The organism is Streptomyces sp. NBC_01237 (assembly GCF_035917275.1).
GTDB lineage: Bacteria > Actinomycetota > Actinomycetes > Streptomycetales > Streptomycetaceae > Streptomyces.
Genome location: NZ_CP108508.1, coordinates 1,953,650 through 2,415,022, shown reverse-complemented (window position 1 = coordinate 2,415,022; position 461,373 = coordinate 1,953,650). Strand labels below are relative to the sequence as shown.

Genomic DNA, 461,373 nt, shown 5'->3' with positions numbered 1-461,373 from the left:
GTGCGCCGCCCCGAGACCAAGGTCGACTACCTCGGCGCCACCCTCATCGCCGCCGGGGTCAGCCTCCTGCTGCTCTGGGTCACCTTCGTCGGCAACGACTTCGACTGGCTCTCCTGGCAGACCGCCGCCATGGTCGGCGCGAGCGTCGTGATCCTGGGCGCGGCCGTCCTGGTCGAGGCCCGGGTCAAGGAGCCGGTCGTGCCGCTCCATGTCGTACGCCGCCGGGACCCCGCCCTCGCCATCGTCGCGAGCCTCGCGGTCGGTATGGCGATGTTCGGCGGCGCGGTCTTCCTCGGCCAGTACTTCCAGATCGGCCGCGGCTACTCGCCGACCGAGGCCGGACTGCTCACCATCCCGCTGATGGCCGGAGTGCTCGTCTCCTCGACCGTCGCCGGCCGCATGGTCTCCAAGACCGGCAAGGTCAAGCCGTACATCATCACCGGTGTCGTCGTGCTCACCCTCGGCTTCCTGGGGCTGTCCACGATCGACCACGAGACCAACCTCGTCCTCGTGTCGTTCGGGATGCTCGCCGTCGGCATCGGGGTCGGCATGTCGATGCAGAACCTGGTCCTGGTCCTCCAGAACACCGTCCCGCTCAGCGAACTCGGCGCGGCCAGCGGGGCGATCACCTTCTTCCGCTCGCTGGGCGGCACCATGGGCGTCTCGGTGCTGGGCGCGGTGCTCGCCAACCAGGTCGCCACGAAGATCACCCACGGTCTGAAGGAGCTGGGCATCGACCCGGCGGCCTCCGGGTCGGGCGGTTCGACCCTGAACGTGGCGGCCATGCCGCCGCAGATACAGGAAGTCGTGCGCGCCGCGTACGGCGACGCGACCGGCCATATCTTCCTGATCTCGGCGGCCATCGCGGTGATCGGTGTCATCGCGTCCCTGTTCCTGACCTCCACGAAGCTGCGCGACAGCGTGGATCTGTAGTTCCGAAGCCCCGTGACGTGGGGTCTCCATGGCTGTGCCCCGTGCCGTCGAGGCGCGGGGCACAGCCATGTCCGCGAGCGGCCGCCGGCGGAGGGGTGACCTTGCCGGGCGTCGGGGCGCGGGCGACAATGTCCCCACGTGGGGAACGGGGGAATCACGCATGACGGAACTGCTGGTGCTTTTCGGCGGGTTGACGACGGTGGTCGTCGTGCTGATCGTGAAGCTGCTCATCAGGTCCCGGCGCCGTACGGAGAATTTCGACGGCCTGGAGATCGAGCGTCGGCACCGGGAGGAAATCCGGCACATCAAGGCGGCCAATCGCTCGTCGTCGGTCCACAACCGGCTCTTCGACGGTGGCCGCGGGACACATCGGTGACGCAGACATTCCGCGACAAGTGCAGATGACGGACGCCCCCGGCAGGGCCCGTGACCTGCGCCGGAGAGCCGGCGCACGGCTCCGGCGGGGCCGCGGGAACACGCGCTCGACTGAGGTAGTGTGACCCATCCCCGCACGGGGACCGCCCCGACAAGGGGGCCGACCGAGGAGGTGAGACCCATTACCGCTGGATCAGGCTGGGTGCTCACCTCTCACGATCGCGTCGTCCCACCGGCATAGGCGATCGCGGAGCGCCCATCGGCTTCCCGAAAGGCTCCGCTTCATGTCGGTCTTCTCTTCGCAGTCCTCGCTCTCCTCGATCGCCACCACGCTCCGTACCGCCGGCTGTGTCTTCGCCGAGGACGAGGCCGAACTCCTCGTCTCCACCGCCGAATCCCCGGCCGCCCTCGCCGCGATGGTCGAACGCCGGGTCGCCGGGCTCCCCCTCGAACACGTCCTGGGCTGGGCCGAGTTCTGCGGTCGGCGCATCGCCGTGGACCTCGGTGTCTTCGTGCCCCGCCGCCGTACCGAATTCCTCGTCCGGCAGGCCGCGGCCCTCGCGCCCGCACAGGCGGTCGTCGTCGACCTCTGCTGCGGAACGGGCGCGCTCGGCACCGCGCTGGCCGCGACCCTGGACCGGGTCGAACTGCACGCCGCCGATGTCGAACCCGCGGCCGTACGGTGCGCCCGGCGCAATGTGGGCGGACTCGGGCAGGTCTACGAGGGGGACCTCTTCGCCCCGCTGCCCGGCTCGCTGCGGGGCCGGGTCGACATCCTGCTCGCCAATGTCCCCTACGTACCGACGGACGACGTCGAACTGCTGCCCGCCGAGGCGCGCATCCATGAGCCGAGGGTCGCGCTCGACGGCGGCGGGGACGGACTCGACGTCATGCGCCGGGTGGCGGCCGAGGCGCCGCGGTGGCTGGCACCCGGCGGCAGCCTGCTGGTCGAGACGAGCGAGCGCCAGGCGGCGCGGGCGGCGGAGACCGTGGGCGGCAGCGGACTGATCCCGCGCCTGGTGACCTCCGAGGAGCTGTACGCCACCGTCGTCATCGGGACCCTTCCCGGGTGAATCGGGACCCTTCCCGGGTGAATCGGGACCCTGCGCGGGTGAACCGGGACCCTGCCCGGGTGGGGCCGCCTCCGCTCGGGGAAGGGGCCGCACCCGGGCCCGGCGGTGCGGGCCAGGAGAGCGCGCGGGTGTCAGCCGAACTGCCACCGCGTCTGGCTGAACGGCTCGCCCTTGCCGAAGCCGAAGGCCGTGCGCGGGGCCACCGCGAACACGTCGGCGCGGCCGGCCTGCCCGTTGACGAACGCGCCGTCGCTCACCTCGAAGTGCCAGTCACCGCCGTACTTCGCCTCCCACGCCTCGGCCAGCAGGCCCAGCCTGCTCTCGTCCGTCACCTGCTCCGCCCGGCCCTCGACGACCACGTCGAAGCCGGTGTCCAGCGTGTTGGCGCCGGTCGTCAGGACGACCTCCGGACTGGCGAGCAGATTGCGCGCCTTGCGCTCGGTGGGACCCGTACAGAAATGCAGCGCACCCTCCCACCAGACCCCGATCAGCGGTGTGACGTGCGGGCGGCCGTCCGGGCGGACCGTGGAGAGCCAGTACAGCTGTGCCGCGTCCAGCAGGGCCACCCCCTCCTGCCAGGGACGGGCCGTGGCATCTTTGCTGCTGAACCGGGCGTCCAGCTCGGTCACCGGGGTGTTCGACGGCATGGTTCCTCCCATATTTCTTCCTCGGTGTGCGGACTCCTCCCAGGCTCCGGATTCATCCGTGCGGGACAAGCCTTAGGCTCGAACCGGTGTGATTCTCAGGGGCGGCGGGCAGGAGAGCGCGGATGACAACGGTGCCGGGGCGCAGAAGCAGTACGTTCACCCGACTGCTGCGGCACGGATTCACCGACCCGTCCGCCGCCGAACAGCTGCTGGACCTGGACGCCCTCTCCTCCGTACGGTCCGATCCGGTCCTGCTGGAAGCGCTCGGGGCGACCGCCGACCCCGATCTCGCGCTGCGCGGCCTCGTCCGGCTGGCCGAGGCGGAGGAGGCCGACGAACGGCAGGTCCTGCTCGACACCCTGGTCACCGCCAAGCCCCTGCGGGACCGGCTGCTCGGCGTTCTCGGCGCCTCGGAGGCGCTGGGGGACCATCTGGCGCGGCACCCGCGGGACTGGCAGGCACTCGTCACGTACGAGGCCGTGGATCTGCACCCCGGGGTCGCCGAGTTCGAGCACGGGCTCGCCGACGCCGTCGACCCGGACTCGCTGCGCGTCGCCTACCGCCGGTGCCTGCTGGCGATAGCGGCACGCGACGTGTGCGGGACGACCGACCTGGCCGAGACCGCCGCCGAGCTGGCCGACCTGGCGACCGCGACGCTGCGGGCGGCGCTCGCCATGGCCCGTACGTCCGCGCCCGCCGACGCCGCGCAGTGCCGGCTCGCCGTCATCGCGATGGGCAAGTGCGGCGGACACGAACTGAACTACGTCTCCGACGTCGACGTGATCTTCGTCGCCGAGCCGGTCGGCGGGGCCGACGAGAACGGGGCCATGCAGGCCGCGGTCCGGCTCGCCGCCCACCTGATGCGGATCTGCTCCGACACCACCGTCGAGGGCACCATCTGGCCCGTCGACGCCAACCTCCGCCCCGAGGGCCGCAACGGGCCGCTGGTGCGGACCCTGTCCTCGCACCTCGCGTACTACCAGCGCTGGGCCAAGACCTGGGAGTTCCAGGCGCTGCTGAAGGCCCGGCCCGTCGCCGGTGACCCGGAGCTCGGCGCGGAGTACGTCGAGGCCGTCTCCCCGCTCGTGTGGCAGGCCGCGGACCGGGAGAACTTCGTCCCCGACGTACAGAAGATGCGGCGCCGCGTCGTGGACAACATCCCCCCCGACCGGGTGGAGCGGGAGCTCAAGCTCGGTCCCGGTGGACTGCGGGACGTGGAGTTCGCCGTGCAGCTGCTCCAGCTGGTGCACGGACGCAGCGACGCCGGCCTGCACAGCGGTACGACGCTGGAGGCGCTGCGGGCGCTCGCCGAGGGCGGGTACGTGGGCCGCGCGGACGCCGCGCAGCTCGACGAGGCGTACCGCTTCCTGCGCTCCATGGAACACCGCATCCAGCTCTACCGGCTGCGCCGTACCCACCTGGTGCCCGAGGACCCGGCGGACCTGCGGCGGCTCGGCCGCTCCCTGGGCATGCGCACGGATCCGGTGGCCGAGCTGAACAAGGCGTGGAAGCGGCACGCCTCCGTCGTACGGCGGCTGCACGAGAAACTGTTCTACCGGCCGCTGCTGGACGCCGTCGCCCAGCTGGCGCCCGGCGAGTCCCGGCTCAGCGCGAAGGCGGCCGGAACCCGGCTCGAAGCACTCGGGTACGCGGACCCGGCCGCCGCGCTGCGGCACCTGGAGGCGCTGTCGTCCGGGGTGTCGCGCAAGGCGGCCATCCAGCGCACGCTGCTGCCGGTGCTGCTCAGCTGGTTCGCGGACTCCGCCGACCCGGACGCCGGACTCCTCGGCTTCCGCAAGGTGTCCGACGCGCTCGGCAAGACCCCCTGGTACCTGCGGCTCCTGCGTGACGAGGGGGCCGCGGCGGAGAACCTCGCCCGGGTCCTGTCGGCCGGCCGCCTCGCCCCCGACCTGCTGCTGCGGGCCCCGGAGGCCGTCGCGATCCTCGGCGACCCGGAGGGGCTGAAGCCGCGCACCCGGAACAACCTGGAGCAGGAGGTGCTGGCCGCGGTCGGGCGGGCCGCGGGCGCCGAGTCCGCGGTGGCCGTGGTCCGTGGCGTACGGCGGCGGGAGCTGTTCCGCACGACGGCGGCGGACATCATCGGCTCCTACGGCACCGAGGAGAGCCCCGCCGAGCCCGATCACGGCGCTCTCGTCGACCGGGTCGGCTCCGCGGTCACCGATCTGAACGCCGCCACGCTCTCCGGCGCCCTGCGCGCCGCCGTACGCGAACAGTGGGGCGACACCCTGCCGACCAGGTTCGCCGTCATCGGGATGGGCCGCTTCGGCGGTCACGAGCTGAGTTACGGCTCCGACGCCGACGTCCTGTTCGTCCACGCGCCGCGCGAGGGCGTCGGCGACGAGGAGGCGAGCCGGGCGGCCAACACGGTGATCACCGAGATGCGCAGACTGCTCCAGCTGCCCACGGCGGACCCGCCGCTCCTGATCGACGCGGATCTGCGGCCCGAGGGCAAGAGCGGTCCGCTGGTGCGCACCCTGAAGTCGTACGAGGCGTACTACCGGCGCTGGGGGCTGGTGTGGGAGAGCCAGGCCCTGCTGCGGGCCGAACCGATGGCGGGCGACGCTGAGCTGGGGCGCAGCTTCGTCGAACTGATCGATCCGCTGCGGTATCCCAGGGAGGGCCTGGGGGAGGACGAGGTCCGTGAGATCCGCCGTCTCAAGGCCCGGATGGAGTCCGAGCGCATGCCGCGCGGCGCCGACCCGACGCTCCACACCAAACTGGGGCGCGGTGGGCTGAGCGATGTCGAGTGGACGGTGCAGCTGCTGCAGATGCAGCACGGCTGGTCGGTGCCCGGACTGCGCACGACCCGTACCCGTGAGGCACTGTCCGCGGCGTGCGCGGCGGAGCTGATCCCGGCCGACGAGGCCCGGACCCTGGACGACGCGTGGGTGCTGGCGACCCGGGTGCGCAACGCGGTGATGCTGGTACGGGGGCGGCCCGGCGACACGTTTCCGTCCGACGGGCGGGAGATGACGGCGGTGGGGCGCTACCTGGGCTACGAGCCCGGACACGTCGGCGACATGCTGGACGACTACCGGCGGATCACACGCCGGGCGCGGGCGGTGGTGGAGGAGCGGTTCTACGGGGCCGCGTGACGGGTTCCGTGGGGCGGGCTTCCGCGGGGCTGTGCGACCGGGGGAGCGGTCAGCAGGCGCGTGACGGGGGAGCCGTCAGCGGTGGCCCGAGGGTTCCGGCACCGGCCGGCGGTCCCGTGCGGGCGCACGCGCCGTCAATCCCGTCAGGTGCCCCCCGCCGGACGGCACCAGCTTCGGCAGCCGGTTCGGCAGCGCCCCGTACCAGGCGTAGGAGACCGCGAAGCCGAAGGCCAGGCAGGCCATGCCGCCCACCGCGTCCAGCCAGAAGTGGTTGGCGGTCGCCACGATCACGACCAGGGTGGCCGCCGGGTAGAGCAGGCCCAGGATGCGCGCCCAGGGCGCCGAGGCCAGCGCGAAGATCGTCAGACCGCACCAGAGCGACCAGCCGATGTGCATGGACGGCATCGCCGCGTACTGGTTCGACATGTTCTTGAGGTTGCCCGAGGCCATCGAGCCCCAGGTCTGGTGCAGCATCACCGTGTCGATGAAGTTCCCGCCGTTCATCAGGCGGGGCGGCGCCAGCGGATACAGGTAGTAGCCGAGCAGGGCGAAGGCCGTGGTCGCGAAGAGCACCAGCCGGGCCGCCGCGTAGCGGCCGGGGTGACGGCGGAACAGCCAGATGAGCACACCGATGGTGATGACGAAGTGCAGTGTCGCGTAGTAGTAGTTCATCGACACGATCAGCCATGTCACCGAATTGACGGCATGGTTGACGCTCTCCTCGAAGGCGAGGCCCAGGGACTTCTCCACCGACCAGATCCAGTCCGCGTTGCTCAGCGCGGCGGCCTTCTGCTCGGGCACGGCGTTGCGCACCAGTGAATACAGCCAGTAGCTGACCGCGATCAGCAGGATTTCGAACCAGAGACGTGGACGGCGCGGAGACCGCAGTGCGCGGAGCTTCGCGAGCGTGCTCTTGCGCTCGGCCGCGGGGGACGCCTCGTCCACCTGGGGTGACGGGGTGTCCGCCGACCGGCCTTCCTGTGTTTTCACGTGCGATTCACCCATAGGGACAGAGTCTGCCAGATACGTCCCCCTCCGCCCGATCATCCTCCGGTCGGGTTCCGGTCGCACATCCTGCGCCTCAAGGACGAGGGTGGGACCCTGAGAGGGCTCCGGGTCCCGATGCCGTCGAACCGCGAACCACCAGCTCAGGCATGAAGACGAACTCGCTGTGGGGAGCCGGGGTTCCGCCGATCTCCTCCAGGAGCGTGCGCACGGCCGCCTGGCCCATCGCCGTCACCGGCTGCCGGATGGTGGTCAGCGGCGGATCGGTGAACGCTATGAGCGGCGAATCGTCGTACCCCACCACCGACAGATCGCGCGGCACCTGGCGCGACAGCCGGCGGGCTGCCCGGATCGCGCCCAGGGCCATCATGTCGCTCGCGCACACCACCGCCGTGCACCCGCGCTCCAGCAGCGCCGACGCGGCGGCCTGACCGCCCTCCAGTGTGTACAGAGAGTGCTCGATCAACTCCTCCACCTCGTCCGGGGCGAGGCCGAGCTGCTCCTGCATCGTGGCGTGGAAACCCTCGATCTTGCGGAGCACCGGGACGAAGCGCTTCGGGCCGACCGCGAGGCCGATCCGCTGGTGTCCGAGCGCGACCAGGTGCGTCACCGCGAGCCGCATCGCCGCCCGGTCGTCGGGGGAGATGAACGGTGCCCGCACCTTGGTCGAGAAGCCGTTGACCAGGACGAAGGGGACGCCCTTGGCGCGCAGTTGCTCATAGCGCTGCATATCGGCGGAGGTGTCCGCGTGCAGTCCGGAGACGAAGATGATCCCGGCGACGCCGCGGTCGACGAGCATCTCCGTCAGCTCGTCCTCGGTGGAGCCGCCCGGACTCTGGGTCGCCAGTACCGGTGTGTACCCCTGCCGGGTCAGCGCCTGGCCGATGACCTGGGCCAGTGCCGGGAAGATGGGGTTGTCCAGCTCGGGTGTGATCAGGCCGACCAGTCCCGCGCTGCGCCTGCGCAGCCGTACGGGACGTTCGTAGCCGAGGACGTCGAGCGCCGCGAGGACGGATTCACGGGTGGTCGCCGCTACACCGGGCTTGCCGTTCAGGACTCGGCTGACCGTAGCTTCGCTGACCCCCGCCTGAGTTGCGATATCGGCAAGCCGTGCGGTCATGGAAGGCGACTGTACCGGGCCGGTGTCGGATTGCCCACTGTGCGCGGGATTCGGGCGCGAGGCCCCTTCCTGCCCGGTGGTGACGGTGCTCGCACGGGCATCCGTAGCAACTTCTTGCAAGCTCTTGCGGGTGACGGATGCGGACTGCGATCGGATCGTCGCACTACGGGGGCACCGGGTGTGGCCTGGTCTGCCAGCGGGTAGGGGCTGCCGTCAAGAGGGATGACGGCAACCTTGAGGACACGCGAATGTAACGATCGCCGGACCTTGCAGAAATCTTCCGCAAGGTCTTTCGGTCGTCTTTCATCCTTGTTACGTTCACGTCGACCCGGCGCCGCGACGGAGCGGTACGGCAGTTGAAGGAGTTCAGATGCGACGTGGCATAACGGCCACCGCCCTGGTCGCGGCCCTGGCGCTCGCGGCGACCGCCTGCGGCAGCGACGACGAGTCCGGCGGGAGCAAGGGCTCGGGCGAGCTCTCCGGCACGGTGACCTGGTGGGACACCTCGACCGTCGGCAGCGAGGACAAGGTCTTCAAGAAGCTCGCCGAGGGCTTCGAGGAGAAGCACCCGAAGGTCGACGTCAAGTACGTCAACGTCCCCTTCGGTGAGGCGCAGAACAAGTTCAAGAACGCCGCCCAGGCCGGCGCCGGCGCCCCCGACGTGATCCGCTCCGAGGTCGCCTGGACCCCCGAGTTCGCGGACCTCGGCTACCTGGCCCCGCTGGACGGCACCTCCGCCCTGAAGAACCAGGACGACTTCCTCAAGCAGGCCGCCGCGTCCACCAAGTACAAGGACAAGACGTACGCCGTCCCGCAGGTCATCGACTCCATGGGCGTCTTCTACAACAAGAAGATCTTCAAGGAGGCCGGTGTCGATGTCCCCACGACCATCGACGACCTGAAGACCGTCTCCAAGAAGATCAAGGACAAGACCGGCAAGACCGGCCTCTACCTCCGCGGCGACGACGCGTACTGGTTCCTGTCCTTCCTCTACGGCGAGGGCGGCGACCTGGTCGACGCGAGCAGCAAGTCCGTCACCGTCGACCAGCCCGAGGGCGTCAAGGCGTTCAAGGTCGTCGAGGACCTCGTCGAGTCCGGTGCGGCCAAGACCGACGCCACGGACGGCTGGGAGAACATGCAGTCGGCGTTCAAGGACGGCAAGGTCGCGATGATGATCAACGGCCCGTGGGCCGTCGCCGACACCCTCGCGGGCAATGAGTTCAAGGACAAGGACAACCTGGGCATCGCCCCGGTCCCGGCCGGTTCCGCCGCTCAGGGCGCCCCGCAGGGCGGCCACAACCTCGCCGTGTACGCGGGCTCCAAGAACCTCGACGCCTCCTACGCCTTCGTCGAGTACATGACGTCGGTGCAGAGCCAGGCCACGACGGCCGGTGAGCTGAACCTGCTGCCGACCCGTACCTCCGCGTACGCCAAGCAGGAGGCCGTGGACAGCGAGATCGTCGGCTTCTTCAAGCCGGTCGTCGAGACCGCCGTCGAGCGCCCCTGGATCCCGGAGACCGGCAGCCTCTTCGCCCCGCTCGTCACCGAGTACACCAAGGTCCTCACCGGCCAGACCACGCCGGAGAAGGCGGCCTCCGCGACCGGCGACTCGTACCGCAAGCTCCTCAAGGGCTGGAAGTAACAGGAAGGTTGGCCGACTGATGGCTGTCCACACCAGCCAGTCGGTGGCGAAGGCCGCGGACGACGACGTCGTCCGCGGCCCCAGCCGCGGTACTGGTAACCCCCCGCCGCCGGGTCCGCTCCGGCGGGCCATGTCGACCCACTGGTACGCCTGGGTCATGGTCGCCCCGGTCGTCCTCGTGATCGGCGTGATCATCGGCTACCCGCTGGTCCGCGGCATCTACCTCTCGCTGACCGACGCCAACGAGCGCAACGTCGCGCGGTCCATCGGGGTCAACGAACTGCCCGCCACCTACAAGTTCGTGGGTGCGGACAACTACGTCGACGCCCTGACGGGTACCCAGTTCCTCGGCACGCTCGGCTGGACGCTGGTGTGGACGGTCTCCTGCGTGGGCATCACGTTCTGCCTCGGCATGGCGCTGGCCAACATCCTCAACCGCCGTATCGCCGGACGCTCCGCCTACCGGATGGCCCTCATCCTGCCCTGGGCCATCCCCGGCTTCGTCTCGGTCTTCGCCTGGCGCTTCCTCTACAACGAGGACCGCGGGCTGCTCAACAAGATCCTCGGCGGCGCGGGCATCGACGGGGTGCCGTGGCTGAACGACCCCACCTGGGCCAAGTTCTCCGTCATCGCGGTCAACGTCTGGCTCGGCATCCCGTTCATGATGGTCGCCCTGCTCGGCGGACTTCAGTCCATACCCTCGGAGCAGTACGAGGCGGCCGAGATGGACGGCGCCACCGCCTGGCAGCGCTTCCGGCACATCACGCTGCCCGGACTGCGCCCGGTCTCCACCACGGTGGTCCTGCTCTCCACCATCTGGACCTTCAACATGTTCCCGGTGATCTTCCTGCTGACCCGCGGCGGACCCGGCGAGGCCACCCAGATCCTCGTCACCCAGGCGTACAAGTTCTCCTTCGAGATCAGCCCGCGCGACTTCGCGCAGTCCTCCACGTGGGGCGTGCTGATCCTCGTACTCCTGATGCTCTTCGCCGTGGTCTACCGGCGAGTCCTGCGCACCCAGGGAGACAACTGGTGACCACCGTTACCGAGCACCCCGGCCGGCACGCCGTACGCAAGCCGCGCCTGCGCGGCGACCGTTCGCCGCTCGCCTCCGTGGCCCTGCACCTCACCCTGATCATCGCGTCCGTCATCGCGGTCTTCCCGGTGCTGTGGGTCCTGCTGACCTCGCTCAAGCCCGCCAAGTACGCCACGACGACGGACTTCTTCCGCGAGACCACGTTCGTCAACTACACGAACCTGATCAGGGACACCGAGTTCCTGAGCTGGTTCGGCAACTCCGTGATCATCGCGGGGCTCTCCACCGTCATCGGTGTGTTCGTCTCCGCCACCACCGGCTACGCCGTCAGCCGCTTCCGCTTCCCCGGCAAGCGCGGGCTGATGTGGACGCTGCTGATCACACAGATGTTCCCGGTCGCGGTCCTCATCGTGCCGATCTACAACATCATGTCGAGCATCGGCCTGCTCAATCAGCCCGCCGGCCTCGTCATCACCTACCTCACCATCTCGGTGCCGTTCTGCGCCTGGATGATGAAGGGGTTCTTCGACACCATCCCGCGGGAGATCGACGAATCCGGGCAGGTCGACGGACTCACCCCGTTCGGCACGTTCTGGCGGCTCATCCTGCCGCTGGCCAAGCCCGGCCTCGCGGTCACCGCGTTCTACTCCTTCATCACCGCCTGGGGCGAAGTGGCGTACGCCTCCGCCTTCATGGTCGGTGACGAGAACCTCACGCTCGCCGGCGGACTGCAGAAGTTCGTCAACCAGTACGGGGCCCAGTGGGGCCCGATGACCGCGGCCTCCGTGCTCATCGCGATCCCGGCGGCCCTGGTCTTCCTCTTCGCGCAGAAGCACCTGGTCACCGGTATGTCCGCCGGAGCCGTCAAGGGCTGACCAGGAAGGGGGCCGATGGTCTTCGGCCCCCTTCCCGCCACCCGCACGACCCGCATCACCGCATCCGTCACGGCGGCGCCGGATCCCCGACCCGGTCCCGGCGCCGCTCCCCACCCAGACACCCCAGGGACGACATGACCCAGCACCTCGCTGCCCCCTCCACCGGCACGTCCGACGACGCCCCGGGCCACCGCACCGGCTGGTGGAAGGACGCGGTGATCTACCAGGTCTACCCACGGAGCTTCGCCGACGGCAACGGCGACGGCATGGGCGATCTCGCGGGCGTCACCGCCCGGCTCCCGTACCTCAAGGACCTCGGTGTCGACGCCGTCTGGCTCAGCCCCTTCTACGCCTCGCCGCAGGCCGACGCGGGCTACGACGTCTCCGACTACCGGGCCATCGACCCGATGTTCGGCAGCCTGCTGGACGCCGACGCCCTGATCCGCGACGCCCATGACCTGGGCCTGCGCATCATCGTGGACCTGGTGCCCAACCACTCCTCCGACCAGCACGAGTGGTTCAAGCGCGCCCTGGCCGAGGGGCCCGGCTCCGCCCTGCGCGACCGCTACCACTTCCGCCCCGGCAAGGGCGCGGACGGCGAACTCCCGCCCAACGACTGGGAGTCCATCTTCGGCGGCCCGGCCTGGACCCGGACCACCGGCCCCGACGGCACCCCCGGCGACTGGTACCTCCACCTGTTCGCCCCGGAGCAGCCCGACTTCAACTGGGAGCACCCGGCCGTCGCCGACGAGTTCCGCTCGATCCTGCGCTTCTGGCTCGACATGGGCGTCGACGGCTTCCGGGTGGACGTCGCCCACGGTCTCGTCAAGGCCGAGGGCCTGCCCGACCTCGGCGGCCACGACCAGCTCAAGCTGCTCGGCAACGACGTCATGCCGTTCTTCGACCAGGACGGCGTGCACGAGATCTACCGCAGCTGGCGCACCATCCTCGACGAGTACCCGGGCGAGCGGATCGCCGTCGCCGAGGCATGGACCCCCACCGTCGAGCGCACCGCGAACTACGTGCGCCCCGACGAGATGCACCAGGCGTTCAACTTCCAGTACCTGTCCACCGCCTGGGACGCCGCAGAACTGCGCACGGTCATCGACACCTCGCTCGCGGCGATGCTGCCGGTCGGCGCCCCCGCCACCTGGGTGCTCTCCAACCACGATGTCACCCGGCACTCCACCCGGTTCGCCAACCCGCCCGGCCTCGGCACCCAGATCCGTACCCCCGGAGACCGCGAGCTCGGCCTGCGCCGGGCCCGTGCGGCGACCCTGCTGATGCTGGCCCTGCCCGGCTCCGCCTACGTCTACCAGGGCGAGGAGCTCGGTCTGCCCGACGTCACCGACCTGCCCGACGAGGCCCGTCAGGACCCGTCGTTCTTCCGTGCCGAGGGCCAGGACGGCTTCCGCGACGGCTGCCGGGTGCCGATCCCGTGGACCCGCGAGGGCAGCTCGTACGGCTTCGGCACCGGCGGCAGCTGGCTCCCGCAGCCGGCCGGCTGGGGCGACCTCTCCATCGAGGCGCAGACCGGGGCCGAGGGCTCCACGCTGGAGCTCTACCGGGCCGCCATCGCCGCCCGGCGCGAGCACCCCGGGCTCGGCGCGGGCACCGCGGTCGAGTGGCTGGACGCCCCCGACGGGGTCCTGGTCTTCGGCCGGCCCGGCTTCGTCTGCACCGTCAACACCACCGGCGCCCCGGTGCGGATGCCCGCCCGCGGCAATGTGCTGCTGGCCAGCGCCCCGGTGACCGTCGACGGCGCCGAGGCCGTGCTGCCCGCCGACAGCACCGTGTGGTGGACGGTGTGACCCTGCCCGCACCCAGGACCGGTCCGGCGCCGCGGCTCTCCGACATCGCCGGACAGGCCGAGGTCAGCGAGGCGACCGTCAGCCGGGTGCTCAACGGGAAGCCGGGCGTCGCGGACACCACGCGTCAGCGGGTGCTCGCGGCGCTCGACATCCTCGGCTACGAACGGCCCGTGCGGCTGCGGCAGCGCAGCGCCGGACTGATCGGGCTGGTGACACCCGAACTCACCAACCCGATCTTCCCGGCCTTCGCGCAGTCCGTCGAACAGGTCCTGGCCGGGCACGGCTACACCCCGGTGCTCTGCACCCAGCTGCCGGGCGGCGCCACCGAGGACGAGCTCGTGGAGCAGCTCGTCGAACGGGGCGTCGGCGGCATCGTGTTCCTGTCCGGGCTGCACGCCGACCTGTCGGCCGACCCGGCGCGGTACGCCGCGCTCACCGAGCGCGGCGTACCGTTCGTCCTGATCAACGGCTACAACGAACGGATCAGCGCGCCGTTCGTCTCGCCCGACGACACCGCCGCCGTGCGGATGGCCGTGGGGCACCTGGCGGACCTGGGCCACCGCAGGATCGGTCTGGCGATCGGGCCGCAGCGCTACGTCCCCTCCCGCCGTAAGCGCGACGGTTTCCTCGACGCGTCGGTCTCGGTGCTCGGCCTGTCCCGGGCCGAGGCCGAACTCCTGGTCTGCTCCACGCTGTTCAGCGTGGAGGGCGGCCAGGTCGCGGCGGGCGCCCTGCTCGACCTGGGCTGCACCGGCATCGTCTGCGGGAGCGACCTGATGGCGCTCGGTGTGGTGCGGGCGGCCAGGGGGCGGGGGCTCGACGTCCCCCGCGACGTCTCGGTCGTCGGCTTCGACGACTCGCAGCTGATCGCGTTCACCGACCCGCCGCTGACCACGGTGCGCCAGCCCGTGCAGGCGATGGCCGCGGCGGCGGTGGGCGCCCTGCTGGAGGAGATCGGCGGCAGCCCGGTGCAGCGCACGGAGTACGTGTTCCAGCCGGAGCTGGTGGTACGGGGGTCGACGGCTGCGGTGGTGCGCGCCGTCTGACCGGGGACGGGAACCGCCCGCCGTACGGGAGGGACACCGGACGTCCGGGAGGCACCCGCCGTACGGGAGAGGCGTCGGTGTCCGGGAGGCACCCGCCGTCCGGGAGAGGCGTCGGTCGTACGGGAACGGGGGAGGCCCCTGACGTACAGGAGAGGCACCGGGAGTCGGCCCGGGACGGGCCTGCGGGGAGTTGCGACTCCGGGTGCCTCTCCTGCCGTGACCGGCCCGGCCGGCCGGGCGCGTGGGGCCCGGCGCCGAGGCGGCCGGGACCCCCGGCCGACCGGGCCGGAGTCCGGATGAACTTTACCTTCCCGCAATAACTTGCGAAAGACTTTGCAGGCAGGAAACTGCCTGATTTCGTGGATGTGAGCGGGAGATGTCCAAAGGGTTGACCGAGGCGGGGCGGGCTCGTACGGTCTGCTCCGCGGCAAGGTTTGCATTCTTGCAGCAAGAACCTTCAGGAGCCTTGAGGGCACGGCGCGTTGCCACGTGAGGCTGCACCGTCACCCGCGTTTCCCCCACAGCAGGAGGAAAGACATGGCACGCAGACCCCTCTCCGCCGCGCTCGCACTCGTGGCGGGCGCCGCTGTCCTCGCCGTCCCCGCCCAACTCGGCGCGGCGGACACCGCACAGGCCGCCGGTCCGGGCGACAAGGACGTCACCGCCGTGATGTTCGAGTGGAAGTTCGACTCCATAGCCAAGGCGTGCACGGACACCCTCGGTCCGGCCGGCTACGGCTTCGTCCAGGTCTCGCCGCCCCAGGAGCACATCCAGGGCGGCCAGTGGTGGACCTCCTACCAGCCCGTCAGCTACCGGATAGCCGGCCGGCTCGGCGACCGGAACGCCTTCGCCGCCATGGTGAACACGTGTCACGGGGCGGGGGTCAAGGTCGTCGCCGACGCCGTCATCAACCACATGTCGGCCGGCTCGGGCACCGGCACCGGGGGCTCCGCCTACGGCAAGTACGACTACCCGGGCATCTACTCGGTCAACGACATGAACGACTGCCAGGCGCCGATCACCAACTACGGCGACCGCGGCAACGTACAGAACTGCGAACTCGTCGGCCTGGCCGACCTGGACACCGGCGAGGACTACGTACGCGGCAGGATCGCCGGGTACCTCAACGACCTGCTCTCCCTCGGCGTCGACGGCTTCCGGATCGACGCGGCCAAGCACATGCCCGCCGGTGACCTCGCCGCCATCAAGTCCCGGCTGAGCAACCCCGGTGTCTACTGGAAGCAGGAGGCCATCCACGGCGGCGGCGAGGCCGTCTCGCCCTCCGAGTACCTCGGCACCGGCGACGTCCAGGAATTCCGCTACGCCCGCGGCCTCAAGCAGACCTTCCTCAACGAGAACCTCGCCAACCTGAAGAACTACGGCGAGGGCTGGGGCTTCATGGAGTCGGGCAAATCGGCGGTCTTCGTCGACAACCACGACACCGAGCGCAACGGCGAGACGCTGACCTACAAGAACGGCGCGGACTACACCCTCGCCAATGTCTTCATGCTGGCCTGGCCCTACGGCTCCCCGGACGTCCACTCCGGATACGAGTGGTCCGACAAGGACGCCGGACCTCCCAACGGCGGCCAGGTCGGCGCCTGTTACAGCGACGGCTGGAAGTGCCAGCACGCCTGGCGCGAGATCTCCACCATGGTCGGCTTCCGCAACGCCGCCCGCGGTCAGGCGGTCACCGACTGGTGGGACAACGGCGCCGACCGGATCGCGTTCGGACGGGGCGCGAAGGCGTACGTCGCCATCAACCACGAGGGCTCCGCCCTGACCCGTACGTTCCAGACGTCGCTGCCCGCCGGTGACTACTGCGACATCCAGTCCGGCAACGGCGTCACCGTCGACGGATCGGGCCGGTTCACCGCCACCCTCGGCGCCGACACCGCCGTCGCGCTGCACGCGGGCGCCCGCACCTGCGCCGGCGGCGGTACCGGTCCGACCGACCCCGGTACGGGCCAGTCCGGCGCCTCCTTCGGCGTCAACGCCACCACCCAGCCCGGCCAGAACATCTACGTCACCGGCGACCAGCAGGCCCTCGGCTCCTGGGACCCCGCCAAGGCACTGAAGCTCGACCCGGCCACGTACCCCGTCTGGAAGCTCGATGTGAGTCTGCCCGCCGGTACGTCCTTCGCGTACAAGTACCTCCGCAAGGACGCGGCCGGCAACGTCACCTGGGAGAGCGGCGCCAACCGCACCGCCACCGTCCCGGCCTCCGGCAGGTCCCCGCTGACCGGCGACGTCTGGCGCGGCTGACCCCACCCCGGCCGTGTCCGGGCGGGCTCGGGGGTGCACCGCGATGCACCCCCGGGCCCGCCCCTCGGTACCCGTCCCGCCCCGTTCCCACCCCGTGCGAATTCGAGGAGTACCCGCCCCGTGTCCCGAACAACCCTCCGGCGGGGGGCCGTCGCCGCACTCTGCGCGGCGCTGCTGCCCGTCGTCCCGGCGGCCTCCGCGGCCGCGTCGCCCCGGCCACCGGCCCCGCCCTCGGACGCCGCACTGGCCCGTGAGCCGGCCCGGCACGACCTGACCCGCGAGCAGTTCTACTTCGTGCTGCCCGACCGCTTCGCCAACGGAGACACCTCCAACGACCGCGGCGGGCTGACCGGTTCACGCCTGGACACCGGGTACGACCCCACCGACAAGGGGTTCTACCAGGGTGGCGACCTCAAGGGCCTGACCGGCAGGCTCGACTACATCAAGGGCCTCGGCACCACCGCCATCTGGCTCGCCCCGATCTTCAGGAACCGGCCCGTCCAGGGCACCGGCAAGGACGCCTCGGCCGGCTACCACGGTTACTGGATCACCGACTTCACCCAGGTCGACCCGCACTTCGGGACCAACGCCGACCTGGAGAAGCTGATCGACAAGGCCCATGCCAAGGGCATGAAGGTCTTCTTCGACGTCATCACCAACCACACGGCCGACACCGTCGACTACGCCGAGAAGGAGTACGGCTACAAGCCCAAGGGCGCCTACCCCTACCTCGACAGGAACGGCCGCCCGTTCGACGACAGCCGGAAGATGGCGAAGGTCGACGGGGACGCGTTCCCGTACACCCCGAAGACCACGGTGAACGCCGTGACCAAGAAGCCGTCCTGGCTCAACGACCCCACGATGTACCACAACCGGGGCGACTCGACCTTCGCCGGCGAGTCGGCCGAGTACGGCGACTTCTCCGGGCTCGACGACCTGTGGACCGAGCGGCCCGAGGTCGTCACCGGCATGGCGGAGATCTACGAGAAGTGGGTCCGCGACTTCGACATCGACGGCTTCCGCATCGACACCGTCAAACACGTCGACCTGGACTTCTGGACCCAGTGGGCCACCGCGCTGGACACCTACGCCGCCGAGCGGGGCCGGGACGACTTCTTCATGTTCGGCGAGGTGTACTCCTCCGACACCGCGATCACCTCGCCCTACGTCACCCGGGGACGGCTCGACGCGACGCTCGACTTCCCGTTTCAGGAGGCCGCCAGGCAGTACGCCTCCCAGGGCGCCCCGGCCTCGAAGCTCGCCGCCGTGTACCGCGACGACTACCGCTACACCACCGACAAGGCCAATGCCTACGAGCAGGTGACCTTCCTCGGCAACCACGACATGGGCCGCATCGGCACCTTCCTCCAGCAGGACAACCCGAAGGCCGACGACGCCGAACTGCTCCGGCGGGCCCGCCTCGCCAACGAGCTGATGTTCCTCGCGCGCGGCAACCCCGTCATCTACTCCGGCGACGAGCAGGGCTTCACCGGCGCGGGCGGCGACAAGGACGCCCGCCAGCCCCTCTTCGCCTCGAAGGCCGCCGACTACCTCGACGACGATCGGATCGGCACCGACCGCACGCACGCCACGGACGCGTACGACACCGGCCACCCGATCTACCGCTCCATCGCCCGGCTCTCCCGGCTGACCGAGGAGCACCCGGCGCTGCGCGACGGCGTCCAGACCGAGCGCTACGCGGAAGGCTCCGTCCACGCCTTCTCGCGCACCGGCACCGAGCGGTCCAACGAGTACGTCGTCGCCACCAACAACGGCACCGGACCGCGGACCGTCGAGCTGGCCACCGAGTCCGCGCACATGAACTTCCGTACGCTGTACGGCGGTTCCGGCACGGTCCGCAGCGGCGGCGACAAGAGGATCACCGTCACCGTGCCCGCGCTCTCCAGCATCGTGCTGCGCGCCGACAAGCCCCTCGGCTCCCCGGACGCCCGGCCCGCCGTCACCCTGAAGGCGCCCGCCGCCGGAGCCACCGGAACCGTCGAGCTGGCCGCGGACACCGACGGCGGACAGCTCAACCGGGTCGTCTTCGCAGCTCAGGCCAGCAACGGCAAGTGGCGCACCCTCGGCTCAGCCGACCACGCCCCGTACAAGGTCACCCAGCACCTGGACGCCTCCGTGAAGGCCGGGACGCCACTGCGGTACAAGGCCGTCGTCGTGGACCGCGCCGGGCGCACGGCCAGTGCGCTCGCCTCGACCACCGCGGGCCAGGCGCCGCCCGCCGAGAAGCCCGTCGCCGTCGAACGCGACTACGCCGTCGTCCACTACCAGCGCGCGGACGGCGACTACGAGGGCTGGCAGCTGAAGTCCGGCGACACCTCCGGCGACTTCATCGGACGCGACGCCTACGGCGCGTTCGCCTGGATCAAGCTCGCCGAGGGCACCTCCTCCCTCCCGTACACCGTCGAGAAGGCCGGAACCGCGGACGGCCCGCAGCGCACCGTCGACCTCGCGAGGACCGGACAGGTCTGGATCGAACAGGGCAAGGACGGCCAGAGCACCGAGGCACCCGAAGCACCCGGTCAGGACACCACCAAGGCCGTCCTCAACTACCACCGGGCCGACGGCGACTACGACGGCTGGGGGCTGCACACCTGGACCGGGGCCAAGAACCCCACCGACTGGTCCAAGCCGCTCCAGCCGGTGAAGAAGAACTCCTACGGCGTCACCTTCGAGGTACCGCTCACCGAAGGCGCCACCTCGCTCAGCTACATCCTGCACAAGGGCGACGAGAAGGACCTCCCCAGCGACCAGTCACTCGACCTCGCCACCCACGGGCACGAGGTCTGGATGCTCGGCGGGCAGCCCGGCTATCTCCTGCCGCAGGCCGGCGGCGTCCCCACCCCCGACCTCACCAGGGCCGAGGCCCAGTGGATCGACTCCGGCACCGTCGTCTGGAAGGTGAAGGCCACCGACGCCACCAGCCAGCAGCTCGTGTACGCCACGGACACCCCGATCTCCGTCGTCGACGGCGCCCTCTCCGACGAGGGCCGGTGGCTGCGCCTGCGTACCGCCGCCCTCACCGACGCCCAGAAGGCGAAGTACCCGCACCTCAAGGACTACCCGGCGTTCACCGTCGACGCCCGCGACCGTGACCGGGTCCGCGCATCCCTGCGCGGCCAGCTCATCGCCACCCAGCGGGCCGCGAACGGCGCCCTGCTCGCCGCCACCGGTGTGCAGACCGCCGGTGTCCTGGACGACCTGTACGGGAAGAACGCGAGCGGCGCCGCCCTCGGACCGGTCTTCCGGCACGGCACGCCCACCCTGTCGCTGTGGGCACCCACCGCCCGTACCGTCTCGCTCGAACTCGACGGCCGCACAGTCCCGATGCGGCGCGACGACCGCACCGGCGTCTGGTCGGTCACCGGCAGCAGGAGCTGGAACGGCAAGCCCTACCGGTACGCCGTGCGGGTCTGGGCACCCACCGTGCAGAAGACCGTCACCAACAAGGTCACCGACCCCTACTCCACCGCCCTCACCACCGACTCCGCCCGCAGTCTCGTCATCGACCTCGCCGACCCGAAGCTGGCCCCCAGCGGCTGGTCCGGCCTGCGGAAGCCCGCCGCCGTACCGCTGCGCGACGCCCAGATCCAGGAGCTGCACATCCGCGACTTCTCGATCGCGGACCGCACCTCCCAGCACCCCGGCCAATACCTCGCCTTCACCGACACCCGGTCCAACGGCATGAAGCACCTGCGGCGGCTCGCCGACGCGGGCACCAGCTATGTGCACCTGCTGCCCGCCTTCGACATCGGGACGATCCCGGAGAAGAAGTCGGACCAGCAGACGCCCGCCTGCGACCTGTCCGTGTACGCCCCCGACTCTGAGGAACAGCAGGAGTGCGTCGCGAGGAGCGCCGGTAAGGACGCCTTCAACTGGGGCTACGACCCGCTGCACTACACCGTCCCCGAGGGCTCCTACGCCTCCGACCCCGACGGCACGAGGCGCACCGTCGAATTCCGCCGGATGGTGCAGGGCCTCAACGGCTCCGGCCTGCGCACCGTCATGGACGTGGTCTACAACCACACCGTCGCCTCCGGCCAGGACGACAGGTCCGTCCTCGACCGCATCGTGCCCGGCTACTACCAGCGGCTCCTGGAGGACGGCACCGTCGCCACCTCGACCTGCTGCGCCAACACCGCGCCCGAGAACACCATGATGGGCAAGCTCGTCGTCGACTCGGTCGTCACCTGGGCCAAGGAGTACAAGGTCGACGGCTTCCGCTTCGACCTGATGGGACACCACCCCAAGGCCAACATCCTGGCCGTGCGCAAGGCACTGGACGGGCTGACCCCCGCCAGGGACGGCGTCGACGGCAAGAAGATCATCCTGTACGGCGAGGGCTGGAACTTCGGCGAGATCGCGGACGACGCCCGCTTCGTCCAGGCCACCCAGAAGAACATGGCCGCGACCGGCATCGCCACCTTCTCCGACCGGGCCCGCGACGCCGTCCGCGGCGGCAGCCCCTTCGACGAGGACCCCGGCGTCCAGGGCTTCGCCAGCGGTCTCTACACCGACCCCAACACCTCCCCGGCCAACGGCACCACCGCCGAGCAGAAGGCACGCCTGCTGCACTACCAGGACCTGATCAAGGTCGGCCTCACCGGCAGCCTCGCCGACTACACCTTCACCGACAGCACCGGCCGTACGGTCAAGGGCTCGGCCGTCGACTACAACGGGGCGCCCGCCGGGTACGCCGCCGAACCGGGTGACGCCCTCGCCTACTCCGACGCCCACGACAACGAGACGCTCTACGACACGCTCGCCTTCAAGCTCCCGGCCGGCACCTCGGCGGCCGACCGGGCCAGGATGCAGGTCCTGGCGATGGCGGCGTCCACCCTCTCGCAGGGACCCTCCCTCTCCCAGGCGGGCACCGACCTGCTGCGCTCCAAGTCCCTGGACCGCAACTCCTACGACAGCGGCGACTGGTTCAACGCCCTCCACTGGGACTGCCGGGACGGCAACGGCTTCGGCCGGGGCCTGCCGCCCGCCGCCGACAACAAGGACAAGTGGTCCTACGCGAAGCCCCTGCTGACCTCTGCCGCCCTCACCCCGGGCTGCGCGCAGATCGACGGCGCCTCCGCCGCGTACCGGGACCTGGCCACCATCCGGGCCACCGAGAAGGAGTTCGGCCTCACCAGCACCGAGCAGGTCCAGGCGGCCCTGTCCTTCCCGCTCTCCGGCAAGGACGAGACACCCGGCGTGATCACGATGCGCCTCGGCCCACTCGTGGTCGTCCTCAACGCCACCCCCGCCGCCGCGGGCCAGCGCCTCCCGGCCCTCGCCGGCACCGCCTACGCCCTGCATCCCGTCCAGGCGGCGGGCGCGGACTCTACCGTCAAGAAGGCCTCGTACGACGAGAAATCGGGCAGCTTCACCGTCCCAGGAAGGACGGTCGCCGTCTTTTCGGCGCGCTGACCCCGACAGGTCTACGGTGACGGCATACGTCGGCGAAGGAGCCGCGAAACAGCTGGACACCGTGCGCATCCGGCCCTGCCGCTCCGGCCGGTCCCGGTTCCGCCCCCGCTCGGGGAACGGGGCCGGGACCGGCCGGTCCCGGCAGCGGGGGGCGCTGCCGGGCACCCGCTGCCTCACCGGCGGACCCCTGCCCCAGCGCGCCGGACGGTGATGAGGACCATGGTGGGAAACCTTCCCGAGGAGACGAGCAGCTTCGTCGGAAGGAAGGCCGAACTGGCCCGGCTGGAACGGGCCCTGGCCACCCACCGGCTGACCACCCTCACCGGCCCCGGCGGCGTCGGCAAGACCCGGCTCGCCGTCCGGGGCGCCCGGCTCGCGGCGGACCACTACCCCGACGGCGCCTGGTGGGCCGACCTCTCCCCGCTCTACGACGACAGGCTGCTGCTCCCCACCGTCTCGGACGCGGTCGGGATCGCCGACCACACGCTGAGGATGCCCGTCGACGCACTGTGCGAATGGCTCGTCGACAAGCGGCTGCTGCTCGTCCTCGACTCCTGCGAACACCTGCGCACCGCGTGCGGCCATCTGCTGGGCGAGATCCTCACCACCTCACCCGGCCTGACCGTCCTGATCACCAGCAGGCAGCCGCTGGGCACCCGGGGCGAATTCCTGCTGGACGTACCGCCGCTGCCGGTCGACGGGGCCCCCGACGCCCTGCGCCTCTTCGAGGACCGGGTACGGGCCGCCGACCCCGGGGCCACCCTCGACGCACCGGGCGAGGCCGCGGCCGTCGCCGAGATCTGCCGCCGCCTCGAAGGCATCCCGCTCGCCATCGAGCTGGCCGCCGCTGCCACCGCGGCGCAGAGCGTCGAGCAGATCGCCGCCCGTATCGGCTCCCGCCTGGACACCCTCAACGACGACTCGCTGTGGCCGCGGCGCCACCGCGCCCTGCGCACCACCATCGGCTGGAGCCATGAACTCTGCACCCCGCTGGAACGCCTCCTGTGGGCGCGTCTGACCCCCCTGCGCACCGACTTCGACGAGGAGGTCGCCCGGGAGGTCTGCGCGGCGGGACCGCTCACCGCGGACGGCGTCGGCGAGGCACTGCGGGGTCTGGTCGCCAAGTCCGTCGTGAAACAGGACGGGGAGCACCACCGGATGCTCGACACCCTGCGCGAGTACGGGCGGATGTGGCTCGCCGAACTCGGTGAGGAGCGGGCCGCCGCCGACCGGCACGCCGCCTTCTTCCTCGGGCTCGCCCGCCGCGCCCACGCCGGCTGGACCGGTCCCGAACAGGTCTCCTGGTACCACCGGATCGCCGCCGCGCACCTCGACCTGTGCGCGGCCCTCGACCATCTGCTCGCCCACGACATCCGTGCGGCCCAGGAGATGACCGGCCGGGTCGGCTTCTTCTGGAGCTGCTGCGGGCACCTGTCCGAGGCCCGCGTGTACGCCGGGAAGGCCCTGGCGGCGGGCCCGGCCGGCGGCCCCGACCGGACCAGGCTGCAATGGGTGCACGGGGTCGCGGCCCTGCTCCAGGGCGACTTCGCGACCGCCGAGCGGCTCGGCGCGCGCTGTGTCGCCGAGGCCAGGCGCGACCGGGACGACGAGGGCCTGCTCAGTGCCACCTATCTGTCCGGGCTGACCCATCTCATGACCGGACGGCCCCGGGCGGCTCTCGACGAGGTCGGGCGGGTGCTTCCGTACACCGGGGCGGTCCCCGCCGAATCCGCCTACCGGCTGCGCTGCCGCCTCATCACCGTCTTCGCCATGACGGCACTGGACAGGCTCGCCGAGGCCGCGGAAGCCGCCGTCCGGCTGCGGGCCGTCTGCCGGGCGCAGGACGAGTACTGGATCCGGTCCTACGTCGACTACCAGCTCGCCCTGATCTCCCTGCTCCAGGGCCGCCCGGGGGAATCCGCCACGCACGCCCGGTCGATGCTCGCGGGCAAGCACCGGCTCGGGGACAGCTTCGGCGTCGCCCTCGGTCTGGACATCCTCGCCGCCGCCGTCGCCGCCCAGGGCGCGGGCGCCCAGGCGGCCAGGATCTACGGCACCGGGCAGGCGTACTGGCGGATGGTCGGCCACCCGCAGCGCGGCACACCGGAGCTCGGCCCGGTCCGGGAGACCTGCGAGCGGCAGGCACGGGCGGCCGTCGGCGACGCCGCCTACCAGCGCGCGTTCGACCGGGGGCAGACGGACAACGCGGAGGTCGGACTCGCCGCCGCCCTCCAGAGCGAGCTGCTGACCTGACGCGAGCGGGCCGCTTGCCCGAGAGGAGCGGGTTGCCTGCCCGGGGGAGCGGGCTGCCGGCCCACGCGAGCGTGCCGCTGCCACGAGGGGCGGGCCCGCCGCTGACGCGAGGGGCGGGGCTCCCCTTGTGCGGGCCCGACGATCAACGTAAGGGTGGGTTCCGACAACCGGCAGGACCGGCCCCCGCCAACCCCCGTACCTCAGGAGCGCTTGATGCCGCAGATCACCGTCGACTACTCCGCAGAGCTCGACGACACCTTCGACCGCCGCGGCTTCGCGCTCGCCCTGCACCCGCTGGTCGCCGAGACGGTCAGCACGAAGATCCCCAACTGCAAGACCAGATTCCGCCGGGTCGAGGACTCCGTGGTGGGCGACGCCGCGGCCGGTGATGTCATCGTCCATGTCTCCATCGGCATGCTGGCGGGCCGCACCCCGGAGATCAGGAGCAGGCTCACCGCGTCCGTGCTGGATCTGCTGAGCGGCTATGTGAAACCCGCCGAAGGGCTCGCCCTGCACACCTCCGCCGAGACCCGCGACCTGGACCCGTCCTACCGCAAGAGCTGACCGCGTGTCGCGCTACGGCAGCCGCTGCGGGGGCACGGCGGGCACGGCGGGCGCCAGGGCGGAGAGCCGCGCCAGCAGATCTCCGAACGGGCCGTCCGCCGGCTCCTGGGCGAGGACCCGCAGCACGATGCCCGCCATCTCCTGGTCGTAGGCGGCACTGACGGCGGCCAGTGCCGCGAAGTCGTGCACCAGCTGCATCTCCAGCTCGGCCCGCGGAATCCGTCGGCCGTCCAGCCAGATCAACGCCGTCGCCTCGGCCAGTGACACCCAGGACCGTACGACCAACTCCAGTCGGGCGGGCGGCACTTCGACACCCAGGTGGGCGATGATCTGCTCGTAGGCGGCCTGCCGGACCCCGTCGATCATGGCGTTCGCCGTCGAGGAGCCCACCGCGGGCCCGCCGCGCATCAGCGCCCAGAACCCCGGCCCGTGCTCGTCCACGAAGTCGAAGAACCGGCCCATCACCCGCAGCAGACGTGCGCCCAGGGGGCCTTCCAGCGGCTCCAGGAATCGGGCCGCCAGCTCGTCGGCGGCCCGCCGCAGCGCCGCCTCGTACAGGCTCTGCTTCCCGGGGAAGTAGTGGTACACCAGTGGCCGCGAGATGCCCGCGGCGGCGGCGATCTCGTCGATCGACACGTCGTCGGGGGAGCGGTGGCTGAACAACTCCAGCGCGACGCCGATCAACTGCTGCCTGCGCTCATCGACGCCCATCCTGCGCCGCACCCCGGTCGTCATGCCAACAGCCTAGCCGGGGCGGGCCGCAGAGATCGCCGGGCCCTGTCCATGGACCGGGGCCCTACAGGTCCAGCACCAGGCGCTCGCCGCGGCAGCGCGAGACGCAGATCAGCATCGAGTCGTCGCGCTCGGCGTCCGTCAGGAGCTCGTCGCGATGCTCGATCTCGCCCTCCAGGACGCGCTGTTGGCACGTCCCGCAGAAGCCCTGCTCGCAGGAGTACGAGACGGACGGCAGCTCCTCGCGCACGGCGGCCAGCACCGACTGGCCGGCGGCGACCCGCACCGTGCGGCCCGAGCGGTGCAGCTCCACCTCGAAGGAGCCGCTGCCCGCCGCGCCGGACACCGCTGGGGCGAAGCGCTCCAGGTGCAGGGTGCAACCGTCCGGGAGCGCGGCGCCGACCGCGTCCATCAGGGGCTCGGGCCCGCAGCAGTGGACCGCGGTGCCGGGCGCCGTCCCCGCCAGGAACGCGGCGGCGTCCGGGTGGCCCGCCTCGTCCTGTGCGACGACGCTCACCCGGTCCCCGTCCGCGCCGAGCTTCTCGATCTCGTCCAGGAACGGCATCGAGGCGCGGGACCGGCCGCCGTACAGCAGCCGCCACGGGGCACCGGAGGCGGCGACGGCGCGCAGCATCGGCAGGACGGGGGTGATCCCGATGCCGCCCGCGACGAACACGTACGCGGGCGCGTCCGCCAGCGGGAAGCGGTTGCGCGGGCCGCGGACCTCGACCTCCTCGCCCTCGTGGAGCTGGGCGTGCACCTCCTGCGAGCCGCCCCGGCCGCCTTCGACCAGCCGGGTCGCGACCGTGTACGTACCGGGGTCGGCCGGGTCGCCGCAGAGGGAGTACTGCCGCACCAGACCGGACGGCAGCACCAGGTCCAGATGGGCGCCGGGTTCCCAGCGGGGCAGGTCGGGTCCCTCCAGCCGGAGCTGGACGACACCGTCGGCGGCCATGGTCCGCTCGGTGACCAGCAGCCGCCGGGTGACGGTGGAACGGCGCCCGGAGCGGCCCGATACCGGTTCCGCCAGGGCGGGCATGGGCCAGAGCGGGGACTTCGCGATGCGGTGCCGCAGGGCCCGCCTGGCGAGCAGGGCGGCGCCGGTGGCCAGGACGACGGTGCGCAGGCGGGGCAGTGCCATGGGTCAGGGGGTTCCCGTCGTACGGGCCTCGGCGGCCAGCGCCGCGGGCGATTGGGCGAGATAGTCGACGGCCTGGGCCGTGCTGCCCTCCTGCGAGGGGTGGTAGGAGCGGCTCAGATAGCTGGGGACGGACCGCAGGATGGCCCCCGTGCTGGGCAGCGTGCCCTGCTTGCCGCTGTCGTGGAACGCCTTGAAGGAGGCTTTGCCGTCGAGCAGGCTCGGGTCGTTCTCCATGAAGAAGCGGACGCCGCGCTGCCACAGGAAGATCAGCGCGGAGAACGCCGTCGCCCAGGTCCGCAGCCGCCGCCGGTAGCCGCCGTCGACATGCATGAACACATCGAAGGCCACGGACCGGTGCTCGACCTCCTCGGCACCGTGCCAGCGCAGCAGGTCCAGCATCGTCGGATCGGCGCCCCGCCGGTCCAGGGCCTCGGCGTTGAGGATCCAGTCGCCGAGGAACGCGGTGTAGTGCTCGATCGCGGCGATCGTCGCCACCCGTTCCATCAGCCACCACTTCGAGGCCCGGCCGGGCGGCAGCGTCCGGTCACCGAGCAGCTTCTCGAAGAACCAGTCGACCTGGGCGGTGTACGGGGTGGGGTCCAGGCCCTGCCGCTTCAGATGGGGCAGCACATCGTCGTGGGCCTGCGAGTGCACGGCCTCCTGGCCGATGAACCCGATGACGTCCTGGCGCAGTTGCTCGTCCTGGATGTACGGGAGGATCTGCCGGTACACCCGGATGAACCAGCGCTCCCCGGCGGGGAGCAGCAGATGGAGCACATTGATGGTGTGTGTGGTGAACGGGTCGCCCGGCACCCAGTGGAGGGGAGTCCGGTCCCAGGCGAACGAGACCTGGCGGGCCTTGAGCGGCGTCCGCTCCGACGCGACCGCCGCTGGCTGCGTGTTAGACATGCTGTCAATGTACTGACGGGTATGCGGGGGGAACAGGGGCGTGCGGGGAATTTTCGCGTACGGGGATCCCCGGGCGGTCCCGGCGCCTCAGCCGTGGGCGGGCGTCGGGCGATGATGACCGTATGACGAATACCTCACGTGCGCGTTCCTTCGATGCGGCGGCTGCCGCCTATGGCGCGAGCAGGCCCTCGTACCCACCCGTACTCCTGGACGCGGTCGAGGAGTTGGCCGGGTTCGCGCTGGCCGGTGCGCGGGTCGCGGACATCGGTGCGGGCACCGGGCTGGGCACCGCGCTCCTGCACGCGCGCGGGAGCCGGACGGTGGCCGTGGAGCCCGGTGACGGGATGGCCGAGGAGTTCCGCCGCAGGCTCCCCGAGGTGCCGGTCGTCCGGGGCGACGGCAATCACCTGCCGCTGCGGTCGGGCTCCGTCGACCTGCTGACCTATGCCCAGTCCTGGCACTGGACCGATCCGGACCGCTCGGTCCCGGAGGTCCGCCGGGTCCTGCGGCCCGGCGGGGCGCTCGCCCTGTGGTGGAACGACTCCGACCCGGCCGTGCCGTGGATCGGTGAACAGGACGCCAGGCTGCGGAAGTTCTTCGGCGCGGCCGAGACCCGGTACGACGAGCGGGCCCGGTTCCGCGGCCTGCCGGACGGCATCGCCTTCGGCACTCTCCGGCTGCCCTGGAGCCGTCGGGTGCCGCTCGATGTGCACCTGGCCAACCTCGGCAGTTACTCCGACTTCCTGGTCGCCGACCAGGAGGAGGTCCGGGACTTCCTCGCCCGGGAGGGCGAGCTGCTGGCGGGGGTCTTCCCGGACGGCATGGTGGAGGAGACGTACGTGGTCAGTCTGGCCGTGGCGCGGCACTGAGCCGTCAGGGGGGAGTTCTCGGGCGTCACCGAGTCGACCGGGGGTCGCGGAGTCGATAGATGGGATCTCTGTGGTGGACGCCCTTCCCGTGTGCCCCTCCATGCGGCAGCATGCGCATGTCGGTACCCGAGAGATCCGACCAATCCTGGTCGGGAATGGGAGGGAACCATGGCACGACGCACCCGTGTGCTCAGCGCGCTCGCACTGGCGGCGGCGACCGCGCTCATCCCCGTACAGGCAACCGCGCAGGCGACGGCGCAGTCGGCCGGACCGGCGGCCGGACCGGCGTCGGCTCAGCGCTCCGCACCGCCGGGCGGCCCCTGCACCGCGCCCGTCAGACCCGCCTCGCAGCTGACCGTCGAGGCGTGCGACAGCCCGGAACGGATCATCGAGAAGGCCGCGAACATCGTCCCCACCCGCGGTCAGCTCGCCTGGCAGCAGCGGGAGATCACCGCCTTCACCCACTTCGGGATGAACACCTTCACCGGGCGCGAGTGGGGCTCCGGCACCGAGGACGAGAAGCTCTTCGCCCCCGGCGACATCGATGTCGACCAGTGGATGCGCGCCTACCGGGCGGCCGGTGCCGAGCAGGTCATGCTCACCGCCAAGCACCACGACGGCTTCGTCCTCTACCCCAGCCGCTACACCGACCACTCGGTGGCACTGAGCCCCGGCAGCCCCGACGTCGTCGGCGCCTACGTCAGGGCCGCCCGCCGGGCGGGGCTCAAGGTCGGCCTGTACCTCTCGCCCTCCGACGGTGCCGAACTCCCGCACGCCTGGCACGCCCGATGGGTCGAGACGATCCGTGAGAAGCAGGCCGAGGGCAAGCCGCTGAGCCTGCCCGAACGCGTCGCCCTGGAGGACGGCGACCGCGCCCCGGCAGGCGAGGGCCGCTTCGGCAACGGCAGCGCCGTCACCGAGCGCACCATCCCCACCCTCGTCCCGGGCGACGACCGCGCCGCCGACGTCAGGCGCGGCAGGCTGCCCACCTTCACGGTGCGGGCCGACGACTACGACGCGTACTACCTCAACCAGGTCTATGAGCTCTTCACCGAGTACGGGCCGATCGAGGAGCTGTGGCTGGACGGCGCCAACCCCTGGTCGGGCTCCGGCATCACCCAGAAGTACGACGTCAAGCAGTGGTTCGACACCATCAAGGCCCTCTCGCCGGACACCGTCGTCTTCCAGGGCCCGCAGGGCGTGCGCTGGGTCGGCAACGAGAACGGCATCGCCCGTGGGACCGAGTGGAGCGTCACCCCGCACACCACCGACCCCTGGACCGGACTGGGCGGCCTGCCCAACGACTCCACCGATCCGGACATCGGCTCCCGGGACCGGATTCTGGCCCCCACCACCAAGTACCTCCAGTGGTACCCGGCCGAGGCCGATGTCTCCAACCGCCCCGGCTGGTTCTACCACCCCGAGCAGCAGCCCAAGACACCAGCGCAGTTGATGGACCTCTACGAGAAGAGCGTCGGCCGCAACGCCTCGCTCCTGCTGAACGTGCCGCCCGCCCCGGACGGCCGGATGGCCGACGCGGACGTCGCCTCGCTCACGGCCTTCGGCAAGGCGGTGCGCACCACGTACGGCACCGACGTACGCAAGCGGGGGCCGGGTCCGTACACCTTCGACCGCGTCGCCGTCCGCGAGGACATCCGGCGCGGACAGCGGGTGGAACGGTTCGCCGTCGAGGCCCGGATCGGCGGGGCCTGGCAGCGGATCGCCGAGGGCACCACGATCGGCCACCGGCGCATCCTGCCCCTGCCCGCGCCGGTCACCGCGACGGCGGTACGGGTGAAGGTCCTCGCGTCCCGGGCCGCACCGCACCTCGGTGCGACCACGCTCCACCTCGGCGCGACGGCCCCTCAGGAGCCGCCCCGGTCGAGGTAGGCGAGCACCGCGAGAACGCGGCGGTTGTCGTCGTCCGACGGCGGCAGCCCGAGCTTCCCGAAGATGTTCGAGGTGTGCTTGGCCACCGCCCGCTCCGTGATCACCATGTGCGAGGCGATCGCCGCGTTCGAACGGCCCTGGGCCATCTGCTCCATGACCTCGCGCTCGCGCGGGGTGAGACCGCCCATCGGCTTGTCCTGCGAACGGCGTGACAGCAGCTGCGAGATGACCTGCGGATCCATCGCCGTACCGCCCGCCGCGACCCGGCGGACCCCGTCGATGAACTGGTCCGCGTCGAAGACCCGGTCCTTGAGCAGATAGCCGATGCCGCCGTTGCCGTCCGCCAGCAGCTCACGCGCGTACAACTGCTCCACATGCTGCGACAGCACCAGCACCGGCAGTCCGGGCCGCGCCCGGCGGGCGGCCAGCGCGCACTGGAGGCCCTCGTCCGTGTGGGACGGCGGAAGCCGGACGTCGACAACGGCGACGTCCGGCTTCAACTCGGCCAGAGCACGGGTCAGTTCGGGCCCGGTCTCCACAGCCGCGGCGATCTCGAAATCGTAGGCCTCCAGCATGCGCACCAGGCCGTCGCGCAACAGGAAGAGATCTTCGGCTAGGACAACTCGCAAGGGATCTCCATGGTCACCATGGTGGGACCGCCCGCTGGGCTGCTGACGGCCAGTACGCCGTCGAATGTACCGAGTCGGCGTTCGACTCCGCTCAGCCCCGAGCCGGAACCGATCGCCGCACCGCCCCTGCCGTTGTCCGTCACGGAGACGCGCAGCATCCCGTCGGCGTGATGCAGGTCCACCCAGAGCCGGTCGGCACCCGAGTGCTTCACCGCGTTCGTCAGGATCTCGCTGACCGCGAAGTACGCCGCCGACTCCACCGGCGCCCCGGCCCGCCCGGCCAGTTCCACATGCACCTCGGACTCGGTCGGCAGCCGCAGGGCCAGCGCCTTCACCGCGTCGCCGAGCCCCCGCTCGGCCAGTACCGGCGGATGGATGCCCCGCACCAGATCGCGCAGCTCGGTGAGGGCCTCGGCGGAGGACGCGCGGGCCATCGCCAGCAGCTTCTTCGCCTGGGCCGGGTCCTTCTCGATGAGCGCTTCGATGGTGCCCAGGTTCATGCCCATGGCGACCAGCCGGGCCTGGGCGCCGTCGTGCAGATCCCGTTCGATGCGCCGCAGTTCGGACGCCGCCGTGTCCACCGCCTCGTGGCGGGTCTCGGTGAGCCGGTCGATGCGCCGCGCCAGCTCCTGTTCATGGGTGGGAGCGAGGAGCGAGCGGGCGAGCACGAAGTGCAGTCGCAGCAGCGGTTCGCTGACCTTCAGCCCGACGGCGAACAGCACGATGCCCAGGGCGACGGCGGCCAGCGCCGACGCCTGGCTGTCCACCGGCACGAATCCGTACCAGTACGCGTCGTCCCGGAACACCCGCCACAGCCCCGCCGCCAGGACCAGCGACTCCAGCGGGTAGATCATCAGCGCGGCGGCCAGGACCGACAGGACGTATCCGGCCGTCATGTCGACCAGCAGCCACTGGAGGTCGCGCCAGGTCGCCGGGTCCTTCAGCATCAGCGTCGTGCGCTCCACCTGCCCGGTGAAACCCGTGCGCACATCCGGCGGAAAGGGCCGGTACGGCACCGGAATGCGGACGTCCGACCAGGTGACCGCCCACAGCCGGCGCTGATTGGCGTGCTTGCGCACCGCTTCGAGCACCGGGGGAGTGGTGACGAGCCCGATGCCCAGCAGGATGAAGGCGATGGAGAGCACCGCCAGCACGAACAGGGTGATCGACCCCACCAGACCGACGAGCGAGAGGGCGAAACCGCGTCCGGCCGCCCGCATCGGCGGCCGTATCCGCTCCAGCATCGCATTCATGGTGGTATCTCCCCTCGCGGGACCCGAGCAGATCCCGGTCCGAGGACAGTCTCACCCGGGCGGGGCCACGGGCGTGAGCCGGTTCGCCACCCGCGCGGGGGTGTACCTGGCACCACCCCCCGACCTCGCCCTACGGCTCGGGCAGTGGGTGCTTCGACGGCTGGGGAGGGCGGCCCGCCGTCCCTAGATTCGTCAGCGTCCTGTCCGACGTTTACTTTCTGGGGGCGAAAACCGCATGAGGCGCAACCTCGCGGCACGCATCGGTGTGTGGAGCGCGCACCACCGCAAAACGGCCATTCTCGGCTGGTTGCTCTTCGTCGTGCTCGCCACGGGCATCGGCGGAGCGTCCGGCATGGTCGAGATGACCGACGCGGAGAACGGCGCCGGTGACTCGGTCCGCGCGGAGCGGATCCTCTCCGACGCCGGGCTCGACAAACCCGCGGGCGAGCTGGTCATGGTGTCCGCGTCCGCCGCCGGGGAGTGGAAGGCGGCCGCCCGGGACGTCTCCGCCGCCGTGCGGAAGACCGGCGAGGTACGCAACCTCGCGGAGCCCGTCCCCTCCGAGGACGGCAGGGACGCCCTGATCACCTTCGAGATGAAGGGCGACGCGGCGACCGCCGCCGACCGGGTGCAGCCGGTGCTGGACGCGGTCGCGTCGGCCGGGAAGGAACACGGGGACGTCGAGATCCACCAGTTCGGCGAGGCCAGCGCGGGCAAGTGGCTCGGCGACCTGCTCGCCGAGGACTTCAAGAAGGCCGAGTTCACCGCCGTACCGCTGGCGCTGGGCATTCTGCTCGTGGCCTTCGGCGCCGTGGTGGCCGCCCTGCTCCCGGTGGGGCTCGCGCTGACCGCGTGCATGGCCGCCTTCGGTCTGCTCTCGCTCGCCAGCCACCAGCTGCACCTGTTCCAGACCACGTACTCCGTGATGTTCCTGATGGGCTTCGCCGTCGGCGTCGACTACTGCCTGTTCTATCTGCGCCGCGAACGTGACGAGCGGGCCGCGGGCCGGGACGCCGAGACGGCGCTGCGGATCGCGGCGGCGACCAGCGGCCGGGCCGTGCTCGTCTCCGGCGTGACCGTGATGGTGGCCATGGGCGGCATGTTCCTGTCCGGACTGCTGCTGTTCAAGGGGTTCGCGCTCGCCACGATCATCGTCGTGTTCATCGCGATGCTGGGCTCCGTGACAGTGCTGCCGGCCCTGCTGTCCTGGCTCGGCGACCGGATCGACGCGGGACGCGTACCGCTGCTGAACCGGCGTGGCAAGCGGGGCGTGCGGCCCGCAGGAGGCATCGCCGGCACCGTGCTGGGCCCGGTCCTGGCCCGGCCCAAGGTCTTCGCCGTCGGCGCCGTCCTGGTCCTGCTCGCCCTGGCGGCACCCGCCCTCGGCATGAAGACCGAGGCACTCGGACTGGAGAAGCAGTTCGGCTCGGACTCGGCGCTCGCGGTCGCCCACCGGCACATCACCGACAGCTTCCCCGGCGGCCCCGCCCCGGCCCTCGTCGTGGTCTCGGCGGACGACATCGGCACGCCGGAACTCCGCAGGGCGCTCGGCTCCTTCGACAAGGTGACCGTCCACGCCGCGCGGAACGTCGCGGAGATCGAGGTACCGCTGCCGGGCGGCAAGGCGGATCTGGCCGAGCTGCGCGAGGAACGGGTACCGGACGCCTTCGACGGCACGGGGGCCCAGGCGTATGTGGCCGGGGAACTCGCGAATTCCGTCGACTTCAACGATCAGCTGAAGCGCGGCATGGTCCCGGTCTTCGCGTTCATCACGGTGGTGACCTTCCTGCTGATGCTGTTCTGCTTCCGCTCGTACGTCATCGCGGTGACCTCGATCCTGCTCAACCTGCTCTCCGTGGGCGCCGCCTACGGTGTGATGGTCGCCGTCTTCCAGCACGGCTGGGGTGCCTCGCTGATCGGCTCCGAAGGCGTCGGCGCCATCGAGTCCTGGATGCCGTTGTTCGTCCTGGTGGTCCTGTTCGGACTGTCCATGGACTACCACGTGTTCGTGGTCTCCCGGATCCGTGAGGCCCGCCTCGGCGGCGCGGACAACCGGACCGCGATCGACACCGGCATCCGGCACACGGCCGGTGCGGTGACCGGTGCGGCGGCGATCATGGTGGCGGTGTTCGCGGTCTTCGGGACCCTGTCCATGCAGGACATGCAGCAGATGGGCGTCGGCCTGGCGGTGGCGGTGCTGCTGGACGCCACGGTCGTACGGATGGTCCTGCTGCCCTCCGTCATGCTGCTGCTCGGCGAGCGGAACTGGCGCACCCCGCGCGGACTTTCCCGGCTGCCGAGCCTGGAGCACGACGCCCCGGCACCGGACGGGACCGCGGTCACGGCGGGGGCCGGAACGCGCGGCTGACCCGCACACGGCAACGTGGCCCGGCCCCCGGTTCGTGCCGGGGGCCGGGCCACATAAGCCCGACTCGGGCCCGTCAGGGGGCGTACTTGTAGCCCACCCGCCGGACCGTCTGGATGGAGCGGCGGTACTCGGCGCCCAGCTTGCGGCGCAGCCGGGCCACATGGACATCGACGGTGCGCCCGTCGCCCACGTGCCCGTAGCCCCAGACCGTGGTCACCAGCTGATCGCGGGTGTGCACCCGGTGCGGATGCGCCACCAGGTGGGCCAGCAGCTCGAACTCCAGGTACGTCAGATCCAGCGTCCTGCCGTCCACCGCGGCGGTGCGCCGGGTCGCGTCGATCCGGACGGGCCCGGCCGGCTGGGCCGCGTCGACCGCCTCCGGTACGAAGTGCTGGGCGACCGGCAGCCGGTCCGCCCGGTCGAACTGCCGCTCACCGGTCCGGTCGGCCTGCCGGTGCTGGGAGGCGGCGACCGCTCCGGCGATGGCCGGCTGCTGATCGGCCGGTACGAGCACCAGGTAACCGATCATCGGCGGGTGGCCGGGCAGCGCGGGAAGGGTGTGCTGAGGCGCGGGCAGCCAGGTGGCACCCGGCGGCAGGAAGTCGGCCACGTCGGAGATCCGGACGACCTCGTCACGGTCGACGGCGCGCAGCCGGTGCCGGTTGGGGGAGAGGGGGCGGGCGGTGGTGGCCGCGGCGGGCGCCGCGGTGGCAGCGGAAGCGGTGGAGAAGGTACGAGTGTTCGCCATGAAGGGTCAGCTCTTTCGCGCGAGGAGTCGTCAAGGACGGACTTGCGTCGTGCGCGCGGACCGAAGGCCGGGTGAGCGGCTTTAGAGGGCCTGCGCGTTCCACGCGCGGCAACACACCCGGTCGAAGTCATGATGCTGACGGGAAGGCCAGAACGGCTCTAGGTCGCTGGGACCCGACGCGATGTGCTGGAAGCTGGCCATGTCCCCATTGAAGCAGAGATTGCGGCAGGGCAGGAGGGTCCTCTCACCCGTCGATACGGACCCTTGGTGTTACCTGCCTCACCGCTCGCGTACGCCCCCTGCTCACCGCCCGTACGCTCCGTGCTCACGGGGCGGTACTTTCCGTGCCACCGGGCGGTGTTCCCCGCCCCGCACCGTCCCTCTCCCCGTCCCGCGCCGTCCCTCTCCCCGTCCCGTCCTCGTCTTCCCGCGTCGATCCCCTCCTTGTCCCCCCCACGTCGATCCGCTCAGCCGATCAGCCGCTTGCGCCAGTCCAGAGCGTCCACCTCGATCGCGTTGTCCGGCGAACCGGCCCACTTCACCGTCAGCCCCTCCTCGCGCAGGGCCGCCACGACCTCCTGACCCACGTCCGTGGTGGTCCCCTCGGTCCCGTCGAACCCGCCGTAGTACAGCGAGAGGCCGTGCCCCGAGGCGGCGCCGTCGGTGTTCTGTGTGTGGAAGAAGACGAAGCCGCGCGCCTGCTCGTTCTCCGCGCGGATCTCGCTCAGCCCGCAGGAGCGGCAGCAGGTGAAGTGCTCACGGGCCGTTATCCCGCGCCCCTCCAGTGCGGCGAACGCCCGCTCCAGCCGGTCCGCGTCGGTGACGTCCGTCCAACGGGTCTGCTCGTCCACCCGCTCCAGCCACAGCCGTTCCACCAGCTCGCGGGCCTGCGCCCTGGTGACGGGGTGGACCCCGTCCTTGACGAGATAGTCCTCGGCCGTCCCGGTGAGCGAGTCCACCGTGCCGTAACCGCCGCGCAGCGACAGCCGGATCCGGTCCTCCAACTGCTCCCGGATCTCCGGGGCGAGCTCCGGCACCGGATCGGCTGCGGGCAACTCGGCGTCCGCCCACTCGATGCCCGCGTCCCACGCGGAGTCCTGGCGCGCCCACCGCACCATCGCCCCGGCCACCCGGTCCGGGGAGCCGACCGCTGCGCGGAAGTGGTCCCGGGGGCCGCCGGCGCGGTACTCCAGCTGGTATTCCGCGCCCTCCTCGTGCCAGACCTGCACGAAGAATCCCGGCCGGTCCGGAACGCGCTGCACCACCAGGAAACGGTCCTTGCGACCGCCGATGCGGTGCACCAGGTCGCTCAGGGCGTCCGGCGAAATACGGGTGTGCGTCTCGGAGTTCTCGGTCTCCACCTTGATATCGAGCATGGTTCAACCCTGACACGCGCCACTGACAACCGGCGGTGGCGGCGACAGCCGGCCGGAGAACGACCACGGCAGGGGGCCGCCCACCGGAACACCGGTGGGCGGCCCCCTGCCGTACGCGGGACAGCGCGGGATCAGACCTGGTCGGCCTTCTCCAGCGCGGTGCAGCAGGTGTCGACGATCAGCCGCGTCACGACGTACGGGTCGACGTTGGCGTTCGGACGGCGGTCCTCGATGTAGCCCTTGCGGTCCTGCTCGACCTGCCACGGGATGCGGACCGAGGCGCCGCGGTCGGAGACGCCGTAGCTGTACTCGTTCCACGGGGCGGTCTCGTGCAGACCGGTCAGCCGGTCGTCGATGCCCGCGCCGTAGTTCTTGACGTGGTCCATCGGCTTGGAGCCCTCGCCCAGCGACTCGCACGCGGTGATGATCGCGTCGTAACCCTCGCGCATCGCCTTGGTGGAGAAGTTGGTGTGCGCGCCCGCGCCGTTCCAGTCGCCCTTGACCGGCTTCGGGTCCAGGGTCGCGGAGACGTTGAAGTCCTCGGCGGTGCGGTACAGCAGCCAGCGGGCGATCCACAGCTGGTCGGAGACCTCCAGCGGGGACAGCGGGCCCACCTGGAACTCCCACTGGCCCGGCATGACCTCGGCGTTGATGCCGGAGATGCCCAGCCCCGCCCGCAGACAGTTGTCCAGGTGCTTCTCGACGATGTCACGGCCGAAGATCTCGTCGGCGCCGACACCGCAGTAATAGCCGCCCTGCGCGGCCGGGAAGCCGCTCTCGGGGAAGCCGAGCGGCCGGTGGCCGTCGAAGAAGGTGTACTCCTGCTCGATGCCGAAGATCGGCTCCTGGCCCGCGAACCGCTCGGCGAACGGACGCAGCACGGCACGGGTGTTGGACTCGTGCGGCGTCATGTCGATGTGGAAGACCTCGCACAGGACGAGGATGTCGTCGCCGCCGCGGATCGGGTCCGGACAGCTGAAGACCGGCTTCAGCACCCGGTCGGAGGCGTGGCCCTCCGCCTGGTTGGTGCTCGAACCGTCGAAGCCCCAGATGGGCAGCTCCGCCACGTCCTGCGAGGGGGATCCGGCCATGATCTTCGTCTTCGAACGAAGCTTGGCGGTCGGCTCGGTGCCGTCGATCCAGATGTACTCAGCCTTGAACGTCACGGACGCCATCCTTTGCGGGTGCTGCGGTCTCTACCGCGCAGCTTCGCAAGACGCGATTTCCCGTCCGTTGCCCGGATGTGAACCCCGTGTTACCTGGGTTTCCCCCGTGACGCCCGGTCCCCGGGCGTCGGACCGGCCGCCCCCGGGCGCCGGACAGCCCTACACATGGCCCTTGAGCAGCGCGGCGAATCCCGCCGCCCGGAGCCGCCGCGCCAGCTCCTCCCCGGTCGTCCCCAGCGTCACGGCGGCCCGGGACAGCGACCAGTCCGCGTCGAACAGCGTGCGCAGCAGATACCCCCGCCTGACCTGGGCGTCGGAGAGCCGGAACGTCTTCAGATAGGCGACCTGCCCGCGGTGGTCGGTGATCGTCTCCCCGATGTGCTGACCGCTCCCGTCCCGTACGAACGGAGGCAGGAACCGCCACAGGGTGAACGAACCCATCCGGTACACCCGGTCGAACCCGTACGACGAATCCAGCAGCTCCCGTGCGAACAGGGTGTCGTGCGCCTCCGTCCACGCCCGCTCCTGCGCCCGCGCGGCAGCCCGCAGATCATCCAGCGTCCGCAGACCGGCGCCGTCCCGGATCCGCGCCCCGAACTCCGCCACCGGCGCCCCGTACATCGCGTACTGGTGCACCAGCTCCCCGAACAGGTCCTCCACCAGCGTGGCGTGCAGCAGCCGGTAGTCCTCCGGGTGCGGCAGCACGAAGGCGGCGGCGAGCGCGTCGGAGACGTACACCATGACGCCGCACTGGCCGGGATGGATCTCGAAGATCCGCAGCGCGTCACCGAGGCCGCGCACCGACCAGCCGAGGTAGGCGTCCTCGGCGCGCGGCGAGAGCCCCTCGCGCAGCGCCTGGCGCGACCACTCCTCCCAGGCGACCGAGGGGCCGCCGAAGTGCAGGGCGAGATAGCCCTCCAGGGCCAGGTGCAGCGGCAGGAAGCGCAGCCGGTCGCCGGGCCGCCGCTTGGCCATCCGGTGATGCCGGTACTTCGGCAGCCGGACCGTGCGCGCCGGGGTGCCGTCGTCGAGCTGCGTACCGTACGCCGCCGACTGCGCCCCCTCGCCCGACCAGTCGGCGACGAGACCGTGCGGGATGTACGAGGCGTAGTGCGTGCGCGGGCCGGCCTCCACCAGGCCCGCGCCGAAGCCCCCGTAGACCTCCCGGTGCAGCCGCAGGCCCGCCACCGGCTCCTCGCGTACCAGCGGGACCAGCCGGACGCCGCCCCACACCTGCGCGGGCCGGACCGCGAGGCCGCCCAGATCCAGCCTGTTCACCGTGCCGTCCCCTCCATCCGTACCTCGTCGCCCGCCCCGCCGTCCAGGAAGCGCGCCACCTGCCGGTCCAGGTACGCGTACAGCTCACCGAGCCCCGTACGCCCCTCCGCGAACTGCGCGATCTCCACCAGCGACGGCAGATCCTCCGCGTCCCGGACCCCTGCCGTCGGCACACTCGGTGCCAGCCGGCGGACATCGAAACCGTCCGCGTCGTATACGGGGTTCAGGTGCACGGCCGCCGTCCGCCGCCCGGGATCCAGCCGCGTCCGCCACACCCGCAGCACCTCGCCCGCGAGTCCGGGCGGCGCGTTGTCCCAGCCGTCCGACACGATGATCAGCCGGTCGGGCGCGCCTCCGGAACCGGGCTCCAGCGCGTCCAGGACGCGCATCCCCAGCGGGGTCGGCCCCCAGGGGCGTACGAGCAGCGGATCGGTGGAGCCCGAAGTCCACAGCGGGCGGTACGCGCCGGGTGCGGCCAGCGCCTCCAGCAGGAAATGGCAGGCCAGCGCCACGGCGAGCGGACGACGGCGCTTCTGGCCCGACCCGGACGAGGAGTAACTGTCGTCGAGCACGGCGGCCACCCGCCCCCAGCTCCCGGCGTACGGACCCGCCGCCCGGCGGGCCGCGGCACGCAGCGCACCGGTCAGCTCCGCACGGTCGGCCGCCCGCACGTCGAAGCCGAGCGACAGTACGTACAGGGCGAGCCGGGTCAGCGGCATCACGGTCAGATCGATGTCCGAGGGCCGCCGCGGCTCGGCGCCGGTGGACCGCTGCCCCAAGGTGCGCAGCCGCTCCAGCCGCGTCATCCCGGGCGCCGCCCGCTCCAGGAACACCTCACGCTTCATCCCGTGCCGGGCGGCGAAGCCCTCGGCGACGGTGAACGGCAGCTCGTGGACGGCACCCTGCTCGTAGTGGGCCCGGCGCCAGGCGTCCAGCAGCCCGTGCCGGTAGCGCGGCTGCTTCCCTGACCGGAACAGGAACGCACCCACCTCGCCCAGCGGCCCGTCACCCTCCGGGCACCGCAGATGGACGTGGCGGGCGGCCGTCTTCAGCCCGCCGCGGTACTTCACCGCGTCGTGGGCCAGGTCCGGCCGGGCGGCCAGCCAGTCGCGCATGATCGCCCGCGTGCGCCGGTTGTTGACCTTGGCCCGGCGCAGCGCACCGAACAGCCGGTAGACGCGCTGCGGCGGCAGCACCGCCAGCCGCGCCGCGATCAGCCGCCCCTCGGTGCGCCGCTCCTCGGCACTCGCGTCGGCGGCGGTCTCCAGCAGGCTCCGTACGATGAGCGCGGCATTGTGGTCGTTGATGTCCAGGGCGAGCGAAGAGGCGTACACCCGGCGGTAGTTGACCCGTACGTACTCATGCAGGAAGTCCAGCGACAACTGCTGCTGGTACGCCCCCGAGTGGAATTCACGCTGCCCGGTCGCGGTGATCGCCGCATTGACGAAGAGCAGCACGTCCTCGGCGGCGACGAGGTCGGCCAAGGTCTCGGAAACGGCGCCAGAGGCATCGGAAACGGCGCCCGGGGCAACGGCGTCTGCGGTCCCGGGAACGGCGTCTGTCGTGGTCATGGATTCCCCCGTGCTGCTTCACCGGCCCGTACGGGTACCGGGGAGCCGGCCGGGGAATGGAGGCGCGAACAGCGAAATCACTGCTTCATAGGCAAGTCCCGGAAGTCGCAGCCGAAGTCCCGCGGCCGGCCGGAGAAACGTATCCGCCCACCTTCGCGCACCGCCACCCCATAAGCGGACCGGGCACACTGGCCCGTATGACGACACCCACCGCCCCCCTGCGCATCGGCCTGCTCGGCACGGGCCCCTGGGCCCGCAACACCCAGGCCCCCGCCCTCGCCGCCCACCCGGACGTGGAACTGAGCGGGATCTGGGGCCGCCGCCCCGAAGCGGCGGAAGAACTCGCCGCCGCCCATGGAACACGGGCGTACACGGACGACGCGGGCATCGACGCGCTGTTCGCCGCGAGCGACGCCGTCGCCTTCGCGCTGCCGCCGGACGTACAGGCCCCGCTGGCCGCGCGGGCGGCGGCAGCCGGATGCCATCTCCTGATGGACAAGCCGGTCGCGACCACCGTGGCGGGGGCCCGTGAGGTGGCGGACGCCGCGGCGGAGTCGGGAGTCGCCTCCATCGTCTTCTGCACCCTGCGTTTCGCCACCGCGACCTCCGACTGGATCACCGAACAGGCCGCGGTGGACGGCTGGTTCACCGCCCGCGCCCAGTGGCTCGGCGCGCTGTACGGGCCGGACTCCACCAGCGAGTACGCCGCCTCCCCGTGGCGCCGCGACAAGGGCGGACTCTGGGACGTCGGCCCGCATGTGCTCTCGGTCCTGATCCCGGTACTGGGCGACGTGACGGAGGTGACCTCGGCCCGCGGACCCGCCGACACCGCACACCTGGTGCTCCGCCACACCTCCGGCGCCTCCAGCACCGTGACGCTCGGGCTGAGCGCGCCCCTGGGCGCGGCAGGCACCGAGATCGAGCTGAGGGGCGAACACGGGACGGTCACCCTGCCGGGGTGGGACGGCGCGGTGGACCCGTTCCGGGCGGCGGTGGACGCACTGGCCGCATCGGTACGTACCGGAGTGCCGCACCCCTGCGACGTACGGTTCGGGCTGCGGCTCACCGAACTGCTCGCGCGGGCCGAGGCCGGCCTGGGGGCTCCCGACGGGGTCTAGCGGGCGCGGCGGTGCGGCCGAGGCCGACGTCCCCGGTGCGTGGCGCAACAGCCCGAACCGGATCACCGGCAGGCAGCGCGGCACGAAGAACAAAGCCACCGGGGAATTCCGTGCCTGCGATCTGCCCGGAGAGGTGAGGGACCACCTGGCGAAGGCGGCGATGAACCGCATTCCGGTCAATGACTGGCACGCGGCTCCGGCGAACGGATTCTTCCGGCGTCTGTATGTCCTTCACCCGGCATCACCCGGCCGACAGCGCCGGAGTTCGCGTGGCACGCCTCAGCCGAGAACGGGCGGCAGGGCGCGGCACAGGGCCTCCAGCGCCTCCGGATACGCGTGCTCGGGTGGTGTCGCGTACCCCACGACCAGCCCGTCCCGGCCGCCGCCCCGAGGAGCGAGGGCACTCGGATGCAGATAGTCGGCGAGGCCCTCGACGGCCAGCCCCTGCCAGGCGGCCGCCCGGACCACCGAGCGCTCGGTGCCGGGCGGGAGTTCCAGCACCGCGTGAAGGCCCGCCGAGATCCCGGTGACCCGGACGTGCGGCGCCCGCCGCTCCAGCGCCGCCACGAGCTGGTCGCGGCGGCGCCGGTGACGCTGGCGCATCCGGCGGACCTGCCGGTCGTACGCCCCCGACTCCACGAAGTCCGCGAGCGTCAGCTGCTCCGTGGCGCTCGACCACTGCTCGCGCTCACCCTTGGCCGCGACCACCGCCTCCACCAGCCGCTCGGGCAGCACCAGCCAGCCGATCCGCAGAGTGGTGGAGAGGCTCTTGCTCACCGACCCCAGCAGCACCACATGCTCGGGATCGAGCCCTTGAACCGCGCCCACCGGCTGCCTGTCGTAGCGGAACTCACCGTCGTAGTCGTCCTCCACGACCAGCGCTCCCGCGGCCCGCGCCCAGTCGACCGCGGCGGCCCGGCGGTCGGGACGCAGCGGCCCGCCGGTGGGGAACTGGTGGGCCGGGGTGAGCAGCACGGCCCGGTCCGTCCTGCCCAGCTCCGCCACCCGGGCGCCGTGTTCGTCGACGGTCAGCGGCCGGGTGCCGACCCCCTGCCCGGCGAGCAGTTCGCGATGGAACGGCAGCCCGTACTCCTCCGCCGCCCATGGCCCGCCCAGCACCTCCGCCAGCAGGCGCAGCCCGTGGGCGGCCCCCGAGCAGAGGACGATCCGCTCGGGGGAGGCCCGCACCCCGCGCACCCGGGCCAGATAGCCGGCCAGGGCGCGCCGCAGCTCGGGCCGCCCGCGCGGATCGCCCGGCCCGAAGGCGTCGTGCGGTGCCCGGGTGAGCGCGCGGCGGGCCGAGGCCAGCCACGCGGTCCGGGGGAAGACCGACGGGTCCGGTCTGCCCTGGACCAGATCGTGGGCCGGCAGGGCGGACCGCTCCGGGGTGCGCGGCCTGCCGACCGGGGTGCGGGGCGCGGTGCGCTCGGCGACCCGGGTGCCCGAGCCCTGCCGGGCGGCGAGCCACCCCTCGGCGACGAGCTCCGCGTACGCGTCGGCGACCGTGTTGCGGGCCAGCCCCAGATCGGCGGCGAGCGAACGGTACGGCGGCAGCCGGGTGCCGGGGGCGAGCCGGCCGGAGCGGATCGCCTCGCGCAGGGCCCGCATCAGGACGGCCCGCCGGTTGCCCGTACCGGACAGCTCCAGCGGCAGATCACTGCCGAGGACCTCAGCCGAATTGACCCACGAAACTGCCATGCGAATGCACCCCATGTCCGGTCGCCCGTGCTCATAGATTCGTACCCATGACGACGACAGAGATCAAGACGAACGACCGCACCGCCACCGCCGCCACCACCGTCCGGCTCAATTTCGCCAAGGCCGTCCCGAAGGTCTTCCGGGCCGTGATCGGCCTCGACGCGGCGGCCCGCGAGGGGCTGGACCCCGCCCTGGTGGAGCTGGTGCAGATCCGTTCCTCGCACCTCAACCACTGCGCGTACTGCCTCCACATGCACACCACCGACGCCCGTAGGGCGGGCGAGAGCGAGGAGCGGCTGCACATGGTCGCCGTGTGGCAGGAGGCGGCCCACTTCTTCACGGAGAAGGAGCAGGCGGCCCTCGCCCTCACCGACGCGGTCACCCGGGTCGCGGACGGCGGGGTGAGCGACGCGGTGTACGAGCGGGCCGCGACGCACTTCGACGAGCCGGAACTGGCCCAGCTGCTCGCGCTGATCCTCACCATCAACACCTGGAACCGGATCGCGCTTGCCACCGCCAAGCGTGCGGGCACGGACGAGCGCTGAGCCGCTCCGGCCGCCGTTCACCTCAGCCGGGCCCGCGGCTCCGGCCGGCTCTCCCGCTCGGCCCGCGGCTCCGCGATCCGGACGGCGGGCAGATGCTGACGGGCGCGCGTGCTCGTGGGGGCTCTCTCCGTACAGGCGGGCCGGCCGGATCTCAACGCCCGAGTGCTTCCCGGACCGCCTCGTCCGTACGCGCCACGACGGCGCTGCCGTCGTCCGCGGTGATGATCGGCCGCTGGATCAGCTTCGGGTGCCCGGCGAGCGCCGCGATCCACCGCTCCCGCGAACCGTCCTCCCGCGGCCACTCCTTGATCCCCAGCTCCTTGGCGACCGCCTCCTGGGTGCGTGTGATGTCCCACGGCTCCAGCCCCAGCCGGTCCAGCACGGCCCGGATCTCGTCGGGCGAGGGGATGTCCTCCAGGTAGCGCCGGACGGTGTAGTCGGCCCCCTCCGCGTCGAGCAGGTCCACCGCGCTGCGGCACTTGGAACAGGCGGGATTGATCCAGATCTCCATGGGGCCCAGGTTACGGGAGGGGTTGCCGAAATACCCTCTGGCCAGGGGCGATTGTCAGTGGGGGGCAGTAAAATGGGGGTAGTTCGTGAGGGATCCACGACCGTGCCAGGAGGTTGCCGATGGCCGTTGCCGCAGTCACGACCAAGCCGCTCGACACTCAGCTCGCCATGCCCTTCCACCCGCCGCTGCCGAAGCCACTGCAGAAGAAGAGGCTTCCCGCGGGACGCCCCCGCGAGTGGTACGTCTCCCACAACCGTCGGCTCAAGGCGATGCGCCTGGCGATCGCCCTGCTCGACACGGGCGTGTATCAGCCGGCCAGCGCCAGCAACCACAAGATACGTACCACCGCCGAACACCTCGGCATCCACCCGCCGTCCGACACCACGTGCCGCATGGTCCGCACCCTGATCCGCTACGGCCGCTGACCCACCTGGACCTGTGCCCCCGGGAGACCGGGGGCACAGCCATGCCCCGGTCGGCGTACCCGGCATGCGGCCCCGCCCCCGGCGGCCTTGACTGGGACCATCGCGAGTGCTGGGAGGCGCATATGACCGGGCGAGGCGTACGAGGCGTACGGGCCGTGCTGCTGGCCGCGGCCGTGGCATCGGCCGCCGCGGGCTGTTCGGACGACGGGAACAGCCCCTCCGGCGCGGTCTCCAAGGCCGCGTCGGCAGCCTCCTCGGTGGCATCCAGGGGCTCCGACGTGGTCGCCTCCGCCACGGCCGCCGCACAGGACAAACTGAACGAATTCAAGGATGGCGTCGACGCCAAGGGCGACATCGAGCTCGGCACGGTGGGCAAGGACGGCGACGGCCGCTCCACGGCGGAGTTCACCGTGACCAACGGCACCGACTCGGCCAAGTCCTACGCCGTGCAGATCAACTTCCATGACAAGGGCGGCAACCTGCTCGACACCACGGTCGTCACGGTCGACGACGCCCGGCCCGCCACACCCAAGGACGCCACGGCCCGCAGCAACCGCAAGCTCGACGGAGACGTCACGGCAGAGGTGGCAACGGCCCTGCGCCACTGACGGCGCCGGCCGGCCACCGACGCCCGAGGGCCGCCACCCCGGAACAAACGGGGTGACGGCCCTCGGTCAACGCGTGTGCAATTCCTCAGCACCCAGGAGGCCGGCGTTCTTACGGCGCCGTCGGCTCACCTGGCGGCTGCTCGTCCCGAGCTTCCGCTCTCCCGACCCCATGCAGGGAAGCGGCGAGGATCCGGCAGACCTCAACTCGTTGGCCTTGGTCGCAGCCATCAAGAAGGCGCTCCAAGTGGCGCAACACTGCCACGTCCCGCCCACAGCGCACGATGACACCCAGGACTGCGCACGCCGACACTCCGAGCATCACCACGGACAGGGTCACGAGCCGTATCCCTTCCTGATGTACTCCGCGACCTCCTGCGCCTCGCCGCCGTACAGACACGAACCGTGGCGATTCAAGATCACTGTGCGTTCGCCGAGATGAGCTGAGTGACGAGAGAGCAACCTGATCGCCTTCTCCCGAGGGAGACCGTGAGCGAAGCCGTGAGCCAAGAGGTTTGCGCAGAGGGTTTCCACGGTGTCACCGCAGCACCACTCGATCACAAGATCGCCGGAGTGATGCGTGTAGCAGTTGGCGAACCCGTGTGGCTCCGCCGTCCTGTTGACCACGCCGGCGAAGCGCAGAATTCGACTCAACAGCACGTCGCGTACCTGTAGGTCACGAATCGCTCGCGAGCCCACCCAATCCTCGGCTTCCTGCCCTTCGTCGTGAGAGAGGCTTTCGGGGCCTCCTGTCCACAGAAGCACCTCCCCATCACGGGCGGACGGCAGACGCATGGGGCCGCGATCGGGTCGCACCAGGGTGACTCGCGCAGAGCTGAGAGCGTCGTGGAGCACCAATTGCCTGTTGCTCCCGCGGACACGCAGTCCGGGGATTCCGCGGATACCTCCGTAGTAGTGATCAAACCGCGGGAGCAGCTCACGCAGCACATCGTCGGCCATATCGGAGTCAAGAGTCAGCTTCAGACCCTGGTCTTCCGGCTGGGCCTCTCGAACTCCGAGGAGGGCGCCGTTGAGCTGGCGATCCTGGAAGCGGCTTGCCAGCACGTGCGCAACGTGTGCTTCCAGGCGGCGCTGATACGGGGCGGGGGCATCCGCGACCGAGGACCCGCAGTAGACATTGGCCTGCTGTGCCAGCCTGGAAGCGGTCGAGAGCGTCAGCGACGTGTGATCACGGATCTTCTTGGCCAGCCGGTTGGTGTTGCGTGACCTGGACATACGTAGCCCCTTCCATGTGCCGCCCGGCGACGACAGGAGAGACGGATCGGATGTCCGGATGCGTGCTGACTGCCAACTGCGGATGACTCTCAAGAGCCCACTGCTCGCTCCGGCGCCGGGACCGGATGTGGCGAGACACGCTGCCGCAGCAGCGCCGCACCCAAGGTAACCCAACATCTCGCGCTCCCGTCTCGTGGACGAACCGCAGGTGCGGCCGACAGCCGAGAAGAACGGCTCCCGCACGCGCGGGCGCACGCTTCGGGGACCGGGTGGCCAAGATCCACACACAGTCCGCAGGACGCCGGGCCAAGACCGGCGCACCCCATCGCCAGCCGGCAAAGGAAGGCCGAATCAGCGCTCCGCCGCAACAATCGCCGCAGGTCACTGATCACGAGCACTGTTCGGAGACCAAGAGGCCCGCTGCCGCACACGGAGCCCGGAAACAAAGCAGCGAGGGCCGCCACCCCGGAACTAACGGGGTGACGGCCCTCGATCCGTGCCCTCGCGGGCCCGCTCTCTAGAGGTCGAAGTACAGCTCGAACTCGTGCGGGTGCGGGCGCAGCTGGATCGGGGCGATCTCGTTCGTGCGCTTGTAGTCGATCCACGTCTCGATCAGGTCGGGCGTGAAGACGCCGCCGGCCTGGAGGTACTCGTTGTCCGCCTCCAGTGCTTCGAGGACGGCCGGGAGCGAGGTCGGGACCTGCTGGACGTTGGCGTGCTCCTCGGGAGCCAGCTCGTAGAGGTCCTTGTCGATCGGCTCGGCCGGCTCGATCTTGTTCTTCACGCCGTCGAGGCCCGCCATCAGCAGCGCCGAGAAGGCGAGGTACGGGTTCGAGGACGGGTCCGGGGCGCGGAACTCGACGCGCTTGGCCTTCGGGTTCGAGCCCGTGATCGGGATACGCATCGCGGCGGAGCGGTTGCGCTGCGAGTAGACCATGTTGACCGGGGCCTCGAAGCCGGGGACCAGGCGGTGGTACGAGTTCACCGTCGGGTTGGTGAAGGCCAGCAGCGACGGGGCGTGCTTGAGGATGCCGCCGATGTAGTAGCGCGCCATGTCCGACAGGCCCGCGTAACCCTGCTCGTCGTAGAACAGCGGGTCGCCGCCGGCCCACAGGGACTGGTGGACGTGCATGCCCGAGCCGTTGTCGCCGAAGATCGGCTTCGGCATGAAGGTCGCGGTCTTGCCGTTGCGCCAGGCGACGTTCTTCACGATGTACTTGAAGAGCATCAGGTCGTCGGCCGCGGCCAGCAGCGTGTTGAACTTGTAGTTGATCTCGGCCTGGCCGGCGGTGCCCACCTCGTGGTGCTGGCGCTCGACCTGGAGGCCGTTCTTGTCCAGCTCCAGGGAGATCTCGGCACGCAGGTCGGCGAAGTGGTCGACCGGCGGGGTCGGGAAGTAGCCGCCCTTGTAGCGGACCTTGTAGCCGCGGTTGTTCTCCGTCGCACCGGTGTTCCAGGCGCCTGCCTCGGAATCGATGTGGTAGAAGCTCTCGTTCGCCGACGTCTGGAAGCGGACGTTGTCGAAGACGTAGAACTCGGCCTCGGGACCGAAGTACGCCGTGTCGGCGATGCCGGTGGAGGTGAGGTACGCCTCGGCCTTCTTGGCCACGTTGCGCGGGTCACGGCTGTACTGCTCGCCGGTGATCGGGTCGTGGATGAAGAAGTTGATGTTGACCGTCTTGTCGCGGCGGAACGGGTCCACCCGAGCCGTCGACAGGTCCGCGCGGAGGGCCATGTCGGACTCGTGGATGGCCTGGAAGCCGCGGATCGACGAACCGTCGAAGGCGAGTTCCTCGGCCGGGTCGAAGGACGCTGCCGGGATCGTGAAGTGCTGCATCACCCCGGGCAGGTCGCAGAAGCGGACGTCGATGAACTTGACGTCGTTGTCCGCGACGTACTTCTGCACTTCGTCGGCGTTCTGGAACATCCAACTCCTCCTACTCCCGGCCCGGGCGGGACGGGGTTGCAGCTTCTTGTGCGCCAGTGCGGTGGCACACGCTGGACCCGACCATAGGCAGGCGGGATTTCTCAAGCATGACCCATTTGTTTCGCCCAAGTTAACCGGGGCGGGTGTGAGCAGCACCTCGGCGACGTGTATCGGTGCCCCGCCCGGCCGGTCGCGGAAGGGGGCGCAGTACCGTGGTCGGGTGGACAACAGGCAAGCAATCGGATCGTGGCTCTCCGGGCCGCGTGCGGCCGCCGAGGAGATGGGTGCCGACTTCGGCTACCGGGGCAAGAGGCTCGGTCTGCCCGAGGAGGGACCGGGGGCCGTGGCCCCGCTCGGCCGCCGTTTCGGCGCCCTCTTCATCGACTGGTCGCTCTGCATGCTGATCGCATACGGGCTGCTCGCTCGCGGTGACCAGCAGGCGGCGGGCAACTGGGCGCTCGGCGTCTTCCTCGTGCTGAGCGTGCTGACCGTCGGAACCATCGGTTCCACACCCGGCAAGCGCATCCTCGGGCTGCGGGTCGTCGCCGAGGGCGGTGGCCGGCTCGGCTTCGGGCGGGTGATCCTGCGGAGCGTCCTGCTCCTCCTGGTGATCCCCGCCCTGGTCTGGGACCGCGACGGGCGCGGACTGCACGACCGGCTCGCCCGCGCCGTTCAGGTCCGCGGCTGAGCCACCACGCACGCCGGCGGTTCCCCAGCTGAGCCGACGCGCACGCCGGCGGTACGGAGACGAGAAGGCGGCCCCGGAATCCGATCGAGCCGATCGGATTCCGGGGCCGCCTTCTCGCGTCCGGCGCGGTCAGCGCATCTTTCCGCCGCGCGGCATCCGCATGCCCTTGGGCATCGGCCCCTTCGGCAGCGGCATGTTGCTCATCAGGTCGCCCATCGCCCGCAGCCGGTCGTTGGCCGCGGTCACCTGCGGGCCGGACAGGACGCGGGGCAGCTTCAGCATCTTGGTGCGGACCTTCTTCAGCGGCACCTGGCCCTCGCCGTCACCGACGATGATGTCGTGCACCGGTACGTCGATCACGATGCGGGCCATCTTCTTCTTCTCGGCCGCCAGGAGTGACTTCACCCGGTTCGGGTTGCCCTCGGCCACCAGCACGATGCCGGCCTTGCCGACGGCGCGGTGCACCACGTCCTGGCTGCGGTTCATCGCGACCGCGGGCGTCGTGGTCCAGCCACGGCCCACCCGGTCCAGTACGGCCGCCGCCGCGCCGGGCTGCCCCTCCATCTGCCCGAAGGCCGCCCGCTCGGCACGCCGCCCGAAGACGATCGCCATTGCGAGGAGGGCCAGTACGAAGCCCAGGATGCCCAGATAGACCGGATGCCCGACCACGAAGCCGATGGCGAGGAGGACACCGAAGGTGACGATTCCCACACCCGCGACGACAAGACCGATCTTGGAGTCGGTCCGCCTGGTCATCTTGTAGGTCAGGGCGATCTGCTTGAGCCGCCCCGCGTTCTCGGCGCTGTCCGCGCCTTCAGTGTTTGCCTTCCTCGCCATGCACAGAAGTTTACGTGGCCTAGGAACGCTGGTCGGCCACGGCCTCCAGTACGTGCAGGGCCTCGACCCGGTCCTTGGCCCGGCGGCGGTCCTCCAGGACCGCTGTCCAGGCGTTGCGGCGGGCCGTGCGCTGGCCGCTGCTCAGCAGCAGCGACTCGACGGCGCGGAGGGCATCGGTGACGGACGGGATGGCGTGGGCACGGACCGGCGCGGCCTGCATCGTGGTGTTCCCCTCGGAGCGGATGCGCGGAATGGGGGCGGAGCGACGTGCGGCGAACAGTGACGGCGGCCGCTGCGGGAGCTGCTGCCGGTTCCACCTAGGGTCACTGCTCGGTGTTACCAGTGCGTGACCGGTCGGTCAAACACCAATGAAACCTTGATTCCGGCGGCGCGCACGTTGGCGCGGCCCATACGCGTCCCCGACCTGCGGGGAGCGTACGGGCCGCGTCGGACGAACCATTACCGCTCAGTAGTGACTTGTGCGCGGATTCACACGGCGGGTGCGGCCGCGGGGGCCGCGGTGGCGGCGCCGCGCGCCTCCATCGCCTGCTGGAAAAGACGCCCGGCGCGGTACGAGGAACGCACCAGCGGCCCCGACATCACTCCGGAGTAGCCGATCGCGTCGGCCTCGTCCTTCAGCTCCACGAACTCGTGCGGCTTCACCCAGCGCTCGACCGGGTGGTGCCGTACGGACGGCCGCAGGTACTGCGTGATCGTGATGAGCTCGCAACCCGCGTCGTACAGGTCCTGGAGCGCCTCGCTGACTTCCTCACGGGTCTCGCCCATGCCGAGGATCAGGTTGGACTTGGTCACCAGACCGGCCTCACGGGCCCGCGTGATGACTTCCAGGGAACGCTCGTAACGGAAACCGGGGCGGATCCGCTTGAAGATCCGCGGCACCGTCTCCACGTTGTGCGCGAGCACCTCGGGGCGCGAGGAGAAGACCTCTGCGAGCTGCTCGGGCTCCGCGTTGAAGTCGGGGATCAGCAGCTCGACCTTGGTCGCGCCCGCCTCCCGCTCCGCCGTCAGCGCGTGGATCTGGCGCACGGTCTCGGCGTACAGCCAGGCACCGCCGTCCTCCAGGTCGTCGCGGGCGACGCCGGTGATGGTGGCGTAGTTCAGGTCCATCGTGACGACCGACTCGCCGACGCGGCGGGGCTCGTCGCGGTCCAGCGCCTGCGGCTTGCCCGTGTCGATCTGGCAGAAGTCACAGCGCCGGGTGCACTGGTCGCCACCGATGAGGAAGGTGGCTTCGCGGTCCTCCCAGCATTCGAAGATGTTGGGACAGCCCGCCTCCTGGCAGACCGTGTGCAGCCCCTCGCTCTTCACGAGCTTCTGCAACTGGTTGTACTCGGGGCCCATCTTCGCCCGGGTTTTGATCCACTCGGGCTTGCGCTCGATGGGGGTCTGGCTGTTCCGGACCTCCAGGCGCAGCATCTTGCGCCCGTCGGGTGCGACAGCGGACACTCCGGCACTCCCCTTTGCTCTCACTGCATTCGATTCTTCGGCGAACACCAGGGTACGCCCGTAGTTCAAACGGTCTTACGCCTGGCCAACCTGTGGCCGGCGGGGCCTATTCCCCCGAACGGCCTACGCCCGGGCTTCGGCCCTCGCAGACTCGACCACCCGGGGGGCGAGGTCCGCGTTCTCCAGGACGTCCCTGAGGTGCTTCTCGGCGACCGGAAGCACCTGCGCGATGGTGATCTCGCGGCCCAGCTCGTCGCTGAGCGAGGTGACGCCCGCGTCCCGGATGCCACAGGGCACGATCCGGTCGAACCAGGTGTTGTCCGGGTTCACGTTCAGGGCGAAACCGTGCATAGTCACACCCTTGGCGACCCGGATCCCGATCGCGGCGAGCTTGCGGTCCTCGCGGCGCTGGCCCGCGTTGGAGGGCGCGTACTCGGGGCCGTTCAGCCGGGGGTCGAACTCCTCGTCCTGGAGCCTCGGGTCGAAGTCGAGCGAGAGCCCACCGGCCGCCCGGCGCTCCTCGACCGGGTCGCCCAGCACCCAGACGCCGCTGCGGCCCTCGATCCGGGAGGTCTCCAGGCCGAAGTCGGCGGCCGTGCGGATCAGCGCGTCCTCCAGACGGCGGACATGCGCGACGACGTCGACCGGGCGCGGCAGTTTCTGGATGGGGTAGCCCACGAGCTGCCCCGGGCCGTGCCAGGTGATCTTGCCGCCGCGGTCCACGTCGACCACCGGAGTGCCGTCCAGCGGGCGCTCGCTGTCGGCGGTGCGCCGCCCCGCCGTGTAGACGGGCGGGTGCTCAAGGAGCAGGCAGGTGTCGGGGACCGTGTCCTCGAACCGGGCCGCGTGCACCTCGCGCTGCTTCTGCCAGGCCGCCTGGTACTCGACCGCTTCCTCGCCGAACCCCAGACGGACGAACCGCAGCTCACTCACGGGGATGCCTTCCTAGTCGTGGTGCCGGGAGCCGGGGGGTGTCCCCGGAGTCACGTTCACCCTGCACTGATCGCGCCCCGAGCCACTGTACGGCCGCTCCGGAACGGGCGATCCGGCAGGTTGTTCCCGTCAGCTCTGCCCGCAATCCTCACACGATCGGATGAATGTGGAGCAAATGCGGCTGTCATTGCCCAGGAGGCCGCTAAATTCGCGCCGTTCCATAAGGGCTGCCCGCCGGGCCCCGAAGGCAGGAGACCGTACAGCTGATGTCGGAACGACCCCCGCAGCGCACCCCCAACCGCCGACTCGCCTCACTCATCGCGGAAGCCGGTTTCTCCCACGCCGGCCTGGCCCGCCGGGTCGATCAACTCGGCCTCGAACACGGCCTCGACCTGCGGTACGACAAGACCTCGGTGACCCGTTGGCTGCGGGGCCAGCAGCCGCGGGGAACCACGCCCGCGCTGATCGCCGAGGTCTTCACCCGGCGGCTGGGGCGCCGGCTCTCCGCGCAGGATCTGGGCCTCGACGCGTGTGCGCCCGTCTACGCGGGACTGGAGTTCGCGGCCACCCCGGCCGAGGCGGTCGACATCGTCAGCGGTCTCTGGCGCAAGGATTCGGGCAGCCACGCGGAGCTGCGCAAGATCGCCTTCACCCCGGCCGGCCTGGTCGTGCCCAGCCGGGACTGGCTGATCGGGCGGGCCGACGAGTGGGTGGGGAACGACGAGTCGCCGGATCAGGGCGCGCCCGTGCCCGGTGCGGCGGCTCCGGCCCCGGCGCCGCCTGGAGCACCCCGCAGGACGGCCGGGGCCGGGGGAGCCGGCGGATCCTCCGGCCCGATGGGCGCGGCCGCGCCGGGCGCATCGCTCCACCGCTCCACCGTCGTGGGCGGGCAGCGCAGCCGCGGCGGCGCTACGACGGGCCCCGGCTATGTGCGCCCTCCCGCACCTCCGATGCCGCCCGTTCCGATGCCGCCCGTCGTGCCCCGGCAGCGCTCCACCGACCGCGAACCGGGACAGCGGGTCGGCAACGGGGACGTCGCCGCCCTCCGCTCGGTCGGCGAGCTCTTCCGCACCCTCGACAACGCCTACGGCGGCGGTCATGCCCGGCAGGCACTCGTGCGGTACCTGGAGCACGAGGCCGAGCCGATGCTCCGGGGGAGCTACGACGAGACCACCGGCCGCAGGCTGTTCTCGGCCGCCGCCGACCTGACCCGGCTGGCGGGCTGGACCTCGTACGACATCACCGCGCACGGCCTCGCCCAGCGCTACTTCGTCCAGGCCCTGCGGCTCGCGCAGGCGGCCGGTGACCGGGGCTACGGCGCCTATGTGCTGATCACCATGAGCCGGCAGGCGGTCTACCTCGGGCACGGGCGGGAGGCCGTCCAGCTCGCGCGCGTCGCCCAGCAGGGCATCGGCTCCTCGGCCCCGCCCGTCGCCCAGGCACTGCTCCACTCGGTGGAGGCGCGCGGCCACGGGGTGCTCGGTGAGGCGCGGGCGTGCGTCGCCGCGCTGGCCCGCGCCGAGCGCGCCCTGGAGTCCTCGCGCCCCGGTGACGAGCTGCCGCACTGGGCCCGGTTCTTCGACGAGGCCCAGCTCGCCGACGAGTTCGGGCACTGCCACCGGGATCTCCAGCAGTACCGGGCCGCGGCCCAGCACGCGGAGCGCTCGCTCCAGCTGCGCGCCCCCGCGTACGCCCGCAGCAGGCTGTTCTGCCGCGTGGTGCTCGCCACCGCGCGCCTCGGGCTCGGTGAACTGGACCAGGCATGCCTGCTGGGTGCCGAGGCGGCCCAGCAGGCGTCCGAGATGCGCTCGGCCCGCGCGACGGAGTACGTCCGGGAGTTCGAGCGCCGTCTGGAGCCGTACCGGGACGCGGCCGCGGTACGGGGATACCGCGACCGGGTCGCCACCCTCGGCTGACCCGGCCGGGAGCGGCGTGCCACCGGGCGGCGAGGAGCCGGTGGCAGTCGCGGGCGCCCGGAGCCGCGAGGGCGGGCACGGTGAGCTGAACCCCGGCCGACCTGTGCGCGGGGCCGGGCCGCTCGGTGAGCGGGGCTCGCAGAGCACTGTCGGAAGCCGGCCTGTGCGCGTGGCCGGGCCTACGCCGCCTCGGGCAGCGTGGCCCCGGCCCCGTACTCCCTCCGTATGCCCAGGTCGGCGAGGATCGCCGAAGCCGCGCGGCGCCCCGAGTACAGCGCGCCCTGGACCGTGCTCGTGTCGCGGTGGTCGCCGCACACGTACAGCCCGGCGAGCAGCCGTACCGGGCGGCGCATGTCGTGCGGGGGCGCCATGGCCGGGACCGCCTCCGGGTCGTGATGGGTGGCCAGCAGCTCCCAGTCGTCCGTCGGGGTGCCGTACAGCGCCGCGAGATGGGTGCGCACCGAGCGGTCGAGGTCCGGCGGCGGGGTGCCGAGCACCGTCGAGCTGATCAGCGTCCGGCCCCGGGGAGCTCGCGAGGGGTCGACCTCGCTCATCACGGCGGTGTACGCGACCGGCCCCGAACGGTCGGCGTCCAGCAGCAGCGAGCGGCCCGTCGGCGGGGGAGCGGGCGCCGTGTGGTGAAGGACCGTCACCGGATGGAAGGACGGCGTCCGCAGTCCCGGCAGCAGTTCGACGGCGGCACCCGCCCCGGTGGCCAGCAGCAGGGAGCGGCAGCCCAGTTCACCGTGTTCCTCGGTGCGCACCGAGGTGATGTCGGCGGCGGTGACATGGACTCCCGTCCGTACGGTGCCCGGCGGCAGGGCGGCCGCCAGCAGTTCCGGGAGCGCCGCCGAGCCGCCCTCGGGTACGCAGAGCCCGCCCTGCGCGTAACTGCGCAGGGCGAGGTCGGCGCACCGGCTCGACGTGGTGAGCGACGGATCGCTGAGCAGTGCCGAGAGCAGGGGGCGCAGAAACCCGTCGACCGTACGGGCGGGGAGACCGTACGCTGGCAGGGCGGCCAGCGCGGTCCTCTCCGGCCGGGTCAGGAGCCGGCCCGCCGGGACGGTGGCGAGCCGGGACAGCGCTCCGCCCAGCCTGGCCCGGTCGATCGCCCCCGCCATCGCGCCGCCCCGGGGGCCGCCCCGTGAGTCACCGCGGTGCACGCCGTGCGGTGCACGGGAGGCGCTCGACCGGATGCGCACGGCCCGGAGTGCGCCCCTCGTGCTCCTGATGTCGCCGGTGCGGTAGCGGCGGCCCTCGCTGTGGACGAGGACTCCGGGCGAGAACTCCCGCAGCACCAGTGCGTCGAGTCCGGGGGTGAGCCGCAACTCCGGAAGTGCGGTGCTGAGCAGGGGACCGATGTGGTCGAGCCGGAACCCGTCCACTTCGTGGGTGACCATCCGGCCGCCGACATGGGGGGCGGCTTCCAGGACGGTGACGCTGACCCCCGCGCTGGTCAGTTGATGGGCAGCTGACAGGCCGGCTATCCCGGCCCCGATGATGACCACGTCCGCGTGATGTGCCGTGCTGAGCACAGGACCCTCCCCGAGTCGGCGCGACTGGTGGGGGGCTCTTGCCCCCAACAGGCCCCCGGAATGCCGGAGTTCGGGTCGAGGGTAGGAGGATGGCCGATACAGGTACAGTCGCGCGCGGCCGGCAACGGGTGCACGGGGTCGCACACGTCGTCGCGGCCTTCCCGCCGGTGGGAGACCGTCAGCGCAGAGCCGCGCGGATGGCGGCGTCGATTCCGGGGAAGGCGAAGGTGAATCCCGAGTCCAGGAGCCGCCCCGGCAGGACGCGCTGGCTGCCCAGCACGTCCTGTGCGAAGTCCCCCAGCGCGAGGCGCAGCGCGGGCGCGGGGGCGGTGAAGAGGGTCGGACGGCGCAGTACCCGGCCCATCGCGGCGGTCACCTCGGCGTTGGTGACGGGGTCGGGCCCGGTCAGGTTCAGCGGTCCGGACAGTGTGCGGGTATCGAGGATGTGGCGCAGGGCCGCGACATGGTCGTGCAGCGCGATGAAGCTCCAGTACTGGCGGCCGTTGCCCATCCGCCCGCCCAGCCCGGCCTTGAACAGCGGGAAGAGCCTGCCCCAGGCCCCGCCCCGGCGGGCGACCACCAGTCCGGTGCGCGCGTGCACCGTCCGTACGCCCGCCTCCTCGGCGGCGGCGGTGGCCGCCTCCCACTCCTCGCACACGGACGGCAGGAAACCGTCGCCGGGCGGCGCGCTCTCGTCCACCGCGCGGTCCCCGGTGTCGCCGTAGAAGCCGATGGCGGACCCGGACAGCAGGATCTCGGGCGGAGTGTCGAGCGAGGCCACGGCCTCGGCGATCGCGGCCGTTCCCAGCACCCGGCTGTCGCGGATCTCGCGCTTGTACGCCTCGGTCCAGCGGTGGTCGCCGACCCCGGCACCGGCGAGGTGGACCACGGCGTCGCAGCCGACCAGGCCCGCCACATCGACGTAGCCCCGGTGGGGATCCCACTCCACCTCGTCGCCGGCGGCGGCCCGCCGCCGCACCAGGCGGGCCACCTCGTGCCCGTCGGCCCGCAGCGAGCGCACCAGCGCCGCTCCGATGAGTCCGGTCGATCCGCTGACGGCGATACGGGAGCGCAGCATGGCCCCATCCTGCCCCATGAGTCCCACGAAATCGCTGCGTGGCACAGTGATGGCATGGCCTCGCTCTCCCTCCTCCCCGTCCGTCACGCCCTGCTCGCCGACAACGACGAGCTGGGGGAGCTCGACCGGGCCACCTGGTCGACGCTGCACGCCGTGCAGCCGCGGGCGCAGCCGCCGTACGACTCCTTCTACGACGAGCGGCACCGGCCCGAGGACTTTCTCGTGGCGGAGGCGAAGGCGGGGGCGGAGCCGGGGGCGGCGGACGATTCCGAGGGGCTTCGTATCGCCGGGTACATCCGGCTCGTTCCGCCGACCCCGCTGGTCTGCAACGCGCACGTACGGCAGATACAGGGCCTCGCCGTCGCCGACTGGGCACGCGGCAACGGCGTCGCACGGGCCCTGCTGCGGGCCGCGTTCGCCGAGGCGCGGCGCCAGGGCGCCAACCGGATCACGCTGCGCGTGCTCGGGCACAACGCCCCCGCCCGCGCCCTGTACGCGTCGGAGGGCTTCGTCGTGGAGGGCGTGCTGAGCGGGGAGTTCTTCCTGAACGGTCGCTACGTCGACGACATCCTGATGGGGCGCTCGCTCACCCCTTGAACAGCCGTGTTCCGCCCATGAGTTCATGCAGGCAGCGCACCGCGAGCGCGGCGGGCGAGCCGGGGCCGGTCGCCGGTGCGTCGGTCCGGGCCCACGCTTCGAGCGCCACCCGTACCGCGGCCGTGGCGGCCGCGGCGGCGAGCCGTACCTCCAGCGGGTCCGCGCCCCGGCCCGCCAGCCGGGCCAGCACCGGAAGCAGCCGCTCCTCGGAATCCTGATTGACCCGGTACCAGACGGCTCGCAGCGCCGGATCGCCGTCGGCCGCCCGGAGCAGGCCGCGTGTCCAGGTGAGCTGCTCGACGGCCGACGCGTCCGGCGCGGCCAGCGCGTCGGTGACGGCGCGCTCCAGGACCTCGGCGAACGGGGAACCGGGCTCCGCCGCTTCGAGCAGAGCCCGCCAGCGCTCTCCGCCACCGGACAGCAGCGGCCCCACCGCGTCCTGCTTGGAGCGGAAGTACCGGTAGAAGGTGCGCAGCGCCACGCCCGCCCGGTGGGCGATGTCCTCGGCCGTGGTGCCGTCGGGCCCGCGCTCGGTGAAGAGCGCCGCGGCCGCCCGTGCGATGTCCAGCTGGGTCGCGGCCTTGCGGCGTTCGGTGAGGGACGGCTGCTGAGGACTCATTCCCAGCAGATTACCCCGGCGGCAACCGTGCGGACGGAACAAAGATGCGCGAAATGCCGTTGTGGCAAAACGTGCCACCTAGACGTACGGTGGACACGCATCGGGATATCCACCCGGATATCCACCGGGACGTTCATCGGAGCATCCGGCGGGGACCCACCGACGGATCGATCCGGAATCGGGAGACATCACATGAACCGCTACGAAGGCCGTCGCGCCCTCATCACCGGCGGCGGCTCGGGCATCGGCCGGGCCACCGTCCACCGCATCCTGGCCGAGGGCGGCCGCGTCGCCGCCGCCGACGTCAGCGAGACGGGACTCCAGGGCACGTACGACACGGCCGTGGCAGACGGCACCGCGGACCGCCTCACCACCATGACCCTGGACATCTCCGACGAGGCGGCGGTACGCGCCGGTGTGGCCTCGGCGGTCGACACGCTCGGCGGTCTCGACGTCCTGGTGAACGCGGCCGGCATCCTGCGCTCCGAGCACACGCACAAGACCACGCTGGAGTTCTTCAACAGGATCATCGCGGTCAACCTCACCGGCACGTTCCTGATGGTCCGCGAGGCGATACCGGCCCTGCTGGCGGGCGACGGGCCGGTCGTCGTGAACTTCTCGTCCACCTCGGCGAGCTTCGCGCACCCGTACATGGCGGCCTACGCCGCGAGCAAGGGCGGCATCCAGTCGATGACCCACGCCCTGGCGAGCGAGTACAGCAAGCAGGGGGTGCGGTTCGTCGCCGTCGCGCCGGGCTCGATCTCCTCCGACATGACGAGCGGCAACGGCCCGGGGCTGCCCGCCGACGCGGACATGTCGCTCTTCATGAAGCTCTCCCCGGCCCTCGGAGAGGGATTCGCCAGCCCGGACACCGTGGCGGGCGTCGTCGCGATGCTCGGTTCCGAGGACGGGGCGTTCATCACCGGTACGGAGATCCGTATCGACGGCGGAACCCACTTCTGAGAAGAAACTCCCTTCAGAGGCCAGAGGCCAGAGGCCAGAGGCCAGAGGTTAAGAAGTCCCGGCCGGATGCGGCAGGCGGCTCAGGCGGCGCCGAAGCGGTCCCACAGCATCGGGAAGCGTGCCGCCAGGGCCGCCTCGTCCTCGAAGTCCACCGGGGTGCCCTCGGGATCCGTGGCCTGGGGCGGAAGTCCCAGGTCCGGGGCGACCACTCCGGTGAGCTGTTCGTACGCCTCGTCCGCGGCGTAGCCCAGGTCCTCGGCGTCCCCGTCGAGATCCTCGTCGAAGTCGTCGAGGAGTTCGGCGAGGCTGTCCGGATCGTGCACGGCCCCCTCGAAGACCTCCCGGCCCTGGCCGATCAGCCAGCAGCGGAAGTAGTCGAACGCGTCGTCGCTCGCCCCGCCGAGGAGCACCGAGGCGGCGCCCCACAGATCCCAGCGGTACGCGCGGTTGTAGCGGGCCTCGAAGTGCCTGGCGAAGTCCAGCACGGAATCGGGATCGAGCTGCACCAGCCGTTCGACGAGCAGGTCGGCGTGGTCCTCGGGGTCGCCCTCGGCGGCCTCGCGGGTGCTGTCGATGATCTCCCAGAATTCCGTCTCGTCCATCACGGGTCCAGCATCGTGCCTGGCGGCGGGCGATGCACGCGGAGACACCGAAATGCAGCCTTTCAGCGATAGAGGTCGCGCAGGCGTTCGGTGGCCTCCGCGAAGCGGTCGCGCAGGCCGGGCGGCTCCAGGACCTCCAACTCGGGTCCCAGCGCCAGCAGCTGGCCGTACGCCACGTCGAGCGACTCGACCGGCAGGGTCACCGTGCGCCACCCGTCCGTGTCAGGGGGCCCGGCGGCGGCCAGCGCCTCTTCCGCGGCGGCCCGGTCGCCCGTGTGCGCCAGTTGCCCGGCACCGGCCCGCGACACCCGTACGGTCACCTCCGTGCGCAGCAGGGACCGGGCGAACTGGGCCGACCGCTCGTCCCAGAAGCCGGGGAGGTCGAACCCCTCGTCCCGCTCGAAGTGCCCGTCCGTCAGGTCCACCCCGGTGAAACGGTCGATCCGGTACACCCGGAGGTCGTCCCCCGCCCGGGCGCACAGATACCAGACCCCCGCCTTGAGGACGAGGCCGTACGGAGCCAGTTCCCGCTCCACCTCCGTCCCGTCCCGGCCGCCCCTGCGATAGCGGGCCCGGACGAGGCGGTCGTCCCAGACGGCCTCGGCCACGGCGGGCAGCAGCTCGGGGGAGGCGGGTTCGTGGTACCAGCGCGGGGCGTCCAGATGGAAGCGCTGGGCGGCCGAGTCGGAGGCGTCCCGCAGCGAGGGCAGCAGGGCCGCCGACACCTTCAGCCGGGCGGCGGACGCGGCGTCGTCCAGGCCCATCTCGCGCAGCGCGGAGGGGAGCCCGGAGAGGAAGAGGGCCTCGGCCTCGTTACGGGCGAGGCCGGTGAGACGGGTGCGGTAGCCGCCGATGAGCCGGTAGCCGCCGGCCCGGCCCCGGTCCGCGTACACCGGGACACCCGCCTCGGAGAGCGCCTGGGCGTCACGGGTGACGGTCCGCTCCGAGACCTCCAGCTCCCTGGCCAGTTCGGCGGCGGTCATGGTGGGACGGGACTGGAGGAGCAGCACCATTCTGATCAGGCGGGCAGCACGCATGGGCCCATTGTCGCCGCACGGCCACGGCGCGGGCGCGGACGACGAAGCCCCCGGACCGCCGGGCGGGCGTGACCAGCACACCCGCCCGGCGGTCCGGGGGCCATCGGGGGATCAGAGCGCGTACCGCTCCCGGGCCTCCTTGACCACGGACGCGGGGACCTCGCCACGCCGGGCCAGCTGGGCCAGGGCCGCGACCGTGATCGACTCGGCGTCGACGCCGAAGTGGCGGCGGGCCGCGTCACGGGTGTCGGAGAGGCCGAAGCCGTCCGTGCCGAGCGAGGACCAGTCCTGGTCCACCCACTGGCTGATCTGGTCCGGGACCTGACGCATCCAGTCGCTGACCGCGAGCACCGGGCCCGGCGCACCGGACAGCGCCTGGGTCACGTACGGCACCCGTTGCTCGCCGCGGAGCAGCGCCTCGTCGGCATCCAGCGCGTCGCGGCGCAGCTCGCCCCACGAGGTGGCGGACCAGACATCGGCCGTGACGCCCCAGTCGGCGGCCAGCAGCTCCTGGGCCCGCAGGGCCCAGTGGATCGCCGTACCGGAGGCCAGCAGCTGCAGGCGCGGCGCGTCCGCCTTCGCGGGCGTGCCCTCCTTGAAGCGGTACAGGCCCTTGACGATGCCCTCCTCGACGCCTTCCGGCATCGCGGGCTGGGGCTTCGGCTCGTTGTAGACCGTCAGGTAGTAGAAGACGTTCTCGGCCTCGGGGCCGTACATCCGGCGCAGACCGTCCTTGACGATCACCGCGATCTCGTACGCGAACGCCGGGTCGTAGTTGAGCGAGGCCGGGTTCGTGGCCGCTATCAGGTGCGAGTGGCCGTCCGCGTGCTGGAGACCCTCACCCGTGAGCGTCGTACGGCCCGCCGTGGCGCCGACGATGAAGCCCTTGCCGAGCTGGTCGGCGAGCTGCCACATCTGGTCGCCGGTCCGCTGCCAGCCGAACATCGAGTAGAAGATGTAGAAGGGGATCATCGTCTCGCCGTGCGTCGCGTACGACGTGGAGGCGGCGATGAAGTCGGCCATGGACCCGGCCTCGGTGATCCCCTCGTTGAGGATCTGGCCGTCCTTGGCTTCCTTGTAGTACATCAGCTGGTCGCGGTCGACCGGGTCGTACGTCTGGCCCAGCGGGGAGTAGATACCGGCCGACGGGAACAGCGACTCCATACCGAAGGTACGGGCCTCGTCCGGGACGATCGGCACCCAGCGCCTGCCGGTCTCCTTGTCCCGCATCAGCTCCTTGACCAGGCGCACGAACGCCATGGTGGTGGCCATCTCCTGCTTGCCGGAACCCTTGTACAGCGCCTTGAACGCGCGCTCCTCCGGCTGCGGCAGGGCCGCGGCGTGCACCCGGCGGGCCGGGGCGGGGCCGCCGAGGGCGGCACGGCGCTCCTGGAGGTAACGCACCTCGGGAGAGTCGACGCCCGGGTGGCCGTACGGCACCAGCCCGTCCTCGAAGGCGCTGTCCGGGATCGGGAGTCCGAGCAGCTCGCGCATGCTCTTGAACTCGTCGATCGACAGCTTCTTCATCTGGTGGTTGGCGTTCTTGGACTCGAAGCCCTTGCCGAGCGTGTGGCCCTTCACCGTCTGGGCGAGGATCACGGTCGGCGCGCCCTTGTGCTCGACGGCCGCGCGGTACGCCGCGTACACCTTGCGGGCCTCGTGGCCACCGCGGGAGGTGTAGAAACACTCGGCGATCTTCGCGTCGGGGAGCAGTTTCGCCAGCTCGACGAGCGCGGGCTCGGCGCCGAAGAAGTGCTCACGGATGTACGCGATGTCGCGGGTGGCGTACGTCTGGAACTGCGCGTCCGGGACCGCCCGGAGCCGGCGGACCAGCGCCCCGGTGGTGTCCAGCTGGAACAGCTCGTCCCAGGCACTGCCCCAGAGCGTCTTGATGACGTTCCAGCCGGCCCCGCGGAAGGCGCCCTCCAGCTCCTGGACCACGCGGAAGTTGGCGCGGACCGGGCCGTCGAGGCGCTGCAGGTTGCAGTTGATGACGAAGGTCAGGTTGTCGAGCTGCTCACGGGCCGCGAGGGCGAGGGCGGCGGTCGACTCGGGCTCGTCCATCTCGCCGTCGCCGAGGAAGGCCCAGACGTGCGAGTTCGACGTGTCCTTGATGCTGCGGTTGGTCAGATAGCGGTTGAAGCGCGCCTGGTAGATGGCCGAGAGCGGGCCGAGGCCCATCGACACGGTGGGGAACTCCCACAGCCAGGGCAGCCGCCGCGGGTGCGGGTAGGACGGCAGACCCTCGCCGCCCGCCTCCTGGCGGAAGTTGTCCAGCTGCTGCTCGCTGAGCCGGCCGTCGAGGAAGGCGCGGGCGTAGATGCCGGGGGAGGCGTGGCCCTGGATGTAGAGCTGGTCGCCGGAGCCGTCCCCCTCCTTGCCGCGGAAGAAGTGGTTGAAGCCCGTCTCGTACAGCCAGGCTGCCGAGGCGAAGGTGGCGATGTGGCCGCCGACGCCGAGCCGGGAGCCACGGGTGACCATCGCGGCCGCGTTCCAGCGGTTCCAGGCGGTGATCCTGGACTCCAGCTCCAGGTCGCCGTCGAACGCGGGCTCGGCGGCGGTCGGGATGGAGTTGACGTAATCGGTCTCCAGCAGCTTGGGCAGCGCGAGACCGGCGCCCTCGGCATGCTGGAGCGAACGCCGCATCAGGTACGCGGCGCGGTGCGGGCCCGCGGCCTTGGTGACGGCATCCAGGGAGGCCGCCCATTCGGCGGTCTCCTCGGGGTCGCGGTCCGGGAGCTGGTCGAGCTCGCTCGGAAGCTTTCCTACGGGGTCGGTCATGATCGCCGCCTTCCGGAGAGGAGGGGGGTGGAGAAGGCCCTGGCTGGCAGGACAGGGCGATGGGGCCGGTGGGCCCGCGGAGTGAACTGTAAGTCGCTGATCGATGATCGATCAAAGGATTGAAGGCAAAACTTCTCGATCTGAAGAAAAGTGGCATGCGGTGCCGCGAATCGGGGCACGGAGTGACGGATCAAAGCGCACATAAGGGACGGTCGGCCGCACAGTCGAGCGCTCCCCGCCGCAGATGATCGAAGGCTCAGGCGCGCGGCGCGCAGCCCAGGACATGTGCCTTGACCAGCACGCCGATCTGCGGGTCCTGCCGGAGGAAGGCGTCGATGAGCGCCTCGTGCTCCTCCGCGTACGACTTCTGCACCGTGCCCAGCCAGCGGATCGACAGGGCCGTGAACACCTCGATGCCCAGCCCCTCCCAGGTGTGCAGCAGGACGGCGTTCCCGGCGGCCCGCACCATCTCCCGGTGGAACGCCACGGTGTGCCGCACCTGGGCCTCTCCGTCGGCCAGCCGGTCGGCCTCGTACAGGGCCGCCACATGCGGCGTCAGCGCCGAGCAGTCATCGGCCAGCACCCCGGCCGCCAGCTCCGCCGCGATCTGCTCCAGACCGGCCCGTACGGGGTAGCTCTCCTCCAGGTCGGCCGCGGTGAGATTGCGGACCCGGACGCCCTTGTTGGGCGCCGACTCGATCAGCCGCAGCGTCTCCAGCTCGCGCAGTGCCTCGCGTACGGGCGTCTGGCTGACCTCCAGCTCGGTGGCGATGCGCCGCTCCACGATCCGCTCGCCCGGCTTCCAGCGCCCGCTGACGATCCCGTCCACGATGTGCTCGCGGATCTGCTCGCGCAGCGAGTGGACGACGGGCGGGGTCATGAGGTGCTCCTTCTGGCAAACCGGTGCTGCCTCCACCATCACGGCGGCAGGGTGACCGGTGGTGTCTAGACAATACGGCGGCGCCCCCGTCCGGAAGTGTCCCGGACGGGGGCGCCGCTGGTGAGGCTGGTTACAAGCGCGTGGTTCAGAGGCCGAGCTCGACCTCGAACTCACCGGCTTCCAGGATCGCCTTGACCGTGGTCAGGTAACGGGCGGCATCCGCGCCGTCCACCAGACGGTGGTCGTAGGAGAGGGCCAGGTACGTCATGTCGCGCACCGCGATCGTCTCGCCGAGGTCCGGGTGGTCGATGACCACCGGACGGCGGACCGTGGCACCGATGCCCAGGATGGCTGCCTGGTTCGGGGGCACGATGACGGTGTCGAACAGCGCACCGCGCGAACCGGTGTTGCTGATCGTGAAGGTGGCACCGGACATGTCGTCCGGGGTCAGGCCGCCACCGCGGGCCTTGCCGGCCAGCTCGGCGGTCTTCTTCGAGATACCGGCGATGTTCAGGTCGCCCGCACCCTTGATGACCGGGGTCATCAGACCCTTCTCGGCGTCCACGGCGATGCCGATGTTCTCCGAGTCGAAGTACGTGATGGTGCCCTCGTCCTCGTTGATCCGGGCGTTGACGACCGGGTGGGCCTTCAGCGCCTGGGCCGCCGCCTTCACGAAGAACGGCATCGGGGACAGCTTGACGCCCTCACGGGCGGCGAAGGACGCCTTCGCCTGGTTGCGCAGCTTCATCAGCTTGGTGATGTCGACCTCGACGACCGAGGTCAGCTGGGCCTGCGAGTGCAGCGCCTTCATCATGTTGTCGCCGATGACCTTGCGCATGCGGGTCATCTTGACCGTCTGACCGCGCAGCGGGGACACCTCGAGCTTGGGCGCCTTCGCGGCGGCCGGGGCCTGAGCCGCGGCCGGAGCCGGGGCGGCAGCGGCGGCCTTGGCGGCCTCCGCGGCGGCGACGACGTCCTGCTTGCGGATACGGCCACCGACGCCGGTGCCCTTGACGGCACCGAGGTCGACACCGTTCTCGGCGGCGAGCTTGCGGACCAGCGGCGTGACGTACGCGCCGTCGTCACCGGAGGGCGCGGCCGGAGCCGGGGTGACGGCGGCCGGGGCGGCGGCAGGGGCCGGAGCGGCGGCAGGGGCGGCGGGAGCCACCGGGGCGGCGGGAGCCACCGGGGCCGGAGCCGGTGCCGGGGCAGCCGGAGCGGGTGCCGGGGCAGCGGGCGCCGGGGCAGCCGGAGCGGGTGCCTGTGCAGCCGGAGCCGGAGCGGCAGCCGGGGCCGGGGCCTCGGCGGGTGCCGGGGCGGCCGGTGCCGGGGCTGCGGCCGGAGCCGCACCGGCGGCACCGATGACGGCGAGCTTGGCGCCGACCTCGGCGGTCTCGTCCTCGGCGACCACGATCTCCAGCAGCACACCGGAAACCGGGGCGGGGATCTCGGTGTCGACCTTGTCCGTGGAGACCTCCAGGAGGGGCTCGTCCTCCGTGACCTCCTCGCCGACCTCCTTCAGCCAGCGGGTGACGGTGCCCTCGGTGACGCTCTCGCCGAGCGCGGGGAGGGTGACATCGGTACCGGCGGCGCCACCGGCCGGGGCGGCGGCCGGAGCCTCGGCCGCGGGGGCCGGAGCGGCGGGCGCCTCGGCGACCGGGGCCGGAGCCTCGGCGGCGGGTGCGGGGGCCGCGGGTGCCTCGGCGGCCGGAGCGGCGGCCGGGGCCGGGGCTCCGGTGCCGTCGTCGATGACGGCCAGCTCGGCGCCGACCTCGACGGTCTCGTCCTCGGCGACCTTGATGGAGGCCAGGATGCCGGACGCGGGGGCCGGGATCTCGGTGTCGACCTTGTCGGTCGAGACCTCGAGCAGCGGCTCGTCGGCCTCGACGCGCTCGCCCTCGGCCTTCAGCCAGCGGGTGACAGTGCCCTCGGTGACGCTCTCGCCGAGCGCCGGAAGGGTTACGGAAACCGACATGGTTTCAGTTGCTCCTTACGAAAATGCGGAAGTGGTCGGTCGTCGCGCCCGGGACTGAGGATCAGTCGTGGGAGTGGAGAGGCTTGCCGGCCAGAGCCAGGTGGGCCTCGCCCATGGCCTCGTTCTGGGTCGGGTGGGCGTGGATGAGCTGCGCGACCTCGGCGGGCAGCGCCTCCCAGTTGTAGATCAGCTGAGCTTCGCCGACCTGCTCGCCCATACGGTCACCGACCATGTGGACGCCGACCACGGCACCGTCCTTGACCTGGACGAGCTTGATCTCGCCCGCGGTCTTCAGGATCTTGCTCTTGCCGTTGCCCGCGAGGTTGTACTTGAGGGCGACGACCTTGTCCGCGCCGTAGATCTCCTTGGCCTTGGCCTCGGTGATCCCGACGGAGGCGACCTCGGGGTGGCAGTACGTCACCTTCGGCACACCGTCGTAGTCGATCGGGACGGTCTTGAGACCGGCCAGCCGCTCCGCCACCAGGATGCCCTCGGCGAAGCCGACGTGGGCGAGCTGGAGGGTCGGGGCCAGGTCGCCCACGGCCGAGACGGTGGGGACGTTGGTCTGCATGTACTCGTCGACGAGGACGTAGCCGCGGTCCATCGCGACACCGGCCTCCTCGTAGCCCAGGCCCTGCGAGACCGGGCCGCGGCCGATGGCGACCAGGAGCAGCTCCGCCTCGAAGGTCTTGCCGTCGGCGAGGGTCACGCGGACGCCGTCCTGCGTGTACTCGGCCTTGTCGAAGAACGTACCGAGGTTGAACTTGATGCCGCGCTTGCGGAACGCGCGCTCAAGAAGCTTCGAGCTGTTCTCGTCCTCGACCGGGACGAGGTGCTTGAGGCCCTCGACGATGGTGATGTCGGTGCCGAAGGACTTCCACGCCGAGGCGAACTCGACGCCGATCACGCCGCCGCCCAGCACGATCGCGGACTTCGGTACGCGGTCCAGCTTCAGCGCGTGGTCCGAGGAGATGATCCGGTTGCCGTCGATCTCCAGGCCCGGCAGCGACTTCGGCACGGAGCCGGTCGCGAGCAGCACGTGGCGGCCCTCGACGCGCTGGCCGTTCACGTCGACCGAGGTGGCGGACGAGAGCCGGCCCTCACCCTCGATGTAGTGGACCTTCCGCGAGGCGATGAGACCCTGCAGACCCTTGTACAGGCCCGTGATCACTTCGTCCTTGTACTTGTGGACGGCCTCGATGTCGATGCCCTCGAAGGTCGCCTTGACGCCGAACTGGCCGGCTTCGCGAGCCTGGTCGGCGATCTCGCCGGCGTGCAGCAGCGCCTTCGTGGGAATGCAGCCGTTGTGCAGGCAGGTACCGCCGACCTTGCCCTTCTCGATCAGGGCGACGTCCAGGCCCAGCTGAGCTCCGCGCAGGGCCGCGGCATAACCGCCGCTGCCACCGCCGAGGATCACTAGGTCGAAAACGGTGCTGGCGTCGTTCGCCACGTCACGTCCTCCATGCATGTGCGCCGTACGCCGGGCCCCGTCGCTGGGGTGTGACCGGCCGGTCGGCTGGTGTTCGGCCGCTTTTGTTATTCGGCCCTGTGGTGGGGGCCCTGTCCTGCCGAGAACCCATCTTCGCACTTGTTGACGGTGGGCGGGACGCGGGGCCCGTGTCTGAGACGGATGATCGTCCGTCCCGGACGGTTACCGCTGCGTAGAGACGTACGGATTTCGTTGAGAGCGAAACCCGCCGCAACCGCGCGACGATGTCGACAAAGGAACACATACGGCCCCGGACATATGCCCGGGGCCGTACATCGTCAGCGATCTCAGCCGAGGTCTCCGGCGGCGGTGCGCTCCGCCAGCTTCACCAGGGTGCGGACCGAGGAGCCGGTGCCGCCCTTGGGCGTGTAGCCGTACGGCGCGCCCTCGTGGAAGGCCGGGCCCGCGATGTCCAGGTGCGCCCAGGCGATGCCCTCGCCCACGAACTCCTGGAGGAACAGACCGGCCACCAGGCCGCCGCCCATCCGCTCGCCCATGTTGGCGATGTCGGCGGTCGGGGAGTCCATGCCCTTGCGCAGGTCGGCGGGGAGCGGCATCGGCCAGGAAGCCTCGCCGACCTCCTCGGCGATCTCGTGGATGGAGGTGCGGAAGGCGTCGTCGTTCGCCATGATGCCGAACGTGCGGTTGCCGAGCGCCAGCACCATCGCACCGGTCAGGGTCGCCACGTCGACGATCGCGTCCGGCTTCTCCTCCGAGGCGCGGGTCAGCGCGTCGGCGAGGACGAGACGGCCCTCGGCGTCGGTGTTCAGGACCTCGACGGTCTTGCCGCTGTACATGCGCAGCACGTCACCCGGGCGGGTGGCGTTGCCGGAGGGCATGTTCTCGGCGAGCGCCAGCCAGCCGGTGACGTTGACCTGGAGGCCGAGGCGGGAGGCCGCGACGACGGCGGCGAACACGGCGGCGGCGCCGCTCATGTCGCACTTCATCGTCTCGTTGTGGCCGGCCGGCTTCAGCGAGATGCCGCCCGAGTCGTAGGTGATGCCCTTGCCCACGAGGGCCAGGGTCTTCTCCGCCTTCGGGTGCGTGTAGGCGAGCTTCACCAGGCGCGGGGCGTGGGTCGAGCCCTGGCCGACACCCAGCAGACCGCCGAAGCCGCCCTTGACGAGCGCCTTCTCGTCGAGGACCTGCACCTTGATGCCGTGCTCCTTGCCGGCGGCGGTGGCCACGGCGGCGAAGGACTCGGGGTACAGGTCGTTCGGCGGGGTGTTGATCAGGTCGCGGGCGCGGTTGATCTCCTCGGCGACGGCGACGGCGCGCTCGGCCGCGGCCTTGAACGCCTTGTCGCGCGGCTTGGCACCGAGCAGGGCGACCTCGGCGAGCGGCTGCTTGGGGCCGTTGCCCTTCTTGCCCTTGGGAGCGATCTTGTCCTCGCCGCCCTGGTAGGCGGTGAAGGCGTACGCGCCGAGCAGCGCGCCCTCGGCGACGGCCTCGGTGTCCTCGACGGACCCGGCGGGCAGAGCGAAGCCGGCCTTCTTCGCACCGGCCAGCGCGCGGGCGGCGTTGCCCGCGGCCCGGCGCAGCGCCTCGCTGTCGTACGCGTCGTCCTTGTCCGGGACCGGACCGAGCCCGACCGCGATGACGACCGGGGCCTTGAGGCCGGACGGCGCGGGGAGCTTGGTCACTTCGCCCTCGGCACCTGCGGCACCCAGGGTCTCCAGGACGGTGGCGAGCTTTCCGTCGAACGCCTTGTCCACGGCCTCGGCGCCCGGTGCGAGGACCGGGCCCTTGGCGCCCTTCGCGACGCCGACGACGAGTGCGTCGGCGCGCAGCGTCGCCGCGCCGGCAGTGCTGAGAGTGAGAGCAGTCACGGTGGTGAAATCTCGCTTCCGTTGAGTTCTGAGTCGGTCGAGGGGTGGGCCGACCGTGCCCGGCGCATCGTAGACGCCGCCGCAATGTGCCGGGAATGAGCCTACGCGCGCCTTTCCTGTTGGATCACGGCGGCGGGCCGTTCCCGGCGCGGGGGCGGTCCTGCTGCCGGTCACGGGCGGTCCGTTCCCGGTGCCGCCCGGTCGTGCGGGGCCCCTTCGGACGGGCTGGGTCCCGGGGAGATCCGGTCCGGCAGTAGGGTCGTTGCTCCCGGTGGAACGCCGGACGGGCAAGGAGCGGGGAGCGGGGGAGCGGTGCGAGGCGGCGGTGCGACGGTCGGTACGGGGCGATGGTCGCCGGTCCCCGTCACCGTACTGATTCTGTTGGTCCTGTTGTCCGGCTGCGCCTCGGGGCGGCCGGAATCCGACCCCGGACAGCCGCACGCCGATTCCTCCGGGCCGCACGCCGGCTCCCGCTGGCGCCCCGAACCGGGCCTGGACTGGCAGTGGCAGCTCTCCGGCCGGCTCGACCCCACGGTCGACGTCCCGGTGTACGACATCGACGGCTTCGACCACGATGCCGCCGCGGTGGCCGATCTGCACGACAGGGGCCGCAAGGTCATCTGCTACCTCTCCACCGGCGCCTGGGAGGACTTCCGCCCGGACGCCGGGAAGTTCCCGGCGTCCGTGCTCGGCCGTGGCAACGGCTGGGAGGGCGAGCGCTGGCTCGACATCCGCGCCGTCGACGTCCTGGAGCCGCTGATGGAGGCCCGGATCGCCATGTGCGCGAAGAAGGGCTACGACGCCGTCGAGCCGGACAACATGGACGGCTACCGCAACCGCACCGGTTTCCCGCTCACCGCCGACGACCAGCTGCGCTACAACCGGCTGATCGCCCGCGTCGCCCACCGCCACGGGCTCGCCGTGGGCCTGAAGAACGACCTGGACCAGATCCCGCAGCTGGTGGCGGACTTCGACTTCGCGGTCAACGAACAGTGCGCCCAGTACGGCGAATGCGCCGAACTCAGCCCGTTCATCGAGGCGGACAAGGCCGTCTTCCATGTCGAGTACGAGCTGCCGGTGGCACGCTTCTGCGCCGACTCCCGGCGGCTGGGGCTGAGCTCGCTGCTCAAGAAGTACGAACTGGGGGTCTGGCGGAAGGCGTGCTGAGGCGGGAGCGCGAGCAGGACCCGGCTCAGGGCCCCAGCGCCAGGACCACCAGCGCCGCCGTCGCCGCCGTCTCCGTCAGCGCGCCGAACACATCCCCGGTCACCCCGCCGAAGCGCCTTACGCAGTGCCGCAGCAGCAACTCGGCGGCGACGAGGGCGCCCAGCACGGCGAGCGCGTGGTGCAGGGCCCCGTACGGGCCCAGGAGCGCCCCCGCCGCCGCGCAGCCCGCCACCGTGACGGCCCCGGCCGCCAGCGCGCCCCGGGCCGGAACGGTGGAGGCGACCACCGCGCCCAGGCCCTCCGGGCGGGCCGCCGGGACCCCCTGACGGGACGCCAGCGTGAGCGCGAGGCGGGCGGCGACGGCGGCGACGGCCGCGCCCAGCGCCCCGTGCGCCCAGCCCTGCCCGTAGAGCTGGAAGAGGACCGCGACCTGGGCCAGCAGGACCAGGAGCAGCGCGATGACACCGAACGGACCAATGTCCGACTGCTTCATGATCCGCAGCGCGGCTTCCGCCGGTTTCGCGCTGCCGAGTCCGTCGGCGGTGTCCGCCAGGCCGTCCAGATGCAGGCCCCGGGTGAGGGCGGCGGGCACCGCGACGGAGGCGACCGCCGCGAGCAGCGGCCCCGACCCGAACAGCAGCAACAGGGACCCGAGCGCGGCGGCGAACAGGCCCACGACGAGGCCGGCGAGCGGGGCGCAGAGCATTCCGGCACGCGCGCTCTCGCGGTCCCAGCGGGTGACGCGGACGGGGAGCGCGGTCAGGGTGCCGAAAGCGAAACGTATGCCGTGGCTGTTCAGGGAGGTCACCGCGGGCAGGCTAGCCGGTTCATCCCGCCGATAGATTGGGCAAAACACATCAAAGCCTGCGCAACGTGACTTATCGGGAGTAGGTGGCATGGGTCACTGGTGGCACACGAACATCACCGAGCCGGGCAAGCTCCCGCTGCTCCTGGCGCTGAGCGCCTTTGTGCTGACCTTCGCCGTCACCCGCACCATCACCCGGCTGATCCGGGCCGGGAAGGGCCCGTTCCGCAACATCGCCCCGGGCGGGGTACACGTCCACCACGTGGTGCCCGGCGTCGTGCTGACCGTGGTCGGCGGCTTCGGCGCGGTCGCGAGCGGGCGGCACGGGGCCGCCGCGGGGACCTGTGCGGTGATCTTCGGGATCGGGGCGGGGCTCGTGCTGGACGAGTTCGCGCTGATCCTCCACCTGAACGACGTGTACTGGACCGAGCAGGGGCGCCAGAGCGTGGAGGTCGTCGTCCTCACCGCCTCGCTCGTCCTGCTGGTCCTGGCGGGCTTCTCGCCGCTGGGGGTGAACGACGTGAGCGGCTCGGAACAGCAGAGCAGGCTGAGCGTCATCACGTCCTTCGCGATCAACTTCTGCTTCGTGCTCATCGCCCTGTTCAAGGGCAAGGCGCGGATGGCGGTGGTCGGCACCCTCGTCCCGTTCGTCGCGCTGACCGGCGCGATCCGGCTGGCCCGGCCGACCTCGCCGTGGGCGAAGCGGTTCTACCGGCACAGGCACCGCGCCCGTGCCCGGTCGGTGCTGCGCGCGTACCACCACGATGTGCGATGGGCGGGTCCCCGCCGCAGATTTCAGGACCTCATCGGCGGGGCGCCGGACCGGGTGCCGCTGCCGCCCGGCCGCGAGCCCTGACCGCGCCGCCGTGCGCGTACCTCCACCACCGCGCACAGCGCCAGCACGACGACGATCGCGGCCAGATGCTCCTTGCCCGCCAGGTTGTCCTTGAAGACGATCTCCACCACCATCGCCACGATCACCAGCGCTCCGGTGAACCAGGCCCGGCAGGCATGGCAGACGTACACCGCGAGCCCCACCACCGCCGCCGACGGCCCCGTGTCCACGACCTGTGCGTCGGAGGCCGGCAGCCCGAGGAAACCGGCCGGGCCGACCGCGATGCCGACCCGTGCGTACAGCGTCCCGGCCAGCGTCGCCAGATAGGCGATGCCGAGCGTGCGCCGGCGTCCCAGACAGATCTCGGCGACGCCGAACACCAGCAGCAACTGCGCCAGCGCACCCCACACCGGCAGATCGAGGGCGGGGACGAACAGCGAGAGCGGGGTACGCAGCAGAGCGAGCCACAACGGGTCCTCGGCCTGCACCGCGCCGAGGTTCTGCACGGTCCGAAAGCCCCAGGACTGGTTCTGCACCACCTGTATCAGCGCCGTCAGGAGCACCGCCGCCAGCGTCATCGGCACGGCCCGCGCACCACGCGCGGCGAGCGCCCGCCGTACGGTCCCCAGCAGCGGCCCCCACTCCCGTCGGGCCGCGGCGCGCAGGGCGCCCCCGCGGATCATCTACGGGTGGCCAGCTGCGAGCGATGCAGCCACTTGGGCAGCCCGGGAGCCTCCAGGAACCCTTCGGCGCGGCCCGCCGCGACGCCGATGCGCAGCAGATCGGCGCTCTTCTCGAAGAGCATGAAACGGGGCTCCCAGATCGGTCGGTACTTGGCGTTGGCACGGTAGAGCGACTCGATCTGCCACCAGCGCGAGAAGAAGCTCAGCAGGGAGCGCCACAGCCTCAGCACCGGTCCGGCACCCAGGCGCGATCCCCTCTCGAAGACGGAGCGGAACATCGCGAAGTTGAGAGAGACCTGCGTGATCCCGATCTCCTCGGAGCGCTGGAGCAGCTCGATGACCATGAACTCCATCAGGCCGTTCTCCGCGTCCCGGTCGCGGCGCATCAGGTCCAGCGAGAGACCGTGCGGGCCCCACGGCACGAAGCTCAGCACGGCGCGCAGCTCGCCCGGCCGCCCGTCCCGGGAGTCCCGGCCGTCCTGGTCCCGAGGGGCGGCGTCCCGGCACTCCAGCATCACGCACTGTCCGTCCGCCGGGTCGCCCAGGCGCCCCAGCGCCATCGAGAAGCCGCGCTCGGTGGCCCCGTCGCGCCAGTCGTCCGCGCGCCGCAGCAACTGGGCCATCTCGTCCTCGGGGATGTCCTCGTGCCGCCGGACGGTCACCTCGTACCCGGCCCGCCTGACGCGGTTGTACGCCTGGCGCACGGTGCGCATCGCCCGCCCGTCGAGGGTGAACTCGGCGGTCTCCACGATCGCCTCGTCGCCCAGTTCCAGCGCGTCGAGGCCGTGCCGGGCGTAGACGGTGCCCGCCTCCTCGCTCGCGCCCATCACCGCCGGGATCCAGCCGTGCTCCCGTGCCTCGGTGAGCCACGGCACGATCGCGCCCGGCCAGGCCTCCGGGTCGCCGATCGGGTCACCGGAGGCGAGCGACACCCCGCCGACCACGCGGTAGACCACGGCCGCCTTCCCGGTCGGCGACCAGACGACGCTCTTCTCGCGGCGCAGCGCGAAGTAGCCGAGCGAGTCCCGGTCCCCGTACGCGTCCAGGAGGGCGCGGAGCTTCGCCTCGTCCTCGGGAGTCAGCGCGTCGACGGCCCGGCGGGCGCGGAACGCCGCGTACACGACGGCGATGAGCAGCAGCGTGGACAGGATGTTGATGACGACGTTGACCCAGCCCGGTGAGGTGATGCCGGGGAAGCGCGAGTCGTCGGCGGCGACGGAGATCAGCCGCAGCGCCCCGTAGCGCCAGCGGTCCAGGAACGTCGAGCGGTACTCGTCGTGCGCGGTGTTGGTGAGCGTCACCAGCCCCGCGGCGAGCAGCGAGGTGATCAGCAGCCCGCCGACCGCCACCGCGGCGGCCAGCTTCGGGTTGGAGCGGTCGCCCTTCGCGTAGAACTCCCGCCGGCCCAGCAGCAGGGCCAGGACGAACGCCGCGGTGAGGGCCAGCGAGACCCAGTTCTGCGCGTGCTGCCGGATCTCCGGGAAGAGGAACGCGAGCGCCAGGAGGAGCAGCAGGAGCCCGCCCGCCACCATGTTGACGATCCAGGCGGCCCGCTTGCGACGCCGCATCGTGACGGCCAGGAACAGCGCGACCACCCCGGAGGAGAAGCCCGCGGTGAGCAGATAGGGGGTGAAGAAGTTCTCGGTGTTGTGGCGCCGCAGATCCTGGCCGAGGCTGACCCAGACGGCGCTCAGGAAGTTGATGAACGAGACGATGCGCAGATACCAGATGGCGAACGCCGCGCTGCGCCGGGACCGGGCGGTACTGCGCCCGGCTTCCTCACTGGCCGATCGGACCTCTCCCATGAAACGCGATCATATGGGGCGTCGCGGTTCATGGTGGCGCGGGGGCTGCGGCCGGTGTCCGGCCGGCCGCGGCCCGGGAGGGCCGGTCCGGTCAGACGCCGCTCTTCACGTCGTCGCCCTCGGTGCCGGAGCCGGTGTCCGCCGCCCCCTCCGCTGCGTCGTCCGTGTCCGTCTCCTCGTCCGGCGCGCGCTCGGGCAGTTCGGCGGCCAGCGCCGCCGCGGCCCGGACGAGCGGCAGGGAGAGCAGCGCTCCGGTTCCCTCGCCCACGGTGATCCCGTGGTCGAGCAGCGGAGTCAGCGCCATCCGGTCCAGTGCCTTCGTCTGCGCGGGCTCACCGCTGACCTGTCCCGCCAGCCACCAGTCCGGGGCCCGGAACGCCGCGCGCTGGGCCACCAGCGCACAGGCCGCCGAGACGACGCCGTCCAGGATCACCGGCATCCGGCGCACCGCGCTCTGGAGCAGGAAACCCGTCATCGCCGCCAGATCCGCGCCGCCGACCGTGGCCAGCAGCTCCAACTGGTCGCCGAGGACCGGCCGCGCCCGGCGCAGCGCGTCCCGGACCGCCGCGCACTTGCGCATCCAGGCCAGATCGTCGATGCCCGCGCCGCCGCGCCCCGTCACCACCGAGGCGTCCGTGCCGCACAGGGCGGCGATGAGGGTGGCCGCGGCCGTGGTGCCGCCGACACTGAGATCGCCGAGCACCACCAGATCGGTCCCGGAGTCGGCCTCCTCGTCGGCGATCGCCATACCGAGACGTACCGCCCGCTCGGCCTCCTCCGCCGTCAGCGCGTCCTCGATGTCGATGCGCCCGCTGCCACGCCGCACCCGGTGCCGCACGACGGACTCGGGCAGCAGCTCCGGGTCGCAGTCCACACCGGCGTCGACGATCCGCAGCGGCACGGAGAAGCGGCGGGCCAGCACCGATACGGGACTAGCGCCGTCCAGCGCGGCCCGGACGAGGTCGTACGTACTCCCCGCCGGGCGGCCGGAGACACCCAGCTCCGCCACCCCGTGGTCACCGGCGAAGAGCACCACGCGTGGCTGTTCGACCGGCTTGACCGGCACGGACTGCTGGGCGGCGGAGAGCCACTCGCCCAGTTCGTCGAGGCGGCCGAGGGCGCCCGGCGGAACGGTCAGCCGCTCCCGGCGTTCCTCGGCGTCGCGCCGTACGCCGCCGTCGGGGCGTTCGATCAGATCGGAGAAGTCGTCCAGATTCACGGAGGTCTGCCTCGCGGGTCGTAACGTCGGGGGCCGGGAACCCGGCGGCGGGCTCCTGCCGGGAACAGTACCGGTGCCCCCTCCCGAGAAGTGCCGCCGGAGGCGGGCTCACCCCCGCAGCACCAGCACCTGCCCCGCCACCGCCAGCAGAACCTCCTCGCACTCCGCCGCGACCGCCGCGTTCAACCGCCCCAGCTCGTCCCGGAACCGCCGCCCGGCCGCCGTCGCCGGTACGACCCCCGAGCCCACCTCGTTGGTCACCGCCACCACCTTCCGCGGTGTCCCGCGCACCGCGTGGACCAGCTCAGCGACCCGTTCCCGCAACGCCTCCTCGCCCCCGTCCGCCCACCGCGCGTCGTCCCAGGCGTCCACCCGGTCCATGGCGTCCGTCAGCCACAGCGAGAGGCAGTCGATCAGCAGCGGCGGCCCGTCCAGGGTCAGCAGCCCCGCCAGCTCACAGGTCTCCTCGGTGCGCCAGGTGGAGGGCCGGCGCTCCCGGTGCAGGCCCACCCGCGCCGCCCACTCGGCGTCGCCCTCCCGGCGGCCGCCGGTCGCCACGTACACCACCTCGGGGAAGGTCTCCAGACGCTGCTCGGCCTCCAGCGACTTCCCGGACCGTGCCCCGCCGGTCACCAGCGTGCGCCGGGGCACGTCCGGCACCGCGTGGTACTCGCCCACCACCAGCGTCGTCCCGTCCGGCACGGCGCGTGCTCCGGCGGCCGCGAGCTGCCGGTCCAGCGCGGCGCCGGGCGGTGCGTCATGGCCGAGATGGACGGCGATCACCTCGGTGGTCGGGCCGACCGCGTCGACGGCCCGCAGCCGGGCCACCGCGTCGGGCCGTGCGATCACATCGCCGACCACCATGTCGTACGGCGCCGCCACCCGCCCGGTGAGCCCTGCGGGCGCGGCGCCGGGCGGCAGGTACAGCAGCCGCTCGCCCTCCGGCGCCGTCACCTCGTAACCGGTCCCCGGCGCGTCCATCGGCACCGCCCGCACCCGGTGCCCGCTGATCAGCGTCAGTACCTGGCCGTCCGGCACCCGCCCGGCAGGCGGCAGCACGGCGGGCAGCTCGACGGCGGGCCCGTCATGGGGATGGGTCAGCAGCACCTGGCGCACCGCGCCCAGCGAATGTCCCGCGCGGGCGGCCGCGAGCACGGCCCCGGGGGTGAGGTCGAGCAGCAGCGCGTCGTCGATCAACAGGGAGGTCGCGGCCCGCGCCCGCGGACCGCGGGCGCTCGCGCAGGCGGCGCAGGGGCAGTCGGGCTTGGGCAGCCCGTCGGGGGCTCCGGTGCCGAGCAGAGTCAGTTCCACGCCCTGATCCTCCCGCGTCCCCGCGCCGGGTGCGCGCCCGGCTAGGCTTCGGGCAGCAACGTGACCCAGGAGGCGGACATGGCGTGGACGTGGCGGTTCGAGAAGTCCGACGGTACGGAGACGGAGCCGGCTCTTCAGCCGGACGAGTTCACGACCCAGGGCGATGCGGAGTCCTGGATCGGTGAGTTCTGGAAGGAGCTCGTGGAGGGCGGAGCGGAGCAGGTGACGCTCTTCGAGGACACGACCAAGATCTACGGCCCGATGAGTCTCCGCGCGGATCAGCCCGATCAGGCCGAACAGGCCGAACAGGCCGACCAGGCCGGTCAGGCCGAGGCCGACCGGGCCGGTGCGGCCGACACGGCCTGACCGGGTACGGCCCCGCGGCTCCGTACGACGGGAAGGGGCGGGCGGCGCAGGAGAACCTGCTGCCGCCCGCCCCTTCCGCGTACCGTGCCGGCCCTGATGGTGCTCCGCGTACCGTGCCGGCCCTGATCGTGCTCCGGGCCCCCGGTCCGCTTCCTCAGATCTCGCCCAGCGTGACCTCGGCCGTCTTCTCCGCGTCGCTGCGCAGGTACGTGACCGTGACCTTCTGGCCCGGCTTCTCGCTGGCCAGGACCTCGGAGAGCGACGTGATCGTCGTGACCCGGTCGCCGCCGACCTCGGTGATGATGTCGCCGGGCCGCAGCCCCGCCTTCTCCGCGGCGCCGCCCTTGGTCACGCTGACCAGCGCCACTCCGGCGGGCCGGTAGCTGCTGTCGACGACCGTGCGCCCGGTGATGTTCAGCGCGGCCCGTCCCGAGTCGGTGACCTTGCCGCTCCTGATGATCTGGTCGGCGACCGTCTTCACCATCGACACCGGGATCGCGAACCCGATCCCGGGGGCCGCGCTGTCACCCATCTGCGGGTCCGTCGCCGCGAGCGTCGGAATACCGATCACCTCGCTGTCGAGGTTCACCAGCGCACCGCCGCTGTTGCCGGGGTTGATCGCCGCGGACGTCTGCACCATGTCGGCGATCGTCGCCCCCGTGCCCCCGCCCGTACGGCCCTCGCTCACGGTCCTGCCCAGGGCCGAGACGATGCCCTGGGTGACGCTGCTGGAGAGACCGAGCGGCGAGCCCATCGCCATCACGATCTGCCCCACCTCGACCTTCTCCGAGTCGCCGAACTTCGCGGCCTTCAGCCCGTCGGGGACCTGGTCGAGCTTGATGACGGCCAGGTCCTGTTCCGGGTACGAGGAGACGAGCGAGGCGCTGAGCACCTTCTCACCGGTGGCGACGCTGACTTTGAAGGTCTTCTCCGAGCCGACCACATGGGCGTTCGTGACGATATGGCCCTTGTCGTCATAGACGATGCCCGAGCCCAGGCTGTCGGAGGCATCGATCTGCACGACCGACGGCAGGACGTCCTTGATGACGGCCTGGTAATCGGCCTGCAGGTCATTGGTGGCACGGGAGGCCGAGCCCTGAACCGTGCCCGACGGGCTGGACTCGCCCGCGGAGCGGGAAGTGGAGTCGGCGTCGGAGCAGCCGCCCACCAGGGCGATCGCGCAGACACCTGCGGTCAACGGCAGCAACAGCCGGCGCACTCGGCTGCGGGAGTGAGATGCATCCATGTCCGGAGTCTCACGTCTGACCCCCGCCCGCGGCCTGCGCTGATGGGCCGAACGGGGCCGTACGGGCCGCTCCGGCCCGGGGACCGGAGCGCGGGGCGCACCGGAACGGTCCCCGCGTCCCGCCGGAGTCCTGCCCTCAGCCGCGCACGCCGCACAGATGCAGCAGTGCCGCCACCCGGCGGTACGGGTCCGTGCGGCCGGCCCGGTCCTCAGCCGCCAGCAACTGCTCCAGCTCCGTGGCGGCGGGCAGCTCCACGTCGTTGCCCACGTGGTCCGTGAAGACCCGCACCCCGTACCAGGCGTGCAGCGGCGCCGCGATCCCGGCGAGCGTGGCCGTCAGGGCGTCGAGCCGGTCGGCGCGCACGGTGGCGCCGAGCCGGTTGGTGTACGTGGCCGTGTCGAACGCCGACAGCGCGCCGTCGAAGTCCCCGGCGTGCCCGGGGCGCATCGCGAGGGCGTCCGCGTTCCGTACGAGCAGGGAGAGCAGTCCGCCGGGAGCCAGCATCCGGGCCAGGCCCGCCAGTATCGGGTCCGGCTCCTGGACATACATCAGCACACCGTGGCAGAGCACCAGGTCGAAGCTGCCGGGCAGGAAGTGCACGCCGGTGTCCCGGCCGTCACCCTCGATCAGCCTGACCCGTTCCCGGATGCCCTCGGGCTCCGCCGACAACGCCTCGCGGGCGGCCCGCAGCATCTCCGCGTCGGCCTCCAGACCGGTCACGGAATGACCGGCCCTGGCCAGCCGCAGCGCCTGGGTGCCCTGGCCCATGCCGACATCGAGCACCCGCAGCCGCTGTCCCACCGGGAAGCGCGCGGCTATCTGCTCGTCCAGCTGTCGGGCGACGAGTTCCTGGCGGACGGTGTTGCGCAGTCCGCCGAGACCCTTCAGCCACACCGAAGAGACCCCGGTGAAACCGGAGGTCTCCGTACTCAGGGCCGCTCTCCCCGCTTGACCTGGGGCTTCGGGAGCCGCAGGCGGCGCATCTGGAGCGTGCGCATCAGGCCGTACGCGACGGCGCCGCGCTTCGGGGTGTCCGGGAAGCGTTCCCGCAGCTGCTTCTTGAGCCGGAACGTGAGGCCGACGGAGTCGACCACGATCAGCACGATCACGCCGAGCCAGAGCAGCAGCGAGATGTTCTGGATGTTCTGGATCTGGATCACGCTGAGAATCAGGATGATCACGGCGAGCGGCAGGAAGTACTCGGCGATGCAGAAGCGCGAGTCCACGAAGTCACGGACAAAGCGCCTGACCGGCCCCTTGTCGCGCGCCGGGAGGTAGCGCTCGTCACCGGTGGCGAGCGCCTCACGCTGCTTGGCCAGGTCGACGCGGCGCGCTTCGCGCTGGCGCTTCATGGCCTCCTTGCGATCGGTCGGCGTGCTGGAAGCACGTCGGCGCTGCGTCTGGGCCTCGCTGCGCTTGGGGGTGGGGCGACCCTTGGGAGCCTGCGGGTCGCGGGACGTCTTGGAGAGGTCCGGCGTGGGGACCTTCTCTTCCTTGGCACGGCTACGGAACACAAAACCCAAGGGTACGGGGTCGTCCGCGACGAGTCCGGACCGGGCGGGAACGATCCGGCAACGGCCTGCGTCCTGAGAAGCACCCCGACAGGGGCAGAACGGACGTTTGCCGCCGGTTTCCCTGACCGCCACCTACTCCCTGGGCTGGAGCGGTCACCGGGGGCAGTCGTCCTTTGGGAGGAGCACATCCGCTCCCTGACAGTGCGGTAATAGAGACAGGGCCCGTACTGTGGGTTCTGTTGGAGTGCTGGAGCTCAGTCCGTCAGAAGGGGGCGCGCGAAGCCCATGAGCGGTGTCATGAAGCGTATGGGGATGATCTTCCGCGCGAAGGCAAACAAGGCCCTTGACCGGGCCGAGGATCCGCGCGAGACCCTCGATTACTCGTACCAGAAGCAGCTGGAGCTGCTTCAGAAGGTACGCCGCGGCGTCGCCGATGTGGCGACCTCGCGCAAGAGGCTGGAGCTGCAGCTGAATCAGCTGCAGGGACAGTCGTCCAAGCTGGAGGACCAGGGCCGCAAGGCGCTGGCGCTCGGTCGTGAGGACCTGGCGCGCGAGGCGCTGTCCCGGCGTGCCGCCCTCCAGCAGCAGGTCACGGACCTGGAGACGCAGCACACCACGCTGCAGGGTGAGGAGGAGAAGCTCACTCTGGCGGCCCAGCGGCTGCAGGCCAAGGTCGACGCCTTCCGTACGAAGAAGGAAACGATCAAGGCGACCTACACGGCGGCCCAGGCGCAGACCCGGATCGGCGAGGCGTTCTCCGGGATCTCCGAGGAGATGGGCGACGTCGGCCTGGCGATCCAGCGGGCCGAGGACAAGACGCAGCAGCTCCAGGCGCGGGCCGGCGCCATCGACGAGCTGCTCGCCTCGGGCGCCCTGGACGACCCGACCGGGACGGCGAAGGACGACATCGCCGCCGAGCTGGACCGGCTCTCCGGTGGTACGGATGTGGAGCTGGAGCTGCAGCGCATGAAGGCCGAACTGGCCGGCGGCTCCTCCTCGTCGCAGCAGGCCATCGAGGGCGGTGCCCAGGACGCCGCACCGCAGTCGCAGCAGTCTCCGCACAAGTTCGACAAGCAGTAAGGGCAACGTCATGATCGTACGGATCATGGGGGAGGGCCAGGTCAAGCTGGCCGACAGTCATGTCACCGAGCTCAACGAGCTCGACGACGTACTGCTCGCAGAGATGGAGAGCGGCGACGGCCCCGGCTTCCGCACCACGCTCCACGCGCTCCTGGACAAGGTGCGCGAGCTGGGCACGCCCGTGCCGGACGACTCCCTGGAGCCGTCCGGGCTGATCCTGCCGTCGCCGGACGCGACCCTCGAAGAGGTGCGCGCCATGCTCCGTGACGACGGGCTGATCCCCGGCTGACTCCCGCCGCCGTACGCGCAGGCCGGTCCCGCGCTCCACGCTTCCGCAGTACCCGCACAGCTGTGCCCCGCCCGGTCCGCCGGCCGCGGGGCACAGTGCTGTCCGCCCCGGCCCGTCCGCGCTGTGGCCGTATGCGCACACCGCGGGGACGGATCCGTGTACGACACGCCGTACCGTTGCTCGATGTGACCACCCTCTCGACCGGGCTCATGCGCGCCCGCCGCTGGCTGCGGGACCATGCCCTCGCGTTCGACGGGGCCCTCGCTCTCCTCGTGCTCCTGAGCATGATCTGCGGGTCGTTCGCCGACCCGGACTCGGCGAACGGGAGACCGAGCTTCGGCACCCGTACCCCCGAAGCCTTCAGCGTGCTCATGATGGTGCTCAGCGCGTGCGCGCTCGTGCTGCGCCGGCGGCGCCCCGTGGCGGTGCTCGCTTTCACCGGGGCCCTGTCGGTCGTGGAGTTCGTGACGATGGACCCGCCGGCCCCGGTGGTGATGGGAGCGGTCATCGCGCTCTACACCGTCGCGTCCCGCACCGACCGGCCCACCACCTGGCGGGTCGGGCTGCTGAGCGTGGCCGTGCTGACGGTGACCGCGATGTCCTTCGGCTCGGCCCCCTGGTACAGCCAGGAGAACCTCGGCGTCTTCGCCTGGCTGGGGCTGGCCGGTGCCGCCGGGGACGCCGTCCGCAGCAGGCGCGCGTTCATCGACGCGATCAGGGAGCGTGCCGAACGGGCCGAGCGGACCCGCGAGGAGGAGGCCCGCCGCCGGGTCGCCGAGGAGCGGCTGCGGATCGCCCGGGACCTGCACGATGTCGTCGCCCATCACATCGCCCTGGTCAACGTGCAGGCCGGGGTGGCCGCACACGTCATGGACAAGCGCCCGGACCAGGCCAAGGAGGCGCTCGCCCACGTCCGGGACGCCAGCCGCTCCGCGCTCAACGAACTCCGGGCCACGGTCGGGCTGCTGCGGCAGTCGGGCGATCCCGAGGCGCCCACGGAGCCGGCCCCCGGGCTGGCCGTCCTCGGCGGACTGGTGGAGACCTTCCGCAACGCCGGGCTCCCCGTCGAGGTGGCCTGCGTCGACCACGAGCCGCCGCTGCCCGCCGCCGTCGACCTGGCCGCCTACCGGGTCATCCAGGAGGCGCTGACCAACGTCCGCAAACACGCGGGATCCGGCGCCAGAGCGGAAGTGAGCGTCATACGGGTCGGGGCCACCGCCGAGGTCACGGTGCTCGACAACGGCCGGGGCGGTGACGCGTACCCGGACGCGAAGGACGAGGACCGCGACGGTGGCGGCCACGGTCTCATCGGCATGCGCGAACGCGTCACCGCCCTCGGCGGCAGCCTCACCGCGGGCCCTCGGTACGGAGGCGGATTCCGGGTGCATGCGATCCTGCCGGTCAAGGCCCGCGCGGGTGAACCGGAACGGCCGGGCACGGCGGGCAGGACGGGGGGACGCGCGTGACACCGATCAAGGTGCTGCTCGTCGACGACCAGGCACTCCTGCGCAGCGCGTTCCGTGTGCTGGTGGACTCGGAGCCCGACATGGAGGTCGTGGGCGAGGCGGCGGACGGTGCGCAGGCCGTGGAACTGGCCCGCTCGACGCGCGCCGACGTGGTGCTGATGGATATCCGGATGCCGGGCACCGACGGGCTCGCCGCCACCCGCATGATCAGCGCCGATCCGGATCTGGCGGAGGTGCGGGTCGTCATGCTCACCACGTTCGAGGTGGACGAGTACGTCGTGCAGTCGCTGCGTGCCGGAGCCTCGGGCTTCCTCGGAAAAGGTGCGGAGCCGGACGAACTCCTCAATGCCATCCGTATCGCCGCGGGCGGTGAGGCGCTGCTCTCCCCGGCGGCGACCAAGGGCCTCATCGCCACGTTCCTCGCGCAGGGCGGAAGTTCGGGGGAGGGCCCGGACGCCGCCGAGTACTCCCAGCGGCTCGCCGCGCTCACCGTCCGCGAACGCGAGGTCCTGGTGCTGGTCGCGGGCGGACACTCCAACGACGAGATCGCCGAACGGCTCGCCGTCAGCCCACTCACCGTCAAGACGCATGTGAACAGGGCGATGGCGAAGCTCGGCGCCCGGGACCGCGCCCAGTTGGTGGTCATCGCGTATGAATCGGGCCTGGTCCGCGCACGGCTGGAGTGACGGCCGAGCGACGGGCGCGGCCCGGCGGGCGGCGGACGGAGCGTCGGGCAGGTCGACAAGTGCGGCTACGGGTGGAGATCCGGCGTACTCCACCTGCGGTATGCGCGACATAAGAAAGCAACCCGGGGGCCGACGTTCCGGCAACCGGGATCGGCGATCGTAGAGGTGGCGGGATGTCCCCGGTTTCTCCCGCCCATCTGCCGCGTAAGCCACAGAAGAGAGACCCACCCATGTCCTGGCTGTCCAGATTCAGCCTCGCGCAACGGGCCCTGATAGGGCTGATCTCGATCGTCGCGCTCGTGTTCGGCGCCATCGCGATCCCGCAGCTCAAGCAGCAACTGCTGCCCACCATCGAACTTCCGATGGTGTCGGTGCTGGCCCCCTACCCGGGTGCGTCCCCCGATGTGGTCGAGAAGCAGGTCGTCGAACCGCTCGAAAACTCGATCAAGGCCGTCGACGGCGTCGAGGGCATCACCTCGACCGCCAGCGAGGGCAACGCCGTCCTCATGGCGACGTTCGACTTCGGTGACGAAGGCACCAAGCAACTCGTCGCCGACATCCAGCAGGCCGTGAACCGGGCCCGCATCCAGCTCCCCGACGATGTCGACCCCCAGGTCATCGCCGGTTCCACCGACGACATCCCGACCGTGGTCCTCGCCGTCACCTCCGACAAGGACCAGCAGGCGCTCGCCGACCAGCTGGACCGCACGGTCGTCCCCGCCCTGGAGGACATCGAGGGTGTCGGACAGGTCGCCGTCGACGGTGTCCAGGAGCTCCAGATCTCCGTCGTCCCCGACGACAAGAAGCTCGCCGCGGCCGGTCTGAACGCCGGATCGCTGGCCCAGGCGCTCCAGGCGGGCGGCGCCACCGTCCCGGCCGGTTCGTTCTCCGAGGCCGGCAAGAGCCGCACCATCCAGGTCGGCGGCGGCTTCACCTCGCTGAAGCAGATCGAGGACCTCCAGGTCACCGCGAAGGACCCGGCGACCGGCCGGCCCGGAGAGCCGGTCCGCGTCGGTGACGTCGCCGCGGTGAAGCAGGAGCCGTCCACCGCGGTCTCCATCACCCGTACGAACGGCAAGCCGAGCCTCGCCGTCATGGCGACCATGGACAAGGACGGCAGTGCCGTCGCCATCTCGGACGCCGTCAAGGACAAGCTCCCGGACCTGCGCAAGGACCTCGGCGCCGGTGCCGAGCTGACCGTCGTCTCCGACCAGGGCCCCGCCGTCTCCAAGGCGATCTCCGGCCTGACCACCGAGGGCGCGCTCGGCCTCGTCTTCGCGGTCATCGTGATCCTGGTCTTCCTCGCCTCGCTGCGCTCGACCCTGGTCACCGCGGTCTCCATCCCGCTCTCCGTGGTCCTCGCCCTGATCGTGCTCTGGACCCGCGACCTCTCGCTGAACATGCTCACGCTCGGCGCCCTGACCATCGCGATCGGCCGCGTCGTCGACGACTCGATCGTGGTCCTGGAGAACATCAAGCGTCACCTCGGCTACGGCGAGGAGCGCCAGCCGGCGATCATCGCGGCCGTCAAGGAGGTGGCCGGAGCGGTCACCGCGTCGACGCTCACCACGGTCGCCGTCTTCCTGCCGATCGGTCTGGTCGGCGGCATGGTCGGTCAGCTCTTCGGCTCGTTCTCCCTCACCGTCACCGCGGCCCTGCTGGCCTCCCTGGTCGTCTCGCTGACCGTGGTCCCGGTCCTGTCGTTCTGGTTCCTGCGCGCCCCCAAGGGCACCGCCGAGAACCCGGCCGAGGCACGCCGCAAGGCCGAGGAGAAGGAAGCCGCCAGCAAGCTGCAGCGGCTCTACGTGCCGGTGCTGCGCTTCGCGACCCGGCGCCGTATCACCAGCCTCGTCATCGCCGTCGCGGTGCTCTTCGGTACCTTCGGCATGGTGCCGCTGCTGAAGACGAACTTCTTCGACCAGGGTGAGCAGGAAGTCCTCTCCGTCAAGCAGGAGCTGACCCCCGGCACCAGCCTGGCGGCCGCCGACGAGGCGGCCCGGAAGGTCGAGAAGGTCCTCAACGACGACAAGGGCGTCAAGGACTACCAGGTCACCGTCGGTTCGTCGGGCTTCATGGCGGCCTTCGGCGGCGGTACGGGCGCCAACCAGGCGTCGTACCAGATCACCCTGAAGGACTCGGGCGACTTCGAGGCCGCCCAGGACCGTATCGACGAGGCCCTCGGCAAGCTCGACGGCATCGGCGACACCACCATCGCCGCGGGCGACGGCTTCGGCAGCCAGGACCTCAGCGTGGTGGTCAAGGCCGCCGACGGGGACACCCTGAAGAAGGCGTCCGAAGCGGTACGCACCGAGGTCGCCAAGCTCAAGGACGTCACCGACGTCCAGAGCGACCTCGCGCAGAGCGTCCCGCGCATCTCGGTCAAGGCCAACGACAAGGCGGCCGCCGCCGGATTCGACGAGGCCACGCTCGGCGCGGCCGTCGGCGGTGCGGTGCGCGGTACCCCGTCCGGCAAGGCGATCCTGGACGACACCGAGCGGGACATCATCGTCAAGTCGGCCCACCCGGCCACCACCATGGCCGAGCTGAAGGACCTGCCGCTCGGCCCGGTCAAGCTCGGTGCGATCGCCGATGTGAAGCTGGTCCCCGGCCCGGTCTCGATGACCCGGATCGACGGACAGCGCTCCGCGACGATCACCGCCAAGCCCACCGGTGACAACACCGGTGCGGTCAGCACCTCGCTCCAGTCGAAGATCGACTCCCTGGACCTGCCGGAGGGTGCCACCGCCACGATCGGCGGTGTCTCCGAGGACCAGAACGACGCCTTCATGAAGCTGGGCCTGGCCATGCTGGCGGCCATCGCGATCGTCTTCATGCTGCTGGTGGCGACCTTCCGGTCCCTGGTCCAGCCGCTGATCCTGCTGGTCTCCATCCCGTTCGCGGCGACCGGCGCCCTGGGGCTGCTCATCATCACCGGCACCCCGATGGGCGTCCCGGCGATGATCGGCATGCTGATGCTGATCGGCATCGTGGTGACCAACGCGATCGTGCTGATCGACCTGATCAACCAGTACAGGTCGCAGGGCATGGGCGTCGTCGAAGCGGTCGTCGAGGGCGGCCGTCACCGGCTCCGCCCGATCCTGATGACCGCTCTGGCGACGATCTTCGCCCTGCTCCCGATGGCGCTCGGCGTCACCGGCGAGGGCGGCTTCATCTCGCAGCCGCTGGCGGTCGTGGTGATCGGTGGTCTGATCACCTCCACGCTGCTGACCCTGCTGCTCGTCCCGACGCTGTACGCGATGGTCGAGCTGCGCAAGGACCGCAGGGCCGGCAAGAAGGCGGCCAAGCGGGCGAAGAAGGCCGGCGTCCCGGCGCCGACGGCCACCGACGAGAGCCGCGAGAGCGAGCCTTCGAGCGTGTGATCCGTCCATCCGTCCAGCAGCCCCGGGCTGCTGGACGGATCATGACCGGCCGACGCCCATGACGAAGGGGCCTGTCCCACGCACTCCGCGTGGGACAGGCCCCTTTCGCTGTCCACCGCCCCCGAGCGGGGGAGGGCGAGCGTCAGCCGGCCTCCACGGGGGCTCGGACGAGACGGAGCCAGAGATCGGGGCTCCGGTCCGCGTGGCGGACGCTCAGCGCCGAGATCTCGCGGACCAGACGGCCACGGACCTCCTCCGGTGCCGCGGCGGCCAGGTCCACGGGCTCCTCCGGAGTGATGCCGTCGGTGGCGCCCGCCAGGATCATGCCGACCTGGGCATGCGCGAAGGAGGAGAGCCGGTCGCCGAAGACCTCGCCCTCGATGCCCGCGGCATGGAGCAGCGAGTTGGCGTCTCCCGCGTCCAGGGCGCGCCGCAGATAGCTCTGGAGCGCCTCGCGGTCGCGGAGCAGCCGGTGGGCGGCGGTGATCCCGTGGGAGCGGGAGACATGGAGGAGGGCGTCGTGGGTGAGGGGCGCGGAGGGCGGGGCGGTGGTGCGCAGCAGGTCGGGGTGGTCCCGCAGATACTGCTGGGACTCCTTCCAGCCGCTGCTCCGGAGCCATTCCGCGAGCTGGTCGTCCAGCATCGGACGGGGAAGGACGACGTCCGCGCCCTCGGCCAGGATGCGTTCCCTGAGCGCCTGGTGCTGCCGTGCGGAGTCCGGGGAGACGAGCGCGTATTCGGCGAGTGCGACGGGCGCGTCCGGTGAGCTCAGAGTGCCGGAGTGATCCGTCCAGTACGCGTACGAATCGGCCCATGTGGCGCTGAGGAGCCAGGCGGCGACGGTCTTGAGCGTCGCCTCGGGGAGCGGCAGCCACGCGGGCACCGGCCCGCCGGACTGCTCCTGCCACACCGTGTCCAGAGCCTCGTGGTTGGCCGGCGCGGCATGCCCGTAGGCGCGAAGAGCCCGTCTGGCGCGGAAGCGCGCGCTGTCCGCCCCTTCGGCGGGCGGGCGGTTCGGCCGGGTCGGCCGGACGGTCCGCCTGTGCCACCAGGTTCCGCAGCGCGGATTCGGTCCGCGGGCCCGGCTGTTCGAGCAGAAGGATGTCGCGTTCGAGGGCGCTGCCGGTGGCGGGATCGATCGTCATCGGAACTTCCACTGACGTATCGGGGCCCGTGCGAGGTCCCGCCGCAGCGTAGTCACGGCACGAGCGCCCATGTGCCGGACAGGGGAAAACTCAGCCTGTCCGGTCACATGGGGATACGACGGATACAGCGGATACGACGGGATGCGGCGCACAACGAGGGCGTACGCCGATGCCGATGCGATGCCGTGGCCGCGGGGACGCGGCCGCGGCCGCCGCGGCTACGCCAGCGCCAGCATCCGCTCCAGCGCGAGCTTCGCGTACTTCTCCGTCTCCGGGTCGACCTCGATCCGGTTGACCAGGTTGCCCTCGGCCAGCGACTCCAGCGTCCAGACGAGGTGCGGGAGGTCGATCCGGTTCATCGTCGAGCAGAAGCAGACCGTCTTGTCGAGGAAGACGATCTCCTTGTCCTCGGGCGCGAAGCGCTCGGCGAGGCGGCGGACCAGGTTCAGTTCCGTGCCGATCGCCCACTTCGAGCCGGCCGGGGCCGCTTCCAGGGCCTTGATGATGTACTCGGTCGAGCCGACGTAGTCCGCGGCCGTCACGACCTCGTGCTTGCACTCCGGGTGCACCAGGACGTTGACGCCGGGTATGCGGGCGCGCACGTCGTTGACGGAATCGACCGAGAAGCGTCCGTGCACCGAGCAGTGCCCGCGCCACAGGATCATCTTGGCGTTCCGCAGCTCCTCGGTGGTCAGACCGCCGCCCGGCTTGTGCGGGTTGTAGAGGACACAGTCCTCCAGCGTCATCCCCATGTCCCGTACGGCGGTGTTCCGGCCGAGGTGCTGGTCGGGGAGGAAGAGCACCTTCTCACCCTGCTCGAAGGCCCACTCCAGGGCCGTCCTCGCGTTGGAGGAGGTGCAGATCGTGCCGCCGTGCCTGCCGGTGAACGCCTTGATGTCGGCGGAGGAGTTCATGTACGAGACGGGCACCACCTGCTCGGCGACACCCGCGTCGGTCAGGACGTCCCAGCACTCGGCGACCTGTTCGGCGGTGGCCATGTCGGCCATCGAGCAGCCCGCCGCCAGGTCGGGCAGGACGACCTTCTGGTCGTCGGTCGTCAGGATGTCCGCGGACTCGGCCATGAAGTGCACGCCGCAGAAGACGATGTACTCGGCCTCCGGCCGCGCGGCCGCGTCCCGGGCGAGCTTGAACGAGTCGCCGGTGACGTCCGCGAACTGGATGACCTCGTCGCGCTGGTAGTGGTGGCCGAGGACGAAGACCTTGTCCCCGAGCTTCTCCTTCGCGGCACGCGCACGCTCCACCAGGTCCGGGTCGGACGGGGAGGGGAGGTCGCCGGGACACTCGACGCCGCGCTCGCTCTTCGGGTCGGCCTCGCGGCCGAGCAGCAGCAGCGCGAGGGGTGTCGGCTGTACATCCAGGGGCTGGGCCGTGGTCACGTCACGCACCCTTTCTTCTCTGCAGACTCGCCTTTTCGTCTATTTGACGTTATCTATCATAACCGCTTCGTGTCACTTTGACGATGCCGATAGCGTCGATGTGACGCATCCCGCCACCGGTGCGGTGTGCGAGCATGAAAAGGAACAGACACGCGCCTGGCCCGGAATGAATCCGCGGCCCCGACGGTTGAAACGTCGGCAAGCAGTCCGTACAACCCGGGAGAGAAGCAGATGTCCGTATCGGACGAGACCACCACCGTGAACGACGGCATCCTCCTTTCGGACGCCGCCGCAGCCAAGGTCAAGGGCCTGCTGGAGCAGGAGGGCCGTGAGGACCTCGCGCTGCGTGTCGCCGTTCAGCCCGGCGGTTGCTCGGGCCTGCGCTACCAGCTCTTCTTCGACGAGCGTTCGCTCGACGGCGATGTCGTGAAGGACTTCGACGGCGTCAAGGTCGTCACCGACCGGATGAGCGCCCCGTACCTGGGCGGCGCCTCCATCGACTTCGTCGACACCATCGAGAAGCAGGGCTTCACGATCGACAACCCGAACGCCACGGGTTCCTGCGCCTGCGGTGACTCCTTCAACTAGGCGTCGCGAGGCAACGACCGACGGCGGCGGCCCCCGGGGATCACTCCCCGGGGGCCGCCGCCGTCGGTCGTCACCGCCCCGGCCGTGTGCTCCGAAGCGCGTTCAGCCGCGCGGCACCCCGCTGCCGGAGGCCGCGTCGATCACCTTCCGGTCGCCCAGCGGCGCGTCCAGCGTCACCGTCCGCTTCATTTCCTTGGCGATCATGATGCAGGCCTTGCCGCCGTCCTGCTTGGTCTCGGCCACCGACACCCGCACCTGGCCCGCGCTCTCCTCGGCGCTCGCCGTGTACGTGCTGCACGCACCGCCCCAGAACGTCACCTCCAGCGTCCGGCCGTCCGCGCTGTACGAGCTGACCTTCCGGTCGCCCGCCTCCTGCGGCGGGTCCGACTTCGCGAGGAAGTCGGGGGCCACGGCCACCTGGGTGACGGTGCTCTGCGGGCCGCCCGGCGCCGACCGCACCGAGAAGAGCCAGGACGGTACGAGGGTCTGGCGTCCGTCCACGTAGTTCAGGGCCAGCCCGAACACCGCCTTGCCGACCGTCATCGTGACCGGTGCCTTCTTGCCGTTCGACGGCACGCACTGCGGCTGAGACGACTTCGGCTGCGAGGGCTTCGGCCGTGAGGGCTGCTGCTCGCCCTCCAGCGGTACGGGAGTGGCGCAGCCACCGACGTCAGGCCTGGCACTGTGCCGGTTCGACGCGTTCAGCCGCTTCAGCGCCTCGTCAGCGCCGATCGCCGGGTAGGTGTCGCCCTTCTCCAGGGCCTTGAGGTGTCCGCTCCCGCCGATCACGTCGCCCCCGGGGCCCACCTGGATCCCGGTCTGCCAGCCGTACGTGGGCAGCCCGTCCACCACCGGGTCGGCGTTCACCACCCGTACGGGGCCCATCAGCTGGCCCGCGTCGAGCGCCGCGTCGCCCTGGCCGACCGCCTTGAGCACGGGGGTGGCGGCAGCCCTGGCAGCCTTGTCGCTCACCGGGTCCGTCCGGCCCGGTACCGCGTTCCCGTTCTCGCACTCCGTGGCGGACTCGCAGGGAACCGTGCCGCCGGAGCCGTACCGGGCGAACGTCCAGCTGCCCGGAGCCTGCTTGGTGACGCTCAGGACCGGGCCGGAGCCGCCCTTGCCGGCGCCCACCTTCCAGGCCGTGCCCTCGGTGCGCGGGGTGCCCGGCACGCCGAGCGCCTTCGCCAGCCGGGTCACCTCGGCCGCCGTGACCGTACCCGTCGCCCGGTGGACGGCCGCGGAGTCCGGGCCGTCCGGCAGCTCGCCGGAGGCGCGGTAGGTGATGCCCGCACCGCTGGGGTCCGGTTCGCCCGGCGCGATTCCCTCGGGCGGTGCCGTGGGACCGGTCACGGACTCGGCGGGGCCGGTCCCGGACCCGTCCAGGGCCAGCAGGGGGGCGGCGCTGTCGCCGCGGGCCGCGGAGCCGCTGTCCGTACCGGCGTCGCCGCCCGAAGCGGTCGAGGCCCAGTACGCGCCGCCGCCCCCGGCCAGCAGCACCGCTGCCGCCACCGAGGCCACCGCGAGCGGCGGACGCCGCCGCCGCCGGGGGCCGGTCACGTCGTTGTCGGGTCGCTCGGTGCTCACCGGATCGCTCCTTCGACTGCATCGCCGTCACGTGACCTACCGTGAGCCTCCCGGACGGGAGACAGGGGTGGGACGGAGCGGAGGAGCGCACGGTTCCACCGGCGGGTGCGGGGAAACCGTGCCCGTCGCGCTCGGCCCGGCCCGAACCGGCGGGAAAAGGCCGGAAAGAGCCGCTGCCGCAACCGGCAGCCGGCCTCAGTCGCCGTATTCGGACATCGCGTCGATCAGCCGGGCGGACGCGGGAGGCACCGATACCCCGTGAATCAGGGACGGTGTCACCGGTGCCGTGGCAGTCTTCGCAGGTACCACCCAGTGCGGCGCCATACGCGCGCAGTCCCCGCGCAGCTCGGCCAGGCTCATTTCGGACTCACGAGGTGCGGTGTGCTTCGACATATCCGCACCGTACGCACGGTCGTACTCAGGTAGAAAGCCCTACTATCGGGTAGTTTTCCCCTTTCGGGCCGGGCGAGGTGACCCGGTAGCGTGAACTGTCACGCCGTCCCGGAGGGCGCGCTCCCGCGTTCCCTTCGCCTGTCGAGGAGAATCCTCCCCGTGCGTATTGCAGTCACCGGCTCCATTGCCACCGATCACCTCATGACCTTCCCCGGCCGTTTCGCCGACCAGCTGGTCGCGGATCAGCTGCATACGGTCTCCCTCTCCTTCCTGGTCGACAACCTCGATGTGCGCCGGGGCGGTGTCGCCGCCAACATCTGCTTCGGCATGGGGTTGCTCGGCACCCGCCCGATCCTGGTCGGCGCGGCAGGTGCCGACTTCGACGAGTACCGCGCCTGGCTCGACCGGCACGGTGTCGAAACCGGTTCGGTACGGATCTCCGAGGTACTGCACACCGCCCGCTTCGTCTGCACGACGGACGCCGACCACAATCAGATCGGCTCCTTCTACACGGGCGCGATGAGCGAGGCCCGGCTGATCGAACTGAAGAACGTCGCCGACCGGGTCGGCGGCCTCGACCTGGTCTCGATCGGCGCCGACGACCCGGAGGCGATGCTCCGGCACACCGAGGAGTGCCGCTCCCGGAACATCCCGTTCGCCGCGGACTTCTCGCAGCAGATCGCCCGCATGGACGGCGACGAGATCCGCATCCTGCTGGACGGCGCCACGTACCTCTTCTCCAATGAGTACGAGAAGGGGCTCATCGAGTCGAAGACCGGCTGGAACGACGCGGAGATCCTGTCCAAGGTCGGCCACCGGGTCACCACGCTCGGCGCCCGGGGCGTGCGCATCGAGCGCGTCGGCGAGGCGACGATCGAGGTCGGCTGCCCGGACGAGGAGACCAAGGCCGACCCGACCGGCGTCGGCGACGCCTTCCGGGCCGGATTCCTCTCCGGTCTGGCCTGGGGTGTCGGCCTGGAGCGCGCCGCCCAGGTCGGCTGCATGCTCGCCACCCTGGTCATCGAGACGGTCGGCACCCAGGAGTACACCCTGCGCCGCACCGACTTCATGGACCGCTTCACCAAGGCGTACGGCGACGAGGCCGCCGCCGAGGTGCGTCTCCACCTGGTGTAGTCAGCCGAGCCGGCGGACCAGATAGGCCGAGCCCTGCTCCGCCGGCTCCTCACCCACGTACTCCTGCCCGCGCATCTCGCACCACGCCGGGATGTCCAGGCGCGCCGCCTCGTCGTCGGACAGGACCCTCACCGTGCCGCCCACGGGTACCTCTTCGATCACCTTTGCGAGCTCGATCACCGGGATCGGGCAGCGCCTGCCCAGCGCGTCGACGACGAGGGGCGCGGCGGGAGAGGGGGAGGGGGCTGTGGAGGAGGGGGGCGCGGACACCGGGGCGCCCAGCTTCTCGCGCACCCCGGCCACCACTCCCGGCAGCACCTCCAGGAAGCGGTCGACATCGGCCCGGGTGGTGCCCGCCGGGAGCGACAACCGGACGTTTCCCTCGGACAGCACCCCCATCGCCTTGAGCACATGGCTCGGCGTCAGCGTGCTGCTGGTGCAGGACGAACCGGACGATACGGAGAATTCAGCCCGGTCCAGTTCGTGCAGCAGCGTCTCTCCGTCGACATAGAGACAGGAGAAGGTGACCAGATGCGGCAGCCGCCGCTCCGGATCGCCCACCACCTCCACATCGGGCACCCGCCCGGCCACCGTCGTCCGGATCAGGTCGACCAGGGCGCGCAGCCGTACCGACTCGGCCGCCGCCTCGGCGCGTACCGCCCGCAGCGAGGCCGCGGCGGCCACGATCGCCGGGATGTTCTCGAACCCGGCCGCCCGCCCGGACTCCCGTTCCCCGGCCGGTCCCTGGGGGGAGAAGCGGACCCCCTTGCGTACCGCCAGCAGCCCGACCCCCGCGGGTCCGCCCCATTTGTGGGCGCTCGCGGTCAGCAGCGACCAGCCGCCGGGCACCGGACCCCACCCCAGCGACTGCGCCGCGTCCACCAGCAGCGGCACCCCGGCGGCGGCGCAGATTCCGGCCACCTCGGCCACCGGCTGCTCGGTGCCCACCTCATGGTTGGCCGATTGCAGGCAGGCCAGCGCGGTGTCCGCCCGCAGGGCCCCGGCGTACGCCGCCGGGCTCACCGCGCCCGACCGGTCGACCGGCACCTCGGTGAACGCGCCCCCGCCCGCCTCGTGGGCGGCGGCCGAATGGAGTACCGACGAATGTTCGACCGCGGAGTGGACCAGATGGCGCCCGACACGCCGACGCCCGGAAAGGGCCCCGGCAATTCCCGAGTGCACCGCCGTCGTCCCCGAAGAGGTGAAGACCAGCTCGTCCGGACGGCAGCCGACGGACTCCGCCGCGGCCTCCCGGGCCGCGTCCAGCAGCAGCCGGGCGCGCCGCCCCTCCCGGTAGAGCCTGGCGGGATCGGCCCAGCCCTCGTCCAGCGAGGCAAGCAGCGCCTGGCGGGCGACGGGGTGCAGGGGGGCGGCGGAGGCGGCATCGAAGTAGGGCACGGCGTCACGCTAGCCCGCACCCGGCTCCACCTCGGTGGCGGCTGCCCGCCGAGACCAGGAGAGGGGGCGTCAGATGGCGCCCGGAGGCCCGGATTCCACCCCTTCGGGGAGTCGGGCGGCGCGTTGGGCACCCTCCCCGCGCGACCCCAAATAGCGTCCAGTAGGGTTTGGTCCGCATAAACATCCAAACCCCTGCCCGCGTCAGGGCCGGCGACCGACCAGCGAGACGGGCGCGCCGACCGTGCGGGCGAGACTCTCGGGAAGGCGCTACGTGAGTCCCAACGGCTCCGACCGCTCGTCGCGGCGCCCGATGCGGCGGAAGCTGCCGCAGGTGCTGACTGCGGGCCTGGTCCTGGCGACGGCCTCCGGTTGTTCATACAACTGGGAGGATTTCCCCCGCCTTGGTATGCCCACCCCGGTAACGGAAGAGGCCCCTCGGATCCTCTCCCTCTGGCAAGGCTCGTGGGCGGCAGCGCTCGTCACGGGTGTCCTTGTCTGGGGGCTGATCATCTGGAGCGTCATCTTCCACCGGCGTAGCCGGACCAAGGTGGAGGTACCTCCGCAGACCAGGTACAACATGCCCATTGAGGCGTTGTACACAGTGGTTCCCCTCATCATCGTCTCGGTGCTCTTCTACTTCACCGCGCGTGATGAATCGAAGCTCCTGGAGCTCTCCGACAAGCCGGCCCACACGATCAATGTGGTCGGCTACCAGTGGAGCTGGGGCTTCAACTACATCGAGAAGGTGGAAGGCCAGCCCTCCGCCGGCAGCGAGATCCCCAAGGAACTCGACGCCATCCCCGACCGGTACCGCGAGGAATTCCCCAAGGACGCCGGCGGCGTCTACGACGTGGGCATCCCCGGCACCCGTAACCCGCAGAACGGCAACCCGGGTCCGACCCTGTGGCTGCCGAAGGGTGAGAAGGTCCGCTTCGTCCTCACTTCGCGTGACGTCATCCACTCCTTCTGGGTGGTGCCGTTCCTCATGAAGCAGGACGTCATCCCGGGCCACACCAACGCGTTCGAGGTCACTCCCAACCGGGAGGGCACCTTCATGGGCAAGTGCGCCGAGCTCTGCGGCGCCGACCACTCCCGGATGCTCTTCAACGTCAAGGTCGTCTCCCCGGAGCGTTACCAGCAGCACCTCAAGGAGCTGGCGGAGAAGGGTCAGACGGGCTACGTGCCGGCAGGCATCGAGCAGACGGACCCGGCCAGGAATGCGGAGACGAACAAACTGTGAGCATCCTCAACGAACCTCAGGGTGCCGCGGCAGCAGACGACTCGTATGAGGACGAGCTGCCGGTACGGCGCAAGCAGCCGGGAAACGTCGTCATCAAGTGGCTGACCACCACTGACCACAAGACGATCGGCACGCTCTACCTGGTCACGTCGTTCGTGTTCTTCTGCATCGGCGGACTGATGGCGCTCTTCATGCGCGCCGAGCTGGCCCGTCCCGGCACGCAGATCATGTCGAACGAGCAGTTCAACCAGGCGTTCACGATGCACGGCACGATCATGCTGCTGATGTTCGCGACGCCGCTGTTCGCCGGATTCGCGAACTGGATCATGCCGCTCCAGATCGGTGCGCCGGATGTGGCGTTCCCGCGGCTGAACATGTTCGCGTACTGGCTGTACCTCTTCGGCTCGATCATCGCGGTGGCCGGCTTCCTCACCCCGCAGGGTGCCGCCGACTTCGGCTGGTTCGCCTACTCCCCGCTGTCGGACGCGGTCCGCTCGCCGGGCATCGGCGCCGATATGTGGATCATGGGTCTGGCGTTCTCCGGATTCGGCACGATCCTCGGTTCGGTCAACTTCATCACCACGATCATCTGCATGCGCGCACCCGGCATGACGATGTTCCGCATGCCGATCTTCGTCTGGAACGTCCTGCTGACCGGTGTTCTGGTCCTGCTGGCCTTCCCGGTCCTCGCCGCCGCGCTCTTCGCGCTGGAGGCGGACCGTAAATTCGGTGCGCATATCTTCGACGCGGCCAATGGCGGCGCCTTGCTCTGGCAACACCTCTTCTGGTTCTTCGGCCATCCAGAGGTGTACATCATCGCCCTGCCATTCTTCGGAATCATTTCCGAAGTGATCCCGGTGTTCAGTCGCAAGCCGATGTTCGGTTACATCGGCCTGATCTCCGCGACGATCGCCATCGCGGGTCTCTCGGTGACCGTGTGGGCCCACCACATGTACGTCACCGGCGGTGTGCTGCTGCCGTTCTTCTCCTTCATGACCTTCCTGATCGCGGTACCGACCGGTGTGAAGTTCTTCAACTGGATCGGCACGATGTGGAAGGGGTCGTTGTCCTTCGAGACACCGATGCTCTGGGCCGTCGGCTTCCTGATCACCTTCACCTTCGGTGGTCTGACCGGCGTCATCCTGGCCTCGCCCCCGATGGACTTCCACGTCTCCGACTCGTACTTCGTCGTCGCGCACTTCCACTACGTCATCTTCGGCACCGTGGTCTTCGCGATGTTCTCCGGATTCCACTTCTGGTGGCCGAAGTTCACGGGCAAGATGCTGGACGAGCGGCTCGGCAAGATCACGTTCTGGACGCTGTTCGTGGGCTTCCACGGCACGTTCCTGGTGCAGCACTGGCTCGGTGCCGAGGGAATGCCGCGTCGATACGCGGACTATCTCGCCGCTGACGGCTTCACCGCGCTGAACACGATCTCGACGATCTCCTCGTTCCTGCTCGGCCTGTCGATGCTGCCGTTCTTCTACAACGTCTGGAAGACGGCCAAGTACGGCAAGAAGGTCGAGGTCGACGACCCGTGGGGTTACGGCCGTTCGCTGGAGTGGGCCACGTCCTGCCCGCCGCCGCGGCACAACTTCCTCACGCTGCCGCGGATCCGTTCCGAATCCCCGGCGTTCGACCTGCACCACCCGGAGATCGCGGCGCTCGAACAGCTGGAGCACCACTCCGAGGCCGACAAGGCCCTCGCCGGTGGCAAGGAGGCAGGCAAGTGAAGATCCAAGGCAAGATGTTCATCTGGCTGAGCGTCTTCATCCTCGCCATGGCCGTCACGTACGGCGTGTGGTCGAAGGAGCCGGTCGGCACCACCGCGCTCGTCCTGGCCTTCGGCCTGAGCATCATGATCGGCTTCTACCTGGCCTTCACGGCCAACCGGGTCGACCAGATGGCCCAGGACAACAAGGAAGCCGATGTCGCGGACGAGGCCGGCGAGGTGGGGTTCTTCTCCCCGCACAGCTGGCAGCCGCTCTCCCTGGCGGTCGGCGGCGCCTTCGCCTTCATGGGCGTCATCTTCGGCTGGTGGCTGCTGTACTTCTCGGCCCCGATGCTGCTGATCGGCCTCTTCGGCTGGGTCTTCGAGTACTACCGCGGTGAGAACCGCACCCAGTGACACCGCACCACCCGTAACACCGCAGCACCCACGAAGGGCCCGGACCGCTCAGCGCGAGCAGTCCGGGCCCTTCGCTCGTTTGCAGTCATTGAACGCGCTGGAACGAATGAATCTTCTTAGCGTGGGGTTCATGAACCACACGCCGCGCATCCGCACCGTAGTGAGCTGCACTCTGCTGGTCGTGACCTTCGTCGCAGGTGCGGCTGCCTGTGGCGAGCCCGACGGCCACCCGCTCTCCGAGAAGCCGTACGACGCCGGGGACCAGGTCACCTTCAACGGTCCCTCCGAAGGCGAGAGGACCGACCCCGACAAGCCCCTCGAAGTGACCGTCAAGGACGACGACGTCCGCATCACGGACGTGTCGGCGGTGGACACCGGCGGCCGCCATCTCGCGGGCGAGCTCGCCGCCGACGGCAAACGGTGGCACTCCACCGCCCCGCTCGCGGCCGGCACCGGATACACCGTCAGGGTCTCCACCGAGGACGACGACGGCGCTCCGGGGAGCCGTACGCTCGCCTTCGAGACCACCTCGCCCAAGAAGCTGCTGAAGGTCTCCTTCGGCCCGCAGGCGGGCACCTACGGCGTCGGACAGCCCATCACGGCGGAACTGAGCGCTCCGGTCACCGACAAGGCCTCCAGGGCCACCGTGGAGCGCGCCCTGAAGGTCCGCTCCACCCCCGCGGTGACCGGCTCCTGGTACTGGGTGGACGACAAGACCCTGCACTACCGTCCGCAGGACTACTGGCCCGCCAAGGCCACCATCGAGGTACGCAGCAACCTCACCGGCATCAAGGTGACCAACGCCCTCTACGGGGCCGCCGCCAAGCCGCTGAAGCTCACCACCGGGGACCGTATCGAGGCCGTCACCGACGCCTCGGACCACTCGATGACGGTGCTGCGCAACGGAGAAGTGATCAACACCATTCCGGTCACCACCGGCAAGCCCGGCTTCTCCACCCGCAACGGCGTCAAGGTGGTGCTCGGGAAGGAGTACTACGTACGCATGCGCGGGGAGAGCATCGGTATCTCGGCCGGTTCCTCGGACTCGTACGACCTGCCGGTCTACTACGCCACGCGGGTGACCTGGAGCGGCGAGTACGTCCACGCGGCCCCCTGGTCGACCGGCTCGCAGGGCAGCGCGAACGTCAGCCACGGCTGCACGGGCATGAGTACGGGCGACGCCGAGTGGTTCTTCGACACCGTGCGCGAGGGCGACATCGTCAAGGTCGTCGGCAGCGAGGGCGAGACGATGACACCGTTCGACAACGGGTTCGGCGACTGGAACCTGTCCTGGGAGAAATGGCAGAAGGGCAGCGCCCTGCAGAACGGCACGCCGGACAGCGGAAACACCGTCCAGGCCGCGCGCCTGCGCCCCCAGGTCTGAACCGGCCAGGAAGTGCGCCGCCCCTCGGCAGGACCGTCACGGGCCCTGTGGGGGCCCTCAGGCCCCCACGGAGAGCCTGGTGCGCAGCAGGGCGGCCAGCGCGTCCGCGAACTCGACCGGATCGACCGGAAGGGTCACCGCGGCGTCCGCACGGCTCCAGGTGGCCAGCCAGGCGTCCTGCGGGCGGCCGATCAGCACCAGCGCCGGCGGGCACCGGAAGATCTCGTCCTTGATCTGCCGGCAGACGCCCATGCCGCCCGCGGGGGCCGTCTCGCCGTCCAGGACACAGACGTCGATGCCGCCGTGGTCCAGCGCGGCCAGGACGGCGGGCAGGGTGGCGCACTCCAGGAACTCCACCGGTGGCACGTCCGCCGCAGGCCTGCGACCGGCTGCCAGCCTCACCTGCTCGCGGATGTTGGCGTCGTCGCTGTAGACCAGGACCGTGGCGGTCGGCTGCATTGTTCCTCCGTGACATCTGTGTCTTCGGGGCTCTCGGGGCATGAACCGATGCGCGGATCGTACTCCGACCGACAGCGTGTCAGCACCGGTAATGACACCGATTCACTGGGCCGTTCGGGGAGGACACACGCCGCTGACACACCGAACGGCACCCCCCGGAGTGAGGGCGGGATAAGCGACCGACATAATGTCGGTCGTGGCGACAGCAACGACAGTAGAAACCGGGCACGCGCACCCGTCGGTCAATCGACCGAACCTCACCAGCGTCGGAACCATCATCTGGTTGAGTTCCGAGCTGATGTTCTTCGCGGCCCTCTTCGCGATGTACTTCACCCTGCGATCGGTGATGGGACCGGATCACTGGAAGGAGATGGCTCATCATCTGAACTTCCCGTTCTCCGCGACGAACACCACGATCCTGGTGCTTTCCTCTCTCACCTGCCAGCTCGGCGTTTTCGCCGCGGAGCGGGGCGATGTGAAGAAGCTCCGCACCTGGTTCATCATCACCTTCGTGATGGGTGCGATCTTCATCGGCGGCCAGGTCCTGGAGTACACCGAGCTGGTCAAGGACGCGGGGCTCTCCCTGTCGTCCGACCCGTACGGCTCGGTGTTCTACCTGACCACCGGCTTCCACGGTCTGCATGTGACAGGCGGTCTCATCGCCTTCCTGCTGGTTCTCGGCAGAACATACGCGGCCAAGAGGTTCACCCACGAACAGGCAACCGCCGCCATCGTCGTGTCCTACTACTGGCACTTCGTCGATGTCGTGTGGATCGGCCTCTTCGCCACGATCTACATGATCAAGTAACCGGGCTCGCACCCACCCACCATCGACGCAGAAGATCCTGACACCGGGGTAATCCGTGAAAAAGCTCTCCGCACGACGACGCCATCCACTGGCGGCGATCGTCGTACTACTCCTCGCGCTGGCGGCTACCGGGGGGCTGTACGCCGCGTTTGCGCCTGCGGGCAAGGCGCAGGCCGACGAAACCGCCCAGTCCCTCGCCATCGAGGAGGGCAAGAAGCTCTACTCCGTCGGCTGCGCCAGCTGCCACGGAGCCGGCGGTCAGGGCACCACCGACGGGCCGCAGCTTGTCGGCGTGGGCTCCGCCGCCGTTGACTTCCAGGTCGCTACGGGCCGTATGCCGGCACAGCAGCCGGGTGCCCAGGTACCGAAGAAGAAGGTCATCTACACCCAGGCCGAGATCGACCAGCTGGCGGCGTACGTAGCGTCGCTCGGCGCCGGTCCGATCACGCCGACCGAGAACCAGGTCAACCCGGCCGGCGCAGATGTCGCCAAGGGCGGCGACCTGTTCCGTACCAACTGCGCCCAGTGCCACAACTTCACCGGTGAGGGCGGCGCGCTGACACACGGCAAGTACGCCCCGACCCTTGACGGCGTGAGCCCGAAGCACATCTACGAGGCCATGCAGACCGGCCCGCAGAGCATGCCCTCCTTCCCCGACACGACGATGCCGGAGCAGGAGAAGAAGGACATCATCGCGTACATCAAGACCGTGAACGGTGACAAGGCCGAGAACCCCGGAGGGCTTTCCCTCGGTGGCCTCGGACCGGTCAGCGAAGGTCTGTTCGCGTGGATCTTCGGGCTGGGCGCACTGATCGCAGTTGCCGTTTGGGTCGCGGCCCACACCGCTAAGGCCAAGAAGTCATGAGTAGCCAAGAGATTCCAGAAGAGACCCTGCCCGCAGAGCAGGAGACCGCGCACGGCGCGGTAGAGGGTACGGACGACCCGTTCGCCGACCCGGGGCTGCCGGCCCACAAGCCGCGCATCCAGGACATCGACGAACGTGCCGCGAAGCGCTCCGAGCGGGCCGTCGCGTTCATGTTCACGCTGTCGATGCTGGCGACGGTGGCGTTCATCGCCTCCTACGTCATCTTCCCGGTGGACCGGATCGTCTACATCTGGCCCTTCGGCCATGTGAGCGCGCTCAACTTCTCCCTGGGTGTGACCCTGGGCGTGGCGCTCTTCTTCATCGGCGCGGGCGCCGTCCACTGGGCGCGCACCCTGATGTCCGACGTGGAGGTGGCCGACGACCGGCACGCCATCGAGGCGACCCCCGAGGTCAAGGCGAAGGTGCTCGCCGACTTCAAGGCCGGTGCCGAGGAGTCCGCCTTCGGGCGGCGCAAGCTGATCCGTAACACCATGTTCGGCGCGCTGGCCCTGGTGCCGCTCTCCGGCGTGGTGCTGCTGCGCGACCTCGGTCCGCTGCCGGAGAAGAAGCTCCGCCACACCCTGTGGGCCAAGGGCAAGCAGCTCATCAACATGAACACGATGGAGCCGCTGCGTCCCGAGGACATCGTCGTCGGTTCGCTGACCTTCGCCATGCCCGAGGGCCTGAAGGAGGACGCGCACGACTTCCAGACGCAGATGGGCAAGGCGGCCCTGATGATCATCCGCATCGAGCCGGACGACATCAAGGACAAGCGCGAGCGCGACTGGGCCCACGAGGGCATCGTGGCCTTCTCGAAGATCTGTACCCACGTCGGCTGCCCGATCAGCCTGTACGAGCAGCAGACGCACCACGTGCTCTGCCCGTGCCACCAGTCCACTTTCGACCTCTCCGACGGCGCTCGCGTCATCTTCGGTCCGGCCGGTCACCCCCTTCCGCAGCTGCGGATCGGTGTGAACAGTGAGGGCAACCTCGAGGCGCTCGGCGACTTCGATGAGCCCGTCGGTGCTGCCTTCTGGGAGCGCGGATGAGTACTTCGACAGACACACGGCGCAAGGCGCCCGCCGGCGAGCGGGTGGCCGACTGGGCGGACGGCCGGCTGGGCATCTACGGCCTGGCCAAGGCCAACATGCGCAAGATCTTCCCGGACCACTGGTCCTTCATGCTGGGTGAGGTCGCGCTCTACAGCTTCATCATCATCATCCTCACGGGTGTGTATCTGACGCTGTTCTTCCACCCGAGCATGAACGAGGTCGTGTACCACGGCTCGTACGAGCCGATGCAGGGCATCCGGATGTCCGAGGCGTACGCTTCGACACTGGACATCAGCTTCGACGTCCGCGGTGGTCTGCTCATGCGGCAGATCCACCACTGGGCCGCGCTGATCTTCCTCGCCGCCATGTTCGTGCACATGATGCGCGTGTTCTTCACGGGCGCGTTCCGCAAGCCGCGTGAGATCAACTGGCTGTTCGGCTTCCTGCTGTTCGTGCTGGGCATGTTCACCGGCTTCACCGGCTACTCCCTCCCGGACGACCTGCTCTCCGGTACGGGTGTCCGCTTCACCCAGGGCGCGATCCTGTCCGTGCCGATCGTGGGCACGTACATCTCGATGTTCCTGTTCGGCGGAGAGTTCCCCGGCGGCGACTTCGTCTCCCGGTTCTACTCGATCCACATCCTGCTGCTGCCGGGCATCATGCTCGGTCTGCTGGTCGGCCACCTGATCCTGGTCTTCTACCACAAGCACACGCAGTTCGCGGGTCCCGGCCGGACCAACAAGAACGTCGTCGGCATGCCCCTGCTGCCGGTGTACATGGCGAAGGCCGGAGGGTTCTTCTTCCTGGTCTTCGGCATCATCGCCCTCATCGCGGGCATCGCCTCGATCAACCCGATCTGGGCCATCGGCCCGTACCGGATCGATCAGGTCTCCACCGGCGCACAGCCCGACTGGTACATGGGCTTCGCCGAGGGTCTGGTCCGAGTGATGCCTGGCTGGGAGATCAACCTCTGGGGTCACACACTGGTCCTGGGCGTGTTCATCCCGCTGGTGCTCTTCGGTGTCGTCCTCACCGCGATCGCGGTCTGGCCGTTCATCGAGTCCTGGGTCACCGGCGACAAGCGCGAGCACCACATCCTGGACCGCCCGCGCAACGCCCCGACCCGCACGGCCTTCGGTGTCGCCTGGATCACGGCGTACTTCATCGGTCTGGTCGGTGGTGGAAACGACCTGTGGGCCACGCACTTCCACCTGTCGCTGAACGCCATCTCGTGGTTCGTCCGGATCTTCTTCTTCGCCGGACCGGTCATCGCGTTCATCATCACCAAGCGGATCTGCCTGGGCCTCCAGCGCCGGGACCGGGAGAAGGTGCTGCACGGGCGCGAGTCCGGCATCATCAAGCGCCTGCCGCACGGTGAGTTCGTCGAGATCCACGAGCCGCTCAGCCAGGGCCAGCTGCACACGCTCACCGCGCACGAGCAGTACAAGCCGGCCGAGATCGGCCCGCTGGTCGACGAGAACGGTGTCAAGCGCAAGGTCTCCGTCGTCGAGAAGCTGCGCGTCAAGCTCAGCAAGGGCTTCTACGGCGAGGAAAGCCAGATCGCCAAGCCCACCGCCGAGGAGTACAAGGAGATCACCAGCGGCCACGGTCACCACTGATCGCCTGAACTGATCGCCACAGCAGGAGCCCCGTCCATTCGATGGACGGGGCTCTTCGCGGTCTCCGGCGCTGGATAGGGTGGAGCCATTCCCTTACCGGCTGTGGACCCCAGGAGCGGACCATGAACGTGGCGACCCCGAGCGGCGGCGGCAGCGTGGCGGACCGTTCCTGGCCCGGCGTGCTGAACCCCCTGCTGCGTGGTGAGGACCTCACCTCGGACGACACCGCGTGGGCCATGGACCGCATCATGAGCGGTGAGGCGACCGACGCGCAGATCGCCGGCTTCGCGGTCGCGCTGCGGGCCAAGGGCGAGACCGTGGACGAGGTCACCGGGCTCGTCCGGGCGATGTACGAGCACGCCAGGACCATTCACGTACCGGGCCGCACGGTCGACATCGTCGGCACCGGCGGCGACCTCGCCAAGACGGTCAACATCTCCACGATGTCCGCGATCGTCATCGCGGGGACCGGCGCCAAGGTCGTCAAGCACGGCAACCGCGCCGCCTCGTCGGCGAGCGGCTCCTCCGACGTACTGGAGAAGCTGGGCGTCAACCTCGACCTCACCCCGCAGCGGGTCGTCGAGGTGGCCGAGGAGGCGGGCATCACCTTCTGCTTCGCCGTGAAGTTCCACCCCGCCCTGCGGTACGCGGCCAAGGCCCGCAAGGAACTGGGCGCGCAGACCACCTTCAACATCCTGGGCCCGCTCACCAACCCCGCCCGGGTGCGCGCCCAGGCCGTCGGGGTCGCCGACGCCCGTATGGCACCCATCGTCGCGGGCGTGCTCGCCGACCGGGGCAATTCCGCGCTGGTCTTCCGCGGCGACGACGGTCTCGACGAGCTGACCACCACCGCCACCTCGCGTGTCTGGGTGGTCCGCGACGGCCAGGTGCGCGAGGAGCCGTTCGACCCGCGTCACGTCGGCCTGGAGCTGGTGCCCGTCGAGGCGCTGCGCGGCGCCGACGCCTCGTACAACGCCGATGTCGCCCGTCGGCTGCTGGACGGCGAGCGGGGGCCCGTGCGGGAGGCCGTGCTGCTCAACTCGGCCGCGGCCCTGGTCGCGCTGGACCCGGGCGCGGGCACGCTGAACGAGCAGATCGCGGCGAAGATCACCGAGGCCGCCGCTTCCATCGACTCGGGCGCGGCCAAGCGGGCGCTGGAGCGCTGGGTCGCGGCCAGCAACGCCTGAGGGCCGGCCCTCGGCGCGGGACGCGCGTCCCGAGGGGTGTGCGCTGTGAGCAAGGGCGCAGTCCGAATGACGGACTGCGCCCTTGCGCATGCGTGTACGTATGGCAAGATGCTGCGCAGGTCATGAGTGACAGCGACTACGGCCCCGGCCCGCTGTCCGGCAACCCTCCGTCCGTGGCGGGGTGCCCCGGGTGAAGACCAGGCCGTAGGCAGCGAGGTCTGCGGCAAGCGCGGGCCCCTCGGCATTGTCGAATGCCAACCCCCGGGGTCCTGGTCCCTAGGGAGCCTCTTGTGAGCAAGCGAATGCGTTAGGGCCTTCGGCCCTCTTCCGCACACCCTTCCTTCTTTTTCCCGCGCTGCCGCGTATCCGCCGGCGCGGGGAATTCGCCTGCCTTGTTACGGGAGTTCGCCATGTCTGTCTCCACCGCTGCCACTGACCAGTCCATTTGTGCACCGCTGCCGGTTCTGGGTAAGGACGTCACTGTTCCGCTGGTTACGGGCGGAGAAGTCACCTATGCCGCCCTCGACTACGCGGCGAGCGCCCCGGCGCTCCAGCGGGTGTGGGACGACGTCGCGGCGTACGCCCCGTACTACGGCAGTGTCCACCGGGGAGCCGGGTACCTTTCGCAGCTCTCCACCGACCTGTTCGAGAACAGCCGCACGGTCGTCGCGGACTTCCTCGGCTGCCGTGCCGAGGACCAGGTGGTCTTCACCCGCTCGACCACGGACTCGCTCAACCTGCTGGCCGCCGTACTCCCCGCCGACTGCCAGGTGTTCGTGTACGAGACCGAGCACCACGCCTCCCTGCTGCCCTGGCGCGACGCCCGGGTCACCTACCTCAACGCGCCGCGCACCCCGGCCCAGGCCGTCGAGACCCTGGAGCGGGCGCTCGCCGACCGTGACCCCTACGGCCCGGCCCTGGTCTGTGTCACCGGCGCCTCCAACGTCACCGGTGAACTGTGGCCGGTGAAGGAACTGGCCGCCGCCGCCCACGCGCACGGCGCCCGGATCGTCCTGGACGCCGCCCAGCTCGCCCCGCACCACCCCGTCGACATCGCCGAGCTGGACGTCGACTGGATCGCCTTCTCCGGGCACAAGCTCTACGCGCCGTTCGGCTCGGGCGTCCTCGCGGGCCGCGCGGACTGGCTCCAGGCCGCGGAGCCGTACCTGGCCGGCGGTGGCGCCTCCCGCAAGGTCGCGCGGCGCACCGACGGCGGTGTGGACGTGGACTGGCACACCACCGCCGCCCGCCACGAGGCCGGTTCGCCCAACGTCATCGGCGTCTACTCCATCGCCTCCGCCTGCAAGGCGCTGACCGAGGCGGGCTTCGACAACCTGGTCGCCCGTGAGCAGCGGCTCGTCGCCGGGGTCCGCGCGGGTCTCGCCGAGGTCCCCGAGGTCAGGGTGCTCTCGCTGTTCGGCGACGATGCCCCGCGCGTCGGCGTGATCTCCTTCGTGGTGGAGGGCTGGAACAGCTCGCACTTCGCCGCCGCGCTCTCCGCGGAGTACGGCATCGGGGTCCGCGACGGCCTCTTCTGCGCGCACCCGCTGATCCGCACCCTGCTGGGCAGCGACCCGCAGGACCCGGGGGAGTGCGGCGCGCCGGAGGCGGAGCCGGGCGAGCGCTCGCTCAACGCGATCCGGGTCAGCTTCGGCGCCGGTACGCCGGACGAGCACGTCGAGCGTTTCGTCCGGGCGGTCAAGGAGCTGGTCCGCGAGGGCGCCCAGTGGAAGTACCGCACCGAGGGCGGCCGCTGCGTCCCGGACCGGGGTGCGGCGCAGGTCTGAGGGCCGGGTACGGCTTCGGCCGGGCACGGGCGGCCGCCCGTGCCCGGCCGAAGCCGTACCCGGTTACGCGTCGAGGCCGATGGCGAAGGCCGCTTCCAGGTCGTGCTGGGAGTACGTACGGAACGCCACATGCGTGTCGGTGCCCTCGACGCCCGGGATCTTGCTGATCCGGCCGGGGATGACATCGGCGAGATCGTCGTGCTTGGCCACCCGGACCATGGCGATCAGGTCGTACGTACCGGTGACCGAGAAGACCTCGCTGACACTGTCCAGCGCGGCGATGGCCTCGGCGATCTCCGGAATCCGGTCCACGCTGGTCTTGATGAGCACGATCGCGGTGATCACGGCTGGCTGTCTCCCTCGGTGGCCGTGGCTGGAGTCCTCACTCTAGCGTCACGCCGATAGCGCCCCCAGGCGTAGAGGAACCCGGCGGCGAACCCCGTCACATGCGCGAGATACGCCACTCCGGGGCCACTGCCCGCACTCCGGGCGGCCAGCCATTGCAGGACGAACCAGAAGATCAGCACGATCCAGGCGGGGAAGCGCAGCGGCAGGAAGAAGAGGAACGGGAAGAGGCTGGTGACCCGGGCCCTGGGGAAGAGGTAGAGGAACGCGCCGAGCACCGCGGAGATCGCTCCCGACGCGCCCACCAGGGTCTGTTCTGAATCGGCGTGCGCCGCGGCGTAGCAGAGCAGGGCCAGATATCCGCAGCCGAGATAGAAGAAGGTGAACTCGGTGTGGCCCATCCGTTCCTCGGTCATGGCGCCGAACACGTAGAGAAAGAGCATGTTGCCCAGCAGGTGCAGCCAGCTGCCGTGCAGGAACAGGGCGGTGAGCGGGGTGAGCATCGCGTGCGCGGAGCCGTCCCACAGCTCGGCGGGGATCACCCCCCACCGTTCGAAGTACGCGGCCTGCGCGGCGAGCAGGGTGTCGGCGGTGCCGTAGGCCGGGTTGAAGCCGGACAGCGGGCTGACCAGGAAGACGGCGCAGCACAGTGCGATCAGCCCGTACGTGACCGGTGCCCCGCCCGCCGCGGCCGCGGCCCGGAACCTCCCGGCCCGGCCCCGCCAGTCGGCTTCCCGCCAATCGATCATGCACAGAGCATGACGCACCGGTGGAGAAGCGGACAGAGCGCCTCGCCGTGCCGATGGGTATACGCGAGGCCGTAGGGTTACGCCAGGACTTCCGCAGTTCGACGGCGCACCGCGAGATCCTTGACGCAGGACAGCACGGGACTCGCCGGAATCCGGTGCGGGTCCCGGTGGACGACGAACGACGAAAGAGGACGCAACGATGACGACGGTTCCCCAGCCGACCGACACGACGCGCTGGCGCTGCACGCTCTGCGGCAATCTCACGCGCTTCGATGTCACGCGGTCCTCCAAGGTCGTCGAGTACGTCCATCTCGACCTGGCCGGGGAGTCGAGTGTCGAGGAGCGGGAGGTGGTCAGTGAGACCATCGAGTCGGTCCGTTGTCGTTGGTGCAATGCGGTGGACCAGATCGAACTGGTGGACAGGCCTGGTGCCGACTCCTGAGGGGGCCGCCCGGACAGACAATTTGGGGTGACGGATGGTGGAGCAGCCGACTAACGGCGCCGAACCGGCCGATGCGGCCGACGGCTCCGACGAGGTGCTCGACCGCCCGCTGCCCGAGGGCGTACGGCGGCGGGTCGTCGCGCTGGTCTCGGACGCCTTCGGTGGCCTGACGGTCGGCGAACTGCCTGCCCAGCTGCGGCAGTATGCCCGTTTCACCCCGACCCGGCGCGCCAAGTTCGCCGGGAACGCGATGGCGGCCGCCCTGGAGAGCGACCCGCTCTTCCGCCGACGTATCAGTGAGCGGATCGGCCAGGCCCAGCCCGAGCTGGCCGGTGCGCTGGAGGCGGGCTCGCCGCCCGCCGCCGCCGACCCCGTCGATGTGGCCGCGGCCGCCTATGTGCTGCGCCCGGCCGGCTGGGTCAAGCTGGTCGAGGCCGCGGGCGAGGAGGTCCAGCGCGCCGACGCCGAACGCGCCGACGAGGAGACCCGGCGCGAACTGGAACGGCTGCGCGAGGAGCTGGCCCAGGCCCGGGGGCAGACGAAGAGTGAGACGGAGCGGCTGCGTGCCGAACTAGACACCGTCCGCAAGGAATCCGAAGCCCTTCACCGCAAACTGCGCAGTGCCCTGAGCGAGGTGAAGCGTGGCGAGGCCGCGGTGCGCCGGAGTGCGGCCGAGACCGATGCGGTACGGGCCGAGGCGGCCGCCCAGGTCTCCGCGGCCGAGAGCGAGTCGCGGCGGCTCAAGGCGCGGCTCGGCGAGGCGGAGGCATCCGTCGAGGCGAGTCGCAGGGCTGCCAGGGAAGGGCGCTCCGTCGAGGACATGCGGCTGCGGCTGCTGCTGGACACGGTGCTGGACGCGGCCCGCGGGCTGCGCCGTGAGCTGGCGCTGCCGCCGTCGACGATCCGTCCCGCCGACAGTGTCGAAGCGGTGGAGCCGGGCCGGATGTCGCCCAAGGACATTGCCGCCAGGGCCCTTTCGGAGACCGACCCGGCGCTGTTGGACCAGTTGCTCGCGCTGCCGCAGGCGCATCTCATCGTGGACGGCTACAACGTCACCAAGACCGGTTATCCGCAGATGCCGCTGGAGAAGCAGCGGTTGCGGCTGCTGGGCGGTCTCTCGGTGCTCGCGGCGCAGACCGGCGCCGAGATGACCTGTGTCTTCGACGGGGCCGAACTGGCCGCCCCGGTGCTGCTCGCCCCGCCGCGCGGGGTCCGGGTCCTGTTCAGCAAGGCCGGCGTGACGGCCGACGAGCTGATCCGTCAACTGGCCCGCGCGGAACCGCCCGGCAGGCCCGTCGTGGTGGTCTCCACCGACCGTGAAGTGGCGGACGGGGTGGCCAAGGCGGGTGCCCGGCCGGTCGCTTCCGCCCTGCTGCTGAAGCGCCTTTCCCGGGTCTGAGGGCGCATGGCCGGACATGACCGGCTAGTTCGACATGCGCGACATGTGTGGCATGCCGGATTTTCGGGAACGTACCGTCAAGTCGCCGCTACACGCGGTGTGATGTGGGCAAAGAAGTGCCTGAAGTGGTGAGATTTTTCTTGTGAGGATTTGAACTGATCACAAGATGGTCACTAAGGTCAGCCTCGAACCTTCGCACGGTTGATCACCCATTCGGGGTGACGGCGAAGGCACCGCCGAGTCCGTGACATGCACGGAGCCGGGGATTCACCTCCCCCACAGCCCGGTAGGCGGCTCGAGGAAGAAGGAGCTCGCCTTCGTGGCGTCCCACCGTCGTCCCAAGCAGCCGAGCCGCACCCGTGTGAACGTGGTCACCGCGGCCGCCGCTGCGGCCGTGGCCCTGACTTCCCAGGCCGCCCACGCCGATCCCAAGCCGAGCAAGAGCGAAGTCAAGGCGAAGGTCGACAAGCTCTACCACGAGGCGGAAGAGGCCACCGAGAAGTTCAACGGGGCCAAGGAGCAGCAGGACAAGCTCAAGAAGCAGGCCAACGCGCTCCAGGACAAGGTCGCCCGCGGCCAGGAGGAGCTCAACGCCCTGCGCGGCGAGCTGGGTTCGATCGCCACCGCGCAGTACCGCTCCGGCGGTATCGACCCCTCCGTCCAGCTCTTCCTCGCCTCGGACCCGGACGACTTCCTCGACCAGGCCTCCGCGCTCGACCAGCTGACGGCCAAGCAGACCGAGTCGCTCCAGAAGATCCAGTCCAAGCAGCGCACCCTCGCGCAGCAGCGCAAGGAAGCACAGGCGAAGCTGGGCGACCTCGCCGAGGTCCGCAAGACGCTCGGCGAGAACAAGAAGAAGTCCTCGGCCAAGCTGGCCGACGCCCAGCGGCTGCTCAACACCCTGACCGCCGCCGAGCGCGCCAAGATGGCCGACGACGAGCAGCGCGCCAGCCGCGCCGCGGGCGAGCGGGTCGAGCTGGGCAACGAGGCCCCCGCCTCCGCACGTGGTGCCGCCGCCCTCCAGGCCGCCGCGACCCAGATCGGCAAGCCGTACTACCGCGGTGGCACGGGCCCCAGCTCCTACGACTGCTCCGGGCTGACGCAGTGGGCCTACGCCCAGGCCAACGTCCAGATCTCCCGTGTCACGTACACCCAGGTCAACGACGGCCAGCGGATCGGGCGCAGCGCGCTGAAGCCGGGCGACCTGGTCTTCTTCAACAACACCTCGCACGTGGGCCTGTACGCGGGCAACAACCAGATCCTGCACGCTCCGAAGCCGGGCGCCAATGTCCGCTACGAGTCGATGGACTACATGGGCACCTTCCAGTTCGGCGTCCGCGTCGCCTGACGCCCGAACGGGCGAATTACGCCACGTGTTGCTGACGCCCCGCCCCGCCGGAGACCCGAGGTCACCGGCGGGGCGGAGGTGTTTGACACCCCGCCCGCCTCCGGCGCGGTCTTTGGCCGCCGCGTAGCCGTCCGATTACTGTCTGCCTGCTGTGGCAGCACCCGGTCGTCGGTCCGCCCGCTCCGGGCGGCAGGGGCTGCCCACCGTCTGCGTCAGCGGAAGGGAGTGCGGCTTCCTGTGGTGTCCCATCGCCGTCCCACACAGTCCGGCCTCAACCGGAGCGTCCGGGCCACCGTCCTCACGGCGGCGGCGGCCACCGCGGCCGCGACACTCACGGGAGCCCCCGCGAGCGCAGACCCGCAGCAGGGCGCCGAGGCGAGCCGGGCCGAGGTCGACCGGCTGTACCGCGAGGCGGAGCAGGCGACCGAACAGTTCAACGAGGCCGGGGAGCGGGTCGAGGAGCTGCGCGGCGAGGTGGACCGGGCCCAGGACAGGGCGGCGCGCGGTCAGGAGGGCATCAACCGGATGCGTACAGCGCTCGGTTCGCTGGCCCAGGCGCAGTACCGTTCCGGCTCCATCGACCCTTCGCTCGCCCTGCTGTTCTCCTCGGACCCCGACACCTACCTCGACCGGGCCGCCACCCTGGAGCGGATGAACATCCGTCAGTCGCTGGCCCTGGAGAAACTCCGCCGGGCCCAGCGCGGCGTCGCCCAGACCCGTGCGGAGGCCGCCAGATCGCTGGAAGGGCTGGAAGAGAGCCGGAGCGCCGTCACCCGCCACAAACGCACCGTCGAGGCCAAGCTCGCCCGCGCCCAGCGGCTGCTGGCCGCGCTGCCCGCCGGGGAGCGCGCGTCCTTCGACCGTGCCTCCCGTTCCGGCCGCGACGACGTGGCACCGGATCTCGCCGGGGTCGTCCCGGGGTCGGCGAGGGCGATGGCCGCGGTGGCCGCGGCCCGGCAGGCACTCGGCCGCCCGTATGTGTGGGGCGCCGAGGGGCCTTCCGGATTCGACTGCTCCGGGCTGATGCGGTGGGCCTACGCGCAGGCCGGGGTCGGCCTGCCGCGGACCTCGCAGGCCCAGCGGTACGCGGGCCGTATGGTGCCGCTCTCCCAGGCGCGGCCCGGAGACCTGGTCGTCTACCGGGCGGACGCCGGCCACATCGGGATGTACGTGGGAAACGGCCAGGTCATCCACGCCCCGTACCCCGGGGCGCGGGTGCGCTACGACCCCGTCGGCATGATGCCCGTCTCCTCGGTCACCCGTATCTGACCGTACGATCGGCAGGGTGGCAGTTCTCACGGGTGACACGCGGCGGGGCAGAGCCCGTGGGCGGCGTACGGCGGGTGCCGTGCTCGCCGGGCTGCTGCTGACGTCCGCCTGCGCGGCCCCCGACGCCCCCGCCACGGGCCCCACGGCCCGGGAGGTCGGCGCCGTCCTGGACCGCCGCGCCGACGCCGTCCTGGACCACGACCCGGACGCCTACCTGGGCGCGCTCGCCCCCGGTGCCACGAAGCTGCGGGCCACCCAGCGCACCGAACTGGCCAACCTCGCGGACATACCCCTGAAGTCCTGGACGTACGAGGTGAAGGCCGTCACGGAGCACGGCGCCGACAAGGTCACCGCCGATGTCGAGCTGCGCTACCGGATCGCCGGGTACGACACCGCCCCGATCGCCACCCGCCGCACCCTGGAGCTGACCCGGACCGGAGCGGGTGACCGCTGGTACATCACCGCCGACCGGCCCGGCGAGGGAGCCGCGGACCAGCTCTGGCAGCAGGGCGACGTCCAGGTCGTGCGCGGTACGCACAGCCTGGTCCTGGGCGTCGGCCGGGACCCGGGGGAGCTGCGCAGGGTCGCGGAGACCGAGGACCTCGCCGTGCCGGCCGTCTCGGCCGCCTGGCCGCAGCCCTGGGCGGGACGGGTCGTGGTGCTCGTACCGGACTCCGTCGAGGACATGGCGAAGCTGCTGGGCTCACCGGAGGCGAGCTACCGGGGGATAGCGGCCGTCACCACGGGCGAGGTCGGCGGCAGCGGCAGGCGCCCGGCCCTGGCCGACCGGGTGATCATCAATCCGCAGGCGTACGCGATGCTCGGCACCTTCGGACAGCGGGTCGTCCTGACCCACGAGACCACCCATGTCGCGACCCGGCCCCGGACCTCGACGGCCACCCCGATGTGGCTCTCCGAAGGCTTCGCCGACTGGACGGCGTACCGCGAGGAGGGCCGCCCGGTCCCGGAGATCGCGCCCGAGCTCGCCGCGGCCGTGCGGCGCGGCGAGCTGCCCGCCGCACTGCCGGCGGACGACGACTTCGCCTTCGGCGGGGACCCCGGGAAGCTCGCGCGGGCGTACGAGGGCGGCTGGCTGGCCTGCGCGCTGATCGCCGACCGCTGGGGCGAGGAGAAGCTGATCGCGTTCTACGAGGCCGTGGGGGACCATCCCGGACGGGACGGGGCCGTGGAGCAGGCGATGGGCGAGGTACTGGAGACCACGCCCCAGGACTTCACGGCGTACTGGCGGGACTACCTGAGCGCCGAGCTCGGCTGAGCGTCCGCCCCGGGTGCGGTGCCCGCCGCGTTCCGTACCGCCCGGCCGTCCACCGGCCGCGCGCCGGACGGCACCGTCTCCCGCCACAGCCGCCGCGCGGCGACGACCGAGGCGGCCACCAGCAGACCGTTGCGTACCAGCAGCAGGCTCACGCCCGTCGCGTCACTGGCCACCACATGCCCGAACCCGAGCGGGAACTCCAGCAGGGTGACACCGGCCGCCACCAGCACCAGACCGGCGGGCAGCACCATCCGGCCGGCCCGGAACACCAGGCAGACCGCCGCGAGCCCGACCAGCCACACGAGGTACTGCGGGCTGATCACCCGGCTGGTCGTGGTGAACAGCAGCACCGCCGTGAACGCCGCGTCCGCCGGGGTGTGTGCCGAGAACTCACGCGCCCGCACCCGCCACAGCAGCAGCCAGCCGAACGCCATGACGCTCAGCCCGAGGGCCAGCGTGGACACCACCGGCACATACGGACCGAGGAACTCCAGCGAGCCGTAGTGCAGCTCCACCCGGCCCTCCCAGCCGAACTGCCGTGCCCCATGGAAGACCAGCGCCCCCAGCGACTCGATCTCGGTGCCCCGCTCCCGCTGGAAGGCCAGGAACGCGAACGCGCCCGGCGCGGCCACGGCGCACGCCCCGGCCACCACCGCACCCGTCACCGCCGCGGAGGCCCAGGCGCGGCGCGTCGCCCGCCCGCGCCCGGTCCCCACCAGCAGCAGCACCGGCCACACCTTCAGCAGCGCCCCGAATCCGGCCAGCGCCCCCAGCACCCGGGGGTGGCGCACCCCGGTCAGCAGCGCCGCCACCGCGACCGCCGCCACCATCAGGTCGTACCGGGCGTACGCGGTGGGACCGAGCAGCGGCACCCCCGCCACCCACACCCACGCCCCCGCGTCCCGCATACCGGGCCGCCGCCCCGCGTACAGGAGCAGCCCGAGGACCAGCGCGTCGCACAGCAGCACCAGGACGAAGAACGCCGCCGTGTACTCCAGGAACGGCAGCAGCGCCGGGGACAGCACGGCCAGTGCGGCGGCGGGCGGGTACTGCCAGGTGACGTCGTCCCTCGGGTACGTGCCGGTCCGCAGGACGTCGTACCAGCCCTGGTAGATCACCGAGACGTCCACCGTGACGTCCGGACCCGGCACCGTGAACACCTTGAACACGCACAGCAGCAGCACCGCCCTGGTCAGCGCCCACACCGCGAGCGGCAGCAGCCGTGCGCCGACGGCCCCCGTCATGGCTGCCCTCATCCGTTGCACCGCCCGTCCCGCTGATGGCTGTCCCGCCCGGGGGTGCGTGCTGCCCGGGTGGGTCCCGCTCGTGGTCCGTGGGGAGCCATGATGCCGGGCGGGATGGTGCGGGAGCGATGAAGCGCGGCCGTTCGGTACTGTCGGCGGCGATGGACAAGACCTTGATCGTGACGAACGACTTTCCACCCCGCCCCGGCGGCATCCAGGCGTTTCTGCACAACATGGCGCTGCGCCTGGACCCCGGACAGCTCGTCGTCTACGCCTCCACCTGGAAGCGGAGCGCCGAGGGTGTCGCGGCCACCGCCGCCTTCGACGCGGAGCAGCCCTTCACCGTCGTGCGCGACCGCACGACGATGCTGCTGCCGACCCCGCGGGTCACCAGGCAGGCGGTGCGGCTGCTGCGCGAACACGACTGCGCCTCCGTCTGGTTCGGGGCCGCCGCCCCGCTCGGCCTGATGGCCCCGGCCCTGCGCAGGGCCGGGGCCCGCCGCATCGTCGCCACCACCCACGGCCACGAGGCCGGCTGGGCCCAGCTGCCCGCGTCCCGGCAACTGCTGCGCCGGATCGGCGAGGGCACGGACACCCTCACCTACCTCGGTGAGTACACCCGCTCCCGGATCGCCGCCGCCCTCGGCCCCGAGGCGGCCGGACGCATGGTCCAGCTGCCGCCGGGCGTCGACGAGAAGACCTTCCACCCGGCCTCCGGCGGGGACAGGGTCAGGGCCCGCCTCGGCCTCTCCGACCGGCCCGTCGTCGTCTGTGTGTCGCGGCTCGTGCCGCGCAAGGGCCAGGACACGCTGATCCTCGCCATGCCCGCGATCCTGGCGCGGGAGCCGGACGCCGTGCTCCTGATCGTCGGCGGCGGCCCGTACGCCAAGGAGCTGAAGCGGCTGGCCGCCGAGACGGGTGTGCTGGACTCGGTGCGCTTCACCGGCCCGGTGCCGTGGGCGGAACTGCCCGCGCACTACGGCGCGGGGGACGTCTTCGCCATGCCGTGCCGCACCCGGCGCGGCGGCCTGGACGTGGAGGGGCTCGGCATCGTCTACCTGGAGGCGTCCGCGACCGGGCTGCCGGTGGTGGCGGGCGACTCGGGCGGCGCTCCGGACGCGGTGCTCGACGGCGAGACCGGGTGGGTGGTGCGCGGCGGCAGTGCCGAGGAGTCGGCGGACCGGATCGTCGCGCTGCTCGGCGACCCGGAACTGCGGCGGCGCATGGGGGAGCGGGGCCGGGCCTGGGTCGAGGAGAAGTGGCGCTGGGACCTGCTCGCCGAGAAGCTGAAGACGCTGCTCTGAGCGGGGTGGGGGCGATCGGACCACACCCGGCACCGGGTAGGGGCGATCGGTCCGCACCTGGTACCAAGTACGGGCGATCGGTCCGCACCTGGCACCGGGTACGGGCGATCGGTCCGCGCCCGGCACCGGGTACGGACCGATCGGGCCACCTGGACGCCTCGTACCGGGATCGGATCACCCGTACGAACGGAAAACGCGATCGGTTCCGCCCGTACCCACGCGAAAAGGGGCCCGCGCGGTGTGTGCGGGCCCCTTTCACCGGTGTACGTCAGGTGCGGTAGATCGACTCGACCTCGTCCGCGAAGTCCTTCGCCACCACATTGCGCTTCAGCTTCAGCGACGGCGTGATGTGGCCCGCCTCCTCGGTGAACTGCGTGGGCAGGATGCGGAACTTGCGTACGGACTCCGCCTTGGACACCGCGGCGTTGCCGTCGTCCACCGCCCGCTGCACCTCGGCCAGCAGCTCGGTGTCCTCGCGCAGCGACACGGCCGTCGAACCGACGGGCTTGCCGTGCTCCTCGGCCCAGCGCACCAGGAACTCCTCGTCGATGGTGATCAGCGCGCCGACGAACGGCCGTCCGTCGCCGACCACCATGCACTCGGCGACCAGGGCGTGTGCGCGGATCCGGTCCTCGATCACGGCGGGGGCGACGTTCTTGCCGCCGGCGGTGACGATGATCTCCTTCTTGCGGCCGGTGATCGCGAGATAGCCGTCCTCGTCGAGCGTGCCGATGTCACCCGTGTGGAACCAGCCGTCGGCCAGCGCCTCGGCCGTCGCCGTGTCGTTCTTCCAGTACCCGGTGAACAGGTGCTCGCCGTGCAGCAGGACCTCGCCGTCGTCGGCGATCCGGACGACCGAACCGGGCAGCGGCTGGCCGACCGTACCGATCTTCTGGCGGTCCCACGGGTTGAACGCGGTCGCCGCACAGCTCTCCGTGAGGCCGTAGCCCTCCAGCACCGTGAAGCCGATGCCCCGGAAGAAGTGCCCGAGCCGCTCGCCCAGCGGAGCGCCGCCGGAGATCGCGAACTCGCCGCGCCCCCCGAGCACCGCGCGGAGCTTGCCGTAGACCAGCTTGTCGAAGACCTTGTGCTTGAGACGCAGCCCGAGCGACGCACCCTGCGGGGTGCCCAGCGCCCGGCTGTAGGCGATCGCGGTGTCGGCGGCCCGGTCGAAGATCCGGCCCTTGCCGTCGGCCTGCGCCTTGGCCCGCGCCGAGTTGTAGACCTTCTCGAAGACCCGGGGCACGCCGAGGATCAGCGTCGGCCGGAACGAGGCCAGCTCATCGGTGAGGTTCTTGATGTCCGGCACACAGCCGAGCCTGATCGGGGCCATCACCGAGGCCACCTCGACCAGCCGGCCGAAGACATGGGCCGCGGGCAGGAAGAGCAGCACCGAGCACTCACCCGTACGGAAGAGGGGCTTCAGCCGCTCCACCACGTTGCCGCACTCCGCGAAGAAGCTGCGGTGCGTCAGCACACAGCCCTTGGGGCGGCCCGTGGTGCCGGAGGTGTAGACGATGGTGGCCGGGTCGTCGGCCTTGGCGCTCACCATGCGCAGATCCATGGTCTCGTCCGAGACCCCGCCGCCGAGGGCGGTCAGCTCGTCGACCGCGCCCCGGTCGATCTGCCAGACGTGCGACAGCTCCGGCAGCCGGTCCCGTACGGACGCGACGGCCCCGGCGTGCGCGTCACTCTCCACGAGCACCCCGACCGCGCCGGAGTCACCGAGGATCCACTGGACCTGCTCGGCGGAGCTGGTCTCGTACACCGGCACGGTCACCGCGCCCGCACTCCAGATCGCGAAGTCCAGCAGCACCCACTCGAAGCGGGTGCGCGACATCAGGGCGACCCGGTCGCCCGGCTGCACGCCCGAGGCGATCAGCCCTTTGGCGGCGGCTCTCACCTCGGCCAGGAACCGGGTGGCGGTGACATCCGTCCAGACGCCGGCCACCTTGCGGCTCATCACCGCGACATCCGGATGCTGAGCGGCATTGCGGCGGATGAGATCCGTCAGGTTGCCGTCCGTAGGGACCTCGTACAGGGCCGGAAGGCTGAACTCGCGCAAGACTGCTGCTCCTCATCGGGCTCCGGTGCCACGGCTCCGTGCGACGCACCGGTTGCGGTCCAAGACTGGCGGTGCTCCGTGGGGTGAGCACGACTGGACTGCCCGGACGTTACCCATCGGTACGTGGTTCCCGATAGGGGGTTCCGGCCAGATGTCTTATGCATCACACACATGGGTGGTCCTTTCGCGCAGAGTAGTCCACCCGTGTCACGACTCGGAAGTAACCGCAGGTCCGGCAGCCCCTACCCAGGGCTCCGGGGGCGGCCTAGGGTGGCTCGCATGCGAGGCAGCGAACCGGACGGTCGGGGCACCAGCGCGCGGCGCACCACGCGCGTGCACGTGGTGAGTGATGTGCACGGCAACACCGAAGCGCTGGCCCGCGCCGGAGACGGCGCCGACGCCCTGGTCTGCCTGGGTGACCTGGTCCTCTTCCTCGACTACGCCGACCATTCGCGCGGCATCTTCCCCGACCTCTTCGGGAAGGAGAACGCGGACCGCATCGTCGAGCTGCGCACCGCACGGCGCTTCGAGGAGGCCCGCGAGTTCGGCCGCGAGCTCTGGGCCGGCCGGGACCGCAACACCGCGATCCTCGGTGCTGTGCGCAAGCAGTACGCCGCCCTGTTCGCGGCCTTCCCCACCCCGACGTACGCCACCTACGGCAACGTCGACATCCCCTCCCTCTGGCCCGAGTACGCGGGCCCGGGCACCACCGTCCTGGACGGCGAGCGCGTCGAGATCGGCGGCCGGGTCTTCGGCTTCGTCGGCGGTGGGCTGAAGACCCCGATGAACACCCCGTACGAGATCAGTGACGAGGAGTACGCCGCCAAGGTCGAGGCGCTCGGCCCGGTCGACGTGCTCTGCTCGCACATCCCGCCCGAGGTGCCGGAGCTGACGTACGACACCGTCGCGCGCCGCTTCGAACGCGGCAGCCCGGCCCTCCTGGACGCCATCCGCAGGACCCGCCCCCGGTACGCGCTCTTCGGCCATGTTCACCAGCCCCTGGTGCGCCGGATGCGGATCGGCGTCACCGAATGCGTCAACGTCGGGCACTTCGCCTCGACCGGGAAGCCCTGGGCCCTCACCTGGTGAACCCGGCGGCCCGGGGCGTGGACGGGGCGGGGGCGGGCACGCGATAGCCTGCAACCGGCAGGCTCCTGCCGAACGCGACCGGTACACCGCACTGGAGGGCCACGGCGATGGCTGAACACACCAGCTCGAGCATCACGATCGAGGCGGCACCGGCCGACGTCATGGGTGTGATCGCCGACTTCGCCCGCTACCCGGAGTGGACCGGCGAGGTGAAGGAGGCCGAGGTGCTGGCCACCGACGACCGCGGCCGCGCCGAGCGGGTCCGGCTGGTCCTGGACGCCGGAGCGATCAAGGACGACCATGTCCTCGCCTACACCTGGACCGGCGAGAACGAGGTCAGCTGGAGCCTGGTGAAGTCCCAGATGCTGCGGGCCCTGGACGGTACGTACGCCCTGGCGCCCATCGGCGGCGGCGACCGCACCGAAGTCACCTACCGGCTCGCGGTCGACGTCAAGATCCCGCTCCTGGGCATGATCAAGCGCAAGGCGGAGAAGGTCATCATCGACCGCGCCCTGGCCGGTCTGAAGAAGCGCGTCGAGTCCGTCCCGCAGGGCTGACCCGGTGCGTACGGTCCTGGTCACCGGCTCCGGCGGCGCAGGCCGTACCACCGTCGCGGCGGCGACCGCGCTGGCAGCCGCCCGCAGCGGCCGCCGCACCCTCCTGATCTCCGCCGACGCCATCCCCTCCTTCCCCACCGGTACGGAACCCACCGAGGTCACCGACCACCTGCACAGCGCCCGCATCGACTCCGGCGCCCACTTCCGCGGCGAACTCCTCGAACTCCAGGACCGGGCCTCGGGCGTCCTCGACCTCCTCGGCGCCAACCGGCTGGACGGCGAGGAACTCACCGAGCTGCCCGGCAGCGCACCGCTCGCCCTCCTGCACACCCTGCGCCGCGCGGCCGAGGGCGACTGGGCGTCACCCGAGGGCGGCTACGACGTCCTCGTCGTCGACCTGCCACCCCTGCGCGAGGCGCTCGCCCTCCTCGCCCTGCCGGAGCAGCTGCGCCGCTATCTGCGCCGCCTGCTGCCCCAGGAGCGGCAGGCCGCCCGCGCGCTGCGCCCGATGCTCGCCCAGCTCGCCGGGGTCCCGATGCCCGCCCAGTGGCTGTACGAGGCGGCCGCCCGCAAGGACGCCGAGCTGGCCGCGGTCCAGGCACTGATCGAGGACCGCGCGACGACGGTCCGGCTGGTCGCCGAACCGGGCCCGGCCGCCGAGGACGCCCTGCGCGCCGCCCGTACCGGCCTGGCCCTGCACGGACTGCGCGCCGACGCCCTGGTGGCCGCCCGGGTGCTGCCCCGGCACTCCTGCGACCCCTGGTTCGCCGACCTCGCGGCCCAGCAGGACAAGTGCCTGGACCACTGGCGCGCCGACTGGGCCCCCGGCACCCCCGTGTGCGAGGCACCCCACCTCGGCCGCGACCCGCGGGGCCTCGACGACCTCGACGCCCTCGGCCTCACCGGGCCGGACGACCGGACACCGGGCCGGGCGGAGCACCCCTGGTGGATCGAGGAAGCCCCCGCCGGGAGCGACGGCGACCGGGAGCTCGTCTGGTGCCTGCCGCTGCCCGGAGCCGCCAAGACCGATCTCCGGCTCGTCCGCCGCGGCGACGAACTGCTGCTCACCGTCGGCCCGTTCCACCGGATCCTGCGCCTCGACTCCGGACTCCGGCGCTGCACCGTCGCGGGAGCGGCACTCAGCGACGGCGTACTGCGTGTCCGGTTCACCCCCGACCCGGCCCTCTGGCCGCGCACCTCCTGAACGGCGTACCACCGTTCGGGTAACGTCGGTAGTACGTGTTCCGTACGGCCCGTCGCCGACAATCCGCGTCGCAGGAGTCCGCCATGAGTGAAGCCACCGATCGTCCCGTCGACGGCGACGCGTGGGCCGATGCCTGCGCCGAGGACCTGGCAGCCGAGAAGGCCCGCCGCCGCGCCGAGTACGGCCCGCCGCCCGGCTCCGCCGCCGAGGAACTGCGCAGACTGGTCGACGCCGTGGCCGACAAGGTCGCCTCGCTCCAGTCGCCGCTGCTCGGCGTGGCGGCCCAGGGTGCCGTGCAGCAGGTCATCCGGCAGGCGAAGACGGCCGTCGAGCCCGTCATCGAGCGCAACCCGGACCTCTTCGACCACCTCGCGGCGGCGGGCAACGAGCTGCTGGCCGCCTACCGCTCGGCCGTCGAGGGCCAGGAGAGCCGCTGGACCCGGTCCACGGAGGGCGCCGGGGGCGCCGACAGTGCCGCCGGCACGTCGAAGAAGGCGGCCGAGGACCCGTCCGACCCGAGGGACGAGGGCCCCTCCGGGAGCGAACACATCGACCTGGACTGACCCGGGCCGAAGGGAGTGGCCGGACGCGTCGACCGGGGCGTACCGGCCGGTGGACCGGCCGGACGGACCGGCCCCCGCCTCGGGTACGGTTGGCCGTAGCGGGGCTCGACCGAAACTGAGGGATTCATGGGACTCACCATCGGCGTCGATATCGGCGGCACGAAGATCGCGGCTGGAGTGGTCGACGAAGAGGGCCGGATCCTCTCGACGTTCAAGGTGGCGACCCCGCCGACGGCCGAAGGCATCGTCGACGCGATCTGCTCGGCCGTGGCCGGCGCGAGCGAGGGGCACGACGTCGAGGCGGTCGGCATCGGTGCGGCCGGATACGTCGACGACAAGCGCGCCACCGTGCTGTTCGCGCCCAACATCAACTGGCGCCACGAGCCGCTCAAGGACAAGGTCGAGCAGCGCGTCGGCCTGCCGGTCGTCGTCGAGAACGACGCCAACGCCGCGGCCTGGGGCGAATACCGCTTCGGCGCCGGGCAGGGCCACGACGACGTCATCTGCATCACGCTGGGCACCGGCCTCGGCGGCGGCATCATCATCGGCAACAAGCTGCGCCGCGGCCGCTTCGGCGTGGCCGCCGAGTTCGGCCACATCCGGGTCGTCCCGGACGGCCTGCTCTGCGGCTGCGGCAGCCAGGGCTGCTGGGAGCAGTACGCCTCCGGCCGCGCGCTCGTCCGGTACGCCAGGCAGCGCGCCAACGCCACCCCGGAGAACGCCGCCGTCCTGCTCGCGCTCGGCGACGGCACCGTGGAGGGCATCGAGGGCAAGCACATCAGCGAGGCCGCCCGGCAGGGCGACCCGGTGGCCGTCGACTCGTTCCGCGAGCTGGCCCGCTGGGCCGGCGCCGGACTCGCCGACCTCGCCTCGCTCTTCGACCCGTCCGCGTTCATCGTCGGCGGCGGCGTCTCGGACGAGGGCGAACTCGTCCTGGACCCGATCCGCAAGTCGTTCCGGCGCTGGCTGATCGGCGGCGAGTGGCGCCCGCACGCCCAGGTCCTCGCGGCCCAACTGGGCGGCAAGGCCGGTCTGGTGGGCGCGGCCGACCTGGCCCGCCAGGGCTGAGCGGCCGACCGCGCGGGAGCCGGTCCACCGGCTCCGCAGGACTGACCGGACGCCCGTCGCGCCCTTCGGGGCCGCGGCGGGCGTCCGTCGTATCGTGGCCCGCATGGTCCTGACGCCGTTGCCCGACTCCCGCACCGAGCCGGACGGTTCGGCCGTGGTCCGCGTGCTCAGCTACAACATCCGCTCGATGCGCGACGACACCGCGGCACTGGCCCGGGTCATCCGCGCCTGCGAACCCGACCTGGTGTTCGTCCAGGAGGCCCCGCGCTTCTTCCGCTGGCGCAAGGCGGCCGCCCGGCTCGCCAAACGCAGCGGTCTCGTGGTCCTCGGCGGCGGCGCCCCCGCGGCCGGGCCGCTGCTGCTGTGCTCGCTGCGGGTCACGGTGGAGCGCACCGAGGACGTCCTGCTGCCGCGCACCCCCGGGCTGCACCGCAGGGGCTTCGCCACGGCGGTCGTACGGATCGCCGGGACCAGGATCGGCGTGCTGAGCTGTCATCTGAGCCTCCAGCGCGAGGAGCGTCTGGCCCAGAGCGAGCTGCTCCTCCAGCGGCTGGAGACGATGGACGTGCCGCACGCCGTGGCGGCGGGCGACCTCAACGACGTACCGACGGGGAAGGCGTTCACGCGCCTCGCCGGGCGGCTGCAGGACTGCTGGGCCACGGCGCCGTGGGGCGGCGAGCTCACCTTCACCCCGGACGACCCGCGCCGACGCATCGACGCGGTCTTCGCGACGCGGGGCATCGAGGTCCTCGGGTGCGGCGTCCCGGCGGGACTGCCGGGCATCAGCGAGGCGGACCTGCGGGCGGCCACGGACCATCTGCCACTGCTGGCGGCGCTCCGGGTGCCCGCGTCCGACGACGGCCGGGCGGTGCCGTGACACGGCACCGCCCGGCGGCTCACACCACCGCGCCGCGCCCCGGATCGCCGTGCCCGTCGGCATCGTCGTCGTCATGGGGCATCCGGGCCACCAGCGTCGCGAAGCCGCCCAGGAAACCGCCGATGCAGAGCGTGGTGAGCCACCACGTCATCTCCCACTGCAGCAGCACCGCGAGGAGCATCAGGACCGGGCCGCCGACGACCGCGAGCCACGCGAACTTCGCCGTGACGTCGGCCTCCGGCAGCGGCGGCGGCTCCGGGGGCACGAAGTGGCCCTCCTCGCCGTCGTCCGGATCGTCGATGTCACCGTCCTTGGGCTCCGCCATCTCGTAGTCACGGGGACCGCCGACGCCGGGGGCGAAGACGACCGAGCTGCCGAGCGACTTCTTCTCCGGCGGCTTCGGGGGCCTCTTCCCCGACCCCTTGTCCGCCGCGTCCGAGGGACCCGCGTCCGGTCCCAGGACATTGAGCTGGTCGTCCTCCAGCAGGGCCAGGTCCTCGATGGACTTGAACGGCTTGGCGCCCGGCGGATCCGGCGGCTCCTCGCCGTACCCCGCGACGATCGCCTCCCACGCCGCGTCCTCGTCGACCGGCCCGCCGCTCCGTGCCCCCTCGGGCGCCTCGGCGCCCCCGGGGACGGCCGCGCTCTCCGTGGGGCGCGGCTCACGCTCCTCTTCGCTGCCTGTGCGTTCCGCGTCCTGCTCAGCCACCGGACGTGCTCCCCTTCTTCCCGACGCTGGGTGCGAGACGGCCGATGAACCGGTAGCTCTCATCGAAGATCCGCTCCGCATCGTGGTCCAACGTCGCGACGTGGTAGCTCTGTTCCAGCAGGATCTCCTCGACATCCGTGGAGGAGACCCGGCTGAGGATCCGGGCCGAGTCGGCGGGCGGCACCACATGGTCCTGCGGACTGTGCAGCAGCACGATCGGCTGGGTCACCTGGGGCAGCTCGGCATCGACCAGCCGGAAGAACTTCCGCACCGAATGGGCCGCGTGCAGCGGCACCCGGTCGTAGCCGACCTCCGTGCTGCCCTCCAGCGCGATGTCGCTGGCCAGGCCCTTCGTCGTACGCACCAGATGACGGGCGACCGGCAGGGCGTACGCGGACAGGCCGTGCACCTTGTTCGCCGGGTTGACGAGCACCAGACCACTGATCGCGTCCCCGTGCTTCGCCGCGAGCCGCAGGGTCAGCGCGCCGCCCATGGAGAGGCCGAAGACGAAGACCTGGCCGCACCGCTCACGCAGGGCCCGCAGCTCCCGGTCCACCTCCGCGTACCAGTCCTGCCAGCCGGTGACCGCCATGTCCTCCCAGCGGGTGCCGTGGCCGGGCAGCAGCGGCAGCGAGACGGTCAGTCCGCGCCCGGCCAGATAGTCGGCCCAGGGGCGCAGTGACTGCGGCGATCCGGTGAATCCATGACAGAGGAGGACGCCGACCTCTCCGCCCTCGTGGCGGAACGGCTCGGCTCCAGGGAGGACCGGCACCAAGGTCTCCTGTTCGTGAGGCTGGGCGGGCGTGCAAGGGGGAGTGCGAGAAGGATTACTTCACCGTACGCGACCGGGCTGACACCGACCAGGGTCGTCACCGCCCGCACCACCGCCACCGGCCGGAACCACCGCCCCGTGCCGGGCGGGAGGGCGGGCGACCCCACAGGCTAAGGTCTGACCGACCGCATACAGGAGGCACCCGAGTTGATCTACGGCGCAATGAAGTTCTCCATCGGCGGGTCTCTGAAGCTCGCTTTCAGGCCGTGGGTGGAGGGCCTGGAGAACATCCCCGAGCAGGGGCCGGCGATTCTCGCGAGCAACCATCTGTCGTTCTCCGACTCGTTCTTCCTGCCGGCCGTCCTGGACCGCAAGGTCACCTTCATCGCGAAGGCCGAGTACTTCACCGCGCCCGGCGTGAAGGGCAAGCTCACCGCCGCCTTCTTCAAGGGCGTCGGGCAGCTCCCGGTCGACCGCTCCGGTGCCAGGGGCGCCGGCGAGGCGGCCATCAGGGCAGGCATCCAGGTCATCGAGAGCGGCGGCCTCTTCGGTATCTACCCGGAGGGCACCCGGTCGCCCGACGGCCGGCTCTACCGGGGCAAGCCCGGCGGTCTCGCGCGGGTGGCCCTGGCCACCGGAGCGCCCGTCATCCCGGTCGCGATGATCGACACGGAGAAGATCCAGCCCCCCGGCCAGGTGATGCCCAAGCTGATGCGCCCCGGCATCCGGATCGGCAAGCCGCTCGACTTCAGCCGCTACCAGGGCATGGACGGAGACCGCTTCATCCTGCGTTCGGTGACCGACGAGGTCATGTACGAGATCATGAAGCTCTCCGGCCAGGAGTACGTGGACATCTACGCCACCGCGGCCAAGCGCCGGATCGCCGACGAGGCCAAACGACGGGCCGAGGCCGTCAAGCGCGCGCAGAAGCAGGGACACGGGGCGGACGACGAGGGAACGGAACGGTCCGGCGCGTAGTGGCGTCGTTGTCCGTCCGGGGGGTGGGTTGATGGCCAAGCGCGAGCGGGTCGTACGGATGTCGGTCGAGCAGCCGCTGTGGCGGGCGCTGACGGCGTACCGCGTACTGACGATGATCTACGCCGTGCTGCTCGCGGTCTTCGGCCGGGACAAGTACGAACGGCCCTGGGTCGCCGTCGTCTTCCTGGTGGTCATGGTCCTGTGGACACTCCTCACGCTTCCCAAGGTCGCGGGCGCGGTGAGCTGCACGAAGCGTTTCCTGGGCGCGGATCTCGTCGTCGCCCTCGCCGGGATCCTGCTCACCCCGCTCGCCGACTTCGACGCCCAGCACATCGACGGCCCGACCCTGCCGTCGATCTGGACGGCCGGTTCCGTGCTGGCCTTCGCGATCAAGGGCGGCTGGCGGTGGGCGGCCTTCGCCTCCACCTTCGTCGCCGTCGCCAACATCATCGAGCGCGGCGAGCCCAGCCGGGACACCTTCCACAACGTCCTGCTGGTCTGGGTCGCCTCGATCGCCATCGGGTACGTCGTCGAGGTCGCCCGCGCCAGTGAACGCACCCTGGCCCGCGCCCTGGAGATCGAGGCCGCCACCCGTGAGCGCGAGCGGCTGGCCCGCGACATCCACGACAGCGTGCTCCAGGTCCTCGCGATGGTGCAGCGCCGGGGCTCGGCGATCGGCGGCGAGGCGGCCGAGCTCGGCCGGATGGCGGGGGAGCAGGAGATCGCCCTGCGCACCCTCGTCTCCAGCGGCCTGGTGCCCACGTCCCGGGTCTCCGAGGACGCGGCCGAGGGCGCCGTCGTCCGTACCGTCGAGGTCGACGACGAGTGGTCGGGCCCGGCGGCCGTGTGCGACCTGCGCGCGCTGCTCGCCCCGCACGCGGGTTCCCGGACCAGTTTCGCGGAGCCGGGGGCTCCGGTGCTGCTGCCGCCCGAGGCCGCTCGGGAGCTGGCCGCCGCCGTCAGTGCCGCCCTGGACAATGTCCGGGTGCACGCGGGTCAGGACGCGCAGGCGTGGATCCTGGTCGAGGACGAGCCGGACGAGGTGATCGTCACGGTCCGGGACGACGGCCCGGGTATCCCGGCGGGGCGCCTGGCCCAGGCGGAGGGCGAGGGGCGGCTCGGGGTCGCCCTGTCCATCCGCGGCCGGCTGCGCGATCTGGGCGGCACGGCAGAGCTGATCTCGGTGCCGGGACAGGGCACCGAGGTCGAGTTGAAGGTTCCGAAGGTTTCCCGGGGGAAGGCAGAATCAGCCGGATGAGTACACAGAACGAGCCGGGTGGAGCCGAGCGGCCCATCAAGGTGATGGTGGTCGACGACCACCCGATGTGGCGCGACGCGGTCGCCCGCGACCTCGCCGAGTCCGGATTCGACGTCGTGGCGACCGCCGGGGACGGCCCGCAGGCCGTGCGCCGCGCGAGGGCCGCGGACCCCGACGTCCTCGTCCTGGACCTGAATCTGCCCGGGATGCCCGGTGTCCAGGTCTGCAAGGAGCTGGTCGGCTCCCACCCCGGGCTGCGCGTCCTGGTGCTCTCCGCGAGCGGCGAGCACGCCGATGTCCTGGAGGCGGTGAAGTCCGGCGCCACCGGCTATCTGCTGAAGTCCGCCAGCACCCAGGAGCTGACCGACGCCGTCCGCTCCACCGCCGTCGGCGACCCGGTCTTCACCCCCGGTCTCGCCGGGCTCGTGCTCGGCGAGTACCGCAGACTGGCGTCCGACCCGGCCCCGGCCGCGTCCGACGAACCGAAGGCGCCGCAGCTCACCGAGCGCGAGACCGAGGTGCTGCGGCTGGTGGCCAAGGGACTCTCGTACAAGCAGATCGCCGAGCGGCTGGTCATCTCGCACCGCACCGTGCAGAACCACGTCCAGAACACCCTCGGCAAGCTCCAGCTGCACAACCGGGTGGAGCTCGTGCGGTACGCCATCGAGCGCGGCCTCGACGACGTGTGACCCGGCGGCCGGACCGGCTCCCGCGGGGGGCGGGCGGCAGGGCGGGGTGAGGGGCCGTATATTCGCGATATCCGGCCCATCACCCTGGAACGCGTACAGAGCGGGAGCAACTGTGGAAATCCTGGCATTCGGCGTGCAGTCCGACGAGAAGCCCCTGATCGAGAAGGCCTTCGCCGGACAGCACGAGGTCCGTTGCCTGGACGTCTTCCTGAACCGGGACACCGCCCCCATCGCGGCGGGCTACGAGGTCATCTCCACCAGCGTCAACGCCGACCTCGGCAGCAAGGTCCTCCAGACCCTCGCCGCGGGCGGCACCCAGATGATCGCCCAGCGCTCCACCGGCTTCAACAACATCGACCTGGACGTCGCCGAGCGCCTCGCCCTGCGCGTCGCCCGGGTCTCGTACTACTCCCCGTACTCCGTGGCCGAATTCGCCTGGACCCTCGCCATGGCGGTCAACCGGCGCATCATCCGCGCCGCGAGCCGCACCCGGGACTTCGACTTCCGCCTCGACGGCCTCCTCGGACGGGACATGCGCGGGCGCACCGTCGGCGTGGTCGGCACCGGCAAGATCGGTGAGGCGTTCACCCGCATCGCCCACGGCTTCGGCATGAAGCTGCTGGGCTGGGACGTCGCCGAGAACCCGGCCTGCACCGAACTGGGCATGCGGTACGTCGAGAAGGAGCAGCTGTTCGCCGAGGCCGACCTGATCAGCCTCCACGTACCGCTGCTCCCCTCCACCCACCACCTCATCGACAAGGCCGCCCTGACCGCGATGAAGGACGACGCGATCCTGGTCAACTCCAGCCGGGGCGGCCTTATCGACACCACCGCCCTGGTCAGCGAGCTGCGCGCGGGCCGCTTCCTGGGCGTCGGACTGGACGTGTACGAGGCGGAGGCCGGGCTCTTCTTCCTGGACAAGTCCCTGGAGGGCGTCGACGACGACACCCTGGCCCGGCTGGTCACCTTCCCGAACGTCATCGTGACCTCGCACCAGGCGTACTACACCGAGGACGCCGTGGGCCAGATCGTCGACGCCACCGTGCAGAACGTCGCCGACTACCTGGCCCGCCGCACCAGCGACAACGTCCTGGTCCCGGCGCCCCCGAAGAGCTGACGGTCCCGGACCGCCGGCTCCTCGGGGGGCCGTGCGGGCCGTCCGGTCCTCAGCTGAGGACCGGCAGCCCCGCCAGCAGTTCGGTCACGATCGCGGCCCCCCGGATCGTCAGTACCGACTCCGGGTGGAACTGCACCGACGCGAAACCCTCACCGCGCAGCGCGTGCAGCTCACCGGTGGCCTCGTCCCGGCTCACCTCGATGCCGTGCGCGGCCAGTTCGGCGGCGCTCGCCCCGTCGCAGCGCGCGGTGAAGCTGTTGTAGAAGCCGACCGTCTCCGGCCGGCCGAACAGCTCGATCCGGGTCTGCGCCCCCTGGTACGGCACGGTCTTGCGCACGACCTCCATCCCCAGCTCGGCCGCGATCAGCTCATGTCCCAGACAGACCCCCAGCAGCCCGTGCCGGTGGTCGCGCACCAGCTCGGCCGCGAACTCGCGCAGCAGCCGCATCTTCGGGTCCGTGAGGTCGCCAGGATTGCCGGGGCCGGGACCCAGCACGACGGGGCCGCGGTGCGCCCGTACGACCTCCCGCAGCCCCGGCTCGTCGTAGCGGCGCACCGATACCTCCAGTCCCGAGGCGCGCAGCAGATGGGCCAGCATCGCGGTGAACGTGTCCTCGCCGTCCACCACCAGCGCATGGCCGCTCAGCTCCCGCGTACGCTCCTGCATCCGCAGCCAGAACGGTGCGAGCCCACCGCGCCGGTCGTCCAGCGCCGCCTGCACCCGCGGATCGGAAGCCAGCTGCGGACGGGCCGCCTCCGCGTCCGGCCGCCCCGGCCGCACACCCAGCGCCGTCAGCACCCCGGCCGCCTTCGCATGGGTCTCGGCGACCTCGCTCGCCGGATCCGAGTGGCGTACGAGCGTCGCGCCGACCGGCACCTTCAGCTGCCCGTCGGCCGAGATGTCGGCGGTCCTGATCAGGATCGGCGAGTCCAGGGTCTGCGACCCGTTCGCATCCCGCCGCAGCAGGGCCAGCGCGCCCGCGTAGTAGCCGCGGCCGCCGGGCTCGTACCGCTCGATGACCCGGCAGGCGTTCTGCACCGGGGAACCGGTGACGGTCGCCGCGAACATGGTCTCCCGCAGCACCTCGCGCACATCGAGGGAGGACTTGCCGCGCAGCTCGTACTCGGTGTGCGCGAGGTGGGCCATCTCCTTGAGCCGGGGGCCGATGACCACGCCGCCCATGTCGCCGACGGTGCACATCATCTTCAGTTCCTCGTCGACCACCATGGAGAGCTCCTCGGTCTCCTTGCGGTCCCCGAGGAAGGCCAGCAGGCTCTCGGCGGTGGGGCCTTCGGCCGGGTAGCGGTAGGTGCCGCTGATCGGGTTCATCACGACCGTCCCGCCGGACATCCGCACATGCACCTCGGGGCTGGCACCGACCAGTGTCCTGTCCCCGGTGTGCACGACGAACGTCCAGTACGCGCCCCGCTCCCCGGCCAGCAGCCGCCGGAACAGCGCCAGCGCGTCCGCCCGCCCGAATCCGGGGATCTCGCCGCGGAAGGTCCGCCGGATCACGAAGTTCGCGCCCTCGCCCTGCCCGATCTCGTCCTCGATGACCCGCCGGACGATCCCCGCGTACTCCTCGTCCGGGACGTCGAAGGCGCCGTTGTCGACCCGCACCTCATGGGCGGGCAGCCGCGACAGGACCTCGTCCAGCGGCAGCTCGTACGTCTCGTCCGCGACCAGCACGGACAGCGGGGTCCCGTCGTCGCGGACGTCGAAGCCGCGCTCGGCGATCTGCCGGAACGGCACCAGGGCCAGCGAGGGGGACCCGCCGACCGGCAGATCGGCCAGCCGGTCCGCCTCCCGCACCTCGCCGATCAGCAGCTCGACGAGATCGTGGTCATGGCCGGGGGTGCGCCGGCGCAGCAGTGCGAACGGCGGGCAGTCGTCCTGGAGCAGCCGTCGGACGAGTTCGGTGACGCGGTCGGACATGGGGTGTTCCTTCCGGATGGAGGAGGGAGGAACGGCCCCGGGACACAGAGAAGGCCGCCCTCGGGCGGCCTTCGCGAAGTCTGTACGCGCGTCGAGTCAGCGGGCCGCCGGATGAGCGGTCCACCACCAGTTCTGAATCGAGATCCGGGTCTGCTGCGCGAACATGCTCCGAACCCTAGCGGACGTCGGCGGCCCCGGAGCGTGTGTCTCAACTATTGAGCGGGCGAATGGGCACCCTCCGCGACCCCGTAATGTTGTCCGCGTGACCGTGAACGCCAATACCTCCGTCGCCGGTGGCCACACCTGGCGAGACCTTCCCGCGGCGCAGCAGCCCGAGTATCCCGACTCCGAGGCCCTGCGCGATGCACTCGCGGACCTCGCGTCGTATCCGCCACTCGTCTTCGCGGGCGAGTGCGACCAGCTGCGCGCCCGACTGGGAGCCGTCGCCAAGGGCGAGGCGTTCCTGCTGCAGGGCGGCGACTGTGCCGAGGCCTTCGACGCCGTGTCCGCCGACCACATCCGGGCCAAGCTGAAGACGCTGCTCCAGATGAGCGCCGTCCTCACGTACGCGGCCTCCGTGCCCGTGGTGAAGGTGGGCCGGATCGCCGGCCAGTACTCCAAGCCGCGCTCCAAGCCGACCGAGACCCGCGACGGTGTGACGCTGCCGACCTACCGCGGCGACTCCGTCAACGGCTTCGCCTTCACCGAGGAAGCCCGGATCCCGAACCCGGACCGGCTGAAGCAGATGTACCATGCATCCGCTTCCACGCTGAACCTGGTGCGCGCCTTCACCACGGGCGGCTACGCGGACCTGCGCCAGGTGCACGCCTGGAACCAGGACTTCGTGAAGTCCTCGCCCTCCGGCCAGCGCTACGAGGCCCTGGCCCGGGAGATCGACAACGCGCTGAACTTCATGAAGGCGTGCGGCACGGACCCGGCCGAGTTCAAGGCGGTCGAGTTCTACTCCTCGCACGAGGGGCTGCTGCTGGACTACGAGTCGGCGCTGACCCGCACCGACTCGCGTACCGGGGAGCTGTACGACACCTCCGGCCACATGATCTGGGTCGGTGAGCGCACCCGCCAGATGGACGGCGCGCACATCGAGTTCGCCTCGAAGATCCGCAACCCCATCGGTGTGAAGCTCGGCCCGACGACCACCGTCGACGAGGCGCTCGGCTACATCGAGCGGCTGGACCCCGAGCGCGAGCCCGGCCGGCTGACCTTCATCGTCCGCATGGGCGCCGACAAGGTCCGCGACAAGCTCCCCGATCTGGTCGAGAAGGTCACCGCCTCCGGCGCCACCGTGGTGTGGGTGACCGACCCGATGCACGGCAACACCTTCGAGGCGGCCTCCGGCCACAAGACGCGACGCTTCGACGACGTCCTGGACGAGGTCAAGGGCTTCTTCGAGGTGCACAAGGGCCTCGGTACGCACCCGGGCGGCATCCACGTCGAGCTGACCGGTGACGATGTCACCGAGTGCGTCGGCGGCGGCCACGAGATCTTCGTGGACGACCTGCACCAGCGGTACGAGACGGCCTGCGACCCGCGTCTGAACCGCAGCCAGTCCCTCGACCTGGCCTTCCTCGTCGCCGAGATGTACCGCGACCAGTAAGGACCACCGGGCAGTCGCCTCTGTGGGGCACGGATCGATGTGATCCGTGCCCCACAGTGCGTTCCGGGGCTTTTACCCGCCTTGAGGGACGGGTAAGGTTAGGTTAGCCTCACCGAATAGATCGGGACGGCGCCAGCGACCGATCCCGTCGGGAGGTGAACCGCATGTACGTCTGCTCGTGTTTCGGCGTTACGGAACAGCAGGTCAAGCAGCATGCGGACGCCGGAGCGTGCACGCCCCGCCAGATAGCCTCCGCCTGCAAGGCCGGTACGGACTGCGGCGGCTGCGTCCGCAGGATCCAGGCACTCCTCGGGCGTGGCGAGTGCCCGCGCCGTGAGCTGCTCGATCAGCGTCAGGAACCGGCCACCGGCTCGGTCGCCGCGCCGGTGGCCATGACCGCGCTGCCGGACATCCGGCTGTCCGACGCCGCCTGACCCGGCTGTTCCGGCCGCTCCGTACCTCATGCGGACGTACGGGAGAACCGTTCCCGCAGGTCAGCTCTCCGGCTGCTCGATGAGCTGGGCGATGTAGAGCGGCTCGCCGAGCTTCTCGACCAGTTCCAGCTGGGTGTCGAGGTAGTCGATGTGATGCTCTTCGTCCTCCAGGATGGACTCGAAGATGTTTGCGGACGTGATGTCGCCCTTGCCGCGCATCACCTCGATGCCCCGCTTGAGCCGGTCGATCGCCTCCACCTCGACCTGGCGGTCGGCCTGGAACATCTCGGTGACCGTCTGCCCCACCCGGACATGGAAGAGCCGCTGGTAGTTGGGCAGTCCGTCGAGGAACAGGATCCGGTCGGTCAGGATCTCGGCGTGCTTCATCTCGTCGAAGGACTCGGCCCGGGTGTACTTGGCGAGCTTGGTCCAGCCGAAGTTGTCCTGCATCTTTGCATGCAGGAAGTACTGGTTGATGGCGGTCAATTCGGCGGTCAGCTGTTCGTTCAGGAACTCGAGGACCTCGGGGTCGCCCTGCATGGCAGAGGCTCCTTCCAACCGGTGAACGGGGCAAGTTGCGCGCATCCTCGCATCGCACTTCCCGGCCGTCCAGTAAGTACATGCTTAGTACGAGTTGCCCGAATCACCTTCGCCCTGGTCATGACCACCCTCGGCCGTCTGTCACCATGGAGCCATGGGTCAGCCGGAAAGCCGGGAATACCGCGAATCAGAGCAGTCCGAGCTTCCGCCGGGACAGCGACTGCAGCGCGGTTGGCCGGTTACCCACTACGGGCCCGTTCCGAAATTCAAGCCCGACCGCTGGGAGTTCCGGGTCTTCGGGGCCACCGCGGACGGTGACAAGCACTGCTGGAACCACCAGGACTTCTCCGCCCTGCCGTTCTCCTCGGTCGTCTCCGATCTGCACTGCGTGACGAAATTCAGCATGCTCGGCGCCGAATGGGGCGGAGTGCTCGCCAGGAACGTCCTCGAACTCGCGCCGCCCGCGTCCGATGTCACCCATGTGATGGTCTGGGCGGAGTACGGCTTCTCCTCGAACATGCGGCTCTCCGACTTCGCCTCGGACCGTACGCTCTTCGCCACCCACAAGGACGGCGAACTCCTCACCGCCGAGCACGGCTTCCCGCTGCGCCTGGTCGTTCCGCACCTGTACGCCTGGAAGGGGCCGAAGTGGGTCCGGGGCGTCGAGTACATGACGGCCGACCGGCGCGGATTCTGGGAGGAGCGCGGCTACCACAACATCGGCGACCCCTGGAGCGAACAGCGCTACTCCTACCAGGAGGAGCCCGGGGACGGCCCCGAGCTCTGACCCGGCGGTCCCGGTGCGCGGCCCCGGTGGTCCGGTAGGTGACCCGGTCCGTGGAGTGGTCCGAGGGGTGGTCCTCAGGCGGTGGCGGAGGCGCGCAGCTCCTTCAGCCGTGCCACGTCCGCGGCGTGTCCCGCCGTCCCGCCCGGGGTCTCGATGATCAGCGGGACCCCGTCGGTCGCCGGGTGCGAGAACAGCTCCCGGAAGGGCTCGGCACCGATGTGACCTGCGCCGATGTTCTCGTGACGGTCCTTGTGGGCGCCCACGACGTCCTTGGAGTCATTGGCGTGGATCAGCTTCAGCCGGCCCTCGCCGACCGTGTCCACCAGAAGATCGAGGGTCTGCCGCATACCCGCAGGACCGGCCAGATCGTGTCCCGCCGCGTAGATGTGGCAGGTGTCGAGGCAGACGCCCAGCTTGGGGTGGGAGTCCAGCGCCTCGAAGTACGGTCCGAAGTCCCAGGTCCGCGAGCAGAGCGAGGAGCCCTGGCCGGCGGTCGACTCCAGCAGCAGATCCGGATCGTCGTCATGGGTCAGCTCGTCCAGCAGCGGCCTCATATGCGTACGCACCTGGGCGAGGGCCTCGGCGCGGGGACGTCCGCCGGTCGCCGAGCCGGTGTGCACCACGACTCCGAGCGCGCCGATCGCCCTGGCCCGGCGCAGCGAGTGGCGCAGTGACTCCACCGACTTCTCGACGGTGGCCTCGGTGTGCGAGCCGAAGTTGATCAGATACGGGGCGTGGACGTACGCCGGGATCGACGCGGCCGCGCACGCGGAGCGGAACAGCTCGTCCTGAGCCGGATTCCCGTCGGGCGTCGCCCATCCGCGCGGATTGGCGACGAAGACCTGAACGGTCTCCGCGGCCAGCTCGCGCGCGTATTCGAGACCGACCTTGGCGAGGCCACCGGCCACCGGAACGTGACCGCCTACTGGGTTGCGCATGTGGATCTAGAGTCCCTTGGTCCTGATGGTGATCGTGGAGCCCTCGGCGGCCTTCTCGCCGCCGTCGACCGACTGGCTGTCGATGGTGTCGCTGAAGGAGAGGAACGGACGGTCGACCTCGACCTCGAAGCCCGCCTCCTCCAGTGTGCTCCTGGCCTCGTCGACGTCCTTGCCGGTGACGTCGGGGACGTCCAGCATCCGGGGGCCCTTGGAGACCGTGAGCTGGACCGTGTCACCCTCCGCCGCCTGCGCGCCCTCGCCCGGCGTCTGGTGGGCGATGTCGCCCGCGACCTCGGGGGAGTTGACCCGGTCGGGCAGCACCTCGGCCTTCAGCCCCTCCCCGTCCAGCTCGGCGGTGGCGTCCTCGACCGAGAGCCCCCGGACATCGGGCACGTCCACCGGGCTGCCCTTGCTGACGACCAGCGCGACGGCCGAGTCGGGGTGGCGCTCGGTACCGGCCTCGGGGTCCGTACGGATCACCTCGCCCCGCGCGACATCCTCGTTGAACTCCTTGGTCACCATCCCGGGGACCAGACCCGCCTTCGTCAGGGCGCGCCGGGCGTCACCGAGGCCGAGCCCCTCGGCGTCGGGCACCTTCACGATCTCCGGGCCGCGCGAGACGACCAGCTTCACCGAGCCGTTGCCCCGTATCCGCTCGCCGGAAGCGGGGTCGCTGTCGATCACCGCGCCGCGGTCCACCGTGTCGCTGTACGCCTTCTCGACGCCCTTCAGATCCAGGCCGGCGTCCGAGAGCCGCTGTTCGGCGGTCTTCTGGGTCTGGCCCAGGAGGGAGGGGACCCGGGTGAACTGTCCGGAGTTGATGTACCAGACGCCCGCGCCGACCCCCAGGACCAGCACCAGCGCGGTGAGCGCCGCGAACAGCACGCGGTGCGGGCCGCCGAACGGTCCCCGCCGCCGCGGCCGCTCCGGCCCCGGCGGCACGGGCGGCGGCATCTCCAGCCGGCTCGTGTGGTGGGCGGTGCCCTGGTCCACGGGCAGGGCCCGCGGGATCACGCTCGTACGGTCCTCGCCGGCGTCGTGGGCCGTTGTCAGCGCCTGCGGCGGTACGGCGTCCAGCTGTTCGTCGGTGAGCCCGGCGCGAGCCTCCCGGACCTCGGCGAGCAGCACGACCGCGTCGTGCGGGCGGACCTCGGCGTTACGGACGGTCGCGCTCGCCACCAGGCCGTCCAGCGCGACGGGGAGCCCGGGGACGACGGCCGAGGGGGCCGGGACGTCCTCGTGGAGATGCTGGTAGATGACCTGGGCCGCGGTGTCGCCGGTGTGCGGCTTGGCGCCGGTGAGCATCTCGTAGAGCACGACACCGCAGGCGTACACATCGGCGCGGGTGTCGGCGGTGCCGTGCTCGATCTGCTCCGGGGCGAGGTACGACACGGTGCCCAGGAGCGACCCGGTGGTGTCGGTGACGGTGCCCACGGCCCGTACGAGACCGAAGTCGGCGACCTTCACCCGGCCGTCGTCCCCGATCAGGACGTTCTCCGGCTTCATGTCGCGGTGCACGAAGCCCGCCCGGTGCGCGGCGCCGAGCGCGGCCAGGACCGGCTCCAGGATGTCCAGCGCGGCCCGTGGCTGCAGGGCTCCGCGCTCGCGCAGCACATCGCGCAGCGTGCACCCCGCGACGTACTCCATCGCGAGATAGACGTACGCGCCCTGGGCGCCCTGGTCGAAGACCGCGACGACATTGGGGTGCGCGAGCCGGGCCACCGACTTGGCCTCGCGGATGAAGCGCTCGACGAACGAGGCGTCGGTCGCGAGCGCCGGGTGCATCACCTTGAGGGCGAGCACCCGGTCGAGACGGGTGTCCACGGCCCGGTAGACCGTGGCCATGCCGCCGACGGCGATGCGTGCCTCGACGCGATACCGGCCGTCGAGCAGCTGCCCGACGAGAGGGTCCTGGAGGGTCGTATCCACCCGATGAGTCTACGAGCCGCCACGGACAGGACGGACGGGCCGGGGCGGTCCCGGAGCGGTACTGCAGCCGATCCGTGACAGGGACACGCTCGTGGCAGGGGTGCGGTGGGGCACGTCAGAACGCCGGGCGTTCCGGGTCCAGCACCGCCCGGCCCGCCACCGGGGACGATGCCTCGGCGAAGTGGCGGCGCGGGATCCGGCCCGCCCGGTACGCCAGCCGTCCGCCGTCCACCGCGTGCCGCATCGCCGCCGCCATCAGCTCCGGCTCCTGCGCCCGGGTCACCGCGGAGGCCAGCATCACCGCGGCGCACCCCAGCTCCATCGCCAGCGCCGCGTCCGACGCCGTCCCCGCCCCGGCGTCCAGGATCACCGGCACCCCGGCCCGCTCGACGATCAGCTGGAAGTTGTGCGGATTGCGGATGCCCAGCCCGGAGCCGATGGGGGAGCCCAGCGGCATGATCGCCGCGCACCCCACGTCCTCCAGTTTCCGGGCCAGTACGGGGTCGTCGTTGGTGTAGGGCAGGACCGTGAACCCGTCGTCGACCAGGATCTCGGCCGCGTCCAGCAGTTCGACCGGGTCGGGCAGCAGCGTCCGCTCGTCGGCCACCACCTCCAGCTTGATCCAGTCGGTGCCCAGTGCCTCCCGGGCCAGCCGGGCGGTCAGGACGGCCTCGCCCGCGGTGAAGCAGCCCGCGGTGTTCGGCAGCACCCGGATGGCGAGCTTCTCCAGGACGGAGAGGACGGAGCCCCGCACGGTCGGGTCGAGCCGGCGCATCGCGACGGTGGTCATCTCGGTGCCGGAGGCGACCAGGGAGCGTTCCAGGACATTGAGGCTCGGCGCGCCCCCGGTGCCCATGATCAGCCGGGAGGTGAAGGAGGCGGAGCCGAGGGCGAAGAGGTCGTCGGACATGGTCAGCCCCCCTGTACGGCGGTCAGGACCTCGACCCGGTCACCGTCGCCGAGCGCGGTGACGGACCACTGGCCGCGCGGGACGACGCTCTCGTTGACGGCGGCGGCGACCCCGGAGTGCGCGGAGGTCAGGGTCGCGACGAGGGCGTCCAGTGCGGTACCGGCGGGGAGGGCGCGGCGTTCCCCGTTCACGGAAACCGAGACGGAGGCCGGTCCGGAAGCAGGGCCGGACGCCGGGCCGGGGACAGGTCCGGAGGCCGGATCGCCGGCCGGCACGGGTGCGGCGACCGGATCGGGCGCGGAAGGGGGCACGGGGGCGGAATCGGGCCGGGTCATGCGGGCTGCTCCTGGGGTACGGGGGCGGCGGATGCGAAACGGCCCGGCGCGAAGGGGCGGGCCACCTCGGGCAGTTCGCCGGAGGTCAGCACGTCCGCCATCGCGTCGCCGGTGACGGGGGTCAGCAGCACCCCGTTGCGGTGGTGGCCGGTGGCGAGCAGGAGGCCGGGCAGTGCGGTGGGGCCCAGCAGCGGGGCGTTGTCGGGGGAGGCGGGGCGCAGGCCCGCCCGGGTCTCGGTGAGGGGCAGTTCGGTGATGCCGGGCACCAGTTCGTGCGCGTCGCGCAGCAGCTCGTACACCCCGCCGGCCGTGACCGTGGTGTCCCAGCCCAGCTCCTCGCTGGTGGCGCCGACGACCAGTTCGCCGTTCTCGCGCGGGACGAGATAGAGATGGCTGCCGCGGACCACGGCGCGCACGGTCCGGCTGAGGAAGGGGGCGTACGCGGGTGGCACGGTCAGCCGCAGTACCTGGCCCTTGACCGGGCGGACCGGCGGCACGGCCTCTTCGGGCACGCCCGCGAGCCGGCCGCTGAGACTGCCCGCGGCGAGCACGACCTGGTCGGCGGCGAGCTCCGTACCGTCGGCCAGCACGGCTCCGACGGCCCGGCCGCCCCTGACCGACAGCCGCTCGGCCCAGCCCCGGCGCAGGACCACCCCGGCCCGCTCGCAGGCGGTCAGGAGCGCCGAGGCGAGCCGCCGGGGGTCCACCTGGTGATCGCCGTCGACGCGCAGCCCGCCGCGGACCCCGGGCGCCAGCATCGGTTCCAGGCGGCGGCACTCGCGTCCGCTGAGCCACTCGGACTCCAGCCCCGAACGCTGTTGCAGGGCGTGCAGTTCGCGCAGATGGGCGCGGTCGTCGGAGTCCAGCGCGACGGCGAGCGTGCCGCAGGCGCGGAAGCCGATGTCCTGTCCGCTCGCGGCGGACAGCTCGGCGGCGAACTCCGGATAGCGTGCGGCGGAGGCGACGTTGAGACCGAGCAGCAGTTGTTCGCCGTAGTGGAGTTCGGTGACGGCGGCCAGCATTCCGGCCGCGACCCGGGCGGCCCCGCCCCCCGGGTCGGGGTCGGCCACCGTCGTCCGCAGCCCGCGCTGGGCGGCCCGCCAGGCGGTCACCAGACCGATGATTCCGCCCCCGATGACGAGGACGTCGGATCCGTCGCCGTTCGTGGAAGAACGCATGGGCGTCCAGCCCCTCCCTTCGCCGGCATGACCCGGATCAGGTTCGTACGGTCGGAGGCCGTCCAGCCTCCCTCTCAGCCCGGTACGCCCGGGCTCCCGCGAGTGTTTTACGTCTGCCACCCTAAACCCAGTCGCCCACGGTCAGTAAGGGAGCAACCACCATGGCCCGTTCGCTCGACGGCCTCGTCCTCTCGCCGGTCGCCGACCAGGCCCCCGGCCAGGTCGGCACCCGTACCCGCTTCACGTACCACGAGCGGGACGGCCGGATCTGGGCCGAGTACGAGGGTGGTGACGTGGTGCGCGGCCATCTCGTCGGCACCCGGACCGCGGACACGCTCGATTTCCGGTACGTCCAGCTCAAGCAGGACGGAACGACCTCCTCCGGACACTGTGTGTCCACGGTCGGCGCATGCCCCGACGGCCGGGTGCGGCTGGACGAGCGGTGGGAGTGGGAGTCCCAGGAGGGCAGCGGGACGAGCGTGGTGGAAGAGCTCATTCCCTGACGGTCCGTCAGGTGTTTATGGTGTACGGGTGAGCGAGCAGACGGAACAACAGTCAGCGCGGCAGTCGGCGCGCCGTGTCGTGATCGTCGGAGCGGGCATGGCGGGCGTGCAGACCGCCGTCGCCCTGCGCGAACGCGGCTTCACCGGACCGGTGGTCCTGATCGGCGCCGAACCGCACCAGCCCTACGACCGGCCACCGCTGTCCAAGGCCGTCCTGCTCGGCAAGGCCGAGGACTCCGCCTTCGACATCGACTTCGAGGCGCTGGACATCACCCTGCGCCTGGGAGTGGACGTGAGCGGCCTGCGCCCCGGCGCCCATGAACTGGACACACCGGACGGCCCCGTTCCGTACGACGCCCTGGTCATCGCCACCGGGGCCGAACCCGTTCGGCTGCCCGGCTCCGAGGGCGTGCCCGGCGTGCATCTGCTGCGCACCCTCGACGACGCCGCCCGGCTGCGGCCCGTCCTGGAACGGCAGCACGACGTGGTGGTCGTCGGGGCGGGATGGATCGGCGCCGAGTTCGCCACCGCGGCCCGCACCGCGGGCTGCGCGGTCACCGTCGTCGAGGCCGCCGAACGCCCCCTCGCCGGCGCCCTGCCCGCCGAGGTCGCCGCCCCCATGGCCGACTGGTACGCCGAGAGCGGCGCCGAACTCCTCACCGGCGCCCGGGTCTCCCGCGTCGAACCGGGCGCCGTGACCCTGGCGGACGGCCGGGTGCTCCCGGCCGGTGCGGTGGTCGTCGGGATCGGCGCCCGGCCCTCCACCGGCTGGCTGGCCGGCTCCGGCATCGCGCTCGGCCCGGACGGCTCGGTCACCGCCGACAGCGCGCTGCGCACCTCGCTGCCCGATGTGTACGCGGTCGGCGACTGCGCCTCCTTCCCGTCCGCCCGCTACGGCGCACGCCTGCTGGTCCACCACTGGGACAACGCCCTCCAGGGCCCCCGGACCGTCGCCGCGGACATCGCCGCACTCGACGGGGACGGCCGCCCCGGCGTGTACGACCCCGTGCCGTACTTCTGGTCCGAGCAGTTCGGCCGCTTCGTGCAGTACGCGGGCCACCACGCCCATGCCGACGACCTCCTGTGGCGCGGTGACCCGGCCGATCCCGCCTGGTCGGTGTGCTGGCTGCGGGACAACGCGCTCGTGGCGGTCCTCGCCGTGGGCCGTCCCCGGGATCTGGCGCAGGGGCGCAAGCTCATCGAATCGGGGGCGGCACTCGACCCGGCGCGGGTGGCGGACCCCTCCGTACCGCTGAAGTCGACGGCTCTGTGAGACGCGGCCCGACCCCCGTACGGTCGGGCCCGGCTTCCGGCTGTCGGTCCCAGATGGCACGCTTGTCCTCGTGACCGAGATTGACGCAAAGATCGATGCTCTAGTACCTGCCTGGCTCCACCTTCCCGACATCGCGGAACTGCTCGACATCCAGGTGACGCGGGTGCGGCAGCTGGTCAAGGAAGGCCAGCTCATCGCCGTACGACGCGGTGAGAACCGGACCCTCCAGGTGCCTGCCGCCTTCATCGACGGCGACAAGGTCGTCAAGGGCCTCGCGGGGACCCTGACGCTCCTGAGGGACGACGGCTTCTCCGACCAGGAGATGCTGGACTGGCTCTTCACTCCCGACCCGACCCTGCCGGGCACCCCCGCGCAGGCTCTGAGTGAGAATCGCGGTACGGAGGTGAAGCGCCGCGCCCAGGCGCTCGCCGTCTGACCGAGACAACCACATGCGGGGTACGGGCCGTCCCGCACGGCCCGTACGCCCGCCGTACCGACGGGGGAAATTCGCCATGCCCACGCCTCGCGAGCTGCTGTCCGACGCCCGGCTCTATCTGTGCACGGACGCCCGCAGGCGACAGGGCGACCTCCCCGCGTTCCTCGACGCCGTGCTCCGGGCCGGTGTGGACATCGTCCAGCTGCGGGACAAGGGCATGGAGGCGGCGGAGGAGCTGGAACACCTCGCCGTGTTCGCCGACGCCTGCAAGCGCCACGGCAGGCTCCTCGCCGTGAACGACCGCGCCGATGTCGCCCATGCCATCGGTGCGGACGTGCTGCACCTGGGCCAGGGCGACCTGCCGGTGCCCGCCGCTCGCGCGATCATCGGCGCGGACGTGCTGACCGGCCGCTCCACGCATGCCGAGGCCGAGGTCGACGCGGCCGTCGCCGAGGCGGGCGTGGACTACTTCTGCACCGGCCCCTGCTGGCCCACCCCCACCAAGCCCGGCCGGCACGCCCCCGGGCTCGGGCTCGTGCGCTACGCCGCCTCGCTCGACCAGCCGCGCCCCTGGTTCGCCATCGGCGGGATCGACGAGGGCAATCTGGACGAGGTGCTGGACGCGGGAGCCCGCAGGGTCGTCGTCGTCCGCGCGATCACCGAGGCCGCCGACCCGGCCGCGGCCGCCGCCGCACTCGCCCGACGGGTGCGGGCACGCTCCGTCCGAGGGGCATGACCGAGGGATGCCCGAGGGGGCCTGCCCGCGTGATGTTCGCGGAGGCACGGCCGAGTGATGTTCGAAGGCCACGCACGCGTGATGTCCGAGGGGTGGACAACAATCAGGCCATTCCAGACAAAAAACGCCGGCCCGGTTGGGCGACCGCCGAGCCCTGGTTAACCTCACGGTATGGCCCTTGGCACACCTTCCACCAGGACAGACCGTGCACGCACCGTGCGTGACCTGCTCGCGACCGGCACGACCTCGTATTCCTTCGAATTCTGGGCGCCCAAGACCGAGAAGGGTGAGCGGAACCTCTGGAACGCGCTGCGCCGGGTCGAGGCGGTGCGCCCGAGCTTCGTCTCGGTGACGTACGGCGCCGGCGGCTCCACGCGCTCCGGGACGGTCAGGGCGACGCAGCAGATCGCCGCCGACTCCACGCTCACCCCGGTCGCCCACCTCACCGCGGTCAACCACTCCGTCGCGGAACTGCGCAACATGGTCGGGCAGTACGCCGACGCCGGAATCAGGAACATCCTCGCGGTGCGGGGCGACCCGCCCGGCGACCCGATGGGCGAGTGGGTCGAGCACACGCAGGGCGTGCGGTACGCCGCCGACCTCGTCCGGCTCATCAAGGAATCCGGCGACTTCTGTGTCGGCGTCGCCGCCTTTCCCGAAATGCACCCGCGGTCGTCCGACTGGGAGACCGACATCGGGCATTTCGTGGACAAGTGCCGCGCCGGAGCCGATTATGCGATCACTCAGATGTTCTTCAATCCGGATGACTATCTCCGGATGCGTGACCGCGTGGTCGCGGCGGGTTGCGACACCCCGATCATTCCCGAGGTCATGCCCCTCACCAGCGTGAAACAGTTGGAAAGATTTGCGCAGCTCAGCAACGCGACCCTCCCCGCTTCGTTGAAAGAACGCATCCTCGCCGTCAAGGACGATCCAGCCGCTGTACGCTCCATTGGCATCGAGTTCGCAACGAAGTTCTGCGCGAAGCTGCTGTCCGAAGGTGTGCCCGGACTTCACTTCATCACGCTCAACAACTCGACGGCAACGCTCGAAATCTACGAGAATCTCGGACTGCACAAGCAGTCGTGACCGGCCGTACCCGCCACCAACCGGGGCGGTGGCCGTAGGAGGGGGCGGGCGTGGGCTGGACGGTCCTCTACATCGCATTCGGCTTTGTGGCGCTGTGGCTGCTGGGCGAGGTGCTGCTGCAGTACAAGGCACGGCTGCGCTGGCGGCTGCTCGCCTTCGGCGGGTTCCTCACCGTGGTCATGGGCGTGCTGATCGCGTCCGTGCCGGTCATCGTGGTCGGGGCGATCGCCTTCGCCACCGGCCAGACGTATGTGACGCTCTCCTTCCGGCGGGGCTTCTCGACCGGCTGGGCCATCGGGGGCAGCCCCGGTGAGAGCCGCCGTCGCCGTGGCGGCGGCGAGCGGGCGGCCACCAAGGAGCCCACGCTGCAGGTCTCGGACCTGGAGTACGAGCAGCCCCTCGGGGAGACCGCGGCCGTGCCCGCCGCCTCCGTCTACGAGCCGCAGCCGCTGCCCGACGACACCGGGCAGTACGGCGTCTACAACGACAACGCGTACCCCGGGAACGGCCGGCAGGACGACGGCAACGACCCCGGCCCCGGCTCCGGACACCCCGAGCAGCACGGGGCCGAACCGCAGCCGCAGTACGGCGCGTACCCCCCCTACGGCGACTACGACCGGCCCGCCGCCGCACAGGACACCTACGCCGGGCAGTACGACTACGGCACGGGCCAGCAGCAGAGCTACGCGGCCTACTCCGATCCGTACATCGGCACCGGCCCCGCGGGCGGGGCCGCGCCCTACGCCTCGTACGACGGCTACGGCAACGGCTACGACAGCTTCGGGGGGCAGCAGCAGTACGCCGACCCCTACCCGCAGCAGTACGACAACCCGGACACCCCGCCCGGGGGCGTCTGGGTCCCGCAGCAGCGCGATGCCGAGCAGTTCCCGCCGATGCCGCCGGAACAGCCCGTGCGGCCCGCCCCGTACGGCAACGGCAACGACACCGGCCAGAACGAGCCCTACCGCTACTGAGCACGGCTGTCCGTACGGCGGCCGGGGCGCGCAGACGCCTCCGGCCGCCGATCCTTTCGTTCAGCCCTTCAGCCCTTCAGCTGCTCAGTCCTTCAGCTCTTCAGCTCTTGAGCCGCTCACCGCTCAGCGGGAGCCGCGGAAGTCGTCGCCCTCCACGATGAGTCCGGCGACGAGCGTCCCCGACATCCCGGCGTGCGCCAGTCCGCCGCCCGGATGCGACCAGCCGCCCGCCAGATACAGTCCCGGCAGCCGGGTGCGGTTCGCCGGATGCAGATACGCGCCCCCGGCCCCGGCCAGCGCGGGCGCGGGCACCGAACCCCCCTCGGCTCCCGTCTCGGCGGCGGTCTCGACGGGCGTACGCACCTCCCGGTGCAGGATCCGCTCCCGCAGACCGGGAACGGCCTCCGCGGCCGACGAGATCAGTGTGTCGGCATACCGCTCGCGCAGCGCCGCGTCCGTCCAGTCGACCGGGCCCTGCGGAGCCACCGTCGCCATCAGCGTCACGGCCTCGTGCGCCTCGTCCGGGCGCGTCGAGGGATCGTCGGGACGCAGCACCGTGACCGTGGGCCGTTCGGCGACCCGGCCCCGGAACACCGCGTCGAGCTCCGCCGCCCCGTCCGCCGCGTGCACCACGGTCCGGTGCACGGCACCGGCCTCCCGGGCGCCGCGCAGCGACAGCAGAACCACGAACCGGCCCGGCACGTCACCGCCCCCGGGACGTGACCGCACCGCCACGTCCCCCCACGGCTCCTGACCCGGCACCAGACCGGGGCGCGGCTGGGCGCCGAGCACCACCCGGTCGGCCTCCGCCACCTCGCCGCCCGCCAGCTCCACGCCCGCCGCACGGCCGTCCTTCTCGACCACCCGGACCACCTCGGCGCCGAAGACGAACTCCACCCGGCGTGCCAGGCACCGCTCGTACACCGCGCGGGCCAGCTCCCGCATCCCTCCGGTGATGTACCAGCTGCCGAAGGTCTCCTCCATGTACGGCAACAGGGCGGCCGCCGCCGGGGCGTGGCGCGGATCGAGGCCGTACGACAGGGCGTACCCGTCGAGCAGGGCGGCCAGCCGGGGATCCGCCAGCTCCCAGGCGCCGACCTCCGTCACGGTGCCCGCCTGCCGGGCACCGCGCAGCAGCCGGCGCTGCCGGACCGAGGGGTAGGGGTCGCGGGCGAGCGCCTGCCGGTCGGGGCCCAGCGGCTCCTCCAGCAACGGCCGCCGCGACCGGTCCCAGGCATCGCGGGCCCGGTCCAGGAAGCCGCTCCAACGGGCTCCCGAGCCGGGTCCGAGCGCTCCGTCCAGGGCTGCGGCCACCTTGGAGCGCGAGGCGTTGGGCAGGGACACCGCGGTGCCGTCCGCGAAGAGATGGCGGCTCGCCGGATCGACCTGGGACAGCGTGACGCTCTGCTCCAGGGACTCCTTGCCGGTCTTCACGAACAAGTCGCGCTGGACCGCGGGGAGATGAAGCAGCGTCGGCCCGGTGTCGAAGGCGAAGCCCTCATGGGCATACCGGCCGACCGAGCCGCCGTACGTCGCCGAGCGCTCGTACACCGTCACCCGGTGGCCTGCCACGGCGAGCCGGGCGGCCGCCGCCATCGCGCCCGTCCCGGCGCCGATCACCGCAATTCGTGCCATGCCGGTGACCTTATCGACCGCCACCGACAACTCATCCAGGAGGCTGGTGCCCACCCGCCCCGGCAAGGCGTTTCTCCTCGCGGCGCTGGGCCCTGCGGCGCAGGAACCGGCGGATCCGCGCGGCCAGGAAGACCAGTATCAGCAGTCCGAGCAGCAGCAGGACAGCGGCGATGACGGCGGCCGCCAGCGGATGGAATATGGCGAACGTGATGATCGCGGCGACACCGAGGTCCTCGGCCGTGCTCACCCCGATGTTGCTGAACGGTTCGGGGGAGGTGTTGACCGCCATCCTGGTGCCCGCCTTCACCAGGTGGCTCAGCAGCGCCGTGGAACCGCCGACCGCCCCGGCCGCGAGCTCCGGAAGTGATCCGCTCTCACCGGCCAGCAGCGCCGCCACGACCGCTCCGGAGAGCGGCCGGATCACGGTGTGCGCCGTGTCCCAGACCGAGTCGACGTACGGGATCTTGTCGGCCACCGCCTCGCACAGGAACAGGACGGCGGCGACGACGAGGACATCGGTGCGCTGCAACGACGCCGGCACCTCGTCGCTCACGCCGGTCGCGCCGAAGATGCCGAGGAGCAGGACCACCGCGTAGGCGTTGATCCCGCTCGCCCAGCCACTCGTGAACACCAGGGGGAGTACGGACACGGACGCGATCGTAGCCAGAGCCGGCCCGGCCGGGGTGGGCCCGGGTGCGCAGCTCTGAGTATCCGTACCTAGTGAGCGAGATGAGTAGCTGCGCGGATAGGCCCCCACCTGCGCGGACGGCAGAGTGGTGGCCACGGAAGGGGCGCGGCGCCAGGACCGCCGACACGGGGCGGCGGAACGGCGCGGCACCCCTGACGGAGCGGGGGTGCGCGACGGAGAGCCCGGGGGACCACGGGGGAGATCGGGGTCACGGGGAAAAGGTTCTCCGGCAGCACGGAAAACGCCGGTCCGGCGGAGTTCGAGACGATCGAACTCCGCCGGACCGGCGTCTTCGTGTGCGCCGGGGCTGCCGGGAACGCACGGCTCCGCTCAGCGCCCGTCATATGGCCGTCGGATGCGTACGGTCCCGGTCAGCGCCTGCCACATGGCCGCGGGAGGCGTACGGCCCGCTCAGCGCCCGCTGACCCGCCCGTGCAGCAGCAGGGACAGCGCCGAGTGCACCTCGTCGATCGACCGCTCCGGCTGGAACGCCTGCCAGTCGAGAGCCGCCACCAGCACCATCCCGACGAGCGCGGCGGCCGTCAGCGGAATGTCGATCTCCTCGCTCAGTTCACCGTTCTTCACGGCGCCCCGCAGCACGTCCTCGACCACGGCCACCGCCTCCTGCCGCACCACCAGCAAAGTGGCCTGCCAGGCACGGTTGGTGCGCCAGAGCTCGGCGACGTACAGCTGGGTGAAGGCCGGGTAGCGGTCGATGAAGGCCAGACCGGCCCTGATCATCGCGTCCAGCGCCTCCACCTTGCTGCCGCCGCGTTCCTCGGTCTCCTCGGCGGCGGACCGCAGCGAGGCCGTGAGCAGCCCGACGCCGTGGCGCAGCAGCTCCTCGAAGAGTTCGGTCTTGCTCTTGAAGTTGTAGTAGACCGTGCCCTTGGCGACCCCGGCGCGCTCGGCGATCTCGTCCACGGTGGTCGCGGAGAAGCCCTTCTCCGCGATGAGGGTCACCGCCGCCTCGTAGAGCTTCTGCCGGGTGGCCTGGCGGCGCGTGGTGCTACTGCTTTCCATACGGTCGATTCTCACAGGTCCCGGCGCGCTCACAGGCTCAGCTCCGGATGCAGCCGGTCCAGGGTCCACACCTGCTTGCGGCGCGCGGAGAGGGCGGTCAGGGCCAGCGCGCCCGCGGTGAAGGCCAGCAGGACCGCGCAGCCCTGCCACACCGGGCCGAGCCCGCCGCCGGTGATCAGCCTGCGCAGTGCGTCGACGACGTAGCTCATCGGCAGGTACGGGTGGATCGCGCCGAAGAAACCGGGGCTGGTCTCGACGGGGTACGTCCCGCCCGCCGAGGTGAGCTGGAGCATCAGCACCGCCAGGACGAGGATCCGCCCCGCCGCGCCGAAGCGGGCGTTCAGCCACTGCACGATCGCGGCGAAGCAGCAGGTCACCAGGGCCAGGAAGCCGATCGTCCCGGCCGCGTGGGCCATCTGGAGGCCGAGGCCCCAGTGCAGGACGGACATCAGCGCGGCGACCTGGAGCACGCCGATCGCGGCGACCGGAAGCCAGCCGGCGAAGGCGATCCGCCAGGCGGAGGCTCCGGCGGCGAGCGCCCGTCGGTTGAGCGGCTGGATCAGCATGTACGCCACCATCGCGCCGACCCAGAGGGAGAGCGGGATGAAGTACGGGGCGAACCCGGTGCCGTAGTTCGGGGCCGCGTGCAGCGACTTGGAGGCCAGCTGCACGGGGTCGGCCATGACCCCCGTACGCGCGTCGCGGTCCTTCTTGTCGTAGTCCGGGATCTTGCCGACGCCGTCGTTCAGCCCCTGGGCCAGCGTCGCCGATCCGTCGCCGAGGCGGAACAGCCCGCCGTCCAGGTTGTCCGCACCCGTCTTGAGCTTGCCGACGCCGGTGTCCAGATCGGCGGATCCGGTCTTGGCCGTGCCCAGTCCGGTGTGCAGCGCGTCGGCGCCCTTGGCGACCTTGTGGGCACCGGTGTTGAGCGCGTTGATCTTCGTGACGGCGGACTCCAGGTCCGTGTCCAGGGTCGGTGAGCGCTTCGCGAGCGCGTCGGCCTGCTCCTGAAGGGTGGCCAGCTGTCCGCGCAGCTTCTTGAGGTCCCCGTTCTGATGGGTGACCAGTGCGTTCACGTCGTCGGCGACCTTCGCCACATCGGCCGCCGCGGTCCTGGCCCGCTTCAGCGGCGGGCAGACCGTGGGGTCGTCGGGGAGCGGCTGTTCCTCGCACCGGGCGCGGTAGACCTCGGCGAGGTCGTCGGAGGCCGTGTGGGCGGCGCCGGCCGCGGTGGGGGCGGCCTCCACGAGCAGGTCGAGGTTGTCCCGTACGGTCTGCGAGGAGTCGGCGACCAGCCGGGCCGTGTCGCCGATCGCCTTTCCGTTGTCCTTCAGGAACGGGCGGACGTCGCCGGCGATGCCGTTGACCTTGTCGGCGAGTGCCTGGGTGCCGTCGGCGACCTGCCGGGAGCCCGCTTCGAGGTCGCTCGCGCCCTGGTTGAGCGTGACGATCCCGTCGGACAGCCGCTTGCTGCCCGCCTTGGAGTCCTTGAGGCCGTCCGCGAGGTCCTTGGAGCCCTTCTTGGCCTTGGAGATACCGCCCTTGAGGTCGTCGGCGCCCTTGGCGGCCTTCTCGGTCTGACCGTGGAGGTCGGAGAAGTTGATGAAGATCCGGTCCAGGAAGCCCCGCGAGGCGTTCGTGGAGGCGGCGGTGCGCACCTCGGAGAACACCGAGCGGGAGATCTGCCCGACGATGTAGTTGTTGGCGTCGTTCGTCCGAACCTGAAGGGCGCCCGTCTCGGGGGAGTCCCCGCCGCTGGACGCGATCCTGCTGCTGAAGTCGGACGGCATGGTCAGCGAGAGGTAGTACGTCCCGTCCTCGACGCCCTTGTGGGCCTCGGCGGAGCTGACCTCGTGCCACTGGAAGATCTCGGAGTCCCGCAGCTTGCCGGTGATCTCGTCACCCGCCGCGATGCGCTTGCCCCCGGCACTCGCCCCCTTGTCGTTGTTGACCAGGGCGACGGGCAGCTTGTCGAGGCGCCCGTACGGATCCCAGAACGAGCAGAGGTACAGGGCTCCGTACAGCAGAGGCAGCAGCAGAAGGGCCACCAGCGCGGCCGCCGGCAGCTTCCCCCTGCCGAACCGCTTGAGTTCAAGCGCGGCCAGTTTCGGCGAACGCATCGGCCGTCCTCTCCTCGGTGGTGGTGCCGGTACGCACGACGAGCGCGTCCTCGGGGGCCTCGCTGCACACGGCGAGCACCGTCGTCCCGCCGGCGGCGATCGAACGCAGCAGGTCCCATGCCTCGGCGCGTTCGGCGTCGGACAGCTTGAGATCGGTGTCGTCGACGGCGAGCAGCCGGGGTCGGCCGATCAGTGCCAGGGCGATGGACAGCCGCAGTGATTCGAGCCGCTCCAGATCCCGTACGGAGGTCCGCTCGGCCTTGGGCAGGGCGGCGGGGTCGAGTCCGGCGGCGTCCAGCGCCTCGTCGATCCGGGCCCGTGCCGCGGCGGCGCGCTCGGCGCGCGGGCGGAGCAGGGCGCGCAGGGAACCGCCGTAGCGCCGCTGGAGCAGGGCCCGCTCCCGCAGGTGTTCGGCGACGGTGAAGGCGGGGTCGAGCTCGCTGACCCCGGGGACCGGCCCCAGAGCGCTGATCCTGCGGACGGCGGCAGCCTTGGAAGGCAGGCTCAGGCCACCGGTCTCCGCGTGGCCCTCGGAAGGGCGCATCCGGCCGGTGAGCGCGAGCAGCAGGCAGGTGCGGCCCGATCCGGACGGTCCCTCGATCGCGACGAGCGCTCCGGGGGCGGCGGTGATGTCCACCCCCCGGAAGGCCCAGCCGCGCGGTCCCTTGAGTCCGAAGTCCTCGGCGCCGACAGCTGCGCCGTGCGGGCTGTCCACAGGCCCTCCCCTGATCCTCTGATGTTCGGACGATTCTCTTTGAACTGACCGGTCAGTGCAAAAAGTTAGCCCGAACCTGCGCTCGAACGCAAAAGCGCGCGGTCCGGCGGGCTGCGCGCGGTGCGCCCCACGCCCGTGCCCATGGGCCGGCAACTCCCTTCCCAGGGAGGGCTTCGGTAAGAACGCCCAGGTCGGAGGTGGGTTCGACGGAATTGTCAGTGGGGACCGTCACGATAGATACATACGGCCACGGAGCCGTCACACGACGACAGCAGGAGGTTCGTCATGGCCAGCTCGTCCGCAGCCGCCGCCCCGCGGCGCCGCGCAGTCAGCCCTGCCCCCTCACTGACCGGTCCGGCAAGCGATGTCCACCCTGTACTGCGCCGCACCACGGCGCCGCCGGCCGCTCTCGATCTGCTCGCCAAGGCCCGTGCCGGCCTCGACGAGGCCGCCGTTCTCGACGTGCCGAACGAGCGGTATGCCACCGCCCACCTCGCCGCGCTGCGCACGGCTGCCGCCGTGCTCGCCGCCCGAGGCCGCCCCGAAACGAACAAGCGCCGCCGGGAGCGCATTCGCAGCGCATGGGAAGTCCTCCCGGAGATAGCCCCCGAACTCACGGAGTGGAGCGCGCTGTTCGCCTCCGGAGCACTCCGCCGGGCACGGGCGGAGGCCGGCATGCCGGGCGCGGCCAGCAACCGTGACGCCGATGATCTGCTCCGTGACGCGGCGATGTTCCTGCGCCTGGTCGAACGCCTGCTGGTGCTCCAGCCGGTGCTCCCGCAGCCCAGGAAGGAGCGGCCCGACGCGAGGTGACCGGGACGGCGGTGCGAGGCAATAGGGTGGAGAGCACCTGTAGTCACCTGCACTGTTCACGCACCGCCGTCAGCGGCGGCACCGTGCCGAGGAGTCATCTGTCGTGTCGGACCAGCTGCGCCCCCGCGCCTCCCTCCGTACCGCCGTGGTCTGGGAGGTCCTCAAGGACGCTCTCGACCGTCAGGTCAAGGCGACCGGCAGGGACGCCCTGGACGTCCTGGACACCGGCGGCGGCACCGGGAACTTCGCGGTGCCCGTCGCCCGGCTCGGCCACCGGGTCACGGTCGTCGACCCCAGCCCCAACGCGCTCTTCGCGCTGGAGCGCCGCGCCGCCGAGGCCGGGGTCGCCGATCGGGTCCGGGGGGTCCAGGGCGACATCCTCGGGCTGTTCGACGTGGTGGAGCGCGGCGGCTTCGACGCGGTGCTCTGCCACGGTGTCCTGGAGTACGTGGACGAGCCCGCCGAGGGCGTACGGAACGCGGTCGACGCGCTCCGTCCGTCGGGCGCGCTCAGCCTGCTGGCCGCCGGGCTCGGCGGGGCCGTCCTGGCCAGGGCGCTCGCCGGGCACTTCACCGAGGCGCGGCAGGCGCTCGGCGACCCGGCCGGCCGCTGGGGCGAGGGCGACCCGGTGCCCCGCAGGTTCACCGCCGAGCAGCTCTCCGACCTGGTCTCCGGGGCGGGCCTGGAGGTCGGGGCCGTCCACGGCGTACGGGTCTTCGCCGACCTCGTGCCGGGCGTCCTGGTGGACACCGAACCGGGCGCCATGGACGCGCTCCTCAAGCTGGAGGCGGCGGTGGCCGAGCTGCCGGCCTTCCACTCGGTCGCGACCCAGCTGCACGTTCTGGGCGAGAAGCGCGCCTGAGGGGTGGCGCGGTCGCGGCCGAGGCATGGCCGCGGAGCGACCGGAGCGTGGCTGATCAGCAACGCAGCCGCAGACGGAGTACCGCCCAGGACCCCCGTACGGCGCTCCGGCCCCGTATGATCGGGTGACACCATCCGGCATGACGGATCGGCTGTCGGGGAATCTACGCCTCAGCAGCCGAGCCGACATGGCGGTCCGGAGTGGCTAAACGCTAGAGGGCGGGTTTCACGGGGACGAATCCCTGCCTATCCTGGAAGGGCCGCATACCGGTCGCCCCCGCGGCCGACGACGAGGAGGACTCCGTGCCGCTCTCGGAGCACGAGCAGCGAATGCTCGAGCAGATGGAGCGAGCGCTGTACGCCGAAGATCCCAAGTTCGCTACAGCGCTTGAGGGAAGCGGGCTGCGCAGGTACACCCGACGACGGGTCTACCAGGCGGTCGCTGGCTTTCTGGTGGGTATCGCGCTCCTCATGGCCGGAATGGTCGCACAGCAGATCTGGGTCAGCGTGGTGGGGTTCCTCGTCATGCTGGGCTGTGCCGTGCTCGCGGTCACCGGGTGGCGCAAAGCGCCCAAACCCGGCGAACAACAGCAGGAGGCCGCAGGGAGCGGGGGCAGCGGCACCCGCCGACAGCCCCGGCAGCGCCGGTCGATGATGAACCGCATCGAGCAACGGTGGCAGCGCCGCCGCGACGAACAGGGCCAATAGACACTCCCGATTCCCGGAAGTCGTTCCGGAATCGGGCTGAGAACTTAACGCTGGACACTGATGGGTGAGGGGCGGCCGCATTTCTGCGGCCGCCCCTCACCCATCCCCGCTGTCCGGCACCCGGCGACGCTCGGTGATCAGCGCTCGCCGGAGGGCGGGTGGCCGCGTGTACGGCGGGCGCGGCGGGGGCTCTGGGCGAGGCATGTGTGGCGGGCGTGGCGATGGGCCGGGTCCGCCCGCGAGGGGTGGGCCCGGCCCATGGCCACCGACCCCGGATCAGCCGTGCTGGCGCGACGGCCTGCGCGGTCGGCGGGACCAGTGGCGGGCGAACTCCGCACGGCGCTCCGTGAGAGCCCACACCACCCGGACGGCCGAGCGGGGCGCGAGCGTGGCGCGGAGCCGTGCGGCGCGGTCCACGGAGGCCCGCAGAGCCGCCCGTACCGCGAGGGCGTCCTCGGCGAGGCCGGAGGCCGGCCGGGGCTGCGGCGCGTAGAGCACCTGCTCCACGGCCCCCGCGATCCGGTGCACCGCGGCAGCCGCGGTGGAGTCGAGCCGCCCCAGCCGCACGACGCGCGCCGCGGCCTTGCGCGGGGTCAGCGACTCGTCCGGCACGATGCCGTGGTCCCATGCCGAGTCGGTGATCTCCCGCCAGGCCGCCAGGACGCGGGCCCTGGCGTCCGCAGGCGTGCGTCCCTCGGACGAGCTCAGCCGCCGGGTCCGGGCACGGACCCGCCAGAGCAGCGGCAGCAGAGGCAGCAGCAGCACCAGCAACGCGCCGAGAACGATCAGGGTCACCGTGCCGGCGGGGGTCCCCGGATCGGTGGGGCCCACCGCGCCCGGCGCCGCAGAGGCACCGCACTCACCCTGGCGGCGCATCTGCGCCGGGCAGCTCTCCGAGGCGGACGGCGCGGCGCTCGGCGCGGCGGAGGCGCTCGTGGACGGCTGCACCGGGTTGGCCGCGTCGCCCGAGGGGGCGTCGGGCCGGGTGTACGCCGGGGTGGTGCCCCGCGTAGGTGTCGGCTCGAACCGGGTCCAGCCCACACCCTCGAAATACAGCTCGGGCCAGGCGTGCGCGTCCCGCAGCCCGACCGAGGACGCCCCGTTCGCCTGGACGGTGCCCGGCGTGAAGCCCACCGCGACCCGGGCCGGGATGCCCAGCGTCCGGGCCATCGCGGCCATCGTGAACGAGAAGTGGACGCAGAAGCCCTGCTTGTCCTTGAGGAACCGGCCGATCGCCGCCGATCCGGTCCCCGAGGTGACCGTCGTGTCGTAGATGAAGCCGCCCGAGGAGGAGAACCAGTCCTGCAGCTTCACGGCCCGTTCGTAGTCGCTGGCCGAGCCCTGCGTGATCTTCCCCGCCGTCTCGGCCACCACGTCCGGCAGCGAGCCGGGCAGCCGGGTGTACTCCCGTGCCAGTGCCTCCGGCGGCGGACCCGCCGCCGCGAGCTGGGCCGCGGTCGGTTCGACCACCAGACTGCCGACCTCGTACCGGGCGCCACGCGTCGTCTGGCCGTCGTCGCCGACGAGGGTGCGGCCCTCGGGCTCGTACCGCCAGCGCCCGCCGACCTTGACCTCGGTCACGGGGTAGGGGAGCGGCAGATAGGTCTGCTGGTACGAACGCGACGCCGCGATGTTCGTCCTGATCTCGGTCACGGCGACGTCCGGGCTCAGCCCGGTGGGATCGGGGAGGCGCTCGGGCACATCCTTGAGCCGACGGGTCGAGGACCGCCACTCGCTACCGTTGAACTGGTCCAGGGCCAGGATCCGCAGATAGAGGTCCTGGGGGTTCCCGGAGTTGGTGCGATACGTCATCACCTCCCGGTTCTCCGGCTGATTGAGGTTGTTCTGCAGCGAGACCAGCGGATTCACCGCGGAGATGGTGCCGCCTCCGCTGCCCTTGCCGTTCCCGGTGCCCGTACCGCCCAGCAGACCGCCGTCGAGAGCGGGCAGAGCCGCGGGGACGACCAGGGCGATGCCCAGGGCCATGGCGCCGATGCGCCGCCCGGTGCGGACCGGGGCCGTCGCCCCGCTGCCGGAACCGACGAGCCCGGCCAGACCGTCCGAGGACCGGGCGACGCCGCCGAAGACCCGCCCCCACTGGGACAGCCGGTCGCGGCCCTCGGCCAGCAGGAGCAGGAGATAGCCGCAGGCGGCGAGCAGGAACCACAGCCAGCTCGCTCCGCCGTCGGCCAGCCCGGCGGCGACCGAGTACAGCGCGAGCAGCGGCAGCCCGGCCGGGGCCGCGCTGCGGAAGGTCACCGCGAGGGCGTCCACCGCGAGCCCGATCAGCAGCACACCGCCGATCAGCAGCAGCCGGATGCCGTCCGTCGTCGGTGCCGGAATGGAGTACGTGCCGACATCGTCGGCGCCCGCCGTGAGCAGTGCCCCGAGCCGCTCGACCGCCTCCGGTCCGGGCAGGACACCGAAGAGCGCGTGGTCCCTGGCGAACACCACGGTCAGCACCAACAGGGTGACCAGCGCCTGAGCGGCCACGGTCAGCGACCTGGCCGGCGTCATCCGGCGGGCGAACGCGCCCGCCCCGCCCTGGATCGCGAGCAGGACCACTGCCTGCGGCAGCCACCCCGCCGACTCCACCAGTGGCAGCAGAGCGCCCGCCGCCATCAGCGTCGCCGCGAAGGCACACAGCGCCAGCCGGGTCCGCCCGCTCATGACCATCCCCCCGAGAAACCTGTCGAACCGCCGCTCCCGGCGCTCTGGGTGCCGTCGGGCAGCTGACCCGCCTGCTGCCACAGCCGGGTGAGTTCCGCCCCGGCGGGCACCGGCACCGCGATCCAGCCCGCCTCGCGCAGCAGCCGCAGCCGCTCGTCGGCGCCCGCGCCCCGCTCGCCCCCGCCGTGCACCCAGGCCCCGCTGTCCAGGACGAAGGCGACGGCCGCGCCGCTGCGCTGCCGCATCCGGGCCGCCACCGCCGTCTGCTCCTCGTCGAGATCGCCGAAGAAGGCGATCAGCAGTCCCTCGGCACCGCCGCGCAGCACGTCGTGGGCGCGCGACAGGCCACCGCCGTCGGACTGCTCGACGACCGCGAGGGTGTCCAGCATCAGCCCGGCCGAGTCCGCGGACTCCTGGGTCGAACCGGCGAACCCGTCGGAGCCCTCACCCGGCACCGAATCCCCGTTGTCCGTCAGCAGCCGTACCGCGAAGCCGCGCTCCAGCATGTGCACCAGCGCGGACGCCGCGCCCGACACCGCCCACTCGAAGGCCGAGTCGGGCCCGGCCCCCTGATAGCCGATCTGCCGGGTGTCCAGCAGCACCGTGCACCGGGCCCGCTGCGGCTGTTCCTCGCGCCGCACCATCAGCTCGCCGTAGCGCGCCGTGGAACGCCAGTGGACCCGGCGCAGATCGTCGCCGTGCCGGTAGCCGCGCGGGATGACATCGTCCTCACCGGCCAGGGCCAGCGAGCGCTGCCGCCCGTCGCCGTATCCCGACGCCTCTCCCGCGAGCCGCAGCGTGGGCAGGGGTTCGGTACGCGGGATCACGATCAGGGTGTCGTACGCGCTGAACGAGCGGGTCAGCTCGCACATACCGAAGGGGTCACTGAGCCGCAGTTGCAGCGGGCCCAGCGGGTAGCGCCCGCGCAGGTCGGACCTGACCTTGTAGGACACCTCGCGCCGGCCGCCCGCCTCCACCCGGTCCAGTACGAAACGGGGGCGCGGCCCCAGCACGTACGGCACCCGGTCCTGGAGCATCAGGAGCCCGGTGGGCAGCCCGGACACATTGTCCATCCGCAGATGCACCCGCGCCTCGGAACCGGCGGGCACCCGCGACGGCGACAGCCGCCGGCTGCCCGCGACCCGGTAGCGGGTGCGGTAGAGGACCGTCACACACAGCAGCGGCAGTACGGCGAGCAGCAGCCCGACCCGCAGCAGGTCGCCCTGGCCCAGCACATAGGCGCAGACCGCGGCGGCGACACCGGCGGCGAGGAAGGACCGTCCCCGGGTGGTCAGCCCGCCCAGGGCCGCCCGCAGACCGCCCTTGTCGTCGCCGCTCTCCACGGCACCGGGCTCCCCGGCCGCCATCACAGGCGCCGTGCGCCGGGCTGCTGCTGGCCGTACGCCGGGCGGCCCGGCAGGTGCGGGGACCGCACGTCGGCCGCGGTGCCACCGGCCGAGGTCGGCACGGGTGTGCGCTGAAGGATCTCCAGCACCACCTGTTCGGCCGTGCGGCGGTTCAGCTGGGCCTGCGCGGTGGGCAGCAGGCGGTGCGCGAGGACCGCTGTCGCGAGCGCCTGTACATCGTCCGGCAGCGCGTAGTCGCGCCCGCTGAGGGCGGCGGAGGCCTTCGAGGCGCGCAGCAGGTGCAGGGTCGCGCGCGGCGAGGCGCCGAGTCTGAGATCCGGGTGGTTACGGGTGGCCCCGACCAGCTCCACCGCGTACCTGCGGACGGAATCGGCGACATGGACGGTGCGCACCGCGTCGATCAGCTTCACGATGTCGTGGGCGTGCGCCACCGGCTGGAGGTCGTCCAGCGGCGAGACGCCGCCGTGCACGTCGAGCATCTGGAGCTCGGCCTCCGGGCTGGGGTAGCCGATCGAGACCCGGGCCATGAAGCGGTCGCGCTGGGCCTCGGGCAGCGGGTAGGTGCCCTCCATCTCCACGGGGTTCTGGGTGGCCACCACCATGAACGGGTCGGGCAGCTCGTACGTCTGTCCGTCGATGGTGACCTGGCGCTCCTCCATCGACTCCAGCAGCGCGGACTGGGTCTTCGGCGAGGCGCGGTTGATCTCGTCGCCGATCACGATCTGGGCGAAGATGGCGCCCGGTTTGAACTCGAAGTCCCGCCGCTGCTGATCGAAGATGGACACACCGGTGATGTCCGAAGGCAGGAGATCCGGTGTGAACTGAATGCGCCGCACCGAGCAGTCGATGGACCGCGCCAGCGCCTTGGCCAGCATGGTCTTGCCGACCCCGGGGACATCCTCGATGAGGAGATGCCCTTCCGCGAGCAGCACGGTCAGCGAAAGCCGTACGACCTCAGGCTTGCCTTCGATCACACCTTCCACCGACCGGCGCACCCGCTCCGCTGTGGTGGTCAGATCTGTGAGGCTCGCTCGATCGTCATAGGTCGTCACCCGGCCCTCCTCGGCCCTTTGCGCATGGGCCGGCGTGCGCTTCCGCCCCGGCCCACCCCGAAATTCGGACACCGCGCCGGAGGACCCGGGGCGATGTCACCCCCGCATTCTTGTTGCCGTTACCGCTTCGTGTCACTCGCCTGTGGATAAGTGGGTGCGATATGTCGGCTGTTGCCGGGGTTTCGGTGTCCTGATGCCGCCGGAGGAGGGGTGGGGCGGGTCCGTCAGGAAGCGGGAAGGATCTCGCGCAGCAGGCCGGTGGTGACATCGAAGACGAAGCCGCGGATGTCGTCGGTGTGCAGGAGGAACGGCGACGTGCGTACGCGCTGCATCGACTGGCGGACGTCCTGGTCGGCGTCCGAGTAGGCCTCCACCGCCCAGACCGGCCGCTGGCCGACCTCGTGCTCCAGCTCCTGCCGGAAGTCCTCGGTGAGCGATTCCAGGCCGCAGTTGGTGTGGTGGATGAGTATGACGCTGCGGGTGCCGAGTGCCCGCTGGCTGATCGTGAGCGAGCGGATCACGTCGTCGGTGACCACGCCGCCCGCGTTGCGGATGGTGTGGCAGTCGCCGAGTTCGAGGCCGAGCGCGTCGTGCAGGTCGAGGCGGGCGTCCATGCAGGCGACCACGGCGACGTGCAGCACCGGCCGTGCGTCCATGCCCGGGTCGCTGAACTCGTCCGCGTACCGGGCGTTCGCCTCGACCAGGCGGTCGGTGACCGTGCTGCCGGGACTGGCCGTGCCCGGGGCGGTCGTCACGGGTTCGGCGGGGGAGTGCGCGGAAGTCGACATGAAGATGACGTTAGCTCTCCCAGCTGGACGAAGCCTGCTGTGAGAGTGGACAAAGAACGTCAACGAGGCTTGTTGTGAGGTAACCCACAAGCCTCATGGAGATGCGCCCGGTCGGGTGAGCTCCGGGGTGTGCCGGCGGCGGGCCGACGCGCTGCCCGGTTCGTTGATCGGGAATCGATCGAATGGCAGGGTGGACTAAAGTGACGCGAAGTTACCGACACACCCCGCACATATCGCGCATTCCATAGATACAGATGTCGTACGTTCCGTTTTTCCCCGTGCTGTGCGGTGTTACGTGCGGCCCGGCCCTCTCCCGCTCTCGGTCGGCCGACGCCCCTTCCCCGGCGCCGGCGGACCTCCCCTTCAGGGCGGGCGGGGACCAGGACGCACGCGCTGCCGCACGGGACTGAGCCTGAGAGGGCGCTTTGAGCCAGACCCGACATGTCCCGGTGATGCTCCAGCGGTGTCTGGACCTGTTGGCCCCGGCTCTGGAAACCCCGAGCACCGGGGCGCCGGTGGTCGTCGACTGCACCCTCGGCCTCGGTGGCCACAGCGAGGCCCTGCTCTCCGCCTTCCCCACCGCCCGGCTGATCGCCCTGGACCGGGACAAGGAAGCGCTGCGGCTCTCGGGTGAACGGCTCGCCCCGTACGGCGACCGGGCCACTCTGGTGCACGCCGTCTACGACGAGCTCCCCGAGGTGCTCGCCCGGCTGGGCGTCCCCAAGGTCCAGGGCATCCTGTTCGACCTCGGCGTCTCCTCCATGCAGTTGGACGAGGCCGACCGCGGGTTCGCGTACGCCCAGGACGCCCCGCTCGACATGCGCATGGACCAGACGACCGGCATCGGCGCCGCCGAGGTGCTCAACACCTACCCGCCGGGCGAACTCGTCCGGATCCTGCGCGCGTACGGCGAGGAGAAGCAGGCCAAGCGGATCGTCTCCGCCGTAGTGCGCGAGCGCGAGAAGGAGCCGTTCAGCAACAGCGCCAGGCTCGTCGAGCTGATCCGCGACTCCCTGCCGCAGGCCGCCAAGCGCACCGGGGGAAACCCGGCCAAGCGCACCTTCCAGGCCCTGCGCATCGAGGTCAACGGCGAACTCACCGTCCTGGAGCGGGCCATCCCGGCCGCCGTACGGAGCCTCGCGGTCGGTGGCCGCATCGCGGTCCTGTCCTACCACTCGCTGGAGGACCGGCTGGTCAAGCAGGTCTTCGCGGCCGGCGCCGCCAACACGGCGCCCCCCGGGCTGCCCGTCGTCCCCGAGCGCTACCAGCCCCGGCTGAAGCTGCTCACCCGGGGCGCGGAGCTGCCCACCGAGGAGGAGGTCGCCGAGAACCGGCGCGCCGCCCCCGCCCGGCTGCGCGGTGCCCAGCGCATCCGCGAGGAGGAGCGATGAGCGCTCCCGGAGCGTCGGAGGCGGCGACCGGTGCCGTGACGGGCCGGAGGTCCGATGCGGTGACCGGCCGGACGTCCGAGACGGTGACGGGTGCGGCGAGCGGGGCGGTGACCGGCGTGACGGCCGAGGCGGCAGGGGCGATGCGGTGAGCAAGTCGGCCGCGCAGTTGAAAGGGCGGGCCGGACGGCTCGCCCGGCTGATGCCGTCGGGGCCCACCAACGCGGCCCGCACCCCCTTCGTCCTGCTGGTCGTCCTGCTCCTGGGCGGCGGGCTCATCGGCCTTCTCCTGCTGAACTCCGCACTGAACGAAGGATCGTTCAGGCTGAGCGAGCTCAAGAAGGAGACCACCGAGCTCACGGACGAGCAGCAGGCCCTCCAGCGGGACGTCGACGGATACTCCCAGCCCGACGCGCTGGAGCGCCGCGCCCGGGAACTCGGCATGGTGCCCGGCGGCAGCCCCGCCTTCCTCGACCCGGACGGTACGGTCCGCGGGGTGCCCGCGGAGGTCACCACCGAGCCGTCCCCCACCCCGGAGCCGGAGCCCGAGACCAGCGAGCCCACCGTCCCGGCCGCGCCCTCGGACGGCACGTCACCGGGCGCCACGCCCACCCCCGACGCCTCCGAGGCCGCCGGCCCCACGCCCGCCGCCCCCGAAGCCCCCGGGGGCCTGGCGAGCGGCGCCACCGGAACAACCCGCGAGGCGCCCGCCGGGCCCGCCGACCCCGCAGCAGAGACCGTGCCGCCGCGCACCGCGGCGACCCCGCCCACGACGAGCCCCGGCAGGTGACGCAGTGCCGCCCAAGGAACCGCCGCGCCGCCGCGTACCCGGCCCCACGCGCCCGCGCATGAACGGAGCGGGCGGCTCCGGCCGCCCCCGGTCCACCGTGCGTCCCGAGGGCGGACGCCCGCGCCCCGCTCCCCGGCGGCCGGGCACCAAGGCCGATCGCAACCGTGCCCGGCGCACGCTGCGTCTGGGCAGTCCCCGCCCCCGGCTGCGCCTGGTCGGCCTCGGCCTGACGGTCGTCATGCTGGTCTTCGTGGCCCGGCTGCTCCAGGTCCAGGCCGTCGACGCCAGTGCGTACGCGGCCAAGGCCGACGAGAACCGCTACCTGGAGTACACGGTGGCCGCCGAGCGCGGCGAGATCACCGACCGCAGGGGCATCGCCCTGGCCACCAGCGTGGACGCGCACGACATCACCGCCGACCCCAAGATGTTCACGCCCGAGGACAGCAAGGCCGCCGACGCGCCGCAGCAGGCGGCGGCCCTCCTCGCGCCCATCCTCGGCAAGGACGTCGAGGAGCTGACCAAGAAGCTGTCGACGCCCAAGAGCCGCTACACCGTCCTGGCCCGCCGGCAGACCCCGCAGGTCTGGAAGCAGATCAAGGACCTCAAGTCCGTCTTCGCGGAGAAGGCCGCCAAGGACAAGGCCGGCGGCGGCCCGGGGGCCAACGTGCTCGCCGGTGTCCTCCAGGAGCCCACCACCAAGCGGGTCTACCCCAACGGCGACCTCGCCGCCGGGATACTGGGCTTCGTCAGCGCCGACGGCAAGGGCGGCGGCGGACTCGAATCGCAGCTGAACAAACAGCTCGCGGGCGAGGACGGCAAGATCAGGTACGCCCAGTCCGGCGGCCGCAGGGTGCCCACCGCGGGTGCCCGGGAGATCCCGGCCGTGTCCGGCTCCGACATCGAGCTGACCATCGACCGGGACATCCAGTGGGCCGCCCAGCGGGCCATCGCCGACCAGGTCAAGAAGTCCAAGGCCGACCGCGGCTATGTGATCGTGCAGAACACGAAGACCGGCGAACTGCTGGCCATGGCCAACGCCCCCGGCTACGACCCGAACGACCTCTCGCAGGTCAACGGGGCGGCCCTGGGCAACGCGGCCCTCCAGGACGTGTACGAACCCGGCTCCACCAGCAAGGTCATGTCCATGGCCGCCGTGCTGGAGGAGGGTGCCGCCACGCCCGGCACACACGTCACCGTGCCCAACCGGCTGCACCGCGGCGACCGGCTCTTCAAGGACGACATCGACCACCCCACCTGGTACCTGACGCTCAACGGCGTACTGGCCAAGTCCAGCAACATCGGCACCATCCTGGCCACCGGACAGCTCGGCAAGACCCAGGCCGAGTCCAACAAGGTCCTGCACTCCTACCTGCGCAAGTTCGGGCTCGGCAGCAAGACCGGGCTCGACTACCCGGGCGAGTCACCCGGCATCCTCGCCGAGCCGCAGGACTGGTCGACCTCGCAGCAGTACACGATCCCGTTCGGCCAGGGCCTCTCGCTCAACGCCGTACAGGCCGCGTCGGTCTACTCCACGATCGCCAACGACGGGGTCCGGGTCGCCCCCAGCCTCGTACGCGGCACCAAGGGCTCCGACGGCCGCTACACCGCGGCCCCGGACCCCGAGCGGAGCCGGGTGGTCAGCACGAAGACCGCCAAGACACTGGCGTCCATGCTGGAGTCCGTCGTCGGCAACGAGGAAGGTACCGGGACCAAGGCCAAGATCCCCGGCTACCGGGTCGCGGGCAAGACCGGTACGGCCAACCGCGTCGACCCGGTACGTGGTGTCTACAAGGGCTACACGGCCTCCTTCGCGGGATTCGCGCCCGCCGACAATCCACAGATCACCGTCTACTGCGCGATCCAGAACCCGACCAGTGGCAGCTACTTCGGCGGCCAGATCTGCGGACCGATCTACAAGCAGGTCATGGAGTTCGCGCTGAAGACGCTCCAGACCCCACCGTCCGGCAGCGAGCCCGCCCGGCTGCCGGTGTCCTTCAAGCCCGGCGAGTGACAAGGGGGTGCGCGAGCACGCCCCGAGGGAAGCCCCAGTGACAACCATCACCCCCGATCCCGGGAACCGGAACGAGAACTACCGCAACCCGGGTCCCTCGCTTCGCGAGAGGCCGGGTCAGCCCGGTACGCTCACCGCCGTGCCCCACGCTGATCAGTCCCAAACCACCCAGAAGGACGCGCCTGTGACCTATCCGGGAGCGCCCCGACCGGACCGGCTCCGGCCCACTTCCCTCGGCGAGCTGGCAGCCCGGCTCCAGGTCGAAGCACCGCGAACCGGCGAGGTCACGGGCATCACCCACGACTCGCGCGCGGTACGGCCGGGCGATGTGTACGCGGCCCTGCCCGGCGCCCGCTTCCACGGCGCCGACTTCGCCGCCCAGGCCGCCGGGCTCGGTGCCACCGCGGTCCTCACCGACCCGGCGGGCGCCGAGCGCGCCGCCGCCACCGGACTTCCGGTGCTGGTCACCGAGGACCCGCGCGGCCGGATGGGCGAGCTAGCCGCCGAGATCTACGGGCGGCCGGGCGTCGGCCTGCTCCAGATCGGCATCACCGGTACGTCCGGCAAGACCACCACCGCGTATCTGGTCGAAGGCGGACTGCGCGGCGCCGGACGCAGCACCGGGCTGATCGGCACCGTCGAGATGCGGATCGGCGACGAGCGCATCAAGTCCGAGCGCACCACGCCCGAAGCCACCGACCTCCAGGCCCTGTTCGCCGTCATGCGCGAACGCGGCGTCGAGGCGGTCGCCATGGAGGTCTCCAGCCACGCCCTGGTGCTCGGGCGGGTCGACGGCTGCGTCTTCGACGTCGCCGTCTTCAACAACCTCAGCCCGGAACACATGGAGTTCCACACCGGCATGGAGGACTACTTCCAGGCCAAGGCGCAGCTGTTCACTCCGCAGCGCAGCCGGCGGGGAGTCGTGAACTTCGACGACGAGTACGGCCGCAGGCTGATCGAGGAGGCGACCGTACCCGTCGTCACCTTCTCCGCCGAGGGCCACCCGGACGCCGACTGGCACGCCGAGGACGTCGAAGTCGGCCCGCAGGACAGCACCTTCACGGCCGTGGGCCCGCAGGGTGAGCGGATCGCCGCCCAGGCCCCGCTGCCCGGCCCGTTCAACGTCGCCAACACCCTCGCCGCCATCGTCACCCTGGCCGTCGCGGGGGTCGACCCGCAGACCGCCGCCGACGGCATCGCGGCCGTCCCCGGTGTCCCGGGCCGGCTGGAGCGGGTGGACGCGGGACAGCCCTACCTCGCGGTCGTCGACTACGCGCACAAGACCGACGCCGTCGAATCGGTCCTGCGCTCGCTGCAGAAGGTCACCGAGGGCCGGGTGCACATCGTGCTCGGCTGCGGCGGCGACCGCGACACGACCAAGCGCGGCCCGATGGGCGCCGCGGCGGCCCGTCTCGCCGACACGGCCGTACTGACCTCGGACAACCCCCGTTCCGAGGACCCCCTCGCGATCCTCGCCGCGATGCTCTCGGGCGCCGCCGAGGTGCCCGTCCACGAACGCGGTGACGTCCTGGTCGACGCCGACCGCGCCGCGGCCATCGCCGCCGCGGTCGCCCGCGCCGAGCCCGGCGACACCGTCCTCGTCGCGGGCAAGGGACACGAACAGGGCCAGGACATCCACGGGGTGGTACGCCCCTTCGACGACCGCCTCGTCCTGCACGCAGCCATCGAACGGTCCCTGGGGCGTGCACGCGCCGACGACGCACCCCCGAGCGTCACGGACCGCGCCCCTCACCACGAGAACAACAGTCAGGGATGACCCAGTGATCACCCTTTCCCTCGCCGAGATCGCCGAAATCGTCGGCGGGCAGCCGCACGACATACCGGATCAGGCAGTAGTCGTCAGCGGCCCCGTCGTCATCGACTCCCGAGAGGTGGAGCAAGGCAGCCTGTTCGCCGCGTTCGCCGGGGAGCAGGTCGACGGCCACGACTACGCGCAGCGCGCCGTCGAGGCGGGCGCGGCAGCGGTGCTCGCCGCCCGCCCCGTCGGTGTTCCGGCGATCGTCGTGGACGATGTCGAAGCCGCGCTCGGCACCCTCGCACGTGCCGTCGTGGAACGCCTCGGCACCGCCGTCGTCGCCCTCACCGGCTCCGCGGGCAAGACCTCCACCAAGGACCTGATCGCCCAGATCCTGGCGAGCAAGGCCCCCACCGTCTGGACGCCGGGCTCCTTCAACAACGAGATCGGCCTGCCGCTCACCGCGCTGCGCGCCACCGCGGAGACCCGGCACCTGGTCCTCGAAATGGGTGCCCGCGGCGTCGGCCACATCCGCTACCTCACTGGCCTGACCCCGCCGAGGATCGGTCTGGTCCTCAACGTCGGCACCGCCCACATCGGCGAGTTCGGCAGCCGGGAGGCCATCGCGCAGGCCAAGGGCGAACTGGTCGAGGTTCTCCCCGAGGAGGGCGTCGCCGTGCTCAACGCGGACGACCCCCTCGTGCGCGCCATGGCCTCCCGTACAAAAGCCCGGGTCCTTCTCTTCGGAGAAGCCCCGGATGCGGACGTACGGGGCGAGAAGGTCAGGCTGACCGAGGACGGCCGCCCCGCTTTCGAGCTCCACACACCCTCCGGGTGCAGCGACGTGACCTTGCGCCTGTACGGTGAGCACCACGTGTCGAACGCGCTCGCCGCGGCCGCCGTCGCCCATGAGTTGGGCATGTCCGTGACTGAGATCGCCGAGGCGCTCTCCGGAGCGGGCACCCTCTCCCGCTGGCGCATGGAGGTCACCGAGCGTCCGGACGGTGTGACGATCGTCAATGACGCCTACAACGCGAACCCCGAATCCATGAGAGCCGCACTGCGTGCGCTGGCTGCCATGGGCAAGGCCCGACAGGCCGGAGGGGGGCGCACCTGGGCGGTGCTCGGTCCGATGGCCGAGCTCGGCGAGGCGTCACTCGCCGAGCACGACGCGGTCGGACGGCTCGCCGTTCGGCTCAACGTCAGCAAGCTCGTCGCTGTCGGAGGAAGAGAAGCCTCCTGGCTGCAACTGGGCGCATATAACGAGGGTTCGTGGGGTGAGGAGTCGGTGCACGTGTCCGACGCACAGGCGGCCGTCGACCTGTTGCGCAGTGAACTGCGCCCGGGAGACGTCGTGCTGGTGAAGGCGTCCCGGTCGGTCGGCCTGGAGAAGGTCGCCCTGGCACTGCTGGAGAACTCGACCGAGGGCGAGGTCGCCGGCCGATGAGGCAGATCCTCTTCGCGGGGGCCATAGGGCTCTTTCTGACCCTGGTCGGTACCCCGCTGCTGATCAAGCTCCTGGCCCGCAAGGGATACGGGCAGTTCATCCGGGACGACGGCCCGCGCACGCATGGCAGCAAGAAGGGCACGCCCACCATGGGCGGCATCGCCTTCATCCTGGCGACGATCATCGCGTACGTCCTGGCGAAGGTGATCACGGGCGAGGACATGCGCTTCTCCGGCGTCCTCGTGCTGTTCCTGATGGCCGGGATGGGGCTCGTCGGCTTCCTCGACGACTACATCAAGATCGTCAAGCAGCGTTCGCTGGGCCTGCGGGCCAAGGCGAAGCTGGCGGGCCAGCTGATCGTCGGTGTCGCCTTCGCGGTGCTCTCGCTCCAGTTCGCCGACTCCAGCGGCAACACCCCCGCCTCCACCCGGCTCTCGTTCGTCGAGGACTTCGGCTGGTCGATCGGCCCGGTGATGTTCTGCGTCTGGGCGCTGTTCATGATCCTCGCGATGTCCAACGGCGTGAACCTGACGGACGGTCTGGACGGCCTGGCCACCGGTGCCTCGGTGATGGTCTTCGGTGCCTACACCTTCATCGGCCTCTGGCAGTTCCAGGAGTCCTGCGCCAACGCGGACACCCTGACCAACCCCAGCGCCTGCTTCCAGGTACGAGATCCGCTCGACCTCGCCGTGGTGGCCTCCGCCCTCATGGGCTCCTGTTTCGGCTTCCTGTGGTGGAACACCTCGCCCGCCAAGATCTTCATGGGTGACACCGGTTCGCTCGCCCTCGGCGGCGCGCTGGCCGGGCTCGCGATCTGCTCCCGTACGGAGTTCCTGATGGCCATCCTCGGTGGCCTCTTCGTGATGATCACCATGTCCGTGGTCATCCAGGTCGGTTCGTTCAAGATGACCGGCAAGCGGGTCTTCCGGATGGCACCGCTCCAACATCACTTCGAACTCAAGGGGTGGTCCGAAGTCCTTGTCGTGGTCCGCTTCTGGATCATCCAGGGCATGTGCGTGATCGTCGGCCTCGGCCTCTTCTACGCGGGATGGGCAGCCAAGAAGTGAGCAACGTGGACTGGCGGGGCAAGCGCGTCACGGTCGCCGGACTCGGCGTCAGCGGTATCCCCGCGGCCCGTGCCCTGCACCGCCTCGGGGCGCTCGTCACCGTCGTCAACGACGGCGACGACGAGCGCAGCCGTACCCAGGCGGCCGAACTGGAGGCGCACGGCATCACCGTGCGCCTCGGCGACGGCGCGACCCTGCCCGAGTCCACCGAGCTCATCGTGACCGCCCCCGGCTGGAAGCCGGACAAGCCGCTCTTCCTGGCAGCCGCCGAGGCGGGCGTCCCCATCTGGGGCGACGTCGAACTCGCCTGGCGGCTGCGCGGGCTGAACGGCGGGGAGCCGGCTCCCTGGCTCGCGGTCACCGGGACCAACGGCAAGACCACCACCGTACGGATGCTCGCCTCGATCCTCGAAGCGGCCGGGCTGCGCACCGCGGCCGTCGGCAACATCGGCGTCTCGCTGCTGGACGCGGTGCTCGGCGAGGAGACGTACGACGTACTCGCCGTCGAGCTCTCCAGCTACCAGCTGCACTGGGCGCCCTCGGTACGCGCCCACTCCGCGGCCGTGCTCAACCTGGCCCCGGACCACCTCGACTGGCACGGCTCGATGGAGGCGTACACCGCCGACAAGGGCCGGATCTACGAGGGCAACACCGTGGCCTGCGTCTACAACGTCGCCGACCCGGCCACCGAGCACCTGGTGCGCGAGGCCGATGTCGAGGAGGGCTGCCGTGCCATCGGCTTCACCCTCGGCGCCCCCGGCCCCTCGCAGCTCGGCGTGGTCGACGGCATCCTCGTCGACCGGGCCTTCGTGGCGAACCGGCAGAAGCAGGCCCAGGAACTCGCGGAGACCGGCGACGTCAACCCGCCCGCCCCGCACAACATCGCCAACGCCCTCGCGGCCGCCGCGCTGGCCCGCGCCTTCGGTGTGGAGCCCGCGGCGGTCCGCGACGGGCTGCGGGCCTTCCGCCCGGACGCCCACCGCATCGAGCACGTGGCGGACGTCGGGGACGTCGTGTACGTCGACGATTCCAAGGCCACCAACACCCACGCCGCCGAAGCCTCCCTGGCGGCCTACGACCCGGTCGTCTGGATCGCCGGGGGCCTCGCCAAGGGCGCCACGTTCGACGAGCTGGTGACCGGTGCCGCCAAGCACCTGCGCGGGGTCGTGCTGATGGGCGCCGACCGGGCGCTGATCCGCGAAGCCCTGACGCGACACGCCCCCGAGGTACCGGTGGTCGACCTCGACCGGACCGACACTGGGGCGATGTCCGAGGCGGTCCGGGAAGCGGCACGGCTCGCCCGGCCGGGCGACACCGTACTGCTGGCACCGGCCTGCGCCTCGATGGACATGTTCGCCAACTACAACAAGCGGGGCGAGGCGTTCGCGGACGCGGTCCGCGCACTCGCGGACGAGCGCGACTGACGGGCCCGGCCGCCGCGCCACGGGTGTCCCGGTGCCACCGGGCCGCCCGCGGCACCGCCGCAGGCTCCCGGGCCCGGCACCAGCCCCGGGCACGAGCAGTGGAGGGGACAGCGACAATGCCGGCCGACGAGAGTTCCGCCGTGCGCGGACCGGACCGCTCCCGTGCGGGCGGGGCGCTCAGCCGGGCGCTCACCCCGCGCCTCCTTGCCCCGCCCGCCCCCGCGGGCGCCCCGCTGCCCGGGGGCCTCGCCCTGCGCGGGCGGCTGGCCACCGGCTCCCGGCGGCCCCCGGCGCCCCGTGGCGGCGGCCGTGGCCCCGGCGGCACCCGGACACCGCGCGGCGGCGGTCCGCGCCGGCTGTACGAGCAGGCACGCCGGGCCTGGGACCGGCCCCTGACGGCGTACTACCTGATCCTGGGCTCCAGCCTCCTGATCACCGTGCTCGGGCTCGTGATGGTCTACTCCGCCTCGATGATCAAGGCGCTGGACATCGACCGGCCCGCCACCTACTTCTTCCGCAAGCAGTTCCTCGCCGCGGTCATCGGTGCCGGACTGATGCTGATCGCCGCGAAGATGCCGGTGAAGCTCCACCGGGCGCTCGCCTACCCCCTGCTCATGGGCACGGTCTTCCTCATGGTGCTGGTCCAGGTGCCGGGGATAGGGATGTCGGTCAACGGCAACCAGAACTGGATCTATCTGGGCGGCCCCTTCCAGCTCCAGCCCAGCGAGTTCGGCAAGCTCGCACTCATCCTGTGGGGCGCCGATCTGCTGGCCCGCAAACAGGACAAGCGGCTGCTGACGCAGTGGAAGCACATGCTCGTCCCGGTCGTCCCGGTCGCCTTCATGCTGCTCGGGCTGATCATGCTCGGCGGCGACATGGGAACTGCGATCATTCTCACCGCGATCCTGTTCGGCCTGCTCTGGCTGGCCGGTGCGCCGACCCGGCTGTTCGCGGGGGTACTCGCCTTCGCCGGGGTCATCGGATTCCTGCTGATCAAGACCAGCCCGAACCGGATGGCCCGGCTCGAATGCACGGCGTTCAGCGATCCCGGCCCGGACGCCTCCTGCTGGCAGGCCGTCCACGGAATCTACGCGCTGGCATCCGGCGGATGGTTCGGTTCCGGGCTGGGGGCGAGTGTGGAAAAATGGGGTCAACTGCCCGAACCACACACCGACTTCATCTTCGCGATCACCGGTGAGGAACTGGGGTTGGCGGGGACGCTGTCGGTGCTCGCCCTGTTCGCGGCTCTAGGCTATGCGGGTATCCGCGTGGCCGGACGCACGGAGGACCCCTTCGTGAGGTACGCCGCGGGAGGTGTGACCACCTGGATCACGGCGCAGGCTGTGATCAACATCGGTGCGGTGCTCGGTCTGCTGCCGATCGCCGGGGTCCCGCTCCCGCTGTTCTCCTACGGAGGGTCGGCTCTGCTGCCGACCATGTTCGCTGTCGGGCTGATGATCGCCTTCGCGCGAGATGATCCCGCCACGAAGGCGGCCCTGGCCATGCGGAGGCCCGGGGTGAGATGGAAGACGATGAGACGGCGCGTCAAGAAGCGTCCGTCCGGAGAGCGGTGAATTTCGGTGCATGTCGTACTCGCCGGCGGGGGGACCGCTGGCCACATCGAGCCCGCGCTTGCCCTCGCAGACGCCCTGCGCAGGCAGGACCCGACCGTGGGAATCACTGCCCTCGGCACGGAACGCGGACTTGAGACCAGGCTCGTACCCGAGCGGGGGTACGAACTGGCGCTCATCCCGGCCGTACCGCTGCCGCGCAAACCCACCCCCGAACTGATCACCGTCCCGGGACGGCTGCGCGGCACGATCAAGGCCGCCGAGCAGATCCTGGAGCGCACCAAGGCGGACTGCGTGGTCGGCTTCGGCGGCTACGTCGCCCTGCCCGGCTACCTCGCGGCCAAACGCGCCGGAGTGCCGATCGTCGTCCACGAGGCCAACGCCCGTCCTGGCCTGGCCAACAAGATCGGTTCGCGGTACGCGCACGGCGTCGCCGTCTCCACCCCGGACAGCAAGCTGCGGGGCGCCCGCTACATCGGCATCCCGCTGCGCCGCACCATCGCCACCCTGGACCGTGCCCGGGTCCGCCCCGAGGCGCGTGCCGCCTTCGGCCTGGACCCCAACCTGCCGACGCTGCTGGTCTCCGGCGGCTCGCAGGGCGCCCGGCACCTCAACGAGGTGGTCCAGCGCGTCGCGCCGCTGCTCCAGCGCTCCGGAATCCAGATCCTTCATGTGGTCGGCCCGAAGAATGAATTGCCGCGTATCGACAACATGCCCGGAATGCCGCCCTATATCCCGGTACCGTATGTGAGCCGGATGGACCTCGCGTACGCGGCGGCCGACATGATGCTCTGCCGCGCGGGCGCGATGACCGTCGCCGAACTCTCCGCCGTCGGGCTTCCCGCCGCCTACGTCCCGCTGCCCATCGGCAACGGCGAACAGCGGCTCAACGCCCAGCCGGTGGTCAACGCGGGCGGCGGCCTGCTGGTGGACGACGCGGCGCTCACCCCCGAGTGGGTGCAGGGCAACGTCCTTCCGGTGCTGTCCGATCCGCACCGGCTGTACGAGATGTCGCGCGCCGCCGCCGAGTTCGGCCGGCGCGATGCCGACGACCTGCTCGTCGGCATGGTGTACGAAGCGATTGCCGCACGCCGCCAGGCGTGAGGCGGTGCGGACCCGGGGCGCGCGCCCCGGGTCCGGTGAAGGAGCGAGCGTGGCCGGAGGGACGACCGCCCAGCGCGGTGCGGGCAAGCGGGCGGACACCCCGGCCCGCCCGCCGCACATTGGCACCGAGAGGCGCCGGCCGAGCCGCCGTACACTGCTGATCCTGATCGCCGTCGCGGCGGCGCTGCTCACCGCGGGCGTCGTCTGGGTGCTCTACGGATCGTCCTGGCTGCGGGTGGAGCGCGTGAGCACCACCGGCGTCGGCGTGCTGACCCGTGCCGAGGTGGAGCGGGCGGCGGCGGTGCCGATCGGGGCTCCGCTGATTTCCGTGGACACGGGCGCCATGGAGAACAGGTTGCGCCAGAAGTTGTCTCGTATCGACAGAGTGGATGTCGTACGGTCATGGCCGCACGGCATCGGCCTTAAAGTGACCGAACGAAAGCCGGTCCTGTTGGTGAAAAAGGGCGCAAAGTTCATTGAAGTGGACGCGAAAGGCGTGCGCTTCGCGACGGTGGACAAAGCGCCCCGGGGCGTACCTCTGCTGAAATTGACACCTGATCAGTCAGCGAGTCTGCGCCGCTTCGGCAGTGACCGTCTGTTGCGGGAAGCGGTCCGGGTCGCGGGCGATCTTCCGGAGAACGTTTCCAAGGACACCAGGGTCGTACGGGTCACCTCGTACGACTCGATCTCCTTGGAGCTGACCCGGGGGCGCGTGGTGGCCTGGGGCAGTGGTGAAGAGGGCGCGGTGAAGGCGAGAGTCCTCGCCGCTCTCATGAAAGCCTCTCCCAAAGCGGGGCACTTCGACGTCAGTGCGCCCACCGCCCCTGCGGTTTCGGTGAGTTGACGCACATTTGGCCTGGCCAGCACCCTGGTTGGTCATCGACACGGGTGATCACATAGGGTGAAAAGAAAAACGGGAGGTTCGGCGTGTTCGTTGAACGTGCGCCACTTGTCGACTTAGTGTCCTGTTCGGAAGAGTCCAAGAAGCGGACACACTGGTAACCCTAAACTTGAACGTTAGGGTTTGGGTCGGCGTTCGGACCGTCCCCATCGGCATCCGTCGTCGCCACGGGAATCCCGTGAAGCGGCGACACGTAACTCGAGGCGAGAGGCCTTCGACGTGGCAGCACCGCAGAACTACCTCGCAGTCATCAAGGTCATCGGTGTCGGCGGCGGTGGTGTCAATGCCATCAACCGAATGATCGAGGTCGGTCTCAAGGGCGTCGAGTTCATCGCGATCAACACTGATGCGCAAGCCCTGTTGATGAGCGACGCCGACGTCAAGCTCGACGTCGGCCGTGAACTCACCCGTGGCCTCGGCGCCGGGGCAAACCCGGCCGTCGGTCGCAAGGCGGCAGAGGACCACCGTGAGGAGATCGAGGAGGTCCTCAAGGGGGCCGACATGGTCTTCGTCACCGCCGGAGAAGGCGGCGGCACCGGCACCGGCGGCGCACCCGTCGTCGCCAACATCGCGCGCTCGCTCGGCGCCCTGACGATCGGTGTGGTCACCCGCCCGTTCACTTTCGAGGGCCGGCGACGCGCGAACCAGGCGGAGGACGGCATCGCCGAACTCCGCGAAGAGGTCGACACCCTCATCGTCATTCCCAATGACCGACTGCTGTCCATCTCGGACCGCCAGGTCAGTGTGCTCGACGCGTTCAAGTCGGCCGACCAGGTACTGCTCTCGGGTGTCCAGGGCATCACCGACCTCATCACCACCCCCGGTCTGATCAACCTCGACTTCGCCGACGTCAAGTCGGTCATGTCCGAGGCGGGATCGGCGCTCATGGGGATCGGTTCGGCCCGCGGGGACGACCGCGCGGTGGCCGCCGCGGAGATGGCGATCTCCTCGCCGCTCCTGGAGGCGTCCATCGACGGCGCCCGTGGTGTCCTGCTCTCCATCTCCGGCGGCAGCGACCTCGGTCTCTTCGAGATCAACGAGGCCGCCCAGCTGGTGAGCGAGGCGGCGCACCCCGAGGCGAACATCATCTTCGGCGCCGTCATCGACGACGCGTTGGGCGACGAGGTACGGGTCACCGTGATCGCCGCGGGCTTCGACGGCGGGCAGCCGCCCGCCCGTCGCGAGAACGTCCTGGGGGCCAACTCCAGCAAGCGCGAGGAGCCGGCCGCGCCGGTACGGGCCGCCGAGCCCGTGCGCCAGACCAGCGGACTGGGATCCCTGCCGCTGCGCGAGGAGGCCCCGGCCCAGGCCGAGCCCACCCCGGCATCGAGCGAGAGCCAGCTTCCGCCGGTCTCCGCTCCGCACGTCCCGCCGGCCCGTCCCTACCAGGACACCCAGGCCGAAGAGCTGGATGTACCGGATTTCTTGAAGTGATAGGCCGGCGTCACGCAGTACCCGCGGTTCACGCGGTGGCCTCCGCGGATCGCGCGCACTTCGCCTTCACCGACAGGTGGGGCGGAGTGAGCGCCGCTCCGTACGAGGAGCTCAACCTCGGCGGCGCGGTCGGAGACGACCCCGCCGCCGTACGCGCGAACCGCGAGCGCGCCGCCCGTCACCTCGGTCTCGACCCGGCGCAGGTCGTCTGGATGAACCAGGTGCACGGGCGGGACGTGGCCGTGGTCGACGGACCCTGGGGCGAGACCCCGGAAATCCCGGCCGTGGACGCGGTGGTGACCGCCCGTCGCGGGGTCCCGCTCGCGGTTCTCACCGCCGACTGCACGCCCGTTCTGCTCGCCGACCCGGTCGCCGGAGTCGTCGCGGCGGCGCACGCGGGGCGGCCCGGTCTGGTCGCCGGAGTCGTACCGGCCGCGATCGAGGCCATGATCGGTCTCGGCGCCGAACCTTCCCGTATCACCGCGCACACCGGCCCGGCCGTGTGCGGGCGGTGCTACGAAGTCCCCGAGGGTATGCGGGCGGAGGTCGCGGAGACCGTTCCCGCCTCCTGGTCCGAGACCAGTTGGGGAACACCGGCCGTGGATGTCACCGCCGGAGTGCATGCCCAGCTCGACGCCCTCGGCGTGAGCGACCGGCACAGCTCCCCGTTCTGCACCCTGGAATCGGGCGACCATTTCTCGTACCGCCGCGACCGCACCACGGGGCGGCTCGCCGGATATGTCTGGTTGGACTGATAGGGCATGACGGAACGTAGGGCGCAACTAGCCGAAAATCTGGCACAGGTGGAGGAACGTATTGCTTCCGCTTGTGCAACAGCCGGTCGTAAAAGGGAAGAAGTGACCCTCATTGTGGTCACGAAGACCTATCCCGCGAGCGATGTGCGGATCTTGCACGAACTCGGTGTGCGTCACGTCGCGGAGAATCGCGATCAGGACGCGGCACCCAAAGCCGCCGCTTGTGCGGATCTGTCGCTGACGTGGCACTTTGTCGGACAATTGCAGACGAACAAGGTTCGTTCTGTGGCGAGTTATGCCGATGTCGTGCAGTCGGTGGACCGTGCCAAGTTGGTCACATCCCTGTCCGCGGCCGCGGTGCGCGGCGAACGCGAACTCGACTGCCTCATCCAGGTCGCCCTGGACGCGGACAGCGGCGAACGCGGTGAGCGCGGCGGTGTCGCGCCGGACGCGATCGAGGAGTTGGCCGCCGCGGTGGACGCCGCGCCGGGGCTCCGGCTCGGCGGTCTGATGACGGTCGCGCCGCTCGCCGGTCCGTACGCGGGGCGGCAACGGGCCGCTTTCGACCGGCTGATGGAATTCGCATCCCGCCTGCGCTCCGACCGTCCGGCTGCCACCATGGTCTCCGCGGGGATGAGTGCGGACCTCGAGGACGCGGTAGCGGCCGGAGCGACACATGTACGCGTCGGTACGGCGGTACTCGGAGTCCGACCCAGGCTCGGGTAACGTCGCGAAGCAAGTCGGACCACAGCAGAAAATATGGTCATTCCCGCTCCGAACGGGCAGACCACAGTGGATCGCGGGCACTTGGTGACGAATGCCGATCCACCACAGAGCGGAGGACTCAGAGCATGGCCGGCGCGATGCGCAAGATGGCGGTCTACCTCGGCCTCGTGGAGGACGATGGGTACGACGGTCCGGGGTTCGACCCCGACGATGAATTCGAACCCGAGCCGGAGCCCGAGCGGGACCGGCGGCGGCATCAACCCGCGCACCAGGTGGAGCGGGAGCGCGAGCGCGAACGGGACGAACCGGTGCGAGTGGTGCAACCACCCGCGCAGCGCGAGCCGGTTCAGCTCCCCGCCGAAAGCGGACGACCCGCCCGAATCGCCCCCGTGGCGTCCATCACACCTGAACGCCCGAACATGGAGAAGAACGCACCGGTGATCATGCCCAAGGTTGTGTCCGAGCGGGAGCCTTACCGCATCACCACGCTTCACCCCAGGACCTACAACGAGGCCCGTACCATCGGGGAACACTTCCGTGAGGGCACTCCGGTGATCATGAATCTCACGGAGATGGACGACACGGATGCGAAGCGACTTGTCGACTTTGCCGCAGGACTCGTCTTCGGTCTCCATGGCAGCATTGAGCGCGTGACGCAGAAGGTGTTCCTGTTGTCGCCTGCTAACGTCGATGTCACGGCGGAGGACAAGGCCCGTATCGCAGAGGGCGGATTCTTCAACCAGAGCTGAGAACACGACACCGGGAACAACCCGGCCGCGAGGCCGGTGCCGGCCGAGAGGCCGGAGCTACGAGAGCCAGGGGAGAGGGAAGCGCGGGAATGGGCGTCGCACGGGATGTGGTCTATATCGCGCTGATGTGTTTCCTCATCGTGCTGATCTTCCGGCTGGTCATGGACTATGTCTTCCAGTTCGCACGTTCATGGCAACCCGGCAAGGCGATGGTGGTCGTTCTTGAGGCCACCTACACTGTCACCGATCCACCGCTCAAGCTTCTGCGGCGGTTCATTCCGCCGCTGCGTCTCGGGGGCGTGGCACTCGACCTGTCCTTCTTCGTTCTGATGATCATCGTCTACATCCTGATCCGAGTTGTGGTCAGGTTGTGAGCGATACGGTCTTGCCGACTGCCGACGACTACGTAGAGGTGAAGAAGAGATGCCGCTGACCCCCGAGGACGTGCGGAACAAGCAGTTCACGACCGTCCGCCTCCGAGAAGGCTATGACGAGGACGAGGTCGATGCCTTCCTCGACGAGGTCGAATCGGAGCTGACCCGTCTGCTCCGTGAGAACGAGGACCTGCGCGCCAAGCTGGCCGCCGCGACGCGTGCCGCCGCGCAGAACCAGCAGCAGCAGGGCATGCGCAAGCCGGAGCCGCAGGACCGGCCCGGTGCGCCCGTTCCCGCCGCCATATCCGGTCCGCCGGTGCAGCAGCAGCCCCCGCAGATGGGTCCGCCCCAACTGCCCGGTGGCGCGCCGCAGCTGCCCGCCGGTCCCAGTGGCCATGGCCCCCAGGGTGGCCACGGTCCCGGTCCGCAGGGCCCGCACGGCCCCGGACCGATGCAGGGCGGTCCCATGGGTGGCCCGATGGGCGGCCCCATGGGCGGTCACGCCCAGCAGCAGCAGATGCAGCAGATGCAACAGCAGCAGCAGCCGCAGATGCAGCAGCCCGGTCAGGGCCCCGGTGGCGACAGTGCCGCCCGTGTCCTCTCGCTCGCACAGCAGACCGCCGACCAGGCGATCGCGGAGGCCCGTTCCGAGGCCAACAAGATCGTCGGCGAGGCGCGCAGCCGTGCCGAGGGCCTGGAGCGCGACGCGCGTGCCAAGGCCGACGCGCTGGAGCGGGACGCGCAGGAGAAGCACCGCGTGGCGATGGGCTCGCTGGAGTCGGCCCGCGCGACGCTGGAGCGCAAGGTCGAGGACCTGCGGGGCTTCGAGCGCGAGTACCGGACCCGTCTGAAGTCCTACCTGGAGAGCCAGCTGCGTCAGCTGGAGACCCAGGCCGACGACTCGCTGGCTCCGCCGCGGACCCCGGCGACGGCCTCGCTGCCGCCGTCGCCCTCGCTGGCTCCGGCCGGTGCGGGAGCCATGGGTCACCCCATGGGTGGTGGCAACCACGGCGGGCACAACAGCCAGCAGATGGGCGCCAACGCGTCCATGGGCGGTGCGCCTTCGTACGGTGGCCAGCAGCAGATGTCGCCCGCGATGACGCAGCCGATGGCACCGGTGCGGCCGCAGGCGCCGCAGCCGATGCAGCAGGCGCCTTCGCCGATGCGTGGGTTCCTGATCGACGAGGACGACAACTGAGCGGTTTGCGCTCGCTGAGCGCGTAGCCGTCGGCAGGCTGAGGGTCGGGTCCTGGGGTTTCCCCGGGGCCCGGCCCTTTGTCGTGGGTGGGTGTGGGGTGTGTGGGGTGTGCGTGGGGTGGGGCGGGGGTGCGGGTGGGGTGGGGCGCCTGCGGCGGGCCTGTCCCCTACCCGCCCCTTCCCGAAACTGGGGCGCTGCCCCAGGCCCCGGTCCTCAATCGCCGGACGGGCTGAAAAGCGCCCTCAATCGCCGGGCGGGCTGGGGGTGTGGGGCGGGGTGGGGGAGCCAATCGGGCTGAAATGGGCGCCCTCAAGTGCCGGGCGGGGCTGGGGTGCGGGATGGGCTTGGAGGTGGGGCCAGGTGCGGGGCGGGCTTGGGGTGCGGGGCGGGGTGAAATGCGCGCTCAGGCGAGGGGCAGGGTGGGGGAGCCAATCCGGCTGAAATGCGCGCTCAAGTGCCGGGCGGGGCGAGGGCGCGGGACGGGCTGGGATGTGTCCTCAAGCGCCGGGCGCGTTGGGGTGCGGGACGGGCTGGGATGCGTCCGCAAGTGCCGGGCGGGTTGGGGTGCGGGGCGGGGTGGGCGTGTCCTCAAGTGCCGGGTGGGGGTGTCCCTAAGTGCCGGGTGGGTGAGGTGTGCCCTTGATTGTCGGGCGGGGTGGGGATGGGGAAGGGCCCGGCCGGGGGTGGTCCGGGCGGGCCCTTCGGGGTGGGGCTCTGGGGTTACTGCTCCGTCTTGCGGAGGCGGAAGGTGAGGGACAGGCCCTCGTCCTCGAACGGGGTGCCGTACGTGTCGTCCGCCTCGGCCTGCGCGTAGTCCAGGGCCAGGACCTCGTCCTGGATCAGCGGCGCGTGCTCGGTCAGGGCCTCCACCGTGGCGGGGGACGTGGACGTCCAGCGCACCGCGATCCGGTCCGCCACGTCCAGGCCGCTGTTCTTGCGGGCCTCCTGGATCAGGCGGATCGCGTCACGGGCCAGGCCCGCGCGCCGCAGTTCCGGGGTGATCTCCAGGTCCAGGGCGACCGTGGCGCCCGAGTCGGAGGCCACCGACCAGCCCTCACGCGGTGTCTCGGTGATGATCACCTCGTCGGGGGAGAGGGTGACCTTCTCGCCGTCCACCTCGACCGACGCCGTACCCTCGCGCAGGGCCAGGGAGAGCGCGGCCGCGTCCGTGTCGGCGACGGCCTTGGCCACTGCCTGGACGCCCTTGCCGAACCGCTTGCCCAGGGCACGGAAGTTGGCCTTCGCCGTCGTGTCGACGAGCGAGCCGCCGACGTCCGAGAGGGAGGCCAGCGAGGTGACGTTCAGCTCCTCGGTGATCTGGGCGCGGAGTTCGGGGGAGAGGGTCTCGAAGCCGGTGGCGCCCACCAGGGCACGGGACAGCGGCTGGCGGGTCTTGACGCCCGACTCGGCGCGGGTGGCCCGGCCCAGCTCCACCAGGCGGCGCACCAGCGCCATCTGCGTGGACAGCGCGGGGTCGATCGCCGCCAGGTCCGGCTTCGGCCAGGTGGAGAGGTGCACCGACTCCGGGGCGTCCGGGCCGACCGGCACGATCAGGTCCTGCCAGACCCGCTCCGTGATGAACGGGGTCAGCGGTGCCATCAGCCGGGTCACCGTCTCGATGACCTCGTGCAGCGTGCGCAGCGCCGCCTTGTCGCCCTGCCAGAAGCGGCGGCGCGAGCGGCGGACGTACCAGTTGGACAGGTCGTCCACGAAAGAGGAGAGCAGCTTGCCGGCGCGCTGGGTGTCGTAACCGTCCAGCGCCTGGGTGACCTGGTCCACCAGTGCGTGGAGTTCGCTGAGCAGCCAGCGGTCCAGGACCGTGCGGTCCGCCGGTGCCGGGTCGGCGGAGGAGGGGGCCCAGTTCGACGTACGGGCGTACAGGGCCTGGAAGGCGACCGTGTTCCAGTACGTGAGGAGGGTCTTGCGGACGACCTCCTGGATGGTGTCGTGCCCCACGCGCCGCGCCGCCCACGGGGAGCCGCCCGCCGCCATGAACCAGCGCACCGCGTCGGCACCGTGCTGGTCCATCAGCGGGATGGGCTGGAGGATGTTGCCCAGGTGCTTGGACATCTTGCGGCCGTCCTCGGCGAGGATGTGGCCGAGGCACACCACGTTCTCGTACGACGACTTGTCGAAGACCAGCGTGCCCACGGCCATGAGCGTGTAGAACCAGCCGCGGGTCTGGTCGATGGCCTCCGAGATGAACTGCGCCGGGTAGCGGCTCTCGAAGATCTCCTTGTTCTTGTACGGGTAGCCCCACTGCGCGAACGGCATCGAACCGGCGTCGTACCAGGCGTCGATGACCTCGGGGACGCGGTACGCCTCCAGCTGGCAGTTCTCGTGCGAGCAGGTGAACGTGATCTCGTCGATGAACGGACGGTGCGGGTCCAGGTCCGTCCGGTCCGTGCCGGTCAGCTCACCGAGCTCGGCGCGCGAGCCGACACAAGTGAGGTGGTTGTCCTCGCAGCGCCAGATGGGCAGCGGCGTGCCCCAGTAGCGGTTGCGGGACAGCGCCCAGTCGACGTTGTTGTTCAGCCAGTCGCCGAAGCGGCCGTTCTTGACCGACTCGGGGAACCAGTTGGTGTTCTCGTTCTCTTCGAGGAGCCGGTCCTTGATCGCGGTCGTACGGATGTACCAGGACGGCTGCGCGTAGTAGAGCAGCGCGGTGTGGCAGCGCCAGCAGTGCGGGTAGCTGTGCTCGTACGGGACGTGGCGGAACAGCTTGCCGCGGGCGGCCAGGTCCTCGGTGAGCGCTTCGTCGGCCTTCTTGAAGAAGACGCCGCCGATCAGCGGCAGGTCTTCCTCGAAGGTCCCGTCGGGGCGGACCGGGTTCACGACCGGGAGCCCGTAGGAGCGGCAGACGACGAGGTCGTCGGCGCCGAAGGCGGGGGACTGGTGGACCAGACCCGTACCGTCCTCGGTGGTCACGTAGTCGGCGTTGACGACGTAGTGGGCCTCGGCCGGGAAGTCGAGCAGGGTGAACGGGCGCTCGTAGGTCCAGCGCTCCATCTCGGCGCCGGTGAAGGACTCGCCGGTGGTCTCCCAGCCCTCGCCGAGGGCCTTCTCCAGCAGGGGCCGCGCGACGACGAGCTTCTCCTCGCCGTTCGTCGCGACGACGTAGGTGACCTCGGGGTGCACGGCGACGGCGGTGTTGGAGACCAGGGTCCAGGGCGTGGTCGTCCAGACCAGGAGCGCGGCCTCGCCGGCCAGCGGGCCGCTCGTCAGCGGGAAGCGTACGAAGACCGACGGGTCGACGACCGTCTCGTAGCCCTGGGCCAGCTCGTGGTCGGAGAGCCCGGTGCCGCACCGCGGGCACCAGGGGGCGACCCGGTGGTCCTGGACCAGCAGGTCCTTGTTGAAGATCTCCTTCAGCGACCACCACACGGAGTCGATGTACTCGGGGTCCATCGTGCGGTACGCGTCGTCCAGGTCGACCCAGTACCCCATCCGGGTCGTCAGCTCGGCGAAGGCGTCGGTGTGCCGGGTCACGGACTCGCGGCACTTGGCGTTGAACTCGGCGATGCCGTACGCCTCGATGTCGTTCTTGCCGTTGAAGCCCAGTTCCTTCTCGACCGCGAGCTCGACCGGCAGGCCGTGGCAGTCCCAGCCGGCCTTGCGGCCGACGTGGTAGCCCTGCATGGTGCGGAAGCGGGGGAAGACGTCCTTGAAGACGCGGGCCTCGATGTGGTGCGCGCCGGGCATGCCGTTGGCGGTGGGCGGGCCCTCGTAGAAGACCCACTCGGGGCGGCCCTCGGACTGTTCGAGGCTCTTGGCGAAGACCTTGCTCTCGCGCCAGAAGTCGAGCACGGCGTGCTCCAGCGCGGGCAGGTCGATCTGGGCGGGTACCTGGCGGTACTGCGGCGATGTCATGTGCGGGCTTCCTCCGGCGGACGTTTTCCACTTCCGTCGGAGGGACGAGAGCATGTCGCTCCCGCGGTACCACCCTCCTTGGCCCCGGGCGTGTGCCCTTGGCCCCCTCATTGGGGTCGCGATGCCGGGTCTACTGGCCTTGCGGCGTTCTTCCGACGGCTCCGGGTGATCTTCACGACGCGCTCGCCCCCGGGCTCCCACCGTCCCCGGGTCGCTGCTGGCTGCGTACGACGCTACTCGTCCCATCCATGCCTCTCGCTGAGGCCAGTGTACGGGCCCGTACGGGCGACGGCCGACCGGTTCAACCGCCGCCCCCGGGCATGACCCGAATGGCCAGAGGGGGGCGGACGGACTTTCCGGTCCGGGGCGGGAACGGATTACCGGGCGGGGAGCTGGGCACAACGGAGGCAAGCGCGCCTCGACCTGGGCACAGGGAGGGGCGAACGGCGGCGTGCCCCGTTGCCGCGGAGCTGGGGTCGATTTATCGTCCCAGCACGATTCGCGTGCAAGATCACAATATGTGAAGGGGCCGCGGCCATGGTGGCGAAGAAGACGGCGAAAGAGACCGTGGAGACCGTGGCCGAGAAGGAGGCCGCCAGGACGCCACCGGCCGAGAAGGCGGCGAAGAAGGCGGCCGCGAAGAAGGCCCCGGCGAAGAAGGCGGCGGCGAAGAAGACCGCGGCCGGGGCTGCGGCGGGCAGGAAGACGGCGGCAAAGAAGGCGCCGGCGAAGAAGAGCGCGGTCAAGAAGGCTTCGAAGAAGGCCGCAGCGGCGGCCATGGGGGCGGCCCAGGCCGCCGAGCAGACGGGAGCCACCACGGTGGTAGCCAAGAAGAGCGCGGGTCGGACCACAGCTGCCGGAAAGGGGGCGGCGGCGGTGCCGCAGGCCCGCGCCGCCGCTGCGACAGCCCCCGGCGAGCTGGCGGTACGGCCCGGGGAGGACCCGTGGACGCCCGAGGAGGTCACCGAGGCGCGCACGGAGCTGACCAGCGAGGTCATGCGGCTGCGGAGCGAGCTGGAGGCATCGGGGGCCGCGCTGGCCGGACTGATGCGGGACTCCGGCGACGGCGCGGGTGACGACGAGGCGGACACCGGAACGAAGAACATCACCCGCGAGCACGAGCTGTCGCTCGCCGCCAACGCCCAGGAGATGCTGGAGCAGACCGAGCGGGCCCTGGCCCGGCTGGAGGCGGGGACGTACGGGCTCTGCGAGATCTGCGGCAAACCGATCGGGAAGGCACGGATGCAGGCATTTCCCCGGGCCACCCTGTGTGTGGAGGACAAACAGAAGCAGGAGCGACGCGGCTGATCCGCCGGGGTGTGTCGTACCCTCGTCCTCAGTCAGGCACCTAGGTTGAGGGACTCACGTGGCAGAGGCGGAGCGCATCATCGGTACGCCGGATATCCCTGATGCAGCGGGGGCCGACGGGGCCGAGCCCCCGAAGGCCGCCGACGGCACGGTCGTGGGCTCGACGGGAAGCGCGGTCGAAGGCCCGGCCGGGAGCACGGTCGAGGGCGACGGCCCCGGCGGCAGCACGGCCACGGACAGGGGCAGGCGGAAGATCCTGGCCCTCTTCGCCGTGGCGGTCGTCGCCTATCTGCTGGACCTGACCACCAAGATGATCGTGGTCGCGAAGCTGGAGCACCAGGAGCCCATCGAGATCTTCGGCGACTGGCTGAAGCTCAGCGCCATCCGGAACGCGGGTGCCGCGTTCGGGATCGGCGAGGCGTTCACGGTGATCTTCACCGTGATCGCAGCCGGTGTGATCGTGGTCATCGCCCGGCTCGCCCGCAAGCTCTACAGCCTGCCGTGGGCCATCGCGCTGGGACTGCTGCTCGGCGGTGCGCTGGGTAATCTCACCGACCGCATCTTCCGTGCGCCCGGCGTGTTCAAGGGCGCGGTGGTCGACTTCATCGCTCCCGCGCACTTCGCGGTCTTCAACCTCGCCGACTCCGCGATCGTCTGCGGCGGCATCCTGATCGTGATCCTTTCCTTCAAGGGGCTTGACCCCGACGGCACCGTGCACAAGGACTAGCAGGCGCAAGGCATACTCGACAGGTGAGTACGCATCCCGAGATCCGCACCCTGCCCGTACCCGATGGCCTGGAAGGCGAGCGTGTCGACGCCGCCATCTCCCGGATGTTCGGTTTCTCCCGCACCAAGGCCGCAGAGCTGGCCGCCGCCGGGAAGGTCCAGGTGGACGGTGCGGTGGCCGGGAAGTCCGAGCGGGTGCACGGTGGCGCCTGGCTGGAAGTGGAGATGCCGCAGGCACCCGCTCCGGTCCAGATCGTCGCCGAGCCCGTCGAGGGCATGGAGATCGTGCACGACGACGACGACATCGTCGTGATCGTGAAGCCGGTCGGCGTCGCCGCCCACCCGAGCCCCGGCTGGACCGGGACCACGGTCATCGGCGGTCTTGCGGCGGCCGGATACCGGATCTCGACCTCCGGTGCCGCCGAGCGCCAGGGCATCGTGCACCGCCTGGACGTCGGCACCTCGGGGCTGATGGTCGTCGCCAAGTCGGAGCGCGCCTACACCCTGCTCAAGGCCCAGTTCCGCGACCGGGTCGTCGAGAAGAAGTACCACGCGCTCGTGCAGGGCCACCCGGACCCGATGAGCGGCACCATCGACGCCCCCATCGGCCGCCACCCCAACCACGACTACAAGTGGGCGGTCACGGCCGAGGGCAAGCCGTCCATCACGCACTACGACCTGATCGAGGCGTACCGGGCCGCGAGCCTCCTCGACATCAAGCTGGAGACGGGTCGCACCCACCAGATCCGGGTGCACATGTCGGCCCACCGCCACCCCTGCGTCGGGGACCTCACCTACGGTGCCGACCCGACCCTGGCCAAGCGCCTCGGCCTGACCCGGCAGTGGCTGCACGCCGTGCGCCTCGGTTTCGAGCACCCCTCCGACGGCAGCTGGGTGGAGTTCTCCAGCGGCTACCCGGACGACCTCCAGCAGGCCCTCGACACGATCGTGGCGGAGAGCGAGTGACCACCGCTCCCGCCCCGTACACCACCCGCAGGGCTCTCGACGACGGCGAACTGGCTGCCTGCTTCCAGGTCCGCAAGGACGTCTTCGTCGGTGAGCAGCAGGTGCCCGAGGAGATCGAGTACGACGCCCACGACGCGGACGCGGTGCATGTCCTGGCCCTCGCGGCGGACGGCTCGGCGCTCGGTACGGGACGGCTGCTGCACGGCGCCGCCGCGGCGGACCGGACCGGCGGTGACCTCACGGTCGGCGCGCTCGGCAGGCTCGCCGTGACCCGGACGGCACGCGGGCTCGGCGTCGGCGCCGCACTGGTGCGCGCCATCGAGGACCAGGCGCGCACGCTGGGCCTGGGCGCCGTCGATCTGCACGCCCAGACCCATGCCCTCGGTTTCTACGAGCGGCTCGGGTATGTGGCCTACGGCCCCGAGTTCCCGGACGCGGGCATCGCCCACCGGGCGATGCGCCGCACGCTCTGAGCGGAGCTCCGCACCTCAGTCCGGCAGACCCCAGCGCGTCCACGCGCCGTTCGACGGCACCTCGCGCGGACCGGTCTCCGGGCGGCGCGAGGTGCGCGGGGTGATCAGCACGGTGCCCCCGCGCGGCACGTCCAGGGTGATCCGGCCGGGGCCGGTCTCCCGCCGGCGCACCGGGTGCCCGCGCCCGTCCCGTACGTCGATCTCGCCCTCCACCGAGTGCTCCAGCGTCAGCGGCGCGCCCGCCTCGCTGCGTACCCGTACCCAGCGGGTGAGACCGCCCGAGCGGTCCGCGTCCACCAGGAACGCGCCCTGGGTGCGCAGTGAGGCGATCGACGCGTCCGCCCACCGCCGCGAGAGGGACGGAAAGACCTTCACCACCCCGTCGTGTCCCTGCACCACCATGTCGAGCATCGACTGGGCGGCGGACAGCGGGCTCTCCAGGGCGAGGTTGCGGCCCTCCCGGTACATCGTGTTCACCGTCATCGCGCAGTCGGCGACCACGTTCAGGTCGGTGAAGAAGGTCAGGAAGTCGAGCGCCTTCTCCGGCTCGTCCATCACGGAGTACATGGACGACGCCGTGGCGTAGCTGTACCCGTGCCACAGCTCCCGCATGGACACCCAGTGGTCCATGCTGCGCCGCATGACGGCCCGGTCCGGCGCCCGGTCCCAGTTCCGCTCGCGCAGGGGGTGGAGCCAGAGCAGATGGGAGTGGTGGCGGTGCGACGCGGCGAGCGGCACATCCTTGCCGATCATGACTCCGGCCGCCGGGTCCTCGGCGTACGGGGCGAGACGCCGGCCGATGTCCCGCCAGCGCCCCAGCCGGGGGTCGTCGTGGCGCAGCAGCTCCGCCGACCCGATGAGCGTGCGCACGCCCCAGCGGATGAGCGAGAGGTCGTACGTGCAGTCCGCGGCGTCGGCGTACTCGGGGGAGCGGGTGGTGAGCAGATGCAGCCGGCCGTCGGAGCCCTCGCGCAGGAAGTGGGCGTAGAACGTGATCGCCTTCGCGAGGATCGGATACACCACGTCGCGCAGGACGGCCGGGTCCATCGAGTGCCGGTAGGCCAGCCAGACGTGGTGCAGGGCCCAGGTGAGGTTCCCGAAGTTGTCGGAGATCCGGTCCGAGCCCGGTATTCCGACGTCGTAGGTGTCGCCCGCGCGCAGCTGCCAGTCGGAGGGGTGGCCGAGGGCGTAGCTCTCCCCGTCGCGGTACGCGGCCGGGACGGAGGCGGGCAGGTGGTGCTCGAAGCGGCGCAAGGCGTGGGTCACCGAGTCGAGTTCGGGGTGGTTGGAGCCGTGGACCGGCGCCATGCCGATCTGGACGTTGAGGTTCCACCAGACCGCGGTCCAGTTGTTCCCGACCTCCGGGAACCAGGGGCCCCACTCGGAGATGACCGGGCCCCGGGCGCGGGTCGCCGAGGCGAGCTTGTAGAGCTGGGTGACGTAGAAACTCTGCAGCCGCTTGTCCGGTACGGACAGGAAGCTGCGCCGGTAGTAGGCGTGCCACCAGCCGCGGTGGCGGTCCACCAGCCGGTCCGGGTCGGTGGCGAGGGTGCGGTCCACGGCCCGCAGCGCGGCCGAGGTCGCCTCGGCCGGCTCGCCGGGGAAGCGGTACACGAGGTGCGCGGCGAGCAGCCGTCCGGTGCCCTCGCGGCGCTCGCGCCAGGCGGTGGTCCAGCCGCCGCCCGCGAGCAGCGGCTGCTCGACGAAGCCGTCGCCCACCCGCGGGGCCGGGTTGGGGGTGTAGTCCGCGGGCCTGCCGCTGGTACGGGTGGTGGCGGCGGGCAGCCACTGGAAGGTCCAGGCGGCGGCCTCCTCGCCCGCCGTCGGCCGGGTGGAGAGCAGCAGCGCACCGGTGTCGTTGTGGATGAGGGCGCAGAACGCGAGGCTGCCGCGGGTGGTGGTGACGGTGCCGCGCAGCTCCGCGTCGTACAGGTCGAGTGTCCAGTCGACGGCCGTGATCTCCCCGGCGAGCGTGAGCGTGAAGTACCCGACGGGAAGCCGGGAGAAGCCGATGCCGCCGCGCCACTGTCCGCGCTGGTCCTGTACCTGACTGTGGCTCAGCATCAGCTTCAGGGTGTTCGGAGTCGCGCCCGCGTACAGCAGGGCGCCCAGGTGGCCGTTGGCCAGGAACGGGGCCTCCTGCCAGCCCGTGGGGAGCCGCCGCCAGGTCATGGCCGCCGCACGGACGCTGTTCTCGTACGGGTCCGAGGAGGCCGGGCCGACCGCGCCGGCGGGCGGTGACGCCCAGGCGGTACGGGAGCCGGCGAGCCAGAGCGCGGTGGTTCCGGCGGCCGTGGTGGAGACGAAGCGCCTTCGGGAGAACTCGGTCATGGGTCTCTCCTGCCGGTCATGTACGTGGCGGTGGTTCGTGTTCCTGAACCGTGCCCGCCGCATAATGCCCCCCTCGCCAGGTCGGCGGAAGAGGCGCGACGGCAAAGACATCGGAGGAATGTGGCGCCAAGAGGACGGCCGGAGGGGGGTGTTGCCTGATTTGCAGGCATTGCATGGCAGGGTGGAAGCCCCGATCGACCGATCACCGCTCGACTGCGCACGCCCGGAAGGCACATCGTGGATCAAATGGCACTGCTGCTCCTGCTCCTGCTCGGAGCCGTGGTCACGGTGCCGTTGGGGGAGCGGCTGGGCCTCCCGGCGCCGGTGCTGATGACGCTCGCCGGGATCGCGATGGCGTTCACCAGCTTCGTGCCGAATGTCGACATCCCGCCGGAGATCATCCTTCCCGCGCTGTTGCCGCCGCTGCTCTACGCCTCCGTGCAGCGCACCTCCTGGCGGCAGTTCGCCGCCAACAGACGACCGATCTTTCTGCTGGCCGTGGCGCTGGTGTTCGTCACCACGGCCGCGGTCGCCGCGGTCGCCAACTCGATCGTCCCCGGACTGCCCATCGCCGCCGCGGTCGCCCTCGGCGCGCTCGTCGCCCCGCCCGACCCGGTCGCCGCGACGGCCGTCGCGGGTTCGGTCGGGCTGCCGCGCAGGCTGGTCTCGATCCTGGAGGGCGAGGGGCTGTTCAACGACGTGACCGCGATCGTGCTCTACCACGTGGCGATCGCCGCCGCGGTGAGCGGGACCTTCTCGCTGCCCGAGGCCTTCGGGCTGCTGATCCTGTCCGCCGTCGTCGCGGTGGCCGTCGGACTCGCGCTCGGCTGGCTCACCATCAAACTGATGGGCATCCTGGGGGACGCCACCCTTCAGGTCGGCCTCTCCCTGCTCGTGCCCTTCGTGAGTTACGTCCTCGCCGAGGAGCTGATGGGGTCGGGCGTGCTGGCCGTCCTGACCACGGCGCTCTTCCTCGCCGAGCACACCGCGGACGCCGACGACGTCCTCGGACGTCTCACCGGACGTACCTTCTGGGAGATTGTCGACACCCTTGTCACCGGTGTCGCCTTCGGACTGATCGGCCTCGAACTCCACAGCGTCTTCGGCACGGCCGACGGGCGCGAACTGGAGATGGTGGGCTGGGGCCTCGCGATCGTCGTGGTGGTCGTCGGCGTACGGCTGCTGTGGCTGCTGCCCGCGACCTGGCTCGCCAAGCGGCTGCACAAACGGCGGGACGTCAGCGAGGAGATCCCCACCAGTTGGCGGGAGACCGTCGTCATGTGGTGGGCCGGGATGCGCGGGGTGGCCTCGGTCGCGCTGGCGCTGGCGATCCCGCTGGAGACGGACGACGGGAAGCCGTTCCCCGGCCGCGACGAGATCATCTTCATCGCGTTCGCCGTCATCATGGCGACCCTCGTCTTCCAGGGGCTCACACTGCCCTGGCTGGTGCGCAAGCTCGGCGTGCGCGCCGACACGGACGCCGAGCGGGCCCTGGAGCGGGACCTCGCGATCCGCGCCGCCAAAGCCGCCAAGTACCGGCTCAAGGAGATCCAGGAGGTCGAGGACTTCCCGGAGGACGTCATCGAGCGGCTGCAGCGCGCGGCGTACGACATCGGGGCGCGGATCAGCCCGGACATGGTCGACGAGGAGCGGCGCGAGGCGTACGCGAAGCGCGCGGACCGGTTCAGGGCGGTCAGCCGCGTCCAGCGCGAGATGATGTCGGCCGCCCGCCACGCGGTGCTCTCCGCGCGCAGTGAACCGGGCGCCGACCCCGAGGTGGTCGACCGGGTGCTGCGCTACCTGGACGTACGCAGCCTGCGCTGAGGCGCGCCGGAGCGCGGCGGAGGCGCGGGGCGCGCGGCACCTGACGGAGATGTCCCGGGAGCGCGGGGGTGCAGCGCACGACGGGTAGGTCCGGGGCGAGCGGGGGCGCACCGCGCTACGGGGAGGTCCGGGGCGAGCGGGGGTGCGCCGCACGACGGGGACGTCCGGCGGGAGCGCGGGGGTGAGGGGGCGTGCTCCGCGGGTGTCAGCCGCGTCCTGTCCGCGGGGCCCTGCTGTCGCCGCTCCCCGCACCGGGACCGCTGCCGTTGCCGCCGGTCCCCCCTGCGGCCCCGGTCAGCTCCGCCCACTGCTCGCCCGGCGGAAGCACCGCGGGGGAGGTGGCGATCCGCGGCAGCGCGTACGGATGGTGGTCCCGCAGCCAGCCGACCAGCTGCTCCCGCACCGCGCAGCGGACCGTCCAGATGTCGTCCGCGTCCTTCGCCGTGACCACGGCCCGCACCTGGATCGTCGACGGGGTGGTGTCGGTGACCGCGAGCGACCAGTCACGGCCGTCCCACGCGGCGCACTCACCGAGGATGTCGCGCAGCTGTTCGCGCATCGCGGCCACCGGCGCCGAGTGGTCGAGGTGGAGGAAGACCGTCCCGGTCATCTGGACCCCGCCGCGCGACCAGTTCTCGAACGGCTTGCTGGTGAAGTACGAGACGGGCATCGTGATCCGCCGCTCGTCCCAGGTCCGTACCGCGAGGAAGGTCAGCGTGATCTCCTCGACGGTGCCCCACTCGCCGTCCACCACCACCGTGTCGCCGATCCGCACCATGTCCCCGAACGCGATCTGCAGCCCGGCGAAGAGGTTGCCGAGCGTGGACTGGGCGGCGACACCCGCGACGATGCCCAGCACACCCGCGGAAGCGAGCATCGAGGTGCCGACCGTCCGCATCGCGGGGAACGTCAGCAGCATCGCCGCGACGGCGACGGTCGCCACGACGGCGGTCACCACGCGCTGGATCAGCGTCACCTGCGTACGCACCCGGCGCACCCGGGCCGGATCACGGGTGGCCGCGGCGTAGCGCGCGTACGACGCCTCGATGACCGTCGCCGCGACCCGTACCACCAGCCACGCCGACGCGGCGATCAGCACCAGCGTGAGGACCTGGCCGATACCGGCCCGGTGATCGTTCACCGGGCCGAGCCGGGTGTGTACGAAGGTGGCTCTCAGCAGCGCGGTGCAGAGCACCAGCTGTACGGGGAGCCGGCACCGGCGCAGCAGACCCCACAGGGGGGTGTCGTGGTGGCGGCTGTCGGCCCGCCGCAGCAGCAGATCGACCAGCCAGCCGACCAGCAGGGTGATCACCACGGAACCGCCGACGATGATCAGCGGGCGCAGGACGTACTCCATTGCCTCGTCCTCCAAGCTCTGGGACATAGCTGGCACCATGGCCTCATGAACATCATGCTTTTCCACTCGACCTACGGGCTGCGGCCCGCTGTGCACGCCGCGGCCGACCGGCTCCGGACCGCCGGCCATGAGGTGCGGGTGCCCGATCTGTTCGAGGGGCACACCTTTGACACGGTGGAGGAAGGCATGGCTTTCAAGGAGCAGGTGGGCAAGGACGAGCTGCTCAGGCGCGCCGTGCTGGCCGCGGCGCCCTACTCCGACCAGGGGCTCGTGTACGCGGGCTTCTCCCTGGGGGCGGCCACCGCGCAGACCCTGGCGCTCGGCGACGAGAAGGCCCGCGGACTGCTCCTGCTGCACGGCACGTCGGACATCGCGGAGAACGCTTCCGTGAACGAGCTGCCCGTACAGCTGCATGTCGCCGACCCCGATCCCTTCGAGTCGCACGACTGGCTGAACAGCTGGTACCTCCAGATGCAGCGGACCGGTGCCGATGTGGAGGTCTACCGCTACCCGGGCGCCGGGCATCTGTTCACCGACCCGGATCTGCACGACTACGACGAGGCGGCGGCGGAGCAGACCTGGAAGGTCGCGCTCGGTTTCCTCGCCACGCTGTAGACGCGTCGCTCGCGCGCCGCAGGCGCGCCGGACGCTCCGGACACACGACAGGGCCCCGCACCTCGGGTGCGGGGCCCTGCTGTCATCGGTGACGCGGTGACTTGGTGACTTGGTGACGCGGTTACGCCTTGAGCGCCTTGTCGACCGCGGCGGTGAAGTCGGCCACGGTCATCGGGGCGTTCTCGCTGCCCTCCGCCGTGACGGGCTTGCCGTCCATCTTCAGCGTGGGCGTGCCCTTCACCCCGCTCTTGTCGAACGCCTTGGACATCTTCATCGCCCAGGCGTCGTACGTGCCGTCCTCGACGTTCTTCTGGAACGCCTTGTTGCCCTTCAGCGCGTCCACCGAGTCCGCCACCTCGATCAGGAAGCTGTCCTTGGCGAACTTGTCGTCACGCTCCTCCGGGTGGAACTTGGCGGAGTAGAGCGCGGCCTTGTAGTCCAGGAACGCCTCGGGGCTCACGTCGAGCGCGGCGCCCAGGGCACTGAGGGCGTTCTTGGAGCCCTCGCCGTTGTCGGAGTTGTCGATGAAGGTCGCACCGACGTACTTGATCTTGTACTTGCCGGCGTCGACGTCCTTGGCGACGGTCTCGCCGATCTCCTGCTCGAACGTGGCGCAGATCGGGCAGCGCGAGTCCTCGTACAGCTCAAGGGTCTTCTTGGCGGTCGACTTGCCGATGACCACGGTCGTGCCGTCGTCGCCCGAGGTGTTCTTCGGGGCGGTCACGTTCTTCGCGTCCGCGGCGGCCTTCCAGCCGTCGGGCTTGTTCAGCTGCATCACGCCGTAGCTGATGCCGCCGATGACGGCCAGGGCGGCGACCACCGACACACCGACGACGATCTGCTTGCGGGCTTTGTCCTTCTTCGCCTGGCGTTCCCGCTCGGCGCGCAGCCGGTCGCGGGCCGCTGCCTTGTTGGCCTGGGTGTTGCGCTTGCTCATGATCGTTCTCCGTGGATACGTGGTGATGTGCGGGGGGCTGTGCGGGTACGTGTCACACGCTCAGGCGGTGACACGGGCCGGCAGCGGCGGTCCCCTCCGTCCCACGGAGTGCACGAGGAGACGGGCCGGGAAGAGCGGATGCGGGCGTCCGGCGGGGCGCGGGCCCCGGGGCGCGGGCCGGCCCGAGTGGCCCACCGCGGCGACGGCGGTCAGCAGCGGCCGGAAGGCCAGGGCGGCCACCGCGCGCAGCAGCCCCGCGAGCGCCGACTCCCCGTGCCGCAGCCAGGCGGCGGCGAGCAGCCCGACGGTCACATGGGCGGCGAGCAGCAGCCACGGCACCGCGGGCCCCGGCTGCGCCAGCAGGGCGGCCGCCCGGTCCCCGGCACCGGTCACCCCGGCCAGCGGGGTGCCCACCGCGCCGACGCCCGCCAGCTGCGAGCCGCCCGCGCCGCTCTCGCCGCCGCACAGCACATCGACGCCCACGGAACGCAGCGGACCCGCGATGGGCCCGCCGGCCGCCCCGTAACAGAGGTGCTGACCGGTGGTGAAGACGGTGTCGGCGGCCAGCTCCAGCGGCACGAGCAGCCCCGCGATCGCCCCGAAGCCACGCTCCCGGCCCGCCAGCGCGTACGCGGTGGCGAAGACGAGGCAGGCCAGCATCGCGACCACGCTCAGGGGCAGCGGGACCCGGGAGAGCAGTACATGGGACGCCGAGGACAGGGTGACGACGAGCGCTGTGAAAAGCGCCGCGCGCACCACCCTGAATTGCGTCCCTGAGATGTCCATCGCCCGAGAGTGTGTCATGTGTACCTGTAAACGACCCCTAAACGGGCTGGACCTGCTGGCCCGGCCCGGTGAACGGGCCGGATCGGCCCGCCCCGGCCCCGGCCGGCGAACCGCCCTACAGACCGGGGATACGGCCGTTGCGGAAGAGGTCCACGAAGATCTGGTGGTCGGTGCGGGCGCGGGCCCCGTAACTGTGGGCGAAGTCGACCAGCAGCTCCGCGAAGCCCTCCTCGTCGGCCGCGATGGCCGCGTCGATCGCCCGCTCCGTGGAGAACGGCACCAGCGAGTGTCCGCTCTCGTCGTCCGCCGCCGAGTGCATCGTCGCCGTCGCCCGGCCGAGATCCGCGACGACCGCCGCGATCTCCTCCGGCTCGTCGATGTCGGACCAGTCCAGATCGACCGCGTACGGCGACACCTCGGCGACCAGCTGGCCCGCGCCGTCCAGCTCGGTCCAGCCGAGCCACGGGTCGGCGTGCGCCTGGAGCGCGCGCTGCGAGATGACGGTGCGGTGCCCCTCGTGCTGGAAGTAGTCCCGCACGGCCACGTCGGTGATGTGCCGGGAGACCGCCGGGGTCTGCGCCTGCTTGAGGTAGATCACCACATCGTTCTCCAGGGCGTCGCTGTTGCCCTCCAGGAGGATGTTGTACGAGGGCAGCCCGGCCGAGCCGATCCCGATGCCCCGCCGGCCCACGACGTCCTTCACCCGGTAGGAGTCGGGGCGGGTCAGGCTCGACTCCGGCAGCGTCTCCAGATAGCCGTCGAACGCGGACAGCACCTTGTAGCGGGTCGCCGCGTCCAGGTCGATCGCCCCGCCACCGGCGGCGAACCGCCGCTCGAAGTCCCGGATCTCCGTCATCGAGTCCAGCAGCGAGAACCGGGTCAGCGAGCGGGCGTCACGCAGCGCGTCCAGCAGCGGACCCTCGGCGGTGTCCAGCGTGAACGGCGGCAGCTCGTCGTTCTTCGCGCCCGTCGCCAGCGCGTGGATCCGCTCGCGGTAGGCGGCGGCGTACACCCGTACCAGCTCGCTGATCTGGTCGTCGCCCAGCGCCTTCGCGTAACCGATCAGGGCGACGGAGGCGGCGAAGCGCTTGAGGTCCCAGGTGAAGGGGCCCACATACGCCTCGTCGAAGTCGTTCACGTTGAAGATCAGCCGGCCGTTGGCGTCCATGTACGTGCCGAAATTCTCCGCGTGCAGATCGCCGTGGATCCAGACCCGGCCGGTGCGCTCGTCCAGGTACTGGCCGCTGTGCTGCTCGCGCTCCAGGTCGCCGTAGAACAGGCATGCCGTGCCCCGGTAGAAGGCGAAGGCCGAGCCCGCCATCTTGCGGAACTTGACCCGGAAGGCCGCGGGGTCGGCGGCCAGCAGCTCACCGAAAGCGGTGTCGAAAACGGCGAGAATCTGCTCCCCGCGCTGCGCTGCGCCGGTCTGCGTTTCCGACATTTCTTGGTGCCTCCTGGTACCGGACGTACATGACTGAAAGCGTGACTGAGGACATGACAAAAAGGACAGGCGTCCCAGCCTCTACAACGCGCGACCGTACCCGGGAGTGCCCCTCGTCCGTCACCACCAGGACGTAGACTTCCACGCTGTCCCCCCAGTCCGTCATCCCCAGTTTTCCCGGAGGCCCGACGCCGTGACCAAGCCGCCCTTCACGCACCTTCACGTCCACACCCAGTACTCGCTGCTGGACGGTGCCGCGCGGCTCAAGGACATGTTCGAGGCGTGCAACGAGATGGGCATGTCGCACATCGCGATGACGGACCACGGCAACCTGCACGGGGCGTACGACTTCTTCCACTCCGCGACCAAGGCGGGTGTGACGCCGATCATCGGCATCGAGGCGTATGTCGCCCCGGAGTCGCGCAAGCACAAGCGCAAGGTGCAGTGGGGACAGCCGCACCAGAAGCGCGACGACGTGTCCGGATCCGGTGGGTACACCCACAAGACGATCTGGGCGTCGAACAGGACCGGGCTGCACAACCTCTTCCGGCTCTCCTCGGACGCGTACGCCGAGGGCTGGCTGCAGAAGTGGCCGCGTATGGACAAGGAGACCATCGCGCAGTGGTCCGACGGTCTCATCGCGTCCACCGGGTGCCCCTCCGGAGAGGTGCAGACCCGGCTGCGGCTCGGGCAGTTCGACGAGGCGGTCCAGGCGGCCTCCGACTACAAGGACATCTTCGGCGAGGGCAAGTACTTCCTGGAGCTGATGGACCACGGCATCGAGATCGAGCGCCGGGTCCGTGACGGGCTCCTCGCGGTCGGCAAGAAGCTGAACATCCCGCCGCTCGTGACGAACGACTCGCACTACACCTACGCGAGCGAGGCCACGGCGCACGACGCCCTGCTGTGCATCCAGACCGGCAAGAACCTCTCGGACCCGGACCGCTTCCGCTTCGACGGCACCGGCTACTACCTCAAGACGACCGACGAGATGTACGCCGTCGACTCCTCCGACGCCTGGCAGGAGGGCTGCGCCAACACCCTCCTGGTCGCGGAGCAGATCGACACCACCGGCATGTTCGAGGCGAAGAACCTCATGCCGAAGTTCGAGATCCCGGACGGTTTCACCGAGGTCACCTGGTTCCAGGAGGAGGTCCGGGTCGGCATGGGGCGCCGCTTCCCGGGCGGTGTCCCCGAAGACCGGCAGAAGCAGGTCGAGTACGAGCTGGACGTCATCATCCAGATGGGGTTCCCGGGGTACTTCCTGGTCGTCGCCGACTTCATCATGTGGGCCAAGAACAACGGCATCGCGGTCGGCCCCGGGCGAGGCAGCGCCGCCGGTTCGATCGTGGCGTACGCGATGGGCATCACCGACCTCGACCCGATCGAGCACGGGCTGATCTTCGAGCGGTTCCTGAACCCCGAGCGTGTCTCCATGCCCGACGTCGACATCGACTTCGACGAGCGCAGGCGCGTCGAAGTGATCAGGTACGTGACCGAGAAGTACGGCGCCGACAAGGTCGCCATGATCGGCACGTACGGCAAGATCAAGGCGAAGAACGCCATCAAGGACTCCGCCCGTGTCCTCGGCTACCCGTACGCGATGGGCGACCGGCTCACCAAGGCCATGCCCGCCGACGTCCTCGGCAAGGGCATCGACCTCAACGGCATCACCGACCCCAAGCACCCGCGCTACAGCGAGGCGGGCGAGATCCGGGGGATGTACGAGAACGAGCCGGACGTACGGAAGGTCATCGACACCGCGAAGGGCGTCGAGGGCCTGGTCCGGCAGATGGGCGTGCACGCCGCGGGCGTGATCATGTCCAGCGAGCCGATCGTCGACCACGCCCCGGTCTGGGTCCGGCACACCGACGGCGTCACCATCACGCAGTGGGACTACCCGCAGTGCGAGTCGCTCGGCCTGCTGAAGATGGACTTCCTGGGCCTGCGCAACCTGACGATCATGGACGACGCCATCAAGATGGTGAAGTCCAACAAGGGCATCGAGCTGGAGATGCTCGCCCTGTCGCTGGACGACCCCAAGACGTACGAGCTGCTGTGCCGGGGTGACACGCTGGGCGTCTTCCAGTTCGACGGCGGCCCGATGCGCTCCCTGCTGCGCCAGATGCAGCCCGACAACTTCGAGGACATTTCCGCCGTCTCGGCCCTCTACCGGCCGGGTCCGATGGGAATGAACTCCCACACGAACTACGCGGAGCGCAAGAACGCCCGCCAGGAGATCACCCCGATCCACCCGGAGCTGGAGGAGCCCCTCAAGGAGGTCCTCGGCCTCACCTACGGCCTGATCGTCTACCAGGAGCAGGTGCAGAAGGCCGCCCAGATCGTCGCCGGTTACTCGCTCGGCGAGGCCGACATCCTGCGCCGCGTGATGGGCAAGAAGAAGCCCGACGAGCTGGCGAAGAACTTCGTCCTCTTCGAGGCCGGCGCCAAGAAGAACGGCTTCTCCGACGCGGCGATCAAGGCGCTGTGGGACGTCCTGGTGCCGTTCGCCGGATACGCGTTCAACAAGGCGCACTCCTCCGCGTACGGCCTGGTCACCTACTGGACCGCGTACCTCAAGGCGAACTATCCCGCCGAGTACATGGCGGCCCTGCTGACCTCGGTCAAGGACGACAAGGACAAGTCCGCGGTCTATCTGAACGAGTGCCGCCGCATGGGCATCAAGGTGCTCCCGCCCAACGTCAACGAGTCGCTGTCCAACTTCGCCGCCCAGGGTGACGACGTGATCCTCTTCGGGCTGACCGCGGTGCGCAACGTCGGCCAGAACGTCGTCGACTCGATCATCCGCAGCCGCAAGGCGAAGGGGAAGTACAGCACCTTCCCCGACTTCCTCGACAAGGTCGAAGCGGTCGTCTGCAACAAGCGCACCGTGGAATCACTCATCAAGGCCGGGGCCTTCGACGAGATGGGCCACACCCGCAAGGGACTCGTCGCCCACCACGAGCCGATGATCGACAACGTGGTGCAGGTCAAGCGCAAGGAGGCCGAGGGGCAGTTCGACCTCTTCGGCGGCATGGGCGAGGAGGAGAGCGACGAGCCCGGCTTCGGGCTGGACGTGGAGTTCTCCGACATCGAGTGGGAGAAGTCCTACCTGCTCGCGCAGGAACGCGAAATGCTCGGACTGTACGTCTCCGACCACCCGCTCTTCGGCCTGGAACACGTCCTGTCCGACAAGGCCGACGCCTCGATCTCCCAGCTGACCGGCGGGGAGCACGGGGACGGCGCCATCGTGACCGTCGGCGGCATCATCTCCGGACTCCAGCGCAAGATGACCAAGCAGGGCAACGCCTGGGCCATCGCCACCGTGGAGGACCTGGCGGGCTCCATCGAGTGCATGTTCTTCCCGGCCACCTACCAGCTGGTCTCCACCCAGCTCGTCGAGGACACCGTCGTCTTCGTCAAGGGCCGCCTGGACAAGCGCGAGGACGTGCCGCGCCTGGTCGCCATGGAGATGCAGGTCCCCGACATCTCCAACGCCGGGACCAACGCCCCGGTCGTCCTCACCATCCCCACGGTGAAGATCACCCCGCCCATGGTCAGCCGGCTCGGGGAGGTCCTGAGCAGCCACCGGGGCGACACCGAGGTACGGATCAGGCTCCAGGGACCCCGCAAGACCACGGTGCTCCGGCTCGACCGGCACCGGGTCAAGCCCGACCCGGCGCTCTTCGGCGACCTGAAGGTGCTGCTCGGCCCGTCCTGCCTGGCGGGCTGACGGGACCACCACCGCCGACCAGCCGCGGACCGACGGCCGCCACCGGCGAACGACGAGAGGGGCGCCCCGCGGCCGCGGGGCGCCCCTCTCGGTCTGCGGCCCTGCGGCCGGACCGGAAGCGACCGGTCAGTTGTGGCCGAAGCGCCGCTGGTGCTTGCGCGCGACATCGGCGGGGCTGCCCTGGGCCTGCGACTGAGGCTGGTTCTCGTTCTGGGACTCGAAAGCCGTCGACTTGGCCTGCTCCTCGCCGCGCTCCGAGGCGGACGCGCGATCGTGCTGGCTGCCCTGCTTGCGGTTCTTGTGCTTGGCCATGGTGAATGCCTCCTGTGGGGAATCCTGTGGGCCAGGACCGCTGTCAGACTCACATAGCACCGCAAAGGCCGCATGTTGGATCATTACCGTGCGTAGCAGTATCCGCGGTCGACCGATTTCCGGATCCGCCACGCCGATGATCGAGTTCCGGACGTTAACCCCCGCACGGTCGGGCAGACTCGAAGGAAACCCTGAGCAAACCCGTTCCCGAATTCCTGGAAGAGGGTGGAACGCGTGGACCGTTGCGTCGTCCTGGTGGACGCCGGCTACTTGCTGGGCGCAGCCGCGAGTCTGCTGGCCGGAGAGCCCGCCCGTTCCCGCATCACCGTCGACCACACGGCCCTGATCCAGGGGCTGCGGGAACGCGCAGAAATCGATACGGAACAGCCCCTGCTCCGGATCTACTGGTTCGACGGCGCCCCCGACCGGGTACCGCAGCCGGAGCACCGCAGACTCCGGGTGATGTCCCGGGTGACCGTACGGCTGGGGGCCCTCACCCGCAGTGACGGACGGTGGGCGCAGAAGGGCGTCGACGCCGCCATGCACGCCGAGCTCACCGAACTGGCCAGAAACCGGGCCTGCTCCGATGTGGTCCTGGTGACCGGTGACGGCGACCTGCTGCCCGGCCTGATGTCCGCCAAGGAACACGGAGTCGCCGTCCACCTGTGGGCCGTCCAGGCCGCCGACGGCGACTACAACCAGTCCGAGGACCTGGTCGCCGAGGCCGACGAACGCCGTGTGCTCGACCGGGCCTGGATCACCAAGGCCGTACGGGCCAAGGAGACCGGCGGCATCTGCGCCCCGCCGCCCGTCCCGCGCCCCGAGATCCAGGCGATCCTGTCCGCTCCGCTGCCGGAGGCGGCCCTCGCCGCCTCCGCCGAGCGTGCCTCGGAGGCCCAGGCCGCCGCCTCCCGCAACGGCACCCTGGCCCCGGCCGTCGAGGCCACCGCCGACGCGCCGCCCGCCCCCGGTCACAAGAGCGTCCCCACCCCCAAGGACCTGGCCGCCCTCCGCGCCCCCGGCGCGCACACCGACCGGCATCCCGCGCCCCCGCCCGCCAACGCGACCCTGCGCTGGTCCTCGGACAAGGGGTGGGTGGAGCGCGGCGGACCGCTCGGCGAACCGCCGGAGACCGCCTCCCTGCCGACCCTGGCCCAGCTCACCAGCGCCGAACAGCGCTGGGCGGACCGGGAGGAGGACATCACCACCGTCGGCGGCGACCCCTTCGAAGTGGGCCAGGTCTTCGCCCGGCGCTGGATGGAACGGCTGCCGGAAACCGTGCACCTGCAGAAGCTGTCCACCATGTACCCGCGCATCCCGCACCGTATCGACGGTGAACTGCTGCGGTACGCGGCACGCTTCGGACTCCTCGCCCACAAGGACGACCAGATCGACGAGCACGACCGCTATGCCATCCGGGCCGGGTTCTGGCGCGAGATCGACGTACGGGCCGCGGCGGAGCACGTACCCGCGGTGGAGTAGCCGTTCGGCGGCCGGAATCGGCCACACCGTCGCGGGGCCGCCCGGTTGCGGCCCCGGACGCGGTCCGGGGCATCCGACCCCGTACCCTCATACCTCGTGAGTACGGGCACAGCACAGGCGCAGAGGGCCGGCGGAACCGTGTGCGCGGTGCGTGATCTGGTCAAGACCCATCCCGCGGTCCGGGGCCGACGCGGCGCGCCCGCCACCCCCGAGGTGCGCGCCACCGACGGCATCAGCCTCGATGTGGGGCGCGGGGAGATCTTCGGTCTGCTCGGTCCCAACGGCGCGGGCAAGTCCACCCTGGTCCGGCAGCTCACCGGACTGATGCGCCCCGACTCCGGCAGCGTCGAAGTGCTGGGACACGATCTCGTACGCCACCCGGAGCGGGCCTCCCGGCTCATCGGCTACCTCGGGCAGGAATCCACCGCCCTCGACGAACTGACCGTCTCCCTCGCCGCGGAGACCACCGGTCGGCTGCGCGGCCTCCCCGTACGCGAGGCCCGCGCCGAGCGCGACGCCGTACTGGAGGAACTGGGGCTCACCGAACTCGCCGGGCGCCCCCTGAAGAAGCTCTCCGGCGGACAGCGCAGGCTCGCCTGCTTCGCCGCCACCCTGGTCGGGGACCGCCCCGTCCTGGTCCTGGACGAGCCGACGACCGGCATGGACCCGGTCGCCCGGCGGGCCGTCTGGGCCGCCGTCGACCGGCGCAGGGCCGATCGCGGCGCCACGGTGCTGCTGGTCACCCACAACGTGATCGAGGCCGAGACCGTCCTGGACCGGGTCGCCGTCCTCGAACGCGGCAGGGTCATCGCCTGCGACACCCCCGCCGGGCTCAAGGAACGGGTGGCCGGGGAGGTCCGCGTCGAGCTGGTGTGGCGCGAGCGGGCACCGCTGGACGTCCCGGAGGTCGCCGCGCTGCGGGCCTCGGCGCAGGAGTCCGGACGGCGCTGGGTGCTGCGGCTGGGACCGGACGAGGCACGGGCCGCGGTCGCCGCGGTGACCGGTGGCGCGGCCTTCGCCGCGCTCGACGATTTCACCCTGGCCACGCCCAGCCTGGAGGATGTCTATCTGGCCCTCGGCGGGGATGCGGCCAGGGCGAACGAGGGACTGGTGAAGGCGTGAACATCCACGGACGGGTGCGCGGAGACGCGTGGGCAGGGGTACGGGGGCGGGTGTGCGTGAGGGCGCGCGTGGTGAAGGGGAGCGGCCCCAGGTGACGAGCATCGTTCCCGCCGAGGCGGTGCCCGCGCACGTCCGGGAGCGGACGGCGCACGGCTCCTCCGGCCCGCCCCGCACCCTTCCGGCGCCGCTCGCGCCGCGCGCCCGGCTGCTGCCCTCGCTGGCAGCCGTCTACCGCGCCCAGCTCTCCCGGGCGCGGGTCGCCCGGATGCCGCTGCTGTTCGTGGCGACCTTCCAGTCCGTCGGGATCATGATCCTCATGCGCGGAGTCGTCGACGGCGGCTCCGAGGCCCGTGCCGTCGTCGCCGGATCCAGCGTGCTGGTCGTGGCGTTCGTCGCGCTGAACCTGCTGGCCCAGTACTTCGGGCAGCTCCGGGCCGGCGGCGGCCTGGACCACTACGCCACGCTGCCGGTGCCACCCGCCGCGGTGGTGCTGGGCGCCGCCGGGGCGTACGCCTCCTTCACCGTGCCCGGCACGCTCTTCACGGCCGTCACCGGCAGCATGCTCTTCCAGCTGCCGATGACGCATCTGTGGGTCCTCGTCGCCGTGATCCCGCTCGCCGGGGCGGCGCTGGCGGGTCTGGGGGCCGCGTTCGGCCTCCTGGCGCCGCGCCAGGAACTGGCCACACTGCTCGGGCAGCTGGGCATGTCCGCCGCGCTGCTGCTGGGGGTGCTGCCGGCCGACCGGATGCCGGAGCCGGTGGGGTGGGCGCGTGATCTGCTGCCGTCGACGTACGGGGTCGAGGCGCTGGCCCGGACCTTCGACGCCCGGCCGGACTGGGCGGTCGTCGCACTCGATCTCGCGGTCTGCGCGGTCGTGGGCGTGCTGTCGCTGGCCGTCGCGACGTGGGCGTACCGCCGTGCGGCGGTGCGGTAGCCGTCCGGCCGGGGTGCGGGTGCGGTGCGGTGGCCGTTCGGCCGCGGTGCGGTTGTTGTGCGCCGACGGTCCGGTGAGGCGCCGCACGGGGGCGCCTGGCACGATGGCTGAGTGAACGCACCTTTGACGCCGCCTCACCAGCCTCCGTCCCACGATCCCTGGCAGACTCCGCCGACGGGTTCCCATCCCGCGCCCGGCCACGAGTCGCCGGACGACGCCACGCATCTGGCGGCGGAGCTCCGTCCCGCAGCCGTGATCATGGTGCTGGTGGCCCTCACCGGCCTCGTGCTCGGGCTGCTGTGGCTGTGGCTGGCGCCGAGGGTGCCGCTGATCTCCGACGACACGGCCGTCTTCCTCAAGGACAGCGAGGGCGAGGAGGCGATCGGGGCCGACGGAACGTTTGTGCTGCTCGCGCTCGTGTTCGGGGCGGTGACAGCCGCGGCCGTGGTCTTCTTCCGCCGCCGCGGGGGCATCTGGCCGGTCGTCGGGCTGGCGCTCGGCGGACTGCTCGGCTCCCTGCTGGCGTGGCGCGTCGGCGTCTGGTTCGGGCCCACGTCGGATGTGGTCGCCCATGCGCGGGAGGTCGGCAAGGGCGTGGTCTTCGACGCGCCGCTGGAGCTGCACGCGGTGGGCGCGGTGCTGGCGTGGCCGATCGCGGCGATGGTCGTGCACCTGGGGCTGACGGCGGTGTTCGGGCCGCGGGATCCTGAGCCGGAGTGGGGTGTTCCTTACGGGGGAGTGGGGCCGGGGGACGGGGCCGGGCCGGGGGCGGTGTCGTCCTAGCGGGGTGGGGTGGGGGTGGGGGTGGGGCGCCTGCGGCGGGCTTGTCCCCTACCCGCCCCTTCCCGAAACCGGGGCGCTGCCCCGGGCCCCGGTGTCCTCAAGCGCCGGACGGGCTTAAGAATCGGGGCGCTGCCCCGGACCCTGGTGTCCTCAAGCGCCGGACGGGCTGAAGAATCGGGGCGCTGCCCCGGACCCCGCTCCTCAATCGCCGGAGGGGCTTGGAATGCGCGCTGGAACGGGCTTGAAGAGGGCCGGAGGGGCCTGAAAGAGCGCTGGACGGGCTTGCGGGTGCCGGAGAGGCTTGAAAAGCGCGCTGGACGGGCTTTGAGGGGGGCGGAGGGGCTTGGAATGCGCGCTGGAACGGGCCTGAAGAGTGCTGGCGGGGCCTGAAAGAGCGCTGGACGGGCTTGCGGGTGCCGGAGAGGCTTGAAAAGCGCGCTGGACGGGCTTTGAGGGGGGCGGAGGGGCTTGGAATGCGCGCTGGAACGGGCCTGAAGAGTGCCGGCGGGGCTTGAAAAGAGCGCTGGAGCGGCTTGCGGGTGCCGGCGGGGCTTGAAAAGAGCGTCGGGTGGGCCCGAGAGCGCCGGAGGGGCTTTGGGGGTGGAGGGTTTACTTTGCCCGGGCGATGTCGGCGAATGTCGCGTTCGTCAGGGTTGCCAGGTCCGTCGCGGAGAGTTCGACCTCCAGGCCCCGGCGGCCCGCCGAGACGCAGACGGTGGGGTGGGACCGTGCCGATGCGTCCAGTACCGTGCGGAGCCGCTTGCGCTGGCCCAGGGGGGAGATGCCGCCCCGGACGTAGCCGGTCGTGCGTTCGGCAGATGCGGGGTCGGCCATCGCCGCGCGCTTTCCGCCCACTGCCGAGGCCAGGGCCTTCAGGTCCAGGGAGCCGGCGACCGGGACGACCGCGACGGTCAGTTCGCCGTCCACGTCGGCCACCAGGGTCTTGAACACCCTGTCGGGGGAGACACCGAGGGCCTCGGCGGCCTCCTCCCCGTAGGAGGGGGAGGCCGGGTCGTGGTCGTAGGCGTGCACCGTGAAGGCGGTGCCCGCCGCGGTCAGGGCGACCGTGGCGGGGGTGCCGCCGGACTGTTGCTTCTTCGACTTCTTCGCCACCGGGCGGGGTCCTTGTTCGGTGAGGGGTTCAGTTCGGGTGCGTGGGGGCGCGGGTCAGTTCCACCGCGGGCAGCGACGGCAGGTGCCGGATGACCGCGGTCTCCTTCCGCAGGAGCGTCAGCTCCTCGCGCAGCCGGGTCGCCGTGTCCGGTGCCTGGAGCAGCCGCTGCTTCGTCGGGACGTCGAGGACGGCCGCCGCCGCGACCAGGTACGAGACCACGGACGGGTCGTCCGGCAGGTCCGCGCCCGTGGTCAGGGAGCGTTCGCTCGCTCCGGCCAGCCGCTTCTGGTAGGCACGGAAGGCCCGCAGGACGCCCTCGGCCAGCGCCCCGGCCTCGTCGTCCTTCGCCTCCTCGTCCAGCTCCTCCACCTCGGCCGTCAGATAGGGGCCGTCGGCGTCGACGGAGAGGAGCTTGACCCGGGTGGTGCCGGTGGCCAGGACCTCGAAGCTGCCGTCGGAGCGCTCGCGGATCGTCGCCGCGTCGGCGACGCAGCCGACCCGGTGGAAGGTCTGGATCGGGTCGGGGCCGAAGCCCTCGGCCGGGGCGCGCTGCATGACGGGGGCCGTAGCGACCGTGTCCGGCATACCGGTGGCCGTCGGGGCGATCTCGCGGCCGTCGCGGATCGCGACCACGACGAAGCGCCGCGGTTCGTCCTCGTCGGTCTTCAGCAGCTCGCGCATCATGGCGCGATAGCGCTCCTCGAAGACGTTGAGCGGCAGCACGAGGCCGGGGAACAGCACCGCGTTGAGCGGAAAGAGAGGCAGGCGGGCGGTGGTCACAACGGTCAAGCGTAATGGCCGCGCGGCCGGGCGCGGCCTGCCCGGTTGCGCAAAGGGGTCGCGGAGGCCACCCGGAGCCGTGCGCGGTCCCTCGCGTCGAGGAAATGACCCAGGGCGTCGTCGGACACCGAGGACCACGGGAACGACGTCGAGTGGGGCCCGATCAGCTCGAACTGTTCCAGCGCCTCCGCCCAGCGGCCCCTGGCCACCAGGACGTACGCGAGGAGGTTGCGGACCTCCGCGGGCCACGGGTCGCCCGCCCGGTAGGAGGCGGAGAGCCTGATCGCCAGATCGGCCGCCGTGTCGATCCGCTCCTCCAGTACGGAGGTGGTCCGCCCGGCGAGCTGGGTGTCGAGCAGCAGCGCGAAGGCGGCCCGCACGGGCAGCGCCTGCACCAGTGAGCCGGGCAGGGCGTCCTCGGCGGCCTGTTCGGCGAAGTCGAAGCACTCGCGGTGCGAGCCGTACCAGGCGGCGGAGAGGTACCGCAGGGCCGCGACGTGGCAGCCGTAGTGGTGCGCGGAGCGGCGTACGGCCTGCTCCCACAGGGCCTCGAACGCGGTGTGCGTGGCGTGTGTGCCGCGGGCGTGGTCGAGGGCGAGCCGCCAGGGCACCGGATCGCGCGGGTCGGCGTCGGCCGCCGCGGTGATCAGGGGACCGACCTCGCGCAGCCGCTCGGCCCTGGCGGGCGACTCCCACGCCCGGTGGACGGCCAGCTGGGCCTTGACGAGCAGGGCGTCCGGGTCGCGCGGGGCGGCGGCCAGCCAGTCGATGAGCCAGCCCTCCCGGCTGTGGGCGAACATGACGAGGCGGCCGAGATACCGGTCGCGGTCCTCCCACTCGGCGCCGTCGCGGGTGGTGGCCAGGAGTTTGGCGGCGGGTTCGTACTCCCCCAGGGCAGCGGCCACCAGCGCGGGGGAGAGCCGCTCGTCGGGGGCGTCGAGCAGCACCGCGTCGTCCGCGGGCAGTCCGGCGGACAGCCGGGGGCTGTGCCGGAACCTGCGCGCGGTACTGAGCAGAGCGCGAAGCAATGGCATGGTGCAGACCATTGAAAAGCGCTGGTGAGGGCGGCGCCAGGGGTGCGCTGTGAAGCTTCTGTGCCGAGTGAATGGGTTGTACCGGGGCCGGTCAAGAAAGAGCAAAGGAAAAGGGTGTGACTGGCTTGATTCCGCCTTTTCCCGCCGACCCCGTTCGTCACTTCGGCCGCACTTCGGCAACCCGTTCGACCGTGCTGTCCGTAGGGATTCCGCCCGGTCCGCGCCGCCCCGGTATCAGCCGCGGCGCAGCAGCCGGGAGGCGCCCGCCGCCACCGTGGTGGCCAATATCCACCCAAGCAGTACGAGAGCGGCCGCCGACCACTGCCAGCCGCCCTCCATCCGCCAGTAACCGTCCTGGCCGAGGTTGATCACCGGCACCAGCAGATCGAGGGCGTACAGCGCGGCGTTCCACTGCGGATGCTCGTCACCCTTGATCGCCGCCGGTTCGTACTGCGCGAAGGCCACCGCACCCGCCGCCCACAGCACCGCCATCCACACCGCAGCCCGGCCCGGCCGGTAGCCGTACGCCACCGTCCAGTCCTGGAGGTAACCCCACAGCTTGGCGGCGAGCGGCAGCGTCTCCCGGCGGCGGCGCTGCTTGGCGAGCAGCACCTCACGGGCGTCCGCGTCCTCACCGCAGCTGCGCAGGACCGCGGCGAGCCGTTCGTACGGCTCCGGGACGTACTCCGGGGTCGCCGCCAGCACCCACTCCAGCCGCCGGGAGAGCGGGAAGTGCCCGTAGGGGACGAGGTTCTCGTAGACGAAACCGCCCATCGCCAGACCGCCGGGGCCCGGCCAGCTGGACGACACATCGATCAGCGTGACCACCTTCGCGCCGTTCAGTACGACCCGGCCCTCCTCCGGGCGCTCCGCGTTGAAGCGCAGTTCGGGCGTGACGATCCTGCGCAGCGACAGCTCCTCGTGCCGGGACAGCACGAACCGCGCCTTGTGCAGGTCCACCGCGTCCCCGAAGCGCCCGTCGTCCAGCCGTACCGCCCCCCGGCACTCGAAGATCTGCGCCCGGGTCCCCCGCGCCGGGGTGGGCCCGAACACGATGCCGTACGGGGGAGTGGTGCCCTGGTTCCCGGTGTCGACGCTCACCCACGCCTCGGTCATGTAGAGCGTGCGCTCCACGGTCAACTGCGGGGCGTTCAGGGCCCGCCGCCCGTCCTTGGCGCGCAGCCGGCTGCCCCGCAGGCTCAGCGAACCGCCCACCTTCGCCCCGCGCAGGCTCAGCTCGCCGTGGGTCTCGACCATCTCCGCCTGGAGGTCCTGCGCGACGCTCATCCCGTCCCCGACCAGTGCGCGGCCGCGCCGGTCGGCGCCGACGCTGATCTGGTTGATCAGCAGATCGGTACCGATCTGGGCGTCGGTGAGCCGGATGCCGCGCTCGACGCGGCAGCGCGGCAGATGCAGATCGCCCTCCGTGTGCAGCCGGGCCGCCTCCAGCCTCGGCAGCGCGCAGCCGACCATCCGCAAGGTCGTGAAGTGGCACTCGGGCAGCACCACTTCCTGCTCGAACCGGCAGCCCGTCAGCTCCACGTACGGAGCCACCCGGCCGCCCGCCAGGTCCAGCTTTCCGGTGATCCTGACGCCCCGGAGCTTCAGCGCGGCCACCCGGCCCGGCCGCGCGGGCGGCCCGCTCAGCAGCAGCCGTGCCACCGTGCGCGCGCCGACGGACCGCTCGGGTCCCCAGATGTGCGGTGCGAAAGGATCGTCGCGCGCCGGGTCATGGGTGCGCAGATCGTAGGTGGTTCCGTTACGGAAGGATTGCCACATGCCCAGCTCCGCTGCGCTGAGGCCGTCCGGGATTTCGCCATCCTGCGGCTCGGTCACTGCCGTCCCCTCTGTGCACATGCCGTACAACTGTTCTTCCCGTTGTGTGACGGCGTGAACGCTAATGGTCAGCAGTGACAGACGTGGCTGGTATCAGCCAGTGATACGGGCGACCGGGCGTCCGGAGCGGTCTGAGAGAATTGCGGTGTGATCTCTCGAATCGATCTGCGCGGCGAGTCCCTTCCCGAGGGTGCCGCCCTGCGCGACCTGCTGCCCCGTGCCGAGTTCGACGTGGAAGCCGCCCTGGAGACAGTGCGGCCCATCTGCGAGGACGTACGCCATCGTGGCTCCGCGGCAGTGATCGAATGGGGAGAAAAGTTCGACGGTGTACGGATCGACTCGATCCGGGTACCGGCCGCCGCCATCACCGCCGCGCTGGAGGGGCTCGATCCGGCCGTTCGCGCCGCGCTGGAGGAGTCGATCCGCCGCGCCCGCCTGGTCCACCGCGAGCAGCGCCGCACCACGCACACCACCCAGGTCGTCCCCGGCGGCACGGTCACCGAGAAGTGGGTCCCGGTCGAGCGGGTCGGGCTTTACGTCCCCGGCGGCCGCTCGGTCTACCCCTCGTCCGTCGTCATGAACGTCGTGCCCGCCCAGGAAGCGGGCGTCGAGGGCATCGCCGTCGCCTCCCCGCCGCAGAAGGACTTCGGCGGACTGCCGCACCCCACCATCCTCGCCGCCTGCGCCCTGCTCGGCGTCGACGAGGTGTACGCGGCGGGCGGCGCCCAGGCCATCGCGATGTTCGCGTACGGGACCCCGGAAGCGGGCGGCTGCGCTCCCGTCAACCTGGTCACCGGCCCCGGCAACATCTACGTCGCCGCCGCCAAGCGCCTGCTCAAGGGCCGTATCGGCATCGACGCCGAGGCGGGCCCCACCGAGATCGCGATCCTCGCCGACGCCACCGCCGACCCGGCGCACGTGGCCGCCGACCTGATCAGCCAGGCCGAGCACGACCCGATGGCCGCCGCCGTCCTCGTCACCGACTCCGCGGAGCTGGCCGCCGCCACCGAGGCCGAACTGGCCGCGCAGGTCGCCGTGTCCAAGCACGTCACGGACCGGATCGGGCCCGCCCTGGCCGGCCGTCAGTCCGCGGTCGTCCTGGTCTCCGGCCTCGACGACGGACTCAAGGTCGTCGACGCCTACGGCGCCGAGCACCTGGAGATCCAGACCGCGGACGCCGCGGCCGTCGCCGACCGGGTACGCAACGCCGGAGCGATCTTCGTCGGCCCGTGGTCCCCGGTCTCCCTCGGCGACTACTGCGCGGGCTCCAACCACGTCCTGCCCACCGGCGGCTGCGCCTGCCACTCCTCGGGCCTGTCCGTGCAGTCCTTCCTGCGCGGCATCCACATCGTCGACTACACGCGCGACGCGCTCGCCGAGGTCACCCACCATGTCGTGACCCTCGCCGAGGCGGAGGACCTCCCCGCCCACGGCGCCGCACTCAAGGCACGGTTCGGCTGGAAGGTCCCGCAGCAGTGACGAACGACAGCTCCAACACCACCGGCACCACCGGCAACGCCTGGGACGCGCTCCCGATCCGCGACGAGCTGCGGGGCCAGTCGCCGTACGGGGCGCCCCAGCTCGACGTACCGGTCCGGCTGAACACCAACGAGAATCCCTACCCGCTGCCCGAGGCCCTCGTCGACCGGATCGCCGAGCGCGTGCGCGAGGCCGCCCGCGATCTCAACCGCTACCCGGACCGCGACGCCGTCGAGCTCCGTACCGAGCTGGCCCGCTACCTCACCCGCACCGCCGGGCACGAGGTCGGCTTCGCCAACGTCTGGGCGGCCAATGGCTCCAACGAGGTCCTCCAGCAGCTGCTGCAGACCTTCGGCGGACCGGGGCGTACGGCCATCGGCTTCGAGCCCTCGTACTCGATGCACGCCCTCATCTCGCGCGGCACCGGCACCGGCTGGATCTCCGGCCCCCGCAACGAGGACTTCACCATCGACGTCGCGGCGGCCCGCCAGGCCATCGCCGAGCGCCGCCCCGACGTCGTCTTCATCACCTCGCCCAACAACCCCACCGGCACCGCCGTCGACGCCGGCACCGTCCTCGCGCTGTACGAGGCGGCCCAGGCGGCCGGCCCCTCGATGGTCGTCGTCGACGAGGCGTACGGCGAGTTCAGCCACCACCCCTCGCTGCTCCCGCTGATCGAGGGCCGCCGCAACCTGGTCCTCTCGCGCACGATGTCCAAGGCGTTCGGCGCCGCCGGACTGCGCCTGGGCTACCTCGCGGCCGACCCGGCGGTGGTCGACGCCGTCCAACTGGTGCGGCTGCCGTACCACCTGTCCTCCATCACCCAGGCCACCGCGCTCGCCGCCCTGGAGCACACCGATACGCTGCTGGGGTACGTCGGCCGGCTCAAGAGCGAGCGCGACCGGATCGTGGACGAACTGCGCGCGCTCGGTTACGACGTGACCGACTCGGACGCCAACTTCGTCCAGTTCGGGCGCTTCGCCGACAGCCACACCGCCTGGCAGCAGATCCTCGACCGGGGCGTCCTGGTCCGGGACAACGGCGTACCGGGATGGCTGCGGGTCTCCGCGGGCACCCCGGCAGAGAACGACGCGTTCCTCGATGCGGTGCGCGAAATGAAGAAGGAGCACGACGCATGAGCCCCCGCGTAGGCCGCGTGGAACGCACCACGAAGGAAACATCCGTGCTCGTCGAGATCAACCTCGACGGCACCGGCAAGGTCGATGTCGCCACCGGAGTCGGCTTCTACGACCACATGCTCGACCAGCTCGGCCGCCACGGCCTGTTCGACCTCACGGTCAAGACCGACGGCGACCTGCACATCGACAGCCACCACACCATCGAGGACACCGCCCTCGCCCTCGGCGCCGCCTTCAAGCAGGCGCTCGGCGACAAGGTCGGCATCTACCGCTTCGGCAACTGCACCGTCCCGCTGGACGAGTCGCTCGCCCAGGTCACCGTCGACCTCTCCGGCCGCCCCTACCTGGTGCACACCGAGCCCGAGAAGATGGCGCCGATGATCGGCGAGTACGACACGACGATGACCCGGCACATCCTGGAGTCCTTCGTCGCCCAGGCGCAGATCGCCCTGCACGTCCACGTACCGTACGGGCGCAACGCCCACCACATCGTCGAGTGCCAGTTCAAGGCACTCGCCCGCGCCCTGCGCTATGCCAGCGAGCATGATCCGCGCGCCGCCGGAATCCTCCCCTCCACGAAGGGCGCGCTGTGACCGGCCTCAACACCATCCTGATCGTCGTCGGCCTCTTCCTGGCCGGTGGCGTCTACTCCTTCGCGAAGCAGGGCATGCCCAAGGGCGTCATCGTCCTGCTCTCGATCGGCTCCGTGATGTGCCTGCTGGCAGGCATTCTGCGGATCCAGGGACTCTGGGACTGAGGAACGAGCTGTGAGCGACAACAAGAAGGTCGTCGTCTTCGACTACGGCTTCGGCAACGTCCGTTCCGCCGAGCGGGCCCTGGCCCACGTCGGCGCGGACGTCGAGATCACCCGCGACTACGACCGGGCGATGAACGCCGACGGGCTGCTGGTGCCCGGCGTCGGTGCCTTCTCCGCCTGCATGGACGGGCTGAAGCGGGCCCGCGGCGACTGGATCATCGGCCGCCGGCTCTCCGGCGGACGTCCCGTCATGGGCATCTGCGTCGGCATGCAGATCCTCTTCGAGCGCGGCATCGAGCACGGTGTGGAGACGGACGGCCTGGACGAGTGGCCCGGCACCGTCGGCCCGCTCAAGGCCGACGTCGTACCGCACATGGGCTGGAACACCGTCGAGGCCCCCGAGGGCTCCCGGCTCTTCGCCGGTCTCGACGCGGAGGCCCGGTACTACTTCGTGCACTCCTACGCCGCGCACGACTGGTCCCTCGAAGTCACCAACGCCAAGATCCGCGCCCCCAGGGTCACCTGGGCCACGCACGGCGAACGGTTCGTGGCCGCCGTCGAGAACGGCGCGCTGTGGGCCACCCAGTTCCACCCCGAGAAGTCCGGCGATGCCGGCGCCCAGCTGCTGACCAACTGGATCGAGACGCTGTAATGCCGAAGCTTGAACTGCTCCCCGCCGTCGACGTCCGCGACGGCCAGGCCGTCCGCCTCGTCCACGGCGAGTCCGGCTCCGAGACCTCCTACGGCTCCCCGCTGGAGGCCGCCCTCGCCTGGCAGCGCGCCGGTGCCGAGTGGCTGCACCTCGTCGACCTGGACGCCGCCTTCGGCACCGGCGACAACCGGAAGCTGATCGCCGAAGTGGCCGGCGCCATGGACATCAAGGTCGAGCTGTCCGGCGGCATCCGCGACGACGCCTCGCTCGCCGCGGCCCTCGCCACCGGCTGCCGCCGGGTCAACCTCGGCACCGCCGCCCTGGAGACCCCCGAGTGGGTCGCCAAGGTCATCGCCGAGCACGGCGACAAGATCGCGGTCGGCCTGGACGTACGCGGCACGACGCTGCGCGGCCGTGGCTGGACCCGCGACGGCGGCGACCTCTACGAGACCCTCGCCCGCCTCGACTCCGAGGGCTGCGCCCGCTACGTCGTCACCGACATCGCCAAGGACGGCACCCTCCAGGGCCCCAACCTGGAACTCCTGAAGAACGTCTGCGCCGCCACCGACAAGCCCGTCGTCGCCTCCGGCGGCGTCTCCTCGCTGGACGATCTGCGGGCCATCTCCTCGCTCGTCCCGGACGGTGTCGAGGGCGCGATCGTCGGCAAGGCGCTGTACGCCGAGGCGTTCACCCTGGAAGAGGCACTGAAGGCGGTCTCGGAATGAGCGACTCCGTACGCCGCTTCGCCTCGGGCGCCCCGTGGGAGGAGAAGTTCGGCTACTCCCGCGCCGTGGAACTCCCGGGCGGCCTGGTCCTGGTGTCCGGCTGCACCTCCGTGGTCAACGGCCAGATCTCGGCGGGCAGCCCGTACGAGCAGACCATCACCTCCTTCGAGGTCGCGTTCGAGGCGCTGAAGGCGGCGGGCCTCGGCCGCGAGGACGTCGTCCGTACCCGGATGTACCTCACCCACGCCCGCGACGTGGACGACGTCGGCCGCGCCCACAAGGAGCTGTTCGACGCCGTACGCCCCGCCGCGTCCATGATCATCGTGTCCGGCCTCGTCGATCCCGGCCTCGTCGTCGAGGTCGAGGTCGAGGCCCACCGGGCAGGTGCGCGGTGACCCTCGCGGTACGCGTCATCCCCTGCCTGGACGTCGACAACGGCCGGGTCGTCAAGGGCGTCAACTTCCAGAACCTGCGGGACGCCGGTGACCCCGTCGAGATGGCCAAGCTGTACGACGCCGAGGGCGCCGACGAGCTGACCTTCCTCGACATCACCGCCTCCAGCGGCGACCGCGAGACGACCTACGACGTGGTGCGCCGCACCGCCGAGCAGGTCTTCATCCCGCTCACCGTCGGCGGCGGCGTCCGCACCCCGGACGACGTCGACAAGCTGCTGCGAGCCGGGGCCGACAAGGTCGGCGTCAACACCGCCGCCATCGCCCGCCCCGACCTGATCCGCGAGATCGCCGAACGCTTCGGGCGCCAGGTGCTCGTGCTCTCCGTCGATGCCCGGCGCACCGCGCGGGGGACCTTCGAGGTCACCACGCACGGCGGCCGCAGGGGCACCGGCATCGACGCCGTGGAATGGGCCCACCGGGCCGCCGAGCTGGGCGCCGGAGAGATCCTGCTCAACTCGATGGACGCCGACGGCACCAAGGACGGCTACGACACCGAGATGATCACGGCGGTACGCGCACACGTCACCGTCCCCGTCATCGCCTCCGGTGGCGCCGGCCGGCTCGCGGACTTCGCGCCGGCCGTCGAGGCGGGCGCCGACGCGGTGCTCGCCGCGTCCGTCTTCCACTTCGGTGACCTGCGCATCTCCGAGGTCAAGGGCGCTCTGCGGGAAGCCGGACACCCGGTCCGCTGACAGAAGCGGCGAGGGGGCCGGTCCTCAGGACCGGCGATCTCGCCGATGCGCACCCCAGGGGTGCACCGCGAAAGTGACGACCGCCAACGAACAACGGCGGTACCCACGCGGTGCACCCCGACAGCCCCGGACGACGGGTTCTCGGTCCCCGTGCGGTGTGGTTCCGCCACAACCGAGAGGACCCCCCTCGTGCAGCAGCACCTCCCCTCCGGCGACACCTCCCCGCGCCCCCGGACCGCCAAGAGCCGCTCCCGTACCCTCAAGGGCCTGCTGGCCGCCGCAGCCGCGACCGCGGGTCTGATGACCGCGCTGGTCCCCGGCGCCCAGGCCGCCGACAACCCCTACGAGCGCGGACCGGCACCGACCGTCTCCAGCATCGAGGCGAGCCGCGGCTCCTACGCCACCTCGCAGACCTCGGTCTCCTCGCTGAGCGTCAGCGGCTTCGGCGGCGGCACCATCTACTACCCGACGTCCACCGCCGACGGCACCTTCGGCGCGGTCGTCATCTCGCCCGGCTTCACCGCCTACCAGTCCTCCATAGCCTGGCTGGGCCCGCGCCTGGCCTCGCAGGGCTTCGTCGTCTTCACCATCGACACCAACACCACGCTGGACCAGCCCGACAGCCGTGGCCGTCAACTCCTCGCGGCCCTCGACTACCTGACCAAGAACAGCTCGGTGCGCGGCCGGGTCGACGCCACCCGGCTCGGAGTGATGGGCCACTCCATGGGCGGCGGCGGCACGCTGGAGGCCGCGAAGAGCCGCACCTCGCTCAAGGCGGCGATCCCGCTGACCGGCTGGAACCTCGACACCACCTGGCCCGAACTGCGCACCCCCACCCTGGTGGTGGGAGCCGACGGCGACACGATCGCCCCCGTCGCCACGCACTCCGATCCGTTCTACAGGTCGCTGCCCGGCTCGCTGGACAAGGCGTACCTGGAGCTGCGGGGCGCCACGCACTTCACCCCGAACAGCTCCAACACCACGATCGCCAAGTACAGCATCTCGTGGCTGAAGCGCTTCATCGACAATGACACCCGCTACGAGCAGTTCCTCTGCCCGATCCCGCAGGCGAGCCTGACCATCGCCGAGTACCGGGGCAACTGCCCGCACACCTCGTAGTCGGGGGGAGGGGGGCCGGACCGGCGCGGACGGTCCGGCCCTTCCACGCGTGTGCTCCCAACCCCTCCGCGTAGGTGCTCCCGGCCGTGCGTGCGCTTCCGCCCCCTCCCCGTGTGTGCCCGTGCACAGCGCCCCCGCCTCCGCCCTGTGAGTCCGCACCGCACCGGGCCGCCCCGGACGGGCCGGCGGACGCGGACCTTCCGGGACTCGTTACGCGGAAGTAACGTGCGGGTGTGACCCCATCGACCGTGCACAGTCCGCCCCGGCTGTACGGCCGCAGCGGTGAACTCGCCATCCTGGAAACCTTGTTGGCCCGACTGCACCGGGGCGACGGCGGTGCGCTCGCACTGACCGCACCCCCGGGCCTCGGCCGCACCGCCCTCCTGCTCCAGGCCGCCGCCGCCCACCGGGACCGCGGTGCGGGGCACCTGCTCCAGGCCGCCGCGGCCCCCGCCGAACGCCACCTGCCGCACAGCGGGCTGCACGCCCTGCTCTGTTCCGCGCCGGGCCCCCTGCCCGTACCGCCCGACCTCGTACTGCGCAACGGCATCACCCCTGGCGCCCTGCTCGCCCTGCTGCGGGAACTCGGCGCCGAACGGCCGTTGCTGGTCTGCGTGGACGACGCCCACGCCTGGGACCCCGCCTCGCGGGCCGCCCTCGCCTTCGCGGCCCGCCGGCTCGGTGCGGGCAGCCGGGTCGCCGTGCTGATCACCGCTGTCGAGGGGATCGGTGCCGTCGACAGGAGCGGTGCCGCCGCGGAGACCTGCTTCGCCGGACTGCCCGCCGTCCGGCTCGGGCCCCTGGACGAGGACGCGGCCTCGGCGTTCCTGGACCGGCTCACCGACGACGCCGGTGAGCCCGACCCGGTCGTACGGAGCGAGCTGCTGCGGGAGGCGGCCGGAAACCCGCGCCTGCTCGCCGGACTCGCGGGCCGCCTCACCCCCGACCAGCTGACCGGACGCACCCCGCTGCCCTACCCGCTGCCCGGCGGCGAAAGCGTGCTGGCCGACCACGCCGCCCACCTCGACGGACTCCCGGCCGACACCCGCACCCTGCTCCTGCTCGCCGCGGCGGCCCAGGAACACGAACCCGAGGGCACCGGGTCGGAGACCGCCCTGCTGCTGCGGGCGGGCAACCGGGCGGGCCTGGCCCCCGCGGTGGTGGACCGTGCGCTGTTCGGGCCCGCCGGAACCGTGAGCGCACTCCAACGCGTGGGCAGCCGCGTCCACTTCCGCCACCCGCTGCTGGGCCGCGCCGTCCTGCGCCACGCGCCGCCGGAGCGCCGCCGCGCCGCCCACGGCCTGCTCGCCACCCTGCTGGCGGCTGCCTCGCCGCAGCGGCCGCCGCTGCCCGCGCTCGTCCAGCGGGCCTGCGCCGTCCCGGGCCCCGACGCCGCGCTCGCCGGACTGCTGGCGGCCGCCGCCGTGGCCCCGCGCCCGCCCGCCGAACGGTCCGCCGCGCTGGTCCGCGCGGCCGTGCTCTCCACCGACGCCACCCTGCGCGCCGCGCGGTTCGCCGAAGCCGCCGACCACGCCAGGCTCGCGGGCGACCCGGCCCGGACCCGCGCGCTGCTGGCCCGTCGCGGTCCGGCCGGTGCCCCGGAAGGCGGCCTCGCCCCCTATGTGCACGGCATGCTCGCCCTGCGCGCCGGACCCGCGGCCGACGCCAGGGAAGCGCTCCTCGCCGCGGCCGCGCTGCTCGCCCCGCACGACCCCCGCCGCACCCTCGACGCCCTGCTCGGCGCGGCCGAGGCCGCCTGGGCGACGGGCGACGCCCGCGCCTACCTGGACGCGATGCGCCGCATCCCCCTCGCGTCGCCCGACCGTGCCCTGGACCGGTACCGGGCCGGAATGTGCGCCGTACTGGGTTCACGTACCGCCGAAGGGCATGCCCTGCTGCGCCGGTGCCTCGACTTCGCCGACCGCACCGAGGACCCGCCCGCCCTGCTGCGGGCCGGAGTCTCGGCCCTGGTGCTCGGCGAGGTCGACGCCGCCTGCCGGGCCGGGGCGCGGGCACTCGCCGCCGTACGCACGAAGGGGCCCGACGAACTGCTGCCGCGGGCCCTGGAACACCTCGCCTACGCCGAACTGCGGGCCGGACGGCACGCCGGGGCCCGCGCCCACGCGCTGGAGGGACTGCACGCCGCGCGCCGTACCGGACAGCCCAACGCCTCCGCCCACCTGCACGCCGTGCTGGCCCTCGCCGCGTCGGTGGAGGGCCCCGCGGAGGTCTGCGCCGCCCACCACGACGCCGCCCTGGCCGCGGCGGGGCCGCACGGGCTCGCCCAGGCGGTGACCCTCGCCACCTGGGCGGTCGCCCGCGCGGACCTGGCCTGCGGGCGCCCCGGTGAGGCGGCGGCCCGGCTCGCGCCCTTGGTGCGGCCGGGACCGCACCAGGGCCACTTCGCCGCCCGGATGCTCGCCGTGCCCTGCTACATCGAGGCGGCCGTGCTCTCCGGGCGGGCCGCCGACGACGGCGACGGCGCGACGGCGGCCGGACTCGCCACGGCCGTCGCCGAGTTCGCTCGGTGGAGCGCGAACACCGCCGACCCGCAGGCCCCCGCCCAGCTCGCCCGCTGCCGGGCCCTGCTGGCACCCCCGGAGGAGGCCGCCGCCCGGTACGCGGAAGCCCTGGCCCATCACGACCGGGCCGACGGCGGCTTCGAACGGGCCCGCACCCAGCTGCTGTACGGGCAGTGGCTGCGCCGCCGGCGCCGTACCAGGGAGGCCCGCGGCCCGCTGCGCGACGCCCTCGTCGCCTTCGAACGCTGCTCCGCACGCGCCTGGGCGGTCCGGGCGGGCGGGGAACTGCGGGCGGCGGGGGAGGCGGTGGACGTACCGGAGACCGGAGGGACCGGGCCGTCGGCCGGGCTCACCCCGCAGCAGCGGCGCATCGCCCGCTGTGTGGCCGAGGGCGCCACCAACCGCGAAGTGGCGGAGCGGCTCTCCCTGAGCCCCCGGACCGTCGACCACCATCTGCGCAATGTCTTCGCCGCGCTGGGCATCCGCTCCCGGACCGAACTGGCCCGGCTGTTCGCCGGTGGCCGGCCGGAAGTCCCTCATGTGTCCGGGAGGTTGCCGGACCGTGATGAGAAGTATTCCGCAGACCTCTAGGTACCGACCGGGCGGTATGTCATTCTGCGACCGTCAGGATCATTCGGTCGTGCTCGCGCCCACTGCCGGGCCGGGTGCCCGAGCCGGCCCGACCCGGAGCCGGCCGATTCCCGGTGGAGGCCGCCATGCCACAGGTCGTACGTTCACGGATCCGGGCACCGCACGGTCCGCCCTCCGCGGTGCCGTCGCCGCGACGCTTCCGTTCGCTGGCCGACCGCGAGGCCGTCGAGGTGCTGCACCGGGCCGCGCGGGTCCTCGTCGCGGCGCTGCCGGAGCTCACGGAGCGGCTCGTCGACGCCCTGTACGAACAGGAACCCGGCTACCGCCCGGCGATCGAGGCCGACCGGTCCGAGGTCTGGCAGGAGGTCCACCATTCGCTGCGGCACAACGTCGGCTCGCTGATCCAGCCACGGGAGTTCCGGGAGGCCGCCCACCGCACCTCGCGGTGGATCGGCGAGATCCGGGCCGGGCAGGGCGTGCCGCTCGACGCCGTCCTGCACGCCTTCCGGATGGGCGGGGCGATGGTCTGGCAGGACCTCGTCGACGAGACCGCCCGTCGGAACCCCGACGACGTACGGCTGCTCGTCCATGTCGCCGCCGACGTCTGGAACTTCGTGGACGAGCACTGCGGGGTGGTGGCCGACGCCTACCGCCAGGCCGAACGACGGCTGACCTGGCGCCGTGAGAACCAGCAGCGGCTGATCACGGCCGCGCTGCTGGACGGCACGGCCCGGATCGCGGATCTGCCGGACGCGGCGGCGATGCTGGGCATCCCGGAGCACGGCCGGTACGCGGTGCTCGCCGTCCAAGCCGTCCCGGCCGTCCAAGCCGTCCCGCCTGCCTCGGCCGTCCCGGTCATCTCGTCTGTCCAGGCCGTCCCGGCCGTCCGGCCCGCCTCGGTCGCCCACCGCGCCCCGCACGACGCCGCCCTGCCGCCGCTGACCCTGCCCGCGGGCACGCCGGTGCTCTGGCACTCGGCTCCGGAGGGCGAGTTGGCGATCCTGCCGCTGGGCGGGGCGGCGCCGGCGGACACGTCGGTGGAGGGCGGAACGGGCGAGGACGCTGCGGGCCCGGACGGCGGTACCGACACCGCCGCCGCTCCGGGGGAACTCGCCCTGATCGCAGCCGAGTTGTCGGCCCCGGCCGGTACCCGGACCGGGATCAGCTCGGTCGTGGAGGGGCTTGCCGCGCTCGGCGACGCGAGGAGGCTGGCGCAGACCGCGCTGCGGGCCTGCCCGGCGGCCGGGGGAGTGGTCCTGCTCGACGAGCACCTGCCGGCCGCCCTCGTCGTCTCCTCCCCGGACCTCGGCGCCGCGCTCGCGGCCCGGGTGCTGGGGCCGCTCGGCCGACTGGACCCCGCCGACCGGGACGTCCTCATCGCGACCCTCACGGCGTGGCTGGACTCGGACGGGTCGGCGCAGCGTGCCGGAGCGCGGCTGTACTGCCACCGCAACACCGTGCTCAACCGGCTCCGGCGGTTCGAGCAGCTCACGGGGCGGTGCCTGACCCGGCCCTCGGACGCGGTCGAGGTGTCCCTGGCGCTGGCCGCTCGACGGCTGCTGGGCGCCTGAGAGCCCCGGACCCGCCGATCCCGCCGGTCCTGCCGACACCGCCGGACCCGCCGATCCCGCCGATCCCGCCGGAACGCCGAACCCGCCGGTCCTGCCGAAACGCCGAACCCGCCGATCCCGCCGGGCCGTCACGCGTCACCCGGCAGCCGACAGTCGGCGAGAACCCGCAGCATTTATTGCGCAATAAATATTGCGCAAGTTTCCTTTTCTTTCTACGGTGGGGGCATGCCCAGCAACGAACCCCGCCGCGTCTCCGACCTCGACACCCTCAAGGCGTTCGGTCACCCCCTGCGGATGAAGCTCTACCGGGCGCTCTACATCGCCCGCTCGGCCACCGCCTCCCAGCTGGCCGAACAGGTCGACGAGGCCGTCTCCCTGGTCAGCTACCACCTGCGCAGGCTCGCCGACCACGGGCTGATCGAGGAGGCCGAGGGGCAGGGAACGGACGGCCGCGAGCGCTGGTGGCGGCCCGCCTCCAAGGGGCTGACCTTCCACAGCGAGGACTTCGACGACGCACCCGAGAAGGCCGCCACGCACTCCGCCGTGGGCCGCCTCTCGTTCGACCAGCACATCGAACTCCACCGCCGCTTCCTCGACTCGTACCGGACCTGGTCGGCGCAGTGGCGCAGTGCCTCCTTCAGCTCCGAGTACCTGGCCACGCTCACCGCCGACGAGCTCGCCTCCCTCGGCCGGGAGATGCACGACCTGGTCAAGCGGTACGAGGACCGGGGCCGCGACCGCTTCGAGGCGGGCGACACGGAGGGCCGCGAGAACGTCGCCCTGCATGTGTACGGATTCCCGTTCCGCACCTGACGCGGCGCGCCCCGAGAGGACGACCCCCATGACCGGCACCACCCTCACGGCCACCGGCCCGGCCGCTCCCGCCGAGCGCCCCGCCCACCGCGACGGCAACGTGCTGCGCTGGCTCGGCGCGTACACCGCGTCGATGATCGGCGACAGCGTCTACTACATGGCCCTCGCCTGGGCCGCCGCCCGCACCGGCAGCGCCTCCCAGACCGGAATCGTGCTCGCCGTCGGCTCCATACCCAGGGCCCTGCTGATGCTCGGCGGGGGAGTGCTCGCCGACCGGTTCGGCCCGCGCCGCGTCGTCATCGGCAGCGACATCGCGCGCTGCGTCGTCGTCCTGGGCCTGGCGGGCGCCCTGCTGTTCACCTCGCCCGCGCTGTGGATGCTGATCGCCGTCGCGCTGGTCTTCGGCGTGGTCGACGCCCTGTTCCTGCCCGCCGTCGGTGCCCTGCCGCCCCGGATCAGTACCGCCGGACAGCTCACCAGGATCCAGGGGCTGCGCGGACTCTCCTCCCGCGCCGCCAATGTCCTCGGCGCCCCGCTCGGCGGGTTCGCGGTCGCCCTCGGCGGGCCCGTGCTCGCCTTCGCCGCCGCCGGGGTGCTCTTCGCCGTGTCGCTGCCCCTGCTCCTGGCCGTACGGATCCGGCCGCTGCCCGAAAGCGACGCCACCGAGCGATCCGGCACGGCCTGGCAGGAGCTGACCGACGGGCTGCGCCACATCCGCCGCCATCCGCTGCTCGGGCCGCTGCTGCTCGTCATCGCCGTCAGCGAACTGGGCTTCGTCGGACCGCTCAACCTCGGACTGATCCTGCTCGCCCGGCAGCGCGACTGGGGCGCCACCGGCATGGGATGGATCGCCGCCGCGTTCGGTATCGGCGCGGGCGCGGCCGCCCTGCTGCTCGCGGTCCGGGGCCGGGTGCCGCGCGGCGGGCTCGTGATGTGCGTGACCGTGCTGACCGGCGCGGTCGGCGTCGGTGCCCTCGCGTACGCCCCGTCGGTGGCCCTGGCCGCCGCGGTCGCCGCCCTCGTCGGGCTCTTCATGGGCCTCGGCGGCGCCCTGTGCTCGGCGCTCGTGCAGACCGCGACCGAACCCGCCTACCTCGGCCGGGTCACCTCGGTCTCGACGCTCTTCACCCACGCCGTCGCACCGCTCAGCTACCCGGTCACCGGCGCGGCCGTCGCCGCCTGGGGCACCGGCCCGGTCTTCGTCGCCAGCGCGGCGCTGTGCGCGGCGGGCGCCGTCATCGGCCTGTCCTTCACCCGGCTCCGCCACGCCGAGCTGCCGGGCTGAGCCCGGCACGTCACGGGCCCGGCCCCGTACGCCTCGGCCCCCGCACGCACCGGCCCGTACCGGACCCGGCCCGGTACGGGCCCATGAGGTGCGAGGGCTACATCCCCAGCTGGGCCGTGTGCAGCCGGGTCACCGCTTCCTTGTCGCCGTCCAGCTCCACCGTCGCCGCGTCCTGCCGCCCGAACGCGAACAGCAGCAGCTCCCCCGGCTCCCCGGTCACCGTCACCACCGGGGTGCCCTTGTGCGCCACCGCCGTCTGGCCGTCCGGCCGGCGCAGCACCATCCCCACCGGGGACCTGCGGCCCAGCAGCCGTGCCATCTTCTCGGTGCGCGACCACAGCACATCGGCGAAGACCGGGTCCAGCTCCCGCCGCGACCAGTCGGCCTGGGCCCGGCGCACGTCCTCCGTATGGACGTAGAACTCGATGGTGTTGGCCACCTCGTCGAGCTGCTTGAGGGAGTACGGGGAGAATCGCGGCGGGCCCGTACGGATCAGCTGGATCAGCTCCTCGTACGGCTTCGCCGCGAATTCGGCCTGCACCCGCTCCATCCGGCTCCGCAGCGCGCCCACGAGCAGCCCGCCCGCCGCGTCCGGCCGCCGCTCGCGCACCACCACATGGGCGGCCAGGTCGCGGGCGTTCCATCCGTCGCACAGGGTCGGGGCCTCGGGACCTGCCGCCTCCAACAGGTCGGCAAGCAGAAGACGTTCACGCTTCGCATGGGTCGACATGACCGCCAGCGTACGACCGGTCCCCGCGGTCCGCCCAGTGGACGCCCGCCCGGCCGGTTCCCGCCACCACGGCACAATGGACCCCATGACCAGCACGCCCGGCACCCCGCCGCCCGCCAGCAGCCTCGACCCCGCCATCGCCGCCCGCCTCAAGCGCGGCGCCGACGGCCTGGTCCCCGCCATCGCCCAGCAGTACGACACCGGCGAGGTGCTGATGCTCGGCTGGATGGACGACGAGGCGCTGCACCGCACCCTCACCACCGGCCGCTGCACCTACTGGTCGCGCAGCCGCCAGGAGTACTGGGTCAAGGGCGACACCTCCGGACACATCCAGCGGGTCAGGTCCGTCGCCCTGGACTGCGACGCCGACACCGTCCTGGTGAAGGTCGACCAGACGGGTGCCGCCTGCCACACGGGGGACCGCACCTGTTTCGACGCGGACGTCCTCCCCCTCACGACGCAGTAAGGTCACCGGCCATGGATCTCGACACCTTCCGCAAGCTGGCCGTCGACCGGCGCGTCATCCCCGTCAGCCGCCGGCTCCTCGCGGACGGCGACACCCCGGTCGGGCTGTACCGCAAGCTCGCGGCCGAGCGGACCGGCACCTTCCTCCTCGAATCCGCGGAGAACGGCCGCACCTGGTCCCGCTACTCCTTCATCGGCGTACGCAGCGACGCCACCCTCACCGCCCGCGACGGGCAGGCCCACTGGCTCGGCACCCCGCCCGTCGGCGTCCCCGCCGCCGGGGACCCGCTCCAGGCGCTGCGCGCCACCGTCGAGACCCTGCACACCCCGCGCGACCTGGTCGCCGACGAGGGACTGCCGCCCTTCACCGGTGGCATGGTCGGCTACCTCGGGTACGACATCGTGCGCCGCCTGGAGAAGATCGGTGAGCACGGCGGGGACGACCTGGAACTCCCCGAACTGACCATGCTCCTCACCTCGGACCTCGCCGTCCTGGACCACTGGGACGGCACGGTCCTGCTGATCGCCAACGCGATCAACCACAACGACCTGGCGACCGGCGTCGACGAGGCGTACGCGGACGCCGTCGCCCGGCTCGACGCCATGGAGCAGGACCTGCGCCGCCCCGTGGAGAACGCCCCCGCCGTCCTGCCCCCGTCCGAGCTGCCGCCGTACACCGCCCTGTGGGGCGGCGAGGAGTTCCAGGACGCCGTCGAGGACATCAAGGAACGCATCAGGGCCGGTGAGGCCTTCCAGGTCGTCCCCTCCCAGCGCTTCGAAACCCCGTGCACGGCAAGCGCGTTGGACGTCTACCGGGTGCTGCGCGCCACCAACCCGTCGCCGTACATGTACCTCTTCCGCTTCGACGGGTTCGATGTCGTCGGCTCCAGCCCCGAAGCCCTCGTCAAGGTCGAGGACGGGCGCGCCATGGTCCACCCGATCGCCGGGACCCGGCACCGCGGCGCCACCCCGCAGGAGGACCAGGCGCTCGCCGAGGAACTGCTCGCCGACCCGAAGGAACGCGCCGAGCACCTGATGCTCGTCGACCTCGGCCGCAACGACCTCGGGCGCGTCTGCGAACCCGGCAGCGTCGAGGTCGTCGACTTCATGTCGGTCGAGCGGTACTCCCACGTGATGCACATCGTCTCCACCGTCACCGGCCGCGTCACCGAGGACCGCACCGCCTTCGACGTCCTCACCGCCTGCTTCCCGGCGGGCACCCTCTCCGGGGCCCCCAAGCCGCGGGCGATGCAGATCATCGAGGAGCTCGAACCCACCCGCCGCGGGTTGTACGGAGGCTGCGTCGGCTACCTCGACTTCGCCGGGGACTCCGACACCGCCATCGCCATCCGCACCGCGCTGCTGCGCGACGGCACCGCGTACGTACAGGCCGGAGCCGGGATCGTCGCCGATTCCGACCCCGTCGCCGAGGACACCGAATGCCGCAACAAGGCCGCCGCCGTCCTGCGGGCCGTCCATACGGCCAACCGGCTCCGCGAGCACCGGAGCGGTAGGGGATAGTGGAGGGCGTGAGTGCCGTCCCCGTACCCCAGCCCCGTGCCCGAGCCGCCGCGTCCGACTCCGCCCCCGACAGCGCGGGAAGCCGACGCAGTCTGGCCGCCGGTCTGTTCCTCGGCGCGATCGGCGCGACCGTCGTCCTCCTCGCCTCCGGCCAGACATGGGCCGAGGGCAGGGCCACCGTGGGCGGCGGTGCCCTGCCGCTGTCCGCGGACGGCCAGGATGTCACCGGGCTGCCGGCCGCCCTGGCCATAGTCGCCCTGGCCGCGCTCGTCGCCGTCTTCGCCGTGCGGGGCGCCGGACGCCTGGCCGTCGCCGGGCTCCTCGCCCTCAGCGGCCTCGGCGCCGCGCTCAGCGCCTGGTCCGGTGCCTTCGACAGCTCGGCCCTCGACGCGAAGGCCGCCCGGTCCACCGGTGACGCCTCTGCCACGGTCGGCGCCCTCGGCCACACCGCCTGGCCCTACGTCACGGCCGTCGGCGGCGTGCTGATCCTGCTCGCCGGACTGCTCGCCCTGCGCTACGGCAGCCGCTGGCCCACCATGTCGGGACGGTACGAACGCGACGGCACCCCGCGCCCCGGCAGGGCCCCCCGCACCGCTCCGGATCCCGACCGGCCCGAGGACCTGTGGAAGGCCATGGACCGCGGCGAGGACCCGACGCGCGAGGCATGACCCCCCAGCTCACGTCCTACCGGCACGTACGGGACAATGGCCGTGAGCTTTCCCCGCGGCGACAGCCACGGCGATACCCACAGCGCAACACCAACGAGGAGCAACTCATGGCGGGCAGCAGCCACGGACACACCCCGGCCGCCTGGACCGGTGTCATCATCTCGTTCATCGGCTTCTGCGTCGCAGGCGTCTTCATGGTCGCGGCCAACCCGCTCGGCTTCTGGGCCGGTATCGCCGTCATCTTCGTCGGCGGCGTCGTCGGCCTCGCCATGAAGGCCGCCGGTCTCGGCATGCCGAAGGAGTCGTCCGAGATGGCGGCGGCCAGGGCCCGCGCCGGACAGGCACAGATCTCCCACTGATCCGGGACATGTCCGGCCCCGGCCGGAGACACGACGCGAGGCGCAGCCCGGCACGGGCTGCGCCTTTCCGTATGAGCGGGGACAATCGGCGGGTGGACGCCTCGCCTTCTCCCGCCGCAGCCCCGCCCCCCGACCCCGGGGCGGCCCGCCCGGCCCCGCAGCCGGGGTCCGGGCCGCAGCCCGCGCCGCCGGGGTCCGGACCGCAGCCCGCCCGGCCGGGCCCGGTCCCGCAGTCCGCCCCGCACCCCCCGTACGCGACCGAGCCCCCGCCGCATGCCCACGGCGCCCCCGCCCGACCACCCGCCGTGCCCCCCTCGCGCCTGCGGCGCTTCGCCACACCCGTGGGCATCCTGGCCGCCGTCGTCGCCGCCTTCGGTTACGTCGCCACGGTCGACCCCAATGAACCCGGCCACTACCCGGTCTGCCCGCTGCTGGGGCTCACCGGGCTGTACTGTCCGGGCTGCGGCGGGCTCCGCAGCGCCCACGCCTTCGCCCACGGCGACATCGGCGCGGCGTTCGGCGCCAATGCCGTCGCCGTCGTCGGCTACTTCCTCTTCGCCGTCGTCTGGGTGCTCTGGATGGTCAGGGCGGGCCGGGGGCAGCCCCTGCGGATCGGTCTGGCACCGGTCCACTGGTGGGGGATCGGCGCCGTTCTGCTGGTCTTCTCCGTCGTCCGGAATCTGCCTTTCGGATCGGCGCTGGCACCATGAATGCCCAGGTAGTGGGACACAACCCAGCCGGATGCGAGCCCCGCGGCCTCCTGCGGATACCATCGGGATGGCTGATCCTGTTCCCTCATCACCGTTTCGGAAGGGGGCCGCTCGCGTGAGTGTGCTCGACGAGATCATCGACGGCGTACGCGCCGACCTCGCGGAGCGGCAGGCGCGCGTCAGCCTCGACGAGCTGAAGGAGCGCGCGGCCCGCGCCCCCCAGGCCAAGGACGGAGTCGCCGCCCTGCGCGGCGAGGGCGTCACCGTCATCTGCGAGGTCAAGCGCTCGTCCCCCTCCAAGGGGGCCCTTGCCGCGATCGCCGACCCGGCCGCGCTCGCCGCCGACTACGAGGCGGGCGGCGCGTCCGTCATCTCGGTCCTCACCGAGGAGCGCCGCTTCGGCGGTTCGCTCGCCGACCTGGAGGCCGTCCGCGCCAAGGTCGACATCCCGGTCCTGCGCAAGGACTTCATCGTCACCTCCTACCAGCTGTGGGAGGCCCGCGCCTACGGCGCCGACCTCGCCCTGCTGATCGTCGCCGCCCTTGACCAGGAGGCCCTGGTCTCGCTCATCGAGCGGGCCGAGTCGATCGGCCTGACGCCGATCGTCGAGGCGCACGACGAGGAGGAGGCCGAGCGTGCCGTGGACGCCGGAGCCAGGATCATCGGCGTCAACGCGCGCAACCTGAAGGACCTCAAGGTCGACCGCTCCACCTTCGAGCGCGTCGCCCCCGAGATCCCGGACCACATCGTCAAGGTCGCCGAGTCCGGCGTCCGCGGCCCGCACGACCTCATCGCCTATGCCAACGCGGGCGCGGACGCCGTGCTCGTCGGCGAGTCCCTGGTCACCGGCCGTGACCCGCGCGCCGCCGTCGCCGACCTGGTCGCCGCGGGCGCCCACCCGGCACTCCGGCACGGACGGGGCTGACCCGGCCCATGTCCGCCGACCGCCCCGTGCCCCGCATCCGGCCGGGCCTGCGCCCCGCCGCCGCGAGCGCCCGGGACCCGCACGCCCCGCTGGCGCGCGGCTGCCGTCCCCGTGGCTGCCGCGCCCCCGCGCGCCGCGTCCACGGCCGGCGGGTGCGGTATGTGATCGGCGACGAGCCCGGCCAGGTCAACGGCATGCGATGGCGCACGGGGTCCGCGCTGTAGCGAGCCCCGGCCGACGTACCCGCACCACCCCACTCGTACGTACGACCGCACCGCCCCGACCGCCCGCCGGTCGCGGTGGCGCTCCGCTCACGGCGCATACGGTGAATCCACCCGTTGCCATGCCAAGGAGCACGTCGGATGTCCTCTGACTTCTTCATTCCGGACCCCGAGGGTCTGACCCCCAGCGCCGAGGGCTATTTCGGTGACTACGGCGGCAAGTTCATCCCGGAGGCGCTCGTCGCCGCCGTGGACGAGGTCGCCGTCGAGTACGACAAGGCGAAGGCCGACCCGGCCTTCGCCGCCGAGCTCAACGAGCTCATGGTCAACTACACGGGCCGCCCCAGCGCGCTGACCGAGGTCCCGCGCTTCGCCGAGCACGCGGGCGGGGCCCGGGTCTTCCTCAAGCGCGAGGACCTGAACCACACCGGCTCGCACAAGATCAACAACGTGCTGGGCCAGGCGCTGCTCACCAAGCGGATGGGCAAGACCCGCGTCATCGCCGAGACCGGCGCGGGCCAGCACGGTGTCGCCACCGCGACCGCCTGCGCCCTGTTCGGCCTCGAATGCACCATCTACATGGGCGAGATCGACACCGAGCGGCAGGCGTTGAACGTGGCGCGGATGCGGATGCTCGGCGCCGAGGTCATCGCCGTGAAGTCCGGCTCGCGCACCCTCAAGGACGCCATCAACGAGGCGTTCCGCGACTGGGTCGCCAATGTGGACCGCACGCACTACCTCTTCGGCACGGTCGCGGGCCCGCACCCGTTCCCGGCGATGGTCCGCGACTTCCACCGGGTGATCGGTGTCGAGGCCCGCCGCCAGATCCTGGAGCGGGCCGGCCGGCTGCCGGACGCCGCGGTCGCCTGTGTCGGCGGCGGCTCCAACGCCATCGGGCTCTTCCACGCCTTCATCCCGGACGCGGACGTCCGCCTGATCGGCTGCGAACCCGCCGGACACGGCGTGGAGACCGGCGAGCACGCGGCCACCCTGACCGCGGGCGAGCCCGGCATCCTGCACGGTTCCCGCTCCTACGTCCTCCAGGACGACGAGGGCCAGATCACCGAGCCGTACTCCATCTCGGCGGGGCTGGACTACCCGGGCATCGGCCCGGAGCACTCCTACCTCAAGGACATCGGCCGCGGCGAGTACCGCGCGGTCACCGACGACGCCGCCATGCAGGCCCTGCTGCTCCTGTCCCGTACCGAGGGCATCATCCCGGCCATCGAGAGCGCGCACGCGCTGGCCGGCGCCCTGGAGGTCGGACAGGAACTGGGCAAGGACGGGCTGATCCTGATCAACCTCTCCGGCCGCGGCGACAAGGACATGGACACGGCGGCCCGCTACTTCGGCCTGTACGACGGGGGTGCCAAGTGAGCACGCACAGCGGAAACACGGAACTGCTGAGCTCGACGCTGGCGAAGGCCAAGGGGGAGGACCGGGCGGCGCTGATCGCGTATCTCCCGGCCGGCTTCCCGACCGTCGACGGCGGCATCGAGGCCGTGAAGGCGGTCGTCGCGGGCGGCGCGGACATCGTCGAGGTCGGGCTGCCGCACAGCGACCCGGTGCTCGACGGACCGGTCATCCAGACCGCCGACGACATCGCCCTGCGCGGCGGCGTCCGGATCGCCGACGTGATGCGTACGGTCCGCGAGGCGTACGAGGCGACCGGCGCCCCGATCCTGATCATGACGTACTGGAACCCCATCGACCGGTACGGCATCGAGCGCTTCACCGCCGAGCTGGCCGCGGCGGGCGGGGCCGGGTGCATCCTGCCCGACCTGCCGGTCCAGGAGTCCGCCGTCTGGCGTGAGCACGCCGACAAGCACGGCCTCGCGACCGTGTTCGTCGTCGCGCCCAGCAGCCAGGACGCCCGGCTGGCCACCATTACCGCGGCGGGCTCCGGCTTCGTGTACGCCGCCTCGCTCATGGGCGTCACCGGCACCCGCGAGTCGGTCGGCGACGAGGCCCAGAACCTGGTGCGCCGCACCCGTGCCACCACCGACCTCCCCGTCTGCGTCGGCCTCGGTGTCTCCAACGCCGAGCAGGCCGCCGAGGTCGCGGGCTTCGCCGACGGAGTGATCGTCGGCTCGGCCTTCGTCAAGGGCATGCTGGACGCCCCCGACGAGGCGGCCGGTCTGGCCGCCGTCCGCGCCCTGGCGGGCGAACTGGCCGAAGGTGTTCGAAAGCGCTGATATCAGGCGTCACCCAAATGGGTGGAACTGTGACCGGGGAGGCGCGTACGTGCCTCCCCGGTTCGTTGCTGCGGGTGTGAGCGAGAACCGTGAGGGAAACAGAGCCGCGCGTGAGCGCCTTGCCCAGCAGCGCGAGCGGGACAAGGCGCGCGAGCGCCGCCGGCGCACACTGATCGTCTCGGCCGCAGTGGTCGGCGTGCTGGCCCTGGCGGCCGTGGCCGGACTGATCGCCGCCAACGCGGGCGACGACGACAGCGGTGGCAACGGGGCGGGCCCCGCCGTCGCCCCCTCGGGCGCCACCGGCAAGGACGCGCTCACCATCCCGGTCGGAGCGGCCGACGCCCCGTCCACGCTCACGATCTGGGAGGACTTCCGCTGCCCGGTCTGCGCCCAGTTCGAGAACGCCTTCCGGGACACGATCGCGGAGCTGGCGGACAGCGGCCGGATCAAGGTGGAGTACCACCTCGCCACGATCATCGACGGCAATCTCGGCGGTGACGGCTCGCTGCGCGCCGCCAACGCGGCCGCCTGCGCCCAGGACGTCGGCAAGTTCCCCGCGTACCACGACATCCTCTACAGCAATCAGCCCGCCGAGTCCGACGACGCCTTCGGCCGGAACAGCAAGCTGATCGAGCTGGCGGGCAAGGTCGAGGGTCTCGACACGCCCGGATTCCGCAGCTGTGTGGAGAGCGGCAAGCACGACAGCTGGGTCACCAAGTCCGACACGGCGTTCCGTAACGGCGGGTTCCAGGGCACACCGACCGCACTGCTCAACGGGGTGTCCATCTTCCCGAAGAAGGGCGACGAGCAGATCTCCGCCGCGAACCTCAAGAAGTGGGTCGCCGAGGCCAACAAGGGCAAGAAGCCGGGCACGGCCACTCCGGCCCCCTCGGGGTCCTGACGGGGTGCGGGGCGGGCGTCCAAGGGGACGCCTCGTTACCCAGACGTTGCCGGGTGGCTTGCCGTACGTGCCACCCGGCAGGGTAGCGTCGACCCCGTCATGAACCTTGCCTTCATTCCCAGCCCGTCGACCGGCGTGATCGATCTCGGCCCGATCCCGCTCCGCGGCTACGCGTTCTGCATCATCATCGGTGTCTTTGTCGCCGTCTGGCTCGGCAACAAGCGTTGGATCGCCCGGGGCGGCAGAGCCGGCACCGTCGCCGACATCGCCGTGTGGGCCGTGCCCTTCGGTCTCGTCGGCGGCCGGCTCTACCACGTCATCACCGACTATCAGCTGTACTTCAGCGACGGTGAGAACTGGGTGGACGCCTTCAAGATCTGGGAAGGCGGCCTCGGTATCTGGGGCGCGATCGCGCTCGGCGCGGTCGGTGCCTGGATCGGCTGCCGCCGGCGCGGTATCCCGCTGCCCGCCTGGGCCGACGCGCTGGCCCCCGGTATCGCCTTCGCCCAGGCCATCGGCCGCTGGGGCAACTGGTTCAACCAGGAGCTGTACGGCAAGCCGACCGACCTCCCGTGGGCGCTGAAGATCAGCGAGGGCCCGAACCGGGTCGCCGGCACCTACCACCCGACCTTCCTGTACGAGTCGCTGTGGTGCATCGGTGTCGCGCTGCTGGTGATCTGGGCCGACCGCCGCTTCAAGCTCGGCCACGGCCGGGCGTTCGCGCTGTACGTCGCGGCGTACTGCACGGGCCGCGCCTGGATCGAGTACATGCGGGTCGACGAGGCCCACCACGTGCTCGGCCTGCGCCTCAACGTCTGGACCGCGATCATCGTGTTCGTCCTCGCCGTCACGTACATCGTGATCTCGGCGAAGGTACGCCCCGGACGCGAGGCGGTCGTGGAGCCCGCCGCGGTCGACCCGGAGTCGAAGGACGCCGGGCCCGAGACGAAGGACGGCGACGCCGAGTCCACGGACGACTCAGGCGCTGAGGCCACCGGCGTGACCGACGACGCGGACAAGGACGACGCGGACAAGGACAGCGCGGACAAGGACGAGGCCGGGAAGGACAGCGACGCCGGGAAGGACAGCGCGGAGAAGAACCGGCTGGAGAAGAACGGCGCCCCCGAGGCGGCCGAGAAGATCTGACCGTCTTTCCCGGGGGCGCCCCCGGACTCCTCAGTCGCCGGACAGGCTGGTAACTCCAGCCGGTCCGGCGTTCTGCTGTCCGAGCGCCAGCGTTCTGCGCGCCGACGCCACCACCGCGGCGTCCACGAACCGCCCGTCCGGCAGCGCCAGCGCACCCGCGTCCACCGACGAGGCGGCCACGATCTGCTCGGCCGCCTCGATCTCCTGGGCCGTGGGCCTGAAGGCCCGCTCGATCACCGCCAGTTGCCGGGGGTGGATCGCCGCCCGGCCGAGCATTCCCAGCGCCCGCCCCCGCCCGCAGGACGTCCACAGCCCGTCCAGGTCCCGGACGTCCGGGAACACCGACTGGGCGGGCGGCGGCAGACCGGCCGCCCTCGCGGCGACCACGGTCCGGCTGCGCGGCCAGTCCAGCCCGGCGTCCTCCCGTACCCCCAGATCGGCCCGGAGGTCCGCCTCGCCGAGTGCGATGCCCCGCACATCCGGATGGGCCGTCGCGATCGAGTAGGCGTGCTCGATCGCGAGCGCCGATTCGAGCAGGGGGTACAGCGGTACTCCGGGGGCCACCGCCGCCACATGGTGCACGGACACCGCATGGGTGATCTTGGGCAGCCGGAACCCGGAGAGCCCCGGCAGCCCGGCCAGGGCCCGTACGTCGTCCTCGCCGTGCACCCGGACATGGACCGGTACCGCGCCCGGCGCCGTGGTGACCGGGTCGGCCAGGAGCTCGGCGGTGGCCGCCCGCGCGTACTCCTTGCGGTCCGGCGCGACCGCGTCCTCCAGATCGACGATCACCACGTCCGCGCCCGAGCCGAGCGCCTTGCGCACCACCTCAGGCCGGTCCCCGGGAACGTACAGCCAGGTCAGGGGCACGAAAAGGGGGGTCATAGGGCTCCCTGCGCCCGCAGTGCCGTGATCTCGGGAGCCGACAGGCCGAGGCCGGTGAGGATCTCCTCGCTGTCCGCCCCGTGCGGGCGGCCCGCCCAGCGGATCGCCCCCGGCGTCTCGGACAGCCGGAACAGGACGTTCTGCATCCGCAGCGGTCCCAGCTCCGGGTCGTCGACCTCGGTGATGGTGTCCAGTGCCCGGTACTGCGGATCCTCCATCACCTCCCGTACGTCATGGATCGGCGCGATGGCCGCCTCCGCCTTCTCGAACGCGGTCAGTGCCTCCTCGCGGGTGTGCCGGGCGATCCAGGTGCCGACCGCTTCGTCCAGCTCCTCGGTGTGCTCGGCGCGGGTGGTGCCCGCCGTGAACCATGGCTCGTCGATCAGTTCCGGCCGGCCGACCAGCCGCATGACGCGCTCGGCCACCGACTGCGCGGAGGTGGAGACGGCGACCCAGTGGCCGTCGCGGGTACGGTAGGTGTTGCGCGGGGCGTTGTTGCGCGAGCGGTTGCCGGTGCGCGGCTGGACGTAGCCGAGCTGGTCGTACCAGAGGGGCTGCGGGCCCAGCACCGTCAGGATCGGCTCGATGATCGCCATGTCGACCACCTGGCCCCCGCCGGTGGCGTCGCGCCCGGCCAGCGCGGCCATCACCGCGTACGCGGTGGCGAGCGCCGCGATCGAGTCGGCGAGTCCGAACGGCGGCAGCGTCGGCGGCCCGTCCGGCTCCCCGGTGATCGCGGCGAAACCGCTCATCGCCTCGGCGAGGGTGCCGAAGCCGGGGCGGTGCGCGTAGGGGCCGAACTGGCCGAAGCCGGTGACCCGGGCCAGTACGAGACGCGGGTTCACGGCCCGCAGCTCCTCCCAGCCGAGACCCCAGCGCTCCAGCGTCCCCGGCCGGAAGTTCTCGATGATCACATCGGTGCCGGCGGCCAGCCGCAGCAGGACGTCACGGCCGCCGGGGGAGGACAGATCGAGCGTCAGATTGCGCTTGTTGCGGCCGAGCAGCTTCCACCACAGGCCCACGCCGTCCTTGGCGGGGCCGTGCCCGCGCGAGGGGTCGGGTCTGCGTGGGTGCTCGACCTTGATGACGTCGGCGCCGAAGTCACCGAGCATCGTGGCCGCGAGCGGTCCGGCGAAGAGCGTGGCGAGGTCGATGACCTTCAGCCCGGTCAGGGGGCCCTGGGCAGGGTGCTTCATGAGGCATCGATCTCGCTTCGGTACGGCATGGACGTGGAGGCCCCGGGCCGCTGTACGCACAGGGCGGCGGCCGAGGACGCCCATACCAGCGCCTCGGGGACCGGGCGGCCCTCGCCGAGCGCCACCGCGAGCGTGCCGACGAAGGTGTCCCCGGCGCCGGTCGTGTCGACGGCGGTGACCTCGGGGGCGGGGAAGAGGACCGGCCCGCCGCCCCGGGCCGCGTACAGGCTGCCCTTCGCACCGAGCGTGATGACGACCTCCGGGACCTGGCGGAGCAGCAGCTCGGCGGCGGCGTACGGATCGGCGCTGCCGCTCAGCGCGGCCGCCTCGTGCTCGTTGGGGATCAACAGGTCGACACAGTCGAGGAGTTCCTCGGGCAGCGGCTGTACGGGCGAGGGGGTGAGGATCGTCCGTACGCCATGGACATGGGCGGCGCGGGCTCCCTCCAGCACGGCCGGCAGCGGGAGTTCGAGCTGGAGGAGCAGCAGATCGGCGGAGGCGATCGCGGTGATCTCTCCGGGGCCGAGCGCGGTGACGGTCCCGTTGGCGCCGGGGATCACCACGATCGCGTTGGACCCGGCGTCGTCCACGACGATGTGCGCGGTGCCGCTGGGGCCGTCGACGGTGTGCAGGAACTCGGTGTCCACCCCGGAGCCGGACAGGTTGGCGCGGAGCAGGTCGCCGTACACATCGGCGCCGACCGCTCCGATCATCACCACGTCCCCGCCCGCGCGGGCGGCTGCGACGGCCTGGTTCGCGCCCTTGCCGCCGGGGATCGTCCGGAACTCCCGTCCGGTGACGGTCTCGCCCCGCTCGGGTGCCCTGGCGACGTAGGCGACGAGATCCATATTGGTGCTGCCGAGCACCGCGATACCGGTCATGGGCGCATTGCCTCCTGGTAGGTCAGTTCGGCGAGGGTGTCGAAGCCGGTCGCGTCGAAACCGGCGACGGATGTGGCGAGACGGTTCTTCAGCGGGGCGGTCCAGTGGTCGGGCAGCGCGGCGGGCCGGCCGGCCAGCAGACCGGCGAGCGATCCGGCGGTGGCCCCGTTGGAGTCGGTGTCCCAGCCGCCGGACACCGCGCAGCCGATGGACCGGGTGAAGTCACCGTCGGCGTGGGTGAGGGCGGCGGCCAGCAACGCCGCGTTGGGCAGCACATGGACCCAGTGGTACACGCCCGCGTACGCCGCGTGCAGCCGGTCCACCACCGTGTCGAAGTCCCATTCCGCGCGGGCCGTCGCGATACCGAGGCGGACCGCGTGCGTGAACCGGGAACGCGGCGGCACCACACGGAGCCCGGCCGCCAGGCACCCATGGACATCGCTCTCCCCACCGGCCGCCTCGGCGAGTGCGGCGGCGGTGAACATCGCCCCGTACACCCCGTTGGCGGTGTGCGTGAGGATCGCGTCCCGATGGGCCTGGGCGGCAGCGGCGGCCGGGTCGCCCGGATGCGTCCAGCCGTGCGCGTCGGCCCGGATCTGTGCGCCGATCCACTCACGGAACGGGTTGCGGTGGCGGGCCGTGTCCGGCGGCTCGATGCCGTCCAGCAGATTGCGGTACGCGATGCGCTCGGCGGTGAAGACGCGGCCCGCCGGGAGTTCGGCGAGCCAGTGCCGGGCGAGGTCGGCCGTGGTGAAGGCGCGTCCGTGACTGCGGAGCAACAGCACCGTGAGCAAAGGGTGGTTGAGGTCGTCGTCCTCGGGCATGCCGTCGATGTTCTCGGCCAGCGAGGTGGGTGCGGAGCGCCGGTTCCAGGGGTGGCGCTCCAGCAGCGCCACGGGCACGCCCCTGGCGGTGAACCAGGTGGTGAGCGGCCAGTTGCCGGCCGCGCGGGCCAGTTCGCGGATACCGGTCAGCTCCAGCTTCTCGACGGGCTTGCCGAGCAGGCAGCCCGCGGCCCGGCCGAGCCAGGCGGCGTGCAGCCGGTCCCGGTCGACGGAGCACCGGTCGGTGCGAAGCGCCGGCCAGCGCGGGCAGGCCGCCCGGATCGCCTCCAGGTCCGTCGGCTCGTCGCCCGCCAACGGGGATTCCCGCAGGGCGAGTTCATCCAGGAGCCGCTCGGCCAGCGCGCGCAGCCGGGGTGGTGCGGGCGGTTCGGACGCCCCGGCGCGGTCCGGGGCGGGGGTGCCCCCGGCCCCGTACCAGCGCCGCTCGATGTCCCGCGTGTCCCGGCCGTCCTGCGCCGCCTGCCGCAGCTCGTGTCCGACCAGATCCTCGGGCTGCACCCAGGTCAGCCGGACGTTCACCGCTCACCGGCCAGCGCGGCGAAGGCCGACTCGTGCGCCCGGCGGCGGGCCGTGTCCCGTACGAAGATCTCGCGGGCCACCGCCGCCAGCTCCAGCCCCGGGGTGTGCAGATCGAGGCGGCTGGCCCCGGCGACCGTCGCCGCCCAGTCGGCGGGGATCGCCGACGCGCCGTGCAGCGCGCCCGCGACGGCACCGCTCATGGTGGCGATCGAGTCGCAGTCGCGGCCGTAGTTGACGGAGCCGAGGACGGTGCGGCGGTAGTCGCCGTCGCCGACGAGCAGCATGCCGAGCGCGATCGGCAGTTCTTCGATGGAGTGCAGCCGGGAGGGGCGGCGGGCGCCGAGCGAGGGGGCGCGGTAGTCCGGGCCGACCGTGTCGAAGGGGGCGACGGCGGCGCGCAGCGGAGCCAGCGCCGACTCGAAGTCGCTGTGCTCCACGGCCGCTTCGCAGACCGCCTCGATCGCGGACCGGGTCCCGTCCTTGGCCAGTGCCAGAGCGGTCCCGACGACGGACGCGGGGGTGGCGCCCGGCGAGCAGGCGGCGGCGACGGCGGCGGCGAAGACCGCGGCGGCCTCCCGCCCGTACGAGGACTGATGGGCCCCCGCCACCTCCAGCGCCTCGGTGTACGCGGCCTCGGGATGGGCGGCGTTGACCAGGCCGACCGGCGCCATGTACATCGCCGCACCGCAGTTGACGATGTTTCCGCTGCCCGCCTCGCGCGGGTCGACATGGCCGTAGTGCAGCCGCGCGACGATCCACTTCTCGGCCAGGAAGATCCGCTGGACGGGCAGCGCCTCGGCCTCCAGCTCCGGGATCCAGCGAGGGCGGGAGATCAGGTCCGGTACGAGATGGTCGGCGATGTCGTACGCGTCGAGGTGGTCGCGGACCGTGCCGTAGACCCGTACCAGCGCATGTGTCATCAGGGTGTCGTCGGTGACGTGCCCGTCGCCCTTGTGGTACGGGGCGATGGGGCGGGCGGTGCGCCACTGTTCGCCGTGCCAGGGGCCGACGATGCCGCGCACCCGGCCGCCGTGCCGCTCGGTGATCTGTTCGGGGGTCCAGCCTTCGACGGGGCCGCCGAGCGCGTCGCCCACGGCGGCGCCGACGAGCGCGCCGGTGACACGGTCATCGAGTGCGAGCGTGGGCGGTGAGGTCCGGAGAGCGGTCGTTGTGGGCGTCATGCCGGAATTGTCCACCCGTGGGGGCCGGTTCCGTGTCTGCCAGCAGCCCGGCGAGTTCGATGAGATCCGTGCCCGCGAGGCGGGGCAGCGCACACCCGGCCAGGGTGCGGCAGGCATCGCGCCAGCCCGCCGGTACGGTGCCGATGCCGCCGAACGCCCCGGTCAGCGCCCCGGCGAGGGCGGGCGCGGAGTCCGCGACCCGCGACAGACAGGCCGCCGCCGGGACGGCCTGGGCGATCTCGCCGCGGGCCGCCGTGGTCAGCGCGAGGGCGACCGGCACGGTCTCGGCCGCCGCGATTCCATAGCTGTAGACGTGGTCGACGATCTGGTGCTCCAGCACCGGGATCAGGGCGAAGGCCCCGTGCGGGTCGGCCGCGAAGGCGCGGGCGAGCCGCACGGCGTGCTCGGCGTTGCGGGCGATCTCGGTGCCCTCGGGGAGCTGGGCGAGTGCGGCGTTCACCACCGTCTCGACATCCGCTCCGGCCAGCGCCTCGGCGACGGCGGCGGCGATGGCGCGGGCGCCGTGCACCCCGTCGCCGTCCTGTGTGTACCGGGCATCGAATTCGGCGAGTTCGGCGGCGGCGGCCGGGTCACCGGGGTGGACGACGGCGAGCACGGCGGCCCGTACGCAGGCGGCGTCGTCGAAGTAGTGCGGATTGTCGTGACCGGTGGCGGGCGGGCGGAGACCGGCGGCGAGATTGCCGAGCCCGGCCCGTACCGAGATCCGGGCCCGCAGGGGGAGCACGGCGGCCTCGACCTCGGGCGCTCGGGCGCCGGCCGCGGCGACCTTCGCGGCCAGCGCGTTCCAGGACCGGTCCACCGCGTCGCGCATCCGGCGGCCTGGGGAGAGGCGGTCGGCCCGGTCGGCCGCGCCGGCCAGCACCGTACGGGCGGCGAACGCGGCCCACTCGGCATCGTCGGACGGACCGAGCCGGAGTGGCTCGGGCGGCTGGTTGAGGGCGATCGGGACCGGGAGCGTCGTGGTGGCGTTCAGTTCGGCGAAGGTGTCCAGCTCCCGGGTGAGCCGCCGCGTCCACTCGGGCATCCGGGCCGCCCGGTGCCGGGCGGCGGGCCACCCCGCGGCGTCCCCGGCCGCCAGCCCGAGCAGCAGCCCCTCGATCCGGTCCCGGCGGACGGCGGGGGCGGGCGGGCCGGCGGCCGGCCGGCCGGAGTCGCGGGCCGCCAGGTTCCGGTCAAGGTCCGGGGCGGTCCGTACGTCCGCGGCGGGGTGGTCCCGGCCGGGGCGCGGGGCTGTGCCGGTGTGGTGGACGGCCGGGCGTGAGGCGGTCATCGGCCCTCCTCCCGTACCGGCTCGAAGGACGCCGCCACGTACGCCATGTGACGCACCGTCTCCCTGGCGACCCCGGGCCCGCGCCCCCCGCCCCGCTCCTCCGCGCCGTCCCGCTGTTCCGGCTGCTCCGGTTCCTCCGGGGTCAGCAGCTCCGCGATGTCCAGGACGTGATAGCCCCGCATCGACGGCAGACAGCTGCCCCGGACCGGTCCGATCGCCGACGCCCAGTCGGGCGGAATCGCGCACTCCCCCTTCAGCGCCCCCGCCAGCGCACCCGCCACCGCCGCTGTCGTATCCGCGTCGCGGCCCATGTTGACGGCCGTCAGCACCGCTGTACGGAAGTCGCCGCGCGCCGCCGTGAACGCGCCGAACGCCAGGCCCACCGCCTCCGGTGCGAGGTCCGTCCACGGGTATCCGCCGATCACGACGGAGGAACGCACCGCGCGTTCCATGGTGAGACGGTCCGGATAGGGGCGCTGCGCGGCGGCCACCGCGCGCCGCAGCGAACGGGCCGTCCAGGAGTCCATCGGCACGACCGACAGCGCGGCGGCGATCACGGAGGCGAGCCCCGCCCCCACCATCGCCGCGGCCACCCCCGCCGCCACCGCCTGGCCGCCGTAGATGCCCTCGCCGTCATGGCTGACCCGGCCGTCGATCGCGACCAGCCGCGCCGCCTCGGCCGGGCTGCCCGCCGCGAAGACCCCGAACGGGGCCGCCCGCATCGCGAGGCCGTCGCTCCAGGCGTGCCGGTGCTGCGCGGAGATCGGGGCCGCCAGCCCCCGGCGGAGGTTCTCCAGCGTGCCGCGCTCGCTGAACCCGGCGCCGCGGAAGGGGCCCTCGTCGAGGTCGGCGATCCAGTGGTGCCAGGCACGTTCCACATGGGAGACGGTGAGCGCCGCGCCGTGCCGGGCCAGCAGCAGCCCTGAGAAGATCGTGTACTCCGTGTCGTCCGTCCCCGCGGGGTCCTCGCTCACGAAGCCTTCGATCCGCCCCCAGCGGCGGCGGATCTCCGACGGCCGCAGATTCTCCGCGGGTGCGCCGAGCGCGTCCCCGACGGCGAGCCCCAGCAGCGCACCCCGGGCCCGGTCATTGCCTGCGATCGATTCCATCGCGTCGCCCTTCGTTCGTGCCGGGAGTTCCGGTTCCCGTCCCTGTCCGATCTGTCCCACGCGGAGCGAGCGGAAAGGCTGACAATCGCAATAAAAGGGCCAGTCGGATGACGGGCCAGGGGAGGTGAGCCTGGCCTTCCTTCCCTGGTCAGGGGCCTGGTAAGTACGGCCTGCCTTGCTGGCGGGCGGCCTTTTTCGTGCGTACTTTCGATGGTGTTGAGCGGGGGCGGAACGCAGGAAGCCCGCTTCCGGAGAAGGGGAGAACTGTGGCCATCATCGAGAACGAAGCCGTACTGCACGAGGCGCACCGGGACAATCACACCCACCGCGACGTCAACGGCGGCTGGCTGCGCCCCGCCGTCTTCGGTGCCATGGACGGCCTGGTCTCCAACCTCGCGCTGATGACCGGAGTCGCGGGCGGCGCCGTCTCCCACCAGACCCTCGTGATCACCGGTCTGGCGGGTCTGACCGCGGGCGCGTTCTCCATGGCGGCCGGTGAATACACCTCCGTCGCCTCGCAGCGTGAGCTCGTCGAGGCCGAACTCGACGTCGAGCGGCGGGAGTTGCGTAAGCACCCGCTGGACGAGATGGCGGAGCTCGCCGCGCTCTACGAGTCCCGCGGCGTCGATCCCGCGCTGGCCGCCGAGGTCGCCCGCCAGCTGTCCCGCGACCCCGAGCAGGCGCTGGAGATCCATGCCCGCGAGGAGCTCGGCATCGACCCGGGTGACCTGCCCTCGCCGCTCGTGGCCGCCGTCTCCTCGTTCGGCGCCTTCGCGCTGGGCGCCCTGCTGCCCGTCCTGCCGTACCTGCTCGGCGCGAGCGCGATGTGGCCCGCCGTGCTGCTCGCCCTGATCGGTCTCTTCGCCTGCGGCGCGGTGGTGGCCAGGGTGACGGCCCGCAGCTGGTGGTTCAGCGGGCTGCGCCAGCTCGCGCTGGGCGGGGCCGCGGCCGCGGTCACCTACGGTCTCGGCACGCTGTTCGGTGTGGCCGTCGGCGGCTGAGGCCCCACGCCGCCGGAGGCTGAGGCCCACGCCGCCGGAGGTCTCGGCCGTTGCCCCGGCTACCGTCCGCCGGGCCGTCCGGACCGGGCCGGAAACGGGCCCGCGACCCGTGTGACGTACGTCTTGGCGTCCGCCACTGGGCGGATCGGGTCCGGCGGACGTAAAATGAGACTCTATGCACGGCTACACATAAGTAGCCATTACTCGGCGGTTTCGTTTCCGTTGCCGCCGGGCATGAGCCGTAGACACCGCAGGCAACGACGCCTGCTCTCTGCGGATCCCCGGGCGCCGATCCTCCGACTGCGACCCCACCTCACTGTCACCACAGTGTCCGTATGTTGGAACGAATTATCCGCTTCTTGAGAAGCGCCCCATCATGTAACCTGCACGAAATTTCGCAGAGGGCCAACGTCGTCCCTCGGCACTTGCATATGCCACGACGACGACGGGAGAGCCGATGCGTACTCACGCCTGGTCGCCCATGGACGGTCGCCCCGCCCAGCAGGGGATGTACGACCCCCGTAACGAGCACGACGCCTGTGGCGTCGGGTTCGTGGCCACTCTGACCGGTGTGGCCAGCCATGAGCTGGTCGAGCAGGCGCTGACCGTTCTGCGCAACCTCGAACACCGCGGTGCCACCGGATCCGAGCCCGACTCGGGCGACGGCGCCGGCATTCTGCTCCAGGTCCCGGACGCCTTCCTCCGCGAAGAGGCCGCCTTCGGCCTCCCCGATGCCGGCGCCTACGCCGTCGGCATCGCCTTCCTCCCCGCGGACGACTCCACCGAGGCCGTCGACGAGATCGAGAAGATCGCCGGCGAGGAGGGCCTGACGGTCCTCGGCTGGCGTCAGGTCCCGGTCGCCCCCGACCTCCTCGGCAACGGCGCCCGCGCCACCATGCCCGAGTTCCGCCAGATCTTCGTCGCGGACAGCGACGGCACGGCGACCGGCATCGTCCTGGACCGCAAGGCGTTCGCCCTGCGCAAGCGTGCCGAGCGTGAGGCCGGGGTGTACTTCCCCTCGCTCTCCGCCCGCACGATCGTCTACAAGGGCATGCTCACCACCGGGCAGCTGGAGCCGTTCTTCCCGGACCTCTCCGACCGCCGCTTCGCCACCACGGTCGCACTGGTCCACTCCCGCTTCTCCACCAACACCTTCCCCAGCTGGCCGCTCGCCCACCCGTACCGCTTCGTCGCCCACAACGGCGAGATCAACACGGTCAAGGGCAACCGCAACTGGATGAAGGCCCGCGAGTCCCAGCTCGCCTCCAGCCTCTTCGGCCCCGCGCAGCTCGACCGGATCTTCCCCGTCTGCACCCCGGACGCCTCCGACTCGGCCTCCTTCGACGAGGTCCTGGAGCTGCTCCACCTCGGCGGCCGTTCGCTGCCGCACTCGGTGCTGATGATGGTCCCCGAGGCATGGGAGAACCATGACTCCATGGACCCCGCCCGGCGCGCGTTCTACCAGTACCACGCCACGATGATGGAGCCCTGGGACGGCCCGGCCTGCGTCACCTTCACCGACGGCACCCAGGTCGGCGCGGTCCTGGACCGCAACGGTCTGCGCCCCGGCCGCTACTGGGTCACCGACGACGGCCTCGTCGTCCTCTCCTCCGAGGTCGGCGTCCTGGACATCGACCCCGCCAAGGTCGTCCGCAAGGGCCGCCTCCAGCCCGGCAAGATGTTCCTCGTCGACACGGCCGAGGGCCGCATCATCGAGGACGACGAGATCAAGGCGTCCCTCGCCGCCGAGCAGCCCTACCAGGAGTGGCTGGAGACCGGCGAGATCGAGCTCGGCGACCTCCCCGAGCGCGAGCACATCGTCCACACCCACGCCTCGGTCACCCGCCGCCAGCAGACCTTCGGCTACACCGAGGAAGAGCTCCGCGTCATCCTCGCGCCGATGGCCCGCACCGCGGGCGAGCCCCTGGGCTCCATGGGCACGGACTCGCCGATCGCCGCGCTCTCCGAGCGCCCCCGGCTGCTCTTCGACTACTTCACCCAGCTCTTCGCCCAGGTCACCAACCCGCCGCTGGACGCCATCCGCGAGGAGCTCGTCACCTCGCTGCTCTCCTCCCTCGGCCCCCAGGGCAACATCCTGGAGCCGACCGCCGCGACCTGCCGCAGCGTCACGCTGCCCTTCCCGGTGATCGACAACGACGAGCTGGCCAAGCTCGTCCACATCAACGCCGACGGCGACATGCCGGGCATGAAGGCAGCCACGCTCTCCGGCCTCTACCGGGTCGGCGGCGGCGGCGACGCGCTGGCCGCCCGGATCGAGGAGATCTGCACGGAGGTCGACGCCGCCATAGAGGACGGCGCCCGCTTGGTCGTCCTGTCCGACCGGCACTCCGACGCCGAGCACGCGCCGATCCCCTCGCTGCTGCTCACCTCGGCCGTCCACCACCACCTCATCCGTACCAAGCAGCGCACCCAGGTGGGTCTGCTGGTCGAGGCCGGAGACGTCCGCGAGGTCCACCACGTCGCGCTGCTGATCGGCTACGGCGCCGCCGCGGTCAACCCGTACCTGGCGATGGAGTCCGTCGAGGACCTGGTCCGCGCCGGCACGTTCATCGACGGCATCGAGGCCGAACAGGCCATCCGCAACCTGATCTACGCGCTCGGCAAGGGCGTCCTGAAGGTCATGTCCAAGATGGGCATCTCCACCGTCGCCTCCTACCGCGGCGCCCAGGTCTTCGAGGCCGTCGGCCTGGACGAGTCCTTCGTCGCGACGTACTTCAACGGCACCGCCACCAAGATCGGCGGCGCCGGACTCGACGTCATCGCCAAGGAGGTCGCCGCCCGGCACACCAAGGCGTACCCCGCCTCCGGCATCGCGGCCTCGCACCGCGCCCTGGAGATCGGCGGCGAGTACCAGTGGCGCCGCGAGGGCGAACCACACCTGTTCGACCCGGAGACGGTCTTCCGCCTCCAGCACGCCACCCGCAACCGGCGCTACGACATCTTCAAGAAGTACACGGGCCGGGTGAACGAGCAGTCCGAGCGCCTCATGACGCTCCGCGGCCTGTTCGGCTTCACCTCGGACCGCGAGCCCGTCGCCATCGACGAGGTCGAGTCCGTCGCCGACATCGTCAAGCGCTTCTCCACCGGCGCCATGTCCTACGGCTCGATCTCCCGCGAGGCGCACGAGACCCTCGCCATCGCCATGAACCAGCTGGGCGGCAAGTCCAACACCGGTGAGGGCGGCGAGGACGCCGACCGTCTCTACGACCCGGCGCGCCGCTCGTCCATCAAGCAGGTCGCCTCCGGCCGCTTCGGTGTGACCAGCGAATACCTGGTCAACGCGGACGACATCCAGATCAAGATGGCGCAGGGTGCCAAGCCCGGCGAGGGCGGCCAGCTGCCCGGCCACAAGGTCTACCCGTGGGTCGCCAAGACCCGGCACTCCACCCCGGGCGTCGGCCTGATCTCCCCGCCGCCGCACCACGACATCTACTCCATCGAGGACCTGGCCCAGCTGATCCACGACCTCAAGAACGCCAACCCGGCGGCCCGCATCCATGTGAAGCTGGTCTCCGAGGTCGGCGTCGGCACGGTCGCCGCGGGTGTCTCCAAGGCACACGCGGACGTCGTCCTCATCTCCGGCCACGACGGCGGAACCGGCGCCTCCCCGCTGACGAGCCTCAAGCACGCGGGCGGCCCCTGGGAGCTGGGCCTCGCCGAGACCCAGCAGACCCTGCTGCTCAACGGACTGCGCGACCGCATCGTCGTCCAGACCGACGGCCAGCTCAAGACCGGCCGCGACGTCGTCATCGCCGCACTGCTGGGCGCCGAGGAGTTCGGTTTCGCGACCGCGCCGCTCGTCGTCTCCGGCTGCGTCATGATGCGCGTCTGCCACCTCGACACCTGCCCGGTCGGCATCGCCACCCAGAACCCGGTCCTGCGCGACCGCTTCTCCGGCAAGGCCGAGTACATCGTGAACTTCTTCGAGTTCATCGCCGAAGAGGTCCGTGAGATCCTCGCCGAGCTCGGCTTCCGGACCGTCGAGGAGGCCGTCGGCCACGCCGAGCTGCTGGACACCGACCGGGCCGTCACCCACTGGAAGGCCCAGGGCCTGGACCTGGCCCCGCTCTTCCACGTCCCCGAGCTGCCCGACGGCGCCGTCCGCCACCGGGTCATCGAGCAGGACCACGGCCTGGCCAAGGCACTCGACAACGAGCTGATCAAGCTCGCCGCCGACGCGCTCGGCGCGGACACCGCCGAGAGCGCCCAGCCCGTCCGGGCCCAGGTCGCGATCCGCAACATCAACCGGACCGTCGGCACCATGCTCGGCCACGAGGTCACCAAGAAGTTCGGCGGTGCGGGCCTGCCCGAGAACACCATCGACATCACCTTCACCGGCTCCGCGGGCCAGTCCTTCGGCGCCTTCGTGCCGAGCGGTGTGACGCTGCGCCTGGAGGGCGACGCCAACGACTACGTCGGCAAGGGCCTCTCCGGCGGCCGCGTCGTCGTCCGCCCGGACCGCGGCGCCGACCACCTCGCCGAGTACTCCACCATCGCGGGCAACACCATCGCCTACGGTGCGACCGGCGGCGAACTGTTCCTGCGCGGCCGGACCGGTGAGCGCTTCTGCGTCCGCAACTCCGGCGCCACGGTCGTCTCCGAAGGCGTGGGCGACCACGGCTGCGAGTACATGACCGGCGGTCACGCCGTCGTCCTCGGCGAGACCGGGCGCAACTTCGCCGCCGGTATGTCGGGCGGTGTCGCGTACGTCATCGATCTGAACCGGGACAACGTCAACATCGGCAACCTCGGCGCGATCGAGGAGCTGACCGGCACCGACAGGCAGTGGCTGCACGACGTGGTGCGCCGCCACCAGGAGGAGACCGGCTCCACGGTCGCCGAGAAGCTGCTCGCCGAGTGGGACAGCGCCGACGGCGGTGTCTCCCGCTTCAGCAAGATCATCCCGTCCACCTACAAGGCAGTGCTCGCCGCCAAGGACGCCGCTGAGCTCGCCGGTCTCTCCGAGCAGGAGACCACCGAGAAGATGATGGAGGCGGCGACCCATGGCTGACCCCAAGGGCTTCCTGACCACCGGACGCGAGGTCGCCAGGACCCGCCCCGTCCAGGAGCGCGTCAAGGACTGGAACGAGGTCTACGTTCCGGGCTCGCTGCTCCCGATCATCAGCAAGCAGGCCGGCCGCTGCATGGACTGCGGCATCCCGTTCTGCCACAACGGCTGTCCCCTCGGAAACCTCATCCCCGAGTGGAACGACTACGCCTACCGCGAGGACTGGACCGCCGCGTCCGAGCGCCTGCACGCCACGAACAACTTCCCGGAGTTCACCGGGCGGCTGTGCCCGGCGCCCTGCGAGTCGGCGTGTGTCCTCGGCATCAACCAGCCGGCCGTCACCATCAAGAACGTCGAAGTCTCCATCATCGACAAGGCGTGGGACAGCGGCGACGTCACCCCGCAGCCGCCCGAGCGCCTCTCCGGCAAGACCGTCGCCGTCGTCGGCTCCGGACCGGCCGGACTGGCCGCCGCCCAGCAGCTGACCCGCGCGGGTCACACGGTCGTCGTCTATGAGCGCGCGGACCGCATCGGGGGCCTGCTCCGGTACGGCATCCCCGAGTTCAAGATGGAGAAGTCACACATCAACCGCCGCATCGAGCAGATGCGCGCGGAGGGCACCAAGTTCCGCACCGAGGTGGAGATCGGCACGGACATCGACGCCGCGAAACTCCGCCGCCGGTACGACGCGGTCGTCATCGCCGCCGGTGCCACCGTCTCCCGCGACCTGCCCGTTCCGGGCCGCGAGCTGAACGGCGTGCACTTCGCCATGGAGTACCTCCCGCTCGCCAACAAGGTGCAGGAGGGCGACCTGACGGTCTCCCCGATCACCGCCGAGGGCAAGCACGTCGTCGTCATCGGCGGCGGCGACACCGGCGCCGACTGCGTGGGCACCGCCCACCGTCAGGGCGCGGCCTCGGTCACCCAGCTGGAGATCATGCCGAAGCCGGGCGAGGACCGTAACGCCAACCAGCCCTGGCCGACGTTCCCCATGCTCTACAAGGTCACCTCCGCGCACGAGGAGGGCGGTGAGCGGGTCTACTCCGTCTCCACCACCCACTTCGAGGGCTCCGAGCCCCAGGAGGGACAGACGGTCGGCGACGTCCAGGCCCTCCACCTGGTCGAGGTGGAGTTCAAGGACGGTAAGCTGGAGCAGAAGCCCGGCACGGAGCGGCGTATCCCCGCCCAGCTCGTCACTCTCGCCATGGGCTTCACGGGCACCGACCAGGCCAACGGTCTGGTCCAGCAGTTCGGCCTCGAACTCGACGAGCGCGGCAATGTCGCCCGCGACGACGACTACGCGACCAACGTCGAAGGCGTCTATGTCGCCGGTGACGCGGGCCGCGGCCAGTCGCTCATCGTCTGGGCCATCGCCGAGGGCCGCTCCGCGGCACGAGGCGTGGACCGCTTCCTGACCGGGACCAGCGCACTGCCGGCCCCGATCCGCCCGACGGACCGGTCACTGCTGGTCTGACCCACACGGGAGTCCCCTCCGGGGGAATCCCCCCAAAAAACGTCCCGTACAACGGCGTACGGAACTGAACGCGGCGCCTGCGCAGTCCCCGACCGGACCATGCGGGCGCCGTGGCGCGTCCGGGGGCGGACGCCGCCACGGCGGTGCGCGCCGGGACGGTGGCCGCCGTCCCGGGGCTACTGGACGTCGACCCCGTGCGGATGCGAGGCGTCCGCCGGGCAGACGAACACCCGGTAGGCGCCGTACCGCCCCACCGTGATCTGCGTCGGCTCACCGAGCAGCGGCACGGGAGGCAGCTCCGGATCGGTGGGCGACGGGTCCTCGTGCGGCCACCACCCGCCGCCGCCCCACTCGCTGGAGTCGACGGTGAGCATCAGCCGCAGTTCCCGTCCGCATGCGCAGCGGGGCCGCTGAAGGTCGGTCACGCTCCAGCCGTCCCAGCCCCCGGCCTTCCAGCCGGGCGCGAGGGAGAGGTCCTGCTGGTACGAAGGGGCCCCGGGCAGCTCCTGGGCGGGACCCTCCTCCCAGGCCCTGATCCGGGCCACGAGCGCGTCCGGCAGATCCTCGTGCCACGGGAAGTCGGTCACCTGCTCCGGGTGCAGCACACACGGTTCGGGGACGTACCCGTCGTCCTCCACCACCTCCGGCTCCGGCTGCCGCCCGGCGAGGACCTCGGTGACCTGGGCGGCCCGCCGCCAGATCAGCCGGAGCGCCGGGGCGCACCCGGTGCCCGGGTGGTCGTCGAAGGGGCACCACAGCACCTGGAGCAGATCGGAGTCACCGGGCGCGAACTCCGCCAGCGCGGGCACGTCGCGCACGAAGAGCTGGGCGAGCGCCATCAGCGGTACGGGGGCGTCGTCGGCCGGCCCCGGCGGGTGGTGCCCCTCCACCATCGCGTCCAGCTCGGCCTCCTCGCCACCGACGTAGGTGAGACCGCCCGACGCCGGGCGCGGGCGCAGCCAGGCCGCCGCCAGGATCTCCCGGCGCCTTCGCACATCGGCGGGCCGGAGCCCGTGCGAGCGGGGGTGCGGCTCCCGGCAGACCGGCCACGGCTCCGCCGCGGGCCACAGCAGCGGGCCGCCCACCGAACTCGACGCCGCCGTCGGCGTACCGGGACGTGGATGCAGCCGCGTCGCGGTACGGGCGTAGGGGGCGATCTCCGGGAACAGCGCGGTGATGTCGACCGGGCGGGCCGGGGTCGTGCGGCTCACCGGACACCGCCGCTCACCGGTTCCGGGCCCGTCGGCACCGGGCTCGTACGGCCGTCCATCAGGCACCGCCGCCCGTCAGCGCCGCCGTCTTCAGCGCCACGGCCACGGCCAGCAGACACAGCAGGACGAGCCCGCCACCGAGCTGTACCGGGGAGGTCCGCAGCTTCGCCGGGGCGTACGCGAGCCCGTAGGTCACCAGGGCTCCGGTCAGCAGCCCGCCCAAGTGCCCCTGCCACGAGGTGAACAGCGCCGAGACGACCATCCAGATCAGAAACCCGGCCATGAACCGGTTGACCGCCCGCATGTCCCGGCCGAGCCGCCTGTTGATGACGTAGAACGAGGCCGCGAGCCCGAAGATCGCCCCGGACGCGCCCACCGTCATGGTGTCGGGGGAGACCAGATAGACGAGCACCGAACCGCCCAGCGCGGACAGCAGATACAGCGCCAGATAGCGCGCCCGGCCCAGCTGGCCCTCGATGACCCGGCCCAGGTTCCACAGCGCGAGCATGTTGAAGACCAGGTGCATCACACCGAACGAGGAGTCCGGTGGCAGATGCAGGAAGGCACCGGTCAGCAGCCGGTACCACTCGCCGTCCGCGATGCCGATCAGCTCGTACCCGGGGAACGTCTCGCCCTTGTAGTAGTACTGAGCGCCCTGCGGGTCCTCCAGCACGGCACCGAGCACGCCGAACCGGTCCACGAGCGCGGGCCTGGCCACCTCCGCGATGTAGGCGAGGACGTTCAGCGCCATCAGCACACAGGTCACGACGGGCTTCGCCGCCGTGGAGAGGGCACCGCCGAAGACCGTACGGGCCCGCCGGACGGAACGCTGTCCCTCCTTCACACACTCCACGCAGTGATGGCCGACCGAAGCCTCCCGCATGCAGTCCGGGCAGATGTAGCGGTCGCAACGGGTGCAGCGCACATACGTCTCGTACGACGGATGGCGGTAACACGTGGTGGCGGCGGCCTCCATGACCGGCTCCTTCACTGCTGGCTGAGACGAACGAGCCGGTGGGGACGGCGGCGCTCAAGATAGCGAACGCGGCAGGTGGCGCCATGCCCGGGTCACCGCCGGGCCCCGGGCGGTGACCTACCCTCAGGAGTCCGCGCCGCGCGGACCGGAGACACAGGGAGACGACATGGCCGGTTCGCCGCACGTACTGAGGGCCGCCGTGCGCACGGCCGTGCCCTGGAGGAACGGCGGGGGAGTCACCCGCGAGATCGCCGTACACCCCGCGGGGGCGCCGATGGACGCCTTCGACTGGCGGGTCAGCCTGGCGGACGTCGACGCCGACGGGCCGTTCTCCGCGTTCGAGGGCGTCGACCGCACCCTGACGGTGGTCGAGGGCGCCGGGATGGACCTGATCGTGGACGGCGAACACCACATCGTCGACGAGCCGTACTGGCCCTACGACTTCCCCGGCGACCTGACGACGGAGGGCCTTCTGCTGGCCGGCCCCGTCGTGAACCTCAACGTGATGTACCGCAGGAGCCGTACGCGGGCGGAGACGGCGGTCGTCCGTGGCACCGTCCGGCTGCTTCCGCCGCACGGCGGCACGGTACTGGCGCTCGCCCTGGACGGCGGGGCCGTGATCGACGGCACGGATGTCGCACTCGGCCGCTACGACGCGGTCCTGGCGACCGGCGGGTCACCGGGCGTCCTGCGGACGATGGGCGACGCGGTCGTGATCACCCTGTCGCCGGTGTGAACCTGCCGGGTCCGGACGCGGGGGCCGCCGGGTACGGCAGCGTCCGATCCGGTGACCTCCGCCGACCTTCGATCAAACCGGACAGAAGGTGTCGGGTTTCGGGTGTTCGATGGCTGGCATGACCTCGACCCCACCGGCCCCCTGGGCGGACTTCGCAGCGGCACAACCCGACTTCGCCGAGACGGTGCGCACCCGGTTCCAGCAGTACAAGCACCAGGTTCTGGCGACCCTGCGCAAGGACGGCTCGCCCCGGGTCACCGGCCTGGAGGCGGAGTTCCGCCTCGGTGAGCTGTGGCTCGGCATGATGCCGGGCTCCCGCAAGGCGCTGGACCTGCGGCGGGACCCGCGCTTCGCGCTCCAGGCCAACCCGGGACCCGACGCCGAGATGAACGACGGTGACGTCCGCGTGTCCGGGCGCGCCGTGGAGGTGACCGACCCCGGGGTCCGGGCCCGTTTCGCCGAGGAGGTGGAGCCCCCGGAACCCTTCCTCCTCTTCCGTACGGAACTGACCGAGGTGGTCCGTACGACGATCGACGGCGAGACCCTGATCGTCGAGACCTGGCGTCCCGGCCACCTCCTGCGCACCATCCGCCGCGGCAGCGACGCCGCACCGTCCGGAGCCTGAGACCGAGTGCCCCTTCCCGCTGCCAGGAGAGCGGAAGGGGCACTCCGCACCGCTACCCGGAGAGCACCCGCTCCCGGCACACCCCCGGCGTCCCCCACGCATCCCGCAGCGGCCGTGCCTTGCGCAGCCACAACGACAGGTCCAGCTCCTGGGTGTACCCCACCGCACCGTGCAGCTGGAGCGCGGTACGGGCCGCCGCGTACCCCGCCTCGCCCGCCAGCACCTTCGCCGCCGCGACATCCGCCCCGGCCCGCGGCGATCCCCCGGCCAGTGACACCGCCGCCCCGTACAGCGCCGGACGCGCGAACTCCAGCCCCAGCAGCGTGTCCGCCAGCCGGTGCTTGACGGCCTGGAAGGAGCCGATGGGCACCGCGAACTGGGTACGCCGCTTGACGTACTCGACCGTGGAGCCCAGCAACGCCTCCCCGGTCCCCAGCGCCTGGGCCGCCGTCGCGAACGCCGCCCAGTCGCCCGCCGCGCGTGCCGCCGCCACCACCCGGGGCCCGGCGGCGAGCACCGCACCCCCCGCCTCCGGCGTGAACAGCCGCCGCGCCGGATCGGCCGAGGCATGGAGCGTTCCCGGCCCCGGCGCGAGCCGCAGCTCCTGCCCGGTCACCACGAACACCCCGTCCACCACGTCCGCGTCCAGCGCGTACGGCCCGTACCCGTCCATCCGCAGGGTCGCCGAAGCCTCCCCCGCGGCCAGCCGGGGCAGCCACTCCTCAGCCGCCGGGCCGCCCACGGCACTCAGCAGCACCGAGAGCGCCACGGTCTCCACCACCGGACCCGGCACCGCATGCCGCCCCAACTCCACGAAGGCGACAGCGAGTTCGACCGGAAGGGGTCCCACGCCGCCGTGCGCCTCCGGGACCGCGAGGGCGAACACCCCGGCGTGCGCGAGCCGTGCCCACAGGGCCCTGCCCGGCCCATGGTCCCCGGCGCCCCAGGCCCGTACCGCCGACGGCGTGTCCGAGGCCGTCAGCATCGCGTCCAGCGAGCGGGCGAACTCCCGCTGCTCCCCGTCGAGGAGGAAACGCATCAGCGCCGTCCCTTCGGCAGGCCGAGCAGCCGCTCGGCGATGATGTCCCGCTGGATCTCGTTCGTCCCGGCGTAGATCGGACCCGCGAGGGAGAAGACGTACCCCTCGGACCACGCGGACTCCGCCAGCTCCGCGTCCGGTCCCAGCAGATCGAGCGCCGTCTCGTGCAGCGCGATGTCGTACTCCGACCAGAACACCTTGTTCAGGCTCGACTCCGCGCCGATGGCCGTCCCCGCCGCGAACCGCGACGCGCCCGCGTAGGTGAACAGCTGATAGGCCCGCGCCCCGATCACCGCGTCGGCGACCCGGTCCCGCAGCGCCGTGTCCGACGGTTCGCCCCGTGCCCGCCACAGCCCGGACAGCCGGTCCGCCGCGGCGAGGAAACGGCCGGGGGAGCGGAGGGTGAGCCCGCGCTCGTTGCCCGTTGTCGACATGGCGATACGCCAGCCCTGGCCGGGCTCCCCGATGATGTCCGCGTCCGGTACGAAGACCTCGTCCAGGAACAGTTCGGCGAACGCCGGCTTCCCGTCGAGGCGCCCGATCGGCCGGACCGTGACGCCCGGCGCCGACAGGTCGAACATCAGATACGTCAGCCCGTGATGCGGCTTGGCGGCCTCGGGGTCCGTACGGAAGATCCCGAACGCCCGGTCCGCGAACGCCGCACGCGAGGACCAGGTCTTCTGCCCCGACAGCAGCCACCCGCCGTCCGTGCGCACCGCGCGCGAGCGCAGCGACGCCAGGTCGGAACCCGCCTCCGGCTCGGACCAGGCCTGCGCCCAGATCACCTCGCCGCTCGCCATCGACGGCAGCACCCGGGCCCGCTGCTCCTCGGTCGCGTGGTCGAAGAGCGTGGGGGCGAGCAGGCTGATGCCGTTCTGCGAGACCCGGCCGGGGCCACCGGCCGCGTAGTACTCCTCCTCGAAGGCCAGCCAGCCGAAGATGTCCGCGTCCCGGCCGCCGTACCCGGCGGGCCAGGAGACCGCCGACCACCGGTCCGCGTGCAGCCGCGCCTCCCACGCCCGGTGCGCGGCGAACCCCTCCTCGGTCTCCAGCGACGGCAGCGGCCGGGCGGGCACGTTGGCCCGCAGCCAGGCTCGCGCCTCGGCCCGGATGGCGTCCGTGCGCGCCGACTGCGCCAGGTCCATCACGTGCCCGCCTTCTTCATCGCGGCGACATCCATGCCGCCGAGCGGGTCCGCCGCCGTCTCCGCGTTGTGGGCGTGGGCGAGATGGTGCAGCCCGAAGACCGAGTCCAGGCCGCTGTGCAGGCCCTGGAGGTCCTCCGCCTGGTTCACGGCGCGCTTGGTGAGCGCCAGCCCGAGGCGCGGCATCTCGGCGATGCGCAGGGCCAGTTCATGCGTACGTTCGGCGAGTTCGGCCCGCTCGACGACCCGGTTGACCATGCCGACCTCGTACGCCCGCCGGGCGCTCATCCGGTCGCCGGTGAAGAGGAACTCCTTGGCGATCCGGGGCGGCATCACCCAGGGGTGCGCGAAGTACTCGACGCCGGGGATGCCCATCCGCACCACCGGATCGGCGAAGAACGCGTCCTCGCTCGCCACGATCAGATCGCAGATCCACGCCAGCATCAGCCCGCCCGCCACGCACGCCCCCTGGACGGACGCCACCACGGGCTTGGGCAGCTCGCGCCAGCGTCTGCACATCCCGAGATAGACCTCCGACTCCCGGGCGAAACGGCTCTCCGCGCCCGTCTTGTCGCTGTGGTCCCACCAGAGTCCGGCCCGGCGTTCGAAGGGCAGATGCGCGTCGCGCTGCGGGGTGCCGATGTCATGCCCCGCCGAGAAGTGGTCCCCGGCCCCGGCCAGCACGACGGCCCTCACCTCACCGTCCTCGGCGGCCCGGTAGAAGGCGGCGTCCAGCGCGTAGGTCATCGCGGAGTTCTGGGCGTTGCGGTAGCGCGGGCGGTTCAGCGTGACGTACGCGACCGGCCCCCGGCGCTCGTACAGCACGGGCCCGGTCCCGCCGTCGGGTGCCGGACCGGAGGCGGGCGCCGGGCCCTGGGTGGGGCCGGGTGTCGGATCGGGCATCGGCTCATCCTTCCCTAACAAGTGTTTGGTAGGTTAATGTACGCGCACCGGCACCGGCTAGGGCCCGGCGCCGGAGACCCGAGGAGGCAGGGCGTGAGCGCACCGCAGTACCTACCGGGACACGGACTGCTGACCTCCCGCAACGCCGTCGTGACCGCGGCCGCCGGGGCCGGGATCGGCGGAGCCACCGCCCGCCGGCTCCTGGAGGAGGGCGCCCGGGTCGTCATCGGCGACGCCCACGCCCGCCGGCTGAAGGAGACCGAGCAGGCACTCGCCGACGAGTTCGGCGCCGACCGTGTCACCTCCCTGCCCTGCGACGTCACCGACGAAGCCCAGGTCCGGGCCCTCTTCGCGCACGCAGAACAGACCCACGGCGGCCTCGACATCGTCGTCAACAACGCGGGCCTCGGCGGCACCGCCGAACTCACCGAGATGACCGACGACCAGTGGACCAAGGTCCTCGACGTCACCCTGAACGGCACCTTCCGCTGCACCAGGGCCGCCCTGCGCTCCCTCAAGGCCGCGGGCAGCGGAGGCGTCGTCGTCAACAACGCCTCCGTCGTCGGCTGGCGCGCCCAGAGCGGCCAGGCCCACTACGCCGCCGCCAAGGCGGGCGTCATGGCACTCACCCGCTGCGCCGCCGTCGAAGCGGCCGCGTACGGCGTACGGGTCAACGCGGTCGCCCCCAGCCTCGCCATGCACCCGCACCTGGCCAAGGTCACCTCCGCCGGGCTTCTCGCCGAACTCACCGAGAAGGAGGCGTTCGGCCGGTACGCCGAACCCTGGGAGGTCGCCAACGTCATCGTCTTCCTCGCCAGCGGCTACTCCTCCTACATGACCGGCGAGGTCGTCTCCGTGAGCAGTCAGCGTGCATGAGGCGGCCATCGGGGCACGGACGGGCGACGGGCGGGGAACGGCCGGACGGGCGGCGGTCCGGCGGGTGGACGGCCGGACGGCGGGCGGACGGACAATGGACGGGTGCCTACCAAGAAGAAGCCCCAGGTGACCCCCTCGCCCGAGCGGCGCCGCGAACTGCTCGCCACCGCCGCCGAGGTCTTCGCCGCGCAGGGATACAACGCCACCACCGTCCGGAAGATCGCGGACGAGGCGGGCATGCTCGCGGGCAGCCTCTACTACCACTTCGATTCCAAGGAATCGATGGTCGACGAGATCCTCTCCACCTTCCTCGACGAACTCTGGGAGGGGTACGACGCGGTACTGGAGGCCGGCCTCGGCCCCCGGGAATCCATCGAGGCCCTGGTCACCGAGTCCTTCCGGGAGATCGACCGGCACCGCGCCGCCGTCGCCATCTACCAGAAGGAGTCCAAGCACCTCGCCACCCAGCCCCGCTTCCAGTACCTGGCCGACTCGCAGCAGAAGTTCGAGAAGGCATGGCTCGGCACCCTGGAACGCGGTGTCGCCGACCGGACCTTCCGCGCCGACCTCGACATCCGGCTCACCTACCGCTTCGTCCGCGACACCGTCTGGGTCGCGGCCTCCTGGTACCGGCCGGGCGGACAGCACAGCCCCGAGGAGATCGCCCGCCAGTACCTCTCGATGGTGCTCGACGGGATCGCCCTGCGTCACTGACTCACCCAAGGAGCAGCAGCCATGGCCGAGGCCTACATCGTCGAAGCGGTACGCACCCCCGTCGGCAGGCGCAAGGGGGGCCTCGGGGCCGTCCACCCCGCCGACCTCGGCGCCCATGTGCTGAAGGCCCTGGTCGCCCGCGCCGGCATCGACCCGGCGGCGGTCGAGGACGTCGTCTTCGGCTGCCTCGACACCGTCGGACCCCAGGCCGGCGACATCGCCCGCACCTCCTGGCTGGCGGCCGGACTCCCCGAAGAGGTCCCCGGCGTCACCATCGACCGCCAGTGCGGCTCCTCCCAGCAGGCCGTGCACTTCGCCGCCCAGGGGGTGCTCTCCGGCACCCAGGACCTGGTCGTCGCCGGAGGCACCCAGAACATGACGCAGATCCCGATCGCCTTCGCCTCCCGCCGGGCGGCCGAACCCCTCGGCTTCACCGAAGGCCCCTATGCGGGCAGCGAAGGCTGGCGAGCCCGGTACGGCGACGCACCCGTCAACCAGTTCCACGGCGCCCAGCTCATCGCCGAGAAGTGGGGCATCGGCCGGCGCGACATGGAGGAGTTCGCCCTCCTCTCCCACCAACGGGCGATCCGCGCCATCGACGAGGGCCGCTTCGCCCGCGAGACCGTCGCGTACGGAGAGGTCACCGCCGACGAGGGGCCGCGCCGCGACACCACCCTGGAGAAGATGGCCGCGCTCAAGCCCGTCATGGACGGCGGCACGATCACCGCCGCCTGCTCCTCGCAGGTCTCCGACGGCGCCGCCGCCCTGCTCATCGCCTCCGAACGGGCCGTCGCCGAGCACGGCCTCACCCCGCGCGCCCGCGTCCACCACCTCTCCGTACGTGCCGAGGACCCGATCCGGATGCTGTCCGCACCGATCCCCGCCACCGCGTACGCGCTGAAGAAGACCGGCCTCACCCTCGACGACATCGACCTGGTCGAGATCAACGAAGCCTTCGCACCGGTCGTCCTGGCCTGGCTGAAGGAGACCGGCGCGGACCCGGAGCGGGTCAATGTCAACGGCGGCGCGATCGCCCTCGGGCACCCGCTCGGCGCGACCGGTGCCAGGCTGATGACGACGCTCCTGCACGAACTGGAACGCACCGGCGGCCGCTACGGGCTCCAGACGATGTGCGAGGGCGGCGGCCAGGCGAACGTCACCATCATCGAAAGGCTCTGACGCCGGGGCGGCCGGGTGCCGGGATGCCGGAGCGTCGGGGGTGCTGGCGTGCAGGCGCGTCGGGGCGCCCGGGTGTCGGGCCCGGAAACCTTGGGGGAACAGGCGTCCAATCCCCGGGGGACACCGTCCGGACCCCTCCTGGTCAGCGAAGTTCTCCGTCCGGCGGCACGACGGGATCCGCCGCCGGACGACAGAACGTGCTACGGTGGTCCAGTTGCAGTTTTGGTACCCATGAACTTTATGTGCGCCTGACGGGAATGCTTCCTCAGGCGCTTTATTGTTTTCCGGCTTTCTCCGGGTGGGGCTCAATGCGGCGACTTGGAATTCGTAAAGTGCGAATTTCCGGCACTGCACCTCTTTTAGGAGATCGACATGGCTACTGGAACCGTGAAGTGGTTCAACTCGGAAAAGGGCTTCGGCTTCATCGAGCAGGACGGCGGCGGCGCCGACGTCTTCGCCCACTACTCGAACATCGCCACCCAGGGCTTCCGTGAGCTCCAGGAGGGCCAGAAGGTCTCCTTCGACGTCACGCAGGGCCAGAAGGGCCCGCAGGCGGAGAACATCGTCCCGGCCTAATTGCCGGACGCGTACCTCGCAACCGGGGCCCGCACCGTGAAGGTGCGGGCCCCGGTTTGTGCTGTCTGGGGGACACCCCGCTTTGTGCTGCATCCTGGGGCGCACATCAAGCAGTCCACAGACAGTCCCACCAGCAGTCCCGCAGTAACCCCAGGAATCCCCCAGGAGGGCAATTCCGTATGACCCGCTTCGAACGCCAGGACCGACCGACCCGCACCCGACCGGCCAGGGGACGCGGCCCGGCCCCGGCACAGGCGAACGCCAAGGGATCCGGCCGCGGAGCCGGCAAGGCACCCGCCCGCCGCCGCGCCACAGCGCCCCAGGGCGAGTTCGCCCTGCCGGAGACCATGACCCCCGCGCTGCCCGCCGTCGAGGCGTTCGCCGAGCTGGACATGCCCGCGGCACTGCTGAAGACCCTCACCGCGCAGGGCGTCACCGAGCCCTTCCCCATCCAGGGCGCCACCCTGCCGAACTCGCTGGCCGGCCGGGACATCCTGGGCCGTGGCCGCACCGGCTCCGGCAAGACGCTCGCCTTCGGCCTGGCCCTGCTCGCCCGCACCGCCGGGCGCCGCTCCGAGCCCCGCGCCCCGCTGGCCCTCGTCCTCGTCCCGACCCGTGAGCTCGCCCAGCAGGTCACCGACGCCCTCACCCCGTACGCGACCTCCGTGAACCTGCGGCTCGCCACCGTCGTCGGCGGCATGTCGATCAGCAAGCAGTCCGGCACGCTGCGCCGGGGCGCCGAGGTGCTCGTCGCCACGCCAGGCCGGCTCAAGGACCTCATCGAGCGCGGCGACTGCCGCCTCGACCAGGTCGCCATCACCGTCCTCGACGAGGCCGACCAGATGGCCGACATGGGCTTCATGCCGCAGGTCGTCGCGCTGCTCAAGCAGGTCGAGCCGGACGGGCAGCGCATGCTGTTCTCCGCGACCCTCGACAAGAACATCGACCGCCTGGTCAAGATGTTCCTCACCGACCCGGTCGTGCACTCCGTCGACCCGTCCGCCGGTGCGGTCACCACCATGGAGCACCATGTGCTCCACGTCGCGGACGAGACCGACAAGAAGGCCGTCGCCACGAAGATCGCCGCCCGTGACGGCCGGGTGATCATGTTCGTCGACACCAAGCGCGCCGCCGACCGCTTCGCCAAGCGGCTGCTCGCCAGCGGCGTACGGGCCGCGGCCCTGCACGGCGGCCGGTCCCAGCCGCAGCGCAACAGGACCCTGGACCAGTTCAAGAACGGCCAGGTCACCGCACTCGTCGCGACGAACGTGGCGGCCCGTGGCATCCACGTCGACGACCTCGACCTCGTCGTCAACGTGGACCCGCCCACCGACCACAAGGACTACCTCCACCGCGGCGGGCGCACGGCGCGCGCCGGGGAGTCCGGCAGCGTCGTCACGCTGGTGCTGCCCGAGGAGAAGCGGGAGATGACCCGGCTGATGCAGGACGCGGGCATCGACCCCCGCACCACCCGCATCAAGTCCAGCGACGAGGAGCTGACCCGGATCACCGGGGCCCGCGAGCCGTCCGGAATCGCGATCGTCGTCGAGGTCCCCCAGCCCACCCAGCCCAAGCCGCGCACGCGGACGGCCGGGGCGCCGGGCTCGGGCACCGGCGGCGGCTTCCGCTCGGGCAGCCGGGGCCGTGGACGCCGCGGCGCCGGCGGTGGCGCGCAGGGTGCGGGAGGCGGCGGCGAGTCGCGTGGCGGTGCGGCCGGTTCCGTACGCGGGGGCGGTGGCGGCGGAGCCGCGCGTTCGGGCGGCGAGTCCCGTGGTGCGGGGGCGGGGCGTGCCGGTTCGGGGCGGGGCGCGGCGCCTGCGCGTGGGCGTCGGGCGGCGTAGCCGGGAGATGTGGGGGCGGGGTGCGGGTGCGGGCCTTTCGGGGCTCCGCCCCGGACCCCGGTCCTCAATCGCCGGACGGGCTTGAATTGGGGCGCCGGCCCTCGGAGTGGGGCGGGGCTTTGCCCGAGGTCTTGTCCTCAATCGCCGGACGGCTTGATGGTGGGCCCGGTCCTCAATCGCCGGACGGGCTTGGGTTGGGCCCGGTCCTCGGGTGACGGGTGGGCTTGGGTTGGGGTCCCGGTCCTTGGTGTGGGGCGGGGCTTTGCCCGAGGTCTTGTCCTCAATCGCCGGATGGCTTGATGGTGGGCCACGGTCCTTGCTTGACGGCGGGCTTGATGGTGGGCCCGGTCCTCAATCGCCGGACGGGCTCCGCCCCGGACCCCGGTCCTCAATCGCCGGACGGGCTTGGGTTGGGCCCGGTCCTCGGGTGACGGGTGGGCTTGAGTTGGGGTCCCGGTCCTTGGTGTGGGGCGGGGCTTTGCCCGAGGTCTTGTCCTCAATCGCCGGACGGCTTGATGGTGGGCCACGGTCCTTGCTTGGTGGCGGGCACCAAGGGGTTCCGCTGCTGTGCGGGCTCGGTTCTGGGGCTACGGCAGGGTTGCGCGGGCCTGGTGGGCCTCTTTCATTGTTCGGGTCACCAGTTCGGCCACGCTCGGCAGATCCTCGATCAGGCCCGCGACCTGACCCGAGGCCATGATCCCGAGGTCGGTGCGGCCGTCCACCATGGATGCCTTCAGCAGCATCGGCGTATTCGCGGCCAGCAGCACCTGGCTCCAGGTCAGGTCCTTGCCGTGCTTCGTGGCGAGGCCCTCACGCAGCATCCGGGGCCAGCTCAGGCCGGAGATCCGCCGGAAACCCGATGCCCGGCGCACCGCCTGGGCCAGGGCCCGGACGCGGCCCGCCCGCTCCAGGGCGGCCACCATCTCCGTACGCAGCATCCGGTGCGGGAGCCCGTCCACCGCCGTGGTGACCGTGATGTCCTTGACGCCCGCCGCCAGATAGCGGGCCTTCACCGCGTCCGGGACCGTGGAGTCCGACGTCAGCAGGAACCGCGTCCCCATCGCGATGCCCGCCGCCCCGTACGCCAGCGCCGCGACCAGGCCCCGGCCGTCGTGGAAGCCGCCCGCCGCGATCACCGGGATGTCCACCGCGTCGACGACCTGGGGCAGCAGGACCGTGGTCGCCACCTCTCCCGTGTGGCCACCGCCCTCGCCGCCCTGCACGATCACCGCGTCCGCGCCCCACGCCGCGACCTTCTCCGCGTGGCGCCGGGCCCCGATCGACGGGACGACGACCACGCCCGCGTCCTTCAGTTCGGCGATCAGCTCCCGTGACGGGGCCAGCGCGAACGACGCCACCCGCACCCCCTCGTCGATGATGATCCGTACCCGCTCGCGCGCGTCCCCGGCATCCGCCCGCAGATTCACGCCGAACGGTGCGTCGGTACGGGACTTGACCTCCAGGACCGCGGCGCGCAGCTGCTCCACGGTCATCGTCGCGGAGGCCAGGATGCCGAGGGCGCCCGCCTCGGCGGTGGCGGTGACCAGCCGGGGGCCGGCGACCCAGCCCATGCCGGTCTGCACGATCGGGTACCGGACACCGACGAGTTCGGTCAGGGCCGTGCGCATCAGGACCGGACCTCGCGGTCGCGGGTGCCGGTGGGGTCGATGACCTCGCGGATCAGGCGGAGTTCCCCGGCGGTCGGCTCACGGGTGAAGGGCACGTCGTCCTCGATCGTGAGCGCGAAACCCGTGGCTTCGCGGACCTGGTCGACGGTGACGCCCGGATGCAGTGAGGCGAGCCGCATGGAGCGGTCCGGGGTCGCGAAGTCGAAGACACCGAGATCGCTGACGACCCGGGGGACGCGGTGGAAGCGGGTCGCGGAGGGACCGGCCGCCGCGGCCCTGTCGTAACCGACCCCGCAGACCATGTCGACGCGTTCGACGAAGACCCGGCGGGCGTGGCGCGGAACCCAGTAACTGACGGGATTGTTCAGGGTGTTGACCGGTGCGCCGCGGACCCCGAGGAGCTGGCGGACGGGCCGTTCCCAGTCGCCGACGCAGGAGATGTTCTGATTGCCGAAGCGGTCGATCTGGCTCGCGCCCATCATCACGTGCCGCTTGCCGCCGGTGACCATGGTGAGATGCTGACGGTAGGGCAGCCAGCCCTCCGGCGTGCCGTCGAGCCCGACGATCAGCGCCTCGCCGTCGGTGAGCAGCAGGTCGGGCGAGAAGGTGCGCTTGGCGAGGCGGGCGCCGAGCGCCGGGATCAGGCCCATCGGGCTGGCCAGCACCTCGCCGTTGTCGCGCCACGCCTCGGCGCACGCGATCACGCAGTACTCGGCCCGGGTGACGGTCCCCGCAGCGGCTTCGGCGCTCACATCTGCTCCTCGTGCCAGGTCCGGACGGCTGACTGGTAGCTCTTCTCGTCGCCCCCCGCGGGCAGGAAGCGTTCGCTGAACTCGGCCCATGCCGCGGGGTCCGCGGCGGCCGTGGCGTACGCCTTCTGGAACGCCTCGTCGCGGGGGTGGTCGGGGACGCAGGAGGTGAAGTGCGCGCCGTTCGGGGTCTCGACGACACCGGTGACGGAGCTGCGTCTCACGAGGAGGGTCTGCGGGGCGGGCCCGTCCGTGAGCTCGGCGGTCTCGACGAGGCGTTCGCAGGAGAGGTACGCGGTGTCGGCGGCTTCGCAAAACAGGTCGTCGAAGTACGGATCGGGGCCCAGGTACTGGCCGTTGCCGAGCCGGTCCGCGCGGTTGAGGTGGACCAGGGCGGCGTCCATCCGCAGGGCCGGCATCGCGACGAACTCCTCGCCGTCCTCGTACGGCGAAGTCACCGTGCGCAGCGTGGGGTTGACCCGCATCACATCGGAGCCGATACCCGCCCGCACGGGCAGGAACGGCAGCCGGTTCGCGGCGGCGTGCAGCCCCCACATGAACATCGCCTCGTCGATCTCCGTCAGTTCGAACGCACCCTGCTGCCGGGCCGCGCGGAAGTGCGGTTCGAGGGGGATCGAGTCGAGGGTGACGAAGGCGGTGACCAGCCGTCGGATTCTGCCCGCGGCGGCCAGCAGGCCGACATCGGGGCCGCCGTACGAGATCACGGTGAGATCGGTGATCCCGGACCGGAGCAGGGCACGCACCAGCGCCATCGGTTTGCGGCGCGATCCCCAGCCGCCGATGCCGATCGTCATGCCGCTGCGGAGCCGGGAGACGACGTCCTCGGGCGTCATGGTCTTGTCGGTCACGATCGTGCCTCCTTGCCGAAGGTGTCGCGGACGCGGTCGGCGGTACCGCTGAGGCCGGCCTCGTAGGTGAAGCCCTGCTCGAAGCGGTAGCTGCGGCGTACGTCCACCGGGTCGATGCCGTTGATGGCGGCCTTGGCCAGCCGGAGGAGGTGTCCGTCCTTGCGGGCGATCTCCCCGGCCAGCTCCACCGCCGCGGCCGGCAGCGCGGTGCGCGGGACGACCCGCCAGACCGAGCCGTGCGCGTGCAGTTCGGCGGCGGTCACCGTGCGCGAGGTGTAGTACAGCGTCCGCATCAGGTGCTGGGGGACGAGCCGCGCGAGATGGGTGGCGGCGCCGAGCGCGCCGCGGTCCAGCTCGGGCAGCCCGAAGGTGGCGTCGTCGCTCGCCACGATCGCGTCCGCGTTGCCGACGAGCCCGATGCCACCGCCGAGGCAGAAACCGTTCACCGCGGCGACGACCGGTACCTCGCACTCGTACACGGCGGCGAACGCCTCGAAACAGCCGCGGTTGGCACCGATCAGGGCGTCGTGCCCCGGGTCGCGCTGGATCTCCTTGATGTCGACACCCGCGTTGAAGCCGCGCCCGGCCGCGGCCAGCACCACACAGCGGACCGCGGGATCGCGGCCCGCGGCGCGCAGGGCGTCGGCCAGGTCGTACCAGCCGCGCACGGGCAGGGCGTTGACGGGTGGGAAGTCGACGGTGATGACGCGGATGCCGTCGGCGGGACGTGAGGTGGAGACACCCATGAGAGGATCAGCTACCTTTCCACCAAACATTTGTTAGGTGGAAGGTAGCAGCCTGCCACCGCATCGCCAACAAGGGGAGCCGATATGACCACACGCAGCACCGGGCTCTGCGCCGGCCGGGTCGTCGCCGTGACGGGCGCCGGGCGGGGGCTGGGCCGGGCCCATGCCCTGGCCTTCGCCGCCGAGGGGGCCAAGGTCGTCGTCAACGACCTCGGAGTCGGCCTCACCGGGGACGGCGGCGGAAACGGGAGCGGCGGCGGGGTCGGGGGGCAGGGGGGCGCAGGACCGGCCCGTGAGGTCGTCGACGAGATCGTGGCCGCGGGCGGCGAAGCGGTCGCCCACCGGGGTGACATCGCCACGACCGACGGTGCGTCCTCGTTGGTCGCCACCGCCCTGGAGGCATTCGGGCGGCTCGACACCCTGGTCAACAACGCGGGCTTCCTGCGGGACCGGATGCTGGTCAACCTCGACGAGGACGACTGGGACGCGGTGCTGCGGGTGCATCTGAAGGGCCACTTCCTGCCCCTGAAGCACGCGGCGGCCCACTGGCGGTCCGAGGCCAGGGCGGGCCGCACGCCCGTCGCCCGGGTGATCAACACCAGTTCCGGGGCGGGTCTGCTCGGCAGCGTAGGACAGGGCAACTACGCCGCCGCGAAGGCCGGGATCCTCGGCCTCACCCTGGTCGCGGCCGAGGAGCTGCGGCGGTACGGCGTCCAGGTCAACGCCCTCGCTCCGGCGGCCAGGACCCGGATGACCGAGCAGGCGTTCGCCGAGACGATGGCGGCACCGGGGCCGGGTGCCTTCGACGCGATGGCCCCCGAGAACGTGTCGCCGCTGGTGGTGTGGCTCGGCTCGGCCGCGAGCGACGGGGTGACCGGACGCGTCTTCGAGGCCGAGGCGGGCCGGATCACCGTCATGGAGGGCTGGCGCCCCGGCCCCACCGCCGACCGGGGCGCACGCTGGTCCCCGGCCGCGGCCGGCACCGCCGTCCGTCGCCTGCTGGCAGCGGCGGAACCGGCCCGGCCGGTGTACGGCGCGCGGTGAACGGGGCGGCCGGGTGACGGGGGAGGGCGGCCTCGGGGCGCGCAGGTGTGTGACGAGGGGCGGTGGAGGCAGGAGGGGCAGGTGGGCGACGGCTGGTGGTGGCAGCAGGGCGCGCAGGTGGGTGACGAGGGGTGGTGGAGGCAGGACGGGCAGGTGGGCGACGGGGCAGCGGTGGCCGCAGGGGCGTCCGCGGCGATCGGCAGCGTGAGTCCCGCCCCTCTCGGACCCCCCGCCCCCTCGGACCCCCCCCGGCCCTCGGCCCCCGCCCTCGGAGCTCGCCCCTCGCTCAGGCCCTCACCCCACGCCCTTCAGCAGCTCTGCGATCACCGCGTGCCCCGTCTGTCCGTCCGCCCCCGCGAACGGCTCCCCGTCACGCAGCAGTTCCACGGTCACCGTCTCCTCGCCGTCCACGAGGTCACGGCGGACCATCGCGTCGAACCCGGAACCGTGCGTCTCCTCCAGCCTCCGCAGCAGCTCCTGCTCCACCTCCACTTCGAGCATCCGCCGCGCCTGTGTCAGCGCCCATTCCACCGCGCCCGCCCAGGTCCCCGCCCCGTGCTCCAGCAGCGCCCGCACCGTACGGACCGAGCCGCGCCGGGCCGCGAGCACCAACGGAGGCTCCCCTTCCGGGCCGGGCAGGTGAGGGTCCGCACCGTGGGCGAGCAGCAGCTCGGCGGTCGCTGCGTGGCCGAGCCCCACCGCCCAGCGCAGCGCGGTGAATCCGAACTGTTCGGGCAGGTCCGGCCGCGCCCCGGCGGACAGCAGCGCCCCGACCACCTCGGTGTGTCCGCCGCACGCGGCCCCGCACAGCGGGAGATCGCCCGCCTCGGGGCCGCTCGGCCGGTCCGGGTCGGCTCCGGCCGCGAGCAGGAGCCGTACTGCTCCCGGCCGGTCCTCCACCGACGCCAGATACAGCGCCGTCGTGCCGTCCGCGTCGCACGACTCGGCCGCGGCCCCCGCGCGCAATGCCCGTACGACAGCGTCCTCACTCTCGTACAGGGCCTCGAACAGGCTCCGTTCGTCCCCAATCGGCTCTTCCGTCATGCTTCGACCCTACGGTGGCCGCGCCGGGGTCCGGACCGCGCACCGGCCCCGGGACGGGCTCTCAGGTGTCGCACTCCAGGACCGTGCGGCACAGCCCGCACCTGGCGCGCACCCGGCCGCGGACCGGGACCCGGATGCGCTGGAGGCAGGTGGGGCAGGCGAAGGAGACCCGCAGCCCTCCGCCGCCGTGCTCGAAGGCGTACGGGGCACCGGGGTCCGCGGGCGTGCCCGGGTGGTCGCCGGCGTACCGCCGGTCCTTGGTGTAGCGCCGCCGCCCCAGCAGGCCCGCGGCGGTCAGCGGCGGTTGCCGGAGTTCGCGCAGGGCCTGCGCCCGTCCCTTCGCGTACGCCGAGTACGCCTGCGGGCTGGTGAACCACGGTGAGGGGTCCTCGTCGAACGCGAACGCGCGCTTGGCCAGGACGTACCCGAACTCCTCCGGTGTGAGGTAGCCGAGCTTCTGGCTGGACGTGGCGTCCTCCCGGAAGGCGTCGAGCAGCAGCCAGCCCGCCCCGAGATAGGTCGTCACGGTGTCGGTGAGGATCTCGTTGTCGCGCGTACCGGGGAGCTCCAGCCCGAGCCGGTGCAGCAGTACGTGGGTGATCTCGTGAGCGAGCGCGGCGCCGATGTCCCGGCGATGCGTACGGAACCGGTCATTGAGCTCGATGAAGTACTCCGGTCCGGCGGCGAGTTCGACGGTCGCCGCGTGCTCCATCCGCCGGAAGCCGACGATCATGCGGGCATCGGGCAGACGCAGGTGCTGGACCAGTGCCCGCGCCACCCGCTGGGTGCCCAGATGGAGATCGTCCACGTCCGAGAACGCGGCGTCGGCGGGCAGCAGGCTGGGGCCGTACGCGTGCACACCGTCGTACGAGATCCGCCGGTACAGCGCGGTGATCGCGGACCGGACGGCGTCGAGGTGCGGAAACCCATGGACGACCGGACTGCCGTCTCTCACGTCAGAACCCCCATCCGCGACGCTCGGCGGACCTCCACTGTATGCGGGGCGGCGGGGGAGAGGCCGTTGGGCCCTCTTGATGATCTTGGCCGAAAAGTGCGCCTTGTGGCGGCGGTGATCGCGTCCCGATAATCGGATCGTTCTTGTCGGGGTCATGCCGAGTTTGGTCGGCGGCAGCCCTCCGATGCGGGCACGCACCCCACAGCAATCCGCACAAGGCACCCTCAAGCACCCTCAAGAACCCCCCTCAGCACCCCCCACGAAAGAAGGCAGTCCGTTGAAGCAGCTTCTGCGCGCGCTGAAAAGATGTTCCGTCATAGCCGCCGTGGCCCTCGCGACCGTCAGCCTCCAGCCCTCCGGCGCCTCCGCCGCCCCCAACCCCGTCGTCGGCGGAACCAGGGCCGCCCAGGGTGAATTCCCCTTCATGGTCCGGCTCTCCATGGGCTGTGGCGGCGCGCTCTACGCCAAGGACATCGTCCTGACCGCCGCCCACTGCGTGGACGGATCGGGCAACAACACCTCGATCACCGCCACCGCGGGCGTCGTCGACCTCCAGTCCTCCAGCGCCGTCAAGGTCAAGTCCACCAAGGTCCTCCAGGCCCCCGGCTACAACGGCAAGGGCAAGGACTGGGCGCTGATCAAGCTCGCCAAGCCGATCGAGCAGCCGACCCTGAAGATCGCCACCACCACCGCGTACAACCAGGGCGAATTCACCATCGCCGGGTGGGGCGCCGCCACCGAGGGCGGGGCCCAGCAGCGCTACCTGCTCAAGGCGAAGGTGCCCTACGTCTCCGACGCCGACTGCCAGAGCGCGTACGGCAGCGACCTCGTCCCCGGTGAGGAACTGTGCGCCGGCCTCCTGGACACCGGCGGGATCGACACCTGCCAGGGCGACTCCGGCGGCCCGATGTTCCGCAAGGACAACGCCGGTGCCTGGATCCAGGTCGGCATCGTCAGCTGGGGCCAGGGCTGCGCCCAGGCCGGCTACCCCGGCGTGTACAGCGAGGTCTCGACCTTCGCCTCCGCCATCGCGTCCGCGGCCGCCACACTCTGACCCCGATGCGTGATCACGGCTGAACACCCCCGGGGGTGCCCGTCCGGACGGGCACCCCCGGACCCAGTTCCACGCACGGCCCGCCCGCGCCCTCCAGCTCCAGCACCCACACCTCGTTGGTGCCCTCGCGGAGCACGGGTCCGGGCACGTACAGCGTCTCCTGCGGACCCGCCGACCAGTACCGGCCCAGGCAGAAGCCGTTCACCCACACGAAGCCGCGCGTCCAGCCCGGCAGCTCCAGCCCGGCGTGACCGGTGCCGACGGCGTCCGTCACCTCGAACGCCCCCCGGAACAACCCCGTCCGCCCCGCGCCCGGTGCCTCGGTACCGGCACCCGCACCCGGTACCTCAGTGCCGGCACCCGCGCCCGGTGCCTCGGTACCGGCACCCGCACCCGTACCCGTGAACGGCACTTCCGTACCGGCATCCGTACCGGCATCGGCACCCGCCCCGACAGCCGTGAACGGAACCGCCGCCACCGCCTCCGCCGAGGCGAAGGCGTCCAGGCGCAGGCCCCGTGCCCGTACCCCGTGCAGATACTGCCGTTCGTGCAGCACCCCGCCCGTGATGCCCTTCGGCTCACCCAGCCGCGGCCCGTAATTGACCCGGCCCAGCGACTCCACCCACAGCTCGACCTCCGCAGGACCCGCGACCGGCTCGTCCAGCGTGGCGTGCTCCTCGGTCAGCACCCCGGCCAGGACCCCGTCCACGTACACCGACGCCCGGTCCCGCAGCCCCGAAACCCCCAGCGTGTACGGCATCCGCGGCCCCGGCACCCCGACCCGGTAGCGAACCAGGCCACGATCCACGCCCAGCTCCTCGAACGTCGGCGGCACACCGGACTCCGGCGTCTCCGGATCACCCAGCGCCTCCAGCACCGCCGACAGCGGCGCCCACTCCGTCAACGCGGCCCGCACCCGGCCCCGAAGCCCCACCGGTTCCGGCGGCAACTCCGGAAGCGGACCGTCCGCGTACTCGGCCAGCACCTTCCGGAACAGCCAGAACTTCTCCGTGGCGCGCCCGTACTCATCGACCGGCGCGTCGTAGTCGTACGACGTCACCGTCGGCTGAAGCTCCTGGTCCTGAAGCGGACCGGAACGATTCGCCCCCGCCCAGCCCGCGAAGTTCGTCCCGCCGTGCGCCATGTAGATGTTCACCGACGCCCCGCACTCCAGGATCTCCCGCAACGCGTCCGCCGCCCCCGCCGGATCCCGTACGACAGGCTCGGCACCCCAGTGCTCGAACCAGCCGCACCAGAACTCCATGCACATCAGCGGCCCCTTCGGCTGATGGCGGCGCAGCACCTCGAACCCCGCACGCGCCCCCGACCCGAAGTTCGCCGTCGCCAGCAGACCGCGCACCGAACCACCCGTCAGCATGTGATCCTCGGGCCCGTCCGACGTGAACAGCGGCACCGTCACCCCGCACTGCCGCAGCAGCCCCGCCAACCACTCCAGATACACCGAGTCCGTGCCGTAGCTCCCGTACTCGTTCTCCGCCTGCACCATGATCACCGGACCGCCCCGTGTGACCTGCCGCCCCACCACCTGCGGAAGCAGCTCCCGGAACCAGCGCTCCACCGACGCCAGGTACTCCGCGTCCCGCGTCCGCACCCGCCGCCCGAACCGCCCCGTCACCCAGACCGGCAGGCCGCCGTTCTCCCACTCGGCGCAGATGTACGGACCCGGCCGCACGATCGCCAGCAGCCCCGCCCGCTGCGCCGCGTCCAGGAAACGGCCCAACGCCGCCACATCCCGGAACCGCCCCGGCGAGGGCTCATGGAGATTCCACGGCACATACGTCTCGACACAGTTCAGACCCATGGCCCGCAGCATCGACAGCCGGTGATCCCACTGCTCCTCGTGGACCCGGAAGTAGTGCAGAGCCCCCGACAGCAGCCGTACGGGCTTTCCGTCGAGCCGGAAGTGGTCGTCCCCCACGGTGAAGTCAGCCATCGTGCTCGTAGTCTCCTGTGCGCCTCGGGTCACCCCGGGTGAAATAGTGCGCCCAGCTTCGCCCTCTGGCGTGCGCCCGGTCCATGGACAAAGATCACTGCTGTTTGGACACAACGCGATGAACCACGGAGACAGGGAGGAAGCAAGGCCGATGTACCACACCTGGATGCGCTTCTTCACTCCCAGCCCGCTCCACCACCGCCTCGGCCTCGTCTGCCTCGGCGTCGGCCTCCAGCACGGCGCCCTGCCCACCGTCGGCCCCCGCACCCTCGACCACCACGTCGCCGTGATCATCAACTCCGGCAGCGGCTGGTTCAGCGGACCCGACGGCCGCCGCACCCCCGTCACCGGCCCCAGCCTGATCTGGCTGACCCCCGGCACCCCCCATCACTACGGCGCCGACCCGCACACCGGCTGGGACGAGAGCTTCGTCGACTTCACCGGACCCGCCACCACCACGTACACCGAACTCGGCTACATCGAACCCGACCGCCCCCTCGTCGCCCTCTCCGACACCGCGGGCCCGCGCGCCGCCATCGGGCGCATGGTGCGCGCCGCCCGCCGCGGCAACCCCCTCCTCGAAGTCGAGACCGGCGCCGCCGTCCACGAACTGCTCGTCTCCCTGCGCCGCGCCCGCGCCGACATCGGCCCCGACGGCGACCCCGTACTCCACGCCCTGGCACGCGACGCCTTCCAGCCGCTCTCCGTCGCCGGACACGCCGCCCGCCACGGCATGACCCCCGCGGAACTGCGCACCGCCGTACGCCGCGGTGCCGGCTGCAGTCCCAAGGACTACCTGCTCGGCATCCGCCTGGGCCGCGCCAAGGAACTCCTCGCCAGCACCGATCTGCCGGTCGCCGCCGTCGCCCGCCGCGTCGGCTACGACGACCCGGCCTACTTCTCCCGGCTCTTCGCACGCCGCGTCGGCACCGCCCCCGTCCGCTTCCGCGAACAGCAGGGCCGCAGCGTGCCCGGCGGCTGGAGCGACCAGGTACCCGACCCGGAGCACCCGCCCACGATCAGCAACTGACACACGAGGCCGTACGCATCCCACCCCGCACCTTCTCCACCCCTCCTGTGCCGGTCGGTCTAAGCTCGCTGACCATGACCACGAGCAACATCGACGAGTCCGTACGCACGGAACTGAACCGGCTGCGCGACAGCATCGACAACATCGACGCCGCTGTCATTCACATGCTCGCCGAGCGCTTCAAGTGCACCCAGCAGGTCGGCCACCTCAAGGCCGAGCACAAGCTCCCGCCCGCCGACCCGGCCCGCGAGAGCCGCCAGATCGCCCGCCTGCGGCAACTCGCGGAGAGCGCCCGGCTCGACCCGGCGTTCGCGGAGAAGCTGCTGAACTTCGTCGTCGCGGAGGTCATCCACCACCACGAACGCATCGCGGAGGAATCGGAGAGCGGCGTCGCACGGGCCCCCGGGGGCTGCGGCAACGGGAACGACAGGGCGGGCGGCGCCGACGGGCCGGCCGCGGGGGACGATACGGCCGGACGGAGCTGACGGGCCGGCCGCCGGGGACGACACGGCCGCAGGCGACAACGCGGGTGTAAGGGACAACGCGGGCGCAGGGGGCGACGCAGGCGCCGGGGACGACCGCGCCGGAGCGTGACCCCCGGCGCACCCTCCGTTCCCCGCGAGAGAGAGCCCGCCTGCACAGCCCCGATCCCGTACGGCAGCATGGATCCATGTCCGTACTGACGCGCGACGAAGCGCAGACCCGAGCCCAGATCCTCGACGTACACCGCTATACGGTCGACCTCGATCTCACCGCGGGAGAGCAGACCTTCGGCTCCCGCACCGTCATCCACTTCACCGCCCACGCGGCCGGAGACACCTTCGTCGAGGTCAAGCCCGCCACCCTGCGCTCGCTCAGCCTCGACGGACAACCCCTGGACCCGGCCCTCCTCACCGAGAACCGCTACCCCCTCACCGGCCTCACCGCCGGCCCCCACGAACTCCACGTCGACGCCACCATGCGCTACTCCCGCACCGGCGAAGGCATGCACCGCTTCACCGACCCGACCGACGGCGAGACCTACGTCTACACCCAGCTCTTCATGGAGGACGTCCAGCGCGTCTTCGCCGCGTTCGACCAGCCCGACCTCAAATCCGTCTTCCAGTTCAACGTCACCGCCCCCACCGCCTGGACCGTCCTCGGCAACGGCATCGCCGAACAGACGGAAGAGGGCCGCTGGACGATCGCCGCCACCCCCCTCATCTCCACCTACCTCGTCGCCGTCGCCGCCGGCCCCTGGCACTCCGTCACCACCGAACACGCCGGACTGCCCTTCGGCATCCACTGCCGCCGCTCCCTCGCGCCCCACCTCGACACCGACGCCGACGAGATCTTCGACATCACCCGCGCCTGCTACGACCGCTACCACGAGAAGTTCGACGAGCCCTACCCCTTCGACTCCTACGACCAGGCATTCGTCCCCGAGTTCAACTCGGGCGCCATGGAGAACCCCGGCCTCGTCACCTTCCGCGACGAATTCATCTACCGCTCGGCCGTCACCGACACCGAACGCCAGACCCGCGCCATGGTCATCGCCCACGAAATGGCCCACATGTGGTTCGGTGACCTCGTCACCCTCGCCTGGTGGGACGACATCTGGCTCAACGAGTCCTTCGCCGAATACATGGGCTACCAGACCCTCACCGAGGCCACCGGCTTCACCGACACCTGGACCGACTTCGGCGTCGCCCGCAAGGGATGGGGATACGACGCCGACCAGCGCCCCTCCACCCACCCCGTCGCACCCGACCCCGACGCCGTCCCCGACACCGCCTCCGCCCTCCTCAACTTCGACGGCATCAGCTACGCGAAGGGCGCCTCCGCGCTGCGCCAACTCGTCGCCTGGCTCGGCGAGAAGGACTTCCTCGCCGGAATCAACACCCACTTCGCCCGGCACAAGTTCGCCAACGCCACGCTCGCCGACTTCATCGACAACCTCGCCTCCGCGACCGACCGCGACGTCCACGCCTGGGCCGAACAGTGGCTGCGCACCTCCGGCATCGACACCCTCACCGCCGACGTCACCGAAACCGACGCCGCCTGGTCCCTCACCGTCGACCGCGACGGCAGCCGCCCCCACCGCATCACCGTCGGCACCTACGACCACGCCCTGAACACCGAGGGCGGACCCGGCCACCTCGCCCGGCGCGACCGCTTCGAACTCGACATCCCCACCGGCGCCGCCATCACCCTCCCCGGCCGGCGCCCCGACCTCGTCGTCCTCAACGACGGCGACTTCACCTACGCCAAGGTCCGCCTCGACACCGCCTCCTGGGACACCGTCCTGGCCCACCTCTCCGGCGTCCCCGACGCCCTCACCCGCGCCGTCATCTGGAACACCGCCCGCGACATGGTCCGCGACGGCGAACTGGACCCCACCACCTACCTCACCACCGCCCGCACCCACCTCCCGCACGAAACCGACCTCGCCCTCGTCCAAGGCGTCCTCGGCTTCGCCGCCACCCACATCGCCCCCCGCTACCTCACCCCCGACGAACGGCCGGCCGCCCTCGCCACCCTCACCGCCCTCTGCCGCGACCTCATCCGCCGCACCGAGGACGGAACCAATCCCGGACTGCGTCTGACCGCCGTACGCCACCTCATCGACGCGGCCACCCAGCCCGACACCATCCAGGACTGGCTCACCGGCGGAACCGTCCACGGCGGCCCCGAACTCGACCCCGAACTCCGCTGGCGCATCCTCACCCGACTCGCCGTCCTCGGAGCCACCGACGAGGCCGCCATCGCCGCCGAACTCGCCCAGGACCCCAGCGCCACCGGCCAGGAAGGCGCCGCCCGCTGCCGCGCCGCCCTGCCCACCCCCGAGGCCAAAGCCACCGCCTGGCACGCCCTGTTCAGCGACGACACCCTGTCCAACTACCTCTTCACCGCCACCGCCCAGGGCTTCTGGCAGCCCGAACAGGCCGACCTCGTGAAGGACTACGTACCCCGCTACTACTCCGACGCGACCGCACTCGCCGTACGCCGCGGACCCGCCATCGCCGAAGCCGCCGGACGCTACGCGTTCCCCGCGTACGCCATCGACACCGACAACCTCGACCTCGGCACCCACGCCCTGGACGACGAAGCCCTCACCCCGGCCCTGCGCCGCAAACTGATCGACCAGCTCGACGACCTGCGCCGCGCCCTCGCCGTACGCGAAGCCCACTGACCGAAGCCCACCAACCCCCACTTCACCGCCCGCACCGCCCGCACCGCCCGCACCGCCCGCACCGCCCGTATCGGCAGTGCCAGCAGTGCCACCCGTGCCCGGGGTCCCTCAGCACCGAGGGGCTCCGGGCACACCCATTCCCGGGAGCCGATCCACCACGTGCACGCCCCGCCGCACACCCATTCCCGGAGCCGGCCCACCACGTGTACGCCCCACCGCACACCCGCGCACCGCACACCCGCCCCACCGCACGTACGTCCATCCCACAACCGCACACCCATACCACTTGAACCCCCGGCAAGCGGGCCACACCGAAGACCAGTACCCCTTTCGAGTTCAGATCGTTGGGCTCTTCGGCCGCGCCATCACCAAACCCGAACAAGCTGGCATGTCCACCCCCGCGCACCCGAAGGACCACCCCACCCATGTCCACCCCACCCCTCGCCGGAGGCACCGCAGGCCCCACCGCCCTGCGCCCCCTCCTCGACACCGTCCTCACCGCCCTGCACGACGGAGCCACCCGCCGAAACGGCCCCCTCCCCGCAGGCGGACCCGACACCGTCACCTCCCGCACCCGCACCGCCGCCCACCCCCTCATCCCCGATCACGGCACCGGCCCCCACCAGGCCCTCAGCACCCTGATCACCGCCCTCGCCGAAGGCGCCGCAGACCCCGCCCACCCCCACTGCGCCGCCCACCTCCACACCCCGCCCCTCGCCCTCGCCGCGGCCGCCGACCTCGCCGCCAGCGCCCTCAACCCCTCCATGGACTCCTGGGACCAGGCACCCGCCGCCTCCGCCCTCGAAGCCGACCTCACCACCGCACTCGCCACCGAGATCTACCCCCACGCCACCTCACCCGACGCCGTCATCACCACCGGCGGCACCGAAGCCAACCAACTCGCCCTCCTCCTCGCCCGCGAACGCCACGGCCCCGTCCAGACCATCTGCGCCGCCAACGCCCACCACAGCATCACCCGCGCCACCTGGCTCCTCGGCCTCCCCGAACCCGTCGTCATCCCCGCCCCCACCGGCGTCATGGACCTCGCCGCCCTCGACACCGCCCTCACCCAACTCCACCGCCCCCTCCTCGTCGTCGCCACCGCAGGCACCACCGACACCGGAGAGATCGACCCCCTCGACCACATCGCCGACCTCTGCACCACCCACGGCGCCGAACTCCACATCGACGCCGCATACGGCGGCCCACTCCTCTTCAGCCCCACCCACCGACACACCGTCCACGGTCTCGACCGCGCCCACAGCGTCACCCTCGACCTCCACAAACTCGGCTGGCAACCCGCCTCCGCCGGCATCCTCGCCGTCCCCGACCGCCACCACCTCACCCCCCTCCACCACCACGCCCCCTACCTCAACGCCGACGACGACACCGACGCCGGCCTCCCCGACCTCCTCGGCCGCTCCCTCCGCACCACCCGACGCCCCGACGCCCTCAAGATCGCCGTCACCCTCCAGGCCCTCGGACGCGACGGACTCGCCGACCTCATCGACCGCACCCTCGCCGCAGCCCACCGACTCGCCGACATCGTCACCAAACACCCCGCCCTCGACCTCTACGACCGGCCCACCATCAGCACCGTCCTCTTCCGCCCCACCCACGCACCCGACGCCACCGTCGCCGCCATCCGCCGCACCCTCCTCAACCGCGGCCACGCCGTCCTCGGCCGCGCCCACGCCGACGACCGCCTCTGGCTCAAGGCCACCCTCCTCAACCCCCACACCACCCCCGAAGACCTCCACGCACTCATCGACCTCGTCGACACCACCACCCACGACCTCACCACCACCCCCAAGCCCCACCGCACAGAAGGCGACACCCCTCGATGACCGACCGGCCCGCCCTCGAACCCGACCAGCCACACGACCTCGTCGGCATCGGCATCGGCCCCTTCAACCTCTCCCTCGCCGCCCTCGCCCACGGCGTCCCCACCGCCCCCGGAAACCCCCGGAAACTCGCCGCGACCTTCTACGAACAACGCCCCGCCTTCCACTGGCACCCCGGCCTCCTCCTCGACGGCGCCAGCCTCCAAGTCCCCTTCCTCGCCGACCTCGTCACCCTCGCCGACCCGGCCAGCCCCTGGACCTTCCTCAACTACCTACGCACCCGCGACCGGCTCTTCCCCTTCTACTTCGCCGAGCGCTTCCACATCCAACGCGCCGAGTACGACGCCTACTGCCGCTGGGTCAGCGAGCAACTCCCCGGACTCCACTTCAGCCACCAGGTCGACGCCGTCCGCTGGAACCCCGACCGCGCCCTCTTCGAAGTCGACTTCACCCAGCTCGACACCGACGGCGAAGCCGAAGCACTCGGCCGCGCCTACACCCGCCACATCGCCCTCGGTGTCGGCACCGAACCCTTCGTCCCCGAACCCCTGAAACCCCTCGCCGAAGCCGCGTCGGTCCCCGTCATCCACTCCGCCGAATACCTCCAGCACCGCGAACAACTCCTCAAAGCCGAACACATCACCGTCATCGGCTCAGGACAGTCCGGCGCCGAGATCTTTCTCGACCTCCTCCGCGCCCGCCCCGCAGGAGCCGAAAAGATCCACTGGCTCGCCCGCACCCAGGCATTCGCCCCCATGGAGTACTCGAAACTCGGCCTCGAACACTTCACCCCCGACTACAGCCGCTACTTCCACGCACTCCCCGAATCCGCCCGCGACGAACTCGTCCCCCGCCAATGGCAGCTCCACAAAGGCATCGACGCCGACACCATCGCCGCCATCCACGACGAGCTCTACCGGCGCACCCTCCACGGCGGCTGGCCCGACGCCACCCTCACCCCCGGAGTCTCCGTACGCACCGCAGGCCGCGTCGGCACCTCCCGCGTCGAACTCCACCTCGAACACACCCAGCAAGCCACCCGCACCCGCCTCACCACCGACGCCGTCATCCTCGCCACCGGCTACCGCGAACGCCCCCTCGACGGCCTCCTCAACAGCCTCGACCCCTACCTCCGCCGCGACTCCTCGCACCGCCCCCGCGTCGACGACCAGTACCGCCTCGTCCTCGACCGCACCGTCACCGGACACGTCTACGTACAGAACGCCGAACGTCACACCCACGGAGTCGGCGCCCCCGACCTCGGACTCGCCGCCTGGCGCAGCGCCACCATCCTCAACAGCCTCACCGGCGCCGAGCCCTACCCCCTCCCGCAACGCACCGCCTTCACCACCTTCGGCCTCACCCCCCAGCCCACCCCCAGAATCCCCGCACAGGGCCCTGCCCTCATCCGCCTCACACAAAGCAACTGACCCAACCCCCAGGAGCCCCGGCGAACCCCATACCCCCAGCGCACCCAGCCCATAAAAAAGGGGCGGCCGCCCCCGAAAACCAACCGGAGACGGCCGCCCCACACCACGAACCCACCCGAACTAGAACACCGGCACACCATCCCGCGTCAAACGCCAGCCCACCGAAGCGAACGCCGCCGGATCCACCGACCCCTTCGCCTGAACCCAGCCGATGATCGTGTTCCGGATCTCATCCGAATTCGCCCACAGCTGCTTCGCACCCGGCACATGCGGGAAGTTGCCCCCGCCACTCGCCCGGTAGTTGTTCACCGCAAACACAAACTGCGCCGCCGGATCGATGGCCTTCCCCTCAAAGGAAAGCCCCACGATCCGCGAACCCACCGGCTTCGCGATATCGATGTCGTACGTCACACCCGACACCGCGTCATAATTGTAATCCGGAGTGTTGTCCGCGTTCGTCAGCTTCGACGTATCCACCGGAGCACCGGCCGCCGTCTGCACGTAATACTTCGCCGAATACTCCAGATAATCCTTGAGCTGCGCACCCGTCAACAACCGCGCCTCAAGCGTGTTCTCGAACGGATACAGACCCGCCGCATCCCGGATCGTCACCTCACCCGCCGGGATCGCCGCCGTCCGAGAGAAGCACGACGCCTGCGACAGCACCGGCAACGCCGCGTACTCGCCACCCGCCAGAGCCGCCTTCACCGTCTCCGCCTGAACCTGATTGATCAGATCGATGATCGGCTCGTCCTTCCACGGCGCCGCCGCCGTCGACATCGCCACCACCGACGTACCGATGACCTGATTCACATAGGCCACCACCTTCCGGTGCTCGTCCCGCAGCAGCGACGTCACCTTCCGGTCCTCCGCCACCGCATTCGAGTTCAGCACCTGCGCCCCGGCCCTCTCGACCGTCCAGCGCCCCTTCTTCCACACCAGATCGAAGTCGAACAGCGTCAGCCGCTGCCCCCACTTCGCCGGCTCCGACAGAACAACCTGCTTGCCCGTCGCCTTGTTCGTCACAAAATGCTCAGGAATCTCCAGATGGGCATGCCCGACCAGAATCGCATCGATTCCCGGCACCTGCTCCGCCACCAGACCCGCCGCATTCTCCACATACGGCAGCTGGTCACCGTACGACGACGTACCCGACGAACCCGAATGCGCCGACACGATCACCACATCCGCGCCCATCGACCGCAGCTTCGGCACCCACTTCGCCGCCTGCTCCTCAAGACCCGGGAACACCATCTTCCCGCCCACATTCGCCTTGTCCCAGATCGCGATACCCGGATTCGTCAACCCCAGCACCGCCACCCGCACATCACGACCGTGCGGAGTACGCAGCCGCTTGATCACATACGGGGCGAACGCCGGCCGCAACGTCTTCGCATCCAGCGCATTCGCACCGAGCAGCGGGAAATCACACTGCTCCTCGAACTTCCGCAGCACCGGAATACCGTAATTGAACTCATGGTTCCCCAGCGCGGCCGCGTCGTACCCGATCGCGTTCATCGCCTGCGCCATCGGATGAACCGGACCACGCCTCGCCGTGATCGGATCGATCTTCGCGTAGTAGTACGACAACTGGGTGCCCTGGATCGTGTCACCCGCATCGATCAGCAGCGTATTGCGGCGGCCCTTCTCCTTCCGCACCTGATCCACGAGCGTGGAGATCTTCGCCAGGCCCACATCGTTGTGCGCCGCGTCGTCGAACTCCTTGTCCGTGAAGTAGTCCCAGTTGAAAACATTGCCGTGCAGATCCGTCGTGCCCATCACCGTGAACGAATACCGCTTCGCCGGACGGCCGTGGCCATGACCGTGCCGGCCCTCCGCCCCCGCAGCCCCGGCAGATCCCACGACAGCCCCGCCGGCCATCGCCACACCCGCACCGGCAGCAGCCGAACGGCCCAGAAACGTCCTACGGTTCAACGGCATTCTTACTCCTCGTTCAGTTGGGCAACGCGCGTAGATTCTGGCTCAGCAACCACACCCCGCAACACCCCGCGCAGGTTTCGATCTGATGACCACCGGAGCACACATCCCCCGTGCCAGAGTGAACGCATGACCGACACCACCACCCACCACCCGTACGGCACCCCCCAGACCCCCCACCTCACCGTCCGCGGCGAAGCCCACCTCGAAGTCGACCCCGAAACCGCACACATCACCATCACGCTCAGCGCCCGCGGCACCGACCGACGCACCACCCTCGACGACCTCACCCGCCGCAACACCCACACCATCGACCTCATCAAGAGCTACGGAGACGCCGTCGACACCCTCCAGACCGGCACCCTCACCATCAGCCCCGAACTCACCCGCCACGGCCGCGGCGAACGCATCCGCGCCTACCACGGACGCATCCAACTCACCGCCACCCTTACCGACTTCACCGCCCTCGGCGAACTCACCGCCCGCCTCGCCGACCAGGACCTCACCCGCGTCGACGGCCCCTGGTGGGGCCTGCGCCCCGACTCACCCGTCCACGCCGCCGCCCGCCGTCAAGCCGTCCACGAAGCCCTCCAGCGCGCCCGCGAATACGCCGAAGCCCTCAACACCCGACTCGGCGCCCTCCTCGAACTGGCCGACACCGGCACCGGAAACCCCCGACGCACGGCCCGCGCCGACTTCACCCACCGGGCCATCCCCTTCAGCGCCGCCGGATCCACCGAAATGGCCGACGAGGCCACCCCCATCGACCTCGAACCCGTACGCCAGAACGTCGACGCCCAGGTCGAGGCCTCCTTCACCCTCAACCCGCCCCCACTGCACTGAGCGCTCATCGGAGCACCCCGGCGCACAATTCAACACTTGTCAATAACCCTTCACCCAAAGGTTGTTGAGGTGTCATACGGAGCCAAATACCTACCCGTAGGTAAGGTCTAGGCTCAAACCATGCGCCGAGCAAAAATCGTTTGTACCCTGGGACCCGCCACCGACACATACGACCAGATCAAGGCCCTGGTCGAAGCCGGAATGGACATCGCCCGCTTCAACCTCAGCCACGGCACCTACGCCGAACACGAAGAGCGATACCACCGTGTACGCAAAGCATCCGAAGAGACCGGCCGCAGCGTAGGCATCCTCGCCGACCTTCAAGGCCCGAAGATTCGCCTCGGACGCTTCCGCGAAGGACCTGTACTCCTTGAACGCGGCGACACCTTCACCATCACCGTCGAGCCCCTCGAAGGCGACCGCCACACCTGCGGCACCACCTACGACGGCCTCGCCGCCGACGTCACCACCGGCGAACGCATCCTCGTGGACGACGGCCGCGTCACCCTCGAAGTCACCCGGGTCGAGGGCCCCCGCGTCCACACCACCGTCATCGAAGGCGGCATGGTCTCCGACCACAAGGGACTCAACCTCCCCGGCGTCGCCGTCTCCGTCCCCGCACTCTCCGAAAAAGACATCGAAGACCTGCGCTGGGCCCTGAACATCGGCGCCGACATCATCGCCCTCTCCTTCGTCCGCAGCGGACGCGACATCGACGACGTCCACCGCATCATGGAAGAAGAAGGCCGTCGGCTCCCGGTCATCGCCAAGGTCGAGAAGCCCCAGGCCGTCGAGAACATCGACGACATCGTCGCCGCCTTCGACGGCATCATGGTCGCCCGCGGCGACCTCGGCGTCGAAATGCCCCTGGAACAGGTCCCGATCGTCCAGAAGCGCGCCATCAAACTCGCCAAGCGCAACGCCAAGCCGGTCATCGTCGCCACGCAGATGCTCGACTCGATGATCGACAACTCCCGCCCCACCCGCGCCGAGGCATCGGACGTCGCCAACGCGATCATCGACGGCACCGACGCGGTGATGCTCTCCGGCGAGACCAGCGTCGGCAAGTACCCCGTCGAGACCGTCCGCACCATGTCCCGCATCGTCGAAGCGGCCGAGGAGGACATCCTCGGCAAGGGCCTCCCGCCCCTCACCGACCGCAACAAGCCCCGCACCCAGGGCGGTGCCGTCGCCCGCGCGGCGGCCGAGATGGGTGACTTCCTCGGCGCGAAGTTCCTGGTGGCCTTCACCCAGAGCGGCGACACGGTCAAGCGCCTCTCCCGCTACCGCTCGCCCATCCCGCTCCTGGCCTTCACCCCCGACGAGGCCACCCGCGCCCAGCTGAACCTCACCTGGGGCGTCGAGACCTTCCTCGGCCCGCACGTGGACTCCACGGACGCGATGGTGGCCCAGGTCGACGAGGAACTGCTGCGGATCGGCCGCTGCCGGAAGGGTGACGTCGTGGTGATCACGGCGGGCTCCCCGCCCGGAGTCGCGGGCTCCACCAACCTGGTCCGCGTGCACCACATCGGTGAGGACGACAGCCCGAAGTAGGGCGGCTCAGTATTTCGGCCCGACGTGAGCATCCATGAGGGCGACGGATGCCCGTCGGGCTACGGAGATGTTGTACGCCTTCCCGGCACGCGTGCAGTGCTTCCACTCGACGCCGAGCCTGTCGAGGGTGTCGGTGTAGAGCTGCCGGATGTCGTCGGAGACGTTGGTGAAGTAGTAGCGCGGATACTCATACCGCTTCCGTACGCCGTCGACCACCCGGGTCGTCCAGTTCATGTTCCGGCAGCCGTCGGAATGGATGAGACCCCGGACGAAGTCCCAGCGGTGTGCGTTCACGATCTCTTGCTGCCAGGGTTCGAGGACGATGGGTCGTTCGTGTTTCCGTCCCGGGCCGTGCTGTGGGAACAGGCAGGGAAGGTGCTTGGAGTAGACCTTGATGTTGTGGCAGCCCGTTCTGCGCACCCGGCATGTCGCGTTGTCCGGGAACACCTTGCGCATCGCTGCCTCGGCCTCGTTCTGAATGCCGGGCCAGGAATCATCAAGAGTGATCATGAGATTCGGCACTCGGTGCTGGAAGGGCCGGCTTATGTGGCCATCACCCAGGTAGAGGGCCAGCAGATACGCGTAGGCCGTCGTGTCGAGAGGAATGCCGTCACACCGATGACACGGTGGATTGTGTCTGCCCGGGCACTCGCCCCGCTCGGAGCGATCCATGTGGAGCCAGTACGCGACGGTGCCGCGCGGCACGTTCAGCTCGCGTGCCACGTCCGCGCCCTTGGAGCCGGACCGGAGGAGGGTGAGCGCCTTCTGGCGCACTTCTGTCCCGTGGAGGTTCACACCGCCACTCTGCGTGAGGAAGAGTTGCCGCAGGTAGCGAAAAGCGGATGTTCACGAGAACGTGAACATCCGCTTCCTTGGATCTGTGCCGAGTGCGGGATTCGAACCCGCAAGCTCTTTCGAGCAGATGTGTTTGAGACATCCGTGTATACCCTTCCACCAACCCGGCGAGGGTGCTGCCGAGGAGTGTACCGGGTGACCTGTCGCCCCCGCTGCTAGGTAGGCTGAATCGCAGCAGCACCTGCCCTGAATCAAGGAGCCCCGTGACCACCCCCGAGTCGCCCCAGCCCGTAGACGCCGCCGACGACGACAAGTCGCACGTCCCGCCGCTGACGACCCGTGTCGTCATCGCCGAGGACGAGGCTCTGATCCGTCTGGACCTCAAGGAGATGCTGGAGGAGGAGGGCTACTCCGTCGTCGGTGAGGCCGGGGACGGTCAGCAGGCCGTCGAGCTGGCCCGGGAGCACAAGCCCGACCTGGTCATCCTCGATGTGAAGATGCCGGTCCTCGACGGGATCTCCGCGGCCGAGAAGATCGCCGAGGAGTCCATCGCACCGGTCCTGATGCTCACCGCGTTCTCGCAGCGCGACCTCGTGGAGCGGGCCCGGGACGCCGGGGCGATGGCGTACCTGGTGAAGCCGTTCAGCAAGAGCGACGTGGTGCCGGCCATCGAGATGGCGGTGTCGCGGTTCGCGGAGCTGAAGGCGCTGGAGGGCGAGGTCGCGGACCTGGCGCAGCGCTTGGAGACCCGGAAGCTGGTGGACCGGGCGAAGAGCATTCTCCAGACGGATTACGGGCTCTCCGAGCCGGCCGCGTTCCGGTGGATCCAGAAGACGTCGATGGACCGGCGGCTGTCGATGCAGCAGCTGGCCGAGGCGTTGATCGAGGACGCCGAGGAGAAGAAGAAGTCGGCCGAGTAGCTTTCGCCGTACGGATACGCAGGAAGGAGGCCCGCGCCCCGGATCGATCGGGGTGCGGGCCTCCTTCGTGCGTACCGGTACGGGAGGGTCAGTCCTCGCCGAGGTAGGCCTTGCGGACCGACTCGTCGTGCAGGAGGTCCGGGCCGGTGCCGGAGAGGACGATCTTGCCGACCTCCATGACATGGCCCTGGTCCGCGAGGGAGAGGGCGGCCTGGGCGTTCTGTTCGACGAGCAGGATCGTGGTGCCCGCAGCCTTGAGCTCGACGATGGTCTCCATGATCTTCTGCATCATGATCGGGGAGAGGCCCATGGAGGGCTCGTCCAGCATGAGCAGTTTGGGCTGCGACATGAGGGCGCGTCCCATGGCGAGCATCTGCTGTTCGCCGCCCGAGAGGGTACCCGCGGCCTGCTTTCGGCGTTCCCCGAGGATGGGGAAGAGGCTGTAGGCGCGGTGGATGTCCTTCTCGATGCCCGCCTTGTCGTTGCGGAGGTAGGCGCCGAGGAGGAGGTTCTCGGTGATCGTCAGCCGGGGGAAGATGTGGCGCCCCTCGGGCGAGTGGGCGATGCCGAGGGAGACGATCTTGTGGGCGGGGATGTTGGTGAGGGGTTTGCCCTCGAAGAGGATGCGGCCGCCGAGTGGCTTGAGCAGTCCGGAGAGGGTGCGCAGGGTGGTGGTCTTGCCCGCGCCGTTGGTGCCGATGAGGGTGACGACCTGGCCGGCATCGACGCTGAAGGAGATGCCCTTGACGGCTTCGATCTTGCCGTAGGCGACGCGGAGGTCCTCGACCTCTAGCAGTGCGGTCATCGGGTGTCCTCCTCCTCGGTGCGAGGGGTGTCGGGTGTGGTGTCGGTCGCGGCGGGGGCCGTCCCGGCCGCCTCGGCCTCCGCTTCCGCCTCGGCCGCTTCGACCTCGGCGACTTCTTCGGCGCCGGGGGCGCCTTCGAAGGGGGTGCCGAGGTAGGCGGCGACGACGCGTTCGTCGCGCTGGACGACGTCGGAGGTGCCTTCGACGAGCTTTTCGCCCTGGACGAGCACGGCGACGCGGTCGCAGAGGTTGAAGATGAACCGCATGTCGTGCTCGATGACGAGGATGGCGATGCCCTGGTCCCGGATGGCGAAGATGAGGTCCTCGGTGACGCGGGTTTCCTGGGGGTTCATGCCGGCGGTGGGCTCGTCCAGGAGCAGGAGGCCGGGGTCGCTGGCGAGGGCGCGGGCGATCTCCAGCTTGCGCTGGTCTCCGTAGGGGAGGTTGCGCGCGAGGTGGTCGGCCTTGTCCTGGAGTCCGATGAACTCCAGGAGTTCCATGGCGCGTTCGCGGCTGGCGTTCTCGGCCTTCTTGTAGCCGGGGAGGCGCAGGAGGGCGGACCAGAGGCCCTCCTTGGTCCTGGTGTGGCGTCCGACGAGGACGTTTTCCAGGACGGTCATGTTGGCGAAGAGCCGGATGTTCTGGAAGGTGCGGGCGATGCCTGCCTGGGTGACGAGGTGGGGCTTGGGCGGCAGGACGGTGCCTTTGTAGCTGACCTTGCCCTCGGTGGGGACGTAGAGGCCGGTGAGGCAGTTGAAGAAGGTGGTCTTACCGGCACCGTTGGGGCCGATGAGTCCGACGATCTCGCCGGAGTTGACGGTGAGATCGACGTTGCGTACGGCGGTGAGGCCGCCGAAGCGCATGGTGACGCCGCTGGCGTCGAGCACGGTGGTGGCGGTTTGGGTGGTGGCTGTTGTGGTCATGGTGGTCACGCCCCCGCCTTCGTGGTGCCGGCGGCTGTGTCGGTGAGTGGTGTGTCGGGTGGTACGTCGAGCTGGCCGGTCTCGTGGAATTCGAGCTGCTTCCTGCGGTCGGCGACGAGGCCTTCGGGGCGGAAGCGCATCAGGAGGATGAGCGCGATGCCGAAGAGGAGCAGCTGGTAGTCCTGCATGAACTGCAGCTTGGCCGGGATGAGGTAGAGCAGCGCGGCGCCGACGAGGGGTCCGCTGAGGGTTCCCATGCCGCCGAGGATGACGGCGGCGAGGAGGAAGGCGGAGTTGGGCGGTGCCGAGCCGGCGAACTGGTACTGCTCGGGCGTCACCGTGTAGGAGACGTGTGCCTGGACGGTCCCGGCGAGTCCGGCGAGGGTGGCGCCGAGGGCGAAGGCGAGCAGTTTGAGCCGGAAGGCGTTGATGCCCATGGCGGTGGCTGCGGTTTCGTCCTCGCGGATGGCGACCCAGGCGCGGCCGATGCGGGATTCGCCGGAGCGGCGGAAGACCATGACGACGACAGCGGTGAAGACGAGCATCAGCAGGTAGTAGTTGGCGGACCTGCCGAGGGTGAAGCCGCCGATGTCGTGGCTGATTCCGAAGTCGAACCCGAAGAGGTTGAGGTCGGGGATGCTCGGGATGCCCTGGGAGCCGTTGGTGAGGTCCGGGCCGCTGACGCCGTTGAGGGCGTTGACGGTGAGGCGGAAGATCTCACCGAAGCCGAGGGTGACGATGGCGAGGTAGTCGCCGCGCAGCCGCAGGGTGGGGGCGCCGATGACGACGCCGAAGACGAGTGATGCGGCGGCGCCGGTGAGGACGGCTGCCCAGAAGGGGAACTGGACGCCGATGGGGGAGAGCGGCGAGCCGGATACGAGGGCGGCGGCGTAGGCGCCGACGCCGAGGAAGGCGACGTATCCGAGGTCGAGGAGTCCGGCGAGGCCGACGACGACGTTGAGGCCGAGTGCGACGGTCGCGAAGATGAGGATGTTGGCGCCGATGAGGGCGTATTCCTCGTTCTGCTGGGTGAAGGGGAAGCAGAACGCGGCGACGAGTGCGGCGGTGAGGGTGACGTTGCGGTGCTTGGTGGTGAGTGCGGTGATCCGGGCGATGAGGCCGGCCCGGTTGAGCGCGGTGAAGCCGAAGCCGACGCTGATCAGGAAGCCGATGAAGAGTTCGGCGTATTCGGTGTCGATGCCGTACGTGAAGACGTAGAGGGCGACGCCGAAGGATCCGGCGATGATCAGGATTTCGGCCCAGGAGGGGAGTTCCTTGGCGCGTGCGGGCGCGGGGGCGCGCAGGCTGTTGCGGAAGCGTTCCCAGGGGGTGGGCGTGGCGGTGTCGGCGATGTCCTGGTCGGCGGGGAGGCCGAGGGCGGCGATGACGGCGACGAGTGCGCCGATGCCGCTGACCCAGGCTCCGGGTTCGAGGTTGACGACTCCGCCGAGCTTGGAGGAGATGGCGCCGATGGCGTAGCCGGTGGTGCCGAGGACGCCGAGTGCGGCGAGTCGGACGGGGCTGTTGGTGCCGCCGGGGGTGAGCCAGCCGAGGCCCTTGATGCCGTACCCGGAGAGGGCGAGGAGCAGGGTGAGGGCCGCGCCGATGAGGGTGAGGACCTGGAGGCCGCCGGGGTAGCCGGTGACGGTGAGGTCGCCGGGGAATTCGTCGGTCCAGGTCCAGGCGAGGAAGGTGCCGATGAGGGCGACGGCCGCGCCGAGGGTGGTGAGGGCGCGGGCCGCGTTGGCGGGCAGCGGGAGGAGGGCGCCGGTGTGGGGCGTGGTTTTGGTGGTCATCCGTATCACGCCCGATCCGCGACGCGTTCGCCGAGTAGGCCCTGGGGTCGGACGAGGAGGACGATGATGAGGAGGGCGAAGGCCCATACGTCCTTCCAGGCGCCGCCGCCGAAGAGTTCCATGCCGGGCACCTCGCTCATGTAGCCGGTGGCGAGTGCTTCGGCGACGCCGAGTACGACGCCGCCGAGCATGGCGCCGTAGATGTTGCCGATGCCGCCGAGTACGGCTGCGGTGAAGGCTTTGAGGCCCATGATGAAGCCCATGCGGAAGCCGATCTGGCCGTTCTTGAGCCCGTAGGCGACGGCGGCGACGGCGGCGAACGCGGCACCGATGGCGAAGGCCATGACGATGATGCGGTCGGTGTTGATGCCCATGAGCTTGGCGGTGTCGGGGTCCTGCGAGGTGGCTTGCATGCCGCGGCCGGCTCGGGTCTTGGAGACGAAGAGGCCGAGGGCGAGCATGCAGATGGGGGCTGCGACGAGGACGAAGAGGTCGCCGCGCTGGATGTTGGCGCCGAGGACTTCGAAGGCTTCGCCCTTGAACTGGGGGAAGGACCGGTCCTTGGTGGCGTCGGGGTACCACATCCAGACCGCCTGCTGGAGCGCGAGGGAGAGCCCGATGGCGGTGATGAGGGGGGCGAGGCGTGGCGCGGTGCGCAGTGGCCGGTAGGCGAATCGTTCGGCGGCCATGCTGATGGCGACTGCGGCGATGATGCCGCCGACGATCATGAGGGGTATCGCAGCTATGAGGGAGAATCCGGACGGAAGCCCGAGGTAGACCGTGAGGGCTCCGAAGCCTCCGATCATGAAGATCTCGCCGTGTGCGAAGTTGATGAGCTGGATGATTCCGTAGACCATCGTGTATCCGATCGCGATGAGACCGTACATCGCGCCGAGGATGAGTCCATTGGCCAGCTGTTGCGGCAGTTCGTTCACCGCAGGGCCTCCGTGGAGTGGTTCGGATATGGCACCGCGCGGGAGCGCTCGTAGCGCTCCCGCGCGGTCTGGTTGCTTCCGGGTGACCGGGAGGGGCCTGGTCGGTGCTAGTTGACCGACTCGCTGAGCTTGGAGGCCCACTTGCCGCTGGTGACCTGGTAGGCGGTCATCATGGTGTTGGTGGTGTCGCCGTATTCGTCGAAGGAGACGGGGCCGGTGACGCCTTCGAACTTGACCTTGGCCATGGCGGCGAGGACCTTTTCGCGGGCGTTCTCGGGGAGCTTGCCATCGTTGTCGGCGACGACGATCTTGACGGCTTCGATGATGGACCAGGTGGCGTCGTAGGTGCCGCCGCCGTAGGCCTCGTAGGCGTCCTTGTAGCCGGCCGTCTTGTAGTCCGCGATGAACTTCTTGGCGGAGTCGAGTTCTTCGACGGGCTTGCCGACGGAGGTGGCGATGTCGCCTTCGGCCTTCTTGTTGAGCTTGATGAAGTCGGCGCTGTACATGCCGTCGCCGCCCATGAGCGGGATCTTGACGCTGTCCTTGAGCTGCTGGCTCAGGGGTGCGCCGGCGGGGTACTCGCCGCCGTAGTAGACGGCCTTGGCCTTGGTGCTCTTGACCTTGGTGACGATGGAGTTGAAGTCACGGTCGTCGGGGTTGACGTGGTCGGTGCCGACGATCTTGCCGCCGAGTTCGGTGAACGTCGTCTTGAAGGAGGCGGCGAGGCCGGCGCCGTAGGGCTTCTGGTCGTCGATGAGGTAGACGTCCTTGATCTTCGCGTTGTTGAAGAGGTACTTGGCCGCGAAGGCGCCCTGGATCTGGTCGGTGGTGGCGGTGCGGAAGTACGAGGCGTACGGGCGCTTCTTGTCGCCGGTCTTCCAGTTGTTGCCCTGGGTCAGCTCGGTGCCGGTGTTGGCCGGGGAGACCTGGGTGAGCTTGGCGTCGTTGAGGGGCTTCTGCATCGACTGGGAGACGCCGGAGTTCAGCGGGCCGACGACGCCGAGGAGGTCTTCGTTGCCGATGAACTTCTGGGCGTTCTGCTGGCCGACGGAGGGCTGGGCCTGGTCGTCGAGCGGCTGGAGCTCGAACTTGATGCCGGGGACCGTCTTGTCCTTGTTCGCCGTGTTGACGGCGAGGTCGGCGGAGTTCTTGATGCCGAGGCCGAGGGCGGAGAGGTCGCCCGTCAGGGGGGCGTCGACGCCGATGACGACGGTCTGGGTGTCGCCGTCGCCGCTGCTCTTCTTGTCGTCGTCGCGCGACCCGCAGGCGGTGAGCGTCAGTGCTCCGGTGGTGAGCACTGCAGTGAGTATGAGCAAAGAACGGTGTCGCACGAAAGGTCCTTTCCCTGGCGCGGCCTCCTCTGCTTGAGGTGCCGTCCTCGATCGCCGGGGCGTGCTGTGGGACAGAGTCGTGCAGCGGACGCGCCCGGCGGCGCGGTGACTGGCGGTGACTCTAGGCGCAGGTGTGGGGGTCCGGGATGGGTCGAGTCAGGATGTGACTCTCTTGTTATGCCCTTGAGGAAGGCTTGAGGTGGCTGTGCTGACATGTGCCGTTTTTTCACTGAACGGCGAAGTGGCCGCATCCTGAGAACGCGCAGCTCTGCTAAGGGGCTTGAGCCGATCATGGTGCTGTCGCACGGTGCGGTGGGCGGTGGTGGAGGGGGGCGTGGCGAGATGGCCCCGTGTCTTTCGGGCCGGTGGAACGGCCTGTTTTCGCATTGCCTGAATGTTACGCAGCGTGACATTGGTGGGGGGTGTCGGGGGCGGCGTCGGCAAGCGGGGCTGTTGAGTGGCTCATGGAACGGCCCTTGTGGTCAAGGGTGTTGACCGAGTGTGTTCGTCAACGCCTTTGAACGGGTGGGGATATGGGTCTGCCCGGCCGGAAATGCGCGGGTGCGTTCCGGCCGGGCAGTGGGGTGTGCCGGGGGTGTCCGGCGGTGGCTGGGATCAGTCGGCGGCGGGCTGGGGGTTGTCGCGCAGGAGGCAGGTGAGGCGGGCGGTGCAGACCCGCTTGTCCTTTTCGTCGGTGATGACGATCTCGTACGTGGCCGTGGAGCGGCCGCGGTGCACGGGGGTGGCGACGCCGGTCACGAGGCCGCTGCGGACGCCGCGGTGGTGGGTGCAGTTGAGGTCGACGCCGACGGCGAGCTTGGTGGCGCCGCCGTGGAGCATGGTGCCGACGGAGCCGAGGGTCTCGGCGAGGACGGCGGAGGCGCCGCCGTGGAGGAGCCCGTAGGGCTGGGTGTTGCCCTCGACGGGCATGGTGCCGACGACGCGGTCGGCGGAGGCTTCGGTGATCGTCACGCCCATGCGCTCGCCGAGGTGTCCGGCGGAGAACAGTGCGGGGAGGTCTACGCCGAGTGCCGCGTACTCGTCGATGACTTCCTGGGGGAACTTCGGGGTGGTCTGCTCGCCCATGGGGTCCGGCTCCGATCGTCTGCGCTGGTTCGTTGCTGTGTGCACTGTTCTTATCAGACGGCTGAGCGAACGCTTAGGGGGGTGGGGCGGGTGCTCGTCAGCGGGTGTTCTCGAACCGTACGACGACGGATTTGCTGGCCGGGGTGTTGCTGGTGTCGGCGGTGGAGCCGAGCGGGACGAGCACATTGGTCTCGGGGTAATAGGCGGCGGCGCAGCCGCGGGCCGTGGGGTAGTGCACGACGCGGAAGCCTGCCGCGCGGCGTTCGGCGCCGTCCTTCCATTCGCTGACGAGGTCGGTGTAGGCGCCGTCGGGGAGGCCGAGGGTGTGGGCGTCGTCGGGGTTGACCATGACGATGCGGCGGCCGCCCTTGATGCCGCGGTAGCGGTCGTCGAGGCCGTAGATCGTGGTGTTGTACTGGTCGTGGGAGCGCAGGGTCTGCAACAGCAGCCTGCCTGCGGGGAGTTCGGGGTACTCGACGGGCGCAGCGGTGAAGTTGGCCTTGCCGGTGGCGGTGGGGAAGCGGCGTTCGTCGCGGGGGGCGTGCGGGAGCGTGAAGCCGCCGGGGCGGGCGACGCGGGTGTTGAAGTCGTCGAAGCCGGGGACGACGCGGGAGATGCGGTCGCGGATGGTGGCGTAGTCCTTTTCGAACGCTTCCCAGTCGGTGCGGGAGGCGGGGCCGAGGACGGCGCGGGCGAGGCGGGCGACGATGGCCGGCTCGGAGAGCAGGTGGGGGCTCGCGGGGGTGAGGTTGCCGCGGGAGGAGTGGACCTTGCCCATGGAGTCCTCGACCGTGACGAACTGTTTGCCGGCTGCCTGGATGTCCTTGTCGGTGCGGCCGAGGGTGGGCAGGATCAGGGCGCGGGTGCCGGTGACCGCGTGCGAGCGGTTGAGCTTGGTCGACACCTGGACGGTGAGGCGGGCGCGGCGCATGGCGGCTTCGGTGACGGTGGTGTCGGGCGTCGCGGCGACGAAGTTGCCGCCCATCGCGAAGAAGACCTTCGCCTCTCCGTCGCGCAGGGCCTGGATGGACCTGACGACGTCGTAGCCGTGGTGGCGTGGGGAGGTGATCCCGAATTCCTTGTCGAGGGCGTCGAGGAAGGCGGCCGCGGGCCGTTCGAAGATGCCCATGGTGCGGTCGCCCTGGACGTTGGAGTGGCCGCGGACGGGGCAGACTCCGGCGCCGGGGCGGCCGATGTTCCCGCGGAGCAGGAGGAAGTTGACGACTTCGCGGATGGTGGGCACGGAGTGTTTGTGCTGGGTGAGGCCCATGGCCCAGCAGACGATGGTGCGTTTCGAGGCGAGGACCATGGAGAGGGCCTGCTCGATGGAGCCGCGGTCGAGGCCGGTGGCGGTGAGGGTGTCGTCCCAGTCGGCGGCGCGGGCGGTCTCGGCGAACTCTTCGTATCCGTGGGTGTGTTCGGCGACGAAGGCGGTGTCTACGGCTCCCTCGGTGTCCAGGATCATTTTGTTGAGGAGGCGGAAGAGGGCCTGGTCGCCGCCGATGCGGATCTGGAGGAAGAGGTCGTTGAGGGCGGTGCCCTTGATCATGCCGGTGGGGGTCTGGGGGTTCTTGAACCGCTCCATCCCGGCTTCCGGCAGCGGATTCACCGAGATGATCTTCGCTCCGGCGGATTTGGCCTTCTCCAGGGCGGAGAGCATCCGGGGGTGGTTGGTGCCGGGGTTCTGCCCGGCGACGATGATCAGGTCCGCCTGGTGGAGGTCTTCCAGGGAGACGCTGCCCTTGCCGACGCCGATGGTCTCCGTGAGTGCGGACCCGGAGGACTCGTGGCACATGTTGGAGCAGTCCGGCAGGTTGTTGGTGCCGAATTCGCGGGCGAAGAGCTGGAGGAGGAACGCGGCCTCGTTGCTGGTGCGGCCGGAGGTGTAGAAGAGGGCCTCGTCGGGGGAGGCGAGCGCCCGGAGCTCCTCGGCGATGATCGCGAAGGCGCGTTCCCAGGTGACGGCCTCGTACCGGTCGGCGCCCTCGGGCAGATACATGGGCCGGGTGATGCGGCCCTGCTGGCCGAGCCAGTATCCGCTGCGGGTGGCCAGGTCGGAGACCGGGTGCGCGGCGAAGAAGTCGGGGGTGACGCGGCGCAGGGTCGCTTCTTCGGCGACGGCCTTCGCCCCGTTCTCGCAGAATTCGGCGGTGTGCCGCTTGTCGCCCTCGGGCCAGGCGCAGCCCGGGCAGTCGAAGCCGTCCTTCTGGTTGACCTTGAGGAGTGTCTGCGCGGTGCGCCGCACTCCCATCTGCTGCTGGGCGACGCGCAGGGTGTGGGCGATGGCGGGCAGCCCGGCGGCGGCGTGCTGGGCCTCCGCTATCTGCGGGGCGTCCTGGACCGGGTCACCGGTCGGGGGCTTGGTGGCCATGGTGCTCCCCTTCGAGCGCTTCTTCCTCCTCCCGATCCTGTCACGTGCCACCGGCAGGGCGCCTGCCCGGACACCGGGGTGAGGTGCGGGGGCGGTGGCGCGGGGCCGTGGCCGGTCCGGAATGTCAGTGGGCCGTGGCAGGATCGGGGGCGTGGCTGAGACGGCATCGAAGAAGACGGCAGACAACCGACCGCGCCTGCTCCTGATGGACGGGCACTCCCTGGCGTACCGGGCGTTCTTTGCGCTGCCTGCGGAGAATTTCACGACGGGGGCGGGGCAGCCGACGAACGCTGTGTACGGCTTCGCGTCGATGCTGGCGAACACGCTGCGTGATGAGGCGCCCACGCACTTCGCGGTGGCTTTCGACGTGTCCCGCAAGACGTGGCGTTCGCAGGAGTTTCCCGAGTACAAGGCGAATCGCTCCAAGACCCCCGACGAGTTCAAGGGGCAGGTCGAGCTCATCGGCGAGCTGCTCGACGCGATGCACGCGGACCGGTTCGCGGTCGACGGTTTCGAGGCGGACGACGTCATCGCGACGCTTGCCACGCAGGCCGAGGCGGCGGGCTTCGAAGTGCTGATCGTCACCGGTGACCGGGACTCGTTCCAGCTGATCACGGACAACGTGACCGTGCTGTATCCGACGAAGGGTGTCTCCGAGCTGACGCGGTTCACCCCGGAGAAGGTCGAGGAGAAGTACGGGCTGACGCCGCAGCAGTATCCGGACTTCGCGGCGCTGCGCGGCGACCCGTCGGACAATCTGCCGGGTATCCCGGGGGTCGGGGAGAAGACGGCCGCGAAGTGGATCAACCAGTTCGGTTCGTTCGCGGAGCTGGTGGAGCGTGCGGACGAGGTGAAGGGCAAGGCCGGGCAGAATTTCCGGGATCACCTGGACGCGGTGCGGCTGAACCGCAGGCTGACCGAGATGGTCCGCGATGTGGAGCTGCCGAAGGTCCCGGCGGATCTGGAGCGTGCGCCGTACGACCGCACGGCGGTCACCGGAGTGCTGGATGTTCTGGAGATCCGTAACCCGAGCCTGCGCGAGCGGCTGCTGGCCGTCGACCCGGGTGCGGCCGAGGACGAGGGACCGGCTCCGGCGGCCGGTATCGAGCTGGACGGTGTGGTGCTGGGCGCGGGTGAGGTCGCCCCGTGGCTGGCGGCCCATGGCGGGCAGCCGCTCGGTGTCGCCACCGCCGACACCTGGGCGCTGGGCAGCGGAGCGGTGACGGAGGTCGCGCTCGCGGCCGCCGACGGCGCCGCCGCCTGGCTGGACCCGGCGCAGCTCGACGAGGCCGATGAGCAGGCGTTCGCGGCGTGGATCGCGGATGCGGCGCAGCCGAAGGTCATGCACAACGCGAAGAGCGTCATGCGGGTCTTTCCCGAGCACGGCTGGCAGGTCGAGGGCGTCACGATGGACACGGCGCTGGCCGCCTATCTGGTGAAGCCGGGCCGCCGGTCCTTCGCCCTGGACGCGCTGGCCGTGGAGTATCTCGGCCGGGAGCTGGCCCCGGCCGCCGCGGCCGACGGGCAGCTGGCGTTCGGTGCCGACGACCGGGCGGAGGCCGACGCGCTGATGGCGCAGGCGCGTGCGGTCCTGGATCTCGGTGACGCGTTCACGACGCGGCTGAAGGAGGTCGGGGCGGCCGGGCTGCTGCATGACATGGAACTGCCCACCTCGATCCTGCTGGCCCGTCTGGAGCGGCACGGTATCGCCGCGGACCGGGCCCATCTGGAGGGAATGGAGCAGCAGTTCGCCGGTGCGGTGCAGCAGGCGGTGAAGGAGGCGCACGCGGCGGTGGGCCGTGAGTTCAACCTCGGTTCTCCCAAGCAGCTCCAGGAGGTTCTCTTCGGCGAGCTGGGCCTGCCGAAGACGAAGAAGACGAAGACGGGTTACACGACGGACGCGGACGCGCTGGTCTGGCTCGCCGGGCAGACGGAGCACGAGCTGCCGGTCATCATGCTGCGCCACCGTGAGCAGGCGAAGCTGCGGGTCACCGTCGAGGGTCTGGTCAAGACGATCGCGGCGGACGGCCGTATCCACACCACGTTCAATCAGACGGTGGCGGCGACCGGCCGGCTCTCGTCGACCGATCCGAACCTGCAGAACATTCCGGTCCGTACGGACGAGGGGCGGGCGATCCGCCGGGGCTTCGTCGTCGGTGAGGGCTTCGAGTCGCTGATGACGGCGGACTACAGTCAGATCGAGCTGCGGGTGATGGCCCATCTCTCGGAGGACGCCGGGCTGATCGAGGCGTTCACGTCGGGGGAGGACCTGCACACGACGGTCGCCTCGCAGGTGTTCGGCGTCGACAAGTCGGCGGTCGACCCGGAGATGCGGCGCAAGATCAAGGCGATGTCGTACGGGCTGGCGTACGGGCTCTCCGCGTTCGGCCTCTCCCAGCAGCTGAACATCGAGGCCGGTGAGGCCCGTGGGCTGATGGACACCTACTTCGAGCGGTTCGGCGGGGTGCGCGACTATCTGCACCGTGTGGTGGAGGAGGCCAGGGCCACGGGTTACACGGAGACGGTCTTCGGCCGCCGCCGTTACCTCCCCGATCTCAACAGCGACAACCGCCAGCGCCGTGAGACGGCCGAGCGGATGGCGTTGAACGCCCCGATCCAGGGGACGGCCGCCGACATCGTGAAGGTCGCGATGCTGAAGGTGGACCGGGCGCTGACCGAGGCGCGGCTGACGTCACGGATGCTGCTCCAGGTCCATGACGAAATCGTCCTGGAGATCGCGAAGGGCGAGCGCAAGCGGGTGGAGGAGATCCTTCGCCATGAGATGTCGACGGCGGTGGAGCTGCGTGCGCCGCTGGATGTCTCGGTCGGCGTGGGCACGGACTGGGAGTCCGCCGCACACTGATCCGCCGCGTACGGATCTGTCCAGCTCTGATCCGTCCAGCTTCGATCCGTCGAGCTTCGGTCCGTCGAGCTTCGGTCCGTCGAGCTTCGGTCCGTCGAGCTCCGATCCGTCGGGGCGGACCCGCGCACGGCGGGCCCGCCCCGACGGACCGCTGTTTCAGCCGCCGGTTCGGTCGCCGGACCGGCGGTTCAAACCGGCCGCCGGTTTCAGCGCGGTCCCGGACGGGAGCGTTCCGCGGATTCTCCGGGCGGGTGTGTGGCCGTGGGGTCCGGTGCGGGCGTGGCCCGGTCCGCCGGGGGCCGGCCGGTGCCGCGCATGCGCAGCCGTATCCCGGCCCCGTACAGCACCAGTCCGACGGCCAGTCCGGCACCGGCGCCGAAGCACGCGGTGGGGATGATGTCGAGCGGGGTCGCGATGTGCCCGAAGTAGGCGTACCAGCGGGCGCACCGGTGGAGGACGCCGAGGAGCACGCAGAGTGCCAGCAGACCTCCCGCGAGCCAGCGCTCCCGCCGGTCGAGCACCGGGACGGCCGGTGGCACCGGGGCAGGCCCGGTCCGGCGCAGCGCGGTGACGGTGAACCAGGCGAGCACCGTGAGGGCCACCGCCGAACTGCCGTACTGCACCACCTGGAACACCGGGTGGCCGCCGATGCTCCGGGTGAGCACCGGCAGCAGTTCCGTACCCCACCGGCTGTGGTGGGTGAACGCGTCCCATACGACATGGCTGCTCGCGCCGATCGCCGCCGAGAGGACGAACCACACCCCGTCCAGCGGCCCGAGGGACGCGCGGTCGCGCCGCCGCCCGCTGACGAAGGCGTGTACGCGCCCCTGCTGGGCGGCGGGCAGCAGCGCCACCAGCGGCTCGCGCAGCAGCAGCCACACGGCCACCAGGATCGCCGTGATCAGTACATCCACGGTGAACACACCCCAGAGGGCGTGTGTCACCTCGCCGAACTCCATCGCTCCTGGGATCACCGAATCCGCGAAGTAGGTGATGTCGGGCGCGAACGAACCGGCGACGAGCGCGGAGGCGAACAGGGGGCCGCGGCCGGTCCCGTCGCGCCGGATTCCCGGGAGTACGGCGGCGGCATGACTGAGCGTGAACGGCATGTCGGCCAGTATGCGTGAGCGCTGCGTGGCCGCCGGGGGGGTCCCGTACGTCTCGCGTTCATGAACGTGAGAAAACAGTAAGAACCGGTCAACGCCCGGTGTTCGGGCGGTACAAGTTGTCGTAGGGTCGCCTGAGTCCTCGCGCTGGGGAGCGCGAGCAGCCGTCGACGGGGAGGGACCAGAACGTATGGCAGCGCAATTCGGCCGCCGACTGCGCAGGGGGGCCACGACCACTGCGGTGGCCGCAGCTGCCGTCGCGGCGCTCTCGGCCTCGCAGGCAGCACCCGCCGCATCACTGGCCGACACCTCCGGTGGCGGTGACCAGCAGGCGGCCGGTGCCGAGTCCGGCGACGGCGCGGCCACCGGCAACTCGCCGTACTACACGGATCTGCCGCCGCTCGTCACGCCCGACAAGCCCGGTGCGTCCAGCAATCTCCCGGTCACCGGCAGTGCGGAATCAGGCATTCCGGCCTCGATCCTGGCCGCGTACAAGCAGGCCGAGCAGACCATCGCGGGCACCGACGCCGCCTGCCGTCTGCCCTGGCAGCTCCTCGCGGCGATCGGCAAGGTCGAGTCCGGTCAGGCGCGTGGCGGCCGGGTCGACGCGAACGGCACCACGTTCTCCCCGATCCTGGGCCCGGCCCTCAACGGCCAGGGCTTCGCGCTGATCAAGGACACCGACGGCGGGGAGTACGACGGCGACGCCACGCACGACCGCGCGGTCGGCCCGATGCAGTTCATCCCGTCCACCTGGGCCACCTGGGGCCAGGACGCCAACGCCGACGGCCGCAAGGACCCCAACAACATCTACGACGCGGCGCTCGCCGCCGGACGCTACCTCTGCGCCGGAACCCGCGATCTGGCCGTCGCGGCCGACCTCGACCGTGCCGTGCTGAGCTACAACCACTCGCAGGAGTACCTGCGGACGGTGCGCTCCTGGTTCGACTACTACAAGCGCGGCACCCACGAGGTCCCCGACGGCACCGGTGCGCTCCCGACCGGCCCCGGCAGCGGCTCCTCGCCGAGCCCGTCGCCCTCCCCGAAGCCGTCCCCGTCCGGCCCCGGCCCCAGCACCGGTCCGGGCCCGTCCAAGCCGGGCGACGGCGGCACCACCCCGAAGCCCAAACCGCCCACGACCCCGACCCCGAAGCCGACGCCGTCCAACACGTTCGGCAGCATGGAGAACGCGGGCACCGGCACACTGAGCGCCACGGCGGGCGGCGTGTTCACCGAGCGGATCAAGGTGCGGGCCAAGAACACCCTCGGCGCCCCGCTCGCCAAGGTCTCCGTCACCTTCACCGTCACCGGCGGGACCGACACGCGCTTCGCGGGCGGGAAGACCACCGTGAAGGTGGCCACCGGAGCCGACGGCACCGCCACCGCACCGGAACTGAAGGCGGGGGAGAAGACCGGCGGGTTCAAGGTGACGGCCGTCGCGGGCACCACCGAACCGCGCACCACCCTCACCTACGCGGCGAGCGTCACCGCACGCCAGGCGGACAAGATCATCCGGACCGGCGACAAGGCGCTCGTCGCCGCGCCCGGAGCCGAGTTCGCGGACGCCGTCGAGGTGAAGGCGACCTACAAGGACGCGGTCGCCGCGGGGGTCGCGGTGACCGCCACGATGATCACCGACGACGAGAAGCCCGTCGAGAACGGCAAGGGCCCGTACTTCAAGGACGCGAAGGGCAAGACGGTCCGCACCCTCGCGGACCTGAAGACCGGCGCCGACGGCCTGCTGAAGCTCCCGAAGATCTACGCCGACGACGCCACCGGCACGTACAAGCTGCGCCTCACCACCGAGGGCGGCGCCACGGTCGTCATCGAGCTCACGATCGAAGCGACTCCGACGGCCCCGGCGACCCCGACAGCCCCGATGCCCCCGGCGACCCCGGCGGCCTGACCTCCGGCACCGGGCAGCCGTATCGTCCGGCTGTACCGGACAGCCCCACCGAACAGCCCCTTCACCGGCACCCGGTGAAGGGGCTGTTCTACGTGTTCTCATCTCGCGCCCCGATTGCTACGGTGCCCCAGCCCTGACTGACGATGCATCAGATCTTCGCTCCCCGGGAGGCCGAGCATGCGTGCCCTCGTCGCCGCCGCCATCGGACTGGCCGCCGCCCTCGCGCTCGTGTTCACCGTCACCGCGATCGGCGCGCCGCCCGGAGAGACCTCGCCCAAACCTCTGCTGACCACGGTCCCGGGCCCCAAGAGGTAGCCGATCACGCCGGAAGCTCACACCGGCAGTTCACGCCGGAAGCTCACACCGGCAGTTCACGCCGGAAGCTCACGCCGGAAAGAACGAAGCAGAGGGAGGACTCCACCATGCGCCGCCGAGCCAGCCTCGTACTCCTGGCCTTCGCCGTCTTCTTCGCCGCCATGTCGCCACTGCTGCGCTGGTACGCGTTTCCCCGGCTGGCGAAGATCCCGCCGAGCCAGTACCAGGAGACGGTCCTGGAGGCGAAGCCGGCCACGCTCCTCGACTACTCCACCCTGAAGGCCAAGAAGGTCGACAAGGTCACCATCGTCCAGACCCTCAAGGGCAACGTGGAGGAGTCCGAGAAGATCGAGCGCAGCTCCGGCCGTGATGTCGTCGTCTGGGACGCGCTCTCCTACATCCAGGGCCCCGACGGCAAGATGGTCTCCCAGATCCCCGAGCGCTACATCTTCGACGCCCACACCCAGGCGCCCGTCCACGCCACCGGCGAAATGGTCGACGGCGACCCGGTCCGGCGCGAGGGCATCGAGTACAAGTGGCCCTTCCTCACCGAGAAACGGGACTACGAGTACTTCGACGCGCAGAGCCGTACGACCGCGCCCATCCACTACAAGGGCACCCGTACGTTCCGCGGCATGGACGTCTACTACTTCGAGCAGACCATCCCCTGGACCAAGGTCCCCATGCCGCAGAAGATGCCGCTCAAGGGCGTCACCGCCGAGCAGGTCACCAGCACGGGCATGACCCGCTGGTACTCCACCAAGCGGATGTTCTGGGTCGATCCGGTCACCGGCGCACCCGTCAACGGCGAGGAGATCCACAAGGAGGAGATGCGCGACGCGAAGAAGATGGGGATGCCCGAGGACACCGTCACCGCGTTCGCCGGACACGTGAAGATGCGCGAGGACTACATCGTCGCCACCGTCGACCAGGTCAAGTCCCAGCGTGTCCTGATCCTGCTGCTCACCTCCTACCTGCCCTGGGGCTTCCTGTTCGCCGCCGCCGGACTCCTCGCCCTCGCCCTGTGGCTGGAGGCGCGTTCCCGCCTGGCCGCTAGTCCCGCCTGAGCCGCGCCGAGGTGAACCGGGTCGCCTCCATCGTCGTCGGGTCCTCGGGCCACGGATGCTTGGGGTAGCGCCCGCGCAGCTCCGCCCGCACGGCCCGGTAACCCTCCCGCCAGAAGGACGCCAGGTCCGCCGTGACCGCCGCCGGGTGTCCGGCGGGGGAGAGCAGATGGACCAGGACCGGCACCCCGGCCACCCGCGGCGTCTCGCGCAGCCCGAACAACTCCTGGAGTTTCACGGCCAGTACGGGCTGTTCGCCGCCGTACTCCACCCGGACCCGCGAGCCGCTCGGCACCGCGATCCGCTCCGGGGCCAGCTCGTCCAGCCGCGCGGCCTCACCGGTCGCCCAGGGCAGCAGCCGCCGCACGGCCTGCCCCGCGTCGATCCGGGCCAGGTCCGAGCGCCGCCGGGCCCGCGACAGCTCCGGCTCCAGCCACTGTTCGGTACGCGACAGCAGGGCCTCGTCCGACACATCCGGCCACGGCGCCCCCAGCACCCGGTGAAGAAACGCGAGCCGCAGCCGCAACTGCTCGCCGTCCCGGGTCCATCGCAGCAACCCGAGCCCCTCCCGGCGCAGCCCCTCCACCAGAGCCCCGCGCACCAGCTCCGGGTCCGGCCGCTGCAACGGCCGCACCGCCAGCTCCACCGCCCCCAGCCGGTCCACGGAACGCGCCACCACGTCGCCGTCCACCCAGCGGACCTCCTCGCCGCGGAACCGCAGATGCCCGGCGGCCAGCCGGGCGGTCTCCTCGTCCACGACGGCCGCCAGCCGCACCTGGGCGGAGGCCGCGTGCGCGGGCCGGTCCGCGACCGCGACGGCCAGCCAGGGCGCGCTGCGCAGCCGCGAACCCTCCCGCAGCTCCGCCCCCGTCCCCGACACCATCAAGAACGCCCCCCGACCCCGAGCCCGCGCCACCCGCTCCGGAAACGCCAGTGCCGCCACCAGCCCGGCGGCGGCATCGTCGGAACCGGCCTCCCCCCTCATTTCCCCGACCGACGAGGACAGCCGCCCGACCTCCTGCCGCCAACGTGCCGCGTAGCCGTCGCCACCCCGGCGTGCGGTACGCAGCGCGGCCGCCAGATCGTCCCCGTAATCCCTGGGCGGCTCCTCGCTCAGCAGCGCCACCACCTCCGCGGCCCGCCGCCCGCCGACCTCCGCCGCCCCGTCCAGCAGGGCCCGCGCCAGCCGGGGGTGCAGACCCATCTGCGACATCCGTACGCCGCGTTCCGTCACCCGCCCCGTCCCGTCCACCGCGCCGACCGCCGTCAGCACCTCCCGGGCCGCGCCCATCGCCCCTGCGGGCGGCGGATCGAGCAGCGCGAGTCCGGTGGCGTCCGGATCGCCCCAGCACGCGGCCTGGAGGGCGAACGCCGCGAGATCGGCGACCTTGATCTCCGGGGACGGGAACCGGGCCAGGCGCCCGTCCTCCGCCTGCTCCCAGCACCGGTACACCGCACCGGGCGCCTCCCGCCCCGCCCGGCCCGCCCGCTGCCGGCCCGCCGCCTGCGAGGCCCGTACGGTCGTCAGCGCGCTCAGCCCCCGTGCGTGGTCGGTGCGCGGCTCCCTGGCCAGCCCCGAGTCGACGACCACCCGCACGCCCGGCACCGTCAGGGACGACTCCGCCACCGAGGTCGCCAGCACCACCCGGCGGCCGGTGGACGACCCGGCCAGCACCGCGTCCTGCACGGCGGCCGGGGCCCGGCCGTGCACCTGGAGCACCTCGGCCGCCACCCCGGCGAGCTGCCCGGCCACCCGGCCGATCTCACCGACACCGGGCAGGAAACACAGCACGTCCCCGTCCCGCTCGGCGAGCGCCCGGCGCACCACCGAGGCCACATGCGTCAGCAGCGCCGGATCGACCCGCATCCCGTGGGGCGGGCGCACCGGTCGCGCGGGAGGCGCCCACACCACTTCGACCGGGTACGACACCCCCTGCGCCGCCACCACCGGGGCGTCGCCCAGCAGCCGCGACCAGCCCTCGGCGTCCGTCGTCGCCGACGCGGCCACCAGCCGCAGATCGGGCCGGATCGCCTCCCGTACGTCGAGCAGGAACGCGGCGACGGTGTCGGCGTCCAGATGCCGCTCGTGGCACTCGTCGATGATCACGACGTCGACCCCGGCCAGTTCCTGGTCGCGCTGGAGGCGCTGGAGCAGTACTCCGGTGGTCACGACCTCCACCACGGTGTCCCGCCCCACCAGGCGCTCGCCCCTGACGGTGAAGCCGACCCGGCCGCCGGCCCGCTCGCCCAGGAGCCAGGCCATCCGCCGTGCCGCCGCCCGTGCGGCGATCCGGCGCGGCTCGGCGACCACGACCCGGCGGACGGGGCCGCCACCGGTCAGCCCGGCCAGGACCAGGGGGACGAGGGTCGTCTTCCCGGTGCCCGGCGGCGCGCAGAGCACCGCCACACCCCGGTCGTCGAGCGCCCGCTCCAGGGCGGGCACGGCCGTGCGTACGGGCAACTGCTCCAGGGCTTCGGTACGGATCACGCCCCCAGTCTGGTCCAGGACCCCGGCGCGGATCACGCCCCCGGTCCCGTACGCGCTCCCGCCGGGGCTGCTCGCGCGCTCCGGCGCGAGTCTCCTGCGCGCTCCCGTCGGGATTCCCCGCGCGCTCCGGCGAGAGCTTCCGCGCGCTGCCCACTCAGCTTCCCTGCGCGCTCGCCGCCGGCCTCCCCGCGCGCTCCCGGCGCACGCTCCCTCGACGGGCGGGGCGAGCCTTCCTGCGCGTTCCGCGCGAGCTTCCGTGCGTCCCCCGGGCTCAGTCCCGCTCGCAGACGAAGATCGCGGTCCCCGGGATCAGGTTCCCGCGCAGCGGCGACCAGCCGCCCCACTCCTGGTTGTTCCAGGCGGGCCATTCCGGTTCGACCAGGTCGACCAGCCGGAATCCGCCCGCCACCACGTCCCGCACCCGGTCACCGAGTGTCCTGTGGTGCTCGACGTAGACGGCGTCGCCCCGCTCGTCCTGCTCGACATAGGGGACGCGGTCGAAGTAGGAGGCGGCGACCGAGAGGCCCTCGGGCCCCGGCTCGTCCGGGAACGCCCAGCGGATCGGGTGGGTCACGGAGAAGACCCAGCGTCCGCCGGGCCGCAGCACCCGGCGCACCTCGCGGAACACGCGCACGGGGTCGGCGACGAACGGCACCGCGCCGTAGGCGGAGCAGGCCAGATCGAAGCTGCCGTCCCGGAACGGCAGCTTCCCCGCGTCCGCCTCGACCAGCGGGACGTCCTCGCCGATCCTGAGGGCGTGCTGGAGCTGGCGGTGGGAGAGGTCCAGCGCCACGGGCCGCGCCCCCTGGCCGGCCAGCCAGCGGGAGCACTGGGCGGCGCCGGCGCCGATCTCCAGGATGTCCTGGCCCCTCAGCGACGCGGCGGGCCCCAGCAGGGCGGCCTCGGCCTCGTCGAGCCCTTCGGGGCCCCAGACGAACCGGTCGTCGCCGAGGAAGGCTCCGTGGTCGTTCTGGTACTCGTCGGCGTTCCGGTCCCACCAGCCGCGACTGGCCCGGCTGCTCTCCGATTCCCCCGCGTCGCGGCGGGTCGCTTCGGGTTCGGACCCGTGGATCTCTTGGCTCATCGTGCCCGTCGTTGTAGTTTGCCTTCACTCGCCGGCGCGCGGTACATATCCGGAGGTACTCGGCGGTACCGGTGGAGTACGGATGCGCGTGGGCGAAACCTTGCCGTGCGTCACCGCGGCCGACGCGGCCCCGGAGAACATGAGTTGTGCCGGGTATGGGCTGTTGCGCCCCGGGTGTGCGCCTTCGCGCATTGACCCTGTCCGGCTGCCCCCGTATGCTACAAGTTGCGCCGCGAGCCTGCGCGCTTCAGACCTAGCAGGCCGCGCTCGCATCTGTTGTGTGACCCTCGGTTGTCGAGGCGCCTCCCGGTCACGGGTCGGGCGCTTTCCAGGCTGTCCGGCTGCTGCAGAGGCGATACGGGCTTACGGCGTAGCAGTACCTACGACTCACTGTCCGTACCGGAGCCCTTTCCCACATGACGAGCAGCACCGAGACCACCGCCACCACTCCGCAGGTTGCGGTCAACGACATCGGCGACGCGGACGCGTTCCTCGCGGCGATCGACGAGACGATCAAGTACTTCAACGACGGCGACATCGTTGACGGTGTCATCGTCAAGGTTGACCGGGACGAGGTTCTCCTCGACATCGGTTACAAGACCGAAGGCGTCATCCCGAGCCGCGAGCTCTCGATCAAGCACGACGTCGACCCGAACGAGGTCGTCAAGGTCGGCGACGAGATCGAGGCCCTGGTTCTCCAGAAGGAGGACAAGGAAGGCCGCCTGATCCTCTCGAAGAAGCGCGCTCAGTACGAGCGTGCCTGGGGCACCATCGAGAAGATCAAGGAAGAAGACGGCATCGTCACCGGTACCGTCATCGAGGTCGTCAAGGGTGGTCTCATCCTCGACATCGGCCTCCGTGGCTTCCTCCCGGCGTCGCTCGTCGAGATGCGTCGTGTCCGCGACCTTCAGCCCTACGTGGGCAAGGAGCTCGAGGCCAAGATCATCGAGCTGGACAAGAACCGCAACAACGTGGTCCTGTCCCGCCGTGCCTGGCTCGAGCAGACCCAGTCCGAGGTTCGCCAGACGTTCCTCACGACCCTGCAGAAGGGTCAGGTCCGCTCCGGCGTCGTCTCCTCGATCGTCAACTTCGGTGCCTTCGTGGACCTGGGTGGCGTCGACGGTCTCGTGCACGTCTCCGAGCTCTCCTGGAAGCACATCGACCACCCCTCCGAGGTTGTCGAGGTCGGCCAGGAAGTCACCGTCGAGGTTCTCGACGTCGACATGGACCGCGAGCGCGTCTCCCTGTCGCTCAAGGCGACGCAGGAAGACCCGTGGCAGCAGTTCGCCCGGACGCACCAGATCGGTCAGGTCGTCCCGGGTAAGGTCACCAAGCTCGTTCCCTTCGGTGCGTTCGTGCGCGTCGACGAGGGCATCGAGGGTCTGGTCCACATCTCCGAGCTGGCCGAGCGCCACGTGGAGATCCCGGAGCAGGTCGTCCAGGTCAACGACGAGATCTTCGTCAAGGTCATCGACATCGACCTCGAGCGTCGTCGCATCAGCCTCTCGCTGAAGCAGGCCAACGAGTCCTTCGGTGGCGACCCGGCCTCGGTCGAGTTCGACCCGACGCTGTACGGCATGGCCGCGTCGTACGACGACCAGGGCAACTACATCTACCCCGAGGGCTTCGACCCCGAGACCAACGACTGGCTCGAGGGCTTCGAGGCTCAGCGCGAGGTGTGGGAGACCCAGTACGCCGAGGCGCAGACGCGCTTCGAGCAGCACCAGGCTCAGGTCATCAAGTCCCGCGAGGCCGACGAGGCCGCTGCGGCCGAGGGCGCTGCTGCCCCGGCCGGCGCGGCTCCGGCAGCCTCCGGTGGCACCGGTGGCGGCGGCGGCGGTTCGTACTCCTCGGAGTCCGCGGACAACTCCGGCGCCCTGGCGTCGGACGAGGCCCTGGCCGCGCTGCGCGAGAAGCTGGCGGGCGGCCAGAGCTGACGCTCTGACCCCCTTCGCTCCTCGGCTGTGACAGCTGTAGAGCAGTAAGTGAGGCCCGCTCCCTTCGGGGGGCGGGCCTCACTCGTGTTCCAGGGGGCAGGTTCCGCGGGGGTGCGGGGCTTGCGATGGTGCGGTGGCTACGGGGTGACGGCGATGTTCGTCAGGCCCTTGCCGCCGGTGACGGTGTTGCTGCCGTACACGGTGGTCCGGCAGCCGGTGCTGCTGTTGGTGACGTTGATGGCGAGCTGCTTGTCCCCGGTGGCGCCGGAGAGGTTGGAGGCGTTGTTGCGGAAGACGGTGCCGCAGCCCCAGCCGCTCTGCTGGGTGTGGGTCTCGTAGCCGTTGTTGGTGGTGCGGGAGCCCTTGTTGTCCTCGACCAGGACGTTGTTGCCCTTCACGTCGACCCAGGAGTCGTCGTAGTTGGCGCCGGTGAGCCCGTTGCCGTCGAAGGTGTTGCCGATGATCTTCGCCCCGGTGGTGCCTTCCTTGATGTCGACGCTCTCGCCGCCGACACCGGGGCCGATCGTGTTGTTCAGGATCTGGGCGTCGTCGCTCCGGTCGCCGAGGTCGCCCGCCGTACCGACGTACACGCCCTCGCCCATGCCCCGGCCGTCGTGCCCCGTGTCGTAGATCCGGGAGTTCTTGAGGACCCCGTTCCTGCTGGACTTCCGGAAGTGGACGCCCTCCATGTCGAGGTCGTGCACGGTCACCGAGTCGATGAGGACGCCGTTCGCGGTGTCGGTCATGATGCCCTTCTGGCCGCCGGTGACCGTGATGCCCCGGACGGTCCAGTAGGAGGCGCCGTTGAGGTGCAGCCCGTAGCCGCCGCCCGCGGTGAGCACCGCTTTCGCGGAACCGGTGAGGGTGATCCGGGCGCCGGAGGTGCCGGGGGTGGTGGCCTTGAAGTTGCCGGTGTACGTGCCGTCGGCGAGCCGGATCGTGTCGCCGGGGGCGACGGCGGTGAGTGCCGACTTGAGCTGGGCCGCGGTGCTGACATCGATGACGGCCGCGGCGTTCGCCGGACCGGCGGCGACGAGGGTGAGGCCACCGGTGGCGAGGGCGGCGGCCAGCAGGGCGGTGAGTGAAGTGCGGGTGCGCATGGGGGTGCCTTCCCGTCGGAGGTGCGGATTCGCAGCTTTCTCGAACGCTGCACACGTTCTTGTACGTGAATGTGGGGCGCGTCTGTGAACGTGTGCTGCCCAGTGACGGTAGGGACCGGGGATGGTCGCGTCAAGGTCTGGACCAATAATCGACCCGTAGGGCCCCCTTCCGGGCGGGCGGCAGGGGCGACTTCGCGCTCGGCGGGGGGCCGGGCCGCTGTCGTGCCGGTGGCCGCAACTCCACTGCGCGTAGAAGGAGTTCGTCGTCGGTGTCTGCGGCCGTGTTCCCCGGTGGGCCGGCGGGCGGCCGCTCAACGGGGCGGGCGGACGGGGACACTTCACCGGTGGACGCACCACGCACCAGGGGCCTCACGCAATCACCCGGGAAAGGGCACGGGCGGGGAATGCCCGTGCTCCCGGGGGTGTTCTTCTCTAGGAACACGAGGAGGAGCGGTAACCGTGCCTGATCCGCAGAGTTTGTACGAATGGGAGCCGAAGGGCCTGGCCGTCGTCGACATGGCGCTGGCGCAGGAGTCGGCCGGCCTGGTCATGCTCTACCACTTCGACGGATACATCGACGCGGGTGAGACCGGGGAGCAGATCGTCGACGGTCTGCTCGAAACGCTGCCCCACCAGGTCGTGGCCCGATTCGACCACGACCGGCTCGTCGACTACCGCGCACGGCGCCCGCTGCTGACCTTCCGGCGCGACCGCTGGACGGCCTTCGAGGCCCCCACGCTGGACGTCCGGGTGGTTCAGGACGCCACCGGTGCCCCCTTCCTGCTGCTGTCGGGCCCCGAGCCGGACGTGGAGTGGGAGCGGTTCGCCGCCGCCGTCGAGCAGATCGTCGAGCGCCTCGGCGTACGGCTCGCGGTCAATTTCCACGGCATTCCGATGGGCGTCCCGCACACCCGCCCCGTCGGTATCACCCCGCACGGCAATCGCACCGACCTCATGCCCGGCCACCGCAGTCCGTTCGACGAGGCGCAGGTTCCCGGTTCCGCCGAGTCCCTGGTCGAATACCGGCTGATGGAGTCCGGTCACGACGTGCTCGGCGTGGCCACGCATGTGCCGCACTATGTCGCGCGCTCCGCGTACCCGGACGCCGCGCTCACCGCGCTGGAGGCGATCACCGCCGCGACGGGCCTGGTCCTGCCCACCCTCGCGCACTCGCTCCGCACGGAGGCGCACCGCACCCAGACCGAGATCGACCGCCAGATCGGCCAGGGCGACGAGGAGCTCGTCTCGCTGGTCGAGGGCCTTGAGCATCAGTACGACGCGGTCGCGGGCTCCGAGACCCGGGGCAACCTGGTGGCCGAGCCGGTGGATCTGCCGTCCGCCGACGAGATCGGCCGCGAATTCGAGCGGTTCCTCGCCGAGCGCGAGGGCGACGTCTGACGGGGCGGACCGGGGCCGTAGGCTGCGGCCCATGCTGAAAGTGGGCCTGACCGGTGGCATCGGCGCCGGCAAGAGCGAAGTGTCACGGTTGCTCGTCGGATACGGGGCCGTGCTGATCGACGCCGACCGGATCGCGCGTGAGGTCGTCGCGCCAGGCACCCCCGGACTCGCGGCCGTCGTGGACGCCTTCGGTACCGGAATCCTTCTTGCCGACGGCACGCTGGACCGCCCCGCGCTCGGTGCGATCGTCTTCGCGGACGCGGACCGCCTCGCGGCACTCAACGCGATCGTCCACCCCCTGGTCGGCGCCCGCTCCGCCGAACTGGAACGGGCCGCGGGCCCGGACTCGGTCGTCATCCATGACGTCCCCCTTCTCACCGAGAACGGCCTCGCCCCGCTCTACGACCTGGTCGTCGTGGTGGACGCCACCCCCGAGACCCAGCTCGACCGGCTCGTACGGCTGCGCGGTATGACGGAGGCCGACGCCCGCGCCCGGATGGCCGCCCAGGCGACCCGCGAGGAGCGCAGGGCCGTCGCGGATCTGATCGTCGACAACGACGGACCGCTGGAGGCACTGGAGCCCCGGGTCCGCGAGGTCTGGGACGAGCTGACCCGGCGGACCGCGGCTCACTGACCCGGCCTCCGTGGGGTCGACGGTCGGAATACCGCGTCCCGGACGGACGTTGGAGACCCGCGAGTGAAGGGAAGGATGCGACCGTGCCCGAGAGTAATCCGGAAACCCATGTCATCGATTTCCGTGCGGCGGAGCAACTGCTCGCTGCCCGGGATCCACGGGGCGCGGTCAAGCTGCTCGACTCGGTGATAGCCGCCCACCCGGAGAACACGGCGGCCCGGCTGCTGCGCGCCCGCGCGTTCTTCGCGGCAGCCCAACTGCGCCCGGCCGAGCTGGAATTCGAGCTGGTGCTGGAGCGGGAGCCGGACAACGCGTTCGCCCACTTCGCGTTGGCCCGGACCTTCCAGCGCGCGGGCCGGCCGGCGCAGGCCACCCGGCACTTCCGGCTTGCCGCCGCCCTCGACCCGAACCCGGAGTATCTGAAGGCGGCGCGCTTCGACGAGCAGGGCTGACGCCGGGGCCCGTGAGTGTCGGGCCCGGTGACTGAGGCTGCTGCGGCGCGTGGTCGTGCGCCATGCCGCCTCGCGCCGCCACGGTGTCCCGCGCCCCGCCGCGCGGCTCGCTGCCGTGCCCCGCGCCCCCGCTGCCGCGCCCGTCGGGTGCTCAAGCCGCCCGGTCGTGCGATCGGCCCGGACGCGGGTGCCCGGTGCGGTCGGGTTCGTACGGTGGGATGTTCCGGCCCGGCTGGTAGTGCGGCCCCTGATGGATGCGGTGGACGACCACGCAGAAGTCCACGACGGTGATCAACAGCAGTGCTCCGCAGGCCGCCGCCCAGCCCGGCCGACCGGCCAGCACGAAGGCCACCAGCCCGAAGAGCGCCCAGATCGTGCCCCATAGACTCAGCCAGAGCCGCATCCGCAGGGGACTGCGGGCGGTCGCGGGTTCACTGCCGGTACGCATAGGGATCGCCTCACCTACCAGCATGGACCCGCCGCGCGGCATTCGGAACAGCGACGAGCGGCAGACGGAACAGCGACAAGGGGGAGCGGCTTGTGAGCGGCGGGATACGGGAGGACGGCGCGGTCCGGCGGGCCCGGGTACGAGGCTGTCTGCTGGGCGGCGCGATCGGGGACGCGCTGGGAAACCCGGTGGAGTTCCTGTCGCTCGACGGCATCCGCCGGGCTTACGGGGAGCACGGTGTGCGCGGACCCGTCGCGGACGGGGACGGGGTCGTCGGGCGCGTCACCGATGACACGCAGATGACGCTCTTCACGGTCGAGGGCCTGATCAGGGCGCGGGTCAGAGCCTCCGCGAAGGGGATCGGCGGCGCACGCACGGCCATCGTGCGCCAGGCCTACCTGCGCTGGCTGGACACCCAGAACCATCCGTCCCCACCGGCCCGGGGCGGCGACGACCTCATACGGACGGGGTGGCTGCGGCAACAGCCCTGGCTGTACGCGCGCCGGGCCCCCGGCCATGCTGCCTGACCGGACTCGCGGCCGGTCACACGCCGGACGGAAACACTCCGCTCTCCGTGCCGGGGCCGGTCAACACCGGCTCCAAGGGCTGCGGGACCGTGATGAGGTCTGCCCCGTTCGGGCTGATGGGGGAGCCCTCGTGGGTGGTGTTCGAGGACGCCGCCCGGTGCGCGAAGATCACCCACGGCCACCTCACCGGTGCGTACGCCGCCGGGGCGTTCGCCGCGATCGTCACCCACCTGCTGGAGGGCGAATCGACGGAGGGCGCCGTGCTGCGGGCGATGGAGCTTCTCGCCCGTCATCCCGGCCACGAGGAGACGACGGCGGCACTGCGGGCAGCGGTCGACCTGGCCGCGAGGGGCAGGCCGACCGCCGAGAAGGTGGAGTCGCTGGGGGCGGGCTGGGTGGCCGAGGAGGCCCTCGCCATCGCCGTGTACTGCGCGCTGGTCCTGCCGGGCGCCCGGGACGTGGAGCGGGCGCTGCTGCTCTCGGTCAACCACTCGGGCGACAGCGACTCCACCGGATCGGTCTGCGGAAATCTGCTCGGTGCCCGGCACGGTGACGGCCAACTCCCCTCTTCCTGGCTCGCGTCGACGCAGGGCCGCGCCGTGATCGCCGAACTGGCCGACGACTTGTCGATGGAATGCGAAGAGCCGGTGGACTGGCCCGCCGGCCGCTACCCGGGCTGCTGAGAGCGCCGGGACCCGTGCGCCACTCGCGGCGAGTGGACCCTCGTACGAGGGGAACGGCCGCCGGTGGCCGGACGTTTGACACGGTATGAGCGGACGACTGGTACGTGAGGGATATACGGGGACAGGGCCCGGCGTCATCACCCCGGACGGCTGCGCGGTCGAGCTGTACGCACGGCTGTCCGTGCGCGAGGAACCGGACGTGATCCAGGCGGCCGTGCCCGCCGGAGCGAGTGTGCTGGAGCTGGGCTGCGGCGCGGGCCGGGTGACGCGGCCGCTGGTCGAGCGCGGCTTCGCCGTGACGGCCGTGGACGAGTCGCCGGAGATGCTGGAGCGCGTCGGCGGCGCCCGCACGGTCTGCGGCCCCATCGAGTCGCTGGACCTCGGTGCGGAGAGGTTCGACGTGGTGATGCTGGCGTCGTTCCTGGTCCACGCTCCCGAGCACCGGGTACGGGACGCAATGCTGCGGGTCTGCCGCAGGCACGTGAAGGACGGCGGGGTCGTGCTCCTCCAGCGCGAAGGCACCGCACACCGCTCCGATCTGCCCTGGGAACGGGAGGACCCGGCGGGCGGCACCATACGGATCGTCTCGGCGGAGCCCGTCGGGGACGGGGTGCGTTCGGTGCACGCGGAGTATGTCTTCGACGACGCGCGGTGGACGCAGACCTTCCTGTCGCGGGAGCTGTCCCGGGAGGAGTTCGAGGGACATCTGGCGGCCGCCGGGCTCACCGTCGACCGGTATCTCACCGACGACGGAACGTGGGTGCGCGCACTGCCCGTGTAGCGGAGGCCCGGCCTCGGCGCCCGCCGGACCCGGGGCAGCCGGTCCTGCGGCGCGGCGGTCGGGCGGCGCCGGGGGCGTGGCCCGGCGGACCGGTGGGCCATGGGCTGCCCGCCGGTCAGTGCACGATGCTGTAGCTGCGCCAGGGGCGGCTGGGGGGTGCCTTGGTGTCGGTGAACGTGGTGGGCACATACGTCGTGTCGCGGCCGGTGCAGTTCCGGGTGCGGTACATCACGACATCGACCAGCGTCCGGTTCTCGACCTCGTGGACACCGGCGGGGGCCAGCCGGTGGCAGCCCTTGACCGAGGGGCTGTTCACCAGGATCACGGCGTCCCGTTCGGTGGAGTAGATGACCGGTCCGACGGCGGTGCGGCCGAGACCGGAACAGCCCGAGACGGCCAGGGTGAGGAGCGCTGCTCCGGCCGCGACCCCGAGGCGGCGGCGTCGGGGGCGGTGATCGGTCACGGTCGCGGGCGTGGTCGCGGGCACAGTCGCGTTCGCGGTCACGGACATGGGCGGGTCCTCGTCTGCTCGTCCGGCTCATCTGTACGTCACATGCTGTGCCTGTACGCCATGGGGGACGTCCCGGCGCTGGTCACGCTGCCCGCTCCGCGACGGCTCGGCATCCGGAGGGCGGCCGACCGGGCGAGCTTCGGCGCAACGGACGTTCGACGGGTGTGCATAGTGGGCATATCGTGTTAATAGAGCTCAATTGCTAAGACTTCGATCTTGTCAGGGGGCCGTCATGGTCCAGGAGCTGGTGATCGCGATCGTGGCGGTACTGTGCGTCGGCGCGCTGTACGCGGCAAGCGCGGCCCGCGTGGTCAAGCAGTACGAGCGCGGTGTGGTGCTGCGGCTCGGCAGGCTCCGCAACGATGTGCGAGGACCTGGATTCACCATGGTTCTGCCCGGCGTGGAGCGGCTCCGCAAGGTGAACATGCAGATCGTGACGATGCCGGTGCCGGCCCAGGACGGAATCACCCGGGACAACGTGACGGTCCGGGTGGACGCCGTCATCTACTTCAAGGTGGTCGACGCGGCGAGCGCGGTCGTCGAGGTCGAGGACTACCGGTTCGCGGTGTCGCAGATGGCCCAGACGTCGCTGCGGTCGATCATCGGTAAGAGTGATCTGGACGACCTCCTGTCCAACCGGGAGAAGCTGAACCAGGGCCTGGAGCTGATGATCGACAGCCCGGCCGTGGGCTGGGGCGTGCAGATCGACCGGGTGGAGATCAAGGACGTATCGCTGCCCGAGACGATGAAGCGCTCCATGGCGCGTCAGGCGGAGGCCGACCGGGAACGGCGCGCCAGGGTGATCAACGCCGACGCGGAACTGCAGGCGTCGAAGAAGCTGGCCGAGGCGGCCAAGGAGATGTCCACCCAGCCGGCGGCCCTGCAACTGCGACTCCTCCAGACCGTGGTCGCGGTCGCGGCCGAGAAGAACTCCACCCTCGTCCTGCCGTTCCCGGTGGAGCTGCTCCGCTTCCTGGAAAGGGCGCAGCAGCCGCAGCAGCACATCGCGCAACAACAGCCGCAGCAGCACATCGCGCCGCAGCCGCCGCAACAACAGCCGCAACAACAGCAGCTGCCGGAGGCCGTGCCGCCCGAGCCGCGGGAAAGCGCCCAGCAGGCGTCGCCCGTGCAGTCGGCGCCATCGCCGTCGATGCGACGGCCGTCGCACCTTCCGCAGCGAAAGGGTCCCTCGGGGTCCACCGCCGCTCCGGCAGCGGCGGACGCGGACACGGACGAGCGGTCCGGTGCCGAACCGTTCGCCCACCACTGACGTTCACCACGGACGTCCACCATCGACGTCCGTTCACCACTGACGTCCGTCCGCCGCTGATGATCGTCCGCCCTTGATCGCACTCCGCTCGCCGACGGTCCTGAGCTGCGGGAACGCGGCCAGGTCGGACGTTGTCAGACCCCCCGCCTAGACTCGCGGAGTCAGAGGGAACAGACACGGATCAGGGCGGGAGGGGGTGGCCGGAGATGACGGCACGGGACCTGCGGGACGCGCAGGACGCGCGTATCGGCCGCCTGCTGCGCTGCCCGGCGGTCTTCCTGCCCGCCGCCCTGCCGAGGGACGGCCGGATCGCCTTCTGGGACCCCGAGGAGCGCGCAGACACCGCGCGGGCCGGGAATCCGTTCGCGTACGCCGCCGATCCCGCACCGGCCGGAAGTCCCGCTCACGCCACCACCGAACCGACCGAACTGACCGTGGTCCGGCGGGACGGCGCGGACAGCACGCACGGCACGCACAGCGTCCGTGCCCGCACCGTGCCCGCGCTGCTGCTGCCCGTGGCGGACGCGCTGCCGCTGCTCGCCCTCGCCCGCCATCAGGCGTCCGCCCATCCCGCCACCCGCTGCTGGGGTGCCGCCGCGCTGCACGCGCTGAATCTGGTGGCACGCGGCAGACTGCTGCCCGGACTGACGGCCGACGACCACGACGCCTGGCGGGCCGGTCCGCGTGACGCCGAGGATGTCGCGCATCTGCGGGCCGTCGCCGCCGCCATGCCTCCCGAGGGGTACGCGGTGCCGGTGGACGACCTCGCGCCGCTCCGGCTCACCGACCCCGAGTTCCTGATCGGGGCCTTCCTCGACGCGGTCGCCGACACCCTGCCGCGTACGCCGGCCGCGGCCTACGCGATGGGCGCCCCGTTCGCCGCCCGGGAGGCCCAGCATCTTCCCGGCGCCGCCGCCTGGGCCGTCGAGGTCGCGTCCGGCCTGGACGCGGGTGTCCGGGTCTCGCTGCGGCTCGACCTCTCCGCGTACGAGCTCTTCGACACCGCGGACACCTACGCCGTCGCCGCGGACGGCCCCGACGGTCCCGGCAGCCCGGACGATCCCGCCGTACGCCATGCCGCAGCGGCCGTCGTCCAGGTGCACAGCCTCGCCGACCCGACGTACGTCATCGACGCCGCCGCCCTGTGGAACGGCGGGGGAGGGGAGCCGTTCGGACCCCGTGCCCAGGTCGACGCGGTGCTCGCGCTGCGCCGTGCCGCGCGCGTCTGGGCGCCGCTGGAGCGGCTGCTCGACCAGCCCGTCCCCGACGTGCTCGCCCTCACCGAGGACGAGCTGTACGAGCTGCTGAGCGATGCCGGGGCCCTCCTGACCGCGGCCGGGGTCAACGTCCACTGGCCGCGGGAGCTCGCCCGTTCGCTCACCGCGGCCGCCGTCGTCCGGCCCGCACCCGGCTCGGCCACCGACGGCACCTCGTTCTTCGACGCCGAGCAGCTCTTCGCCTTCAACTGGCAGCTGTCGCTCGGTGACGAGCAGCTGACCGAGGCAGAGATGGACACCCTGGCCGAGGCCCACCGCCCCGTGGTGCGGCTGCGTGACCAGTGGGTGGTCGTCGACCCCGCGCTCGTACGCAAGGCACGCAAGCGGGAGCTCGGCCTGCTCGACCCGGTGGACGCACTCGCCGTCGCCCTCACCGGCAGCGCCGAGGTCGACGGCGAACAGGTCGACGCGGTGCCGGCCGGCGCGCTGGCCGCGCTCCGGGCCCGGATCCTCGCCGACGACGCGACCGTTCCGCCACCGCCCGGCCTGGACGCGACCCTGCGCGACTACCAACTGCGCGGTCTGGCCTGGCTGGACCGGATGACCTCGCTCGGACTCGGCGGCTGCCTCGCCGACGACATGGGCCTCGGCAAGACGATCACCGTGATCGCCCTGCATCTGCACCGCGCCCACCCCGCGCCGACGCTGGTGATCTGCCCCGCCTCCCTCCTCGGCAACTGGCACCGGGAGATCAACCGCTTCGCGCCGGGCGTTCCGGTGCGCCGGTTCCACGGCACCGACCGGACCCTGACCGACCCGGACGGCGGTTTCGTCCTCACCACGTACGGCACGATGCGTTCCAGCGCGGCCCAACTCGCCGCACAGCCCTGGGGACTGGTCGTCGCCGACGAGGCGCAGCACGTGAAGAACCCGCACTCCTCCACGGCCAAGGCGCTGCGCACCATTCCGGCCCCGGCCCGCGTGGCCCTGACCGGTACCCCAGTGGAGAACAACCTCTCCGAACTCTGGGCGCTGCTCGACTGGACGACCCCCGGGCTGCTCGGCCCGCTCAAGGCCTTCCGGTCCCGGCACGCCCGGATCGTGGAGAACACCGGCACGGCCGCGGGCCTGGGCAACGACGAAGCGGTCGAGCGGCTGGCCCGGCTCGTCCGCCCCTTCCTGCTGCGCCGCAAGAAGTCGGACCCCGGCATCGCCCCCGAGCTGCCGCCGAAGACGGAGACCGACCACCCCGTCTCCCTCACCCGAGAACAGGTCACGCTCTACGAGGCGGCGGTGCGCGAGACGATGGCGCAGATCGAGGCCGCGGAAGGCATCGCCCGACGCGGCCTGGTGATGAAGCTGCTGGCCTCGCTCAAGCAGATCTGCAACCACCCCGCGCAGTATCTGAAGGAGGAGCCGACCCGGCTCACGGGCCGCTCCGGCAAGCTCGCGCTCCTGGACGAACTCCTCGACACGATCCTGTCCGAGGGCGGGTCGGTCCTGATCTTCACCCAGTACGTGACGATGGCCCGGCTCCTCTCCGCCCACCTGGCGTCCCGGGCCATCCCCTCCCAACTGCTGCACGGCGGCACGCCGGTGCCCGAACGCGAACGGATGGTGGACCGCTTCCAGGACGCCGAGATCCCGGTCTTCCTGCTCTCCCTCAAGGCGGCCGGCACCGGGCTGAATCTCACCCGTGCCGCTCATGTCATCCACTACGACCGCTGGTGGAACCCGGCGGTCGAGGAGCAGGCCACCGACCGGGCGTACCGCATCGGCCAGACCCAGCCCGTGCAGGTCCACCGGCTGATCGCGGAGGGGACGGTGGAGGACCGGATCGGTGAGCTGCTGGAGTCCAAGAGGGCCCTGGCCGACGCGGTCCTCGGCACCGGCGAGACCGCCCTGACCGAGCTCAGCGACCGTGATCTCGCCGATCTCGTCTCGCTCCGGAGGCCGGTGTGAGCCCCCGCCCCGCGCCGCGCACGGCGCCCCGGTCCCGGTCGGGCCCCGACGATCTGCGGCGGACCTTCGAAGCGGTGCCGGCCCGCACGTCCGCCGACGGGGAGCCCTTCGCGGACAGCTGGTGGGGACGTGCCTGGGTGGCCGCCCTGGAGTCCCTGTCGATGGACGAGGCGCGGCTCGCCCGCGGCCGTACGTACGCGGACGGTGGCCATGTCGCGGCGATCACCGTCACTCCCGGCCGCGTCGTCGCCTATGTCCACGGCAGCCGCCCCCGCCCGTACCGTGCCGAACTGCGCCTGCGCACCTTCACGGACACCGGATGGGACGCCCTCCTCGACGCGGTCGCCGCTCGCCCCGGGCATCTGTCCGCGCTGCTGGCCAAGGAGATGCCGCACTCCCTGGCCGAGACGGCCCAGGAGGCCGACACCCGGCTGCTGCCGGCCGCCGGTGACCTCGATCCGAGCTGCTCGTGCCCCGACCACGGCCGGCCCTGCAAACATGTCGCGGCGCTCTGCTTCCAGACGGCCAGGCTGCTCGACAGCGACCCGTTCGTCCTGCTGCTGATGCGGGGCAGGGGAGAGCGGGAGCTCCTCGACGAGCTGGGCCGCAGGAACGCGGAACACTCCGCGCGTGAGCGTCCCGCCGCCTCGGCCGCTCCCGCGGTGGCGGCCGGTGCGGCGCTGGCCGACCGGTTCCTGCCGCCGCTCCCCCTGCCCCTTCCGGTTCCCCCGCACCCGGGCCAGCCCCCGTCGTACCCGGATCTGCCGGGTGCGCGCGACCCGTTGGGCCTCGACCACCTCGCGACGGACGCGGCGGCCCGCGCCCATGGCCTGCTGACCACCGGCCGGGACCCGCTCGCGGGTCTCACCGCATGGCAGGACGCGGTCCGGCTGGCGGCTGCCCGTCCCACCGCCGGGCTCACCGCCACCACCCGGGCCCTCTACCGGGAGCTGGCCTACGCCACCGGCCGTACCACCACCGACCTGGCCCGGGCCGTCGCCGCCTGGCGTCAGGGAGATGCCGAAGGACTCACGGTTCTGGAAACCCCCTGGGACCCCCCGGCCGGGCCGTTCGACCGGGCCCGCCCCGCCCTGGCCGCCGCCGACTTCCCCCGCTTCCAGCCCTGGCGCAATCACCTCACCCACCCCGGCGGCGCGCTTCAGCTCCGCTTCGGTCACGACGGCCGCTGGTACGGCTACGAGTCCGATCCAGGCGCCGACGACTGGTGGCCCCGCGCCACCCCGGACACCGACCCGGTGAGCGCCCTCGAAGCCCTGCTGGGCGGCTGATCCCGGCCATGCGTGCCCCCGCTCCGGGGCCCGCCGGACCACTCGTGCCGACGAGGACGGATGCTGCGGCGCGAAGCCGTAAAAACCCTTTGGGCCAGCGAAGTTGACGGTGCTACGTTCCTGCGTGTGGCGAAACTCAATCAGATCATCGCAGTGGAGAAGGGCGTCAAGTCCAAGGCCCATCAGGACCTGACGGCGGCGCATCACGGCCTCCAGAAGGCCGGATTGCTGGCCGGGATCTCCCGGACCTACCAGCCGAAGGACGAGGAGGGCGAGCAGCTTCCGCCCGAGTCGACGCTGGTGCAGGTCAAGGCCGAGGACGTCCTGCGGGAGACCGCGGTGACGCTGACCCGGCTCTTCGACGTGACCGCCACGAAGGACTGGGCGAACTGCTCGGCCCGCGCCGATGTGCTGGTCGACGGACGGGTGCTGGTGAGTGCGGTGCCGGTGTCGTATCTGCTCTTCCTGGAGAAGCAGCTGACCGACATCAACACCTTCGTCCGCAAGCTGCCCGTGCTCGACGCCTCCGAGGCGTGGACGCAGGACCCCTCGACGGACTCCTGGAAGACCGAACCGGTCAGGACGCTCCGTACGAAGAAGGTGCCCCGCAACCATGTGAAGGCGGAGGCCACCGAGAAGCACCCGGCGCAGGTCGAGGTGTACTACGAGGACATCCCGATCGGGTACTGGACGACGGTGAAGTTCTCCGGGGCCCTTCCCGCGCGGCGCGTCAACGAACTGCTGGACCGGGTGGAAAAGCTCCAGCAGGCCGTGAAGTTCGCCCGCGAGGAGGCCAACGGCGGAGATGTCACCGACCAGCGGGTGGGTGATGCGGTATTCGGTTACCTCTTCGGGTGACCGACCATGGATTCCCCGGCCACCACGACACACGGCCGGGGTGCGCGAGGAGCGCAAGCTGACACTGAAGCTTGTCGTGACGACGCGGTTCCAGTGGAGGTTCGATTCCTCCCTCCGGCACTTCCCGCGTACACAGCCCGAAGGTGTACGCGTACGGGCCGGAGTAGCCCAACAGGCAGAGGCAGACCGCGATCAATCTCAGACTCTTGCTCCAGATTCAGCATTCGCCGCCGATCGCCGGATCAAACGGGCCTGGGCCCGAGGGCGTCGAGATGCCGGTTCGACTCCGGCCCGCAGAGCTTCGATCTGCGGTCGTCTAAAGGCAGGACGCGACGACATGACGACTGACCCAGGTCCTTAAACGTGCCGGCGTGCCGTATGGGCGGCAATCACAGGGCCCGGAGGCCGGCTACGCCTCCGGGCCCGCTCCCGTTCCGGGGCCCGTGCCCATGCCCGCTCCCGTTCCGGGGCCCGTGCCCATGCCCGCTCCCGGACCGGGGCCCGTTTCCGCGCTCCGCACCGGGCCGGGGCCCGTTCCCGCGCTCCGCAGCGGACCGGGGCCCAGCGAGATGCCGCGACCGGCGAAGAAGCGCTCGAAGTCCGCCAGCGGCAGCTGCGCAGTCCGCGTCCCGGCGTTCGTCCCGGACGGATTGTGGAAGTGGACCCCGTCCCCGTCGGCCGTGCGGGACGTCACCAGCACCAGATGCCCGCCCCGTCCGGGAGCGGGCCGCTCGGGGTGCCGGATCCCGTAGTGCACGGACGTCATCACCGTCCGGCCCTCGTCCAGCAGCCCGGGGATCTCGTCCGGAGCGAGGTGCCGGTGCACCGTCGCGTCGATGCCGTGCGTCTCCCTTACGTACTGGGCGAACGGGGCGTAGATCAGACCGTGGATCTCCCTGTCGTCGTCCACGGTGTACGCCCCGTACGTCAACGCCCCGTCGCGCAGCGCGAACAAGGAAGGGACGGGAGCGCCGGGAGCTGCGGGGGCGTCGCCGCCGAGGGCCATGCGCAGGCAGGTCATCCCGCACAGATGACCGGCCCAGCGCGCGTACTCGGCGGGCGACCGAGCGCCCGAACCGGCCCAGCCCGGATCGTCGGCCGGATCGAATCCGCCCTCGACGATCGGCCCCACCAGCTCCGCGGTGGCGAACTGGGTATGGACGGGAACCGGGCAGAAGGAGCAGGTCACTGACGGTATCCGTTCAGGAAGCGGCCGATGCGGCTGATCGCCGCGTCAAGATCGTCAGCGTACGGGAGGGTCAGAATCCGGAAATGGTCAGGACGCGGCCAGTTGAAACCGGTGCCCTGGACCACCTGGATCTTCTCGCGCAGCAGCAGATCGAGGACGAACTTCTCGTCGTCGACGATGAGGTGCACCTTCGGGTCGATGCGAGGGAACGCGTACAGCGCTCCCTTCGGCTTCACGCAGGACACGCCGGGGATCTCGTTGAGCTTCTCCCAGGCCCGGTTGCGCTGTTCGTACAGCCTGCCGCCGGGAGCCACCAGCTCCCGGATGGACTGCCGGCCGCCCAGGGCCGCCTGGATGGCGTACTGCGAGGGCGCGTTGGGGCACAGCCGCATGGAGGCGAGCATGGTCAGGCCCTCCAGATAGCTGCGGGCGTGCTGCTTCGGCCCGGACACCACCATCCAGCCCGAGCGGAATCCCGCGACGCGGTAGGTCTTCGACAGCCCGCTGAAGGTGAGGCAGACCAGATCGGGGGCGAGGGCCGCCACACTGTGGTGCACGGCGTCGTCGTAGAGGATCTGGTCGTAGATCTCGTCGGCGAACACCATCAGCCCGTGCCTGCGGGCGAGATCGAGGATTCCTTCGAGGATCTCGCGCGGGTACACGGCGCCGGTCGGGTTGTTCGGGTTGATGATCACGACGGCCCTGGTGCGGTCGGTGATCTTCGACGCCATGTCGGCGAGGTCCGGGTTCCAGTCCGCGGACTCGTCGCAGACGTAGTGCACGGCCCTGCCGCCCGCGAGCGTCACCACCGCGGTCCACAGCGGATAGTCGGGGGACGGGATCAGGACCTCGTCGCCGTCCTCCAGCAGTCCCTGGACGGACATGGAGATGAGCTCGGAGACCCCGTTGCCGAGGAAGACGTCGTCCACGCCGACATCCGGCAGCCCCATGGTCTGGTACCGCTGTGCCACGGCACGCCGCGCGGAGAGGATGCCGCGTGAATCGGTGTAGCCGTGGGCCTGCGGGAGCATCCGGATCATGTCCTGGACGATCTCCTCCGGCGCCTCGAAGCCGAAGAGCGCCGGATTGCCGGTGTTGAGGCGGAGCACGCTGTGGCCCGCCTCCTCAAGGGCGTTGGCGTGCTCGATGACCGGGCCCCGGATCTCGTAACAGACCTCGTTGAGCTTGCTGGACTGCTGGAACTCCATGCGGTGCCTCCCCGAGCCGAATTGCGATACTTGGTTTTACCAAGCTGGAGCTTGGAAAGTCCAACAACATGTCTAGACTGCGTCGCATGCCACGTCAGCAGCAGCAAGCAGCACGCCCCGTCCGCCGCCGGAGCTACGACCAGTTCTGCGCCGCCGCCCGCGCCCTCGACTCCGTCGGCGACCGGTGGACCCTGCTGATCGTCCGTGAACTGCTGGCGGGCCCCCGCCGCTACACCGATCTCCACGCCGACCTGCCCGGCGTCAGCACCGACGTCCTGGCCTCCCGCCTCAAGGACATGGAGCAGAGCGGCCTCGCCGTACGCCGCCGGCTCCCGCCCCCGGCCGCCGCGTCCGTGTACGAGCTCACCGGGCGCGGCCGGGGCCTGCTGCCCGTCCTGGCCGCGCTCGCCGAGTGGGGGGCGCCCGCGCTGGACGAGCGGCGACCCACCGACGCGGTACGGGCGCACTGGTTCGCACTGCCGCTGCTGCGCGCCCTGGAGGGCCTGACGCACGCCGGAGTCGTCGAAGTTCACCTGGACGAGGGCGAGTTCCATGTCCGTACGGGAAGGGGGCCGGGGGCCGGTTCGGAGCGGAGGGCGGCGGACGGGGAAGTGGAGGACGTGTACGGATACGGTCCCGCCGAGCGCCCCGACGTCCGGATCGCCCTCGACGCCGAGTTGTGTCTGGCGCTCGGCCGGGGGGAGGCGACCGTCCTGGAGGCGGTCGCGGACGGCCGGATCGAGGTGGTGGGCGAAGGACCGCTCGCCGCCGAACTGCGCGGTGAATGACGCCGTGGCGAGGTGAGGCGGGTCGCGGCGGTCGCGGCGCGGGAGCCAGTGGCAGCGTGGCCGCGCCCGGGTCCGTGCCCCGGATCGGGGCGGAAGGGAGCGGCCGTCCGGCCGTTCACGGACGACGACGCGCACTGCGGCCACGTACCGCAGGCTGACGCTCCGGACTGCGGCGACGCGCCCCTCGATCCGGCGTGCCGTGCCGCGTTCGCCCAGGACCTGTTGCGTGCGCTGCGCGCCCACAGCCCCGGCTCCCGTGCCGAACTGAGCGGGCCTCCGGCCCGGGGGACGGCGGATGTCCACAGCGACATCGACATCAACTGGACCGTGCCCGACGACCGCTTCGCGGCCTGTACCGAGGCCGCACCGGACGTTCTCCGTGCGCCGCGTCCCCTCGAATCGCTGCGCACCGGCCCCGACCTCCGGCATTCCCCGGGACGACGCCTGCTCCTCGCGTCCTTCGTGGACCTTCCGCTCTTCCGGCGCCTCGATCTGGAGATCGGCGCCGCGCCGGCCGTCGGTCCTCCCGACGAATGCCTGACCCACGGCCCGGCCGACGGCGGCCCCGGTGCGCGTGGCGAGGACTGGTCCAGGCCCGCCGGCGCGCTCGCCAACGCGGTCGCCGCGGTGAAGGCGGTGCTGCGCGAGCAGCCGCGGACCGCCCTGGGCCTGTTGGAGCGCGGCTTCCGGCGCATCGACGCACCGGACACCGTCACCGGCGACTGGCCCGCCGACATCGCCCGCCTCGCCGCCGCCCGCGAACCCGGCCCCGGTCCGCGGGCCGACCGGGTGGCCCGCCTCGTGGAGCGGCACCTCGGACACCGGCGGCCCCCGGCGGCGGAGCGGCCCGGCGGGGGATGATGGACAGGTGCGACTCGAAGCGATCACCTGGGACGGGCTGGCCGATGCCCTGTCCGCGCACATCGACGGCCTGACGCCGGCGGACGGTGGCGCCTGGCTCAAGGCCGGCATCGACGGCGCCCCGGCCGCCCGTACCGGCGAACTGGCCGACCGTGTCGCCCAGCGGCTGCGGGTGCGCGGCCGTGCGGTGCTCACCGTCGCGACCGAGGGGTTCCTGCGTCCGGCGAGCCTTCGGTACGAGTACGGCAAGGAGGACCCCGACTCGTACACCGACGGCTGGTTCGACACGGGCGCGCTGTGGCGCGAGGTGTTCGGGCCACTGGAGGCGGGCGGCAGAGGAAGGGTGCTGCCGGACCTGTGGGACCCGGTGACGGACCGGGCCACCAGGAGCCCGTACCGGACGCTGCCGGAGGGCGGGGTGGTGCTCGTGCACGGGCCGCTGCTGCTGGGGCGCTGGTTCCCGTTCGACCTGAGTGTCCACCTGCGGCTCTCGCCGGGGGCTCTGCTGCGGCGCACCGAGGAGGCGGACCGGTGGACGCTGCCCGCCTTCGCCCGTCACGAGGACGAGGTGGCGCCCACCGGGCATGCCGATGTGGTCGTACGGGCCGATGACCCACGGCATCCTGCCTGGTCGGGGCTGAGGACCGGGGGCTGACGGCCGAGCGGAAGGGTGAGCCGCGCGAGGGCTAAGCGGGGGGTCTGCCGCCGACCGTCGCGACCGCCTCGGCCCCCGCCCGGCAGCCCGCCGCCGCTGCCGACGCGTCGTCCGCCCCGGCGAGGCGGGCCGCGAGGAAGCCGCCGGTGAACGCGTCACCCGCCCCCGTCGAGTCGACCGGATCGCGGACCGGCACGGCGGCGACGTGGCCGGTCACCGCCCCCTCGGCGGCCAGCAGGGCGCCCCGGTCGCCGAGGGTGACGACGACCTGGGGGAACTGCCGGCTCAACTTGGCCGCCGCGTCGGCGGGTTCGGGCAGACCGGTCAGCATCCTGGCCTCGTCCGCGTTGGGCAGCAACAGGTCGGTCCCCTCGGTGAACTCCAGGAACCGGTCGACGCCGAGGCCGGCCAGAAATCCCGCGGAGGCGGGGTCCACGCTCACCGGGATGTTCCGCTGCCGGGCCGCCCCGGCCGCGAGCAGGGCCGTCGCGCGGCTCGTCGCGCCGAACAGGAGATAGCCGGAGATGTGGAGGTGGGCGATGCCGTCGAGCATCGAGGGCGAGAAGTCGTCGGGGCGCAGGCGCAGTACCGCGCCGCTGTCGGTGAGGCACGTGCGCTCGGCGGCCCGGTCCACCAGTGCGATGACCGTCGCGGTGGGTGTCTCGGCGTCCACGGCCAGCAGCGGACGTACGCCCGCCCGCTCCAGGGACTCCCGGTGCCAGCTCACGGAACCGGCGCCCGCGCGGGCCAGCAGGGTGACGTCCCGGCAGCCGGAACGGGCCGCCCAGCACGCCGCGTTGGCGCCCGCGCCGCCCGGCAGTGTGCTGATCCGTGCTGCCGTGTCCGTGCCGTGGACGAGCGCCGACGCGTGCCGGGCCACGATGTCCGTGACCACCTCGCCGACGACGAGGAGCCCGCCGGACGGGGAGCGGTCGCCCGCCTCCGTCACCGTACGGCCGCCGCTGCGATCCGTGCCGCGAGCCGCACGTTTCCGCGTACCGCGGCCAAGTTGGCCTCCAGTGAAGCACCTTGGGTCCGCCGCATCAGCTGGTCCAGCAGGAACGGTGTGACGGCCTGCCCCACGATGCCGCGCTCCCGGCACGCGTCCAGTGCCTCGGCCAGCACCCGGTCGTGCGTCGCGGGATCCAACTGGTCCTCCTCCGGTACGGGGTTGGCGACGATCAACGCGGATTCCGGTCCGCCGAGCGCCTCGCGCGCCCGCATCACCTCCGCCACCTCCTCGGGCGTACGCACCGTCCAGTCGACCGGCTCGCCCGAACTGCTGAGGTAGAAGCCGGGGAAATACCCGGTGCCGTAGCCGAGCACTCCGACTCCCAGGGTCTCCAGGCGCTGGAGGGTGGCCGGGACGTCGAGGATCGACTTCACTCCCGCGCACACCACGGTGATGCCGGTACGCGCGAGCAGCCGCAGGTCCGCCGACTCGTCCTGGCTCCGCGTCCATTCCCGGTGCACTCCGCCGAGGCCGCCGGTGGCGAAGACGCGCAGACCCGCGCGGGCCGCGAGGAAGGCCGTCGCGGACACCGTCGTCGCCCCGCTCGTGCCCGCCGCCAGGGCGGGCGCGAGGTCCCGGTGGCCCAGCTTCCGTATCGCCGGGTCACCGGCGACCCGCTCCAACCCCGTCTTGTCCAGGCCCACATGGGCCCGGCCGTCCAGCACGGCGACGGTGGCGGGGACGGCCCCCGAGGAGCGGACGAGCTCCTCCAGTTCCCTGGCGACCAGAAGATTGCGGGGACGCGGCAGGCCGTGCGCGATGATCGTCGACTCCAGGGCGACGACCGGGCGCCGGGCGGCGATGGCCGCGCCCACTTCGTCGGACAGCACCGGTGCGTAGCGCCGGGTGTCGCCCCGCGTGGGGCCGGGGGTGTGCTCGGGTGTCCGCTCCGATGCGTTCTGTGGCATGCCCCATCCCTGTCGCGGGCACGGCGCCCGCAAACACGGAGCGGCACGTTCCCCGGTGCTTCCCCCGAAGCCCCTCGGTGCCGGTTCGCGGTGCCCGTCCGCGGTGCCCGCAGGCCGGGCCTGGTGGCGGGGTCTCCGGGGGTGCTCGCTAAGGTGACCGGCCATGACAACACTTGATCAAGCTCCTGCCTCCTTCGCCGTGCACATTCCGGACGCCGAACTGGAGCCGGAACCCCTGGATCCGGCACAGATCGTCTCCGGGGACCCCGTGGTGACGGGGAAGGTGCTGTGGGAGTCCGGGGACGGCAAGCAGGTGCGCGGGATCTGGCAGATCACGCCCGGAGTGGTCACCGACACCGAGGCCGACGAACTGTTCGTGGTCGTCAGCGGGCGGGCGACGGTCGTGGTCGACGGCGGCGCGACGCTGGAGATCGGGCCGGGGGACGCCTGCGTGCTGCGGGAGGGCGACCGTACGACGTGGACGGTGCACGAGACGCTGCGCAAGGCGTACCACATCAGCCTCTGAGGTGTCGCGGCTCTCTCAGGTCTCTGGCCGCTGGGGCCACTGAAGCCGGTCGGGAGCCGTTGGGGCGGTCCGGAGCCGGTCGGGCCGCTGGGGGCCGTTGGAGTTGTCCGGGCTTCCGCAGCCTCTGAGGCCGCCGGTATCCGCCCCGCCCTCGGCCCTGCGTCCCGGCCCTGCGTCCTAGCCCTCTCGCAGGCCGCGGCGAAGGGCGAGCGCGGCCATCGGCAGCAGCAGGCAGGCGCCGATCGCGTTCAGCAGGCCGTAGCCCCATTGGGCGACGATCACCCCGGCGGCGGCTCCGCCGATGCCCGCCGCCGTGTTCATGGTCAGGTCCGACAGGCCCTGCACGGCGGCGCGGGCCGCCTGCGGCACGGAGTCGGTGAGCAGGGCCGAACCGGCGATCATGCCCGCCGACCAGCCGAGACCGAGCACGAACAGCCCTGCGGCGGTCTGTCCGTGGCGGGCACCGGCGGTGCCCGCCAGCAGCGCGGCGCAGGCGAGCAGGCCGACCGCCAGACCGATGACGGCGAGCCGGCCGAGCCGGTCGGACAGCCACCCCATCACCGGCGAGAACGCGTACATGCCCGCGATATGGCCGCTGATGACCAGCCCGATCAGCTGGATGTCCGCACCGTGCCGTCCCAGGTCCACCGGGGTCATGACCATGATCGAAACCATGGCGGTGTGCGACACGGCCACGGTCACCAGCGCCAGCCGGGCCATCGGCGCGGCCCGGACGGCGGCGATTCCGGTACGCAGTGAACGCTTCCCGGTGGAGCGGTCGTCGCCCGGAGCCAGCGCCCGCGCGGTGAGCAGGGGATCGGGGCGCAGCAGGACCGCGACCACCAGGCCCGCGAGCAGGAAGATGGCGGCCGCGATGAGGAACGGCCCCGCCGTCTCGGACACGGACGTACCGCGGAAGAGGCGGCCCGCGGGCGCCGCGATGTTGGGGCCGAGCACCGAACCGATCGTGGTGGCCCAGATGACGGTGGAGATGGCCCGGCCCCGCCGTTCCGGCGCCGCGAGATCCGCGGCGGCGAACCGGGCCTGGAGATTGGCCGACGAGCCCGCGCCGAACCCGGCCATGCCGAGCAGCAGCAGCGGAAAGCTCTCCACGACGGTCGCGAGCACCACCAGGCCCGCGCCGAGCGCACCGACCAGATAGGCGAGCACCAGACCGGGGCGGCGGCCCCGCGAGGTCATCAGCGCGGCCAGCGGCAGGGACAGCAGCGCCGTACCGGCCACCGAGGCGGTCGGGGCGAGACCGGACAGCGCTTCGGAGCCACTCACCTCCGTGGCCAGGACCGGGGCCAGGGCGATGCCGATGGGCACACCGAGGCCGCCGAGTATCTGGCTGGCGATGAGCACGGCAGAGGTCCTGCGGCGCAGAACGGGCAGGTCGGCAGCCGTGACCGGTGGTACCGGGAGGGTCGTCGTCACCGGCGAAGTGTGCCACTCCTCGTACGTGAGTACGAAGGCGGCTGTGGTGTCCCCGGCGCTTTCCCGTCCCAGGTGCGGTCTTTCGCCCACCCCTTCCAGAACCAGATGCGGTCCCTCGCCCGCCCCTTCTAGAACAAGGGCTGCGGGAGGACCCCTTCCAGGGCGAGCAGCTGCCGCTTGGTCTCCAGCCCGCCGCCGAAGCCGCCGAGTCCGCCGTCGCTCTCCACCACCCGGTGGCACGGCACCACGACCGGCAGCGGGTTGGACCCCATGGCCGCCCCCACGGCCTGCGCCGCCCCCGGCTGCCCGACCCGCGCCGCCAGGTCCCCGTACCCGACGACCGTCCCGTACGGCACGCCGGACGCCAGCTCGCGGAGGACCTCCCGGTGGAAACCCGAGGTCAGCGACCAGTCCAGGGGGAGCGTGAATTCCTTCAGCCCACCCGTGAAGTACGCCGCGAGCTGGCGTATCGGCTCGGCGAGCCGCGCGGAGCCGGGGGCCTGTACCGGCTCCGCGCCGAGCCGCGTCCGCAGCTGCCCGAGCGCCTTCTCCCGTACCGGGGGGCGGGCGTGGAAGACCACGCTCACCAGCCCCGTGCCGGTGGCGGCGAGCAACAGCGGCCCGATGCCGCTGGGCACGACGGACCACTCCACGGACTGCTCGTCGCTGTTCATGCCGACCACCGTACGACCGGTCACTGACAACGGCGGATCCACGGCCGTTCGTAGCCGTCGCCCGTCGCCCGGCGCTGCTCCGTCCTTGTGTTCCGGGTCAGCGCGTGGCGTCGCGCACGACGTCGGGGTAGTTGGTGATGATGCCGTCGACCCCGAAACCCTGGACCTTGGCCGCGTTCGTCGCGTCGTTGACGGTCCAGGTGTTCACCCGGAGCCGCTTGCCGTGCGCGCCCTTCAGCGCGTGCACGGCCGCCACGTAGTCCGCGCTGATCGTCGGGTACGAGGGGTTGATCTGGTCGGTGAACGCCGCGTACGACGGCAGATCGGCCACCGCCGGGGTGCCCAGGAAGCCGGTGGTGATGTCGGGGCGGAGCTCGTGCACCTTCTTCACGCTGTCGCCGCCGAAGCTCTGGATGATCAGCTTGTTCCGGACGTGGCCGCGGTCGAGCCAGCCCTCGTGCCGCAGCACCCGCAGGGTCGCCTTCTCGATGCCCGGGTACGTCTCCGGGCTCTTGATCTCCAGCAGCAGCTTCTGGCGGTTCTTCTCGACCCGGTGCAGATACTGCTTGAGCGTCGGCACCCGGGCGCCCGTGAACTGTGTGCCGAACCAGCTGCCCGCGTCCAGTCGGGCGATCTCGGCGGCGGTGAAGTCCTTGACCGCCCAGGGGGCGCGGTCGGGATAGACCTGCTCGGCGTCCGTCGTCCGCTTGAGGTTGGTGTCGTGAATGACGACCAGCTCACCGTCCTTGGTGAGCTGTACATCGTTCTCCACCCAGTCGATGCCCAGGTCGTCCGCGGCGTCGACGGCGGCCAGGGTGTTCTCCGGCGCGTAGGCCGAGGCACCCCGGTGGGCGAAGACGACCGGGCTGTCGTGCCGGTCGGCTGCCTGTGTCTGGGAGGCGGGAAGCAGCAGGGCACCGGCGCCGAGCAGAGTGGCGACAGCGGTGGACGCAGTTGCGGTGCGTACGGACACGTGTACTCCTCGCGTCAGAGATGCGGACAGGCAGAGACTTGCAGCCGATCACCAACGGAGGACAGGGCACCGATGGCCACAACGTGAACGGAATCTTCGGTACCGGATCCGGGGGCCGATTTCCGTGTCGATAAAATGCGGCTCTTATGTTTGTCTGCCGGGCCTCGCCCCTTAGGGTCACCCCAACCCGGGCTTCCGTGAAGGGCGTACCAGCATGCAGGGCACAGTGGACGGATTCACCTACGGCCTCGTGACTCCGGTCGTGGCCTTTGCCATGGCCTGTCTCGGTGCCGCGCTGGGACTGCGCTGCACGACCCGGTCACTGCGCACGGAACGCTCCTTCAAGGCCGGCTGGCTGGGGCTGGGCGCCACCTCCATCGGCTCCGGTATCTGGACCATGCATTTCGTCGCCATGATGGGCTTCACCGTCGAAGGGGCACCGATCGCCTACGACAAGGCCCTCACCTTCGCGAGCCTCGCCGTGGCGATCGTGATGGTCGGCATCGGCATTTTCATTGTCGGCTACCGCGGCGCGACGCGCATGGCGCTGATCACCGGCGGGACGATCACCGGCCTCGGCGTGGCCTCCATGCACTACCTCGGCATGGCCGGGATGCAGCTGCGGGGACAGTTCACGTACGACACGGTCACCGTGTCCCTCTCCGTGGTGATCGCGGTGGTGGCCGCGACGGCCTCGCTCTGGGCCGCCGTCTCCGTCCACGGCTTCGCGGCCAGCCTCGGCGCGAGCCTGGTCATGGGGGTGGCGGTGAGCGGAATGCACTACACCGGCATGGCCGCGCTCGATGTCCACCTGCATGCCGACGCCGGCTCGGGCGCCCCGGCCGGTGAAACCCCCGCCACCCTGATCGTCCCGATGCTGATCGGCCCCGCCTGTTTCCTGCTGCTGGCCGGGGTGGTCGTGATGTTCGACCCGCTGGTGGTCATGGGGGAGCCCGACCGGCACGACCCGCGGGGCGGCCGTGGCGCCCGCGACGGCGCCCGGCCCCGGACCATGCCCGTCCAGCGGCAGCGCGCGACCCATGAGACCCCCGCCCGCCGGGACACCAGGCCCCCGCGCCACCGCTGATCCGACGCCGTTGTCAGTGGGGGGTCGTACGGTGGTTGCATGCGGCCCGTTTCGAAGATCGAACGTTCGGTGGCGCCTTTCGAGGTCGTCAGCTCCTACCAGCCCAGTGGCGACCAGCCGGCGGCCATCGCCGAGCTGGAGCGGCGTATCCGCGCGGACGAGAAGGACGTGGTCCTGCTCGGCGCGACCGGCACCGGCAAGTCGGCGACCACCGCGTGGATGATCGAGAAGCTCCAGCGCCCCACCCTGGTGATGGCACCGAACAAGACCCTCGCCGCCCAGCTGGCCAACGAGTTCCGCGAGCTCCTGCCCAACAACGCCGTCGAGTACTTCGTCTCGTACTACGACTACTACCAGCCCGAGGCGTACGTACCGCAGTCGGACACCTACATCGAGAAGGACTCCTCGATCAACGAGGAGGTCGAGCGGCTGCGCCACTCCGCGACGAATTCGCTGCTCACCCGGCGTGACGTCGTCGTGGTCGCCTCCGTCTCCTGCATCTACGGCCTCGGTACGCCCCAGGAGTACGTGGACCGGATGGTCCAGCTCAAGGTCGGCGAGGAGGTCGACCGCGACCAGCTGCTGCGCCGGTTCGTCGAGATGCAGTACAGCCGTAACGACCTGGCGTTCACCCGCGGCACCTTCCGGGTGCGCGGCGACACCATCGAGATCTTCCCGGTCTACGAGGAGCTCGCCGTCCGCATCGAGATGTTCGGCGACGAGATCGAGGCCCTCTCCACCCTCCACCCGCTCACCGGCGAGGTCATCAGCGAGGACCAGTCGCTCCACGTCTTCCCCGCCAGCCACTACGTCGCGGGACCCGAGCGCATGGAGAAGGCGGTCGGCGGCATCGAGGCGGAGCTGGAACAGCGCCTTGCCGAGCTGGAGAAGCAGGGCAAGATGCTGGAGGCCCAGCGGCTGCGCATGCGCACGACGTACGACATCGAGATGCTCCGCCAGATCGGCACCTGTTCGGGCGTCGAGAACTACTCGATGCACTTCGACGACCGTGCCCCCGGCACCGCCCCCAACACCCTCCTCGACTACTTCCCCGAGGACTTCCTCCTCGTCCTCGACGAGTCGCACGTCACGGTGCCGCAGATCGGCGCGATGTACGAAGGGGACGCCTCCCGCAAACGGACTCTCGTCGACCACGGGTTCCGGCTGCCCTCGGCCATGGACAACCGCCCGCTGAAGTGGGAGGAGTTCCTGAAGCGCATCGACCAGACCGTCTATCTCTCCGCCACCCCCGGGAAGTACGAGCTCTCGCGCGGCGACGGCTTCGTGGAGCAGATCATCCGCCCCACCGGCCTCATCGACCCCGAGGTCGTCGTCAAGCCCACCGAGGGCCAGATCGACGACCTGGTGCACGAGATCCGCAAGCGCACCGAGCGGGACGAGCGGGTCCTGGTGACCACCCTCACCAAGAAGATGTCCGAGGACCTCACGGACTACTTCCTGGAGCTGGGCATCCAGGTCCGCTATCTGCACAGTGACGTCGACACGCTGCGCCGTATCGAGCTCCTGCGTGAACTGCGCTCCGGTGAGTACGACGTCCTGGTGGGGATCAACCTCCTGCGCGAGGGGCTCGACCTGCCCGAGGTCTCCCTGGTGGCCATTCTCGACGCGGACAAGCAGGGGTTCCTGCGCTCCGGCACCTCGCTCATCCAGACCATCGGACGTGCGGCTCGTAACGTGTCCGGCCAGGTCCATATGTACGCGGACAAGATCACCCCGGCGATGGCGCAGGCCATCGACGAGACCAACCGCCGCCGCGAGAAGCAGATCGCGTACAACACCGAGCGCGGCATCGATCCGCAGCCGCTGCGCAAGAAGATCAACGACATCGTCGCGACCATCGCCCGCGAGGAGGTCGACACCGAGCAGCTCCTCGGCAGCGGCTACCGCCAGACGAAGGGCGCCAAGGCCCCGGTTCCGGCGCTCGGCGCGAAGGCGGCCAAGGGCGGCGCCCCGGGCAGGGCCAAGTCGAACGGTGCGGTGGTCAGCGACCGGCCCGCCACCGAACTGGCCGGGATCATCGAGGAGATGACCGACCGGATGCGGGCGGCCGCCGCTGACCTGCAATTCGAGGTCGCCGCCCGGCTGCGCGACGAGGTGGGCGAGTTGAAGAAGGAACTGCGCCAGATGAAGGAGGCGGGCCTCGCCTGAACCGGGCGCACCCGGTGTGTTGCAAGAACGACACAAAGACGGCACGAACCTGCTGCCGTCCGGCGAGAACTGCGTAGTGTGCGAGGAAACCGCACACGGACGGATGCGGGGCAAAATGCGGAGAGGGGACAGCGCGTGACGGTCAACATGACCAAGGGTCAGGCCATCAGCCTGCAGAAGAGCGACGGGGGGACCCTGACCGCGGTACGGATGGGGCTCGGCTGGCAGGCGGCTCCGCGTCGCGGACTGTTCGGCTCGCGTACCCGGGAGATCGACCTGGATGCCTCGGCCGTGCTGTTCGCCGACAAGCAGCCCATTGACGTCGTGTTCTTCCGGCACCTCGTCAGCGACGACGGCTCGGTCAAGCACACCGGCGACAACCTGGTCGGCGGCGCCGGTTCGGGCGGCGACGACGAGGCGATCCTCGTCGACCTCCAGCGCGTCCCGGTCCACATCGACCAGATCGTCTTCACGGTGAACTCCTTCACCGGGCAGACGTTCCAGGAGGTGCAGAACGCCTTCTGCCGCATCGTCGACGAGACCAACGGCCAGGAGCTCGCCCGGTACACACTCGACGGTGGCGGCCAGTACACCGCCCAGATCATGGCGAAGGTGCACCGTGCGGGGAGCGGCTGGCAGATGACGGCCCTGGGCAACCCGGCCAACGGCCGCACCTTCCAGGACCTGATGCCCTCGATCCTGCCGCACCTGTAGGCGCGACAGCACCTGGTCCGCATCGGTACGAGCAGCTCCCGGAGGCACCCGCCGCCGGGAGCTGCACCACATCGCACGACACCACGACAGGCGCCGGACACCGGACGCGCCCGTCCGTCGGACACACACCACGAAGCAGCGGCAGCACCGCCGAACAGCACGGCACCGCCGGGCAGCACCGCCGAACAGCACGGCACCGCACCGCGGGCCATCGTCGAGGGGGACAGGGCAGCAATGACGGCCGAACTGGTCCGGGGGCAGAATCACACCTTGCCCCAGACCCGTCTGGAGATCCGGGTATCGGCGGGCTCACCCGTCGTGGCCGGAGCCACCCTCGGCGACGAACGGGGCACGGTGCACGGCATCGAGTGGATCGCCCACCCCGGATCGCCTCAGCTCCCCGGGCTCGAAGTGTCCAGGCAGGCCGCCTCGGACCACCGGCTCGCCGTCGACCTCGACGCCCTGCCCGACGAGGTCCACCGCGTCACCGTGCTGCTGGCCCTCCCGACGGGCGTCGGCGGCCCGGTCAGGTTCGGCTCGGTCGCCGCGCCCTTCGTCGCCGTCACCGGCCTCGACGGCACCGAGATCGCCACCTTCACGCTCACCGGCCTGGACGCCGAGTCGGCGGTCAGCGCCCTGGAGCTCTACCGCAGACAAGGGGCATGGAAGGTACGCGCCGTCGGCCAGGGTTACGCCGACGGACTCGCCGAGATGCTCGCGGACCAGGGAGTGGCCCGCGCGGCGGAGCTGGCCGGTTCGATCCAGGAAGCGGTCGCCCGTGGCATGGCCCGCTCGGTGGCTCCGCCACCGCCCCGTGCCCCGGACGGCGACCGGGTACGGCCCGGCGCGGGGACCGCGTCCGCCCCGGCCGACCGGGAGCCGCCCGCGCCCCCGGCAGCCAGGACCCCCGAGCCGCTGCCCGACCCCGCCACGACCGACCCCGCCACGACCGCGGCCGGCGCGCCCGGTGCCACGGTGGGCGGCCCCATCAACTACGCCCACCCGCGCCGCCGGAGCGCCGCGCCCCCGCCGCCCCCGCCCGCGGCGCCCCCGGCCCCGCCGGGACAGGCCGCGCCGCCCGTCGCGGGTGACGCGAGCGGATGGTCCATGGACGAGCGCCTCTACAACCAGATCTGGGGCATGTTCGAGGACCTGGCCCGCGCCACCGCCGCCTACCGCAGCGCCGTGGACTTCGCCGAGTCCCGCATGGAGCAGGAGCTCGACCGGACCCTGTCCGACCCGCGCAACCGGATCGGCGGCGCGGGCGACCGGGCCCGCGAGGAGGCCCGCGCCAAACGCGACGAGCTGACCACCCGGGCGCGCGAGGCGCTGGACCGCGACCTCGCCCAGCTCGCCGCCGAGTCCGACGTGGTGGAGCCCGCGCTCCCCGCCGCCTACGCGGGCTGGGACAACCCCGTCTGGCACGCCCATCGCGTCCCGATGGAGATCCCGATGGCCCTGCGCATCGGCGACCTCCATCTGCCCGAACGCCCCGACCTGCGTATCCCGCTGCTCGTACGCCTCCCCCTGGAGCGCGGCATCTGGATCGACAGCGGCCGCGCGGCCTCCGAGGAGGCCGCGCTGATGGACACCGACCAGCTGCGCCGCCTCGCCATGGAGAACGCGGTCGTCCACGCCGCCCGCCTGCTCGCCGTCTACCCCACCGGGGAGTTCTCGGTGCACGTCATCGATCCGGCGGGCTCGGCCGCCGGGGCGCTCGCGCCCCTGGTCGGCGCGGGAGTCCTCACCGGGCCGCCGGCCGCCGGACCCGGGGGAGTGGCCTCGGTCCTCGCCCACCTCACCCGGCGCGTGGACCTGGTGCAGATGGCGGTCAGAGCCGGTGCCGCCGACTCGCTGCCGCCCGACCTGGACACGGGCGAGCAGCTCCTCATCGTCAACGACTTCCCGCACGGTTTCGACGACCGGGCCGTGACCCAGTTGCGCTACCTCGCCGACGAGGGCCCCTCGGTCGGGGTGCATCTGCTGATGGTCGCGGACCGGGAGGACGCCGGGGCGTACGGCCCGGTCCTCGACCCGCTGTGGCGCTCCCTGCTGCGGATCACCCCCGTGGCCGACAGTCATCTCGCCGATCCCTGGGTCGGCCATGCCTGGACGTACGAACCGCCGGTGCTCCCGCCGGGCAGCAGAGTCCTGGAACAGGTGCTCGCCGCTGTGGCCGCGGCCCGCCGCACCGGTGGTCGCTGAGTCCCGCCTCCCGGCCGCCGGGAGTCCCCTGACCGGCCGGTCAGGGGACTCCCGGGCCGACCGCTATCCATGCCCCTCCATGAGAATCGCACGGCTCTGACCTGCTGTTTTGGTGGTTCCTTTACTCTTCCCTTTACCTTTTCTTGGTGTTACCTGTACTGTTCTGAGGACGGAGGGGAGTACTCCCATACGCGACGTTCCCGTCAGTACGGACTGTGACCGGTCCCGGGGCGTCGGCCAGGCGCGCATCCCGTGCGCTCAGGTGGAAGAGACCTCCGGCAGCGACGACGCTGATCAGTAGCCGTAGCGAACTGCCGGAGGCGCAGTGGACGTTTCATGGACCCTTTGGGTGCTGACCATTCTTGGTCTGTGCGCCTTGATCGCCGTCGACTTCTTCATCGGGCGCAAGCCCCATGACGTGTCGACCAAAGAAGCAGGAATCTGGACCATCGTCTGGATCACGCTGGCCGTCCTCTTCGGACTGGGCCTGCTGGTCTTCGGCGAGAGCCAGGCCTCCGGCGAGTTCTTCGCCGGCTTCATCACCGAGAAGTCGCTCAGTGTCGACAACCTCTTCGTCTTCGTCCTGATCATGGCGAAGTTCTCGGTGCCGTCCCACCTCCAGCAGCGCGTGCTGCTCATCGGCGTGCTGATCGCGCTGGTACTGCGAGCGATCTTCATCGCCGCCGGTGCCGCCGTCATCGCCAACTTCTCGTGGGTCTTCTACATCTTCGGCGCGTTCCTGATCTACACCGCCTGGAAGCTCATCCAGGAGGCGCGGGCCGGTGACGAGGAAGAGGACTTCGAGGAGAACCGACTCCTCAAGTCGATCGAGCACCGCTTCGGTGTCGCCGACAGGTACCACGGCACCAAGCTCTTCATCAGGAACAACGGCAAGCGTGTCCTGACCCCCCTGATGGTGGTCATGCTCGCCATCGGCACCACCGATGTGCTGTTCGCGCTGGACTCCATCCCGGCGATCTTCGGCCTGACCCAGGACCCGTACATCGTCTTCACCGCCAACGCCTTCGCCCTGATGGGGCTGCGTCAGCTGTACTTCCTCATCGGCGGTCTGCTGAAGAAGCTGGTTCACCTCAGCTACGGCCTCTCGGTGATCCTCGGCTTCATCGGCGTCAAGCTGGTGCTGCACGCGCTGCACGAGTCCGGGGTACATGTCCCCGAGATCTCCATCCCGTTCTCGCTCTCCGTCATCTGCGGCGTGCTGGTGATCACCACGATCACCAGCCTCATCGCCAACAAGAAGCAGGTGGCGGCGGCCGAGGCCGAGGCGGCGAAGGCGGCCGAGCCGACCGACGAGGAGACCAAGAGCATCTCCGGCTGAGCCACTGAGCCGCTGCGCCGCCGAGGCGGTGCAGCGCGCCGGCCGCAGAGGCTGCGCGGGAAGGTCCGGCACCGGCCGGGGCGAGTGCGGATGTGTCCGCCCGCCCCGGCCGGTGTGCGTAGAGGGCCGGGGCGGCCCGCACGCTCCTGGGGACCCATCGGCGACGACGGTCACGGGGCGTCCGAGGAACGCCACCCACGACGTCCGTGGCTCACCCATGACGTCCGTGGGTCACCCCCGGCGTCCGTGGGTCACGCGTCGCGCGGGCGGGTCACCAGCCGCGGGCGCGCCAGCCGGGGAGCTGCGGACGCTCGTCGCCGAGCGTGGTGTCGTGCCCGTGCCCGGGGTAGACCCAGGTCTCGTCGGGCAGCCGGTCGAACAGCTTGGTCTCCACGTCGTGGAGCAGGCTCGCGAAGGCATCCGGGTCCTTGCGCGTATTGCCGACCCCGCCGGGGAAGAGGCAGTCTCCCGTGAACAGGTGCGGAGCTCCGTGCGGGTCGTCGTAGACCAGCGCGATGGAGCCCGGCGTGTGTCCGGTCAGATGGCGGGCGGTCAGCGAGACCCGGCCGACGCGGATCGTGTCGTTGTCCTCGACGAGTACGTCGGTCGGGACCGGGATGCCCTCGGCGTCGTACCGGCCCGCGTACGTACGTGCTCCGGTGGCCGCCACCACCTCGCCCAGCGCCTGCCAGTGATCGCCGTGCTGATGGGTCGTGACGACGGACGTGATGCCGTCGTCACCGATCAGCCCGAGCAGGGTCCGCGCCTCGGCGGCCGCGTCGATCAGGAGCTGCTCGCCGGTGGCCCGGCAGCGCAGCAGATACGCGTTGTTGTTCATCCGGCCGACGGCGACCTTGGAGATCATCAGATCCGTCAGCTCGTGCACATCCGCAGGTCCGCCGACCTTGACCGCTCCGCTGTACGTCATACGGCCCAGCCTATAGCGGCGGCAGCGCGGGCAGCGGGCCGTTCGGCACGGTCAGGGCCGAGCCGTCGCGCCGCCCGCAGAGCCAGCCGAGCAGCTCGGCCGCCGGACCGCGGACCGCCGTCGGTCCGCCCTCGGCGCCGCCGCCCGTCGACCAGTGGCGGCCGTCCTCGTCGGTCACGGTGGTGGCCACCACGTCGGGGTGCCCGGCGAAGCGGGCGGTGAGGAAGGCGATCTCCCGGGTCACGAACTCCTCCGGCAGGTCCTCCAGCTCGTAGCCGATGCCCAGGTCGACCTGGTGCAGCTCCAGCTCGATCCGGCGGCGGAAGGGGACCCGCGCCGCCGAGTCCGTGACCCCGTTGCGCAGGGTGACCGTACGCGACCAGTCGGCCGGCTCCGCGGCGGCCGCCGCGAGGAAGCGGGCCCCGCTGTCGCGGAGGTCGGCCAGTTGTTCGGCGAGAGGGCGGGGGGCGTCGCGGGCGATGTCCTGGTCCCGGGTTTCGCTGCTCGCGTACATCGGCAGGCCCCGGAGAACATTTGCCAGCGCGTCGGCGTTACGTGACAGGTGGGCCAGTACATGGCCCCGGCTCCAGCCGGGCAACCGTGACGGCTCGCCGACAGTGGCGTTGTCCCATTTGCCCGCTGCGGTGAGCAGTCGTTCGGTCGCTTCGCGTACAGCTTCCAGGTCGCGCGCATGATCAATCATGAGGCCGAGCCTAGCTTCGCCACTCATTCGGGTGAAGGAGTTCAGGGCCGACCGTAAATCGAATGCGCGTGCTATACGCTCGGAGTCGAAAGCCTCATACATCGCTGTGGCACCCCCCATACCCTGGGAGGGGGGCTCAGTTCCCCCGCTTCTCTCAAGAAAGGTGCGGACCGGCGTGGCCGACCGTCTCATCGTCCGTGGCGCGCGCGAGCACAACCTCAAGAACGTCTCGCTCGACCTCCCCCGCGACTCCCTCATCGTCTTCACCGGGCTCTCCGGGTCGGGCAAGTCGTCCCTCGCGTTCGACACGATCTTCGCCGAGGGCCAGCGGCGCTACGTGGAGTCCCTCTCCTCGTACGCCCGGCAGTTCCTCGGCCAGATGGACAAGCCGGACGTCGACTTCATCGAGGGCCTCTCGCCCGCTGTCTCCATCGACCAGAAGTCGACCTCGCGCAACCCGCGCTCGACGGTCGGCACGATCACCGAGGTCTACGACTACCTCCGGCTGCTCTTCGCCCGGATCGGCAAGCCGCACTGTCCGGAGTGCGGGCGGCCCATCTCCCGCCAGTCGCCGCAGGCCATCGTCGACAAGGTGCTCGGCTTGCCCGAGGGCAGCCGCTTCCAGGTGCTCTCGCCGCTGGTGCGCGAGCGCAAGGGCGAGTTCGTCGACCTCTTCGCCGACCTCCAGACCAAGGGCTACAGCCGGGCCAGGGTCGACGGCGCGACCATCCAGCTCTCCGAGCCGCCCACGCTGAAGAAGCAGGAGAAGCACACCATCGAGGTGGTCGTCGACCGCCTCACCGTGAAGGACAGTGCCAAGCGCCGGCTGACCGACTCGGTCGAGACCGCGCTCGGCCTCTCCGGCGGCATGGTCGTGCTCGACTTCGTCGACCTCCCCGAGGACGACCCCGAGCGTGAGCGGATGTACTCCGAGCACCTCTACTGCCCGTACGACGACCTCTCCTTCGAGGAGATGGAGCCCCGCTCCTTCTCCTTCAACTCGCCCTTCGGCGCCTGCCCCGACTGCACGGGCATCGGTACGCGCATGGAGGTCGACCCGGAGCTGATCGTCCCGGACGAGGAGAAGTCCCTCGACGAGGGAGCGATCCACCCCTGGTCGCACGGCCACACCAAGGAGTACTTCGGGCGGCTGATCGGCGCACTCTCCGAAGCCCTCGGATTCCGTACGGACATCCCCTGGGCCGGACTGCCGCAGCGCGCCAAGAAGGCCCTGCTCTTCGGCCACAAGATCCAGACCGAGGTGCGCTACCGCAACCGGTACGGCCGCGAGCGCGCCTACACGACCCCCGCCTTCGAAGGCGCGGTGCAGTTCGTCAAGCGGCGCCACTCCGAGGCCGAGAGCGACTCCAGCCGTGAGCGCTTCGAGGGCTACATGCGCGAGGTGCCCTGCCCGACCTGTGAGGGCACCCGGCTCAAGCCGATCGTGCTCGCGGTGACGGTGATGGAGAAGTCCATCGCCCAGGTCTCCGCGATGTCGATCAGCGAATGCGCCGAGTTCCTCGGCCGGATGAAGCTGAACGCCCGCGACAAGAAGATCGCCGAGCGCGTGCTCAAGGAGGTCAACGAGCGGCTGAGGTTCCTCGTCGACGTCGGCCTCGACTACCTCTCGCTCAACCGGGCCGCGGGGACCCTGTCCGGCGGCGAGGCCCAGCGCATCCGGCTCGCCACGCAGATCGGCTCCGGCCTGGTCGGTGTGCTGTACGTCCTGGACGAGCCGTCCATCGGGCTCCACCAGCGGGACAACCACCGTCTGATCGAGACCCTGGTCCGGCTCCGCGACATGGGCAACACCCTCATCGTCGTCGAGCACGACGAGGACACCATCAAGGTCGCCGACTGGGTCGTCGACATCGGCCCCGGCGCCGGTGAGCACGGCGGCAAGGTGGTCCACTCCGGCTCGCTCAAGGAGCTGCTGGCCAACAAGGAGTCGATCACCGGCCAGTATCTGTCCGGCAAGCGGGCGATCGCGATGCCCGACATCCGGCGCCCGGTCGACCCCGGCCGCCGCCTCACGGTGCACGGTGCCCGGGAGAACAACCTCCAGGACATCGACGTCTCCTTCCCGCTCGGCGTCCTCACGGCCGTCACGGGCGTCTCGGGGTCCGGGAAGTCGACCCTGGTCAACGACATCCTCTACACCCACCTGGCCCGCGAGCTGAACGGTGCCAAGTCGGTCCCCGGCCGGCACACCCGGGTCGACGGCGACGACCTCGTCGACAAGGTGGTGCACGTCGACCAGTCGCCGATCGGCCGTACGCCCCGGTCCAACCCGGCCACGTACACCGGAGTCTTCGACCATGTCCGCCGACTGTTCGCCGAGACGATGGAGGCGAAGGTGCGCGGCTATCTGCCGGGCCGTTTCTCCTTCAACGTCAAGGGCGGCCGCTGCGAGAACTGCTCCGGCGACGGCACCATCAAGATCGAGATGAACTTCCTGCCCGATGTGTACGTCCCGTGCGAGGTCTGCCACGGAGCGCGCTACAACCGGGAGACCCTGGAGGTCCACTACAAGGGCAAGTCCATCGCCGAGGTGCTGGACATGCCGATCGAGGAGGGCCTGGAGTTCTTCGAGGCCGTCCCGACGATCGCCCGCCACCTCCGTACGCTCAACGAGGTGGGTCTCGGATACGTCAGGCTCGGGCAGTCCGCGCCGACGCTCTCCGGCGGCGAGGCCCAGCGCGTGAAGCTGGCGAGCGAGCTCCAGAAGCGCTCCACCGGCCGCACGGTCTACGTCCTGGACGAGCCGACCACCGGTCTGCACTTCGAGGACATCAGCAAGCTGATCAAGGTGCTCTCCGGCCTGGTCGACAAGGGCAACACGGTGATCGTCATCGAGCACAACCTCGATGTCATCAAGACCGCGGACTGGGTCATCGACATGGGCCCCGAAGGGGGCAACGGCGGCGGTCTGGTCGTCGCCGAGGGCACTCCGGAGAAGGTCGCCTCGGTGCCCGCCAGCCACACCGGCAAGTTCCTCCAGGGCATCCTGGACGCGGACCGGATCAGTGAGGCGGCGCTGCCCACGGCCCGTAAGCCTGCCCGCAGGAAGACGGCCGCGGCGAAGGCCGCCCCGGCCGCACGCAAGACGGCCGCCGCCACCGGCACGGCCAAGGCCACGAAGGCCGCCAAGACGGCCAAGAGCACGACGACGGCCAAAAGCTCGACGGCGGCCAAGAGCACAGCGGCGGCCAAGAGCACGGCGGCGAAGAAGACGGCCCGCGCCCGCAAGGCGTGACCTCACTGCCGCGCTGATGTCGTGCTGACGGTGGTGGCCCCCTGATCAGGGGGCCACCACCGTCGCGTTCCGGGCCAGGACCGGCCCGGCCGCAGGCCCGCCGATCTCCGCCGGTATCGTCGTTTCTGTCACCGGGAGCGTCGGCCACTGTGGTCACGGGTACGCACCGGCGACCGCCCGCACCACCTCCGAAGACCGACCCGTGGAGATACGCATGCCCGGCCAGCCCGCCGCCCGCCGTACCGTGCTGAAGGGTGCCGCTCTCGCCGGTGCCGCCGGGCTGGGAGTGGCCGCCTGCTCGACCGATTCCAAGCTCGGCCACGCGCAGACGCCCACGCCGACCGCGCCCGTCGACCTCGGCGCCGCGTCCGAGGTCCCGGTCGGCGGTGCCAAGCTCTACCGCGAGCAGCGTCTCGTCGTGAGCTGCCCGGCGAAGGGCGAGTACAAGGCGTTCAGCGCCCAGTGCACCCACGGTGGCTGCGTCCTGGACAAGGTCGAGGGCACCGAGGGCCACTGCCCCTGCCACGGCAGCCGCTTCGACATGACCACCGGCAAGGCGATCCATGGACCGGCCACCGTGCCGCTGCCCTCCATCCCGGTCACGGCCGAGGGCGGAAAGCTCGTCGCGGGCCCCGAAGCCTGACGCACGGGTAACGGCACAGACGCCGCTACCGGGGCACAGGCACCCCGCACGGAACCGCTCCCGGCCGACTACTCCCAGTCCCAGTCGATGCCGACGAGACCGGGCCGTACCCCCTGCTCCACCAGATGTACGGTCCGGTGCCGGCCGGTGAGGGTCAGGTCGGTCCGGGCACCGCGCGCCGCTCCCGCCGATGCCTGGACGAAGCGCCGGCACCGTACCGGCAGCGCCGCCTCGTCGAAGCGGATCTGGAGCACGTACTGCCCGCCGCCGAAGGTGAAGCCACGCACGTACTCACCGCAGGGCTCACCCGTACCGTCGTCGAAGGCGTAGCCGAAGAGGTACGTCTCACCGGCCCGCAGCCGGGTGTCGAAGAGCAGCTCCGCCACGAGCACCCCCGTACCCCTGTCCCAGCGGACCCGGCCGGTCCGGCAGTTCTCCCGGGCCCGTACGGTGATCCGCGACGGCTCACAGCCCGGATCGCCCCGGTAGACCGCGAGGTAGCGGTCGACGCCGTCGCGATGCGCCCGCACGACGTGCTGCGAGTCGCGGCCCGCCATCTCCCGGCCCGCCCCTATCCGGACCCGCTCCTGATGCCCCACGGTGTGCAGCCCGCCGTCCACCGGTGACTCCATCGCCGCCAGCAGCCGCTCCACCGCACCCGACGCCTCCATCAGCGAGCGGTACGAGCGGGCCGCCGGACGCTCGGAGTCCGCGGGCGCGTCCCCGGTCTCCAGCAGCCGCAGCAGCGAGTTCTCCGGCAGTGCGAGAACGGCCTCCAGCGCCTGCACCGCACGCAGCGACTCGGCGCGCCGCGGGCGGCGCGCGCCCTGCTGCCAGTAACTGAGACTCGTCACCCCGACCTTGATTCCCCGGTGCGCGAGGTGGTGCTGGACCCGCTGGAGCGGCAGCCCGCGCACGGACAGGGCGGTACGCAGGGCCAGATGGAAGGGGCCCGTGTGCAGCACCTGGGCGAGTTCGGTCTCGGTGTGCCGCATGTCGGGCCTCCGGTGAACGTTCACGACGGGGAGCGGGGACATCACCCGGGTGGGAGCGGGGGGCCAGGTGACCGGGGCGGGACTGTTCACACATCCGTCGCGCCGTTCACACCGTGATGTCACCCCGCATTGAAGCGTGTTGACCGGTTCCGGACAACGGTCGATGCTCCTGAACAGCGTCCGGACGCGCTCCTCCGATCCCACCCCCCCCGCCATGGGAGGAACGCCATGCACAACCGAAGAATCAGGCCGGGAAGGTTCCCGTTCACGGCACTCCTGGCCGCCGTGCTCCTCGCCGTGCCGGCGGCGACCGCCACCGCCGCCCAGACCCCGGCCGTCACGCCGGACAGCAGCGCCGTCGCCGCCACCCAGCGGCTGAACATCACCATGCAGGCCCAGCAGAAGACCAACTGGTGCTGGGCGGCCGCGGGCAACACCATCGCCACCTGGTTCGGGCGGAACTACTCCCAGAACCAGTTCTGCAACGCCGCCTTCAACCGGTCCCAGGGCTATGAGTGCCCCAACTCGCAGGCCACGCTGGGCAATGTCCAGGACGGTCTGTCCTGGGCCGGAGTCAACCCCGGTTCGTACGTCACGGGCTACCTGCGCTACGCGACGGTGCAGGGCGAGATATCCGCCGGCCGCCCCGTCGAGACACGTATCCAGTGGTCCTCCGGCGGCGGGCACATGCACGTCCTGTACGGCTACGACGACGCAAGCAGCTGGGTCTACTGGGGCGACCCCTGGCCTTCCAGCAACCGCTACAACTGGGCCTCGCACGCCTGGTACGTGAACAACAACGAGTTCTCCTGGACCCACTCGCTGTACCGGATCGGGGCGTGACGGCATGACATCCACGACCCGGCGCATCGTCACGGCCACCGCGCTCACCGGTGCCGCCCTGTTCGCCGCGGCCTCTCCCCAGGCCGTGGCGGACGGCGGACCGGCGGGCCGCCCCGCCCCCACCGCGCCCGCCTTCGCCGCCCCGGCCCTCACCGCCCCGGCCCTGGCGGCCGCCCACGAGGCGGCCGTCTCGGCCTCCACCCTGGACACCCTGTCCCGGTTCTTCGCCAGGGAGGGCGCGGTCACCCGGGCGGCGGCCGCACCACGGATCGAGGGAGCGGCCGTCCCCGTACGCACGCTCTCCGCGGACTTCGTCGCCGGGAAACCGGGAGCCGCCCTCAGCACGCTCGACTACCTCGCCTCCACCGCGGTCTCCTCGGACGGGCAGAAGGCGTCCCTGTGGACCGTCCCGAAGGCGGGCCGGGGCGCCGACTGGCAGGTGGTGAACATCGCCACCGGCGACGACGAGGCGCGCTACACCGCGGCGGGCGCCCGCAAGCTCCCCGGCGGCACCGTGTTCCGGGAGCCGCAGATCGACGCCTGGTACGTCCACAAGGGGAGCAGGGTGCTCCCGCTGGACGAGGACGCCGCCGGGGCGGTCGGCGCCTCGGGAACCACGCTGAGCGCCTACGGGAACCGGGTGCGGGAGGCGTACGGGGACAAGCTCCCCGGCTCCGGCTACGCCCGTTCCGGCAGGGCGGGCGGCTACGGCCCCGACGCGGCGACGGGCTCCGGACCCGCGCCGGGACCCGCCTCGGGTCCGGGCTCCGGACCCGTCATGGCCGCCACCGCGGCCGGTGCCCCGGACACCGCCGCCGACGGGGCCCTGACCGCCACCTCGGCCGTCGCCGGAGCCGGGGCCCTGCTGGCCCTGGCGCTCTGCGGCATCACCGCGGCCCGCCGCCACCGCCGTACCCGGGAGACCCCCGCGTCCGGCGTCTGACCGGCCCCACCGGCCCGCGCTCCGGGGTGCGCACACCTCACCCGCACCCCGGAGCGCGGCACCACCCTCGGCGAGGGCCCGTTGTCACACTCCGCAAGTAGGGTGTGAGACATGGCAGACCCCTCCAGCTACCGCCCCAAGCCGGGACAGATCCCCGACTCCCCGGGGGTCTACAAGTTCCGCGACGAGCACCGCCGGGTGATCTACGTCGGGAAGGCGAAGAACCTGCGCCAGCGCCTGGCCAACTACTTCCAGGACCTGGCCGGTCTGCACCCGCGTACCCGCACGATGGTCACGACGGCCGCCTCCGTCGAATGGACCGTCGTCTCCACCGAGGTCGAGGCGCTCCAGCTGGAGTACTCCTGGATCAAGGAGTTCGACCCCCGGTTCAACGTCAAGTACCGCGACGACAAGAGCTATCCCTACCTCGCGGTCACGCTCAACGAGGACTTCCCGCGGGTCCAGGTCATGCGCGGCGCCAAGAAGAAGGGCGTGCGCTACTTCGGCCCGTACGGGCACGCGTGGGCGATCCGCGAGACCGTCGACCTGATGCTCCGCGTCTTCCCCGTCCGTACGTGCTCCGCGGGCGTGTTCAAGAACGCCGCCAGGACCGGCCGCCCCTGCCTCCTCGGCTACATCGGCAAGTGCTCGGCCCCCTGCGTCGGCCGGGTCACCCCCGAGGAGCACCGCGAACTGGCCGAGGACTTCTGCGACTTCATGGCCGGCCGGACGGGGACGTACATCCGCCGGCTGGAGAAGGACATGATGGCGGCGGCGGAGGAGATGGAGTACGAGCGGGCCGCCCGGCTCCGCGACGACGCCGAAGCGCTCAAGCGGGCCATGGAGAAGAGCGCCGTCGTCCTCGCCGACGCCACCGACGCCGACCTGATCGCCGTCGCCGAGGACGAGCTGGAAGCGGCCGTCCAGATCTTCCACGTCCGCGGCGGCCGGGTGCGCGGCCAGCGCGGCTGGGTCACGGACAAGGTCGAGGCGGTCGACACCTCGGGCCTGGTCGAGCACGCCCTCCAGCAGCTGTACGGCGAGGAGACGGGCGACTCGGTCCCCAAGGAGGTCCTGGTGCCGGCCCTCCCCGAGGAGACCGAAGCGGTCGCCCAGTGGCTCGCCGACCGCCGGGGCTCCCAGGTCAGCCTGCGCATCCCGCAGCGCGGCGACAAGAAGGACCTGATGGTCACCGTCCAGCGCAACGCCCAGCAGGCGCTCGGACTGCACAAGACCAAGCGCGCCTCCGACCTCACGACCCGCTCCCGCGCCCTGGAGGAGATCACCGAGGCGCTCGGCCTCGACACGGCGCCCCTGCGCATCGAGTGCTACGACATCTCCCACCTCCAGGGCGACGACGTGGTGGCGTCCATGGTGGTCTTCGAGGACGGGCTCGCCCGCAAGAGCGAGTACCGCCGCTTCCAGATCAAGGGCTTCGAGGGCCAGGACGACGTCCGCTCGATGCACGAGGTGATCGGGCGCCGCTTCAAGCGCTATCTCCAGGACAAGGAGCGGACGGGGGAGTGGGAGGAACCCCAGGAATCCGGCCCGGCGCCCACGGGGCCCGTCCCCGCACCGGCGCCCGCCGGTCCCGCACCCAGTGGTCCCGTCCCCGCACCGGGGCCCGCCGGGGAGCCCGGTCCCGCCGAGCACGACCCCGGTGCCGGGGAGAGCGAGCCCCGCGAGGACGACGGCCGTCCCAAGCGGTTCGCGTATCCGCCGCAGCTCGTCGTGGTCGACGGCGGGCAGCCCCAGGTGGCCGCAGCCAAGCGCGCCCTGGACGAACTGGGGATCGACGACATCGCCGTCTGCGGGCTGGCCAAACGCCTCGAAGAGGTCTGGCTGCCCGGTGACGACGACCCCGTCGTCCTGCCCCGCTCCAGCGAGGGCCTCTACCTCCTCCAGCGCGTCCGCGACGAGGCGCACCGGTTCGCCATCACCTACCAGCGGGCCAAGCGGGCCAAGCGCATCCGCAGCAGCCCCCTGGACGACGTCACCGGCCTCGGCGAGACCCGGAAACAGGCGCTGATCAAGCATTTCGGCTCGGTGAAGAAGCTGAGGCAGGCGACAATCGATGAGATCTGCGAGGTCCCGGGGATAGGCCGCAGGACGGCGGAATCGGTGGCCGCCGCCCTCGCCTCGACCGCCCCGGCCGCGCCTGCCGTGAACACGGCCACAGGAGAGATCATTGAAGAGGACGACGGGGGCACGTCATGAATGAGCACACGCACGAGACCGAGAACGACACCGCGCCCGCGCACGGACCCGAGCGCGACCATGAACACGAGCACGAAGACCGAGCAGACGGAGCAGCAGACGTGAGTACGGGCACCGCGAACGAGACGGGCGAGACCGCCACGGCAGCCATTCCCGAACTGGTGATCATCTCCGGGATGTCGGGCGCCGGGCGCAGCACCGCCGCCAAGTGTCTGGAGGACCTCGGCTGGTTCGTCGTCGACAATCTGCCGCCCGCGCTGATCCCCACCATGGTGGAGCTCGGCGCCCGCTCGCAGGGCAATGTGGCCCGGATCGCCGTCGTCGTCGACGTGCGGGGCCGCCGTTTCTTCGACAACCTCCGGGAGTCCCTCGCGGACCTGGAGGCCAAGCACGTCACCAGGCGGATCGTTTTCCTGGAGTCCTCCGACGACGCCCTGGTGCGCCGCTTCGAGTCGGTGCGCCGCCCGCACCCGCTCCAGGGCGACGGCCGGATCGTCGACGGCATCGCGGCCGAGCGCGATCTGCTGCGCGAGCTGCGCGGCGACGCCGACCTGGTGATCGACACCTCCAGCCTCAACGTGCACGAACTGCGGGCCAAGATGGACGCCCAGTTCGCGGGCGACGAGGAGCCGGAGCTGCGGGCCACGGTGATGTCGTTCGGTTTCAAGTACGGCCTGCCGGTCGACGCCGACCTGGTCGTGGACTGCCGGTTCCTGCCCAACCCGCACTGGGTCCCGGAGCTGCGCCCGTTCACCGGTCTCAACGAGGAGGTGTCCGCGTACGTCTTCGACCAGCCGGGCGCCAAGGAATTCCTCAACCAGTACACGGAACTGCTCCAGCTGATCGCCTCGGGCTACCGCCGCGAGGGCAAGCGGTACGTGACCATCGCCGTCGGGTGCACGGGCGGCAAGCACCGCTCGGTCGCGATGTCGGAGAAGCTCGCCGCCCGGCTGGCCACGGAGGGGATCGAGACCGTACTCGTCCACCGGGACATGGGGCGCGAGTGACCGGGCGCAATCTGCGTCTGCGGAGACTCAGCAGAGCCACCTCGGCGCTCTCCGGCCGCAAGCGCGGCGCGCAGCCCAAGGTCGTCGCGCTCGGCGGCGGCATGGGACTGTCGGCGTCCCTCGCGGCGCTGCGCCGGATCACCGGCGATCTCACGGCCGTGGTCACCGTCGCCGACGACGGGGGCTCCAGCGGCAGGCTGCGCGAGGAGCTGGGCGTCCTGCCGCCCGGCGACCTGCGCAAGGCGCTCGCCGCGCTCTGCGGTGACGACGACTGGGGCCAGACCTGGTCCCGGGTCATCCAGCACCGCTTCGTGTCCAAGGGCGATCTGCACGAGCACGCGGTCGGCAATCTGCTGATCGTCGCCCTCTGGGAGCAGCTCGGCGACCATGTCCAGGCTCTCGACCTGGTCGGCAAGCTGCTCGGCGCGCACGGCCGGGTGCTGCCGATGTCGGCCGTGCCGCTGGAGCTCCAGGCGCTGGTACGGGGGCACGACCCCGACCGCCCCGAGGACATCGTCACGGTGCGTGGCCAGGCGACGGTGGCGCTCACTCCGGGCGAGGTGCAGTCCGTGCACGTCGTCCCGATCGACCCGCCGGCCGTCCCCGAAGCGGTCGAGGCCGTCCTCGACGCGGACTGGGTGGTGCTCGGCCCCGGCTCCTGGTTCTCCTCCGTGATTCCCCATCTGCTGGTGCCGGATCTGCTCGACGCGCTGGTCTCCACGAAGGCCCGGAAGGTCCTTTCGCTGAACCTCGCGCCACAACCCGGTGAAACAGATGGCTTCTCTCCGCAGCGTCATTTGGAGGTTTTGGGACGACACGCCCCTAAACTCGCCCTGGACGTGGTGCTGGCCGACGAGGCCGCCGTGCCCGATCGCGAGTCCCTCGCCGATGCCGCAAAACGGCTCGGTGCCGCGGTCGAGCTGGCGCCTGTGGCCTCACCCGACGGCGTTCCGATTCATGATCCGGAGCTGTTGGCCGCCGCGTACGACCGTATTTTTCGGATGCATGGAAGGATCGGCCCATGGCGATGACGCCAGCGGTGAAGGACGAAATCTCTCGGCTTCCCGTCACCCGGACCTGCTGCAGGAAGGCAGAAGTCTCGGCGATTCTTCGTTTCGCGGGCGGGCTGCACCTGGTGAGCGGCCGGATTGTGATCGAGGCGGAGCTGGACACCGCGATGGCGGCGCGCCGGCTCAAGCGCGACATTCTCGAAATCTTCGGGCACAGCTCCGAACTGATCGTGATGGCTCCCGGCGGGCTGCGGCGCGGCTCGCGCTATGTCGTCCGCGTGGTGGCGGGCGGTGACCAGCTGGCCCGCCAGACCGGCCTGGTGGACGGCCGCGGCCGTCCCATCCGCGGGCTCCCCCCGCAGGTGGTCTCGGGGGCCACCTGCGACGCGGAGGCGGCCTGGCGCGGGGCGTTCCTGGCGCACGGCTCGCTCACCGAGCCGGGCCGCTCCTCCTCGCTGGAGGTGACCTGCCCGGGTCCGGAGGCGGCGCTCGCACTGGTCGGTGCGGCCCGCAGGCTCTCCATCGCGGCGAAGGCGCGCGAGGTGCGCGGCGTGGACCGTGTCGTCGTCCGGGACGGCGACGCGATCGGCGCGCTGCTGACCCGGCTCGGCGCCCATGAGTCGGTGCTGGCCTGGGAGGAGCGCCGGATGCGGCGCGAGGTCCGGGCCACGGCGAACCGGCTGGCCAACTTCGACGACGCCAACCTCCGCCGCTCGGCACGGGCCGCGGTGGCGGCCGGGGCCCGGGTGGGGCGCGCGCTGGAGATCCTGGGCGAGGAGGTGCCCGAGCACCTCGCGGCAGCCGGACGCCTGCGCATGGAGCACAAGCAGGCGTCCCTGGAGGAACTGGGCGCGCTCGCCGACCCGCCGCTGACCAAGGACGCGGTCGCGGGCCGGATCCGCCGACTGCTGGCCATGGCCGACAAGCGGGCCCAGGACCTGGGTATCCCGGGGACGGAGTCCACCCTGAGCGAGGAGCTGGCCGACGGCCTCGTCGGCTGACCGGGCCCCTGCGCACCGCCCGGCCGGTACCCGGGCGCCCGAGCCGACCCAGGCCGTGACCGCCCGGCCGGTACCCGGGCGCCCGAGCCGACCCAGGCCGTGACCGCCCGGCCGGTACCCGGGCGCCCGAGCCGACCCAGGCCGTGACCGCCCCGCCGGGACCCGGCGCGGGCCGGCAGCACACGACCGCGCCGACCGGTCGCCGGACCCCTTCGCGAAGGCGCCGCGACCTCTTCGGGAAGGCGCCGCGAACCCTCCGGAGCCGATGCTCCGTACCGCCTCCCACAGGCCCGGGACCAAGGTCCCGGGCCGCGTAGGGACCAAAGGACTCCGGGCCCGTACTCCTACTCGGGAGTACGGGCCCGCCTGCTCGTCCGGCCCTCTCGATGTCACTCCCGGGCCCTTGGAGAGGTAGGGTCGGAGGCGGTCGGGGACATCCCATACAACTCGCCGGCGTCGAAAACCGGCGTACCTAACGAGGAGATCGGTTCGTGACGATCCGCGTAGGCATCAACGGCTTTGGCCGCATCGGTCGTAACTACTTCCGCGCGCTGCTGGAGCAGGGTGCGGACATCGAGATCGTGGCTGTCAACGACCTGGGTGACACTGCGACCACGGCCCACCTGCTGAAGTACGACACCATTCTGGGTCGTCTCAAGGCAGAGGTGAGCCACACCGCCGACACCATCACCGTCGACGGTCACACCATCAAGGTGCTCTCCGAGCGCAACCCGGCCGACATCCCCTGGGGTCAGCTGGGTGTCGACATCGTGATCGAGTCGACCGGCATCTTCACCAAGAAGGCCGACGCCGAGAAGCACATCGCCGGTGGCGCCAAGAAGGTCCTCATCTCGGCTCCGGCCAAGGACGAGGACATCACCATCGTGATGGGCGTCAACCAGGACAAGTACGACGCGGCCAACCACCACATCATCTCCAACGCCTCCTGCACCACCAACTGTGTGGCGCCGATGGCCAAGGTTCTCGACGAGAACTTCGGCATCGTCAAGGGCCTGATGACGACGGTCCACGCGTACACCAACGACCAGCGCATCCTGGACTTCCCGCACTCGGACCTGCGTCGCGCCCGCGCCGCGGCCGAGAACATCATTCCGACCACGACGGGTGCCGCCAAGGCCACCGCCCTGGTCCTTCCGCAGCTCAAGGGCAAGCTCGACGGCATCGCGATGCGCGTCCCGGTCCCGACCGGTTCCGCCACCGACCTCGTCGTGGAGCTGCAGCGCGAAGTCACCAAGGACGAGGTCAACGCCGCGTTCAAGAAGGCGTCCGACGACGGCGACCTCAAGGGCTTCCTGGCCTACACCGAGGACCCGATCGTCTCGTCCGACATCGTCGGCGACCCGGCGTCCTGCACCTTCGACTCCTCCCTGACGATGGTTCAGGAAGGCAAGACGGTGAAGATCCTCGGCTGGTACGACAACGAGTGGGGTTACTCCAACCGCCTCGTCGACCTGACCGTCTTCGTCGGCGGCCAGCTCTGATCCTCGGATCGGCAGGCATCTCGATGTGAGAGTGGGGCTCGAACGGCGCAACGCGGCGCCGTTCGAGCCCCCTTGCATGCTCATCCGTCGTTGCAAGGAGTAACGGAACTGATGAAGACGATCGACGAACTTCTCGCCGAAGGGGTCGCGGGCAAGCGGGTATTCGTCCGCGCCGACCTCAATGTGCCGCTCGACGGCACCACCATCACCGACGACGGCCGCATCCGGGCCGTCGTCCCGACGGTCGCCAAGCTCGCCGACGCCGGTGCGCGGGTCATCGTCGCCTCGCACCTGGGCCGCCCCAAGGGTGCCCCGGACCCGGCCTTCTCGCTGGCGCCCGCCGCCGCCCGCCTGGGTGAGCTCCTCGGCAAGGACGTCGCCTTCGCGACCGACACCGTCGGCGAGTCCGCCCGCGCCACGGTCGCCGCGCTCACCGACGGCCAGGTCGCCGTCATCGAGAACCTGCGCTTCAACGCCGGTGAGACGGCGAAGGACGACGCCGAGCGCGGTGCCTTCGCCGACCAGCTGGCCGAGCTCGCCGATGTGTACGTGGGCGACGGCTTCGGCGCCGTCCACCGCAAGCACGCCTCGGTCTTCGACCTCCCGGCCCGGCTGCCGCACTACGCGGGCTTCCTCATCGCCACCGAGGTCGGCGTACTGAAGAAGCTCACCTCCGACGTCAAGCGGCCGTACGCCGTCGTCCTCGGCGGCGCCAAGGTCTCCGACAAGCTCGGGGTCATCGACCACCTGCTGGAGAAGGCCGACCGCATCCTGATCGGCGGCGGCATGGCGTACACCTTCCTCAAGGCCCAGGGCCACGAGGTCGGCAACTCGCTGCTCCAGGAGGACCAGGTCCCGGCCGTCCAGGGCTACCTCAAGCGTGCCCAGGAGCTCGGCGTGGAGTTCGTGCTCCCCGTCGACGTCCTGGTCGCGGGCGAGTTCCCGGACCTGAAGACCAAGGCCCCGGCCCACCCGAGCACGGTCGCCGCCGACGCCATCCCGGCCGGCCGGCAGGGTCTGGACCTCGGTCCCGAGACCCGCAAGCTGTACGCATCGAAGCTCGCCGACGCGGCCACCGTCTTCTGGAACGGCCCCATGGGCGTCTTCGAACACCCCGACTACGCCGAGGGCACGCGCGCGCTCGCCCAGGCACTCGTCGACTCCCCGGCCTTCAGCGTCGTCGGCGGTGGCGACTCCGCCGCCGCCGTCCGCATCCTGGGCTTCGACGAGAACGCATTCGGCCACATCTCGACCGGTGGCGGCGCCAGCCTCGAATACCTCGAGGGCAAGACGCTTCCCGGCCTCGCCGCACTGGAGGACTGACTCTTCATGACCACCCGCACCCCGCTGATGGCGGGCAACTGGAAGATGAACCTCAACCACCTTGAGGCCATCGCTCACGTCCAGAAGCTCGCCTTCGCCCTCGCCGACAAGGACTACGACGCCGTAGAGGTCGCCGTCCTGCCGCCCTTCACCGACCTGCGCTCCGTGCAGACCCTGGTCGACGGCGACAAGCTGAAGATCAAGTACGGCGCCCAGGACATCTCGGCGCACGACTCCGGCGCGTACACCGGTGAGATCTCCGGCGCCATGCTCGCCAAGCTGAAGTGCACGTACGTGGCCGTCGGCCACAGCGAGCGCCGCCAGTACCACGCCGAGACCGACGAGGTCTGCAACGCCAAGGTGAAGGCCGCGTTCAAGCACGGCCTGACCCCGATCCTCTGCGTCGGCGAGGGCCTGGACATCCGCAAGGCCGGTGACCAGGTCTCCTACACGCTCGCGCAGCTCGACGGTGCCCTCAAGGACATCCCGGCCGAGCAGGCCGAGTCCATCGTGATCGCCTACGAGCCGGTCTGGGCCATCGGGACCGGCGAGGTCGCCACCCCCGAGGACGCCCAGGAGGTGTGCGGAGCGATCCGCCGCCGGCTGGCCGAGCTGTACTCGCAGGAGCTGGCCGACGCCGTCCGCATCCAGTACGGCGGCTCGGTGAAGTCCGGCAATGTCGCGGCCATCATGGCTCAGCCGGACGTGGACGGTGCCCTGATCGGCGGCGCCGCGCTGGACACCGACGAGTTCGTCAAGATCGTCCGCTTCCGCGACCAGTGAGTATGCGCTAGCGCGGATCCGTCGTACCCTTGCGGGGGCCGAGGGGGTAACACCCTCCGGCCCCCGTTGTCCGTACATGCAGTCCTAAGAATTCCGGAAAGTAGGGACCAGCCGTGATTTTGGGGTTCGAGATCGCCCTGATCGTCTTCAGCCTGCTGCTGATGCTGCTGGTGCTGATGCACAAGGGAAAGGGCGGCGGCCTCTCCGACATGTTCGGTGGCGGTATGCAGTCCTCCGTCGGTGGTTCCTCGGTCGCCGAGCGCAACCTCGACCGCATCACCGTCGTGGTCGGTCTGGGCTGGTTCGCCTGCATTGTGGTCCTTGGTCTGCTGATCAAGCTGGACAACTGACCCGTCGTCCGCGAATCCCGGTGAGGGTGTAACTCCTTTCACTGGACGCGCGTTGGGCCTTACGTAGACTGGGGCATCTTCGAGCACCATCACGCAGGGAGTTACGACCGTGGCAAGTGGCAACGCGATTCGGGGAAGCCGGGTCGGAGCGGGGCCGATGGGGGAGGCCGAGCGGGGCGAGTCCGCACCGCGCCTCCGCATCTCCTTCTGGTGCTCGAACGGGCACGAGACGCAGCCGAGCTTCGCCCATGACGCGCAGGTACCGGAGACCTGGGACTGCCCGCGCTGCGGCTTCCCGGCCGGCCAGGACCGGGACAGCCCGCCGGACCCGCCCCGCACCGAGCCGTACAAGACGCATCTGGCGTACGTACGGGAACGGCGCAGTGACGCGGACGGCGAAGCCATTCTCGCCGAGGCACTTGCCAAACTCCGCGGCGAAATCTAGAAGACGTTCACCGGCCGGGCACCCCAGGGTGTCCGGCCGGACTGCAATTCCCGCGCAGTCGCCCGTGATTCCCGTGCCGCAGCCCGCCCTCGCGCCCCGATGACCTCGGATCAATTAGGTTGGAGGGGCAGCGGGGATGCGCAAGTACGAGAAGAAGTGGGCTGATATCCGCGATGAACGCACAAAGCCGAACCAGGCTCAATCAGATGCCCGAGTGGACGGCTCTCGGCAAGCACCGTGAAGAGCTCGGCGGGACCCATCTGCGACAGCTGTTCGCGGACAGTCCGGACCGCGGCAGCGCCTACACCCTGCGGGTCGGCGACCTCCACCTCGACTACTCCAAGCACCTGGTCACCGACGAGACGCTCCGCCTGCTGCGCGAGCTCGCCGCCGCCACCCGGGTCGCGGAGCTGCGGGACGCGATGTTCCGCGGCGAGAAGATCAACACCACCGAGGACCGGGCCGTCCTGCACACCGCGCTCCGCGCCCCGCGCGACGCCGTGATCGAGGTCGACGGCGAGAACGTGGTGCCCGGCGTGCACGCCGTCCTCGACAAGATGGCCGCCTTCTCCGAGAAGGTCAGGGCGGGGCAGTGGACCGGTCACACCGGCCGTCCCGTCAAGAACATCGTGAACATCGGCATCGGCGGCTCCGACCTGGGCCCCGCCATGGCGTACGAGGTGCTGCGCTCCTTCACGGACCGCTCGCTCACCGTCCGCTTCGTCTCCAACGTCGACGGCGCCGACCTCCACGAGGCGGTCCGCGACCTCGACGCGGCCGAGACGCTGTTCATCGTCGCGTCCAAGACGTTCACCACGATCGAGACCATCACCAACGCCACCTCCGCGCGCGACTGGCTGCTCACCGAGCTGAAGGCCGGTCAGGACGCCGTCGCCCAGCACTTCGTGGCGCTGTCGACCAATGCCGAGAAGGTCGCGGACTTCGGTATCGACACGGCCAACATGTTCGAGTTCTGGGACTGGGTCGGCGGCCGGTACTCCTACGACTCCGCGATCGGCCTCTCGCTGATGATCGCCATCGGCCCGGAGCGGTTCCGCGAGATGCTCGACGGCTTCCACCTCGTCGACGAGCACTTCCGTACCGCGCCCGCCGAGGAGAACGCCCCGCTGCTGCTCGGCCTGCTGGGTGTCTGGTACGGCGCCTTCTTCGACGCCCAGTCGCACGCGGTGCTGCCCTACAGCCACTACCTGTCCAAGTTCACCGCGTACCTCCAGCAGCTGGACATGGAGTCCAACGGCAAGTCCGTCGACCGGGACGGCAACCCCGTCGACTGGCAGACCGGTCCGGTGGTCTGGGGCACGCCCGGCACCAACGGCCAGCACGCCTACTACCAGCTGATCCACCAGGGCACGAAGATGATCCCGGCGGACTTCATCGGCTTCGCCGCCCCGGTGCACGACCTGCTGCCCGGACTGATCGCCCAGCACGACCTGCTGATGGCCAACTTCTTCGCCCAGACCCAGGCCCTCGCCTTCGGCAAGACGCCCGACGAGGTCCGTGCGGAAGGGGTGCCCGAGGAGCTGGTTCCGCACAAGACGTTCCGGGGCAACCACCCGACGACCACAATCCTCGCCGACAAGCTGACCCCCTCGGTCCTCGGCCAGCTGATCGCGCTCTACGAGCACAAGGTCTTCGTCCAGGGCGCCGTCTGGAACATCGACTCCTTCGACCAGTGGGGCGTCGAGCTCGGCAAGGTCCTCGCCAGGAAGATCGAGCCGGTCCTGACCGAGGGCACCGGCGGCGAGCAGCTGGACAGCTCCACCGCCGCGCTGGTCGCCGCCTACCGCACGCTGCGGGGGCGCTGAGCCGATGCCGCAGGGGGAGGGGACGGTACGGCTCCGGCCGCCGAACAACAGACTGGACGGGCGGGCCGTCGGCTGGTGGCGGGCCCAGTGGGCGCTGCTGACCGCGTTGCCGGTCGTGGTGCTCGGTGTGCTGGGCGCGCTCATCGAGCCCGCCCGCCTCTGGCTGCTGCTGCCCGCCGCGGTGCTGGCGGCGGCCGGATCGGCCTGTGCCGTCCTTCTCCCCCTGTGGTGGTTCCGTACGCACCGGTGGGAGGTCACCGAGGACGCGGTGTACGTCCGCACCGGTGTCCTGTGGCAGGAGTGGCGGATCGCGCCGATGTCCCGCATCCAGACCGTGGACACCGTGCGCGGTCCGCTGGAACAGCTCTTCCGGCTCGCCACGGTCACCGTCACCACCGCGTCGGCCAAGGGCGCGGTGAAGATCGAGGGACTGGACCACGAGGTGGCGGCGGAGCTGGCCGAGCGGCTGACCCGGATCACCCAGGACACCCCCGGCGACGCCACATGAGCGCGGTGGACGACTGGCGCCGCCTGCACCCCCGTACGGTGCTCGTCACCGCGCTCGTCACGGCGGGCGTCGTGGCGGGCGCGGCCGTACCGACCACCGTCGGTCTCTCCGGCCGGCTCGGGACGGGAACGGCCGCGCTGTGGGTGCTGGCCGGAGCCGTCCTGCTGATCGGCTGCGCGACGGCCGGTGACTACGTCCGCTGGCGCCGCACCCGCTACCGCGTCGGCCCCGAACGCGTCGACCTCCACACCGGCCTCCTGCTCGTCAAACGCCGCTCCCTGGCCCGCGAACGCATCCGCAGCGTCGACCTCACCGCCCACCTGATGCTGCGTCTCCTCGGCCTCGTCACGGTCAAGATCGGCACCGGGGAGCACACCGGCGGTGAATCCACCCTGGAACTCGACCCGGTGACCCGCGGCGAGGGCGAACGGCTGCGCAGGCTCCTGCTGGAACGCACCGCCACCGGAGCCGAAGGCACCCACCGAGAGGGTGAGCTGGCCACCCTCGACCCGCGGTGGATCCGCTACGCCCCGGTCTCGTTCGTCGCCCCGATGCTCGGCGGAGCCGCGGCAGGAGCGGTGCTCCAGGTCAGCGAGTGGGTCGGGGCACAGCGCCAGGTCATCGCCTGGGTCGGCGACCGCTTCCGGGACACCCCGGTGCTCTGGACGGTCGTGACCCTGGTCGTCGCGGCCGTCGTCGCGGGGGCCGTCGGAGCGCTCGGACTCTGGGTCGAGATGTGGTGGAACTACCGCCTGGAGCGTGAGCCGGGTGGCACCCTGCGGGTCCGGCGCGGGCTGCTGACCACCCGGTCCATCTCCGTCGAGGAGGCCAGGCTGCACGGGGTGGACCTCGTGGAGCCGCTCGGCGTCCGGTTGCTGGGCGCCGCCCGGCTGGACGCGATCACCACCGGGATGGCCAAGGACGAGGACTCGAAGAACGCCGACCACAACACCCTGCTCCCGCCCGTGCCCCGGCAGTTGGCCGACAGCGTCGCCGCCGAGGTGCTGCGGGAGACACACACCCCGACCGGGGTCCCGCTCACCGGGCACCCCCGTGCCGCCCGCCGCCGGAGACTGCGCTGGGCGCTCTGGTCGACCCTCGCTCCCGCCCTGGTGCTGGCCGTGCTCGGGGCGCTGCTCACGCCCGTCCTGCTCTGGATCGCGCTCGTCTGCGCGGTGGTGTTCCCGCCCGTCGCGGTCCTGCTCGCGCTGGACGCCTACCGGGCGCTCGGACATGCCGTCGGCGGCCGGTACCTGGTGACCCGGTCGGGCACCCTACGGCGCTCCACCGCGGCCCTGGAACGGGCCGGGGTGATCGGCTGGACGGTCAAGCAGTCGTACTTCCAGCGGCGGGCCGGACTGCTGAGCGTCACGGCCACCACGGCCGCCGGAGCGGGCGCCTACACGGCGTACGACACCGACGCGGGCGAGGGCCTCACCTTCGCCGCCGAAGCCGTCCCCGGCCTCCTGGAACCCTTCCTGGAGCGCACCCCGAGGAGCCCGGAGCGCACCCCGGCGACGCTCGGGCCCACCCCGGCGCCCGAGCACGCCCCGAGGACGCCGGAGCACTCCCCGAAGGACGTCTGAGGCGGTCAGCCGCCGTGCTCCGTATCGATCACGCAGAACCTGTTCCCCTCGGGGTCGGCCAGCACGACGAAGTCCGGGTCCGGCGGGTAGAGCTCCCACGCCACCCGGACCGCGCCGAGCGCGACCAGCCGCTCCACCTCGGCGGTCTGAGCGGCGGAGTAGAGGTCCAGATGGACCCGCGGGACCTCCTGCACCGGGGACTCGCTGCGCCCCAGCGACAGCCCGGCCCCCGTGCCCCCGTCCGGGACCAGTACCACCCAGTCGTCCGTCGCGGGCTCGCGCTCCACATAGCCCAGCGCCGCCTTCCAGAAGGCCGCCGCCCGCGCCACGTCCGACGCGCCCATCACCACGCTTCCGATGTGCACCATGGGCCGAGCCTTTCACGGTGCGGGTCATGACGGAGGCCCGGCCGCTCGATGAGCGAACCGGGCCTCCTTACCGTCCTGCTGACGGCCTCTCAGGAAGAGGCCGGCGGATACAGCGCACGCGGCAGCCGCGAGGCCGCCGGGGCGTCCAGCAGCCACAGCGTCCTGGAGCGTCCGTACGCCCCCGCCGCCGGTGCCTGGATCTCCCCGGCACCGGACAGCGCGATGGCCGCGGCCTCCGCCTTGTCCTCGCCCGCCGCCAGCAGCCACACCTCGCGCGCCGCCCGGATCGCGGGCAGCGTGAGGGAGACCCTGGTCGGCGGCGGCTTCGGGGCGCCGTGCACACCGACGACGGTGCGCACGGTCTCCCGTACCGCGGGCAGCTCCGGGAAGAGCGACGCGACATGTGTGTCCGGGCCGACGCCCAGCATCAGCACGTCGAACGTCGGTACGGGGCCGTGGTCCTCCGGCCCCGCCGCGGCGGCGAGTTCGGCGGCGTACCCCTCGGCCGCCTCGTCCGCGTCACCGCCGTACGGGCCGTCGGAGGCCGGCATCGCGTGCACCCGGGCCGGGTCCAGCGGTACCGAGTCCAGCAGGGCCTCGCGGGCCTGCGTGACATTGCGCTCGGGGTCACCCTCGGGCAGGAACCGCTCGTCGCCCCACCACAGGTCGAGCCGCGCCCAGTCGACCGCGTCCCGGGCGGGCGCCGCGGCGAGTGCGGCCAGCAGACCGTTGCCGTTGCGCCCACCGGTCAGCACCACCGAGGCGCTGCCGCGCGCTGCCTGGGCGTCCACGATCTTCGTGATCAGCCGGGCAGCCGCGGCCTGCGCCATCAGCTCCTTGTCGCGGTGCACGACCAGTTGGGGGACCGTCACTTGGACGCCGCCTTCTTGGCCGGGGCCTTCTTCGCGGCGGCCTTCGGCGCGTCGCCGGCCGGCTGCTTCGCCGACCGGTCCGCGGCCGGCTCCGCCGCCCGGACGGTCTTCGCCGCCGGTGCCTGTGGCGGACCGGCGAGGCGCTCCACACCGAACTTCACCGCGGACTCATAGGTGTTGTCCGGGTCGAGCCGTCGCAGCTCCTCCGCGAGCAGCTCGGCGGGCTCCCGTCGCTTGAGCGCCACCGCGCGGTCCGGCTGGCCCTCCATGGAGAGCGTGGCCAGTGAGCCGTCGGCGCGGTCCAGGACGATGACGCCGTCCTTCGTGTCCAGCCGGACCGCGGTCAGACCGGGACCGCCGGAGAGCGTGCGCTCCACCGGGACCCCCAGCCGGTCCGCGAGCCACATGGCGAGCAGTTCGCAGCTGGGGTTGTCGCTCTCGCCCTCGACGGTCGCGGCGGTGACCTCGGCGGGCTGCTGGTCCAGCGCGGCGGCCAGCATCGAACGCCACGGCGTGATGCGGGTCCAGGCCAGATCGGTGTCGCCGGGGTGGTACGTCGCCGCGCGGACCGCCAGCTCGTCGAGCGGGCGCTCGGCGGAGTAGGCGTCCGTGATCCGGCGCTGGGCGAGGGCGCCCAGCGGGTCCTTCGCCGGTTCGGCGGGCGCGCCCTCGGGCCACCACACCACGACCGGGGCGTCCGGCAGCAGCAGTGGCAGGACCACCGACTGGGCGTGGTTGGCCAGTTCGCCGTGCAGACGCAGGACGACGGTCTCGCCGGTGCCCGCGTCGGAACCGACCCGGACCTCGGCATCCAGCCGGGCGTCGCGGCGGCTGCGCGGCGAGCGGCTCAGCCGCTTGATCACCGCGATGATGCGCGAGGGGTGCTCGCGCGAGGCGTCGCCCGCCGACTTGAGCGCGTCGTACGCGTTCTCCTCGTCGGTGACGATGACCAGCGTGAGCACCATGCCGATGGCCGGGGTGCCGATGGCCCGGCGGGCCGACACCAGGGCCTGGTTGATCTTGCTGGACGTGGTTTCCGTGAGATCGATCTTCATGGCCGGCGCCAGCTCCGTCCGTCGCGTGCGAGCATCTCGTCGGCTTCGGCCGGACCCCAGGTGCCGGCCGCGTACTGCGCGGGCTTGCCGTGCGTGTCCCAGTACTCCTCGATCGGGTCGAGGATGGTCCAGGAGAGCTCGACCTCCTGGTGGCGGGGGAAGAGGTTGGCGTCGCCGAGCAGCACATCGAGCAGCAGCCGCTCGTACGCCTCGGGGCTCGACTCCGTGAAGGACTCGCCGTACGCGAAGTCCATCGTGACGTCCCGGACCTCCATCGAGGTGCCGGGCACCTTGGAACCGAACCGCACGGTCACCCCCTCGTCCGGCTGGACCCGGATGACCAGGGCGTTGCCGCCCAGCTCCTCGGTCGCGCCGGACTCGAAGGGCAGATACGGGGCCCGCTTGAAGACGACCGCGATCTCGGTGACCCGGCGGCCGAGCCGCTTTCCGGTCCGGAGATAGAACGGCACGCCCGCCCAGCGGCGGTTGTTGATCGTGAGCTTGATCGCCGCGAAGGTGTCGGTCGTCGACTTGGGGTCGATACCGTCCTCCTCCAGGTAACCGGGGACTTCCTCGCCGCCCTGCCACGCGTGCGCGTACTGGCCGCGCACGGTGTGCTTGCCCAGGTCCTCCGGCAGCTCGACGGCCGTGAGCACCTTGAGCTTCTCGGCCACCAGCGCCTTCGGGTGGAAGGAGCCGGGCTCCTCCATCGCGGTCAGCGCCAGCAGCTGGAGCAGGTGGTTCTGGATGACGTCACGGGCCGCGCCGATGCCGTCGTAGTACCCGGCCCGGCCGCCGATGCCGATGTCCTCGGCCATCGTGATCTGGACGTGGTCGACGTAGGAGCGGTTCCAGATGGGCTCGAACATCGTGTTGGCGAAACGCAGCGCCAGGATGTTCTGGACCGTCTCCTTGCCCAGGTAGTGGTCGATCCGGAAGACCTCGTTGGGCGGGAACACGTCGTGCACGAGCTGGTTGAGCTCCTGCGCGCTGGTGAGGTCGTGGCCGAACGGCTTCTCGATGACGGCACGCCGCCACGAGCCTTCCTTCTGGTCGGCGAGCCCGTGCTTCTTGAGCTGCTGGACGACCTTGGGGAAGAACTTCGGCGGCACGGACAGGTAGAAGGCGAAGTTGCCGCCCGTGCCCTGTGCCTTGTCGAGTTCCTGGATGGTGGCCTTCAGGGTCTCGAAGGCGTCGTCGTCGTCGAAGTTGCCCTGGACGAAGCGCATCCCCTGGATGAGCTGCTGCCAGACCTCTTCGCGGAAGGGGGTACGGGCGTGCTGCTTGACGGCGTCGTGGACCTCTTGGGCGAAGTCCTCGTCCTGCCACTCGCGGCGGGCGAAGCCGATGAGCGAGAAGCCCGGCGGCAGCAGGCCGCGGTTGGCCAGGTCGTAGACAGCGGGCATCAGCTTTTTGCGGGACAAATCGCCCGTGACGCCAAAGATGACCAGGCCCGACGGCCCCGCGATACGCGGGAGCCGTCGGTCCTGGGCGTCACGAAGCGGGTTGGCTCCGGGAACACCAGACAAGGTGGTCAGCCCTCCGAAGGGGCGAGGCGCTTGAGCTCCGCCTCAGTGGACGTGAGCAGGTCGTTCCAGGACACCGCGAACTTCTCGACGCCCTCGTCCTCCAGGACCCCCACGACGTCGTCGTAGGAGATCCCGAGCTTCTCGACGGCGTCGAGCTCGGCGCGTGCCTGCTCGTAGGTGCCGGCGATGGTGTTGCCGATGATCTGTCCGTGGTCCGCCGTGGCGTCCAGCGTGGCCTCGGGCATGGTGTTCACCGTGCCGGGGGCGACCAGGTCGTCGACGTACAGCGTGTCCTTGTACGCGGGGTCCTTGACGCCGGTCGAGGCCCACAGCGGACGCTGCTTGTTGGCCTGGCCCTTGTCGAGCGCGGCCCAGCGGTCCGAGGAGAAGACCTCCTCGTACGCCTGGTAGGCGAGACGGGCGTTGGCGAGCGCCGCCTTGCCCTTCAGCGCCTTGGCCTCGTCCGTGCCCAGCGCGTCGAGCCGCTTGTCGATCTCGCTGTCGACCCGGGACACGAAGAACGACGCCACCGAGTGGATCTTGGAGAGGTCCAGGCCCGCGGCCTTCGCCTGCTCCAGGCCCGCCAGGTAGGCGTCCATGACCTCGCGGTAGCGCTCCAGCGAGAAGATCAGCGTCACATTGACGCTGATGCCCTTGCCGATGACCTCGGTGATCGCCGGCAGACCGGCCTTCGTCGCCGGGATCTTGATAAGCGTGTTCGGCCGGTCCACCAGCCAGGCCAGCTGCTTGGCCTCGGCGACGGTCGGCGCGGTGTGGTGGGCCAGACGCGGGTCCACCTCGATGGAGACCCGGCCGTCCTGGCCGTCCGTCGCGTCGAAGACCGGACGCAGGATGTCGGCGGCGTCACGGACGTCCGCCGTCGTGATCATCCGGATGGCCTCGTCGACGGTCACCTTGCGGGTGGCGAGGTCGGTGAGCTGCTGCTCGTAACCGTCACCCGAGGAGATCGCCTTCTGGAAGATCGACGGGTTGGTCGTGACACCCACGACGTGGCTCTGGTCGATCAGCTCGGCGAGGTTGCCGGAGGTGATCCGCTTGCGCGACAGGTCGTCGAGCCAGATCGCCACGCCCTCGTCGGAGAGGCGCTTGAGTGCGTCTGTCATGAGAAATGCATCTCCTACTAGTCGTATATACCGGCGTCAGCGCGCGGCGGCGGCGAGAGATTCCCGCGCGGCGGCGGCCACGTGCTCGGCGGTGAAGCCGAACTCGCGGAACAGCACCTTCGCGTCGGCCGACGCACCGAAGTGCTCCAGCGACACGATCCGGCCGGCGTCCCCGACGTACCGGTACCAGGTCAGACCGATGCCCGCCTCGACGGCGACCCTGGCCTTCACGGACGGCGGCAGAACGCTGTCCCTGTACGCCTGGTCCTGCTCCTCGAACCACTCGACCGACGGCATCGAGACGACCCGGGTCGGCACACCGGCCGCCTGGAGCTGCTCGCGCGCCTCCACGGCGAGCTGCACCTCGGAGCCGGTACCGATCAGCACGACCTGCGGCTCGCCGCCGTCGGCGTCGAAGAGCACGTAGCCGCCCTTGGCCGCGTCCTCGTTCGCCTCGTACGTCGGCACGCCCTGCCGGGTGAGCGCCAGACCGTGCGGGGCGCCCTTGCCGAACACCTTGGTGTAGCGGCGCAGGATCTCGCGCCAGGCGATCGTGGTCTCGTTGGCGTCGGCCGGGCGCACGATGTTCAGGCCCGGGATGGCGCGCAGCGCGGCCAGGTGCTCCACCGGCTGGTGGGTCGGACCGTCCTCGCCGAGGCCGACCGAGTCGTGCGTCCACACGTAGGTCACCGGCAGGTGCATCAGCGCGGACAGGCGCACGGCGTTGCGCATGTAGTCGGAGAACACCAGGAAGGTGCCGCCGTAGATGCGGGTGTTGCCGTGCAGCGCGATGCCGTTCATGGCCGCGGCCATGGCGTGCTCGCGGATGCCGAAGTGGATCGTGCGGCCGTAGGGGTCCGCGCCCGGCAGCGGGTTGCCCACCGGGAGGAACGAGGAGTTCTTGTCGATCGTGGTGTTGTTCGAGCCCGCGAGGTCGGCGGAGCCGCCCCACAGCTCGGGGATGATCCCGCCGAGCGCCTGGAGCACCTTGCCGGAAGCGGCACGGGTGGCGACGCTCTTGCCCGGCTCGAAGACGGGGAGCTTCTCCTCCCAGCCCTCGGGCAGCTCGCCCGCGGCGATCCGGTCGAACTCGGCGGCGCGCTCCGGCTGGGAGGTGCGCCACGCGGCGAAGGACTTCTCCCAGGTGGCCTTGGCCTCACGGCCGCGGTCCAGTGCCTGACGGGTGTGCCCGATGACCTCGTCGGAGACCTCGAAGGTCTTCTCCGGGTCGAAGCCCAGGACCCGCTTGATGGCCGCGACCTCGTCGTCGCCGAGCGCCGAGCCGTGCGCGGCCTCGGTGTTCTGGGCGTTCGGGGCCGGCCAGGCGATGATCGAACGGGCCGCGATGAACGAGGGGCGCCCGGTCTCCGCCTTGGCCGCCAGCAGCGCGTCGTACAGACCCTTGGGGTCCAGGTCGCCGCTGGGCAGCGGGTCGACACGCTGGACGTGCCAGCCGTACGACTCGTACCGCTTGAGGGTGTCCTCGGAGACCGCGGTCTCCGTGTCGCCCTCGATGGAGATGTGGTTGTCGTCCCACAGCATGGTCAGGTTGCCGAGCTTCTGGTGCCCGGCCAGCGAGGACGCCTCCGACGAGATGCCCTCCTGGAGGCAGCCGTCACCGGCGACGACCCACACGTTGTGGTCGAACGGGGAGGTGCCCGGAGCCGCGTCCGGGTCGAACAGGCCGCGCTCGTACCGCGCCGCCATGGCCATGCCCACGGCGTTGGCGACACCCTGGCCCAGCGGCCCGGTGGTCGTCTCCACACCGGTGGTGTGCCCGTACTCGGGGTGGCCCGGCGTCTTGGAACCCCAGGTGCGGAAGGCCTTCAGATCATCGAGCTCCAGGCCGTAACCGGCCAGGTAGAGCTGGATGTAGAGGGTCAGGCTGGTGTGGCCGGCCGAGAGGACGAACCGGTCGCGGCCGGTCCAGTCGGCGTCCGCGGGGTCGTGCCGCATCACCTTCTGGAAGAGGGTGTACGCGGCGGGAGCCAGGCTCATCGCCGTACCCGGGTGGCCGTTTCCGACCTTCTGTACGGCGTCCGCGGCGAGGACGCGGACAGTGTCCACGGCCCGCTGGTCCAATTCGGTCCACTGGAGGTCTGTGGTGGTCGGCTTGGTGCTCACCCTGAGTCAGGGCTCCTCTCCACTGTTGTAACCGGTGGCTGTTACCGCACCGGGCATTGTCGAGCCTACCCCCGTCACCACGCTCGATTTCCGGGCACTTTCCAGGGTGCGGGCGACCTGCCGACTTCGCCTCCCGGCGGAATGCGTCCGTTCGCCACGGCGCCACCCCAACACGACCCCACCCCCGCGAAGAACGGCGTATCCGCAACGTCTACAGTGGACTGGTTCGCGCAAGTCTTTACCGGGCCTTCACGCCCGGAGCTTGCTGGGATTTCTCTGTCAGGGGTGTGCGTGACGGCCGTCGAGTCCCGACCCGCAGGGGTCGCCTTGACTCCGAGCCCAGGGGGCCATCGCCCGTTCGGGGCCCGCATCAAGGCATTCGTGGCGCTTACCAAGCCGCGGATCATCGAGCTGCTGCTCATCACCACCGTTCCGGTGATGTTCCTCGCCGCTCAGGGTGTGCCAGACCTGTGGCTCGTACTCACTACCACCACCGGCGGATATCTTTCCGCGGGCGGTGCCAATGCGCTGAACATGTACATCGACCGTGATATCGACGCGTTGATGGACCGTACGTCGCAGCGTCCGCTGGTCACCGGCATGGTGAGCCCACGCGAGTGCCTGGCTTTCGGAATCGCCCTCGCGGTGATTTCCACCGTCTGGTTCGGGTTCTTCGTCAACTGGCTCTCGGCGTGGCTCGCGCTCGGCGCGCTCCTCTTCTATGTCGTCGTCTACACGATGCTGTTGAAGCGCCGTACCTCGCAGAACATCGTCTGGGGCGGAATCGCGGGCTGCCTCCCGGTCCTCATCGGCTGGTCCTCGGTGACCAACTCGATGTCGTGGGCCGCCGTCATCCTCTTCGCCGTGATGTTCTTCTGGACGCCGCCGCACTACTGGCCGCTGTCCATGAAGGTCAAGGAGGACTACGCCCGGGTCGGCGTCCCGATGCTCCCGGTCGTCGCCTCCAACCAGGTGGTCGCCCGCCAGATCGTCCTCTACAGCTGGGTGATGGTCGCCGTCTCGCTCCTGCTGACCCCGCTGGGCTACACCGGCTGGTTCTACACGGTGGTGGCGCTACTCGCCGGCGGGTTCTGGCTCTGGGAGGCGCACGGCCTCCAGAGCCGCGCCAAGGCCGGGGTCACCGGTGGCAAGCTCAAGGAGATGCGGCTGTTCCACTGGTCCATCACCTATGTGTCGATCCTCTTCGTCGCGGTCGCGGTGGACCCCTTCCTCCGCTGACGCGGCACCTGCCTCCACGGGCGGGGTACGTGGCCCAGGCCACGTACCCCGCCCGTCGCCGTTTGATCTACCCGTCGGTAGCATCCTGTGCATGGCAGAGACGGCAGCAGACACGGCAGAGACCCAGCGGGCGGACAGCAGGCAGGCGGCCCGTGCGGAGCGCAGGGCGGCGAAGCTCGCCAAGCAGATCGGCGCCTTCGCCGAGGCGCACGGCGGCGCCGAGGGACAGCTCGCCTACATCGGGCAGACCGGCACCCGCATCGTCCTCGTCGGCGAGGACGGCGGCTGGGGCGACCTCGTGGCACCGTCGTACGCCGTCGCGGAGAACGCCGCGCGGAAGTCCGGGATCACGATGCACGAGTCCTTCGACGGCGAGTTCGCGGCCAAGGTCCGCACCGGCCCGTACGAGTGGTCCAGGATGGCCGGCATCCAGGTCGGCGGCCCCTCCAACGACCGCTGATCCGCTCGCTCCGGCAGCGGACGGCACCCGGGCCCGTGCAGCACACGGGCCCGGACCGGACCCGGAGCCGGAGTTCACCCGTCGGGCCGTACGCACCCGTGCGCCGGGTGGGTCAGGGACGCCGAAACGCCGCCTCCGGCAGACCGGGGGCGGCGTTTCGCTGTCCGGGGTGAGGGCGACGGGCGCGGGCCGCCGCCCCGGGTTCAGCTCGTGGGCGTGGGCGCGGTCTCCGGCCGTTCGGCGGACGGGGCCGGCACCGGGGCGGCCACGGCAGCCCGCTCCCGCATGCTCAGCGCCAGCCGCAGTACGGCGATCCACATCAGGGACGAGCCGAACATGTGGATGCCGACCAGGACCTCGGGGACATCGCTGAAGTACTGCACGTAGCCGATCGCGCCCTGCGCCACCAGCACGATCAGCAGGTCACGGGAGCGTGCCCGGGTGTCGGCGGGCGCGTCCACCATCCGCAGGGCCAGCCACATGGCGATGGACAGGGCGCAGACCACCCAGGCGCCGATGGCGTGCACATGCGCCGCCGCGTTCCAGTCCCACGGCATGCGCGGGACGTCGCTGCTGTCACCGGCGTGCTTGCCGGAACCGGTGACCGTCGTGCCGAGGGCGATCAGGAGGACCGTGGTGGCGACGATGGCCCAGGACAGGTTGCGTACCGGGCGCGGGGCGCGCGGGACGGCCGGGCCGTCACCCTCGCCGACCCGCACCCAGGTGATGACGGCGACGGTGAGCAGGCCGTTGGCCAGCAGGAAGTGCCCGGCCACGGACCACGGGTTGAGGCCGGCCCAGACCGTGATCCCGCCGATGACGGCGTTCCCCATCACGAGCCAGAACTGCGACCAGGCGAGCCGCGACAGTCCGCGGCGGCGGGGCTTGACGGAGCGCACCGCGATGATCGCCCAGCCGACCGCGGCCGACAGGACGTAGGTGAGCATCCGGTTGCCGAATTCGATGGCGCCGTGCAGACCCTGCTCGGGCGTGGCGAAGAGGCTGTCGTCGGTGCACTTGGGCCAGGTGTCGCAGCCCAGGCCGGAGCCGGTGAGCCGGACGGCACCGCCCGTGATGATGATGAACACGGTCATCACGACCGCGGAGAGCGCGGCGCGCCGTACCACCTTGGTGGACGGCGTCCAGCGCTTGGCGATGTAGGAGAGGGGGGTTTCCACGCGCACCATCGTAGGCCGGGGCTTGTGCATGTTTTCACGAGGGGTGGGGTCGTTCCCGGACGACTCCGGACATCACCGGAATGTCAGCGGCCGCTCACTCCCAGCGGAAGAAGCGCGCCGCCGCGCCCAGCCCCAGTACCGCCCAGACCGCCAGGATCCCGAGATCGCCCCAGGGCATGGACGCCCCGTGCTGGAGCACGTCCCGCAGCCCGCCCGAGAGCGCCGAGATCGGCAGCAGGTCCAGCACGGACCGCACCGCGTCCGGGAACTTGTCCAGCGGCACGATCACCCCGCCGCCGACCAGCAGCAGCAGGAAGACCAGGTTGGCGGCCGCGAGTGTCGCCTCGGCCTTCAGCGTCCCCGCCATCAGCAGTCCGAGCCCGGAGAAGGCCGCGGTGCCCAGCACCAGGAGCAGCAGGACGGCGAAGGGGTTGCCGTGCGGCGACCAGCCGAGCGCGAAGGCGATCACCGTCAGCAGCACGATCTGGAGCACCTCGGTGACCAGTACCGACAGCGTCTTCGCGGTCATCAGGGCCCAGCGCGGCAGGGGAGAGGCGCCGAGCCGCTTGAGCACCCCGTAGCGCCGCTCGAAGCCGGTGGCGATGGCCTGGCCGGTGAAGGCCGTCGACATCACCGCGAGCGCGAGGATGCCGGGCGTCAGGAAGTCGACCGACTCGCCCGAGCCGGTGTCCACGATGTCGACCGCGCCGAACAGCACCAGCAGCAGCGCCGGGATGATCACCGTCAGCAGCAGCTGCTCGCCGTTGCGCAGCAGCATCCGCGTCTCCAGCGCTGTCTGCGCGGCGATCATGCGGGACAGCGGGGCGGCCCCCGGGCGGGGGGCGTACGTACCGGCGCTCATGCGCGCAGCTCCTTGCCGGTCAGTTCGAGGAAGACGTCCTCCAGGGTGTGCCGCTCCAGGGAGATGCCGTCCGGCATGACGCCGTGCTGGGCGCACCAGGAGGTGACGGTGGCCAGCAGCTGCGGGTCGATCCGTCCGGTGATGCGGTACGTCCCCGGGACCGGCTCGGCCGCCCCGCTGCCGTCCGGCAGCGCCTTGAGCAGCGAGCCGAGGTCCAGGTTCGGGCGGCCGGTGAAGCGCAGGGTGTTCTCGGCGCCGCCCCGGCACAGCTGCTCGGGGCTGCCCGTCGCGATCACCCGGCCCGCGTCGACGATCGCGACGTCGTCGGCCAGCGCCTCGGCCTCGTCCATGAAGTGGGTGGTCAGGACGGTCGACACGCCGTCGGCGCGCAGCTCCCGTACGAGGTCCCAGGTGGAGCGGCGGGCCTGTGGGTCCAGGCCCGCGGTCGGCTCGTCCAGGAACAGCAGCTCGGGGCGGCCGACGACCGCCATGGCGAGCGAGAGGCGCTGCTGCTGGCCGCCGGAGAGCCGGCGGTAGGAGGTCCGCCCGCAGCCGCCGAGGCCCAGGCGCTCGATCAGGGCGTCGACGTCCAGGGGGTGGGCGTGCAGTCGGGCCATGTGCCGGAGCATTTCCTCGGCCCGTGCACCCGAATAGACCCCTCCGGACTGAAGCATGACGCCGATCCGGGGGCGGAGCTTCTCCGCCTCGGTGACGGGGTCGAGGCCGAGGACCCGCACGGAACCCGCGTCGGGGCGGCGGTAGCCCTCGCAGGTCTCGATCGTGGTGGTCTTCCCGGCGCCGTTCGGTCCGAGGACCGCGGTCACCGCGCCGGCCGGGACAACCAGGTCGAGGCCGTCGAGTGCGGTCTTGGTGCCGTACCGCTTCACCAGGCCCTTGACCTGTACGACAGGCTCGCTCTTCATGGCGGGTAAGTCTAGGCAGGGCCGGGAGCGGGGCGGTCTCCGGGGAGGGGCGTGGGCCCGCCGCGGGGAGGCCCGCGGACCGGTGCGGGGAGGCCCGCGGGCCCGTCGGCGGGGCCAGATTAGGTAACCCTAAGTGACGAATCGCACCGTTGATCATTCCGGACCGTGGTTGTCAGGGCCGGATGAATTACGCAACAATGGCGTTGTGAAATACGTTGGCGAGGCTCCGCAGGAGGAACTCGCGACCGGTGAGCGCTCGACGCGCAACCGGGTCGCGCGCTCCATCCTGGACCACGGCCCGTCCACCGCCGCCGATCTGGCCAAGCGCGTCGGCCTCACCCAGGCCGCCGTCCGCCGCCACCTCGACGCCCTCGTCTCCGACGATGTCGTCGAAGCCCGCGAACAGCGGGTGTACGGGGCACGGACCCGCGGCCGTCCCGCCAAGGTGTTCGCCCTGACGGACTGCGGCCGGGACGCTTTCGACCAGTCCTACGACAAGCTCGCCGCGGACGCGCTGCGCTGGATCGCCGAGACCTCGGGCGACGACGCGGTGCTGGCTTTCGCCCGTGCCCGGATGGCCGTCCAGGCCGAGGGGTACCGTGCGGCGGTCGAGGCCGCGGCCCCCGAGGACCGCGCCGAGGCGTTGGCCAAGGCCTTGTCGGCCGACGGGTACGCTGCTATGGCGCGAAGCGCGCCGGGCCCCCAGCAGGGCGAGCAGCTGTGCCAGCACCACTGCCCGGTCGCGCATGTCGCCGAACAGTTCCCGCAGCTGTGCGAGGCGGAGACGGAATTCTTCTCCAGCCTCCTGGGAACCCACGTGCAGCGTCTGGCCACCCTCGCCCACGGCGACGGAGTGTGTACGACGTTCGTGCCGCGCAGCGGTCACGCACCACCACCACAGACCACCCCATCAGCATCCGCAAGTACGGCCGGGAGGAACCCCGCATGACGCTCCCTACGGAGACTGCCCACCCTGAGCTCGAGGGTCTGGGCACGTATGAATTCGGCTGGGCCGACTCCGACGCGGCAGGCGCGGCGGCGAAGCGCGGCCTCTCCGAGGCTGTCGTCCGCGACATCTCGGACAAGAAGAACGAGCCCGAGTGGATGCTGAAGCTCCGGCTCAAGGGCCTGAAGCTCTTCGGCAAGAAGCCCATGCCGAACTGGGGCTCCGACCTGTCGGGCATCGACTTCGACAACATCAAGTACTTCGTGCGGTCCACCGAGAAGCAGGCGGAGTCCTGGGAGGACCTGCCCGAGGACATCAAGAACACGTACGACAAGCTCGGCATCCCCGAGGCGGAGAAGCAGCGCCTCGTCGCCGGTGTCGCAGCCCAGTACGAGTCCGAGGTGGTCTACCACCAGATCAACGAGGAGCTGGAGGCGCAGGGTGTCATCTTCATGGACACCGACACGGCGCTGAAGGAGCACCCGGAGCTCTTCAAGGAGTACTTCGGCACCGTCATCCCCGTCGGTGACAACAAGTTCGCCTCGCTGAACTCGGCCGTGTGGTCCGGTGGCTCGTTCATCTACGTGCCCAAGGGTGTCCACGTCGAGATCCCGCTCCAGGCCTACTTCCGTATCAACACGGAGAACATGGGCCAGTTCGAGCGGACGCTGATCATCGTCGACGAGGACGCCTACGTCCACTACGTCGAGGGCTGCACCGCGCCGATCTACTCCTCGGACTCGCTGCACAGCGCCGTGGTCGAGATCATCGTGAAGAAGGGCGGCCGCTGCCGCTACACGACCATCCAGAACTGGTCGAACAACGTGTACAACCTCGTCACCAAGCGTGCCGTGGCGTACGAGGGCGCGACCATGGAGTGGGTCGACGGCAACATCGGCTCCAAGGTCACCATGAAGTACCCGGCCGTCTACCTGATGGGCGAGCACGCCAAGGGCGAGACCCTCTCCATCGCCTTCGCGGGCGAGGGCCAGCACCAGGACGCCGGCGCCAAGATGGTGCACATGGCTCCGAACACCTCCTCCAACATCGTCTCCAAGTCGGTGGCGCGAGGCGGCGGCCGGACCTCCTACCGCGGTCTGATCGAGATCGGCGAGGGCGCGCCGGGCGCGAAGTCCAACGTGCTCTGTGACGCGCTGCTGGTCGACACGATCTCGCGCTCCGACACCTACCCCTACGTCGACGTCCGCGAGGACGACGTGTCGATGGGCCACGAGGCGACCGTCTCCAAGGTCTCCGAGGACCAGCTCTTCTACCTCATGAGCCGCGGACTCACCGAGTTCGAGGCCATGGCGATGATCGTGCGCGGCTTCGTCGAGCCGATCGCCAAGGAGCTGCCCATGGAGTACGCCCTGGAGCTCAACCGGCTGATCGAGCTGCAGATGGAGGGTTCGGTCGGCTAGTACGGCCGAGCGCCGTACCACCGCACGAATCCCCCGAGTTCTTGACTGAGAAAGCGAGCACTACGACAGCCATGGCTGAGGCTCAGAACATTCCGGCGGGCTCCACGACCGCCGGGTCCATCGCGGTGGCCGCCGAGTCGACCGTCGCCACGCGCATGAGCGCGCCCCCGTCCTTCGACGTCGCGGACTTCCCGGTCCCGCACGGCCGCGAGGAGGAGTGGCGGTTCACGCCGCTGGAGCGGCTGCGCGGGCTGCACGACGGCACCGCCGTCGCCACCGGCGGCGGCGTCAAGGTCGCGATCGAGGCGCCCGAGGGCGTCACCGTCGAGACCGTCGGCCGCGACGACGCACGGCTCGGCAAGGCCGGTACGCCGGTGGACCGGGTCGCCGCCCAGGCGTACTCGGCCTTCGAGCAGGCCTCGGTCGTCACGGTCGCCAAGGAGGCCGTGCTCACCGAGCCGATCCGCATCGCGGTGCACGGCGAGGGCGGCGTGGCGTACGGCCACCAGGTCATCGAGCTGGGTGCCTTCGCCGAAGCGGTCGTCGTCATCGACCACACCGGTGACGCGGTCCTCGCCGCCAACGTCGACTACGTCGTCGGCGACGGTGCGAAGCTGACCGTCGTCTCCGTCCAGGACTGGGACGACACCGCGGTCCACGTCGGCCAGCACAACGCGCTGATCGGCCGGGACGCCTCGTTCAAGTCGATCGTCGTCACCTTCGGCGGAGACCTGGTGCGCCTGCACCCGCGGATCGCCTACGCGGGCACCGGCGGCGAGGCCGAGCTGTTCGGCCTGTACTTCACCGACAAGGGCCAGCACCAGGAGCACCGCCTCCTGGTCGACCACAACACCCCGCACTGCAAGTCCAACGCGGTGTACAAGGGCGCGCTCCAGGGCGACGGCGCACACGCCGTGTGGATCGGTGACGTCCTCATCCAGGCGAAGGCCGAGGGCACCGACACCTACGAGATGAACCGGAACCTCGTCCTCACGGACGGCGCCCGGGTCGACTCCGTACCGAACCTGGAGATCGAGACCGGCGAGATCGTCGGCGCCGGCCACGCCTCGGCGACCGGCCGCTTCGACGACGAGCAGCTCTTCTACCTCCAGTCGCGCGGTATCCCCGCCGAGGAGGCCCGCCGGCTCGTCGTGCGCGGCTTCTTCGCCGAACTGGTCCAGCAGATCGGCCTGCCGGACGTCGAAGCGCGTCTCCTCGACAAGATCGAGACCGAGCTGAAGGCGTCCGTCTGATGGCCTTCGTCAAAGCCTGTGCGCTGAGTGAGCTGGAGGACGACACCCCCAAGCGGGTGGAGCTCGACGGCACACCCGTCTCCGTCGTCCGTACCGAGGGCGAGGTGTTCGCGATCAACGACATCTGCTCGCACGCGAACGTCTCGCTGTCGGAGGGCGAGGTGGAGGACTGCATGATCGAGTGCTGGCTGCACGGATCGAGCTTCGACCTCCGCACCGGTAAGCCGTCCGGCCTTCCCGCGACGCGCCCCGTCCCCGTATACCCCGTAAAGATCGAAGGGGACGATGTGCTCGTCTCCGTCACCCAGGAGTCCTGAGTCACCCATGGCAACGCTTGAAATCCGCGACCTGCACGTCACCGTCGAGGCCGACAACGCCACGAAGGAGATCCTCAAGGGCGTCGACCTGACCGTGAAGCAGGGCGAGACCCACGCCATCATGGGCCCCAACGGGTCCGGCAAGTCCACCCTCGCGTACTCGCTGGCGGGTCACCCCAAGTACACGATCACGCAGGGCACGGTCACCCTCGACGGCGAGGACGTCCTGGAGATGTCCGTCGACGAGCGCGCCCGCGCCGGCCTGTTCCTCGCCATGCAGTACCCGGTCGAGATCCCCGGTGTCTCGGTCTCCAACTTCCTGCGCACCTCCGCCACCGCCGTCCGCGGCGAGGCACCCAAGCTGCGTACGTGGGTCAAGGAGGTCAAGGAGACGATGGCCGGCCTCCAGATGGACCCGGCCTTCGCCGAGCGCAACGTCAACGAGGGCTTCTCCGGCGGCGAGAAGAAGCGCCACGAGATCCTTCAGCTGGAGCTCCTCAAGCCGAAGATCGCGATCCTCGACGAGACCGACTCCGGCCTGGACGTCGACGCGCTGAAGACCGTCTCCGAAGGCGTCAACCGGGTCCGCGAGGGCGGCGAGGTCGGCACCCTGCTGATCACGCACTACACGCGGATCCTCCGCTACATCAAGCCCGACTTCGTGCATGTCTTCGCCAACGGCCGCATCGCCGAGTCCGGCGGCGCCGAACTCGCCGACAAGCTGGAGAACGAGGGCTACGAGGCATACGTGAAGGGTGGCGCTTCCGCGTGACTGACGCCCGACAGGGGCTCACCGGCCTCCTCGACACCGAGGCGATCCGCAAGGACTTCCCCATCCTGGACCGCACGGTCCACGACGGCAAGAAGATCGTGTACCTGGACAGCGCGGCGACCTCGCAGAAGCCGCGCCAGGTGCTCGACGCGCTCAACGAGTACTACGAGCGGCACAACGCCAACGTCCACCGCGGTGTCTACACCATCGCGGAGGAGGCCACCGCGCTGTACGAGGGCGCCCGCGACAAGGTCGCCGCCTTCATCAACGCGCCCAGCCGCAACGAGGTGATCTTCACCAAGAACGCCTCGGAGTCGCTCAACCTCGTGGCCAACATGCTGGGCTGGGCGGATGAGCCCTATCGGGTCGACCGCGACACCGAGATCGTCACCACCGAGATGGAGCACCACTCCAACATCGTGCCGTGGCAGCTGCTCTCGCAGCGCACCGGTGCGAAGCTGAAGTGGTTCGGCATCACGGACGACGGCCGTCTCGACCTGTCCAACATCGACGAGATCATCACGGAGAAGACGAAGATCGTCTCCTTCACGCTGGTCTCGAACATCATGGGCACGATCAACCCGGTCGAGAAGATCATCCGCCGTGCCCAGCAGGTCGGCGCGCTGGTCTGCATCGACGCCTCGCAGGCGGCACCGCACATGGTGCTCGACGTCCAGGCGCTGCAGGCCGACTTCGTGGCCTTCACCGGCCACAAGATGGTCGGCCCGACCGGCATCGGCGTGCTGTGGGGACGGCAGGAACTCCTGGAGGACCTGCCCCCGTTCCTCGGCGGCGGCGAGATGATCGAGACCGTGTCGATGCACTCGTCGACGTACGCCCCCGCGCCGCACAAGTTCGAGGCGGGTACGCCCCCGATCGCCCAGGCCGTCGGCCTCGGCGCGGCCGTGGACTACCTCTCGGCGATCGGCATGGAGAAGATCTACCGCCACGAGCACGCGATCACCGAGTACGCGGTGAAGCGCCTCCTGGAGGTCCCGGACCTCAAGATCATCGGCCCGGCGACGGCCGAGGACCGCGGCGCCACGATCTCCTTCACGCTCGGCGACATCCACCCGCACGACGTGGGCCAGGTCCTCGACGAGCAGGGCATCGCCGTCCGGGTCGGCCACCACTGCGCGCGGCCGGTCTGCCTGCGGTACGGAATTCCTGCGACGACGCGAGCGTCGTTCTATCTGTACTCCACGCCCGCCGAGGTCGACGCCCTGGTGGACGGTCTGGAGCACGTCCGGAACTTCTTCGGCTGAGGGCTGACTGGTGAAGCTGGAATCCATGTACCAGGAAGTGATCCTGGACCACTACAAGCACCCCCACGGGCGTGGCCTGCGGGACGGCGACGCCGAGGTGCATCACGTCAACCCGACGTGCGGTGACGAGATCACACTCCGGGTGAAGTACGACGGCGAGACCATCGTCGACGTGAGCTACGAGGGACAGGGCTGCTCCATCAGCCAGGCCAGCGCCTCGGTTCTCAATGAGCTGCTGGTCGGCAAGGAGCTCGCCCAGGCGCGGAAGATCCAGGACGCGTTCCTGGAGCTGATGCAGTCCAAGGGCCAGCTGGAGCCGGACGACGAGATGGAGGAGGTGCTGGAGGACGCGGTCGCGTTCGCCGGTGTCTCCAAGTATCCGGCCCGGGTCAAGTGCGCGCTGCTGAGCTGGATGGCGTGGAAGGACGCGACGGCGAAGGCGCTGTCCGAAGGGAAGACGGCATGAGCGACAACGAGACTCTCACCACCAAGCCGGCCTCCGAGGAGGAGGTCCGCGAGGCGCTGTACGACGTGGTCGACCCCGAGCTGGGCATCGACGTCGTCAACCTGGGCCTGATCTACGGCATCCACGTCGATGACGCCAACATCGCCACCCTCGACATGACCCTGACGTCCGCGGCCTGTCCGCTGACCGATGTCATCGAGGACCAGGCGAAGTCCGCCACCGACGGCATCGTCAGCGAGTTGCGGATCAACTGGGTCTGGATGCCGCCGTGGGGCCCGGACAAGATCACGGACGACGGGCGCGAGCAGCTGCGCGCGCTGGGCTTCAACGTCTGAGACATACGGCGAACGGCCATGCCCGCCAGGGGATACTGGGGGCATGGCCGTTCGCTTGTACCACCACGTCGTCGATTCCCACGACCTGCCCCTGCTCGCCCGCTTCTGGTGCCAGGTGCTGGACTGGCAGGTGCTCTTCGAGGACGAGGACGAAATCGTCATCGGCGCGGATGCCGAGACGTTGCCGGGCATGTGCTTCGTCCCCGTACCGGAGAAGAAGACCGTCAAGAACCGGCTGCACATCGATCTCACCCCCGACGACCAGGCCGTCGAGGTCGAGCGGATCATCGGGCTCGGCGCACGGCGCACGGACTTCGGGCAGGGGCCGGACGCCACCTGGGTGGCGCTGCTCGACCCCGAGGGCAACGAGTTCTGTGTCCTGCGCCCGAAGAAGACGCTGACCGACTGAGCCCCGCACACCCGGCCGGGCCAGGTGTGCCGGCCGGTCGGGTGTTCCGGCCGGTCGGGTGTGCCGGTTCAAGGGAGCGCTACGACCGTCACACCGCGCAGCTCCCGGTGGAGACGGGTCGCGAGCATGCCGGGGTAGCGGGGCTTGCTGTACGGGGAGAGCTGGTCATGTTCGGAGGTGACCCACCCGTTCGCGGTGAGCCGGTAGAGGCCCCCCGACACCCCGTAGAGGTGGGGTTTGCGCACGCGGAGCACGGCGAACCGACCGCGGCGCAAGTGCGGGCACTGTCCGACCGATACCCGTGCGTGCTCGGCGCACAGCGGTGGCATCGCGGTCACGGACCGTTCGGGCCACGTCGGCGGCGAGTCCTCGCGCAGCCAGTCGATGAAGAGCCAGCCGTCCTTGTTCCGGTCCGCGGGGCCCGCGCAGATCTGGCACAACATGCCTTCCATGCAGAGGCGTTGGCGGAGCGGATGCATGGAGTCGTACAGGACGCGTCCGCCGGGCCGGTCATGGACCCGCACCCACAGGTTGCCGTGTTTGTCCCGGTCCTCCGGGCGCATGTTCCGGTACGCGAGCTGAGGGCCGTTGGCACCGTCACCAATGGTCAGTTCGGAATGCGACACGCCTTGATCGGTACTTCGCGAGGCGACGAACGGGGTCAACACGCATTTCCCCCGACCCCGGTGCGGCGCCCCCGGACCGGCACGCCCCATTCCACGAAGCGCTCACGGAGCCACGGGCGGCTGACGCCGTACTCCACGGCCAGAGCCGCCATCCCCGCCCCCTCCTGGTACGTGGCGGTCAGCGCCGCGCGTGAGGCGTACACCCGGTCCTGCGCGGCTCTCACGTCCGCGTTGGTCCGGCGGGTACGGCTGCGCTGGTCGAACATGGGACCCATCTGCTCCTGCTCTCTTTCGTGTGCGGGGGTCGGCGGAGTCACGTGTGCACCGGGGGTATGCCGGTTCGGGGTGTGCCCGGCAGGGGACAGGGTCGGGCGGCGAGTCCGTACCAGCAGGCGTCGTCGCGGGCGATGAACTCGAACGTGAAGCCCGCGGCGAGTCGCCACAGCGCGTAGTCCTGGTGCCCGATGTCCTCGGCCCACGCGCGAAGGTGGGCGGGTGCGTCCCGCCCGGCGTGTGTCACCGGGTGCAGGGCGGCGGGCGGCACCCACGGTGCGTGGGCGGCCGGGTCCAGCGCTTCGGCGAACCACAACGCCCGGCCGCGGAGCCAGCGCAGCGCCAGCCGCCGGGACGGTGCGACGAACCCGCCGAGCTCGACGCGCCTCACCGCGTCACCGCCGCTGACCTCGGCCGCGTAGTGCGTGGCTGTCCTCCCGGTCACAGCAGCCGCCCCTCACTCCGGGCGTTGCGCCGTGCGGTCTCGGCCCGCAGCCGCTCTATGCGGGTCGCGGGGCGGAGGTGTTCGGGGTCGGCTTCCCATTCGACTCCGCCCCGGACCGGGCGCAGCGCCCAGTACGGGCCGGCGACGCCTCGGAACTCCCCGACACGGTCTTTGCGGCTGGTGTCCACCATGAGTGTGCCGGGGGGCGGTACGCGGCGGGCTTCCTGTGGTTCGACAGGCATGGCCCCGCTCCTCTCCGTAGCCGTTTCACTACCAAGCTGGACCAGCGTGACCTACAGTCGGAATGTCTTCAACTGGACTGATTTGCTTGATGAGTGAGGAAACTCGCATGGTGAACCGGAAGACACTCGACCCGGAGACGTCGCCCATGCAGGCGTTTGGCCAGTGCTTACGGCAGGCCCGGGACGAGCGCGGGTGGACGCAAGACGAGCTAGGCGTGCGCATGGGCATTACCGGGTCGCATGTTTCTGCCGTCGAAACTGGCCGTCGCCCGCCAACTAATCGCTTCGCGCGCAGTGCTGACAGCGCGTTACGCACTGGAGACAAGTTCGAGCGCCAGACCCGTGCGCTGAAGAACACGGCCCTGCTGGAGGGGTTCCCGGAGTACGTGCGGCAAGAGGTGCGCGCCGCAGAGATCAGACTCTATGAAGTCGGCGTCATCCCTGGACTGCTCCAGACGCCGGATTACGCGGCGACGTTGGAGGCGGACGCGGTACGCAGGGAGGCAATCACGGCCGAGCAAGCCAGTGAGCGGGTCACTTTGGTGGCAGAGCGACAGGCCGCACTTGTCCGTTCCCCATCACCCCTGATCTTCGCGGTACTTGACGAAGGGTGCATCCATCGACCGATGGGCGATCCTGCGGTCATGGATGCTCAGTTCGCCCAGTTGTTGGAGTTCGCGGAGCGGCCGAACACCCTCCTTCAAATCGCTCCGTTCCGTATGGGAGCACGTCGGCCGTTCAGCCTGCCCATCACGGTGCTGACACTTCCCGACCGCTCGCTTGTGTCGTACGCCGAATCCTCGCAGCGGGGGCATTTGGAACGCGAAACCAGCTTCGTACTGCCCATGCTGACGGCCTACCATCAGCTTCAGGCCGAAGCCCTGTCCCAAGCGGCATCCGTGGCCATGATCGAGCAGGTACGAAAGGGCACCCCGTGACCGAATCCCCCGGTTGGTTCAAGTCCTCCTACAGCGGCAACGGTGGCCAGTGCGTCGAGGTTGCCGCCAATCTTGTCGCCTCGCGCGGCATCGTTCCCGTACGTGACTCCAAGGATCTGAGCGGCCCTGTCCTGGGCTTTCCCGTCGGCTCGTTCGCCTCCTTCGTGGCGGGTGTCAAGGCCGGAGAGTTCGGCACTGTCTGACCGCTCGGTCCGACCAGCTACGAAAGGGCTTCCCGTGACGAACGAATCCCTCCATTGGATCAAGTCCAGCTACAGCGACAACGGTGGCACATGCGTCGAATGGGCCCCGTCGAATACGTCCTCCACCGGTACAGTCCCTGTCCGCGACTCCAAGCGCCCGGCCGGCCCTGTCCTGGGCTTTCCCGTCGGCTCGTTCGCCTCCTTCGTGGCGGGTGTCAAGGTCGGAGAGTTCGGCACCGTCTGACCGCCCGGTCCGGCCAGCTACGAAAGGACTCCCTGTGACGGCCGAATCCCCCCGCTGGTTCAAGTCCTCCTACAGCAGCAACGGTGGCCAGTGCGTCGAGGTCGCCGCCAACCTCGTCGCCTCGCGCGGCATCGTTCCCGTACGTGACTCCAAGGATCTGAGCGGCCCGGTTCTGGACTTCCCCGTCGGCTCGTTCGCCTCTTTCGTGGCGGGTGTCAAGGTCGGAGAGTTCGGCACCGTCTGATCCGTCCGGTCCAGCCAGCTACGAAAGGGCACCCCGTGACGACCGAATCTCCGCGTTGGTTCACGTCCTCGCACAGCAACAACGGCGGCGCTTGCGTCGAGGTCGCCGCCAACCTCGTTGCCCCGTGCGGCACAGTCCCTGTCCGCGACTCCAAGCGCCCGACCGGCCCCGTCCTGGGCTTCCCCGTCGGCTCGTTCGCTTCCTTCGTGGTGGGCGTCAAGGCCGGAGAGTTCGGCACCGTCTGACCGCCCGGTCCGACCAGCTACGAAAGGGCTCCCTGTGACGACCGAATCCCCCCGTTGGTTCAAGTCCTCCTACAGCAGCAACGGCGGCGCTTGCGTCGAGGTCGCCGCCAACCTCGTTGCCCCGTGCGGCACAGTCCCTGTCCGCGACTCCAAGCGCCCGACCGGCCCCGTCCTGGGCTTCCCCGTCGGCTCGTTCGCTTCCTTCGTGGCGGGTGTCAAGGCCGGAGAGTTCGGCACCGTCTGATCCGTCCGGTCCAGCGTTATCCGGTTCGGCGAGGCCCCATCGTGCGGTGCATGATGGGGCTTCTGGCTGTCCGATGCCGTGGCCAACTCCGCTGCTGGGGTCGCCACTTGAGCGAGGGGAAGGGTGGCGTGTGACGTCGTTTCCTATCGGCGGGGATCTGGACGTGCGGCGGCTCGGGTTCGGGGCCATGCAACTGCCCACGGAGCCGGGTGCGGCCAGGGAGACCTCTTTCGCGGTGGTGCGGCGGGCTGTCCGGCTGGGCGTCACGCTGATCGATACCGCGTATATGTACGGCGGTGGAGCCAACGAGGAACTTCTGGCCGAGGCCCTGTACCCCTACCCGGACGGGCTGCTGATCACCACCAAGGTCGGCGTAGCCCGGTCGAGCCCTTCGGACGAGTGGAAGCTGGACGGACGGCCCGCAGTCCTGCGTGATCAGGTCGAACAGGCGTTGCGGCGACTGCGCGTCGAGCGGATCGAGCTGCTTCAACTGCACCGTATCGATCCGGAGACACCGCTCGCCGACCAGATCGGCACCCTGCGCGACCTGCGTACCGAGGGAAAGATCGGCCGGATCGGGCTGTCCGAGGTCACCGTCGACGAGCTCGGCCGGGCTCGGGGGATCGTCGACATCGCGAGCGTCCAGAACCGCTACAACCTGCTCGACCGCGAGCACGAGCCCGTGCTCGCGGCGTGTGAGGCGGCAGGCATCGCGTTCCTGCCGTGGCGCCCGGTCGCCTGGGGGAAGTCCGGGGCGCGGGCCGAGATCGCCGCCGTGGCCGCCGAGGCCGAGGCCACCCCCACGCAGATCGCTCTCGCCTGGCTGCTGGGTCACTCGCCGGTCATCCTCCCCATCCCGGGCACGGCCCGCGTCGACCACCTTGAGGAGAACCTCGCCGCCGAACGCCTCCGGCTGACCCCGGCCCAGCGCGATCGGCTCGATCGTCTGCCCGCGCCGGAATAGGCCCGGACAGGCAACAGCCCCGGCGGTCGCGGGGGACTGCCGGGGCTGTGTGCGGGCGGAGGCGCGGGGCGCGCGGTGGCGTTACGCGGAGGCCGGGGGCGGACCGTACTGCTCGGGCAGTACGACGGACGCCTCGGCCAGGACCGGGCCCAGGTTCTCCGTACGCATGCGCCGGTCCACGTAGAGCAGGCCGACGATCAGCGGCGGGAAGATGGTCGAGAACAGCTGGCTGATGAGTTGGCTGATCAGCATGACGACGAAGAGGCCGCCCATGGCGGCCAGGACCTCGACGCCGGACGGTTCGGCGCCGAGGTCCGAGGTGTCGGTCATGCCCGGCAGCGAGCCCAGGACCGAGAACGGCATCTGGAGCAGTGAGCCGGCCATCGACGCCATCACGTACCCGAGCAGCGAGATCCCCAGGACGCGCCACCAGTCGCCGCGCACCAGCCCGGCCGAGCGGCGCAGGGCCGCGAACGGGCTCTGGTTCTCGAAGACCACGATCGTCGGAGCCAGCGAGAACTTCACCCAGAGCCAGACCGCCAGCGGCGCGAGGGCCAGGGTGCCGACGACGGCGAACCACATCATCGGCAGGACGCCGTCCGCGTCGCCCAGCGAGATGAAGTAGATCATCACGCCGATGAAGGCGGTCATGGCGAGTACGACCGGCACGAAGGCGATCAACGCCGTGAGGAACACCGTGCCGATCATGGCCCCGACCCGGGACCAGGCGCGGCGCCAGGCCGCGCCGAAGGTGATCGGCCGTCCCAGTACGGCTTCCTGGAGTATCGCCGGGACCGCTGCCTGCATCAGCGCGGCGGCCACGATGTACACCGCGATGCCGACGGCCAGCAGCACGCCGAAAGCGGCCACCAGCGGAACCCAGTCCTGCGAGTCCGGCGAGCCCGCGTGGTCGTCGACCATGACGGCGTCCCAGTGGTCCGCGACGGAGGAGTACGCGATGAGGGCCCCCACGGCCATCAGCAGCGTCGCCCCCGCGAAGACGGCCAGCCCCATGCCGAACAGGGGCTTCCAGTAGCGGCCCATGGTGGAGAAGGCGCCGCTGAGTATGTCGGAGACCCTCATCGGGGCGAGGGGTATGACCCCCGGCTTCGGCGGTGCGGCCCATGGGCTGCCCCAGCCCCCACCGTCCCAGCCCCCGCCGCCGTACGGGCCTCCTCCGTGGGGAGCCCCTCCGTAGGGGCCTCCGCCGTGCGGGCCCCCGCCGTAGGGCGCGCCCCCGTTCGGGCCACCGCCCCACCCTGCGTCCTGCGTCACTGCGTCTCCGTTGTGTCGTCGGCCGGTGCCGGCCGTGCTCTGTCATATGCCATGTCGTCGGTCGGGACACCGTAGCGCCCTGGGCGCGGCAGCCATGTGTACAGCCGTACACAACGATGCGTACACTTGTACACATGGGATACGGACTGCTGGCAGCGGCCATCACGGCCGAGGTGGCCGCGACGACGGCCATGAAGTACAGCGAGGGATTCACCAGGCTCTGGCCCTCGCTCATCACCCTCGTGGGGTATGTCCTCGCCTTCGCCCTGCTCGCGCAGACGCTGAAGACGCTGTCGGTGGGCACGGCCTACGCGATCTGGGCCGGAGTGGGCACCGCCGCCGTCGCCGCGATCGGCGTGATCTTCATGGGGGAGTCCGGCAGCCTGTTCAAGGTGGTGGGCATCGCCCTGATCATCGCCGGAGTCGTGGTGCTCAACCTGGGCGGAGCCCACTGATGGCCCGGCGTTACGACCCCGAGCGGCGCGAACGCATCATCGACGCGGCCATCCGCGTGGTGGGCGCCGACGGCATCGCGGGGCTCACCCATCGCTCCGTCGCCGCCGAGGCGGACGTGCCGCTCGGCTCGACGACGTATCACTTCGGCTCGCTCGACGAGCTGCTGATCGCCGCCCTGCGCCGGTGCAACGAGGGCTTCGCCCAGGCGCTGAGGGAGAGCAGCGTCTTTGCCGCACCCGCCGGTCAGCGGGGCGGGGCCGAGCTGGCCGACGAGCTGAGCAGGATGCTGGGGGAGTGGTTCGAGGGCGCGTGCGGGGCGACGGAGCTGGAGTACGAGCTGTATCTCGCCGCCCTGCGCCGTCCCGCGCTGCGTCCCGTCGCCGCCGAGTGGACCGACGGTGTGGTCGAACTGCTGGCCCGGCGCACCGACCCGGCCACCGCGCGGGCGCTCGTCGCGCTGATGGACGGGATCTGCCTCCAGGTGCTGCTCACCGGGGGTTCCTACGACGTGGCGTACGCCCGGGAGATGCTGGGCCGAGTCGCCGGTGCCTGACCGGGTGCGGCCGGTGCCGAGGTGGGCGGCCGGCCGGCCGGGTGGGTCCCTCCGGCGCCGACGGTCTCGTACTGCCGGGCCCCTGTCCGTCCCGGTGCGGGCAGGGGTGCGCCGGGACGGGCGGGGGCCTCAGGCGGGCGCGCTCAGGCGGCGCACCGTGGTCAGCGCCGTGCGTACGCTCGCCTCGATGTCCGTGATCGGGTACAGCGCTTCGTGGATCGTCCGGTCCCGGTCCACCACCAGCGTCAGCCGCTTGAGCCGGCTGACGCCCGCCGCCCGGAACGTCGGCAGTCGCAGGGCCGCCGTCAGGGACAGTCCGGCGTCGGAGAGCAGCGGGAAGCGCAGCCCCTCCGCGTCGGCGAACGCCCGCTGCTCGTCCGGGCGTTGGGTGGACACCCCGTGCACGGTCGCGCCGGCCTCCGTGAACTCCGCCCACCGGTCCCGGTAGGTGCACGATTCAAGGGTGCAGCCGCTCGCCCCGGGGATCTGTCCCCACCCCGGCGGGTAGGCGTCCTGGCGCGCGTAGGCGCCGGGGAAGCAGTACAGGACGGTGTACGGGGTGGCGTCGGCGACCGGGTCGCGCGGTGCGCCGTCGTGGTCCGGCACGAGCAGCTCCGGCAGCCGGGTGCCCACCAGGGCGTGCACCCGTGCCGCCTCCTTCGACGACTCGGCCGTCGTCGCCATCGTCTCCCCCTCCCCCAGCACCCAGGCGTCGCCCCAGTCCTGGAGCGCGATCAGTACGGGCAGCAGGGCGCGGCCGCGCGGGGTGAGGCGGTACTCGTACCGGACGGGGCGGTCCTGGTACGGCTCCCGCGCGAGCACGTCCGCCTCGACCAGCAGGCGCAGCCGTTCGGTGAGCACCTTGCGCGAGACGCCCAGCTCCTGCTGGAGGGCGTCGAAGCGGTGCACCCCGCGTGCGGTGTCGCGCACGATCAGCAGGGTCCACCAGTCGCCGACGACGTCCAGCGCCTGGGCGATCGAGCAGTCGGCGTCCGCCAGGCTGGTGCGCTGTGGCATGGCTCGCCCTCTTCCGTTCGTGGTTTCCCTCGGCTGTCGGTCCCGGTCAGTTGTACGCGGTTGACCTGCCGAAAGCATGCTGCCATAGTCAGTTCCCAAAGGGAACTTTATCGGGGGCGGGTGGAACGGGCATGCTGCGCGGAGTGCCGAGAACGGTACGGATGCTGGCTGTGGGCGCATTTCTCAACGGCGTCGTCAGCTTCACGTTCGTCTATCTCTTCGTCTATCTGACGGGACCGCGCGGTCTGTCCGTCACCCAGGCCGGAGTGATCAGCGGCATCGGCGGTGTCGGGCTGGTCGCCGGGAACTTCACCGGGGGCTGGTTCGGTGACCGGTACGGGCACCGCCGGATGCTCCTGACCGGCGCCTGTACGAGCGGTGCCGCACTCGTCACCCTGCCCGCCCTGCCGATCGCCGCCCTCTACGCGGTGCTGCCGCTCGCCCAGTACGCCTCCGGCGTCGTCCGCGCGGCCAATTCCGCGCTCGTCGCGGTGTCCGTGCCCGAGGGCGGCCGACGCCAGAGCTTCGCCCTCACACGCTTCGCGGCGAACGGGGGCTTCGCCGTGGGACCGCCGCTCGGCGCGCTGATCGCCGCCCGCTTCTCGTACGACTGGCTCTTCCTGGCCGACGGGCTCGGCACCCTGCTCTTCGCCGCGTACGTCGCCAGGATCCTGCCGGCCCGCGGCATCGCGCACACCGGGTCCGCGCGCGACCCGCACGCGCCGGGGCTCTGGCGCGAACTGCGGGCCAGGCCGGCGGTGCTGGTGCTGCTCGCCGCGATCGTCTGCGTCGACCTCGTCTACCGGCAGCAGTACTCCACCCTGCCCGTGTTCCTCGCCGACCACGGCCTCGGCACCCAGTTCTACGGCTGGCTCATCGCCATCAACGGCGGTGTCATCCTCTGCCTCGAACTGCCCGCCGCGCACGCCCTGCGCAAGCGGTCACCGCTCGGCATCGTCGGGGTGGGCCTGCTGCTGGTGGGGCTGGGATACGCCGTACTGATCCCCGGGGCCGGAGCGGTGTTCGCCGTCGCCATGATGCTGTCGCTGACCCTGGGGGAGATCCTCTACAAGACGCCCGCCACGGCGTACGTCGCCGATCAGGCGCCCGGTCACGCGCAGGGACGGTTCCAGAGCCTGTACGCGGGCGCTTCGATCAGCGGTCAGGTTCTGGCGCCACCGCTGGGCGGGGCGCTGTACGCGAGCGCCCCGGCGCTGCTGTGGCCGGTCTGCGCGGTGCTCGCGGGCGGTGCCGGGGTGGCGGTGCTGGCGGCGCGGCGGCTGCGGGAACCCGGACGGCCCTCGCGTGCGGCGGGGTACGGGAAGGGCGGGGCGGCCGGTATCCCGGCGGGGCGCGGCGAAGGCCGGGGGACCGGTGCGGCGACGGGGTACGGCAGCGGGGTGGGGACCGGTGCGGCGACGGGCGGCCCGGACGCTGAGACCGGTTCGCCGGAGCGGGCCCCGGCCGGTTAGGTTTCTGTCCATGACCGACACGACTTCCCAGGGTTCTGCCCGCACCACCGGCGCCGTCGCCGCCGGCCTCGCCACCATCGCCGGTGACGGCACCGTCCTCGACACCTGGTTCCCCGCCCCCGAGCTGTCCGCCGAGCCCGGCCCGGCCGGCACGCAGCGCCTCGGCGCCGAGGAGGCCGTGAACCGGCTCGGCGAGGGTGCGGCCAAGGCCCTCGGCGTGGACGCCCGGCGCGGTGTCGAGGTCGTCGCCGTCTCCACGGTCATCTCCTCGCTCGACGACAAGCCGCTCGACGCGCACGACGCGTACCTGCGTCTGCACCTGCTCTCGCACCGTCTCGTCCAGCCGCACGGCCAGAACCTCGACGGGCTCTTCGGCCTGCTCGCCAACGTCGCCTGGACCTCGCTCGGCCCCGTCGCCGTCGACGACCTGGAGAAGGTGCGGCTGAACGCCCGTGCCGAGGGTCTGCACCTCCAGGTCACCTCGGTCGACAAGTTCCCGCGCATGACGGACTACGTCGCACCGAAGGGCGTACGCATCGCCGACGCCGACCGCGTCCGGCTCGGGGCGCACCTCGCGTCCGGCACGACGGTCATGCACGAGGGCTTCGTGAACTTCAACGCGGGCACGCTCGGCACCTCGATGGTCGAGGGCCGGATCTCCGCGGGCGTCGTCATCGGCGACGGCTCCGACATCGGCGGCGGCGCCTCCACCATGGGCACCCTCTCCGGCGGCGGCAAGGAGCGCATCGTCATCGGCGAGCGCTGCCTGATCGGCGCCGAGGCGGGTGTCGGGATCGCGCTCGGCGACGAGTGCGTCGTGGAGGCCGGGCTGTATGTCACCGCCGGTACGCGCGTCACGCTGCCGGACGGCCAGGTCGTCAAGGCCCGTGAGCTCTCCGGCGCCTCGAACATCCTCTTCCGCCGCAACTCGGTCACCGGCACCGTCGAGGCCCGCCCGAACAACTCGGTGTGGGACGGGCTCAACGACATCCTGCACGCCCACAACTAACGTGTAGCGGCGAGGAGTTCCTCGTACGCCTTCCGCAGCCCGTCGGTCGCCCCGCGCCCGGCGGGCTGTAGCGGTTCACGGACCGGGCCCGCCGCGAGCAGGGCCTTGGCGGTGACGGTGCCGGGCAGGCCGGAGGCCATCATCAGCTCGGTGAGGTGTGCGGTGAGACCGTTCAGACGGGCCGCCTCGGCCGTGCGGCCCGCGTCGAACGCGTCCAGGGGGGCCCGCATCTGCCGCGGCGCCACATTGGCGACCGTGCTGACATAGCCCGCGCCGCCCAGCGCGTACAGCGGAAGGTTCAGCTCCTCGCAGCCCGAGTAGTACGCCAGCGAGGTCCGGGCCATCACCTTCGTCGAACCGAGCAGGTCGTACGCGCAGTCCTTCACCGCCACGACGCGCGGGTGCTCCGCGAGCCGCAGCAGGGTCTCCGGTTCGATACGGGTGCCGGTGCGGCCCGGGATGTCGTACAGCATCAGCGGGATGCCCGAAGCCTCCGCGACCCGCAGGAAGTGCGCCTCGACGGCGGCCTGCGGGGGGCGGCTGTAGTACGGGGTGACCACCAGGAGGCCGTCCGCGCCCGCGTCCTCGGCCTCCCGGGCCAGGGCCACCGTGTGCCGGGTGTCGGCGCTGCCGACACCCGCGACCAGCGTCACCCCGTCGCCGACCGCCCCCCGCACCGCCCGCAGCAGCGCGGTCTTCTCGGCGTCGCCCGTGGTGGGGGACTCACCGGTGGTGCCGCTGAGCACCAGTCCGTCACAGCCGTCCGCGACCAGAGCGGCGGCATGTGCGCGGGCCGCGTCCAGGTCCAGCTCACCGGCGGCGGTGAACGGCGTGATCATGGCGCAGAGGGTGCGGCCGAAGGGGCGTGGTGCGAGGGGGGTCATGTCCGAAGTGTCGGCCCCAGCACTGTGAAGGTCCACTTAGATCTGCTTGGTGTGACAGGGAAGCGATGCTGAACAGTCCCGGTCGGCCGGACGCGCGACGACCGCCGCCCCGGTGGGCCGGGGAGCATCCCGCGGGACGTGGCCCGAGGGCCGGACATCCGCACCGGACCGCTCCGCAGCCGCCCGGCCCCGGCCGTCTGACATGATCCAACGGACAGGCGGGCAAGGGTCGTTGCGAGGGGCGGGCGTATGGGGAAGCGGATACGGAGAGCGGTTGCGGCGGCCTGGCCGGCAGTGGCGGGGATGGTCCTGACCGGCTGTTCCGGATTCCTCGTCCCGGCCGGTGAGGGCGAGCCGGAACCCACGCCGAGCGCCACGCGTACGGTCCCGTCCGGTGTGCACGCGGACGCCCTGCCGCCGACCCCCGCCGCCCCGCCGAGCCCGCCGGTGACCGGCGCACCGGACGGGGGCTCCCGCCCCGGTGACGGTGCCACCGCCTCCGGGGAATGCCCCGCCTCCGGTGTCGTCGTGGACATGGGGCAGGTGGAGACAGCGATGATGCACCGGGCCGTGGTGCTCACACTCACCAACTGCGGCGACAAGCCCTACCGCGTCCACGGCTATCCCTCGGTCCAGGCGCTGGGCGAGGAGGGCGAACGGCTGCCGGTCAAGGTGAATCCGGGCGGCTCGTACTTCGGCCAGGACCCGGGGCCGAAGGAGGTCACGCTGAAGCCCGGCGCCGCCGTGAAGTCGATCCTCGCCTGGGTCTCCACCCAGGAGGGCGGCGACCTCATCGAGGGCGACGCGCTGGAGATCGCCGCCGCCACCGACACGGGCGCCCGCGTCTTCCCGCTGGAGGGCCACGACATCCGCCTGATGGACGAACTGAACATGACCGCCTGGCGTACCCGCCCGAGCACCTGAGGCGGGCACGCCGGGCGGTCAGCGGCCGAGCAGTGGCGCGGCCGTATGGCTCACCGGGACGATATGGGTGACCCAGCCGTCCGCCGCGGTCTCCCCGGTGAGCAGGTGCAGCAGGAAGGACGTCGGCTCGGGCAGGTATCCCGGCAGCCCCCCGCCCCGCACCAGTCCGCTCTGGAGATAGGTGCTCGGGGCGACGGCCACCGTGCTGCCCGCGAACGCCGCCGTGACCGGGCGGTGGACATGGCCCGCCAGCACCCGTACGACACGCGGGTGGGCGGCGACGACCTCGGCCAGAGCCGCGCCGTCGGTCAGCCGCATCCCGTCCAGGAACGGGATGCCGACCGGGACCGGAGGGTGGTGCAGGCAGACGAGGGCGGGAACCCCGGGCCGGTGCGCGAGCGCCGTGTCGAGCCAGGCCAGTTGGTCCGGCCCGAGACGGCCACCGCTCGAACCGGGCACCGTGGAGTCCAGGACGAGAACCGTGAGCGCCGGATGCTCCACCGCGTAGTACGGCAGCCGGCCGCCGCCCAGGAAGGGTGTCCCGCCGAACGCCTCGACCAGCGCACCGGGCGCGTCGTGATTTCCCGCCACCAGGTGCAACGGCAGCGGGAAGTCATCGATCAGCTCGCGCAGCACGGCGTACTCCCCGGGCTCACCGTGCTCGGTCAGATCGCCGGTGACGACCACGCAGTCGGGGCGGGGTTCGAGCGCCAGCACCCGGCGCAGGGCGGTGTCCAGCCCGGCGGCGGGGGCGCCGGCCAGGACACCGGTGGTGAGGTGGGGATCGCTGAGGTGGGCCACGGAGACAGTCATCCCGCAACCCTGCCCCGTCCCGTCCGGCGCGCACCCGGTCGGGTGGGGCCGGCCCGCGGTTCTTGACCTCAAGCGAGCTTGAGGGATCAGTGTGGTGAGCAACGGCGCACCACCGGGTGCGGCCAGAGGGGATCACCGTCATGACCGTGCAGTTCAACTCCCGGCCCGACCTCACGCGTTCCGACGCCGGCATCGTCAAGGTCAGCACCTGGGACGTCGGTACGCCCGAGCGGCAGCGCCGGAGCGTCGAGGCCATCCGTGAGGCATGGGGAGGCCGCGACTGGCCGCATCCGGGGCTGCTCTCGTACAGCGTGTACACGGGGGAGGACGGCAGGACGCTGCTGCACTACTCGCAGTGGACCGGTGAACAGGCGCACCAGGACTTCTTCCGGGAGGGCCGCGACGCGCGCAACGCGGACATCGACGCCGCCGTGCCCGGCATCGAACGCCTCGGGCTGCACACGTACGAGCCGTACCGCTCCACACCCCTGGCCCGCGGCGAGAGCCGGGAGGCCGGGTGTGTCGTGATCGTCGACGTGGAGTTCGCGGGTCCCGACCCGGCCCGGCAACGGGACTGGGTGGACTCGGTGTTCGCGGCGCTGGGCACCGATCCGGCGCCCGCCCCGGGCGGTATCGCCGGGCACTTCCATGTGAGCACGGACGGCACGCGCGTCCTCAACTACGCCGAGTGGGAGAGCGCACAGGCCCACCTCGACGCCCTGTCCGCACCGGGCGACGGCATCGGGTCCCGGACGCCGCAGTGGGAGAAGGTGCAGTCCTATCCGGGGGTGACCGGCGGCGGTGTGCACCGCTACACGCCCGCGCTCTCCCTCGGCGCGGGCGGGTAGCGGGGACCGCTCAGGGGCGGAAGCGCAGCACCTGCGGGTCGTGGTCGCTGTTCTGGTCGGCGAACTCCGCGTTGATGTGCACGCTGTCGTAGTCGAAGCCGCGGATCGACGGGCTGGTCAGGATCTGGTCCAGGACCTGGGTGTTGCCCTGGAAGACGTACGAGTAACGCTCCGACCGCGGAAGGGACTTCACCGCCGGGTACAGCGCGCCGCCGGCCGTCAGCGCCCCCGTCGTACCGGAGAACTCGAAGTCGTTGATGTCACCCACGACCAGGACGTCGGCGCGCTTGTCCGCGCTCAGCAGCTTCTTCACGAAGGTGTTGACCGAGGTGGCCTGCGCCAGGCGCTGGACCTCCGAGGAGCGCGTCGGCGGCTGGTGGTGCGAGAGGATCGACTCGTCGCCGCCCTTCGACGCGAAGTGGTTGGCGACGACGAACACCGGACGCCCGCGGAAGGCGAACTCGCCGACGAGGGGCTTGCGGCTGTCCGTCCACGCGGCCGCCGCCGGATCGATCCTGCCGGGGGAGTGCGTCAGGGCCGCCCTGCCCCGCTCCCGTACGACCTCGGTCGCCGTCGTCGCGTCGCCGCCCGCACGGTCGGTGAACGACACCCGCTCCGGGTTGAACAGGAACACCTGGCGGATGTTGCCGCCCGGCTCGCCGCCGTCCTTCTTGTCCTGGGGGGCGATGGAACGCCAGTCGTAGGCCGGGCCGCCCGCCGCCGCGATCGCCTCGGTGAACCTGCGCACGGTCCGCTCGGCCGAGACCGTGCCGTCGTCCGTCGCGCCGTTGTCGTCCTGGATCTCCTCCAGGGCCAGGATGTCCGGCGAGGCGAGGTTGTTCACGACGGCCGCGGCCAGCGCGTCGAACTTCTCCTGCGGGTCGCCCGGGTCGAGGTTCTCCACGTTGTACGTCGCCACCGCGAGCTCGCCGTCGCGCTGGGCACGGGTCCGCTCCTGGCGCAGCCCGCGGTCGAGGACCGTGCCGAGGGTGCGGGCCGTCAGCGTGTAGCCGCCGTACTGGCTGAAGTCCAGCGGCCCTTCGGTCCTGCCCGCCAGCACGTCACCGACATCGGCCTTGGGGAAGGGCTGCTCGGTGAGCGGCACCAGCGACTGGATCTGGAGCCGTCCGGTGTTCTGCGAGGTGTACGAGCCGTAGACCGTGCCGCCCCGGCGGTTGGCGTTCTCGTGCGGCTTCACCGTCACCCACAGCTCCGCGTGCGTGTCGGTGGCGCCGACCACCCGCGAGGAGCCGACGCGGACGTTCATGCCCTCCAGGGACTCGTAGAAGTCCAGGGCGTACCGGCCGGGGGAGAGCGGGAGCCCGTTGACCGAGCCGCCCGCCGCCGGGTCGCCCGCCGGGGCGTAGCGGGAGGGGACCGAGCGCTCCGAGACGGTGACCGGGGCGGGCAGCGCGTTGCCGGACGAGACCACGGCGACGGTGGGCTTGGTGAGCTGGGTGAGCGACTGGTTGCCGGAGGCGGCGCCGCCGGGGACGTACTCGGCGACCGTGCCCGAGACGGTGACCGCGTCGCCGACCGCGACCGTGGGCGACGAACCCGTGTAGACGAAGACACCCTCACTGGTGGCCCGGTCGGCGTCGGGGTTCGGGTCCTGGAACCAGAAGCCCTTCGAGCCGTAACCCCGCACGCCGGTGACGACGCCCGGGACGTCGGTGACCTGGGTGCCGGCCAGCGGCGATATCCGGGTGGCCCCCTGGATGTCATGGATACGGACCTGGCCGTCGGCGGCGGCGGCCGAGGACGCACCGGTGAGCAGACCCGCGGCCAGGGCGGCGGTCACGACGGCGGAGACTGCGGTGGTTCGGGAGGATGCGGCAGGCATCACGGACTCCGGAGGTTCGGGGGCGGAGACGGGCCCGTACCGGAGGACGGTACAGGTCTACGCGCGTCAATCTCTTGGGTCCACACGTGAGTTGTCAAGGTTCTCCGGATGACGGTCGCGGTACGTCCTGGGAACCGGGTGGCATGGGGCGAAATGCGTCTACGCTTGGGCGGCCCAACCGCGTACACACCCGGTACGCCCGAGCACGTCCCGAGGAGAACCCCCGATGTCCGCAGAGCGCCCCACCCTGCCGCCGGTGCGGCTGCACTCCGAGGCCGAGCTGGCGCGGGCCGCACTGGCCGCTCCGCTGCTCGCCCGCGCAGTCCGGCTCGCCCGCTGGGCCGGACCCGGGACCCGGGTCGGCGCGGGCGGCGAGCTGGTCGAGGCGCAGCTGCCCGCGGCGGCCGAGCACCTGGGCCTCTCCCCGGACGAGGACGGTGCCGCCTACGCCAGTGAGGCATGGCGTCTCGCCGTCGACACCGGGCTCCTCGATGTCACCGATCCCGAGGACGACGACGAGGCGGCCGAGGGCGCCGAGGACGCCGCGGAGACCGAAGGGACCGTCACGGTGGGCGAGGGCCTGGCCGTGCTCACCGGCGGCTCCCCGCAGGACATCCTGGCGCTCTGGCTCGACGGCCTGGAGGCGGTGCACGCCGACGCCACCGCACCGGTCTTCGACGACTTCGCCGATCTCGTCCAGGAGGACGGCTCGATCGACTTCGACGCCCTGGACTGGGACCCGGAGGCGGAGGCGGAATTCCTCGACGGCGTCCTCGGCAACCTGTATCTCCTCACCCTCGCGGAGAACGGCGCGGGCGACACCCCGGTACCGCTGCCCGCCCTCGCCGCGTCGATGATCGTCCCCGACGACATGGGCGAGCCCACCGACGACATCCTGGAGCAGGTGTCGGAGGCGATGATGCGGCTGGACGACCAGTTCCGGCTGCTGGAACCCATCGGGATCGTCGAGTACCGCCCGGTGGACGAGGCGCTGCTGGTCGAGGAGGGCGAGGGCGACGGGTCCGCCGGTCTCCCCGACGAGGACGACGTCACCCGCTACGGCATGGTCAAGCTCACCCCGCTCGGCCTCTACGGCATCCGCAGCCGGATGCTGGAGGCCGGTGTGGACGCGCCCGCCGTCGGTGACCTCGCCGACAAGGGCGCCGACGCGCTCCTCGACGGCATCGCCCACTACCCGGAGGCGGCGGCCCGGTCCGAGGTCGAGCTCTGGCTCGCCCGCCGGGGCACGGGCGACGCGGTGGCGGCGGCGGCCGACCTGCTGGCGGCGGCGCGCGGTACGGACGAGGGCGCCCCGCTGCGCCGGCTCCACTGCCAGCAGGCGCTCGCCCTGGCGGGCCCCGAGGCGGAGCCCGCGGTACGCGCGGTGCTGGACGACCCCGAACTGGGCGGCCTCGCCCGGGTCTGGCTCGCCGAGCGCGGTGCCGCCGACGTGCCCGTACCGCCGGAGGCGATGGTCTTCTGGCTGGCCATCGACACGATCGCCGCGCAGCTCGACGCGGACGGCGATCTGGACGAGCTCCAGGGGCTGGTGGAGGGCCTGGCCGGGCAGCACAGCGGCTTCTTCGACGGGGCCTGGCGGGTGGACCACCCGGCGACGGCGGACGTGCTGGAGGCCATGGGGCGGCTGCACAGCGACAAGAAGTCGGCGAAGGACGCCCGGAAGGCGGCGTTCAAGGCGCGCTCACGCACGGGCGCCTGAGCGAGGCCGCCGAGGGCCTGACGTGAGGGCCTCGCTCGCGGGCGTGGTGTGAGCGAGCCGCGTGTACGAGCCGCGTGCGCGAGGGCGAGCGAGCGGCCCGCGCGTGTGGCTTGAACGGGACCCTTGAGCGGTGCGGTGGTGCCGCATGGGACACCTGTGGTGGGTGGGGCGGGTCCGGCTTCCGGGCCCGCCCCACCTGCGTTCACAGAAAGGGTGCGGCTCGAAGTCGTGTGCTGTTCAACCGGCGTTCGCACGGGGGAGGGAACGTGATCGCGCCAGTCACGCCGCCCGCCGCACCAGGAGTCCGCCATGTCGTTCACGCGCAGGGAATTCACCAGACAGTCCGCTCTCACCGGCGCGGGCATCGCCCTCACCGGTGCCGTCGGCGCCCTGGCCACCGCGCCCGGCGCCCTTGCCGCCGAGGACGCGAGGCACGGCCACGACGGACATGACCACGACGGCCACGGCCACGGCCACGACGACCACCACGGGCACGGCAGGGAGCCCGGCTACGGCCCGCTGCTCCCCGACCCCAAGGGCATCCTCGCGCTGCCCGCCGGATTCTCGTACCGGATCGTCACCCACAGCGGTGTCACCAAGCTGGAGTCGGGCGAGTACACCCCCTCCAACCACGACGGCACGGCCGCCTTCGAAGGCCCCCGCGGCGTCACCCTCCTCGTCAACAACCACGAGCTGAGCGGCACCCGCGCCAAGTGGCAGTACCCGGTCCCGCTCACCGACGGCCTCGTCTACGACCCGGTCGCGGCCGGTGGCTGCACGGTCGTGGAGACCCGCCGCGACGGCCGCACCGCCGAATGGGTCGGCATCGCCGGTACGTCCACCAACTGCGCGGGCGGCAGCACCTCCTGGGGCACCTGGCTGACCTGCGAGGAGACCGAGGACAAGGCGGGCAAGAACGGTCTGCTCAAGGACCACGGCTATGTCTTCGAGGTCGACCCCTACGACAAGCGCGCCAACCGCGACCCGCGCCCGATCAAGGCGTTCGGCCGGTACGCCCACGAGGCCGTCGTCATCGACCCCAAGCGCGGCCACGCCTACCTGACCGAGGACGCCTCCGGCCCCAACGGACTGCTCTACCGCTGGGTCCCGCCGCACGGCTTCAAGCACGGCCGGGGCAAGCTGCGCACGCTCGCCGACGACGCCGGTGTCCTCCAGGCCACCCGGTGCTTCGACAAGAGCGGACGGTTCGTCGACGACCTGTCCCGTGCCACGAAGATCGGCACGGTGTACGGCGTCGACTGGGTCGACGTCCCCGACCGTGACGCCAAGAAGGTCTCGGTGCGCAAGCAGTTCGCCGACACCGACATCACCCGCGCCCGCAAGCTCGAAGGCATGTGGTGGGGCGACGGTGGCGCCTACTTCGTCTCCTCCTTCGCCCGCGACGAGAGCCCGGTCCAGCATGACGGCCAGGTCTGGTTCTACGACCCGAAGCGCCGCACGGTGACCCTGAAGGTGCTCCTCGGCGTCAACGCCGACCCGTCGAAGGACGGCGCCTTCGACGGCCCGGACAACATCACCGTCTCGCCGTACGGCGGCATCGTCATCTCCGAGGACGGCGAGGGCATCCAGCACCTCTTCGGGGCCACCGAGAGCGGCCGGACGTACCCGATCGCGCGCAACGAGCTCAACGCGGGCACCGCGGAGGACCCCTCGTACAGCGAGATCGCCGGGGTCACCTTCTCGCCCGACGGGAAGACGCTGTTCGCCAACATCCAGACACCCGGCATCATGCTCGCCATCACCGGTCCGTGGAAGCGTCAGCCGAACCGGCACTGACGGGCAGCGGCCCGAACCGGGCACTGACGGGCAGCGGCCGAACCGGTACCGGCCGGGCGCCCGATGTCACCGAGGGGCACGGTCCGGTCACGTTCGGTGGCGCTGTCGTCGGGGACTTCCCGGCGACCGCGCCCGGCCGTGTCCGGAACCGGGCCGCGCGCCGGGTCCGCCACACCCTCTCCGAAGGGGAGAAGCACCACACCTTCGGGGGTCTTTCCGGCGCGGAATTCCTTGTGACGCCCCGGCCGGCAGCGGCCGGAACCGCCGACTGGCCCCGGTAACGCCTGATTACGAATCCGGCACTACTGGGCCCCCGGGAGCGGTCGGGCATGGCGTCGGGCGTCCCGGAGGCGCATACTCAAGGTAATGAAACAGTCAGCCGGATCCCGGCGTCACCTGCCTTCCAGTCCCTTCAACCGCCCGGCCCAGGCGGCCCCACCGGTCGAATGTTTCGATGTGGGCGACAGGGTGTCGCACGACCAGTTCGGGCTCGGCAGAATCCTTGCTGTCGAGGGCGACAACGATGCAGTCCTCATCGACTTCTCGGGGCGACAGGGGAGGATCCTGAGCCCGTACTCCAAGCTGACCAAGCTCTGAGAAGGAGGACGAGCACGAGCAGCGTCCACCCGGAGAAACTCCGGATCCGGGGCACCTGAGAACCATCGGGTGCCCCGGAAGCCGTTCCCGGACGAGTCCGGGAACGGCTTGCGTCCGGGTCGGTCCTACAGGGCCTTGGCGGCGGGCTTCACCATGCCGCGCACGGTGCGCGACTTCACGAACTCGCCCATGCCGGTCATCTCCCACTCGCCGGAGAACTGCTTGATCAGCTTGGCCATCAGTACACCGGTCTGCGGCTCGGCGCCCGTCAGGTCGAAGCGGACCAGCTCTTCACCGGTGGCCGCGTCGATCAGCCGGCAGTACGCCTTGGCGACCTCGGTGAACTTCTGTCCGGTGAACGAATTCACCGTGAAGACCAGGCCGGTCGCCTCGGCGGGGATGCGGCCCAGGTCCACGACGATCACCTCGTCGTCACCCGCGCCCTCGCCCGTGAGGTTGTCGCCGGAGTGCTTGATCGCGCCGTTCAGGATGGAGAGCTTGCCGAAGTAGCAGCTGTCCAGGTGGTTGCGGTTGGGGCCGTAGGCGATCACCGAGGCGTCGAGGTCGATGTCCTTGCCGCGGAACGCGGGCTCCCAGCCGAGGCCCATCTTGACCTGGGACAGCAGCGGCCGGCCGCCCTTGACCAGGGACACGGTCTGGTTCTTCTGGAGGTTGACCCGCCCCTTGTCGAGGTTGATCTTGCCGGAGCCGGCGGGCGCGGCGGCCGGCGGCGCGGGCGGGGCGGGCGGTGCCGGGGGAGCGACCCGCGGGTCCACGGGGGCGGCGACCGGAGCCGGAGCGGCCACCGGGGCCGGAGCGGGCGCGGCGGCCGGTGCCGCGGGCTCCTCGACCGAGACGCCGAAGTCCGTGGCGATGCCGGCCAGCCCGTTCGCATACCCCTGGCCGACCGCGCGGGCCTTCCAGACGCCGTTGCGCCGGTAGATCTCGATGACCACGAGCGCCGTCTCGGCGCCCAGCTGGGGCGGGGTGAAGGTGGCGAGCGCACTGCCGTCGTCCGCGTTGCGCACGGTGGCGGTGGGCTCGATGCCCTGGAAGGTCTGGCCCGCGGCGTCCGGGCTCGCGGTGACGACGATCTTCTCGATGCCGGGCGGGACCGCGGAGGTGTCCACCACGATCGCGTCGGGCGCGGAGCCGCCGCCGGAGCGGTAGGACACGCCGGGGCCCGAGGGCTGGTTGTAGAAGATGAAGTCGTCGTCGGAGCGCACCTTGCCATCGGCGGTGAGCAGCAGGCCCGAGACGTCGAGCCGCACCGGTGCGGCGACGTCCACCGCCACGCGGGCGGCGGAGAGAGGGATGTTCGAGCCGGGGGTCATTGCGGTCATGCACGGGGTAACGAACGACCCGGCTTTGCCGTTCCCTTACCTTTGCCCGCCTTCACCCGGCTGCGCGCGTGCCGTCCCGGACCGTTCCGTGCGGCCCCGGACCCGCTCGGCGGCGGGCCGTCGGACCCGCTCTACCGGCGCCGGTTGCGGGGGTGGTCGCGGGCGGCGCGCTCGTTGCCGTGCCGGTACGCGCCCGTCCAGCGCGCCATCACCAGCTGGGCGTCCCCCGACTCCACCTCGGCGAGGAACTTCTCCGCCCGGCCGCCGCGCAGGGTGCCCGCGGGGCGGCCGTGATGCGTGATCGTGACGGCGGCGTCGCCGTGCTGCTCGTACCGGAATCCGGAGGGTCTGGGCATGGGCGCATCCTGCCCGGCCGCCGGGCGGCACGTCGCCCGGTTATTGCCCGCCGCCCCGGTCTGCTCCCGCAGTCGGCCGCCCGGCCTGCCCGTCACGGCCGCCCCGCCGCCCGCCGGGCCGCCCGTGGAGGCTCAGCGCGGCCAGATCGGCGGGTCGGTCACGAAGTGGCCGCCCACGTGCGCGTGCTCGGGATTGTCCGGGTCCAGTTCGCCGTGCTCGGCGATGAGCTCGGCGGCGTAGCTCTCCGAGTCGTCCTGCGGCTCGTACCCCAGTGACCTGGCCGTCGACAGGTCCCACCACAGACGGGTGTTGTCGGAGGAGCCGTGGACGACGGTGTGCCCGACGCCCTCGGCGGTGAGCGCGGCGTGGAAGAGCCGCGCGCCGTCGCCGGGGCTCATCCAGACCGAGAGCATCCGTACCGAGGACGGCCGGGCGAAGCAGGAGCCGATGCGCACGGAGACGGTCTCGATGCCGTGCCGGTCCCAGTAGAGCTGGGCCAGGTCCTCGCCGAAGGACTTGGAGAGGCCGTAGAAGGTGTCGGGACGGCGGGTGATGCCGATCGGGATCAGCGGATCGCCGGGGGCCGGGGGCGGGGTGTAGCCGATGACGTGGTTGGACGAGGCGAACACGACACGCCGTACGCCTTCCTCACGGGCGGCCTCGTAGAGGTTGTACGTCCCCTCGATGTTGGCGCGCAGAATCTTGTCGAACGAGGCTTCCAGGGAGATGCCCGCGAGGTGGATGATCGCGTCGACGCCCCGTACGGCCGCGCGCAGCGCCTCCCGGTCGCCCAGGTCGGCGGTGATCGCGTCCGGTTCGCCCTGGACCGGGGCGACATCGAAGAGGCGGAGTTCGTAGCCGTACGCGGGCAGCAGTCCGCGCATCAGGGTGCCGAGGCCGCCGGCGGCGCCGGTGAGCAGGACGGTGCGGGGAGCGGGCATACGGGGATCTCCTCGGTGCGAGCGCATGAGTGGACTGCGCGACGCCTCAAAAACATGGATGACATTCACATGCGTGGACACGCTAAGAAGGAGTGGCGGAGCGCGTCAAGTGTCCCGCCGGGGCCGGTTCCCCGGTGCGGGGCGAGTGGCTCCGCTTTTGACTGCGGGTTTCCTTCTTGACCTGCGCCGCGCGGCTGCCCTAGCGTGGTGGCGTTCAGAAATATGGACGACGATCAGAACTGTGTACGTCTGAATCCGCTCAGGGAGCGCCCGTGACCTCAGCCCCCCTCGCCGCCCGGCTCACTCGTGTCGCCGGACCGCTCTTCTTCCCCGTCACCGCGTACGGGCCGGACGGCACCGTCGACCTCGACACCTTCCGCGCACATGTGCGCCGGGGCATCGACGCCGGAGCGGCCGCGGTCTTCGCCTGCTGCGGCACGGGCGAGTTCCATGCGCTGACCCAGGAGGAATTCCGCCTCGTCGTCGCCGCCGCGGTCGAGGAGACCGCCGGCCGGGTGCCCGTCGTCGCGGGCGCCGGATACGGCACGGCACTCGCGATCCAGTACGCGAAGCTCGCCGAGGAGGCGGGGGCCGACGGGCTCCTCGCCATGCCCCCGTACCTCGTCGTCGCCGACCAGGAAGGGCTGTTGAGCCACTACGCGGCCCTCGCGGCGGCCACCTCGCTGGAGACGATCGTCTACCAGCGCGACAACGCGGTCTTCACCCCGCAGACCGTCGTCGCCCTCGTGCAGACGCCGGGAGTGATCGGGCTCAAGGACGGCTACGGCGACCTCGACCTGATGCAGCGGATCGTCAGCGCCGTACGCACCCAGCTGCCCGGTGAGGACTTCCTGTACTTCAACGGGCTGCCCACCGCCGAGCTGACCGGGCTCGCCTATCGCGGCATCGGCGTCACGCTCTACTCCTCCGCCGTCTTCGCCTTCGCCCCCGATATCGCCCTCGCCTTCTACCGGGCCCTGGACTCCGGCGACGACGGCCTGGTCAACGCGCTGCTCGACCGCTTCTACCGGCCGCTCGTGGAACTGCGCGGCAAGGGGCGCGGTTACGCCGTCTCGCTGGTCAAGGCGGCCGTGCGGCTCCAGGGCCTGGACGTCGGCGAGGTGCGCACCCCGCTCACCGAGCCGCCCGCCGCCCACATCAAGGACCTGGTGGAGATCATCGCGAGCGGTCGCGCGGTGCTGGAGGAGCACGCGGCGGAGGAGCGGGCGTGAAGACCTCCGCCTTCCTCTACCCGTGGGACGTCGTCGGGGACCCGGACGCCGCCGCGCGGATCGCGGACCTCGGCGTCCAGCAGGTGACGCTCGCCTCCGCCTACCACTCCACCCGGGCGCTCACCCCGCGCCATCCCGCGCACCGGATCGTCACCGCCCAGCACGCCGCGGTGCTCTACCCGCCGGACGAGAACCGCTGGGCGGGGCGCGAACCGGCTCCCCACGGGCAGACCTGGATGGACCGGGACGACCCGTACGGGGATGCCGCCCGCGCCCTGACCGACGCCGGTCTCGACGTGCACAGCTGGGTCGTCCTCGCGCACAGCTCCCGCCTGGGCGCCGAGCATCCGCACCACAGCGTCGTCAACGCCTACGGCGACCGCTACCCCTGGGCGCCCTGCATCGCCCGCCCCGCCGTCCGGGCCTATCTGGTGGACCTGGCCGCCGAGGCGGCCGCCCGGCCCGGGACGAGCGGCACCGAGCTGGAGTCCTGCGGCTGGTACGGCTTCGCCCATCTGCACGCCCACGACAAGATCGCGGGCGTCGGACTGGGGGACGCGGCGCAGTACCTGATGTCGCTGTGCTTCTGCACCGACTGCCAGGACGGCTACGGCACGCAGGGACTGGAGGCCGCGGAGCTGGGTGCCGCCGTGCGCCGCGCCCTGGAACCCGTCTGGGCCGGTTCCGGCTCCACCGAAGCCGGCTGGTCCGGTGTCGAGAAGCTCCTCGGCCCCGACCTCGCCGCGGCCACCCTCCGGTGGCGGACCCGGACCGCCCGCGCCCTCCAGGAGTCCGCGGTCGCCGCGGTAAGGGCGGCGGCCGGGCCGGACTTCCAGGTCCTGCTGCACGCCGACCCCGCCCCGTACCGCTCCGGCGCCAACGTCGGCGTCGACGCGGAACACATCCTCGCCGTGGCCGACGGTGTGGTGCTGCCCTGCGCCGGCGGCGACGCGGCGCGCGAGGCCGTCCTCGGGCCGTTCACCGGACGGTCCGGGGTGCTCGCCGCCAACTTCGGTGTGGTGAGCGGGATGGGCGGCAGCCCCGGCACGCTGGAGCGGGACGCGGCCCACGCCGCCTCCCTCGGCGCGAACCAACTGCGCCTGTACCACGCCGGGCTGGCCTCCGGCCCGGACCTCAGGGCCGTCACCGAAGCGCTGGCACGCATCGGGCGATGACGGGACCGGACCGGTGGGGGCGCCCGTCAGCCGCCCCCGCCGGTCCGTGCTCCGGCGTGCCGGTCCCCGTACCGCCGCCCCCGGCCGCCCAGGACCAGCACCGCCGCCGCGAACAGCCCCGCCGCGCCCGTCAGGGACAGCAGCACCCGGGTGTCCAGCACCGCGACCAGCCCGGCGCCGAGCGCCAGCGCCACCGCGTTGGGCGCCATCATCAGCGAGTTGGCGGTGGCCGCCGTCCGGCCGAGCACCGCGTCCGGCGTCTCCCGCTGCACCGCCGTCATCGCGGTGATCAGCACACACGGCAGCCCGAACCCGATCGCCGCCGCGGTCACCGGACCCACCGCCTCGTACGGCAGCGCCCGCGCCGCCACCGCCGCCGCGAACAGTGCCGTCCCGGCCGCCGCGAACCTCCGCTCCCCCAGCCGCCGCAGCAGCGTCCCCGCCAGCAGCCCGACCACGACCGAACCGGCGCCCTGCACCGCGTACAACAGCCCGGCGTAGGCGGGGGAGCGGCCCAGTACATCATCGACGTAGGCGTAGGTCGCGGCTCCGTTCAGCCCGGCGAGCAGCATCGTCACCGACCCCGCGTACACCAGTGGCCGCAGCGTCGGTGACTCCCGCACCTGCCGTGCACCCGCCGCCAGTTCGCCCCAGCGGGCCCCTTTCGCGGGTCGGAAGCCCGCCCGTTCCCGTACCCGCTCGCGTACCGGCAGCCGCGCGAAGACCAGGGCGGCGAGGGCGAAGGTCGCCGCGTCCAGCACCGCCACCGTCCCGCCGCCGAACCGGGCGTACAGACCCGCGCCCGCGAGCGGTGCGAGCAGCTTCATGCCCTCGCCCGCACTCATGCGCAGCCCGTTGAGATCGCCCAGCAGCCGCGTGTCCACCGACCGGGCGATCAGGGTCGCCTCCGCGGCGTCCACGAGCACCCCGCCCACCCCGTAGAGCACCAGAACCACGAAGACCAGCCAGATCCGCCCGGCCGAATCCACCAGCAGCAAGGTGGTCAGCAGACCCGCCATCGCGACGTTCACCCGGACCAGCAGCGGCTTGTCGGGCAGCCGGTCCGCCACCGCGCCGAGCGCGGGGCCGACCAGCACCGGCGCCCACATCGCGAAGACGGTCAGCGCCGCCAACGAGTCCGAACCCGTCAGGGACTTGACCCAGATCCCGGCCGTGAGCCACATCGCCGAGGTCCCGAAACCGGAGACGACCACGCCCGCCAGATACCGCCCCGCCGTGCGATCCCGCAGCACCCTGCCCATCGCCGAACCCGCCATCGCGCTCTCCCCGCCTCCCTGACCTGCACATCTGTCATACGGACCAGGGTCGTGACTAAGGAGGAGGCGGGGCATCGGGCAGATTCCCTAGAGCTTCCGCCGACCGGACCGGGCCCCGGCACCCCACAACTTCTTTTGTCAGAAGCGTTGACGAAACATTCGGGACCGCTCTAGCTTCATCGCGTCGTACTTCGTACGTCATATATGAGACGCGATACGCGAGATGCGAGAGCCCTTCACCCATGACCTTTGCGCCCACCCCGATTCCGTCCCGCACCCAGTACGTGCTGGAGGCGATCAAGCACGCGATCCTCACGGCGCAGCTGAGACCAGGGCAGGCGCTCGTCGAGACCGAACTCGCCGCGCAGTTCGGGGTGTCGAAGACCCCCGTGCGCGAGGCGCTGAAGACGCTCGCCGGTACCGGGCTCGTCGTCATGAGCCAGTACAAGGGCGTCACCGTGCGGCTCGTCGACGCGACGATGGCCCGGGAGGTGTACGACGTGCGCCTGCTCCTGGAACCCGAGGCGCTGCGCCGCTCCATCACCCGCAGGGCCTCTCTCGAAGCGGCCCAGGAGGCCCTGGAGCGGGCCGACTCGGCCGAGGACAAGGCCGAACGGTCGCTGGCCAACCGGGACTTCCACCGGGCGCTCTATCTCCCCTGCGGCAACCCGCTGCTGTCCCGGATGCTCGACGAGGTCCGTGACCAGGCCGCCCTCGTGTCGACCGTCGCCTGGGCGGCCATCCCGACCTGGGAGCGGGAGGCGGCCGAGCACCGGGAGATCCTGCGGCTCGCGCTCACCGCCGACGCGGCGGCCGCCGCCGGGGCGCTGCACGACCACATCGCGTCGTTCGTCAGCCGCGCGTTCCCCGCCGACGCGGACGGGGGCGCGACGGCATGAACGTGAAGCACACCGACGAAAGGCCGGCCCGCATGGACCTCTCCCCGCTGAAGTCAGCCCTCGCGGATGTCGTGGCGATCCCGGTGACCCCGTTCGCCGAGGACGGCACCATCGACACGGCGGCGCACCGCGCCCTGCTGAACAGGCTGCTCGACGGCGGCGTCCGCGTCCTCACCCCGAACGGGAACACCGGGGAGTTCTACGCGCTCACCCCCGACGAGCGGCGCACCGTCACCGAGCTGACCGTCGACGAGGCGGGCGGCCGGGCCACGATCCTGGTCGGCGTCGGCCATGACGTACCGACCGCCGTGGCCGCCGCCGAGCACGCCCGGGACACCGGGGCCGAGATGGTGATGGTGCACCAGCCGGTCCACCCATACGTCTCGCAGGACGGCTGGGCCGACTACCACCGGGCCATCGCCGGGGCCGTACCCGAACTCGGTGTCGTCCCGTACATCCGCAACCCGCTGCTGGGCGGCGAAGCGCTGGCCGACCTCGCCGACAGCTGCCCCAACGTCATCGGCGTGAAGTACGCCGTCCCGGACGCGGCCCGCTTCGGAGCCTTCGCCCGGGACGCCGGGCTGGAGCGGTTCGTCTGGATCGCGGGCCTCGCCGAGCTGTACGCCCCCTCCTACTTCGCCACCGGCGCCACCGGCTTCACCTCCGGCCTCGTCAACGTCGCCCCGGGCGTCTCGATGGCCATGCTGGAGGCGCTGCGGGCCGGTGACTACGCGGGCGCGATGAAGGTCTGGGAGCGGATCCGCCGCTTCGAGGAGCTGCGCGCGGACCGGCAGTCCGCCAACAACGTCACTGTCGTCAAGGAGGCCCTGGCCTCCCTCGGACTCTGCCGCCGCGACGTACGCGCCCCGAGCCGGGTGCTGCCACGGGCGCAGCGCGCCGAGGTCGCCGACCAGGTCGCCGGGTGGTCCATATGAGCGGCCGGATCGCCCCCGAGGAGCTGCGCAGCCACCAGTGGTACGGGACCGACGGGCTCCGCTCGTTCAGTCACCGCGCCCGCACCCGCCAGCTCGGCTATCTGCCCGAGGAGCACCTGGGCAAGCCGGTCGTCGCGATCCTCAACACCTGGTCCGACATCAACCCCTGCCATGTCCATCTGCGCGAACGGGCGCAGGCGGTCAAGCGGGGCGTCTGGCAGGCGGGCGGCTTCCCGCTCGAATTCCCGGTCTCCACCCTCTCGGAGACCTTCCAGAAGCCGACCCCGATGCTCTACCGCAACATGCTGGCGATGGAGACGGAGGAACTGCTGCGCTCCTACCCCGTCGACGGTGCGGTGCTGCTGGGCGGCTGCGACAAGTCCACGCCCGCACTGCTGATGGGCGCCGCCTCCGTCGACCTGCCGACCGTCTTCGTCCCGGCCGGTCCGATGCTGCCGGGGCACTGGCGCGACGAAGTGCTCGGCTCCGGCACGGACATGTGGAAGTACTGGGACGACAAGCGGGCCGGGCTCATCGGCGACTGCGAGATGGCCGAGCTGGAGAGCGGGCTCGCCCGTTCGCCCGGCCACTGCATGACCATGGGGACGGCCTCCACGCTGACGGCCGCCGCCGAGGCGCTGGGCGTCACGGTGCCCGGTGCCTCGTCCATCCCCGCCGTCGACTCCGGCCACGACCGGATGGCGGCGCGGTCCGGGCTCCGGATCGTCGAACTGGTCTGGCAGCAGCGGAAGCTGTCGCAGATCCTCACCCCGGAGGCGTACGAGGACGCCGTCGCCACCGTCCTCGCGCTCGGCGGGTCCACCAACGCCGTCATCCACCTCATCGCGATGGCCGGCCGCTCGGGGGTGAGGCTCACCCTGGACGACTTCGACCGGATCGCCCGCACCGTCCCCGTGCTCGCCAACCTCCGCCCCGGCGGGAAATACCTGATGGAGGACTTCCACTTCGCGGGCGGGCTGCCCGGATTCCTGGCCCGGCTCACCGACGTACTGCACCTGGACCGTCCCACCGTCGCGCACGACACCCTGCGCGAACAGCTCGACGGGGCGCTCGTGCACAACGCCGACGTCATCCGGGACCGGGACGACCCGCTGGCCGAGGAGGGGGGCGTGGCCGTACTGCGCGGCAACCTCTGCCCGGACGGGGCGGTCATCAAGCACATCGCCGCCGAGCCGGGTCTGCTGCGGCACACCGGCCCCGCGGTCGTCTTCGACGACTACCGCGAGATGCAGCGCACCATCAACGACCCGGCCCTGGCGCTGACGGCGGACCATGTCCTGGTGCTGCGCAACGCGGGACCCAAGGGCGGGCCCGGGATGCCCGAGTACGGCATGCTGCCGATCCCCGACTACCTGCTCAAGCAGGGTGTACGGGACATGGTGCGGATCTCCGACGCCCGGATGAGCGGCACCAGTTACGGGGCGTGCGTCCTGCACATCGCGCCGGAGTCGTACGTCGGCGGCCCCCTCGCCCTCGTCCGCACCGGTGACCCGATCACCCTGGACGTCGCGGCGCGCCGCCTCCATCTGGACGTGAGCGAAGCCGAGTTGGAGCGGCGCCGGGCCGAGTGGACACCGCCGCCCGCCCGTTACGGGCGCGGCTACGGCGCGCTCTACCAGGACCAGATCACCCAGGCCGACACCGGCTGCGACTTCGCCTTCCTGGCCAGGCAGGGAGAAGTGCCCGACCCGTACGCGGGCTGAGCGAGGGCCGCGGCCGGCGAAGCCCGTACGCGACGCGGCCCCGAAGCCGGTACGCAACGCGGCCGACGGAGCCGGTGAACGAGGAAGCGGCCCGAGAGGGCCGTACGGAACCCCGGCGCACCGCCCCGTTCGGCCCGCCGAACGCCATGCGGGAAGCGCTTGCGCACACCACGCGGGACCCCGCCCCGCCCCGCACTTCACAGAGAACGGAGACGTGTCATGGCCCAAGCCGCAGCCGTGGCCAAACCGCCCAAGGTGCCCCGGCGCCGTTCGGCGAGCCCCCGCCGACTGCCGTACCTGCTGATCGCCCCGGCCGGGCTGCTGATGCTGGGCTTCATCGCCTACCCGGTGATCAGCGTCTTCTACTACAGTCTGCAGAACTACAACGTCACCAAGCCGTGGCGGAACGGCTTCGCCGGATTCGACAACTTCACCCGGATCTTCACCGAGGACGACCAGTTCTGGACGACGCTGGGCTTCAGCGCCCAGTGGGTGGTCACCCAGGTCGCGCTCCAGCTGACGCTCGGCCTCGCCCTGGCCCTGATCGTCAACCAGTCCTTCGTCGGCCGCGGCATCTCCCGCGCCATGGTCTTCTCGCCGTGGGCCGTCTCCGGGGTGCTGACCAGCACCATCTGGATCCTGCTCTACAACTCCTCGACCGGCTTCAGCCGATACCTCGCGGACGCCGGGATCGGTGACTACGGCACCTCCGTCCTCTCGGACACCGGCACCGTCTTCTGGGCCGCGACCGTCGCCGAACTCTGGCGCGGCGTCCCCTTCTTCGCCATCCTCATCCTCGCCGACCTCCAGTCCGTCTCCAAGGAGCTGTACGAGGCGGCCTCGGTCGACGGCGCCGGGCGGCTGCGCCAGTTCTTCCACATCACCCTGCCGCACCTGCGCGACGCGATCATCCTGTCCACCCTGCTGCGCGGTGTCTGGGAGTTCAACAACGTCGACCTGCTCTACACCCTCACCGGCGGCGGTCCGGCGGGCGAGACCACCACCCTGCCGCTCTACGTCGCCAACACCGGCATCGAGGGCCACGACTTCGGCTACGCCTCCGCGCTCACCACCGTCGCCTTCGTGATCCTCCTCTTCTGCTCGATCGTCTATCTGCGCCTGAGCAAGTTCGGAGGCGACCACAAGTGACTGCCGCCCTCGCCGAGAAGCACGGCACCGGCTCCGCCCTCCCGCCCCGCGACGACACCCCGCCGCCGGCCCCGCCCCGCCGCCGAGGGCGTGAGCGCGCCTTCGACGACGTACCGCGTTGGCAGATCTATGTGCCACTGGGCATCTATCTGCTCTTCACCCTCATCCCGTTCTACTGGATGTTCCTGTTCGCCGTGCGGCCCGCGGGCTCCACCTCACTGGTGCCCTGGCCGATGACCGGCGAGCACTTCTCCAAGGTCTGGAACGAGCGCAGTTTCGCCGTCTTCTTCCAGAACAGCATGATCGTCGGCGTCGCCACCCTGTTTACCACGACGCTGGTGGCGCTGGCCGGGGGCTACGCCCTCGCCCGCTTCGACTTCAGGATCAAGAACGCCTTCATGCTGGCGCTGCTCTGCTCCCAGTTCATCCCGGGCGCGCTGATGCTCGTACCGCTCTTCGAGATTTTCAAGAACCTCCAGATGATCAACTCCCTGGGGAGCGTCATCATCGCGGAGACCGTCTTCCAGCTGCCCCTGTCGATCATCCTGATCAGCGGTTTCATCAAGAACGTGCCCACCACGCTGGAGGAGGCGGCCTGGGTGGACGGCTGCTCGCGCTTCCGGGCCTTCTGCGCGGTCGTCCTGCCGCTGCTGCGGCCCGGACTGATCGCCGTCGGCTCCTTCGCCTTCGTGCACAGCTGGAACCACTTCCTGTTCGCCCTGATGTTTCTCAGCGAGCAGGACAAGCAGACGATCCCGGTCGGCCTGAACACCCTCATCGGCGCCGACAGCGTCGACCTGGGCGCGCTCGCCGCGGGCGGAGTCATCGCCGCGGTACCCGTGGTGATCGTCTTCGCCTTCATCCAGAAGTGGCTGATCACCGGCTTCAGCGCCGGCGCCGTGAAGGGCTGATCGCACCCATGACTCCCACCCCGCTGCCCATCGTGCTCGCCGGGGCCAGGGGCCACGGCCGCCGGCACCTCGCCAACATCCGCCGCCTCCAGCACCAGGGCCTCGTCCGCCTCGCCGGGATCTGTGAACTCCAGCCGCTGACCGAGGCGGAACTCGCCCCCTTCGCCGGTGAGCTCCCCTCCCAGTCGACCGACTTCGGGGCGCTCCTCGACTCCACCGGGGCCCGTGCCGCCATCATCTGCACCCCCATCCAGACCCACACCGAACTGGCCCTGGCGGCTGCCGCCCGCGGCGTCCACCTCCTCCTGGAGAAGCCGCCCGCCGCCACCTACGCCGACTTCACCCGCCTGAGCGACGGCGTACGGGCGTCCGGCATCGCCTGCCAGATCGGCTTCCAGTCCTTCGGCTCGCACGCCGTGCCCGCCGTCCGCGAACTCGTCCGCGAAGGCGCCGTCGGCACCCTCCGGGGCATCGGCGCGGCCGGCGCCTGGGTCCGCGACGACGCCTACTACCGGCGCGCGCCCTGGGCCGGACGCCGCAGGCTCGGCACCGTCGACGTGGTCGACGGCGTCCTCACCAACCCCCTCGCCCACGCCGTCGCCACCGCACTCGAACTCGCCGACAGGGGCCGGGCGACGGACGTGGCCCGCATCGAGACCGAACTGTTCCGGGCCCATGACATCGAGGCGGACGACACCAGCAGCGTCCGCATCACCACCACGGACGGACTGCCGGTCACCGCCGCCGTCACCCTCTGCGCGGAACAGGACGCGGACCCCTATGTGATCGTCCACGGCGACCGCGGCCGGATCACCTTCTGGTACAAGCAGGACCGGGTGCTCCTCCAGCGCTCCGGCCACGGCCCCGAGGAGACCGTCCACGGGCGCACCGACCTCCTGGAGAACCTGGCCGCCCACCTCGCCACCGGCACCGCACTCCTCGTACCGCCGCACCGCACCGGCGCGTTCATGCGCGTCGTCGAAGCCGTCCGCACCGCCCCCGACCCCACCCCGCTGCCCGCCGACGCCTGGCACACCGGGCCCGCCACGGGCACCACCGGCGTGCGCCGGATCGTCCGCGGCATCGACGCCACGGTCGCCCGGGGCGCCGACACCCTCAGCCTCTTCTCCGAACTAGGCGTCCCCTGGGCGCGACCCCGTGAGGTGAGTACCCCATGACCACCGCACTCCTCAGCTGCGCGGGCCGCCCCGTCGGCCGCTACAGCTACCGGCCCGGGAGCGACGGCCGCCCCTACCTCCACCCCGTCACCACCCTCGCGGGCACCCCCGTCACCGAGGAGCACCCCGCCGATCACCTCCACCACCTGGGGGCCTCCGTCGCCGTACCCGATGTGGCCGGGCACAACTTCTGGGGCGGCCGCACCTTCGTCCGCGACCAGGGCCCCACCGAACTCGACAACCATGGGGTGCAGCGCCACCTCGGCTGGAAACTCCGCGACCCGGACGGCTTCGTGGAGGAACTCAGCTGGGAGGCCGACGGCGCCGAACTGCTGCGCGAGCACCGCACCGTCGCCGTCACCGGACTCTCCGACACCGCCTGGGCACTCGACTTCTCCTTCTCCCTCACCAACCGGGGCACCACCGGCCTGTCCATCGGCAGCCCCGCCACCAACGGCCGCCCCGGCGCCGGGTACGGCGGCTTCTTCTGGCGCGCGCCCAAGGAGCCCGCCGCCCCCGCCGTGTTCAGCGGGACCCTGGACGGCGAGGACGCGGTGCACGGCAGCGCCGCCGACTGGCTGGCGCTCACCGGGGACGGCTGGACCCTCGTCTTCGCCGGGGCCACCGACGAGACCCGGCGCGACCCCTGGTTCGTCCGGACCACCGAGTACCCCGGCGTCGGCTCCTCCCTCGCCGCCGACCGCAGGCTGCCCGTCGCCGCCGGGGCCACCGTCGTCCGCCGGGTCGTCACCGTCATCGCCGACGGCAGGCTCGACCGGGACACCGCCGCCGCCCTCGTCCGCAAGGTCGTGACCGCGTGAGCCGGCCCTGGACCGCCGACCTCGGCGACGGCACGTACCGCAACCCCGTCCTGAACGCGGACTGGTCCGACCCGGACGTCGTCCGGGTCGGCGAGGACCACTACCTCACCGCCTCCAGCTTCGGCCGGGCGCCCGGCCTGCCGCTGCTGCACTCCCGCGACCTCGTCAACTGGACGCTCATCGGCCATGCGCTGGACCGGCTGGAGCCCGCCGCCGACTTCGCCGTGCCGCGCCACGACCGCGGTGTGTGGGCCCCCTCCCTCCGGCACCACGCCGGACGGTTCTGGATCTTCTGGGGCGACCCCGACCACGGCATCCAGCAGATCAACGCCGCGCACATCCGGGGCCCGTGGAGCGCCCCGCACCTGGTCAAGGCGGGAAAGGGACTGATCGACGCCTGCCCGCTCTGGGACGAGGAGACCGGCGAGGCGTACCTCGTGCACGCCTGGGCCAAGTCCCGCTCCGGCATCAAGAACCGGCTCACCGGCCACCGTATGAGCCCCGACGGCCGCGAACTGCTCGACGAGGGCACGACGCTCGTCGACGCCGACCTGATCCCCGGCTGGTTCACCCTCGAAGGCCCCAAGCTCTACCGCCACGACGGCTACTTCTGGATCTTCGCCCCGGCCGGCGGGGTGGAGACCGGCTGGCAGGGGGCCTTCCGCTCCCGGGAGTTCTTCGGCCCTTACGAGGAGCGCGTCGTCCTCGCGCAGGGGACGACCGACGTCAACGGGCCGCACCAGGGCGGCTGGGTGCGCACCGCGGCGGGCACGGACTGGTTCCTGCACTTCCAGGCCCGGGGGGCGTACGGGCGGGTCGTCCACCTCCAGCCGATGCGCTGGGACGAGCGGGGCTGGCCCGTCATCGGCGACGAGGGCGAACCCGTCTCCGTGCACACCAAGCCCGACGTGCCCGCCCAGCCGGTCGAGGCCCCGGCGTGCGGGGACGACTTCCCCGGCGGGCGGTACGGCAGGCAGTGGCAGTGGACCGCCAACCCGCGTCCCGGCTGGACGGTCGAGCACGCGGGGGACGGACTGCGGCTCGCCTGCGTTCGGACCGGGTACGCGCACGACCTGCGGGCCCTGCCGAACGTGCTGGTCCAGCGGCTGCCCGCCGAGACGTTCGCCGTCGAGGTCGGCCTGACCCTGAACAGCGGGGAACCGGGCGCCAGGGCCGGACTCGCGGTGCTGGGGGACGCGTTCGGCTGGATCGGCCTGGAGGCGGGTACGGACGGGGCGGCCCGGCTCGTGCACCGGTACGCGGAGACCGTCGCCGAGCGCGAACGCGACGCCGAGTACCCCCGGCCCGCGCCCGGTGGCACGGCTCGGCTGCGCATCGAGGTCACCTCCGGTGCCCGCTGCCGCTTCCTCGCCGACACCGGCGACGGCTTCCGCCCCTCGGGCCAGGTCTTCGCGGCGACGCCCTGGCGATGGGTGGGCGCCCTCCTCGGGCTCTTCGCCACCGCGCCGACGGGGGCGGGACCGGCCGGAACCGCCGACTTCACCGCGTTCCGCACCACGGACTGAACCGTCACCGAAGCGCCCGCCCACGGGCTGGACGCGTACCGAATGCCCCGCCCACGGACTGAACCCGCACCGAAGCGCCCGCCCACGCACCGAACCGCACCGAAGCGCCCGCCCACGCACCCCACCGCACCGGCATGTCCGCACCACGCACCGAACCCTCACCCACGCGTCCGCCCACGGACCGAACCCCCGCCACCACGACGCCCGCACGCCCGTAGGGAGCCGCAACGATGCACCTCCGTACCCAGCGCACCAGAGCCCGAGCACGAACCCTGGCCACGGCGCTCGCCCTGGCCGCCGCCTTCCTGCTGCCGAGCGCCCCCGGCGCCGCGACCGCCGCCACCCCCGCGACCGCCGACGGCCCGTCCGCCGGACGGCCCGCCGCCGACCGCACCTGGACGGACACGCCGCACGGCTTCGCCTCGCTGGCCGGCGGGACCACCGGCGGCCGAGGGGGCAGGGTCGTCACCGTCTCCACCCAGGCGGACCTGGCGCGCTACGCCGGCGCGAGCGAGCCCTACATCATCCGCGTCGCCGGCTCCCTCGCCGTCGAACCCTTCGGCCACGACATCGACGTGACCTCGAACAAGACGATCGTCGGCGTCGGCGACACCGCCGAGATCGTCCACGGCGAACTGCACCTGAACCCCGGCACCAGCAACGTCATCATCCGCAACCTCACCATCCGCGACTCCTACGTCGAGGGCGACTGGGACGGCAAGACCACCGACTTCGACGCCATCCAGATGGACTCCGTCGACCACGTGTGGATCGACCACAACCGGCTCACGCACATGGGCGACGGGCTCCTGGACATCCGCAAGGACAGCGAGTACATCACCGTCTCCTACAACCGCTTCGACCAGCACAACAAGGCGTTCGGCATCGGCTGGACCGAGAACGTCAAGACGCAGATCACCATCGACCACAACTGGTTCAGCGGCACCAAGCAGCGCAACCCGTCCGTCGACAACTGCGCCTACGCCCACCTCTACAACAACTACCTCTCCGCGCAGGTCGCGGACGGGGACCCGCTGTGGACGTACGGCAACTGGGCCCGCGGCGCCACGAAGATGGTCATCGAGAACAGCTACTACCGCGATGTCCAGCACCCCTACCAGGCCGACGCCACCGCCGAACTGGTCCAGCGCGGCTCGATCCTGAAGAACACCCGGGGCCGCACCGACGCCCGGGGCACCGCGTTCGAACCGCGCGACTTCTACCCGTACACCCTGGACCGCGCCGCCGACGTACCCGCACTGGTCACCCGCCACGCCGGACCGCGCAAGGACATCGGCACCGACACCGTGCTCCGCGTCCCCGCCGACTACCCGACCGTGCAGTCCGCCGTCGACGCCGTGCCCGCGGGCAACGAGGGACGGGTCACGGTCCGGCTCGCGCCCGGCACCTACCGCGAGCACGTGCGGATCGGGAGGGACCAGCGATACGTCTCCCTCGTCGGCACCGGACGGGACCGCGCGGACACCCTGATCGTCTTCGACACCCCGTCCGGTGAACTCAAGCCGGACGGCACCACCCAGGGCTCCTGGGGCAGCGCCACCGTGGTCGTCGAGGGCAACGACTTCACCGCCCGCAACCTGACCTTCTCCAACGATTTCGACGAGGCGGCCGTCGAGCTGAACGGTGAGCAGGCCCTCGCCGTGAAGACCACCGGCGACCGGCTGACCTTCACGGACACCGCCTTCCTCGGCAACCAGGACACCCTGATGACCGACACCCCCGTCCTCACCCAGAAGGCGCGGGTCTACCTCACGGACTCGTACATCGAGGGCGACGTCGACTTCATCTACGGCCGCGCCACCACCGTCATCGAGAACTCGGTGATCAAGGCGCTCAGCCGTGGCTCCGACACCAACAACGGCTACATCACGGCCGCTTCGACCTGGAAGGACAATCCGTACGGCTTCCTGATCACCCGGAGCCGGATCATCAGCGACGCACCCGCGGACTCCTTCCACCTCGGCCGGCCCTGGCACCCGAGCGGCAACCCCGACGCCATCGGCCAGGTCCTGATCCGCGAGACCCTGCTGCCCGCCGCCGTCAGGGCGAGCCCCTGGACCGATATGAGCGGCTTCCCGTGGCGGGAGGCGCGCTTCGCCGAGTACCGGACGTACGGTCCCGGCGCCGCCGTCACCGCCGACCGGCCGCAGCTCACCCCGGCCGAGGCCGCCCGCCACGAGGTGGGCGACTACCTCGCGGGCGAGGACGGCTGGGCCCCGCACACCCCCACCCACCGGTGACGCCCCCACACGCACGCACACGTCCAGCACATCCCGCCCCATCCGGGAGACCCCGGAGAACCGAGAGAGAAGAGCCGACCATGAACATCTCCAAGACGCACCGGGGGCGCGCCGCGGCAGCGGTGTCCCTGTCCGCCGTGCTCGCCCTGACCGCCACCGCCTGCGGTGACGACGGCAGCGGCGCGGGCGAGGAGGGCAGCGGGAAGGGCGAGATCACCTTCTGGGACAACAACGGCGGTCCGCGCACCGCCGTCTGGACCGAGATCATCAAGGACTTCGAGAAGAAGTACCCGGACATCCGGGTGAAGTACGTCCCGATCCCGATCGCCGACGTCCAGTCCAAGTACGACACGGCGATCGCGGGCGGCGGCCTGCCCGACGTCGGCGGCGTCGGTACCGCCTATCTCTCCAACATCGTCTCGCAGGAGGCGCTGGAGCCGGTCAACGACCGGCTGAAGGAGTCCTCCCTCGACGGCAGGCTCGTCGAGTCCATGGTCGAGAGCGTCAAGGTCGCGGGCGGCCGGGGCGAGGACATGTACACCGTGCCGACCTCCGCGAACAACGGCGCCCTCTGGTACCGCACCGACCTGTTCGAGGCCGCGAACCTGGAAGCGCCCACCACCTGGGCGAAGTTCTACGAGGCCGCCGACAAGCTCACCGACAGCAAGAACAACAAGTTCGGCTACACCATCCGCGGCGGCGCGGGCTCCATCGCCCAGGCCATCGACGCGGTGTACGGCCAGTCCGGGATCACGGAGTTCTGGGACGGCGACAGCACCACTCTGAACGACCCGGAGAACGTCGCCGCGCTGGAGAAGTACGCCGCCCTGTTCAAGAAGGCGACCCCCGCCGCCGACGTCAACAACGACTTCACCAAGATGGTCGCCCAGTGGGACACCGGCACCATCGGGATGCTCAGCCACAACCTGGGCTCCTACCAGGACCATCTGAAGGCCCTGGGCAAGGAGAAGTTCGCCGGAATCCCCAACCCGGTCGGGGACGGCGGCACCCGGGTCCAGGTCTCCAACCCCGTCGACGGACTCGGCATGTTCCGGTCCGGCAAGAACAAGACGGCGGCCTGGAAGTTCATCGAGTTCGCCGCCTCCCACGAGTCCAACAGCAAGTGGAACGAGTCGGCGGGCGCCATACCGGCCAACACCGAGGCGGCCAAGGACCCCTGGATCGGCGCGACCGAGCCGACCGCGCTCGGCGCGAAGTCGCTCACCGACGGTTCCACCAAGATCGTCCAGCTGCCGTACTACCTCCCCGACTGGAACAACATCAGCAAGGCCGACAACGAGCCGGAGTTCCAGAAGCTGCTGCTCGGCAAGGTCACGGCCAAGGCGTTCCTGGACAAGATCGCCGATGAGCTGAACGCCGCCCAGAAGGAGTGGAAGGAGATCGGCAACGGCTGATCAGGACCACGCTCCACGCGCTCTCCCCGTACGTCCTACGAGAGAGGCAGTCCCTCCGTGTCCCTCACCCGCCGACGCGCGGCAGCCGCGCTCGCCGCGCTGCCCCTCGCCCTCGCCGCCACCCCCGCCGTCGCCCGCGGTGGCGGCGGCGGGGGCCGGCCCGGAACCCTGCACATCGCGGGCGACTCCACGGCCGCCCGGAAATACGCCGACGCCGCACCCGAGACCGGCTGGGGGACGGCCCTGCCGTTCTTCCTCGGCCGCTCCCTCCGGGTCGCCAACCACGCGCTGAACGGACGCAGTTCGAAGAGCTTCGTGGACGAGGGCCGGCTCACCGCACTGCTGGACCGGGTGCGCCCCGGCGACCTCGTGCTCATCCAGTTCGGCCACAACGACGAGAAGACCGAGGACCCGCTCCGCGGCACCGACCCGTACACCACGTACCAGGAGTATCTGCGCCGGTACGTGACCGGCGCCCGCGCCCACCGGGCCCGGCCGGTCCTCATCACCCCGGTGGAACGGCGGAGGTTCGCCGCCGACGGCACCGCGCGGCCCACCCACGGCGACTACCCGGACGCCATGCGCGCCCTGGCCGTCGAGGAACGCGTACCGCTCCTCGACATCCAGGCGCTCTCACTGGCCCGCTGGCAGGAGTTCGGCCCCGACGGGACCCTGGAGTACTTCAACTGGGTGGAGCCGGGCCAGTGGCCGAACCACCCGGACGGCAAGCAGGACAACACCCACTTCCGGCCCACCGGCGCCATCGAGGTGGCCCGGATGACCGCCCGCGCGCTGCGGGTCGGGCATGTCCTCGCCCCGCACGAGGTCACCGGCCTCGACGCCCCGGTCCCCGCCGACCGGATCACCTGGCCGCCGCTGCCCTGAGTCCGCTCCGAGGCTCCGTACCCGAGGCCCCGTACCCGAGGCCCCGTACCCGAGGTCGCGCGCCTGAGTGTGCGCGGCCCGTTCCACCATCCCTGACGACAGTGAAGGATTCGCCATGCCCGCACGTATGCGTCATGCCCGTGCCCTCGCCCTGGTGACGGGCTGCGCCTCGCTCGCCCTCGCCGTGTCCGTACCCGCCCAGGCCGCGCCCCGTCCCACCGGGACCGAACGCGCCGTGCTCCCCGCGGGCGACGGCTGGGCCGCCGCCGAGGGCTCCACCACCGGCGGCTCGGCGGCCACCCCCGAACACGTCTACACCGTCACCGACCGCGCCGAACTCCTCGCCGCCTTCGAGGACGCCGGCGATGCCCCCAAGATCGTCCGCATCGCCGGAACCGTCCACGGCAACGCCGACGCGGCGGGCGAGCCCGTCGACTGCGCGGCGTACGAGAGCGACGGCTACACCCTGGAGAAGTACCTCGCCGCCTACGACCCGGCGACCTGGGGCAAGGAGCCCGTCTCCGGGCCGCTGGAGGACGCGCGGGCCGCGTCCGCCGCCCGGCAGAGTGCCGCGGTGAACGTCCGGGTCCCGTCCAACACCACCCTGATCGGAGTGGGGAAGGACGCCACCGTCATCGGCGCGAGCCTTCAGGTCAAGGACGTCTCCAACGTCATCGTCCGCAACCTCACCTTCGAGGACACCTACGACTGCTTCCCGCAGTGGGACCCCACCGACGGGGACAAGGGCGCCTGGAACTCCGAGTACGACAACCTCGTCGTCAGCAACTCCCGCCATGTCTGGGTCGACCACAACACCTTCCACGACGGCGACCGGCACGACGCCGACCAGCCGCGCCACTACGGCGAGCTCTACCAGCAGCACGACGGCCTCTTCGACATCGTGCGCGGCGCCGACCTGGTCACCATCTCCTGGAACGTCCTGAGGAACCACGACAAGACCATGCTCATCGGCAACAGCGACAGCGCCGGTGCCACCGACCGCGGCAGGCTCCGCGTCACCCTCCACCACAACCTCTTCCAGGACGTGAAGGAGCGCGCGCCCCGCGTCCGCTTCGGCAAGGTCGACTCGTACAACAACCACTTCGTCGCCACCGCGGACAGCGCCTACGGCTACACGTACGGCATCGGCGCGGAGTCACAGCTCGTCGCCGAGCACAACGCCTTCACGACCGGCCCCCGGTTCGACGCGGCGACGATCCTGAAGAAGTGGAAGGAGGCACCCGTCAGCGCGGAGAACAACTACGTCAACGGCCGCAGGACCGACCTGATCGCCGTCCACAACGCGGGCGTGCCCGACGAGCAGCTGACGCGGGGCGCCGGCTGGACCCCGACGCTGCGCACCAGGACCGACGACCCCCGGGCGGTCCCGGCCCTCGTCGGCCGAGGGGCGGGCGCGGGCAAGGGTTGCTGAGAGCCCGCCGACCTTGTCGCGGGTCCCCTCGCGCGGGACGATCACACAGCCGTGGAAAGCGATTACTATGCGGCCGTCGTGTCCATCGCACCACCCGTCCGAGGGGACCTGAGCGTTGCGCCACAAACTGCTTCCCGCCCTGCTCTGCGCCGGAATCGTCACCGCCACCGGCGTGCTGACCGGTACGGCGGCCGCCGCGGCCGGCACCGCGCCGGCCGGCACCGCCTCCGTCGCCGCCACGGACGTACGTGAGCAACTGGACCGGATACCGGGACTCACCGTCGTCTCACAGACCGTCAAAGAGGGATTCCCCTACTACACGCTCAGCCTGACGCAGCCCGTCGACCACCGGAATCCGGCCCGCGGCACCTTCCAGCAGCGGCTGACGCTCTGGCACAAGGCGGCGACCGCCCCGATGGTGCTCTACACCGGCGGCTACGCGCTGGCCACGTCCACCCGTGAGATCACCACCCTCCTCGGCGCCAACCAGGTCAGCGTCGAGCACCGCTACTTCAGCGAGTCCCGGCCCGCGACGGTCGACTGGCGCGACCTGAACGTGTGGCAGGAGGCGAGCGACGAACACGCCGTCGTCGAGGCCCTGAAGACGATCTACACCGCCAAGTGGCTGGGCACGGGGGCGTCCAAGGGCGGAATGACGCAGGTCTACCACGAGCGCTTCTACCCGGACGACCTGGACGCCGTCGTCGCGTACGTCGCGCCGAACGACGCGGACAACAAGGACGATCGCGGTTACGAGAAGTTCTTCAGGACCGTCGGCACCCCCGCGTGCCGGGCCGCGCTCAACTCCGTACAGCGGGAGATGCTGGTGCGGCGGGACCGGATGCTGCCCCGCTTCGAGGCGACCGCCCGGGAGCAGGGCCTCACCTTCGCCCATCTCGGATCGGCCGACCGGGCCTTCGAGTTCTCGGTCCTGGACCAGGTGTGGAACTTCTGGCAGAGCGGCACGTACACCGACTGCCCGGACATCCCCGACGCACGCACCGCCGGTGACGACGAGCTGTACGCCTGGTCGCTGGCGCACGGGCTGAGCATCTACTCCGACGACGGCGCCGGAGCCGAGGGCAGTGGACCCTACTACCGGCAGGCCGCCGCCCAACTGGGCTGGGCCGACCTGAAGTTCAAGCACCTCAGGGATGTGCGCAACTACCCGGACATCTATCAGCCGAACTCCGTGCTGCCCGCCGACATGCGCACCCGGTACGAGGGCCGCACCATCAAGGACGTCGACCGCTGGGTGACCCGGCGGGGCGAGCGGATGATGTTCGTCTACGGGCAGAACGACCCGTGGAGCGCCGAGCGGTTCAAGCCGTCCAAGCACGATTCGATGCTCTTCGAGGCACCGAACACCAACCACGGCGCGCTGATCTCCAAGCTGAAGCCCGCGGACCGGGCGAAGGCCGAGACGACGCTGAAGCGGTGGGCGGGCCAGTAACGGACCGGACAGCGGACCCGGATGCGGTGCGCGGGCCCGCGGCGGCCCGCACACCGCTCACGACCGGGGCGGTGCTCAGCCGTAGCTGATGTCCGAGGCGGCGTAGCGGCAGTACGTCCCGTCGGGGCCGCTGCCCGTCTCGGTCGGCTCGTCGCCGTCGTCGTTGCCCGTGTAGCGGACGCACGGCTTGATCTTCTTGCCGCTGTCCCCGTGGATGCGCACGGACCGCAGCGTGGCCGTGTCCCCGTAGTTGGTGTTGACACCGGCCAGGGCCTTGCCGGGCGCCGTCACATCGACATCGCTGACGGTGATGGTGCGCTTGTACTGGGTGGAGCAGTTGCCGCAGGACCGCACCAGCTTGCCGAAGTCGGAGACCTGGAAGCCGCCGGTGATGGTGAGGCTGCCCGCGCCGTTGAACTGGAAGACCTTGTCCGAAGCCTTCCGCGCCCCGCCGCCGGTCACCTTGTACACGGCGCTCGACGAGGTGCCCTTGAAGGACGCGGCGTCCTCGCCGACGTCCTCCCACCAGACGTTCTGGAGTGTGCAACTGCCCGCGCAGTGAATGCCGTCGGCGGCCGGGGAGCCCAGGATGACGTTCTTCAGGGTCGCTCCGTCCTTCAGCTTGAAGATCGGGTCCTGGCCCTCGTCCTGGCCCCCGTCCCCGAGGTCGCCGCTTCCGTAGAAGCGCTTGAGGGCGCCGTCGTACGACCCGGAGACCTCGATGGTCGCCGTGACCGGCTGGGTGCCGCCGGCGGCGGGCCAGTCGGCGGCGGCCGTGGCCGCTTCGGCCGCGCCGGCCGGCCGCACGGCCAGGTCGGTGACGACGGCCGCACCGGTCATGACCAGTGCGGCCGTCAGGGCGGCGAGGGTGCGCCGGCGGCCGGTGGACCGTCGGTGATCGGTGTGCCTGGGGCGGTCGGCTCGTTCCCGCATGTCGGTGTCCCGTTCCTTCCGTGGTGGGGGAGGGTGCGCTCCTTGGTCGCCACCGCGGGGGGAAGGGTTGCCGGGTCGGCCGGGGCTTTCCGGATTTCCCGGCCCCCGGCTTCCCGACCCTCCGGCTTCCCGGCTTCCCGGCTCTCCAACTCCCCGGCTTCCCCGGATCAGCGCAGGGGTGTGAAGCCGCCGCCCGCGGCGAACGGCCCCTCCGGCGGCTTCGAGGTGCCGCCCCGGACCGTGTAGTCGTCACCGGCGGCGTCCCGCTCGCCCTCCGCGTGGTTGTACTGACCCGCGAAGGTGTGGGTGCCGGCCGGAGCGGTGCGCCCCGGCTTCAGCGTCCACCGGTAGACGAGGAAGCCGCCCTCCTCCCGTGCCGACGCGGTGAAGTCCGCCACCGGCAGGGAGCGCCAGGACCCCGTCGTACCGACCCCGCCGGTGAGCGCGACGCGCAGCTCCACGGTGAGTGCGGTGAGGGCCTCCCCGGTCTTCACCGTCACATTGCTCTGGGCCCAGTACGCGTTGCTGTTCGGGTCCACCGAACCGTCCGTCCACAGCGGCCCGTTCGCGGCGGGCAGCGCTCCGCGCGGCGGGCCCTTCGACGCCGGGGCCGGCGGGAGTGCGGGCGCGGGGGAGTGCGGCGGGGCGGCCACCCGCTCACCGGGCCCGTCGCCGTGCCCGGCCGAGGTCACCGCGACCGCGCCGGCCACCAGCACCCCGCACACCGCGACGCTCGCCCCCGCCACCCGCAGCCACGGCATCGCCCGACGGGGCATCCGGGGGGCACGGGCCGGGGGTCCGTCCGCCAGGCCCCGTCCGATCCGGGCCAGCATCCGTGCCCGGTCCGGGTGATGGGACCGTGCGGCGTCCCGCAGCCGCTCCCGCAACTCCTCGTCCATCACTGCCTTCCTCCGCCGCGCTGGGCCGCGACGGCCACCTGGACCCGGTCGGCGCCGCCCTCCGGGCCGAGCAGCCGTTGCAGCTCCGCCACCCCGCGCGAGGTCTGGCTCTTGACCGTACCCACGGAGATCCCGAGGACCAGCGAGGTGTCCCGCTCCGACAGGTCGAACGCGTGCCGCAGCACCACGCACGCCCGCTTGCGGAACGGCAGTCTGCGCAGCGCCCCCTGGACATCGACGACCGCGGGCACGTCGGGGTCCTCGACGGCGTACCCGTCCCCGCCCCCGCTGCCGCGCGGCGCCCAGAACAGCGCGATCCGGCGGCGCTCGCGCACCGCGCTGCGGATGCGGGTACGGGCCAGATTCGCGACGACCCCCCGGGCGTACGCGACCGGATGATCGGCACCCCGGACCCGGTCCCAGCGGTGCCAGAGCGCCATCAGCGCGTCGGCCGCCAGATCGTCGGCCGCGTCGGCCTCACCGGTGAGCAGATGCGCGAGCCTGGCCAGCTCCGCGTAGTGCGCCTCGAAGAACGCGTGGAACTCGGCGGTAGCGGCATCGTCGACGACTGTGCCCACGGGTACCTCTCTCTGCACTCGAATCCCTTGGCCCGATATCCGCGACGCGCGGGCCCTGTGTACGACCGACGGCCTCGCACCTGGGTGCGAGCGGGGCGAGAGCGTACCAGCGCACCCCGGAAGCGCTTCGACACGGGTGCGTATCCAAGTAAGGCGCACCACGGCGAAAACCTGAACCCCCTGTCACCGGGGAACCGTTCGGCCGCCGGCCGCGGGAGGCCGCCGCCGGACAGGAAGGCGCCCCCGGGGGCAGGTCCCCGGGGGCGGCATCGAGGCGGCCGGCCGCGCCCGCTATCCCTTGAGCGCCGCCTTCATCATCTTCTGGGCGATGGGCGCCGCCAGCCCGTTGCCGCTGGTCTCCGAGCGGGAGGCGTCCGAGCTCTCGATCACCACGGCGACCGCCACCTCCTTGCCGGAGGAACGGTCCTTCGCGTACGAGGTGAACCAGGCGTACGGGGTGTTGCTGTTGTCCACGCCGTTCTGCGCGGTGCCCGTCTTGCCGCCGACCTCGGCCCCGGCGATACGGGCGTTGGTGCCGGTGCCCTCCTCGACGACGGTGACCATCGCGCTGCGCAGCTGCTTCGCCGTCGACTCCGAGACGACCCGCTTCGCCTCGCCGTCGCCGAAGTCCTCCAGCGTCTCGCCGTCCGCGTCCGTCACCTTGGAGACCATGTGCGGCGAGGCCAGCTCCCCGCCGTTGGCGAGGGTCGCCGAGACCATGGCCATCTGCAGCGGGGTCGCGGTGACCTCGAACTGGCCGATGCCCGTCAGCGCCGTCTGTGCCTTGTCCATGCCGGACGGGTACACGCTCGGCGCGGCCCGCACCGGGACGTCCAGCTTCTCGGTGTCGAAGCCGAACTTGTCCGCCATGGCCTTCAGCTTGTCCTGGCCGAGATCGGCGGCGACCTTCGCGAACACGTTGTTGCAGGAGTACTGGAGCGCGGTGCGCAGCGTGGCGTTCTCGCACGGGGCGGACGCGCTCTCGTTGCGCAGCACCGTCGAGGTGCCCGGCAGCGTGTACGGGTCGGGGCTGTCGGTCCGCTCGTCGACCGAGCCGTAGAGCCCGTTCTCCAGCGCCGCCGACGCCACCACCAGCTTGAAGGTCGAACCGGGCGCCAGCGGCTGCCGCAGCGCCCGGTTGACCAGCGGCTTGTCCTTGTCGGTGAGCAGCTGCTTCCAGGCGTCGCCGTCCGTCGTGCCGCTGATCGCCGAGGGGTCGTACGAGGGAGTGGAGACCATGCCCAGGATCTGCCCGGTCTTCGGGTCGATGGCCACGGCCGCGCCCTTGTCGTCGCCCAGCGCCTCGTAGGCGGCCTTCTGGACGTCCGGGTCGATGGTCGTCAGCACACTGCCCGGCGCGGCCTGCTCGCCGGTGAGCAGACCGGCCGGGTTCTTCAGCCGGTCGTCCGTGCCGTCGAGGATGTCGCCGTAGATGCCTTCGAGCTGGGTGGCCCCGTACGCCTGCGAGCTGTAGCCGGTCACGGCCGCGTAGAGATCGCCCTGCGTGTAGGTGCGTTTGTACTGGAGATCGCCACCCGTGGTCCTCTTCGATCCGGTGACCGGCGAACCGGCCACGACGATGTCACCGAGCGGCTGCGCGTACTGCGCGATGGTGTTCCGCCGGTTGTGCTTGTCGTCCGCGAGCGCTTGTGCCTGGTACGCCTGCACCCAGGTCGCCCGCACCAGCAGGGCGAGAACCATCAGCAGACAGAAGACCGAAGCGCGCCTGATTGTCTTGTTCATCCCGCTGGAGGGACGAGCGGGGCCGCGCCCGGCGTTCCCGGCTGTGCCCCTTCTCACCGTTTTCTCAGGCGCCCGACCGGCCGGGCGGGGGGCTCAGCCGGGGGTGATGAACCCGGATTCGTACGCCACGATCACCGCGTGCGTACGGTGCCGGGCGCCGGTCTTCGCCAGGACCGCCGCCACATGGGTCTTCGCCGTCGCCGCGCCCACGTCGAGCCGCCCCGCGATCTCCGCGTTGGTCAGGCCCGCCGCCATCAGCCGCAGCACCGCTGCCTCCCGCTCGGTCAGCCGCGCCACCCAGTCCGGGGGCGCCGGTGCCCGTGGTGCCCCGTACGCCGCGGCCAGATCGCGTACGGCGGACGGGTACAGCAGGAACTCGCTGCGGGCGACCAGTCGCACCGCCTGGACGAGTTCCCCGGCCGCGGCCCGCTTCAGCAGGAAGCCCGCGGCCCCGGCGCGCAGCGCCTCGTACACGTACGAGTCGTTCTCGAAGGTCGTCACGACCACGATCCGGGGTGGTCCGTCGACGGTGGCCAGGATCCGCTCGGTGGCCCGGATGCCGTCGGTCTGCGGCATCCGGACGTCCATCAGCACGACGTCGGGGCGCAGCGAGCGCACCACGGAGAGCGCCTCGGCCCCGGTGGCAGCCTCGCCGACGACCTCCAGACCGGGTTCGGCGTCCAGGATCACGCGCAGCGCCGTACGGACCATGCGCTCGTCGTCGGCCACGACGATCCGGATGACGTCGCTCATCGCTCCGCCCGCCCGGCGGCGTCCAGGGGCAGCCGGGCGGTCAGCCGCCAGGTGCCGCCGTGGGGACCGGCCTCGGTGCGGCCGCCCAGCAGCGCGGCCCGTTCGGCGATGCCGCGCAGCCCCCTGCCTCCGCCGGGCCGCAGCACCGGGGGCCGCCCGGACAGCGGGTTCTCCATCGTGATCTCCAGATCCTCCTCGCGGACCGCGATCCGCAGCTCCACCGGTGCCCCGCCCGCGCCGTGCCGCAGGGCGTTGCTGAGTCCCTCCTGCACGATCCGGTACGCCTCTCCCGACACGGCCCCCGTGACCGCGCCGGGCTCGCCCAGCGCCTCGTACGCCACCGGAACCCCGCAGCGCGCCAGCAGCCCGTCCAGCGCGTCCAGCCCCGGTCCCTGCCCCGGTCCCTGCCCCGGTCCCTGCCCCGGTCCCTGGTCCAGGGCGGGGACGCCGTCCTCCGGGCCGTTCGCCGACTCGCCGTCCTGCCTCAACAGACCGAGCATGGAGTCCAGTTCACCGACCGTGCGCCGGGTGGTCTCCTCGATCGCGGCCAGCGCCTCCCGGACGAACTCCGGATCGTCGGCCAGGACCCGGCGGGCCGCTCCCGCCTGGAGGGTCACCGCGCTCAGGGCGTGGCCGACCGAATCGTGCAGTTCCCGGGCGAGCCGGTTGCGCAGCGCCAGAGCGGCCGCCCGGCGCTCGGCGGCGGCCAGCCGGTCGTCGGGCGTCGGCCCCAGCAGCACCGGCGCCCGGCGGGCCAGCAGCTCCCCGGCCGCCGCCGCGCTCAGGGCCGGCGCGCAGAGCAGCGCGAGCCCGGCGAGCGGGGTGAGGGCCACGATCCACGGCCGGTCCAGCGCCGGTGGCAGCCCCAGCAGCGCGGAATCCCGCAGCGCCGCGGAGAACGGCAGCCCCATCACACCCACCGCGAACGGGGTCAGCGCCAGCGTCATGCCGCTGACGACACCGCCCAGCGCCAGGTGCAGGGTGTACCAGCCCGCGGCCCTGACCCTGGCCTGCCGGGTCCGGGCCGGGCCCTCGGCCAGCCGCTCGGCGGTAATGCCGCACAGCGCACGGGCCGCGGCCACCGAGAGGGGCCGTACGAGCGGGAAGAGTCCGGTGACCGCGGCCATCGGCAGGGCGTACGCGAACGCGGTGAACCGGCCGGTGATGGACGAGAAGACCCCGTCGTCCCCGCCGGAGGCGCCGACGGCGACCATGCCGACCAGGAAGTAGGGCATCAGCAGCGCGCCGCCGATGATCAGATGCAGCCACCGCAGCCTGGCCCGGCGCCCGAACAGCGCGGTCACGCGCGGGCGGCGGGCAACGGCCGGGCCTCCGCCGCGTCCCGCTCGGCGAGGAAGTACGCGCCCAGGGTGAGGACCAGCATCCCGACCAGCATCTGCACAGCGTAGATGAGGCCCATCGCCGGGGTCGGCCGGTCCCCGATGCCGTCGACCCCGCCCAGCGAGGCGATGCTCATCCAGCCGCCCCAGCAGGCCACCGCCCCGGAACCGCCCCAGGCCAGGGCGAGCGGCACGGTGAGGGGGAGCCGTCCGCCGAGCCGGAAGGCGAGCAGCAGGGCCCCGGTGGCCGCGGTGACGGCGAAGAGCGCGTCGACCGACTGGAGGACGGAGAAGTCGCCGGTGCGTTCCGCGATGCGGCCCTCGTTGAGCCCCGCGGTCGAACCGGTGGCCCAGAGCAGATGCATGGTGCCCGGCACGAGGGCGAGCAGCGCGGCCGCGACCGCGGCGAGGCGCAGGACGGGAGTGGTGGGGCTGTCCGGCAGGTCACGCACGGTGCCCTGCCACAGATGTCCCCAGCGGTCCCTGGCGTGCAGCACGAACAGGGAGCCGAGGGTGAGGCCCTGGACGATGAAGCCCGTGTAGACGACGCCGAACACCCACTCGTCCAGGAACGGGCGGGCGGCGGCGCCCGAGCCGTCCGTATCGCCGCCGAGCAGTCTCACCAGCATCTGGAGGGGGAAGCCCGTCATGATCGGCAGGAGCAGCCCGGTCGCCACCCAGACCGGCAGGACCAGCAGCCAGGCGGGCACCCGGTGCCCGCGGGGCCGGGTGAGCAGCAGGGCGAGGACGACGACCGCGCCGTCCATCAGCGCCGACACACCATTGGCGAGGATCATCGTGGTGCGGTGGTCGAGCAGGGTGCTGTGGTCCGGGATTCCGAGCCGACTGCCCGCTGTCCAGGCGGACTTGAGGGCGATGTAGGGCAGGCAGGCCGCGATGGCGAGCGTACGGAGCACGGCGCGGGCGCGGCCGGTGCGGGGCGCGGGCGCGAGGGGCGCCGGGGTGCGGGAGGTACGTGGTGTGGGTGTCATGGCGGCCACGTTTCCGTGCGGCCCGCTTCCGCACGTCGTGCGTGGCGACGATCCGTCTCCGCCGTCCGGCGGAGACGCCCTCATCCGCCGGGCGCCACTCGGCAACGGCCCCCAGGACCGGGACCGGGGCCGCCGGATCGGGCATCCGCGCGTGGGGCGGCGGCAGTTGGCCGCCCCACGATCCCGCGCGGGAGGTTCGCCGTCCCGTTCCGGGCGCGGGAGGTTCGTCAGAGCCGGCGGGTGGCGAGCGTGAGCCGGTCGCGGGCGTCGAACAGGGCGTCCTTGACCATCTGCTCGTGCGCGGGAGTGAGCCGGGCGACCGGCACCGAGCAGCTGATCGCGTCGCGCGCGGGCGTCCGGTAGGGGATCGCGACGCCGAAGCAGCGCAGGCCGAGGGTGTTCTCCTCACGGTCCACCGCGTACCCCTGTTCGCGGATGAGGTGCAGCTCCTCGATCAGCTTCTCGCGGTCCGTGAGGGTGTGCTCGGTCAGCGCGGGCAGCGTCTCGGGCAGCATCTTGCGGACCTGCTCGTCGCTGTGGGTGGCCAGCAGCGCCTTGCCGAGGGACGTGGAGTGGGCGGGCAGCCGACGGCCGACCCGGGTGAACGGGCGCAGATAGTGCTGGGACTGCCGGGTGGCGAGGTACACCACGTTCGTCCCGTCGAGGCGGGCCAGGTGGATGGTCTCCGTGGTGTCGTCGGAGAGCCGGTCCAGGGTGGGGCGGGCGGCGGCCACGACCTCGTCGCCGTCGATGTACGACGTACCGACGAGCAGGGCGCGCACCCCGATGCCGTACCGGGTGCCCGTCGCGTCGGTCTCCACCCAGCCCAGTTCCACCAGTGTGCGCAGCAGCATGTAGAGGCTGGACTTCGGGTAGCCGACGGCCTCCTGGACGGCGGCGAGCGAGTGCATGCCGGGGCGCCCCGCGAAGTATTCGAGCAGCTCCACCGTCCGTACCGCGGACTTGACCTGTGCCCCACCAGACTCGGCAACCGACATCGCCCTACGCCCCTTTCCAGCCTCACGCCAAAATCCTGTGACTTCTTGCCAACACTGAACGCACGGAAATAGAGTCCCAGCACATTCATGATCAGGAACGCTGTTCAGAATACCGAACAACGCCGTGAAGCGTGGCAGCGGACCGGGAAGGAAACACGGTGGCAGCAGCACCAGTCTGGAGCGTCGACCCCCGAACCGGGAACCCGCGCGAGCAGGTTGCGGTGGAGGCTACAGCGGAGGAGGTCGACCGGGCGGTCAGGGCGGCACACGCCGTACGCGACGCCCTCGCCGACCGGACCGTGCGTGCCGCGTTCCTGCGCACCGCGGCCGATCTGCTCGCCGAGGCGGGGGAGCACGTCATCGAGGCCGCCGACGCGGAGACCGCGCTCGGCCCGGCCCGGCTCACCGGCGAACTCGCCCGCACCGCGGCACAGTTGCGGGCCTTCGCGGAGGTCGTCGACGAGGGCGCCTACCTCGACATCCACATCGACCACGAGGACGGGACCAGGACCCCGCCCTGGCCGGACCTGCGCCGTTACAAGATCCCGCTCGGCGTCGTCGCCGTCTACGCGGCCAGCAACTTCCCGCTCGCCTTCTCTGTACCCGGCGGCGACACCGCGAGCGCGCTCGCGGCCGGCTGCCCGGTCGTCGTCAAGGCGCACCCCGACCACCCCGCGACCTCCGAGCTGTGCGCCTCCGTGATCCGCCGCGCCGCGGCCCGGGTCGGGCTCCCCGAGGACGTACTGACCCTGGTGCACGGCTTCGCGGCGGGCATCGAGCTGATCAAGCACCCGCTGGTGAGCGCGGCGGGCTTCACCGGCTCGGTACGCGGCGGACGGGCCCTGTTCGACGCGGCCGCCGCCCGGCCCGCCCCCATCCCCTTCCACGGTGAACTCGGCTCCCTCAACCCCGTCGTCGTCACCGAGGCGGCCGCCGCCGAGCGCGGCGAGCAGATCGGGGCCGGCCTCGGCGCCTCGATGACCATGGGCGCCGGGCAGTTCTGCACCAAGCCCGGCTTCGTCCTGGCCCCCGCGGGCGAGGCCGGGGACCGGCTGCTGAAGGCCCTCACCGAGACCGTCAGCGACACCGACGCCGGAGTGATGCTCGACCACCGGATGCGGGACGCGTTCCTCGCGGGCGTCGGCGAACGGGCCGCGCTCGCCGATGTGGAAGCCCCCGTCACCCCCGGCGCGGGCGGCGAACACACCGTGTCCGCGGGCTTCCTGACCGTACCGGCCCACCGGCTGGCCGCCGAGGGCCCGCACGACGCGCTCCTGGAGGAGTGCTTCGGCCCGGTCACCGTCATCGCGCGGTACGCGTCCGATGACGAGATCACCGCGGTGCTCTCCCGGCTCCCGGGCAACCTGACCGCCACCCTCCAGATCTCCGCGGAGGAGGCCGACGGCGGTGCGGCGGACCTGCTCGCCGCCCTCACCCCGCTCGCCGGACGCGTCCTCGTCAACGGCTGGCCGACCGGCGTCGCCGTCGCCCCCGCCCAGCACCACGGCGGCCCCTACCCGGCCTCCACCTCCACCTCCACCTCCGTCGGCACCACCGCCGTCGAACGCTGGCTGCGCCCGGTCAGCTACCAGAACACCCCCGCCGCCCTGCTGCCGCCGGAACTGCGCGAGGACAACCCGCTGGGCCTGCCCCGCCGCCTGGACGGACGACGCGCATGACGACCCACCTCCCCGAGATCCCCTTCCCGCTGCGGGCGTTCGGCCCCGAGGGCCGCTGGGCCTACGCGGACGGCGTGCTGACCGGCCGGGCCGGCGCCGGGCAGGACCGCTTCGTACCACCGGGCGGTGACGACCTGACATCCGCCACCGACGCGCCGCGCCTGCTCGGTGCGGTCCCGGACGGGGACTTCCAGCTGCTCGCCCGCGTACGGGTCGGCTTCGCCGCCGCCTTCGACGCGGGGGTGCTCTATCTGCACGTCGGCGAACGGGAGTGGGCCAAGCTCTGCCTGGAACTCTCCCCGCACACCCCGACCATCTGCACCGTCGTCACCCGCGGGCACTCCGACGACGCCAACTCCTTCGTCGTGGAGGAGGACCACTGCTGGCTGCGGCTGAGCCGCACCGGCGGCGCCTTCGCCTTCCACGCCTCGGCCGACGGCGAGACCTGGACCTTCGTCCGTACCTTCACCCTCGGTACCCCCGAGGAGCGGGCGTCCGCGCTCGCCGGATTCCTGGTGCAGTCACCCACCGGGGAGGGATGCGGCGCGGTCTTCGACCGGATCACCTTCCGGGCCGAGGGGCTCACCGACCTGCGCGACGGCCGCTGAGGCGCCGCCGTCCCCCGCACACGCCCACGGAGTCCGGCCGCCCCGCCCTCCGTCAACTGCCCGGCCCCGCTCACCACATGAGCGGGGCCGGAGCGGTTCACCGGTCATGGTCCCTCGCTCGCCGCCCCGTGACCCGCGGCACGTCCGGCCCCGCAGTGCCGTTCCGGCGGCCCCCTGGGGACGCCCGCTCACCGGTCCGGCAGGATTTCCCCTCCCGCCCCCTTCTCGTAACCGGCATCGGCACCGGCCCTGTTCGTCCCACCTCACAGATGCGAGCACAGCATGTCCGTACGTTCCGCGATGGCGACCTGGCTCACGCGCCGCTACCTCGCCCGCCTCAGGTCGAAGGGCACCTCCCTCGACCTCTCCGCCCTCTCGCAGCTGCCCGACGCCGCGCTGCTGCCGCTGCGCCGCGACGGCCTCGACCCCGTCCCCGAACTCGGCGCGCTGCGCGACCGCGAACCGGTCAGCCGGCTGCCGATACCCGGCATGACGGTCTGGCTGGTCTCCGGATACGAGGAGGCCAAGCAGGTCCTCGGCGACGCCCGCGCCTTCAGCAACGACTTCGCCCACCTCGTCGGCCGCACCGGTGTCGCCGAGAACCACCAGCCGGGCGGCCTGGGCTTCTGCGACCCGCCGGACCACACCCGCCTGCGGCGCCTGCTCACCCCCGAGTTCACGATGCGCCGCCTGGGCCGCCTCACCCCCCGTATCCATGCGATCGTCGAGGAGAGCCTGGGCGGACTGGCCAAGGCGGCGGACGCCGAGGGCCGGGTCGATCTCGTCGAGCACTTCGCGTTCCCGGTCCCGGCGCTGGTCATCTGCGAACTGCTCGGCGTCCCCTACGAGGAGCGGGAGGCGTTCCAGCAGTTCTCGGTGGCCCGCTTCGATGTGCTCGGCGGCGTCGGCGCGTCCTTCGGCGCCATCTCCCGGTCCCGTGACTATCTGCACGGCGTGGTCGAACAGCAGCGGCGCTACCCCGGCGACGGTCTGCTCGGCATGCTCATCCGCGAACACGGCGACAGCGTCACCGACGAGGAACTCACCGGCCTCGCCGACGGCGTCCTCACCGGCGGCCTGGAGACGACCGCGAGCATGCTCGCCCTCGGCACGCTGATCATGCTCCAGGACCGCGAGCACTTCACCGCTCTCCGTGACGCGGAGGACCCGGCCGCCGTCGCGGCCCCCTTCGTCGACGAACTCCTGCGCCATCTCACGGTCGTCCAGACGGCCTTCCCGCGCTTCGCCCGCGAGGACCTGGAACTGGGCGGCGTGCGCATATCCGGCGGCGACATCGTCATCGTCTCGCTCAGCGCCGCCGACCGCGACCCGCGCCTGGGCCCCGCGATGGACGCCTTCGACCCGTCGCGCCCGCCCGTCTCCTCCCACCTGGCCTTCGGCCACGGCATCCACCGCTGCATCGGAGCGGAGCTGGGCAGGATGGAACTCCGGGCGGCCTTCCCCCAACTCGTCGCGAACTTCCCCCGGTTGAGCCTCGCCGTGCCGGCGGCGGAGCTGGAGTTCCGGAAGCTCTCGATCGTGTACGGAGTGGACGCGCTGCCGGTGTACCTGGACTGACCGACCGTCAGCCCGGCCGTCGGCGGATCCTTGGATAAGGTGCCACCCGACAGCGCGGGCCCGTACGGCGGCCCAGCGGCGGTCCGTCCAGGGGTCCCTCCAGGAATCCACCCAGGAATCCATCCGGGATCCCGTGCAGAGTTCCATACGGGGAGACGTGAGTTCGATGAGTGGTCAGCAGCCGGAACGGGGCAGTTCCCCACAGGTTTTCCAGCCGCTCGCGGGGGACGATCCGGTCACCATCGCCGGATACCGGCTGGCCGCCAGGCTCGGCGCGGGCGGCATGGGCAAGGTGTACCTCTCGTACACCCCCGGCGGGCGGCCCGTGGCCATCAAGGTGATCCGTCCCGAATTCGGGGAGGACCCCGAGTTCCGCCGCCGGTTCGCCCAGGAAGTGCGGTCCGCGCAGCGGGTGCAGGGACTGTTCACCGCGCCCGTCATCGACGCCGACACCGACGGCGCGCAGCCCTGGCTGGCCACCGCGTACGTACCGGGCCCCTCGCTCGCCGACGCGGTCGTCGCGCACGGCGCGCTGCCGGTCGAGGCGGTGCTGCTGCTGATCGCGGGCATGGCCGAGGCGCTGCACGTCATCCACGGAGCGGGCATCGTGCACCGCGACCTCAAGCCCTCCAACGTGCTGCTCGCCGCCGACGGGCCCCGCGTCATCGACTTCGGCATCGCGTACGCCGCCGACGCCACCTCGCTCACCGGCAGCGGCGTCACCATCGGCACCCCCTCGTTCATGGCCCCGGAACAGGCCGCCGGGCAACGGGTGACGGCGGCCACCGACGTCTTCGCGCTCGGCCAGGTCGCGGCGTACGCGGCGACGGGCAGGCCGGCGTTCGGCGAGGGGACCTCGCACGGGGTGCTCTACCGGATCGTCCACGAGGAGCCCGATCTCGGCGGGGTCCCGGAACGGCTGACGGAGCTGGTCACCCGGTGCCTCGCCAAGGACCCGGCGGCCCGGCCCTCGGTCGCCGAGGTCATCGGGCTCTGCCAGTCCGCGAACGCGGAGACGGTGCTGCGCCGCCCCGAGGACTGGCTGCCGGTCCCGGTCGCCGCCGACATCACCGGGCGGGCGGCGGCCCCGGCCCCGGTCCAGACACCCCCGCCCCCGGCCACCGCCCCGTCGGCCGTCTACTCACCGACGGCGCCCGTGGCCGCCGCGCCCCCGGGCTACGGCCCACCCGCGACGCAGCACCCGTATCAGCCCACGCAGCCCGCTCAGCCCCAGCAGTACCGCACGCCGGCGCAGGCACAGGCCCACGCCCCCACGCAGTTCCCGGCCCAGGCGCCCGCGCAGGCCCACGCCCCGACCCAGTTCCCGTCGCACGCGCAGACGTACCCCGGTCAGCCCACCTACCCGGGGCAGCCCATGTATCCGGGGCAGCCGGGCCACCCCGGTCACCCGGTGGCCGGTCCCGCGAAGAGCACGGGCAAACGGAACGCGGCCATCGCCATCGCCGCCGCGCTGGTCCTCGCCGTCGTGGGCAGCTCGGCGTACGACATGCTCAAGGGCAAGGACGACGACACCGCACAGGGCGGCGGCTCGTCGCAGGGCGAGCGCAGCGGCGGCGGGAGCGGGACGGCCGACCGGAAGCCGGACGCCAAGCAGGATCCGAAGCCCTCCGTCCACAAGGGCATCAACCTCACCGCGGGCTATCACCTGACGCTCGGGGACGACGCCCTCCGGCCGCAGCAGGGCGAGGACGGCGGGTACGAGCTCTCGTACGACACCGGCGGCTACCTCGACGCGGAGAGCACGGAGGGGCATCTGGCCCTGCTCGATCCGGGGCAGCCGGGATCGCTCGACGCCTGCCGCGCGGAGACCCGGTTCAGCCAGACCGTCTACGTGGACAAACTCTCCAAGGGGCGCCGGCTCTGCGTCACCACGGGAACGGGACACCTGGGCCTCGTGACGGTCCAGGGCTTCTCGGCCGAGGAATCACCCAGTACGTACCTGACGCTGGACGTCACCGTCTGGCGCAACGGCGCGGACGCCGGCTCCGGCAGCTGAGCACCCGCGCCGCTCGGGCGTGGCGACGTACCCGTACACCGGGCACGCCCCGGGCGGGGCCCCTGGATCGCGTGCCCCGACCCGGCAACCCGCGGGCCCTCGGCGGCGACGAATGAGTGCACCGCACCTCGTCGTACCGAGAAGGGACCCCCCATGCGCACCCAGCTCCGCCGCAGCCGTCTCACCGCACTGGCCGCTGCCGCCGCCGTCGGCGCTCTCACCGTCGCCGCCCTCCCCGGCACCGCCGGGGCCGCCGAGACCACCCCGGTCGGCTTCGGCGCGGGTACCACCGGTGGCGGCAGCGCCCCGGCGGTGACCGTCAGCACGCTCGCCGCGTTCACCGCGGCGGTCAGCGGCGACACCGCCAAGACCGTCAAGGTCGACGGCCTGATCACGCTCAGCGGGCAGGTCGACATCGGCTCCAACACCACGGTGCTCGGCGTCGGTTCGTCCGCCGGATTCACCGGCGGCGGCCTGCGCCTGAAGAACGCGTCGAACATCGTCGTGCGCAACCTCAGCATCAGCAAGCCCGTCGCACCCGCCGACGGCATCACCGTGCAGAACTCCACCAAGGTGTGGATCGACCACAACTCCTTCTCCGCGGACCGTGACCACGACAAGGACTACTACGACGGCCTGCTGGACATCACCCACGCCTCCGACCAGGTCACCGTCTCCTGGAACACCTTCAAGAACCACTACAAGGGCAGCCTCGTCGGGCACAGTGACAACAACGCAGGCGAGGACACCGGGCACCTCCATGTGACGTACCACCACAACCACTTCCAGAACGTCTACTCGCGCATCCCCAGCCTCCGCTTCGGCACCGGCCACTTCTACGACAACTTCGTCGAGGGCGCGGACACCGCCGTGCACTCCCGGATGGGTGCGCAGCTGCTGGTCGAGAACAATGTCTTCCGCACCACCAAGATCGCCATCACCACCACCCGCAGCAGCGACGAGGACGGCTACGTCGTCGAGCGCGGCAACGACCTCGGCGGCGCCGCCACCGAGATCTCGCGGACCGGCTCCTTCACCACCCCGCCGTACAGCTACACCGCCGAGCCCGCGTCGGCCGTCGTCGCGTCGGTGACGTCGGGAGCGGGAGCCGGAAAGCTCTAGCGGCGCCCTGAACGGCCAAGAGGGCGCGCGGTTTCCGGCCCGGCGCAACCTGCGGGCCGGACCCGCGCGTCCTCCTCTTCATGATCAGAGAAGCGACCCCCGCCGACATCGACGCCATCGTCCTGCTGCACACCGAGGCCCGCGCCACGTACTACCGCGGCCACCTCCCCGCCGAGGAGTACCTGGGGGCCGACGAGGTCGCCCGCAGCCGCGACGGCTGGTCGCGCGCCGTCGAACGCCCCGACGCCACCGTCCTGTGCGCGGAACGGGACGGCGCCCTGGCCGGGATCGCCGCCTACGCCGTACGCGACGGCATCATGAACCTCACCCAGCTCCATGTCGCCCCCTCCCAGTGGCGTGCGGGCATAGGCACCGCCCTGCACTCCGCCTGCACCGACGCATGGCGCGACGCCGGGGTGACGGCCGCCCGGCTGGAGGTCTTCGCCCCCAACACCAGGGCCCAGTCCTTCTACGCCCACCACGGCTGGACCCCGGACCCCGACGCCCCGCACTCCGGGAGCCACCTCGTCCTGCGCCTCCTCCTGCGGGACGGGGATGCCCGGTCCGGGGATCAGTAGGCTGCCGCGACCACGACCGGCCAGTCCCCACAGAACCGGGGAATGCCGGTCATGTGCCTGGGTGGGCCGGACAGGTCCGCTGTCTCACAGGCATGTCACAACTTACGTGCACACTGAACCACTTCAGGGTCGGACTCGTGATCACCAGTGACACATTTATGCCGCACCTCCTGAGGGAATTCATGACGCGCAGATGGGCGCTTATCACCACGATCACCGTATTGACCGTCGCGCTGGCCTTCGTCGTCGTCCAACTGGTGCGCGGCCCGGACTCCGGGAAGGAGCAGGCCGTGAAGGAACAGCCCGGGGCGGGACCGGCCGCGTCGAAGCCGGCCGAGTCGGACCCGGCCGACGACAAGGGGGACGGTGACGGCTCCATCCCGGCCGGATACCTCGGCACCTGGTCGGGCGCGATCGACAACGCCGCGGGCCGCTCCACCCGGGAGCTCGTCATCCAGCAGGGCACCGTCGGCCGGACCGTCCTCAGCCTCACCGCGGACGGGCCGCTCGACAACGGGGGCTCGTACCACTGTGTCTTCGAGGCGATCCTGACCGCGGAACCGTCCCCGGACGGGCCCGTCGAGGTCGGCCCCTCCACGGTCGCCGTCGGTGAACCGATGTCGTCCTGCACCGCGGGCCGCCCCACCACGCTCACTCTGCTCCCGGACGGCTCGCTGCGTCGCGAGAACGCGGACAGCGGCGAGCAGCTCACGTACACCAAGTCCGACTGAGCAGCTTGGGTGACGAGTGCCGGTCCGCCGCCGCCACGCGGGGAGCGCCGGGTCCGGCACCCGGGCCGCAGGTCTCCTCTCCTGGTCCCGTGCGGCGTCCGGCCCTCGGCATGTGCGGGCCGGTGAAGGGGGAGCGAAGCGAAACCGGACCCCCTCGTCCTGCGCCCCGTCCAGCCGGAAGGGGCTGTCCCGCTCGGGAATCAGCAGGTCCCCTTCCGTTGTTCGACCTGTGTGCGGAGGGGACCTCCGTACCACCCGAGACCCTGGAGAGCGGAAAAGTCATGCGCGTCGAGATCTGGAGCGACATCGCCTGCCCGTGGTGCTACATCGGCAAGGCCCGTTTCGAGAAGGGCCTGGCGGAGTTCGCCCACCGCGACGAGGTCGAGGTGGTGCACCGTTCCTTCGAGCTCGACCCGGGCCGGACCAAGGGCGACACCGCGCTGGTGATCGACATGCTGGCGCAGAAGTACGGCCGCACCCGTGAGGAGGCCGCGTCCATGGAGGCCAATGTCGCGGCCAACGCGCAGGCGGAAGGGCTTGGCTACCACACCGAGGGACGCGACCACGGCAACACCTTCGACATCCACCGGCTGCTGCACCTGGCCAAGGCGCGCGGCCGTCAGGACGAGCTGCTGACCCTCGCCTACCGGGCGAACTTCGCCGAGGAGCGCTCCGTCTTCGACGACGACGAGCTGGTCCGGCTCGCCGTCGAGGCCGGGCTGGACGGCGAGGAGGCCCGTGCGGTGCTCGCCGACCCCGAGGCGTACGCGGACGACGTCCGGGCCGACGAGCGCGAGGCGTCCGAGCTGGGCGCCAACGCCGTGCCGTTCTTCGTGCTCGACCGGCGCTACGGGATCTCCGGCGGCCAGCCGTCCGAGGTCTTCCTCAAGGCGCTGGAACAGGCGTGGAAGGACCGTCCGGTCACCGCGCTGACCGCGATCGGCGAGGACGGGGCCGCCTGTGACCCGGACGGCGCCTGCGAGGTCCCGCGGACCTGAGCCCCACTCCATAAGAATCGCTTGGGTATGCCCCTTGAATCTTGGCAATTGACTATGACTTAAGGGGCCTTCAGGCTTGGGGCATGGAGATCACTTCGCTCAGCCTCAGCCAGGCGGCGGCCACCGAGTTCGCGCCGGAGACCACGTACCTCAACAGCGCGACCAGCGGGCTGCTGCCCCGCCGCACCATGCGGGCTGTCAAGGCGCTCGCGGACCACAACGCCTCCGGCCGGGCGGCGGGCGCGGGCAGCTTCGAAGCGGTGGAGGCCGCCCGGAGCGCGTTCGCCGGGCTGGCCGGTGTCGGCCCCGACCGGGTCGCCACCGGCGGCTCGGTCACCGTCCATGTCGGGCTGATCGCCGCATCGCTGCCGCCGGGCGCCGAAGTGCTCGTCCCCGAGGGTGAGTTCAGCTCGGTGGTCAGCCCGTTCGCGCTCCGCGGCGACCTGCGGATGCGGTACGTCCCGCTCGCGGACCTCGCCGACGCGGTGCGGCCGGAGACCGCGCTCGTCGCCTTCTCCTCCGTGCAGTCCGCCGACGGCAGGGTCGCCGACCTGGCCGCCGTCCGGGCGGCCGCCGCCTCGTACGGTGCCCGGACACTGGTGGACGCCACCCAGTCGGCGGGCTGGTCCCCGTTGGACGCCGGGGCGTACGACTACACCGTCACCGGCGGCTTCAAGTTCCTGCTCTGCCCGCGGGGCGCGTCGTTCCTCACCGTGACCGAGGAGGCGCAGGCGTCCCTGCCGCCCGTGTTCGCCGGCTGGGTGGCCGCCGAGGACCCCTGGAACAGCACCTACGGCCCGATCGAGCGGCTCGCCCCCTCCGCCCGCCGATTCGACGAACCGCCCGCCTTCCTCGCGTACCACGGGGCCGAGCACTCCCTCGCCCTGCTGGCGGAGGTCGGCACCGATGCGCTGTACGCCCACGCCACCGGGCTCGCGGCCCGGTTCCGCCAGGGTCTGGCGGGGATCGGCCACCAGGCGGTTCCCGGTGAATCGGCCATCGTCGCCGTGCCCGGACTCGGTGCCCGTGAACCCGATCTGGCCAGGGCCGGAGTCATGGTCTCGGCGCGGGCGGGCAATCTGCGGGCGGCCTTCCACCTCTACAACACCGAGGCGGACGTGGACCGGGCGCTGAACGCCCTGTCCTGAGCGGGGGAGGGGAGGGGGGGAAGGAAGTACGGACGGTCCCGGCCCGAGCCGGCGGCGCGGGGACGCCGTGGTTCCCGCCGGCGGAGTGCGTGGCGGCTAGGACGGGCGCGGTGCGAGCGTGCGTACGGCTACGGCTACGGCTACGGCTACGGATACGGGGCTCCGGGCTCAGGCGAGTCCGGGGCAGCCCTCGGCCTCCGCGCAGAGATTCGCCTCGACCCTGGCCAGCAGCCGGGCCAGCTCCGCGCGCTCCTCCGGGCCGAGGCCCGCCAGGGTGTGCTCCTCCAGATTCGTCCACGCCGCCTCCACCGCGGTGCGCAGGGCACAGCTGTCGTCCGTGGCCTCGACCAGGACAGCCCGTCGGTCGGCCGGGTCGGGGCGGCGGCGCACATGCCCGGTCTGTTCGAGGCGCTGGAGCATCTTGGTGACCGTGGAGGGGTCCAGGTCCAGCGCCTTGATCAGCTCCGACTGCCGGACCGCGCCCGCGTCCCACAGGTGCATCATCAGGAATTCCTGACCGGGGTAGAGGTCCAGCCCCTTGAGCAGCTTGCCCGCCGTGATCCGGTGCAGCCGGGCGATCCGTGAGACGGCATGGCTCAGCGGGCCGCCGCGCGCCGCGCTCGGCAGCGCGTCCGTACAGGGGGCGGCATCGGCGGCAACGCCGGTGCCGGGGGTCGCGGTGGTGTCGGCCGGGCCGGCGTGGGCGGTCTTCATCAGGGGCTCCTCGGGGCGGGGCTACGGCGGATCCGATGATGCCCCGGCAGCGTCCCCAAACTTTACCTTGGTCGGCCAAGTAATGCGCTACAGTGGCGAACGGCGCGAATACTTGGCCGACCACATATATTCTCCGGGAGCTCTCATGACCACCGCGTTCGACCCGATCGACCTCTCCGGTACGCAGCTCGCCAACCGCATCGTCATGGCACCGATGACCCGCAGCCGGGCCGGCGCGGGTGGCACGGCCACCGCCGACACCGCCGAGTACTACGCCCAGCGCGCCTCGGCCGGGCTGATCATCACCGAGGGCATCCAGCCGTCGGTGGTGGGCCAGGGCTACTCCGACACCCCCGGTCTGCACAGCGCCGAGCAGATCGCGTCCTGGCGCGGGGTCACCGACGCCGTGCACGCCCGGGGCGGCCGGATCTTCGCCCAGCTCATGCACACCGGACGGATCGGCCACCCGGTCCTGCTGCCGGACGGGCTGGTGCCGGTGGGCGCCTCCCCGGTCAGGGCGGAGGGCAACGCCTTCACCCACGAGGGGCCGAAGGAGTTCGTGGAGCCGCGCGAACTGACCGGCGACGAGGTCCGCGCGACCGTCGCGGACTTCGCCACCGCCGCCCGCAACGCCGTCGAGGCGGGCTTCGACGGGGTGGAGGTGCACGGTGCCAACGGATATCTCATCCACCAGTTCCTGGCGCCCAACACCAATCTGCGCGAGGACGAGTGGGGCGGCTCGGACGAGGCCCGCATCCGCTTCGCCGTCGCCGTCGTGGAGGCGGTCGCCGCGGAGATCGGCGCGGAGCGCACCGGGCTGCGGATCTCACCCGGAAACCCGTACAACGGCATCGACGAGCCCGCCCCGGAAGCCGCCTACACCGCCCTGGCCGCGGCGATCGATCCGCTGGGACTCGCCTATCTGCACGTCCTGGAAGCGGTGGAGATCCGTGAGCTCACGCTCGCGCTGCGCAAGCGGTACACCGGCACGCTGATCATCAACGTCCTGTCGGAGGGTCCGACCGGGCCCGACCACCACACGGTGGTCGACGACGGGATCGCGGACCTCATCTCCTACGGGCTGCTCTTCCTCGCCAACCCGGACCTGCCGGCCCGGCTGCGCGCGGGCGGCCCGTTCAACGTCCCGGACCCCGGCACGCTCTACGGCGGCGGGGCCAAGGGGTACACCGACTACCCGGCGCTGGACACGGTCTGAGGACCGGGCGCGCAGGCCGAACCGGGGCGGGCCCGGCCCGTCGCCGGATCTCCCACCGTCAGGCGCCGGCTGCCGGGTCCGAGCCCAGCGGCGCACCGTGCCACTTCCAGGAGGTGCGGCGCGGCCGGCCCGGCAGCCCGGTGCGGCCCGTGGCCCACAGCAGGGCCGTCCACCGGTCCTCGTCCGCCGGAGCCTCGGGGAAGAGCCGGGCCAGCACCCGGTCGCACAGGGCGGCGGGCGGTGCCCAGGAGATGCCCAGACCCTCGGCGATGTCATGGGTGTGGACCAGGGTCTCCACGATGCCCATCGCGGCGAACCCCTCCGGGTCGGAGACACCGTGCGAGTGGTACGAGCGGACCTCGGGCGGAGTCGTCCGCACCATCGCGGCCAGCAGGGCGCCGCTCGCCTCCAGCGTCCGCAGCAGCCCGGCGGCACCGGCCGCGCGGTCCGCGAAGACCGCGTTCGCCGGGCCGCCCGCGCGTTCGGCGGCCCACCGGTAGGGGACCTCGCCGTCGAGCGGCGGTGTGCGCGGGCCCAACTGGACGGCGTACGCGAAGAGATCGTCGCTCAGATGCTCCACCGTCTCCCAGCAGTCCCACTCCAGGGTCCCGGCGGGCACCTGCCAGCCGTCCGCCGGGGCCGCGCCCAGCGCGTCCACCGACAGCCGGACCGCCGTGGTCACGTCGTCCGCGGTGACCGGCAGCCGGGTTCCGGTCAGTGCCGCGCGCTCGGCGGCGCTGCACTCCACACAGAACTCGTTGCCCTCCGGGTCCGCGAGCGTCGCCCAGCCCCGGCCGTTCGGCTTGCGGTGATCGCCGACCATCGTGGCGCCCAGCGCGAGCAGCCGCTCGACCTCCTCGTCACGGGAGCGGTCGTGCGGCTGGATGTCGACGTGCAGACGGTTCTTGGTGCTCTTCGGCTCGGGCACCGTGATGAACAGCAGCGCGACACCGGGGGCCTCGACGAGCGCCTCGGGATCGCCGGGGGCGTCGTCGTCGGAGAGGGGCGAGCCGAGCACTTCGGACCAGAATCCGGCCAGCTCGTACGCGTCGGCGCAGTCGATGGTGAGGTGACGTACGTGTGAGGTCATGGGCCATACCTTCGCCGTTGACCGGGCCCCGGTCCAGCCGGTTATGGCGCGGTGGGGGACGGGGCGGTGTCCCGCCCCGTCCCCCACCGGGCGTGCTCCCGGCGCTACTTCACCGGGGTGAAGTCCCGCGCCCCGATGAACTCAGGGCGGCGGACCGGAGCCGCGAAGGGCTCCTCGGCGGCGTTCTCCACGCTGTTGAACACGATGAAGACATTGCTGCGCGGATACGGGGTGATGTTGTCGCCCGAGCCGTGCATGCAGTTGCAGTCGAACCAGGTCGCCGAACCGGCCCGCCCCGTGAAGAGCTTGATGCCGTGCCGGTCGGCCATCTTCGTCAGCGCCTCGTCGGACGGGGTGCCGGCGTCCTGCATCTGCAAGGACTTCTTGTAGTTGTCCTTCGGCGTCTCGCCCGCACAGCCGAGGAACGACTTGTGCGAGCCGGGCATGATCATCAGCCCGCCGTTGGTGTCGTAGTTCTCGGTCAGGGCGATCGAGACGGACACGGCCCGCATGTTCGGCAGACCGTCCTCGGCGTGCCAGGTCTCGAAGTCCGAGTGCCAGTAGAAGCCCGAAGCCCCGAAGCCCGGCTTGACGTTGATCCGCGACTGATGGACGTACACGTCCGAGCCCAGGATCTGGCGGGCCCGGCCCACCACCCGCTCGTCGCTCACCAGCCGGGCGAAGACCTCGCTGAGCTTGTGGACCTCGAAGACGGACCGCACGTCCTGCGACTTCGGCTCGATGATCGAGCGCTCGTCGGCGCGTACGGCCGGATCGGCGATCAGCCGGGTCAGTTCGGCGTGGCAGACGGCGACCTCGTCCGGTGTGATCAGCTGGTCGACGGTGAGGAAGCCGTCGCGTTCGAACCCCTGGAGGTCCTTCACGGCGACCGGCCCCGGTGCGCCGGGCGCGGACCAGATGACCGGGTCCTGGCGGGGAGTGGTCATCTCGGCGGCGCCGCGCGAGGGGTACAGGTCGGCGCGTACATCGGTGGTCATGGTTCAGCCCTCCTCGGTCAGCAGTGGGTAGACGCCGTTCTCGTCGTGGTCCTCCCGTCCGGTGACGGGAGGATTGAAGACGCACACGCAGCGGAAGTCGGTCTTGGGCCGCAGCGTGTGGTGCTCGTGCCCGTTCAGCAGATACATCGTGCCGGGCGAGATCCAGTGCTTCTCGCCGGTCTCGTCGTTGGTGAGCTCGGCCTCGCCCTCGGTGCAGAGCACCGCCTCGATGTGGTTCGCGTACCACATCGAGGTCTCCGTGCCCGCGTAGAGCACGGTTTCATGGAGCGAGAAGCCCACCTTCTCCTTGGCGAGCACGATGCGCTTGCTCTCCCAGGTGCCGGATGCGGCCTTCACATGCCGGTCGGTGTTCTCGATGTCACTGAACGATCGGACGATCACGGTGAGTCGGTGCCTTTCTCTCTACAACTTCTCTGTGCGGTGGGGGTTACTCTTCGTACCGCCTGCCCCGGGGGTAGTCGGGTCAGGCCGTCTCGCGGACGCAGCGGGCCAGCGTGCGCAGGCCCTCGTCCAGCTCGTCGGGGGTGATGGTCAGCGGCGGCAGCAGCTTGACGACCTCGCTCTGCGGGCCCGAGGTCTCCAGCAGGAGCCCCAGCTCGAAGGCGCGGGCGCAGACGGCCGAGGCGCGCGCCGGGTCGGCGAACTCCATGCCCCAGACCAGCCCGCGGCCGCGGAACTGTGCGGTGGCCTCCTCCGCGCAGATGGCCAGCAGCGACTGCTCCACCTGCTCGCCGCGGGCCTGTGTCTGCTTCTCCATCTGGCCGTCGGCCCAGTAGGCGTCGAGCGCGGCGGCGGCGGTGACGAACGCCGGGTTGTTGCCGCGGAAGGTGCCGTTGTGCTCGCCCGGCTCCCAGATGTCCAGCTCCGGCTTGAACAGGCAGAGCGACATGGGCAAGCCGTAGCCGCTGATGGACTTCGACAGGGTGACGATGTCCGGCACGATGCCGGCCTCCTCGAAGGAGAAGAAGCCACCGGTACGGCCGCAGCCCATCTGGATGTCGTCGACGATCAGCAGCATGTCCTGGCGGTGGCACAGCTCCTGGAGCGCGCGCAGCCACTCGGCGCGGGCGACATTGATGCCTCCCTCGCCCTGGACGGTCTCCACGATCACGGCGGCGGGTTTGTTGAGCCCGGAGCCCTGGTCCTCCAGCAGCCGCTCGAACCAGAGGAAGTCGGGGACCGTGCCGTCGAAGTAGTTGTCGAACGGCATCGGCGTGCCGTGCACCAGCGGGATGCCCGCGCCGGCCCGCTTGAAGGCGTTGCCGGTCACGGCGAGCGAGCCGAGGGACATGCCGTGGAAGGCGTTGGTGAACGAGACGACGGACTCGCGGCCCTTGACCTTCCGGGCCAGCTTGAGCGCCGACTCGACGGCGTTGGTGCCGGTCGGGCCGGGGAACATCACCTTGTACGGGAGGTCGCGCGGCCGCAGGATCACGTTCTGGAAGGTCTCCAGGAACGCGCGCTTGGCGGTGGTCGCCATGTCCAGGCCGTGGGTGATCCCGTCGCGCTCGATGTAGTCGATCAGCGCACGTTTCAGCACCGGGTTGTTGTGGCCGTAGTTGAGCGATCCGGCACCGGCGAAGAAGTCGAGGTAGGAGTGGCCGTCCTCGTCGGTCAGGCGGGCGCCCTGCGCGCGGTCGAACACCGCGGGCCAGCCGCGGCAGTAGCTCCGTACCTCGGACTCCAGGGTCTCGAAGACACTCAGGGCGGGCGGGGTGATGGTCACAGCGGGTCTCCTGGTCGAGAAGGGTGCGACGGGTGGCGGTGAAGCCTGCTTCCGGCGTGGAAGCGTGGTCCGGGACGCGCCGGGGGGTCGGTCCGGCGCGGACGATCGTGGCGTCGACGCGGTGGCGGTCGGGCCGCGTCGGCGGGTCTGTGGGGCAGCTCCGATCGGGCTGCGCGGATCGGGGCGGCGGGCGGTGGCGCTGCGTGCGTCGGGTGCGCCGTGCGTCGGGCGCGGCGTCCGGTGGGTGCGGCGCGCCTCAGGCGTGGAACGGGCCTATGCGGTACAGCACTTCCGGCAGGTGCGTCTCCTCGGGGAACAGTCCGCCGTCGAAGAGCACCTCGCGTTCCAGGGACACGTCGTGGCGCTGCGCGTAGGAGGTGAACAGCCGGTCGGACGCGGTGTTGTCCGGGGTGATGGTCGTCTCGACCAGGGCCAGGCCCTGATCGGCGGCGACCCGAGTGGTCAGCGCGTCCAGCAGCGTGGCGGCCAGGCCCTTCCCGCGGTGGCCGTGGTCGACGGCCACCTGCCAGACGACGAGGGTTTCGGGCCGGTCCGGCCGGATGTATCCCGTCACGAAGGCGATGGGCTCGCCGTTCTCGTCGCGGGCGACCACGGAGGTCGCGGCGAAGTCGCGGCACCACAGCAGGTAGCTGTACGAGGAGTTGAGGTCCAGGACCTCGGAGTCGCGGGCAATGCGCCAGATCGCGGCTCCGTCCTCCACTCGCGGGGTGTCGATACTGAGGAATTCACTTCGGGCACGGGCAAAATCTGCTGGTGCGGCGGTCATGTGAATTGAATTTACCCAGCAAATTTCGAAATTGCATCGAGGCAAGGGGTTGGGTCAACGGTGTCGTTGTGCTATCACGCGGGCGCGTGCTCTCGCGCGACTCGGCTGCGCTTTCTCACCATTTGACCTGAATTTTTCCGGCATTTCGGTCGCGATGTGGAGTCGGTCACAGAGTTGTAACTCTCGGGAGATGCGCCTGAATTACGAGGATCCACGTTCACGGAATCTTAGCGTTTAGGCTGGCGGAAAGCGGGCAGAAGAATGCGGGGAGCTGCTTCCGATAAAGCGACTCCCCGCATTTAATAATTCTGGCCCGCCGGGTGATGTGCGTATGACGGGGTTGTTGTGGAATCTATTCGCTCGGCCAGGTTTCCGAAACGGCCTTGCGGGCAGCTTCGAAGTCGACCCGCCGGCCCGTATCGGCCAGCGCCGCCCCCAGGGCAGCGAGCGAGGAGCGCACCGCACCCCGCGTCGCGTCCACCCCGTAGTGATTGACCCGGATCATCTCCTTGGACAGCGCCCCGCCGCCCGCGATGAGCGGCAGCGAGGGGTCCGCCGCCAGTGCCTGCGCGACCAGCGAGGCGGCGTCGACCCCCGACGGGGCGCGCAGCGTCGTGGCGACCGGAGCCGCGTCCCGCGCCTCGTGCACGTACGGCTCCAGACCGCCGCCGAGCGCCACCGCACCGGCCCGGGTCGCCGCCGCGGCCGAGGCGTGGCGGGCCATCAGCGCGTCCAGGCCCTCGGCCTCGATCCGCTCCGCACACGCCTCCAGCGCCAGCATCTCCAACTGCGCCGGGGCGTGCGGCAGTGCCTTGCGGCCACCGTCGATCCAGCGCTCCTTCCAGTCCAGGAGGGAGAGGTAGGAGTGGCGCGGAGCCGCGGGGTTGGCGGCGATCCGCTCCCAGGCCCGCGCGCTCACCGACACCGCCGACACCCCGGCCGGACCGCCCATCGCCTTCTGTGCGCCGATCACGCACAGGTCGACGCCCCACACGTCCGGCAGCAGCGGTTCGGCGCCCACCGAGGCGACGGCGTCCAGCATGAACAGCGCGCCGTGGGCCCGGACCACCTCACCGATCTCCGCGACCGGGTTGGTGTTGCCGGTGGCCGCTTCCGCGTGCACCAGCGAGACGAAGTCGATCTCCGGGTGCGCGGCGAGCGCCTGCGCCACCTGGTCGGCGGTGACCGCCGCGTGGAACGGCACCGAGAGGTCGACGACCCGGGCGCCGCAGTCCCGCAGCCAGTTGCCGAAGGTCTGCCCGTACGGGCCCGTGACGATGTTCAGCGCGGTCGAGCCGGGCCGGGCGCCGCCCCGGATGCAGCCCTCCAGGGGCAGCAGCGCCTCTCCCTGCATGATCACGATGTCCTGCTGCGTGGCGAGAAGACCGGCCACCCGCCGCTCGATGGCCGCGAAATGCGCGGCGGTGAGCGGGGCGAGGTCGAGGAAGGGGTGCGTCACGGTGGTGCTCTCTTCGGTTCGGTCAGTGGTTCTGCGCACGAACAGTGCTCCGTCGAGGGTACCGAGGGCCTCGTACAGTGCCGCGTATGAGTGATCAGGAGCAGCGGGTGCTGCGGGTGAAGGGGCGGGTGCTCGTCGGTCCGGACGAGATCCGGGACGAGCTGTGGGCCGTGGGCGGGCGGATCACGTACGAGCGGCCACCGGGCGCGGACGACGCGGTGACGGTCGACGGGTGGGCGCTGCCCGGTCTGGTCGACGCGCACTGCCATGTGGGCCTCGACCGGCACGGCCCCGTCGACGCGGCGACGAGTGAGAAGCAGGCGCTCACGGACCGGGAGGCCGGCACACTGCTGATCCGGGACGCCGGATCGCCGTCCGACACCCGCTGGATCGACGACCGTGAGGACCTGCCGAAGATCATCAGGGCCGGCCGGCACATCGCCAGGACCCGCCGGTACATCCGTAACTACGCCCATGAGATCGAGCCGGGCGACCTGGTCGCCTACGTCGCCGGGGAGGCCCGGCGCGGGGACGGCTGGGTGAAGCTGGTGGGTGACTGGATCGACCGGGACGACGGTGATCTGACCGCCTGCTGGCCGCGCGGCGAGGTCGAGGCGGCCATCGCCGAGGCGCACCGGCTGGGCGCCCGCGTCACCGCGCACTGCTTCGCCGAGGAGGCGCTGCGCGATCTGGTGGAGGCCGGGATCGACTGCATCGAGCATGCGACCGGCCTGACCGAGGAGACGATTCCGCTCTTCGCCGAACGCGGTGTGGCGATCGTTCCGACGCTGGTCAACATCGCCACCTTCCCCGATCTCGCGGCGGGCGGCGAGGCCAAGTTCCCTCGCTGGTCCGCCCATATGCGCCGACTGTACGAGCGCCGCTACGACACCGTGCGTGCCGCGTACGACGCCGGGATCCCGGTCTACGTCGGAACCGACGCGGGCGGCTCGCTGGCCCACGGTCTGGTGGCGGCCGAGGTCGCCGAACTGGTGAAGGCCGGCATTCCGCCCCGCGAGGCCCTCGCCGCGACGGCCTGGGGCGCCCGGCGCTGGCTGGGGCGGCCGGTTCTGGAGGAGGGCGCCCCGGCGGATCTGGTCGTGTACGACGAGGATCCGCGCGCGGACGTACGGGTGCTGGCCGCGCCCCGCCACGTCGTGCTGAACGGGCGCGTGATCGGGTGAGCGGCCGGGTGCGGTCGGCCGGGTGCTGTGTTGACAGGCAGTGTCCGCAGGAGCCTCCGGCTCGTTGAGTCACTTCTGCGGTACCCCGGCACGGTCAACACCCCTACCGCTCACGCTCGGTGAAACGGGTGATGCCCAGGAACGCATGTGCCACGCATCTGACGAAAGATTCGAATACGCACGCTAAAACCCCTCTTTGGGGTGAACTCACCGCAGGTATCCGCCAGTTCACCCTCCGTACGTAAAGATTCACGGAGTCGAGGCCACCGGCGCACGCGATGTCCCCCATTGGACGGCGCCGGTGGCTCCAAGTCTCTTGTGGGGGTTCCACCATCTTGAACAGCAACACCTTCCGTCTCGCCGCCCTGGCGGTCGCCGCCGCTCCCGTCGCCCTGCTTGCCGCCGTCCCCGCGCAGGCCGCCACCGCGACGACCACGACCACCGGCGAGGGCAGGGCGAGCGCGGTCGTGCTCCGTACCGCACTGAACGTCTCCCTCCTGAACAAGACGATCGAGGTTCCGCTCAAGGCCACGCTCAACGAGGTACAGGCCCCCGCCAGCGCGGAGAAGACCGCGCTCAGCGTGAAGGTCGAGGGTGTGGACCGCGGGCAGCCGGTCAGTGTGCTGCGCGCCGATGTGGCCACGTCCGAAGCCACCGTCGACAAGCACAAGGCGCAGGGGTACAGCAATCTGGCGAAGGCCCGGGTGCATCTGCCCGGACTGCCGCTGCTCCCGCTCATCGAGGTCGAGAAGGTCACCTCCAAGGCGGTCTGCGAGGTCGGCAGGAAGCCGGTCGCGGAGTCGAACGTGCTGGGCCATGTGTCGGTCCTCGGCACGAAGGTCACGCTCACCGCGGGCGGCACGACCCGGGTGGCGGTGCCGGGCGTCGGCGAGGTGACCCTGGACCTGTCGAAGACCAGCACCACCTCGCGGACCGCGGCGGCGGCGGCGCTCCAGCTCCGGGTCTCCGTGAACCCGCTCAAGCTCAACGTCGCGGATGTGCAGGGTGACGTCACGCTGGCCGAGGCGACCTGCGAGACGCCGAAGAGGACGCAGGAGCCGGGCGGTACCGACGGCGGTTCGGGCAACGGTGGTTCCAGCGGCGGTGGCGCGAGCGACGGCGGTGCGTCGGGCAGTGGCGGCTCGACGGGCGGCGGCAAGGGTGACGGTCCGGATGTGAAGACCCAGACCGGCTCCGACGCGGGCCCGGCCGAGGAGAACCTCGCCGAGACCGGTGGCAGCTCCGCCACGCCGTACATCGCGGGCGGCGCGGCGCTGCTGCTGGCGGCCGGCGCCGGAGCGACGGTGATGGCCCGCAGGCGCACCCAGGGCTGATCCGACCCCAGGGGGAGGGGGAGGGGGAGGACCGGGGGTCCGAGGAATCCGGGGGCGGGGGGGCCTGGGGGGCTTGAGGGGCGGCGTTCGCGGGAGGAGCGCCGCCCCTCGGGGTGCACACCCGCCTCGCCGCGGACGCGACCCGAGGGCTGTCCCGATCCCCGGCGGGCGCGGGGCGGCCCTCGGTGTGTGGTGGGCCGTTCCAGCAGGCGGCCCTCGGTGTGCGGCGAGCCGTTCCAGCAGGCGGCCGTCAGCGTGTGGCGAGCCGTTCCAGCAGGGCGGCGCTCCGTGCCAGCAACGCGCGCTCCTCATCCGTGAGTTCGGCCTCGATGGCCTGCGCGAGCCAGCCGGCCCTGCGGCCGCGCTCCGCTTCGAGCGCGGCCCGGCCCGCGTCCGACAGCTCGACCAGCGACTTGCGGCCGTCCGTGGGGTGCGCCCGGCGCGTGATCAGGTTCTGCTCCATGAGCAGCCCCACCGCCCGTGCCATCGACTGGGGGCGTACGCGCTGATCGGCGGCGAGGTCGCTGGTGGTCATGGCGCCGTCGCGGTCGAGCGCACCGAGCACGGCGACCTGGCCCAGCGGGATGCGGTCCTCGTGTTTGACGCGGCGGGTGAGCTTGCCCATCGCGGTGCGCAGTTCGGCGGCGATGGCGGCGGCTTCCGAGGTGGGCATAGGGCACTTTACCCCGTTGGTCAGCAAAGCTGTGCACCTGACCTGCACAGCAAAGCTGTACAGCAAAACTGATCAGCATTGCTGTAAGGTTTGGTGTTGTCGGGCTCAGCGCCAGCGTTGTCGCAGCCGGGGCCACGGCACATGACAACGGGAAGGAACTCCCATGTCCGCAAAGGCAGTCGGCACCATCGATGCAGCCATCGAGACCGTCACCGCCCGCCGGATCATCGACAGCCGGGGCAACCCCACGGTCGAGGTCGATGTCGTCCTGGCGGACGGGTCCCTGGGGCGCGCGGCTGTCCCCTCCGGCGCCTCCACCGGTGCCCGGGAGGCCGTCGAACTGCGCGACGGAGACTCCACGCGCTGGCACGGCAAGGGCGTCGACCGCGCGGTGGCCCACGTCGACGGGGAGATCGCGGCGTCCGTACGCGGCCGGGACGCGGCGGACCAGGCGGGTCTCGATGCCGCGCTGGTCGCCCTCGACGGCACCGCCACGAAGTCCCGGCTCGGCGCCAACGCGATCCTCGGCGTTTCCCTCGCCGCCGCCAAGGCCGCCGCGGCGGCCCACCGGCAGCCCCTCTACCGCTACCTCGGCGGCGCCGCCGCCCACCTCCTGCCGCTGCCGATGATGAACATCGTCAACGGCGGCGCCCACGCCGACAATCCGCTGGATTTCCAGGAGTTCATGATCGCGCCCGTGGGTGCGGACACCTTCGCCGAAGCCGTCCGCATGGGCAGTGAGGTCTTCCACACCCTGCGCCGCGACCTGCTGGCCGCCGGGCACTCCACGGGCGTCGGTGACGAGGGCGGCTTCGCGCCCGCGCTGCGTACCGCCGAGGAGGCGCTCGACTTCGTGATGACCGCCATCGAGCGCACCGGCTACCGTCCCGGCGCGGACATCGGCCTGATCATGGACCCGGCGTCGTCGGAGTTCTTCCGCGACGGGGTGTACGACTACGCGGGCGAGGGGGTGCGCCGTACTCCCTCGGAGAACGCCGACTACCTGGCCGGGCTCATCGACGCCTATCCGGTGCTCTCCATCGAGGACCCGATGGCGGAGAACGACCTGGACGGCTGGCGCGAGCTGACCGCCCGCGTCGGCGACCGCTGCCAGCTCACCGGCGACGACGTGTTCTGCACCGACGTGACGCTGCTGCGTGAGGGCATCCGCACCGGCGTCGGCAACTCGGTCCTGGTCAAGGTCAATCAGATCGGGACCCTGACCGAGGCGCTGGCCGCGGTGGACACGGCCCACCGGGCGGGCTGGACGGCCGTCATGTCGCACCGCTCGGGCGAGACGGAGGACACCACCATCGCGGATCTGGCGGTGGCGACCGGCTGCGGTCAGATCAAGACCGGCTCGCTCTCCCGCTCCGACCGCACGGCGAAGTACAACCAACTGATCCGGATCGAGGAGGAGCTGGGCGACTCGGCGCGCTTCGCGGGCCGCTCGGCCCTGCGCCGGGCGTGAGCACGGGCGGACCTGGGGGCCCCGCGGGCCCCCGGCCGTGATCGGGGGCCCGCGCTCGCCTGCCGGGCACTGCGCGGGCCCCCCGCCGCAGGAGTGCCTTGGCGCGGGCGCCCCTCGGCGCAGGGGGGGCGCCTCAACACAGCAGCGCGTCAACACTGCGGCCCGCTCGGCGCGGACCCCCGGTGACACGTGCCGCCTCAGCGCAAAGGTCTCCCGGGCAGCGCCTGGAGAGCCTGATCGAGCGCCTGGAGGAAACGGTTGGTCGTCACCCGGTCGCGTACCGCCAGCCGCAGCCACTCGGGCCCCAGACCCGGGAACGTGTCCCCGCGCCGCGCGGCGAAGCCCAGCAGCCGCAGCCGCTCCCGTACCTCGGCCGCCCGCTCCATCCGCAGCAGGACGAACGGCCCCTGGGCCGGCTCGACCGCCCGCACCTCACCGAACTCCGCGAGCCCCGCCAGCAGATGGGCACGGTCCACCGTGATCCGGTCCGCCGCCTCGGCCGCCTCGACCAGCGCCCGGGGCTCCATGCACGCCTCGGCCGCCGCCAGCGCCGGGGAGGACACCGGCCACAGCGGCTGCGCCTCGGCCAGCAGAGCGATGGTGACCGGGTCGGCCAGCACATAGCCGATCCGCAGGCCCGCGAGCCCCCAGGTCTTGGTGAGGCTGCGCAGGACGACGAGCCCGGGGATGTCGGTACGCCCGCACAGCGCCTCGCGCTCGCCGGGAACCACATCCATGAACGCCTCGTCGACCACCAGCGTCCGTCCGGGGCGCGCCAGTTGCTCCAGGAGGGCGGCCGGATGGAGCACGGAGGTCGGGTTGGTCGGATTGCCGACCACCACCAGATCCGCTTCCTCGGGCACCGCCGCCGGATCCAGCCGGAAGCCGTCCTCGGCGCGGAGCAGCACCCGGCCCACCTCGTGCCCGGCCGCCCGCAGCGCCGCCTCCGGCTCGGTGAACTGCGGGTGCACGACGACCGGATGCCTGGCGGGCAGCGCGCGGGCGATCAGGACGAACGCCTCCGCCGCGCCCGCCGTCAGCAGGACCCGGTCCACCGGCAGCCCGTGCCGCCCGGCGACCGCCTCCCGGGCCTGCGCGCCGTCCGGGTACGAGGCCAGGGAGACGAGCGATGCCGCTATCCGCTGCCGCAGCCACTCCGGCGGCGTCTGGGTGCGTACGTTGACCGCGAGGTCGGTCAGATTCCGGTCGCGTACCTCCGCGTCACCGTGGTGCCGGAGATCGGGCCCGGCGCTCTCGACGTGCTTCGTGGGGGGATTCATGGCTGCCATGGTGAAGGGGTCCGCCCCGTCCGTCACCGTCGGGGTGGAACTTTTCCGGTCAGGAGCCATGAGGGTGGCCGGAATTCGTCGGGCCACCGCACAGGTCACCGCCCCCTTCCGGCCCGTCCGGCGCGTCGATGCCGTCTTCGTGACCACCAGTTCGTCCGCCTCGATCAGCGCGGCGGCCTCCGCGACCGAAGGCGTACCCACGGCCGCGTCCGGCGCACCCGAGGGGTTCGGTACGAGGACCCCGGCCAGCGCCTCGGCCGCATGGGTCCGCAGCGGCACCCCGAGCCGCGCCGCGGCCCCGACGATCCCCGGCTCGGCGGCCTTGGCCACGACGGTCGCCAGCTCCACGACATCGGCTATCCGCAGTCCGGCGGCCCGCAGGGTCTCCTCGATCAGACCGAGCACCTCGTCGAGCGGGGCGCCGCGGCGGGCACCGACCCCGACGACGAGCGTCCCGGTGACGGGCACGGGGAGGGGGGCGGCGGCTGCTCCGGTCATGGGCGGAGTCCTTTCGTACGCCGGCCGGGGGCCGGGTGCTGCGGGGGCAGGTGCTACGGCCCCGGTGTTCACGGTTCGGGTGTGACGGGGCGCGCGGGCAGGGCGTCGGTCAGGGTGACCTGAGATGCGGGCACGGGGGTCGATCGGCTAGCAAGGGCCCATGGCGGTGTTCGTCGCGCTCGGCGCGTTCCTGATGACCCTGGCCGGCGGCTGGGTCGCTCAACGCGTCACCGACCGCCGTCACCTGGTGCTCGGCTTCGCGGGCGGGCTGATGCTCGGCGTGGTCGGCCTCGATCTGCTGCCGGAGGCGGTCGAGGCGGCGGGCGAGCCGGTTTTCGGTGTGCCCGCCGCCCTGCTGCTGTTCGTGGGCGGCTTCCTGGTGGCCCATCTGGTGGAGCGGCTGCTCGCCGTACGCCAGGCGGCACACGGGGCGGGGGAGGAGCGCGTGCCGCAGGTGGGCCTGACGGCGGCGGCCGCGATGGTGGGCCACAGCCTGATGGACGGAGTGGCGCTCGGCGCCGCGTTCCAGATCGGCGGAGGCATGGGCGCCGCCGTCGCACTGGCCGTGATCACTCATGACTTCGCCGACGGTTTCAACACGTACACCATCACCAGTCTCTACGGGAACGCCCGCCGCAAGGCGCTCTTCATGCTGTTCGCGGACGCCCTGGCACCGATCGTCGGCGCGGCTACGACACTGCTGTTCACCCTTCCGGAGGAACTGCTCGGCTGCTATCTCGGCTTCTTCGGCGGCGCGCTGCTCTACCTGGCCGCCGCAGAGATTCTGCCCGAGGCACACCACGACCATCCCGCCCGCTCCACATTGCTGTGCACGGTCGGGGGCGTGGGCTTCATCTGGCTGGTGGTGGGCATCGCGGACTAGTCCGCGCCCGGCCGGCCCCACACCCGGCCGGCCCCGCCGCACTGCTCGACGAAGCGCCGCGCCACCCCGGGCGAGGACGCCCAGTGCGTATGCAGATAGCTCGCGTGCACGCCCCCCTGGACGAAGCCCTCCACGCGCCGCTCCGGCTGGTGCATGCCCCACGCGGGCGTGGACCCGGCACCCGGTTCCAGTACCGTCCGGTGGAACTCATGGCCGCGCATCCGGGTCCCGGCCACCGCCAGCGAACTGTCGGAAACCGCCACCGCCTCCCGGTAGCCGAGCGTCAGCCGCTCCGACATCCGGGCCTCGGCGTCCAGCACCCCGCACATCGGCCGCCCGTCCAGCTCGCGCGCCAGATACAGCAGCCCCGCGCACTCCGCCGCCACCGGAGCACCGCTCAGCGCCAGTTCGGTCACCGCCCTGCGCAACGGCTCGTTGGCCGACAGCTCGGGGGCGTACATCTCCGGGAACCCGCCGCCGATCACCAGGCCCGCCGTACCCACCGGGAGCTTCTCGTCGCGCAGCGGGTCGAAGACCGCGACCTCCGCGCCCGCCGCCGCCAGCAGCTCGGAGTGCTCCGCGTACGCGAAGGTGAACGCCGCCCCGCCCGCCACGGCCACCACGGGCCCTGCTCCGGTCCCGGCCGCCGGGTGACGCTCCGGCTCCCACACCTCGTCCGGCAGCGGGGGAGCCGACCTGGCCAGGGCCATCAGCGCGTCGAGATCGCATCCCGCGCGCACCCGTTCCCCCATCGCCCGTACGGCGTCGACGGCATCCGTCTGCCGCTCGGCCACCGGCACCAGGCCCAGGTGGCGCGAGGGCGTCGCCAGTTGCGCGGCCCGCCGCAGCACCCCGAGCACCGGCAGCCCCGACTCGTCCAGCGCGTCGCGCAGCAGCGCCTCGTGGCGGTCGGAGGCCACCTTGTTCAGGATCACGCCGCCTATCCGTACCTGGGGATCCCAGGACGCGAACCCGTGCACCAGGGCCGCGACGGAACGGGACTGCGAGGAGGCGTCGACGACCAGGACGACGGGCGCCCGCAGGAGCTTGGCGACCTGGGCGGTGGAGGCCAGCTCGCCCTGTCCCGAGGCACCGTCGTACAGCCCCATGACGCCCTCGACCACGGCGAGGTCGCAGCCGCCCGCCCCGTGCGCGAACAGGGGGGCGATCAGACCGGTCCCGCACATGTACGCGTCGAGGTTGCGGCCGGGCCTGCCGGTCGCCAGCGCGTGGTAGCCCGGATCGATGTAGTCCGGGCCCACCTTGTGCGGGGAGACCGCGAGCCCACGCGCGGCGAACGCGGCCATCAGCCCCGTGGCGAGGGTGGTCTTGCCGCTGCCGGACGCCGGAGCGGCGATGACCAGACGGGGAACAGTCACCACTCGATGCCCCTCTGGCCCTTCTGACCGGCGTCCATCGGGTGCTTGACCTTCGACATGTCGGTCACCAGATCGGCGGCCTCGATCAGCTTGTCCGGAGCGTTGCGCCCGGTGATCACCACATGCTGGGTGCCGGGACGGTTCCGCATCACCTCGACGACCTCGTCGGTGTCGATCCAGCCCCAGTGCATGGGGTAGGCGAACTCGTCCAGGACGTACAGCTTGTACGTCTCGGCCGCCAGGTCGCGCTTGACCTGCTCCCAGCCCTCACGGGCCTTCTCCTCGTTGTCCAGCTGGTTGTCGCGCTGTACCCACGACCAGCCCTCGCCCATCTTGTGCCAGGCGACGGTGCCGCCCTCGCCGCTGGCCCCGAGGACCTTCAGCGCGTTCTCCTCGCCGACCTTCCACTTCGCCGACTTCACGAACTGGAACACCCCGATCGGCCAGCCCTGGTTCCAGGCCCGCAGCGCGAGTCCGAAGGCAGCCGTCGACTTCCCCTTGCCGATGCCCGTGTGGACGAACAGCAGCGGACGGTTGCGCCGCTGACGGGTGGTGAGCCCGTCGTCCGGTACCGATGTCGGCTGTCCCTGTGGCATTACGCGGCCCTTCCGGCTGTGGTGACGTCCTTGACGAGCCCGGCGATCGAGTCGGCCCGCAGCTCGTCGAGCGTGACGGCGGTACCCCCCAGATCCCGGGCGAGCTGTGCGGCGAGCCCGAGGCGTACGATCCCCGACTCGCAGTCCATGACGACGGACGCGGTGCCCTCGGAGCGGTGCAGCCGCCCGGCCCTCCCGGCGAGCGCCACCGGCTCGGGGCCGCCGGTCGCCCGGCCGTCCGTCACCACGACGAGCAGCGGCCGCCGCGAGGGATCGCGCAGCCGCTCCACCCGCAGGACGTCATGGGCCTTCAGCAGCCCGGCGGCCAGCGGCGTACGGCCCCCGGTCGGCAGCGACTCCAGCCGCGCCGCCGCCGCGTCCACCGACGAGGTCGGCGGCAGCGCCACCTCGGCGTCCTTGCCCCGGAAGGTGACCAGGCCGACCTTGTCCCGCCGCTGGTACGCGTCCAGCAGCAGCGAGAGCACCGCACCCTTCACCGCGCTCATCCGCTGCCGGGCCGCCATCGAACCGGAGGCGTCCACGACGAAGAGCACCAGATTGCCCTCGCGCCCCTCGCGCGTCGCCTGCCGCAGATCGTCGCGGCGCACGACGAGGCCGCGCCCGGACCGTCCGCGTGCGTGCTGGTGCGGCGCCGCCGCCTGCACGGTCGCCGCCAGGTGCAGCTTCGTCAGGGCACCCTGCGGGCGCCGCGACCCGGTCGTACGGCCGTGCTCGGTACGGGCCCGGGACCGCCGTCCCGCAGCGCCCTCGCCGAGCCCCGGCACGCTCAGCATCTTCGTCCGGAACGGCTCGGCCGAGGCCACGGGCTGCTGCTCCGCACCGGCGGAACGTCCGGGCGCGTCGGTGCTGCCCTCGTGCGCCGGCCCCGGCGTGTCGCTCCCGTCGGCCTGCGGCGGCACGCCACCGCCACCACCGTTGTCGCCCCCGTCACCGGGGCCGTCCGGGTGCGGCCCGTCGGGGTCCGGGTCGTTGTCGCCCTCACCCTCGCCGTCGTTCCGGTCCTCGGCGGCTTCCCGGAGGGTGTCGTCCAGCTTGTCCTCGTCCAGACCGGGCGCGTCGAACGGATTGCGCCGGCGCCGGTGCGGGAGCGCCAGGAGCGCGGCCTGCCGCACATCCTCGGCGAGCACCTCCTCGCGCCCGGCCCAGGCGGCCAGGGCGGTCGCGGTACGGGCCATCACGATGTCGGCGCGCATGCCGTCGACCTCGAACGCCGCACAGGTCGCCGCGATCTGCCGCAGCACACCGTCACCCAGCACGACACGGGGGAGCAGGGCGCGCGCGGCGACGATCCGCTCCCTGAGCGCGGACTCCTCGTCGGCCCAGCGGGCGGCGAAGGCGACCGGATCGTCGTCGTGGGCGAGCCTGCGCCGCACGACGTCGACCCGCTGGTCGGTGTCACGGGACGCGGCCACCTCGACCGTGAGCCCGAACCGGTCCAGCAACTGCGGCCGCAGTTCGCCCTCTTCGGGGTTCATGGTCCCGACCAGCAGGAAACGCGCCGCGTGCCGTACGGAGACGCCCTCGCGCTCGACGTACGAAGCACCCATGGCCGCCGCGTCCAGCAGCAGGTCCACCAGATGGTCGTGGAGCAGGTTGACCTCGTCCACGTACAGAATCCCGCGATGCGCGTCGGCCAGCAGCCCCGGCTCGAAAGCCTTCACGCCCTCGGAGAGCGCCCGCTCGATGTCCAGCGCCCCCACGAGCCGGTCCTCGGACGCCCCGACGGGCAGCTCCACGGTCCGCGCGGCCCGCGACACGCCGGTCACGCCGCCGTGGGGCCCATCGGGACACGCCGGATCGGGAACCCCCGGGTCGCACGAGAACCGGCAGCCCGGCACCACGGAGACCTCCGGCATGAGCGCGGCGAGCGCCCGCACGGCGGTGGACTTGGCGGTTCCCTTCTCACCCCGCACGAGCACCCCGCCGACAGCCGGACTGACGGCGTTCAGCAACAGCCCGAGCCGAAGATCGTCCTGCCCGACGATCGCTGTGAAGGGATAGGGCGTACTCACAGGGCCTCCTTGTTGACATCCGACACTTCAAGCCCGTCCGCGTCCCGGGCACTATCAAGCCGGCCCGGCTCCTGCACCGCGTCCGGGGCACTATCAAGCCCGTCCGGCTCCTGTACCGAGTCGCGGGCAACTTCGAGCCCGCCCGGCCGTCCCACCGTGTTCCGGGCACTATCAAGCCCGTCCGGCGATTGAGGACCGGGGTCCGGGGCGGAGCCCCGGTTTCGGGAAGGGGCGGGGCGGGGAGACAAGCCCGCCGCAGGCGCACCACCGCCCAAGGACACCGCACCACCCCCCGCCCCCACCGACGGCGCACCCGGAGCGATGAACGGCACCCCCCCCGGCGCCCCACCCTCGATCAACCGCCACAGCCCATCCGTATCCGCGTGCTCCTCCACCAGATCCCCGAGCCGGTCCAACTGCTCCTCCCGCAGCGCCCCGAAACTCGTGTCCGGCGCGGGCACGAACCGCCGCCCCGCCGCCCGCGCGACCTCCTCCAGGAACCGCCGCCGGAACGCGTCGCTCTCCAGCGACCCGTGCCAGTGCGTCCCCCACACCGCGCCCACCCGGCACCCGTCCAGGAACGGCTCGCCGCCCCGCACATCGGCGACCCCGTGATGGATCTCGTACCCCTCCACCGGTTCCCCGAGCGCCGAACCGACCGGCCGGGCGAGCGTCTTGGCCCGCTCGAACCGGATCCGCACCGGCAGCAGCCCCAGCCCGTCGACCTGTCCGGCCCGCGACTCCACCTCGTCCTCGATCCGTTCACCGAGCACCTGGAACCCGCCGCAGATGCCGAGCACCGGCCGGCCCTCGGCCGCCCGCCGTACGAGCGCGTCGGCGAGTCCCCGCTCCCGCAGCCAGGCCAGCGCCTTCACCGTCCCGCGCGTGCCGGGCACGATCACCAGGTCCGCGTCGGCCAGTTCCTCGGCCCGGTCCACGAACCGCACCACCACACCCGGTTCGGCGGCCAGCGCGTCCACATCGGTGAAGTTCGACATCAGCGGTACGGCACACACGGCGACCCGCAGCACGTCCTCGCCGTGCGGCGGTGCGACGACCGACTCCCGTACGGCACCGCGCAACGAGACGCGCAGACCGTCCTCCTCGTCGATGCCCAGGCCGTGCGCGAAGGGCAGCACCCCGTACGTACGCCGCCCGGTCAGCCCGTACAGCATGTCCAGGCCCGGCTCCAGCAGCGAGACATCGCCGCGGAACTTGTTGACGAGGTAGCCGGCGACCAGCGACTGGTCCTCGGCGCTCAGCAGCGCCGTCGTGCCGAAGAACGAGGCGAAGACGCCCCCGCGGTCGATGTCGCCGACCACCAGCACGGGGAAGCGCGCGGCCCGCGCGATGCCCATGTTCACGATGTCGGTGCGCCGCAGATTGATCTCGGCGGGACTGCCCGCCCCCTCGCAGATCACGGCGTCATAGGTGCTCCGGAGCTGCTCCAGACAGTCCACGACCGTCCCGAGGAGCGCCTCCTGCCGGCCTCCGTGGTAGCCGCGGGCGCTCATCTCACCGACCGGTTTCCCCATCAGGACGACCTGACTGGAACGGTCGCTGCCGGGCTTGAGCAGCACCGGGTTCATCAGCGCGGACGGCTCGACCCGGGCGGCCTGGGCCTGCATCGCCTGGGCACGGCCGATCTCCGCGCCCTCACGGGTCACGAACGAGTTGAGCGACATGTTCTGCGCCTTGAACGGCGCGACCTTCACCCCGCGGCGGACCAGCCACCGGCAGATCCCGGCCGTGACGACGCTCTTGCCCGCGTCCGATGTGGTCCCGGCGACCAGCAGTCCGCCGCTCATATCCCTCTCCGTCCCGCGATCAGCCGGCCCGCCACGCACACGCCGAGGGCCAGCGCACTCACCCGGCGCGACAGTCGCACCGCGCGTTCGATGTCGGCGCTCTCCACCGCCCGGCCGGCCGCCCCGTTGAGCACGGGCCGGTGCTCGACGCGCCCGGCGTACGCCAGGGTCCCGCCGAGCCGTACGCCGAGCGCTCCCGCGAACGCGGCCTCCACCGGGCCCGCGTTGGGGCTCGGATGGCTGCCCGCGTCCGCACGCCACGCCCGTACGGCTTCGCCCGGACGTCCCCCGGCCACCACGGCCAGCGCGGCCGTCAGCCGGGCTCCGGGCCATCCCGCCAGGTCGTCCAGGCGGGCCGAGGCCCAGCCGTAGCGCCGGTAGCGGGGCGACTTGTGGCCGACCATGGCGTCCAGGGTGTTGACGGCCCGGAAGGCGACGAGTCCGGGGACCCCGCCCAGGGCGCCCCAGACGAGGGCGCCGACGACGGCGTCCGAGGTGTTCTCGGCGACGGACTCGACCACGGCGCGGGCGATCTGCGGTCCGTCGAGGGAGTGCGGGTCGCGCCCGCACAGATGGGGCAGCCGTTCGCGGGCCACGTCGATGTCCCCGGCGGCGAGCGCACCCGCGACGGCGCGCGCCTCACGGCCCAGCGACGTACCACCGATCACGGACCAGGTGGTGGCGGCGGTCAGCGCGACGGCCGCGGCGGGGCGGCCCCGTACGGCACGCGAGGCCAGCACGGCGGCTCCCGCGGCGCCTCCGGCGCAGACGACGGTGTGCAGGGCACCCCGCCCGCGGTGGTCGCGCCACAGCAGACGCTCGGCCGCCGCCGCGGCCCGGCCGAACCCGGCGACGGGATGCCCCCGGCGGGGGTCACCGAGCAGGCGGTCGGCGATCAGTCCGGCCGTGGCGCCGTACGCGAAGATGCGGTCGGCACGCACGGCTCAGCCGACCGCGGAGCGGGAGGTTCTCGCAGGGGGCGACACAGGTTCCGGCGCACGGCGGCCAGGCATGGCGTATGTCCTCACTCAGGGTCCGCGCCCTGGTTCGACGTGACCGGCGACGAGAGTCTCCTGGCTTCCGGATCCGCAGTTCCCCCGGCCTTCCAGACCGCGTCGGCGGACCGTGACTTCCGATGTGGGGGACTGCTCCCCGGTGACAGTGGCGGGACCGCGCCGGATTCGCACCGGCTTCCTCTGCTGTCGCCGTAAACGGCTCCGGCAGTCCACCACGCTGTGAGAACGCCCGTCAACTTGCCGTTGACCTGCGGGGCCGCAGTGTGCCCAGACGCACATCGGGCCGGACACACAGGGTGTGTCCGGCCCGACGGAGGAGCGGTGGTG

The 461,373-nt window shown here is 71.3% G+C and carries 403 protein-coding genes, 1 tRNA gene, 5 pseudogenes and 3 riboswitches (1 of these 412 running past the window's edge); of the genes and pseudogenes, 240 read left to right on the top strand and 169 right to left on the bottom strand.

Annotated elements, in window-relative coordinates; all coding sequences use genetic code 11:
• The 3 genes from OG251_RS10720 to OG251_RS10710 form a co-directional block, all read left to right on the top strand.
• A protein-coding gene (locus OG251_RS10720) for an MDR family MFS transporter (RefSeq protein WP_326681214.1) crosses the window boundary here: on the top strand, positions 1–933 show its 3' portion. Its footprint begins 567 nt before the window's first position; 933 of the gene's 1,500 nt are visible here — the last part of the coding sequence; the start codon falls outside the window, past its left edge; it ends in the stop codon at positions 931–933.
• A gap of 160 nt (positions 934–1,093) precedes the next feature.
• The gene (locus tag OG251_RS10715; protein ID WP_326676942.1) at positions 1,094–1,309 is read left to right on the top strand and encodes a hypothetical protein; all 216 of its coding nucleotides are present in this window, start codon (positions 1,094–1,096) and stop codon (positions 1,307–1,309) included.
• Positions 1,310–1,592: 283 nt separating this feature from the next.
• Positions 1,593–2,381: a putative protein N(5)-glutamine methyltransferase gene (locus OG251_RS10710; RefSeq protein ID WP_326676941.1), complete on the top strand. Its 789-nt coding sequence runs from the start codon at positions 1,593–1,595 to the stop codon at positions 2,379–2,381.
• A gap of 131 nt (positions 2,382–2,512) precedes the next feature.
• On the opposite strand, the gene OG251_RS10705 is transcribed toward OG251_RS10710, so the two are convergent.
• Entirely contained in the window at positions 2,513–3,040 is a 528-nt protein-coding gene (locus OG251_RS10705) for a pyridoxamine 5'-phosphate oxidase family protein (protein ID WP_326676940.1), read from the bottom strand.
• 110 nt (positions 3,041–3,150) lie between these two features.
• On the opposite strand from OG251_RS10705, the gene OG251_RS10700 reads away from it, so the two are divergent.
• Entirely contained in the window at positions 3,151–6,144 is a 2,994-nt protein-coding gene (locus tag OG251_RS10700) for a bifunctional [glutamine synthetase] adenylyltransferase/[glutamine synthetase]-adenylyl-L-tyrosine phosphorylase (protein WP_326676939.1), read from the top strand.
• A gap of 75 nt (positions 6,145–6,219) precedes the next feature.
• Here the strand turns inward: OG251_RS10700 and OG251_RS10695 are convergent, their stop codons facing one another.
• The gene (locus OG251_RS10695) at positions 6,220–7,149 is read right to left on the bottom strand and encodes a phosphatase PAP2 family protein (RefSeq protein ID WP_326676938.1); all 930 of its coding nucleotides are present in this window, start codon (positions 7,147–7,149) and stop codon (positions 6,220–6,222) included.
• Between the two features lie 76 nt (positions 7,150–7,225).
• Complete coding sequence (locus OG251_RS10690) at positions 7,226–8,269, bottom strand: LacI family DNA-binding transcriptional regulator (protein ID WP_326676937.1); 1,044 nt, start codon at positions 8,267–8,269, stop codon at positions 7,226–7,228.
• Positions 8,270–8,639: 370 nt separating this feature from the next.
• Between OG251_RS10690 and OG251_RS10685 the strand changes: the two genes are divergently transcribed.
• From OG251_RS10685 to OG251_RS10645, 9 genes are all read left to right on the top strand, one after another.
• Complete coding sequence (locus OG251_RS10685; protein WP_326676936.1) at positions 8,640–9,911, top strand: extracellular solute-binding protein; 1,272 nt, start codon at positions 8,640–8,642, stop codon at positions 9,909–9,911.
• A gap of 19 nt (positions 9,912–9,930) precedes the next feature.
• Positions 9,931–10,947 carry a carbohydrate ABC transporter permease gene (locus OG251_RS10680; protein WP_326676935.1) on the top strand — a complete coding sequence of 339 codons (1,017 nt, stop codon included), beginning with the start codon at positions 9,931–9,933 and terminating at the stop codon, positions 10,945–10,947.
• On the top strand, positions 10,944–11,822 hold the full coding sequence (locus OG251_RS10675; RefSeq protein ID WP_326676934.1) for a sugar ABC transporter permease: 879 nt from the start codon (positions 10,944–10,946) through the stop codon (positions 11,820–11,822). The genes OG251_RS10680 and OG251_RS10675 overlap by 4 nt, the downstream gene beginning before the upstream one ends.
• A gap of 134 nt (positions 11,823–11,956) precedes the next feature.
• Positions 11,957–13,633, top strand: coding sequence for a glycoside hydrolase family 13 protein (locus OG251_RS10670; protein WP_326676933.1), 1,677 nt, complete (start codon positions 11,957–11,959; stop codon positions 13,631–13,633).
• The gene (locus tag OG251_RS10665; protein WP_326676932.1) at positions 13,618–14,679 is read left to right on the top strand and encodes a LacI family DNA-binding transcriptional regulator; all 1,062 of its coding nucleotides are present in this window, start codon (positions 13,618–13,620) and stop codon (positions 14,677–14,679) included. The genes OG251_RS10670 and OG251_RS10665 overlap by 16 nt, the downstream gene beginning before the upstream one ends.
• A gap of 537 nt (positions 14,680–15,216) precedes the next feature.
• Positions 15,217–16,944, top strand: coding sequence for a carbohydrate-binding module family 20 domain-containing protein (locus OG251_RS10660; RefSeq protein ID WP_326676931.1), 1,728 nt, complete (start codon positions 15,217–15,219; stop codon positions 16,942–16,944).
• Positions 16,945–17,064: 120 nt separating this feature from the next.
• Positions 17,065–22,380 (top strand): pullulanase-type alpha-1,6-glucosidase, encoded by a 5,316-nt coding sequence (gene pulA, locus OG251_RS10655; protein ID WP_326676930.1) that lies wholly within the window; start codon positions 17,065–17,067, stop codon positions 22,378–22,380.
• A gap of 219 nt (positions 22,381–22,599) precedes the next feature.
• Positions 22,600–24,633 carry an ATP-binding protein gene (locus tag OG251_RS10650; protein WP_326676929.1) on the top strand — a complete coding sequence of 678 codons (2,034 nt, stop codon included), beginning with the start codon at positions 22,600–22,602 and terminating at the stop codon, positions 24,631–24,633.
• Positions 24,634–24,846: 213 nt separating this feature from the next.
• Positions 24,847–25,197 (top strand): 5-carboxymethyl-2-hydroxymuconate Delta-isomerase, encoded by a 351-nt coding sequence (locus OG251_RS10645; RefSeq protein ID WP_326676928.1) that lies wholly within the window; start codon positions 24,847–24,849, stop codon positions 25,195–25,197.
• A 12-nt stretch (positions 25,198–25,209) separates the two neighbouring features.
• On the opposite strand, the gene OG251_RS10640 is transcribed toward OG251_RS10645, so the two are convergent.
• From OG251_RS10640 to OG251_RS10630, 3 genes are all read right to left on the bottom strand, one after another.
• Positions 25,210–25,932: a TetR/AcrR family transcriptional regulator gene (locus OG251_RS10640; RefSeq protein WP_326676927.1), complete on the bottom strand. Its 723-nt coding sequence runs from the start codon at positions 25,930–25,932 to the stop codon at positions 25,210–25,212.
• A 61-nt stretch (positions 25,933–25,993) separates the two neighbouring features.
• Positions 25,994–27,070, bottom strand: coding sequence for a PDR/VanB family oxidoreductase (locus tag OG251_RS10635; RefSeq protein WP_326676926.1), 1,077 nt, complete (start codon positions 27,068–27,070; stop codon positions 25,994–25,996).
• 3 nt (positions 27,071–27,073) lie between these two features.
• The gene (locus OG251_RS10630; protein ID WP_326676925.1) at positions 27,074–27,979 is read right to left on the bottom strand and encodes a metal-dependent hydrolase; all 906 of its coding nucleotides are present in this window, start codon (positions 27,977–27,979) and stop codon (positions 27,074–27,076) included.
• A gap of 122 nt (positions 27,980–28,101) precedes the next feature.
• On the opposite strand from OG251_RS10630, the gene OG251_RS10625 reads away from it, so the two are divergent.
• Positions 28,102–28,848 (top strand): class I SAM-dependent methyltransferase, encoded by a 747-nt coding sequence (locus tag OG251_RS10625; RefSeq protein WP_326676924.1) that lies wholly within the window; start codon positions 28,102–28,104, stop codon positions 28,846–28,848.
• Positions 28,849–29,016: 168 nt separating this feature from the next.
• A complete protein-coding gene (locus OG251_RS10620; RefSeq protein WP_326676923.1) occupies positions 29,017–30,738 on the top strand; it encodes an alpha-L-fucosidase in 1,722 nt (573 codons plus the stop codon).
• Here OG251_RS10620 and OG251_RS10615 read toward each other — a convergent pair.
• Together OG251_RS10615 and OG251_RS10610 are read right to left on the bottom strand one after the other, a co-directional pair.
• Positions 30,714–31,367, bottom strand: coding sequence for a response regulator transcription factor (locus OG251_RS10615; RefSeq protein WP_073725064.1), 654 nt, complete (start codon positions 31,365–31,367; stop codon positions 30,714–30,716). The two genes, OG251_RS10620 and OG251_RS10615, sit on opposite strands and share 25 nt — an antisense overlap.
• Complete coding sequence (locus OG251_RS10610) at positions 31,352–32,620, bottom strand: sensor histidine kinase (RefSeq protein WP_326676922.1); 1,269 nt, start codon at positions 32,618–32,620, stop codon at positions 31,352–31,354. Before OG251_RS10610 ends, OG251_RS10615 begins: the two co-directional genes overlap by 16 nt.
• A 235-nt stretch (positions 32,621–32,855) precedes the next feature.
• On the opposite strand from OG251_RS10610, the gene OG251_RS10605 reads away from it, so the two are divergent.
• Positions 32,856–34,988 carry an MMPL family transporter gene (locus OG251_RS10605; protein ID WP_326676921.1) on the top strand — a complete coding sequence of 711 codons (2,133 nt, stop codon included), beginning with the start codon at positions 32,856–32,858 and terminating at the stop codon, positions 34,986–34,988.
• Positions 34,989–35,061: 73 nt separating this feature from the next.
• Here OG251_RS10605 and OG251_RS10600 read toward each other — a convergent pair whose 3' ends face one another.
• The 5 genes from OG251_RS10600 to OG251_RS10580 form a co-directional block, all read right to left on the bottom strand.
• On the bottom strand, positions 35,062–35,736 hold the full coding sequence (locus tag OG251_RS10600) for a winged helix-turn-helix domain-containing protein (RefSeq protein WP_326676920.1): 675 nt from the start codon (positions 35,734–35,736) through the stop codon (positions 35,062–35,064).
• Positions 35,737–36,203: 467 nt separating this feature from the next.
• The gene (locus OG251_RS10595) at positions 36,204–37,112 is read right to left on the bottom strand and encodes a DUF6891 domain-containing protein (RefSeq protein WP_326676919.1); all 909 of its coding nucleotides are present in this window, start codon (positions 37,110–37,112) and stop codon (positions 36,204–36,206) included.
• 131 nt (positions 37,113–37,243) lie between these two features.
• Positions 37,244–38,278: a glutamine synthetase gene (gene glnII, locus OG251_RS10590; protein WP_326676918.1), complete on the bottom strand. Its 1,035-nt coding sequence runs from the start codon at positions 38,276–38,278 to the stop codon at positions 37,244–37,246.
• A 159-nt stretch (positions 38,279–38,437) separates the two neighbouring features.
• Positions 38,438–39,556, bottom strand: a complete 1,119-nt coding sequence (locus tag OG251_RS10585; RefSeq protein WP_326676917.1) for an ARPP-2 domain-containing protein — start codon at positions 39,554–39,556, stop codon at positions 38,438–38,440.
• Positions 39,553–41,127, bottom strand: coding sequence for a hypothetical protein (locus OG251_RS10580; protein WP_326676916.1), 1,575 nt, complete (start codon positions 41,125–41,127; stop codon positions 39,553–39,555). Before OG251_RS10580 ends, OG251_RS10585 begins: the two co-directional genes overlap by 4 nt.
• Positions 41,128–41,324: 197 nt before the next feature.
• Here OG251_RS10580 and OG251_RS10575 point away from each other — a divergent pair, with 197 nt between their 5' ends.
• Entirely contained in the window at positions 41,325–42,245 is a 921-nt protein-coding gene (locus OG251_RS10575) for a Gfo/Idh/MocA family protein (protein ID WP_326676915.1), read from the top strand.
• A 279-nt stretch (positions 42,246–42,524) separates the two neighbouring features.
• On the opposite strand, the gene pdxR is transcribed toward OG251_RS10575, so the two are convergent.
• Entirely contained in the window at positions 42,525–43,943 is a 1,419-nt protein-coding gene (gene pdxR, locus OG251_RS10570; protein WP_326676914.1) for a MocR-like pyridoxine biosynthesis transcription factor PdxR, read from the bottom strand.
• Between the two features lie 47 nt (positions 43,944–43,990).
• Between pdxR and OG251_RS10565 the strand changes: the two genes are divergently transcribed.
• Positions 43,991–44,488 carry a carboxymuconolactone decarboxylase family protein gene (locus tag OG251_RS10565; RefSeq protein WP_326676913.1) on the top strand — a complete coding sequence of 166 codons (498 nt, stop codon included), beginning with the start codon at positions 43,991–43,993 and terminating at the stop codon, positions 44,486–44,488.
• A 151-nt stretch (positions 44,489–44,639) separates the two neighbouring features.
• Here OG251_RS10565 and OG251_RS10560 read toward each other — a convergent pair whose 3' ends face one another.
• The gene (locus tag OG251_RS10560; RefSeq protein ID WP_326676912.1) at positions 44,640–44,999 is read right to left on the bottom strand and encodes an ArsC/Spx/MgsR family protein; all 360 of its coding nucleotides are present in this window, start codon (positions 44,997–44,999) and stop codon (positions 44,640–44,642) included.
• Positions 45,000–45,118: 119 nt separating this feature from the next.
• Between OG251_RS10560 and OG251_RS10555 the strand changes: the two genes are divergently transcribed.
• Together OG251_RS10555 and OG251_RS10550 are read left to right on the top strand one after the other, a co-directional pair.
• Complete coding sequence (locus OG251_RS10555; protein WP_266807767.1) at positions 45,119–45,424, top strand: hypothetical protein; 306 nt, start codon at positions 45,119–45,121, stop codon at positions 45,422–45,424.
• Between the two features lie 122 nt (positions 45,425–45,546).
• Positions 45,547–46,032: a hypothetical protein gene (locus OG251_RS10550; protein ID WP_326676911.1), complete on the top strand. Its 486-nt coding sequence runs from the start codon at positions 45,547–45,549 to the stop codon at positions 46,030–46,032.
• A gap of 333 nt (positions 46,033–46,365) precedes the next feature.
• Here the strand turns inward: OG251_RS10550 and OG251_RS10545 are convergent, their stop codons facing one another.
• Positions 46,366–47,265, bottom strand: a complete 900-nt coding sequence (locus OG251_RS10545) for a hypothetical protein (RefSeq protein ID WP_326676910.1) — start codon at positions 47,263–47,265, stop codon at positions 46,366–46,368.
• A gap of 517 nt (positions 47,266–47,782) precedes the next feature.
• Positions 47,783–49,192: a type I glutamate--ammonia ligase gene (gene glnA, locus OG251_RS10540; protein ID WP_326676909.1), complete on the bottom strand. Its 1,410-nt coding sequence runs from the start codon at positions 49,190–49,192 to the stop codon at positions 47,783–47,785.
• A 280-nt stretch (positions 49,193–49,472) separates the two neighbouring features.
• On the opposite strand from glnA, the gene OG251_RS10535 reads away from it, so the two are divergent.
• Entirely contained in the window at positions 49,473–49,880 is a 408-nt protein-coding gene (locus tag OG251_RS10535) for an RDD family protein (protein ID WP_326681213.1), read from the top strand.
• A 129-nt stretch (positions 49,881–50,009) separates the two neighbouring features.
• Here OG251_RS10535 and OG251_RS10530 read toward each other — a convergent pair whose 3' ends face one another.
• From OG251_RS10530 to lipB, 4 genes are all read right to left on the bottom strand, one after another.
• The gene (locus OG251_RS10530; RefSeq protein ID WP_326676908.1) at positions 50,010–50,717 is read right to left on the bottom strand and encodes a DUF4191 domain-containing protein; all 708 of its coding nucleotides are present in this window, start codon (positions 50,715–50,717) and stop codon (positions 50,010–50,012) included.
• A gap of 19 nt (positions 50,718–50,736) precedes the next feature.
• The gene (locus OG251_RS10525) at positions 50,737–50,937 is read right to left on the bottom strand and encodes an SCO2195 family GlnR-regulated protein (protein ID WP_266807794.1); all 201 of its coding nucleotides are present in this window, start codon (positions 50,935–50,937) and stop codon (positions 50,737–50,739) included.
• Positions 50,938–51,206: 269 nt separating this feature from the next.
• On the bottom strand, positions 51,207–52,184 hold the full coding sequence (lipA, locus tag OG251_RS10520; protein WP_326676907.1) for a lipoyl synthase: 978 nt from the start codon (positions 52,182–52,184) through the stop codon (positions 51,207–51,209).
• A gap of 123 nt (positions 52,185–52,307) precedes the next feature.
• Positions 52,308–53,117, bottom strand: coding sequence for a lipoyl(octanoyl) transferase LipB (gene lipB / locus OG251_RS10515; protein WP_326676906.1), 810 nt, complete (start codon positions 53,115–53,117; stop codon positions 52,308–52,310).
• A 266-nt stretch (positions 53,118–53,383) separates the two neighbouring features.
• Here lipB and OG251_RS10510 point away from each other — a divergent pair, with 266 nt between their 5' ends.
• Positions 53,384–55,033 carry a regulator gene (locus OG251_RS10510; RefSeq protein WP_326676905.1) on the top strand — a complete coding sequence of 550 codons (1,650 nt, stop codon included), beginning with the start codon at positions 53,384–53,386 and terminating at the stop codon, positions 55,031–55,033.
• Between the two features lie 179 nt (positions 55,034–55,212).
• Here the strand turns inward: OG251_RS10510 and OG251_RS10505 are convergent, their stop codons facing one another.
• Both OG251_RS10505 and OG251_RS10500 read right to left on the bottom strand, forming a co-directional pair.
• The gene (locus tag OG251_RS10505) at positions 55,213–56,568 is read right to left on the bottom strand and encodes an NAD(P)/FAD-dependent oxidoreductase (protein ID WP_326676904.1); all 1,356 of its coding nucleotides are present in this window, start codon (positions 56,566–56,568) and stop codon (positions 55,213–55,215) included.
• A 178-nt stretch (positions 56,569–56,746) separates the two neighbouring features.
• Positions 56,747–57,646: a TIGR01777 family oxidoreductase gene (locus OG251_RS10500; RefSeq protein ID WP_326676903.1), complete on the bottom strand. Its 900-nt coding sequence runs from the start codon at positions 57,644–57,646 to the stop codon at positions 56,747–56,749.
• A gap of 54 nt (positions 57,647–57,700) precedes the next feature.
• Between OG251_RS10500 and OG251_RS10495 the strand changes: the two genes are divergently transcribed.
• Positions 57,701–58,243 carry a GNAT family N-acetyltransferase gene (locus OG251_RS10495; protein WP_326676902.1) on the top strand — a complete coding sequence of 181 codons (543 nt, stop codon included), beginning with the start codon at positions 57,701–57,703 and terminating at the stop codon, positions 58,241–58,243.
• Here the strand turns inward: OG251_RS10495 and OG251_RS10490 are convergent.
• Positions 58,233–58,862, bottom strand: a complete 630-nt coding sequence (locus tag OG251_RS10490) for a TetR/AcrR family transcriptional regulator (RefSeq protein WP_326676901.1) — start codon at positions 58,860–58,862, stop codon at positions 58,233–58,235. The two genes, OG251_RS10495 and OG251_RS10490, sit on opposite strands and share 11 nt — an antisense overlap.
• A 192-nt stretch (positions 58,863–59,054) precedes the next feature.
• Here OG251_RS10490 and OG251_RS10485 point away from each other — a divergent pair, with 192 nt between their 5' ends.
• Positions 59,055–59,825, top strand: a complete 771-nt coding sequence (locus tag OG251_RS10485) for an SDR family NAD(P)-dependent oxidoreductase (RefSeq protein WP_326676900.1) — start codon at positions 59,055–59,057, stop codon at positions 59,823–59,825.
• Between the two features lie 80 nt (positions 59,826–59,905).
• Here the strand turns inward: OG251_RS10485 and OG251_RS10480 are convergent, their stop codons facing one another.
• The 7 genes from OG251_RS10480 to OG251_RS10450 form a co-directional block, all read right to left on the bottom strand.
• Positions 59,906–60,427, bottom strand: a complete 522-nt coding sequence (locus tag OG251_RS10480) for a DUF4240 domain-containing protein (protein WP_326681212.1) — start codon at positions 60,425–60,427, stop codon at positions 59,906–59,908.
• A gap of 62 nt (positions 60,428–60,489) precedes the next feature.
• Positions 60,490–61,464, bottom strand: coding sequence for a helix-turn-helix transcriptional regulator (locus OG251_RS10475; RefSeq protein ID WP_326676899.1), 975 nt, complete (start codon positions 61,462–61,464; stop codon positions 60,490–60,492).
• 111 nt (positions 61,465–61,575) lie between these two features.
• Positions 61,576–64,245 carry a pyruvate dehydrogenase (acetyl-transferring), homodimeric type gene (gene aceE, locus OG251_RS10470; protein ID WP_326676898.1) on the bottom strand — a complete coding sequence of 890 codons (2,670 nt, stop codon included), beginning with the start codon at positions 64,243–64,245 and terminating at the stop codon, positions 61,576–61,578.
• 256 nt (positions 64,246–64,501) lie between these two features.
• Entirely contained in the window at positions 64,502–65,125 is a 624-nt protein-coding gene (locus OG251_RS10465; RefSeq protein WP_326676897.1) for a GntR family transcriptional regulator, read from the bottom strand.
• Between the two features lie 145 nt (positions 65,126–65,270).
• Positions 65,271–67,100, bottom strand: a complete 1,830-nt coding sequence (sucB, locus tag OG251_RS10460) for a 2-oxoglutarate dehydrogenase, E2 component, dihydrolipoamide succinyltransferase (RefSeq protein ID WP_326676896.1) — start codon at positions 67,098–67,100, stop codon at positions 65,271–65,273.
• 61 nt (positions 67,101–67,161) lie between these two features.
• The gene (lpdA, locus tag OG251_RS10455) at positions 67,162–68,550 is read right to left on the bottom strand and encodes a dihydrolipoyl dehydrogenase (RefSeq protein WP_326676895.1); all 1,389 of its coding nucleotides are present in this window, start codon (positions 68,548–68,550) and stop codon (positions 67,162–67,164) included.
• A gap of 326 nt (positions 68,551–68,876) precedes the next feature.
• Positions 68,877–70,418 (bottom strand): leucyl aminopeptidase, encoded by a 1,542-nt coding sequence (locus tag OG251_RS10450; protein WP_326676894.1) that lies wholly within the window; start codon positions 70,416–70,418, stop codon positions 68,877–68,879.
• A 372-nt stretch (positions 70,419–70,790) separates the two neighbouring features.
• Here OG251_RS10450 and OG251_RS10445 point away from each other — a divergent pair, with 372 nt between their 5' ends.
• A complete protein-coding gene (locus tag OG251_RS10445; protein WP_442818416.1) occupies positions 70,791–71,585 on the top strand; it encodes an endo alpha-1,4 polygalactosaminidase in 795 nt (264 codons plus the stop codon).
• Positions 71,586–71,610: 25 nt separating this feature from the next.
• On the opposite strand, the gene cobS is transcribed toward OG251_RS10445, so the two are convergent.
• Positions 71,611–72,393, bottom strand: coding sequence for an adenosylcobinamide-GDP ribazoletransferase (gene cobS / locus OG251_RS10440; RefSeq protein WP_326676893.1), 783 nt, complete (start codon positions 72,391–72,393; stop codon positions 71,611–71,613).
• An 88-nt stretch (positions 72,394–72,481) separates the two neighbouring features.
• On the opposite strand from cobS, the gene OG251_RS10435 reads away from it, so the two are divergent.
• Entirely contained in the window at positions 72,482–73,246 is a 765-nt protein-coding gene (locus OG251_RS10435) for a hypothetical protein (protein ID WP_326676892.1), read from the top strand.
• Here the strand turns inward: OG251_RS10435 and OG251_RS10430 are convergent.
• The 4 genes from OG251_RS10430 to OG251_RS10415 all read right to left on the bottom strand — a co-directional run bounded on the left by OG251_RS10430 (position 73,186) and on the right by OG251_RS10415 (position 78,243).
• Positions 73,186–73,908 (bottom strand): hypothetical protein, encoded by a 723-nt coding sequence (locus OG251_RS10430; protein WP_326676891.1) that lies wholly within the window; start codon positions 73,906–73,908, stop codon positions 73,186–73,188. The genes OG251_RS10435 and OG251_RS10430 overlap by 61 nt on opposite strands.
• Entirely contained in the window at positions 73,905–75,713 is a 1,809-nt protein-coding gene (locus OG251_RS10425; RefSeq protein WP_326676890.1) for a phosphatidylglycerol lysyltransferase domain-containing protein, read from the bottom strand. The genes OG251_RS10430 and OG251_RS10425 overlap by 4 nt, the downstream gene beginning before the upstream one ends.
• 91 nt (positions 75,714–75,804) lie before the next feature.
• Entirely contained in the window at positions 75,805–76,932 is a 1,128-nt protein-coding gene (gene cobT, locus OG251_RS10420) for a nicotinate-nucleotide--dimethylbenzimidazole phosphoribosyltransferase (protein ID WP_326676889.1), read from the bottom strand.
• 108 nt (positions 76,933–77,040) lie between these two features.
• On the bottom strand, positions 77,041–78,243 hold the full coding sequence (locus OG251_RS10415) for a bifunctional adenosylcobinamide kinase/adenosylcobinamide-phosphate guanylyltransferase (protein WP_326676888.1): 1,203 nt from the start codon (positions 78,241–78,243) through the stop codon (positions 77,041–77,043).
• Between the two features lie 78 nt (positions 78,244–78,321).
• Here OG251_RS10415 and OG251_RS10410 point away from each other — a divergent pair.
• Positions 78,322–78,522 (top strand): annotated as a pseudogene (locus OG251_RS10410) (hypothetical protein); the annotation flags it as partial.
• Between the two features lie 241 nt (positions 78,523–78,763).
• On the opposite strand, the gene OG251_RS10405 reads toward OG251_RS10410, so the two are convergent.
• The 3 genes from OG251_RS10405 to OG251_RS10395 all read right to left on the bottom strand — a co-directional run bounded on the left by OG251_RS10405 (position 78,764) and on the right by OG251_RS10395 (position 81,370).
• Positions 78,764–79,855 (bottom strand): S1C family serine protease, encoded by a 1,092-nt coding sequence (locus OG251_RS10405; protein WP_326676887.1) that lies wholly within the window; start codon positions 79,853–79,855, stop codon positions 78,764–78,766.
• Between the two features lie 136 nt (positions 79,856–79,991).
• Positions 79,992–80,726 (bottom strand): class I SAM-dependent methyltransferase, encoded by a 735-nt coding sequence (locus OG251_RS10400; protein WP_326681210.1) that lies wholly within the window; start codon positions 80,724–80,726, stop codon positions 79,992–79,994.
• Between the two features lie 59 nt (positions 80,727–80,785).
• Entirely contained in the window at positions 80,786–81,370 is a 585-nt protein-coding gene (locus OG251_RS10395; RefSeq protein WP_326676886.1) for a DUF3043 domain-containing protein, read from the bottom strand.
• Positions 81,371–81,667: 297 nt separating this feature from the next.
• Between OG251_RS10395 and OG251_RS10390 the strand changes: the two genes are divergently transcribed.
• The 5 genes from OG251_RS10390 (at position 81,668) to OG251_RS10370 (ending at position 88,271) form a co-directional block, all read left to right on the top strand.
• On the top strand, positions 81,668–82,450 hold the full coding sequence (locus OG251_RS10390) for a PspA/IM30 family protein (protein WP_073725485.1): 783 nt from the start codon (positions 81,668–81,670) through the stop codon (positions 82,448–82,450).
• A 10-nt stretch (positions 82,451–82,460) separates the two neighbouring features.
• Positions 82,461–82,739 (top strand): PspA-associated protein PspAA, encoded by a 279-nt coding sequence (gene pspAA / locus OG251_RS10385; protein WP_073725151.1) that lies wholly within the window; start codon positions 82,461–82,463, stop codon positions 82,737–82,739.
• Positions 82,740–82,924: 185 nt separating this feature from the next.
• Entirely contained in the window at positions 82,925–84,205 is a 1,281-nt protein-coding gene (locus tag OG251_RS10380; RefSeq protein WP_326676885.1) for a sensor histidine kinase, read from the top strand.
• Positions 84,202–84,891, top strand: a complete 690-nt coding sequence (locus tag OG251_RS10375; protein WP_326676884.1) for a response regulator transcription factor — start codon at positions 84,202–84,204, stop codon at positions 84,889–84,891. The genes OG251_RS10380 and OG251_RS10375 overlap by 4 nt, the downstream gene beginning before the upstream one ends.
• Positions 84,892–85,121: 230 nt before the next feature.
• The gene (locus OG251_RS10370) at positions 85,122–88,271 is read left to right on the top strand and encodes an efflux RND transporter permease subunit (RefSeq protein ID WP_326676883.1); all 3,150 of its coding nucleotides are present in this window, start codon (positions 85,122–85,124) and stop codon (positions 88,269–88,271) included.
• 142 nt (positions 88,272–88,413) lie between these two features.
• Here OG251_RS10370 and OG251_RS10365 read toward each other — a convergent pair whose 3' ends face one another.
• Positions 88,414–89,181, bottom strand: coding sequence for a hypothetical protein (locus OG251_RS10365; RefSeq protein ID WP_326676882.1), 768 nt, complete (start codon positions 89,179–89,181; stop codon positions 88,414–88,416).
• Positions 89,182–89,634: 453 nt separating this feature from the next.
• A complete protein-coding gene (nadA, locus tag OG251_RS10360; RefSeq protein WP_326676881.1) occupies positions 89,635–90,822 on the bottom strand; it encodes a quinolinate synthase NadA in 1,188 nt (395 codons plus the stop codon).
• A gap of 222 nt (positions 90,823–91,044) precedes the next feature.
• On the opposite strand from nadA, the gene OG251_RS10355 reads away from it, so the two are divergent.
• Positions 91,045–91,401 (top strand): HesB/IscA family protein, encoded by a 357-nt coding sequence (locus OG251_RS10355; RefSeq protein ID WP_073725163.1) that lies wholly within the window; start codon positions 91,045–91,047, stop codon positions 91,399–91,401.
• A 102-nt stretch (positions 91,402–91,503) separates the two neighbouring features.
• Here OG251_RS10355 and OG251_RS10350 read toward each other — a convergent pair whose 3' ends face one another.
• The gene (locus OG251_RS10350) at positions 91,504–92,985 is read right to left on the bottom strand and encodes a hypothetical protein (protein ID WP_326676880.1); all 1,482 of its coding nucleotides are present in this window, start codon (positions 92,983–92,985) and stop codon (positions 91,504–91,506) included.
• A gap of 195 nt (positions 92,986–93,180) precedes the next feature.
• Positions 93,181–93,378: a hypothetical protein gene (locus OG251_RS10345; RefSeq protein ID WP_073725167.1), complete on the bottom strand. Its 198-nt coding sequence runs from the start codon at positions 93,376–93,378 to the stop codon at positions 93,181–93,183.
• Positions 93,379–93,537: 159 nt separating this feature from the next.
• Between OG251_RS10345 and OG251_RS10340 the strand changes: the two genes are divergently transcribed.
• Entirely contained in the window at positions 93,538–94,512 is a 975-nt protein-coding gene (locus tag OG251_RS10340; protein ID WP_326676879.1) for a carbohydrate kinase family protein, read from the top strand.
• Here OG251_RS10340 and OG251_RS10335 read toward each other — a convergent pair whose 3' ends face one another.
• Positions 94,513–95,910, bottom strand: a complete 1,398-nt coding sequence (locus OG251_RS10335; RefSeq protein ID WP_326676878.1) for a cysteine desulfurase/sulfurtransferase TusA family protein — start codon at positions 95,908–95,910, stop codon at positions 94,513–94,515.
• A 271-nt stretch (positions 95,911–96,181) separates the two neighbouring features.
• Here OG251_RS10335 and ctaC point away from each other — a divergent pair, with 271 nt between their 5' ends.
• The 4 genes from ctaC (at position 96,182) to OG251_RS10315 (ending at position 100,662) form a co-directional block, all read left to right on the top strand.
• Positions 96,182–97,150 carry an aa3-type cytochrome oxidase subunit II gene (gene ctaC, locus OG251_RS10330; RefSeq protein ID WP_326676877.1) on the top strand — a complete coding sequence of 323 codons (969 nt, stop codon included), beginning with the start codon at positions 96,182–96,184 and terminating at the stop codon, positions 97,148–97,150.
• Positions 97,147–98,883: an aa3-type cytochrome oxidase subunit I gene (gene ctaD, locus OG251_RS10325; RefSeq protein ID WP_073725175.1), complete on the top strand. Its 1,737-nt coding sequence runs from the start codon at positions 97,147–97,149 to the stop codon at positions 98,881–98,883. The genes ctaC and ctaD overlap by 4 nt, the downstream gene beginning before the upstream one ends.
• Entirely contained in the window at positions 98,880–99,278 is a 399-nt protein-coding gene (locus tag OG251_RS10320; RefSeq protein ID WP_326676876.1) for a cytochrome c oxidase subunit 4, read from the top strand. The genes ctaD and OG251_RS10320 overlap by 4 nt, the downstream gene beginning before the upstream one ends.
• Positions 99,279–99,408: 130 nt before the next feature.
• On the top strand, positions 99,409–100,662 hold the full coding sequence (locus OG251_RS10315; protein WP_326676875.1) for a L,D-transpeptidase: 1,254 nt from the start codon (positions 99,409–99,411) through the stop codon (positions 100,660–100,662).
• 57 nt (positions 100,663–100,719) lie between these two features.
• On the opposite strand, the gene OG251_RS10310 is transcribed toward OG251_RS10315, so the two are convergent.
• Positions 100,720–101,121 carry a hypothetical protein gene (locus OG251_RS10310; protein ID WP_326676874.1) on the bottom strand — a complete coding sequence of 134 codons (402 nt, stop codon included), beginning with the start codon at positions 101,119–101,121 and terminating at the stop codon, positions 100,720–100,722.
• A gap of 187 nt (positions 101,122–101,308) precedes the next feature.
• Between OG251_RS10310 and ctaE the strand changes: the two genes are divergently transcribed.
• From ctaE to OG251_RS10280, 6 genes are all read left to right on the top strand, one after another.
• Positions 101,309–101,929 carry an aa3-type cytochrome oxidase subunit III gene (ctaE, locus tag OG251_RS10305; RefSeq protein WP_266807862.1) on the top strand — a complete coding sequence of 207 codons (621 nt, stop codon included), beginning with the start codon at positions 101,309–101,311 and terminating at the stop codon, positions 101,927–101,929.
• A gap of 55 nt (positions 101,930–101,984) precedes the next feature.
• Positions 101,985–102,794 (top strand): cytochrome bc1 complex diheme cytochrome c subunit, encoded by an 810-nt coding sequence (gene qcrC, locus OG251_RS10300; RefSeq protein ID WP_326676873.1) that lies wholly within the window; start codon positions 101,985–101,987, stop codon positions 102,792–102,794.
• A complete protein-coding gene (gene qcrA / locus OG251_RS10295; protein ID WP_326676872.1) occupies positions 102,791–103,843 on the top strand; it encodes a cytochrome bc1 complex Rieske iron-sulfur subunit in 1,053 nt (350 codons plus the stop codon). Before qcrC ends, qcrA begins: the two co-directional genes overlap by 4 nt.
• The gene (qcrB, locus tag OG251_RS10290) at positions 103,840–105,465 is read left to right on the top strand and encodes a cytochrome bc1 complex cytochrome b subunit (RefSeq protein ID WP_326676871.1); all 1,626 of its coding nucleotides are present in this window, start codon (positions 103,840–103,842) and stop codon (positions 105,463–105,465) included. Before qcrA ends, qcrB begins: the two co-directional genes overlap by 4 nt.
• Positions 105,466–105,587: 122 nt before the next feature.
• On the top strand, positions 105,588–106,652 hold the full coding sequence (gene trpD, locus OG251_RS10285) for an anthranilate phosphoribosyltransferase (RefSeq protein ID WP_326676870.1): 1,065 nt from the start codon (positions 105,588–105,590) through the stop codon (positions 106,650–106,652).
• A gap of 118 nt (positions 106,653–106,770) precedes the next feature.
• A riboswitch (SAM riboswitch) is annotated at positions 106,771–106,888 on the top strand.
• Between the two features lie 174 nt (positions 106,889–107,062).
• Positions 107,063–108,439, top strand: a complete 1,377-nt coding sequence (locus tag OG251_RS10280; RefSeq protein ID WP_326676869.1) for an aminotransferase class V-fold PLP-dependent enzyme — start codon at positions 107,063–107,065, stop codon at positions 108,437–108,439.
• 63 nt (positions 108,440–108,502) lie between these two features.
• Here the strand turns inward: OG251_RS10280 and OG251_RS10275 are convergent, their stop codons facing one another.
• Together OG251_RS10275 and OG251_RS10270 are read right to left on the bottom strand one after the other, a co-directional pair.
• Positions 108,503–108,784 (bottom strand): Lrp/AsnC family transcriptional regulator, encoded by a 282-nt coding sequence (locus OG251_RS10275; protein WP_007451244.1) that lies wholly within the window; start codon positions 108,782–108,784, stop codon positions 108,503–108,505.
• On the bottom strand, positions 108,781–109,533 hold the full coding sequence (locus OG251_RS10270) for a rhomboid family intramembrane serine protease (protein ID WP_326676868.1): 753 nt from the start codon (positions 109,531–109,533) through the stop codon (positions 108,781–108,783). The genes OG251_RS10275 and OG251_RS10270 overlap by 4 nt, the downstream gene beginning before the upstream one ends.
• 199 nt (positions 109,534–109,732) lie before the next feature.
• On the opposite strand from OG251_RS10270, the gene OG251_RS10265 reads away from it, so the two are divergent.
• The 5 genes from OG251_RS10265 to OG251_RS10245 all read left to right on the top strand — a co-directional run bounded on the left by OG251_RS10265 (position 109,733) and on the right by OG251_RS10245 (position 115,267).
• Positions 109,733–109,975, top strand: a complete 243-nt coding sequence (locus tag OG251_RS10265; RefSeq protein WP_018104398.1) for a hypothetical protein — start codon at positions 109,733–109,735, stop codon at positions 109,973–109,975.
• A gap of 37 nt (positions 109,976–110,012) precedes the next feature.
• Positions 110,013–111,374: an NYN domain-containing protein gene (locus OG251_RS10260; RefSeq protein WP_326681209.1), complete on the top strand. Its 1,362-nt coding sequence runs from the start codon at positions 110,013–110,015 to the stop codon at positions 111,372–111,374.
• A 319-nt stretch (positions 111,375–111,693) separates the two neighbouring features.
• Positions 111,694–112,722 (top strand): C40 family peptidase, encoded by a 1,029-nt coding sequence (locus tag OG251_RS10255; protein WP_326676867.1) that lies wholly within the window; start codon positions 111,694–111,696, stop codon positions 112,720–112,722.
• A 237-nt stretch (positions 112,723–112,959) separates the two neighbouring features.
• Positions 112,960–113,991, top strand: a complete 1,032-nt coding sequence (locus OG251_RS10250; protein WP_326676866.1) for a C40 family peptidase — start codon at positions 112,960–112,962, stop codon at positions 113,989–113,991.
• Between the two features lie 79 nt (positions 113,992–114,070).
• Entirely contained in the window at positions 114,071–115,267 is a 1,197-nt protein-coding gene (locus OG251_RS10245; protein ID WP_442818415.1) for a hypothetical protein, read from the top strand.
• On the opposite strand, the gene OG251_RS10240 is transcribed toward OG251_RS10245, so the two are convergent.
• Positions 115,243–116,511 (bottom strand): glycosyltransferase family 87 protein, encoded by a 1,269-nt coding sequence (locus OG251_RS10240; RefSeq protein WP_326676865.1) that lies wholly within the window; start codon positions 116,509–116,511, stop codon positions 115,243–115,245. The genes OG251_RS10245 and OG251_RS10240 overlap by 25 nt on opposite strands.
• A gap of 161 nt (positions 116,512–116,672) precedes the next feature.
• Here OG251_RS10240 and OG251_RS10235 point away from each other — a divergent pair, with 161 nt between their 5' ends.
• Complete coding sequence (locus OG251_RS10235; protein ID WP_326676864.1) at positions 116,673–117,815, top strand: glycosyltransferase family 4 protein; 1,143 nt, start codon at positions 116,673–116,675, stop codon at positions 117,813–117,815.
• A 268-nt stretch (positions 117,816–118,083) separates the two neighbouring features.
• Here the strand turns inward: OG251_RS10235 and OG251_RS10230 are convergent, their stop codons facing one another.
• Complete coding sequence (locus tag OG251_RS10230; RefSeq protein WP_326676863.1) at positions 118,084–119,880, bottom strand: AMP-dependent synthetase/ligase; 1,797 nt, start codon at positions 119,878–119,880, stop codon at positions 118,084–118,086.
• A 279-nt stretch (positions 119,881–120,159) separates the two neighbouring features.
• Between OG251_RS10230 and OG251_RS10225 the strand changes: the two genes are divergently transcribed.
• The 6 genes from OG251_RS10225 (at position 120,160) to OG251_RS10200 (ending at position 125,238) form a co-directional block, all read left to right on the top strand.
• Entirely contained in the window at positions 120,160–120,969 is an 810-nt protein-coding gene (locus tag OG251_RS10225) for a metallophosphoesterase family protein (RefSeq protein WP_326676862.1), read from the top strand.
• 107 nt (positions 120,970–121,076) lie between these two features.
• Positions 121,077–121,526, top strand: a complete 450-nt coding sequence (locus OG251_RS10220) for an SRPBCC family protein (protein ID WP_326676861.1) — start codon at positions 121,077–121,079, stop codon at positions 121,524–121,526.
• A 4-nt stretch (positions 121,527–121,530) separates the two neighbouring features.
• A complete protein-coding gene (locus tag OG251_RS10215; protein ID WP_326676860.1) occupies positions 121,531–122,730 on the top strand; it encodes an ArsA family ATPase in 1,200 nt (399 codons plus the stop codon).
• Between the two features lie 83 nt (positions 122,731–122,813).
• The gene (locus OG251_RS10210) at positions 122,814–123,293 is read left to right on the top strand and encodes a DUF5304 domain-containing protein (protein ID WP_326676859.1); all 480 of its coding nucleotides are present in this window, start codon (positions 122,814–122,816) and stop codon (positions 123,291–123,293) included.
• 126 nt (positions 123,294–123,419) lie between these two features.
• Positions 123,420–124,361 carry an ROK family glucokinase gene (locus OG251_RS10205; RefSeq protein WP_326676858.1) on the top strand — a complete coding sequence of 314 codons (942 nt, stop codon included), beginning with the start codon at positions 123,420–123,422 and terminating at the stop codon, positions 124,359–124,361.
• A gap of 103 nt (positions 124,362–124,464) precedes the next feature.
• The gene (locus OG251_RS10200) at positions 124,465–125,238 is read left to right on the top strand and encodes an endonuclease/exonuclease/phosphatase family protein (protein WP_326676857.1); all 774 of its coding nucleotides are present in this window, start codon (positions 124,465–124,467) and stop codon (positions 125,236–125,238) included.
• Between the two features lie 19 nt (positions 125,239–125,257).
• Here the strand turns inward: OG251_RS10200 and OG251_RS10195 are convergent, their stop codons facing one another.
• Together OG251_RS10195 and OG251_RS10190 are read right to left on the bottom strand one after the other, a co-directional pair.
• Positions 125,258–125,947 (bottom strand): hypothetical protein, encoded by a 690-nt coding sequence (locus OG251_RS10195; protein WP_326676856.1) that lies wholly within the window; start codon positions 125,945–125,947, stop codon positions 125,258–125,260.
• Positions 125,940–126,719, bottom strand: a complete 780-nt coding sequence (locus tag OG251_RS10190; protein WP_326676855.1) for an alpha/beta hydrolase — start codon at positions 126,717–126,719, stop codon at positions 125,940–125,942. Before OG251_RS10190 ends, OG251_RS10195 begins: the two co-directional genes overlap by 8 nt.
• 207 nt (positions 126,720–126,926) lie before the next feature.
• Here OG251_RS10190 and OG251_RS10185 point away from each other — a divergent pair, with 207 nt between their 5' ends.
• The 4 genes from OG251_RS10185 to OG251_RS10170 all read left to right on the top strand — a co-directional run bounded on the left by OG251_RS10185 (position 126,927) and on the right by OG251_RS10170 (position 130,761).
• Complete coding sequence (locus OG251_RS10185; RefSeq protein WP_442818319.1) at positions 126,927–127,697, top strand: lysophospholipid acyltransferase family protein; 771 nt, start codon at positions 126,927–126,929, stop codon at positions 127,695–127,697.
• A gap of 31 nt (positions 127,698–127,728) precedes the next feature.
• Positions 127,729–128,955 carry a MacS family sensor histidine kinase gene (macS, locus tag OG251_RS10180; RefSeq protein ID WP_326676854.1) on the top strand — a complete coding sequence of 409 codons (1,227 nt, stop codon included), beginning with the start codon at positions 127,729–127,731 and terminating at the stop codon, positions 128,953–128,955.
• Positions 128,952–129,644: a response regulator transcription factor gene (locus OG251_RS10175; protein ID WP_326676852.1), complete on the top strand. Its 693-nt coding sequence runs from the start codon at positions 128,952–128,954 to the stop codon at positions 129,642–129,644. The genes macS and OG251_RS10175 overlap by 4 nt, the downstream gene beginning before the upstream one ends.
• A gap of 112 nt (positions 129,645–129,756) precedes the next feature.
• Positions 129,757–130,761 (top strand): 2-hydroxyacid dehydrogenase, encoded by a 1,005-nt coding sequence (locus OG251_RS10170; protein WP_326676851.1) that lies wholly within the window; start codon positions 129,757–129,759, stop codon positions 130,759–130,761.
• A 49-nt stretch (positions 130,762–130,810) separates the two neighbouring features.
• On the opposite strand, the gene OG251_RS10165 is transcribed toward OG251_RS10170, so the two are convergent.
• Entirely contained in the window at positions 130,811–132,697 is a 1,887-nt protein-coding gene (locus tag OG251_RS10165; RefSeq protein ID WP_326676850.1) for an anthranilate synthase family protein, read from the bottom strand.
• Positions 132,698–132,793: 96 nt separating this feature from the next.
• Entirely contained in the window at positions 132,794–132,862 is a 69-nt protein-coding gene (locus tag OG251_RS44970; RefSeq protein WP_351863589.1) for a trp operon leader peptide, read from the bottom strand.
• Positions 132,863–132,965: 103 nt separating this feature from the next.
• On the opposite strand from OG251_RS44970, the gene OG251_RS10160 reads away from it, so the two are divergent.
• Both OG251_RS10160 and OG251_RS10155 read left to right on the top strand, forming a co-directional pair.
• Positions 132,966–134,312: a class II 3-deoxy-7-phosphoheptulonate synthase gene (locus tag OG251_RS10160; RefSeq protein ID WP_326681206.1), complete on the top strand. Its 1,347-nt coding sequence runs from the start codon at positions 132,966–132,968 to the stop codon at positions 134,310–134,312.
• Between the two features lie 164 nt (positions 134,313–134,476).
• Positions 134,477–134,746, top strand: coding sequence for a (2Fe-2S)-binding protein (locus tag OG251_RS10155; RefSeq protein WP_326676849.1), 270 nt, complete (start codon positions 134,477–134,479; stop codon positions 134,744–134,746).
• Between the two features lie 60 nt (positions 134,747–134,806).
• On the opposite strand, the gene bfr is transcribed toward OG251_RS10155, so the two are convergent.
• Positions 134,807–135,286 (bottom strand): bacterioferritin, encoded by a 480-nt coding sequence (gene bfr / locus OG251_RS10150; RefSeq protein WP_007451289.1) that lies wholly within the window; start codon positions 135,284–135,286, stop codon positions 134,807–134,809.
• A 154-nt stretch (positions 135,287–135,440) separates the two neighbouring features.
• Between bfr and OG251_RS10145 the strand changes: the two genes are divergently transcribed.
• Complete coding sequence (locus OG251_RS10145; RefSeq protein ID WP_073725233.1) at positions 135,441–136,073, top strand: sulfite oxidase-like oxidoreductase; 633 nt, start codon at positions 135,441–135,443, stop codon at positions 136,071–136,073.
• Between the two features lie 74 nt (positions 136,074–136,147).
• On the opposite strand, the gene OG251_RS10140 is transcribed toward OG251_RS10145, so the two are convergent.
• From OG251_RS10140 to thiO, 5 genes are all read right to left on the bottom strand, one after another.
• A complete protein-coding gene (locus OG251_RS10140) occupies positions 136,148–137,011 on the bottom strand; it encodes a deoxyribonuclease IV (protein WP_326676848.1) in 864 nt (287 codons plus the stop codon).
• A 6-nt stretch (positions 137,012–137,017) separates the two neighbouring features.
• A complete protein-coding gene (gene pknB / locus OG251_RS10135) occupies positions 137,018–138,940 on the bottom strand; it encodes a Stk1 family PASTA domain-containing Ser/Thr kinase (protein WP_326676847.1) in 1,923 nt (640 codons plus the stop codon).
• A 115-nt stretch (positions 138,941–139,055) separates the two neighbouring features.
• A complete protein-coding gene (locus OG251_RS10130; RefSeq protein ID WP_326676846.1) occupies positions 139,056–139,850 on the bottom strand; it encodes a thiazole synthase in 795 nt (264 codons plus the stop codon).
• A 2-nt stretch (positions 139,851–139,852) separates the two neighbouring features.
• Positions 139,853–140,041, bottom strand: a complete 189-nt coding sequence (gene thiS, locus OG251_RS10125; protein WP_326681205.1) for a sulfur carrier protein ThiS — start codon at positions 140,039–140,041, stop codon at positions 139,853–139,855.
• 140 nt (positions 140,042–140,181) lie between these two features.
• Entirely contained in the window at positions 140,182–141,363 is a 1,182-nt protein-coding gene (gene thiO / locus OG251_RS10120) for a glycine oxidase ThiO (RefSeq protein WP_326676845.1), read from the bottom strand.
• Positions 141,361–141,473: riboswitch (TPP riboswitch) on the bottom strand. (Overlaps the previous gene by 3 nt.)
• Before the next feature lie 51 nt (positions 141,474–141,524).
• Between thiO and OG251_RS10115 the strand changes: the two genes are divergently transcribed.
• From OG251_RS10115 to OG251_RS10090, 6 genes are all read left to right on the top strand, one after another.
• Positions 141,525–141,866, top strand: a complete 342-nt coding sequence (locus OG251_RS10115; protein ID WP_073725243.1) for a hypothetical protein — start codon at positions 141,525–141,527, stop codon at positions 141,864–141,866.
• A 28-nt stretch (positions 141,867–141,894) separates the two neighbouring features.
• Entirely contained in the window at positions 141,895–143,139 is a 1,245-nt protein-coding gene (locus OG251_RS10110; protein WP_326676843.1) for an NAD(P)/FAD-dependent oxidoreductase, read from the top strand.
• Between the two features lie 70 nt (positions 143,140–143,209).
• Positions 143,210–143,575: an Rv2175c family DNA-binding protein gene (locus OG251_RS10105; protein WP_073725247.1), complete on the top strand. Its 366-nt coding sequence runs from the start codon at positions 143,210–143,212 to the stop codon at positions 143,573–143,575.
• Positions 143,576–143,651: 76 nt separating this feature from the next.
• Positions 143,652–144,311 (top strand): thiamine phosphate synthase, encoded by a 660-nt coding sequence (gene thiE / locus OG251_RS10100; protein WP_326676841.1) that lies wholly within the window; start codon positions 143,652–143,654, stop codon positions 144,309–144,311.
• Between the two features lie 171 nt (positions 144,312–144,482).
• Positions 144,483–145,400, top strand: a complete 918-nt coding sequence (gene metF / locus OG251_RS10095; protein WP_326676840.1) for a methylenetetrahydrofolate reductase [NAD(P)H] — start codon at positions 144,483–144,485, stop codon at positions 145,398–145,400.
• A 50-nt stretch (positions 145,401–145,450) separates the two neighbouring features.
• Positions 145,451–146,374, top strand: coding sequence for a hypothetical protein (locus tag OG251_RS10090; protein ID WP_326676839.1), 924 nt, complete (start codon positions 145,451–145,453; stop codon positions 146,372–146,374).
• A gap of 123 nt (positions 146,375–146,497) precedes the next feature.
• On the opposite strand, the gene OG251_RS10085 is transcribed toward OG251_RS10090, so the two are convergent.
• The 5 genes from OG251_RS10085 to OG251_RS10065 all read right to left on the bottom strand — a co-directional run bounded on the left by OG251_RS10085 (position 146,498) and on the right by OG251_RS10065 (position 152,555).
• Complete coding sequence (locus OG251_RS10085; RefSeq protein WP_326676838.1) at positions 146,498–148,009, bottom strand: phytoene desaturase family protein; 1,512 nt, start codon at positions 148,007–148,009, stop codon at positions 146,498–146,500.
• A 31-nt stretch (positions 148,010–148,040) separates the two neighbouring features.
• Complete coding sequence (locus OG251_RS10080; protein ID WP_326676837.1) at positions 148,041–148,658, bottom strand: DUF4126 domain-containing protein; 618 nt, start codon at positions 148,656–148,658, stop codon at positions 148,041–148,043.
• 450 nt (positions 148,659–149,108) lie between these two features.
• Entirely contained in the window at positions 149,109–149,720 is a 612-nt protein-coding gene (locus OG251_RS10075) for a TetR/AcrR family transcriptional regulator (RefSeq protein ID WP_326676836.1), read from the bottom strand.
• Positions 149,721–149,749: 29 nt separating this feature from the next.
• On the bottom strand, positions 149,750–151,840 hold the full coding sequence (locus tag OG251_RS10070) for a YhgE/Pip domain-containing protein (RefSeq protein ID WP_326676835.1): 2,091 nt from the start codon (positions 151,838–151,840) through the stop codon (positions 149,750–149,752).
• The gene (locus OG251_RS10065) at positions 151,812–152,555 is read right to left on the bottom strand and encodes an ATP-binding cassette domain-containing protein (RefSeq protein ID WP_326676834.1); all 744 of its coding nucleotides are present in this window, start codon (positions 152,553–152,555) and stop codon (positions 151,812–151,814) included. Before OG251_RS10065 ends, OG251_RS10070 begins: the two co-directional genes overlap by 29 nt.
• Positions 152,556–152,840: 285 nt before the next feature.
• On the opposite strand from OG251_RS10065, the gene OG251_RS10060 reads away from it, so the two are divergent.
• The 3 genes from OG251_RS10060 (at position 152,841) to OG251_RS10050 (ending at position 154,937) form a co-directional block, all read left to right on the top strand.
• A complete protein-coding gene (locus OG251_RS10060; RefSeq protein ID WP_326676833.1) occupies positions 152,841–153,368 on the top strand; it encodes an SAV_6107 family HEPN domain-containing protein in 528 nt (175 codons plus the stop codon).
• A 103-nt stretch (positions 153,369–153,471) separates the two neighbouring features.
• Positions 153,472–154,230, top strand: a complete 759-nt coding sequence (locus tag OG251_RS10055) for a methyltransferase (RefSeq protein WP_326676832.1) — start codon at positions 153,472–153,474, stop codon at positions 154,228–154,230.
• 302 nt (positions 154,231–154,532) lie between these two features.
• Positions 154,533–154,937 carry a DUF3040 domain-containing protein gene (locus tag OG251_RS10050; protein WP_326676831.1) on the top strand — a complete coding sequence of 135 codons (405 nt, stop codon included), beginning with the start codon at positions 154,533–154,535 and terminating at the stop codon, positions 154,935–154,937.
• Positions 154,938–155,213: 276 nt separating this feature from the next.
• Here the strand turns inward: OG251_RS10050 and OG251_RS10045 are convergent, their stop codons facing one another.
• The 4 genes from OG251_RS10045 to OG251_RS10030 all read right to left on the bottom strand — a co-directional run bounded on the left by OG251_RS10045 (position 155,214) and on the right by OG251_RS10030 (position 160,814).
• Positions 155,214–157,607, bottom strand: a complete 2,394-nt coding sequence (locus OG251_RS10045) for a transglutaminase TgpA family protein (RefSeq protein WP_326676830.1) — start codon at positions 157,605–157,607, stop codon at positions 155,214–155,216.
• Positions 157,604–158,974 carry a DUF58 domain-containing protein gene (locus OG251_RS10040; protein WP_326676829.1) on the bottom strand — a complete coding sequence of 457 codons (1,371 nt, stop codon included), beginning with the start codon at positions 158,972–158,974 and terminating at the stop codon, positions 157,604–157,606. The genes OG251_RS10045 and OG251_RS10040 overlap by 4 nt, the downstream gene beginning before the upstream one ends.
• Positions 158,974–160,026 carry an AAA family ATPase gene (locus OG251_RS10035; RefSeq protein WP_326676828.1) on the bottom strand — a complete coding sequence of 351 codons (1,053 nt, stop codon included), beginning with the start codon at positions 160,024–160,026 and terminating at the stop codon, positions 158,974–158,976. Before OG251_RS10035 ends, OG251_RS10040 begins: the two co-directional genes overlap by 1 nt.
• A 224-nt stretch (positions 160,027–160,250) precedes the next feature.
• A complete protein-coding gene (locus OG251_RS10030; RefSeq protein ID WP_073725262.1) occupies positions 160,251–160,814 on the bottom strand; it encodes a beta-class carbonic anhydrase in 564 nt (187 codons plus the stop codon).
• A gap of 425 nt (positions 160,815–161,239) precedes the next feature.
• On the opposite strand from OG251_RS10030, the gene rsmH reads away from it, so the two are divergent.
• From rsmH to OG251_RS09945, 17 genes are all read left to right on the top strand, one after another.
• Positions 161,240–162,205 (top strand): 16S rRNA (cytosine(1402)-N(4))-methyltransferase RsmH, encoded by a 966-nt coding sequence (rsmH, locus tag OG251_RS10025; RefSeq protein ID WP_326676827.1) that lies wholly within the window; start codon positions 161,240–161,242, stop codon positions 162,203–162,205.
• Complete coding sequence (locus OG251_RS10020; RefSeq protein WP_326676826.1) at positions 162,202–162,354, top strand: hypothetical protein; 153 nt, start codon at positions 162,202–162,204, stop codon at positions 162,352–162,354. Before rsmH ends, OG251_RS10020 begins: the two co-directional genes overlap by 4 nt.
• Positions 162,351–162,992, top strand: a complete 642-nt coding sequence (locus OG251_RS10015; protein WP_326676825.1) for an FtsB family cell division protein — start codon at positions 162,351–162,353, stop codon at positions 162,990–162,992. The genes OG251_RS10020 and OG251_RS10015 overlap by 4 nt, the downstream gene beginning before the upstream one ends.
• Positions 162,993–162,996: 4 nt before the next feature.
• Entirely contained in the window at positions 162,997–165,003 is a 2,007-nt protein-coding gene (locus OG251_RS10010) for a peptidoglycan D,D-transpeptidase FtsI family protein (protein WP_326676824.1), read from the top strand.
• A gap of 37 nt (positions 165,004–165,040) precedes the next feature.
• The gene (locus OG251_RS10005; protein WP_385894715.1) at positions 165,041–166,780 is read left to right on the top strand and encodes a UDP-N-acetylmuramoyl-L-alanyl-D-glutamate--2,6-diaminopimelate ligase; all 1,740 of its coding nucleotides are present in this window, start codon (positions 165,041–165,043) and stop codon (positions 166,778–166,780) included.
• A gap of 4 nt (positions 166,781–166,784) precedes the next feature.
• Complete coding sequence (locus OG251_RS10000) at positions 166,785–168,206, top strand: UDP-N-acetylmuramoyl-tripeptide--D-alanyl-D-alanine ligase (protein ID WP_326676823.1); 1,422 nt, start codon at positions 166,785–166,787, stop codon at positions 168,204–168,206.
• On the top strand, positions 168,203–169,273 hold the full coding sequence (mraY, locus tag OG251_RS09995) for a phospho-N-acetylmuramoyl-pentapeptide-transferase (protein ID WP_073725268.1): 1,071 nt from the start codon (positions 168,203–168,205) through the stop codon (positions 169,271–169,273). The genes OG251_RS10000 and mraY overlap by 4 nt, the downstream gene beginning before the upstream one ends.
• Entirely contained in the window at positions 169,255–170,697 is a 1,443-nt protein-coding gene (gene murD / locus OG251_RS09990) for a UDP-N-acetylmuramoyl-L-alanine--D-glutamate ligase (protein WP_326676822.1), read from the top strand. The genes mraY and murD overlap by 19 nt, the downstream gene beginning before the upstream one ends.
• 116 nt (positions 170,698–170,813) lie before the next feature.
• A complete protein-coding gene (gene ftsW / locus OG251_RS09985; RefSeq protein WP_326676821.1) occupies positions 170,814–172,271 on the top strand; it encodes a putative lipid II flippase FtsW in 1,458 nt (485 codons plus the stop codon).
• A gap of 6 nt (positions 172,272–172,277) precedes the next feature.
• On the top strand, positions 172,278–173,372 hold the full coding sequence (gene murG / locus OG251_RS09980) for an undecaprenyldiphospho-muramoylpentapeptide beta-N-acetylglucosaminyltransferase (protein WP_073725270.1): 1,095 nt from the start codon (positions 172,278–172,280) through the stop codon (positions 173,370–173,372).
• A 49-nt stretch (positions 173,373–173,421) separates the two neighbouring features.
• The gene (locus OG251_RS09975; RefSeq protein ID WP_326676820.1) at positions 173,422–174,216 is read left to right on the top strand and encodes a cell division protein FtsQ/DivIB; all 795 of its coding nucleotides are present in this window, start codon (positions 173,422–173,424) and stop codon (positions 174,214–174,216) included.
• Between the two features lie 276 nt (positions 174,217–174,492).
• Positions 174,493–175,707, top strand: a complete 1,215-nt coding sequence (ftsZ, locus tag OG251_RS09970) for a cell division protein FtsZ (protein ID WP_326676819.1) — start codon at positions 174,493–174,495, stop codon at positions 175,705–175,707.
• Positions 175,704–176,462 carry a peptidoglycan editing factor PgeF gene (gene pgeF, locus OG251_RS09965; protein WP_326676818.1) on the top strand — a complete coding sequence of 253 codons (759 nt, stop codon included), beginning with the start codon at positions 175,704–175,706 and terminating at the stop codon, positions 176,460–176,462. Before ftsZ ends, pgeF begins: the two co-directional genes overlap by 4 nt.
• Positions 176,463–176,468: 6 nt before the next feature.
• Complete coding sequence (locus tag OG251_RS09960; RefSeq protein ID WP_326676817.1) at positions 176,469–177,188, top strand: YggS family pyridoxal phosphate-dependent enzyme; 720 nt, start codon at positions 176,469–176,471, stop codon at positions 177,186–177,188.
• A 125-nt stretch (positions 177,189–177,313) separates the two neighbouring features.
• Positions 177,314–177,937, top strand: a complete 624-nt coding sequence (locus tag OG251_RS09955; protein ID WP_073725275.1) for a cell division protein SepF — start codon at positions 177,314–177,316, stop codon at positions 177,935–177,937.
• 89 nt (positions 177,938–178,026) lie between these two features.
• Entirely contained in the window at positions 178,027–178,311 is a 285-nt protein-coding gene (locus OG251_RS09950) for a YggT family protein (RefSeq protein WP_073725276.1), read from the top strand.
• A gap of 49 nt (positions 178,312–178,360) precedes the next feature.
• Positions 178,361–179,509: a DivIVA domain-containing protein gene (locus tag OG251_RS09945; protein WP_326676816.1), complete on the top strand. Its 1,149-nt coding sequence runs from the start codon at positions 178,361–178,363 to the stop codon at positions 179,507–179,509.
• A 720-nt stretch (positions 179,510–180,229) separates the two neighbouring features.
• On the opposite strand, the gene ileS is transcribed toward OG251_RS09945, so the two are convergent.
• Positions 180,230–183,379 (bottom strand): isoleucine--tRNA ligase, encoded by a 3,150-nt coding sequence (gene ileS, locus OG251_RS09940; RefSeq protein ID WP_326676815.1) that lies wholly within the window; start codon positions 183,377–183,379, stop codon positions 180,230–180,232.
• A gap of 537 nt (positions 183,380–183,916) precedes the next feature.
• Here ileS and OG251_RS09935 point away from each other — a divergent pair.
• From OG251_RS09935 to OG251_RS09920, 4 genes are read left to right on the top strand one after another with little or no spacing between them, the layout of a single operon-like run.
• Positions 183,917–184,687, top strand: coding sequence for a TraR/DksA family transcriptional regulator (locus tag OG251_RS09935; protein WP_326676814.1), 771 nt, complete (start codon positions 183,917–183,919; stop codon positions 184,685–184,687).
• Positions 184,688–184,745: 58 nt separating this feature from the next.
• Positions 184,746–185,414 (top strand): signal peptidase II, encoded by a 669-nt coding sequence (gene lspA, locus OG251_RS09930; protein ID WP_326676813.1) that lies wholly within the window; start codon positions 184,746–184,748, stop codon positions 185,412–185,414.
• A gap of 23 nt (positions 185,415–185,437) precedes the next feature.
• Complete coding sequence (locus OG251_RS09925) at positions 185,438–186,379, top strand: RluA family pseudouridine synthase (protein WP_326676812.1); 942 nt, start codon at positions 185,438–185,440, stop codon at positions 186,377–186,379.
• Entirely contained in the window at positions 186,376–186,852 is a 477-nt protein-coding gene (locus tag OG251_RS09920; RefSeq protein ID WP_326676811.1) for a GNAT family N-acetyltransferase, read from the top strand. Before OG251_RS09925 ends, OG251_RS09920 begins: the two co-directional genes overlap by 4 nt.
• Before the next feature lie 15 nt (positions 186,853–186,867).
• On the opposite strand, the gene OG251_RS09915 is transcribed toward OG251_RS09920, so the two are convergent.
• On the bottom strand, positions 186,868–189,183 hold the full coding sequence (locus OG251_RS09915) for a glycosyl hydrolase family 95 catalytic domain-containing protein (protein WP_326676810.1): 2,316 nt from the start codon (positions 189,181–189,183) through the stop codon (positions 186,868–186,870).
• 237 nt (positions 189,184–189,420) lie between these two features.
• Here OG251_RS09915 and OG251_RS09910 point away from each other — a divergent pair, with 237 nt between their 5' ends.
• Positions 189,421–191,007: a Na+/H+ antiporter gene (locus tag OG251_RS09910; RefSeq protein ID WP_326676809.1), complete on the top strand. Its 1,587-nt coding sequence runs from the start codon at positions 189,421–189,423 to the stop codon at positions 191,005–191,007.
• 205 nt (positions 191,008–191,212) lie between these two features.
• Here OG251_RS09910 and OG251_RS09905 read toward each other — a convergent pair whose 3' ends face one another.
• Positions 191,213–192,364, bottom strand: coding sequence for a mechanosensitive ion channel family protein (locus OG251_RS09905; protein WP_326681202.1), 1,152 nt, complete (start codon positions 192,362–192,364; stop codon positions 191,213–191,215).
• A 45-nt stretch (positions 192,365–192,409) separates the two neighbouring features.
• On the opposite strand from OG251_RS09905, the gene OG251_RS09900 reads away from it, so the two are divergent.
• Positions 192,410–192,979: a dienelactone hydrolase family protein gene (locus OG251_RS09900; RefSeq protein ID WP_326676808.1), complete on the top strand. Its 570-nt coding sequence runs from the start codon at positions 192,410–192,412 to the stop codon at positions 192,977–192,979.
• Positions 192,980–193,100: 121 nt separating this feature from the next.
• Here OG251_RS09900 and OG251_RS09895 read toward each other — a convergent pair whose 3' ends face one another.
• The 3 genes from OG251_RS09895 to OG251_RS09885 form a co-directional block, all read right to left on the bottom strand.
• Positions 193,101–193,916 (bottom strand): DsbA family protein, encoded by an 816-nt coding sequence (locus tag OG251_RS09895; RefSeq protein WP_326676807.1) that lies wholly within the window; start codon positions 193,914–193,916, stop codon positions 193,101–193,103.
• Between the two features lie 60 nt (positions 193,917–193,976).
• Positions 193,977–194,702 (bottom strand): hypothetical protein, encoded by a 726-nt coding sequence (locus OG251_RS09890; protein ID WP_326676806.1) that lies wholly within the window; start codon positions 194,700–194,702, stop codon positions 193,977–193,979.
• A 115-nt stretch (positions 194,703–194,817) separates the two neighbouring features.
• Complete coding sequence (locus tag OG251_RS09885; protein WP_326676805.1) at positions 194,818–196,143, bottom strand: DUF2252 domain-containing protein; 1,326 nt, start codon at positions 196,141–196,143, stop codon at positions 194,818–194,820.
• Between the two features lie 193 nt (positions 196,144–196,336).
• Here OG251_RS09885 and dnaE point away from each other — a divergent pair, with 193 nt between their 5' ends.
• Positions 196,337–199,876 (top strand): DNA polymerase III subunit alpha, encoded by a 3,540-nt coding sequence (gene dnaE / locus OG251_RS09880; RefSeq protein WP_326676804.1) that lies wholly within the window; start codon positions 196,337–196,339, stop codon positions 199,874–199,876.
• A gap of 126 nt (positions 199,877–200,002) precedes the next feature.
• Here dnaE and OG251_RS09875 read toward each other — a convergent pair whose 3' ends face one another.
• Complete coding sequence (locus tag OG251_RS09875; protein WP_326676803.1) at positions 200,003–200,188, bottom strand: hypothetical protein; 186 nt, start codon at positions 200,186–200,188, stop codon at positions 200,003–200,005.
• A gap of 225 nt (positions 200,189–200,413) precedes the next feature.
• On the opposite strand from OG251_RS09875, the gene OG251_RS09870 reads away from it, so the two are divergent.
• The 4 genes and pseudogenes from OG251_RS09870 to OG251_RS09855 form a co-directional block, all read left to right on the top strand.
• On the top strand, positions 200,414–201,670 hold the full coding sequence (locus OG251_RS09870) for an NYN domain-containing protein (protein WP_326676802.1): 1,257 nt from the start codon (positions 200,414–200,416) through the stop codon (positions 201,668–201,670).
• Positions 201,671–201,808: 138 nt separating this feature from the next.
• Positions 201,809–202,792, top strand: a complete 984-nt coding sequence (locus OG251_RS09865; RefSeq protein ID WP_326681201.1) for an ABC transporter ATP-binding protein — start codon at positions 201,809–201,811, stop codon at positions 202,790–202,792.
• 91 nt (positions 202,793–202,883) lie between these two features.
• Positions 202,884–203,726, top strand: a complete 843-nt coding sequence (locus tag OG251_RS09860) for an ABC transporter permease (RefSeq protein WP_442818318.1) — start codon at positions 202,884–202,886, stop codon at positions 203,724–203,726.
• Positions 203,727–203,837: 111 nt separating this feature from the next.
• Positions 203,838–204,506 (top strand): annotated as a pseudogene (locus tag OG251_RS09855) (ABC transporter permease); the annotation flags it as partial.
• 612 nt (positions 204,507–205,118) lie between these two features.
• Here OG251_RS09855 and ybaK read toward each other — a convergent pair.
• The 4 genes from ybaK to OG251_RS09835 form a co-directional block, all read right to left on the bottom strand.
• Entirely contained in the window at positions 205,119–205,622 is a 504-nt protein-coding gene (gene ybaK / locus OG251_RS09850; RefSeq protein ID WP_326676800.1) for a Cys-tRNA(Pro) deacylase, read from the bottom strand.
• A gap of 28 nt (positions 205,623–205,650) precedes the next feature.
• Positions 205,651–206,403 (bottom strand): LON peptidase substrate-binding domain-containing protein, encoded by a 753-nt coding sequence (locus OG251_RS09845; RefSeq protein WP_326676799.1) that lies wholly within the window; start codon positions 206,401–206,403, stop codon positions 205,651–205,653.
• A gap of 5 nt (positions 206,404–206,408) precedes the next feature.
• Complete coding sequence (locus OG251_RS09840; RefSeq protein WP_326676798.1) at positions 206,409–207,449, bottom strand: hypothetical protein; 1,041 nt, start codon at positions 207,447–207,449, stop codon at positions 206,409–206,411.
• Between the two features lie 222 nt (positions 207,450–207,671).
• Positions 207,672–209,273 (bottom strand): oxidoreductase, encoded by a 1,602-nt coding sequence (locus OG251_RS09835; protein ID WP_326676797.1) that lies wholly within the window; start codon positions 209,271–209,273, stop codon positions 207,672–207,674.
• 147 nt (positions 209,274–209,420) lie between these two features.
• On the opposite strand from OG251_RS09835, the gene hisD reads away from it, so the two are divergent.
• The 13 genes from hisD to OG251_RS09770 all read left to right on the top strand — a co-directional run bounded on the left by hisD (position 209,421) and on the right by OG251_RS09770 (position 223,073).
• Positions 209,421–210,752, top strand: coding sequence for a histidinol dehydrogenase (gene hisD, locus OG251_RS09830; protein WP_326676796.1), 1,332 nt, complete (start codon positions 209,421–209,423; stop codon positions 210,750–210,752).
• Positions 210,749–211,891 carry a histidinol-phosphate transaminase gene (locus OG251_RS09825; protein ID WP_326676795.1) on the top strand — a complete coding sequence of 381 codons (1,143 nt, stop codon included), beginning with the start codon at positions 210,749–210,751 and terminating at the stop codon, positions 211,889–211,891. Before hisD ends, OG251_RS09825 begins: the two co-directional genes overlap by 4 nt.
• The gene (gene hisB / locus OG251_RS09820) at positions 211,888–212,484 is read left to right on the top strand and encodes an imidazoleglycerol-phosphate dehydratase HisB (RefSeq protein WP_073725319.1); all 597 of its coding nucleotides are present in this window, start codon (positions 211,888–211,890) and stop codon (positions 212,482–212,484) included. The genes OG251_RS09825 and hisB overlap by 4 nt, the downstream gene beginning before the upstream one ends.
• Positions 212,481–212,648, top strand: a complete 168-nt coding sequence (locus OG251_RS09815) for a hypothetical protein (RefSeq protein ID WP_198953409.1) — start codon at positions 212,481–212,483, stop codon at positions 212,646–212,648. The genes hisB and OG251_RS09815 overlap by 4 nt, the downstream gene beginning before the upstream one ends.
• Positions 212,649–212,658: 10 nt before the next feature.
• Entirely contained in the window at positions 212,659–213,300 is a 642-nt protein-coding gene (gene hisH, locus OG251_RS09810) for an imidazole glycerol phosphate synthase subunit HisH (protein ID WP_326676794.1), read from the top strand.
• On the top strand, positions 213,300–214,025 hold the full coding sequence (priA, locus tag OG251_RS09805) for a bifunctional 1-(5-phosphoribosyl)-5-((5-phosphoribosylamino)methylideneamino)imidazole-4-carboxamide isomerase/phosphoribosylanthranilate isomerase PriA (RefSeq protein ID WP_326676793.1): 726 nt from the start codon (positions 213,300–213,302) through the stop codon (positions 214,023–214,025). Before hisH ends, priA begins: the two co-directional genes overlap by 1 nt.
• Positions 214,022–214,420: a RidA family protein gene (locus tag OG251_RS09800; RefSeq protein WP_326676792.1), complete on the top strand. Its 399-nt coding sequence runs from the start codon at positions 214,022–214,024 to the stop codon at positions 214,418–214,420. The genes priA and OG251_RS09800 overlap by 4 nt, the downstream gene beginning before the upstream one ends.
• Positions 214,417–215,172: an imidazole glycerol phosphate synthase subunit HisF gene (gene hisF, locus OG251_RS09795; protein ID WP_326676791.1), complete on the top strand. Its 756-nt coding sequence runs from the start codon at positions 214,417–214,419 to the stop codon at positions 215,170–215,172. The genes OG251_RS09800 and hisF overlap by 4 nt, the downstream gene beginning before the upstream one ends.
• A 189-nt stretch (positions 215,173–215,361) precedes the next feature.
• The gene (gene bdeA / locus OG251_RS09790) at positions 215,362–216,291 is read left to right on the top strand and encodes a bis(hydroxyethyl) terephthalate hydrolase (protein WP_326676790.1); all 930 of its coding nucleotides are present in this window, start codon (positions 215,362–215,364) and stop codon (positions 216,289–216,291) included.
• Positions 216,292–216,524: 233 nt separating this feature from the next.
• Positions 216,525–219,404, top strand: coding sequence for a helix-turn-helix transcriptional regulator (locus OG251_RS09785; protein ID WP_326676789.1), 2,880 nt, complete (start codon positions 216,525–216,527; stop codon positions 219,402–219,404).
• Between the two features lie 125 nt (positions 219,405–219,529).
• A complete protein-coding gene (locus OG251_RS09780; RefSeq protein WP_326676788.1) occupies positions 219,530–220,975 on the top strand; it encodes a helix-turn-helix domain-containing protein in 1,446 nt (481 codons plus the stop codon).
• 225 nt (positions 220,976–221,200) lie between these two features.
• Entirely contained in the window at positions 221,201–221,788 is a 588-nt protein-coding gene (locus OG251_RS09775; RefSeq protein ID WP_326676787.1) for an ArsR/SmtB family transcription factor, read from the top strand.
• Positions 221,789–221,816: 28 nt separating this feature from the next.
• A complete protein-coding gene (locus tag OG251_RS09770; RefSeq protein ID WP_326676786.1) occupies positions 221,817–223,073 on the top strand; it encodes an MFS transporter in 1,257 nt (418 codons plus the stop codon).
• A gap of 97 nt (positions 223,074–223,170) precedes the next feature.
• On the opposite strand, the gene OG251_RS09765 is transcribed toward OG251_RS09770, so the two are convergent.
• Positions 223,171–223,803 carry a TIGR03085 family metal-binding protein gene (locus OG251_RS09765; protein WP_326676785.1) on the bottom strand — a complete coding sequence of 211 codons (633 nt, stop codon included), beginning with the start codon at positions 223,801–223,803 and terminating at the stop codon, positions 223,171–223,173.
• Between the two features lie 85 nt (positions 223,804–223,888).
• On the opposite strand from OG251_RS09765, the gene hisI reads away from it, so the two are divergent.
• From hisI to lgt, 11 genes are all read left to right on the top strand, one after another.
• Entirely contained in the window at positions 223,889–224,269 is a 381-nt protein-coding gene (gene hisI / locus OG251_RS09760) for a phosphoribosyl-AMP cyclohydrolase (RefSeq protein WP_073725339.1), read from the top strand.
• Positions 224,270–224,280: 11 nt separating this feature from the next.
• On the top strand, positions 224,281–225,789 hold the full coding sequence (locus OG251_RS09755) for an anthranilate synthase component I (RefSeq protein WP_326676784.1): 1,509 nt from the start codon (positions 224,281–224,283) through the stop codon (positions 225,787–225,789).
• On the top strand, positions 225,789–226,457 hold the full coding sequence (locus OG251_RS09750) for a TIGR02234 family membrane protein (protein ID WP_326676783.1): 669 nt from the start codon (positions 225,789–225,791) through the stop codon (positions 226,455–226,457). Before OG251_RS09755 ends, OG251_RS09750 begins: the two co-directional genes overlap by 1 nt.
• A 107-nt stretch (positions 226,458–226,564) precedes the next feature.
• Positions 226,565–226,816: an HGxxPAAW family protein gene (locus tag OG251_RS09745; RefSeq protein ID WP_073725345.1), complete on the top strand. Its 252-nt coding sequence runs from the start codon at positions 226,565–226,567 to the stop codon at positions 226,814–226,816.
• 305 nt (positions 226,817–227,121) lie between these two features.
• Positions 227,122–227,526: a DUF2752 domain-containing protein gene (locus tag OG251_RS09740; protein WP_326676782.1), complete on the top strand. Its 405-nt coding sequence runs from the start codon at positions 227,122–227,124 to the stop codon at positions 227,524–227,526.
• 115 nt (positions 227,527–227,641) lie between these two features.
• Complete coding sequence (gene trpC / locus OG251_RS09735; RefSeq protein ID WP_073725349.1) at positions 227,642–228,451, top strand: indole-3-glycerol phosphate synthase TrpC; 810 nt, start codon at positions 227,642–227,644, stop codon at positions 228,449–228,451.
• Positions 228,452–228,459: 8 nt separating this feature from the next.
• Positions 228,460–228,675 (top strand): tryptophan biosynthesis modulator TrpM, encoded by a 216-nt coding sequence (gene trpM / locus OG251_RS09730; protein WP_326676781.1) that lies wholly within the window; start codon positions 228,460–228,462, stop codon positions 228,673–228,675.
• Positions 228,676–228,813: 138 nt separating this feature from the next.
• Positions 228,814–230,049, top strand: coding sequence for a tryptophan synthase subunit beta (gene trpB / locus OG251_RS09725; RefSeq protein ID WP_326676780.1), 1,236 nt, complete (start codon positions 228,814–228,816; stop codon positions 230,047–230,049).
• Positions 230,046–230,867 carry a tryptophan synthase subunit alpha gene (gene trpA / locus OG251_RS09720; RefSeq protein WP_326676779.1) on the top strand — a complete coding sequence of 274 codons (822 nt, stop codon included), beginning with the start codon at positions 230,046–230,048 and terminating at the stop codon, positions 230,865–230,867. The genes trpB and trpA overlap by 4 nt, the downstream gene beginning before the upstream one ends.
• A gap of 76 nt (positions 230,868–230,943) precedes the next feature.
• Positions 230,944–231,768, top strand: a complete 825-nt coding sequence (locus OG251_RS09715) for a DsbA family protein (RefSeq protein ID WP_326676778.1) — start codon at positions 230,944–230,946, stop codon at positions 231,766–231,768.
• A 99-nt stretch (positions 231,769–231,867) separates the two neighbouring features.
• The gene (lgt, locus tag OG251_RS09710; RefSeq protein WP_326676777.1) at positions 231,868–232,914 is read left to right on the top strand and encodes a prolipoprotein diacylglyceryl transferase; all 1,047 of its coding nucleotides are present in this window, start codon (positions 231,868–231,870) and stop codon (positions 232,912–232,914) included.
• Between the two features lie 30 nt (positions 232,915–232,944).
• On the opposite strand, the gene OG251_RS09705 is transcribed toward lgt, so the two are convergent.
• From OG251_RS09705 to OG251_RS09675, 7 genes are read right to left on the bottom strand one after another with little or no spacing between them, the layout of a single operon-like run.
• Positions 232,945–233,799 (bottom strand): HpcH/HpaI aldolase/citrate lyase family protein, encoded by an 855-nt coding sequence (locus OG251_RS09705; RefSeq protein WP_326676776.1) that lies wholly within the window; start codon positions 233,797–233,799, stop codon positions 232,945–232,947.
• Positions 233,796–234,995 (bottom strand): CaiB/BaiF CoA transferase family protein, encoded by a 1,200-nt coding sequence (locus tag OG251_RS09700; RefSeq protein ID WP_326676775.1) that lies wholly within the window; start codon positions 234,993–234,995, stop codon positions 233,796–233,798. The genes OG251_RS09705 and OG251_RS09700 overlap by 4 nt, the downstream gene beginning before the upstream one ends.
• Positions 234,992–235,876, bottom strand: coding sequence for a ribokinase (gene rbsK, locus OG251_RS09695; RefSeq protein ID WP_326676774.1), 885 nt, complete (start codon positions 235,874–235,876; stop codon positions 234,992–234,994). The genes OG251_RS09700 and rbsK overlap by 4 nt, the downstream gene beginning before the upstream one ends.
• Complete coding sequence (locus tag OG251_RS09690) at positions 235,873–237,240, bottom strand: ADP-ribosylglycohydrolase family protein (protein ID WP_326676773.1); 1,368 nt, start codon at positions 237,238–237,240, stop codon at positions 235,873–235,875. Before OG251_RS09690 ends, rbsK begins: the two co-directional genes overlap by 4 nt.
• The gene (locus OG251_RS09685) at positions 237,237–238,421 is read right to left on the bottom strand and encodes an ADP-ribosylglycohydrolase family protein (RefSeq protein WP_326676772.1); all 1,185 of its coding nucleotides are present in this window, start codon (positions 238,419–238,421) and stop codon (positions 237,237–237,239) included. Before OG251_RS09685 ends, OG251_RS09690 begins: the two co-directional genes overlap by 4 nt.
• A complete protein-coding gene (locus OG251_RS09680; protein ID WP_326676771.1) occupies positions 238,366–239,712 on the bottom strand; it encodes an ADP-ribosylglycohydrolase family protein in 1,347 nt (448 codons plus the stop codon). Before OG251_RS09680 ends, OG251_RS09685 begins: the two co-directional genes overlap by 56 nt.
• Positions 239,709–240,821 carry an ADP-ribosylglycohydrolase family protein gene (locus OG251_RS09675; RefSeq protein WP_326676770.1) on the bottom strand — a complete coding sequence of 371 codons (1,113 nt, stop codon included), beginning with the start codon at positions 240,819–240,821 and terminating at the stop codon, positions 239,709–239,711. The genes OG251_RS09680 and OG251_RS09675 overlap by 4 nt, the downstream gene beginning before the upstream one ends.
• A gap of 266 nt (positions 240,822–241,087) precedes the next feature.
• Here OG251_RS09675 and OG251_RS09670 point away from each other — a divergent pair, with 266 nt between their 5' ends.
• The 3 genes from OG251_RS09670 (at position 241,088) to OG251_RS09660 (ending at position 248,325) form a co-directional block, all read left to right on the top strand.
• Positions 241,088–241,822, top strand: coding sequence for a VIT1/CCC1 transporter family protein (locus OG251_RS09670; RefSeq protein ID WP_326676769.1), 735 nt, complete (start codon positions 241,088–241,090; stop codon positions 241,820–241,822).
• A 457-nt stretch (positions 241,823–242,279) separates the two neighbouring features.
• Positions 242,280–246,854, top strand: coding sequence for a glutamate synthase large subunit (gene gltB / locus OG251_RS09665; protein ID WP_326676768.1), 4,575 nt, complete (start codon positions 242,280–242,282; stop codon positions 246,852–246,854).
• Positions 246,847–248,325, top strand: coding sequence for a glutamate synthase subunit beta (locus tag OG251_RS09660; RefSeq protein ID WP_326676767.1), 1,479 nt, complete (start codon positions 246,847–246,849; stop codon positions 248,323–248,325). The genes gltB and OG251_RS09660 overlap by 8 nt, the downstream gene beginning before the upstream one ends.
• Positions 248,326–248,501: 176 nt before the next feature.
• Here the strand turns inward: OG251_RS09660 and OG251_RS09655 are convergent, their stop codons facing one another.
• Together OG251_RS09655 and OG251_RS09650 are read right to left on the bottom strand one after the other, a co-directional pair.
• The gene (locus OG251_RS09655) at positions 248,502–249,536 is read right to left on the bottom strand and encodes a hypothetical protein (RefSeq protein WP_326676766.1); all 1,035 of its coding nucleotides are present in this window, start codon (positions 249,534–249,536) and stop codon (positions 248,502–248,504) included.
• 58 nt (positions 249,537–249,594) lie between these two features.
• A complete protein-coding gene (locus tag OG251_RS09650) occupies positions 249,595–250,512 on the bottom strand; it encodes a rhomboid family intramembrane serine protease (protein WP_326676765.1) in 918 nt (305 codons plus the stop codon).
• A gap of 166 nt (positions 250,513–250,678) precedes the next feature.
• Here OG251_RS09650 and OG251_RS09645 point away from each other — a divergent pair, with 166 nt between their 5' ends.
• Positions 250,679–251,248, top strand: coding sequence for a HutD/Ves family protein (locus tag OG251_RS09645; protein WP_326676764.1), 570 nt, complete (start codon positions 250,679–250,681; stop codon positions 251,246–251,248).
• A gap of 109 nt (positions 251,249–251,357) precedes the next feature.
• Positions 251,358–251,873 carry a pyridoxamine 5'-phosphate oxidase family protein gene (locus tag OG251_RS09640; RefSeq protein ID WP_326676763.1) on the top strand — a complete coding sequence of 172 codons (516 nt, stop codon included), beginning with the start codon at positions 251,358–251,360 and terminating at the stop codon, positions 251,871–251,873.
• A gap of 52 nt (positions 251,874–251,925) precedes the next feature.
• On the opposite strand, the gene OG251_RS09635 is transcribed toward OG251_RS09640, so the two are convergent.
• The 3 genes from OG251_RS09635 to OG251_RS09625 are packed head-to-tail and all read right to left on the bottom strand — an operon-like array spanning position 251,926 to position 254,959.
• On the bottom strand, positions 251,926–252,912 hold the full coding sequence (locus OG251_RS09635; RefSeq protein WP_326676762.1) for an acyl-CoA dehydrogenase family protein: 987 nt from the start codon (positions 252,910–252,912) through the stop codon (positions 251,926–251,928).
• Positions 252,912–254,057, bottom strand: a complete 1,146-nt coding sequence (locus tag OG251_RS09630) for an acyl-CoA dehydrogenase family protein (protein ID WP_326676761.1) — start codon at positions 254,055–254,057, stop codon at positions 252,912–252,914. Before OG251_RS09630 ends, OG251_RS09635 begins: the two co-directional genes overlap by 1 nt.
• Positions 254,057–254,959: an enoyl-CoA hydratase gene (locus OG251_RS09625; protein WP_326676760.1), complete on the bottom strand. Its 903-nt coding sequence runs from the start codon at positions 254,957–254,959 to the stop codon at positions 254,057–254,059. Before OG251_RS09625 ends, OG251_RS09630 begins: the two co-directional genes overlap by 1 nt.
• A 93-nt stretch (positions 254,960–255,052) precedes the next feature.
• Here OG251_RS09625 and OG251_RS09620 point away from each other — a divergent pair, with 93 nt between their 5' ends.
• From OG251_RS09620 to OG251_RS09600, 5 genes are all read left to right on the top strand, one after another.
• Positions 255,053–255,835: an SDR family oxidoreductase gene (locus tag OG251_RS09620; RefSeq protein ID WP_326676759.1), complete on the top strand. Its 783-nt coding sequence runs from the start codon at positions 255,053–255,055 to the stop codon at positions 255,833–255,835.
• A gap of 102 nt (positions 255,836–255,937) precedes the next feature.
• Entirely contained in the window at positions 255,938–256,549 is a 612-nt protein-coding gene (locus OG251_RS09615; protein WP_326676758.1) for a TetR/AcrR family transcriptional regulator, read from the top strand.
• Positions 256,550–256,570: 21 nt separating this feature from the next.
• Positions 256,571–257,728: an acetyl-CoA C-acetyltransferase gene (locus OG251_RS09610; protein WP_326676757.1), complete on the top strand. Its 1,158-nt coding sequence runs from the start codon at positions 256,571–256,573 to the stop codon at positions 257,726–257,728.
• A 372-nt stretch (positions 257,729–258,100) separates the two neighbouring features.
• Positions 258,101–258,304 (top strand): cold-shock protein, encoded by a 204-nt coding sequence (locus OG251_RS09605; protein ID WP_015607926.1) that lies wholly within the window; start codon positions 258,101–258,103, stop codon positions 258,302–258,304.
• Between the two features lie 179 nt (positions 258,305–258,483).
• A complete protein-coding gene (locus OG251_RS09600; protein WP_326676756.1) occupies positions 258,484–260,145 on the top strand; it encodes a DEAD/DEAH box helicase in 1,662 nt (553 codons plus the stop codon).
• 587 nt (positions 260,146–260,732) lie between these two features.
• On the opposite strand, the gene OG251_RS09595 is transcribed toward OG251_RS09600, so the two are convergent.
• Genes OG251_RS09595 through OG251_RS09580 form a run of 4 tightly spaced genes read right to left on the bottom strand, consistent with a single transcriptional unit; the run spans position 260,733 to position 264,137 of the window.
• Entirely contained in the window at positions 260,733–261,773 is a 1,041-nt protein-coding gene (locus tag OG251_RS09595) for an NAD(P)H-dependent flavin oxidoreductase (RefSeq protein ID WP_326676755.1), read from the bottom strand.
• Positions 261,773–262,525, bottom strand: a complete 753-nt coding sequence (locus tag OG251_RS09590; protein ID WP_326676754.1) for a CoA-transferase subunit beta — start codon at positions 262,523–262,525, stop codon at positions 261,773–261,775. Before OG251_RS09590 ends, OG251_RS09595 begins: the two co-directional genes overlap by 1 nt.
• Positions 262,522–263,376 carry a CoA transferase subunit A gene (locus OG251_RS09585; RefSeq protein WP_326681199.1) on the bottom strand — a complete coding sequence of 285 codons (855 nt, stop codon included), beginning with the start codon at positions 263,374–263,376 and terminating at the stop codon, positions 262,522–262,524. Before OG251_RS09585 ends, OG251_RS09590 begins: the two co-directional genes overlap by 4 nt.
• Before the next feature lie 11 nt (positions 263,377–263,387).
• Positions 263,388–264,137 (bottom strand): enoyl-CoA hydratase family protein, encoded by a 750-nt coding sequence (locus OG251_RS09580; protein WP_326676753.1) that lies wholly within the window; start codon positions 264,135–264,137, stop codon positions 263,388–263,390.
• An 84-nt stretch (positions 264,138–264,221) separates the two neighbouring features.
• On the opposite strand from OG251_RS09580, the gene OG251_RS09575 reads away from it, so the two are divergent.
• The gene (locus OG251_RS09575; protein ID WP_326676752.1) at positions 264,222–265,181 is read left to right on the top strand and encodes an SDR family oxidoreductase; all 960 of its coding nucleotides are present in this window, start codon (positions 264,222–264,224) and stop codon (positions 265,179–265,181) included.
• Between the two features lie 294 nt (positions 265,182–265,475).
• Here OG251_RS09575 and OG251_RS09570 read toward each other — a convergent pair whose 3' ends face one another.
• Positions 265,476–266,225 (bottom strand): ankyrin repeat domain-containing protein, encoded by a 750-nt coding sequence (locus OG251_RS09570; RefSeq protein WP_326676751.1) that lies wholly within the window; start codon positions 266,223–266,225, stop codon positions 265,476–265,478.
• A 61-nt stretch (positions 266,226–266,286) separates the two neighbouring features.
• Entirely contained in the window at positions 266,287–267,180 is an 894-nt protein-coding gene (locus OG251_RS09565; RefSeq protein WP_326676750.1) for a hypothetical protein, read from the bottom strand.
• 277 nt (positions 267,181–267,457) lie between these two features.
• On the opposite strand from OG251_RS09565, the gene OG251_RS09560 reads away from it, so the two are divergent.
• Positions 267,458–268,234 (top strand): S1 family peptidase, encoded by a 777-nt coding sequence (locus OG251_RS09560; RefSeq protein WP_326676749.1) that lies wholly within the window; start codon positions 267,458–267,460, stop codon positions 268,232–268,234.
• A gap of 13 nt (positions 268,235–268,247) precedes the next feature.
• Here the strand turns inward: OG251_RS09560 and OG251_RS09555 are convergent, their stop codons facing one another.
• Positions 268,248–270,188: a glycoside hydrolase family 35 protein gene (locus OG251_RS09555; protein ID WP_326676748.1), complete on the bottom strand. Its 1,941-nt coding sequence runs from the start codon at positions 270,186–270,188 to the stop codon at positions 268,248–268,250.
• A gap of 151 nt (positions 270,189–270,339) precedes the next feature.
• Here OG251_RS09555 and OG251_RS09550 point away from each other — a divergent pair, with 151 nt between their 5' ends.
• From OG251_RS09550 to OG251_RS09530, 5 genes are all read left to right on the top strand, one after another.
• Complete coding sequence (locus tag OG251_RS09550) at positions 270,340–271,218, top strand: helix-turn-helix domain-containing protein (RefSeq protein ID WP_073725411.1); 879 nt, start codon at positions 270,340–270,342, stop codon at positions 271,216–271,218.
• Positions 271,219–271,292: 74 nt separating this feature from the next.
• The gene (locus OG251_RS09545; RefSeq protein WP_326676747.1) at positions 271,293–271,703 is read left to right on the top strand and encodes a chorismate mutase; all 411 of its coding nucleotides are present in this window, start codon (positions 271,293–271,295) and stop codon (positions 271,701–271,703) included.
• A gap of 185 nt (positions 271,704–271,888) precedes the next feature.
• Complete coding sequence (gene pepN, locus OG251_RS09540) at positions 271,889–274,390, top strand: aminopeptidase N (RefSeq protein ID WP_326676746.1); 2,502 nt, start codon at positions 271,889–271,891, stop codon at positions 274,388–274,390.
• Between the two features lie 425 nt (positions 274,391–274,815).
• Positions 274,816–276,237 (top strand): pyridoxal phosphate-dependent decarboxylase family protein, encoded by a 1,422-nt coding sequence (locus tag OG251_RS09535; protein ID WP_326676745.1) that lies wholly within the window; start codon positions 274,816–274,818, stop codon positions 276,235–276,237.
• Positions 276,234–277,664 carry a lysine N(6)-hydroxylase/L-ornithine N(5)-oxygenase family protein gene (locus OG251_RS09530; protein ID WP_326676744.1) on the top strand — a complete coding sequence of 477 codons (1,431 nt, stop codon included), beginning with the start codon at positions 276,234–276,236 and terminating at the stop codon, positions 277,662–277,664. The genes OG251_RS09535 and OG251_RS09530 overlap by 4 nt, the downstream gene beginning before the upstream one ends.
• Before the next feature lie 120 nt (positions 277,665–277,784).
• Here the strand turns inward: OG251_RS09530 and OG251_RS09525 are convergent, their stop codons facing one another.
• Positions 277,785–279,605, bottom strand: coding sequence for a bifunctional metallophosphatase/5'-nucleotidase (locus OG251_RS09525; RefSeq protein WP_326676743.1), 1,821 nt, complete (start codon positions 279,603–279,605; stop codon positions 277,785–277,787).
• Between the two features lie 126 nt (positions 279,606–279,731).
• On the opposite strand from OG251_RS09525, the gene OG251_RS09520 reads away from it, so the two are divergent.
• Together OG251_RS09520 and pyk are read left to right on the top strand one after the other, a co-directional pair.
• Complete coding sequence (locus OG251_RS09520; RefSeq protein ID WP_326676742.1) at positions 279,732–280,445, top strand: SIMPL domain-containing protein; 714 nt, start codon at positions 279,732–279,734, stop codon at positions 280,443–280,445.
• 120 nt (positions 280,446–280,565) lie between these two features.
• The gene (gene pyk / locus OG251_RS09515) at positions 280,566–281,999 is read left to right on the top strand and encodes a pyruvate kinase (protein WP_326676741.1); all 1,434 of its coding nucleotides are present in this window, start codon (positions 280,566–280,568) and stop codon (positions 281,997–281,999) included.
• Positions 282,000–282,005: 6 nt separating this feature from the next.
• Here the strand turns inward: pyk and OG251_RS09510 are convergent, their stop codons facing one another.
• Both OG251_RS09510 and OG251_RS09505 read right to left on the bottom strand, forming a co-directional pair.
• On the bottom strand, positions 282,006–282,794 hold the full coding sequence (locus OG251_RS09510; RefSeq protein ID WP_326676740.1) for a helix-turn-helix domain-containing protein: 789 nt from the start codon (positions 282,792–282,794) through the stop codon (positions 282,006–282,008).
• Positions 282,795–282,880: 86 nt separating this feature from the next.
• Positions 282,881–282,963 (bottom strand) — tRNA-Leu (locus OG251_RS09505).
• Between the two features lie 94 nt (positions 282,964–283,057).
• Between OG251_RS09505 and OG251_RS09500 the strand changes: the two genes are divergently transcribed.
• Positions 283,058–283,714, top strand: coding sequence for an ANTAR domain-containing response regulator (locus OG251_RS09500; protein WP_073720338.1), 657 nt, complete (start codon positions 283,058–283,060; stop codon positions 283,712–283,714).
• A gap of 88 nt (positions 283,715–283,802) precedes the next feature.
• On the opposite strand, the gene OG251_RS09495 is transcribed toward OG251_RS09500, so the two are convergent.
• The 7 genes from OG251_RS09495 to OG251_RS09465 form a co-directional block, all read right to left on the bottom strand.
• On the bottom strand, positions 283,803–284,519 hold the full coding sequence (locus tag OG251_RS09495; RefSeq protein ID WP_073720337.1) for an ABC transporter ATP-binding protein: 717 nt from the start codon (positions 284,517–284,519) through the stop codon (positions 283,803–283,805).
• Positions 284,516–285,442, bottom strand: coding sequence for an ABC transporter ATP-binding protein (locus tag OG251_RS09490; RefSeq protein WP_326681198.1), 927 nt, complete (start codon positions 285,440–285,442; stop codon positions 284,516–284,518). The genes OG251_RS09495 and OG251_RS09490 overlap by 4 nt, the downstream gene beginning before the upstream one ends.
• A gap of 5 nt (positions 285,443–285,447) precedes the next feature.
• A complete protein-coding gene (locus tag OG251_RS09485; RefSeq protein ID WP_326676739.1) occupies positions 285,448–287,238 on the bottom strand; it encodes a branched-chain amino acid ABC transporter permease in 1,791 nt (596 codons plus the stop codon).
• Positions 287,239–287,243: 5 nt separating this feature from the next.
• Positions 287,244–288,173 carry a branched-chain amino acid ABC transporter permease gene (locus OG251_RS09480; protein WP_073720335.1) on the bottom strand — a complete coding sequence of 310 codons (930 nt, stop codon included), beginning with the start codon at positions 288,171–288,173 and terminating at the stop codon, positions 287,244–287,246.
• 107 nt (positions 288,174–288,280) lie between these two features.
• The gene (locus OG251_RS09475; RefSeq protein ID WP_326681197.1) at positions 288,281–289,489 is read right to left on the bottom strand and encodes a branched-chain amino acid ABC transporter substrate-binding protein; all 1,209 of its coding nucleotides are present in this window, start codon (positions 289,487–289,489) and stop codon (positions 288,281–288,283) included.
• A gap of 630 nt (positions 289,490–290,119) precedes the next feature.
• Complete coding sequence (locus OG251_RS09470) at positions 290,120–290,590, bottom strand: PaaI family thioesterase (protein ID WP_326676738.1); 471 nt, start codon at positions 290,588–290,590, stop codon at positions 290,120–290,122.
• A gap of 97 nt (positions 290,591–290,687) precedes the next feature.
• Entirely contained in the window at positions 290,688–292,961 is a 2,274-nt protein-coding gene (locus OG251_RS09465; protein WP_326676737.1) for an FdhF/YdeP family oxidoreductase, read from the bottom strand.
• A 151-nt stretch (positions 292,962–293,112) separates the two neighbouring features.
• On the opposite strand from OG251_RS09465, the gene polA reads away from it, so the two are divergent.
• Positions 293,113–295,824 carry a DNA polymerase I gene (gene polA / locus OG251_RS09460; protein ID WP_326676736.1) on the top strand — a complete coding sequence of 904 codons (2,712 nt, stop codon included), beginning with the start codon at positions 293,113–293,115 and terminating at the stop codon, positions 295,822–295,824.
• Positions 295,825–296,030: 206 nt separating this feature from the next.
• On the opposite strand, the gene OG251_RS09455 is transcribed toward polA, so the two are convergent.
• Positions 296,031–296,933, bottom strand: a complete 903-nt coding sequence (locus tag OG251_RS09455; protein WP_326676735.1) for a DUF4184 family protein — start codon at positions 296,931–296,933, stop codon at positions 296,031–296,033.
• A gap of 187 nt (positions 296,934–297,120) precedes the next feature.
• On the opposite strand from OG251_RS09455, the gene OG251_RS09450 reads away from it, so the two are divergent.
• From OG251_RS09450 to OG251_RS09440, 3 genes are all read left to right on the top strand, one after another.
• Entirely contained in the window at positions 297,121–298,836 is a 1,716-nt protein-coding gene (locus OG251_RS09450; protein WP_326676734.1) for a lytic transglycosylase domain-containing protein, read from the top strand.
• Between the two features lie 177 nt (positions 298,837–299,013).
• Positions 299,014–299,151, top strand: a complete 138-nt coding sequence (locus OG251_RS09445) for an SPW_0924 family protein (RefSeq protein WP_185301468.1) — start codon at positions 299,014–299,016, stop codon at positions 299,149–299,151.
• A gap of 107 nt (positions 299,152–299,258) precedes the next feature.
• Complete coding sequence (locus tag OG251_RS09440; protein WP_326676733.1) at positions 299,259–300,218, top strand: DUF3068 domain-containing protein; 960 nt, start codon at positions 299,259–299,261, stop codon at positions 300,216–300,218.
• On the opposite strand, the gene hrpB is transcribed toward OG251_RS09440, so the two are convergent.
• A complete protein-coding gene (gene hrpB / locus OG251_RS09435; protein ID WP_326676732.1) occupies positions 300,205–302,703 on the bottom strand; it encodes an ATP-dependent helicase HrpB in 2,499 nt (832 codons plus the stop codon). The genes OG251_RS09440 and hrpB overlap by 14 nt on opposite strands.
• Positions 302,704–302,974: 271 nt before the next feature.
• Positions 302,975–303,787: a class I SAM-dependent methyltransferase gene (locus OG251_RS09430; protein WP_326676731.1), complete on the bottom strand. Its 813-nt coding sequence runs from the start codon at positions 303,785–303,787 to the stop codon at positions 302,975–302,977.
• Positions 303,788–304,203: 416 nt separating this feature from the next.
• Here OG251_RS09430 and rpsA point away from each other — a divergent pair, with 416 nt between their 5' ends.
• Entirely contained in the window at positions 304,204–305,724 is a 1,521-nt protein-coding gene (gene rpsA, locus OG251_RS09425; RefSeq protein ID WP_073720327.1) for a 30S ribosomal protein S1, read from the top strand.
• A 137-nt stretch (positions 305,725–305,861) separates the two neighbouring features.
• Here rpsA and OG251_RS09420 read toward each other — a convergent pair whose 3' ends face one another.
• A complete protein-coding gene (locus tag OG251_RS09420; protein ID WP_326676730.1) occupies positions 305,862–306,824 on the bottom strand; it encodes a right-handed parallel beta-helix repeat-containing protein in 963 nt (320 codons plus the stop codon).
• Positions 306,825–307,283: 459 nt separating this feature from the next.
• On the opposite strand from OG251_RS09420, the gene OG251_RS09415 reads away from it, so the two are divergent.
• The 3 genes from OG251_RS09415 to OG251_RS09405 all read left to right on the top strand — a co-directional run bounded on the left by OG251_RS09415 (position 307,284) and on the right by OG251_RS09405 (position 309,308).
• Positions 307,284–308,222, top strand: coding sequence for a PAC2 family protein (locus tag OG251_RS09415; protein WP_326676729.1), 939 nt, complete (start codon positions 307,284–307,286; stop codon positions 308,220–308,222).
• Between the two features lie 31 nt (positions 308,223–308,253).
• On the top strand, positions 308,254–308,856 hold the full coding sequence (coaE, locus tag OG251_RS09410; protein WP_326676728.1) for a dephospho-CoA kinase: 603 nt from the start codon (positions 308,254–308,256) through the stop codon (positions 308,854–308,856).
• Positions 308,857–308,939: 83 nt separating this feature from the next.
• Positions 308,940–309,308 carry a tetratricopeptide repeat protein gene (locus tag OG251_RS09405; RefSeq protein WP_266808148.1) on the top strand — a complete coding sequence of 123 codons (369 nt, stop codon included), beginning with the start codon at positions 308,940–308,942 and terminating at the stop codon, positions 309,306–309,308.
• 151 nt (positions 309,309–309,459) lie between these two features.
• Here OG251_RS09405 and OG251_RS09400 read toward each other — a convergent pair whose 3' ends face one another.
• Positions 309,460–309,780 carry a DUF6343 family protein gene (locus tag OG251_RS09400; protein ID WP_326676727.1) on the bottom strand — a complete coding sequence of 107 codons (321 nt, stop codon included), beginning with the start codon at positions 309,778–309,780 and terminating at the stop codon, positions 309,460–309,462.
• 68 nt (positions 309,781–309,848) lie between these two features.
• Between OG251_RS09400 and OG251_RS09395 the strand changes: the two are divergent.
• Positions 309,849–310,966: pseudogene (locus OG251_RS09395) on the top strand (ADP-ribosylglycohydrolase family protein).
• Between the two features lie 85 nt (positions 310,967–311,051).
• Positions 311,052–311,747, top strand: coding sequence for a class I SAM-dependent methyltransferase (locus tag OG251_RS09390; RefSeq protein WP_326676726.1), 696 nt, complete (start codon positions 311,052–311,054; stop codon positions 311,745–311,747).
• Between the two features lie 115 nt (positions 311,748–311,862).
• Here the strand turns inward: OG251_RS09390 and OG251_RS09385 are convergent, their stop codons facing one another.
• Complete coding sequence (locus tag OG251_RS09385) at positions 311,863–312,258, bottom strand: hypothetical protein (protein ID WP_326676725.1); 396 nt, start codon at positions 312,256–312,258, stop codon at positions 311,863–311,865.
• Between the two features lie 232 nt (positions 312,259–312,490).
• Between OG251_RS09385 and OG251_RS09380 the strand changes: the two genes are divergently transcribed.
• The 5 genes and pseudogenes from OG251_RS09380 (at position 312,491) to OG251_RS09360 (ending at position 318,974) form a co-directional block, all read left to right on the top strand.
• Complete coding sequence (locus OG251_RS09380; protein WP_326676724.1) at positions 312,491–313,528, top strand: slipin family protein; 1,038 nt, start codon at positions 312,491–312,493, stop codon at positions 313,526–313,528.
• 206 nt (positions 313,529–313,734) lie between these two features.
• Entirely contained in the window at positions 313,735–316,707 is a 2,973-nt protein-coding gene (locus tag OG251_RS09375; protein ID WP_326676723.1) for a DEAD/DEAH box helicase, read from the top strand.
• Positions 316,704–317,996 (top strand): SWIM zinc finger family protein, encoded by a 1,293-nt coding sequence (locus OG251_RS09370; RefSeq protein ID WP_326676722.1) that lies wholly within the window; start codon positions 316,704–316,706, stop codon positions 317,994–317,996. The genes OG251_RS09375 and OG251_RS09370 overlap by 4 nt, the downstream gene beginning before the upstream one ends.
• A gap of 126 nt (positions 317,997–318,122) precedes the next feature.
• Complete coding sequence (locus tag OG251_RS09365; protein WP_266808164.1) at positions 318,123–318,854, top strand: DUF7873 family protein; 732 nt, start codon at positions 318,123–318,125, stop codon at positions 318,852–318,854.
• Between the two features lie 34 nt (positions 318,855–318,888).
• Positions 318,889–318,974 (top strand): annotated as a pseudogene (locus tag OG251_RS09360).
• 436 nt (positions 318,975–319,410) lie between these two features.
• On the opposite strand, the pseudogene OG251_RS09355 reads toward OG251_RS09360, so the two are convergent.
• Together OG251_RS09355 and OG251_RS09350 are read right to left on the bottom strand one after the other, a co-directional pair.
• Positions 319,411–320,043, bottom strand: a pseudogene (locus OG251_RS09355) (peptidase); the annotation flags it as partial.
• Positions 320,040–321,251, bottom strand: a complete 1,212-nt coding sequence (locus OG251_RS09350) for a pyridoxal phosphate-dependent aminotransferase (protein ID WP_326676720.1) — start codon at positions 321,249–321,251, stop codon at positions 320,040–320,042. The pseudogene OG251_RS09355 and the gene OG251_RS09350, both read right to left, overlap by 4 nt.
• Before the next feature lie 86 nt (positions 321,252–321,337).
• Between OG251_RS09350 and OG251_RS09345 the strand changes: the two genes are divergently transcribed.
• The 3 genes from OG251_RS09345 to OG251_RS09335 are packed head-to-tail and all read left to right on the top strand — an operon-like array spanning position 321,338 to position 323,555.
• On the top strand, positions 321,338–322,039 hold the full coding sequence (locus OG251_RS09345; RefSeq protein WP_326676719.1) for a winged helix-turn-helix transcriptional regulator: 702 nt from the start codon (positions 321,338–321,340) through the stop codon (positions 322,037–322,039).
• Between the two features lie 48 nt (positions 322,040–322,087).
• Positions 322,088–322,900: a hypothetical protein gene (locus OG251_RS09340; protein WP_326676718.1), complete on the top strand. Its 813-nt coding sequence runs from the start codon at positions 322,088–322,090 to the stop codon at positions 322,898–322,900.
• Between the two features lie 7 nt (positions 322,901–322,907).
• Positions 322,908–323,555 carry a uridine kinase gene (locus OG251_RS09335; RefSeq protein ID WP_326676717.1) on the top strand — a complete coding sequence of 216 codons (648 nt, stop codon included), beginning with the start codon at positions 322,908–322,910 and terminating at the stop codon, positions 323,553–323,555.
• A gap of 31 nt (positions 323,556–323,586) precedes the next feature.
• Here the strand turns inward: OG251_RS09335 and OG251_RS09330 are convergent, their stop codons facing one another.
• Both OG251_RS09330 and OG251_RS09325 read right to left on the bottom strand, forming a co-directional pair.
• The gene (locus tag OG251_RS09330; RefSeq protein WP_326676716.1) at positions 323,587–324,504 is read right to left on the bottom strand and encodes a carbohydrate kinase family protein; all 918 of its coding nucleotides are present in this window, start codon (positions 324,502–324,504) and stop codon (positions 323,587–323,589) included.
• Positions 324,501–325,475 (bottom strand): pseudouridine-5'-phosphate glycosidase, encoded by a 975-nt coding sequence (locus OG251_RS09325; RefSeq protein WP_326676715.1) that lies wholly within the window; start codon positions 325,473–325,475, stop codon positions 324,501–324,503. The genes OG251_RS09330 and OG251_RS09325 overlap by 4 nt, the downstream gene beginning before the upstream one ends.
• Positions 325,476–325,638: 163 nt before the next feature.
• Between OG251_RS09325 and OG251_RS09320 the strand changes: the two genes are divergently transcribed.
• Positions 325,639–326,001, top strand: a complete 363-nt coding sequence (locus OG251_RS09320; protein ID WP_073720313.1) for a cupin domain-containing protein — start codon at positions 325,639–325,641, stop codon at positions 325,999–326,001.
• 177 nt (positions 326,002–326,178) lie between these two features.
• Here the strand turns inward: OG251_RS09320 and OG251_RS09315 are convergent, their stop codons facing one another.
• The 3 genes from OG251_RS09315 to OG251_RS09305 all read right to left on the bottom strand — a co-directional run bounded on the left by OG251_RS09315 (position 326,179) and on the right by OG251_RS09305 (position 329,085).
• Positions 326,179–327,366 carry an MFS transporter gene (locus OG251_RS09315; RefSeq protein WP_326681196.1) on the bottom strand — a complete coding sequence of 396 codons (1,188 nt, stop codon included), beginning with the start codon at positions 327,364–327,366 and terminating at the stop codon, positions 326,179–326,181.
• Positions 327,367–327,566: 200 nt separating this feature from the next.
• Complete coding sequence (locus OG251_RS09310; RefSeq protein WP_326676714.1) at positions 327,567–328,112, bottom strand: methylated-DNA--[protein]-cysteine S-methyltransferase; 546 nt, start codon at positions 328,110–328,112, stop codon at positions 327,567–327,569.
• A gap of 97 nt (positions 328,113–328,209) precedes the next feature.
• Positions 328,210–329,085 carry a glycerophosphodiester phosphodiesterase gene (locus OG251_RS09305; RefSeq protein ID WP_326676713.1) on the bottom strand — a complete coding sequence of 292 codons (876 nt, stop codon included), beginning with the start codon at positions 329,083–329,085 and terminating at the stop codon, positions 328,210–328,212.
• Positions 329,086–329,299: 214 nt separating this feature from the next.
• On the opposite strand from OG251_RS09305, the gene OG251_RS09300 reads away from it, so the two are divergent.
• From OG251_RS09300 to OG251_RS09280, 5 genes are all read left to right on the top strand, one after another.
• Positions 329,300–330,172 carry an MHYT domain-containing protein gene (locus OG251_RS09300; RefSeq protein ID WP_326676712.1) on the top strand — a complete coding sequence of 291 codons (873 nt, stop codon included), beginning with the start codon at positions 329,300–329,302 and terminating at the stop codon, positions 330,170–330,172.
• A 39-nt stretch (positions 330,173–330,211) separates the two neighbouring features.
• Entirely contained in the window at positions 330,212–332,341 is a 2,130-nt protein-coding gene (uvrB, locus tag OG251_RS09295) for an excinuclease ABC subunit UvrB (protein WP_326676711.1), read from the top strand.
• Between the two features lie 135 nt (positions 332,342–332,476).
• The gene (locus tag OG251_RS09290) at positions 332,477–333,055 is read left to right on the top strand and encodes a TerD family protein (RefSeq protein WP_073720308.1); all 579 of its coding nucleotides are present in this window, start codon (positions 332,477–332,479) and stop codon (positions 333,053–333,055) included.
• Positions 333,056–333,289: 234 nt separating this feature from the next.
• Complete coding sequence (locus OG251_RS09285) at positions 333,290–335,260, top strand: TerD family protein (protein WP_326676710.1); 1,971 nt, start codon at positions 333,290–333,292, stop codon at positions 335,258–335,260.
• A gap of 325 nt (positions 335,261–335,585) precedes the next feature.
• Positions 335,586–336,599 (top strand): TerC family protein, encoded by a 1,014-nt coding sequence (locus tag OG251_RS09280; RefSeq protein WP_326676709.1) that lies wholly within the window; start codon positions 335,586–335,588, stop codon positions 336,597–336,599.
• A 271-nt stretch (positions 336,600–336,870) separates the two neighbouring features.
• Here the strand turns inward: OG251_RS09280 and OG251_RS09275 are convergent, their stop codons facing one another.
• Both OG251_RS09275 and OG251_RS09270 read right to left on the bottom strand, forming a co-directional pair.
• Positions 336,871–337,527: an MBL fold metallo-hydrolase gene (locus OG251_RS09275; RefSeq protein ID WP_326676708.1), complete on the bottom strand. Its 657-nt coding sequence runs from the start codon at positions 337,525–337,527 to the stop codon at positions 336,871–336,873.
• A gap of 10 nt (positions 337,528–337,537) precedes the next feature.
• A complete protein-coding gene (locus OG251_RS09270) occupies positions 337,538–338,230 on the bottom strand; it encodes a maleylpyruvate isomerase family mycothiol-dependent enzyme (protein ID WP_326676707.1) in 693 nt (230 codons plus the stop codon).
• Positions 338,231–338,405: 175 nt separating this feature from the next.
• On the opposite strand from OG251_RS09270, the gene uvrA reads away from it, so the two are divergent.
• Positions 338,406–341,486, top strand: a complete 3,081-nt coding sequence (uvrA, locus tag OG251_RS09265) for an excinuclease ABC subunit UvrA (RefSeq protein WP_326676706.1) — start codon at positions 338,406–338,408, stop codon at positions 341,484–341,486.
• 214 nt (positions 341,487–341,700) lie between these two features.
• Positions 341,701–342,129, top strand: coding sequence for a Rieske (2Fe-2S) protein (locus OG251_RS09260; RefSeq protein WP_326676705.1), 429 nt, complete (start codon positions 341,701–341,703; stop codon positions 342,127–342,129).
• A gap of 68 nt (positions 342,130–342,197) precedes the next feature.
• On the opposite strand, the gene OG251_RS09255 is transcribed toward OG251_RS09260, so the two are convergent.
• Positions 342,198–343,124, bottom strand: a complete 927-nt coding sequence (locus OG251_RS09255) for a hypothetical protein (protein ID WP_326676704.1) — start codon at positions 343,122–343,124, stop codon at positions 342,198–342,200.
• Between the two features lie 228 nt (positions 343,125–343,352).
• Here OG251_RS09255 and OG251_RS09250 point away from each other — a divergent pair, with 228 nt between their 5' ends.
• From OG251_RS09250 to OG251_RS09185, 14 genes are all read left to right on the top strand, one after another.
• The gene (locus OG251_RS09250; protein WP_326676703.1) at positions 343,353–343,967 is read left to right on the top strand and encodes a papain-like cysteine protease family protein; all 615 of its coding nucleotides are present in this window, start codon (positions 343,353–343,355) and stop codon (positions 343,965–343,967) included.
• 4 nt (positions 343,968–343,971) lie between these two features.
• On the top strand, positions 343,972–344,910 hold the full coding sequence (locus tag OG251_RS09245; protein WP_326676702.1) for a hypothetical protein: 939 nt from the start codon (positions 343,972–343,974) through the stop codon (positions 344,908–344,910).
• 111 nt (positions 344,911–345,021) lie between these two features.
• Positions 345,022–347,127 carry an excinuclease ABC subunit UvrC gene (gene uvrC / locus OG251_RS09240; RefSeq protein ID WP_326676701.1) on the top strand — a complete coding sequence of 702 codons (2,106 nt, stop codon included), beginning with the start codon at positions 345,022–345,024 and terminating at the stop codon, positions 347,125–347,127.
• On the top strand, positions 347,124–348,134 hold the full coding sequence (rapZ, locus tag OG251_RS09235) for an RNase adapter RapZ (protein ID WP_326676700.1): 1,011 nt from the start codon (positions 347,124–347,126) through the stop codon (positions 348,132–348,134). The genes uvrC and rapZ overlap by 4 nt, the downstream gene beginning before the upstream one ends.
• Positions 348,131–349,165, top strand: coding sequence for a gluconeogenesis factor YvcK family protein (locus tag OG251_RS09230; protein WP_326676699.1), 1,035 nt, complete (start codon positions 348,131–348,133; stop codon positions 349,163–349,165). The genes rapZ and OG251_RS09230 overlap by 4 nt, the downstream gene beginning before the upstream one ends.
• A complete protein-coding gene (gene whiA, locus OG251_RS09225; RefSeq protein WP_030919772.1) occupies positions 349,156–350,145 on the top strand; it encodes a DNA-binding protein WhiA in 990 nt (329 codons plus the stop codon). Before OG251_RS09230 ends, whiA begins: the two co-directional genes overlap by 10 nt.
• Positions 350,146–350,636: 491 nt before the next feature.
• A complete protein-coding gene (gene gap / locus OG251_RS09220; protein ID WP_266808207.1) occupies positions 350,637–351,647 on the top strand; it encodes a type I glyceraldehyde-3-phosphate dehydrogenase in 1,011 nt (336 codons plus the stop codon).
• A gap of 111 nt (positions 351,648–351,758) precedes the next feature.
• Entirely contained in the window at positions 351,759–352,970 is a 1,212-nt protein-coding gene (locus OG251_RS09215; RefSeq protein WP_326676698.1) for a phosphoglycerate kinase, read from the top strand.
• Positions 352,971–352,976: 6 nt separating this feature from the next.
• On the top strand, positions 352,977–353,753 hold the full coding sequence (tpiA, locus tag OG251_RS09210) for a triose-phosphate isomerase (RefSeq protein WP_326676697.1): 777 nt from the start codon (positions 352,977–352,979) through the stop codon (positions 353,751–353,753).
• Between the two features lie 113 nt (positions 353,754–353,866).
• Entirely contained in the window at positions 353,867–354,103 is a 237-nt protein-coding gene (gene secG, locus OG251_RS09205) for a preprotein translocase subunit SecG (RefSeq protein ID WP_018104607.1), read from the top strand.
• Between the two features lie 109 nt (positions 354,104–354,212).
• Entirely contained in the window at positions 354,213–354,548 is a 336-nt protein-coding gene (locus OG251_RS09200) for an RNA polymerase-binding protein RbpA (RefSeq protein ID WP_136207022.1), read from the top strand.
• A 173-nt stretch (positions 354,549–354,721) separates the two neighbouring features.
• The gene (gene pgi, locus OG251_RS09195) at positions 354,722–356,374 is read left to right on the top strand and encodes a glucose-6-phosphate isomerase (protein ID WP_326676696.1); all 1,653 of its coding nucleotides are present in this window, start codon (positions 354,722–354,724) and stop codon (positions 356,372–356,374) included.
• A gap of 4 nt (positions 356,375–356,378) precedes the next feature.
• Positions 356,379–356,882, top strand: coding sequence for a PH domain-containing protein (locus OG251_RS09190; RefSeq protein WP_326676695.1), 504 nt, complete (start codon positions 356,379–356,381; stop codon positions 356,880–356,882).
• Entirely contained in the window at positions 356,879–358,468 is a 1,590-nt protein-coding gene (locus OG251_RS09185; RefSeq protein ID WP_326676694.1) for a PH domain-containing protein, read from the top strand. The genes OG251_RS09190 and OG251_RS09185 overlap by 4 nt, the downstream gene beginning before the upstream one ends.
• Positions 358,469–358,473: 5 nt before the next feature.
• Here the strand turns inward: OG251_RS09185 and OG251_RS09180 are convergent, their stop codons facing one another.
• From OG251_RS09180 to tkt, 6 genes are all read right to left on the bottom strand, one after another.
• Positions 358,474–358,836 carry a VOC family protein gene (locus OG251_RS09180; protein ID WP_326676693.1) on the bottom strand — a complete coding sequence of 121 codons (363 nt, stop codon included), beginning with the start codon at positions 358,834–358,836 and terminating at the stop codon, positions 358,474–358,476.
• An 89-nt stretch (positions 358,837–358,925) separates the two neighbouring features.
• A complete protein-coding gene (gene pgl / locus OG251_RS09175; RefSeq protein ID WP_326676692.1) occupies positions 358,926–359,708 on the bottom strand; it encodes a 6-phosphogluconolactonase in 783 nt (260 codons plus the stop codon).
• Positions 359,705–360,763: a glucose-6-phosphate dehydrogenase assembly protein OpcA gene (gene opcA, locus OG251_RS09170; RefSeq protein WP_326676691.1), complete on the bottom strand. Its 1,059-nt coding sequence runs from the start codon at positions 360,761–360,763 to the stop codon at positions 359,705–359,707. Before opcA ends, pgl begins: the two co-directional genes overlap by 4 nt.
• A complete protein-coding gene (zwf, locus tag OG251_RS09165) occupies positions 360,760–362,292 on the bottom strand; it encodes a glucose-6-phosphate dehydrogenase (RefSeq protein WP_266808221.1) in 1,533 nt (510 codons plus the stop codon). The genes opcA and zwf overlap by 4 nt, the downstream gene beginning before the upstream one ends.
• 5 nt (positions 362,293–362,297) lie before the next feature.
• Positions 362,298–363,416, bottom strand: coding sequence for a transaldolase (gene tal / locus OG251_RS09160; protein WP_073720284.1), 1,119 nt, complete (start codon positions 363,414–363,416; stop codon positions 362,298–362,300).
• Between the two features lie 36 nt (positions 363,417–363,452).
• On the bottom strand, positions 363,453–365,540 hold the full coding sequence (gene tkt / locus OG251_RS09155) for a transketolase (RefSeq protein ID WP_326676690.1): 2,088 nt from the start codon (positions 365,538–365,540) through the stop codon (positions 363,453–363,455).
• Positions 365,541–365,825: 285 nt separating this feature from the next.
• On the opposite strand from tkt, the gene OG251_RS09150 reads away from it, so the two are divergent.
• Positions 365,826–366,779: a heme o synthase gene (locus tag OG251_RS09150; protein ID WP_266808225.1), complete on the top strand. Its 954-nt coding sequence runs from the start codon at positions 365,826–365,828 to the stop codon at positions 366,777–366,779.
• 91 nt (positions 366,780–366,870) lie between these two features.
• A complete protein-coding gene (locus OG251_RS09145) occupies positions 366,871–367,239 on the top strand; it encodes a hypothetical protein (RefSeq protein WP_326676689.1) in 369 nt (122 codons plus the stop codon).
• 203 nt (positions 367,240–367,442) lie between these two features.
• On the opposite strand, the gene OG251_RS09140 is transcribed toward OG251_RS09145, so the two are convergent.
• The 3 genes from OG251_RS09140 to OG251_RS09130 form a co-directional block, all read right to left on the bottom strand.
• Complete coding sequence (locus OG251_RS09140; RefSeq protein WP_326676688.1) at positions 367,443–368,426, bottom strand: COX15/CtaA family protein; 984 nt, start codon at positions 368,424–368,426, stop codon at positions 367,443–367,445.
• 85 nt (positions 368,427–368,511) lie between these two features.
• Positions 368,512–369,279, bottom strand: a complete 768-nt coding sequence (locus tag OG251_RS09135; protein ID WP_326676687.1) for an ABC transporter permease — start codon at positions 369,277–369,279, stop codon at positions 368,512–368,514.
• A complete protein-coding gene (locus OG251_RS09130) occupies positions 369,276–370,202 on the bottom strand; it encodes an ABC transporter ATP-binding protein (protein WP_326676686.1) in 927 nt (308 codons plus the stop codon). The genes OG251_RS09135 and OG251_RS09130 overlap by 4 nt, the downstream gene beginning before the upstream one ends.
• 205 nt (positions 370,203–370,407) lie before the next feature.
• Here OG251_RS09130 and OG251_RS09125 point away from each other — a divergent pair, with 205 nt between their 5' ends.
• The 9 genes from OG251_RS09125 (at position 370,408) to OG251_RS09085 (ending at position 377,386) form a co-directional block, all read left to right on the top strand.
• Positions 370,408–371,151 carry a helix-turn-helix transcriptional regulator gene (locus tag OG251_RS09125; RefSeq protein WP_326676685.1) on the top strand — a complete coding sequence of 248 codons (744 nt, stop codon included), beginning with the start codon at positions 370,408–370,410 and terminating at the stop codon, positions 371,149–371,151.
• Complete coding sequence (gene sufB, locus OG251_RS09120) at positions 371,148–372,569, top strand: Fe-S cluster assembly protein SufB (protein WP_326676684.1); 1,422 nt, start codon at positions 371,148–371,150, stop codon at positions 372,567–372,569. The genes OG251_RS09125 and sufB overlap by 4 nt, the downstream gene beginning before the upstream one ends.
• A gap of 71 nt (positions 372,570–372,640) precedes the next feature.
• The gene (gene sufD / locus OG251_RS09115) at positions 372,641–373,822 is read left to right on the top strand and encodes a Fe-S cluster assembly protein SufD (protein WP_326676683.1); all 1,182 of its coding nucleotides are present in this window, start codon (positions 372,641–372,643) and stop codon (positions 373,820–373,822) included.
• Positions 373,822–374,139, top strand: a complete 318-nt coding sequence (locus OG251_RS09110) for a bifunctional 3-phenylpropionate/cinnamic acid dioxygenase ferredoxin subunit (RefSeq protein WP_073720274.1) — start codon at positions 373,822–373,824, stop codon at positions 374,137–374,139. The genes sufD and OG251_RS09110 overlap by 1 nt, the downstream gene beginning before the upstream one ends.
• 7 nt (positions 374,140–374,146) lie before the next feature.
• Positions 374,147–374,911, top strand: coding sequence for a Fe-S cluster assembly ATPase SufC (sufC, locus tag OG251_RS09105; protein WP_266808236.1), 765 nt, complete (start codon positions 374,147–374,149; stop codon positions 374,909–374,911).
• Positions 374,908–376,176: a cysteine desulfurase gene (locus tag OG251_RS09100; protein WP_266808237.1), complete on the top strand. Its 1,269-nt coding sequence runs from the start codon at positions 374,908–374,910 to the stop codon at positions 376,174–376,176. The genes sufC and OG251_RS09100 overlap by 4 nt, the downstream gene beginning before the upstream one ends.
• 10 nt (positions 376,177–376,186) lie before the next feature.
• The gene (gene sufU, locus OG251_RS09095) at positions 376,187–376,642 is read left to right on the top strand and encodes a Fe-S cluster assembly sulfur transfer protein SufU (protein ID WP_073720271.1); all 456 of its coding nucleotides are present in this window, start codon (positions 376,187–376,189) and stop codon (positions 376,640–376,642) included.
• Positions 376,639–376,977, top strand: coding sequence for a metal-sulfur cluster assembly factor (locus tag OG251_RS09090; protein ID WP_073720270.1), 339 nt, complete (start codon positions 376,639–376,641; stop codon positions 376,975–376,977). Before sufU ends, OG251_RS09090 begins: the two co-directional genes overlap by 4 nt.
• Positions 376,978–377,020: 43 nt before the next feature.
• Positions 377,021–377,386, top strand: a complete 366-nt coding sequence (locus OG251_RS09085) for a VOC family protein (RefSeq protein WP_326676682.1) — start codon at positions 377,021–377,023, stop codon at positions 377,384–377,386.
• 68 nt (positions 377,387–377,454) lie between these two features.
• Here OG251_RS09085 and OG251_RS09080 read toward each other — a convergent pair whose 3' ends face one another.
• The 4 genes from OG251_RS09080 to OG251_RS09065 are packed head-to-tail and all read right to left on the bottom strand — an operon-like array spanning position 377,455 to position 378,972.
• Positions 377,455–378,012 (bottom strand): hypothetical protein, encoded by a 558-nt coding sequence (locus OG251_RS09080; protein WP_326676681.1) that lies wholly within the window; start codon positions 378,010–378,012, stop codon positions 377,455–377,457.
• A 35-nt stretch (positions 378,013–378,047) separates the two neighbouring features.
• The gene (locus OG251_RS09075) at positions 378,048–378,278 is read right to left on the bottom strand and encodes a hypothetical protein (protein ID WP_326676680.1); all 231 of its coding nucleotides are present in this window, start codon (positions 378,276–378,278) and stop codon (positions 378,048–378,050) included.
• 47 nt (positions 378,279–378,325) lie between these two features.
• Positions 378,326–378,730 carry a hypothetical protein gene (locus OG251_RS09070; protein ID WP_326676679.1) on the bottom strand — a complete coding sequence of 135 codons (405 nt, stop codon included), beginning with the start codon at positions 378,728–378,730 and terminating at the stop codon, positions 378,326–378,328.
• Positions 378,727–378,972, bottom strand: a complete 246-nt coding sequence (locus OG251_RS09065; RefSeq protein WP_326676678.1) for a hypothetical protein — start codon at positions 378,970–378,972, stop codon at positions 378,727–378,729. The genes OG251_RS09070 and OG251_RS09065 overlap by 4 nt, the downstream gene beginning before the upstream one ends.
• A 107-nt stretch (positions 378,973–379,079) precedes the next feature.
• Here OG251_RS09065 and OG251_RS09060 point away from each other — a divergent pair, with 107 nt between their 5' ends.
• From OG251_RS09060 to OG251_RS09030, 7 genes are all read left to right on the top strand, one after another.
• Positions 379,080–379,910 carry a helix-turn-helix domain-containing protein gene (locus OG251_RS09060; RefSeq protein WP_326676677.1) on the top strand — a complete coding sequence of 277 codons (831 nt, stop codon included), beginning with the start codon at positions 379,080–379,082 and terminating at the stop codon, positions 379,908–379,910.
• On the top strand, positions 379,907–380,113 hold the full coding sequence (locus tag OG251_RS09055; RefSeq protein WP_326676676.1) for a DUF397 domain-containing protein: 207 nt from the start codon (positions 379,907–379,909) through the stop codon (positions 380,111–380,113). The genes OG251_RS09060 and OG251_RS09055 overlap by 4 nt, the downstream gene beginning before the upstream one ends.
• Before the next feature lie 34 nt (positions 380,114–380,147).
• Positions 380,148–380,357, top strand: a complete 210-nt coding sequence (locus tag OG251_RS09050; protein WP_326676675.1) for a DUF397 domain-containing protein — start codon at positions 380,148–380,150, stop codon at positions 380,355–380,357.
• Positions 380,358–380,391: 34 nt separating this feature from the next.
• Positions 380,392–380,601, top strand: coding sequence for a DUF397 domain-containing protein (locus OG251_RS09045; protein WP_326676674.1), 210 nt, complete (start codon positions 380,392–380,394; stop codon positions 380,599–380,601).
• 35 nt (positions 380,602–380,636) lie between these two features.
• Positions 380,637–380,846, top strand: a complete 210-nt coding sequence (locus OG251_RS09040; RefSeq protein WP_326676673.1) for a DUF397 domain-containing protein — start codon at positions 380,637–380,639, stop codon at positions 380,844–380,846.
• A 34-nt stretch (positions 380,847–380,880) separates the two neighbouring features.
• Positions 380,881–381,090, top strand: a complete 210-nt coding sequence (locus tag OG251_RS09035; protein ID WP_326676672.1) for a DUF397 domain-containing protein — start codon at positions 380,881–380,883, stop codon at positions 381,088–381,090.
• Positions 381,091–381,163: 73 nt separating this feature from the next.
• Positions 381,164–382,054, top strand: a complete 891-nt coding sequence (locus tag OG251_RS09030; RefSeq protein ID WP_442818317.1) for an aldo/keto reductase — start codon at positions 381,164–381,166, stop codon at positions 382,052–382,054.
• Positions 382,055–382,135: 81 nt separating this feature from the next.
• On the opposite strand, the gene OG251_RS09025 is transcribed toward OG251_RS09030, so the two are convergent.
• Positions 382,136–383,137: a DUF7847 domain-containing protein gene (locus OG251_RS09025; RefSeq protein WP_326676670.1), complete on the bottom strand. Its 1,002-nt coding sequence runs from the start codon at positions 383,135–383,137 to the stop codon at positions 382,136–382,138.
• 326 nt (positions 383,138–383,463) lie between these two features.
• Between OG251_RS09025 and OG251_RS09020 the strand changes: the two genes are divergently transcribed.
• Positions 383,464–383,784, top strand: coding sequence for a DMT family transporter (locus OG251_RS09020; protein WP_326676669.1), 321 nt, complete (start codon positions 383,464–383,466; stop codon positions 383,782–383,784).
• Entirely contained in the window at positions 383,784–384,338 is a 555-nt protein-coding gene (locus tag OG251_RS09015; RefSeq protein ID WP_326676668.1) for a TetR/AcrR family transcriptional regulator, read from the top strand. The genes OG251_RS09020 and OG251_RS09015 overlap by 1 nt, the downstream gene beginning before the upstream one ends.
• A gap of 129 nt (positions 384,339–384,467) precedes the next feature.
• Here the strand turns inward: OG251_RS09015 and OG251_RS09010 are convergent, their stop codons facing one another.
• On the bottom strand, positions 384,468–385,355 hold the full coding sequence (locus OG251_RS09010) for a winged helix-turn-helix transcriptional regulator (RefSeq protein WP_326676667.1): 888 nt from the start codon (positions 385,353–385,355) through the stop codon (positions 384,468–384,470).
• A gap of 161 nt (positions 385,356–385,516) precedes the next feature.
• Here OG251_RS09010 and OG251_RS09005 point away from each other — a divergent pair, with 161 nt between their 5' ends.
• Positions 385,517–386,827, top strand: coding sequence for an MFS transporter (locus tag OG251_RS09005; RefSeq protein WP_326681195.1), 1,311 nt, complete (start codon positions 385,517–385,519; stop codon positions 386,825–386,827).
• A gap of 10 nt (positions 386,828–386,837) precedes the next feature.
• On the top strand, positions 386,838–387,836 hold the full coding sequence (dapD, locus tag OG251_RS09000; RefSeq protein WP_326676666.1) for a 2,3,4,5-tetrahydropyridine-2,6-dicarboxylate N-succinyltransferase: 999 nt from the start codon (positions 386,838–386,840) through the stop codon (positions 387,834–387,836).
• Here the strand turns inward: dapD and dapA are convergent.
• Complete coding sequence (gene dapA, locus OG251_RS08995) at positions 387,833–388,720, bottom strand: 4-hydroxy-tetrahydrodipicolinate synthase (protein ID WP_326676665.1); 888 nt, start codon at positions 388,718–388,720, stop codon at positions 387,833–387,835. The two genes, dapD and dapA, sit on opposite strands and share 4 nt — an antisense overlap.
• 249 nt (positions 388,721–388,969) lie before the next feature.
• Here dapA and OG251_RS08990 point away from each other — a divergent pair, with 249 nt between their 5' ends.
• Positions 388,970–389,644, top strand: coding sequence for a DUF4232 domain-containing protein (locus tag OG251_RS08990; RefSeq protein ID WP_326676663.1), 675 nt, complete (start codon positions 388,970–388,972; stop codon positions 389,642–389,644).
• Positions 389,645–389,662: 18 nt separating this feature from the next.
• Here OG251_RS08990 and OG251_RS08985 read toward each other — a convergent pair whose 3' ends face one another.
• The gene (locus tag OG251_RS08985; RefSeq protein WP_326676662.1) at positions 389,663–390,457 is read right to left on the bottom strand and encodes a phosphodiesterase; all 795 of its coding nucleotides are present in this window, start codon (positions 390,455–390,457) and stop codon (positions 389,663–389,665) included.
• 140 nt (positions 390,458–390,597) lie between these two features.
• Between OG251_RS08985 and OG251_RS08980 the strand changes: the two genes are divergently transcribed.
• Positions 390,598–391,305 (top strand): antibiotic biosynthesis monooxygenase, encoded by a 708-nt coding sequence (locus OG251_RS08980; protein WP_326676661.1) that lies wholly within the window; start codon positions 390,598–390,600, stop codon positions 391,303–391,305.
• Positions 391,306–391,315: 10 nt separating this feature from the next.
• Here the strand turns inward: OG251_RS08980 and OG251_RS08975 are convergent, their stop codons facing one another.
• Entirely contained in the window at positions 391,316–393,148 is a 1,833-nt protein-coding gene (locus OG251_RS08975) for an endonuclease/exonuclease/phosphatase family protein (RefSeq protein ID WP_326676660.1), read from the bottom strand.
• A 226-nt stretch (positions 393,149–393,374) separates the two neighbouring features.
• Between OG251_RS08975 and OG251_RS08970 the strand changes: the two genes are divergently transcribed.
• The 3 genes from OG251_RS08970 to OG251_RS08960 all read left to right on the top strand — a co-directional run bounded on the left by OG251_RS08970 (position 393,375) and on the right by OG251_RS08960 (position 397,262).
• Complete coding sequence (locus OG251_RS08970; protein ID WP_326676659.1) at positions 393,375–394,868, top strand: hypothetical protein; 1,494 nt, start codon at positions 393,375–393,377, stop codon at positions 394,866–394,868.
• A gap of 309 nt (positions 394,869–395,177) precedes the next feature.
• Positions 395,178–396,665 (top strand): alkaline phosphatase PhoX, encoded by a 1,488-nt coding sequence (locus OG251_RS08965; RefSeq protein ID WP_326676658.1) that lies wholly within the window; start codon positions 395,178–395,180, stop codon positions 396,663–396,665.
• 366 nt (positions 396,666–397,031) lie between these two features.
• Positions 397,032–397,262 (top strand): hypothetical protein, encoded by a 231-nt coding sequence (locus OG251_RS08960; protein WP_073720249.1) that lies wholly within the window; start codon positions 397,032–397,034, stop codon positions 397,260–397,262.
• Positions 397,263–397,387: 125 nt separating this feature from the next.
• Here the strand turns inward: OG251_RS08960 and OG251_RS08955 are convergent, their stop codons facing one another.
• The 3 genes from OG251_RS08955 to OG251_RS08945 form a co-directional block, all read right to left on the bottom strand.
• On the bottom strand, positions 397,388–398,605 hold the full coding sequence (locus OG251_RS08955) for a TerD family protein (RefSeq protein WP_326676657.1): 1,218 nt from the start codon (positions 398,603–398,605) through the stop codon (positions 397,388–397,390).
• A gap of 131 nt (positions 398,606–398,736) precedes the next feature.
• Positions 398,737–398,961, bottom strand: a complete 225-nt coding sequence (locus tag OG251_RS08950) for a hypothetical protein (RefSeq protein WP_326676656.1) — start codon at positions 398,959–398,961, stop codon at positions 398,737–398,739.
• A gap of 132 nt (positions 398,962–399,093) precedes the next feature.
• Positions 399,094–399,903 carry an NAD-dependent epimerase/dehydratase family protein gene (locus tag OG251_RS08945; protein WP_326676655.1) on the bottom strand — a complete coding sequence of 270 codons (810 nt, stop codon included), beginning with the start codon at positions 399,901–399,903 and terminating at the stop codon, positions 399,094–399,096.
• A gap of 272 nt (positions 399,904–400,175) precedes the next feature.
• Between OG251_RS08945 and OG251_RS08940 the strand changes: the two genes are divergently transcribed.
• Entirely contained in the window at positions 400,176–401,135 is a 960-nt protein-coding gene (locus OG251_RS08940) for a 5-dehydro-4-deoxyglucarate dehydratase (RefSeq protein WP_326676654.1), read from the top strand.
• A complete protein-coding gene (locus OG251_RS08935; RefSeq protein WP_326676653.1) occupies positions 401,132–402,310 on the top strand; it encodes a hypothetical protein in 1,179 nt (392 codons plus the stop codon). Before OG251_RS08940 ends, OG251_RS08935 begins: the two co-directional genes overlap by 4 nt.
• A 26-nt stretch (positions 402,311–402,336) precedes the next feature.
• On the opposite strand, the gene OG251_RS08930 is transcribed toward OG251_RS08935, so the two are convergent.
• Positions 402,337–403,587 carry an MFS transporter gene (locus OG251_RS08930; RefSeq protein WP_326676652.1) on the bottom strand — a complete coding sequence of 417 codons (1,251 nt, stop codon included), beginning with the start codon at positions 403,585–403,587 and terminating at the stop codon, positions 402,337–402,339.
• 242 nt (positions 403,588–403,829) lie between these two features.
• Between OG251_RS08930 and OG251_RS08925 the strand changes: the two genes are divergently transcribed.
• The 13 genes from OG251_RS08925 (at position 403,830) to OG251_RS08865 (ending at position 420,176) form a co-directional block, all read left to right on the top strand.
• Positions 403,830–404,486 carry a GntR family transcriptional regulator gene (locus OG251_RS08925; RefSeq protein ID WP_326676651.1) on the top strand — a complete coding sequence of 219 codons (657 nt, stop codon included), beginning with the start codon at positions 403,830–403,832 and terminating at the stop codon, positions 404,484–404,486.
• A 32-nt stretch (positions 404,487–404,518) separates the two neighbouring features.
• A complete protein-coding gene (locus OG251_RS08920) occupies positions 404,519–405,421 on the top strand; it encodes a dihydrodipicolinate synthase family protein (RefSeq protein ID WP_326681194.1) in 903 nt (300 codons plus the stop codon).
• Complete coding sequence (araD, locus tag OG251_RS08915) at positions 405,418–407,145, top strand: L-arabinonate dehydratase (protein ID WP_326676650.1); 1,728 nt, start codon at positions 405,418–405,420, stop codon at positions 407,143–407,145. Before OG251_RS08920 ends, araD begins: the two co-directional genes overlap by 4 nt.
• A 219-nt stretch (positions 407,146–407,364) precedes the next feature.
• On the top strand, positions 407,365–408,294 hold the full coding sequence (locus OG251_RS08910) for a carbohydrate ABC transporter permease (RefSeq protein ID WP_326676649.1): 930 nt from the start codon (positions 407,365–407,367) through the stop codon (positions 408,292–408,294).
• Positions 408,291–409,205 carry a carbohydrate ABC transporter permease gene (locus OG251_RS08905; RefSeq protein WP_326676648.1) on the top strand — a complete coding sequence of 305 codons (915 nt, stop codon included), beginning with the start codon at positions 408,291–408,293 and terminating at the stop codon, positions 409,203–409,205. Before OG251_RS08910 ends, OG251_RS08905 begins: the two co-directional genes overlap by 4 nt.
• An 8-nt stretch (positions 409,206–409,213) precedes the next feature.
• Positions 409,214–410,383: a Gfo/Idh/MocA family protein gene (locus tag OG251_RS08900; RefSeq protein ID WP_326676647.1), complete on the top strand. Its 1,170-nt coding sequence runs from the start codon at positions 409,214–409,216 to the stop codon at positions 410,381–410,383.
• Positions 410,380–411,204, top strand: coding sequence for a PmoA family protein (locus OG251_RS08895; protein WP_326676646.1), 825 nt, complete (start codon positions 410,380–410,382; stop codon positions 411,202–411,204). The genes OG251_RS08900 and OG251_RS08895 overlap by 4 nt, the downstream gene beginning before the upstream one ends.
• Entirely contained in the window at positions 411,201–412,730 is a 1,530-nt protein-coding gene (locus tag OG251_RS08890; protein WP_326676645.1) for a glycoside hydrolase family 43 protein, read from the top strand. The genes OG251_RS08895 and OG251_RS08890 overlap by 4 nt, the downstream gene beginning before the upstream one ends.
• A gap of 230 nt (positions 412,731–412,960) precedes the next feature.
• On the top strand, positions 412,961–414,991 hold the full coding sequence (locus OG251_RS08885; RefSeq protein WP_326676644.1) for a pectinesterase family protein: 2,031 nt from the start codon (positions 412,961–412,963) through the stop codon (positions 414,989–414,991).
• Positions 414,992–415,071: 80 nt separating this feature from the next.
• Entirely contained in the window at positions 415,072–416,406 is a 1,335-nt protein-coding gene (locus OG251_RS08880) for an ABC transporter substrate-binding protein (protein ID WP_326676643.1), read from the top strand.
• A 57-nt stretch (positions 416,407–416,463) separates the two neighbouring features.
• Positions 416,464–417,291 (top strand): rhamnogalacturonan acetylesterase, encoded by an 828-nt coding sequence (locus OG251_RS08875; RefSeq protein WP_326676642.1) that lies wholly within the window; start codon positions 416,464–416,466, stop codon positions 417,289–417,291.
• Between the two features lie 115 nt (positions 417,292–417,406).
• Entirely contained in the window at positions 417,407–418,723 is a 1,317-nt protein-coding gene (locus tag OG251_RS08870) for a pectate lyase family protein (protein WP_326676641.1), read from the top strand.
• A 115-nt stretch (positions 418,724–418,838) separates the two neighbouring features.
• Complete coding sequence (locus tag OG251_RS08865; protein WP_326676640.1) at positions 418,839–420,176, top strand: S28 family serine protease; 1,338 nt, start codon at positions 418,839–418,841, stop codon at positions 420,174–420,176.
• A gap of 75 nt (positions 420,177–420,251) precedes the next feature.
• On the opposite strand, the gene OG251_RS08860 is transcribed toward OG251_RS08865, so the two are convergent.
• The 8 genes from OG251_RS08860 to OG251_RS08825 all read right to left on the bottom strand — a co-directional run bounded on the left by OG251_RS08860 (position 420,252) and on the right by OG251_RS08825 (position 428,412).
• Positions 420,252–421,109 (bottom strand): pectate lyase, encoded by an 858-nt coding sequence (locus OG251_RS08860; protein WP_326676639.1) that lies wholly within the window; start codon positions 421,107–421,109, stop codon positions 420,252–420,254.
• 167 nt (positions 421,110–421,276) lie between these two features.
• Complete coding sequence (locus OG251_RS08855; protein ID WP_326676638.1) at positions 421,277–422,008, bottom strand: hypothetical protein; 732 nt, start codon at positions 422,006–422,008, stop codon at positions 421,277–421,279.
• On the bottom strand, positions 422,008–422,586 hold the full coding sequence (locus OG251_RS08850; RefSeq protein WP_326676637.1) for a SigE family RNA polymerase sigma factor: 579 nt from the start codon (positions 422,584–422,586) through the stop codon (positions 422,008–422,010). Before OG251_RS08850 ends, OG251_RS08855 begins: the two co-directional genes overlap by 1 nt.
• A 291-nt stretch (positions 422,587–422,877) precedes the next feature.
• A complete protein-coding gene (locus OG251_RS08845) occupies positions 422,878–424,329 on the bottom strand; it encodes a peptidoglycan D,D-transpeptidase FtsI family protein (protein WP_326676636.1) in 1,452 nt (483 codons plus the stop codon).
• A gap of 93 nt (positions 424,330–424,422) precedes the next feature.
• A complete protein-coding gene (locus tag OG251_RS08840; protein ID WP_326676635.1) occupies positions 424,423–425,082 on the bottom strand; it encodes a response regulator transcription factor in 660 nt (219 codons plus the stop codon).
• The gene (locus OG251_RS08835; protein WP_326676634.1) at positions 425,079–426,386 is read right to left on the bottom strand and encodes a sensor histidine kinase; all 1,308 of its coding nucleotides are present in this window, start codon (positions 426,384–426,386) and stop codon (positions 425,079–425,081) included. The genes OG251_RS08840 and OG251_RS08835 overlap by 4 nt, the downstream gene beginning before the upstream one ends.
• On the bottom strand, positions 426,383–427,414 hold the full coding sequence (locus OG251_RS08830; protein WP_326676633.1) for a hypothetical protein: 1,032 nt from the start codon (positions 427,412–427,414) through the stop codon (positions 426,383–426,385). The genes OG251_RS08835 and OG251_RS08830 overlap by 4 nt, the downstream gene beginning before the upstream one ends.
• Positions 427,415–427,641: 227 nt before the next feature.
• Entirely contained in the window at positions 427,642–428,412 is a 771-nt protein-coding gene (locus OG251_RS08825) for an IclR family transcriptional regulator (protein WP_037691667.1), read from the bottom strand.
• Positions 428,413–428,570: 158 nt separating this feature from the next.
• Here OG251_RS08825 and OG251_RS08820 point away from each other — a divergent pair, with 158 nt between their 5' ends.
• The 9 genes from OG251_RS08820 (at position 428,571) to OG251_RS08780 (ending at position 438,871) form a co-directional block, all read left to right on the top strand.
• Positions 428,571–430,091: an aldehyde dehydrogenase (NADP(+)) gene (locus tag OG251_RS08820; protein ID WP_326676632.1), complete on the top strand. Its 1,521-nt coding sequence runs from the start codon at positions 428,571–428,573 to the stop codon at positions 430,089–430,091.
• A complete protein-coding gene (locus OG251_RS08815; RefSeq protein ID WP_326676631.1) occupies positions 430,088–430,699 on the top strand; it encodes a DUF1349 domain-containing protein in 612 nt (203 codons plus the stop codon). Before OG251_RS08820 ends, OG251_RS08815 begins: the two co-directional genes overlap by 4 nt.
• Before the next feature lie 282 nt (positions 430,700–430,981).
• The gene (locus OG251_RS08810; protein ID WP_326676630.1) at positions 430,982–432,277 is read left to right on the top strand and encodes a cytochrome P450; all 1,296 of its coding nucleotides are present in this window, start codon (positions 430,982–430,984) and stop codon (positions 432,275–432,277) included.
• Between the two features lie 166 nt (positions 432,278–432,443).
• Entirely contained in the window at positions 432,444–434,294 is a 1,851-nt protein-coding gene (locus tag OG251_RS08805; protein WP_326676629.1) for a serine/threonine-protein kinase, read from the top strand.
• A 153-nt stretch (positions 434,295–434,447) separates the two neighbouring features.
• Positions 434,448–435,416, top strand: a complete 969-nt coding sequence (locus tag OG251_RS08800; protein WP_326676628.1) for a pectate lyase family protein — start codon at positions 434,448–434,450, stop codon at positions 435,414–435,416.
• Between the two features lie 80 nt (positions 435,417–435,496).
• Positions 435,497–435,994, top strand: a complete 498-nt coding sequence (locus tag OG251_RS08795) for a GNAT family N-acetyltransferase (protein ID WP_326676627.1) — start codon at positions 435,497–435,499, stop codon at positions 435,992–435,994.
• 182 nt (positions 435,995–436,176) lie between these two features.
• Positions 436,177–436,725, top strand: coding sequence for a hypothetical protein (locus OG251_RS08790; protein ID WP_326676626.1), 549 nt, complete (start codon positions 436,177–436,179; stop codon positions 436,723–436,725).
• Positions 436,726–437,006: 281 nt separating this feature from the next.
• Positions 437,007–437,723, top strand: coding sequence for a DsbA family oxidoreductase (locus tag OG251_RS08785; protein WP_326676625.1), 717 nt, complete (start codon positions 437,007–437,009; stop codon positions 437,721–437,723).
• 83 nt (positions 437,724–437,806) lie between these two features.
• Entirely contained in the window at positions 437,807–438,871 is a 1,065-nt protein-coding gene (locus OG251_RS08780; protein WP_442818316.1) for an aminotransferase class V-fold PLP-dependent enzyme, read from the top strand.
• Between the two features lie 168 nt (positions 438,872–439,039).
• Here OG251_RS08780 and OG251_RS08775 read toward each other — a convergent pair whose 3' ends face one another.
• A complete protein-coding gene (locus OG251_RS08775) occupies positions 439,040–439,585 on the bottom strand; it encodes a MarR family winged helix-turn-helix transcriptional regulator (RefSeq protein WP_326676624.1) in 546 nt (181 codons plus the stop codon).
• Positions 439,586–439,730: 145 nt separating this feature from the next.
• Between OG251_RS08775 and OG251_RS08770 the strand changes: the two genes are divergently transcribed.
• The gene (locus tag OG251_RS08770; protein ID WP_326676623.1) at positions 439,731–440,801 is read left to right on the top strand and encodes an alkene reductase; all 1,071 of its coding nucleotides are present in this window, start codon (positions 439,731–439,733) and stop codon (positions 440,799–440,801) included.
• 58 nt (positions 440,802–440,859) lie between these two features.
• Here the strand turns inward: OG251_RS08770 and OG251_RS08765 are convergent, their stop codons facing one another.
• From OG251_RS08765 to OG251_RS08740, 6 genes are all read right to left on the bottom strand, one after another.
• The gene (locus tag OG251_RS08765) at positions 440,860–441,891 is read right to left on the bottom strand and encodes a VOC family protein (RefSeq protein WP_326676622.1); all 1,032 of its coding nucleotides are present in this window, start codon (positions 441,889–441,891) and stop codon (positions 440,860–440,862) included.
• A gap of 104 nt (positions 441,892–441,995) precedes the next feature.
• Positions 441,996–442,889, bottom strand: a complete 894-nt coding sequence (gene thpD, locus OG251_RS08760) for an ectoine hydroxylase (RefSeq protein ID WP_326676621.1) — start codon at positions 442,887–442,889, stop codon at positions 441,996–441,998.
• 3 nt (positions 442,890–442,892) lie between these two features.
• Entirely contained in the window at positions 442,893–443,291 is a 399-nt protein-coding gene (locus tag OG251_RS08755; RefSeq protein ID WP_037691652.1) for an ectoine synthase, read from the bottom strand.
• An 82-nt stretch (positions 443,292–443,373) separates the two neighbouring features.
• On the bottom strand, positions 443,374–444,636 hold the full coding sequence (gene ectB / locus OG251_RS08750; RefSeq protein WP_326676620.1) for a diaminobutyrate--2-oxoglutarate transaminase: 1,263 nt from the start codon (positions 444,634–444,636) through the stop codon (positions 443,374–443,376).
• 256 nt (positions 444,637–444,892) lie between these two features.
• Positions 444,893–445,423 carry a diaminobutyrate acetyltransferase gene (gene ectA, locus OG251_RS08745; protein ID WP_326676619.1) on the bottom strand — a complete coding sequence of 177 codons (531 nt, stop codon included), beginning with the start codon at positions 445,421–445,423 and terminating at the stop codon, positions 444,893–444,895.
• Positions 445,424–445,775: 352 nt separating this feature from the next.
• Positions 445,776–446,882 carry a pyridoxal-phosphate-dependent aminotransferase family protein gene (locus tag OG251_RS08740; protein ID WP_326681192.1) on the bottom strand — a complete coding sequence of 369 codons (1,107 nt, stop codon included), beginning with the start codon at positions 446,880–446,882 and terminating at the stop codon, positions 445,776–445,778.
• Positions 446,883–446,968: 86 nt separating this feature from the next.
• On the opposite strand from OG251_RS08740, the gene OG251_RS08735 reads away from it, so the two are divergent.
• Together OG251_RS08735 and OG251_RS08730 are read left to right on the top strand one after the other, a co-directional pair.
• Positions 446,969–448,066, top strand: a complete 1,098-nt coding sequence (locus OG251_RS08735) for an amidohydrolase family protein (RefSeq protein WP_326676618.1) — start codon at positions 446,969–446,971, stop codon at positions 448,064–448,066.
• A gap of 335 nt (positions 448,067–448,401) precedes the next feature.
• Complete coding sequence (locus tag OG251_RS08730; protein WP_326676617.1) at positions 448,402–449,400, top strand: SCO1860 family LAETG-anchored protein; 999 nt, start codon at positions 448,402–448,404, stop codon at positions 449,398–449,400.
• Positions 449,401–449,650: 250 nt separating this feature from the next.
• On the opposite strand, the gene OG251_RS08725 is transcribed toward OG251_RS08730, so the two are convergent.
• A complete protein-coding gene (locus OG251_RS08725) occupies positions 449,651–450,073 on the bottom strand; it encodes a MarR family winged helix-turn-helix transcriptional regulator (protein WP_326676616.1) in 423 nt (140 codons plus the stop codon).
• Between the two features lie 163 nt (positions 450,074–450,236).
• Here OG251_RS08725 and eno point away from each other — a divergent pair, with 163 nt between their 5' ends.
• A complete protein-coding gene (eno, locus tag OG251_RS08720) occupies positions 450,237–451,544 on the top strand; it encodes a phosphopyruvate hydratase (protein ID WP_326676615.1) in 1,308 nt (435 codons plus the stop codon).
• Between the two features lie 197 nt (positions 451,545–451,741).
• Here the strand turns inward: eno and cobC are convergent, their stop codons facing one another.
• Positions 451,742–453,331, bottom strand: coding sequence for an Rv2231c family pyridoxal phosphate-dependent protein CobC (gene cobC, locus OG251_RS08715; protein WP_326676614.1), 1,590 nt, complete (start codon positions 453,329–453,331; stop codon positions 451,742–451,744).
• 160 nt (positions 453,332–453,491) lie between these two features.
• Here cobC and OG251_RS08710 point away from each other — a divergent pair, with 160 nt between their 5' ends.
• Positions 453,492–454,214 (top strand): ZIP family metal transporter, encoded by a 723-nt coding sequence (locus tag OG251_RS08710; protein WP_073720218.1) that lies wholly within the window; start codon positions 453,492–453,494, stop codon positions 454,212–454,214.
• On the opposite strand, the gene OG251_RS08705 is transcribed toward OG251_RS08710, so the two are convergent.
• From OG251_RS08705 to OG251_RS08685, 5 genes are read right to left on the bottom strand one after another with little or no spacing between them, the layout of a single operon-like run.
• Positions 454,211–455,596, bottom strand: coding sequence for a cobyrinate a,c-diamide synthase (locus OG251_RS08705; protein ID WP_326676613.1), 1,386 nt, complete (start codon positions 455,594–455,596; stop codon positions 454,211–454,213). The two genes, OG251_RS08710 and OG251_RS08705, sit on opposite strands and share 4 nt — an antisense overlap.
• A complete protein-coding gene (cobO, locus tag OG251_RS08700; RefSeq protein WP_073720216.1) occupies positions 455,590–456,189 on the bottom strand; it encodes a cob(I)yrinic acid a,c-diamide adenosyltransferase in 600 nt (199 codons plus the stop codon). The genes OG251_RS08705 and cobO overlap by 7 nt, the downstream gene beginning before the upstream one ends.
• Complete coding sequence (locus OG251_RS08695; protein WP_326676612.1) at positions 456,189–458,222, bottom strand: putative cobaltochelatase; 2,034 nt, start codon at positions 458,220–458,222, stop codon at positions 456,189–456,191. The genes cobO and OG251_RS08695 overlap by 1 nt, the downstream gene beginning before the upstream one ends.
• Complete coding sequence (locus OG251_RS08690) at positions 458,219–460,030, bottom strand: cobyric acid synthase (RefSeq protein ID WP_326676611.1); 1,812 nt, start codon at positions 460,028–460,030, stop codon at positions 458,219–458,221. The genes OG251_RS08695 and OG251_RS08690 overlap by 4 nt, the downstream gene beginning before the upstream one ends.
• Positions 460,027–460,971, bottom strand: coding sequence for a cobalamin biosynthesis protein (locus OG251_RS08685; protein ID WP_326676610.1), 945 nt, complete (start codon positions 460,969–460,971; stop codon positions 460,027–460,029). Before OG251_RS08685 ends, OG251_RS08690 begins: the two co-directional genes overlap by 4 nt.
• Positions 460,972–461,075: 104 nt before the next feature.
• Positions 461,076–461,267: riboswitch (cobalamin riboswitch) on the bottom strand.
• Positions 461,268–461,373 lie beyond the last annotated feature (106 nt).

Coding starts and splice junctions, on each gene's coding strand:
- OG251_RS09345 (WP_326676719.1), top strand. CDS start 321,338: ATGCCACGTCAGCAGCAGCAAGCAGCACGCCCCGTCCGCCGCCGGAGC.
- OG251_RS09520 (WP_326676742.1), top strand. CDS start 279,732: ATGACCGACACCACCACCCACCACCCGTACGGCACCCCCCAGACCCCC.
- OG251_RS08810 (WP_326676630.1), top strand. CDS start 430,982: ATGTCCGTACGTTCCGCGATGGCGACCTGGCTCACGCGCCGCTACCTC.
- rapZ (WP_326676700.1), top strand. CDS start 347,124: ATGAATGAGCACACGCACGAGACCGAGAACGACACCGCGCCCGCGCAC.
- OG251_RS09020 (WP_326676669.1), top strand. CDS start 383,464: ATGGGATACGGACTGCTGGCAGCGGCCATCACGGCCGAGGTGGCCGCG.
- OG251_RS10600 (WP_326676920.1), bottom strand. CDS start 35,736: ATGGCGAACACTCGTACCTTCTCCACCGCTTCCGCTGCCACCGCGGCG.
- sucB (WP_326676896.1), bottom strand. CDS start 67,100: ATGTCGGTTTCCGTAACCCTTCCGGCGCTCGGCGAGAGCGTCACCGAG.
- OG251_RS09945 (WP_326676816.1), top strand. CDS start 178,361: ATGCCGCTGACCCCCGAGGACGTGCGGAACAAGCAGTTCACGACCGTC.
- OG251_RS09770 (WP_326676786.1), top strand. CDS start 221,817: ATGACCGGCACCACCCTCACGGCCACCGGCCCGGCCGCTCCCGCCGAG.
- tpiA (WP_326676697.1), top strand. CDS start 352,977: ATGACCACCCGCACCCCGCTGATGGCGGGCAACTGGAAGATGAACCTC.
- OG251_RS09350 (WP_326676720.1), bottom strand. CDS start 321,251: ATGGAGTTCCAGCAGTCCAGCAAGCTCAACGAGGTCTGTTACGAGATC.
- OG251_RS09030 (WP_442818317.1), top strand. CDS start 381,164: ATGCCGTGGCCAACTCCGCTGCTGGGGTCGCCACTTGAGCGAGGGGAA.
- ileS (WP_326676815.1), bottom strand. CDS start 183,379: ATGACATCGCCGCAGTACCGCCAGGTACCCGCCCAGATCGACCTGCCC.
- OG251_RS10565 (WP_326676913.1), top strand. CDS start 43,991: ATGACGACGACAGAGATCAAGACGAACGACCGCACCGCCACCGCCGCC.
- OG251_RS09440 (WP_326676733.1), top strand. CDS start 299,259: ATGCGCCGCCGAGCCAGCCTCGTACTCCTGGCCTTCGCCGTCTTCTTC.
- OG251_RS10155 (WP_326676849.1), top strand. CDS start 134,477: ATGTACGTCTGCTCGTGTTTCGGCGTTACGGAACAGCAGGTCAAGCAG.
- OG251_RS10465 (WP_326676897.1), bottom strand. CDS start 65,125: ATGACCCCGCCCGTCGTCCACTCGCTGCGCGAGCAGATCCGCGAGCAC.
- OG251_RS09600 (WP_326676756.1), top strand. CDS start 258,484: ATGACCCGCTTCGAACGCCAGGACCGACCGACCCGCACCCGACCGGCC.
- tal (WP_073720284.1), bottom strand. CDS start 363,416: ATGACAGACGCACTCAAGCGCCTCTCCGACGAGGGCGTGGCGATCTGG.
- OG251_RS10485 (WP_326676900.1), top strand. CDS start 59,055: ATGAACCGCTACGAAGGCCGTCGCGCCCTCATCACCGGCGGCGGCTCG.
- OG251_RS09010 (WP_326676667.1), bottom strand. CDS start 385,355: ATGCCACAGCGCACCAGCCTGGCGGACGCCGACTGCTCGATCGCCCAG.
- OG251_RS09895 (WP_326676807.1), bottom strand. CDS start 193,916: ATGAGCAAGCGCAACACCCAGGCCAACAAGGCAGCGGCCCGCGACCGG.
- OG251_RS09890 (WP_326676806.1), bottom strand. CDS start 194,702: ATGGACATCTCAGGGACGCAATTCAGGGTGGTGCGCGCGGCGCTTTTC.
- OG251_RS09745 (WP_073725345.1), top strand. CDS start 226,565: ATGGCGGGCAGCAGCCACGGACACACCCCGGCCGCCTGGACCGGTGTC.
- OG251_RS08845 (WP_326676636.1), bottom strand. CDS start 424,329: ATGAACAAGACAATCAGGCGCGCTTCGGTCTTCTGTCTGCTGATGGTT.
- OG251_RS10535 (WP_326681213.1), top strand. CDS start 49,473: ATGGGTGCCGACTTCGGCTACCGGGGCAAGAGGCTCGGTCTGCCCGAG.
- OG251_RS09495 (WP_073720337.1), bottom strand. CDS start 284,519: ATGACCGCACTGCTAGAGGTCGAGGACCTCCGCGTCGCCTACGGCAAG.
- OG251_RS09525 (WP_326676743.1), bottom strand. CDS start 279,605: ATGCCGTTGAACCGTAGGACGTTTCTGGGCCGTTCGGCTGCTGCCGGT.
- OG251_RS10575 (WP_326676915.1), top strand. CDS start 41,325: ATGACGACACCCACCGCCCCCCTGCGCATCGGCCTGCTCGGCACGGGC.
- OG251_RS08780 (WP_442818316.1), top strand. CDS start 437,807: ATGGAGATCACTTCGCTCAGCCTCAGCCAGGCGGCGGCCACCGAGTTC.
- OG251_RS10405 (WP_326676887.1), bottom strand. CDS start 79,855: ATGGATGCATCTCACTCCCGCAGCCGAGTGCGCCGGCTGTTGCTGCCG.
- OG251_RS10670 (WP_326676933.1), top strand. CDS start 11,957: ATGACCCAGCACCTCGCTGCCCCCTCCACCGGCACGTCCGACGACGCC.
- OG251_RS09585 (WP_326681199.1), bottom strand. CDS start 263,376: ATGACGCCCGAGGACGTCGTCTCCCGGCTCCGCAGCGGCATGACGATC.
- glnA (WP_326676909.1), bottom strand. CDS start 49,192: ATGTTCCAGAACGCCGACGAAGTGCAGAAGTACGTCGCGGACAACGAC.
- OG251_RS08725 (WP_326676616.1), bottom strand. CDS start 450,073: ATGCCCACCTCGGAAGCCGCCGCCATCGCCGCCGAACTGCGCACCGCG.
- OG251_RS10580 (WP_326676916.1), bottom strand. CDS start 41,127: ATGACCACGACAGACGCCGTTCCCGGGACCGCAGACGCCGTTGCCCCG.
- OG251_RS09955 (WP_073725275.1), top strand. CDS start 177,314: ATGGCCGGCGCGATGCGCAAGATGGCGGTCTACCTCGGCCTCGTGGAG.
- OG251_RS10075 (WP_326676836.1), bottom strand. CDS start 149,720: ATGGAAAGCAGTAGCACCACGCGCCGCCAGGCCACCCGGCAGAAGCTC.
- OG251_RS10045 (WP_326676830.1), bottom strand. CDS start 157,607: ATGAGCGGGCGGACCCGGCTGGCGCTGTGTGCCTTCGCGGCGACGCTG.
- OG251_RS09485 (WP_326676739.1), bottom strand. CDS start 287,238: ATGACCACCAAAACCACGCCCCACACCGGCGCCCTCCTCCCGCTGCCC.
- OG251_RS09625 (WP_326676760.1), bottom strand. CDS start 254,959: ATGCCCGATCCGACACCCGGCCCCACCCAGGGCCCGGCGCCCGCCTCC.
- OG251_RS10610 (WP_326676922.1), bottom strand. CDS start 32,620: ATGAATGCGATGCTGGAGCGGATACGGCCGCCGATGCGGGCGGCCGGA.
- OG251_RS10545 (WP_326676910.1), bottom strand. CDS start 47,265: ATGTCCAGGTCACGCAACACCAACCGGCTGGCCAAGAAGATCCGTGAT.
- OG251_RS09075 (WP_326676680.1), bottom strand. CDS start 378,278: ATGTTCGACCAGCGCAGCCGTACCCGCCGGACCAACGCGGACGTGAGA.
- OG251_RS09905 (WP_326681202.1), bottom strand. CDS start 192,364: ATGGAGTACGTCCTGCGCCCGCTGATCATCGTCGGCGGTTCCGTGGTG.
- OG251_RS09530 (WP_326676744.1), top strand. CDS start 276,234: ATGACCGACCGGCCCGCCCTCGAACCCGACCAGCCACACGACCTCGTC.
- OG251_RS09755 (WP_326676784.1), top strand. CDS start 224,281: ATGGATCTCGACACCTTCCGCAAGCTGGCCGTCGACCGGCGCGTCATC.
- pdxR (WP_326676914.1), bottom strand. CDS start 43,943: ATGGCAGTTTCGTGGGTCAATTCGGCTGAGGTCCTCGGCAGTGATCTG.
- OG251_RS10390 (WP_073725485.1), top strand. CDS start 81,668: ATGAAGCGTATGGGGATGATCTTCCGCGCGAAGGCAAACAAGGCCCTT.
- OG251_RS10625 (WP_326676924.1), top strand. CDS start 28,102: ATGACGAATACCTCACGTGCGCGTTCCTTCGATGCGGCGGCTGCCGCC.
- uvrC (WP_326676701.1), top strand. CDS start 345,022: ATGGCAGACCCCTCCAGCTACCGCCCCAAGCCGGGACAGATCCCCGAC.
- OG251_RS10345 (WP_073725167.1), bottom strand. CDS start 93,378: ATGTCGAAGCACACCGCACCTCGTGAGTCCGAAATGAGCCTGGCCGAG.
- eno (WP_326676615.1), top strand. CDS start 450,237: ATGTCCGCAAAGGCAGTCGGCACCATCGATGCAGCCATCGAGACCGTC.
- metF (WP_326676840.1), top strand. CDS start 144,483: ATGGCCCTTGGCACACCTTCCACCAGGACAGACCGTGCACGCACCGTG.
- OG251_RS08790 (WP_326676626.1), top strand. CDS start 436,177: ATGACGCGCAGATGGGCGCTTATCACCACGATCACCGTATTGACCGTC.
- pgi (WP_326676696.1), top strand. CDS start 354,722: ATGAACGCACAAAGCCGAACCAGGCTCAATCAGATGCCCGAGTGGACG.
- qcrA (WP_326676872.1), top strand. CDS start 102,791: ATGAGTAGCCAAGAGATTCCAGAAGAGACCCTGCCCGCAGAGCAGGAG.
- OG251_RS09025 (WP_326676670.1), bottom strand. CDS start 383,137: ATGAGGGTCTCCGACATACTCAGCGGCGCCTTCTCCACCATGGGCCGC.
- OG251_RS10370 (WP_326676883.1), top strand. CDS start 85,122: ATGTCCTGGCTGTCCAGATTCAGCCTCGCGCAACGGGCCCTGATAGGG.
- OG251_RS10685 (WP_326676936.1), top strand. CDS start 8,640: ATGCGACGTGGCATAACGGCCACCGCCCTGGTCGCGGCCCTGGCGCTC.
- OG251_RS10200 (WP_326676857.1), top strand. CDS start 124,465: ATGGTCCTGACGCCGTTGCCCGACTCCCGCACCGAGCCGGACGGTTCG.
- OG251_RS08985 (WP_326676662.1), bottom strand. CDS start 390,457: ATGACTGTCTCCGTGGCCCACCTCAGCGATCCCCACCTCACCACCGGT.
- OG251_RS08765 (WP_326676622.1), bottom strand. CDS start 441,891: ATGACCTCACACGTACGTCACCTCACCATCGACTGCGCCGACGCGTAC.
- cobO (WP_073720216.1), bottom strand. CDS start 456,189: ATGCCACAGGGACAGCCGACATCGGTACCGGACGACGGGCTCACCACC.
- bfr (WP_007451289.1), bottom strand. CDS start 135,286: ATGCAGGGCGACCCCGAGGTCCTCGAGTTCCTGAACGAACAGCTGACC.
- OG251_RS09490 (WP_326681198.1), bottom strand. CDS start 285,442: ATGACCACAACAGCCACCACCCAAACCGCCACCACCGTGCTCGACGCC.
- OG251_RS09885 (WP_326676805.1), bottom strand. CDS start 196,143: ATGTCGGAAACGCAGACCGGCGCAGCGCAGCGCGGGGAGCAGATTCTC.
- pepN (WP_326676746.1), top strand. CDS start 271,889: ATGTCCGTACTGACGCGCGACGAAGCGCAGACCCGAGCCCAGATCCTC.
- OG251_RS08795 (WP_326676627.1), top strand. CDS start 435,497: ATGATCAGAGAAGCGACCCCCGCCGACATCGACGCCATCGTCCTGCTG.
- OG251_RS09780 (WP_326676788.1), top strand. CDS start 219,530: ATGCCACAGGTCGTACGTTCACGGATCCGGGCACCGCACGGTCCGCCC.
- OG251_RS09900 (WP_326676808.1), top strand. CDS start 192,410: ATGAACATCATGCTTTTCCACTCGACCTACGGGCTGCGGCCCGCTGTG.
- OG251_RS10560 (WP_326676912.1), bottom strand. CDS start 44,999: ATGGAGATCTGGATCAATCCCGCCTGTTCCAAGTGCCGCAGCGCGGTG.
- OG251_RS09915 (WP_326676810.1), bottom strand. CDS start 189,183: ATGACCGAGTTCTCCCGAAGGCGCTTCGTCTCCACCACGGCCGCCGGA.
- OG251_RS09260 (WP_326676705.1), top strand. CDS start 341,701: ATGCCCGGCCAGCCCGCCGCCCGCCGTACCGTGCTGAAGGGTGCCGCT.
- OG251_RS10140 (WP_326676848.1), bottom strand. CDS start 137,011: ATGCGCAACCCAGTAGGCGGTCACGTTCCGGTGGCCGGTGGCCTCGCC.
- OG251_RS09215 (WP_326676698.1), top strand. CDS start 351,759: ATGAAGACGATCGACGAACTTCTCGCCGAAGGGGTCGCGGGCAAGCGG.
- OG251_RS09380 (WP_326676724.1), top strand. CDS start 312,491: ATGGTCCAGGAGCTGGTGATCGCGATCGTGGCGGTACTGTGCGTCGGC.
- OG251_RS10130 (WP_326676846.1), bottom strand. CDS start 139,850: ATGTCCGACGACCTCTTCGCCCTCGGCTCCGCCTCCTTCACCTCCCGG.
- OG251_RS09060 (WP_326676677.1), top strand. CDS start 379,080: ATGGTGAACCGGAAGACACTCGACCCGGAGACGTCGCCCATGCAGGCG.
- OG251_RS09185 (WP_326676694.1), top strand. CDS start 356,879: ATGAGCGCGGTGGACGACTGGCGCCGCCTGCACCCCCGTACGGTGCTC.
- OG251_RS09310 (WP_326676714.1), bottom strand. CDS start 328,112: ATGAACAGCGACGAGCAGTCCGTGGAGTGGTCCGTCGTGCCCAGCGGC.
- OG251_RS08990 (WP_326676663.1), top strand. CDS start 388,970: ATGGGGAAGCGGATACGGAGAGCGGTTGCGGCGGCCTGGCCGGCAGTG.
- OG251_RS08910 (WP_326676649.1), top strand. CDS start 407,365: ATGGCCCAAGCCGCAGCCGTGGCCAAACCGCCCAAGGTGCCCCGGCGC.
- OG251_RS09685 (WP_326676772.1), bottom strand. CDS start 238,421: ATGACGCCCACAACGACCGCTCTCCGGACCTCACCGCCCACGCTCGCA.
- OG251_RS08885 (WP_326676644.1), top strand. CDS start 412,961: ATGCACCTCCGTACCCAGCGCACCAGAGCCCGAGCACGAACCCTGGCC.
- OG251_RS10645 (WP_326676928.1), top strand. CDS start 24,847: ATGCCGCAGATCACCGTCGACTACTCCGCAGAGCTCGACGACACCTTC.
- thpD (WP_326676621.1), bottom strand. CDS start 442,889: ATGACCACCGATGTACGCGCCGACCTGTACCCCTCGCGCGGCGCCGCC.
- OG251_RS08800 (WP_326676628.1), top strand. CDS start 434,448: ATGCGCACCCAGCTCCGCCGCAGCCGTCTCACCGCACTGGCCGCTGCC.
- ftsW (WP_326676821.1), top strand. CDS start 170,814: ATGCCGGCCGACGAGAGTTCCGCCGTGCGCGGACCGGACCGCTCCCGT.
- OG251_RS10040 (WP_326676829.1), bottom strand. CDS start 158,974: ATGGCGGCCGGGGAGCCCGGTGCCGTGGAGAGCGGCGACGACAAGGGC.
- OG251_RS09545 (WP_326676747.1), top strand. CDS start 271,293: ATGACCACGAGCAACATCGACGAGTCCGTACGCACGGAACTGAACCGG.
- sufC (WP_266808236.1), top strand. CDS start 374,147: ATGGCAACGCTTGAAATCCGCGACCTGCACGTCACCGTCGAGGCCGAC.
- OG251_RS10205 (WP_326676858.1), top strand. CDS start 123,420: ATGGGACTCACCATCGGCGTCGATATCGGCGGCACGAAGATCGCGGCT.
- uvrB (WP_326676711.1), top strand. CDS start 330,212: ATGCGGCCCGTTTCGAAGATCGAACGTTCGGTGGCGCCTTTCGAGGTC.
- OG251_RS09250 (WP_326676703.1), top strand. CDS start 343,353: ATGCACAACCGAAGAATCAGGCCGGGAAGGTTCCCGTTCACGGCACTC.
- OG251_RS08855 (WP_326676638.1), bottom strand. CDS start 422,008: ATGGACGAGGAGTTGCGGGAGCGGCTGCGGGACGCCGCACGGTCCCAT.
- OG251_RS10020 (WP_326676826.1), top strand. CDS start 162,202: ATGAGCGCTCCCGGAGCGTCGGAGGCGGCGACCGGTGCCGTGACGGGC.
- pspAA (WP_073725151.1), top strand. CDS start 82,461: ATGATCGTACGGATCATGGGGGAGGGCCAGGTCAAGCTGGCCGACAGT.
- OG251_RS09385 (WP_326676725.1), bottom strand. CDS start 312,258: ATGTCCGTGACCGCGAACGCGACTGTGCCCGCGACCACGCCCGCGACC.
- OG251_RS10550 (WP_326676911.1), top strand. CDS start 45,547: ATGACCGGGCGAGGCGTACGAGGCGTACGGGCCGTGCTGCTGGCCGCG.
- OG251_RS10700 (WP_326676939.1), top strand. CDS start 3,151: ATGACAACGGTGCCGGGGCGCAGAAGCAGTACGTTCACCCGACTGCTG.
- OG251_RS08785 (WP_326676625.1), top strand. CDS start 437,007: ATGCGCGTCGAGATCTGGAGCGACATCGCCTGCCCGTGGTGCTACATC.
- OG251_RS10705 (WP_326676940.1), bottom strand. CDS start 3,040: ATGGGAGGAACCATGCCGTCGAACACCCCGGTGACCGAGCTGGACGCC.
- OG251_RS08980 (WP_326676661.1), top strand. CDS start 390,598: ATGACCGTGCAGTTCAACTCCCGGCCCGACCTCACGCGTTCCGACGCC.
- OG251_RS09650 (WP_326676765.1), bottom strand. CDS start 250,512: ATGGAGGCCGCCGCCACCACGTGTTACCGCCATCCGTCGTACGAGACG.
- OG251_RS09450 (WP_326676734.1), top strand. CDS start 297,121: ATGGCAGCGCAATTCGGCCGCCGACTGCGCAGGGGGGCCACGACCACT.
- OG251_RS10235 (WP_326676864.1), top strand. CDS start 116,673: ATGGACAAGACCTTGATCGTGACGAACGACTTTCCACCCCGCCCCGGC.
- OG251_RS09140 (WP_326676688.1), bottom strand. CDS start 368,426: ATGGTGCGCGTGGAAACCCCCCTCTCCTACATCGCCAAGCGCTGGACG.
- rbsK (WP_326676774.1), bottom strand. CDS start 235,876: ATGACCGGTATCGCGGTGCTCGGCAGCACCAATATGGATCTCGTCGCC.
- OG251_RS08945 (WP_326676655.1), bottom strand. CDS start 399,903: ATGCCCGCTCCCCGCACCGTCCTGCTCACCGGCGCCGCCGGCGGCCTC.
- OG251_RS09705 (WP_326676776.1), bottom strand. CDS start 233,799: ATGACCCCCCTTTTCGTGCCCCTGACCTGGCTGTACGTTCCCGGGGAC.
- OG251_RS10525 (WP_266807794.1), bottom strand. CDS start 50,937: ATGCAGGCCGCGCCGGTCCGTGCCCACGCCATCCCGTCCGTCACCGAT.
- OG251_RS09470 (WP_326676738.1), bottom strand. CDS start 290,590: ATGGGCGAGCAGACCACCCCGAAGTTCCCCCAGGAAGTCATCGACGAG.
- hisI (WP_073725339.1), top strand. CDS start 223,889: ATGACCAGCACGCCCGGCACCCCGCCGCCCGCCAGCAGCCTCGACCCC.
- OG251_RS10225 (WP_326676862.1), top strand. CDS start 120,160: ATGCGAGGCAGCGAACCGGACGGTCGGGGCACCAGCGCGCGGCGCACC.
- priA (WP_326676793.1), top strand. CDS start 213,300: ATGCCGAAGCTTGAACTGCTCCCCGCCGTCGACGTCCGCGACGGCCAG.
- OG251_RS08955 (WP_326676657.1), bottom strand. CDS start 398,605: ATGACCGCAATGACCCCCGGCTCGAACATCCCTCTCTCCGCCGCCCGC.
- OG251_RS08830 (WP_326676633.1), bottom strand. CDS start 427,414: ATGACACCCACACCACGTACCTCCCGCACCCCGGCGCCCCTCGCGCCC.
- OG251_RS08970 (WP_326676659.1), top strand. CDS start 393,375: ATGTCCGCAGAGCGCCCCACCCTGCCGCCGGTGCGGCTGCACTCCGAG.
- OG251_RS09375 (WP_326676723.1), top strand. CDS start 313,735: ATGACGGCACGGGACCTGCGGGACGCGCAGGACGCGCGTATCGGCCGC.
- OG251_RS10620 (WP_326676923.1), top strand. CDS start 29,017: ATGGCACGACGCACCCGTGTGCTCAGCGCGCTCGCACTGGCGGCGGCG.
- coaE (WP_326676728.1), top strand. CDS start 308,254: ATGCTGAAAGTGGGCCTGACCGGTGGCATCGGCGCCGGCAAGAGCGAA.
- OG251_RS09555 (WP_326676748.1), bottom strand. CDS start 270,188: ATGGCTGACTTCACCGTGGGGGACGACCACTTCCGGCTCGACGGAAAG.
- OG251_RS09445 (WP_185301468.1), top strand. CDS start 299,014: ATGCGTGCCCTCGTCGCCGCCGCCATCGGACTGGCCGCCGCCCTCGCG.
- OG251_RS08770 (WP_326676623.1), top strand. CDS start 439,731: ATGACCACCGCGTTCGACCCGATCGACCTCTCCGGTACGCAGCTCGCC.
- OG251_RS10510 (WP_326676905.1), top strand. CDS start 53,384: ATGTCGGAACGACCCCCGCAGCGCACCCCCAACCGCCGACTCGCCTCA.
- OG251_RS09570 (WP_326676751.1), bottom strand. CDS start 266,225: ATGACGGAAGAGCCGATTGGGGACGAACGGAGCCTGTTCGAGGCCCTG.
- araD (WP_326676650.1), top strand. CDS start 405,418: ATGAGCGGCCGGATCGCCCCCGAGGAGCTGCGCAGCCACCAGTGGTAC.
- OG251_RS09390 (WP_326676726.1), top strand. CDS start 311,052: ATGAGCGGACGACTGGTACGTGAGGGATATACGGGGACAGGGCCCGGC.
- ectA (WP_326676619.1), bottom strand. CDS start 445,423: ATGACCGCCGCACCAGCAGATTTTGCCCGTGCCCGAAGTGAATTCCTC.
- lgt (WP_326676777.1), top strand. CDS start 231,868: ATGAACCTTGCCTTCATTCCCAGCCCGTCGACCGGCGTGATCGATCTC.
- OG251_RS08775 (WP_326676624.1), bottom strand. CDS start 439,585: ATGAAGACCGCCCACGCCGGCCCGGCCGACACCACCGCGACCCCCGGC.
- OG251_RS10315 (WP_326676875.1), top strand. CDS start 99,409: ATGAACCACACGCCGCGCATCCGCACCGTAGTGAGCTGCACTCTGCTG.
- OG251_RS08920 (WP_326681194.1), top strand. CDS start 404,519: ATGGACCTCTCCCCGCTGAAGTCAGCCCTCGCGGATGTCGTGGCGATC.
- OG251_RS10310 (WP_326676874.1), bottom strand. CDS start 101,121: ATGCAGCCGACCGCCACGGTCCTGGTCTACAGCGACGACGCCAACATC.
- OG251_RS10500 (WP_326676903.1), bottom strand. CDS start 57,646: ATGCTGCGCTCCCGTATCGCCGTCAGCGGATCGACCGGACTCATCGGA.
- OG251_RS09610 (WP_326676757.1), top strand. CDS start 256,571: ATGGCCGAGGCCTACATCGTCGAAGCGGTACGCACCCCCGTCGGCAGG.
- OG251_RS10030 (WP_073725262.1), bottom strand. CDS start 160,814: ATGTCGACTTCCGCGCACTCCCCCGCCGAACCCGTGACGACCGCCCCG.
- OG251_RS08690 (WP_326676611.1), bottom strand. CDS start 460,030: ATGAGCGGCGGACTGCTGGTCGCCGGGACCACATCGGACGCGGGCAAG.
- OG251_RS08840 (WP_326676635.1), bottom strand. CDS start 425,082: ATGAGCGACGTCATCCGGATCGTCGTGGCCGACGACGAGCGCATGGTC.
- cobC (WP_326676614.1), bottom strand. CDS start 453,331: ATGACCGGAGCAGCCGCCGCCCCCCTCCCCGTGCCCGTCACCGGGACG.
- OG251_RS10475 (WP_326676899.1), bottom strand. CDS start 61,464: ATGCGTGCTGCCCGCCTGATCAGAATGGTGCTGCTCCTCCAGTCCCGT.
- OG251_RS09085 (WP_326676682.1), top strand. CDS start 377,021: ATGGCCGTTCGCTTGTACCACCACGTCGTCGATTCCCACGACCTGCCC.
- murD (WP_326676822.1), top strand. CDS start 169,255: ATGGGCAGCCAAGAAGTGAGCAACGTGGACTGGCGGGGCAAGCGCGTC.
- OG251_RS09270 (WP_326676707.1), bottom strand. CDS start 338,230: ATGATTGATCATGCGCGCGACCTGGAAGCTGTACGCGAAGCGACCGAA.
- OG251_RS09575 (WP_326676752.1), top strand. CDS start 264,222: ATGACCACACGCAGCACCGGGCTCTGCGCCGGCCGGGTCGTCGCCGTG.
- OG251_RS09130 (WP_326676686.1), bottom strand. CDS start 370,202: ATGAAGAGCGAGCCTGTCGTACAGGTCAAGGGCCTGGTGAAGCGGTAC.
- OG251_RS10715 (WP_326676942.1), top strand. CDS start 1,094: ATGACGGAACTGCTGGTGCTTTTCGGCGGGTTGACGACGGTGGTCGTC.
- mraY (WP_073725268.1), top strand. CDS start 168,203: ATGAGGCAGATCCTCTTCGCGGGGGCCATAGGGCTCTTTCTGACCCTG.
- OG251_RS10480 (WP_326681212.1), bottom strand. CDS start 60,427: ATGGACGAGACGGAATTCTGGGAGATCATCGACAGCACCCGCGAGGCC.
- OG251_RS08805 (WP_326676629.1), top strand. CDS start 432,444: ATGAGTGGTCAGCAGCCGGAACGGGGCAGTTCCCCACAGGTTTTCCAG.
- OG251_RS10430 (WP_326676891.1), bottom strand. CDS start 73,908: ATGATCCGCGGGGGCGCCCTGCGCGCCGCGGCCCGACGGGAGTGGGGG.
- OG251_RS10425 (WP_326676890.1), bottom strand. CDS start 75,713: ATGGGAGAGGTCCGATCGGCCAGTGAGGAAGCCGGGCGCAGTACCGCC.
- OG251_RS10145 (WP_073725233.1), top strand. CDS start 135,441: ATGGGTCAGCCGGAAAGCCGGGAATACCGCGAATCAGAGCAGTCCGAG.
- OG251_RS09065 (WP_326676678.1), bottom strand. CDS start 378,972: ATGCCTGTCGAACCACAGGAAGCCCGCCGCGTACCGCCCCCCGGCACA.
- OG251_RS08815 (WP_326676631.1), top strand. CDS start 430,088: ATGACGACCCACCTCCCCGAGATCCCCTTCCCGCTGCGGGCGTTCGGC.
- OG251_RS09430 (WP_326676731.1), bottom strand. CDS start 303,787: ATGAGCCAAGAGATCCACGGGTCCGAACCCGAAGCGACCCGCCGCGAC.
- OG251_RS09465 (WP_326676737.1), bottom strand. CDS start 292,961: ATGGCCACCAAGCCCCCGACCGGTGACCCGGTCCAGGACGCCCCGCAG.
- OG251_RS10695 (WP_326676938.1), bottom strand. CDS start 7,149: ATGGGTGAATCGCACGTGAAAACACAGGAAGGCCGGTCGGCGGACACC.
- OG251_RS09640 (WP_326676763.1), top strand. CDS start 251,358: ATGGCTGGCATGACCTCGACCCCACCGGCCCCCTGGGCGGACTTCGCA.
- OG251_RS09320 (WP_073720313.1), top strand. CDS start 325,639: ATGACAACACTTGATCAAGCTCCTGCCTCCTTCGCCGTGCACATTCCG.
- OG251_RS09635 (WP_326676762.1), bottom strand. CDS start 252,912: ATGCGTTTCCTCCTCGACGGGGAGCAGCGGGAGTTCGCCCGCTCGCTG.
- OG251_RS09400 (WP_326676727.1), bottom strand. CDS start 309,780: ATGCTGGTAGGTGAGGCGATCCCTATGCGTACCGGCAGTGAACCCGCG.
- pyk (WP_326676741.1), top strand. CDS start 280,566: ATGCGCCGAGCAAAAATCGTTTGTACCCTGGGACCCGCCACCGACACA.
- OG251_RS10490 (WP_326676901.1), bottom strand. CDS start 58,862: ATGAGTCCTCAGCAGCCGTCCCTCACCGAACGCCGCAAGGCCGCGACC.
- OG251_RS08860 (WP_326676639.1), bottom strand. CDS start 421,109: ATGCGGGAACGAGCCGACCGCCCCAGGCACACCGATCACCGACGGTCC.
- OG251_RS08925 (WP_326676651.1), top strand. CDS start 403,830: ATGACCTTTGCGCCCACCCCGATTCCGTCCCGCACCCAGTACGTGCTG.
- OG251_RS08965 (WP_326676658.1), top strand. CDS start 395,178: ATGTCGTTCACGCGCAGGGAATTCACCAGACAGTCCGCTCTCACCGGC.
- sufB (WP_326676684.1), top strand. CDS start 371,148: ATGACGCTCCCTACGGAGACTGCCCACCCTGAGCTCGAGGGTCTGGGC.
- OG251_RS09135 (WP_326676687.1), bottom strand. CDS start 369,279: ATGAGCGCCGGTACGTACGCCCCCCGCCCGGGGGCCGCCCCGCTGTCC.
- OG251_RS09180 (WP_326676693.1), bottom strand. CDS start 358,836: ATGGTGCACATCGGAAGCGTGGTGATGGGCGCGTCGGACGTGGCGCGG.
- thiO (WP_326676845.1), bottom strand. CDS start 141,363: ATGCGTTCTTCCACGAACGGCGACGGATCCGACGTCCTCGTCATCGGG.
- OG251_RS09605 (WP_015607926.1), top strand. CDS start 258,101: ATGGCTACTGGAACCGTGAAGTGGTTCAACTCGGAAAAGGGCTTCGGC.
- OG251_RS10710 (WP_326676941.1), top strand. CDS start 1,593: ATGTCGGTCTTCTCTTCGCAGTCCTCGCTCTCCTCGATCGCCACCACG.
- aceE (WP_326676898.1), bottom strand. CDS start 64,245: ATGACCGACCCCGTAGGAAAGCTTCCGAGCGAGCTCGACCAGCTCCCG.
- OG251_RS10280 (WP_326676869.1), top strand. CDS start 107,063: ATGTCTGTCTCCACCGCTGCCACTGACCAGTCCATTTGTGCACCGCTG.
- OG251_RS08950 (WP_326676656.1), bottom strand. CDS start 398,961: ATGCCCAGACCCTCCGGATTCCGGTACGAGCAGCACGGCGACGCCGCC.
- OG251_RS10070 (WP_326676835.1), bottom strand. CDS start 151,840: ATGCGTTCGCCGAAACTGGCCGCGCTTGAACTCAAGCGGTTCGGCAGG.
- OG251_RS09595 (WP_326676755.1), bottom strand. CDS start 261,773: ATGCGCACGGCCCTGACCGAACTCGTCGGTGTCCGGTACCCGATCGTG.
- OG251_RS09950 (WP_073725276.1), top strand. CDS start 178,027: ATGGGCGTCGCACGGGATGTGGTCTATATCGCGCTGATGTGTTTCCTC.
- OG251_RS10530 (WP_326676908.1), bottom strand. CDS start 50,717: ATGGCGAGGAAGGCAAACACTGAAGGCGCGGACAGCGCCGAGAACGCG.
- OG251_RS08880 (WP_326676643.1), top strand. CDS start 415,072: ATGAACATCTCCAAGACGCACCGGGGGCGCGCCGCGGCAGCGGTGTCC.
- whiA (WP_030919772.1), top strand. CDS start 349,156: ATGGCGATGACGCCAGCGGTGAAGGACGAAATCTCTCGGCTTCCCGTC.
- OG251_RS09300 (WP_326676712.1), top strand. CDS start 329,300: ATGCAGGGCACAGTGGACGGATTCACCTACGGCCTCGTGACTCCGGTC.
- OG251_RS10495 (WP_326676902.1), top strand. CDS start 57,701: ATGGCCTCGCTCTCCCTCCTCCCCGTCCGTCACGCCCTGCTCGCCGAC.
- OG251_RS09285 (WP_326676710.1), top strand. CDS start 333,290: ATGACGGCCGAACTGGTCCGGGGGCAGAATCACACCTTGCCCCAGACC.
- OG251_RS10085 (WP_326676838.1), bottom strand. CDS start 148,009: ATGGCACGAATTGCGGTGATCGGCGCCGGGACGGGCGCGATGGCGGCG.
- OG251_RS10270 (WP_326676868.1), bottom strand. CDS start 109,533: ATGATCGATTGGCGGGAAGCCGACTGGCGGGGCCGGGCCGGGAGGTTC.
- OG251_RS09680 (WP_326676771.1), bottom strand. CDS start 239,712: ATGACCGCCTCACGCCCGGCCGTCCACCACACCGGCACAGCCCCGCGC.
- OG251_RS09935 (WP_326676814.1), top strand. CDS start 183,917: ATGGTGGCGAAGAAGACGGCGAAAGAGACCGTGGAGACCGTGGCCGAG.
- OG251_RS09580 (WP_326676753.1), bottom strand. CDS start 264,137: ATGGGTGTCTCCACCTCACGTCCCGCCGACGGCATCCGCGTCATCACC.
- OG251_RS10165 (WP_326676850.1), bottom strand. CDS start 132,697: ATGTCCGACCGCGTCACCGAACTCGTCCGACGGCTGCTCCAGGACGAC.
- OG251_RS10605 (WP_326676921.1), top strand. CDS start 32,856: ATGAGGCGCAACCTCGCGGCACGCATCGGTGTGTGGAGCGCGCACCAC.
- thiE (WP_326676841.1), top strand. CDS start 143,652: ATGCCCACGCCTCGCGAGCTGCTGTCCGACGCCCGGCTCTATCTGTGC.
- OG251_RS10355 (WP_073725163.1), top strand. CDS start 91,045: ATGTCCGTATCGGACGAGACCACCACCGTGAACGACGGCATCCTCCTT.
- OG251_RS09255 (WP_326676704.1), bottom strand. CDS start 343,124: ATGCGGCACACCGAGACCGAACTCGCCCAGGTGCTGCACACGGGCCCC.
- OG251_RS09875 (WP_326676803.1), bottom strand. CDS start 200,188: ATGGCCAAGCACAAGAACCGCAAGCAGGGCAGCCAGCACGATCGCGCG.
- OG251_RS08825 (WP_037691667.1), bottom strand. CDS start 428,412: ATGTCGGTTGCCGAGTCTGGTGGGGCACAGGTCAAGTCCGCGGTACGG.
- OG251_RS09420 (WP_326676730.1), bottom strand. CDS start 306,824: ATGCGCACCCGCACTTCACTCACCGCCCTGCTGGCCGCCGCCCTCGCC.
- macS (WP_326676854.1), top strand. CDS start 127,729: ATGGCCAAGCGCGAGCGGGTCGTACGGATGTCGGTCGAGCAGCCGCTG.
- OG251_RS09630 (WP_326676761.1), bottom strand. CDS start 254,057: ATGGACCTGGCGCAGTCGGCGCGCACGGACGCCATCCGGGCCGAGGCG.
- rpsA (WP_073720327.1), top strand. CDS start 304,204: ATGACGAGCAGCACCGAGACCACCGCCACCACTCCGCAGGTTGCGGTC.
- OG251_RS08735 (WP_326676618.1), top strand. CDS start 446,969: ATGAGTGATCAGGAGCAGCGGGTGCTGCGGGTGAAGGGGCGGGTGCTC.
- gltB (WP_326676768.1), top strand. CDS start 242,280: ATGCGTACTCACGCCTGGTCGCCCATGGACGGTCGCCCCGCCCAGCAG.
- OG251_RS09090 (WP_073720270.1), top strand. CDS start 376,639: ATGAGCGACAACGAGACTCTCACCACCAAGCCGGCCTCCGAGGAGGAG.
- hisB (WP_073725319.1), top strand. CDS start 211,888: ATGAGCCCCCGCGTAGGCCGCGTGGAACGCACCACGAAGGAAACATCC.
- OG251_RS10115 (WP_073725243.1), top strand. CDS start 141,525: ATGGCCCGTTCGCTCGACGGCCTCGTCCTCTCGCCGGTCGCCGACCAG.
- sufD (WP_326676683.1), top strand. CDS start 372,641: ATGGCTGAGGCTCAGAACATTCCGGCGGGCTCCACGACCGCCGGGTCC.
- OG251_RS10240 (WP_326676865.1), bottom strand. CDS start 116,511: ATGACGGGGGCCGTCGGCGCACGGCTGCTGCCGCTCGCGGTGTGGGCG.
- OG251_RS09145 (WP_326676689.1), top strand. CDS start 366,871: ATGGCAGAGACGGCAGCAGACACGGCAGAGACCCAGCGGGCGGACAGC.
- trpD (WP_326676870.1), top strand. CDS start 105,588: ATGAACGTGGCGACCCCGAGCGGCGGCGGCAGCGTGGCGGACCGTTCC.
- OG251_RS09325 (WP_326676715.1), bottom strand. CDS start 325,475: ATGCCACAGAACGCATCGGAGCGGACACCCGAGCACACCCCCGGCCCC.
- OG251_RS08930 (WP_326676652.1), bottom strand. CDS start 403,587: ATGGCGGGTTCGGCGATGGGCAGGGTGCTGCGGGATCGCACGGCGGGG.
- OG251_RS10595 (WP_326676919.1), bottom strand. CDS start 37,112: ATGCTCGATATCAAGGTGGAGACCGAGAACTCCGAGACGCACACCCGT.
- OG251_RS09275 (WP_326676708.1), bottom strand. CDS start 337,527: ATGACGTACAGCGGAGCGGTCAAGGTCGGCGGACCTGCGGATGTGCAC.
- trpM (WP_326676781.1), top strand. CDS start 228,460: ATGTCCGCCGACCGCCCCGTGCCCCGCATCCGGCCGGGCCTGCGCCCC.
- OG251_RS10635 (WP_326676926.1), bottom strand. CDS start 27,070: ATGGCACTGCCCCGCCTGCGCACCGTCGTCCTGGCCACCGGCGCCGCC.
- OG251_RS09960 (WP_326676817.1), top strand. CDS start 176,469: ATGACGGAACGTAGGGCGCAACTAGCCGAAAATCTGGCACAGGTGGAG.
- opcA (WP_326676691.1), bottom strand. CDS start 360,763: ATGAAGATCGATCTCACGGAAACCACGTCCAGCAAGATCAACCAGGCC.
- OG251_RS08870 (WP_326676641.1), top strand. CDS start 417,407: ATGCCCGCACGTATGCGTCATGCCCGTGCCCTCGCCCTGGTGACGGGC.
- dapD (WP_326676666.1), top strand. CDS start 386,838: ATGACCGACACGACTTCCCAGGGTTCTGCCCGCACCACCGGCGCCGTC.
- OG251_RS10640 (WP_326676927.1), bottom strand. CDS start 25,932: ATGACGACCGGGGTGCGGCGCAGGATGGGCGTCGATGAGCGCAGGCAG.
- OG251_RS09700 (WP_326676775.1), bottom strand. CDS start 234,995: ATGAAGCACCCTGCCCAGGGCCCCCTGACCGGGCTGAAGGTCATCGAC.
- OG251_RS09015 (WP_326676668.1), top strand. CDS start 383,784: ATGGCCCGGCGTTACGACCCCGAGCGGCGCGAACGCATCATCGACGCG.
- OG251_RS09840 (WP_326676798.1), bottom strand. CDS start 207,449: ATGGTCTGCACCATGCCATTGCTTCGCGCTCTGCTCAGTACCGCGCGC.
- OG251_RS09675 (WP_326676770.1), bottom strand. CDS start 240,821: ATGGAATCGATCGCAGGCAATGACCGGGCCCGGGGTGCGCTGCTGGGG.
- OG251_RS10680 (WP_326676935.1), top strand. CDS start 9,931: ATGGCTGTCCACACCAGCCAGTCGGTGGCGAAGGCCGCGGACGACGAC.
- dapA (WP_326676665.1), bottom strand. CDS start 388,720: ATGACCCCCCTCGCACCACGCCCCTTCGGCCGCACCCTCTGCGCCATG.
- OG251_RS09005 (WP_326681195.1), top strand. CDS start 385,517: ATGCTGGCTGTGGGCGCATTTCTCAACGGCGTCGTCAGCTTCACGTTC.
- OG251_RS09190 (WP_326676695.1), top strand. CDS start 356,379: ATGCCGCAGGGGGAGGGGACGGTACGGCTCCGGCCGCCGAACAACAGA.
- OG251_RS10210 (WP_326676859.1), top strand. CDS start 122,814: ATGAGTGAAGCCACCGATCGTCCCGTCGACGGCGACGCGTGGGCCGAT.
- OG251_RS09245 (WP_326676702.1), top strand. CDS start 343,972: ATGACATCCACGACCCGGCGCATCGTCACGGCCACCGCGCTCACCGGT.
- OG251_RS10060 (WP_326676833.1), top strand. CDS start 152,841: ATGGCCAGCTCGTCCGCAGCCGCCGCCCCGCGGCGCCGCGCAGTCAGC.
- OG251_RS09535 (WP_326676745.1), top strand. CDS start 274,816: ATGTCCACCCCACCCCTCGCCGGAGGCACCGCAGGCCCCACCGCCCTG.
- OG251_RS10265 (WP_018104398.1), top strand. CDS start 109,733: ATGACGACGGTTCCCCAGCCGACCGACACGACGCGCTGGCGCTGCACG.
- OG251_RS09775 (WP_326676787.1), top strand. CDS start 221,201: ATGCCCAGCAACGAACCCCGCCGCGTCTCCGACCTCGACACCCTCAAG.
- OG251_RS09110 (WP_073720274.1), top strand. CDS start 373,822: ATGGCCTTCGTCAAAGCCTGTGCGCTGAGTGAGCTGGAGGACGACACC.
- OG251_RS09660 (WP_326676767.1), top strand. CDS start 246,847: ATGGCTGACCCCAAGGGCTTCCTGACCACCGGACGCGAGGTCGCCAGG.
- OG251_RS09800 (WP_326676792.1), top strand. CDS start 214,022: ATGAGCGACTCCGTACGCCGCTTCGCCTCGGGCGCCCCGTGGGAGGAG.
- OG251_RS08975 (WP_326676660.1), bottom strand. CDS start 393,148: ATGCCTGCCGCATCCTCCCGAACCACCGCAGTCTCCGCCGTCGTGACC.
- OG251_RS10220 (WP_326676861.1), top strand. CDS start 121,077: ATGGCTGAACACACCAGCTCGAGCATCACGATCGAGGCGGCACCGGCC.
- OG251_RS08895 (WP_326676646.1), top strand. CDS start 410,380: ATGACCACCGCACTCCTCAGCTGCGCGGGCCGCCCCGTCGGCCGCTAC.
- OG251_RS10690 (WP_326676937.1), bottom strand. CDS start 8,269: ATGACCGCACGGCTTGCCGATATCGCAACTCAGGCGGGGGTCAGCGAA.
- OG251_RS10660 (WP_326676931.1), top strand. CDS start 15,217: ATGGCACGCAGACCCCTCTCCGCCGCGCTCGCACTCGTGGCGGGCGCC.
- OG251_RS09645 (WP_326676764.1), top strand. CDS start 250,679: ATGGCCGGTTCGCCGCACGTACTGAGGGCCGCCGTGCGCACGGCCGTG.
- OG251_RS09765 (WP_326676785.1), bottom strand. CDS start 223,803: ATGTCGACCCATGCGAAGCGTGAACGTCTTCTGCTTGCCGACCTGTTG.
- qcrB (WP_326676871.1), top strand. CDS start 103,840: ATGAGTACTTCGACAGACACACGGCGCAAGGCGCCCGCCGGCGAGCGG.
- trpB (WP_326676780.1), top strand. CDS start 228,814: ATGTCCTCTGACTTCTTCATTCCGGACCCCGAGGGTCTGACCCCCAGC.
- OG251_RS10555 (WP_266807767.1), top strand. CDS start 45,119: ATGGCCGTTGCCGCAGTCACGACCAAGCCGCTCGACACTCAGCTCGCC.
- OG251_RS08710 (WP_073720218.1), top strand. CDS start 453,492: ATGGCGGTGTTCGTCGCGCTCGGCGCGTTCCTGATGACCCTGGCCGGC.
- OG251_RS10435 (WP_326676892.1), top strand. CDS start 72,482: ATGGGTCACTGGTGGCACACGAACATCACCGAGCCGGGCAAGCTCCCG.
- OG251_RS10175 (WP_326676852.1), top strand. CDS start 128,952: ATGAGTACACAGAACGAGCCGGGTGGAGCCGAGCGGCCCATCAAGGTG.
- OG251_RS10630 (WP_326676925.1), bottom strand. CDS start 27,979: ATGTCTAACACGCAGCCAGCGGCGGTCGCGTCGGAGCGGACGCCGCTC.
- ctaE (WP_266807862.1), top strand. CDS start 101,309: ATGTCGGTCGTGGCGACAGCAACGACAGTAGAAACCGGGCACGCGCAC.
- OG251_RS09455 (WP_326676735.1), bottom strand. CDS start 296,933: ATGCCGTTCACGCTCAGTCATGCCGCCGCCGTACTCCCGGGAATCCGG.
- OG251_RS10650 (WP_326676929.1), top strand. CDS start 22,600: ATGGTGGGAAACCTTCCCGAGGAGACGAGCAGCTTCGTCGGAAGGAAG.
- OG251_RS08960 (WP_073720249.1), top strand. CDS start 397,032: ATGAAACAGTCAGCCGGATCCCGGCGTCACCTGCCTTCCAGTCCCTTC.
- OG251_RS08900 (WP_326676647.1), top strand. CDS start 409,214: ATGACTCCCACCCCGCTGCCCATCGTGCTCGCCGGGGCCAGGGGCCAC.
- OG251_RS09550 (WP_073725411.1), top strand. CDS start 270,340: ATGTACCACACCTGGATGCGCTTCTTCACTCCCAGCCCGCTCCACCAC.